General features: G+C 73.0%; 357 protein-coding genes, 8 tRNA genes, 4 pseudogenes and 1 riboswitch. Of the genes and pseudogenes, 119 read left to right on the top strand and 250 right to left on the bottom strand.

Annotated elements, in window-relative coordinates; all coding sequences use genetic code 11:
* Positions 1–694 precede the first annotated feature (694 nt).
* Entirely contained in the window at positions 695–1,144 is a 450-nt protein-coding gene (locus ACIQUT_RS15090; RefSeq protein ID WP_403563145.1) for a PTS glucose transporter subunit IIA, read from the top strand.
* 77 nt (positions 1,145–1,221) lie between these two features.
* On the top strand, positions 1,222–2,892 hold the full coding sequence (ptsP, locus tag ACIQUT_RS15085; protein WP_403563143.1) for a phosphoenolpyruvate--protein phosphotransferase: 1,671 nt from the start codon (positions 1,222–1,224) through the stop codon (positions 2,890–2,892).
* A gap of 85 nt (positions 2,893–2,977) precedes the next feature.
* On the opposite strand, the gene ACIQUT_RS15080 is transcribed toward ptsP, so the two are convergent.
* Together ACIQUT_RS15080 and ACIQUT_RS15075 are read right to left on the bottom strand one after the other, a co-directional pair.
* Positions 2,978–3,946 carry a hypothetical protein gene (locus ACIQUT_RS15080; RefSeq protein WP_403563141.1) on the bottom strand — a complete coding sequence of 323 codons (969 nt, stop codon included), beginning with the start codon at positions 3,944–3,946 and terminating at the stop codon, positions 2,978–2,980.
* A gap of 62 nt (positions 3,947–4,008) precedes the next feature.
* Positions 4,009–5,991: an acetoacetate--CoA ligase gene (locus tag ACIQUT_RS15075; protein ID WP_403563140.1), complete on the bottom strand. Its 1,983-nt coding sequence runs from the start codon at positions 5,989–5,991 to the stop codon at positions 4,009–4,011.
* A gap of 215 nt (positions 5,992–6,206) precedes the next feature.
* Between ACIQUT_RS15075 and ACIQUT_RS15070 the strand changes: the two genes are divergently transcribed.
* Entirely contained in the window at positions 6,207–8,804 is a 2,598-nt protein-coding gene (locus ACIQUT_RS15070; RefSeq protein ID WP_403563138.1) for a glycoside hydrolase family 31 protein, read from the top strand.
* A gap of 445 nt (positions 8,805–9,249) precedes the next feature.
* On the opposite strand, the gene ACIQUT_RS15065 is transcribed toward ACIQUT_RS15070, so the two are convergent.
* The gene (locus ACIQUT_RS15065) at positions 9,250–9,759 is read right to left on the bottom strand and encodes an NUDIX domain-containing protein (protein ID WP_403563136.1); all 510 of its coding nucleotides are present in this window, start codon (positions 9,757–9,759) and stop codon (positions 9,250–9,252) included.
* Between the two features lie 29 nt (positions 9,760–9,788).
* On the opposite strand from ACIQUT_RS15065, the gene ACIQUT_RS15060 reads away from it, so the two are divergent.
* From ACIQUT_RS15060 to ACIQUT_RS15050, 3 genes are read left to right on the top strand one after another with little or no spacing between them, the layout of a single operon-like run.
* Complete coding sequence (locus ACIQUT_RS15060) at positions 9,789–10,472, top strand: M15 family metallopeptidase (protein ID WP_403563134.1); 684 nt, start codon at positions 9,789–9,791, stop codon at positions 10,470–10,472.
* Positions 10,473–10,509: 37 nt separating this feature from the next.
* On the top strand, positions 10,510–11,028 hold the full coding sequence (locus ACIQUT_RS15055; protein WP_403563132.1) for a Zn-ribbon domain-containing OB-fold protein: 519 nt from the start codon (positions 10,510–10,512) through the stop codon (positions 11,026–11,028).
* Entirely contained in the window at positions 11,025–12,221 is a 1,197-nt protein-coding gene (locus tag ACIQUT_RS15050) for a lipid-transfer protein (RefSeq protein ID WP_403563130.1), read from the top strand. Before ACIQUT_RS15055 ends, ACIQUT_RS15050 begins: the two co-directional genes overlap by 4 nt.
* Positions 12,222–12,487: 266 nt before the next feature.
* On the opposite strand, the gene ACIQUT_RS15045 is transcribed toward ACIQUT_RS15050, so the two are convergent.
* Genes ACIQUT_RS15045 through ACIQUT_RS15030 form a run of 4 tightly spaced genes read right to left on the bottom strand, consistent with a single transcriptional unit; the run spans position 12,488 to position 16,880 of the window.
* Entirely contained in the window at positions 12,488–13,114 is a 627-nt protein-coding gene (locus tag ACIQUT_RS15045) for a GTP-binding protein (protein ID WP_403563128.1), read from the bottom strand.
* A complete protein-coding gene (locus tag ACIQUT_RS15040; RefSeq protein WP_403563126.1) occupies positions 13,095–13,565 on the bottom strand; it encodes a DUF742 domain-containing protein in 471 nt (156 codons plus the stop codon). The genes ACIQUT_RS15045 and ACIQUT_RS15040 overlap by 20 nt, the downstream gene beginning before the upstream one ends.
* Before the next feature lie 10 nt (positions 13,566–13,575).
* Positions 13,576–14,013 (bottom strand): roadblock/LC7 domain-containing protein, encoded by a 438-nt coding sequence (locus ACIQUT_RS15035; RefSeq protein WP_403563124.1) that lies wholly within the window; start codon positions 14,011–14,013, stop codon positions 13,576–13,578.
* Positions 14,010–16,880, bottom strand: a complete 2,871-nt coding sequence (locus tag ACIQUT_RS15030) for a nitrate- and nitrite sensing domain-containing protein (RefSeq protein WP_403563122.1) — start codon at positions 16,878–16,880, stop codon at positions 14,010–14,012. Before ACIQUT_RS15030 ends, ACIQUT_RS15035 begins: the two co-directional genes overlap by 4 nt.
* A gap of 423 nt (positions 16,881–17,303) precedes the next feature.
* Here ACIQUT_RS15030 and ACIQUT_RS15025 point away from each other — a divergent pair, with 423 nt between their 5' ends.
* Positions 17,304–17,807, top strand: coding sequence for a hypothetical protein (locus tag ACIQUT_RS15025; protein ID WP_403563120.1), 504 nt, complete (start codon positions 17,304–17,306; stop codon positions 17,805–17,807).
* A 145-nt stretch (positions 17,808–17,952) separates the two neighbouring features.
* Here the strand turns inward: ACIQUT_RS15025 and ACIQUT_RS15020 are convergent, their stop codons facing one another.
* The 3 genes from ACIQUT_RS15020 to ACIQUT_RS15010 all read right to left on the bottom strand — a co-directional run bounded on the left by ACIQUT_RS15020 (position 17,953) and on the right by ACIQUT_RS15010 (position 25,425).
* Positions 17,953–22,629 (bottom strand): hypothetical protein, encoded by a 4,677-nt coding sequence (locus ACIQUT_RS15020; RefSeq protein WP_403563118.1) that lies wholly within the window; start codon positions 22,627–22,629, stop codon positions 17,953–17,955.
* Positions 22,630–22,709: 80 nt separating this feature from the next.
* Positions 22,710–23,609 (bottom strand): hypothetical protein, encoded by a 900-nt coding sequence (locus ACIQUT_RS15015; RefSeq protein ID WP_403563116.1) that lies wholly within the window; start codon positions 23,607–23,609, stop codon positions 22,710–22,712.
* A 310-nt stretch (positions 23,610–23,919) separates the two neighbouring features.
* Entirely contained in the window at positions 23,920–25,425 is a 1,506-nt protein-coding gene (locus tag ACIQUT_RS15010; protein ID WP_403563114.1) for a hypothetical protein, read from the bottom strand.
* 241 nt (positions 25,426–25,666) lie between these two features.
* On the opposite strand from ACIQUT_RS15010, the gene ACIQUT_RS15005 reads away from it, so the two are divergent.
* Genes ACIQUT_RS15005 through ACIQUT_RS14995 form a run of 3 tightly spaced genes read left to right on the top strand, consistent with a single transcriptional unit; the run spans position 25,667 to position 27,929 of the window.
* Positions 25,667–26,428 carry a LamB/YcsF family protein gene (locus ACIQUT_RS15005; RefSeq protein WP_403563183.1) on the top strand — a complete coding sequence of 254 codons (762 nt, stop codon included), beginning with the start codon at positions 25,667–25,669 and terminating at the stop codon, positions 26,426–26,428.
* On the top strand, positions 26,425–27,042 hold the full coding sequence (locus ACIQUT_RS15000) for an allophanate hydrolase subunit 1 (RefSeq protein ID WP_403563112.1): 618 nt from the start codon (positions 26,425–26,427) through the stop codon (positions 27,040–27,042). The genes ACIQUT_RS15005 and ACIQUT_RS15000 overlap by 4 nt, the downstream gene beginning before the upstream one ends.
* Positions 27,039–27,929 (top strand): biotin-dependent carboxyltransferase family protein, encoded by an 891-nt coding sequence (locus ACIQUT_RS14995; RefSeq protein WP_403563110.1) that lies wholly within the window; start codon positions 27,039–27,041, stop codon positions 27,927–27,929. The genes ACIQUT_RS15000 and ACIQUT_RS14995 overlap by 4 nt, the downstream gene beginning before the upstream one ends.
* 722 nt (positions 27,930–28,651) lie before the next feature.
* Here the strand turns inward: ACIQUT_RS14995 and ACIQUT_RS14990 are convergent.
* Both ACIQUT_RS14990 and ACIQUT_RS14985 read right to left on the bottom strand, forming a co-directional pair.
* Positions 28,652–30,049, bottom strand: coding sequence for a HEAT repeat domain-containing protein (locus ACIQUT_RS14990; protein ID WP_403563108.1), 1,398 nt, complete (start codon positions 30,047–30,049; stop codon positions 28,652–28,654).
* Between the two features lie 342 nt (positions 30,050–30,391).
* Positions 30,392–30,814: an ankyrin repeat domain-containing protein gene (locus tag ACIQUT_RS14985; RefSeq protein ID WP_403563106.1), complete on the bottom strand. Its 423-nt coding sequence runs from the start codon at positions 30,812–30,814 to the stop codon at positions 30,392–30,394.
* A gap of 273 nt (positions 30,815–31,087) precedes the next feature.
* On the opposite strand from ACIQUT_RS14985, the gene ACIQUT_RS14980 reads away from it, so the two are divergent.
* The gene (locus tag ACIQUT_RS14980; RefSeq protein ID WP_030162614.1) at positions 31,088–31,282 is read left to right on the top strand and encodes a hypothetical protein; all 195 of its coding nucleotides are present in this window, start codon (positions 31,088–31,090) and stop codon (positions 31,280–31,282) included.
* A 35-nt stretch (positions 31,283–31,317) separates the two neighbouring features.
* Complete coding sequence (locus ACIQUT_RS14975; RefSeq protein WP_403563103.1) at positions 31,318–32,955, top strand: hypothetical protein; 1,638 nt, start codon at positions 31,318–31,320, stop codon at positions 32,953–32,955.
* Positions 32,956–33,089: 134 nt separating this feature from the next.
* Here the strand turns inward: ACIQUT_RS14975 and ACIQUT_RS14970 are convergent, their stop codons facing one another.
* Positions 33,090–34,610, bottom strand: a complete 1,521-nt coding sequence (locus ACIQUT_RS14970) for a PLP-dependent aminotransferase family protein (protein WP_403563099.1) — start codon at positions 34,608–34,610, stop codon at positions 33,090–33,092.
* Positions 34,611–34,864: 254 nt separating this feature from the next.
* Here ACIQUT_RS14970 and ACIQUT_RS14965 point away from each other — a divergent pair, with 254 nt between their 5' ends.
* From ACIQUT_RS14965 to ACIQUT_RS14955, 3 genes are all read left to right on the top strand, one after another.
* On the top strand, positions 34,865–35,635 hold the full coding sequence (locus tag ACIQUT_RS14965; RefSeq protein ID WP_403563097.1) for a glycerophosphodiester phosphodiesterase family protein: 771 nt from the start codon (positions 34,865–34,867) through the stop codon (positions 35,633–35,635).
* 68 nt (positions 35,636–35,703) lie between these two features.
* Complete coding sequence (locus ACIQUT_RS14960; RefSeq protein WP_403563095.1) at positions 35,704–37,086, top strand: MFS transporter; 1,383 nt, start codon at positions 35,704–35,706, stop codon at positions 37,084–37,086.
* 346 nt (positions 37,087–37,432) lie between these two features.
* Entirely contained in the window at positions 37,433–37,807 is a 375-nt protein-coding gene (locus ACIQUT_RS14955; RefSeq protein WP_007262928.1) for an RNA polymerase-binding protein RbpA, read from the top strand.
* Between the two features lie 199 nt (positions 37,808–38,006).
* Here the strand turns inward: ACIQUT_RS14955 and fxsA are convergent, their stop codons facing one another.
* From fxsA to ACIQUT_RS14935, 4 genes are all read right to left on the bottom strand, one after another.
* Positions 38,007–38,591, bottom strand: a complete 585-nt coding sequence (gene fxsA, locus ACIQUT_RS14950) for an FxsA family membrane protein (protein ID WP_403563094.1) — start codon at positions 38,589–38,591, stop codon at positions 38,007–38,009.
* Between the two features lie 224 nt (positions 38,592–38,815).
* Positions 38,816–39,607 carry a polyprenol monophosphomannose synthase gene (locus ACIQUT_RS14945; protein WP_403563092.1) on the bottom strand — a complete coding sequence of 264 codons (792 nt, stop codon included), beginning with the start codon at positions 39,605–39,607 and terminating at the stop codon, positions 38,816–38,818.
* Positions 39,608–39,877: 270 nt separating this feature from the next.
* Positions 39,878–41,524, bottom strand: a complete 1,647-nt coding sequence (locus tag ACIQUT_RS14940; RefSeq protein ID WP_403563090.1) for an amidohydrolase — start codon at positions 41,522–41,524, stop codon at positions 39,878–39,880.
* A 90-nt stretch (positions 41,525–41,614) separates the two neighbouring features.
* On the bottom strand, positions 41,615–42,055 hold the full coding sequence (locus ACIQUT_RS14935) for an Lrp/AsnC family transcriptional regulator (protein WP_179178588.1): 441 nt from the start codon (positions 42,053–42,055) through the stop codon (positions 41,615–41,617).
* Positions 42,056–42,273: 218 nt separating this feature from the next.
* On the opposite strand from ACIQUT_RS14935, the gene ACIQUT_RS14930 reads away from it, so the two are divergent.
* Entirely contained in the window at positions 42,274–42,711 is a 438-nt protein-coding gene (locus tag ACIQUT_RS14930; RefSeq protein ID WP_403563088.1) for a hypothetical protein, read from the top strand.
* A gap of 160 nt (positions 42,712–42,871) precedes the next feature.
* Here the strand turns inward: ACIQUT_RS14930 and ACIQUT_RS14925 are convergent, their stop codons facing one another.
* The 3 genes and pseudogenes from ACIQUT_RS14925 to ACIQUT_RS14915 all read right to left on the bottom strand — a co-directional run bounded on the left by ACIQUT_RS14925 (position 42,872) and on the right by ACIQUT_RS14915 (position 45,970).
* The gene (locus tag ACIQUT_RS14925) at positions 42,872–43,948 is read right to left on the bottom strand and encodes a phosphotransferase family protein (RefSeq protein ID WP_403563181.1); all 1,077 of its coding nucleotides are present in this window, start codon (positions 43,946–43,948) and stop codon (positions 42,872–42,874) included.
* A pseudogene (locus tag ACIQUT_RS14920) lies at positions 43,930–44,723 on the bottom strand (hypothetical protein); the annotation flags it as partial. The pseudogene ACIQUT_RS14920 and the gene ACIQUT_RS14925, both read right to left, overlap by 19 nt.
* A gap of 38 nt (positions 44,724–44,761) precedes the next feature.
* Positions 44,762–45,970: an RNA-guided endonuclease InsQ/TnpB family protein gene (locus ACIQUT_RS14915; RefSeq protein ID WP_403563086.1), complete on the bottom strand. Its 1,209-nt coding sequence runs from the start codon at positions 45,968–45,970 to the stop codon at positions 44,762–44,764.
* A gap of 95 nt (positions 45,971–46,065) precedes the next feature.
* Between ACIQUT_RS14915 and tnpA (ACIQUT_RS14910) the strand changes: the two genes are divergently transcribed.
* Positions 46,066–46,494: an IS200/IS605 family transposase gene (tnpA, locus tag ACIQUT_RS14910; RefSeq protein WP_403563084.1), complete on the top strand. Its 429-nt coding sequence runs from the start codon at positions 46,066–46,068 to the stop codon at positions 46,492–46,494.
* A 97-nt stretch (positions 46,495–46,591) separates the two neighbouring features.
* Here the strand turns inward: tnpA (ACIQUT_RS14910) and ACIQUT_RS14905 are convergent, their stop codons facing one another.
* Positions 46,592–46,762, bottom strand: coding sequence for a hypothetical protein (locus ACIQUT_RS14905; protein WP_403563185.1), 171 nt, complete (start codon positions 46,760–46,762; stop codon positions 46,592–46,594).
* A 218-nt stretch (positions 46,763–46,980) separates the two neighbouring features.
* Here ACIQUT_RS14905 and ACIQUT_RS14900 point away from each other — a divergent pair, with 218 nt between their 5' ends.
* Positions 46,981–47,208, top strand: coding sequence for a hypothetical protein (locus ACIQUT_RS14900; RefSeq protein ID WP_403563082.1), 228 nt, complete (start codon positions 46,981–46,983; stop codon positions 47,206–47,208).
* A gap of 6 nt (positions 47,209–47,214) precedes the next feature.
* Here the strand turns inward: ACIQUT_RS14900 and ACIQUT_RS14895 are convergent, their stop codons facing one another.
* The 6 genes from ACIQUT_RS14895 to ACIQUT_RS14870 all read right to left on the bottom strand — a co-directional run bounded on the left by ACIQUT_RS14895 (position 47,215) and on the right by ACIQUT_RS14870 (position 52,852).
* Positions 47,215–48,048: a DUF6185 family protein gene (locus ACIQUT_RS14895; protein ID WP_403563081.1), complete on the bottom strand. Its 834-nt coding sequence runs from the start codon at positions 48,046–48,048 to the stop codon at positions 47,215–47,217.
* Complete coding sequence (locus tag ACIQUT_RS14890) at positions 47,976–48,407, bottom strand: DUF6185 family protein (RefSeq protein ID WP_403563079.1); 432 nt, start codon at positions 48,405–48,407, stop codon at positions 47,976–47,978. Before ACIQUT_RS14890 ends, ACIQUT_RS14895 begins: the two co-directional genes overlap by 73 nt.
* A gap of 395 nt (positions 48,408–48,802) precedes the next feature.
* Positions 48,803–49,975 carry an acyl-CoA dehydrogenase family protein gene (locus ACIQUT_RS14885; RefSeq protein WP_403563077.1) on the bottom strand — a complete coding sequence of 391 codons (1,173 nt, stop codon included), beginning with the start codon at positions 49,973–49,975 and terminating at the stop codon, positions 48,803–48,805.
* 421 nt (positions 49,976–50,396) lie between these two features.
* Positions 50,397–50,549 carry an SCO1431 family membrane protein gene (locus ACIQUT_RS14880; protein WP_403563075.1) on the bottom strand — a complete coding sequence of 51 codons (153 nt, stop codon included), beginning with the start codon at positions 50,547–50,549 and terminating at the stop codon, positions 50,397–50,399.
* Between the two features lie 232 nt (positions 50,550–50,781).
* Positions 50,782–51,201: an SPW repeat protein gene (locus ACIQUT_RS14875; RefSeq protein WP_403563073.1), complete on the bottom strand. Its 420-nt coding sequence runs from the start codon at positions 51,199–51,201 to the stop codon at positions 50,782–50,784.
* A 154-nt stretch (positions 51,202–51,355) separates the two neighbouring features.
* Positions 51,356–52,852, bottom strand: a complete 1,497-nt coding sequence (locus tag ACIQUT_RS14870) for a peptidase C39 family protein (RefSeq protein WP_403563071.1) — start codon at positions 52,850–52,852, stop codon at positions 51,356–51,358.
* 133 nt (positions 52,853–52,985) lie between these two features.
* Here ACIQUT_RS14870 and ACIQUT_RS14865 point away from each other — a divergent pair, with 133 nt between their 5' ends.
* A complete protein-coding gene (locus tag ACIQUT_RS14865; protein WP_403563069.1) occupies positions 52,986–53,630 on the top strand; it encodes a uridine kinase in 645 nt (214 codons plus the stop codon).
* A gap of 377 nt (positions 53,631–54,007) precedes the next feature.
* Positions 54,008–55,951, top strand: a complete 1,944-nt coding sequence (locus tag ACIQUT_RS14860) for an AAA family ATPase (RefSeq protein ID WP_403563067.1) — start codon at positions 54,008–54,010, stop codon at positions 55,949–55,951.
* 953 nt (positions 55,952–56,904) lie between these two features.
* On the opposite strand, the gene ACIQUT_RS14855 is transcribed toward ACIQUT_RS14860, so the two are convergent.
* The 10 genes from ACIQUT_RS14855 to ribD form a co-directional block, all read right to left on the bottom strand.
* A complete protein-coding gene (locus ACIQUT_RS14855; protein ID WP_403563065.1) occupies positions 56,905–57,978 on the bottom strand; it encodes a hemolysin family protein in 1,074 nt (357 codons plus the stop codon).
* Positions 57,975–59,330, bottom strand: a complete 1,356-nt coding sequence (locus tag ACIQUT_RS14850; RefSeq protein WP_403563063.1) for a hemolysin family protein — start codon at positions 59,328–59,330, stop codon at positions 57,975–57,977. The genes ACIQUT_RS14855 and ACIQUT_RS14850 overlap by 4 nt, the downstream gene beginning before the upstream one ends.
* Before the next feature lie 208 nt (positions 59,331–59,538).
* A complete protein-coding gene (locus ACIQUT_RS14845) occupies positions 59,539–60,003 on the bottom strand; it encodes a PH domain-containing protein (RefSeq protein ID WP_403563061.1) in 465 nt (154 codons plus the stop codon).
* Positions 60,004–60,081: 78 nt separating this feature from the next.
* Entirely contained in the window at positions 60,082–60,930 is an 849-nt protein-coding gene (hisG, locus tag ACIQUT_RS14840; RefSeq protein ID WP_403563059.1) for an ATP phosphoribosyltransferase, read from the bottom strand.
* A gap of 48 nt (positions 60,931–60,978) precedes the next feature.
* On the bottom strand, positions 60,979–61,260 hold the full coding sequence (locus ACIQUT_RS14835; protein WP_403563057.1) for a phosphoribosyl-ATP diphosphatase: 282 nt from the start codon (positions 61,258–61,260) through the stop codon (positions 60,979–60,981).
* A gap of 35 nt (positions 61,261–61,295) precedes the next feature.
* On the bottom strand, positions 61,296–61,781 hold the full coding sequence (ribH, locus tag ACIQUT_RS14830) for a 6,7-dimethyl-8-ribityllumazine synthase (RefSeq protein ID WP_179176489.1): 486 nt from the start codon (positions 61,779–61,781) through the stop codon (positions 61,296–61,298).
* A 66-nt stretch (positions 61,782–61,847) separates the two neighbouring features.
* Positions 61,848–63,143, bottom strand: a complete 1,296-nt coding sequence (locus ACIQUT_RS14825; RefSeq protein ID WP_403563055.1) for a bifunctional 3,4-dihydroxy-2-butanone-4-phosphate synthase/GTP cyclohydrolase II — start codon at positions 63,141–63,143, stop codon at positions 61,848–61,850.
* Positions 63,140–63,793, bottom strand: a complete 654-nt coding sequence (locus tag ACIQUT_RS14820) for a nicotinamide riboside transporter PnuC (protein WP_403563053.1) — start codon at positions 63,791–63,793, stop codon at positions 63,140–63,142. Before ACIQUT_RS14820 ends, ACIQUT_RS14825 begins: the two co-directional genes overlap by 4 nt.
* Positions 63,790–64,428: a riboflavin synthase gene (locus ACIQUT_RS14815; protein WP_403563051.1), complete on the bottom strand. Its 639-nt coding sequence runs from the start codon at positions 64,426–64,428 to the stop codon at positions 63,790–63,792. The genes ACIQUT_RS14820 and ACIQUT_RS14815 overlap by 4 nt, the downstream gene beginning before the upstream one ends.
* Positions 64,429–65,493, bottom strand: coding sequence for a bifunctional diaminohydroxyphosphoribosylaminopyrimidine deaminase/5-amino-6-(5-phosphoribosylamino)uracil reductase RibD (ribD, locus tag ACIQUT_RS14810; RefSeq protein WP_403563179.1), 1,065 nt, complete (start codon positions 65,491–65,493; stop codon positions 64,429–64,431).
* 223 nt (positions 65,494–65,716) lie between these two features.
* Positions 65,717–65,846, bottom strand: a riboswitch (FMN riboswitch).
* A 271-nt stretch (positions 65,847–66,117) separates the two neighbouring features.
* On the opposite strand from ribD, the gene ACIQUT_RS14805 reads away from it, so the two are divergent.
* The 3 genes from ACIQUT_RS14805 (at position 66,118) to ACIQUT_RS14795 (ending at position 70,331) form a co-directional block, all read left to right on the top strand.
* Positions 66,118–68,496 (top strand): chitinase C-terminal domain-containing protein, encoded by a 2,379-nt coding sequence (locus ACIQUT_RS14805; protein WP_403563049.1) that lies wholly within the window; start codon positions 66,118–66,120, stop codon positions 68,494–68,496.
* 119 nt (positions 68,497–68,615) lie between these two features.
* Complete coding sequence (gene sigJ / locus ACIQUT_RS14800) at positions 68,616–69,533, top strand: RNA polymerase sigma factor SigJ (protein ID WP_403563047.1); 918 nt, start codon at positions 68,616–68,618, stop codon at positions 69,531–69,533.
* Between the two features lie 54 nt (positions 69,534–69,587).
* Complete coding sequence (locus ACIQUT_RS14795) at positions 69,588–70,331, top strand: SDR family oxidoreductase (protein ID WP_403563045.1); 744 nt, start codon at positions 69,588–69,590, stop codon at positions 70,329–70,331.
* Positions 70,332–71,049: 718 nt separating this feature from the next.
* Here the strand turns inward: ACIQUT_RS14795 and ACIQUT_RS14790 are convergent.
* Positions 71,050–72,204 carry an ROK family protein gene (locus tag ACIQUT_RS14790; RefSeq protein WP_403563043.1) on the bottom strand — a complete coding sequence of 385 codons (1,155 nt, stop codon included), beginning with the start codon at positions 72,202–72,204 and terminating at the stop codon, positions 71,050–71,052.
* Between the two features lie 64 nt (positions 72,205–72,268).
* On the opposite strand from ACIQUT_RS14790, the gene ACIQUT_RS14785 reads away from it, so the two are divergent.
* On the top strand, positions 72,269–73,483 hold the full coding sequence (locus ACIQUT_RS14785) for an MFS transporter (RefSeq protein WP_403563041.1): 1,215 nt from the start codon (positions 72,269–72,271) through the stop codon (positions 73,481–73,483).
* 86 nt (positions 73,484–73,569) lie between these two features.
* The gene (locus tag ACIQUT_RS14780; RefSeq protein WP_403563039.1) at positions 73,570–74,982 is read left to right on the top strand and encodes a uracil-xanthine permease family protein; all 1,413 of its coding nucleotides are present in this window, start codon (positions 73,570–73,572) and stop codon (positions 74,980–74,982) included.
* Positions 74,983–75,130: 148 nt separating this feature from the next.
* Here the strand turns inward: ACIQUT_RS14780 and ACIQUT_RS14775 are convergent, their stop codons facing one another.
* A complete protein-coding gene (locus tag ACIQUT_RS14775; RefSeq protein ID WP_403563177.1) occupies positions 75,131–75,328 on the bottom strand; it encodes a helix-turn-helix domain-containing protein in 198 nt (65 codons plus the stop codon).
* Between the two features lie 81 nt (positions 75,329–75,409).
* Positions 75,410–75,786: pseudogene (locus ACIQUT_RS14770) on the bottom strand (recombinase family protein); the annotation flags it as partial.
* Positions 75,787–76,278: 492 nt separating this feature from the next.
* Between ACIQUT_RS14770 and ACIQUT_RS14765 the strand changes: the two are divergent.
* Positions 76,279–76,653, top strand: a complete 375-nt coding sequence (locus tag ACIQUT_RS14765) for a hypothetical protein (RefSeq protein ID WP_403563037.1) — start codon at positions 76,279–76,281, stop codon at positions 76,651–76,653.
* Between the two features lie 262 nt (positions 76,654–76,915).
* Here the strand turns inward: ACIQUT_RS14765 and ACIQUT_RS14760 are convergent, their stop codons facing one another.
* Positions 76,916–77,503: a Tn3 family transposase gene (locus ACIQUT_RS14760; RefSeq protein WP_403563035.1), complete on the bottom strand. Its 588-nt coding sequence runs from the start codon at positions 77,501–77,503 to the stop codon at positions 76,916–76,918.
* A gap of 60 nt (positions 77,504–77,563) precedes the next feature.
* Entirely contained in the window at positions 77,564–78,187 is a 624-nt protein-coding gene (locus ACIQUT_RS14755; protein WP_403563033.1) for a hypothetical protein, read from the bottom strand.
* A 241-nt stretch (positions 78,188–78,428) separates the two neighbouring features.
* On the opposite strand from ACIQUT_RS14755, the gene ACIQUT_RS14750 reads away from it, so the two are divergent.
* A complete protein-coding gene (locus ACIQUT_RS14750; protein WP_403563031.1) occupies positions 78,429–79,109 on the top strand; it encodes a DUF5995 family protein in 681 nt (226 codons plus the stop codon).
* A gap of 716 nt (positions 79,110–79,825) precedes the next feature.
* On the opposite strand, the gene ACIQUT_RS14745 is transcribed toward ACIQUT_RS14750, so the two are convergent.
* Positions 79,826–81,523, bottom strand: coding sequence for a flavin monoamine oxidase family protein (locus ACIQUT_RS14745; protein WP_403563029.1), 1,698 nt, complete (start codon positions 81,521–81,523; stop codon positions 79,826–79,828).
* Positions 81,524–81,608: 85 nt separating this feature from the next.
* Positions 81,609–82,409, bottom strand: a complete 801-nt coding sequence (locus tag ACIQUT_RS14740) for a carbon-nitrogen hydrolase family protein (RefSeq protein ID WP_403563027.1) — start codon at positions 82,407–82,409, stop codon at positions 81,609–81,611.
* Between the two features lie 418 nt (positions 82,410–82,827).
* On the opposite strand from ACIQUT_RS14740, the gene ACIQUT_RS14735 reads away from it, so the two are divergent.
* Both ACIQUT_RS14735 and ACIQUT_RS14730 read left to right on the top strand, forming a co-directional pair.
* Positions 82,828–83,553 carry a GNAT family N-acetyltransferase gene (locus ACIQUT_RS14735; protein WP_403563025.1) on the top strand — a complete coding sequence of 242 codons (726 nt, stop codon included), beginning with the start codon at positions 82,828–82,830 and terminating at the stop codon, positions 83,551–83,553.
* Between the two features lie 145 nt (positions 83,554–83,698).
* Complete coding sequence (locus tag ACIQUT_RS14730) at positions 83,699–84,025, top strand: WhiB family transcriptional regulator (RefSeq protein ID WP_403563023.1); 327 nt, start codon at positions 83,699–83,701, stop codon at positions 84,023–84,025.
* A gap of 169 nt (positions 84,026–84,194) precedes the next feature.
* Here the strand turns inward: ACIQUT_RS14730 and ACIQUT_RS14725 are convergent, their stop codons facing one another.
* Both ACIQUT_RS14725 and ACIQUT_RS14720 read right to left on the bottom strand, forming a co-directional pair.
* Entirely contained in the window at positions 84,195–84,650 is a 456-nt protein-coding gene (locus ACIQUT_RS14725; RefSeq protein ID WP_179177713.1) for an Lrp/AsnC family transcriptional regulator, read from the bottom strand.
* A gap of 10 nt (positions 84,651–84,660) precedes the next feature.
* Positions 84,661–86,115: an amino acid permease gene (locus ACIQUT_RS14720; RefSeq protein WP_403563021.1), complete on the bottom strand. Its 1,455-nt coding sequence runs from the start codon at positions 86,113–86,115 to the stop codon at positions 84,661–84,663.
* Positions 86,116–86,423: 308 nt separating this feature from the next.
* Between ACIQUT_RS14720 and ACIQUT_RS14715 the strand changes: the two genes are divergently transcribed.
* From ACIQUT_RS14715 to ACIQUT_RS14690, 6 genes are all read left to right on the top strand, one after another.
* On the top strand, positions 86,424–87,440 hold the full coding sequence (locus tag ACIQUT_RS14715) for a GDSL-type esterase/lipase family protein (protein ID WP_403563020.1): 1,017 nt from the start codon (positions 86,424–86,426) through the stop codon (positions 87,438–87,440).
* A gap of 127 nt (positions 87,441–87,567) precedes the next feature.
* Entirely contained in the window at positions 87,568–88,617 is a 1,050-nt protein-coding gene (locus ACIQUT_RS14710) for a hypothetical protein (protein WP_403563175.1), read from the top strand.
* Between the two features lie 112 nt (positions 88,618–88,729).
* Positions 88,730–89,587: a LytR/AlgR family response regulator transcription factor gene (locus ACIQUT_RS14705; RefSeq protein ID WP_403563018.1), complete on the top strand. Its 858-nt coding sequence runs from the start codon at positions 88,730–88,732 to the stop codon at positions 89,585–89,587.
* 211 nt (positions 89,588–89,798) lie between these two features.
* A complete protein-coding gene (locus tag ACIQUT_RS14700) occupies positions 89,799–90,074 on the top strand; it encodes a hypothetical protein (RefSeq protein ID WP_403563016.1) in 276 nt (91 codons plus the stop codon).
* Positions 90,075–90,195: 121 nt separating this feature from the next.
* On the top strand, positions 90,196–91,995 hold the full coding sequence (locus tag ACIQUT_RS14695) for a cation acetate symporter (RefSeq protein WP_403563014.1): 1,800 nt from the start codon (positions 90,196–90,198) through the stop codon (positions 91,993–91,995).
* Entirely contained in the window at positions 91,992–93,224 is a 1,233-nt protein-coding gene (locus tag ACIQUT_RS14690; RefSeq protein ID WP_403563012.1) for a histidine kinase, read from the top strand. The genes ACIQUT_RS14695 and ACIQUT_RS14690 overlap by 4 nt, the downstream gene beginning before the upstream one ends.
* A gap of 99 nt (positions 93,225–93,323) precedes the next feature.
* On the opposite strand, the gene ACIQUT_RS14685 is transcribed toward ACIQUT_RS14690, so the two are convergent.
* The 27 genes from ACIQUT_RS14685 to ACIQUT_RS14555 form a co-directional block, all read right to left on the bottom strand.
* Positions 93,324–94,772 (bottom strand): GuaB1 family IMP dehydrogenase-related protein, encoded by a 1,449-nt coding sequence (locus tag ACIQUT_RS14685; RefSeq protein WP_403563173.1) that lies wholly within the window; start codon positions 94,770–94,772, stop codon positions 93,324–93,326.
* 196 nt (positions 94,773–94,968) lie between these two features.
* Complete coding sequence (locus tag ACIQUT_RS14680) at positions 94,969–96,303, bottom strand: IS701 family transposase (RefSeq protein WP_403563011.1); 1,335 nt, start codon at positions 96,301–96,303, stop codon at positions 94,969–94,971.
* Positions 96,304–96,374: 71 nt separating this feature from the next.
* The gene (locus tag ACIQUT_RS14675; protein WP_403563009.1) at positions 96,375–97,022 is read right to left on the bottom strand and encodes a TMEM175 family protein; all 648 of its coding nucleotides are present in this window, start codon (positions 97,020–97,022) and stop codon (positions 96,375–96,377) included.
* 82 nt (positions 97,023–97,104) lie between these two features.
* Positions 97,105–97,446, bottom strand: a complete 342-nt coding sequence (locus ACIQUT_RS14670) for a nuclear transport factor 2 family protein (RefSeq protein ID WP_403563007.1) — start codon at positions 97,444–97,446, stop codon at positions 97,105–97,107.
* A gap of 12 nt (positions 97,447–97,458) precedes the next feature.
* The gene (locus ACIQUT_RS14665; RefSeq protein ID WP_403563005.1) at positions 97,459–99,075 is read right to left on the bottom strand and encodes an ATP-binding protein; all 1,617 of its coding nucleotides are present in this window, start codon (positions 99,073–99,075) and stop codon (positions 97,459–97,461) included.
* Positions 99,072–100,346 carry an MFS transporter gene (locus tag ACIQUT_RS14660; RefSeq protein ID WP_403563003.1) on the bottom strand — a complete coding sequence of 425 codons (1,275 nt, stop codon included), beginning with the start codon at positions 100,344–100,346 and terminating at the stop codon, positions 99,072–99,074. The genes ACIQUT_RS14665 and ACIQUT_RS14660 overlap by 4 nt, the downstream gene beginning before the upstream one ends.
* A gap of 52 nt (positions 100,347–100,398) precedes the next feature.
* Positions 100,399–101,226: an FAD binding domain-containing protein gene (locus tag ACIQUT_RS14655; protein ID WP_403563001.1), complete on the bottom strand. Its 828-nt coding sequence runs from the start codon at positions 101,224–101,226 to the stop codon at positions 100,399–100,401.
* Positions 101,223–103,682 (bottom strand): xanthine dehydrogenase family protein molybdopterin-binding subunit, encoded by a 2,460-nt coding sequence (locus ACIQUT_RS14650; RefSeq protein WP_403562999.1) that lies wholly within the window; start codon positions 103,680–103,682, stop codon positions 101,223–101,225. The genes ACIQUT_RS14655 and ACIQUT_RS14650 overlap by 4 nt, the downstream gene beginning before the upstream one ends.
* Positions 103,683–103,686: 4 nt before the next feature.
* Complete coding sequence (locus tag ACIQUT_RS14645; protein ID WP_403562997.1) at positions 103,687–104,241, bottom strand: (2Fe-2S)-binding protein; 555 nt, start codon at positions 104,239–104,241, stop codon at positions 103,687–103,689.
* Positions 104,226–104,840 carry an NADPH-dependent F420 reductase gene (locus tag ACIQUT_RS14640; protein ID WP_403562995.1) on the bottom strand — a complete coding sequence of 205 codons (615 nt, stop codon included), beginning with the start codon at positions 104,838–104,840 and terminating at the stop codon, positions 104,226–104,228. The genes ACIQUT_RS14645 and ACIQUT_RS14640 overlap by 16 nt, the downstream gene beginning before the upstream one ends.
* A gap of 39 nt (positions 104,841–104,879) precedes the next feature.
* The gene (locus tag ACIQUT_RS14635) at positions 104,880–106,364 is read right to left on the bottom strand and encodes an aldehyde dehydrogenase family protein (protein ID WP_403562993.1); all 1,485 of its coding nucleotides are present in this window, start codon (positions 106,362–106,364) and stop codon (positions 104,880–104,882) included.
* A 34-nt stretch (positions 106,365–106,398) separates the two neighbouring features.
* Complete coding sequence (locus ACIQUT_RS14630) at positions 106,399–107,139, bottom strand: type 1 glutamine amidotransferase domain-containing protein (protein ID WP_403562992.1); 741 nt, start codon at positions 107,137–107,139, stop codon at positions 106,399–106,401.
* A gap of 72 nt (positions 107,140–107,211) precedes the next feature.
* Positions 107,212–107,955 carry an AAA family ATPase gene (locus ACIQUT_RS14625; RefSeq protein ID WP_403562990.1) on the bottom strand — a complete coding sequence of 248 codons (744 nt, stop codon included), beginning with the start codon at positions 107,953–107,955 and terminating at the stop codon, positions 107,212–107,214.
* Positions 107,955–109,286, bottom strand: coding sequence for a PP2C family protein-serine/threonine phosphatase (locus ACIQUT_RS14620; protein ID WP_403562989.1), 1,332 nt, complete (start codon positions 109,284–109,286; stop codon positions 107,955–107,957). Before ACIQUT_RS14620 ends, ACIQUT_RS14625 begins: the two co-directional genes overlap by 1 nt.
* On the bottom strand, positions 109,271–109,741 hold the full coding sequence (locus ACIQUT_RS14615; protein ID WP_403562987.1) for an ATP-binding protein: 471 nt from the start codon (positions 109,739–109,741) through the stop codon (positions 109,271–109,273). Before ACIQUT_RS14615 ends, ACIQUT_RS14620 begins: the two co-directional genes overlap by 16 nt.
* Complete coding sequence (locus ACIQUT_RS14610; RefSeq protein WP_403562985.1) at positions 109,738–110,049, bottom strand: STAS domain-containing protein; 312 nt, start codon at positions 110,047–110,049, stop codon at positions 109,738–109,740. Before ACIQUT_RS14610 ends, ACIQUT_RS14615 begins: the two co-directional genes overlap by 4 nt.
* Positions 110,050–110,130: 81 nt before the next feature.
* On the bottom strand, positions 110,131–112,272 hold the full coding sequence (glgX, locus tag ACIQUT_RS14605; protein WP_403562983.1) for a glycogen debranching protein GlgX: 2,142 nt from the start codon (positions 112,270–112,272) through the stop codon (positions 110,131–110,133).
* Positions 112,269–112,661, bottom strand: a complete 393-nt coding sequence (locus ACIQUT_RS14600) for an STAS domain-containing protein (RefSeq protein WP_403562981.1) — start codon at positions 112,659–112,661, stop codon at positions 112,269–112,271. The genes glgX and ACIQUT_RS14600 overlap by 4 nt, the downstream gene beginning before the upstream one ends.
* A 41-nt stretch (positions 112,662–112,702) precedes the next feature.
* Positions 112,703–114,523 (bottom strand): AGE family epimerase/isomerase, encoded by a 1,821-nt coding sequence (locus ACIQUT_RS14595; protein ID WP_403562979.1) that lies wholly within the window; start codon positions 114,521–114,523, stop codon positions 112,703–112,705.
* A gap of 1 nt (position 114,524) precedes the next feature.
* The gene (locus ACIQUT_RS14590; protein WP_403562977.1) at positions 114,525–114,980 is read right to left on the bottom strand and encodes a VOC family protein; all 456 of its coding nucleotides are present in this window, start codon (positions 114,978–114,980) and stop codon (positions 114,525–114,527) included.
* Entirely contained in the window at positions 114,980–115,591 is a 612-nt protein-coding gene (locus ACIQUT_RS14585) for a DJ-1/PfpI family protein (RefSeq protein ID WP_403562975.1), read from the bottom strand. The genes ACIQUT_RS14590 and ACIQUT_RS14585 overlap by 1 nt, the downstream gene beginning before the upstream one ends.
* Positions 115,584–117,200, bottom strand: coding sequence for a GMC family oxidoreductase (locus ACIQUT_RS14580; RefSeq protein ID WP_403562973.1), 1,617 nt, complete (start codon positions 117,198–117,200; stop codon positions 115,584–115,586). The genes ACIQUT_RS14585 and ACIQUT_RS14580 overlap by 8 nt, the downstream gene beginning before the upstream one ends.
* 9 nt (positions 117,201–117,209) lie before the next feature.
* The gene (locus ACIQUT_RS14575) at positions 117,210–117,596 is read right to left on the bottom strand and encodes a nuclear transport factor 2 family protein (protein ID WP_403562971.1); all 387 of its coding nucleotides are present in this window, start codon (positions 117,594–117,596) and stop codon (positions 117,210–117,212) included.
* Between the two features lie 14 nt (positions 117,597–117,610).
* Entirely contained in the window at positions 117,611–118,066 is a 456-nt protein-coding gene (locus ACIQUT_RS14570) for a nuclear transport factor 2 family protein (RefSeq protein WP_403562969.1), read from the bottom strand.
* A gap of 26 nt (positions 118,067–118,092) precedes the next feature.
* A complete protein-coding gene (locus ACIQUT_RS14565) occupies positions 118,093–118,530 on the bottom strand; it encodes a nuclear transport factor 2 family protein (RefSeq protein WP_403562967.1) in 438 nt (145 codons plus the stop codon).
* Between the two features lie 135 nt (positions 118,531–118,665).
* Positions 118,666–120,309 (bottom strand): thiamine pyrophosphate-binding protein, encoded by a 1,644-nt coding sequence (locus tag ACIQUT_RS14560; protein ID WP_403562965.1) that lies wholly within the window; start codon positions 120,307–120,309, stop codon positions 118,666–118,668.
* Between the two features lie 48 nt (positions 120,310–120,357).
* Positions 120,358–121,182: a type 1 glutamine amidotransferase domain-containing protein gene (locus ACIQUT_RS14555; RefSeq protein ID WP_403562963.1), complete on the bottom strand. Its 825-nt coding sequence runs from the start codon at positions 121,180–121,182 to the stop codon at positions 120,358–120,360.
* Positions 121,183–121,467: 285 nt separating this feature from the next.
* Between ACIQUT_RS14555 and ACIQUT_RS14550 the strand changes: the two genes are divergently transcribed.
* The 5 genes from ACIQUT_RS14550 to ACIQUT_RS14530 all read left to right on the top strand — a co-directional run bounded on the left by ACIQUT_RS14550 (position 121,468) and on the right by ACIQUT_RS14530 (position 125,123).
* A complete protein-coding gene (locus tag ACIQUT_RS14550) occupies positions 121,468–121,740 on the top strand; it encodes a UBP-type zinc finger domain-containing protein (protein ID WP_403562961.1) in 273 nt (90 codons plus the stop codon).
* A complete protein-coding gene (locus ACIQUT_RS14545) occupies positions 121,737–123,533 on the top strand; it encodes an FAD-dependent oxidoreductase (protein WP_403562959.1) in 1,797 nt (598 codons plus the stop codon). The genes ACIQUT_RS14550 and ACIQUT_RS14545 overlap by 4 nt, the downstream gene beginning before the upstream one ends.
* 119 nt (positions 123,534–123,652) lie before the next feature.
* Entirely contained in the window at positions 123,653–124,180 is a 528-nt protein-coding gene (locus tag ACIQUT_RS14540; RefSeq protein ID WP_403562957.1) for a hypothetical protein, read from the top strand.
* A 125-nt stretch (positions 124,181–124,305) separates the two neighbouring features.
* Entirely contained in the window at positions 124,306–124,641 is a 336-nt protein-coding gene (locus ACIQUT_RS14535; RefSeq protein ID WP_403562955.1) for a putative quinol monooxygenase, read from the top strand.
* Positions 124,638–125,123 (top strand): group II truncated hemoglobin, encoded by a 486-nt coding sequence (locus tag ACIQUT_RS14530; RefSeq protein ID WP_403562953.1) that lies wholly within the window; start codon positions 124,638–124,640, stop codon positions 125,121–125,123. Before ACIQUT_RS14535 ends, ACIQUT_RS14530 begins: the two co-directional genes overlap by 4 nt.
* A 130-nt stretch (positions 125,124–125,253) precedes the next feature.
* On the opposite strand, the gene ACIQUT_RS14525 is transcribed toward ACIQUT_RS14530, so the two are convergent.
* The 4 genes from ACIQUT_RS14525 to rpe all read right to left on the bottom strand — a co-directional run bounded on the left by ACIQUT_RS14525 (position 125,254) and on the right by rpe (position 128,100).
* The gene (locus ACIQUT_RS14525; protein WP_403562951.1) at positions 125,254–125,661 is read right to left on the bottom strand and encodes a barstar family protein; all 408 of its coding nucleotides are present in this window, start codon (positions 125,659–125,661) and stop codon (positions 125,254–125,256) included.
* Complete coding sequence (locus tag ACIQUT_RS14520) at positions 125,658–126,143, bottom strand: ribonuclease domain-containing protein (protein WP_403562949.1); 486 nt, start codon at positions 126,141–126,143, stop codon at positions 125,658–125,660. The genes ACIQUT_RS14525 and ACIQUT_RS14520 overlap by 4 nt, the downstream gene beginning before the upstream one ends.
* 64 nt (positions 126,144–126,207) lie before the next feature.
* Positions 126,208–127,254, bottom strand: coding sequence for a sugar-binding transcriptional regulator (locus ACIQUT_RS14515; protein WP_403562947.1), 1,047 nt, complete (start codon positions 127,252–127,254; stop codon positions 126,208–126,210).
* A 159-nt stretch (positions 127,255–127,413) separates the two neighbouring features.
* The gene (gene rpe, locus ACIQUT_RS14510; protein ID WP_403562945.1) at positions 127,414–128,100 is read right to left on the bottom strand and encodes a ribulose-phosphate 3-epimerase; all 687 of its coding nucleotides are present in this window, start codon (positions 128,098–128,100) and stop codon (positions 127,414–127,416) included.
* A gap of 433 nt (positions 128,101–128,533) precedes the next feature.
* On the opposite strand from rpe, the gene ACIQUT_RS14505 reads away from it, so the two are divergent.
* Positions 128,534–129,724 (top strand): MFS transporter, encoded by a 1,191-nt coding sequence (locus ACIQUT_RS14505; RefSeq protein WP_403562943.1) that lies wholly within the window; start codon positions 128,534–128,536, stop codon positions 129,722–129,724.
* Positions 129,725–129,807: 83 nt separating this feature from the next.
* Here ACIQUT_RS14505 and ACIQUT_RS14500 read toward each other — a convergent pair whose 3' ends face one another.
* From ACIQUT_RS14500 to fmt, 4 genes are all read right to left on the bottom strand, one after another.
* Complete coding sequence (locus ACIQUT_RS14500; protein WP_403562941.1) at positions 129,808–130,263, bottom strand: hypothetical protein; 456 nt, start codon at positions 130,261–130,263, stop codon at positions 129,808–129,810.
* Between the two features lie 23 nt (positions 130,264–130,286).
* A complete protein-coding gene (locus ACIQUT_RS14495) occupies positions 130,287–130,541 on the bottom strand; it encodes a hypothetical protein (RefSeq protein ID WP_403562939.1) in 255 nt (84 codons plus the stop codon).
* 382 nt (positions 130,542–130,923) lie between these two features.
* Entirely contained in the window at positions 130,924–132,384 is a 1,461-nt protein-coding gene (locus ACIQUT_RS14490) for an RsmB/NOP family class I SAM-dependent RNA methyltransferase (protein ID WP_403562937.1), read from the bottom strand.
* Between the two features lie 55 nt (positions 132,385–132,439).
* Positions 132,440–133,375 (bottom strand): methionyl-tRNA formyltransferase, encoded by a 936-nt coding sequence (gene fmt, locus ACIQUT_RS14485; RefSeq protein WP_403562935.1) that lies wholly within the window; start codon positions 133,373–133,375, stop codon positions 132,440–132,442.
* A gap of 409 nt (positions 133,376–133,784) precedes the next feature.
* Here fmt and ACIQUT_RS14480 point away from each other — a divergent pair, with 409 nt between their 5' ends.
* Positions 133,785–134,324, top strand: a complete 540-nt coding sequence (locus ACIQUT_RS14480; protein WP_403562933.1) for a hypothetical protein — start codon at positions 133,785–133,787, stop codon at positions 134,322–134,324.
* 111 nt (positions 134,325–134,435) lie between these two features.
* On the opposite strand, the gene ACIQUT_RS14475 is transcribed toward ACIQUT_RS14480, so the two are convergent.
* The 14 genes from ACIQUT_RS14475 to pyrR all read right to left on the bottom strand — a co-directional run bounded on the left by ACIQUT_RS14475 (position 134,436) and on the right by pyrR (position 151,365).
* The gene (locus ACIQUT_RS14475; RefSeq protein ID WP_403562931.1) at positions 134,436–136,568 is read right to left on the bottom strand and encodes a primosomal protein N'; all 2,133 of its coding nucleotides are present in this window, start codon (positions 136,566–136,568) and stop codon (positions 134,436–134,438) included.
* Positions 136,569–136,925: 357 nt separating this feature from the next.
* The gene (metK, locus tag ACIQUT_RS14470) at positions 136,926–138,134 is read right to left on the bottom strand and encodes a methionine adenosyltransferase (RefSeq protein ID WP_403562929.1); all 1,209 of its coding nucleotides are present in this window, start codon (positions 138,132–138,134) and stop codon (positions 136,926–136,928) included.
* Between the two features lie 195 nt (positions 138,135–138,329).
* Positions 138,330–139,535 (bottom strand): bifunctional phosphopantothenoylcysteine decarboxylase/phosphopantothenate--cysteine ligase CoaBC, encoded by a 1,206-nt coding sequence (gene coaBC / locus ACIQUT_RS14465; protein WP_403562927.1) that lies wholly within the window; start codon positions 139,533–139,535, stop codon positions 138,330–138,332.
* A gap of 117 nt (positions 139,536–139,652) precedes the next feature.
* Positions 139,653–139,925 (bottom strand): DNA-directed RNA polymerase subunit omega, encoded by a 273-nt coding sequence (gene rpoZ / locus ACIQUT_RS14460; protein WP_114056739.1) that lies wholly within the window; start codon positions 139,923–139,925, stop codon positions 139,653–139,655.
* A gap of 82 nt (positions 139,926–140,007) precedes the next feature.
* Entirely contained in the window at positions 140,008–140,571 is a 564-nt protein-coding gene (gmk, locus tag ACIQUT_RS14455) for a guanylate kinase (RefSeq protein WP_385684177.1), read from the bottom strand.
* 61 nt (positions 140,572–140,632) lie between these two features.
* Positions 140,633–140,956, bottom strand: a complete 324-nt coding sequence (locus ACIQUT_RS14450; protein ID WP_008740406.1) for an integration host factor — start codon at positions 140,954–140,956, stop codon at positions 140,633–140,635.
* Positions 140,957–141,237: 281 nt separating this feature from the next.
* The gene (gene pyrF / locus ACIQUT_RS14445; protein ID WP_403562924.1) at positions 141,238–142,125 is read right to left on the bottom strand and encodes an orotidine-5'-phosphate decarboxylase; all 888 of its coding nucleotides are present in this window, start codon (positions 142,123–142,125) and stop codon (positions 141,238–141,240) included.
* Positions 142,122–143,231, bottom strand: a complete 1,110-nt coding sequence (locus ACIQUT_RS14440; protein ID WP_403563171.1) for a quinone-dependent dihydroorotate dehydrogenase — start codon at positions 143,229–143,231, stop codon at positions 142,122–142,124. Before ACIQUT_RS14440 ends, pyrF begins: the two co-directional genes overlap by 4 nt.
* Before the next feature lie 84 nt (positions 143,232–143,315).
* On the bottom strand, positions 143,316–146,624 hold the full coding sequence (gene carB / locus ACIQUT_RS14435; protein WP_403562923.1) for a carbamoyl-phosphate synthase large subunit: 3,309 nt from the start codon (positions 146,622–146,624) through the stop codon (positions 143,316–143,318).
* Positions 146,617–147,765, bottom strand: coding sequence for a glutamine-hydrolyzing carbamoyl-phosphate synthase small subunit (gene carA, locus ACIQUT_RS14430; RefSeq protein WP_403562922.1), 1,149 nt, complete (start codon positions 147,763–147,765; stop codon positions 146,617–146,619). Before carA ends, carB begins: the two co-directional genes overlap by 8 nt.
* Positions 147,762–148,343, bottom strand: coding sequence for a hypothetical protein (locus ACIQUT_RS14425; RefSeq protein WP_403562920.1), 582 nt, complete (start codon positions 148,341–148,343; stop codon positions 147,762–147,764). The genes carA and ACIQUT_RS14425 overlap by 4 nt, the downstream gene beginning before the upstream one ends.
* Positions 148,340–149,629, bottom strand: a complete 1,290-nt coding sequence (locus ACIQUT_RS14420) for a dihydroorotase (protein WP_403562918.1) — start codon at positions 149,627–149,629, stop codon at positions 148,340–148,342. The genes ACIQUT_RS14425 and ACIQUT_RS14420 overlap by 4 nt, the downstream gene beginning before the upstream one ends.
* 2 nt (positions 149,630–149,631) lie before the next feature.
* Positions 149,632–150,627, bottom strand: coding sequence for an aspartate carbamoyltransferase catalytic subunit (locus ACIQUT_RS14415; protein WP_403562916.1), 996 nt, complete (start codon positions 150,625–150,627; stop codon positions 149,632–149,634).
* Positions 150,628–150,768: 141 nt separating this feature from the next.
* Positions 150,769–151,365, bottom strand: coding sequence for a bifunctional pyr operon transcriptional regulator/uracil phosphoribosyltransferase PyrR (pyrR, locus tag ACIQUT_RS14410; protein ID WP_403562914.1), 597 nt, complete (start codon positions 151,363–151,365; stop codon positions 150,769–150,771).
* A 245-nt stretch (positions 151,366–151,610) separates the two neighbouring features.
* Here pyrR and bldD point away from each other — a divergent pair, with 245 nt between their 5' ends.
* On the top strand, positions 151,611–152,111 hold the full coding sequence (gene bldD / locus ACIQUT_RS14405) for a transcriptional regulator BldD (RefSeq protein ID WP_030841550.1): 501 nt from the start codon (positions 151,611–151,613) through the stop codon (positions 152,109–152,111).
* Between the two features lie 209 nt (positions 152,112–152,320).
* Here bldD and nusB read toward each other — a convergent pair whose 3' ends face one another.
* From nusB to rpsD, 15 genes are all read right to left on the bottom strand, one after another.
* The gene (gene nusB, locus ACIQUT_RS14400) at positions 152,321–152,752 is read right to left on the bottom strand and encodes a transcription antitermination factor NusB (protein WP_403562911.1); all 432 of its coding nucleotides are present in this window, start codon (positions 152,750–152,752) and stop codon (positions 152,321–152,323) included.
* Between the two features lie 2 nt (positions 152,753–152,754).
* Positions 152,755–153,321 carry an elongation factor P gene (gene efp / locus ACIQUT_RS14395; RefSeq protein WP_403562909.1) on the bottom strand — a complete coding sequence of 189 codons (567 nt, stop codon included), beginning with the start codon at positions 153,319–153,321 and terminating at the stop codon, positions 152,755–152,757.
* Between the two features lie 61 nt (positions 153,322–153,382).
* A complete protein-coding gene (locus ACIQUT_RS14390) occupies positions 153,383–154,492 on the bottom strand; it encodes an aminopeptidase P family protein (RefSeq protein WP_403562907.1) in 1,110 nt (369 codons plus the stop codon).
* A gap of 191 nt (positions 154,493–154,683) precedes the next feature.
* Positions 154,684–155,493, bottom strand: coding sequence for an AAA family ATPase (locus ACIQUT_RS14385; protein WP_403562905.1), 810 nt, complete (start codon positions 155,491–155,493; stop codon positions 154,684–154,686).
* 80 nt (positions 155,494–155,573) lie between these two features.
* The gene (gene aroQ / locus ACIQUT_RS14380) at positions 155,574–156,014 is read right to left on the bottom strand and encodes a type II 3-dehydroquinate dehydratase (protein WP_403562903.1); all 441 of its coding nucleotides are present in this window, start codon (positions 156,012–156,014) and stop codon (positions 155,574–155,576) included.
* Complete coding sequence (gene aroB / locus ACIQUT_RS14375) at positions 156,011–157,102, bottom strand: 3-dehydroquinate synthase (RefSeq protein ID WP_403562901.1); 1,092 nt, start codon at positions 157,100–157,102, stop codon at positions 156,011–156,013. Before aroB ends, aroQ begins: the two co-directional genes overlap by 4 nt.
* Positions 157,099–157,617 (bottom strand): shikimate kinase, encoded by a 519-nt coding sequence (locus ACIQUT_RS14370; protein ID WP_403562899.1) that lies wholly within the window; start codon positions 157,615–157,617, stop codon positions 157,099–157,101. The genes aroB and ACIQUT_RS14370 overlap by 4 nt, the downstream gene beginning before the upstream one ends.
* Positions 157,614–158,798 carry a chorismate synthase gene (gene aroC, locus ACIQUT_RS14365; RefSeq protein WP_403562897.1) on the bottom strand — a complete coding sequence of 395 codons (1,185 nt, stop codon included), beginning with the start codon at positions 158,796–158,798 and terminating at the stop codon, positions 157,614–157,616. Before aroC ends, ACIQUT_RS14370 begins: the two co-directional genes overlap by 4 nt.
* A gap of 255 nt (positions 158,799–159,053) precedes the next feature.
* Positions 159,054–159,884, bottom strand: coding sequence for a shikimate dehydrogenase (locus tag ACIQUT_RS14360; protein ID WP_403562896.1), 831 nt, complete (start codon positions 159,882–159,884; stop codon positions 159,054–159,056).
* A 9-nt stretch (positions 159,885–159,893) separates the two neighbouring features.
* On the bottom strand, positions 159,894–161,558 hold the full coding sequence (gene mltG / locus ACIQUT_RS14355; RefSeq protein WP_403562894.1) for an endolytic transglycosylase MltG: 1,665 nt from the start codon (positions 161,556–161,558) through the stop codon (positions 159,894–159,896).
* Positions 161,559–161,789: 231 nt separating this feature from the next.
* Entirely contained in the window at positions 161,790–162,260 is a 471-nt protein-coding gene (gene ruvX / locus ACIQUT_RS14350; RefSeq protein WP_403562892.1) for a Holliday junction resolvase RuvX, read from the bottom strand.
* Positions 162,261–162,262: 2 nt separating this feature from the next.
* Entirely contained in the window at positions 162,263–164,932 is a 2,670-nt protein-coding gene (gene alaS, locus ACIQUT_RS14345) for an alanine--tRNA ligase (RefSeq protein ID WP_403562890.1), read from the bottom strand.
* Positions 164,932–165,288 (bottom strand): DUF6167 family protein, encoded by a 357-nt coding sequence (locus ACIQUT_RS14340; RefSeq protein ID WP_403562888.1) that lies wholly within the window; start codon positions 165,286–165,288, stop codon positions 164,932–164,934. The genes alaS and ACIQUT_RS14340 overlap by 1 nt, the downstream gene beginning before the upstream one ends.
* A 9-nt stretch (positions 165,289–165,297) precedes the next feature.
* Positions 165,298–165,729 (bottom strand): DUF948 domain-containing protein, encoded by a 432-nt coding sequence (locus tag ACIQUT_RS14335; protein WP_403562886.1) that lies wholly within the window; start codon positions 165,727–165,729, stop codon positions 165,298–165,300.
* Positions 165,730–166,021: 292 nt separating this feature from the next.
* Entirely contained in the window at positions 166,022–166,633 is a 612-nt protein-coding gene (rpsD, locus tag ACIQUT_RS14330) for a 30S ribosomal protein S4 (protein ID WP_114056761.1), read from the bottom strand.
* A gap of 277 nt (positions 166,634–166,910) precedes the next feature.
* Here rpsD and ACIQUT_RS14325 point away from each other — a divergent pair, with 277 nt between their 5' ends.
* Positions 166,911–167,573, top strand: coding sequence for a DUF2470 domain-containing protein (locus tag ACIQUT_RS14325; protein WP_403562884.1), 663 nt, complete (start codon positions 166,911–166,913; stop codon positions 167,571–167,573).
* Here the strand turns inward: ACIQUT_RS14325 and ACIQUT_RS14320 are convergent.
* The 4 genes from ACIQUT_RS14320 to ACIQUT_RS14305 form a co-directional block, all read right to left on the bottom strand.
* Positions 167,570–168,919, bottom strand: a complete 1,350-nt coding sequence (locus tag ACIQUT_RS14320) for a replication-associated recombination protein A (RefSeq protein ID WP_403562882.1) — start codon at positions 168,917–168,919, stop codon at positions 167,570–167,572. The two genes, ACIQUT_RS14325 and ACIQUT_RS14320, sit on opposite strands and share 4 nt — an antisense overlap.
* A 41-nt stretch (positions 168,920–168,960) precedes the next feature.
* Entirely contained in the window at positions 168,961–169,575 is a 615-nt protein-coding gene (locus tag ACIQUT_RS14315; RefSeq protein ID WP_403562880.1) for a vitamin K epoxide reductase family protein, read from the bottom strand.
* Between the two features lie 189 nt (positions 169,576–169,764).
* On the bottom strand, positions 169,765–171,024 hold the full coding sequence (gene hisS, locus ACIQUT_RS14310) for a histidine--tRNA ligase (protein ID WP_403562878.1): 1,260 nt from the start codon (positions 171,022–171,024) through the stop codon (positions 169,765–169,767).
* A gap of 10 nt (positions 171,025–171,034) precedes the next feature.
* On the bottom strand, positions 171,035–171,748 hold the full coding sequence (locus ACIQUT_RS14305; protein WP_403562876.1) for an MBL fold metallo-hydrolase: 714 nt from the start codon (positions 171,746–171,748) through the stop codon (positions 171,035–171,037).
* A 165-nt stretch (positions 171,749–171,913) separates the two neighbouring features.
* On the opposite strand from ACIQUT_RS14305, the gene ACIQUT_RS14300 reads away from it, so the two are divergent.
* Both ACIQUT_RS14300 and ACIQUT_RS14295 read left to right on the top strand, forming a co-directional pair.
* Positions 171,914–172,699, top strand: coding sequence for a peptidylprolyl isomerase (locus ACIQUT_RS14300; protein WP_403562874.1), 786 nt, complete (start codon positions 171,914–171,916; stop codon positions 172,697–172,699).
* A 187-nt stretch (positions 172,700–172,886) separates the two neighbouring features.
* Positions 172,887–174,116 carry a DUF349 domain-containing protein gene (locus ACIQUT_RS14295; RefSeq protein ID WP_403562872.1) on the top strand — a complete coding sequence of 410 codons (1,230 nt, stop codon included), beginning with the start codon at positions 172,887–172,889 and terminating at the stop codon, positions 174,114–174,116.
* A gap of 147 nt (positions 174,117–174,263) precedes the next feature.
* Here ACIQUT_RS14295 and ACIQUT_RS14290 read toward each other — a convergent pair whose 3' ends face one another.
* The 15 genes from ACIQUT_RS14290 to pgsA form a co-directional block, all read right to left on the bottom strand.
* Entirely contained in the window at positions 174,264–176,699 is a 2,436-nt protein-coding gene (locus ACIQUT_RS14290; RefSeq protein WP_403562870.1) for a RelA/SpoT family protein, read from the bottom strand.
* 279 nt (positions 176,700–176,978) lie between these two features.
* On the bottom strand, positions 176,979–177,530 hold the full coding sequence (locus tag ACIQUT_RS14285; protein ID WP_403562869.1) for an adenine phosphoribosyltransferase: 552 nt from the start codon (positions 177,528–177,530) through the stop codon (positions 176,979–176,981).
* The gene (secF, locus tag ACIQUT_RS14280) at positions 177,527–178,588 is read right to left on the bottom strand and encodes a protein translocase subunit SecF (protein ID WP_403562867.1); all 1,062 of its coding nucleotides are present in this window, start codon (positions 178,586–178,588) and stop codon (positions 177,527–177,529) included. Before secF ends, ACIQUT_RS14285 begins: the two co-directional genes overlap by 4 nt.
* Before the next feature lies 1 nt (position 178,589).
* A complete protein-coding gene (secD, locus tag ACIQUT_RS14275) occupies positions 178,590–180,377 on the bottom strand; it encodes a protein translocase subunit SecD (protein ID WP_403562865.1) in 1,788 nt (595 codons plus the stop codon).
* Between the two features lie 158 nt (positions 180,378–180,535).
* Positions 180,536–180,979, bottom strand: coding sequence for a preprotein translocase subunit YajC (yajC, locus tag ACIQUT_RS14270; protein ID WP_403562863.1), 444 nt, complete (start codon positions 180,977–180,979; stop codon positions 180,536–180,538).
* Between the two features lie 166 nt (positions 180,980–181,145).
* On the bottom strand, positions 181,146–182,204 hold the full coding sequence (gene ruvB, locus ACIQUT_RS14265; RefSeq protein WP_403562861.1) for a Holliday junction branch migration DNA helicase RuvB: 1,059 nt from the start codon (positions 182,202–182,204) through the stop codon (positions 181,146–181,148).
* 100 nt (positions 182,205–182,304) lie between these two features.
* Positions 182,305–182,937: a Holliday junction branch migration protein RuvA gene (ruvA, locus tag ACIQUT_RS14260; RefSeq protein ID WP_403562859.1), complete on the bottom strand. Its 633-nt coding sequence runs from the start codon at positions 182,935–182,937 to the stop codon at positions 182,305–182,307.
* Entirely contained in the window at positions 182,934–183,464 is a 531-nt protein-coding gene (gene ruvC, locus ACIQUT_RS14255) for a crossover junction endodeoxyribonuclease RuvC (protein WP_403562857.1), read from the bottom strand. Before ruvC ends, ruvA begins: the two co-directional genes overlap by 4 nt.
* Positions 183,465–183,603: 139 nt before the next feature.
* Positions 183,604–184,356: a YebC/PmpR family DNA-binding transcriptional regulator gene (locus tag ACIQUT_RS14250; RefSeq protein ID WP_403562855.1), complete on the bottom strand. Its 753-nt coding sequence runs from the start codon at positions 184,354–184,356 to the stop codon at positions 183,604–183,606.
* Between the two features lie 59 nt (positions 184,357–184,415).
* Positions 184,416–185,009 (bottom strand): pyridoxal 5'-phosphate synthase glutaminase subunit PdxT, encoded by a 594-nt coding sequence (pdxT, locus tag ACIQUT_RS14245; protein ID WP_403562853.1) that lies wholly within the window; start codon positions 185,007–185,009, stop codon positions 184,416–184,418.
* A gap of 13 nt (positions 185,010–185,022) precedes the next feature.
* Positions 185,023–185,934 (bottom strand): pyridoxal 5'-phosphate synthase lyase subunit PdxS, encoded by a 912-nt coding sequence (gene pdxS, locus ACIQUT_RS14240; RefSeq protein ID WP_403562851.1) that lies wholly within the window; start codon positions 185,932–185,934, stop codon positions 185,023–185,025.
* Positions 185,935–186,072: 138 nt separating this feature from the next.
* Positions 186,073–186,612, bottom strand: coding sequence for a hypothetical protein (locus ACIQUT_RS14235; protein ID WP_403562850.1), 540 nt, complete (start codon positions 186,610–186,612; stop codon positions 186,073–186,075).
* A 314-nt stretch (positions 186,613–186,926) separates the two neighbouring features.
* Positions 186,927–188,096 (bottom strand): glycosyltransferase family 4 protein, encoded by a 1,170-nt coding sequence (locus ACIQUT_RS14230; RefSeq protein ID WP_403562848.1) that lies wholly within the window; start codon positions 188,094–188,096, stop codon positions 186,927–186,929.
* Positions 188,093–188,998 carry a phosphatidylinositol mannoside acyltransferase gene (locus ACIQUT_RS14225; protein ID WP_403562846.1) on the bottom strand — a complete coding sequence of 302 codons (906 nt, stop codon included), beginning with the start codon at positions 188,996–188,998 and terminating at the stop codon, positions 188,093–188,095. The genes ACIQUT_RS14230 and ACIQUT_RS14225 overlap by 4 nt, the downstream gene beginning before the upstream one ends.
* On the bottom strand, positions 188,998–189,741 hold the full coding sequence (gene pgsA, locus ACIQUT_RS14220; protein WP_403562844.1) for a phosphatidylinositol phosphate synthase: 744 nt from the start codon (positions 189,739–189,741) through the stop codon (positions 188,998–189,000). The genes ACIQUT_RS14225 and pgsA overlap by 1 nt, the downstream gene beginning before the upstream one ends.
* A 226-nt stretch (positions 189,742–189,967) precedes the next feature.
* On the opposite strand from pgsA, the gene ACIQUT_RS14215 reads away from it, so the two are divergent.
* Both ACIQUT_RS14215 and ACIQUT_RS14210 read left to right on the top strand, forming a co-directional pair.
* The gene (locus tag ACIQUT_RS14215; protein WP_403562842.1) at positions 189,968–192,172 is read left to right on the top strand and encodes an elongation factor G-like protein EF-G2; all 2,205 of its coding nucleotides are present in this window, start codon (positions 189,968–189,970) and stop codon (positions 192,170–192,172) included.
* A gap of 130 nt (positions 192,173–192,302) precedes the next feature.
* Positions 192,303–193,967, top strand: a complete 1,665-nt coding sequence (locus ACIQUT_RS14210) for a hypothetical protein (RefSeq protein ID WP_403562840.1) — start codon at positions 192,303–192,305, stop codon at positions 193,965–193,967.
* Positions 193,968–194,063: 96 nt separating this feature from the next.
* On the opposite strand, the gene ACIQUT_RS14205 is transcribed toward ACIQUT_RS14210, so the two are convergent.
* The gene (locus ACIQUT_RS14205; protein WP_403562838.1) at positions 194,064–194,624 is read right to left on the bottom strand and encodes an HIT family protein; all 561 of its coding nucleotides are present in this window, start codon (positions 194,622–194,624) and stop codon (positions 194,064–194,066) included.
* Between the two features lie 67 nt (positions 194,625–194,691).
* Here ACIQUT_RS14205 and ACIQUT_RS14200 point away from each other — a divergent pair, with 67 nt between their 5' ends.
* On the top strand, positions 194,692–195,372 hold the full coding sequence (locus ACIQUT_RS14200) for a potassium channel family protein (protein WP_403562836.1): 681 nt from the start codon (positions 194,692–194,694) through the stop codon (positions 195,370–195,372).
* Positions 195,373–195,474: 102 nt separating this feature from the next.
* Here ACIQUT_RS14200 and thrS read toward each other — a convergent pair whose 3' ends face one another.
* On the bottom strand, positions 195,475–197,451 hold the full coding sequence (gene thrS, locus ACIQUT_RS14195; RefSeq protein ID WP_403562834.1) for a threonine--tRNA ligase: 1,977 nt from the start codon (positions 197,449–197,451) through the stop codon (positions 195,475–195,477).
* Positions 197,452–197,597: 146 nt separating this feature from the next.
* On the opposite strand from thrS, the gene ACIQUT_RS14190 reads away from it, so the two are divergent.
* Positions 197,598–198,143, top strand: coding sequence for a GNAT family N-acetyltransferase (locus ACIQUT_RS14190; protein ID WP_403562832.1), 546 nt, complete (start codon positions 197,598–197,600; stop codon positions 198,141–198,143).
* 132 nt (positions 198,144–198,275) lie between these two features.
* On the opposite strand, the gene ACIQUT_RS14185 is transcribed toward ACIQUT_RS14190, so the two are convergent.
* Positions 198,276–199,514 carry a hypothetical protein gene (locus ACIQUT_RS14185; protein ID WP_403562830.1) on the bottom strand — a complete coding sequence of 413 codons (1,239 nt, stop codon included), beginning with the start codon at positions 199,512–199,514 and terminating at the stop codon, positions 198,276–198,278.
* A complete protein-coding gene (locus ACIQUT_RS14180) occupies positions 199,514–200,104 on the bottom strand; it encodes a DUF4365 domain-containing protein (RefSeq protein WP_403562828.1) in 591 nt (196 codons plus the stop codon). The genes ACIQUT_RS14185 and ACIQUT_RS14180 overlap by 1 nt, the downstream gene beginning before the upstream one ends.
* A 213-nt stretch (positions 200,105–200,317) precedes the next feature.
* Here ACIQUT_RS14180 and ACIQUT_RS14175 point away from each other — a divergent pair, with 213 nt between their 5' ends.
* Positions 200,318–201,043 carry a 3'-5' exonuclease gene (locus ACIQUT_RS14175; protein ID WP_403562826.1) on the top strand — a complete coding sequence of 242 codons (726 nt, stop codon included), beginning with the start codon at positions 200,318–200,320 and terminating at the stop codon, positions 201,041–201,043.
* Positions 201,044–201,167: 124 nt separating this feature from the next.
* On the opposite strand, the gene ACIQUT_RS14170 is transcribed toward ACIQUT_RS14175, so the two are convergent.
* Together ACIQUT_RS14170 and ACIQUT_RS14165 are read right to left on the bottom strand one after the other, a co-directional pair.
* Positions 201,168–201,239: transfer RNA gene (locus tag ACIQUT_RS14170), tRNA-Val, on the bottom strand.
* Between the two features lie 33 nt (positions 201,240–201,272).
* Entirely contained in the window at positions 201,273–201,761 is a 489-nt protein-coding gene (locus tag ACIQUT_RS14165) for an SRPBCC family protein (protein ID WP_403562824.1), read from the bottom strand.
* Between the two features lie 102 nt (positions 201,762–201,863).
* Here ACIQUT_RS14165 and ACIQUT_RS14160 point away from each other — a divergent pair, with 102 nt between their 5' ends.
* Positions 201,864–204,467 carry an SCO7613 C-terminal domain-containing membrane protein gene (locus tag ACIQUT_RS14160; RefSeq protein WP_403562822.1) on the top strand — a complete coding sequence of 868 codons (2,604 nt, stop codon included), beginning with the start codon at positions 201,864–201,866 and terminating at the stop codon, positions 204,465–204,467.
* A gap of 80 nt (positions 204,468–204,547) precedes the next feature.
* On the opposite strand, the gene ACIQUT_RS14155 is transcribed toward ACIQUT_RS14160, so the two are convergent.
* Positions 204,548–204,619 (bottom strand) — tRNA-Val (locus ACIQUT_RS14155).
* Between the two features lie 46 nt (positions 204,620–204,665).
* Complete coding sequence (locus tag ACIQUT_RS14150; RefSeq protein WP_403562820.1) at positions 204,666–205,136, bottom strand: TIGR02611 family protein; 471 nt, start codon at positions 205,134–205,136, stop codon at positions 204,666–204,668.
* A 177-nt stretch (positions 205,137–205,313) separates the two neighbouring features.
* On the opposite strand from ACIQUT_RS14150, the gene ACIQUT_RS14145 reads away from it, so the two are divergent.
* Together ACIQUT_RS14145 and ACIQUT_RS14140 are read left to right on the top strand one after the other, a co-directional pair.
* The gene (locus tag ACIQUT_RS14145) at positions 205,314–205,727 is read left to right on the top strand and encodes an SsgA family sporulation/cell division regulator (protein WP_030011909.1); all 414 of its coding nucleotides are present in this window, start codon (positions 205,314–205,316) and stop codon (positions 205,725–205,727) included.
* Positions 205,728–206,001: 274 nt separating this feature from the next.
* Positions 206,002–206,622 (top strand): CGNR zinc finger domain-containing protein, encoded by a 621-nt coding sequence (locus ACIQUT_RS14140; RefSeq protein WP_403562818.1) that lies wholly within the window; start codon positions 206,002–206,004, stop codon positions 206,620–206,622.
* On the opposite strand, the gene ACIQUT_RS14135 is transcribed toward ACIQUT_RS14140, so the two are convergent.
* Together ACIQUT_RS14135 and ACIQUT_RS14130 are read right to left on the bottom strand one after the other, a co-directional pair.
* On the bottom strand, positions 206,563–206,742 hold the full coding sequence (locus tag ACIQUT_RS14135) for a hypothetical protein (protein ID WP_256987697.1): 180 nt from the start codon (positions 206,740–206,742) through the stop codon (positions 206,563–206,565). The genes ACIQUT_RS14140 and ACIQUT_RS14135 overlap by 60 nt on opposite strands.
* 149 nt (positions 206,743–206,891) lie before the next feature.
* A complete protein-coding gene (locus tag ACIQUT_RS14130; RefSeq protein ID WP_403562816.1) occupies positions 206,892–207,374 on the bottom strand; it encodes a hypothetical protein in 483 nt (160 codons plus the stop codon).
* A 191-nt stretch (positions 207,375–207,565) separates the two neighbouring features.
* Between ACIQUT_RS14130 and ACIQUT_RS14125 the strand changes: the two genes are divergently transcribed.
* Entirely contained in the window at positions 207,566–208,069 is a 504-nt protein-coding gene (locus ACIQUT_RS14125; RefSeq protein WP_403562814.1) for a DsbA family protein, read from the top strand.
* An 11-nt stretch (positions 208,070–208,080) separates the two neighbouring features.
* On the opposite strand, the gene ACIQUT_RS14120 is transcribed toward ACIQUT_RS14125, so the two are convergent.
* From ACIQUT_RS14120 to ACIQUT_RS14110, 3 genes are all read right to left on the bottom strand, one after another.
* The gene (locus ACIQUT_RS14120) at positions 208,081–208,911 is read right to left on the bottom strand and encodes a GNAT family N-acetyltransferase (protein WP_403562813.1); all 831 of its coding nucleotides are present in this window, start codon (positions 208,909–208,911) and stop codon (positions 208,081–208,083) included.
* A 65-nt stretch (positions 208,912–208,976) separates the two neighbouring features.
* Complete coding sequence (locus ACIQUT_RS14115) at positions 208,977–209,801, bottom strand: aminotransferase class IV (protein WP_403562811.1); 825 nt, start codon at positions 209,799–209,801, stop codon at positions 208,977–208,979.
* 16 nt (positions 209,802–209,817) lie between these two features.
* Positions 209,818–210,873, bottom strand: coding sequence for a chorismate-binding protein (locus tag ACIQUT_RS14110; protein WP_403562809.1), 1,056 nt, complete (start codon positions 210,871–210,873; stop codon positions 209,818–209,820).
* 181 nt (positions 210,874–211,054) lie between these two features.
* Here ACIQUT_RS14110 and ACIQUT_RS14105 point away from each other — a divergent pair.
* From ACIQUT_RS14105 to ACIQUT_RS14085, 5 genes are all read left to right on the top strand, one after another.
* Positions 211,055–211,127, top strand: a tRNA-Gly gene (locus ACIQUT_RS14105).
* 39 nt (positions 211,128–211,166) lie between these two features.
* Positions 211,167–211,240: transfer RNA gene (locus ACIQUT_RS14100), tRNA-Cys, on the top strand.
* A 1-nt stretch (position 211,241) separates the two neighbouring features.
* Positions 211,242–211,313, top strand: a tRNA-Val gene (locus tag ACIQUT_RS14095).
* 19 nt (positions 211,314–211,332) lie between these two features.
* A tRNA-Val gene (locus ACIQUT_RS14090) sits at positions 211,333–211,404 on the top strand.
* A 52-nt stretch (positions 211,405–211,456) separates the two neighbouring features.
* Positions 211,457–211,528, top strand: a tRNA-Val gene (locus tag ACIQUT_RS14085).
* Positions 211,529–211,602: 74 nt separating this feature from the next.
* On the opposite strand, the gene ACIQUT_RS14080 is transcribed toward ACIQUT_RS14085, so the two are convergent.
* Together ACIQUT_RS14080 and ACIQUT_RS14075 are read right to left on the bottom strand one after the other, a co-directional pair.
* Positions 211,603–212,616: a phosphotransferase family protein gene (locus ACIQUT_RS14080; protein ID WP_403562807.1), complete on the bottom strand. Its 1,014-nt coding sequence runs from the start codon at positions 212,614–212,616 to the stop codon at positions 211,603–211,605.
* A gap of 327 nt (positions 212,617–212,943) precedes the next feature.
* Positions 212,944–213,129: a hypothetical protein gene (locus tag ACIQUT_RS14075; RefSeq protein WP_403562805.1), complete on the bottom strand. Its 186-nt coding sequence runs from the start codon at positions 213,127–213,129 to the stop codon at positions 212,944–212,946.
* Positions 213,130–213,765: 636 nt separating this feature from the next.
* Here ACIQUT_RS14075 and ACIQUT_RS14070 point away from each other — a divergent pair.
* Positions 213,766–214,974 carry a serine/threonine-protein kinase gene (locus ACIQUT_RS14070; RefSeq protein ID WP_403562803.1) on the top strand — a complete coding sequence of 403 codons (1,209 nt, stop codon included), beginning with the start codon at positions 213,766–213,768 and terminating at the stop codon, positions 214,972–214,974.
* A 76-nt stretch (positions 214,975–215,050) separates the two neighbouring features.
* Here ACIQUT_RS14070 and ACIQUT_RS14065 read toward each other — a convergent pair whose 3' ends face one another.
* The 8 genes from ACIQUT_RS14065 to ACIQUT_RS14030 form a co-directional block, all read right to left on the bottom strand.
* Entirely contained in the window at positions 215,051–215,869 is an 819-nt protein-coding gene (locus ACIQUT_RS14065; protein ID WP_403562801.1) for a TrmH family RNA methyltransferase, read from the bottom strand.
* A 58-nt stretch (positions 215,870–215,927) separates the two neighbouring features.
* The gene (gene cobA, locus ACIQUT_RS14060; RefSeq protein WP_403562799.1) at positions 215,928–217,175 is read right to left on the bottom strand and encodes a uroporphyrinogen-III C-methyltransferase; all 1,248 of its coding nucleotides are present in this window, start codon (positions 217,173–217,175) and stop codon (positions 215,928–215,930) included.
* Positions 217,176–217,859: 684 nt separating this feature from the next.
* On the bottom strand, positions 217,860–221,447 hold the full coding sequence (gene cobT / locus ACIQUT_RS14055; RefSeq protein WP_403562797.1) for a nicotinate-nucleotide--dimethylbenzimidazole phosphoribosyltransferase: 3,588 nt from the start codon (positions 221,445–221,447) through the stop codon (positions 217,860–217,862).
* Positions 221,448–221,702: 255 nt separating this feature from the next.
* Entirely contained in the window at positions 221,703–222,905 is a 1,203-nt protein-coding gene (gene cbiE / locus ACIQUT_RS14050; RefSeq protein ID WP_403562795.1) for a precorrin-6y C5,15-methyltransferase (decarboxylating) subunit CbiE, read from the bottom strand.
* Between the two features lie 134 nt (positions 222,906–223,039).
* Positions 223,040–223,714: a GNAT family N-acetyltransferase gene (locus tag ACIQUT_RS14045; protein ID WP_403562793.1), complete on the bottom strand. Its 675-nt coding sequence runs from the start codon at positions 223,712–223,714 to the stop codon at positions 223,040–223,042.
* Positions 223,715–223,938: 224 nt separating this feature from the next.
* Positions 223,939–224,796, bottom strand: a complete 858-nt coding sequence (locus ACIQUT_RS14040) for a MetQ/NlpA family ABC transporter substrate-binding protein (RefSeq protein ID WP_403562791.1) — start codon at positions 224,794–224,796, stop codon at positions 223,939–223,941.
* Between the two features lie 243 nt (positions 224,797–225,039).
* Positions 225,040–225,708, bottom strand: a complete 669-nt coding sequence (locus ACIQUT_RS14035; protein ID WP_179175304.1) for a methionine ABC transporter permease — start codon at positions 225,706–225,708, stop codon at positions 225,040–225,042.
* A complete protein-coding gene (locus ACIQUT_RS14030) occupies positions 225,705–226,799 on the bottom strand; it encodes a methionine ABC transporter ATP-binding protein (RefSeq protein WP_403562789.1) in 1,095 nt (364 codons plus the stop codon). Before ACIQUT_RS14030 ends, ACIQUT_RS14035 begins: the two co-directional genes overlap by 4 nt.
* Before the next feature lie 705 nt (positions 226,800–227,504).
* Between ACIQUT_RS14030 and ACIQUT_RS14025 the strand changes: the two genes are divergently transcribed.
* Entirely contained in the window at positions 227,505–227,873 is a 369-nt protein-coding gene (locus ACIQUT_RS14025) for a hypothetical protein (RefSeq protein ID WP_403562787.1), read from the top strand.
* Positions 227,874–227,880: 7 nt separating this feature from the next.
* A complete protein-coding gene (locus ACIQUT_RS14020; protein ID WP_403563169.1) occupies positions 227,881–228,303 on the top strand; it encodes a hypothetical protein in 423 nt (140 codons plus the stop codon).
* Here ACIQUT_RS14020 and ACIQUT_RS14015 read toward each other — a convergent pair.
* The 3 genes from ACIQUT_RS14015 to ACIQUT_RS14005 form a co-directional block, all read right to left on the bottom strand.
* Entirely contained in the window at positions 228,293–228,799 is a 507-nt protein-coding gene (locus ACIQUT_RS14015) for a GNAT family N-acetyltransferase (RefSeq protein WP_403562785.1), read from the bottom strand. The genes ACIQUT_RS14020 and ACIQUT_RS14015 overlap by 11 nt on opposite strands.
* A 37-nt stretch (positions 228,800–228,836) precedes the next feature.
* On the bottom strand, positions 228,837–229,376 hold the full coding sequence (locus ACIQUT_RS14010; RefSeq protein WP_403562783.1) for a sigma-70 family RNA polymerase sigma factor: 540 nt from the start codon (positions 229,374–229,376) through the stop codon (positions 228,837–228,839).
* A gap of 110 nt (positions 229,377–229,486) precedes the next feature.
* On the bottom strand, positions 229,487–230,704 hold the full coding sequence (locus tag ACIQUT_RS14005) for a glycerophosphodiester phosphodiesterase (RefSeq protein ID WP_403562781.1): 1,218 nt from the start codon (positions 230,702–230,704) through the stop codon (positions 229,487–229,489).
* Positions 230,705–231,010: 306 nt separating this feature from the next.
* Between ACIQUT_RS14005 and ACIQUT_RS14000 the strand changes: the two genes are divergently transcribed.
* A complete protein-coding gene (locus ACIQUT_RS14000; protein ID WP_403563167.1) occupies positions 231,011–231,640 on the top strand; it encodes a lysophospholipid acyltransferase family protein in 630 nt (209 codons plus the stop codon).
* A gap of 34 nt (positions 231,641–231,674) precedes the next feature.
* On the opposite strand, the gene ACIQUT_RS13995 is transcribed toward ACIQUT_RS14000, so the two are convergent.
* From ACIQUT_RS13995 to ACIQUT_RS13985, 3 genes are all read right to left on the bottom strand, one after another.
* Positions 231,675–233,150, bottom strand: coding sequence for a membrane-associated oxidoreductase (locus ACIQUT_RS13995; RefSeq protein WP_403563165.1), 1,476 nt, complete (start codon positions 233,148–233,150; stop codon positions 231,675–231,677).
* Between the two features lie 70 nt (positions 233,151–233,220).
* Positions 233,221–234,780 (bottom strand): MFS transporter, encoded by a 1,560-nt coding sequence (locus tag ACIQUT_RS13990; protein WP_403562779.1) that lies wholly within the window; start codon positions 234,778–234,780, stop codon positions 233,221–233,223.
* Positions 234,777–235,328 carry a TetR/AcrR family transcriptional regulator gene (locus ACIQUT_RS13985; RefSeq protein ID WP_403562777.1) on the bottom strand — a complete coding sequence of 184 codons (552 nt, stop codon included), beginning with the start codon at positions 235,326–235,328 and terminating at the stop codon, positions 234,777–234,779. Before ACIQUT_RS13985 ends, ACIQUT_RS13990 begins: the two co-directional genes overlap by 4 nt.
* A gap of 317 nt (positions 235,329–235,645) precedes the next feature.
* Here ACIQUT_RS13985 and ACIQUT_RS13980 point away from each other — a divergent pair, with 317 nt between their 5' ends.
* Positions 235,646–236,359, top strand: a complete 714-nt coding sequence (locus tag ACIQUT_RS13980) for a hypothetical protein (protein ID WP_403562775.1) — start codon at positions 235,646–235,648, stop codon at positions 236,357–236,359.
* Positions 236,360–236,642: 283 nt separating this feature from the next.
* Here the strand turns inward: ACIQUT_RS13980 and ACIQUT_RS13975 are convergent, their stop codons facing one another.
* Both ACIQUT_RS13975 and ACIQUT_RS13970 read right to left on the bottom strand, forming a co-directional pair.
* Entirely contained in the window at positions 236,643–237,050 is a 408-nt protein-coding gene (locus tag ACIQUT_RS13975; RefSeq protein WP_403562773.1) for a hypothetical protein, read from the bottom strand.
* 52 nt (positions 237,051–237,102) lie between these two features.
* Positions 237,103–238,218 (bottom strand): NADAR family protein, encoded by a 1,116-nt coding sequence (locus tag ACIQUT_RS13970; protein ID WP_403562771.1) that lies wholly within the window; start codon positions 238,216–238,218, stop codon positions 237,103–237,105.
* A gap of 122 nt (positions 238,219–238,340) precedes the next feature.
* Between ACIQUT_RS13970 and ACIQUT_RS13965 the strand changes: the two are divergent.
* Positions 238,341–238,703, top strand: a pseudogene (locus tag ACIQUT_RS13965) (hypothetical protein); the annotation flags it as partial.
* Between the two features lie 39 nt (positions 238,704–238,742).
* Here ACIQUT_RS13965 and ACIQUT_RS13960 read toward each other — a convergent pair.
* Positions 238,743–239,942, bottom strand: a complete 1,200-nt coding sequence (locus ACIQUT_RS13960; RefSeq protein WP_403562769.1) for an RNA-guided endonuclease InsQ/TnpB family protein — start codon at positions 239,940–239,942, stop codon at positions 238,743–238,745.
* A 50-nt stretch (positions 239,943–239,992) separates the two neighbouring features.
* Here ACIQUT_RS13960 and tnpA (ACIQUT_RS13955) point away from each other — a divergent pair, with 50 nt between their 5' ends.
* Positions 239,993–240,421 (top strand): IS200/IS605 family transposase, encoded by a 429-nt coding sequence (gene tnpA / locus ACIQUT_RS13955; RefSeq protein WP_403562768.1) that lies wholly within the window; start codon positions 239,993–239,995, stop codon positions 240,419–240,421.
* Positions 240,422–240,728: 307 nt separating this feature from the next.
* The gene (locus ACIQUT_RS13950) at positions 240,729–241,934 is read left to right on the top strand and encodes a hypothetical protein (RefSeq protein ID WP_403562766.1); all 1,206 of its coding nucleotides are present in this window, start codon (positions 240,729–240,731) and stop codon (positions 241,932–241,934) included.
* Positions 241,935–242,156: 222 nt separating this feature from the next.
* Here the strand turns inward: ACIQUT_RS13950 and argH are convergent, their stop codons facing one another.
* Together argH and ACIQUT_RS13940 are read right to left on the bottom strand one after the other, a co-directional pair.
* A complete protein-coding gene (argH, locus tag ACIQUT_RS13945; RefSeq protein ID WP_403562765.1) occupies positions 242,157–243,584 on the bottom strand; it encodes an argininosuccinate lyase in 1,428 nt (475 codons plus the stop codon).
* A gap of 127 nt (positions 243,585–243,711) precedes the next feature.
* Positions 243,712–244,914, bottom strand: coding sequence for an argininosuccinate synthase (locus tag ACIQUT_RS13940; RefSeq protein WP_403562763.1), 1,203 nt, complete (start codon positions 244,912–244,914; stop codon positions 243,712–243,714).
* 193 nt (positions 244,915–245,107) lie between these two features.
* On the opposite strand from ACIQUT_RS13940, the gene ACIQUT_RS13935 reads away from it, so the two are divergent.
* The 3 genes from ACIQUT_RS13935 to ACIQUT_RS13925 are packed head-to-tail and all read left to right on the top strand — an operon-like array spanning position 245,108 to position 248,060.
* The gene (locus tag ACIQUT_RS13935) at positions 245,108–246,778 is read left to right on the top strand and encodes a HEAT repeat domain-containing protein (protein ID WP_403562760.1); all 1,671 of its coding nucleotides are present in this window, start codon (positions 245,108–245,110) and stop codon (positions 246,776–246,778) included.
* Between the two features lie 7 nt (positions 246,779–246,785).
* On the top strand, positions 246,786–247,367 hold the full coding sequence (locus tag ACIQUT_RS13930; RefSeq protein WP_403562758.1) for a pyridoxamine 5'-phosphate oxidase family protein: 582 nt from the start codon (positions 246,786–246,788) through the stop codon (positions 247,365–247,367).
* A 6-nt stretch (positions 247,368–247,373) separates the two neighbouring features.
* Positions 247,374–248,060, top strand: a complete 687-nt coding sequence (locus tag ACIQUT_RS13925; protein ID WP_403563163.1) for a L,D-transpeptidase — start codon at positions 247,374–247,376, stop codon at positions 248,058–248,060.
* A 62-nt stretch (positions 248,061–248,122) separates the two neighbouring features.
* Here ACIQUT_RS13925 and ACIQUT_RS13920 read toward each other — a convergent pair whose 3' ends face one another.
* The 10 genes from ACIQUT_RS13920 to ACIQUT_RS13875 all read right to left on the bottom strand — a co-directional run bounded on the left by ACIQUT_RS13920 (position 248,123) and on the right by ACIQUT_RS13875 (position 258,648).
* Positions 248,123–248,689 carry an arginine repressor gene (locus ACIQUT_RS13920; protein ID WP_403562756.1) on the bottom strand — a complete coding sequence of 189 codons (567 nt, stop codon included), beginning with the start codon at positions 248,687–248,689 and terminating at the stop codon, positions 248,123–248,125.
* 7 nt (positions 248,690–248,696) lie between these two features.
* Positions 248,697–249,908 (bottom strand): acetylornithine transaminase, encoded by a 1,212-nt coding sequence (locus ACIQUT_RS13915; RefSeq protein WP_403562754.1) that lies wholly within the window; start codon positions 249,906–249,908, stop codon positions 248,697–248,699.
* Complete coding sequence (argB, locus tag ACIQUT_RS13910) at positions 249,905–250,840, bottom strand: acetylglutamate kinase (protein WP_403562752.1); 936 nt, start codon at positions 250,838–250,840, stop codon at positions 249,905–249,907. The genes ACIQUT_RS13915 and argB overlap by 4 nt, the downstream gene beginning before the upstream one ends.
* The gene (gene argJ / locus ACIQUT_RS13905; protein ID WP_403562750.1) at positions 250,837–251,994 is read right to left on the bottom strand and encodes a bifunctional glutamate N-acetyltransferase/amino-acid acetyltransferase ArgJ; all 1,158 of its coding nucleotides are present in this window, start codon (positions 251,992–251,994) and stop codon (positions 250,837–250,839) included. Before argJ ends, argB begins: the two co-directional genes overlap by 4 nt.
* Positions 251,995–252,067: 73 nt before the next feature.
* Positions 252,068–253,096 carry an N-acetyl-gamma-glutamyl-phosphate reductase gene (argC, locus tag ACIQUT_RS13900; RefSeq protein WP_403562748.1) on the bottom strand — a complete coding sequence of 343 codons (1,029 nt, stop codon included), beginning with the start codon at positions 253,094–253,096 and terminating at the stop codon, positions 252,068–252,070.
* 125 nt (positions 253,097–253,221) lie between these two features.
* On the bottom strand, positions 253,222–254,082 hold the full coding sequence (locus ACIQUT_RS13895) for a hypothetical protein (protein WP_403562747.1): 861 nt from the start codon (positions 254,080–254,082) through the stop codon (positions 253,222–253,224).
* Positions 254,083–254,310: 228 nt separating this feature from the next.
* A complete protein-coding gene (locus tag ACIQUT_RS13890) occupies positions 254,311–255,678 on the bottom strand; it encodes a pyridoxal phosphate-dependent decarboxylase family protein (RefSeq protein WP_403562745.1) in 1,368 nt (455 codons plus the stop codon).
* Positions 255,679–255,760: 82 nt separating this feature from the next.
* Positions 255,761–256,510, bottom strand: a complete 750-nt coding sequence (locus tag ACIQUT_RS13885) for an N-acetyltransferase (protein ID WP_403562743.1) — start codon at positions 256,508–256,510, stop codon at positions 255,761–255,763.
* Between the two features lie 40 nt (positions 256,511–256,550).
* Positions 256,551–257,126: a histidine phosphatase family protein gene (locus tag ACIQUT_RS13880; protein ID WP_403562741.1), complete on the bottom strand. Its 576-nt coding sequence runs from the start codon at positions 257,124–257,126 to the stop codon at positions 256,551–256,553.
* Between the two features lie 61 nt (positions 257,127–257,187).
* Positions 257,188–258,648, bottom strand: a complete 1,461-nt coding sequence (locus tag ACIQUT_RS13875) for a PLP-dependent aminotransferase family protein (protein WP_403562739.1) — start codon at positions 258,646–258,648, stop codon at positions 257,188–257,190.
* Between ACIQUT_RS13875 and ACIQUT_RS13870 the strand changes: the two genes are divergently transcribed.
* Positions 258,647–259,603 carry a DMT family transporter gene (locus ACIQUT_RS13870; protein WP_403562737.1) on the top strand — a complete coding sequence of 319 codons (957 nt, stop codon included), beginning with the start codon at positions 258,647–258,649 and terminating at the stop codon, positions 259,601–259,603. The two genes, ACIQUT_RS13875 and ACIQUT_RS13870, sit on opposite strands and share 2 nt — an antisense overlap.
* A gap of 85 nt (positions 259,604–259,688) precedes the next feature.
* The gene (locus ACIQUT_RS13865) at positions 259,689–259,886 is read left to right on the top strand and encodes a DUF1918 domain-containing protein (protein WP_385424709.1); all 198 of its coding nucleotides are present in this window, start codon (positions 259,689–259,691) and stop codon (positions 259,884–259,886) included.
* Between the two features lie 25 nt (positions 259,887–259,911).
* Here ACIQUT_RS13865 and ACIQUT_RS13860 read toward each other — a convergent pair whose 3' ends face one another.
* Positions 259,912–261,165 (bottom strand): glycoside hydrolase family 10 protein, encoded by a 1,254-nt coding sequence (locus ACIQUT_RS13860; protein ID WP_403562735.1) that lies wholly within the window; start codon positions 261,163–261,165, stop codon positions 259,912–259,914.
* Between the two features lie 175 nt (positions 261,166–261,340).
* Between ACIQUT_RS13860 and ACIQUT_RS13855 the strand changes: the two genes are divergently transcribed.
* On the top strand, positions 261,341–262,213 hold the full coding sequence (locus ACIQUT_RS13855) for a 3-hydroxybutyryl-CoA dehydrogenase (RefSeq protein WP_403562733.1): 873 nt from the start codon (positions 261,341–261,343) through the stop codon (positions 262,211–262,213).
* 133 nt (positions 262,214–262,346) lie between these two features.
* On the opposite strand, the gene ACIQUT_RS13850 is transcribed toward ACIQUT_RS13855, so the two are convergent.
* The 10 genes from ACIQUT_RS13850 to infC all read right to left on the bottom strand — a co-directional run bounded on the left by ACIQUT_RS13850 (position 262,347) and on the right by infC (position 273,635).
* Complete coding sequence (locus ACIQUT_RS13850; protein WP_403562731.1) at positions 262,347–262,877, bottom strand: NUDIX hydrolase; 531 nt, start codon at positions 262,875–262,877, stop codon at positions 262,347–262,349.
* 52 nt (positions 262,878–262,929) lie between these two features.
* A complete protein-coding gene (locus ACIQUT_RS13845; protein ID WP_403562729.1) occupies positions 262,930–264,270 on the bottom strand; it encodes a transcriptional regulator in 1,341 nt (446 codons plus the stop codon).
* A 384-nt stretch (positions 264,271–264,654) separates the two neighbouring features.
* Entirely contained in the window at positions 264,655–265,827 is a 1,173-nt protein-coding gene (locus ACIQUT_RS13840; protein ID WP_403562727.1) for a PP2C family protein-serine/threonine phosphatase, read from the bottom strand.
* A gap of 166 nt (positions 265,828–265,993) precedes the next feature.
* Positions 265,994–268,522: a phenylalanine--tRNA ligase subunit beta gene (gene pheT, locus ACIQUT_RS13835; RefSeq protein ID WP_403562725.1), complete on the bottom strand. Its 2,529-nt coding sequence runs from the start codon at positions 268,520–268,522 to the stop codon at positions 265,994–265,996.
* The gene (pheS, locus tag ACIQUT_RS13830; protein ID WP_403562723.1) at positions 268,522–269,652 is read right to left on the bottom strand and encodes a phenylalanine--tRNA ligase subunit alpha; all 1,131 of its coding nucleotides are present in this window, start codon (positions 269,650–269,652) and stop codon (positions 268,522–268,524) included. Before pheS ends, pheT begins: the two co-directional genes overlap by 1 nt.
* A 154-nt stretch (positions 269,653–269,806) precedes the next feature.
* Complete coding sequence (locus ACIQUT_RS13825; RefSeq protein ID WP_403562721.1) at positions 269,807–271,072, bottom strand: ATP-binding protein; 1,266 nt, start codon at positions 271,070–271,072, stop codon at positions 269,807–269,809.
* 55 nt (positions 271,073–271,127) lie between these two features.
* Positions 271,128–271,991 carry a TrmH family RNA methyltransferase gene (locus ACIQUT_RS13820; RefSeq protein WP_403562719.1) on the bottom strand — a complete coding sequence of 288 codons (864 nt, stop codon included), beginning with the start codon at positions 271,989–271,991 and terminating at the stop codon, positions 271,128–271,130.
* A 160-nt stretch (positions 271,992–272,151) separates the two neighbouring features.
* Complete coding sequence (rplT, locus tag ACIQUT_RS13815) at positions 272,152–272,544, bottom strand: 50S ribosomal protein L20 (RefSeq protein ID WP_385680494.1); 393 nt, start codon at positions 272,542–272,544, stop codon at positions 272,152–272,154.
* 98 nt (positions 272,545–272,642) lie between these two features.
* On the bottom strand, positions 272,643–272,837 hold the full coding sequence (gene rpmI, locus ACIQUT_RS13810; protein WP_114056849.1) for a 50S ribosomal protein L35: 195 nt from the start codon (positions 272,835–272,837) through the stop codon (positions 272,643–272,645).
* A gap of 105 nt (positions 272,838–272,942) precedes the next feature.
* Positions 272,943–273,635, bottom strand: coding sequence for a translation initiation factor IF-3 (infC, locus tag ACIQUT_RS13805; RefSeq protein ID WP_403563161.1), 693 nt, complete (start codon positions 273,633–273,635; stop codon positions 272,943–272,945).
* Between the two features lie 352 nt (positions 273,636–273,987).
* Between infC and ACIQUT_RS13800 the strand changes: the two genes are divergently transcribed.
* Positions 273,988–274,365, top strand: coding sequence for a DUF1844 domain-containing protein (locus tag ACIQUT_RS13800; protein WP_403562716.1), 378 nt, complete (start codon positions 273,988–273,990; stop codon positions 274,363–274,365).
* A gap of 131 nt (positions 274,366–274,496) precedes the next feature.
* Here ACIQUT_RS13800 and ACIQUT_RS13795 read toward each other — a convergent pair whose 3' ends face one another.
* The 3 genes from ACIQUT_RS13795 to ACIQUT_RS13785 form a co-directional block, all read right to left on the bottom strand.
* Complete coding sequence (locus ACIQUT_RS13795) at positions 274,497–275,243, bottom strand: SseB family protein (RefSeq protein WP_403562714.1); 747 nt, start codon at positions 275,241–275,243, stop codon at positions 274,497–274,499.
* 126 nt (positions 275,244–275,369) lie between these two features.
* Positions 275,370–276,548, bottom strand: coding sequence for a type VII secretion-associated serine protease mycosin (gene mycP / locus ACIQUT_RS13790; RefSeq protein ID WP_403562712.1), 1,179 nt, complete (start codon positions 276,546–276,548; stop codon positions 275,370–275,372).
* Positions 276,545–277,468, bottom strand: coding sequence for a hypothetical protein (locus ACIQUT_RS13785; RefSeq protein ID WP_403562710.1), 924 nt, complete (start codon positions 277,466–277,468; stop codon positions 276,545–276,547). Before ACIQUT_RS13785 ends, mycP begins: the two co-directional genes overlap by 4 nt.
* A 167-nt stretch (positions 277,469–277,635) precedes the next feature.
* Between ACIQUT_RS13785 and ACIQUT_RS13780 the strand changes: the two genes are divergently transcribed.
* Together ACIQUT_RS13780 and ACIQUT_RS13775 are read left to right on the top strand one after the other, a co-directional pair.
* Complete coding sequence (locus ACIQUT_RS13780) at positions 277,636–278,841, top strand: amino acid deaminase/aldolase (protein ID WP_403562709.1); 1,206 nt, start codon at positions 277,636–277,638, stop codon at positions 278,839–278,841.
* Positions 278,842–279,277: 436 nt separating this feature from the next.
* Entirely contained in the window at positions 279,278–279,748 is a 471-nt protein-coding gene (locus tag ACIQUT_RS13775; RefSeq protein ID WP_403562707.1) for a hypothetical protein, read from the top strand.
* A 53-nt stretch (positions 279,749–279,801) separates the two neighbouring features.
* Here ACIQUT_RS13775 and ACIQUT_RS13770 read toward each other — a convergent pair whose 3' ends face one another.
* The 3 genes from ACIQUT_RS13770 to ACIQUT_RS13760 form a co-directional block, all read right to left on the bottom strand.
* Complete coding sequence (locus ACIQUT_RS13770; RefSeq protein WP_361096100.1) at positions 279,802–280,596, bottom strand: 3-oxoacyl-ACP reductase; 795 nt, start codon at positions 280,594–280,596, stop codon at positions 279,802–279,804.
* Positions 280,597–280,599: 3 nt separating this feature from the next.
* Complete coding sequence (locus ACIQUT_RS13765; protein ID WP_403562705.1) at positions 280,600–281,964, bottom strand: aldehyde dehydrogenase family protein; 1,365 nt, start codon at positions 281,962–281,964, stop codon at positions 280,600–280,602.
* Positions 281,965–282,103: 139 nt separating this feature from the next.
* Positions 282,104–283,468: a glutamine synthetase family protein gene (locus ACIQUT_RS13760; protein WP_403562703.1), complete on the bottom strand. Its 1,365-nt coding sequence runs from the start codon at positions 283,466–283,468 to the stop codon at positions 282,104–282,106.
* A gap of 77 nt (positions 283,469–283,545) precedes the next feature.
* Here ACIQUT_RS13760 and ACIQUT_RS13755 point away from each other — a divergent pair, with 77 nt between their 5' ends.
* The 5 genes from ACIQUT_RS13755 (at position 283,546) to ACIQUT_RS13735 (ending at position 287,302) form a co-directional block, all read left to right on the top strand.
* Positions 283,546–284,292: a FadR/GntR family transcriptional regulator gene (locus ACIQUT_RS13755; RefSeq protein ID WP_403562701.1), complete on the top strand. Its 747-nt coding sequence runs from the start codon at positions 283,546–283,548 to the stop codon at positions 284,290–284,292.
* 128 nt (positions 284,293–284,420) lie between these two features.
* A complete protein-coding gene (gene eat / locus ACIQUT_RS13750) occupies positions 284,421–285,890 on the top strand; it encodes an ethanolamine permease (protein WP_403562699.1) in 1,470 nt (489 codons plus the stop codon).
* Between the two features lie 108 nt (positions 285,891–285,998).
* A complete protein-coding gene (locus ACIQUT_RS13745) occupies positions 285,999–286,706 on the top strand; it encodes a gamma-glutamyl-gamma-aminobutyrate hydrolase family protein (RefSeq protein ID WP_403562698.1) in 708 nt (235 codons plus the stop codon).
* Between the two features lie 69 nt (positions 286,707–286,775).
* Entirely contained in the window at positions 286,776–286,976 is a 201-nt protein-coding gene (locus ACIQUT_RS13740; protein WP_403562696.1) for a DUF5988 family protein, read from the top strand.
* Between the two features lie 11 nt (positions 286,977–286,987).
* A complete protein-coding gene (locus tag ACIQUT_RS13735; protein ID WP_403562695.1) occupies positions 286,988–287,302 on the top strand; it encodes a DUF1876 domain-containing protein in 315 nt (104 codons plus the stop codon).
* Between the two features lie 251 nt (positions 287,303–287,553).
* On the opposite strand, the gene ACIQUT_RS13730 is transcribed toward ACIQUT_RS13735, so the two are convergent.
* On the bottom strand, positions 287,554–288,477 hold the full coding sequence (locus ACIQUT_RS13730; RefSeq protein ID WP_403562693.1) for a LysR family transcriptional regulator: 924 nt from the start codon (positions 288,475–288,477) through the stop codon (positions 287,554–287,556).
* 70 nt (positions 288,478–288,547) lie between these two features.
* On the opposite strand from ACIQUT_RS13730, the gene ACIQUT_RS13725 reads away from it, so the two are divergent.
* Positions 288,548–289,729, top strand: coding sequence for a TDT family transporter (locus ACIQUT_RS13725; RefSeq protein WP_403562691.1), 1,182 nt, complete (start codon positions 288,548–288,550; stop codon positions 289,727–289,729).
* 100 nt (positions 289,730–289,829) lie between these two features.
* On the opposite strand, the gene ACIQUT_RS13720 is transcribed toward ACIQUT_RS13725, so the two are convergent.
* Together ACIQUT_RS13720 and ACIQUT_RS13715 are read right to left on the bottom strand one after the other, a co-directional pair.
* Positions 289,830–290,552, bottom strand: a complete 723-nt coding sequence (locus ACIQUT_RS13720; RefSeq protein ID WP_403562689.1) for a helical backbone metal receptor — start codon at positions 290,550–290,552, stop codon at positions 289,830–289,832.
* Positions 290,553–290,558: 6 nt separating this feature from the next.
* On the bottom strand, positions 290,559–291,170 hold the full coding sequence (locus tag ACIQUT_RS13715; RefSeq protein ID WP_179178125.1) for a helix-turn-helix domain-containing protein: 612 nt from the start codon (positions 291,168–291,170) through the stop codon (positions 290,559–290,561).
* 250 nt (positions 291,171–291,420) lie between these two features.
* On the opposite strand from ACIQUT_RS13715, the gene ACIQUT_RS13710 reads away from it, so the two are divergent.
* Genes ACIQUT_RS13710 through ACIQUT_RS13695 form a run of 4 tightly spaced genes read left to right on the top strand, consistent with a single transcriptional unit; the run spans position 291,421 to position 295,799 of the window.
* The gene (locus ACIQUT_RS13710) at positions 291,421–292,329 is read left to right on the top strand and encodes a 5'-3' exonuclease H3TH domain-containing protein (RefSeq protein ID WP_403563159.1); all 909 of its coding nucleotides are present in this window, start codon (positions 291,421–291,423) and stop codon (positions 292,327–292,329) included.
* 49 nt (positions 292,330–292,378) lie between these two features.
* Positions 292,379–293,212 carry a siderophore-interacting protein gene (locus ACIQUT_RS13705; protein ID WP_403562687.1) on the top strand — a complete coding sequence of 278 codons (834 nt, stop codon included), beginning with the start codon at positions 292,379–292,381 and terminating at the stop codon, positions 293,210–293,212.
* A gap of 43 nt (positions 293,213–293,255) precedes the next feature.
* Positions 293,256–294,800, top strand: coding sequence for a serine hydrolase (locus tag ACIQUT_RS13700; protein ID WP_403562685.1), 1,545 nt, complete (start codon positions 293,256–293,258; stop codon positions 294,798–294,800).
* Between the two features lie 30 nt (positions 294,801–294,830).
* Positions 294,831–295,799, top strand: a complete 969-nt coding sequence (locus tag ACIQUT_RS13695) for a pseudouridine synthase (RefSeq protein WP_403562683.1) — start codon at positions 294,831–294,833, stop codon at positions 295,797–295,799.
* Positions 295,800–296,115: 316 nt separating this feature from the next.
* Here ACIQUT_RS13695 and ACIQUT_RS13690 read toward each other — a convergent pair whose 3' ends face one another.
* The 12 genes from ACIQUT_RS13690 to ACIQUT_RS13635 all read right to left on the bottom strand — a co-directional run bounded on the left by ACIQUT_RS13690 (position 296,116) and on the right by ACIQUT_RS13635 (position 308,473).
* A complete protein-coding gene (locus tag ACIQUT_RS13690) occupies positions 296,116–298,965 on the bottom strand; it encodes a DEAD/DEAH box helicase (RefSeq protein WP_403562681.1) in 2,850 nt (949 codons plus the stop codon).
* A gap of 89 nt (positions 298,966–299,054) precedes the next feature.
* Positions 299,055–299,942 (bottom strand): diacylglycerol kinase, encoded by an 888-nt coding sequence (locus tag ACIQUT_RS13685; RefSeq protein ID WP_403562679.1) that lies wholly within the window; start codon positions 299,940–299,942, stop codon positions 299,055–299,057.
* 17 nt (positions 299,943–299,959) lie between these two features.
* Positions 299,960–300,928: a twin-arginine translocase subunit TatC gene (gene tatC, locus ACIQUT_RS13680; RefSeq protein WP_403562677.1), complete on the bottom strand. Its 969-nt coding sequence runs from the start codon at positions 300,926–300,928 to the stop codon at positions 299,960–299,962.
* A gap of 79 nt (positions 300,929–301,007) precedes the next feature.
* On the bottom strand, positions 301,008–301,292 hold the full coding sequence (gene tatA / locus ACIQUT_RS13675) for a Sec-independent protein translocase subunit TatA (RefSeq protein ID WP_403562675.1): 285 nt from the start codon (positions 301,290–301,292) through the stop codon (positions 301,008–301,010).
* A 196-nt stretch (positions 301,293–301,488) separates the two neighbouring features.
* Positions 301,489–301,692, bottom strand: a complete 204-nt coding sequence (locus ACIQUT_RS13670) for a hypothetical protein (RefSeq protein ID WP_403562673.1) — start codon at positions 301,690–301,692, stop codon at positions 301,489–301,491.
* Positions 301,693–301,718: 26 nt separating this feature from the next.
* Entirely contained in the window at positions 301,719–301,991 is a 273-nt protein-coding gene (locus tag ACIQUT_RS13665; RefSeq protein ID WP_403562671.1) for a hypothetical protein, read from the bottom strand.
* A gap of 108 nt (positions 301,992–302,099) precedes the next feature.
* Positions 302,100–303,068, bottom strand: coding sequence for a helix-turn-helix transcriptional regulator (locus tag ACIQUT_RS13660; protein ID WP_403562669.1), 969 nt, complete (start codon positions 303,066–303,068; stop codon positions 302,100–302,102).
* Between the two features lie 157 nt (positions 303,069–303,225).
* Entirely contained in the window at positions 303,226–304,185 is a 960-nt protein-coding gene (locus ACIQUT_RS13655) for a helix-turn-helix transcriptional regulator (protein ID WP_403562667.1), read from the bottom strand.
* Positions 304,186–304,314: 129 nt separating this feature from the next.
* Positions 304,315–304,695, bottom strand: coding sequence for an FKBP-type peptidyl-prolyl cis-trans isomerase (locus ACIQUT_RS13650; protein ID WP_403562665.1), 381 nt, complete (start codon positions 304,693–304,695; stop codon positions 304,315–304,317).
* A gap of 67 nt (positions 304,696–304,762) precedes the next feature.
* Positions 304,763–305,701: an FKBP-type peptidyl-prolyl cis-trans isomerase gene (locus tag ACIQUT_RS13645; RefSeq protein ID WP_403562663.1), complete on the bottom strand. Its 939-nt coding sequence runs from the start codon at positions 305,699–305,701 to the stop codon at positions 304,763–304,765.
* A 101-nt stretch (positions 305,702–305,802) separates the two neighbouring features.
* Complete coding sequence (gene pafA / locus ACIQUT_RS13640) at positions 305,803–307,164, bottom strand: Pup--protein ligase (protein ID WP_403562661.1); 1,362 nt, start codon at positions 307,162–307,164, stop codon at positions 305,803–305,805.
* A 58-nt stretch (positions 307,165–307,222) separates the two neighbouring features.
* Complete coding sequence (locus ACIQUT_RS13635; protein WP_403562659.1) at positions 307,223–308,473, bottom strand: MFS transporter; 1,251 nt, start codon at positions 308,471–308,473, stop codon at positions 307,223–307,225.
* Between the two features lie 134 nt (positions 308,474–308,607).
* Between ACIQUT_RS13635 and ACIQUT_RS13630 the strand changes: the two genes are divergently transcribed.
* Positions 308,608–309,615, top strand: coding sequence for a LacI family DNA-binding transcriptional regulator (locus tag ACIQUT_RS13630; RefSeq protein ID WP_403562657.1), 1,008 nt, complete (start codon positions 308,608–308,610; stop codon positions 309,613–309,615).
* 107 nt (positions 309,616–309,722) lie between these two features.
* Here ACIQUT_RS13630 and prcA read toward each other — a convergent pair whose 3' ends face one another.
* The 6 genes from prcA to arc form a co-directional block, all read right to left on the bottom strand.
* The gene (gene prcA / locus ACIQUT_RS13625) at positions 309,723–310,487 is read right to left on the bottom strand and encodes a proteasome subunit alpha (RefSeq protein ID WP_403562655.1); all 765 of its coding nucleotides are present in this window, start codon (positions 310,485–310,487) and stop codon (positions 309,723–309,725) included.
* Between the two features lie 46 nt (positions 310,488–310,533).
* Positions 310,534–311,373 (bottom strand): proteasome subunit beta, encoded by an 840-nt coding sequence (gene prcB, locus ACIQUT_RS13620; protein ID WP_403562653.1) that lies wholly within the window; start codon positions 311,371–311,373, stop codon positions 310,534–310,536.
* Positions 311,325–311,900: an endonuclease VII domain-containing protein gene (locus ACIQUT_RS13615; protein ID WP_403563157.1), complete on the bottom strand. Its 576-nt coding sequence runs from the start codon at positions 311,898–311,900 to the stop codon at positions 311,325–311,327. The genes prcB and ACIQUT_RS13615 overlap by 49 nt, the downstream gene beginning before the upstream one ends.
* 70 nt (positions 311,901–311,970) lie before the next feature.
* Positions 311,971–312,183: a ubiquitin-like protein Pup gene (locus ACIQUT_RS13610; protein WP_042803062.1), complete on the bottom strand. Its 213-nt coding sequence runs from the start codon at positions 312,181–312,183 to the stop codon at positions 311,971–311,973.
* 186 nt (positions 312,184–312,369) lie between these two features.
* A complete protein-coding gene (gene dop, locus ACIQUT_RS13605; RefSeq protein ID WP_403562651.1) occupies positions 312,370–313,881 on the bottom strand; it encodes a depupylase/deamidase Dop in 1,512 nt (503 codons plus the stop codon).
* Positions 313,882–314,135: 254 nt separating this feature from the next.
* Positions 314,136–315,902 (bottom strand): proteasome ATPase, encoded by a 1,767-nt coding sequence (gene arc, locus ACIQUT_RS13600; protein WP_403562649.1) that lies wholly within the window; start codon positions 315,900–315,902, stop codon positions 314,136–314,138.
* Between the two features lie 266 nt (positions 315,903–316,168).
* Here arc and ACIQUT_RS13595 point away from each other — a divergent pair, with 266 nt between their 5' ends.
* Complete coding sequence (locus ACIQUT_RS13595) at positions 316,169–316,498, top strand: ferredoxin (protein WP_403562647.1); 330 nt, start codon at positions 316,169–316,171, stop codon at positions 316,496–316,498.
* Between the two features lie 4 nt (positions 316,499–316,502).
* Here ACIQUT_RS13595 and ACIQUT_RS13590 read toward each other — a convergent pair whose 3' ends face one another.
* From ACIQUT_RS13590 to ACIQUT_RS13580, 3 genes are all read right to left on the bottom strand, one after another.
* Complete coding sequence (locus ACIQUT_RS13590; RefSeq protein WP_403562645.1) at positions 316,503–317,123, bottom strand: hypothetical protein; 621 nt, start codon at positions 317,121–317,123, stop codon at positions 316,503–316,505.
* Between the two features lie 195 nt (positions 317,124–317,318).
* Positions 317,319–318,230: a tRNA (adenine-N1)-methyltransferase gene (locus ACIQUT_RS13585; protein WP_403562643.1), complete on the bottom strand. Its 912-nt coding sequence runs from the start codon at positions 318,228–318,230 to the stop codon at positions 317,319–317,321.
* Between the two features lie 18 nt (positions 318,231–318,248).
* A complete protein-coding gene (locus tag ACIQUT_RS13580) occupies positions 318,249–319,448 on the bottom strand; it encodes a site-2 protease family protein (RefSeq protein WP_403562641.1) in 1,200 nt (399 codons plus the stop codon).
* A gap of 200 nt (positions 319,449–319,648) precedes the next feature.
* Here ACIQUT_RS13580 and ACIQUT_RS13575 point away from each other — a divergent pair, with 200 nt between their 5' ends.
* Positions 319,649–320,551, top strand: coding sequence for a RecB family exonuclease (locus tag ACIQUT_RS13575; protein WP_403562639.1), 903 nt, complete (start codon positions 319,649–319,651; stop codon positions 320,549–320,551).
* Positions 320,552–320,618: 67 nt separating this feature from the next.
* Positions 320,619–321,293 carry a response regulator gene (locus ACIQUT_RS13570; protein ID WP_403562637.1) on the top strand — a complete coding sequence of 225 codons (675 nt, stop codon included), beginning with the start codon at positions 320,619–320,621 and terminating at the stop codon, positions 321,291–321,293.
* Positions 321,294–321,517: 224 nt separating this feature from the next.
* Here ACIQUT_RS13570 and ACIQUT_RS13565 read toward each other — a convergent pair whose 3' ends face one another.
* From ACIQUT_RS13565 to metH, 4 genes are all read right to left on the bottom strand, one after another.
* The gene (locus tag ACIQUT_RS13565; RefSeq protein ID WP_403562635.1) at positions 321,518–323,098 is read right to left on the bottom strand and encodes an ABC transporter substrate-binding protein; all 1,581 of its coding nucleotides are present in this window, start codon (positions 323,096–323,098) and stop codon (positions 321,518–321,520) included.
* A gap of 74 nt (positions 323,099–323,172) precedes the next feature.
* A complete protein-coding gene (locus ACIQUT_RS13560; RefSeq protein ID WP_403562633.1) occupies positions 323,173–324,777 on the bottom strand; it encodes an ABC transporter substrate-binding protein in 1,605 nt (534 codons plus the stop codon).
* Between the two features lie 515 nt (positions 324,778–325,292).
* Positions 325,293–325,994, bottom strand: coding sequence for an HAD family hydrolase (locus ACIQUT_RS13555; protein WP_403562631.1), 702 nt, complete (start codon positions 325,992–325,994; stop codon positions 325,293–325,295).
* Positions 325,995–326,108: 114 nt separating this feature from the next.
* Positions 326,109–329,621, bottom strand: coding sequence for a methionine synthase (gene metH, locus ACIQUT_RS13550; RefSeq protein WP_403562629.1), 3,513 nt, complete (start codon positions 329,619–329,621; stop codon positions 326,109–326,111).
* Positions 329,622–329,875: 254 nt separating this feature from the next.
* On the opposite strand from metH, the gene ACIQUT_RS13545 reads away from it, so the two are divergent.
* From ACIQUT_RS13545 to ACIQUT_RS13530, 4 genes are all read left to right on the top strand, one after another.
* Positions 329,876–330,643 (top strand): IclR family transcriptional regulator, encoded by a 768-nt coding sequence (locus ACIQUT_RS13545; RefSeq protein ID WP_403562627.1) that lies wholly within the window; start codon positions 329,876–329,878, stop codon positions 330,641–330,643.
* Between the two features lie 316 nt (positions 330,644–330,959).
* Positions 330,960–331,742, top strand: a complete 783-nt coding sequence (locus ACIQUT_RS13540) for an MIP/aquaporin family protein (protein WP_403562625.1) — start codon at positions 330,960–330,962, stop codon at positions 331,740–331,742.
* An 80-nt stretch (positions 331,743–331,822) separates the two neighbouring features.
* Positions 331,823–333,349, top strand: a complete 1,527-nt coding sequence (gene glpK, locus ACIQUT_RS13535) for a glycerol kinase GlpK (protein WP_403562623.1) — start codon at positions 331,823–331,825, stop codon at positions 333,347–333,349.
* A gap of 39 nt (positions 333,350–333,388) precedes the next feature.
* Positions 333,389–334,996 (top strand): FAD-dependent oxidoreductase, encoded by a 1,608-nt coding sequence (locus ACIQUT_RS13530; RefSeq protein ID WP_403562621.1) that lies wholly within the window; start codon positions 333,389–333,391, stop codon positions 334,994–334,996.
* Between the two features lie 5 nt (positions 334,997–335,001).
* Here ACIQUT_RS13530 and ACIQUT_RS13525 read toward each other — a convergent pair whose 3' ends face one another.
* Positions 335,002–336,564 carry a zinc ribbon domain-containing protein gene (locus ACIQUT_RS13525; RefSeq protein ID WP_403562619.1) on the bottom strand — a complete coding sequence of 521 codons (1,563 nt, stop codon included), beginning with the start codon at positions 336,562–336,564 and terminating at the stop codon, positions 335,002–335,004.
* Positions 336,565–336,860: 296 nt separating this feature from the next.
* Here ACIQUT_RS13525 and ACIQUT_RS13520 point away from each other — a divergent pair, with 296 nt between their 5' ends.
* Entirely contained in the window at positions 336,861–337,934 is a 1,074-nt protein-coding gene (locus tag ACIQUT_RS13520) for a PAC2 family protein (protein ID WP_403562617.1), read from the top strand.
* Positions 337,935–338,258: 324 nt separating this feature from the next.
* On the opposite strand, the gene mshC is transcribed toward ACIQUT_RS13520, so the two are convergent.
* The 4 genes from mshC to ACIQUT_RS13500 all read right to left on the bottom strand — a co-directional run bounded on the left by mshC (position 338,259) and on the right by ACIQUT_RS13500 (position 341,880).
* A complete protein-coding gene (mshC, locus tag ACIQUT_RS13515; RefSeq protein ID WP_403562615.1) occupies positions 338,259–339,488 on the bottom strand; it encodes a cysteine--1-D-myo-inosityl 2-amino-2-deoxy-alpha-D-glucopyranoside ligase in 1,230 nt (409 codons plus the stop codon).
* A 110-nt stretch (positions 339,489–339,598) separates the two neighbouring features.
* A complete protein-coding gene (locus tag ACIQUT_RS13510) occupies positions 339,599–340,468 on the bottom strand; it encodes an SCO1664 family protein (protein WP_403562613.1) in 870 nt (289 codons plus the stop codon).
* Positions 340,432–341,022 carry a DUF3090 domain-containing protein gene (locus tag ACIQUT_RS13505; protein WP_403562611.1) on the bottom strand — a complete coding sequence of 197 codons (591 nt, stop codon included), beginning with the start codon at positions 341,020–341,022 and terminating at the stop codon, positions 340,432–340,434. The genes ACIQUT_RS13510 and ACIQUT_RS13505 overlap by 37 nt, the downstream gene beginning before the upstream one ends.
* 120 nt (positions 341,023–341,142) lie before the next feature.
* On the bottom strand, positions 341,143–341,880 hold the full coding sequence (locus ACIQUT_RS13500; protein WP_403562609.1) for a histidine phosphatase family protein: 738 nt from the start codon (positions 341,878–341,880) through the stop codon (positions 341,143–341,145).
* 81 nt (positions 341,881–341,961) lie between these two features.
* Here ACIQUT_RS13500 and ACIQUT_RS13495 point away from each other — a divergent pair, with 81 nt between their 5' ends.
* Positions 341,962–342,954, top strand: coding sequence for a magnesium and cobalt transport protein CorA (locus ACIQUT_RS13495; RefSeq protein ID WP_403562607.1), 993 nt, complete (start codon positions 341,962–341,964; stop codon positions 342,952–342,954).
* Between the two features lie 22 nt (positions 342,955–342,976).
* Here ACIQUT_RS13495 and ACIQUT_RS13490 read toward each other — a convergent pair whose 3' ends face one another.
* Both ACIQUT_RS13490 and ACIQUT_RS13485 read right to left on the bottom strand, forming a co-directional pair.
* Positions 342,977–343,765: a ferritin-like domain-containing protein gene (locus tag ACIQUT_RS13490; RefSeq protein ID WP_403562605.1), complete on the bottom strand. Its 789-nt coding sequence runs from the start codon at positions 343,763–343,765 to the stop codon at positions 342,977–342,979.
* Between the two features lie 268 nt (positions 343,766–344,033).
* Positions 344,034–345,083, bottom strand: coding sequence for an LLM class F420-dependent oxidoreductase (locus tag ACIQUT_RS13485; protein WP_403562603.1), 1,050 nt, complete (start codon positions 345,081–345,083; stop codon positions 344,034–344,036).
* Positions 345,084–345,185: 102 nt separating this feature from the next.
* Between ACIQUT_RS13485 and ACIQUT_RS13480 the strand changes: the two genes are divergently transcribed.
* Together ACIQUT_RS13480 and ACIQUT_RS13475 are read left to right on the top strand one after the other, a co-directional pair.
* Positions 345,186–346,181, top strand: a complete 996-nt coding sequence (locus ACIQUT_RS13480) for an aldo/keto reductase (protein ID WP_403562601.1) — start codon at positions 345,186–345,188, stop codon at positions 346,179–346,181.
* Positions 346,178–348,730, top strand: coding sequence for a helix-hairpin-helix domain-containing protein (locus tag ACIQUT_RS13475; protein WP_403562599.1), 2,553 nt, complete (start codon positions 346,178–346,180; stop codon positions 348,728–348,730). Before ACIQUT_RS13480 ends, ACIQUT_RS13475 begins: the two co-directional genes overlap by 4 nt.
* A gap of 97 nt (positions 348,731–348,827) precedes the next feature.
* On the opposite strand, the gene ACIQUT_RS13470 is transcribed toward ACIQUT_RS13475, so the two are convergent.
* On the bottom strand, positions 348,828–349,499 hold the full coding sequence (locus tag ACIQUT_RS13470) for a hypothetical protein (RefSeq protein ID WP_403562597.1): 672 nt from the start codon (positions 349,497–349,499) through the stop codon (positions 348,828–348,830).
* Between the two features lie 47 nt (positions 349,500–349,546).
* Between ACIQUT_RS13470 and ACIQUT_RS13465 the strand changes: the two genes are divergently transcribed.
* The gene (locus ACIQUT_RS13465) at positions 349,547–349,735 is read left to right on the top strand and encodes a DUF5703 family protein (RefSeq protein WP_360622827.1); all 189 of its coding nucleotides are present in this window, start codon (positions 349,547–349,549) and stop codon (positions 349,733–349,735) included.
* A gap of 42 nt (positions 349,736–349,777) precedes the next feature.
* Here the strand turns inward: ACIQUT_RS13465 and ACIQUT_RS13460 are convergent, their stop codons facing one another.
* From ACIQUT_RS13460 to ACIQUT_RS13450, 3 genes are all read right to left on the bottom strand, one after another.
* Entirely contained in the window at positions 349,778–350,593 is an 816-nt protein-coding gene (locus ACIQUT_RS13460; protein WP_403562595.1) for a chaplin family protein, read from the bottom strand.
* A 100-nt stretch (positions 350,594–350,693) separates the two neighbouring features.
* A complete protein-coding gene (gene chpH / locus ACIQUT_RS13455; RefSeq protein ID WP_385679441.1) occupies positions 350,694–350,927 on the bottom strand; it encodes a chaplin ChpH in 234 nt (77 codons plus the stop codon).
* A 129-nt stretch (positions 350,928–351,056) separates the two neighbouring features.
* Positions 351,057–352,382, bottom strand: a complete 1,326-nt coding sequence (locus ACIQUT_RS13450) for a M20/M25/M40 family metallo-hydrolase (protein WP_403562593.1) — start codon at positions 352,380–352,382, stop codon at positions 351,057–351,059.
* A gap of 163 nt (positions 352,383–352,545) precedes the next feature.
* Here ACIQUT_RS13450 and ACIQUT_RS13445 point away from each other — a divergent pair.
* Positions 352,546–352,633, top strand: a tRNA-Leu gene (locus ACIQUT_RS13445).
* A 146-nt stretch (positions 352,634–352,779) separates the two neighbouring features.
* Positions 352,780–353,139 carry a zinc ribbon domain-containing protein YjdM gene (locus tag ACIQUT_RS13440; protein WP_403562591.1) on the top strand — a complete coding sequence of 120 codons (360 nt, stop codon included), beginning with the start codon at positions 352,780–352,782 and terminating at the stop codon, positions 353,137–353,139.
* Between the two features lie 112 nt (positions 353,140–353,251).
* Here ACIQUT_RS13440 and ACIQUT_RS13435 read toward each other — a convergent pair whose 3' ends face one another.
* The 3 genes from ACIQUT_RS13435 to ACIQUT_RS13425 all read right to left on the bottom strand — a co-directional run bounded on the left by ACIQUT_RS13435 (position 353,252) and on the right by ACIQUT_RS13425 (position 357,485).
* Complete coding sequence (locus tag ACIQUT_RS13435) at positions 353,252–354,691, bottom strand: amino acid permease (RefSeq protein WP_403562589.1); 1,440 nt, start codon at positions 354,689–354,691, stop codon at positions 353,252–353,254.
* Positions 354,692–354,921: 230 nt separating this feature from the next.
* Positions 354,922–356,475: an APC family permease gene (locus ACIQUT_RS13430; RefSeq protein ID WP_403562587.1), complete on the bottom strand. Its 1,554-nt coding sequence runs from the start codon at positions 356,473–356,475 to the stop codon at positions 354,922–354,924.
* 62 nt (positions 356,476–356,537) lie between these two features.
* Positions 356,538–357,485, bottom strand: coding sequence for a hypothetical protein (locus ACIQUT_RS13425; RefSeq protein ID WP_403562584.1), 948 nt, complete (start codon positions 357,483–357,485; stop codon positions 356,538–356,540).
* A 294-nt stretch (positions 357,486–357,779) separates the two neighbouring features.
* On the opposite strand from ACIQUT_RS13425, the gene ACIQUT_RS13420 reads away from it, so the two are divergent.
* On the top strand, positions 357,780–358,205 hold the full coding sequence (locus ACIQUT_RS13420; protein WP_403562582.1) for an ASCH domain-containing protein: 426 nt from the start codon (positions 357,780–357,782) through the stop codon (positions 358,203–358,205).
* Positions 358,206–358,375: 170 nt separating this feature from the next.
* On the opposite strand, the gene ACIQUT_RS13415 is transcribed toward ACIQUT_RS13420, so the two are convergent.
* Positions 358,376–360,031, bottom strand: a complete 1,656-nt coding sequence (locus ACIQUT_RS13415) for an FAD-binding dehydrogenase (protein ID WP_403562580.1) — start codon at positions 360,029–360,031, stop codon at positions 358,376–358,378.
* 75 nt (positions 360,032–360,106) lie between these two features.
* Here ACIQUT_RS13415 and ACIQUT_RS13410 point away from each other — a divergent pair, with 75 nt between their 5' ends.
* The 7 genes from ACIQUT_RS13410 to ACIQUT_RS13380 all read left to right on the top strand — a co-directional run bounded on the left by ACIQUT_RS13410 (position 360,107) and on the right by ACIQUT_RS13380 (position 365,324).
* Positions 360,107–360,661, top strand: coding sequence for an NUDIX hydrolase (locus ACIQUT_RS13410; protein WP_403562578.1), 555 nt, complete (start codon positions 360,107–360,109; stop codon positions 360,659–360,661).
* Positions 360,662–360,670: 9 nt separating this feature from the next.
* The gene (locus ACIQUT_RS13405) at positions 360,671–361,069 is read left to right on the top strand and encodes a YidH family protein (protein ID WP_403562576.1); all 399 of its coding nucleotides are present in this window, start codon (positions 360,671–360,673) and stop codon (positions 361,067–361,069) included.
* Positions 361,070–361,086: 17 nt separating this feature from the next.
* On the top strand, positions 361,087–361,392 hold the full coding sequence (locus ACIQUT_RS13400) for a DUF202 domain-containing protein (protein WP_403563155.1): 306 nt from the start codon (positions 361,087–361,089) through the stop codon (positions 361,390–361,392).
* A gap of 213 nt (positions 361,393–361,605) precedes the next feature.
* Positions 361,606–361,902: a hypothetical protein gene (locus ACIQUT_RS13395; RefSeq protein ID WP_403562574.1), complete on the top strand. Its 297-nt coding sequence runs from the start codon at positions 361,606–361,608 to the stop codon at positions 361,900–361,902.
* Between the two features lie 78 nt (positions 361,903–361,980).
* On the top strand, positions 361,981–362,892 hold the full coding sequence (locus ACIQUT_RS13390; RefSeq protein WP_403562572.1) for an MBL fold metallo-hydrolase: 912 nt from the start codon (positions 361,981–361,983) through the stop codon (positions 362,890–362,892).
* Positions 362,893–363,051: 159 nt separating this feature from the next.
* Positions 363,052–364,092, top strand: coding sequence for a phosphotransferase family protein (locus ACIQUT_RS13385; protein WP_403562570.1), 1,041 nt, complete (start codon positions 363,052–363,054; stop codon positions 364,090–364,092).
* 11 nt (positions 364,093–364,103) lie between these two features.
* Complete coding sequence (locus ACIQUT_RS13380) at positions 364,104–365,324, top strand: acyl-CoA dehydrogenase family protein (RefSeq protein WP_403562568.1); 1,221 nt, start codon at positions 364,104–364,106, stop codon at positions 365,322–365,324.
* 6 nt (positions 365,325–365,330) lie between these two features.
* On the opposite strand, the gene ACIQUT_RS13375 is transcribed toward ACIQUT_RS13380, so the two are convergent.
* The 3 genes from ACIQUT_RS13375 to ACIQUT_RS13365 all read right to left on the bottom strand — a co-directional run bounded on the left by ACIQUT_RS13375 (position 365,331) and on the right by ACIQUT_RS13365 (position 368,552).
* A complete protein-coding gene (locus ACIQUT_RS13375; RefSeq protein WP_179174746.1) occupies positions 365,331–365,936 on the bottom strand; it encodes a TetR/AcrR family transcriptional regulator in 606 nt (201 codons plus the stop codon).
* A 109-nt stretch (positions 365,937–366,045) separates the two neighbouring features.
* Positions 366,046–367,791 carry an AMP-binding protein gene (locus ACIQUT_RS13370; protein WP_403562565.1) on the bottom strand — a complete coding sequence of 582 codons (1,746 nt, stop codon included), beginning with the start codon at positions 367,789–367,791 and terminating at the stop codon, positions 366,046–366,048.
* A complete protein-coding gene (locus ACIQUT_RS13365) occupies positions 367,776–368,552 on the bottom strand; it encodes an SDR family oxidoreductase (RefSeq protein ID WP_403563153.1) in 777 nt (258 codons plus the stop codon). The genes ACIQUT_RS13370 and ACIQUT_RS13365 overlap by 16 nt, the downstream gene beginning before the upstream one ends.
* 165 nt (positions 368,553–368,717) lie before the next feature.
* Between ACIQUT_RS13365 and ACIQUT_RS13360 the strand changes: the two genes are divergently transcribed.
* From ACIQUT_RS13360 to ACIQUT_RS13345, 4 genes are all read left to right on the top strand, one after another.
* Complete coding sequence (locus ACIQUT_RS13360) at positions 368,718–370,070, top strand: exo-beta-N-acetylmuramidase NamZ domain-containing protein (protein ID WP_403563151.1); 1,353 nt, start codon at positions 368,718–368,720, stop codon at positions 370,068–370,070.
* Positions 370,071–370,207: 137 nt separating this feature from the next.
* The gene (locus ACIQUT_RS13355) at positions 370,208–371,590 is read left to right on the top strand and encodes a serine-threonine protein kinase (protein ID WP_403562563.1); all 1,383 of its coding nucleotides are present in this window, start codon (positions 370,208–370,210) and stop codon (positions 371,588–371,590) included.
* A gap of 153 nt (positions 371,591–371,743) precedes the next feature.
* Complete coding sequence (locus ACIQUT_RS13350) at positions 371,744–372,490, top strand: hypothetical protein (protein WP_403562561.1); 747 nt, start codon at positions 371,744–371,746, stop codon at positions 372,488–372,490.
* Positions 372,487–373,359 (top strand): 3-keto-5-aminohexanoate cleavage protein, encoded by an 873-nt coding sequence (locus ACIQUT_RS13345; RefSeq protein ID WP_403562559.1) that lies wholly within the window; start codon positions 372,487–372,489, stop codon positions 373,357–373,359. The genes ACIQUT_RS13350 and ACIQUT_RS13345 overlap by 4 nt, the downstream gene beginning before the upstream one ends.
* On the opposite strand, the gene soxR is transcribed toward ACIQUT_RS13345, so the two are convergent.
* Positions 373,340–373,783, bottom strand: coding sequence for a redox-sensitive transcriptional activator SoxR (gene soxR / locus ACIQUT_RS13340; RefSeq protein ID WP_403562557.1), 444 nt, complete (start codon positions 373,781–373,783; stop codon positions 373,340–373,342). The genes ACIQUT_RS13345 and soxR overlap by 20 nt on opposite strands.
* A 97-nt stretch (positions 373,784–373,880) precedes the next feature.
* On the opposite strand from soxR, the gene ACIQUT_RS13335 reads away from it, so the two are divergent.
* Positions 373,881–374,345, top strand: a complete 465-nt coding sequence (locus ACIQUT_RS13335) for a MaoC family dehydratase (protein WP_403562555.1) — start codon at positions 373,881–373,883, stop codon at positions 374,343–374,345.
* A gap of 24 nt (positions 374,346–374,369) precedes the next feature.
* On the opposite strand, the gene ACIQUT_RS13330 is transcribed toward ACIQUT_RS13335, so the two are convergent.
* Together ACIQUT_RS13330 and ACIQUT_RS13325 are read right to left on the bottom strand one after the other, a co-directional pair.
* Positions 374,370–375,005, bottom strand: a complete 636-nt coding sequence (locus ACIQUT_RS13330; RefSeq protein ID WP_403562553.1) for a TetR/AcrR family transcriptional regulator — start codon at positions 375,003–375,005, stop codon at positions 374,370–374,372.
* 107 nt (positions 375,006–375,112) lie between these two features.
* Positions 375,113–376,264, bottom strand: coding sequence for an acyl-CoA dehydrogenase family protein (locus tag ACIQUT_RS13325; RefSeq protein WP_403562551.1), 1,152 nt, complete (start codon positions 376,262–376,264; stop codon positions 375,113–375,115).
* Positions 376,265–376,387: 123 nt separating this feature from the next.
* Between ACIQUT_RS13325 and ACIQUT_RS13320 the strand changes: the two genes are divergently transcribed.
* Positions 376,388–377,047: a TetR/AcrR family transcriptional regulator gene (locus ACIQUT_RS13320; RefSeq protein ID WP_403562549.1), complete on the top strand. Its 660-nt coding sequence runs from the start codon at positions 376,388–376,390 to the stop codon at positions 377,045–377,047.
* 131 nt (positions 377,048–377,178) lie between these two features.
* Here ACIQUT_RS13320 and ACIQUT_RS13315 read toward each other — a convergent pair whose 3' ends face one another.
* The 8 genes and pseudogenes from ACIQUT_RS13315 to ACIQUT_RS13280 form a co-directional block, all read right to left on the bottom strand.
* Complete coding sequence (locus tag ACIQUT_RS13315) at positions 377,179–378,258, bottom strand: zinc-binding dehydrogenase (protein ID WP_403562547.1); 1,080 nt, start codon at positions 378,256–378,258, stop codon at positions 377,179–377,181.
* Between the two features lie 89 nt (positions 378,259–378,347).
* A complete protein-coding gene (locus ACIQUT_RS13310) occupies positions 378,348–379,760 on the bottom strand; it encodes an aldehyde dehydrogenase family protein (RefSeq protein WP_403562545.1) in 1,413 nt (470 codons plus the stop codon).
* A gap of 100 nt (positions 379,761–379,860) precedes the next feature.
* Positions 379,861–381,381 (bottom strand): CitMHS family transporter, encoded by a 1,521-nt coding sequence (locus tag ACIQUT_RS13305; protein ID WP_403562543.1) that lies wholly within the window; start codon positions 381,379–381,381, stop codon positions 379,861–379,863.
* A gap of 73 nt (positions 381,382–381,454) precedes the next feature.
* Complete coding sequence (locus tag ACIQUT_RS13300; RefSeq protein ID WP_403562541.1) at positions 381,455–383,869, bottom strand: molybdopterin-dependent oxidoreductase; 2,415 nt, start codon at positions 383,867–383,869, stop codon at positions 381,455–381,457.
* 198 nt (positions 383,870–384,067) lie between these two features.
* Entirely contained in the window at positions 384,068–384,688 is a 621-nt protein-coding gene (locus ACIQUT_RS13295) for a TetR/AcrR family transcriptional regulator (RefSeq protein WP_403563149.1), read from the bottom strand.
* 94 nt (positions 384,689–384,782) lie between these two features.
* The gene (locus ACIQUT_RS13290; protein ID WP_403562539.1) at positions 384,783–386,177 is read right to left on the bottom strand and encodes a hypothetical protein; all 1,395 of its coding nucleotides are present in this window, start codon (positions 386,175–386,177) and stop codon (positions 384,783–384,785) included.
* Positions 386,174–387,001, bottom strand: a complete 828-nt coding sequence (locus tag ACIQUT_RS13285; protein ID WP_403563147.1) for a hypothetical protein — start codon at positions 386,999–387,001, stop codon at positions 386,174–386,176. The genes ACIQUT_RS13290 and ACIQUT_RS13285 overlap by 4 nt, the downstream gene beginning before the upstream one ends.
* Before the next feature lie 1,086 nt (positions 387,002–388,087).
* A pseudogene (locus ACIQUT_RS13280) lies at positions 388,088–390,037 on the bottom strand (right-handed parallel beta-helix repeat-containing protein); the annotation flags it as partial.
* Positions 390,038–390,456: 419 nt separating this feature from the next.
* On the opposite strand from ACIQUT_RS13280, the gene hmgA reads away from it, so the two are divergent.
* Both hmgA and ACIQUT_RS13270 read left to right on the top strand, forming a co-directional pair.
* Entirely contained in the window at positions 390,457–391,770 is a 1,314-nt protein-coding gene (hmgA, locus tag ACIQUT_RS13275; protein WP_403562537.1) for a homogentisate 1,2-dioxygenase, read from the top strand.
* Between the two features lie 87 nt (positions 391,771–391,857).
* Positions 391,858–392,607 carry a GntR family transcriptional regulator gene (locus ACIQUT_RS13270; protein ID WP_403562535.1) on the top strand — a complete coding sequence of 250 codons (750 nt, stop codon included), beginning with the start codon at positions 391,858–391,860 and terminating at the stop codon, positions 392,605–392,607.
* 121 nt (positions 392,608–392,728) lie between these two features.
* Here the strand turns inward: ACIQUT_RS13270 and ACIQUT_RS13265 are convergent, their stop codons facing one another.
* Positions 392,729–392,893: a hypothetical protein gene (locus tag ACIQUT_RS13265; RefSeq protein WP_403562533.1), complete on the bottom strand. Its 165-nt coding sequence runs from the start codon at positions 392,891–392,893 to the stop codon at positions 392,729–392,731.
* Between the two features lie 119 nt (positions 392,894–393,012).
* Between ACIQUT_RS13265 and ACIQUT_RS13260 the strand changes: the two genes are divergently transcribed.
* Positions 393,013–394,281, top strand: a complete 1,269-nt coding sequence (locus ACIQUT_RS13260; RefSeq protein WP_403562532.1) for a type ISP restriction/modification enzyme — start codon at positions 393,013–393,015, stop codon at positions 394,279–394,281.
* 87 nt (positions 394,282–394,368) lie between these two features.
* On the opposite strand, the gene ACIQUT_RS13255 is transcribed toward ACIQUT_RS13260, so the two are convergent.
* Entirely contained in the window at positions 394,369–395,097 is a 729-nt protein-coding gene (locus ACIQUT_RS13255) for a TetR/AcrR family transcriptional regulator C-terminal domain-containing protein (RefSeq protein WP_403562530.1), read from the bottom strand.
* A gap of 341 nt (positions 395,098–395,438) precedes the next feature.
* Positions 395,439–395,822 (bottom strand): transposase (locus ACIQUT_RS13250; RefSeq protein WP_403562528.1); only part of this gene is annotated, 384 nt, incomplete at its 5' end.

Here is a 395,822-nt window from a genome sequence, read left to right as displayed (position 1 = left end):
TAATCCGGTGCAACATCAGGTGAGCGGGTCAGCCATGGTCGGAATATGACCGACTGACCACTGCGTCCTCGCTGTGTTGTTGCCTACAAGCACTCCGAAGAGCCCTGCAGGTCTTTTCAAAGGAACCTCATCCACCGAAGTGGACGGGGTATCAACTTCTGGCGTTGATTTTTGGCACGCTGTTGAGTTCTCAAGGAACGGACGCTTCCTTTGTACTCACCCTCTCGGGCTTTCCTCCGGGCTTTCGTTCTTGCGTTTCCGACTCTATCAGAGTCTTTTCCGTTCGCTTTCCGGGTCTTCGCTTTCGCGTTTTCCCTTTCGGCGATTCCGACCTTATCAGTTTCTTTCCTGTGCTCTGCAACTCGGCCGGTTCATCGGGATGACAAAACGACAGAGCGATGAGCTCAAGATCAGAAGCTGAAGGGTTGGTTCCCCGTCCATCGTCCGTTCGCGAGAAGTTCACGTGGGACGTCCTGGCGGGAGTCTCGACAGTACAGGCCCGGTGGTTCACAGGCAAATCGATTCAGGCGTATGGTCTAGTCCACTACGTTGTCGCGGGAGCGCATCACGGCCCTCAGCAGGAGGTTCGTTTCGCGCGAACCCGGACATCTCATGACATACCCTTCGAAAAGCGCGCCGCGCGGGACAGACAGTGACGGCGACGCTACGAAGCCCCATCCCCCTGGGAGGCCCCATGACCACCGTGACGTCCCCACTTGCCGGGCGCGCCATCGGACTCGCCGCTGTGCCCGACCCGGTGTTCTCCGGCGCGATGGTGGGTCCGGGCACCGCCATTGATCCCGTCCGCGAGCCCTCGGAGGCGGTGTCCCCCGTCGACGGTGTGGTCGTCTCCCTGCACCCGCACGCGTACGTCGTCGTCGACGCCGAAGGACACGGTGTCCTCACCCACCTCGGGATCGACACCGTCCAGCTCAACGGCGAGGGCTTCGAGCTGCTCATCAACAAGGGCGACACCGTGACCCGCGGCCAGGCCGTCATCCGCTGGAACCCCGCTGCCGTCGAAGAGGCCGGCAAGTCGCCGATCTGCCCCGTCGTGGCACTGGAGGCCACCGCCGACTCCCTCGGCGACGTCCGTGAGGACGGCGACGTCAAAGCCGGCGACCAGCTCTTCAGCTGGGCCTGACTCATCCGCCGGGCGTGCCGGCGGTTCGGAGATCCACCGCGGCGGCCGGGCCCGCCGCTCAATCGGAGACGGGTGAGATGGAGACAACGCTGCGAGGCGTCGGCGTGAGCCACGGTGTGGCGATCGGCGAGGTGCGGCACATGGGCACGGCGGTTCTGGAGCCGCCGGCCAGGCAGATCACCGCGGACGAGGCGGAGCGCGAACAGGGGCGCGCCCGCAAGGCCGTGAGCGCCGTTGCGGCCGACCTGATCGCGCGCGGCCAGCTGGCCGGGGGCGAGGCACAGCACGTGCTCGAAGCCCAGGCCATGATCGCTGAGGATCCGGAGCTCATGGCGGACGTCGACCGGCGGATCGCCGTCGGCAGCACCGCCGAGCGCGGGGTGTACGACGCGTTCGCCGCCTACCGCGACCTGCTCGCGGGGGCCGGGGAGTACATGGCCGGGCGGGTGGCCGACCTGGACGACGTGCGCAACCGCATCGTCGCGCGCCTGCTGGGTGTGCCGATGCCGGGTGTGCCGGACAGCAACGAGCCGTACGTGCTGATCGCGCGGGACCTGGCGCCCGCCGACACGGCGCTGCTCGACCCGTCGCTGGTCCTCGGCTTCGTCACCGAGGAGGGCGGCCCGACCAGCCACAGTGCCATCCTCGCGCGGGCGCTGGGGGTGCCCGCGGTCGTGGCGCTGCCGGGGGCCGGGGAGATCGCCGAGGGCACCGTGATCGCCGTCGACGGTTCGACGGGCGAGGTCTTCGTCGAGCCGAGCGACGAGAAGAAGACGGAGCTGGAGGCGGCGGCCGCCGAGCGGAAGGCCGCGCTGGCCGCCTCGTCCGGTCCGGGTACGACGTCCGACGGGCACAAGGTGCCGCTGCTCGCCAATGTCGGCGGGCCGGCGGACGTCCCGGCGGCCGTCGAGGCCGGGGCGGAGGGCGTGGGCCTGTTCCGCACCGAGTTCCTGTTCCTGGACGACAGCAAGAAGGCGCCGTCCGAGGAGAAGCAGGTCGAGTCCTACCGCAAGGTGCTCGAAGCCTTCCCCGAGGGCCGGGTCGTCGTCCGTGTCCTGGACGCCGGCGCCGACAAGCCGCTGGACTTCCTGACGCCGGCCGACGAGCCGAACCCGGCGCTGGGCGTGCGCGGCCTGCGCACCCTGCTGGACCACCCGGAGGTGCTGCGGACCCAGCTCGCCGCGCTGGCCAAGGCGGCCGACGGTCTGCCGGTCCATCTGGAGGTCATGGCGCCCATGGTGGCCGACCGGGCCGACGCGAAGGCGTTCGCCGACGCGTGCCGGGCGGCCGGGCTGCAGGCGAAGTTCGGGGCGATGGTGGAGATCCCCTCCGCCGCGCTGCGGGCGCGCTCGATCCTGCAGGAGGTCGAGTTCCTGTCGCTGGGCACCAATGACCTGGCGCAGTACACCTTTGCCGCCGACCGGCAGGTCGGTGCGGTGTCGCGGCTCCAGGACCCGTGGCAGCCGGCGCTGCTCGACCTGATCGCCATGGCTGCCGGGGCGGCCCGGGCGGAGGGCAAGAGCTGCGGTGTCTGCGGTGAGGCTGCTTCCGATCCGCTGCTGGCGTGTGTGCTGACGGGTCTGGGTGTCACCTCCCTGTCCATGGGTGCCGCTTCCATCCCGTACGTGCGGGCGGCGCTCGCCAAGCACACGCTGGCCCAGTGCGAGCGTGCCGCGGCCGCGGCGCGTGCGGCGGACAGTGCCGAGGAGGCCCGGGTGGCCGCTCAGGCGGTGCTGTCCGGCGAGTAGCCGGTCGGCGGCGTACGTGTGATGCCGGTCGAGGGGCCTTCGCGGTGGCGGAGGCCCCTCTGGCGTTCTGCCCGGGCCCGGTCGGCTACCTCGGCCCGTGGTGCGGGTCGGGGCCGTCGACCTCGTATCCGGGGCAGTAGTCGACGCCGTGCTCCGGGGCCACCGGCTCCCCGGTGTCGGCGTCGGTGCAGTACGCGTTGAAAACGGCCGCCGCGGAGAGCGGCACCAGGCGGCCCCGGTCGAGGCGCCATCCGTGGACGCGGTCTCCGGGGCCCGCGCCGGTGGTGCGCAGCACCAGTCCGCCGGGGCCGCCGAGGGCGAGGCCGGCAGCGAGGACGGTCACGAAGTCGAGGCTCTCGCGGCCGTCGAACCGGGGTGTGCCGTCCGGGTCTGCCGGGCCGGCGTCCGCGGGTGGCTGCCCGGGCGGACGTGGGGGCGTCTCGGTGTGGAGCACCGCCACGAGCTGCTGGTCCTTGGTGGGGATGCTGCAGACGAGGTGGTGGTGGCCCGGTCCGGCTCCCTGGACGAGGCGGCTGAGGGCGTCGGCGGCCCGTTCGAAGGAGGAGCGGCCGATGTCCTCGCCGCAGTCGGCGCAGGTGCCGAGTTCGGCGAGGAGGGTGGTGGCGTACTCCCAGGTGGCCTGGCGGACGGCCTCGTCGATGAGGAGCGGGACGATCTCGTCGATGGGGCGGCCCGTGTAGGGGAGGCCGGGGCCGGTTCCGGCGAGCTCGGCGGTGAAGCGGCTGCGGGATGCGGCGCTGTCCGGGTCGAGGTGCTGCTCGGCGCAGAACTCGGCGTAGTCCTCGGGGTCGAAGAGGGCCACGGTGGTGTGGATGCCCTGGGCGGCGAGGGACCTGAGGAGGTCGTCGACGTGGCGCAGGTAGTCCTCGTGGTCGTCGAAGGCGAAGCTGCGGTAGCAGCGCATGGCCGCGAAATCCCCGGGGTCGGCGAGGAGGCCGACGGTTCCGGGGATCTCGCGGCGCAGCATGCGGCGCTTGGCCGAGCGGCCGGTGCGGTCGGTGGTGTCGCGGGTGGTGCGGTGCATGGCGGACATGGCTCCCCCTGAATGCGCAGTCGATTGCTCACTCAGAGTAACGACGACCACTGACAGCGGGCTCAGGAGCGGCTGCGGGTGCGGGCGAGCTCCTCGTAGAAGTGCAGGAGGTCCAGGTTGTCGACGGAGCCCGGGTTGACGGCCTTCTCCATGGGCGTGCCCTGGAGCAGGCGCTTGACCGGGACCTCGATGCGCTTGCCGGTGAGGGTGTGCGGGATGGCCGGCACCTCGATGACCTCGTCGGGCACGTGCCGCGGGGAGAGCTCCTCGCGGATCGTGGCCTTGATGCGGCCGCGCAGGTCGTCGTCGAGGGTGGCGCCGGGCGCGAGGTGCACGAAGAGCGGCATCCAGTAGCCGCCGTTCGGTTCCTCCAGGCCGATGACCAGGGATTCCTTGATCTCGGGGAGGCGTTCGACGGCCTCGTAGATGTCGGCGGAGCCCATCCGGACGCCCTGGCGGTTGAGGGTGGAGTCGGAGCGGCCGTGGATGACCACCGAGCCGCGGTCGGTGAGGGTGATCCAGTCACCGTGCCGCCAGACGCCGGGGAACATCTCGAAGTAGCTGTCGCGGTAGCGGCTGCCGTCCGGGTCGTTCCAGAAGTAGATCGGCATGGACGGCATGGGGTTGGCGACGACGAGCTCGCCGACCTCCCCGGTGAGCGGCTTGCCGGACGGGTCCCACGACTGCAGGTCCGTGCCCAGGCAGGCGGCCTGGAGCTCGCCGATGTGGACGGGGAGGGTGGGGACGGCGCCGGCGAAGCAGCTGCAGACGTCCGTGCCGCCGCTGACGGAGGCGATCCAGAGGTCCTCGGCGACCTCGTCGTGCAGCCAGCGGAAGCCGTCGGGCGGCAGCGGCGAGCCGGTGGTCGCCACGCACTTCACGGCGGACAGGTCGTAGTCCCGCGAGGGGTGGACGCCGGCCTTGCGGCAGGCCATGACGTAGGCGGCCGAGGTTCCGTACAGGGTGGCCCGGGTCCGCTCGGCGATGCGCCACTGGGCTCCCGTGTCGGGGTAGCCGGGGCTGCCGTCGTACAGGACGACGGTGGTACCGGTGAGCAGGCCGGAGACGAGGAAGTTCCACATCATCCAGCCGGTAGAGGTGTACCAGAAGAACCGGTCCTCCGGCCCGAGGTCGCAGTGCAGGCCCAGCTGCTTGAGGTGCTCCAGGAGGATGCCGCCCTGCGACTGCACGATCGCCTTGGGCAGGCCGGTGGTGCCGGAGGAGTACAGCACCCACAGCGGGTGGTCGAAGGGGACCGGCTCGAAGACCGGCTCGGTGCGGGCGGAGGTCAGGTCCGCCCAGGCCAGGGCGCCGTCGGGGGTGGGCGTACCGAGCAGCGGGATGTGGACGACGGCGCGCAGCGAGGGCAGGTCCGCGCGGAGCTCGGCGACGGTGTCGCGGCGGTCGTGCTCCTTGCCGCCGTAGCGGTAGCCGTCGACGGTGAACAGGACGACCGGCTCGACCTGCTGGAAGCGGTCGAGGACGCTCCGGGCGCCGAAGTCGGGGGCGCAGGAGGTCCACACGCCGCCGACGGCGGCGGTCGCGAGGAGCGCGACGACGGCCTCGGGGATGTTGGGGAGGTAGCCGCTGACCCGGTCGCCGGGGCGTACGCCGAGGGCGCGCAGCTCGGCGGCGAGCGCGCCGACCTGGCCGCGGAGCTCGGCCCAGGTGATGGGGGTGGTCTCCTGGGTCTCGTCGACGTACAGCAGGGCGGCGTCCTCGGCGCGCGCCGGGTCCTCGGCGGCACGCAGCGCGTGCTCGGCGTAGTTGAGGGTGGCGCCGGTGAACCAGCGCGCCCCCGGCATGGAGCGGTCGGCGAGGACGGAGGCGTACGGGGTGGTGAACCGTACGTCGAACCATTCGGCGACGGCCCGCCAGAAGGTGTCGAGCTCGGCGACCGACCAGGCGTGCAGCGCGAGGTAGCCGCCGTCCGCGGGGGCGCCGTGGTGCTCGGCGGCCCAGGCCTGGAAGGCGGTGATACGGGCCCCGGCGATCCGGTCGGGCCCCGGGGACCAGAGGGGTTCCGGCTGGGTGGTCGAGGTCATGGGTCGGCTCCCGGTCAGGTCAGTCTGCGGCTTGCGCGGGGTGCGCGCGGGATGTGCGTACGGTGCCATCGCGCGGCGGGTGTGCGCGCGGCGGCACACAGGGACGATGCCATGTGATCTACCTCCGCACCAGAGGTGCCGGGGAGGCGGATGGACGGGTGAACGGAAGTTGAACGCACCCCGCGCGGTCGGCGGCCGGTGGCAGGGTGAGCAGCATGAACGGTCGCGATCTGGTGCGTGCGGTGAAAGAGATCGGTACGGAGCGCGGGCGGCGCGCATGGCGTTCGGCGCTGCGCCACCGGCGCGCGGACGCGGTGGGCCTCCCCCGCCGGGGCCCGGAGCGGGCGCGCGTGCCGGGGCTGCTGACGGGTGCGGAGCCGAGGCCGGGCGGCGGGCTGCTGCGGTTCGCCCGTTCGGAGCTGCTCGTACGGATCGCGGCGGGCGGGATCGTGTTCTGGAGCTGGGACGGGGCCGGGGCGACGCCGTCGTACGCCGTGGTGGGCGACGGGCCGGAGCCCGACCCGCGGGCGGTGCTGGAGCCGGACACCGGCGGCGGCTGGCGGGTGGTGTCGGAGCGGGTGACGGTGGCGGTGTCCCGGCACGGGGCGGTGGAGGTGCGCACGCCGGGCGGGGTGGTGCTGCGCCGGGAGCTGCCGCCGCGGTGGTGGGAGCCGGCGGGGGTGGGGGCGGGGGGTGCTGCTCGTATGGGGGGTGCGGGTGGTGCTGGAGGTGCGGGTGCTGGTGAGGGTTCAGGTGGTACCGAGGGTGCAGGTGGTGTGCCTGGTGCCGGTGGGGCCGAGGGCGGGGCGCGTTGGGCTGTGCGGGCCGAGGTGCCCGCGGACGCCCGGTTCTTCGGGCTCGGCGGGCGCGCCGCGGGGCCGCGGCTGCGCGACGGCGCGTACCGGCTGTGGAACACCGACCCCAAGGGCGGCTTCGGGCCCGGCGACGACCCCCTCTACATCACCATGCCCGTACAGATGGTGGTCGCGGACGCGGGAACGCACCTGGTGTTCCACGACAACCCCTGGGACGGGCGTGTGGTGCTCCGGGAGGGCCGGGAGGGCGCCGGCTCGGGTCCCGACCGGCCGGGCGCGTGCGAGCTGCGCATGGACGGCGGGCCGCTGCGGTGCTGGGTGCTGGTGGGGCCGCCGGCGCGGGTCCTGCAGAGCTGGTCGGCACTGACCGGCGCCCCCGCGGTTCCGCCCGCCTGGGCGCTGGGCTACCAGCACGCGCGCTGGGGCTTCGGGAGCGCGGAGGAGGTGCGGCGGGTCGTGTCCGGCTACCGGGCGCGCGGGCTCGCGCTGTCGGCCGTACACCTGGACATCGACCACTACGCGCAGCACCGGGTGTTCACCGTGGACGGCGAGCGGTTCCCGGATCTGCCCGGGCTGGCACGGGAGCTGCGGGAGCAGGGCGTACGGCTCGTGTCGATCGTCGACCCGGCGGTCAAGACCGGCGACCCGGTACACACCGCCGGCCGGGCGGTGGGGCCGGCCGGGGCGTTCGTACGGGACGCCCGGGGCGAGGAGGTGCGGGGCGAGGTCTGGCCGGGCGAATGCGCATACCCGGACTTCACGGACCCGGCGGTGCGCGAGTGGTGGGGCGGGCTGTACGCGGAGCGGCTGGCCCAGGGGTTCTCCGGGGTGTGGCACGACATGAACGAGCCGGTTTCCTTCGCCCCCTTCGGGGACGCGACGCTGCCCAGGTCGGCCCGGCACCACATGGAAGGGGCCGGCGGGGACCACCGGTCCGCGCACAACGTGTACGCGCTGGGCATGGCCCGGGCCGGGTGGGAGGGCCTGGTCCGGCTGCGGCCCGCCGAGCGGCCGTTCCTGTTCTCCCGGTCCGGGTGGGCGGGCATGCAGCGGTACGGGGGCACCTGGTCGGGGGACGTGGAGACCGGCTGGGAGGGGCTGCGGGCCTCGCTCGCGCTGGTGCTCGGGCTGGGCTTGTGCGGGGTGCCGTACTCGGGCCCGGACGTCGGCGGGTTCGGCGGTTCACCGTCGCCGGAGCTGTACCTGCGGTGGCTGCAGCTGGGCGCGTACCTGCCGCTGTTCCGAACCCACTCGGCGATCTGGGCGGGGCGGCGGGAGCCGTGGGAGTTCGGGCCCGAAGTGGAGCGGCATGCGGGGGCCGCACTGGCGGAGCGGGAGCGGCTGCGGCCGTACTTCCTGACGCTGGCCCAGCTGGCACGGCGGACCGGGGCGCCGTACGTGCGGCCGCTGTGGTGGGGGGCACCGGAGGACCGGGCGCTGCGGGACTGCGAGGACGCCTTCCTGCTGGGCGACGCCCTGCTGGTGGCGCCGGTGCTGGAGCCCGGGGCGAACCGGCGGGCCGTCCGGCTGCCGCGGGGGCGCTGGTACGACACCGCGACCGGGACGGCGTACGAGGGCCCGGGCCAGATCCTGCTCGACGCCCCGGCCGACCGGATCCCGGTGCTGGCCCGGGCGGGAACCGTGCTCCCGGTCCGCGGACCGGAGGGCGAGGGGGACGGCGTGACCCTGGAGGCGTGGGCTCCGGCGCGGGGACGCACCGGGGGCGGGGTGCTGATCCGGGACACCGGGCCGGGCTTCGACCCGGGCGAGGCGGAGCGGTACACGGTGCGGTGGGTGGGGGATGCGGTGGTGGTGGAGGACGAGGGCGGGGGGCGGATTGAGGGCGTTGTGGTGCGGGGGATTGGGGGGAGTGAGGGTGGGGGCGAGACTGCGAGTCGGGGAGGCGGGCATACGGACGCGGACGTTGTTGCACGTACGGATGCTGCCGGTGCTCTCGGATACGGGCCCGACTCCGTGGACGGTGTAGGTCCGCTGTAGGTCCTCGGGGGAACCTGCCCGAGCGCGGCGAACCGGCCGCGCAGCGGGCGGAGCGGGCGGAGCGGGCGGAGCGGGCGGAGCGGGCGGAGCGGTTCGATCAGGGGGTTGGTTGGTCATGGTCTTGGCGAGGCCGGCGAGCCCTGTGAGGCCGTACGCCACGGGGTCGGGTCGGTGGTGGCCGTGGCGGTGGGCTTCCTGCACGGGGTGCTGCTCGTCAAACCGTTGGCGGTACTGGGCCGGCTCACCGCCCGTCTGACGGCGTGGCCGGAGCCGGTCGCGGTGGCGGTGGCGGTGGCGGTGGCGGTGGGTGGGATGCCCGCACCCGGGGTCGGAGGAGTATCCGGGGGGGGTGCGTTGCGTCGGCTGTGCTCTGCGTTGCGGAGTTCTCCCCCGCCCCGCCTGCATTCTGCTCGCCGCAGCCTCCGCCCGGCCCCCGCCCGGCCCCTCAGGCGTACTCGCCCGCGAACCATGCCTTTGCCGCTCGGGTGTGGAGGGGGAAGGCCAGGTCCGTGGGGGTGCGGAGGATGTGCCAGCCCGTGGTTTCGGCCGTGGGTATCGACGGTGGCAGGGACTTCGCCGGGCGGGGCGGGAGGAGGCCGAAGACGAGGAGGTGGCCGCCCGGGGAGCTCATGGTGTCGGCGAGGGCGACTTCCTCGCGCCGGGCGTGGACGTTGGTCTCCTCGCGCAGTTCGCGGACGACCGCCTCGCGCCAGTCCTCGCCGAAGTCCACGAAGCCGCCCGGGAGGGCGATCCCGCCCAGGGCCGGTTCGATGGTGCGGGTGATGACCAGCAGGCCGGTGCCGGACGCGTCCTCGACGGGCAGCAGGGCGACCGCCACCGGGAGCGGATTGCGGTAGGTGACGGCACCGCAGGCACCGCACGCGCGGGGCCAGTCGGCGGTGTCGAACAGGGCTCCGCAGGTGGAGCAGTGCGAGTCTTTCAGGTGGGGCGGCATCCCGCGATGGTATGCGAAGGGGCATGCGGATGGCGGTGGTTGCAGGGTGTGTGGTGGTGCTGGCCGGAGGGTCGGGCGCGCCGGGTTTCGTGGTGCTGGCGGAGGTGGATCCGACGATCGTCCAGGACATGCGGTACGCCACCCCGCGCAACTTCACGGGACGCGTCGTCGACGGCTACGAGGAGCCGGTGTGCCTGCTGGCCCGGTCGGCGGCCGAGGCGTTGCGGAGGGCCCAGCGGGTGCTGCTGGCGCGGGGGTACTCGCTGCTGGTGTACGACTGCTACCGGCCGCAGCGGGCCGTGGACCTGTTCGTGCGGTGGGCCGGGGATCCGGGCGACCAGGGGACGAAGGCGGAGTTCTATCCGCGGGTCGACAAGGCGCGGCTGATCCCGGACGGGTACATCGCCGAGAAGTCCGGGCACAGTCGTGGGAGCACGGTGGACGTGGCGCTGGTGCGGCTGCCGCTGCGGCGTCCCGTGGACATGGGGACGCCTTTCGACCTGTTCGATCCGCTCTCGCACACCGATGACCCGCGGGTCCCGGCCGCCGCGCGGGCCAATCGGCAGCTGCTCAAGCGGGTGCTGGCGGCGGAGGGGTTCGTGAACCTGCCCGAGGAGTGGTGGCACCACACCTTCAAGCCCGAGGCGTTTCGCGGCACTTACTTCGACTTTCCGGTCGCTGTCCGTTCCGTGCGCCGCATGGCAGACTTCTGACGGCTCGTCAGATCAGTCGCGCTGCTCGGGAGGGGTCTTGGAACGCACACCTACACCCGTCGTGGACGGGTGGTTCACCGACGCCGGCGCGGAGGGCGGCTTCCGGCTGCTCGGCACCCGGTGCTCCGCCTGCACCGCGGTGTTCTTCCCGCGTGAGGACGCGTACTGCCGCAACCCCCGCTGCCCGGGCGACGGCACCCTGGCCGAGGTGCCGCTGTCGCCGCGGGGGCGGGTGTGGTCGTACACCGACGGGCGCTACCGGCCGCCCGCACCGTACGTGTCGGATCCGCACGCGCCCTGGGAGCCGTACGCCCTGGTCGCGGTGGAGCTGGAGGCGGAAGGGATGGTGGTGCTCGGGCAGGCGGCGCCCGGGGTCACGGTCGCCGATCTGGCGGTCGGGATGGAGGTCGAGGTCGTGGGCGGGGTGCTCGACGGGACCGGCAGTGAAGCGGGCGACGCGGGCGATCCGGGCGATGCGGGCGATGCCGGCGGCGCATGGACCACCTGGTGGTTCCGGCCCGTGCCCGCACCCGAGGCAGCCGGGGGTGCGTCGTGAGCGGGTACCGCGACGTCGCCGTGCTCGGGGCCGGGATGCATCCGTGGGGCAAGTGGGGCCGCAGCTTCGTCGCCTACGGGCGGGTGGCCGCGCGGGCCGCGCTCGCCGACGCCGGGCTGGACTGGACCGACGTGCAGTCCGTCGTCGGGGCGGACACGGTGCGCTCCGGGTACCCGGGCTATGTCGCGGGCGCGACCTTCGCCCAGGCGCTGGGCTGGCAGGGGGCGCGGGTGACCAGCGTGTACGCGGCGTGCGCGTCGGGAGCCCAGGCCATCGGTGCGGCCCGGGCGCAGATCCTGGCGGGTCTGGCCGACGTCGTGCTGGTGGTGGGGGCCGACGCGGCGCCCAAGGGGTTCTTCGCCCCTGCGGGCGGGGACCGGCCGGACGATCCGGACTGGCTGCGGTTCCGGCTGCTGGGCGCCACGAACCCGGCCTATTTCGCGTTGTACGCCCGCCGCCGGATGGCCCTGTACGGGGACACGCCGGAGGACTTCGGCCGGGTCAAGGTGAAGAACGCGGCGGCCGGGGCACTCAACCCCCTCGCCCGCTACCGCAAGGCGGTGACGGCCGGGGAGGTCGCGGCGTCGGCCGTGGTCGCCGATCCGCTGCGGCTGCTCGACATCTGCGCGACCTCGGACGGGGGCGCGGCGCTGGTGTTGAGCAGCATGGACTTCGCACGGGCGCGCGGGGTGGCGGACCCGGTGCGGATCCGGGCGGTGTCGACGGTGACGCCGGTGTATCCGCGTACGGTGCTGGACCTTCCGGACATCGCCACGGACTCGGTGACGGGCGCGGCGCCGGCGCCGGGCTCCTTCCGGGCGTCCATCGCCCGGGCCGCGTACGAGGAGGCCGGGATCGGGCCGGAGGACCTCTCGCTGGCCGAGGTGTACGACCTGTCCACCGCGCTGGAGCTGCAGTGGTACGAGGACATCGGCCTGTGCGGGGAGGGCGAGGGGGCGGCGCTGCTGCGCAAGGGGGTGACCGCGCTCGGCGGGCGGGTGCCCGTCAATTCCAGTGGCGGGCTGGCCTCCTTCGGGGAGGCGGTGCCGGCACAGGCGATCGCGCAGGTGTGCGAGCTGACGTGGCAGTTGCGCGGTACGGCCGGGGAGCGGCAGGTGCCGGGGGCACGGGTGGGGATCACCGCGAACCAGGGGCTGTTCGGCCACGGGTCGGCGGTCGTCGGCGTCCGGTGACGACGGCCGTCGCCGTACGGTGCCTGCTGCCGGGCGGCGGAACGTCGGCGGAACGTCGGTGGCCGGTCAGCGGAAGGTCGGCGGAAATGAGTGTGGTCCTCGTGCTTGACGACCTCGGGCAGCGGGTTCACACTCGCTCCACGGTCTCGCGCGCGGAATCCGCAACCGACCCCTGAACCCCCCATGAGAGCTGCGGCCCGTACCCCAGTCGGCGGGGGTACGGGCCGCCTCCGTGCGCGGCGGGCGGGCGGTCCCGGGCCCGGTGCTCAGGTGCCCGCGGGCAGGCTCCGGCGGCGGGCGCGGGCCAGGGACATCGCGTGTTCCACGACCCCGACGAGGACGTCCTTGACGGATTCCCGGTCGCGCGCGTCGCACAGCAGCACCGGCACCCCGGGGTCGAGGTCGAGTGCCTCGCGTACGGACACCACCGGGTGGCGTTCGGCGCCGTCGAAGCAGTTCACGGCGACCGTGAACGGGATCCCGCGGCGTTCGAAGTAGTCGACGGCCGCGAAGCAGTCGGCGAGCCGGCGGGTGTCGGCGAGGACCACCGCGCCGAGGGCCCCCTGGGCCAGTTCGTCCCAGAGGAACCAGAAGCGGTCCTGTCCGGGGGTGCCGAACAGGTACAGGACCAGGTCCTCGCGCAGGGTGATGCGCCCGAAGTCCATGGCCACGGTGGTGGTGCTCTTGCTCTCCACTCCCCCGGTGTCGTCGATGCCGATGCCGGGCTCGGAGAGGTCCTCCTCGGTGCGGAGCGGTCTGATCTCGCTGACGGCTCCGACCATGGTGGTCTTGCCGACCCCGAAGCCGCCCGCGACGAGGATCTTCAGGGTCAGCGGCTCGACCGGGGACACGGCGTGCATGGCACCGGTGCGGCTAGAGCGCCCGAAGGCCATCGATCACCTCACGCAGAATGGATTCGTCGGGGAGTTCGGCCGGCGGTACCGGCCGGGTCACGTGGACCACTTCCTCGTCGGCCAGGTCCCCGATCAGGACCCGTACGACCCCGACCGCGAGGTCGAGTTCGGCCGCGAGTTCGGCGACCGACTGCGGCCGCTCGCGGCACAGGTCGAGGATGTGGGCGTGCTCCGGGGACAGGCTCATCTCCCAGACCGGGTCGTCGGCCGCCGGTTCGGCGACGACGAGCGCGATCAGGTCGAGCCGGTGCCGGGAGGCGTGGCTGGTCCGGCCGCGTGTCATCGCGTACGGGCGGACGACGGGACCGGCGTCGTCGTCGAACCAGTGGGGGTGGGCGGGGTCCGGTGCGGCGCCCGCGCCGGGGTCCGCGTGGTTCGGCTGGTCCCGGTAGTTCCGGTGGTCCCGGTGGTCCTGGCCTGGATCACTCATACCGTCCGTTTCACCCCCCGGCTGGCAGCCCGGAGCGCGGCGCGGTCGCCAGGTGGTCGCCCACCCGCTTGACCATCAAGGTCATCTCGTACGCGACCTGCCCCACGTCGGAGTCGGCGTCGGAGAGCACGGCCAGGCAGCTGCCCTCGCCGGCGGCCATGACGAAGAGGAAGGCCTCGTCCAGTTCGACCACGGTCTGGCGGACGCTGCCGGATTCGAAGTGGCGGCCGACGCCCTTGGCCAGGCTGTGGAAGCCGGAGGCCACGGCGGCCAGGTGCTCGCTGTCCTCGCGGGTCAGGTCCTTGGAGCTGCCGGTGGGCAGGCCGTCCCCGGAGAGGATCACTGCCTTGCGGATGCTGCCGACCCGGTCGACGAGTTCGTCGAGCAACCAGTTGAGCTGACCGGAGCCGCGGCTCCGGGTGTCGTTGCCGGTCTGCGGTGCGGTCATCGACCGTCCCCCTCGTTCTCGTTCTCGCTCTGGTGCGCGGGACCGGTGGTGGCGCTGGTGCCCGTCCCGGCCTCGGACTGCTGCTGTGCCTGCTGAGCCTGCTGTGACTGCTGTTTGCGGCCTGCCGTCCAGCCCCGCTGGAGTGCGGACATGCGCGAGCGGACTTCCTCGGCGTCCCGGTCGGCCACCGGGTCCGCGGCGGGTTCGGCGGGTGCCGCGCCCGCGCTCCTCTTCTTCAGCTGGGGCGCCAGGCTGGCCTGGCGGACGCGCTTGGGCAGCCCGCCGGGGCCCGTGACCTGCCCGGGAGCGGCCTGCCCGGGTGCGGCCTGCCCGGGGGCGGCCTGCCCGGGGGCCGGCTCGGGCCCGCCCGCGGGCTGCGGGGCCTGCGGGACCGCGGAGACCGGACGGGGCTCCACGCGGCGGCCGTGTTCGGCGACGAGCGTCGGGGTGGGGCGGCGGCGCGGCAGCTGTACGGGGCCGGAGTTCCGGGCGCCGTCGGGGCGGGAGCCGCGCAGCGCGTCGGAGCGGTGGCTGTCCAGCCGGACCGGGCCGGTGGGGGCCAGCGGCTCCCGCTCGCGGTCGCGGTCCCGGGCCGGCCTGCGGTCGGGGTGGGCCCGGTCGGCGGGGCGCAGCCCCAGCAGGGCGCTGCGCGGGGTGCCGTTGGGCGGGGTCTCGTCGTCGAGGGTGGCCATGGCGGGGCGGCCGCCTGCGCCGACCGGTCCGCTGATGCCGGTGGTCATCTCGTCGAGGGCGGCGGGGTCGTCGAGGCCGTCGAGGCCGAGTGCGCCGAGGGGGGCTTCCAGTTCGACCGGGCGGCGGCTGTCGCCGGAGCGCAGGGGGCGGCCGGCGGCGGGGGTGTGCCGCAGGGCCGTCGGGGCGGTGCGGGCGGGCCGCTTGGCGCCGGTGCCGGGCGCGGAGCCGGGCCTGCCGTGCTTGCCGTCGCCGATCCGGAGGCCGGTGCCGTTGGTGTCGGGGGCGTCGGTGAGCAGGGCGGCGGGGAGGAAGACCACGGCGGTGGTTCCCCCGTACGGGCTGGGCTGGAGGACGACCTTGATGCCGTGGCGCTGGGCGAGGCGGCTGACGACGAACAGGCCGAGGCGGTCGGTGTCGGAGAGCTCGAACTCGGGGGTTTCGGCGAGCCGGAGGTTCGCATCGAGCATGGCCTCGGGGTTCATGCCGAGGCCGCGGTCGTGGATCTCCAGGGTGAAGCCGTTGGCGACATGCTCGCCGTGGACCTGGACGGCGGTGTGCGGGGGCGAGAAGACGGTGGCGTTCTCGAGGAGTTCGGCGACGAGGTGGGTGACGTCGGCGACGGCGGGGCCGGTGATGCCGAGGCGCGGCAGGCGGCGTACCTCGATGCGCTCGTAGTCCTCGACCTCGGCGACGGCGGCGCGTACGACGTCCATGAGCTGGACGGGCTTGCGCCACTGGCGGGAGGGGGCGGCGCCGGAGAGGATCACGAGGCCCTCGGCGTGGCGGCGCATGCGGGTGGTCATGTGGTCGAGGCGGAAGAGGTCGGCGAGCTCGTCGGCGTCCTCGGTGCGCCGTTCCATGGTGTCGAGCAGGGTGAGCTGGCGGTGCAGGAGCACCTGGTTGCGGCGGGCGAGGTTGACGAAGACCTCGGAGACGCCCTTGCGGAGCTCGGCCTGCTTGACGGCGGCCTCGACGGCGGCGCGCTGGAGGGTGTTGAGGGCCGCGCCGACCTGGCCGACCTCGTCCTTCTCGTATTCGAGGCGGGGGGCCTCGGTCTCGACGTCGACGTGTTCGCCGCCGGCGAGGCGGCGCATGACGGCGGGCAGGCGGACGCCGGAGACCTCGTGGGCCTCCTTGCGGAGCCGGGACAGGTCGCGGACGAGGTCGCGGCCGATGCGCACGGAGAGGATCACGGAGACGAGGAGGGCGAGGAAGCCGAGGATGCCGGCGACGGCCGCCTGGAGGAGGACGGCCATGGCGACGGGTTCGACGCGCTTCTGGTAGCGGTCGCCCGCGGCCGTGCCCATGGTGGCGAGGTCGTCGAGGACCTTGTTCGCGGCCTCGTCCCACTGGGCGGGGGTGAGGCTGCGCGGGTTCTTTCCGGCGCCGCCGGCGAGGAACCGCTCCTCGGCGTCGCGCAGCGGCTTGGTCTGGGGGCCGTTCCAGTACTGCTCGAATGTCTCCCGGTCGGCGGCGGGGAGGATGGCGAGGTTGAAGCCGTAGAGCAGGTTGCGGTTGGCGGCGAAGTCCGAGACGTGCCGGAGGTCGGTGGTGCCGACGTTGCGGGCGGCGAGGGCGGAGGCGATGACGGCGTCCTCGCGGGAGAGCGTCTCGCGGGCCCGGGTGATGCCGACGAGGGCGCGGCCCTGCTTGTCCATCTCCACGTTCTCCAGGGCGTGGAGGTTCATGAGGAAGTCGTAGCAGGGGTCGACGAGGCGGCTGTAGAGCTCGAGCGCCTGGTTGGGGTCGAGGGTGTTCTGGTCGACGGAGCGGCGCAGGGTGCCGATGCCGTGGAAGGCGTCGAGGATGGAGCCCAGCCGCTGGGCGGCCGCGGGTGCGAGTTCCTCGGCGACCTCGGGGTCCTTGGCGTTCTTGCTGATGCGGTCGACGAGTTCGTCGGTGGCGGCGCGCCGCTTGGCGAGTTCGGCGGTGGCGGCGGAGGCGCGTGGGTCGCCGATGACGACGAGGGTCTGGCGGCGTTCCTTCTGCAGGACGCGGACGACGTCCTCGATGGGGTAGCCGACCTTGTCGATGACGTAGGCGACGTCGAGGAGTTGGAGGGCCTCCCGGCCGGTGACGACGGTGGAGAAGCCCCAGAGCGCGGTGAGGGAGACGAGCGGCACGAGCAGCAGCGCCACGATCTTCCGGCGGATGGACTTCCCGCGAAGCCGCATGGCCTCCCCAGCCTCCCCCAGCTCAACCCCCGGTCAGGGGATTGGTGTTCCGTCGTTCAAACGGCGTGAGCCTACTACTGCAGTGCGAAGGCTTCGAAGGCGTGTCCGGACGTTTTCGGCCGGACGCCCCGGTGAAGATCAGGAGTTGTCCGATACTTCCGGTCAAGTGCGGCCCGTTATGTGGCACATGACACTTCGTGGGGCCTCGGTCCCACCGATGGGACGGATGGCTGGAACTCTTCGTTCCGGCGGACTCGGAGGGTGCGGGTGGGGGTCGGCGGAGTGGGGGAAAGTACCGCGATGCGGGAATCTCTCGGCGTCGCCGTACGTCTACCTGTTCGAGGGGATTCGTCGGGCGCAGGTCGTTCGGCCGGGGGCTGCCGGGTAGACATCACCGGCAGTGCGGAGGGGAGGGCGCGGGCCATGGGGTTCTACGAGGGCACGGGCGCGGCAGCGGGATCGGATGCCGGCGCGGAGACGGCGGGGGGCGCGGGCCCGGGTGGGCCGAGGCCGTCGCTGTGGCAGGAGGAGCCGGTCGGGCGGCGGCGGCTGCCGGATCCGGTGCGGGAGTCGGCGGTGCGGGCGGTGCTGATCGTGGCCGTCACGCTGACCGGGGCGACGATCACCTTCTTCCTCACGCTGACCGGCTCCTGGCTGGCCTTCCCGATGGCGCTCGTGTCGATAGCCGGGACCGTGGTGGCGACGTGGTCCGTGCTGGACGTGCTGATCACCCGGCAGATGTGGAACCAGCGGTACGGCGTCCTGTCGGAGCCGAGCAGCACGGCGCGGGGATCGCGGCGCCAGGCCCGCCGGGCCCGGCGGGAGGCCCGGTCGGCCGGGCGAATACCGCGGAACGGCAGGCCGTCGGCGTCGGCGTGGCCGTCCGCGGCCGCGGACTCCCGCTACGGGGCGACCGGCCGGGGCTGAGCCGGAGCCCGGCCGCGGCGGCGGAAGGGCCCGGCCGTACCGGCCGGCCCGGCACGGCAGACCGCCCCGGCACGGCCGGGCGGCTGACGGGGGCGGTGCCGCCCGCGGGCCGGACGGGCCGGCCGGCGGGCGGGGGCGCGGCCGGTCAGCCGGCCGCGGCGGTGCGGCGGAACATGCGGGTCGCCGTGATCTCGCCGTGGATCGTCTCGCCCTCGGCGGACGGCTGGGGCAGGCCGGGGCGCAGGTGCTCCTCGACGCTGATGTACTTCAGCCCGGCCCGCAGGTCGGCGTCGTTGCGCAGGCGGATGACCAGCGGGAACTCGGCCAGGGCCGTGGTGTCGAACAGGCCCGTGGTGTACAGCAGCTGGACGCCGAGCGCGTCGGAGACGGCCCGCTGGAGTTCCAGCAGGTACGTGGCGTTGGCGCGGCCGATGGGGTTGTCGAGGAACAGCGTGCCGGCGTGGCGGTGCTTGTCGCGGCCGCGGTCGTTGCTGCGCAGGGCGGCCATGGTGCAGTAGAGCGCGATCGCGGCGGTCAGCAGCTGGCCGCCGGAGAAGACGTCGCCCATCTGGCCGACGGGGACGCGCTCGGCGCGCAGCACGGCGTCCGGCTTGAGGATCTCCACCGCGATGCCCTTGGGTTCCAGGGCCGCCTGGACTCCGCGGAGCAGCAGGGACATGCCGTCGCGGCGGCCCTCGCCGAAGGCGGCGTTCTTCTTGACCGCGGAGCGGGTGGCGTCGTCGATGACCTCGCCCAGGCGTTCCGTGAGGGTGGCCTGGTCGGGTTCCTCGAAGCGGATGCGCAGGAACTCCTGGCCCGACCATTCGCCGAGGCCGTCGGGGAGGCGGGAGAGCCGCTGGGCGGAGCGCAGCGTGGCCAGGGCGGACTCCACCAGTCCGCGGAGCCGGTCGACGATGCTGTCGCGGTTGCGTTCCAGCTGGGCGAGCTCGTCGGTGAGGACGCGCAGGCGGGGCGCGAAGGCGGTCGCCCAGGCCGCGGCGTGCTCGGGCAGGGCGGAGGCGGGCAGTTCGCGGATCTGCTGGCGCGCGGGGGTGCGTACCTGCTCGTAGCGGGTGGCGTTGGCATGCCGGACGAGGATGTCGCTCGCCTCGCGTACGGCGGCCTCGGCGGCGGAGAGCTCGGCGGCCGCGGCGCGCAGGGAGCGGCGGGTCTCGGCCGCGGACTGCCGGGCCTCCTCCAGGGTGCCGGGGTGCGCGGTGGGCTCCTGCTCGTCGTCGTGCGGGGTGTGGTCGCGCAGCAGGTCCCGCAGGAGGGCGGCGGTCTCGTCGAAGCCGCCGGCGCCGTCCTCGGCGGCGCGGTGGGCGCGCAGCAGGTCGGCGTGGGCGGCCCGGGCCGTTTCCACGGCGGCGGTGTGGGCGGCGAGCTGGGCGGTGGCGGTCCGCAGCAGGATCTGGGCCTGCTCGGCGTCCCCGGGGACCATCTCCTCGGGCAGGTCGGTGTGGGCCTCGCCGTCGGCCGGGGCGTGGCGTTCGGCCTCGCCGCGGAGCCGGCCGAGCTGCTCGCTGGCCGCGGAGGCGCGGCTCTCCAGCATCTGGACGAGGGCCTCGGCGCGGGCGGCGGCCGCCTGGCGGGAGGGGCCGTCGGCGCCGTCGGTGCCTTCGAGGAGCTGGGCGGCGCGGGTGCGGACCTTGTTGGTGAGCCGGTCGAGTTCGGCGAGGGCGGCGCTCTCGTCGCTCTCGGCGCGGGCCTGTTCGGCGCGCAGGTCGGCGCCGACGCCGACCTTCTCGTAGAGCTGGGAGGCGGCCCGGTAGGCCTCGCGGAGGTCGGGCAGGGGGCGGTGGCCGTCCTGGGCGGTGTTCCCGTCGTCCGGGAGGGTTTCGGGGGCGCCGGCGATCTCGGCGCGTTCGGCGCGCAGGGCGCGGGCGGTGCGGCGGGCGTCGTCGGCGGCGCGCTGGGCGGCGCGGCGGTCCTCGTCGGCGGCGCGGGCCCGGTCGAGGCAGATCTCGGCGCGGGCCTCGCATTCGGCGGCCTCGTCGGCGAGCTCGCGGGCCTTCGCCTGCCAGCCGGCGCGCTCGCGCAGGCGGAAGGCCAGGCCGGCGAGGGCGTCGGCGGCGCGGCGGGCGCGCTGGGCGGCGTCCTGGCGCTCGTCGCGGACGCGGGCGGCGTCGGCGGAGACCTCCTCGGCCTCGGCTCGGGCGGTGCGGGCCTCGGCGAGTTCGGCGTCGGTCTCCTCGGCGAAGGTGCGGGCGGCCGTGGCCTGCTCGGCGAGTTCGGTGAGGCGGCCGGGCGGGCAGCCGGTGCGCCAGGAGGCGAGCCGGGCGGCGAGTTCCCGGTCGCCGGCGAGGCGGGCGGCGAGGTCGCGGATCTCGGTGTCGCGGGCGGTGGCGCGGGCGCGCAGGGCCTGGCGTTCCTCGTCGGCGGCGTGCTCGTCGTGCATGGCCGGGTTCGGCGGGACGATGAAGATGCCGGAGGCGCCGCCGTCCGGGCCGGCGCCGGCCGGGGGGACGGGCGCGAGGAGGGCCGCGGCCGTGCCGACGGCGACGGTGGAGCGGGGCAGCAGGGCGGCGCCGCCGAGGACCTCGCGGGCCCGGGAGTGGGTGTCGGGGTCGGTGATGATGACGCCGTCGACGAGCTCGGGGCGGGCCGCGAGGACGGCGGCGTGGTCGGCGGGGTCGACGGACTGGGCGAGGTAGCGCCAGCCGGGCAGGGCGGGGATGCCGTGCTCGCCGAGGAATTCGACGGTCGCGAGGACGTCGGGGCCGGGCGGGAGGAGGCCGCCGTCGCCGAGGGCGCCGATGATGCGGGCGTCGTCGGCGGCGGCGGTGCGCAGGTCGAAGAGCTGGCGTTCGGCGGAGGCGACGGCGTCGCCGAGGAGGGTGCGGAGGTCCTCGGCGTTCCGGTCGAGGTCGGCGGCGGAGAGCCCGCCGGCGGCCGGGTCGTGGGCCGGGGCGATGTCGGCCGTGGCGGCCGGGGCGCCGTCGGCGCCGCGCGGGCGGGGGACGGCGGGCCGGGCGGCGGCGGGGAGGCCGAGGAGTTCGGCGAGGCGGGGGGACTCGGCGAGGGAGGCGGCGGCGAGCTGTTCGGCGGCGTGGGCGGCCTCGGCGGCGTCGGCGGCGTCGGCGGCGCGGGCCGCGGTGAGTTCGGCGCGGGATTCCGCGGCGGCGGCCTCCCGGGCGGCGTCGGCGGCCTCCCGGGCGGCGTCGCGGGCCTCGTCCCAGGCGGCGACGGCGACGGTTTCGGCATCGCTGGCGGCGAGGGCGGCGCGGGCCGGGTCGGCGTCGGGCGCGGAGTCGTCGAGCCAGCCGGCGCGGACGGCCTCGGCGGTCTCCTGCTGGACCTCGGCGAGCCGGGCCCGCAGGTGCTCGGCCTCGCTGCGGGCGCGCTGGGCCGCGGTGGCGGCGGAAGTGGCGTCGCGGTGGGCGGCCTCGGCGGCGGCCTGGAGCGCGGCGGAGCGCTCCTCCTCCTCGTTGGCCACGTTCTCGCCCTGCTCGGCGGCGGTGTGCAGGGCCCGTACGAGGGCGGCGGCGGCCGAGGCACGGGCGGCGAGGGCCGGGGCGGCGTCCCGCTCGGCCTCCAGGATGGCGGCGGCGACGCGGGCGGAGCGGTCGGCGGCGGCGCGGTGGCGCAGCACGGTCTCGGCGGCCTGCCAGGCGGCGTGCAGGGTGCGGGCCTCCAGGAGTTCGCGGCGCTGGGCGGTGGCGGCCTTGTCGGCGACGGTCAGGGCCAGCGAGGCGTGCCGGTAGGCGAGTTCGGCGGCGATGGCGGCGCTGCGGTCGCGGGAGGCCTCGGCGGCGGTGACGGCGTGGGCGGCGCCGGTGACGCGCTGGGCGAGGTCGGCGGCGCGGCCGCGTTCCCCGGCGGCGCGCGCGGACAGCCGCCGGGCGAGGGTGCGGGTGCGGCGCTCGGCTCCGGCGTGGATGTCGCGGAGCCGGGAGCGGGTCTCCGCAGCCTCGACGATCTTGGTGAGGAGGTCCACGGAGCCGGCGGTGAAGTCCCGTTCGGCCATGAGCTCGGCGCGGCGGCCGAGCTTGTTGCCGAAGCCGTGGACGAGGTCGGCGAGGCCGTCGGTGTCGCGGGTGTCGGTGACGGCGCGCAGCAGGAGGTCGGTGAAGTCGGAGTCCTTCTTGACCGCGAAGAGGCCTGCGGCCTCGCCCTCGTCGGCGTTCATCTCGCGCTGGTAGCGGAAGAGTTCGGGGTCGAGGCCGAGTTCGGTGAGGTGCTCGTTCCAGCGGTCGTGGATCTCCTCGAAGTACACCTCGAGGTGCGGGTACGCCTTGCCGGCCTCGGTGAGGGTGTCGCGGAAGCCCTTCATGGTGCGGCGGCGGCCCTGGGCTCCGGAGGCGCCTTCGACGGGCGGGCGGACGGCGGTGGACTCGGCGACCGGCAGGTTGTCGAGGCTGAGGCCGGGGCCGGGCCGGAAGGAGTACCAGGCCTCGGCGAACTTGCGGGGGTCGTTGGAGACCTGGCGGCCGCGCCATTCGCTGACCTTGCCGACGACGACGCATTCGCCGGTCAGGGTGTGCTGCCATTCCAGGGCGACGTGGCCGCAGTCGTCGGCGAGCAGGAACTTGCGCAGCACGCCGGAGCTGGCGCCGCCGAGGGTGTTGCGGTGGCCGGGCAGCATCACCGAGAAGATCAGCTTGAGCAGGACGGACTTGCCGCCGCCGTTCTCCAGGAAGAGCACGCCGGCGGGGGCGGGGCGGCGCGGCGGGCCGACGGGCTCGTCCTCGAAGAACTCCGCCTGGGTGGGCGCCGGGTGGGGTACGGGGGCGCCGACTCCGCGAAGGTCGAGCACGGTGTCGGCGTAGCGTGCGCCGGCGGGCCCGATGGAGTAGAGGCGGATCCGGGACAGCTCGTACATGGCGGCGGGCTCTCGTGGTGTCTGGTGGGTGGTACGGGATGTGCGGTGGGTGGGGCGCGGGGCCCGGGCGAGCGCGGGGCTCAGGCGTGGAAGGGCAGGCCGGCGTCGGGGGCGAGCTCCAGGTCGTCGCCCTCGGGCGGCGGGAGGAGGCTGGCGGTGCCGTCGCTGACGGGGACCACGCCGAGTTCCAGGAGCTCGGCCATGGCCGCGCTGCCCGCCATGTCGCGGACCTGGAGCTGGTAGCGGGGGGTGGTGCGGTAGGTGCCGCCGGCGTCGTCGCCGGTGCGCTGGAGGAACCCGGAGTCGGTGAGGAAGGCGGCGGCCTTGCCGACGATACCGGTGGTGGAGCCGGCGAGGCGGCGGGCGTCCTTGGTGGCGCCGGTGGCGCTGCGGCGGGCGTAGACGCGCCAGGCGGCCTCCAGGCCGGGGGCGTCGGTGGCCGGGTCGGTGTTCTCGCCGGTCTCCTCGGCCCGCTCCTCCAGGCGGCGGCAGGCCTGGCGGACGAAGGCGTCGACGCCGTTGACGGTGACGCGGCCGATGTAGCCGTCGTCGGCGAGGTCCTCGGGGCGGGGGAAGGCAAGGGCGGCGAGGGCGAGGTGGGCGAGGCCGTGCAGGAACCGGTCGCCGGAGTCGGCGGTGGTGCGGCGCGCGTAGTCACCCATGCGAACGGCGAACACGGAGTCCTCGTCGGCGGCGACGGCCATGCCGGCGCGCGGGGACACCTCCAGGACGATGAGCCCGAGGCCGGTGGCGACGGCGTCGGCGAGGCGGCCGAAGGCGGGGTCCTCGCGGTAGCGGCGCAGCAGTTCGGCGTATTCGGCGTCGCGGGCGGGCTGCAGCTTGGGCTGGAGTCCGAAGGCGACGAGCCGGGCCGCGTCGGCGGCGTCGGCGGGGGTCAGGTGTGAGCCGGCCGGGGCGGACGGCGCCGTCGGGGCGTCGGCCTCGCTCCACGCGGGGTGCTCGGCGTGGTGGTCGGTCACGGGTACTGCCTCTCGTGGGGTGCGGTGCTGGTGGTGCGGGCGCGCGGGGCGCCCTGGTCGGCGGCGTACGGCCGCGGGGGATGCGGGGCGGCGGCCGGGGGGCCGGCGCGGAACGGGGTACCGGGACGGCACCGGAGGCCGGCGCGCCAGGTGGCCGCGCGGGACCGGGTGCCCGTGCGGGACCGAATGCCCGTGCGGGGCCGGGCGGCCGTGCGGGGCCGGGTGCCCGTGCGGGGCCGGGTGGCCGTGCGGGGCCGGGTGGCCGTGCGGGGCCGGGTGGCCGTGCGGGGCCGGAGGCCGGCTCGGGGGGTCATGCGGCCTCCGTGCGGTCCGCGGTCATCGCCGCCGCGTCGAGGAGGGCGGTGCCGACGATCAGGTCGGCGCCGCCGAACTCGGGGTCGTCGAGCTCGGTGCCGTCGTCCACCGCGAACAGGAGCCGCTCCTCGCCCTGCCGGTACGCCGTTCCGACGGCCGGGCTCGCGGCGTGGACGGCGAGCAGGGCCACCAGGTAGGGCAGGTCCGGGTCGGTGCGGCGGGCCTCGGCGAGCAGGCCGGACAGCCGGCGCGGGGCGTCGTGCGGCAGGTCCAGGAGTTCCATCGCGGCGGCGAGCTGCTCCTCGCTGAAGCGGCTGTCGTCGGGGGTGGCGATGAGGTCCGGCTCGGGCATCTCGGCGCCGAGGTGCTCCCGTTCGACGGGCGGGGTGAGCAGGATGTCGACCAGGTCGGCGACGCGTACGGAGGCGGGGGTGCGCAGGCCGGTGCCGGAGGCGAAGAAGGCGTCGGTGACGCGGGTCGCCTCGGCGACGGGGAGCGGCAGCAGCGGGGCCACGAGCTGCCCGTACAGGTCGATCCCGGAGCGCGGCGCGGGGGCGGCGAAGGCCTGCCGGTCCTGTTCGGCGCGGAACAGCGGGCCGGCTTCGAGCAGCCGCGACTGGAGCTGGGTGTGGCGGCGGATGCAGTCCTTGACGATGTCGACGAGTTCGGCGGCGCGCCGCTTGTTCTCCGGCTCCTCGGCCTCGTCGCGGACCTTGCGGATGTTCGTCAGGATGGCGTTCTCGTGCCGGTAGCGGTCGGCGACGTGGTCGAGGGCCTCCTCGATCATGTCGGGTACGGACTGCAGCCAGTCGACGGCGCGGACGTTGCGCCGGGTCGCCTCCAGGGTGCGGCGCAGGGTCTCGGCGTACTGGACGGTGCGGTAGCGGGCCTGCTCGGCGGCGAGCTGGGCGTCCGCGAGCCGGCCGCGGCTGACGAGGACCTCCAGCTTGACCTCGGCGGCGATCTGGGCGCTGGTGACGTCGGTGTCGAGGGCGCCGACGAGGACGTTGACGGCTTCGTCGGTGGTGCGCAGGTAGACGGCGCCGCCGTAGCCGGGGACTTCCTCGAGCAGTTTGAAGTCGTAGTCGCGGCGGACGTAGACGCCGTCGGGGCCGAAGGTGCCGTAGATCGCGCGGAAGCCGCGGTCGACGCTGCCGACGTTGATCAGGTTTTCGAGGACCCAGCGGGCCACGCGCTCGTGCTCGGCCGCGGGGCGGTCGGGGGCCTGGGCGGCGACGCGCGGGAGCAGCCGGGCCACTATCTGGTCGTGGTCGGCGCCGGTGTCGAAGTCCATGTGGAGTGTGACCAGGTCGATCGCGGCGAGGGCCACTTCGGCCATCGCGTAGATCCCGTACTCGCCGGCGAGGTTGGCCTTGCGTACGTCGAGGTCGTGGAGCGGGGCGGTGCAGGCGAGCGCGCGCAGCCGCCGGGCCAGGCCCTCGTCGGCGGCCGGGCCCGGCGCCGGGGACGGAAGGGTCTTCGCCGGGGCAGGGAGAGTCACGGACAAAGATTAGGCGCTGACAGGGACAACAGCCCAAACGGCATGGTTCGGCCTGATCGGTTCCCGTCCTCGGGCGCTGTTCCGAGCGGCCGTGGCGAAGTCGGCCGCGGTGCGGCAGCGCCCCGAAGGGGCGCGGAGAACTGCGCGACCGGCCGCAACCGGGCCGCGGGTGTCTGCCGGCCCATCGCAGCACCTTCCGCGGAGCGCCTAGGCTCACGCCATGGCTTCCGTGATCACACCTTTGATCGATCTCAATGCCGACCTGGGTGAGGGGTTCGGGCGCTGGACGCTCACCGAGGACGACGCCCTGCTGTCCGTCGTGACCAGTGCGAACGTCGCGTGCGGCTTCCATGCCGGGGACCCGTCCATCATGCGGCGGGTGTGCGAGCTGGCCGCGCAGCGGGGGGTGCGGATCGGCGCGCAGGTCTCGTACCGCGATCTGGCGGGTTTCGGGCGGCGCTCGATGGACGTGCCGCCGGACGAGCTGGCGGACGAGGTCGCCTACCAGATCGGGGCGCTGGAGGTGTTCGCGCGGGCGGCCGGCTCCCGGGTGTCGTACGTGAAACCGCACGGCGCGCTGTACAACCGCACCGTGCACGATGCCGGTCAGGCGGCCGCGGTCGTCGCCGGGGTGCGCACGGCGGCGGGCCCGGACCGGGACCTGCCGGTGCTGGGCCTGCCGGGGTCGCCGCTGCTGAGCGCGGCGGAGGCGGCCGGGCTGACGCCCGTGCCGGAGGCGTTCGCGGACCGGGCGTACACGCCTGCCGGGACGCTGGTGCCGCGCGGGGAGCCGGGGGCGGTGCTGCACGACCCGGACGCGGTGGTCGCGCGGGCGGTGGCCCTGGCCGCCGACGGCGCGGTGGCGGCTGCGGACGGCTCGCGGATCGCGGTGCCGGCGCGCTCGCTGTGCCTGCACGGGGACACCCCGGGGGCGGCCGGGCTCGCGGGGCGCGTGCGGCAGGCCCTCGACGCGGCGGGCGTACGCGTGGAGGCCTTCGCGTGAGGGCCCTGGCCGTGGGCGGCGAGGCGGTGCTGGTCGAGCTGGACTCGGCGGCGGAGGTGGCCGCGCTCCACGCCGAGGTGCTGCGCCGGTGCGACGCGGGCGGGCTGGGGCCCGTACGGGACGTCGTACCGGCCGCGCGGACGGTGCTGCTGGACGGGGTACGGGAGCCGCGGGCGCTGGCGGAGCGGATCGTGCGCTGGGAGGTGCCGCCGCTCACGGAGGCGGAGGGGCCGCTGGTCACCGTCCCGGTGCGGTACGACGGGTCGGACCTGGCCGAGGTGGCCGGGCTGTGGCGGATACGGGAGCGGGAGGTGGCGGAGGTCGTCGGGTCGGTCGTCTTCCGGGTGGCGTTCTGCGGCTTCGCGCCCGGCTTCGGCTACCTGACCGGGCTCCCGGAGCGCTTCCACCTGCCCCGGCGGGACACACCGCGCACCGCGGTCCCCGCGGGTTCGCTGGCGCTGGCGGGCGAGTACGCCGGGGTGTACCCGCGCTCCTCCCCCGGCGGCTGGCAGCTGATCGGGACCGCGGACGCGGTGCTGTGGGACCCGGAACGGGAGCCGGCGGCCCTGTTCGCGCCGGGGGTGCGGGTGCGGTTCGAGGAGGTGGCCGGGTGAGCGGCGCGAGGCCGGCGAGGGCGCTGGAAGTGCTCCGGCCCGGGGCGCTGACCACGGTCCAGGACGCGGGCAGGCCCGGGTACGCGCACCTGGGGGTGCCCCGGTCGGGCGCGCTGGACGCCGCCGCGTACGCCCTGGCCAACCGGCTGGTGGGCAACCCGCCGGAGGCGGCCGTCCTGGAGACCACGCTGGACGGGGTCGGGCTCCGGGCCGGCTCCGGCGGCGCGGTGACGGTGGCGGTCACGGGCGCGCCGTGTGCGGTACGGGTGGCAGGTCGCCCGGTGGCCTGGGGGGCGCCGGTCCGGGTCCCGGCGGGGGCGGAGCTGGAGGTGGGCCGGGCGGAGTCGGGGGTGCGCAGCTACGTGGCCGTGCGGGGCGGCTTGACCGTGCCGCCGGTCCTCGGCAGTCGCTCGACGGACCTGCTGTCCGGGCTGGGGCCGGCCGTGCCGCCGGGCGGGACCGTGCTTCCGGTGGGTCCGGCCGGGCCGGATCCGGTGTGCGGAGCGGACGTGCTGCCGGTGCCGGGGGCTCCGGCGGAGCTGGTGCTGCCGCTGCGCCTGGGGCCGCGGGCGGACTGGTTCGGGCCGGCTTCGCTCGCCGCGCTGTGGCGTGCGGCGTACCGGGTGTCCCCCGCGTCGAACCGGATCGGGCTGCGCACGGAGGCGGGGGCACCGCTGGCCCGCGCCCGGGCCGGGGAGCTGCCGAGCGAGGGCATGGTGCTGGGCGCGGTGCAGGTACCGCCGGACGGCCTGCCGGTGGTGTTCCTGGCGGACCATCCGGTGACGGGCGGCTACCCGGTGGTCGGCGTCGTCCCGCCGGGCGCGGCCCTGGACGCCGCCGCGCAGGCCCGGCCGGGGGTTCCGGTCAGGTTCGTCCCCTCGCGCTGAAAGGTTCCGTCGATGACGGGATCCGGGTGACGGGATCCGGGCCGGTCCGAGCGGCACGCGGCGCCGTCCGAGCCGCTGCGCGCGCCGTCCTGGACCTGGTCGCCGTCGACGGGCTCAGCCCGGCCGAGGCCGCGCGGGCCCTGGGAATCGCCCCGGCGCCGCCGTCCGGGTCTGCCTGCACCGTGCCCGGCGCGCACTGCGGGCGGCGGTCCCCCGCCCCGACGTTCCCGGCCCCAGGCCGGAGGCAGCCCGACGGGCGACGGGCCCCGTGCGTTCGAAGAGCCGCTGAAGGCAGCGCTGCCGGCGAGGATGCCGGAGACGCCCGAGCCGACCCCCGTCAGGTCCTCCGCCCGGCGGTACGGCGTACCGCTCGCCGTCGCCACGGCCGTCGCCGCGGCGACGGCCGTGGCGGCCGGGCTGGTGGTCCCGCGCACGGCCGTGGGCCGGGACGGCACGCGGCCCGCGTCGCAGCCGGCGGCCCGGGGCTCCACCGCTTCACCGACGGCCCCGCCCCGGCCGGGGCGCGCTTGAGGTGGTCAAGGGCGCCGACGGCCCGGTCCGGGCTCCCGTGCCGATGCCCGGCACGCCGTTGCCTCAGCCGCAGCACCGCAGCCGTGGCAGTGCAGCCGCAGACAGGTCGACCCGGCCGTTCACCGGCCGGGTCGACGTGTTCCGTGGTGCGCGCCCGGGGCGTCCCGGGCCCGGGGGCGGGCCGGTCCGCCCTACAGGGCCGTCTCCGGGGCGATGCGGCTGCGGACGGCGGACTGGACGTCCTCCTCCTCCGCCGGGTCGGATGCCAGGCGGCGGAGCCGCGGGGCGACGCGGGCGTCGGCGGTCTCGGCGTGGCGGGCGGCCACCTCGCGGGTGGTCTCCTCGCAGTCCCACAGGCACTCCACCGCGAAGCCCGACGCGAAGGTGGGGTCCGTGCCCGCGAGGGCGCGGGCGGCGCGGCCGCGGAGGTGGGAGGAGGCCGTCTCGCGGTAGATGTGCCGCAGGACGGGGGCCGCGCAGCCGATGGAGAGCCGGCCGGCGCCGTCGACCAGGGTGTAGAGGCGGGGGGAGTCCGGGCCGGAGCCGCGGACGGTGGAGCGGAGGGCGCCGAGGACGAGGCCCGCGTCACCGGTTTCGCCGTGGGAGGCGAGGAGGGCGGCGGCGGCTTCGCCGAGGGCGTCGGGGCGGTGGATCCAGCTGCGGGCCCGGTCGAGGGCTGCGGAGCCGGTCATCCGTTCGTAGGCGGCGACGGCGGGTTCGTCGGCGGCGGCTTCGATGAGGTCCAGGACGACCGGGTTGTCCGGTTCGGCGAGGACGAGGTGGTGCAGGGCGGTGGCGCGGGCGGCGTCTCCGGCGGCGCCCGCGGCTGCGGCGAGGATGGTGCCGCGGTCCTCGGGGGAGGCCACGGCGGTGAGACAGCGCGCGGCGGGCACGTGCAGCGGGGTGCCGCGGCGCAGTCCGTCGGCGGCCCATTCGAAGACGGCCTGGACGCCCCAGCCGGGCCGGGGGCCGTTGGGGGTGAGCTGGCGCTGCCAGCGGTCGAAGGAGCCCTGGCGGCGTGCCGCGCCGAGGCGGGCGCCGTACTCGGCGGTCTCCTCCCACAGGCACCAGGGGCGGGGCTCGTAGGCGTCGCGGACGGCGGCGGCCAGCCGCGCCTCACCTTCGTCCGTGGCGGGGAAGCGGGCGAGTACGGGCGCTGCCAGGGACAGCAGGCCTTCGTCGTCGTCGCGCAGGGCGAGCTCGTCGAGGGCCCAGGCCCAGTTGGCGCCGGAGGCGGCGTACCGGCGCAGCAGGATGAGTGCGTCGTCGCGTCCGTACGAGGCCAGGTGGCCCAGGACGGACAGGGCGAGGCCGGTCCGGTGGTCGCTGTCGTCGACGAGGTCGTCGGCGCTGAAGAGGTGGCTCTCGATTTCGCCCAGGGGACCGTCGAGGTCGAGGTAGAGGCGGGCGTAGTACAGGGAGCGGTTCTCGACCTGCCAGTCCTGGCGCGGGTCACGGAGCACGCACTGGTTGAGGGCCTGGAGGGCCTCGGCCCGGGGGGCCGCGAGTGCGTGCAGGGTGCCGTCGCCGCGGCCCCGCTGGAGGAGCCCGAGCAGGGTGCCGCTTGGCGCTATGACTGGTTCGAACATGGGAATGGCCTCAAATCAAGCTGGGGACGCAACCGGGAATCGGGGTTCACAGGGCCGCGTAACAGCATGTGAGGACGTCCGCCGTCTTGTTCCGCTCGATGTTGACCATTGCCTTCTCACTCTCGTCGGTGCTTCGCGACCACGGCGGCCGGTTTCCGCAGGGGGCGGGCTCGGACACGGTCGTGTCCTGCCCCCTCCTGCCCGTCCGCCGTGCTCGCGAATCGAATCCGACGCCATGATGACCCAGCCGGTTTGTGCGCCGCGACCACATTTACGGCCGCCGTGACCAAGCCGTGAGGTCGGTGCAGGGTCACACCATGGCAGGTCATGGCCGAAAGCGGACTACTTGACTCCGAAGAGTTCGAGGAGATCCGCCTTGGCGAACATGCGCGCCGTGTCCACGGCGGAGGGGGTTCCGGCGTGCGGGTCGGCGCCGGCGGCGAGGAGGGCGCGGATGACGGCCTCCTCGCCCTTGAAGACCGCTCCGGCGAGCGGGGTCTGGCCGCGGTCGTTGGCGCGGTCGGGCTCGGCGCCGCGCCGGAGCAGTGCGGTGACGGTGTCGGCGTGGCCGTGGTAGGCGGCCAGCATGACGAGGGTGTCGCCGCGGTCGTTGGTGAGGTTGGCCGGGACGCCGGCGTCGAGGTAGGCGGCGAGCACGGCGGTCTCGCCCTGCCGGGCGAGGTCGAAGACCTTGCCTGCCAGCTCGATGACGTCCGCGTCGGGGGCGTCCTGGGAACCTCCGTCGGTGGGCTGGTACTCGCTCATCGGTCGCGTTCCGCCTTCCACTCGTGCGCGTCCGTTCGGGTGAATCGCCAGGGTAACGCCCCGACCTGCACGGATGGTGTCCGTGTCCACGGCACGGGCGCGCTCCGGCCGGCAGGGCGGCCCTTCTCGCGCGCGGCCTGGTCGCCGCCCGGGCTGAGCCGGTCAAGTGAAAGAACCGGAAATTCACCCGTACGCACCTTTTATCGCATTGATACTTCCTGTGAGCTTGGAACAACTGATGGTGACTGTCCCCACCCACCAGGAGAAACTCTCATGATCCTCTCCATTTCGGGCGTCGTCCTGCTCGGCATCATCGCGTTCCTCTTCTTCAAGAAGGACGGGATGAAGCTCAGCCACGCCTTCGTCTGCGCGCTGTTCGGCTTCTTCCTCGCCGGTTCCGCGATCGCCCCCAGCATCACGGCGAGCACGGCGAGCCTCGCGAGCCTCCTCGGCGGGATCAAGCTCTAGCCGCCCCCGTCCCACCGAAACCCCAGGAGACGCCCGTGGCCCGGCGCCCACTCCCCCGGCTCCTCGGCGGCGGCATCCTGTCGCCCGCCCGGGGGCGCGAGCTCGCCCGAACGGCCGCCGACAGTGCCACGGACGTCCTCCATCCGCTGCTGGTCATCGGGCGCGGCCTGCGCATCCTGGCCGCGGCCGCACGGCGCCGGTGGGCCGCCACCCCCAAGGACAGGCGCGGTCCCGCCCTGTTCCTGGGCGTGTCGGTCGCCCTGGTCCTCGCGCTCGCCCCGTACGGGCCCCTGCTCGCCCTGGCCGCCCTCATGGCGGCAGCGGCCTGGCAGGGGCGGGAGCGCGCCGCGGCCAAGGCCGGGCCGGGCCCCGCCGAGCTCGAACGCCTCGGCTCCCTGTACGAGGCGCTCGTGCCGTACTTCTCCGTCCCGGAGGACCCCAGTCCGCTCTTCGCGCACGGCGGGGAGTGGCAGCGGGCCTTCAGCGAGTACGGCTTCGACGCAGCGGGCCGGATCACCCGGCTCCGGATCCGCTACCCGGCGTACTTCACGGACGGCGAGCCGGCCTCCCGGTCCCGGATCGAGGCCCTGCTGCACGCGAAGTCGGGGCGCGGCCGGGAGTACCTCTTCGACTGGGACGAGGAGGGCAACCGGCTGGACCTGCGGGTCCTGGAGCCCCTGCCCGCGGGTGTCCCCGTCCAGCCGTTCGTCACCTCGCCCGGCGAGACCGTGCTGGGCTTCACCGACGCGGACGGCGTGCAGCGCACCCTGCCCGTGCTGGAGGACGGCGCGCAGCACGACATGCCGCCCGTGATCTGGCGGACCGGGCCGCGGTCCGCCGAGCCGCATCTGCTGGCCGTGGGCCACCCGGGCAGCGGTACGTCCACCCTGCTGCGGTCGATCGCCCTGCAGGCGCTGCGGCACGGGGGCGACGTCCTCGTCGTGGAGGGCGGCGGCAGCGGCGAGTTCGCCTGCCTGTCGGGCCGACGCGGCGTGCCGGCCGTGGAGTGCGGTCCGGCCGGGGCGCTGGCGGCGCTGGACTGGGCGGCCCACGAGACCGAGCGCCGCCTCGTCGCCACGCACCGGGCGCGCGAGGCCGGGCGCCCCGTGCCGGAGGACGTCCGGCGCCCGCTGTGGATCCTGCTGGACCGGCCGGGCGTGCTGGCCCATGTCGCGGCGGCCGAGGGGGCTCCGGATCCGTTCGTGCGGCTCCAGGTGCCGCTGCGGCACGGCCGCGCCGCGCACGTGACGGTGGTGGTGGCCGAGCAGTTCGACCACCTGGGGCTGCTGGGCGACGCGGTCTGGCAGCACACGCGGGCCCGGGTCGTGCTCGGCCCCGCCTCGGCCGGGCAGGTCGGCGACGTCCTGGGGCTGCCGCCGCACACCACCCCGGTCCCGCGGGTGCCGCCGGGCCGCGGGTACGTGCGGCTCGGCGCCGGGCCGGTGCACCGTCTGCAGGTGCCCGCGGCCCCGGACCCGTACGACGAGGACGCCGACCCGGCGCACCGGGAGGCGGTGCTGGAGCTGCTGCCGGCCCGGGCGCAGGCAGCCGCGGGCGGCCGGGCCGCGTCGGCCAAGTCGCTCCAGACCCAGCCCCCGGCGCAGGCACAGGGCCCGGAGGCGGAAGCAGACGCCGCGGACCGCATCCCGGAGGTCCCGGCGGAGGCTCCGTGAGGTGAGGCGCCAAGCAGTCGCGGCGAAGTCGACGGCGGTTCGGAGTGCCCCGCAGGGGCGCGGGGAACTGCGCGCCCAGCCCCCACCGGCCCGCGGTGTCATGACCGGACCCCCGCGGAGTGCTCAGGCCGCGCTCACGCCACAAACGTGCGCGGGGGCTCCGCGCCGCTGCCGCCCGCGCCCGTGCCGACCAGGCGGGCGGCCGCCGCGAGCCGGGCCGCGGCCTCGTCGGCCACGGGCCCGCCGACGGTGAACGGCAGCCGGACGTAGCCCTCGAAGGCGCCGTCCACGCCGAACCGCGGGCCCGAGGGGACCCGTACGCCGACCCGCTCGCCCACCTCGGCCAGCCGCGAGCCGGAGAGCCCGCCGGCCCGGGCCCACAGGGTGAGCCCGCCCTGCGGGACCTCGAACTCCCAGTCGGGCAGTTCCCGGCGCACCGCGGCGACGAGCGCGTCCCGGTTCTCCCGGGCCTGTTCGCGGCGGAGCTGCACGGCCTCCTGCCAGCCGCCGGTCCGCATGAGCCAGTTCAGGGCGAGCTGCTCCAGCACCGGTGTGCCGAGGTCGGCGTACGCGCGGGCGGCGACGAGGCTGCGGATGACGTCGGGGGCGGCGCGGACCCAGCCGATCCGCAGGCCGGCCCAGAAGGCCTTGCTGGCGGAGCCGACGGTGACCACGGTGGAGCCGGCCGGGTCGAAGGAGCAGACGGGCCGGGGCATGTCCAGGCCGGGGTCGAGCCGGAGCTCGGCCATGGTCTCGTCGACGACGAGCACGGTGCCGGCGGAGCGTGCGGCCTCCACCATGGCGCGGCGCTGTTCGTCGGAGGCGAGGGCGCCGGTCGGGTTGTGGAAGTCGGCGACGACGTAGGCGAGGCGGGGGGCGGCCTCGCGCAGCACCTGCCGCCAGGAGGCCAGGTCCCAGCCGGACAGTCCGTCGGCCATGGCGACCGGTACGAGCCGGAGGCCGGCGACGCGCATGAGCTGGAGGATGTTGGCGTAGGAGGGGGACTCGACGGCGATGCGCTCACCGCGGCCGGCGAAGAGGCTGCAGATGGCGTCGATGGCGCCCATGGCCCCGGTGGTGACCATGATCTGCTCGGGCATGGTGGGGATGCCCTGCTCGGTGTACCGGTCGGCGAGCATCCGCCGCAGGGCGGGCAGTCCGGCCGGGTAGTCGCCGTGGGTGTGCGCGTACGGGGGCAGTTCCTCCAGCGCGCCCTGCACGGCTTTGGTGAGCCAGGGCTCGGGGGCGGGGAGTGCGGCGCAGCCGAGGTCGATCATCGAGCCGAGGGACTCGGGCGGCAGCGGTTCCAGGCCGCGGGCGGGCAGCGGGTTGCCTGCGGGGACGGAGGTCCAGCTGCCGGCGCCGCGGCGGGATTCGAGGAAGCCCTCACCGCGCAGGGCCTCGTACGCGGCGGCGACGGTGGTGCGGGAGACGGAGAGGGCGACGGCGAGTTCGCGCTCGGCGGGCAGCCGGGCGGCGACGGGAACGCGTCCTTCGAGGACGAGCAGGCGGATGCCGTCGGCGAGGGAGCGGTAGGCGGGCGGCTTGCGCGTGCCGGGGGTTCCCGGGGTACCGGGGGCACCGGGCCGCTGCTGCTGGGAGGTGATGAGCCGCGCGAGCTGCGCGGCCCCCACTGCCGAGGTCCACTCCGCCATTGCGTCCGGTCCACCTTCCTCGGATTGGCCCCTCCGGGGGCGGGATGTGCTCCGAATTGGATTGCTTGTGAAGCCTCAGGGTGCCACGGGCGGGCCGCCCGGGCCAGGGCGGGGCACGGTCCCGCGCCCGGAGCCCCGCGCCCGCCGCCCCGGCCGGGGCGGGCCCGGATCCGGATCCGGGAGCTGCCCCGGCGTTCACCGGGGCTCCACGGCACGGCTGCCGGGCCGCCGTGAGGAGGGGGCATACTGCGGCAGTGACGCACGCAAGCCTTCGCCATCCGTATCTGGACCACCCCGCTCCGATCCCCTTCGCCCACCGGGGCGGGGCAGCGGACGGGCTGGAGAACACCGCCGCCGCCTTCGGGCGGGCCGCCGCGGCCGGCTACCGGTACTTCGAGACCGATGTGCACGCCACGGCCGACGGCAAGCTGGTCGCCTTCCACGACGCGACGCTGGACCGGGTCACCGACGGCAGCGGCCGGATCGCGGAGCGGTACTGGAAGGACCTGCGGCAGGTCCGGGTGGGCGGCAGTGAGCCGTTGCCGCTGTTCGAGGAGCTGCTGGAGGAGTTCCCCGACGCCCGCTGGAACGTCGACATCAAGGCCGAGTCGGCGCTGCACCCGCTGGTCAACCTGATCGCCCGGGCGCGGGCGTGGGACCGGGTGTGCGTGGGCTCGTTCTCGGAGAGCCGGGTGGCGCGGGCCCACAGGATCGCCGGGCCGCGGCTGGCGACCTCGTACGGGGTGCGCGGGGTCCTCGGGCTGCGGCTGCGCTCGTTCGCGATACCGGCGGCGCTGCGGGCGGGCGCCGTGGCGGCGCAGGTGCCCGAGTCGCAGGGCGGGATCCGGGTGGTCGACCGGAGGTTCGTGCGCGCCGCGCACGAGCGGGGCCTGCAGGTCCACGTGTGGACCGTGAACGAACCGGAACGTATGGAGGCTCTCCTCGACCTGGGTGTCGATGGCATCATGACCGACCGGATCGACATCTTGCGCACGGTGCTGGACCGGCGCGGGGCCTGGGCCTGACAGGGCTGCGGGGCCTCCGCGCGGGTGCCGGGAGGCCGCGCGACACGGGGACCAGCAAGGGGGCGCTCATGGGTGCGCAGACGGCAGAGGACGCGGGAACCGGTTCCGAGGACGGCAGACCGGCTGCCGCGGCGGCGGCCGCGCGCAAGCGCGAACAGCAGGGCTGGTACTTCTACGACTTCGCCGTGTCGGTGTACTCGGCGAGCGTGGTGACCCTGTTCCTCGGGCCGTACCTGACCTCCGTGGCGAAGGCGGCCGCGGACGCCGAGGGGTTCGTGCACCCGCTGGGGATCCCGGTGCGGGCCGGCTCGTACTTCGCGTACGCGGTGTCGGCGTCGGTGATCCTGGCGGTGCTGCTCATGCCGATGGTGGGGGCGCTCGCGGACCGGACGGGCCGGAAGAAGCCGCTGCTGGCGGTGGCCGCGTACGTGGGTGCCGCGGCGACGACGGGCATGTTCTTCCTGGAGGGCGACCGCTACCTGCTGGGCGGTCTGCTGCTGGTCGTCGCGAATGCCTCGCTGTCGGTGTCGATGGTGCTCTACAACGCCTACCTGCCGCAGATCTCCACCCCGGACGAGCGCGACACCGTCTCCTCCCGGGGCTGGGCCTTCGGCTACACCGCGGGTTCCCTGATGCTCGTGGCGAACCTCGCGCTCTACCTGGGCCACGACTCGTTCGGGCTGTCCGAGGGCATGGCCATCCGGATCTGCCTCGCCTCGGCGGGCCTGTGGTGGGGGGCGTTCGCGCTGATCCCGCTGCGCCGGCTGCGGGACCGGACGGTCGTGCGGGAGCCGGGTGCGGCTCCGCCGGTCAGCGGCTGGAAGCAGCTCGTCGCCACGCTGAAGGACATGCGGCGCTATCCGCTGACCCTGTCGTTCCTGCTGGCGTACCTGATCTACAACGACGGCGTGCAGACGGTGATCTCGCAGGCCTCGGTCTACGGCGCGGAGGAGCTGGAGCTGGAGCAGTCCACGCTGATCGCCGCCGTGCTGCTGGTGCAGGTGCTGGCGGTGGCGGGCGCCCTGGGGATGGGCCGGCTGGCGCTGCGGTACGGCGCCAAGCGCACCATCCTCGGTTCGCTGGCCGCGTGGGCGCTGACCCTGGGCGCCGGGTACTTCCTGCCGGCGCGGACCCCGATGTGGTTCTTCGCACTCGCGGCGATGATCGGACTGGTGCTGGGCGGCAGCCAGGCGCTGTCGCGGTCGCTGTTCTCGCACCTGGTGCCGGCGGGCAAGGAGGCGGAGTACTTCTCCGCGTACGAGATGAGCGACCGCGGGCTGAGCTGGGTCGGCCCGCTGGTCTTCGGACTGACGTACCAGGTCACGGGCAGCTACCGGGACGCGATCATCTCGCTGGTGGTCTTCTTCGCACTGGGTTTCGTGCTGCTGGCACGGGTGCCGGTGCGGCGCGCGGTGGAGGCGGCGGGCAATCCTGTTCCGGAGCGGATCTGACGGTGGGCCCGGCCGCGATCAGGACACGGCCCGGGTCCGTCCGGCGAGCGGTCGGAGGCCGGATTTCCATGCGATTTCCGAACGGATTTCGACGTCGAAGCAAAGGGCCGGTAGTGTACGCCTTTGGCCTGCCAGGCGGACCGTTACTGCGTGCTGAAGAAGTGAACGCGTTGGGTGACATCTGCTGCCAGATGTGACAAAACGGGCACTGGTGGGTACAACAAGGGGCGGCACGACGGGCGACGCATCACCCGGAGCGGGAATCTATACCGCCGACCGGACGTTGACCGGATGACGACGACAGCGACACCTGTCCTGTGGGCGACAAGCCCGGGAGGCACGATTCATGAGTGAGCGAGCTCTCCGCGGTACGCGGCTCGTGGTTACCAGCTACGAGACGGACCGCGGTATCGATCTGGCCCCGCGCCAGGCGGTGGAGTACGCATGCCAGAACGGACATCGATTTGAGATGCCGTTCTCGGTTGAGGCAGAGATTCCGCCGGAGTGGGAGTGCAAGGCGTGCGGCGCCATGGCACTCCTGGTCGACGGGGACGGGCCCGAGGAGAAGAAGGGCAAGCCCGCGCGAACGCACTGGGACATGCTCATGGAGCGGCGTACCCGCGAGGAGCTGGAGGAGGTGCTGGCCGAGAGGCTGGCGGTCCTGCGCTCCGGTGCCATGAACATCGCCGTGCATCCGCGGGACAGCCGCAAGTCCGCCTGACAGCCGGACGACCCGTCCACCCTGTCCGGGTGGGCGGCGCGTCCGCCTGACCGGTGGACGAGAGAACAAGCCGAGGGCCCCCGCCACGAGATGTGGCGGGGGCCCTCGGCTTGTTCTCTCGTATGCGCGTACGCGTCTTGTTCTCGTGTGTGCGTGTACGCGTTCTCGTGTACGCGCTGCAACGGGCCCGGTACGCGGATCAGGGGGCCAGCGGCGGCCGGTACCCCGCGTCGGGGCCGGGGCGGTCCGGGCCCTCCGGCCGGTCCTCGCGGATGACCTCGCCCTGGACCACCTTGCCGTCCGGCTGGTGGATGCGGGCCTGCTGGAAGGCGTCGGCGAGGCTCCCCGACCGTGCCGCGGCCATCCTGTGCTCCAGGAGGCGGCCGGCGCGGCGGCCGATCCACGCCCGGACCGGCGGTATCAGGCAGAGCAGGCCCACGACGTCGGAGAGCAGGCCCGGCAGGATGAGGAGGAGGCCGGCCAGCATGGTGAGGGCGTTGCCCGTACCGGGCCGGGGCGCGGTGGGCGGCTGCCCCTGCTGGGCCTGCTGGAAGGCGTCGGACAGGTTCTTGAAGGCGCGGCGCCCGGCCCGCTTGATGACGACGGCGCCGAGCACGATTCCGCCCGCGATCAGCGCGGCGACGGTCAGGCCGCCCGCGGCGTCGGCGACCAGGCCGAGCAGCCAGATCTCCAGGATCAGCCAGGCGGCGATCGCCAGGGGCAGGAACGTGCGGGCAGGCGAGCGCCGCCGGTGGGCCGTCGAAGTGGGTGCGCCGGTCGTCATGTCATCCAGTCTGCCCCGGCCTGCGTAAAAGCGGGCTCAGCCGGAGGTACCGGACATCCCCTAGGGGGTACCCGTGCCCAGGCGGCGCCCGGCGCGCGGCCGACCGGCCGGACGGCACGGACCTCAGGCGGGCCCGGTCCTCACACGGCCCGGCGCGAACCCCACACGGCCCGGGCCTCACACGGCGCGAACCTCGCGGCCCGGGCCTCGGGCGGCGCGGACCCTCAGGGCCTGCCCTTGTCGTGGGAGCGGTTCTTGTCCAGGCCCGTCAGCTTGGCCGCGTGCGACTGCAGGCCCCACTGGGTGACCCGCCACAGGGCCTCGACCACGATGTCCCGGCTCATCTTGCTGTCGCCGAACTCCCGCTCGACGAAGGTGATCGGCACCTCCACGACGCGGAAGCCCGCGCGCACGGCCCGCCGGGCCAGGTCCACCTGGAAGCAGTACCCGGCGGAGGCGACCTTCTCCAGGCCCAGCCCCACCAGGGTCTCGCGGCGGAAGGCGCGGTAGCCGCCGGTCACGTCGCGGATCGGGACATCCAGCATCAGCCGGGAGTACGTCGAGCCGCCGCGCGAGAGGAACTCCCGGCTCTTGGGCCAGTTCACCACCCGGCCGCCCGGCACCCAGCGCGAGCCGAGCACCAGGTCGGCGCCGGCCAGCGCGGTGAGCAGGCGCGGCAGCTCCTCGGGCTGGTGGGAGCCGTCCGCGTCCATCTCGACGAGCACGCCGTAGTCGCGCTCCAGGCCCCAGGAGAACCCGGCGAGGTAGGCGGCGCCCAGCCCCTCCTTGCCCTTGCGGTGCAGGACGTGCACGTGGTCGTCGCCGGCCGCCAGCTCGTCGGCGAGCTTGCCCGTGCCGTCGGGGCTGTTGTCGTCCGCGACCAGGACGTGCGCCTCGGGCACGGCCGCGCGCACGCGCGCGACGATCGGCCCGATGTTCTCCGCCTCGTTGTAGGTCGGGATGATCACCAAGGTCGTGCCGAGCGGTCCGTGGCCTCGCTGTCCGCCGTCGCTCACTGGGTCCGCCTTCGTGTTCTTGTACGTCCTGTCACAGGGAATGACTTTAGAACAGTGGTCGGGGCCCGCGGTCCTTCGGGCCGGTACGGCCCCCGCCGGATGCGGGCCGGAACGGCCCCCGCCGGATGCGGGTGGACGTGACCGTGGCCCACGCCGCCCCCGAGGCGCGGGCGCGCCGGCAGGCGGATCCGCCGGGTCCGGACGTCCGGTGGCGGGCCCGGCCGAACCTGTCCGGGCCGGGCGGCGCGTACCGGGCCGGGGCCCGGCGGATCACCCCTGTGGCCGTACGAACACCTCCCGGCCGCCGACGACGGTCGCGAGGCACACGGGGAGGTCCCGGCCCGGGGTCAGGTCGGGCAGCCCGGGGGTGCCGGAGCGGGGGTCGGTGGACCAGCGGGCGACCCGGTCGTCGGGGGCCTGGACGATCAGCTCGCCGGTCTGCCAGAGCGCGTAGTCGGCGGGGGCGCCGGGCACCAGCACGCCCGCCCCGTCGCGGCCGAGGGCCCGCCAGCCGCCCCGCGTGTGGGCGGTGAAGGCGGCCCGTACGGAGATCCGGTGCTCGGGGGTGCGGTGGAAGGCGGCGGCCCGGACGGTGCCCCACGGGTCGAAGGGGGTGACGGGGGCGTCGGAGCCGAAGGCCAGCGGCACGCCGGCCTTGAGCAGGGCGGCGAACGGGTTGAGCGTGCGGGCCCGCCCGGCGCCGAGCCGGTCCGCGTACATGCCGTCCTCGCCGCCCCAGGCGGCGTCGAAAGCGGGCTGCACGGAGGCGGTGAGGCCCAGCTCCGCGAAGGCGGCGATGGTCTCCGGGGTCATCATCTCGGCGTGCTCGATGCGGTGCCGGGCGGCGCGGACGCGGCCGAGGCCGAGCCGGTCGGCCGCCGTGCGGAAGCCCTCGACGACGGCGGTGAGGGCGGCGTCGCCGATGGCGTGGAAGCCGGCCTGGAGGCCCGCCTCCGTGCAGGCGGTGACGTGCTCGGCGATCTCGGCCGCGTCGAGGTAGCCGGTGCCGGTGGTGTGCGCGTCGGCGTACGGGTCGTGCAGGCAGGCGGTGTGGGAGCCGAGGGCGCCGTCCGCGAAGAGGTCGCCGGCGGCGCCGATGGCGCCGAGGGCCTTGGCCTGTTCCAGGTCGCGGTCGGCCCAGTAGCCGAAGACCCGCGGGCCCGGCCGCTCGCGGGCGAGGTTCAGGAGGCCGGCGAAGTCCTCGGCGGAGGAGATGTCGGGGCCGCCGCACTCGTGGACGGAGCCGATGCCGAGGGAGGCGGCGTGGTCGAGGGCGGCCCGCTGGGCCTCGGCGCGCTGCGCGGGGGTGACGGCGGCGAGCGCGGCCTTGCGGACGGCGTGGTGGTCGTCGCGGGTCAGCGGCTCGTCCCCGCGGACGGTGACGGCGGGGACGAGGTCCAGCAGGGCGGTGGTGACGACGGCGGAGTGCACGTCGATGCGGCTGAGGTAGAGCGGGCGGCCGGCGGCGGCCTCGTCGAGCTCGGCGCGGCGGGGGGCGCGGCGCTCGGGCCAGCGGGCGGCGTCCCAGCCGTGGCCCAGCAGGACGCGGTCGCCGGGGCGGCGGGCGGCGTACGCGCGGACCAGCCGGAGGGCGTCGGCGAGGGAGGCGGCGCCGGAGAGGTCCAGGCCGGTCAGGGCCAGGCCGGCGGAGGTGACGTGCACGTGCGCGTCGGTGAACGCCGGGGTGACGAGCGCTCCGTCGAGGTCGACGACCTCGTCCACGCCCTGCGCGAAGGCGTCGGCGGCGCCCTCGGAGCCGACCCAGGCGATGTGGCCCCGCTCGACGACCATCGCGGTGGCGAAGGGGTCGGCGGGGCTGTGTACCTCGCCGCCGCGCAGGAGGACGGTCCGTTCGGGGGCCGAGGCGGATGCGAAGGCTCCGGCGTCGTCGGCGGAGTGGGCGGTGCGGTCAGTCATGCGCACCAGTCTCCCGGTTCGCGGGGGCCCGTTCGACCGCGCCCCCCTGCGTGGCGGCCCGTTCCCCCGCCGACCGGCCGCCGGTTGGCGCTAGATGCGGGGCGGGCGGGCTTCGTACGGGGTGGACAGGACGACCGTGGTGCGGGTCGAGACGTGGGCGAGGGCGCGCAGGCGGCCGAGCAGGTCCTCCAGCTCCAGCGGGGTGGCGACCCTGACCTTGAGGATGTAGTTCTCGTCGCCGGCGACGCTGTGGCAGGCCTCGATCTCCGGTACGCCCGCCAGCCGGTCGGCGATGTCGTCGGGGGCGCTGGGGTCGAAGGGCTTCACCGAGATGAAGGCGGTCAGGGGCAGGCCGACGGCCTCGGGGTCGACCACGGCCGCGTAGCCGCGGATCACGCCGCGCTGCTCCAGGCGGCGTACCCGCTGGTGGACCGCCGACGTGGACAGTCCCGTGGCCTTGCCCAGGTCCGTGTAGCTCATCCGCCCGTCCCGCACCAGCAGATCGACGATCTGGCGGTCCAGTTCCTCCATAGCGCTCATAGCCGATCAACCTACGGCCCGAGGGTGCTCCAGGCACAGTGCTGTCCGCCCACAAGTGGCACCTGCGGCGGGCATGTGACCAAAGCCACAAGGGTATGTCCTACTGCGCCGGGTTGTTGCGGTTACTCGTGCCGCGCGACGGGAAGTGGTTGGTGTGGCCGAGGCCGAAGAACATTGCCCGCCCGGCCCACCCAAGGGGGAGTACATCCATGCAGAACACCAAGCGCACCGGTCGTACGGAACCGGAGCCCCTGGATCCCGGCGCGGTCGACTACGCCGACGACGCCGAATACCTCGACGACGGCGAGGGGTTCGAGATCCGCCACTCGATCTGCCCCGACTGCGGCCAGTCGATCGCCCTCGTCGCGGACGAGGAGTACCTGCCGGAGCACGCGCTCTGCCTGAGCCCGTGGAATCCGTTCGGGCTGACCGTGTGCGCGGGCACCGGCCGCCCGGCCGCCGACGCGCAGCCCGCGGTGGGCGCGGGCGCGGAGTCCCCGGAGCTGGAGGTCGTCATGCTGACGCTGCCCCAGGGCCTGGACTGGCGCACCCAGCCGTTCTCGCACGTGGGCGGCCCGGGCTCGCGTCCGGTACGGCTCGGGGCTGCGGTTCCGCTGCAGCGGAGCCGGCACGCGCAGGCCGCCTGATCGGGCGGGAGGGTCTGCCGCGGGGTCGCGGCGGGCCGATGACCGGGCCCGGGCCGTTCGGCCCGGGCCTCAGCCGTGTCCGGGGGCGTGGCGGCGGGAACGAGAGCGGGAGCGGGAGCGGCCCGTCGTACGGGGTCTTCCGGTGGGGCCGCCCGTACGGTCACCGGTACGCGCCGCGCACCATGGCGTCGAGGGTGGCGTGGTGCAGGATCAGCCGGTCGGGGTCGGCCGGGACCTCCACCTCCCCGAAGTGGGCCTGCCGGTAGGCGATGCGCAGCATGACGATCCCGTGCCGCAGGGCGGCGTAGAGGGTGTGGAACTCCATGTCGCGCGGGGTGTGCCCGGTGAGTTCGGCGTAGCGGCGCTCCAGGTCCTCGCGGCGCAGGAAGCCGGGCAGGCCGCGCCGGCCGAAGCCGGTGGTCAGGTCCTGGAAGAAGCGGTGCAGGTAGACGGTCCAGCCGAGGTCGGTCTCGCGCGGGGCGCAGGCGGCCATCTCCCAGTCGAGCACGGCCACCGGCTCGAAGCCGTCGTAGACGATGTTCCCGATGCGGGCGTCGCCCCAGTTGAGGACGGCGGGGCCCTCGTCGGCGGGCCACAGCTCCTCCAGGCGGTCGAAGCAGCGCTCCAGCAGCGGGGACGGGGCGAGGCCGTCCACCACCCAGGCGTAGTAGGCGCGTTGGGCGTCGACGTGGCGGCGCAGCGGGCTGCCGGATCCGTCGGGGACGAGGAACTCGGCCTCCTTGGCGGGGAACTGGTCGTGCAGGCGGGCGAGGAGGGAGATGCTCGCCTCCTGGAGCGCGGCGCGTTCCGCGTCGGTGGCGTCGTGCAGCCAGTTGCCCTCGTAGGTGTAGGGCATCACGTCGGGCGGGACCCGGCCCTCGGCGCGGGCCATGACGAAGAAGGGGGCGCCGAGCGGCCCGGGGTCCTCCTCCAGCCAGTGCACGCGCGGGACGGGCACGTCGGTGTGGGCGGCGACCAGGCTCATGACCCGGTGCTGGCGGGGCATGTCGTAGGCGGGGAAGACGGTGTGGGCGGCCGGGTCGGCGGCGAGTCGCAGGGCGCAGGCGCGGACCGGGGTGTCGGGGTGCTCGATGTCGAAGAGCAGGGTTTCGCTGGACATGCCGTTGGAGGCGGGGACGCGGACGCCGGGGAGGCGGACGTCGAGCCAGGCGGTCAGGCGCCGGGCGAGTTCTTCGGGCTTCCGGGTGGAGGTGCGGGGACGTGGTGGTCGGTCCAGCCGCGGCCCTGCCAGGTGCCGTGCTGCCAGTCGGCGGCGGGCGGGCAGCCGGCGCCGACGGCGAGCGGGGAGGAGCCGAGGATCTCCACGCCGAGTTCGAGGGGTTTGCGGGCGGGGTCGGTGAGGTGGACGACGGCGCTCTCGGGGTGCCGGGGCGGTAGCGGATGTCGGTGTGGGGCCAGCCGAGTTGGGCGTCGGGGCGACCGCTGCCGTCGGGGAAGACCTGGACGGCCTTGTTGAGGGTGCGGTGGCCGTCGGCGTCCTCCTGGACGATGACCATGACGAACCGGTCCGGGAAGCGGACGGGGATCCAGAGCCAGTGGAAGCCCTCGGGCCGGTGCTCCTCGGCGGCCCGGCCGCCGTCCTCGCCGGGGATCGGGCGGACGCCCCAGCTGCGGTCGCGGGTGCCGGTCCAGGCGTCGGGTGTGAGGAGGTGTTCCTCGCCCCGGGCGCGCAGGGTGCCGGTGATGTGGCCGGCCTGGGCGAAGCGGCGGCCTTCGAGGATGAGCCGGTCGCCGCGCCGCTGGGTGTGGTGCGGTTCCCAGACGGCGGGGAACTCGGCGGTCCAGGCGAGGTCGAAGGAGAGGCCGTCGGGGTCGGCGGGGTCGGGGTCGCAGTGCAGGGCGATCCGCCGGAGGGGCTCCTCGACGGTGATGCGCAGCGGGCCGACGGCGAGGTTCATGCGGTCGTCGGTGAGGGCGTCGGAGGCGCGGACGGCGAGGAGCCTGTCTCCGGTGCGGAGGGTGGCGTACGCGTCGATGACGCCGGTGTTGGGTTGAAGTGCTCTCCTGGCTGATGCCGGGAGATTCCTGCTTACCTTGCGGTAGCGGGCTTGACGCGCTTCGCGCGCCTGACGACTGCCCTCCCGGCAGCCGGGATGAGCGCGTGGCCCATCCGGTACAGGTGCGGGACGTTCCGGGCTGCGTTGTGGTCGGCGTTGCCCGACCAGCCGCAGTCCGGGTTCTTGCACACGAACACGGCCTGGGACTCCCGGCTGCCGGGCGTGGTGTGGCCGCAGGCGGAGCAGCGCCGGGAGGTGCCGGGGGCGGAGACCTTGTGCAGGGTGCCGCCGTGGTGGGCGGTCTTGTACGCCAGCATGGTGACGGTGCGGCCCCATGCCTCTGCGCTGATGGAGCGGTTCAGCCCGGCTTTCCGGGCGACGTTCTTCCCCGGCTCTTCGATGGTTCTTTTGGCGGACTTGACCATGTTCGTGATGGTGAGTGCTTCGACCACGACGGTGCCGTATGTGCGGGCGATGGCGGTGGTCGTCTGGTGCTGCCAGTCCAGGGCCCGGCGCTTGGCTTTCGCGCGCAGTCCTGCGATCTGGTCGTAGGTGCGGTGCAGCCGGCCGCTGGTGCGCTCTCCGGCCTTGCGGTGTGCCTTGCGCCGTGCGGCGCGCTGCTCCAGGTGCAGGAGCCTGGCCTTCTCCTTGCCGGTCAGCCATTCACCGTGCTCGTACACTGTGCCGTCCGAGAGGGCGATGGGCACGGTGACGCCCACGTCGATGCCGAGGTCCGGCCCCTGGTGGGGCTCGGGCCTGTGCTGGAGGGTCTGGATGGGGAAGGCGATGTGCCAGCCGAGCGCGTCCTTGACCAGCCGGGCCCCGGTGATCCGGTTCTCCGTGCCGGCGTGCTTGCCCACGGGCAGGTCCTTGGTCCACCGGAACCGGACCCGGCCCACCTTGGGAATGTTGACCTGCCCCCAGCGTCGGTGCACGCGGGTGGTGTTCAGGTCCCGGCCCTGCGGGATGTCCACGGACATCACCGTGCGCAGCCGGCTCTTGAAGTTCGGGGGGTCGGCGCGGCCGTCCCAGCAGTTCTTCCACGCCTGGAAGTAGGTCTTGAGCACTGCTTGCGCGGCCTGCGCGGGCAGGACGGCCAGGAAGTCGATGTCCTTGCGGGCCTGGCGGATCGCGGCGTCGGCGTTGGCGAGAGTCTGCTTCTCCTTCGGCATCATCTGCCACCAGGCGTGCAGCAGGTTCCACATGGTGCGGGCCGCGTGCGCCTGACCGTCAGTCGTCAATACCTGGGCAGGCGACAGGGCAAGCCGGGCACGATGCCCGAACTGCCGCTTGATCAAGGCTCCTTGACTCACAACCGAGAACCTAGCATTGGTTTATGTCACCGCGCTGGAACCCTCATCCCGATGTCAGAACAGGTCGTCATGTTGTCTGCAACCTGCACGTTCACTTGGTTTTCGTCACCAAGTACCGGCGGAACGCGTTCACCGACGCCATGCTGACCCGCACCGAAGAGATCATGCGGGAGGTCTGCGCCGACTTCGAGGCCGAGCTGAAACAGTTCAACGGAGAACAAGACCACGTGCACCTGCTCGTGCACTACCCGCCGAAAGTCCAGCTCTCCAAGCTGGTCAACTCCCTCAAGGGCGTCAGCTCCCGCAGACTGCGCCAGGAGTACGACAGCCACGTCCGCCGACACCTGTGGGGCGGACACTTCTGGTCCGGCTCCTACTTCGCCGGATCGTGCGCCGGGGCACCCCTGACCGCCGTCAAGCAGTACATCGAGAACCAGCAGCGCCCCATCTGACCATCACCCTTGGAGGCGCAGAGCACCCCGGCACTCCGCGCCTCCGGGCCAAGGATGGCCTTCACCCCCGCCCTGAAGGGCGGAGCACTGGCCAAGATCAGAGGTAGACACCGAGGCCGGCGATGAGGACGGCCCGGCCGGCGTGGTCGAAGACGTGGAAGATGCAGCGGTCGTAGGCGTTGCGGTCGCCGGTGACGACGCGCTTCATCGACAGCGGGGCCTGGTGGATGGGGTACTCGTCCAGGGGGACGGGGCGGTCCGCGGGCATGGCGCAGCTCCAGGGGCACGGGGGCGGGGTCCGGCCGAACGCACTTGACAGTACGTCAGAAACAGCACCGGCGCCCATACTTCTGTCATTCCCTGACACCCCGGCACGTCTGGGCGACCGCCCCCGTACGCTGCGCAGGACGGTACGGGGACGCCTCGAACGCAAACGCGGAGGGCGCGCGCGGTTACCCGTCGTTCGGGCCGTGCGTTGGTCCGGGTATGACCGCACTCGACACGCCCGCACCGAGACCGGCCCGACGCCGCCGCCCGGCGCCGCACACCGCCGGAGAATCGGTTCAGCACCGGCAGTCCGACCCGCCGATCTACCGCGCGCTGCTGGTCCGCTGGGCCGACGACGGGCGCACCCTGCCGGGCTACCGCGACCCGGAGTGGTCCCGCGTGGCAACATCCCCGATCTGGCCGGCGGGCCCGCTCTTCGAGAACTGAAGCAGGCTACGGAGAAGGAGATTGGCCGCCCTCCGTAAAAGTCTTCCAGATCGTGGCGAGCGCGAGCAGCTGCGCCAGGAAGAACGCCAGCGAGGCGAAGCGCATCCGGTAGACGTACGCAACGAGACTCGCATGGGTCGGCCAGTAGCGCCGCTCATCCTGGAAGGTCTGCAGGTCCATGACGAGGCCCGTGCACGTCATCACCGACCCGAACGCGGCGATGTCGCCGATCGCCCAGGGTACGTACCCGCCGAGGGCTTGGGCGAGGACGAAGTCGGCTGCCGCCGGGACGGCGAACGCGAACGCGACGAAGATGGCTTTCGTCGGCCCGTGACGGCCCGGCAGGTCACGCCACAACGCCCCGACGAAGAATCCTCCCACGATCCAGGTGACCTGCCGGAAGAGGATCTCGACCGTGATCCAGAGGAATCCCGCCGGGTCCTGTGTGTTCAGGACCCAGGATTCGTCCTTGACCGCCGTGATCCAGTACACCAAGCCTGTCACGGGAAGCCCGATGAGGCCCGCGTTGACAGCCCCCCTGCGTGCGTTGCCCCACCACGTGGGCATGGGGCCACAGGCGAAGGGCAGATCGGCGGGCCTGACACCCTCCGGCAACGACTGGTCCAGCCGGTCGATCTCGACCTCGATCGACTCCTGTACCGCGGCACGCTCCGCCGGATCCACAGTTCCGAGATGGTGCAGACGCGCCTGGAGCTCCCGGAACCGGCGCGCCAGGCGCAGGACGTCGGCCCGCTCGGTCCGGGAGATCACCCTTCCCAGCGGTGCGTTGTCGGCGGAGGGCTTCTCCAGTACTGAAGTGGAAGAGCCCAAGGCGAGCACGCCCCAGGCCGCACCCAGGCACAACAGCAGGGTGAGGGCGTAACCGGCTTGAAGCGATACTCATCGTCACGGAAGTCGTCAGGGTCGCTCAAGGGTTTACCCACCAGGCACCTCAGCGCTGAACGGTAGTCCGGCGAGTGGGTGTCCAGGAGCAGGTCGGAGGCGCGCACCCACTCGGCGGGCACACTGACATCCAACGTGCTGGTGAGCTTGCTGTAGTCGTCACCTCGGTGTTTGAACTCCGCCAGCGCCGTGACCTTGGCCTTCTTGAGCTGGTCGGCTCGACAATCGGCCGACCCGGCCTCAGCAGCGCCGGCCGTTCCCGTTGCGGAGAGTATGAGGCAGACCAGCAGCAGCACGCGCAGCAGACTCGGCGAGGAACAACCGGGGCGGATCACCGCCCCAGGATCCGCCCTGCACAACGCGTGCCACACTACCCACCGCATCGACGCGCGGGCAGGTCCACCCCGGCAGCCGAGGAGCGGAAGCACAGCGAGGCCGGGGCAATGCGCCGGCCGAACCCGCCTGGCGACGACGGGTGGCACCTTGGGTCAACCAGGATCACGACGGCTTCAGGTCCTGTCGGCTGAGCCGTCCCGCCCCAAGCGCATCCGTCTCCGGTTCCGCCTGGATGGTGCCGTGCTCTTCGGCCTGCGGGCGAGGCTGGGCTGCCCCTCATGAACCTCGCCCTGCGGGCCGTGCCCGCTGCCCGGGACCTGCCACAAGGCCCGGGCAGCGGAACCGTCCAATGGTGTCAGCGGGTCTCGGGGCCGGCCAGGTGGCGGGCGATGACCATGCGCTGGATCTGGTTGGTGCCCTCGACGATCTGCAGGACCTTGGCCTCGCGCATCAGGCGCTCCACCGGGAAGTCCTGGGTGTAGCCGTAGCCGCCGAGGACCTGGACCGCGTCCGTGGTGACGGCCATGGCGGCGTCCGTGCAGAACAGCTTGGCCATCGCCGCCTGGCGGGAGAACGGCTTGCCCGCGTCGCGCAGTCGCGCCGCGGCCAGGTACAGGGCCCGGCCCGCCTCGATGCGGGTGGCCATGTCGGCGAGCATGAACCGCAGGCCCTGGAAGTCGGCGATGGGGCGGCCGAACTGGGTGCGGCCCTGTGCGTAGGCGAGGGCCTCGTCCAGGGCGGCCTGGGCGACGCCGATGGCGCAGGCGGCGATGCCGAGGCGGCCGGCGTCCAGGGCGGCCAGCGCGATGGTGAAGCCCTGGCCCTCCTCGCCGATGCGCCGGGCGTCGGGGATGCGGACGCCGTCGAAGTGCAGCTGGGCGGTGGGCGAGCCCTTCATGCCCATCTTCTTCTCGGGGACGGCCGCGGAGAGGCCCTCGGCGTCGCCGGGCACGAGGAAGGCGGTGATGCCCTTGGGGCCCTCGCCGCCGGTGCGGGCGAGGACGGTGTAGAAGTCGGCGACCCCGCCGTGGGTGATCCAGGCCTTGGTGCCGTTGATGACCCAGTCGTCGCCGTCGCGGACGGCCTTGGTGGCGAGCGAGGCGGCGTCGGATCCGGCGGCCGGCTCGGAGAGGCAGTAGGCGCCGAGGAGTCCGCCGCCGAGCATGGCGGGCAGGTGGGCGGCCTGCTGCTCCTTGGTGCCGTAGCCGGCCAGGCCGTGGCAGGCGAGGGAGTGGACGCTCACGCCGAGGCCGACGGTCAGGCGGGCCGCGGCGAGCTCCTCAAGGACCTGGAGGTAGACCTCGTAGGGCTGGTCGCCGCCGCCGTACTCGCTGTCGTACGGCAGACCGAGCAGGCCGGATTCCGACAGCAGGGCGAAAACGTCGCGCGGGAAGTGCCCGGCCTCCTCCTCTTCGGCGGCCCGGGGGCTGATCTCCCGCTGGATGATCTCTCGTACGAGCGCGAGGAGGTCCCGGGACTCCTCGGTGGGCAGCTGACGGTCCACCGGCTGCGGGGCGCGGTCGGTCATGGCGGCGCTCTCCTCCCTCGTGGGCACGGCGGCGACGCGTGAGGTGTGGGACGCGCCGCCGGGTAACGGTGCTCTTACAGCCCGATACTGCCCGCCCGGATCACGGAAGGGGCAGTTCAGCGGCTGCGGCGGCATGAGTATGCCCGATCAGGAGCTTCTCGTCACCGGGCAAGATCACCGGAGAAATCGCAGGCGGGGGGGCGGTTGCGGACACTCCGGGACGAACCCTCGGCGGCCGTCGGCGGTACGGGGGAGGCGTGGGGTGCGGATGCGCCTGCCCGGGTGGCGGGAGGTGACGGCCGGGGCGGCTGGGGCCGGGCTCAGCGCATCACGGCGCCGCGGACGGGCAACTTCCTTGCGGTGGGCGGGAGTTCCATGTCCGCGCCCTTCGGGGGGCGGGTCCGGTGCGGGCCCGGGGCGGTCAGAGCCAGCCGAGCTGGGTGACGAACATGGCGACGACCACCACGAGGGTCCAGCCGAGCACGTGCTCCAGCCAGGAGGAATCGTCCTTGGGGCCTCCGGTGCGGACCCGGGTCCGGACGGGAGCGGCGGGGGCGGCGCTGTGTGCGGTCATGCCGTCCAATGTGCCAGCGTTCGCGGCTTTCGCGGTAGAGACGAGGGTCACTGGTGGCGCGCGTCACGTCGCCGGCCCCGGCCGTCGCCGGCCCCGGCCGTCGCCGCCCCCGCATGTCGCCGGCCCCGCACGTCGCCGGGCCCCGGCCGTCGTACGGCCGGGGCCCGGTGTGCAGGTGCGCCCGGTGTCCGGTGACCGGCGCCGGGGCGTCCGGCGCCGGGCGACGGACGGATCAGGCGCGCTGGCGGCCCGCCAGGCCTGCCATGGCCAGCGCCAGCAGCAGGGCGACGCCGCCCGCGATGACGTTGCTGACCACGGTGCGGGTCGTGTCGACGTTGCCGGAGATGGCCCACGGGGCCAGGATCGTCCAGGCTCCGATGGCGACCGCGGTCCACGCCATGGCGTGGGTGCGTTCGTAGGCCGAGCCGAGCCCGCTCATGCACAGGCAGTAGGCGAGGCCGGCTATCAGGTTGTTCACCGCCAGCGAGGTGAGGTCGCTGAATCCCGCGATCCACGGCGATGCCGCCAGGTACAGGCCCGTGATGAGGGCCAGTGCCTCCACGGCCTGGGCGGCCGGTGTGCTGGTGACCCGCTCGAACCGCGAGCGCATCTCGGCGAGGTCGGGGTGGTGTTCGATGCTGTGGGTGGTCATGGCGGGCCGCCTCCTGTAGAAGACTTTATGTGCCCTTTACGACTTTATGTTGCGCTCGTCCTTTCTCCAGGTCAACGGGTGACGAGCGACCTCTCGGCGGGCCTCTCGGCGGACTTCCGAGCGGACCTCCGGGCAGGCCTCCGGGCGGGCCCGCTCACAGCACCCCGACGGCCCTGAGGGCCATGATCTGGGTGAGGGAAGGGCGGGCCGGGGCGTAGAGGTAGCAGACCCCTCCGGAGCCGGAGACGGCCTTGCCCGCGGCGTTGAGGCGCTTGGTGCGCAGCCAGATGTTCTCCCACTCACGGCGCCGGTACACGCGGCGGACGGCCTGGTTGTCCGGCGAGTTCGGGTCGTTGGCGACGATGTCGCCGGCCTCCGTGAAGCCGACGACGGTCATCAGGTGGCCAGCGGTGCCGTAGCCCGCGCCGGTGAGCTCCTCGGCGCGGAAGGACTGCGAGGTGATCACCGGGATGCCGGAGCGGATCAGGGTCTCCAGGTCGGCGAGGGAGCGGAGCCGGGTGACGACGCCGGCGAGCCCTTCGTAGGTGGCGGCGTAGGCGGCGTTGAAGGGCCAGTTCCCGCAGCCCCGGTAGGCGTGGTCGTAGGTGGCGCGGGCGGCGTGGCAGACCTGCGGGTCGCCGTAGCCGCGGTTCACCCACTCCAGGTCCTTCGCGGCGGGCTTGCGGCCCCAGTACTCGATGACCATCTGGGAGGAGGTGGGGCTGCACCAGGCCTCCCCGCCGTTGTCGTACTCGGGGTAGCGGCCGGCGTGGACCTCCTGCGAGTAGCGCGGCACCTTCAGTTCGTGGGCGCGGCCGGAGGGGGCGGAGGCGGTGACGGTGAAGCGGTCCGGGACGTCGGAGGTCACGGCTCCGGCCAGCCACACCGTGGGGCCGTCCGCGGCGCCGGGCCTGCGGTGGAGGGTGAGGCGCAGCTGCCAGGCCGCGATCCGCAGCCCGGCCGCCCGGGCGGGCGCGTCGACGGCGAGGGTGTCGGTCCACACGGTGGAGCGGCCGTCGGTCTGCCCGTCGACGGAGGTCCGGCGGATGTCCGCGTCGCCTGCGGCCCAGCGGGCCATGACGTACCAGGGGCTTGCGGAGCCGTCGCCGTAGGTGGCGCGGAGATCGGCCTGGATCCAGGTGCCGGCGGGGGTGGCGGCGTTCCAGGAGGAGATGACCTCGGTTCCGGGGACGGCCGAGCGGTGCACCGGCGAGGTCCACACGGCGTACTCCCAGGTGTTCTTCTTCCCGCTGTGCGGGTCGGTGTACTCGGTGCGGCCGGCCGGGGCGGCGATCCGCAGGCCGGGGCGGGTGCCGTCGAGGACGGTGGTGCCCTGGTGGGTGCCGGCCCGCCAGTGGCTGCGGGAGAACCAGAACCGGTTGTCCACGGCGGGGCGGGCGGCGTTCCCGGCAGCCGCCCCGGCATCGGCCCCGGCATCGGCCGCTGCACCGGGCAGCGGGTCGGCCCCGGAGGCGGCCGCGGCCTCGCCTGCGGTCCCCGCGCCGGCGGCACCGGCCCCGGCGGCGGGCTGCGTCGCCGTGCCGCCCGGCCGTCCGGCGACCGCCGAGGCCCTTCCGCCGGGCACGGTGGCCGCGGCGGCGGCTGCGAGGGCGACGGCCAGGACGGCCCTGCGTGGTGTGGGTGCGGTCATCGCGGAATCCCCCAGTGGGTCGGTGAGGCGGATCGGTTCTCCACCCTTCCAGTTCCCGGCAGCCGGGTGGCGACGCCCGGGGCCCGTGTCGGGGTGAACCCGGGTGCGGCGGAGCCGGCCGTAGGCTGGCCGGGTGGAGTCACACCAGTCGCTCGCGCCTCTCGCACCGCTCGCCCGCGAGATCAGCGCCCTGCCTCCGTCCCTCGGCCCCGTACGGCTGGTCGGGATCGACGGGCACGCCGGGTCCGGGAAGAGCACCTTCGCCGGGCGGCTCGCCGAGGCGCTGGGCGGGGCACCCGTACTGCACCTGGACGACGTGGCCACCCACGAGGAGCTCTTCGCCTGGCCGGACCGGCTGCGCGCACAGGTCCTGGAGCCGCTCGCCGCCGGGCGCCCGGCCCACTGGACCCCGTACGACTGGGTGGCGCGGCGGTTCGGCCCCGTACAGGTCCTGGAGCCGGCCCCGGTGCTGCTCGTCGAGGGCGTGGGGGCCGGCCGGCGCGCGCTGCGGCCGCACCTGGCCCGGCTGCTGTGGATGGAGACGCCGCGCGCCGAGTCCTGGGGGCGCGGACGGCACCGGGACGGGCACGGACTGTCCGATTTCTGGGACGGATGGGAGCGCGCGGAACTCGCGCACTTCTCGGATGATCCTTCGCGCCCCTTCGCGGACACTCTGGTGCGGCAGAGCGGTACGGGATACGAGTGGTCTTCCGAGGCTGGAGCGACCGCCGGAAGGACGACTTCCGTCACCGAAAGTGACGGACTCCCCCGGGCCTGAGCCACCCCCGAAAACCGCTTGCGCAGGCGTTCACCAGCCTGCTTGACCTGGGCCCCACACCGGCCTTACGTTCTGAATGCGCGGTCTTTCCAGGCCGCAGCGGACGCGAAGCCCCCGATTGTTCCCCCGTGATCGGGGGCTTCGTTCTGCCCCGGCCCCGCCCCACGCCCCCGCCGCGGCCGGCAGACCTCCCCGAGATCTTCACACTGAGTCACATCGGGCCCTGCCCGGACGCTCCGGACCCGTACCCGCAGCACCCTACGTAAGGTGCGTCGCCGCAGGTACGATGCAGCCCTGATTTCATCGGCACGGTGGACAACTCGCGGAAACGACGCGGGGGTTGCCGGGCACCACGGGGGCAGCTTGTGGGGGACGTGATGGATTTCGGGACGCCGGGCAGTACGCACGCCCCGGCCGAACTCGCCTGGCTGCGCGGCGTGGACGCCTGCACCATGGGCGCCTACCCGCAGGCCGAGGAGGAGTTCCGGGCGGCCGTCCGACTCGATCCCTCGATGGCCGACGCCTGGCTCGGCCTGCACGCGCTGCGCGTGGACACCACCACGGCGTTATTGCGCATGTACACCCACCGCGAACGCTTCGGCGAACAGCGGGCCCGGCACCGGCGGACCCTGAACTCCTGGTACTGGCTGGGCTGGTGGGTCCAACCGGTGCTCGAAAGCCGCCGGGACCTGCTGCTGGCCCACGCCTCGCACTGGCTGGACGGCCGCCACGTGCCCGAACTGGACCAGGCGCTGGCCGCCCTGCCGCCCGTGGACACCGACCCGCAGGTCCGCTTCCTGCACGCCTGCCGGGCCTACCTCGTCAAGGACTGGGACCAGCTGGTCCGGCACACCGAGCCGCTCGTGGACGATCCACTGCTCGGCATCGAGGCAGGCCTCTTCGGCGGCATGGCCCGGGTCCGGCTGGAGATGTACGGGCAGGCCGAGCCGATGCTCTCCGCCGCACTGATGCGCTGCCGCAGCGAGCAGCCGCAGCGCAAGGAACTGCGGTACTGGCTGGCCCGCGCACACGAAGGCACCGGCCGCAGCGCCGCGGCACTGCCGCTGTACCGGGCCGTGCACCGCGTGGACCCGGCGTTCATGGACACCGCGGCACGGCTGACCGCGATCGAGGACAGCGAGGACTACGACGGCTACGCCGGGTACGCGGGCACCGGCGTCGAGGCGTACGGCGGACACGGCGTGACCCAGGCCGGCGGCTTCACGGCGGTGACCCTGGGCGGCGGCCCCGTCCAGGACCTCGGCGTCGCCGCAGACGGCCAGCCCGAGCCGCCGGACCCGCTCGCCGCCCCGGAACCGCCCGGGCCGCGGTTCGGGGGGCCCGCTCCCGGCCGGAGCGAAGGCGTACGGCGCAAGGCGTCCCTCCCCGCGCAAGGCGCGCCCGGGGGGCTGCCGGCCGGGCCCGCGGACCCGGAGCTGCTGGCCGAGGCACTCGCCGAACTGGAGCGAATGGTCGGCCTGGAACCGGTCAAGCGGCAGGTCAAAGCGCTGTCGGCGCAGCTCCACATGGCACGGCTGCGGGCCGGGCAAGGACTGCCCGTGCAGCCCCCCAAACGGCACTTCGTCTTCTCCGGCCCCTCCGGCACCGGCAAGACGACCGTGGCACGCATCCTCGGCCGGGTGTTCTACGCGCTCGGGCTGCTCGGCGGAGACCACCTGGTCGAGGCCCAGCGGGCCGACCTGGTCGGCGAATTCCTCGGACAGACCGCGGTCAAGGCCAACGAGCTGATCGACTCGGCGATCGGCGGAGTACTGTTCGTGGACGAGGCCTACAGCCTGTCCAACTCGGGCTACAGCAAAGGCGACGCATACGGCGACGAAGCACTCCAAGTACTCCTGAAACGGGCCGAGGACAACCGCGACCACCTGGTGGTCATCCTGGCCGGCTACCCCGCGGGCATGGACCGGCTGCTGTCCACCAACCCCGGCCTGTCCTCCCGGTTCACCACCCGCGTCGACTTCCCCAGCTACCGGCCCGCCGAACTGACCGCCATCGGGGAAGTCCTCGCAGACGGGAACGGGGACTGCTGGGACGAGGAAGCGCTGGACGAGCTGCGGAGCGTCAGCACGCACGTGGTGGAACAGGGGTGGATCGACGAGCTGGGAAACGGGCGGTTCCTGCGGACCCTGTACGAGAAGAGCTGCGCGTACCGGGATTTGCGGTTGGCCGGGTTTCCCGGACAGCCGTCTCGGGAGGATCTGGCGACGCTGCGGCTGCCGGACCTGATGCAGGCGTACGGGGAGGTCCTGTCGGGCCGTGGTCCGGCGGACCGCGACCGCCCGGAGCCCCCGCCCCTTTAACCGGCCGCCGCCCCTCTGACCCCCGCCGCCCCAACACGGCCGTCGGCCCTCCAGCCACCCGCCGCACCGGCCGCCGGCCGCGCCGACCACTCGCCGCGCCCACCGCTCGCCGTGCCGACCACTCGCCGCGCCTCCGGCCACCGCTGCCCCGGCCGCCCGCACGCCGTGGCCGCCGCGCCATGGCCGCCGCGCCATGGCCGCCGCGCCATGGCCGCCGCGGCTGGCGCTGCCACCGTGTTCGGTTCTGCCGGCCGTGCCCGTGGCCGCCGTGGCCGCTGCGCGGAGCCACTCCCCCACCCCGCCCCTTCCCGAAACCGGGGCCTCCGCCCCCGGACCCCGGCGCCTCAAACGCCGGCGAGGCTGAAAACCCGGCCCCCGCACCTCCAGCCCCGACGAGGCTCGAGACTCGGGCCCGGCGCTCAAACGCCGGCGGGGCTCGAGGCTCGGGGCTCCGCCCCTAACCCCGCGCCTCAAACGCCGGCGGGGCTGGGGTTGCCGCGCAGCGGCACGATCCAGCCCGCGCTGGGGGCACCTCCCAGCGGTAGCTGGGGGAGTTTGAGCGCACCGGGCGCGCAGCGCCCGGAACGGGGGACGGGGCGAAGCCCCGTATCCCCAGCCCCGCCGGCGTTTGAGGCGCAGGGGGGTCCGGGGGCGGAGGCCCCGGTTTCAGGAAGGGGCGGGGTGGGGGGAAGCCCCGCAGGGGTCGGCACCCGCTGGGGGCGGTGCCGCAGGGTGAGGTGGGGGGCGGCCCCGCAGGGGTGGTTCTGTGGGGAGGGGAACCGCCCCGCAGGGGGTGTCCCCCCGCGGGGTCCACCTGCGGGGGCCGCGTGCGGGGGCCGCGTGCACGGGGCCACCCGTGGGGGCTCCCTGTGCGGGGGGCTCCCTGTGCGGGAGCTCCCTGTGCGGGGGGCTCCCTGTGCGGGGGGCTCCCTGTGGGGGGCTTCCTGTGGGGGTTAGGCCGGTTGGGTTTGTTTCGGGTGGGGGGCCGGGCGGCGCGGCGGGATGCGGTGGGCGGGGTCCCGGACCTCGCCGACCAGCATTTCGAGGACGTCCTCCAACGCGACGAGGCCGAGGATCCGGCCTCCCGGATCGGCCACCTGGGCCAGGTGCGTGGCGTCGTGCCGCATGACGCTCAACGCGTCGTCCAGGGGGAGCGTCGACGACAGCGTCGGCATGCGGCGCCACACCCGCTGCGGCACGGCCCGCTCCCGGTCCTCCAGGTCGAGGACGTCCTTGACGTGCAGGTAGCCCATGAAGGCGCCGCCTTCGGAGCGGACGGGGAACCGGGAGTATCCGGTGCGGACGGTCAGCTGTTCGATCTGCCGGGGTGTCGCCCCGGGTCCGACCGTGACCAGCCGGTCGCGCGCGAGCAGGACGTCGGTGACGGGGCGGCTGCCCAGTTCCAGTGCGTCTTCCAGGCGTTCCTGTTCTCTCGGTTCGAGGAGTCCGGCCTGCCGGGAGTCCTGGACGAGCCGGCCGAGCTGGGCGCTGGTGTAGACGGCCTCGACTTCGTCCTTCGGCTCGACTTTGAAGAGGCGGAGGACGAGCGCGGCGCAGGCCCCGAGGGCGGTCGTGACCGGCCCGCACAGGCGGGCGAAGGCGACGAGGCCGGGGCTGAACCACAGGGCGGTCCGCTCGGGCGCGGCCATGGCGAGGTTTTTCGGGACCATCTCGCCGATGACGAGGTGCAGGAAGACCACGGCGGCGAGGGCGACGGCGTAGCCGAGGGGGTGGATCAGGCCTTGCGGGATGTGCGCGGCGTGGAAGACGGGTTCCAGCAGCCGGGCCACGGTGGGTTCGGCGACCGCGCCGAGGGTGAGCGAGCACAGGGTGATGCCGAACTGGGCGGCGGCCATCATCCGCGGCAGGTTCTCCAGGCCGTGGAGGACTTGGCGGGCCCGTTTGGATTCGGCGGCGAGGGGCTCGATCTGGCTGCGGCGTACGGAGACGAGGGCGAACTCGGCGCCGACGAAGAAGCCGTTGGCGAGGACGAGGAGCAGGGCGAAGAGGAGTTGGAGCGCGTTCACCGGCCTGCCGCCTCGAGTTCGGCGGCCGGGGCTGCCTGGCCGGGTGCGGTGCGCACGAGGCGGACCCGTTCGGCGCGGTAGCGGCCGACCTGTCGGACGGAGAGTTTCCAGCCGGGCAGTTCGGCCCGGTCGCCGGGGGCGGGGATGCGGCCGAGGAGGTCGGCGACGAGGCCGGCGACGGTCTCGTACGGGCCGTCGGGCACTTCGAGGCCTATCCGGCGCAGGGTGTGGACGCGGCAGCTGCCGTCGGCCTCCCAGGAGGGCCGGCCGTCCTCGGCGGGTACGGCGGCCAGTTCGGGGCCGGCGTCCTCGGCGAAGTCGTGTTCGTCGCGGACCTCGCCCACGAGCTCCTCCACGATGTCCTCCAGGGTGACCACGCCGGCGGTGCCGCCGTATTCGTCGACGACCACGGCCATGGGCTGTTCGCTGCGCAGCCGCTCCAGCAGCGGCTGCACGGGCAGCGAGCCGGGCACCAGCAGCGGGGGGACGCTGATCCGGCCGACGGTGGTGCGGGCGCGCTCGGCTTCGGGCACGGCGAGGGCGTCCTTGAGGTGGACGACGCCGGTGACCTCGTCGATGCGCTCGCGGTAGACGGGGAAGCGGGACAGGCCGGTGGCCCGGGTCAGGTTGAGCACGTCGGCGGCGGTGGCCGTCTGCTGCAGGGCGCTGACCTTCACCCGGGGGGTCATCACGTGCTGGGCCGTGAGCTCGCCCAGGGAGAGGGTCCGTACGAAGAGGTCGGCGGTGTCCTGTTCGAGGGCGCCGGCCTGTGCCGAGTGGCGGACCAGGGAGACGAGTTCGCCGGGGGTGCGGGCGGAGGCGATCTCCTCGGCCGGTTCCACGCCGAAGGCCCGTACGAGGCGGTTGGCGACGGCGTTGAGGCCGGCGATGACCGGCCGGAAGGCGCGGGAGAACAGGGTTTGCGGGCCGGCCACGAAGCGTGCCACCTGGAGCGGCCGGGAGACCGCCCAGTTCTTCGGGACGAGCTCGCCGACGACCATCTGGACGGCCGAGGCGAGCAGCATGCCGATGCCGACCGCGACGCCGGAGACGGCTCCGGTGGGCAGGCCGGTCGCCGCGAGGGGCCCGGCCAGCAGTCCGGCGAGGGCCGGTTCGGCGAGCATGCCGACCACGAGGGAGGTGATGGTGATGCCGAGCTGGGTGCCGGAGAGCTGGAACGACAGCTCCCTCAGGGCCTTGACCACGGTGCGGGCACGGCGGTCGCCGTCGGCTGCGGCGCGCTCGGCGTCGGGCCGTTCCACGGTGACGAGGCCGAACTCGGCCGCCACGAAGAAGCCGTTGGCGAGGATCAGGGCGAAGGCTGCCAGGAGCAGGAGTAGCGGGATGGTCATGCGGCCGCCTCCGCGGGGAGGGCGGCGCGGGTACTACCGGACGGTCCGTCCATTGCCGGGGGGAGTCACTCCTCGAGTTGCAGGTGCCCGCGGGCCACGGGGTCCCGGGGCCGGTGGGAGGGCGCACGGCCGCGCCCCGCCACCAGGGTAGTCATTGAGATCGCCGCCGCAATGGGACGCAGCGGTCGGCTTGCCGGAGGCGGCCGTCTCAGTGGTCGTGGGGCCCGGTTCCGCGGGCTTCGGCGAGGGCGCGCAGGGCGCGGGCGTCGCCGATGGCCTGCTGCTTGGCCACGCCGGGCTGGATGCCGAGGGCGGGCAGGCTGGTGCCGTCGCTGAGGTCCAGGAACACCCAGGGGTCGCCGGGGCGGAGGTTGACGCGCAGGATCTGCGCCCACTCCAGGCGGCGGGTGGTGGTGAGGTTGACCACGGTGACGCCCGTCTCGTCCGCGACCACTTTGGGGCGGCTGAGCAGGACGAGGACGGAGGCCATCAGGGCGGCGGTGAAGACGAAGCTGATCCGCTCGCCGCCGCTGAGGTTCTCCAGCATGAAGGCGATCGCGGTGATCGTCGCGAACATGGCGAGCCCGACGCTCAGCAGGATGACCCGGGTGCGGGTCGGCCGGAAGGTGACCGGCAGGGCGGGCAGTGCGGGCTGGGCGGCGGACTCGGCCATGGTGCTGGTGATGCCTTCTTCAGGGGGCGTACGGGTCGGGCGACGGCGTACGGGTGGGCGTACGGGTCTGCGTACGCGTCAGAGGCGGCAGGCGTGGATCGAGGTGGTGAGGATCGCGCGGGCGCCGAGTTCGTACAGGTCGTCCATGATCCGCTGGGCGTCCTTGGCGGGGACCATCGCGCGGACGGCGACCCAGCCCTCGTTGTGCAGCGGGGAGACCGTCGGGGACTCCAGGCCGGGGGTGAGGGCGACGGCGCGCTCCAGGTGCTCGGCGCGGCAGTCGTAGTCCATCATCACGTAGCTGCGGGCGACGAGGACGCCCTGGAGGCGCCGCAGGAACTGCTGCACCTGCGGGTTCTCCCCGTCGGCGCCGTTGCTCCGGATGACGATGGCCTCGGACTTCAGGATCGGCTCGCCGATGACCTCCAGGCCGGCGTTGCGCAGGCTGGTGCCGGTTTCGACGACGTCCGCGATGATCTCGGCGACGCCGAGCTGGATGGCGGTCTCGACCGCGCCGTCCAGGTGCACGACGGAGGCGTCGATGCCCTGGTCGGCGAGGTGCTTGGCGACGATGCCCTCGTACGAGGTGGCGATCGTCATGCCGTGGAAGTCCTCGGGGCCCTTCGCGGTGCCGGGCTTGGTGGCGTAGCGGAAGGTGGACCTGCCGAAGCCGAGGGGGAGGATCTCCTCGGCGCTGGCGCCCGAGTCGAGCAGCAGGTCGCGGCCGGTGATGCCCACGTCGAGGCGGCCGGTGGCGACGTAGATCGCGATGTCCTTGGGGCGGAGGTAGAAGAACTCCACCTCGTTCTCGAGGTCGACGACCACGAGCTCCTTGGACTCCTTGCGCTGGCGGTAGCCGGCCTCATGCAGCATCGCCGACGCCGCTCCGGAGAGTGAGCCCTTGTTGGGGACGGCGATGCGCAGCATGAGGCTTCCTTCAGTGCGAGATGCGATAGGTGTGTGGTGTGGGTGTGTCTAGAGGTGCTTGTAGACCTCGTCGAGGGTGATCCCCCGCGCCACCATCATCACCTGGACGTGGTACAGCAGCTGGGAGATCTCCTCGGCGGCGGCTTCCTTGCCCTCGTACTCCGCGGCCATCCAGACCTCGGCGGCCTCCTCGACGACCTTCTTGCCGATGGCGTGGACGCCCTTGGCGACCAGTTCGGCGGTGCGGGAGGTGCCGGGATCGCCGGCAGCGGCCTTGGCCTGGAGCTCCGTGAAGAGCTCTTCGAAGGTCTTGGGGGGTACGTTCGCCATGATGGTCCTCAGAATACGGGGTTGTCCGCCGCCACTCAGCGCCAGGGTTCGCTGACGGACCGCAGGGTGGCTGCGGTGGAGACGGCGGCGATGACCGCTTCGTGCCCCTTGTCCTCGTTCGACCCCTCAAGGCCGGCGCGGTCCAGCGCCTGTTCCTCGTTGTCGCAGGTCAGTACACCGAAGCCGACGGGGACTCCGGTGTCGATCGACACCTGTACCAGGCCCTGGGTGACGCCCTGGCAGACGTAGTCGAAGTGCGGGGTGCCGCCGCGGATGACCACTCCGAGGGCGACGACGGCATCGTAACCGCGACCGGCGAGTACCTTTGCCACGACCGGGAGCTCGAAGCTGCCGGGGACGCGGAGCACGGTGGGCTCGTCGATGCCCAGCTCGTGCAGGGCGCGCAGGGCGCCGTCGACGAGACCGTCCATGACCTTCTCGTGCCACTGCGCCGCGATGACGGCGACCCGCAGGTCTCCGCAGTTCCTCACGCTCAGTTCGGGTGCGCCCTTGCCGCTCACTGCTGTGCTCCTCGGTGGTTCGTGTTCGTGGGTGATGGTGCGTGGTCCGGGTGTACGGGTGGTGTCCTACTGGTTGCCGCAGGCGGCCGGGACGGTCTCGCCCAGCCAGGGGAGGTCGTGGCCCATGCGGTCCCGCTTGGTGCGCAGGTACCGCAGATTGTGCTCGCCCGCCTCGACGGGCATCGGCTCCCGGTCGTTGACGGCGATGCCGTGCCGGACGAGGGCCGCGGACTTGTCGGGGTTGTTGGTCAGCAGCCGGACGCTCTTCACGCCGAGGTCGGCGAGGATCCGCGCGCCGGCCGCGTAGTCGCGGGCGTCGGCCGGGAGGCCGAGTTCCAGGTTGGCGTCGAGGGTGTCACGGCCGCGCTCCTGGAGCTCGTACGCGCGCAGCTTGGACACCAGTCCGATGCCGCGTCCCTCGTGGCCGCGGAGGTAGACGACGACGCCGCGGCCCTCGTCCTTGATGCGGGCCATGGAGGCGTGCAGCTGGGGGCCGCAGTCGCAGCGCAGCGAGTGGAAGATGTCGCCGGTCAGGCATTCGGAGTGGACGCGGACGAGGACGTCCTGGCCGTCGCCGACCTCGCCGTGGACGAGGGCGACGTGCTCGACGCCGTCGACGGTGGAGCGGTAGCCGTACGCGGTGAAGTCGCCGAAGGAGGTCGGCAGGGTCACCTCGGCCTCGCGGCGCACGGTCGGCTCGGCGGAGCGGAGGTAGTCGATCAGGTCCGCGATGGAGATGATCGACAGGCCGTGCTTGCGGGCGAAGGGGATCAGCTCGGGCAGGCGGAGCATGACGCCGTCCTCGCCGGCGATCTCCACGATCGCGCCGACGGGGCGCAGGCCCGCGAGGCGGGCGAGGTCGACGGCGGCCTCGGTGTGGCCGTTGCGGACGAGGACGCCGCCGGGCTTGGCGCGCAGCGGGAAGATGTGGCCGGGGCGGACGAAGTCGGAGGGCTCGCAGGCCCCGTCGGCGAGGAGGCGCAGGGTGGTGGCGCGGTCGGCGGCGGAGATGCCGGTGCTGACGCCGTGCGCGGCGGTCGCGTCGACGGAGACGGTGAAGGCGGTCTTCATCGACTCGGTGTTGTTCTGCACCATCTGGGGCAGTTCGAGCCGGTCCAGCTCGGGGCCTTCCATGGGGGCGCAGATCAGGCCGCGGCACTCGCTCATCATGAACGCGACGATCTCGGGGGTGATCTTCTCGGCGGCGACGACGAGGTCGCCCTCGTTCTCGCGGTCCTCGTCGTCGACGACGACCACCGGCCGGCCGGCCGCGATGTCGCGGATGGCCTGCTCGACCGGGTCGAGCCGGAAGGACTCCTCCAGGAGGGCGTCGAAGTCGGGGACGGGCTTGAGGGGGGTCATGCCGTTGCTCCTTCCAGGGCCGGGGCGGTGGTGGTGCGCGAGCGCTGGTACCAGTCGTGGGCACCCCACAGGACGAGCGCGAAGTAGACGACGTACACGAGGCCGGAGAACGCCAGCCCGTTGGTGAAGGCGAGGGGGACGCCGACGAGGTCGACGAGGAGCCAGGCGAACCAGAACTCCACGAGGCCGCGGGCCTGGGCGACCATCGCGACGACGGTGCCGACGAAGATGTAGGCGTCGGCCCACGGGCTCCACGACAGGGTCGGGTAGAGGGTGAACAGGCCGCCGACGGCGAGGGTGCCGAGGGCCGCGCCGGCCAGGAGCAGGCCGCGCTCGGACCAGGTGCCGGTGCGCACGGCGAGGGAGCCGTCCTGGGCCTGCTGCTTGCCGCGGTGCCAGGCGCGCCAGCCCCAGGCGGCCACGCCGATGACGAGGAGCTGCTTGCCGACGCCGCCGGCGAGGTGCGCGGAGGCGTAGGCGGCGACGAGGATGAGGCCGGACAGCAGCTGGGCGGGCCAGGTCCAGATGGAGCGGCGCCAGCCGAGGGCGAGGGCGGCGAGGCCCATCAGGTTGCCGATCATGTCGGACCAGATGACCTTCTGGCCGAAGACGGTGAAGGCCTCGGCGTTGAGCCAGATCGGGGCGCTCACCGGTCGGTCTCCTCGGTTTCGCCGGCGCGGGCGGCCAGGGGGTCCACGCCGGCGGCGAGCAGGCGCTCGACGTACTTGGCGAGGACGTCGACCTCCAGGTTGACCGGGTCGCCGGGCTGCTTGATGCCGAGCGTGGTCAGCGCGAGGGTGGTGGGGATGAGGCTGATGGTGAAGTAGTCGGCGGCGGCCTCGACCACCGTGAGGCTGACGCCGTCGACCGTGATGGAGCCCTTCTCCACGACGTACCGTGCGAGGTTCTCCGGGAGGGAGACCTTGACGATCTCCCAGTGTTCGGAGGGGGTGCGGGAGAGGATCGTTCCGGTGCCGTCCACGTGTCCCTGGACGAGGTGGCCGCCGAGGCGTCCGCCGAGGGCCATGGGGCGCTCCAGGTTGACGCGGGAGCCGGGCCCGAGGGCGCCGAGGCTGGAGCGGTTGAGGGTCTCCTGCATGACGTCGGCGGTGAACTCGCCGTCGGCGGTGTCCACGACGGTGAGGCAGACCCCGTTGACGGCGATGGAGTCGCCGTGCTTCGCGCCGTCGGTGACGAGGGCGCCGCGCAGGCGGAAGCGGGAGGCCTCCGAGAGCTGCTCGACGGCGGTGACCTCACCCAGTTCTTCGACGATTCCGGTGAACACTCAGTGCTCCTTGGGGGCGGTGGTGGGGACGGCGGTGATGCGCAGGTCGGTGCCGGTGCGGACGGCCTCGGTGATCTCCAGGCGGACCGCGTGGGCGATGGTGGTGATGCCGGCGCCGGCGAGGGCGGCGGGCCCGGCGCCGAGGAGGGCCGGGGCGATGTAGCCGACGACGCGGTCGACGGCGCCGGCTTCGAGGAAGGCTCCGGCCAGGGTGGGGCCGCCTTCGAGGAAGAGGGCGCGGACGCCGCGGGCGTACAGCTCGGTGAGCAGGTCGTGGACGGCGATGCGGCCGTCGTGCAGGGGCAGCCGGAGCACGTCGGCGCCGGGCAGGTGCCGGGTGTCGGCGTCCTCGCCGACGACGAGCAGGGTGGGGGCCGCGTCGTCGAGGATGCGGGCGGTCGGCGGGAGGTCGGCGCGGGTGTCGAGGGCGACGCGCAGCGGCTGGGTCGCGCCGTCGATGCCGCGGACGGCGAGGTGCGGGTCGTCGGCGCGCAGGGTGCCGCCGCCGACGAGGACGGCGTCGGACTCTGCGCGCAGGCGGTGCACGTCGGCGCGGGATTCCGGGGAGGTGATCCAGCGGCTGGTGCCGTCGGCGGCGGCGCTGCGGCCGTCGAGGGTGGCGGCGTACTTCCAGGTCACGTGGGGCCGGCCCAGGCGTACGGAGGTGAGCCAGGCGGTGTTGCCGGCCTCGGCCTCGGCCTGGAGGAGCCCGCCCTCGGCGGTGATCCCGGCGGCGCGCAGGGTGGCGGCGCCGCCGCTGGCCTGCGGGTTCGGGTCGGGGACGGCGTAGACGACGCGGCTGATGCCGGCGTCGGCCAGGGCCTGGGCGCAGGGTCCGGTGCGGCCGGTGTGGTTGCAGGGTTCGAGGGTGACGTAGGCGGTGCCGCCGCGGGCGGCGGTGCCTGCGGCGCGCAGGGCGTGGACCTCGGCGTGCGGGCCGCCGGCGCGCTGGTGCCAGCCCTCGCCGACGACGGTGCCGGCGGCGTCGGTGATGACGCAGCCGACGACCGGGTTGGGGCTGGTGGAGCCGAGGCCGCGGGCCGCGAGTCCGACGGCGCGGCGCATGGCGCGGGCGGCCGCGTCCGCGTCGTGCGGTGCGTGCTCGGCGTGGGGTGCCACCGGGTCCTCCTGCCTCATCGGGCACGGACTCCGGGGCCTGTCGGGCTACGACAGATGAGCGGTACAGGCACGCGGGGACGCCGAGGCCGGGGAAACGGTCCGCTCGGCACGTGTCCCGATGGGACCCGCGCGGGGACTGCCGACGGCGGCGTACCGGTGTGACTGCCCGCCGCGCACTGCCTCCCATCCGGACTTTAACCGTCGGTCCAGGAATTTCACCTGGTCAACCGGCCGCTGGCTGCGGACGGGTCGCGGACTATACCGCCGGTTCGGAATTACACCGACCCCGGAGTGCGCTGCTTTTACTGGTACTCCTGCCAGTCTGCCACGGGCGATCGGGGGCCATGCGGGAGAAGCGCTGTGGTCTGAGTCACAGCCGGAGGGTTTCGCCGGAGTCTGTCAAGTGCGCCCGGGATTGGTCCAGACCTATTGACGACTTGGTCTAGTCCTCTTAACGTTCCCTTCACCCTCCCCGGGAGACAGCCCGTCAGATGTGCGCACGTCGCGGGCCAACACGCACCACATTCCTGCCTGTTGTGTCCTGCACTCCTCCCTTCCCCAGGAGGCACCATGCTGTCCCCCACACGTACGAGAGCACTGCTCCTGGCAGCCGGCGCGGCGATCGCCGGACTGCTGGCGGGCGGGCTCTCGGCGGGCATCTCACATGCCGCCGACAACGAGGGCTGTCGGCCCGACGGCCTGTACCGGACCCCCGGCGTCGACGTCCCCTACTGCTCGGTCTACGACACCGAGGGCCGCGAGAAGATGGGCGCCGACCACCAGCGGCGCGTGATCGGCTACTTCACCGGCTGGCGCACCGGCAAGGACGGCCGGCCCGCCTACCTCGCGAACGACATCCCCTGGGACAAGATCACCCATATCAACTACGCCTTCGCGCACATCGGCGGCGACAACCGGATCTCGGTCGGCGCGGACGGCCCGGACAACGCCGCCACCGGCATGACCTGGCCGGGCACGGCCGGCGCCGAGATGGACCCGGCCCTCCCCTACAAGGGCCACTTCAACCTGCTGGCCAAGTACAAGAAGCAGCACCCGGACGTGAAGACGCTGATCTCGGTGGGCGGCTGGGCCGAGACCGGCGGCTACTTCGACGACAACGGCACCCGGGTGAACTCCGGCGGCTTCTACGCGATGGCCACCCACCCGGACGGCTCCGTCAACCAGGCGGGCATCGACACCTTCGCCGACTCCGCCGTCGCCTTCGTGAAGAAGTACGGCTTCAACGGCGTCGACATCGACTACGAGTACCCGACGTCGATGAAGGACGCGGGCAACCCGCTGGACTGGCCGACGGCGAACCCCCGCCGGGCCGGTCTGGTCAAGGGCTACGACGCCCTGATGAAGACCCTTCGCGAGAAGCTGGACCGGGCCGGCGCCGCCGACGGCAGGCACTACCTGCTGACCGTGGCCGCCCCGTCCTCCGGCTACCTGCTGCGCGGCATGGAGACGTACCAGATGCAGAAGTACCTGGACTACGTCAACATCATGTCCTACGACCTGCACGGCGCCTGGAACGAGTACGTCGGCCCGAACGCCTCCCTCTTCGACGACGGCAAGGACGGGGAGCTCGCCGCCGCCGGGGTCTACGGGTCGCAGCAGTACGGCGGCATCGGCTACCTCAACACCGACTGGGCGTACCACTACTTCCGCGGCTCGATGCCGGCCGGCCGGATCAACATCGGCCTGCCGTACTACACCCGCGGCCACAAGAACGTGCAGGGCGGCACCGACGGCCTGTGGGGCAAGGCGGCGGCGACCGCCTGCCCGGCCGGGTCGGGCCTGGCCAAGTGCGGCGACGGCGCGGTCGGCATCGACAACCTGTGGCACGACAAGGACGACAACGGCAGCGAGTCCCCGGCGGGCTCGAACCCGATGTGGCACGCGAAGAACCTGGAGAAGGGGATCGTCGGCGACTACGTGACGCAGTACGGCTTCCCCGCGAACACCACGCTGACCGGCACCTACGTCCGCAAGTACGACGCGGCCCTGGTCGCGCCGTGGCTGTGGAACGCGCAGAAGAAGGTCTTCCTGTCCACGGAGGACGAGCAGTCGGTGGCTGCCAAGGCCGACTACGTGGTCGACCGCGGCATCGGCGGCACGATGGTGTGGGAGATGGCGGGCGACTACGCCTGGAACGCCGCCAAGGGCCAGTACGAGACGGGCTCCACGCTCACCTCGCTGATGTACGACAAGTTCAGGGCCGCGACCCCGTACGGGGCGAAGAAGGCCGGAGCGACCGCGCTGCCGGACCGGGCGGTCGACGTGAAGGTGGAGTTCACCGACTTCAAGCTCGGCGACTCGAACTACCCGATCACCCCGAAGATCAAGATCACCAACAATACGAAGAGCGCGCTGCCCGGCGGCACCGAGTTCCGGTTCGACTACGCGACCTCGGCCCCGGACAACGCCTCCGACCAGTCCGGCTTCGGCACGAAGGTGATCAGCAGCGGCCACACCGGCAGCAACGTCGGCGGCCTGAAGGGCGACCTCCACCGGGTCTCGCTGAAACTGCCGGCCTGGCAGTCGCTGGCCCCGGGCGCCTCCGTCGACCTGGCGTTCAACTACTACCTGCCGGTCTCCACCCCCTCCAACTGGACGGTGAACGTCTCCGGCACCACGTACGCCCTGGCCGGCGACCTGGCCCGCGGCACCACGGTGGTGGAACCGGGCGGCGGCTCCCAGCCCCCGACCGGCCAGCCGCCCACGAGCCAGCCGCCGACCAGCCCGCCTCCCACCAGCCAACCCCCGACCAGCCCGCCGCCGGGCGGCACCTGCACCAACCCGGCGTACGTCGCGGGCGGCATCCACACCGGCGGGACGGTCGTCTCCCACAAGGGCCGCAACTGGAAGGCCCAGTGGTGGACGCAGAACGAGGAGCCCGGCACCACCGGCGACTGGGGCGTCTGGAAGGACCTGGGCGCCTGCTGACACCCGTGTGACACGGCCGGACTGCGGGCCTGCCGGACTGCCGGACTATCGAAGTGTCTGCACGAGGTGAGGACCCGGTGGCCCGGCGGCCACCGGGTCCTCACCCGTACCCTGCTGCGGTGATCACTTCTGCCGCCGCCCGCACCGCGGACTTCGAGGAGCACCGGTCCCGGATGTTCGGCATCGCCTATCGCATGCTCGGATCCGCCGCCGAGGCCGAGGACGCCGTCCAGGACGCCTGGCTGCGGTGGACCGCCGCGGACCGCGGCGACGTGGAGCACCCCGGCGCCTGGCTGGCGAAGGCCGTCACCCACCTGTGCCTGAACCGGCTCACCTCGGCGCGCGCCCGGCGTGAGAAGTACGTCGGCCCCTGGCTGCCGGAGCCCGTCCTCACCGACGCCGGCGTGCTCGGGCCGCTGGAGTCGGCGGAGCAGCGCGACAGCGTCTCGATGGCCCTGCTGGTACTGCTGGAACAGCTCACTCCGGTGGAGCGGGCCGTGTACGTGCTGCGCGAGGCCTTCGCGTACGGCCACCGGGAGATCGCCGGGCTCCTGGACCTGTCCGAGGCCAACTGCCGGCAGCTGTACCGGCGGGCGTCGGCCCGGGTGGCGGAGGGCCGGGCCGCCGAGGGCCGGTCGGCGGCCTCGGAGCGCAAGCGCTTCGAGGCGGACCCGGAGCACTTGCGCGGCCTGGTGGAGACCTTCCTCGCGGCGGCCCGGGACGGCGACATGCTTCGGCTGGAGGGCATGCTCACCGCCGGCGTGCGGTACGTGTCGGACGGCGGCGGCGTGGTGAGCGCGGCCCGGCGGCCGGTCGTCGGCCGGGACCGGGTGGCCCGGTTCCTGGCGGGGGCGCTGCACAAGTACACGGCCGGCCTCCCGCTCGACTTCGCCGTGGTCAACGGGGAGCCCGCGCTGGTCATCGGCGGGCTCGGGGTCCTGCTGGTGGAGTTCGAGGACAGGCTGGTCAGGGAGGTGCGGGCGGTGGTCAACCCGCACAAGCTGGAATTCGTGCAGCGCCAGCTGTCACATTCCTGACCGCTGTCCAATCCCGGCCGGTGAACGCAATTCCCCAGGGAAGGAACGGACACCATGAGCACGATCCTCGTCACGGGCGGTACGGGCACCCTCGGCACGCAGGTCGTCGCCCGGCTGCGGGCGGCGGGCCACGACGTGCGCGCCCTCAGCCGGCACTCCCGGGAATACCCGGTCGACCTGATGGACGGCCGCGGGCTGGACGCGGCGATGGCGGGCGCGGAGGTGGTCGTGCACTGCGCGTCCAATCCGCGCGGCGGTGACGAGGTGGCCGCCGGGCACCTGATCGACGCGGCCCGGCGGGCCGGGACCGTCACGAACCTCGTCTACATCTCGATCGTGGGCGTGGACGTGGTCCCGCTCGGCTACTACAAGGTCAAGCACCGGGTGGAGCGGATGCTCCTGGAGTCCGGGCTGGGCGTGACCATCCTGCGGACGACGCAGTTCCACGACCTGGTGGCGACGGTCACGGAGACGGTCGCGAAGGTGCCGGTGGTGCCGGTGCCGCTGCCGAAGGGGGTGCGGGTGCAGCCCGTCTCCGTGGCGGAGGTCGCCGAACGGATGGCCGAACTGGCGGTGCCGGCCCCGGCGGGCCGGGTCCCCGACATGGGCGGGCCCGAGGTGTACACGCTGGTGGAGCTGGGACGGGCGTACCTGGAGGCGACGGGCCGCAAGCGCCGGGTGTTCGGGCTGCCGCTGGCGGGCAAGGCGTACGCGGGGTTCGTGCGCGGCGGCAACCTGGCCCCGCAGCACGCGGTCGGCAAGATCACCTTCGCCGACTACCTGGCCGCCCGGCCCTGAGCCGCGCGGCAGCCGAACACCGCCGCGGCCCCGCCCCGCCCCACCCCGGCCTGACCGGAGCCCGTCCCGGCATCCGATGGGGCGCGAGCCGGTTGCCTCCCCCACCCCGCCCTTTCCCCCGTACCGGATTTACGGCTCCGCCGCGTGGTATGGGCTCCGCCCCCAAAACCCCTGCGCCTCAAACGCCGGCGAGGCTGAGGATGCGGCTCTCCCCGCCACCTGCCCCTCAAACCGGCGGGGTCGAGGATGCGGGGCTCCGCCCCGGGCCCCGCGCCTCAAACGCCCGGCGAGGCTGGGCAAATCCAGCCCGCGCGGCGTTTGAGCGCACCGGGCGCGGAGCGGCCGGAACGGGGTTCCGGGGCCGTCGGCCCCGGTTTCGGGAAGGGGCGGGGTGGGGCGGGGTGGGGGAGGAAACCCGCTCGCTCAGCATCGGATGCCGGGCCGGGCTCCGGTCAGGCTCAGGCGGCCGGACGCCGGTCGGGCTCAGGCCGAGCCCCGGCCAGGCGCAGGTCGGACGCCACGCAGGCTCAGGCCGGACGCCAGACAGGGCTCTCGGCAGGGGTTCCGGCCAACCGGGCCGGGTGCCGACCGGGCTCCGGGCAACCGGGCCGGGTGCCGGCCGGGCTTCGGGCAGCCGGGCCGGGCGGCAGTCGGGCATCGACGAGGCTCCGGGCCGGGCGGCAGTCGGGCACCGACGGGGCTTCGGGCCGGGCTCCGGTCAGGCCGGGCCGAAGAGGACCGCCTGGGCGGCGTCGGCGGCCGCGAGCCGGGCGCCGGCGAGGACCGCGGGGTCCCCGAGGGCGGTGGCCCGGACGGAGGTCGGCACCGGGGTGAGCGCGGCGAGCCGGAGGGCGACCCGGTCCGCGAGGGCGGGTCCGCCCGCATGGCCGAGTTCGCCGCCGAGCACCACGCACCCGGGGTCCAGTACGGCGGTGGCGGCGGCCGCGCCCAGGGCGATCCGCTCGGCGAGGGTGTCGAGGAAGGCCTCCCCGGCGGCTCCGGCCACGGCGTCCTGCACCGGCCCGGTGAATCCGTGGTCGGCGGCCAGCGCGGCCACCGCGGCCCGGCCGGCCAGGCTGTGGAAGCCGCCCGCGCAGTCGCTGCCGGAGGGCAGCGCGCCCGTGCCCGGCACCGGCAGGAAGCCGATCTCGCCCGCGCCGCCGGAGGCTCCCCGGCGGAGCCGGCCGTCGAGGACGACGGCCGCGCCGACGCCGGCGCCGAGCCAGAGCAGGACGAAGGATTCCGCGTCCCGGGCGGCGCCCGTCCGCTGCTCGGCGAGTGCGGCCAGGTTGGTCTCGTTCTCCACGGCGACCTGCGCGGGCAGCCGCCGCCGGAGGGCGGCCACCAGGCCCCGGTGCCAGGCCGGGAGTCCTGCGGTGCTGCGCAGTTCGCCGCCGGCCCGGGCCACGAGCCCGGGGGCGCCGACGACCACCGTGTGCAGCCGGTCCGCGCCGGCCTCGCCCGCGAGCGACTCCAGCGCGTCGACGGCCTCCTCGACCGCGTCCACCGGCAGCGCCCGCTCGGCCAGGGGCCGGCCGAGCAGGTCGGTGACGACGGCGGTCGCGCTGTCGGTGCGTACGTCGAGGGCTGCCAGGTAGGCGCGGCGGGCGACGATCCCGTACACGCGGGCGTTGGGGCCGCGGCGCTGTGCGCCGGACTCCCCCACGACCTCGATCAGTCCGGCCCGGTCGAGCCGCTCGACCAGGTCGGCCACCGAGGGGCGGGACAGGCCGGTGAGCGCCTTGAGCTGAGCGGCCGTCAGGGGCCCTTCCTCCCGCAGCAGGCGCAGGGCGAGGCGGTCGTTGATGGCCCGGGCCGTGCTCGGCGAGGCGGGGGACGGGGCGGCGGAGGGCCGGGCCTTGGCAGCAGTCACGCGCCCATCCTATGGAGCCCGGCCCTCCTCACCATCAGGCAGGCTTCCTGATAGTTTCATCGCCATGACCGGGGAATCCGACCTCAGCCCTGCGCGCCTGCGCCGCGCCCGTCTCGCCATCGCCGCCGTCTTCTGCGTCCACGGCGCCGTCACCGGCTCCTTCGCCACGCGCATCCCGTGGATCCAGGACCACGCCCAGCTCGGGTCGGGCGCCCTCGGCCTCGCCCTCGCCTTCCCCGCCCTCGGCGCGGCCCTCGCGATGCCGCTGGCCGGACGGGTCAACCACCGCCTCGGGGCCCGGCCCGCGCTGCGCGTGATGCTGGCCCTGTGGACGCTGTCGCTCGCCCTGCCCGCCCTCTCCCCGAACCTGCCGGTCCTGTGCGCGGCGCTCCTCGTCTACGGGGCCACGTCCGGGATGTCGGACGTGGCGATGAACGCGCTCGGCGTGGAGACCGAGAACCGGCTGGGCCGTTCGGTCATGTCCTCGCTGCACGGCATGTGGAGCGCGGGCGCCCTGCTGGGTTCGGCCGCCGGTACCGCCGCCGCGCACGCGGGGGCCGGTGCGCAGCCGCACCACCTGCTCGCGGCGCTGGTGCTGACCGCCGCCGGGCTGGTCGCCGTACAGGGGGTGCTGGACCTGCGCAGCGGGGCGGACGAGCCGGTTCCGCCGCATTTCGCCCGGCCGCCGGCCTCCGTGCTGCTGATCGGCCTGATCGGGTTCTGCGCGGTATTCGCGGAGGGGGCGAGCCTGGACTGGTCGGCGGTCTACCTGCGGGACGTGCTGGACGCGGACGCCGGACTCGCGGCCGCGAGCACCACCGCCTTCGCGCTCACCATGACGCTCGCCCGGCTCGCCGGGGACCGGGTGGTGGACCGCGTCGGGGCGGTGCGCGCCGTCCGGGCGGGCGGGGCGCTGGCCACGGCGGGGGGCCTGCTGGTGGTGACGGCCCGCCACCCGGCCGCGGCCCTGGCGGGTTTCGGGCTGATCGGGCTCGGCGTCGCGGTGGTGGTGCCGCTGGCCTTCGCGGCGGCGGGGCGCAGCGGGCCGGCGCCCGCGCAGGCCATCGCCGGGGTGGCGACGATCACGTACACGTCGGGGCTGATCGCCCCGTCGGCGATCGGTGCGGTGGCGGACGCGACCTCGCTGGTGGTGTCCTTCGGGCTGGTCACCCTGCTGGCGTTCGGGCTGACGGTCGGGGCCGCGGCGCTGCGGCCGCGGGCGGCGGTCGGGAGCGCGACCGCCTTCAACCGGGACGAAACCACCGGTATACGGCCGTAATATATCGCTGGCCGCGGCAGGGTCACCGACCCGCCGCCGCCAGCATGCTTGATCGACCGGCTTGACGAAAGTGGTGGGTGGGACACATGGGCCTCGGCGTGCGCTGGACCCTGCACGGAGACGGGCGGACCCCCGCCCCCGGCGCGGTGGTGCGGCCGGACGAGCGGCTGACCTGGCCGCGGACCGCGGGGCTCGGCGCCCAGCACGTCGTGGCGATGTTCGGCGCGAGCTTCGTCGCGCCGGTCCTGATGGGCCTGGACCCCAACCTGGCGATCATGATGTCGGGTGTGGCCACGATCGTCTTCCTGCTGGCCACGCGCGGCCGGGTGCCCTCGTACCTGGGCTGCTCGCTGTCGTTCGTCGGCGTGGCCGCGGCCATCCGGGCGTCGGGCGGGAACAGCGCGGTGGTCACCGGCGCCCTGTTCAGCGTGGGCGTGGCCCTGTTCCTGGCCGGCCTCGCCGTGCAGCGGTTCGGCGCGCGGATCATCCACGCGGCGATGCCGCCCGTGGTGACGGGCGCGGTGGTCATGCTGATCGGCTTCAACCTGGCGCCGGTCACGGCCTCCACGTACTGGCCGCAGGACCAGTGGACGGCCCTGCTGACCATGCTGTTCACCGGGCTGGCCGTGGTCTGCCTGCGCGGGTTCTGGTCGCGCATCGCGATCTTCCTCGGCCTGGTCTTCGGGTACGCGGTGTCCGCCCTCTTCGACCTGCTCTTCGGCAAGATCCACTCGCCGGCCGGCGGACCCGAGGCCGTCGACCACTGGCGGCTCGACCTCTCCGGGGTCGCGAAGGCCGACTGGATCGGCCTGCCGGCCTTCCACGCCCCGCAGTTCGAATGGTCGGCGATCCTGGTCGCCCTCCCGGTGGTGATCGCCCTCGTCGCCGAGAACGCCGGGCACATCAAGGCCGTCGCCGAAATGACCGACGACCCGCTCGACGACACCCTCGGCACGGCCATCGCCGCCGACGGCGCCGCTTCCATACTGTCCACCGCGGTCGGCGGCCCGCCGAACACCACCTACTCCGAGAACATCGGCGTCATGGCCGCCACCCGGGTCTACTCGACCGCGGCCTACTGGGCAGCCGCCGGCTTCGCCCTCCTCTTCGGCCTCTGCCCCAAGTTCGGCGCGATCGTCGCCGCGATCCCCGGCGGCGTACTCGGCGGGATCACCGTCATCCTGTACGGCATGATCGGCCTGCTCGGCGCCCAGATCTGGCGGGGCGGCCGTGTGGACCTGCGCAATCCGCTGAACCTGGTGCCGGCCGCGGCGGGCATCATCATCGGCATCGGCGGAGTGAAGCTCCAACTGACCGAATCCTTCGAGCTCGGCGGCATCGCCCTCGGCACGCTCGTCGTCATCACCGGCTACCACACGCTGCGCTACTTCGCCCCCGCCCACATGAAGGAACAGGAGCCGCTGCTCGACGAGGGCACCTCCACGTACGACGAGGAGCCCGGTGGCACCGCCGGCGGCCCCGAGCGCACCGACGGCTGAATCCGCCCGCTGCCCCGGGGCGGCGGGGACCGCCCCGCCCCGCCCCGGGCCGTGCCGCACGGACGACCCCGTCGGCACGAAAGGTGCGGAGAACCGCGCTCCTAGGGGTGCCGGCAAGAATGCTGTCACCAGCCGCAAACGGCGGTGATCAGTCCTCGGACCTGGTGGGTTGGGGCAGTTCCGGCGTGCTCGTCGCCTCGGCAAGTGCGGGGCGACCACCCTTCAGCTCGGGCACGTGGTTGTAGATCGTGTTCCTGGAGACGCCGAGGAGCTTCGCGATCGAGGTGACGGTGTTCTCCGGGCGGGCGAGCAGGTCGCGGGCGTGACGTACCTGCTCCTCCGTCATCGCCGGCGGGCGGCCGAGGCGGGCACCTCGGGCGCGGGCGGCGTCCAGGCCCTCGTTGGTGCCCTGCACGATGAGTTCGCGGATGAACTCCGCGAGGGTCGCGAAGACGTGGAAGACCAGGCGCCCGCCGGCGTGGTCGTGTCGAGCGCCTCGTGCAGCGAGGTGAAGCCGATGCCGCGCTTGCGCAGGCCGGACACGATCGCGATGAGGTCCTGGATGGAGCGGCCGAGCCGGTCGAGCGACGGGACGACGAGGGTTTCGCCCTCGCGCAGGTAGTCAAGGGCTTTACACAGTTCCTCGCGTTCGGCGTTCTTGCCGGCATTCTTGTCGGCGAAGATCCGGATGCACCCTGCTTCGGTGAGTGCGTGGATCTGCCGGTCGAGCAGCCGCCCTTTGGTGGACACGCGTGCGTATTCCACGAGGCCGCCGGTGAACCCCCGCTTACCGATCTTGCTCATCAATCGGTCGATTGATGAGCGGTGGCAATCGGCTGATGGCACGCCCGCGACCCCTCACACTTCGACTGCCAGCGCCGTGCGCGCATGACATGGCGGGGACCGACGTACCAGATGGTGGATGGGGAGAGACTGGACGACACGCGGTGCCACGCCTGGCGGCGAACAGGGCCGGCCAGGAAACGACCACTTCGTCGACGGGGCGGTGGTCTGCGGGTGCCGCCACGACTTGCCTGGTCTCGCGAAGGCCCTGCTGTCGGGTCGGATCGCAGCAGCCAGGCCCGACACCGAGCCGCCGGATGCGCCGTCGCAGCCCGACGAACTTGCGACACCGCCGGATTAAACCCCCGATCCCTACAAAGAATAACTATTCCCATTGACGGCCGAACGGGCGCATCAGGCCCCCGCAGGCAACATACTGACCTGCAGGGCGAATAGCCTTTCATCACAACATCCATTATGGATGGATGCAACCCTGGGGGGCCAGTGGCGTCAGTGACTATCAACTTCAAGCGAATCTTCGTCAAGGACGATGGGGATGGCTGGCTGGACGGGGCCGGCGAGATCTGCTTCAGGCTGGGTGTCGGCGGTGCCAACGAGATCAGTGGCGGGCCGGTCGCCGTCAACTCTGGGGAATCTCACTCGGTCAACCAGATGGTGACGTGGATTCATCCGGAGGAGGAGGTGCTTGTGGTGTACGGAGAGGTCTGGGAGGAAGACAGTGGTGGCACCGGCGCGAACGATCACGCCGGCACCTTCCAGGACACCTTTCGCATCAAGCACCTGGCGTCCAAGCACAGCATGCACAGCCGTCGGCTGAAGGCCCAGGGCGTGGACGTGACGGTTCACTACGAAATCTTTGTGGAGTAGAGCAGAACGAGTCCCTTCATGCGCCGCCGCTGTGGGCGGCGTCCACTCGGGGGCGAGCCGGGGTTCGTCGTTTGGTTGATCAGCTTCTTGGTGGAGAAGGGCTAACTAACGAGCCGCGAGTAGTCCGCAGAGGGCGGTCGAAGCCATGGCAACTGGCTTCGACCGCCCGTTCGACTGTACGGGCGCGATTATGTGGTGGATGCCGCGCCCTCCTCGGCGTCAGCTGAGTCGCGAGGTCTGGGTACGGTGACCGCGGCGAGATTCAGGCGGGCGTCCATGTCGAGGTTCTGCCCACTCCGGTTCGCCAAGGAGGTCCTGGAGCATCAGGGTGTTCACGTAGACCAGGGCGGACTGAAGAATCCCGCAGGCACAGCACGACCATCTCCTGCTCGTCGCGTCGGTTGGATGCGATCTCCCCGCCCTTGCCGTAGGCGATCACGGAGTTCGCGCCGTTGGAGGACTCCATCACGTTCAAGCCCTCCTCGATCTCCCGCTGGAGGTCCCGCAGCCGCAGGTAGCGGGCCACGAAGATGGTCTTCCGGGCGCGGCCGACCTCCAGCATCGCCGCATAGGTGGGGTGGGAAGCGTTGCGGGTAAAGCGCCGCAGGATCGCCTCGGTGGACGCGGTCCGGGTCCGGATTGCGGTCGCACACTTGATCATCTGGTCGTACTGCCGGGCGATGAGTTCCCAGCGGATCGGGCGGGTCAGTGCCGGGGTCAGATGCGGGTAGGCGTCCGGTTCGCCGGCCACCGGCCGGTACAGCTTGACCTTGTTGATCCGCTCAATCCCGGGCAGGAGGTCGAAGTTCAGCAGTCTCGTGATGGCCGAACCCGATTTCCGACTGGCCATGGCTGTCTGTGTAGTTGGCCTCGACGTCCATGGTGGTGCCGTGCCGCATGGCGCCCTCGATCATCGCGCACCACCCGGCGCCGGCTGCGCTTGTCGGTCCGGTGGACGACCTCCGCCCAGTCCCCGCCCATCGCCTTGTGGACCGGCACCGTCTCGCCCAGCGGGTAGTACGCCGTGTTCCCCGCGTTCGCGTACCGGGCCGCCAGCGCCAAAGCCTCGATCACCGGCCGGTGAGCATGGTGGGAGGAACGGAACTCCAGCACGTCCAGCAGCTTGATCAACCCGCGCCGGTAGTGGTTTGGTGTAGGACGCCTTCAGCGTGGTCTGCACCGTGCGCCGGTAGACCGGCCCGCGGGTCTTGAACTCGTGCACCAGCTCCCGCAGCGTCGCCTCGCCCCCGGACACCGCCGGGAACACGACCTGGCGGACCGTCCCCTCCGGAGTGCCGAGCGACGCCTCGGCGAGCTTGAAGAGGATGTTCTCCTTGCCGGATGCCTTCTTGAACGCGTTGATGAGCTGCTCGGTGACCTTCTTCTCCGCCCGCGCCCCGATCCGGTGCACCGTGGAGATCAGGGCAGTCAGCGACTCCTCCGCCGCCCGCAGGGCAGCCCCCACGATCCGGTCGCACCGGCCCGCCGTGGACGGCTCGATGCTCTCCTCGCGACAGCGGGCCAACAGTTCCACCCGGACCTGCTCGGGCCTGCGTTCCTTGTGCGCGACGTGCTCGGCCAGATACGTCGTCAGCTTCTCCGCGTCCGCGACGCTGCACTCACGGAAGCCGAGGTGCTCGCAAGATCACCGCCATTGGCGGCTGGTGACAGCGTTCTTACCGGTACCCCTCCTACGGGGTGCGGCTTCGCCCGAACCGGCGAAACGTGGCCGTGCACCCTCCCGATGGAAGGCGGGCCCTGGGACCCTCGGGCTCATGGCGCAGATGACGGTCGAGATGTCGCTGGACCCGGTGCTCGCGCGGATGCGCGGGCTGCAGGGGCGGCTGCACCCGCGCGACGGGGTCGCGGCCTTCAACCGGGTCTACCTGACGGTCACGAGGGAACTGCGGGAGCGCATCGCCTGCGGGGAGTTCCCCGAGGCGCACACCGCCACGACCCTGACCGTCCTGTTCGCGGAGCGGTACCTCACGGCCGTGGAGACCGCCTCCGACGGACGCCGGGTACCGGCCTGCTGGCGGCCCCTCTTCCAGTACCGGCGCCACCCCGGGGTGCGCCCGCTCCAACACGCCCTGGCCGGGATCAACGCGCACATCGGCTACGACCTCCCGCTGGCGGTGGTGGCCTGCTGCCGGGCCCTGGACTGCGCGCCCGCCGCTCTGGAAGCCGACTTCGACCGGGTCGGCGACACCCTGGTGGCGCTGGAGGAACACATCCGGGAGGACCTGATGCCGGGCCCGGACCTGCTGGAGGTCGCCGACCCGCTGACGCACCTGGTCGGCTCGTGGAGCCTGGAGCGGGCGCGCGGAGCCGCCTGGTCGGCGGCCCGCCTGCTGTGGGGGCTGCGCCGCTCCCCCGACCTGGCCGAGGAGTTCGCCGAGTCGCTGGACGCCGGCGTGGGCCTGGTGGGCCGCTGCCTCCTGACCCCGACCGCCTGACGCTCCCCCGCCGGCCCGGGCTGCCGCCGGCACCCGCCGACGCCTGAGCGCGGGTCCGGGCGGCACCCCGGAGTACCCGGCTCCGCCGGGCACCGGGCTCCGCCCGGACCCGCGCCTCAAACGCCGGCGGGGCTGGATCCGGCATCGCGCGGGTAGCCGCGCCGGGCGCGGCAGGCCCGTTCGGGGGCTGTGCCTACAGTCGTGCCATGACCGGCTTCGCCACGCACCGCCGACGCGTGCACGACCTGTCCCAGCCGCCCCGCCGGCGTACGCGTACCGGACCCGCCGGAGCCCGCGCGCGGTCTGTGGTGTCCCGATCCCGAGTTCCACCCGGCCGAGCCCCTGCCCACCGTGATGCCGCGGATCATGCGCACCGCGGCCGGGACTGCGGAGGGCTGCCCGGTCTGCGGGGCGGACCGCGGCACCCGGGTCCTGCTCGACGGCCACCGCCGCCACCGGCTCTGCGCGGGCTGCGGGGTCTCGACCGCACGCCCACGGCGCGGGACGGGGCGGTGCCGGCCGCGCGGGCGGAGCGCTGGCGGCTGGTGTGGCGCCGGTCGGCGCCGCCCCGGGACCCCGCCCCGGCGGGGCGGCACCGTAGCGGGGCCTTGCGGCCGGGCGCCCGCAGGCGGGCATGGAAAACGGGCCGCCACCGCGCTGTGTTCGCGGGGGCGGCCCGTGGTCACGGGGAGCCGGGAGGTCGGTCCTCCGGGAGGTCAGTCCTCCGGGAGCTCGACCGGGGCGATCTCGTCGTAGACGTCGCCCGGGCCCGGGTTGGTGGCGTCGGTCCCGCCGCCGAGGTGGTGCATGACGCCCCAGACCGCGTTCAGCGCCGTCGTCACGGCACCCTCGGCCCAGCCGGCCGTCCAGGAGATGTCGTCGCCGGCGAGGAAGATGCCGCGCTTGTCCTCCGGGAGGCGGTCCTGCATGAAGTGGGTGAACAGGCGCCGCTGGTAGCGGTAGTGGCCGGGGAGGTTGGCCTTGAACGCGCCCATGAAGTAGGGCTCGTTCTCCCAGGAGACCGTCACCGGGTTGCCGATGACGTGGCGGCGGATGTCGACCTTCGGGTAGATCTCGCCGAGGGACTTCAGCATGACCTCCATCCGCTCGCTCGCGGACAGCGGCAGCCACTTCAGGCTGTCGTCGCACCAGGTGTACGACAGGCAGATCACGGCCGGCTGGTCCGGGCCGTTGTCGAGCAGGTAGGTGCCGCGGGTCATGCGGTCCGTCAGCGTCATCGACATGACGTCGCGGCCGGTCTCCTCGTCCTTGTCCAGCCAGAACGGGCGGTCCACCGGGATGAAGAGCTTGGAGGACTCCATGTAGTGGGTGCGCTCGATCGCCGTCCAGTGGTCGATCGGGAACAGCGAGTCGTCGCACTCGATCTTGGAGAGCAGCATCCAGGACTGGGCCGTGAAGATCGCGGCGCGGTAGGTGCGGATGTCGCCGGAGGCGTCGGTGACCGTGATGCGGTTGCCGGCCGTGCGGTGCAGGCGGGTGACGGCCGGGCGGGGGGTGCCGTCGTGCAGGGAGGACAGCGAGGTGCCCTGCGCCCAGTGGAGGATCTTCTCGGGCTCGCGCTCCCACAGGCGCAGCGGCAGCTGCTGGGAGCCGCCGACGATGCCGCGGTGGTGGTCGTCCGCCTCGGTGTAGACGACGCGGAGGATCTCCAGGATGGAGTTGGGGAAGTCGGTGTCCCAGCCGCCGGTGCCGAAGCCGACCTGGCCGAAGATCTCGCGCTTGCGGAAGGACTGGAAGGCCTCCGACTGGCACAGGTAGCCGTAGAAGGTCTCGTTGTCGAGCTTCTCGACGAGCTTGGCCCAGATCTCGCGGATGCGCGGGACGTCGCGCTCGCGCATCGCGGTGTTCATGTCGGAGAAGTCGGCGCCCTCCTCCAGGCAGGCGTTCCACGCGTCGGCGACGTCGCGGTAGATCTGCGGGAGGTCGGCGATCGTCTCGGCGTAGTGGCTCTCGCCCTTGAGGTCGACGACGGTGGAGGGGGTCGCCTCGGCCAGCGGGTTCGGGAACGGCTCCGTCTTCAGGCCGACGAGGTCGATGTAGTGCTGCAGGGCGGTGGAGGAGGGCGGGAAGCGCATGGCGCCCATCTCCGCGGTGAGCCCCTCGGTGCCGGTGCCCTCGAAGCCGACGGTGCGCAGGCGGCCGCCGATCTGGTCCGCCTCGTAGACGACGGGCTTGAGGCCCATCTTCATGAGCTCGTAGGCGGAGATGATGCCGGACAGGCCGCCGCCGATGATCGCGACCTCGGTGCCGTGCTCGGTCGCCGGTATCTGGCCCAGGCCCGCCGGGTGGGCGAGGAAGTCGTCGTACGCGTACGGGAAGTCCGGGCCGAACATGGTGATCGGCAGGCGGCCGTCGCTGTGCGGGACGGCGGTGGTGGGCACCGTGGACGTCATGGGGGTACGACTCCTTGCAGGGTGGGGCAGAGGGGGTGGACGGAGCGGGCCGTGGGCCTCGGGCCGGGGGAGGGCCCGGGAGGGCTCAGACGAGGGAGGAGTAGAGCCCGGGGCGGCGGTCGCGGAGGTAGGGGTTGTTCTCGCGCGAGTTCCGCAGCAGTTCGGGATCGGCCTCGCCGATCACCATCTCCTCGCCGCGGCCGGCCCGGGTCCGGGTGACTCCGTCCGGGGAGGCCAGGCAGCTGAGGCCGACGAACTCGAACTCGCCTTCCGGGCCGGTGCGGTTGACGTACGCGATGTACATCTGGCTCTCGAAGGCCCGTACGGGGACGAGCTGTTCGGCGACGAACTGGAACGGGTGCATCTGCGCGGTCGGCACCAGGAGGAGGTCGGTGCCGGCCAGCGCGTGGGCCCGGACGTTCTCCGGGAACTCCACGTCGTAGCAGATCATGATGCCGATGCGGAGGCCGTTCAGGTCGGCCTGGACGACCTGGGTGTCGCCGGGCGTGAAGGCCTCCTGCTCGAAGCAGCCGAACAGGTGGGTCTTGCGGTAGTTCGCGAGGCGGGCCCCGTCCGGGCCGATGAGCTGCGCCGAGTTGTAGACGGTCTCGCCGTCCCGCTCCGGGTAGCCGTACAGGACGGCGAGCCCGTGGCGGCGGGCGATCTCGCCGATGGCGCGGGCCGACATGCCGTCGGCGGCCTCGGCGAGGGTGGCGATGTCCTCGACGGGCAGCGCGTAGCCGGTCAGGAACATCTCCGAGGTCACGAGGAGCCCGGAGCCCGCCTCGGCGGCGCGGGCCGCGGCCTCGTCGAGCGCCTTCAGGTTCACGGCGGTGTCGCCGAGAACTCCGGAGCTCTGGAGGAGGGCGGTGCGCAGCGGGGGCATGGGCTACCTCTGTGACAGATGGGGCGGGGTGTCCTACGAAGGTACGGTTACGCGTTCGACCCGGACAAGCCGTGACCGTTGCGCTGCGCGCATCGATTCGTTGCGCGTTTGTCCGGCGGGGCGGCGATTCGTTGCGCGGGGGGCGTGCGGTTCCCCGGCCCTGCGGTGCGGACCGGGCCGCGGGGGCCCGTCGTGCGGGCCCGCCGGGCGCCGTGTCGCCCCAGGTCATCGAGGGTACCGGCGGTCGCCGGCGCCGGCGGTGCGCCCGTCCGCCGCTCCCGTGGGGCATAAAGCCGCCCGCGATGGTTGCTGACCATGGTGACCGTCGTACCGAGCAGTCTGTTGGCGGTGCGCGGGGGCCGTCGAGACGCTGTGCGGGCCCGGGCGCGCCGCCCGCTGGAGAGGAGCACACCGCACCATGTCGCCCGAAACCGAGACCGCCGCGCCCGCCCACGTCCTGGACAACCCGGTCTGGGCCGCGCTGAACGGCCCGAGCGGCAGTGCGTTCGCCGAGACCGCGCCGGGCGGGCTGGCCGCCCGCTACACCGCCGACACCTCGCCGTTCGGCGCACCGGCCGACCCGCGGGACCCGCGCGCCTGGGCCGACCTGGCGGAGCTGGTGGGGCCGGACGGGCCGGTGTGGGTCACCGGGCTGCTGACCCCGCCGCCCGGGTGGACGACGGAGCTCTCGATCGAGGGGGTGCAGATGGACGGTTCGGCGGTACGGGCCGAGGCCGCGCCGGAGGCGGTGCGGCTGGGCCCGGCGGACGTGCCGGAGATGATCGGGCTGGTGGAGCTGACGAAGCCGGGGCCGTTCTTCGACCGCACCGTCGAGCTGGGCACCTACCTGGGCATACGGCAGGAGGGGCGGCTCGTCGCGATGGCGGGCGAGCGGATGCGGCCGCCGGGCTGGTCGGAGATCAGCGCGGTGTGCACGCACCCGGACCACCGGGGGCGGGGGCTCGCCGCGCGGCTGATCCGGGCGGTGGCGGCGGAGGTCACGGCCCGCGGCGAGCGGCCGTTCCTGCACGCCGCGGGGGACAACACGGGGGCGATCGCCCTGTACGAGTCCATGGGCTTCACCCTGCGCCGCCGCACGTCCTTCATCGGCCTGCGCGCCCCCGTGGCGGCGCCGCAGGGCTGACCGGCACCGGACAGCGGTACCGGCACCGGCACCGGCCCGGAAGGAGCGGAATCTCGCCATCCGGGGTGCCGTGGGGCGGTCGGCAGGTTTGGCGGGGCGTCGAGCGGTCACACGCGGAATCGTCGACGACAGGAGGTACACCGCCATGAACGACGTCTCACGGCTTCCGGGGGCCGCACACCACCACTGGCAGTGGCAGCTGCGGGCGGCCTGCCGGGATCTGGGCCCCGGCCGCTTCTACCACCCGGCGGGCGAGCGGGGTCCGGAGCGGGAGGAGCGCGACGAGGCGGCGAAGCGGGTGTGCGCGGTCTGCCCGGTGCGGGCCGCGTGCCTGGAACACGCCCTGCGCACGCGTGAGCCCTTCGGCGTGTGGGGCGGGCTGACGGAGGAGGAGCGCCGGATGCTGCTGGCCCGCCGCGAGGCCGTCGGGGCCGGCCGCGCGCCCGCCGCCGGCCACGGCGGCCGCTGGTGAACCCCGCCCCCGGCCCCGCCGCCGCATCGCCGAGGGCCGGCCGCGCGGCGGTCGGCCCTCGGCGATGCGGCGCGGGTACGCGGAAGGCCCCCGGCACGGGATGCCGGGGGCCTTCCTTCGTACGGTCGTGCGTCTGCCGCCGCGGTCCGCTCGCCCGCTCCGGTCCGCCCTACGCGGGGGCGCCGGAGGTGAAGCGGCGCAGGAGCGGGGAGAGGACGAGCACCGACTTGGTGCGCTCCACGAAGGGCTCGCCCGCGATGCGCTCCAGGACCCGCTCGAAGTGCCGCATGTCGGAGGCGAAGACCTGGACGAGGGCGTCCGCGTCGCCGGTCACGGTCGACGCGGACACCACCTCCGGGTACCGCTCCAGTCCTCGCCGGATGTCGTCCGGGGAGGTGTTGTGGCGGCAGTAGATCTCGATGAACCCCTCGGTCTCCCAGCCCATGGCGGCGGGGTCGACGCGGACGGTGAAGCCGGTGATGGCCCCCTCGCTCCGCAGCCGGTCCACGCGCCGTTTCACGGCCGGGGCCGACAGTCCGACCTCGGAGCCGATGTCCGCGTAGGAGCGGCGGGCATCCTCGGCGAGGGCGTGCACGATGCGTTCGTCGAGATCGTTCAGTCGCACTGCGGGTGGATCACATTTCTGCCGTGGCCAGTCGGGAGCGGCGGACGCCGTACACGAAGTAGACCACGAGGCCGACGACCATCCAGATACCGAACGCGATCCAGGTCGGCATCGGCAGGCTGTACATCATCCACGCGCAGGCGATGAAGCCCAGGATCGGGGTGAGGGGGAAGAGGGCCATCTTGAAGGTGCGCGGCATGTCCGGCTTGGTGTAGCGCAGGATCACCACGGCGACGTTGACCAGGGCGAAGGCGAAGAGGGTGCCGATGCTGGTGGCGTTGGCCAGCTCGCCCAGCGGGATGAAGGCCGCGAGGGCGCCGCAGAAGAGGGAGACGATGAGCACGTTGACGCGGGGGGCGCCGGTCTTCTCGTCGACCTTGGCGAAGACCTTGGGGACGAGGCCGTCGCGGGACATCGCGAAGAGGATGCGGGTCTGGCCGTAGAGGACGGCGAAGACGACGGAGGCGATGGCGACGACGGCGCCCGCGGCGAGGACGACGCCCCAGAAGGAGTGGCCGGTGACGTCGGTCATGATCTGGGCGAGCGCGGCCTCGGTGCCCTCGAAGTCCTGCCAGGGCATGGCGCCGACGGCGACGAAGGCGACGAGGCAGTACAGGACGGTGACGATGCCCAGCGAGAGCATGATCGCGCGCGGCAGGTCCTTCTTCGGGTTCTTGGCTTCCTCACCGGCGGTGGAGGCCGCGTCGAAGCCGATGTAGGCGAAGAAGAGGGTGGAGGCGGCGGTGCTGATGCCGGCGATGCCGAGCGGGGCCAGCGGGGTGTAGTTGCCGCCCTTGATGCCGAGGATGCCGATGCCGATGAAGAGCAGCAGCGTGACGATCTTGACGACGACCATGATCGTGTTGATGCGGGCGCTCTCCTTGGCGCCGCGCATCAGGAACACCATGGCGAGCAGGACCACGACCAGTGACGGCAGGTTGATGAAGCCGCCCTCGCCCATCGGGGCGGAGAGGTTCTCGGGGATCGTGAAGCCGAACATCCCGTCGAGGATCTCGTTGAGGTACTGGCCCCAGCCGACGGCGACGGCCGCGACGGAGACGGCGTACTCCAGGACCAGGCACCAGCCGCAGATCCAGGCGATGAGCTCGCCCATCGTGGCGTACGCGTACGAGTACGAGGAGCCGGAGACGGGCACCGAGCCGGCCAGCTCCGCGTAGGAGAGGGCCGAGAAGAGCGCGGTGAGGCCTGCGATGATGAAGGAGATCGTCACGGCGGGGCCGGCCACGGGGGCCGCCGTGCCGAGGACCACGAAGATGCCGGTGCCGAGGGTGGCGCCGACGCTGATCATCGTCAGCTGCCACATGGTGAGCGAACGGCGCAGGACGCCGCCCTCACCCTGGCCGCCCTCGGAGACGAGCTGCTCTACGGGCTTGCGACGGAGCAGCGGGTTCACAGGCCCCCGCGACTCCTTCGGGAGCGGCGGCGCCTGGTCGTGGTCGAGCACGAGGGGACTCCTTTGACACTGCGGATGGGGGTTGAGGCATCGGCCGCAGCGATCCGGAGCAGGACACAGACATGCGTCTGGGCAGGGGCGGACCGCCGAGCAGGCGGACCGCGCCACTCCACGTACAGCGAGTGAGCCTACGAGCTGAGAGATACCGCCCGTAATGCACCATCCTTGCACATTGGCGCACGATCGTTGCACGGATCCGTTCTGGATGGCCCTTTGTTGCACGCGGATGATCGATCGGTGCGTGAATCGCCCAAACCGCCCTTCTTGACAGCCCGTCAGGAATACCGCAGCGTGCGGCCATGGACGCCGACAGCACGGCCACCGCCTGGCTCGATCCGCAACCGTTCCTGCGCGGGGTCGCCTGGCTCGACCGGGGCCGCCCGGTCCGCGCCGACCCGGCCGACACCCTGCGCCTGCCCTGGGACACCGGCGAGCGGGCCACGCTGCCGATCGGGGTGCGGCTGGAGTTCACCGCCGCCGACGGGGCCCACGCCGTGGACATCCGCTACCGGGCCACCGTCCCCGGGCCCACCGACGCGCTGCGCGACCTCGCCCACGGCTTCGCCCTGTGGGACCGCCACGGGGTGGTCCGCGAGGTCTGGACCGACCCCGCCCCCCAGGCCGTCGTACGCATCGGCCTGCCCGGCGGGCCCGGCCCCTTCACCGTCCACCCGCCCGAGGCTCAGTCGCCGCGGATCCTGGGCCTTCGCGGGGTCGGCGGCGCCGTGGCCCCGGCCCCGGCCGCACCGCGCTGGGTGGTGCACGGCGACTCGATTACCGAGGGCTGGTGGTCGACCCGCCCCGCCCTCGGCTGGCCGGCCGTCGCCGGCCGGACCCTCGGCTGGGACACCGTCAACCTCGGGTACGCGGGCGCCGCGCGCGGCGAGCTCGCCACCGCCGAACAGCTCGCCGCGCTCCCCGCCGACGTCCTCACCCTCGCCTTCGGCACCAACTGCTGGTCCCGCGTCCCCCATTCGGTGCCACTGCTGTACGAGACCACCCGCGTCTTCCTCGACCTGGTCCGCCAGGGGCACCCGCACACCCCGCTGCTGCTGGTCTCCCCGGTGCTGCGGCCCGACGCCGAGCGCACCCCGAACCGGCTGGGCGCCACCCTGGGCGCCCTGCGCGACGCGATGGAGCGGGCCGCCCGGGACCGGGTCGCCGCCGGGGACGGCCGGCTGGTGCTGCTGCCCGGCCGTGACCTGCTCGGACCCGAGCACCTGGCGGACGGGCTGCACCCCAACGACGCCGGACACCGGGTCCTGGGCCTTGCTGTGGTCACGGCTCTGCGCCGGGCCGGGTTCGACGGAAGCTGAGTGAAACACCCCACACAACCCGCCTTGAACGGATCCGGCTCCCCACCCCGTGTCCTGAGCACAGTTGCCGACGCACCGCACACACCGGGCGCCGGACACGGGAACACCACACGTGGGAGAGAACGAGATGGGCATCAAGCGCGGAACCACCCTGGCCACCGTTGCCGTCGTCGTCGCACTGACCGCCACGGCCTGCGGCCAGGGCGACACCAAGGCCGGCGCGGTCAAGCCGGCGGGGGCCGCCGCGCAGGCGGGATCCGAGTACGGCTCCGACTACGGCGCGGGTGGCGACGCGGGCGCGGGCGCAAACCCGGGCACCAAGGCCGGCGGACAGCTGGCGATCGCGCAGAACGAGCAGCTCGGCCAGGTCCTCACCGACAGCGCCGGCTTCACCCTCTACCGCTTCGACAAGGACACGCCCAAGCCGCCGAAGTCCAACTGCGACGGCGACTGCGCCAAGGCCTGGCCCGCGGTCACGGCCGGCGACGTCACCGCCGCCTCGGGCATGGACGCGTCCGTCCTCGGCGAGGTGGCCCGCAGCGACGGCAGCAAGCAGCTGACGGTCGGCGGCTGGCCGGTGTACCGCTACGCCAAGGACGCCAAGGCCGGGGACGTGAACGGCCAGGGCGTGGGCGGCACCTGGTTCGCCCTCGCCCCCGACGGCAAGAAGGCCGCGAAGGGCGCGGCCGGCCAGGGCGCCGGCGAGGGCTCCGGTGCGGGCGCGGGTGCGGGCGCGGGTGCGGGCGCGGGCGCGGGTGCGGGCGCGGGCGCGGGCGAGGGTTCCGGCGCGGGCGAGGGCTCCGGCGCGGCCCCGGCCACGGGCAAGCTGTCCGTGGCCAAGAACCCCAAGCTCGGCGACATCATCGTCGACGGCAACGGCATGACGGTCTACCGCTTCAAGAAGGACACCGCCTGGCCGATGGCCTCCAACTGCACCGGCGACTGCCTGGCCAAGTGGCCGGTCGTACCCCCGGTGGACAAGGCCAACGCCAAGGGCATCATCGAGAAGGGCTTCTCGGTGCTCGACCGCCCCGACGGCAAGAAGCAGCAGAGCATCGACTGCTGGCCCATCTACACCTTCACCGGTGACAAGAAGCCCGGTGACACCAACGGCCAGGGCGTGGGCGGCACCTGGTACGCCGTCTCCCCCGACGGCAAGCTCATCACCATTTCCTGACCGCCTCCTCTCCCCCCACCCTTCGAGCCGCGCGGCCCCCCGCTCCCCCTCCCCCGGCGGGCGGGCCGCGCATCGTTCCGCCGCGGCGCGCCGCTGCCTACACTCTCGTCGCATGCTGCGCGTACTGGCCGTCGACGACGAGAAGCCCCTCCTTGAGGAACTCCTGTACCTGCTGCGCGCCGACGACCGCGTCGTCAGCGCCGAAGGCGCCTGCGACGCCACCGGGGCCCTGCGCCGGATCACCCGCGCGCTGGAGAGCGGGCCCGACGGGGCTGACGCCATCGACGTCGTCTTCCTCGACATCCACATGGCCGGGCTGACCGGCCTCGACATCGCCCGGCTGCTGGCCGGCTTCGCGCAGCCGCCGCTGATCGTGTTCGTCACCGCGCACGAGGGCTTCGCCGTACAGGCCTTCGACCTGAAGGCCGTGGACTACGTCCTCAAGCCCGTCCGGCCGGAGCGGCTGGCCGAGGCCGTCCGGCGGGCCTGCGACCACCTCGGCCGCAGCGCCGCACGGCAGCCGCCCGCCCCGGCCGGGACGGCCGCCGTTCCGCCCGCCGTCCCGGCGCAGCACCGCCGCACCGAGGCGACCGCCCCCGGCACCGGGGCCGCCGCCGCTGCCGCCGCCGACCGGGCCCAGGACCTGATCGCCGTCGAGCTCGGCGGGGTCACCCGGTTCGTCGCGATCGCCGACATCGCCTACGTCGAGGCCCAGGGCGACTACGCCCGGCTGCACACCGACGCGGGCAGCCACCTCGTCCGCATCCCGCTGTCCACCCTGGAGGAGCGCTGGGCGGCCCGCGGTTTCGTCCGCATCCACCGTCGGCACCTGGTGGCGCTGCGCCGGATCGACGAGCTCCGGCTGGACGCCGGCACCACCAGCGTCCGGGTCGGCGCCGCCGAGCTCCAGGTCAGCCGCCGGCACGCGCGCCAGCTGCGGGACCTGCTGATGCGCCAGGCGACCGGCTGACCCGCCGGCCGGGGGCGGGGCCGGGCGGCCGGGTGGCGCACCGACCGTCCGGCGCACCGACCGTCCGGCGCGCGGGCCGGCCGTTCGTCGCGTCGCACGGGACGTACGGCGCCCCACCCGTGCCGCCGGTCGCACGGCCGCCGGCGCGCCGCGCCCGCGCCCCCTGCCGCCCCTATCGTGGAACCGCAGGTCATCAGGGAAGGGGGTGCCGATGGCCGAGATCCAGGCACTGCTCGACGCAGTGGCCGGACTGCCCCGGACCCGGCCTGCGGGTCCCGCCGAGGCCGAGGTGCTCCTCGCCCGGCTGCGCAGCACCGCCGCCCGCTGGGCCGACGTCCTGTACGCGGCGAACGAGGGAGCCGGCCTCCAGCTGCCGCCCCGGGCGGAGGCCGCGCTGCGGCTCGCGTTCCGGCGCGCCGAGGACTCGTACGTGGAGCTGGAGATCGCGCTGCGGGACTGCGCGGAGCACCGCGACCCGGCCCCCTGACCTCCCGCCTGGCCGAGGGCAGGCCCCCGGAACGCGCCGGATCACGCCTGTTGCGGCCCGGTTGCGCTGCGTAGACTCCGGTCACCCCTGCCGTCCCCCTCCCCCGGCCGAAGGACCCCCGGTGAACCAGACGTACGCGCTGACCGCGGTCACCGTCGTCGTCCTGGTGACGGTCCTGGTCGGCGCGCTGGGCCTGCGGATATCCCGGACCACCTCCGACTTCTACGTCGCCTCGCGCACGGTGGGCCCCCGCCTCAACGCGGCGGCGATCAGCGGGGAGTACCTCTCCGCGGCCTCCTTCCTGGGGGTGGCGGGGCTGGTGATGCTCCAGGGGCCCGACATGCTCTGGTACCCGCTCGGCTACACCGCCGGGTACCTGGTGCTCCTGGCCCTCGTGGCGGCCCCGCTGCGCCGCTCGGGGGCGTACACGCTGCCCGACTTCGCCGAGGCCCGCCTCCAGTCGCCGGCGGTGCGCCGGATCGCGGTGCTGTTCGTGGTCGGGGTCGGCTGGCTCTACCTGCTGCCGCAGCTGCAGGGCGCCGGGCTGACCCTGGAGATCCTGACCGGGGCCCCGCACTGGGCGGGCGGGGTGGTCGTCGCCTGCGTCGTGACCGCGGCCGTGGCCGCCGGCGGCATGCGGAGCATCACCTTCGTGCAGGCCTTCCAGTACTGGCTCAAGCTCACCGCGCTGCTGGTGCCCGCCTTCTTCCTGCTGGCCGCCTGGGCCGGGGACGGCGCGCCCCGGGCCTCCTTCGACGCCCCGGCGGTCTTCCGCGAGCGCACCGCGGTCACCCTCGCCGAGGACGTCCGCCTCACCCTGGACGCGCCGCTGACGGTGACGGTCACCGGGCAGGTCGACGGGCGGACGCACACGGCCGCCCCGCTGACGCTCCAGGCCGGGGAGCACCTCGTACGGGCCCGGGCGCGGCTGGAGTTCACGCCCGGCACCCCCGTGCCGGAGTCCCGGCCGGCGGCCGGGGCGGGGGCCTCGCGCTGGTCGGAGCCGCTGGCCGGGGACCGGCCGGCGTTCGGCCTGTACGCGACGTACGGGCTGATCCTCGCCACCTTCCTCGGCACGATGGGCCTGCCGCACGTCGCGGTGCGGTTCTACACGAGCCCCAACGGCCCGGCCGCGCGCCGCACCACGCTGGCGGTACTCGCCCTGCTCGGCTTCTTCTACCTGCTGCCGCCGGTGTACGGGGCCCTCGGCCGGACCTACGTGCCCGAGCTGGCCCTGACCGGGGACGCGGACGCGGCCGTGCTGGTGCTGCCGGGGCGGATGCTGGGCGGGCTGCTCGGCGAGCTGCTGGGGGCGCTGCTGGCCGGGGGCGCGTTCGCGGCGTTCCTGTCGACGGCGTCGGGGCTGACCATGGCGGTGGCCGGGGTGCTGCACCAGGACGTGCTGGCGCGGCGGGGGGTGCGGGCCTTCCGCATCGCGGTGCTGGTGGCGGTGCTGGTGCCGCTGGCGGGGAGCGTGGCGCTGGCCGACGTGCCGGTGGCGGACGCGGTGGGGCTGGCCTTCGCGGTGTCGGCCTCGTCGTTCTGCCCGCTGCTGGTGCTGGGGATCTGGTGGCGGGGGCTGACCCCGCCGGGGGCCGTGGCCGGGATGCTCACCGGCGGCGGGGCGGCGCTGGGCGCGGTGCTGGCGACCCGGGCGGGGCTGGCCCCCGAGGGCTGGGCGCACGCGCTGCTGGCCTGGCCGGCGGCCTGGTCGGTGCCGCTGGGCTTCCTGACCATGGTGCTGGTGTCGCTGGCGACCCGGTCGCGGGTCCCGGCGGGGACGGCGGCGACCCTGGCCCGGCTGCACCTGCCCGAGACCGTGGCCGGAGCCCTCCCCGGCACGTTCCCGGGGCCCTTCCCCGGTGACGGCCGCCAGGGCAGTGGCCGCCCGGGCGGCGGTCGCTCCGGGGGTGCGCCGTGACCGCGGCCCTGCTGGCCGCCTCGGCGGTGTCGGGGGCCCTGCTGCTGGGCCTGGGCTGGGCGGGCGGGCGGTGGCACGCCCGGCGCGCCGAGCGGGCGGCCGGGCCGGACCTGGGCACTCCGGTGGAGCGGGCCACGTTCCACACCCTGTACACGGCGTCGCTGGCCGCTCCCCCGCTGCGTGCCGGGCTGACCGAGGACGCCGCCCGCAAGGCGGCCCGGCGGCTGCGCTCCCTGCTGGGGACGGAGGCGCTGTGCCTGACCGACCGGGAGTCGGTGCTGGCCTGGGACGGGCCGGGCGCCGACCACCACCAGCGGCGGGCGATGGCGCGGGTCGCGGTCATGCTGGAATCGGGGCGCAGTCAGAGCGTGCGGACCGGCTGCCAGCGGCCGGACTGCCCGCTGAAGTGGGCGGTGGTGGCCCCGCTGACCGGGGAGGACGGGGTGCTGGGGGCGCTGGTGGCGTACGGCTCGCGGGAGTCGGCGGTGCTGGTGCGGGCGGCGACCGAGGTGGCGCGGTGGGTCTCGGTGCAGCTGGAGCTGGCCGAGCTGGACCGCTCGCGGACGCGGCTGATGGAGGCGGAGATCAAGGCGCTGCGGGCGCAGATCTCCCCGCACTTCATCTTCAACTCCCTTGCCGCGATCGCCTCGTTCGTCCGGACCGACCCGGAGCGGGCCCGTGACCTGCTGCTGGAGTTCGCCGACTTCACCCGCTACTCCTTCCGGCGGCACGGGGAGTTCACGACGCTGGCCGAGGAGCTGCGGTCCATCGAGCAGTACCTGGCCCTGGCGGGGGCGCGGTTCGGGGACCGGCTGAAGGTGACGCTGCAGGTGGCTCCGGAGGTGCTGCCGGTGGCGCTGCCGTTCCTGTGCCTGCAGCCGCTGGTGGAGAACGCGGTCAAGCACGGGCTGGAGAACTCCGCCGGGGAGTGCCGGATCACGATCACCGCCGGGGACGCGGGCGCGGAGGCGGTGATCGGCATCGAGGACAACGGGGTCGGGATGGATCCGGCCCTGCTGCGGCGGATCCTCGCCGGGGAGCAGGCCGGGTCCTCGTCGGGGATCGGGCTGACGAACGTGGACGAGCGGATCCGGCAGGTGTACGGGGACGCGTACGGGCCGGTGATCGAGACGGGGATCGGGGCGGGCATGAAGGTCACCCTGCGGATCCCGAAGTACCGGGCGGGCGTGCACAGCTCCGCGCCCGGACAGCCGCGCCCCCGCCCCTGACCTGCGGGACGTCCCCGCGGTCCGCCGGAACGCCGGCGGCCCCGGGCCCGTTCCGCGAGGGGACGGGTCCGGGGCCGCCGGGACGGTCGGAGGGGGAGGTCAGCTCCAGCTGGCGTGGAGCGGCTTGCCCTCGGCGTAGCCGGCCGCGGACTGGACGCCCACGACGGCCTTCTCCGCGAACTCGGCCAGGGAGCCCGCGCCCGCGTAGGTGCAGGAGGAGCGGACACCGGCGATGATCGAGTCGATCAGGTCCTCGACGCCGGGGCGCTGCGGGTCCAGGAACATGCGGGAGGTGGAGATGCCCTCCTCGAACAGCGCCTTGCGGGCGCGGTCGTAGGCGGACTCCTCCGAGGTGCGGTTGCGGACGGCGCGGGCCGAGGCCATGCCGAAGGACTCCTTGTAGAGCCGGCCGTCGGCGGTCTGCTGGAGGTCGCCCGGGGACTCGTAGGTGCCCGCGAACCAGGAGCCGATCATCACGTTGGACGCGCCGGCGGCCAGGGCCATGGCCACGTCGCGCGGGTGGCGGACGCCGCCGTCGGCCCAGACGTGCTTGCCGTACTTCGCGGCCTCGGCGGCGCACTCCAGCACCGCGGAGAACTGGGGGCGGCCCACGCCGGTCATCATGCGGGTGGTGCACATGGCGCCGGGGCCCACGCCGACCTTGATGATGTCGGCGCCGGCGTCGATCAGGTCCTTGACGCCCTCGGCGGCGACGATGTTGCCGGCGACGATCGGGACCTGCGGGTCCAGCGCGCGGACGGCCTTGATCGCGGTGATCATCGACTCCTGGTGGCCGTGGGCCGTGTCGATGACGAGGGTGTCGACGCCCGCGTCGAGCAGCTGCTTGGCCTTGCCGACGTAGTCGCCGTTGATGCCGACGGCGGCGGCGATGCGCAGCTTGCCCGCGGCGTCGGTGGCCGGGGTGTACAGGGTCGCGCGCAGGGCGCCCTTGCGGGTCAGGATGCCGACGAGGCGGCCGTCCTTGTCGACGGCGGGGGCGAGCTTGCGGTGGCCGGCGTCGAGCTGGTTGAACGCGTCGCGGGGGTCGATGTCGGCGTCGATGAGCAGGAGCTCCTTCGACATGACCTCGGAGAGCTGGGTGAAGCGGTCCACGCCGGTCAGGTCGTGGTCGGTGACCACGCCGATCGGGCGGTTGTCGGCGTCGACGACGACACCGGCGCCGTGGGCCCGCTTGGGCAGCAGGGACAGGGCGTCGGCGACGGTCTGGGCGGGCGCCAGGATGATCGGGGTGTCGAGCACGTGGTGGCGGGTCTTGACCCAGGAGATGACGTCGGTGACGACCTCGATCGGGATGTCCTGCGGGATGACCACGAGGCCGCCGCGGCGGGCGACCGTCTCGGCCATCCGGCGGCCCGCGATGGCGGTCATGTTCGCCACGACGAGCGGAATGGTGGTGCCGGTGCCGTCGGGCGACGCGAGGTCGACGGCCTGGCGGGAACCGACCGCGGAACGGCTCGGCACCATGAACACATCGTCGTACGTCAGGTCGTACGGCGGCTTCAGGTCATTGAGGAAACGCACGTGCAGAACATCCCAGTCGAGTCGGAGGATCCCGTCATACCCATGAGGGGCAGCCGGGAAAACGCACGTACTTCATTCTCCCATGGACCGGCGCGCATGCGGCCCGGGCCGATCGTCCAGGACATGCCGGAGCCCCTCGTGGCTTCCTACGGGAGATGCCTCCCGAAAGGCCGCGAGAGGGCTCCGGGCCGCGGTGGACGGATCAGCGGATGTATGCGCGCCGGGCGCTCTGGCCGGGGATGAACGGCCGCGGCGGCAGCACCGGCGGCGGGCCGGTCCGGCCCGTCCGGGTGGCGGTGGCGGGTGCCGCGGCGCCGACTGCGGCGCGGGCGGGTGCGAGGGTGCCGCGGACGGGGCCGGGGTATCCGGCGGGCGTCCGGCCGCGGGCGCCGAGCAGCATCGACGCGTGGGCGACGCTCGCGAGCGTGGCGTGGTGGTGCCAGCCGCGGAAGGAGCGGCCCTCGAAATCGCGGATGCCCACGGGTTCGCAGGTCTCGGCGAAATCGAGGGACACCCGGTCGGTGAGTTTGGCCAGCAGGAAGAGCTGGGCCAGTGGCCGGTCGCCGATGTTGGTGATCCAGAACTCGGTGGGCAGCAGGGCCGCCTCCGTCCAGGCGCCCATGAGCAGCAGCGGGGTCGGCGGCAGCGGTACGGGCCGGTCCTCGCCGGGGGTCGCGAGGATGGCGGCCGAGGTCAGCAGGGTCACTGCCCCCTCGGCGCGGCCGTGCCGGGTCCACTCGACGACGCGGCGCTGGGAGCGCAGGGAGTCGATCAGTTCGCGGGCGGGCGCGGTGTACGGTCCGGGCCGCTGTCGCCCCGCCCCGCCGAAGGAGACGGGGAGCGAGCCGTCGACCTTGAAGACGAACGGGATGTCCTGGAGGGTGAAGGTCTCGACGCAGCTGGCGACGTCGCCGCCGGCGACCTCCATCACCACGGGCCGCCGCTGGAGCTGCCAGGTGGCGGCCATCCGCTGGACCGCGTGCACGGCGTCCTGCGCGGGGGTGAGCGAGCGCGCCGTGTCCGGGATCCCGGCCCGGCGGCGGCGCAGCAGTTCGCCGGTCCACGGAGCGGGCAGGGTGAGGGTCCATTCGACGGGGAAGCTGGACTCGCTGGAGGCGAGCCAGATCCCGCTGGCCTGCTGGCAGTTGGCGGTGCGGCCGAGCTGGGGGACGAACTGCCGGCCGACGCCGACGGAGCGGTCCCCCGCCTTCTCGATGACCATGGGCCGGACCACCCAGGCCAGCGGGCGCTGGGCGGTGCGTTCGAGGTACTGGGCGAGCGAGCGCCGTACGGGGGTCCAGTCCCACGGCGACTTGCTGATGAACTGCTGGAGGCTCTGCTCGACGGAACTCGCCCCTGTTCCGGCGATGTTGCGGATCGTTTTCTTGCCGCTGGTGCGCACGAGGCCGTTGAGATATACGCGGGCCCAGTTTCGCTGGTCCCGCCGGGGTAACGATTCGAAGAACAGAGAGATCAGGACGTCGATCAATTCGGAGATTTCCTTCGCGGATTCCTCCGGCAGCACTGTTCGAGCCATCTGGGCCTCCCCCGCGACCACTAGATCCAATACCCTACTTGACCGCCCCAAACGGCCGTAGGCCCCGGCGGCTACTTCCTGAGGTCGCTGGCAGATTCGAGCCGCTCTTCCTCTACCACGAGGGGAATCGGGATCTGGTTCGCCGCATAGTAGAGCGCAATGAGGAAGTGCGCGACGAGAGTGAGCGTGGCGGAGAAGAGGGACAGGAGGACGGTGAGCGGGTAGGCGATGGCGCCCAGGCCGAAGCGCAGCCGGGTCGCGCGGGCGCCCTCCTTGTCGACCTGTTCGTGGAACAGGTGGCCGACGCGGGTGACGTACCACCAGAAGGCGAGGAACGCGAGCGCGTAGGCGACGGTGACCGAACTGTAGAGAACGGCGGCGGCGTTGGCGGACCTGCCGCCGTGGACGAGGTGTTCCGCGAGGACGGTGGTGGTGTACGGAATCACCGATACCACCATCAGCACCAGGAGATTCAGGAACAGTAGCGGTCGGTCCACCCTCTTGAGGTGGGTGAAGATGGTGTGGTGGTTCACCCACATCACACCGATGATGAGGAAACTCACCACGTACGCCGCATAGTGCGGCCACTGTTCCCACACGCCGTGCCAGAAGTCCGAGCCCGTTGCCTCCGGGACCTTGAGCTCCAGGACGAGAATCGTGATGACGATGGCGAATACACCGTCACTGAATGCCTCGATACGGCCGGTTTCGCGTTCCATGACTCCCCTTGGTCATTTCCCTGCGCGCACGGGGAGGGCGCTGCCCCCGCCCTCCCCGCACACGCTACCCGGATATCGGCGGTCAGCTGCCGAATCCGGCGGTCTGGCGCCAGATCCGGCCATCGCGGACCACCAGTGTCCCGAATGCGTGCTCCGGTGCGCCGTTCAAATTCATGATCGCCCGGTAGAAGATCGTGTCCTCGGTCTCGATGTACTCCGTGAGCTCCACCAGGGCCGGCTTCAGCGTGAGGTAGCCGGTGAACGTCTCGCGCACGGCGTCGATGCCGACGGAGGCCCCTTCGAAGCGGACCAGCACGGCGTCGTCGGTGTAGTTCTTCATCACCGCGTCGATGTCCAGCGCGGCGAGCGCGTCCATCTGCCGGACGAAGACCGGGTGGAGCTCGGAGATGTCGTACGTGGCCATGGCGACTCCGTTTCAACTGGTGGTGGTGGGTTCGGCAGGTGTTTCGGCGCAGGCGGCGGCCGCGCTCAGCGGCAGCCGGACGATCATCCGGGTCTCCCCCGGACGCGATCGGGCCGTGATCGACCCGCGGTGGCGCTGGGTCACGATGCGGTAGCTGAGGTGCAGCCCGAGGCCGGTGCCCTTGCCCACGTCCTTGGTCGTGTAGAAGGGCTCGAAGATCCGCGGCAGGGACTCCCCGGGGATGCCCCGGCCGGTGTCGGCCACCTCCACGACCAGGCAGGCGCCCTCGGCCCGCACCCGCAGGGCCAGGGTGCCGGAGCCCTCCATGGCCTCGGCCGCGTTGTCGACCAGGTTCGTCCACACCTGGTTCAGCTCGCTCGGATAGCCCGTCAGTTCGGGCAGGTCCGGTTCGTACGCGCGCACGATGGTGATGCCGGCCAGCTTGGCACGCAGCACGACGAGCGTGTTCTCCAGTCCGTCGGGCACCGCGAAGCGCTGCTCGGGCGCCCGGTCGAGATTGGCGTAATCGCGGGTCGCGGCGACCAGCTGGGAGATCCTCGGACCGGCCGCCCGCAGCTCCGCGGCCAGCGCCCGGATCTCCAGCAGCGCCGCCAGGTGGTCGAGGGCGGCGGGCAGGGCCGGCTCGGCGATGCCCTCCAGCCGCTCCAGCAGCCAGCCCAGCTCCAGCCCGAGGTCCGCGACCCCGGCGCCGAGCAGTCCGGGGCGCTCGGCGCCCGCCTCCTCCGCCCAGTCGGCGACCTCCTCCTCGGCGTCGGCCTGGGCGAGCGGGTCGGTGGTGGCCGGCGGGGGCAGCTTGTCCAGCTCCTCCGCCAGCCGGTCGAGCACGGACCGCTCCGCGCCCCCGGCGGCGGCACCCCAGGCGTGGGCGCTGCGGGTGAGCCGGTCCAGGGCCGGAGACAGCTCCTGGGCCGCGCGGGCGACGGCGGCGGCCGGGTTGTTCAGCTCGTGCGCGAGGCCCGCGGCGAGCGTCCCGAGGGCCTCGACGGTGGCCCGCTTGCGGGCCTGCACCTCGGAGGACTTGATCCGCCAGGCCAGCACCGGGATCAGCACGGCCGCCACGCCGTTGCAGCGGGTCAGCATCGCGAAGAACACCGGCTTCGGGTAGGCGACGACGGTGGTCGCCGGACCGCTCGCGGCCGCCGTGGCCACGTACGCCCCGTCCGTCAGCAGCGGCAGCTCGCCGGTGAACCGGTGCGCGGCCGAGGGCTTGCCGTCGTGGTCCTCGGCGGCGGCGCTCTCCTCCTCGGTGGAGTGCCGGGTGAGGACCTCCTCCCGGCCGTCCACGACCTTGGTGACGACCAGCCCGCCCGAGAGCAGCACGTGGAAGCCGGTGGCCTGCTCGCCGTCGCGGAAGAGGACCTCCCCGTCGGCGAGGACCCGGGGCGCGGAGACCGAGACCAGCCAGTCGAGCTGCTCCCCGGTCAGCGCGGCGAAGATCTCCAGCCCGGCAAGGGCCCGGCGCAGGCCGGTGCCGCCGGGGCCGGTGCCGCCCGGATCGGTGCGGCCCGGATCGGTGCCGCCCGGATCGGTGCCGCCCGGATCGGTGCCGCCCGGATCGGTGCCGCCCGGATCGGTGCCGCCCGGGTCGGTGCCGTGCGCGGCGCTCATGGCGTACTCCCTTCGGCCCGGGTCCGGGCGGCCAGCCGCAGCGTGGCGGACAGGGCCAGGACGCACACCCCGGCGACGGCGGCCATGAAGCCGACGGAGGTGCGGTGCAGCCCGTGGATGTTGGTGAGCAGTCCGGCGAGGACCGCCGGCACGCTCATCGCGAGGTATGCGAAGACGTAGACGGCGGCGGTCAGTTCGCCGCGGTGCTCCGGTTCGGCCAGTGCGCTCAGCGCCCGGAAGGCGCCGAGGAAGGCCGCGCCCCAGCCGCTGCCGAGGACGGCCGTGCCGGCCAGGAACACGGCGGCCGAGCCGGTCCGGAGGGCGAGCAGGACCAGGGCGAGCCCGGCCAGCAGCCCGCCCAGGCCGAGGACGGCGGTCCGCAGCGGCGCGGTGCGGCCCAGCAGCAGCTGGGCCGCGGTGGCGGCGCCCGCCAGCAGGGCCACGGTGGCCCCGCCGACGAGGTAGTTGGTGCTCCGCAGCAGCACCAGGGCCAGGTGCGGCCCGAGCGAGAGGTAGAAGCCGCCGACGGTCCAGACGGCGACGACGGTGAGCACGAGGACGGCGAAGCGGCCGCGCACGGCGGCCGGGACGCCGATCCGGTGCGGGACGATCCGCCAGCTGCGCCCGCCGGGGCCGAGCGGGGCGCTCTCCCGCATCCGGGCGACCCCGACCAGCGTGATGGCGAACGCGGCGACGAGCAGCAGGTAGCTGAGCACGGTCGGGGCGGGCGCGTACTGGACGAGGAGCCCGGCGCCGATCCCGCCCAGCCCGATGCCCACCGTCGGCCCCGCGCTGTTGACCTGGGCGCCGAGCGCGGGCCGCGAGCGCGGGGAGAGTTCGAGCAGGGCCGCCCCCATGGCCCCGGTGGCCAGGCCCACGGCGAGCCCCTGCACGGCGCGGGCGGCGAGCAGCAGCCCGGGCCCCTGGGCGGCGGCGAACAGGCCCATGGAGGCGATCGCGAGGACCAGTCCGGCGCCCAGCACGGGGCGCCGGCCCAGGGTGTCGGACAGGGACCCGAACAGCAGGAGCCCGAGCAGGACGGTGACGGCGTAGACGGCGAAGACGACGGTGACCATCCCGGAGGACAGGTCCCATCTCTCCTGGTAGAGCACGTAGAGGGCGGACGGTACGGAGGAGGAGAGCATCAGCAGGACGAGGACCGCGCCCACGACCCAGAAACCGGAGCCCCCGGAGCCGGAGGCGGAGCCCCCGGAACCGGCGGCCGGCGGGCCACCCGGGCGCGGGGAAATCCCCGCGGTCGTCCTGGTCACGTCGGCCACTCCCGTCGATTCCCCGTGGGGGGCGATTCCCCGTGGTGGGCGGTCAGCCGAGGGCCTTTTCCGCCCTCTGCAGCGCGCGGGCGGTGAGTACCCCCGCGAGATGGCCGAGGTATTCGGCCGAGGCGCCGCGCCCGGGGACGAACAGCTCCCGGGGCTCGGCGCGGAAGGCCGCGAGCACGGCCTCCGTGGTGTACGGGCCCCCGCGCAGCCGGGCCTCGACCCCGCGCAGCCGCTGCGCGCGGGCGGCGGCCCCGGTGACCGCGATCCGCGGCCCGTCGGGGGTGATCCGCACGGCGGCGGCGCACACCGGGTGGCGGGTGGCCCGGTCGGCGGTCTTCTCGAAGGCGGCGGCCGGCCCGGCGGCGGGCACCAGCAGCGCGGTGATCACGGCCCCGGGCGGCGGCCCGGCGGCCTCCAGCTGCTCGGCGGTGACGGTGGTCCGTCCGCCGGGGCCCGCCAGCTCGACCACCGCTCCGGCGGCGAGGGCGGCCGCGGGCAGGTCGGTGGGGCGCGGCCCGCGGGCGGCCAGGTTGCCCCCGGCGGTCCCGAGGTTGCGGACCTGGGGGTCGCCGTTGGCGCGGGCGGCCGCGGCGAGCTCCGGTGCCTCGGCGAGCACGAGCGGGCTGCCCGCGAGCTCGGCGAGGGTGGTGAGCGCCCCGATCCGGATCCTGCCGGGGGTGCGGGCGATGCCCCGCAGCTCCGGCAGCCGGCGTACGTCGACGAGGAGGCGGGCGCTGTCCTCCCCGGCGCGCAGGGCGGGCAGCAGGCTCTGGCCGCCGGCCAGCACGCGGGCGCCCCGGGTGCCGGAGAGCAGGTCCAGGGCCTCGGCGAGGCCGGCGGGCCGGACGTAGCCGAAGTCGGTGAGGATCACGGGGCTCCTCCTCGCAGGCGGCGCCAGACCTTCTCGGGGGTGAGCGGCATGTCGATGTGCGTGACGCCCAGGTCGGACAGGGCGTCGACGACCGCGTTGACGACGGCCGCGGCGGGCGGCACGGTGGCGATCTCGCCGGCGCCCTTGGCGCCGAGCACGTTGTGCGGGGTGGGCGTGACCGTCCGGTCGAGCGTGAAGAACGGCGCGTCCGCCGCGCGCGGCAGGGCGTAGCTGCCGAGGTCGCGGGTGAGCAGGATGCCCTGGTCGTCGTAGACGGCGGCCTCCATGAGGGCCTGGCCGAGGCCGTGGACGATGCTGCCCTCGATCTGGCCGCGCACCACCTTCGGGTTGCCGACGTTCCCGGCGTCGTCGACGGCGGTGTACGCCACCACCGCGGTCTCGCCGGTGAGTTCGTCGACCTCGACGACGGCGACGTGGGTGCCGAAGGGGAAGTTGAAGTCCGGCGGGTCGAAGTGGGTGGTCTCGTCGAGGGCGGGCTCGATCCCGGGGGGCAGCCCCCAGCCGTACCAGAGGGCCATCGCCATCTCGGAGAACGTCTTGCCGTTGTCCGGGTTTCCGGCCTCGTGGACCCGGCCGGCGTCGTAGACGACCCGGTCCTCGGGGACGCCGAGGAGCACCGCGCCGGCCCGGACCATCTTGTCCTTGATCTTGCGGGCGGTGAGGGCGATCGCGGGCGCGGCCATGCTGTACGAGCGGGAGCCGTAGGTGCCCTGCCCGTACGGGGCCTTCAGCGTGTCCCCCTCGTACACCTGGACGGCGGCCGGGTCGATGCCGAGCTCGGCGGCGGCGACCTGCGCGAAGACCGTGCCGTGGCTCTGGCCGGTGGAGGCGGAGCCGACGGTGACGGCGACCTCGCCGGTGGGGTGGACGCGGATGTTGGCGCTCTCCCAGGTGCCGCCCAGCATGCCCTCCTGGGACATCCGGGTGGAGGGGCCGACCCCGCAGACGGCGACGTAGGTGGCGAGCCCGACGCCGAGCCGCTTGCCGCGGGCCCGGGCCTCGGCCTTGCGGGCGGGCATGTCGGGGTAGCCGGCCAGTTGCAGGGCCTTGTCGAAGTTCTCCCGGTAGCTGCCGGAGTCGTAGGTCCAGCCGAGGCCGTTGTCGTACGGGAAGCGGTCGTCCGGCACCAGGTTCCGGCGGCGGACCTCGGCCGGGTCCATGCGAATCTCGGCGGCGTACCGGTCGACGAGGCGCTCCATCAGGAACGCGGCCTCGGCGCGGCCGCTGCCGCGCTGGGCGCCGAGCGGCACGGTGTTGGTGAAGGCGGCGTAGACCTCGCAGAACGCGGCGGGGATCTCGTACATGCCGGTGATGGAGCGGCCCATGAGGGCGGTGGCGACGCCGGGGCCGATGGTCGACGGGTAGGCGCCGAGGTTGGCGTGGCTGGTGCAGCGGACGGCGGTGATGCGGCCGTCGCGGGTGCCGGCGAGGGTGGCGTGCTGGCGGTGGTCGCGGCCCTGGACGGTGGAGTTCATCAGGCCGGTGCGGGTGTCGACCCATTTCACGGGCCGGCCGAGCGCCTTGGACAGCAGCAGGACCAGCGCCATGTCGGGGTAGAGGTACCCCTTGGTGCCGAAGCTGCCGCCGACGGTCGGGGCGATCACCCGGAGCTTGTTGAAGGGGATGCCGAGGACCAGCGCGGACAGCAGGAAGCGGTGGTTGTGCGGGCCCTGGGTGGTGGCGTACAGGGTGTACTCGCCGGTGGCGGCGTTGTGGTCGCCGACGGCCGCGCGGGGCTCGATGGGGCTGTTGACGGTGCGCTGGTTGACCAGGTCGAGCTCGACGGTGACCTCGGCCGCGGCGATGGCCGCGTCGGTGGCCTCCTTGTCGCCGCAGGTCCAGTACGCGTTCAGGTTGCCCGGGACGGCTTCGTGCAGCTGCGGGGCGCCGTCGGCGAGGGCGTGGTCGGCGCGGGTGACGACGGGCAGCGGCTCGTACTCGACGGCGATGGCGGCCAGGGCCGCGGCGGCCTGCTGCGGGGTCTCGGCGACGACGGCGGCGATTGGGTCGCCGACGTGCCGGACGGTGTCGCCGGAGAGGACCGGGCGGGCGCCGGGAAGTCCGTAGGGGTGGGGCGGGAAGTGGCTCTCGACGCCGCCGGGGATCCAGATGCAGGGCAGCGGCATGACGTCGGGGAAGTCGGCGGCGGTGGCCACCTTCAGCACGCCGGGCAGCTGCTCGGCGGCCTTGGTCTCGATGGACAGGATCCGCGCGTGGGCGAGCGGGCTGCCGAGGATGGCCATGTGGGCGGTGCCGGGCAGGTTGACGTCTGCGACGTACACGGCCTGGCCTCGCAGCAGCTGCGGGTCCTCGCGGGCGTCGAGGGGCGCTCCGAGCACACCGCCGCCCTGCGCCTGCTTCTGCGCCTGCCCCTGCGGCTCCGCCCGGTCCTGCTCCTGCTCCTGGAGCGGGTTCTCCCCCGTCACGGCGGTCATGGCGTCACCCCTCCTGTCCGGACGCGGTGGCGGGCACGGCCGTGCTTTCCCCGAGCCCTTCGGGGACCTCGGCCCGGGCGGCCGCGCAGGCGCGCTGCACCCCCCGTACGACGCTGTGGTAGCCGGTGCAGCGGCACAGGTTGCCGGTGAGCCACTCCCGGATCTCGGGCTCGGTCGGGGCCGCGCGGTCGGCGGCGTCGTCGGTGAGCGCAGTTTCGACGAGCTCGCCCAGGGCCATGACCATGCCGGGGGTGCAGAACCCGCACTGGGTGCCGTGCTCCTCGCGCAGCGCCTCCTGGAGGCCGGTGAGCCCGCCGTCCTCCGCGGCGACCCCCTCGATGGTGGTCACCGCGGAGCCGGCGGCCGCGGCGGTGAGGACGAGGCAGCTCTTGACGGAGCGGCCGTCCAGGCGGACGACGCAGGAGCCGCACTGCCCGGTGTCGCAGCCGATCTTGGTGCCGGTCAGGCCGAGGCCGTCCCGGAGCCGTTCCACGAGCAGTTCGTTCGGCCGGGCCGAGAACCGCTCGGGTCTTCCGTTCACGTTCAGTGAGAGATCCATGCCAGCGCCTGCGCTTCCGTGAGCGGCCGGTTGAAAAGGGGCCCGCCGGGCTGCTGGAGAATTCCTCCGGAGTGCAGGGGGCCGGTGTCGACGGCGGCGAATCCGAGGTCCGTGATGATTCCCGCGACGATTTCCTTCGCTTTTCCGTCGTCGCCCGCCGTGAAATGGGCCAGGCGCTCGCCCCGGGCGGTGCCGGCGACGGCGAGGGTTTCGTAATGCATGGTGTTCAGGGACTTCACGACCCGGGCGCCGGGGTACCAGTCGGCGACGAGTTCGCTGGAGGTGCGCCCGCCGAGGTCGGCGGGGGTGCCCGGGCCGCCGAACGCGTTCGTGGCGTCCACCAGCACCCGGTCGCGCAGGGAGTCCGGCGGGAGCAGCCCGCGGACGCTCGCGTGGGGCAGCATCAGCACCAGGAGGTCTGCCCGTTCGGCGGCCTCGGCGGGGTGCGCCGCCGAGGCCGCCGGGCCCAGTTCGGCCAGTAACGGGCCGATGGACTGCGGGCCGCGGGCGTTCGCCAGCACGACCTCGTGGCCGGCGGCCGCCAGGATGCGTGCGAGGGTGGAGCCGATCCGCCCGGTGCCGATGATGCCTGTGCGCATGTGCCTCTCCTCGTCGTGGCTGTGGGTGCCGTCCGGCCGTCAGTCCATGCCGATCCAGACCGACTTGGTCTGGGTGTAGCTTTCGAGGGATTCGGGTCCGCACTCGCGCCCGTAGCCGGAGGCCTTGTAGCCGCCGTAGGGCACCGAGGGGTCGTACTGGTTGTAGCAGTTGACCCAGACCGTGCCGGCCTTGATCTGGGAGGCGACCCGGTGCGCCCGCCGCAGGTCCTTGGTGTGGACGCCGGCGGCGAGGCCGTACGCGCTGTCGTTGGCGATGCGGATGGCGTCTTCCTCGGTGTCGAACGGGATGATCGACAGGACCGGGCCGAAGATCTCCTCCTGGGCGATCCGCATGCCGTTGTCGACGCCGGTGAAGACGGTCGGCAGGAAGTACAGGCCCTGGCTGGAGGCTCCCTCGGGGGTCCAGCCGGTGCCGCCGGTGCGCAGGACGGCGCCTTCCTTCTCGCCGATCTCGATGTACGAGCTGACCTTGTCGAACTGGCCGCGGTGGGCCAGCGGCCCGAACAGGGTCTCCGGGTCGCGCGGGTCGCCGGGCTTGAGGGCGGCGGCCCGGCGGACCAGGCGCTCGACCAGCTCGTCGTGGATCGGGCGCTGGAGCAGCAGCCGGGAGCCGGCGGTGCAGATCTCGCCCTTGTTGTAGTAGATGCCGAAGAACGCGAGCTCCTCGGCGGCGTCGAGGTCGGCGTCGGCGAAGACGATGTTGGCGGACTTGCCGCCGAGCTCCATCGTGACCTTCTTCAGGGTGCCGGCCGACTTGCGGATGATCGACTGGCCGACGGCGGTGGAGCCGGTGAAGGCGATCTTGTCGATGCCGGGGTGGTCGGTGAGGGTCTCGCCGAGCTCCACGCCGGGGCCGGTGATCACGTTGAGCACGCCGTCCGGGATCTCCGCCTCCTGGAAGAGCTCGGCGATCTTCAGGGCGGTGAGCGGGGTGGCCGGGGAGGGCTTGTGGACGACCGTGTTCCCTGCCGCCAGGGCGGGTGCGATCTTCGTCATCGACAGCAGGAGCGGGAAGTTGAAGGGGGTGATGGCGCAGACGACGCCGAGCGGCTCGCGCAGGGTGTAGGCGAGCTGTCCGCCGGCCGGGGCCCTGGAGGAGCCGTCGACGCGGGTGACGGCGCCGGCGTAGTAGTGCATCAGCTGGGCGGCCATGGGGGCGTCGACCGTGCTGGAGAAGGCGAACGGCTTGCCCATGTCCACCGTCTCCAGCAGGGCGATCTCCTCCAGGTCGCGTTCGATGAGTTCGCCGACCCGGTTCAGCCGCAGGGCGCGCTCCTGGGCGGACAGTCTGCTCCAGGGACCCTCCTCGTACGCCGCGCGGGCGGCGGCCACGGCCGCGTCCGCGTCGTCGGCGGCGGCCTGGGCCACCGGTACGATCTCCTGTCCGTCCACGGGGCTGATGTCGGGCTCGGTCCGGCCGTCCTGTGCCGGTACCCACTTTCCGCCGATGAACAGCTTCCCGGGGTTGGCCAAGGGCTGGCCGCCGATCGCGCGCCTGGTCATGGCTGATGCCTTCCGGTGTCGGGGGTGCGGGGTGCTAGCCCTTCGCGAGCTGCTGCAGGAACGTCTCGGCGAGGGCCTTCGATGAGTACGGGTTCTGGCCGGTGGTGAGCCTCCGGTCGACGACGACGTGGGAGTCCCAGATCGCGTCGGCCTTCTCGTAGCGGGCGCCGAGCCGGGTCAGCTCGGTCTCCAGGATCAGCGGGAGCCGGCCGGCCATGCTGGTGACCAGTTCCTCGCTGTGCGAGAAGGCGGTCATCCGGTAGCCCTCGAAGGGCCAGCGGCCCTCGCCGTCGCGCAGGGCGAGCAGCGCGGTGTGGCCGTGGCAGACGGTGGCGATCGGCTTGTCCCGGGCGATGGCCCAGCGCAGGACCTGGGCGACGGCGTCGGACTTGGGGAGGTCTCCGATGGCGCCGTGGCCGCCGCTGACGTACAGGCCGTCGTACGCGGTGATGTCCTGCTCGGTCAGGGACTCCACGGCGAGGGGGCTCTTGAGCTGGGGGGTGTTCTCGATGACTCTGACGTACTCGGCGGCGTTGGCGGTGTCCTCGTCGGGTGAGCCCTGGGGGCGGACCCACTTGAGGAACCGGGGGTCGATGCTGGTCCGGTCCACGGTGGGGGTCCGGCCGCCGATCGTCGCCACGTCGACGGTGTGGCCGGCGGCGGTGAACTCGCTGTAGGGGACCACGAATTCCTCGGCCCAGAATCCCGAGGGGTGTTCTTCTCCGTCCAGCAGGTGGAGGGTTGCCTTGGCCGTCATGACGACAAGAATCTTCATGACTTCTTTCTCCTTGTTCAGGAATCGCTGCCGATTCAACACGCCGCTCGCGGAGGGCGTAAGGGGGGAGCGTCAGGCGCGGGATACTTCGTCACGTGCGTCCAACGCGGAGATGATGGTGCGGAATTCACCGACCAGGGGGTGGTCGGGGTGCGCTTCGGCGAATATGCGTTCGCCGTAGAGGGCGGCCATTTCCGGGACGTACGGGAGGATTCCGGCCAGAGGGGCGCCGTACACCTCCTCGGCCCGGCGGCGGGCCTCGTTCCGGTCGACCCCCACGGGAGCCATGCTCACGACAAGTGCGCGGCGGCAGGCGAGCCGCCCGGCGAGGGCGATCGTCTCCTCCACCCCCATCAGGTCGATCCGGTCCGCCCTTGCCATGATCATCAGCACGTCGGCGCTCGCCATGGCGGCCACCGACTCGTTGTTCAGCCCGGCATGGGTGTCGAGCAGCAGGACGTCCAGCCCGTAGTGGTCCGCGAGCCGGTCGAAGCCCTCGGGCAGCAGCCCGACGTCGTACCCGCTCGCCATGAGCTCGCGCAGGTCCGCCGTCCCGGTCCGGGCCGGCACGACGTACGGCCCGCGCGGGCCCGCCCGCCGGGCGGCCGCCTCGATCTCGCACCGCCCCAGCAGGTAGTCGGCCAGGGAGGGACCCGGGCCGAGCCCGAAGAGCAGGTCCAGGGTGGGCGACTGGATGTCGGTGTCGACCACCCCCACCCGGCGCCCCTCGCCCGCCAGCAGCAGGGCGAGGTTGGCCAGGACCGAGGACTTCCCGGTGCCGCCGCGGTGCGAGTGCACCACGATGGTCCGGGCCATCACGCCACCGCCGTACGGCCCGCGGCGGGACGGTCCGCCGCGGCCGGGCCGGCGTGCGGCCCCCGCGCCGCACGCGGTTCGCGGCCTTCCCGGTCCCTCCGGGGGCGCTGGGGACCGGCGGCCCCTCCGGGCCGGTGCAGGGCCAGCATGGTGATGTCGTCGTGCTGTTCGGCTGTGCCGGTGTGCTCGCGTACGGCCGCGTCCATCCGGTCGACCACCTCACTGCCGCTCCCCGGGGGGCCGGCGAGCAGCTCCAGCATCCGCGTGTCCCCGAGGAACGTGCCGTCGGGGCAGCGGGCCTCCGGCACTCCGTCGGTGAACACGAACAGGGTGTCCCCGTGGTTCAGCTGGGCGTAGCCGAGCGTGTACACGCAGTCGGGCAGCACCCCGACGGCCGGCCCGGTGACGTCCAGCGCGAGCGGTTCCCCGCCGTCGGCACGGAGCAGCAGCGGCGGGTTGTGGCCGCCGTTGATGTAGACGAGGCTGCCGGTCAGCGGGTCGAGCACACCGAAGAACAGGGTGGCGAAGTACCCCTGTCTGAGGTGGTTGCGGGTGAGGTACCCGTTGGTGGCGGTGACCGCGTTGAGCAGCGGGGTGGCGCCGACGACGGGGATGCGGCGGCTGCCGCCCGCGCGTCCGGCGGCCACCAGGTGCTGCAGTCCGCTGTTCTCCGCGGTGTGCCGCAGCAGGGAGCGGATGAGCGCCATGAAGAGCGCCGCCCCGACCCCCTTGTCGCAGACGTCGGCGACGACGACGGCGAGTCTGCGGCCCCGGGATATCTCGAACACGTCGTAGAAGTCGCCCGCGACCTGCCGGGCGGGCCGGAACCGGACGTCGATCTCCCAGCCCTCGGGGACCGGCAGGGCGTCGGGCAGGAAGCCGGCCTGGATCTCGCGGCCGATCTCCAGCTCCTTCTCGTAGCCCATGAGCTCGGCGCGGGCGTCGGCCTCCCGCAGGGTGCGGCCGAGTCCGGCGCGCTCGGAGCAGCTGTGCAGCCGGGCCCCGACCAGGGCGGGCAGGAACGGGGGGACGAGGTAGTCGTGGCCGAGCCGGACGTGCTGCTCCAGGGCGGCGAACCCGGTCACCGTCCAGACGACGACGATCGGCGCCCCGGCCCAGCCCCGCAGCCGGCGTACGGCCAGGCGTACGGCATCCCCCTCGGTCTCCGCCGGGGCGAGCAGCACGTCGGCGACGGGCAGCGCGTCCGGCGGGCCGCCGAGCAGCTCGCCCAGGGTGAGGCCGACCAGCTCCGCGTCCATCAGGCGCAGCGCGTCGAGGAGTTCGCCGGGCGGCGGGGGGTACTCGTCGAGGATGATCACGGTGGAGGGCATCGGTCCGTCCCCTCGGCTGTGACGGTCAGCGTGCTGATGTTGCGGCCGTCCCTGCGTGCGTAGCCGAACCCGTCCACGCTGGTCAGCGCCAGGTGGATGCCGAGGCCGCCGATCCGTCGGCGCTCGGGGGGAGTCCCGGGGGCGGGCGGCACGCGCCCCGCGACGGGGTCGAAGGCGGGCGCGCCGTCCACGAGGACGATCTGCACCCGGCCGGGGCCGGAGCGGCCGCGGACGGTGATCCGCCCGCCGCCGCCCCGGTACCCGTGCATGACGATGTTCGTGGCCAGCTCGTCCACGGCCAGCCGGATCCGGTACGTGGCCCGCTTGTCGAGGCCCGCCACGGCGGCCAGCCGCAGGACGAACGCGGCGATCTCGCCCAGCGCCCCCAGCGTGGCGGACACCTCCAGTTCGGCGGGCGTCCTCGCCAGTTCGGCCATCTCGCTCCGGCGGCTCACCGGTCGGAGAGAACGATGCTGCGGTCGAGCCCGGCCGTCCGGATGGTCCGGGAGACGGGCTCGATGGCGCCGACCACCTTGATGGTCACGTGGTCCGCGACCTTCTGCTGGGCGAAGACCAGGGACCGCAGCCCGGCGCTGGCCATGTAGCCGACCCCGGCCATCCTGATCTCGACCGTGGACGTGCCGTGCCCGGCGGCCTTCTCGATGGTCTGGTGGAACTCCGGCGCGGTCTTGGCGTCCAGCTCGCCCGCCAGCTCGATCACGGTGGTGTCGCCCTCGATGCTCAGGGACACGGAAAGCGGCATGTCAGGTCTCCTTCGGGCGTACGGGTCGGAAGGGTGCGGCCGGGTCCCGCCGCGGGGCGGCGCCCCGCGGCGGGACCGCGGCTAGAGCGCGCGGTCCGGGTTCGGGGTGCGGCCGACCAGGACCACCACCGAGCGCGGGCCGATCAGGTACTTCCCGGCGTTGTCCAGCTCGGGCTCGGTGCCGGGGGTGCGGATGTCGTGCGGAGCCTCGGCCCCGGTGTCCGCGAACAGGTGCCAGCTGCGGCCGTGCGGCAGCGCCGGCAGCTCCAGGTCGTGCGCCTCCCAGTGGGAGTTCATGGCCACGTAGACGACGTCGTCGTCGCCGAGGCCGCAGCGGGCCACCGCCAGCAGCCTGCTCTCGCCCGACCAGTCGGGCTGCCAGGCCCGCGCGCCGTGCCAGCTGATGTCCGGCAGGCCCAGGTCCTCGCGGATCTGCCCGGTCGGGTGGGAGGTGGAGCGCAGCTCCCGGTGGCGGCCCCGGAAGGCGATCATCTCCCGGGTGAAGCGGAGCAGTTCGGCGTTCTCGTCGACCTGGCCCCAGTCGAACCAGGACAGCTCGTTGTCCTGGCAGTAGGTGTTGTTGTTGCCCTGCTGGGTGCGGCCGACCTCGTCCCCGGCCAGCAGCATCGGGATGCCCTGGCTGGTGAAGAGGATCGCCAGCGCGTTCTTCGTCTGGCGCAGCCGCAGCTCGTTCACCGCGGGGTCGTCGGTGGGCCCCTCCGCCCCGCAGTTCCAGCTGTTGTTGTCGTTCGCCCCGTCGTTGTTGCCCTCGCCGTTGGCCTCGTTGTGCTTGTCGTTGTACGCGACGAGGTCGGCCAGGGTGAAGCCGTCGTGGGCGGTGAGGAAGTTGACCGAGGCGGAGGTGCCGCGGCCGGAATACAGGTCCGGCGAGCCGGCGAGCCGGGTGGCCAGCTCCCCGGCGACCCCGGCGTCGCCCTTGAGGAAGCGGCGCACGGTGTCGCGGTACTTGCCGTTCCACTCCGCCCAGCGGCCGTACGCCGGGAAGTTGCCGACCTCGTAGAGTCCGCCCGCGTCCCAGGCCTCGGCGATGAGCTTGGTGTGCCGCAGGACCGGGTCGAACGCGAGCGTCTCCAGCAGCGGCGGGTTGGGCAGCGGCGTGCCGTCGGGGGAGCGGCCGAGGATGGCCGCGAGGTCGAAGCGGAACCCGTCGATGTGGTAGTCGGCGACCCAGTGGCGCAGGCAGTCGAGGACGAAGTTGCGCACGACGGGGTGGTTGCAGTTGACGGTGTTGCCGGTGCCGCTGAAGTTGAAGTAGTACCCCTCCGGCGTGAGCATGTAGTAGGTGGCGTTGTCGAGGCCCTTGAAGGAGATCGTCGGGCCCTGCTCGTTGCCCTCGGCGGTGTGGTTGAAGACCACGTCGAGGATGACCTCGATGCCGGCGGCGTGCAGGTCCTTGATCAGGGTGCGGAACTCGTCGCCCTGCATCCCGTAGCGTCCGGTGGCCGCGTAGCCGGCCTTGGGCGCGAAGAACGAGACGGTGTTGTAGCCCCAGTAGTCGTAGAGCCGCTCGCCCGTCTCCGGGTCGGTCCGCGGGTTGTCGCTCTCGTCGAACTCGAACACCGGGAGCAGCTCGATGCAGTTGACCCCGAGCTCCTTCAGGTACGGGATCTTCTCCCGCATCCCCGCGAACGTGCCGGGGGCGGTGACCTGCGAGGAGGGGTGCCGGGTGAAGCCGCGCACATGGGTCTCGTAGACGACGAGGTCCTCGGCGGGCAGCCGCAGCGGTGTGTCGTCCCCCCAGTCGAAGTCCTGCAGGCAGACCCGGGAGCGGTACTGGTAGCCGCGGCTGCGGTCCGGCTCCACGCCCCACACGTCCCGGCCGGCGATCAGCCGGGCGTAGGGGTCGGAGAGGACCTGGCGGGCGTCGAAGCGGTGGCCGGTGACCGGGTCGTAGGGGCCGTCGGCCCGGTACCCGTACTCGATGTTCTCGTGGTCGAGGCCGAAGACCGTCATGGCGAAGACGCTGCCGGTGCGGAATTCCTCGGGGAACTCCAGTTCGGCCATCGGCTCGGGCTCTCCGCGCTTGAAGATGACCAGGGTCATGGAGGTGGCCTGGTCGGAGTAGACGGAGAAGCTGACCCCGCCGGGGACCACGTTGGCCCCGAACGGGTAGGGCTTGCCCGCGCGGACGCGGTACCCGCCCACTTCGTGGGTCGGGTACGCGTCGACGCGCAGGACTTGCTCGGACCGGGACTCGGTCATCGGGCGACCGCGCTCTCGACCGGGGTCCTGGTCCTGTCAGCGGCCCGGGTGCCCGCCTTGGCCTTCGCCTCGGCCGCGGCGGCCTCGCCGGTCTCGAAGAAGTCGAGGAAGCCGGTGGCCGACATGACGAACCGGACTTCCTCGCTCACCCCGTACAGGGTGACGGCGACGCCGGCGTGCTGTGCCTCGCGGTAGACGACCAGCAGCGTGCGCAGACCCGCGCTGGAGACGTACGTGACGGCCGTGAGGTCGATGCGCAGCGGCCTGCCCTCGCGGACCAGCGGCAGGAGCGCCGCCAGCAGCTGTCCCGAGGTCTCGCTGTTGATCTCGCCGGTGGCGACGAGCACGGTGCCCGCCTTGTTCCGGCGTTCCTTCACGTTCAGAGTCATGGCTTGCTTTCCCCTTCTCTCGGGGCGCCCCCCGTTGAGCGCTATGACGTCACCGGCCGCAGCCGGACCTTGACCTTGACCCGCCCCTGGACGTCGGGCAGCCGGACCGTGAGCCCGTCCGCGTCGAAGTCCGTGTACGGCTTCTCGTCGATCTCGACGGACGCAATCCGCACCGAGCCCGCCGGCAGCAGGTCGGGCGAGACGCGCAGCACGCGGTCGGGCAGGCCGGCCGGGTCGGGCTTGAAGTGGAAGTCCATCTCCCGGCCGTTGATGAGCAGGTTGTTGTAGACGGCGGCGAGGTAGCAGAGCTCCGCCGAGTGGTACATGGACATCGAGTGGCTGCCCTTGAGCCGCTCGGTCCCGAGCAGGTACGGGGTACCGCTCGCGAGGACGTTGAAGTAGACGGCTCCCTCGTCGTGGTCGAGGAAGAAGGTGTTGTAGAAGGACTCGGCCTGCCGGGCCTCGCGCAGGAAGTCCTCGCTGCCGATGGTGCCGTGCAGGATGAGGTAGGCGAGGATCGCCTGCTCCTGCTGCCACCAGGCCTTGCGGTCGTGCCAGGCGAAGCGGTACGCCTCCTGGTCGCCCTGCTTGATCCGTTCGACCACGTCGTACCAGCCGCCGCGCTGGAGGTCGCTGCCGGCGTCCGGCATGATCTCGCCGATCTTCCGGGCGAGGTCGGCGTAGGCGGGCTTGGCCTTCAGCGAGTTCATCCGCATCAGGTTCCAGGCGATCTTCAGGTTGTGGCCGACGACCGCGCGGTTCTGCTGCCAGCTGTGCTCGGTGTCGTGCGACCAGTCGCGGAAGAAGCGCTCCTGCACGAAGGGGCTGTGCCCGTAGTCCGGGAACCGCTCCGCGATGGTGTCGAAGGTGTACTCCAGGAAGTCGGCGTACTTCGGGTCGCCGGTCGCCAGGTACAGGTTGATCAGGTACGCGGGCGCGTGGTCGCCGACCGAGTTCCAGTTCTTGCGCTCGGCGTTCTCGCCGAGGGACTCGTGGTCCGCGCTGAACAGGATCGGGTCGATGTGCGAGTAGTAGCCGCCCTGCTCGCGGTCGAGGAAGAACGTGTCGAAGAGCCGGATGGTGGCGTCGGCGTCGTTCTTGATCCGCACGTCGCCGGTGACCCGGTAGGTCTGGATCGGGCCGGCGAGGGCGTAGATCTGCTCGTACATCGGGATCGCGTCGTAGTCGTCGGCGAACTCCGAGGTGAACAGTTTCTTCTCGGTGTCCCCGTCGACGCTGATGCCGTGGTACCAGTAGACGACGTCCTCTTCGCTGTCCACGACCCGCATGTGCTTGCGCAGGTACTCGGTGCCGCGCTCGGCGACCTCCAGGTACTCGTCCTTGCCGGTCAACAGGTAGGCCGAGGCCATGCCGTAGACCAGGCGGGAGATCGTGTCGGTCTCCTGGACGTGGCTGGCGGTCTTGTCGCCGCCGAGCCGGATCTCGGTGCGGTACTCGGTGAAGTCGACCGGCCCGTCGCCGAACTGGGCCCGCTTGTAGAAGTCGGCCAGCGACTCGATCTGCCTGACCCACCAGCCCGACTCCTCGAACCGGTAGTCCTCGGCGCCGCGGCCCAGGAACACCAGGCGCTTGGCGTCGAACCGGCCGCCGTGCTCGGGGTAGTGGACGCCGTAGGCATAGAGGTACCGGCCGGGCGAGAGCATCTCGTCGATGTGCCCGGAGGCGTCGATGTACGGCTCGTCGAGGTTGCGGACCAGCTCGGCGCTGGGGCCGGAGGCCAGCGAGACGTCGAACTCGCGGCCGTCCGAGGTCTTCAGGCGCAGCAGGCGGGAGGCGGTGTCGAACCGGCTGACGTAGCCCGCGATGGTGTCGGAGAAGGAGAAGCTCACGGCGTCCGCCATGTCATGCACCGTCCTTGTCGTGAGAGCGGTCGTCCTCGAATCCCTGACTGACCTCGACGATCACCCCGTCGGGGTCGCGGACCCACACGGTCCGCCAGCCGCAGATGAAGTCGTCGAAGTCGAGCGGTCCCAGGGTCACTTCTGCCGCGTCGCCCAGCTCGGCCAGGAACGCGTCCACGCTGTCGGTCCGGAAGGCCAGGTGGCGCATCCGGCCCGGCTCCTGCGGCCCGTCTCCCCCGGCCACCGCCGGGGGGACCCCCAGTGCCGTGCGGGCCGGGCCGGTGCCGGAGGCGAACAGCTCCAGGTACGCCTCCCCCCGGCGCAGGAACACGATCTGCGCGTCGCCGAGGTCCACGACCCGGGCCCGGGCGAAGCCGAAGTACCGGGTGTAGAACTCCTCGGTCGCCTTCTGGTCCGCGCAGTTCAGACCCACGTGCGACCAGTCCATCCGGCGCATCAGCCGGCCCTCCGCCCCCGGTCGGCCGCGAGCAGGTCGATGATGCGGCGGGCGAACAGGTGGTGGTGGGCGCCCGTGCGCCCGGTGACCAGGTCCCCGTCGACCACCACGTCCTCGTCGACGTACTGGGCGCCCATGTTGCGGACGTCACCGATCAGGTTGTTGTGGCAGACCACCTTGCGGCCGCGGACCTTCCCCGGGATCGAGGACGCCAGCCACATGCCGTGGCAGATGATCCCCTTGAGCACGGTCGGCTCGTCGAAGGCCCGGCGCAGCAGGTCCGTCGCCGGCGCGAGGACGTCCACGTCCTCGGTGTAGCGGAGCCGGTCGGCGACCATGCCCGAGGGCACGATGACCGCCGCGTACCGGCGCAGCTCCTCGTCGCCGATCCCCTCCAGGGACCGGTCGGCGGTGAACGGCGCCCGGAACTCGTGCCCGGTGAAGGTGATCGAGTCGTTGCCCCACAGCCGGGTCAGGAAGTCGACCTCGGCGCCCTCCTCGGCGAACCGGCGCTGGTAGTAGAAGATCTCCGGCTCGTAGAAGTCGCTCTCCACCAGGACCGCGATCCGGGTCCCGCTCAGCGCGCCCTCGCGCAGCACGGCGTCAGCCACGGGACAGCCCCTCTCTGCCGCGGAGGAAGTCCGCCGCGCGCTCGGCGATCATCGCGATCGCGGTGTGGCAGTTGCCCGACGGGACCGCGGGCATCACGCTCGCGTCGACGACGCGCAGGTTGCGCACGCCGTGCACGCGCAGCTCGGGGTCGACGACGGCGAGGTCGTCGATGCCCATCCGGCAGGAGCCGGACTGGTGGTGGTAGCTCTCCGACTTCTGCTTGACGAAGGTCCGCAGCTCGTCGTCGGTGGACAGGCCGGGGCCGGGCTGCAGCTCCTGCTTGTACCAGGGCGAGAACGCGGACGTCGCGAAGATCTCCCGGGCCACCTTGACGCCCTGCACCATCCGCTCCAGGTCCCACCGGTCGCCCAGGTAGTTGGGGTTGATCAGCGGGTGGGCCAGCGGGTCGGCGCTGGCGAGCCTGATCCAGCCGCGCGAGACGGGCCGGACGACCCCGGGCAGGATGCTCACCGTGTTCGGGTGGTCCCTGCCGGCGATCACGTCGAACGGGACGTGGACGAAGGCGATCTGCAGGTCCGGGGCGGGCAGCCCGGGGCGCGACGACAGGAACAGCGCGCTCTCGGACAGGTTCTGCGCGGGTGCCGGCAGCTCCTGCGTGACCTCGGCCATCAGCCCGGTCAGCACGTGGTTGTGGAAGTTCTCGCCGACGCCGGGCACGGCCGCGGTGACGGCGATGCCGTGCTCGCGCAGCTGCTGCGGGTGGCCGATGCCGGAGAGCAGCAGCAGCTTGGGGGACTCGATCGCCCCGGCCGCCACGATCACCTCCCGGCGGGCCCGCACGGTGTGCAGGCCGGGCGCGGAGGCGGCGCTGTGGCCGTCCCGGACGGTCCGGCCGGGAAGGTCCGCGGCCGGGGCCAGCTGTACGTACTCCACCCCGGTGCAGGTGTCGCCGTCGCACAGCAGCCGGGTGCTCTGGGCGCTGGTGCGCAGGGTCAGGTTCGGGCGGGCCAGCGCCGGCTCCAGCCAGGCGGCGAGCGCGCCCTGGCGGCGGCCGTCGGCGACGTCGATGTGGTGCCAGCCGGTGCCGAAGAGGCCGCGGCGGGGACCGTCGGTGTTGAAGTCGGCGATCTCCTCGTGGCCCAGCTCGACGGCGGCGTCGATGAAGGCCCGCGAGACCGGGTTGGGCCGGTGCCGGCCGGCGTGGGTGACCCGCTGCGGGCCCGTGGTGCCGGTGGTGGCGGCGGTGGCGTCCTCCTGGGCCTCCAGGCGGGCGAAGTACGGCAGGACGTCCTCGTGGGCCCAGCCGGCCGCGCCCTGGTAGGCCCAGTTGTCGAAGTCCGAGGCGTGGCCCCGGATGTGCATCATGATGTACAGGTTGCTGCTGCCGCCGGGGCCCCTGCCGCGGGGTTCGTAGGTGCGGCGGCCGTCGAGCCCGGGCTGCGGGACGGTGGTGTAGCCCCAGTCGACGGGCCCGCCGAGCAGCTTGTACCAGGAGGACGGGTCGTCCACCTCGGGCGGGATGCGGTTGCCGCCCGCCTCCAGGACCAGGACGGAGACGTCGGGGTCCTCGCTCAGCCGGTTGGCGAGGACACTGCCGGCGGTGCCGGCTCCGACGACGATGTAGTCGTACTCAGCTGCGGACGTCACGTCTCCCCCTCATCCCTGGCTCAGCACCTGGAACGGGACGGTGTCGTGGAAGTTCGCCATGTAGGCGATCTTCCCGTCCGCGATCCGGAAGAAGTTCATGACCTCGGCCTCGACCGCCCCGCCGGAGGCGCTGACGGCGCTGAGGTGGGAGACGGCCGCGGCCTTCTCCCCGTCGGCGTCGACGATGAAGTGCACGGGCCGGTTCTGGAAGACGCGGTACATCGTCCCCATGCCCTTCATCATCGAGCGCAGGACCTCCAGCCCCTCGATGTGACCGGCGAGCTGCTCGTCCATGACCTGGTCGTCGGCGAACAGGTCGCACCAGCGGTCCCAGTCCCCGGCGTTGGCGTACTCGTAGTACTTCCGAAGGATCTCTCGCGTGTCCACGGCGCTCATCGCGCTCCCCTCCCCTATCGGTCCCTGCGGGTTCCGTCCTGCGCGATCGCCGCCCAGAACTGGCTGAACGCGGTCGCCGAGTCCCCGAAGAGCCCGTCGCGGCCCTCCACGATCCGGCCGTCCCGCCACCGCATGAAGTGGAAGACCGGGTAGTCCATCCGCTCGTACGGGGACGTGCCCGCCGGGTCGGCCCCGTCCCGCACGGCGGTGTTGCGGCAGACGTCGGCGCTGCAGTCCTCGCCGGTCAGGACGGCCCGGATGTCCATCCGGAACGTGCCGCCCGTCAGCTTGTGGGTCCGGCCCATCAGGTCCAGGAACGCGTCGAGGCTCTCGTACCAGCCCGCCAGCGGGTGGTTGCCCGGCACCAGCCAGCGCAGGTCCTCGGCGTAGTACTCCAGGATGCGCGTCCGGTCCCCGGAGCCGAGGGCCCGGTAGGCCGCCTCGACCCGCTCCCGTGTCACTTCGGTCATCGTCGTCGCTCCTCGCTCGCCGGCGCTCAGAGGGAGGCCGAACCGGGCATGGCGGCCAGCTCGTTGACGGTGTACTGCTTGATCAGCGGCCCCTGCGGGCCGGCCACCACGGTCCACGTCTGGTCGGCGTCGAAGCCGAGCCAGGTGCTGCGGGCGGCCGGCGCGTCCCAGATCCTGGCCTGCCAGTTCACGAGGACCCGGACCACGGCCCGGTCGCCCTCGACGACCGGCTCCACCTTCGTGACCGTGTGCACCTCGTCGAAGAACCGGTGGGTGACGGCCTCGTACCAGCGGCCGAACCCCTCGTGCCCGAGGAAGGTGTCCTCGGGGACCTTGAACTCCAGGTCCTCGGTGATCAGCGCGAGCACCTGGTCGGCCGGCGCGTGCCGGTCCAGTGCCGCGTACCAGTTCTCGGCGAACGTGCGGATCGCGTCCTCGGTCAGCTGCTGCCGCTCGGCGGGCATGCGGTCTCCTCCTGTCCGTGCTGGGTGGTGCCGTGACGGGTCTGCTCGGATGCGGGTGCCGGCCCGGATGCGGGTGCCGGCCCGGATACGGGTGCCGGCCCGGATACGGGTGCCGGCTCAGATGCGGGTGCCGGCTCAGATGTGGATGTCGACGAGGAACGGACCGGGGTGCTCCAGCATCCGGACCGCGGCCGCGGCGGCCTCGTCGGGCTTCTCCACCCGCGTCCCCTCGGCACCGAGCGACCGGGCCAGCCCGGCGAAGTCGATCTCCGGGTGGGACAGGTCGAAGGAGTCCGGGAAGCCGTGCTGCGGGATGTCCCGCTCCCGCCAGTACTCGGCGATGTTGTCGTCCAGCAGCCGGTACTTGCGGTTGTTGCAGACCACGAACTTGGCGTCGACGCCGTGCCGCACCGCGGTCCACAGCGCCTGGTAGGTGTACATCGCCCCGCCGTCCCCGGCGAAGCCGACGACCAGCCGGTCCGGGCGGGCCAGCTTGACGCCGACCGCGCCCGGGAAGCCCACCCCGAGCGAGCCGCCGCGGGTCAGGTGGTAGTCGCCCGGCCGCTCCGCCGGCAGGTAGCGGGTGACCAGCGGCGACGTCGTCAGCGCCTCGTCGAAGACGATCAGGTCCCCGCCGGTCCGCTCGGCCAGGGTGCGCAGGAAGACCGCCATCGGCGTGCCGTCCTCCCCGTCCCCGGCGGAGCGGGCGGCGAGCGCCCGCTCCCGGGTGCGGGCGTCGACCCGGGAGGCCGCGGCGGCCCGCTGCCGCGGGGTGAGCCGCTCCTCCAGTACGCCGGCCAGCGCGCGCAGCGCCTGCCGCGGGTCGGCGGCCAGCCCGAGGTCCACCGGGTGGTTCTTGGCGATCTCGTAGGCGTTCAGGTCGATGTGGACGACCTGGGCACCGGCCCGGAAGGGGCTGTCGAGCTCGGGGAACACCTCCGGGAAGACGTAGGTGCCCACGATCAGCACCCCGTCCGCGTCCCCGACCAGCTCCTTGCTGTGCGGGCCGAACATGTGCCCCGTCTGTCCGCGGCGCAGCGGGTGCGAGGCCGCGATGTTCACCTCGGAGGAGTCCACCTCGTACACGTCGGCGCCCAGCAGCTCGGCGACGGCGGCGAGCTCGCGCTGCGCCCCGGAGAGCGCGACCCCGTCGCCGACCAGGACGACGGGCCGCTCCGCGGAGGCCAGCAGCTCGGCCGCCCGCCCCACGGAGGCCGGGGACGGCGCGACATCGGTGAGCGGGACCGTGGCGGGCAGGACCGGCTCGGAGTTGAGCTCGTCCAGCACGTCCATCGGCAGTGCCACGAAGACCGGGCCGCGCGGCGGCGTCAGGGCGATCTTCACCGCCCGGCGCAGGGTGCGCAGCACGGACCGCGGATCGGTGACCCGGGTCGCGTACTTGGTCACCGGCTTCGCCAGGGCCACCAGGTCGCAGGCCATCTGCGCGTCCATGGCGTCGTAGCGGATCCCGGCGTCGCCGGCGACCACGACGAGCGGGGTGTGGCCGCGCAGCGACTGGTAGAGCATGCCGATGCCGTTGCCGAGGCCCACGCCGGAGTGCAGCTGGAGCAGGGCCGCACCCCCGGTGGCCCGGGCGTAGCCGTCGGCGATGCCGGCGGCCACCGTCTCCTGGAGGGCGAGGACGTACCGGAAGTCCTCGGCGGCGTCCACCGCGTCGAGGAATCCCTGCTCCACCGTCCCCGGATTTCCGAACATCACCGTCAGGCCGTCGGCCTTGAACTGCTCGATCAGCCTTTCCCGTCCGGGAGTGGCTCCCATGAATTCCCCCTCTTTCCCGTAGCGTCTCCGGATTGCCGGCCGTGGGGATTACCAGCCGTAGCGGGTGAGGCCGTCCTCCAGGACTTCCACGATCTTCTGCCCCGTGAGGTACGAGTCGGGGGTGGAGCGTCCGGTCACGAACGGGTAGTCGACGATCACCGACAGCGGGTGGCCGAAATTCCCGTGGTAGGCCCCGTTCGGGCCGGTCGCGTCGCGCAGGATGTACTCCAGCGGGTACGGCGGCGGGCCCATGTTGAAATCGGTGCCGAGGAATCCGGTGCCGTCCTTGTAGTCGTACTCCTTGCAGTGGCCGGTGACGTGCTTGCCCCAGATGATGCTCTTGCGGTCGCCCCAGTCGCGGGCGAAGGCCAGGCAGGCGACGCCGTAGCACTCGGCCGCCACGATCTTGTCCGCGTCCCTGAAGGCCAGGATCAGCGCGTGCACGCGCTCGTTGTTGGCCAGGTCGGCGATGGGGCCGCTGCCGCCGACGACGAGGACCGCGTCGTACTCGGCGATGTCCTGCGCGAGCCGGTCCAGGTCGCGGTGGTACTGCTCCAGCTTGCGCAGATAGCCCTCGTCGCTCGTGTACGGGCGCTCGGGCACCCACGCCTCGATGTCCAGCGGCGAGTCCAGCCGGCTCGACTGCTCGAATTCCCGGCCCAGCCGGGCGTTCTCCTCGGTGGTCACCGAGCGGCCCAGCGGGGGGTCGATGTAGTTCGCGTCGAGGCTCGGCGGAAGTGCGTGCGCGCGCTTTCCGGTCGGCGTGGCGAACACGACCTCGTAGCCCCGCTCGTCGAACTTCGAGACCGGGCCTATCAGTTCCTCCGCCCAGTAACCGTGTTCGGAGACAATGACCAGAATCTTTCTGCTCACGGATTCCTCCAGGCGCCGCCTGTTGTGTTGGCGTCCACCACACTGCTTGTGCCCGGGAGCCTGCGTCAAAGCGCCGGTGTGCGACTTCGTGAGGTAGCGGCACACCTGGTGGGGGCACCTCACGAAGTCGTCCGCGGAGTTCATGAAGTAGCCGCGGGACTTCCTGACTTCGGCCGAATCACTGAACCGTTCACGCACCCGCCGCCTATGGTCTGGACGCGCCGTGAATCACGGGCGCGCGGAGGCAGAGCACTGCGCGGACGAGGAGAGGGACGGGGACGGACGATGACGACGGGCCTGTTGTGCACACACACCGATCAGATACGCCCGGTGAAGCCGGGCAGCGAGGGCTGCGAGGAGTGCCTGGCCCTCGGCGACAGCTGGGTGCACCTGCGGATGTGCCTGAGCTGCGGGCACGTCGGATGCTGTGACTCCTCCAAGAACCGCCACGCCACCCGGCACTTCCGCACCACCGACCACCCGATCGCGGCCTCCCACGAGCCGGGCGAGGCCTGGGCCTGGTGCTACGCCGACAAGCTGATGCTGGACCCGGCATGAGTGCGGCCCCCGAGAGCACCAAGGGCGCGGCCGCTGCCGCCCCGACCACGACAAGCACGGCAAGCACGGCAGCCACGGCAGCCACGGCAGCCACGGCAAGCACTGCCACCGCCGCGGCCGCCGAGCGGGCGGAGCACCGGAAGCCGGTCATCCTGGCGGTGGACGACGACCCGCAGGTGCTGCGCGCCGTCCGCCGCGACCTGCGCAGCGCGTACGGCGACCGGTACCGGGTCCTCGGCGCCTCCTCGGCCGCCGACGCCCTCAAGATCCTCGACTCCCTCGACGAGCGCGGCCACGACCCGGCGCTGTTCCTCGTGGACCAGCGGATGCCCGACGTCACCGGGGTCGAGTTCCTCCTCGAAGCCGTCAGCCGCTTCCCCGACGCCCGCCGGGTGCTGCTCACCGCGTACGCCGAGACGGACGCGGCGATCACCGCCATCAACCGGGTCCGGCTGGACTACTACCTGCTCAAGCCGTGGGACCCGCCGCACGAGCGGCTCTTCCCGGTCCTGGACGACCTGCTCTCGGACTGGCTGGCCACCTACCGCCCCGCGTACGACGGCATCATCGTCGCCGGCCACCTCGTCGCCCCCGGCACGCACGCCGTCCGCGACTTCTTCACCCGCAACGGCCAGCCGTTCCGCTTCCTCAACGTCGAGCGGGACCCGGAGGCGCTGACCCTGATCGCGGCCCAGCCCGACGCGACCCTGCCGCTGGTCCGCTTCCCGGACGGCTCCGTGCTCTCCGCGCCGAGCGACACCGAGCTCGCCCGCCGGCTGGGCCTGGCCACCACCGCCTCCCGCCCGCACTACGAGTGCGTCATCGTCGGAGCGGGCCCGGCAGGACTCGCCGCCGGCGTGTACGCGGCCTCCGAGGGCCTGTCCACGCTGATGCTGGACTCCCGCGCCCCGGGCGGCCAGGCCGGCACCTCCAGCCTGATCGAGAACTACCTCGGCTTCCCCTCCGGCCTGTCCGGCGGCGACCTGACCCGCCGCGCCACCATCCAGGCCTCCCGGTTCGGCGCCGAGATCCTGCACCCGGTGGAGGTGGTGTCGCTGACCCGGGACGACCCGGCGAAGATCCTCACGCTGTCCGACGGCACCGAGATCAGCGCCGAGACGGTGCTCCTGGCGACCGGGGTCTCGTACAACCGCCTCCAGGCGCCCGGCGCGGAGCGCTTCGAGGGGGCCGGCCTGTACTACGGCGCGGCCACCACCGAGAGCTCGGCCTGCATCTCGCAGCACGTGTACATCGTGGGCGGCGCGAACTCGGCCGGGCAGGCCGCGGTCCACTTCGCGAAGTACGCGGCCCGGGTCACCGTACTGGTGCGGGCGGACTCGCTGGACGCCAGCATGTCCCGCTACCTGATCGACGAGATCGAGCGCACCCCGAACATCGAGGTGAAGGTCCGCACGACGGTGGTCCGGCTGGACGGCGGCGAACACCTGGAGAAGCTGACCCTGCACGACGCGGGGACCGGCGAGGACACCGAGGTCCCGGCCCGCTTCATGTTCACGTTCATCGGCGCGCGCCCGCACACGGACTGGCTGTCGGGCGTGGTCGAGCGCGACGAGTACGGCTTCGTCCTCACCGGCTCCGACCTGGTCGCGAACGGCGGCGAGCTGCCGGCCGAGTGGAGCCTCGAACGGGCCCCGTACCCCCTGGAGACCAGCGTCCCGGGAGTCTTCGCGGCCGGCGACGTCCGGGCGCACTCCGTCAAGCGGGTCGCGTCGGGCGTGGGCGAGGGCGCGATGGCGGTCTCGCTGATCCACCGGTACCGCTCGATGGGCTGAAGGCGGACAGCGACCGATGGACCGAGGGCGAGAGGGATCGATGGGCTGAGAGCGAACAGGGGCCGGAGCGGCCGCGAACCCCTTGCGATCAAGCGTGCATCGGATGCAACGTCGATTACATGATTACATCCGAGCAGAGCGAGCAGCTGCGCACCTGGTTCGCGGACCGCCTTCCGGTGGACGTCTACGAGTCCCTGGTCGAGGTGGCGGTCGACCGCGAGGAGATCACGGTCGTCGGCACCCTCCCGGCCAACGAGTCGGTCAAGGCGTTCCGCGAGCGCACGCGCCAACAGCGCATGGAGGTGGCCCGCGAGGCGGAGGATCTCTACCGCCGCAAGGTCGCCTGGGCCGTCGAGTCGGGGGACGACCGCATCCTCTTCACCCACCTGGCCGTCCCGGTGATGACGCGCCTGCGCCAGCCGGAGCGCCGGGTCCTCGACACCCTGGTCGAGGGCGGAGTGGCCCGCAGCCGGGCCGACGCCCTCGCCTGGTGCGTCCGCCTCGTCGGCCGCAACACGGACGAGTGGCTGACCGAGCTCCGCGACTCCCTGGCCAAGGTCCGGGAGGTCCGCGAGACGGGACCGGACCGGAAGCGTGACGCCGACTCCGACTCCGACTCCGACTCCCAGAAGTCTGGGTCGGAATGACGAAAGAGCCCCACGTCGCGGCATGATCGCGCAAGGCTTGGCCGCGACCGACGCGCGGCGTCCGGCGTCCGGCGTTCGACGCCGGACGCCAGACGCCGGAGCCCGACAAGGGAGAGGCAGGCAGCATGACCACCACCGTCGAATACATCCGCTACCGGATCGCATTGGACGACCAGCAGGCCTTCGAGGACTCCTACCGGCAGGCGGCGGAGTCCCTGGCCGCCTCACCCGAGTGCATCGACTACGAACTCTCCCGCTGCGAGGAGGAGAACGACCGCGAGCGCTACATCCTCCGCATCCGCTGGACCTCGGTCGACGCCCACCTGAACGGGTTCCGCAAGGGCGAGCACTTCCCGGCGTTCTTCAACGCGATCCGACCGTACGTGAAGGCCATCGAGGAGATGCAGCACTACCGCGTCACCGACGTGGCCGGCCCCGGAAAGGCCTCAACCCAGTCATGAGCACCACCCCCACATCCGGCACCACCCCCACCATCCACGAGTGGATGGGCGGGGAGGAGGCGATGAACCGCCTCACGGATGCCTTCTACGGCCACGCCCTGCAGGACGAGATCCTGGCCCCCGTCTTCGCGGGCATGGACGCGGAGCACCCCCGGCACGTCGCGGTCTGGCTGTCGGAGGTCTTCGGCGGCCCGGCCGACTACACGGCCCACCACGGCGGCCACCGGCACATGGCCACCAAACACCTGGGCCGCGGCATCACCGAGCGGCAGCGCCGCCGCTGGGTGGACCTGCTGATGGACACGGCCGACGAGGTCGGCCTCCCGACGGACCCGGAGTTCCGCGCGGTGTTCGCCTACTACATCGAGTGGGGCACGCGCATGGCCCTGATCTACTCGGGGCCCAACCCGCCCCCGGTGGACGCGGCCAAGATCCCGGTCTGGTCCTGGGGCCAGACCCCTCCGTGGATCCCGAAGTCCTGAACCCGGAACCCAGAGAACCCAGAACCCACTGCTCTCCCGTCGGGGCCGGCCACCGCCGGCCCCGACGGCGTTCGGGAGGCGGGGCGGGAAAGAACCGGACGGGACGGGAAAGGGCAGGAAGTACAGGGGACTATGCCCGGGCGGCGGCCACGACCACCTCCAGGGGCGGCCCGCCCTCCGCCTCCCGCCAATGGGCGCTGGCCTCCTCCAACACCTCCTGCAGGACCGCCCAGTCCCCCGGCCGCTCCTCCCCCAGCTCGCGCCACCCCGTCACCGCCACCAGCCGCCCCGTGGCCTCCGGCAGCCAGGACAGGTCCCTCAGGCAGTCCGCCAGCGCGTCCCAGTTCCGCCCGAACCACTCCGGCAGCGCGAACGCCTCCGCGCAGGCGTCCATCAGCCGCGCCTTCGTCCGTACGCCGTCCAGGTCGAGCCGTACGACCGCCCAGCCCGCCGCCTCGGCGGCCGCCAGGGCCGGGTCGAGCGGATGCGGATGCGAGTGCGGGTGCGGGTGCGGGTGCCGGTGCGGGTCCATGGTCATCGGAGAACCGCCTTGAACGAGTCGTAGTGGTCGTCCGTGTAGTAGAACTCGCCGCCCTGCCCGGTCACGATCCGGCGCGGCCCGCGGTCCCGCTCCCCCGGCGTCTTCACGGTGTACTCGTGGTAGTAGCCGCGCTTCTGCCGCGGCAGGAGCTTCTCGAAGTTCCCGAACACGGCCCCGTCCTGCCGGTACGGGTACGGACCGCCCTTGTCGATCAGCGCGAGCACGTCCCGCGCCTCCCGGGGCAGTGCCTCGGCCCGTACGGTCGCCATGCCCGCGGCCCAGGCGGGCGCGCCCGCCCGCGTACCGCCACGCGTATCGGCGGCGGACGGACCGCCGCCGGCCCCGCCGCACCCGGCGGCGCCCCCGACGAGCGCGACGCACAGGAAGAGGGCGCCGAGCAGACGTCCGAGGAGGCGCGGACGCGAGAACAGCAGTGATCGGGGCGATCGAGGCGATCGGGGCAGAGTCCGGAAGATCATGCCCCGATCGTGTCAAAAGGGCCGCTCGCCCCGGGCGTCACGGGCGCGGGGACTCAGCCGGGACTCACTCGTCCGGGTCGGCCCGGTCCAGCGCCGGCCGCAGGCCGGGGGCCGACTCCGTCAGCAGGTAGTCCGCGACCGCCGTGTCCGTGACCAGGCTGGTCACCAGGCCGGAACGCAGCACCGCGCCGATCGCGGCGGCCTTGCGCAGCCCGCCCGCGATGGCCACGACCTCGGGGATCCGGCGCAGCCGGTCCGCCTCGACGGTGATGCACCGCTCGCCGAGGTCGCGCCCGACCCGGCGGCCGTCCTTGTCGAAGAGGTGCGCGGACATCTCGGCGGCGACGCCGAGCGAGGCGTAGTGCGCCCGCTCCTCGTCCGTGAGCATGTCGTGGACGGTGGAGATGCCCGGCTCCCAGGAGCCGATGGACACCGCCGCGACCGTCACCTTGTCGAAGTACTCGAAGGCCCGCGCGATCCCCGTCTGGTTGCGCAGCGCGGCCGCGGTCGCCGGGTCGGGCAGCAGCATCGGGGCGTAGATGGGGTGCGCGTCGCCGCCCGACACCTGGGCGGCACGGCGCACGGCCTCCACGGACCCGCGCTCGGCCGTGCCCGCGTCGTACACGCCGGTGAGCTGCACGACGGTGCACTGCGGGAGCCGGTGCAGGGAGGCGGCCATGTGGATGGTCGACCGGCCCCACGCCAGGCCGAGGACGTCGCCCTCGCTGACGAGCTCGCCGAGCAGATCGGCCGCGACGGCACCGAGGTTCTCCGGGTCGGGGGCGTCGTCGGCCGTGTCGGCCGGGGACTCCACGACGACCGCATGGCGCAGCCCGTAGCGGGCGCGCAGCGCGTCGGAGCGCTCCGCGTCGAGCTCGGCCGGCACCCGGATCTCGATGCGGACGAGGTCGCGTTCGAGGGCGGTCTCCAGGACCCGGGCCACCTTGAAGCGGCTCACGCCGAACTCCTCGGCGATCTGGATCTTGGACTTGCCCTCCAGGTAGAAGCGGCGGGCCATGGCCGCCGCCTGCACCAGCTCCGCGGGTCCCATCCGCAGGGCTGAACGTCCCGCCGACACACCAGACACCGCGATCTCCTCACTGCTGTTCACACTCTCGACTCGCCGTTCATCCTGTCAGATTCGGCGGCCGTTGATCAGCCTGGACGGCTCCCGTTCACCAAGCCGTCCACCAACCCTTGATTTTGTTGTCCCCGCCGCCCCAGCGACCTCAGTGGCCCCAGGGGCTCGGGTGGGCGGGCCGGGGCGGCGTCAGTGGTCGCACACCCAGGGTGCCGCGGCGATCGCGACGTCCGCCTGTTCGCGCAGCGTACGGACGGCGGACGCCGGGTCGACCGCTCCGTAGACCGCGCTGCCCGCCACGAACACGTCGGCGCCCGCCTCCGCGCACCGCTCGATCGTCGTGGCCGAGACCCCCCCGTCGACCTGGAGCCACATGTCCAGGCCGTGCTTCGCGATCAGCTCCCGGGTCCGGCGGATCTTGGGGAGCATGATGTCCAGGAACGCCTGGCCGCCGAAGCCCGGCTCGACCGTCATGATCAGCACCATGTCGAGCTCCGGGAGGATGTCCTCGTACTGCTCGATCGGCGTGGCCGGCTTGAGCGCCATGGCCGCCCGGGCGCCCTGGGCCCGGATCTCGCGCGCGAGGCGCACGGGCGCGGCGGCCGCCTCGGCGTGGAAAGTAATGGAGCGGGCGCCGGCCTCGACGTACTGCGGGGCCCAGCGGTCCGGGTTCTCGATCATCAGGTGCAGATCGAGCGGCGTGTCGGTGGCCCGGCTCAGGGACTCCACGACGGGCAGACCGAGGGTGAGGTTCGGGACGAAATGGTTGTCCATGACGTCGACGTGCAGCCAGTCGGCCCCCTCGACGGCCTTCACCTCATCGGCGAGGCGAGCGAAGTCGGCGGACAGGATGCTGGGAGAAATCTGAGCGGCCATGCCCCAAGCCTGCCATGCCTCCGCGCGGTTCTGGCCACGACCCCGCATCTCGGCATCGACGTAGCACTGCTTAACGGCATTCGGAGATCAATTAACTTGTCCTTCGACATGGGCATCCACCACGGTTCAGTACATGACACCCCCACTCCCCCGGCACCGACACACGCCGCCGCCGTCGACGCCGACTGACACGCCTCCCCCTGGCCCGCAGGTCGACCCGAAGGATTTAAGCCCCACGACCCCACAAAGCCCAACCGCCCCGCCAGAGCCCGCAACGGGCTCGGGGGCGGGGTCAAGGTCGGGCTGGGGGCCGGACGCGGGGTCGGAGTCAGGGGCGGGTTCGGGGTCGGGGTCGGGGACGGGCTCGGGCCCACGGTCGGGCTCGGGCTCACGACCGGACGCGGGCTCACGGCCGGACGCGGGGTCGCCGTGGGTGAACCGGAGCTTCCGCCGTCTCTTCGGCTCCGCCGCCCTCGGACAGTTCGCCGCCAACACCAACCACGTCGCCATCCCCCTCCTCGCGCTCGCCGCACTCGACGCCACCCCCGCCCAGGTCGGCATGCTCGCCGCGCTGTCCACGGCGGCGTTCCTCCTGATCGGCCTCCCCGCCGGCGCCTGGGTCGACCGGCTCCGTACCCGCCGCCTCCTCATCGCCGCGGACCTCACACGGGCCGGGCTCCTCGCCTCGCTCCCCGTCGCCTGGTGGCTCGACGCCCTCACCCTCACCCACCTCTACGCCGTCACCCTCGCCCACGGCTGCGCCACCGTCTTCGCCGACGTCGGCTCGCAGAGCCTGCTGCCCCGGCTGATCCGCCGCGACGGCCTGGTCCGGGCCAACGCCGCCCTGGTCACCCTCATGGCCGTCGCCAACATCGCCGGCCGCGGGGTCGGCGGCGTCCTCGTCGCCGCCCTCACCGCCCCCGTCGCCCTGGCCTGCTCCGCGGCCGCCTACCTGGCGTCGGTCTTCCGCCTGACCCGCCTGGGCGCGGTCCCGTCCCCCGCCCCGGCCCCCCGCACACCGCTCCCGGCCCAGATCCGCGAAGGGCTCGGCCATGTCCTGGGGCACCCGGAACTCCGTGCGCTCGTACTGAGCGCCACCCTCTCCAACCTGGGTGGCGCCGCCATCAACACGATGCTGCCGGTGCTCTTCGTCCGCGAGCTCGGGCTCTCCCCCACGGCCCTGGGCCTGTTCTGGGCGGCCGGCGGCATCGGGCTGCTGCTGGGCGCGCGCCTCGCGCGCCCCGTCGCCGCCCGCGTGGGCTACGGGCGTGCCCTGCTCCTGAGCCTCACCCCGGCCGCCCTGCTGGTTCCCCTGGCCGACCGCGGACCGTGGCTCGGCGTGGCGGGCGCCGGGTGGCTGCTGGCCATGATGACGATCGGCTCGAACAACGTCCTCGCGGTCAGCCTGCGTCAGCAGCTGACCCCGGACGCCCTCCTGGGCCGCATGAACGCCACCTTCCGCTTCATGCTGACGGGCGCCCTGGCCCTGGGCTCCGCCGCCTCGGGACTCCTCACCGAGCTCACCACCCTCCACACCACCCTCTGGACCGGCGCCACCCTCCTGGCCCTGGCCTGGCTTCCCCTGCTCTTCTCGCCGGTACGGAGGCGGGCGGAGGGGACCTGAGGGATTCCCTGATCTCGCTGCCCGCCGAGCAGCCCGTCGTCGAATGGAGAACGAGCGGCTCGGCGGAACCGGTCACCGCTGCGTCATTCGCCGTCGTCGAGCTGCGCCGCCAAACGCAGAGTGAGTTCCGCACTGGCCAGCATCCGGGGAATCTCGATCGGGAGGTTGGAGAATTCCGTCCTCACCACATCGGCAGGGTCGATTCGGCGGGTGACGCCGTCCCGCCCCGTCGCCTCGATCACATAGCGGTATCCGCGGGGCGCGCTGGGGTCGTCCGCCACCTTCCACTGCGCTCCGTGCTTCTGAATCAGGTAATCGGCGACGTAGGACATCAGATCGCTGTGCAGCGTGATCCAGTCCGACTGCTCGAATTCGTTCAGCGGAGCACTTGAAACATAGGCCTGGAGGGCGGGAATGAGACTCATCGGGTCGCGGGTGTAGATCTCGGGCGATACCCCGAGCATGTCGGCGACGTCAACGATGTTCCGGTGGCCCTCCTCGATCCATCCCTGGAGATCCGGTTCACTTGCCTTGGTCACGCCTTGAGCCTTCCGTTGGCCTTCTACTTCTTGGGGGCGGGCCCGTACTCGACGAAGATGACGCGAGCCTGGGTGAGATAGTTCCTCAGGGCCTGCGACGGGGGCGCGTGCAGGAAGACCCAGCGGGGATCGAATTTCGGATCCGCGCGGCGCAGCGCCAGATCCTTGTTGATCTGTTGCTTGATCCCGTCGCTGAGCGGGACTTCCCCCTTCACGGTGCGCGTGGAACCGTCCTTGAGCGTGATCGTCCGCCACTCAAGATAGTGCTTGACCTCCACAGCCAGTGTGCGGCCGTCCGGCAAAACGTCTTCCCAGCGGCGACCCGACCTCGACCGATCACCCGCTCAGACATGCCCCGATACACAGCAGAGGCCCGCGACACGGGCACCAGGCTCGCCGGAACCTGCACACCGACGCCTGACTTCGTCTCAACTTCGGTGCGCATGAACGGCAAAAGCCTACGGATCCCCCTCCGCCCACCCCTCCCAACCATCCGCAATCCGCGCGTTGTTACGAATTCACGACAATCCGGAAGACGCGCCTGGCTGCCCACGTGCGACACCCGGCGATAGCTGCCGTCGCGAAGTCGGCGACACATGCACGTCGCTTGGACCGGAACCCGCACAGGACCGGCGTGAGTGGGGTCGGAGTGGAGCCTTGCTACGCCGTTCGGCGCAGCAGCGCCAGGTACATCGCGTCCGTGCCGTGGAGGTGCGGCCACAGCTGGACGTCCGGGCCGTCGCCGAGAGCGGGGACGCCCGGGAGGTAAGGGCGGGCGTCGATCAGTTCCGCCGAGACGGGCTGGGCGGCCGCGCCGCGGCCCTTCAGGACGTCGTCCACGACCACCCGCGTCTCCGCCAGGTGCGGCGAGCACGTCGCGTATCCGACGACGCCGCCCACCCGCACCGCGGCCAGCGCCTCCCGCAGGAGTGCCCGCTGAAGCGGGGCGAAGCCCTCGATGTCCTGCGGCCGGCGGCGCCAGCGCGCCTCCGGGCGGCGACGCAGGGCGCCGAGGCCGGAGCAGGGGACGTCCATGAGGACGCGGTCGAAGGAGCCGGGCAGCCAGGCCGGGCGGGTGCCGTCGGCGGCGATGACCTGGTACGGGCCGGGGTTGCCGGCCAGTGCCCGCTCGACCAGCCCCGCGCGGTGCGGCTGCTTCTCGGAGGCGAGCAGGAAGGCTCCGCGCTGTGCGGCGAGCGCGCCGAGCAGGGCGGCCTTGCCGCCCGGTCCGGCGCAGCCGTCGAGCCAGCGTGCGTCGCGGCCCTCGACGGGGACGGCAGCCAGGGCCATGGCGACCAGCTGGCTGCCTTCGTCCTGGACGCCGGCGCGCCCCTCGCGCACCGCCTCCAGGGCGCCGGGCTCGCCGCCCTCGGCCATCCGGACGGCGTATGGCGACCAGCGGCCGGGGAGGGCCGCGCCCTCGCCGACGGCGGCGGTCAGTTCCTCGGGGGTGGAGCGGCCGGGCCGGGCCACGAGGGTGACCTCGGGGCGCTCGTTGTCGGCCTCCAGCAGGTCCTCGATGCCGGCGCGCCCGCCGCCGAGGGCGTCCCACAGGGCGCTGACCACCCACCGGGGGTGGGAGTGGTACACGGCGAGGTGTTCCTCGGCGTCGTCCTCGTACGGCGGGGCCACCCGCTCCAGCCAGGCGTCCATATCATGCGCGGCGATCTTGCGCAGGACGGCGTTCACGAACTTGGCGCGCCCGTCGCCCAGCACCACGCGGGCCAGTTCGACGCTCGCCGAGACCGCCGCGTGGGACGGGATGCGGGTGCCGAGGAGCTGGTGCGCGCCGAGCGAGAGGACGTCGAGCACCGGCGGGTCGACCTCGCGCAGCGGACGGTCGATGCAGGCGCCGATGATCGCGTCGTACGTGCCCTGGCGGCGCAGCGTCCCGTACACGAGTTCGGTGGCCAGCGCGGCGTCCCGGGCGTCGAAGTTCTCGTCCTGGCGGGCCTTGCGCAGCAGGGGCGGCAGGACGAGGTTGGCGTACGCGTCGCGTTCGTCCACCGCCCGCAGCGCCTCGAAGGCCAGGATCCGGACCGGGTCCTTCTTGGGCCGGCGGTACGGCTTGGGCTGCTTGCCGCCGGGGGCGGCGGGACGACGGCGGGGCTGTTCGCTCACGTGAAAGGTGCTCCGGATATGGATATACGGGATGAAAGGGGCGTCCGGGTTCAGGTTACGCCGTTGCGAGGTGCTCGCCCGGGGCGATGCGGACCCCGCGCGCCCAGTCGGCGCCCCGCATGGGCTTCTTGCCCTGGGGCTGCACCCAGAGCAGTTCCACGGCGTGCGAGCCGGTGCCGACGTAGACGTTGTTCTTGGCCGGGGCCAGCGCGCCGGGGGCCAGGTCCGTGCGGTCCGGCACCAGCCCCAGCGAAATGATCTTGAGTCGCTCGCCGCGGAACACCGTCCACGCACCGGGCGCGGGGGTGCAACCGCGGACCACGCGGTCGGCGCGCATCGCGGGGGCCGTCCAGTCGACGTGGGCGTCCTCGACGGTGATCTTGGGCGCGATGGAGACGCCGTCGGCGGGCTGCTCCACGGCCCGCAGGGCGCCGTCCTCGATGCCGTCCATGGTGGCGGCGAGCAGGCCGGCGCCGGCGAAGGCGAGACGGGTCAGCAGGTCGCCGCTGGTGTCGGTGGACCGGATCTCCTCGGTCAGGACCCCGTAGACCGGCCCGGTGTCGAGGCCTTCCTCGATCCGGAACGTGGACGCCCCGGTGACCTGGTCCCCCGCCATGATGGAGTGCTGGACGGGCGCGGCCCCGCGCCAGGCCGGGAGCAGCGAGAAGTGCAGGTTGACCCAGCCGTGGCGGGGGATTTCGAGGGCGCTCTTGGGGATGATCGCGCCGTAGGCGACGACCGGGCAGCAGTCCGGGGCGATCTCGCGGAGCCGGGCCTGGAACTCGGGGTCGCGCGGCCGCTCCGGCTTGAGGACCTCGATCCCGGCCTCCATGGCGCGCTCGGCCACCGGGCTGGCGACGAGCCGGCGGCCGCGGCCGGCCGGGGCGTCGGGCCGGGTGACGACGGCCGCGACATCGTGGCGCCCGGAGGCGATCAGGGCGTCCAGGGCGGGTACGGCGACCTCGGGGGTGCCTGCGAAGACGAGCTTCACTGGGGGTCTACCTCGCTATTCTCGCTCGCGATCTCGGCTGTCAGCAGCACACCAGTCTATGGGCCCGCCCCGAAGGGAAGCCGCGCGGGCCGCGATCAAGCACATCGAGCCCATCAATCCCGTCAGACCCATCGCACCGCTCAGACCCATCACACCGCTCATACCGCTCACACCTCTCACGCCCATCAGGCCTCGCACGCCGCTCAAGCCCCAGGCCGCTCGGGCCGGCCGGGCCGCTCAGGGGGCGTACGTACACCCGCGCGCGTCTCGCATATGCCGACACGCCCCCGAAGCGTGACTTCCTCCACGGGTGGCGCGTTGGTCAAGAGAGATTGACCGAAACCGGGCCGCGCAACATCGATGACTGCGGCCCTGTCCGCTCTTCAGCACCGGTTCGAGAGGCTTCTTCATGGCCGACCACGCCACCCACGACGCCCAAGCGCGGGCCAGTCTTCACCTGTTGGTGCGGGACATCGAGCGGGTCCGGCGGCAGGTGGATGCGCTGCGCACGCTCACGGCTCAGCTGGGCAACGTCTACCGCCCCCGCCGCTCCGGTCCCTCCACGGGTTTCGTCGTCTACGGGCGCGCGCCCGCCCCCACCGTCCGGCTCGCGCAGGAGCTGCGGGACAGCGTCGAGACGCTGGTCACCGCGGCGGTGGACTTCGACCGCTCCCTCGGCTTCTCGTGGGACGCGGTCGGCTCGGCGCTCGGCGTCACCAAGCAGGCCGTGCACCGGCGGTACGGGGCCCGGCGGGCGCAGGCCGCCGAGACGGCGGCCGAGCCGCTGGCCGAGGGCACCACGACGCGGACCCTCGGGCCGCTCCCCACGGTCCCTGCGGCCCGCTCGGTGCCGCCGCAGCCGATGCGCGAGGAGTCCCAGGCAGGGGCCGGGGCCGGGGCCGGGGCCGGATCCCGCTCGGCGGCCCTGCCCGGCCCCCGCAACGGCTGACCACGCGCCCGCCGCCGGGACGCCGACCCCCGCCGGCCGGCGCCCTGACGCCGTGACCGCAACGCCCCCGACGGCCGGATTTCTCACCGGCCGCGCGGGGGCGTTCGGCCGTCAGCCGATGTCCACCGGGTCGATCCGGACCCGCACCGCCTCCGCCGCCGGGACCCCCCGCGCCATGCGGGCCGCCTGGGCCGCCTTGAGCGCGGCCGCCAGCGCCGCACCGCTGCCCGGGGGCACCCGGACCAGCGCCCGCTCCCCCGGGGACGGCTCCCCGCGCCGCCCCGGCAGCGGTACCGGGCCCAGCACCTCCGCGTCCGGCGGCAGGGCGGCTCCCGCGAGGAATGACTCCACGGCCTCGCCCCGCCCGACGACGGCGGCCATCCGGGACACCGGCGGGAAGCCGAGCTGGGCCCGCTCAGCGAGCTCCCGCACGGCGTGGCCCACCGGGTCCCAGCGCACCAGTGCCTGGACCGGCCGCAGCGTCGGCTCGGCGACCACCACGACCTGCCCTTCGCCGCGCACCAGCGAGGCGGCGGCGATCCACCGCCGCAGGGCTTCCTCGCCGGCCCGCAGGTCGGGGCGGGTCAGCATCGCCCAGCCGTCGAGGAGCAGCGCGGCCGCGTATCCGGCGCCGGCCGCGACGGGCTCGGCGCCCGGGGTGGACACGATCAGCGCGGGCCGGTCGGGCACCTCGTCGAGGATGTGGTCGCGCCCGGAGGTCCGTACGGGTACGGCGGGGAAGGCGCGCCCCAGCTCCTCGGCGGTCCGCCGGGCGCCGACGACCTGGGCGCGCAGCCGGAACGAGCCGCATTCCTCGCAGTGCCAGGACGGTTCGGGCCGCCCGCACCAGCCACAGGTGAGGTCCCGCGCGTCGGGGGCCTCCAGCGGGCCCGCGCACGCCCGGCAGCGGGCGGGGGTGCGGCAGCGCTCGCAGGCGAGCCGGGGCGCGTAGCCGCGGCGCGGCACCTGGACGAGGACGGGGCCGGTCTTCAGCCCGTCCCGTACGGTCTCCCAGGCCAGGGAGGGCAGGCGGGCGGCGCGGGCGGCCTCGTCCCGGGCGAGGAGTTCGTCGCCGACGGTGCGGATGCGGGGGGCGCAGGCCCGGACGGTCTCGCGGTCGGCGGTCAGGGGCCGGGCCCAGCCGGATTCGACGAGCTGGGCGGCTTCGACGGTGCAGCCGGTGCTGCCGGCGAGGAACCCGCAGCCCTCGCTGACGGCGCGCAGCTCCAGCACCTCGCGGACGTGCGGGAAGGGAGCGCGGTCGTCGCTGTGGCTGGAGTCGCCGTCGTCCCAGACGGCGACGAGTCCGAGGTCCCTTACGGGGGCGAACATCGCGGCCCGGGTGCCGACGACGACCCGTACGGAGCCGCGGTGGACGGCGAGCCATTCCCGGTAGCGCTTCTCGGGGCCGGACTCGGCGGTGAGCAGGGCGTGCCGCCCCTCGCCGAGGAGGGCGGTGAGCGCGGCGTCGACACGGGCGGCGGTGCGGCCGTCGGGCAGTACGGCGAGCGCACCGCGGCCGGAGGCGAGGGTGGCCGCCATGGCCCGGGCCAGCTCGTCGGCCCAGCCGGGGCCGGGCAGGGCCGTCCAGACGGCGCGCGGGATACCGCCTCCGGCGAGGGACCGCAGGAAGCCGGGGCCGGCGCCGTAGCGGGCCCAGCCGCCGGGCTCGGGGGCGGGGGGCGGGGGCAGCGGCTCCGGGGAGGGCTTGGACTCGGCGCGGGCGTTGCGCGGGGGCAGGGCCAGCTGGAGGACGTCGGCGAGGCTGCCGGCGTACCGGTCGGCGATGGCGCGGGCGAGGGCGAGCATGCCCGGGGTGAGCACGACCTCGGGCGAGACGACGTGGGCCAGGGCGGCCAGGGCCCCGCTGTAGTCGGACTCGGCGCGCCGCTCGACGATGAACCCGTCGATCAGCCGGCCGCCCTCGCGGCGCCCGCCGTGGACGTGGTGGGAGCCGGCGCCGAAGCGGACGCGGACGCGGACGCCGGGCTGCGCGGCCTCGGAGAGCTCCTCGGGGACGGCGTAGTCCCAGAGCTGGTCGAGGTGGAGCACGCCCTTGTTGACGAGGACCCGGGCGATCGGCAGGTCGTGGGCGAGGGCCGCGCCCCGCCAGGTGCGCGGTTTGGCCTTGGGCGCCTTGGACTTCGCCTCGGCGACCATCTCGCGCATGAGCGCGAGCTGCTCCGGCGGGCTGCCGGGACCCTTGCCCCCGCCCCCCTGGCCGGGATCGTTCTCGCTGCTCACACCCGCATTCTTACCAAACCGCACCGACAGCGGACGGGGTCCGGGCAGCCTCCCGAGGTCTTGGCCGGCGGCAGTGGGCTTCCTTCACTGCGGGGCACGTCACCCGCTCCGGATGTATCCGTCGACTGCGCACCGGGAGGCGTGCGCCGGCCTACCGGCCGACAGCGTCGCAGGTCACCGCACTTTCCGAGGCACGTGCACGGCCCGGGAGGGGCATGTGCACGCCCCGCGGAAGGCGTACGGCCCGGGACGGGGAACGCGTACGGCCCCGGACCACAGGGGCCGGGGCCGTACGCAGCGCGCTCGGGTGCGCGGGGGTCCTGGGGACCGTCCTCGCGGGGGTCCTGCGGACCCGTCCTACAGGCCGGCGGCGGCGCGCAGGGCGTCGACGCGGTCCGTGCGCTCCCAGGTGAAGTCCGGCAGCTCGCGGCCGAAGTGGCCGTAGGCGGCGGTCTGGGCGTAGATCGGGCGGAGCAGGTCGAGGTCGCGGATGATCGCGGCCGGGCGGAGGTCGAAGACCTCGCCGATGGCGTCCTCGATCTTGGCCACGTCGACCTTGGCGGTGCCGAAGGTCTCGACGAAGAGGCCGACGGGCTCGGCCTTGCCGATGGCGTACGCGACCTGCACCTCGCAGCGCGAGGCGAGGCCGGCGGCGACCACGTTCTTGGCGACCCAGCGCATCGCGTACGCGGCGGAGCGGTCGACCTTCGACGGGTCCTTGCCGGAGAAGGCGCCGCCGCCGTGGCGGGCCATGCCGCCGTACGTGTCGATGATGATCTTGCGGCCGGTCAGGCCGGCGTCGCCCATCGGGCCGCCGATCTCGAAGCGGCCGGTCGGGTTGACCAGCAGGCGGTAGCCGTCGGTGTCCAGCTTGATGCCGTCCTCGACGAGCTCCTTGAGCACGTGCTCGACGACGAACTCGCGGATGTCGGGCGCGAGCAGCGACTCCAGGTCGATGTCGGAGGCGTGCTGCGAGGAGACCACGACCGTGTCGAGGCGGACGGCCTTGTCGCCGTCGTACTCGATGGTGACCTGGGTCTTGCCGTCGGGACGCAGGTACGGGATGGTCCCGTTCTTGCGGACCTCGGACAGGCGGCGGGAGAGCCGGTGCGCGAGGTGGATCGGGAGCGGCATCAGCTCGGGCGTCTCGTCGCACGCGTAGCCGAACATCAGGCCCTGGTCGCCGGCGCCCTGCTTGTCGAGCTCGTCCTCGTCGCCCTCGACGCGCTGCTCGTACGCGGTGTCGACGCCCTGCGCGATGTCCGGGGACTGCGCGCCGATGGACACCGACACGCCGCAGGAGGCGCCGTCGAAGCCCTTCTTCGAGGAGTCGTAGCCGATCTCGAGGATCTTGTCGCGGACGAGCTGCGCGATCGGCGCGTACGCCTTCGTCGTCACCTCGCCGGCGATGTGGACGAGACCGGTGGTGATGAGCGTCTCCACGGCCACACGCGAGGTCGGGTCCTCGGTGAGGAGTGCGTCGAGGATCGTGTCGCTGATCTGGTCAGCGATCTTGTCGGGGTGGCCCTCGGTCACGGACTCCGAGGTAAACAGGCGGCGGGACACATCGCTCCCTGGGGTTGCAGCGGCTGCTGGCTGATCATTTGGCGAAACCTTACCGGGGGCTGCGCCCGGTCACGTTCCGAATGCAGTTTATCGGTCGCCACCGTTCGCCGGACCACCCGTCTCGCCTTCTGGGAGGCGTGTGACCTGCGGCACTCCATTCTGGCTCATGGAATCGGCTTCGAGAAGAGCCAGCCGTCAGGTGAGTCGGGGCGCGACTTGGTCCCAAACGGCGTCCGCCAAGGCCTCCTTGGGACCGTAGGGGACGGCGATCTCCTGACCATCGGAGGAAAGAATCACCGCTTCGTTCTCCTCCGATCCAAAGGTCTTCGTCTCGCCGACCTCGTTCACGACGAGAAGATCACACTTCTTGCGGAGGAGTTTGGCGCGCCCGTTCGCCAGGACTTCGTCAGTTTCCGCCGCGAAACCGACGATGACCTGCCCCTTCCGGGCCCGGTCGGCCGAGATCTCGGCGAGGACGTCGGGGTTGCGGACGAGGGCGACGGGGGCGGGGTCCTGCCCGTCCTTCTTCTTGATCTTGCCGGAGGCGTATGCGGCGGGCCGGAAATCGGCCACGGCCGCGGCCATCACCACGGCGTCGGCGTCGGCGGCCGCCTTGAGCACGGCCTCCCGCAGCTGTACGGCCGTGCCGACGCGGACGACGTCCGCCCCGGCAGGGTCGGCGAGCGCGGTGTTGGCGGCGACGAGGGTCACCCGGGCGCCGCGCGCCACGGCGGTGCGGGCCAGCGCGTAGCCCTGCTTGCCGGAGGAGCGGTTGCCGAGGAAGCGGACCGGGTCGAGGGGCTCGCGGGTGCCGCCGGCGCTGATCACCACGTGGCGCCCGGCCAGGTCGGGCTCGGCCGCCGCCCCGCGGGCCAGGACCCGGACGCAGACCTCGAAGATCTCCTCGGGATCGGGCAGCCGGCCCTTGCCGGTGTCCTTGCCGGTGAGCCGGCCGACCGCGGGCTCGATCACGACGGCCCCGCGGCGGCGCAGCGTGGCCACGTTCTCCTGGGTGGCGGGGTGCTCCCACATCTCGGTGTGCATGGCGGGGGCGAAGACCACCGGGCAGCGGGCCGTGAGCAGGGTGTTCGTGAGGAGGTCGTCGGCCAGTCCGTGGGCGGCCTTGGCCAGCATGTCCGCGGTGGCGGGGGCGACGACGACGAGGTCGGCGGTCTGGCCGATGCGTACGTGCGGCACCTCGTGGACGCTCTCCCAGACCTCGGTGCCGGCCGGGTTCCCGGAGAGGGCGGCCCAGGTGGCCTCGCCGACGAAGTTGAGGGCCGACGCGGTGGGGACCACCCATACGTCGTGGCCGGACTCGGTCAGCCGGCGCAGCAGCTCGCACGCCTTGTAGGCGGCGATCCCGCCGCTCACTCCGAGCACGACCTTCGGCTTACCCACCACACACGCCCCTTCGGCTGACCGTTGCCACGCACCCGTGACCGCTACGTACCTATGACACACCACAGGCCCGGCAGATGTGCTGCCGGGCCTGTGGTGCAAGGAATTCTCGGTGCCTTACTGGACCGGGGCCTCGATGGCCTCGGAGGTCAGCAGACCCGCGTTGATCTCGCGCAGCGCGATCGAAAGCGGCTTCTCGTGGACGTGGGTGTCCACGAGCGGGCCGACGTACTCGAGCAGGCCCTCACCGAGCTGCGAGTAGTACGCGTTGATCTGACGCGCGCGCTTGGCCGCGTAGATCACGAGGCTGTACTTCGAGTCCGTGGCCTCGAGCAGCTCGTCGATCGGCGGGTTGATGATGCCCTCGGGCGCAGTGATGGAAGAGGACACGCTCTACCTTCCGAAGATACGGGTGAAAGATCAGACGTTGGCCGATCGGGTCATCCGGAGCGGATGGAGCACCGGCCAGCGATCACACAACGTCCATCAAGGCTAGCAGCTCGCGCGCCACGTCCTCGACGGAGGTGTTGACCAGGGTGGTGTCGAACTCGGACTCGGCGGCGAGCTCGACCTTGGCGGTCTCCAGCCGGCGCTCGATGACCTCGGCGGACTCGGTGCCCCGGCCGGTGAGCCGGCGGACCAGTTCCTCCCAGCTCGGCGGGGCCAGGAAGACCAGCTGGGCCTCGGGCATGGACTCCCGCACCAGGCGGGCGCCCTGGAGGTCGATCTCCAGGAGGACGGGCTCGCCGTTCTCCAGGCGCTCGGTCACCGCGCCGCGCGGTGTGCCGTAGCGGTTGCCCGCGAATTCGGCCCACTCCAGCAGCTCGCCGTTGGCGATCAGCTTGTCGAACTCGTCGTCGTTGACGAAGAAGTAGTGGACTCCGTGTCGCTCACCGGGCCGCGGCTTGCGGGTGGTGGCCGACACCGAGAGCCACACCTCGGGGTGAACCTTGCGCATATGCGCGACGACCGTGCTCTTGCCGACACCCGAAGGGCCGGAGAGCACGGTCAGCCGCGGACGAACCTCTGCTGCCATAGAGCGATTATCCAGGTTCTCGGGACTGCCTGAGAACGCCGGACGAACTCCGGGCAACACGTCAGCCGGCAGGGGTGCCGAACTCACGCTCCAGGGAGGCGATCTGGTTGGAGCCGAGACCTCGGACACGCCGGGACTCGGAGATGCCGAGGCGCTCCATGATCTGCTTGGCGCGGACCTTGCCCACGCCAGGCAGGGACTCCAGCAGGGCGGAGACCTTCATCTTGCCGATGACGTCGTTCTCCTGGCCCGTCTTGATGACCTCTTGGAGCGAGGCGCCGGAGTGCTTGAGTCGATTCTTCACCTCGGCCCGCTCCCGGCGAGCCGCGGCGGCCTTTTCGAGCGCGGCTGCGCGCTGTTCAGGGGTAAGGGGCGGAAGAGCCACGCCTACGTCACCTCGGATGTCGAACTGTCGGATATACGGACCGGTGGGGAACCCGAAGGCGCCACACCAGGCGAGTGCCCGAACAGCGGTGGAACTCGTTCGCTGCTCGTTCACTCTGGTCGGAGACTAGCGGCCACAACCGCTCCAGTCAGCGAGAACGGACGAAAAGTCCTGGTCAGCCTCCACTGAACCGTACATCACGGACAAACCACCCCGGTTTTGTCCGGTGAAAGACGTTCGATTTTCGTCAGACCGTACGACGAGCACCCCGGTCCGCGCGGTCAGGCGGCGACGGCCTCCCGGATCTCGTCGGCGAACCGGGCCGCCGAGTCGCGCAGCGCGCCGGCGTCCGGACCGTGCCGCAGGACCCCGCGCGACACGTTCGGGACGACGTTGCGCACTGCCGTGCCGAAGACCCGCGGCAGGTCGGCCGCCTCGGCGCCCTGCGCTCCGATGCCGGGGGCGAGCAGCGGGCCGTTGATGTCCAGGTCGAAGGAGGACAGGTCGCCCAGGGTCGCGCCGACGACCGCGCCGAAGGACCCCATGGGGGTGGCGCCCGCGTTCTCCTCGGCCAGGTGGGCGAGCATGGTCGCGCCGATGGTGCGGCCGTCCTCGCGGACCGCCCGCTGGACCTCGGCGCCCTCGGGGTTCGAGGTCAGGGCGAGGACGAACAGGCCGGCGCCGGACTCGCGGGCCAGCTCGACGGCGGGGGCCAGCGAGCCGTAGCCGAGGTACGGGGAGACGGTCAGGGCGTCGGAGAACAGCGGCGAGTCCTTGTGCAGGAAGGTCTCGGCGTACGCGGCCATGGTGGAGCCGATGTCGCCCCGCTTGGCGTCCATGACCACGAGCGTGCCGGCCGCCCGGGCGTCGGCGACGGTCTGCTCCAGGACCGCCACGCCGCGCGAGCCGAAGCGCTCGAAGAAGGCCGCCTGCGGCTTGAACACGGCCACCGTGTCGGCGAGCGCCTCGACGACGGTGCGGGAGAACCGCTCCAGGCCGGCGATGTCGTCGTCCAGCCCCCAGGCGGACAGCAGGGAGGCGTGCGGGTCGATGCCGACGCAGAGCGGGCCGCGCTCGTCCATGGCGGAGCGCAGGCGGGTACCGAACGGCAGGAGCCGCCCGGAGGGCGTCGGTGAGGAGTGGTGGTCGGGCGACGGGTGGGAGGTCACGAGGCGGCCTTTCGGGTTTCGGCGCCGACGGCCTCGGCGAGGGTGGCGTACGGGCTGGCGGCCAGGCGGGCGGCCAGGCCCTTGTGGATGGCGCGGGCGTAGAACGGGCCCTCGTAGATGAACGCGCTGTACCCCTGGATGAGCGTGGCGCCCGCCAGGATCCGCTGCCAGGCGTCGTCGGCGTTCTCGATGCCCCCGACGCCCACGAGGACCAGGCGGTCGCCCACACGGGCGTACAGGCGGCGCAGGACCTCCAGGGAGCGCTGCTTGACGGGGGCGCCGGACAGGCCGCCGGTCTCCTTGACCAGGGCGGGGTCGGACTTCAGGCCCAGGCCCTCGCGGGCGATGGTGGTGTTGGTGGCGATGATGCCGTCCAGGCCGAGCTCCAGGGCCAGGTCGGCGACCGCGTCCACGTCCTCGTCGGCGAGGTCGGGTGCGATCTTCACCAGGAGGGGGACGCGGCGGTCGGTGACGGTGCGGTCCGCGGCCTCGCGGACGGCCGTCAGGAGGGGGCGCAGGGACTCGGTGGCCTGGAGGTTGCGCAGGCCCGGGGTGTTCGGCGAGGAGACGTTGACGACGAGGTAGTCGGCGTGCCGGGCCAGGCGCTCGGTGGAGGTGACGTAGTCCGCGACGGCCTCCTCCTCGGGCACGATCTTGGTCTTGCCGATGTTGACGCCCACGACGGTCCGGAAGACCGGCCGACGGGCCTCCAGGCGGGCTGCCACGGCCGCCGAGCCCTCGTTGTTGAAGCCCATCCGGTTGATCAGCGCGCGGTCCGGCACGAGCCGGAACAGCCGCTTCTTGGGGTTGCCGGGCTGGGCCTGAGCGGTGACCGTGCCGATCTCGACGTGGTCGAAGCCGAGCATGGACATGCCGTCGATGGCCACGGCGTTCTTGTCGAAGCCCGCGGCGAGGCCGAAGGGGCCGTGCATGCGCAGGCCGAGGGCCTCGGTGCGCAGCTCCTTGTGGCGGGGCGCGAGCGCGGCCGCGGCGAAGGTGCGCAGGACCGGGGTGCGGGCGGCGAGGCGGATCCAGCGGAAGGCCAGGTAGTGGGCCTCCTCGGGGTCCATCCGCTTGAAGACCAGGTTGAAGAACAGCTTGTACATCTCTCGAAGATCCCTCTGTGCGCTCATGACGAGGGGGACACCGCGTGCCTCGTGCTCGTGGTGTCCCCCTCTCCGTACGGGCTGCTAGTCGCGTGCGGCGGTCAGGTGCTCGGCGTGCTCCTGGAGGGAGCGGACTCCGACCTCGCCGTGGCCCAGGGCCTCGATGCCCTGGACGGCCGCGGCGAGTGCCTGGACCGTGGTGAGGCACGGGACGCCGCGGGATACGGCCGCGGTGCGGATCTCGTAGCCGTCGAGGCGGCCGCCGGTGCCGTACGGGGTGTTGACGATCAGGTCGACCTGGCCGTCGTGGATGAGCTGGACGATGGTCTTCTCGCCGCCGGGGCCCTCGCCCTCGCTGAGCTTGCGGACCACGGTGGCGTTGATGCCGTTGCGGCGCAGGACCTCGGCGGTGCCGGAGGTGGCGAGCAGCTCGAAGCCGTGGGCGACGAGCTCGCGGGCCGGGAAGATCATCGAGCGCTTGTCGCGGTTGGCGACGGAGATGAACGCGCGGCCCTTGGTGGGCAGCGGGCCGTAGGCGCCGGCCTGCGACTTGGCGTAGGCCGTGCCGAAGACCGAGTCGATGCCCATGACCTCGCCGGTGGAGCGCATCTCCGGGCCGAGGACGGTGTCCACGCCGCGGCCCTGGATGTCGCGGAAGCGCGACCAGGGCATCACGGCCTCCTTGACGGAGATCGGCGCGTCCAGCGGCAGGGTGCCGCCGTCGCCGTTCTTCGGCAGCATGCCCTCGGCGCGCAGCTCGGCGATGGTGGCGCCGAGCGAGATGCGGGCGGCGGCCTTCGCGAGCGGGACCGCGGTGGCCTTCGAGGTGAAGGGCACGGTGCGGGAGGCGCGCGGGTTGGCCTCCAGGACGTAGAGGATGTCGCCGGCCATCGCGAACTGGATGTTGATCAGGCCGCGGACGCCGACGCCCTTGGCGATGGCCTCGGTGGAGGCGCGCAGGCGCTTGATGTCGAAGCCGCCGAGGGTGATCGGGGGCAGGGCGCAGGCCGAGTCGCCGGAGTGGATGCCGGCCTCCTCGATGTGCTCCATGACGCCGCCGAGGTAGAGCTCGGTGCCGTCGTAGAGGGCGTCGACGTCGATCTCGATCGCGTCGTCGAGGAAGCGGTCGACCAGCACCGGGCGGGTCGGGGAGATCTCGGTGGACTCGGCGATGTACGACTCCAGGCGCGCCTCGTCGTAGACGATCTCCATGCCGCGGCCGCCGAGCACGTAGGACGGGCGGACGAGGACCGGGTAGCCGATCTCGTCGGCGATGGCCTTCGCACCCGCGAAGGTGGTGGCGGTGCCGTGCTTGGGGGCGGGCAGGCCGGCCTCGGCGAGGACCCGGCCGAAGGCGCCGCGGTCCTCGGCGGCGTGGATGGCCTCCGGGGAGGTGCCGACGACGGGGACGCCGTTGTCCTTGAGCGCCTGGGCGAGGCCGAGCGGGGTCTGGCCGCCGAGCTGGACGACGACGCCCGCGATGGGGCCGGCGAGGGACTCGGCGTGGACGATCTCCAGCACGTCTTCGAGCGTGAGCGGCTCGAAGTACAGGCGGTCGGAGGTGTCGTAGTCGGTGGAGACGGTCTCCGGGTTGCAGTTGACCATCACGGTCTCGTAGCCGGCGTCGCTGAGGGCGAAGGAGGCGTGGACGCAGGAGTAGTCGAACTCGATGCCCTGGCCGATGCGGTTCGGGCCGGAGCCGAGGATGATCACCGCGGGCTTCTCGCGCGGGGCGACCTCGGACTCCTCGTCGTAGGACGAGTAGAAGTACGGGGTGTTCGCGGCGAACTCGGCGGCGCAGGTGTCGACCGTCTTGTAGACGGGGCGGACGCCGAGGGCGTGGCGCAGCTCGCGGACGACGTCCTCGCGCAGGCCGCGGATCTCGGCGATCTGGGCGTCGGAGAAGCCGTGCCGCTTGGCCTCGGCGAGCAGGGCCGGGTCGAGGCGCTCGGCGGAGGCGAGGTCGTCGGCGATCTCCTTGATCAGGAAGAGCTGGTCGACGAACCACGGGTCGATCTTGGTGGCCTCGAACACCTCCTCCTGGGTGGCGCCGGCGCGGATGGCCTGCATGACGGTGTTGATGCGGCCGTCGGTGGGGCGGACCGCCGCCAGGAGCAGCGCGTCCTTGTCGCCGGGCTCGCCGGTGAAGGCGAACTGCGAGCCCTTCTTCTCCAGGGAGCGCAGGGCCTTCTGCAGGGCCTCGGTGAAGTTGCGGCCGATGGCCATGGCCTCGCCGACCGACTTCATCGTGGTGGTGAGGGTGGCGTCGGCGGCCGGGAACTTCTCGAAGGCGAAGCGGGGGGCCTTGACGACGACGTAGTCGAGGGTCGGCTCGAAGGAGGCCGGGGTCTTCTCGGTGATGTCGTTCGGGATCTCGTCGAGCGTGTAGCCGACGGCCAGCTTGGCGGCGATCTTGGCGATCGGGAAGCCGGTGGCCTTGGAGGCGAGCGCCGAGGACCGGGAGACGCGCGGGTTCATCTCGATGACGATGATGCGGCCGTCGTCCGGGTTGACCGCGAACTGGATGTTGCAGCCGCCGGTGTCGACGCCGACCTCGCGGATGATCGCGATGCCGATGTCGCGCAGCCGCTGGTACTCGCGGTCGGTGAGGGTCATCGCCGGGGCGACGGTGATGGAGTCGCCGGTGTGGACGCCCATCGGGTCGAAGTTCTCGATGGAGCAGACGACCACGACGTTGTCGGCCTTGTCGCGCATCAGCTCCAGCTCGTACTCCTTCCAGCCGAGGATGGACTCCTCCAGGAGCACCTCGGTGGTCGGGGAGAGCGTGAGGCCCTGGCCGGCGATGCGGCGCAGCTCGTCCTCGTCGTGGGCGAAGCCGGAGCCGGCGCCGCCCATGGTGAAGGAGGGGCGGACGACGACGGGGTAGCCGCCGAGGGTGTCCACACCGGCGATGACCTCGTCCATGGTGTGACAGATGACCGAGCGGGCGGACTCGCCGTGGCCGATCTTCCGGCGGACCTCCTCCACGACCTCCTTGAAGAGGTCGCGGTCCTCGCCCTTGTTGATGGCCTCGACGTTGGCGCCGATGAGCTCGACGTTGTACTTCTCCAGCACCCCCTGCTCGTGCATGGAGATGGCCGTGTTCAGGGCCGTCTGGCCGCCGAGGGTGGGCAGGAGGGCGTCGGGGCGCTCCTTGGCGATGATCTTCTCGACGAACTCGGGGGTGATCGGCTCGACGTACGTGGCGTCGGCGATCTCCGGGTCGGTCATGATCGTCGCGGGGTTGGAGTTGACCAGGATGACCCGCAGGCCCTCGGCCTTGAGGATGCGGCAGGCCTGGGTCCCGGAGTAGTCGAACTCGGCGGCCTGGCCGATGACGATCGGGCCGGAGCCGATGACCAGGACGGACTGGATATCGGTGCGCTTAGGCACGCTCGGCCTCCATCAGGGATACGAAGCGGTCGAAGAGGTACGCGGCGTCGTGCGGGCCCGCGGCCGCCTCGGGGTGGTACTGGACGCTGAAGGCCGGCTGGTCGAGCAGCTGGAGGCCCTCCACCACGTTGTCGTTGAGGCAGACGTGGGAGACCTCGGCGCGGCCGTAGGGGGTCTCGGAGACCTTGTCGAGGGGCGCGTCGACGGCGAAGCCGTGGTTGTGCGCGGTGACCTCGACCTTGCCGGTGGTGCGGTCCTGGACCGGCTGGTTGATGCCGCGGTGGCCGTACTTCAGCTTGTAGGTGCCGAAGCCGAGGGAGCGGCCGAGGATCTGGTTGCCGAAGCAGATGCCGAAGAGCGGGGTCTTGCGCTCCAGGACGCCCTGCATGACGGAGACGGCGTGGTCGGCGGTGGCCGGGTCGCCGGGGCCGTTGGAGAAGAACACGCCGTCCGGCTGCACCGCGTAGATGTCCTCGACGGTGGCGGTCGCGGGCAGGACGTGCACCTCGATGCCGCGCTCGGCCATGCGGTGCGGGGTCATGCCCTTGATGCCGAGGTCGACGGCGGCGACGGTGAACTTCTTCTCACCGATCGCGGGGACGACGTACGGCTCCTTGGTGGCGACCTCGGCGGAGAGGTTGGCGCCCTTCATCTGGGGGGATTCCTGGACGCGGGCCAGCAGGGCCTCGTCGCGGACGCCCTCGAAGGCCTCGCCGGAGAAGATGCCGACGCGCATGGCGCCGCGCTCGCGCAGGTGGCGGGTCAGGGCGCGGGTGTCGATGCCGCTGATGCCGACGACGCCCTGGGCGGCGAGCTCCTCGTCCAGGGAACGCGTGGCGCGCCAGTTGGAGGGGATGCGGGCGGGGTCGCGGACGACGTAGCCGGAGACCCAGATGCGGGCGGACTCGGGGTCCTCGTCGTTGACGCCGGTGTTGCCGACGTGCGGGGCGGTCATCACGACGACCTGCCGGTGGTACGACGGGTCGGTGAGGGTCTCCTGGTAGCCGGTCATGCCGGTGGAGAACACGGCCTCGCCGAAGGTCTCCCCCACTGCGCCGTAGGCGCGGCCGCGGAAGATGCGGCCGTCCTCCAGGACGAGTACGGCGGGAGCTTTGGCTGCTCCCCTGGTGGAGGTCGTCATCGTGCGGCGCCTTCCGTCGTGGTGGATGTGTTCATGTGGTTGATGGCTTCGACCCAGGCGGCGTGTTCGGCCGCCCGGTCGGAGCGGAATCCGGAGTCGATCAGCGTGTCGCCGTGCGCCCAGGTCACGACGAGCAGACCGCCCTCGGTGAGTACCTTGCCCGCGATCCCCTTGTCGAGGCGGGCGCCGCGCAGCTGCGCGGCCGGTACGAAGAAGTCGGTGGCACCCGGACGGACCACTTCGAGGCCCTCGTCCGTGAGGGTGAGTTCGACGCGGCTGCGCACGCCCAGACCGTGGGCGACGATCCGGTCGAGCCACTGCCCGGCGGTGGTGGACCCGTGGTACCGGCCGGTGAGGGCCAGCCGGTGCTCGGGGAGTCCGCCGGGGGCGGCGGGCAGTTCCGGCAGGCTGCTCTGCAGGGCGCCGCGCCATTTCCAGCCCTGCCGCATCAGCCAGTACACGAAGGCGATGAAGAGGAGCAGACCGATCACCCACGCGATGCGGGCGCCCCAGTCCGTCACCTCCGCCGACTTCTGTTCGGCGGCCTCTGCGGCCAGTCGGATTGCTCCAGGTGTCACGCGAGTTTCCCGTCCACGACCGTTGTACGGCCCCGCAGGAAGGTGTGAGTGACGCGTCCCGGAAGCTCGCGGCCCTCGTAGGGCGTGTTGCGGCTCCGGGAGGCGAAGTGTGCGGGGTCCACGACACCACGGTACGAGGTGTCGACGAGCACGAGGTTCGCGGGTTCGCCTGCCGAGACGGGGCGCCCGTGGTGTGAGAGGCCGCCGATGCGGGCCGGGGCGGAGGACATGCGCTCGGCGACGCCGGCCCAGTCGAGGAGGCCGGTCTCGACCATCGTCTGCTGGACGACGGAGAGGGCGGTCTCCAGGCCGACCATGCCCATGGCGGCCGCGGCCCACTCGCAGTCCTTGTCCTCGTGCGGGTGCGGGGCGTGGTCGGTGGCGACGATGTCGATCGTGCCGTCGGCGAGGGCCTCGCGCAGGGCCATGACGTCGCGCTCGGTGCGCAGCGGCGGGTTGACCTTGTAGACGGGGTTGTAGGAGCGGACCAGCTCGTCGGTGAGGAGGAGGTGGTGCGGGGTGACCTCGGCGGTGACGTCGATGCCACGGGACTTGGCCCAGCGGACGATCTCGACGCTGCCGGCGGTCGAGAGGTGGCAGATGTGGACGCGGGAGCCGACGTGCTCGGCGAGGAGGACGTCGCGGGCGATGATCGACTCCTCGGCGACGGCGGGCCAGCCGCCCAGGCCCAGCTCGGCGGAGACGATGCCCTCGTTCATCTGGGCGCCCTCGGTGAGGCGGGGCTCCTGGGCGTGCTGGGCGATGACGCCGCCGAAGGCCTTCACGTACTCCAGGGCGCGGCGCATGATCACGGCGTCGTCGACGCACTTGCCGTCGTCGGAGAAGACGGTGACCTTGGCGGCGGACTCGTGCATGGCGCCGAGCTCGGAGAGCTTCTTGCCCTCCAGGCCGACGGTGACGGCGCCGATGGGCTGCACGTCGCAGTAGCCGGCTTCCTGGCCGAGGCGCCAGACCTGCTCGACGACGCCGGCGGTGTCGGCGACGGGGAAGGTGTTCGCCATGGCGAAGACGGCGGTGTAGCCGCCGGACGCGGCGGCGCGGGTGCCGGTGAGGACGGTCTCGGAGTCCTCGCGGCCGGGTTCGCGCAGGTGGGTGTGGAGGTCGACGAGGCCGGGGAGGAGGACCTGGCCGGCGGCCTCGATGACGGTGTCGACACCGTCGGCGGAGAGTCCGGTACCGACCTCGGCGATGGTCTCGCCGTCGATCAGGACGTCCTGTGCCTCGCCGCCGAGGACCTTCGCACCGCGGATCAGGATCTTGGTCATGGCTACTTGGTCTCCTCGGCGGTGCGGGCAGCGGGGGCGGTGGTGGTGACGGCGGGCTCGGAGCCGCCGAGCAGCAGGTACAGGACGGCCATGCGGATGGACACGCCGTTGGCGACCTGCTCGACGACCGTGCAGCGGTCGGAGTCGGCGACCTCGGCGGTGATCTCCATGCCGCGGACCATGGGGCCGGGGTGCATGACGACGGCGTGCTCGGGCATCTTCGCCATCCGGGCGGCGTCCAGCCCGTAGCGGCGGGAGTACTCGCGCTCGGTGGGGAAGAACGCGGCGTTCATGCGTTCGCGCTGCACACGCAGCATCATGACGGCGTCGGACTTCGGCAGCACGTCGTCGAGGCTGTACGAGACCTCGCAGGGCCAGGTGCCGACGCCGACGGGGAGCAGGGTGGGCGGGGCCACGAGGGTGACCTCGGCGCCGAGCGTGTGCAGCAGGTCGACGTTGGAGCGGGCGACGCGGCTGTGCAGGACGTCGCCGACGATGGTGATCCGGCGGCCGTCGAGGCCCTTGCCGAGGCCCGCGTCCCGGCCGACGAGGCGGCGGCGCATGGTGAAGGCGTCCAGCAGGGCCTGGGTGGGGTGCTGGTGGGTGCCGTCGCCGGCGTTGATGACGGGGGCGTCGATCCAGCCGGAGGTGGCGAGCCGGTAGGGGGCGCCGGAGGCGTGGTGGCGGATGACGACGGCGTCGACGCCCATGGCTTCCAGGGTCTGGGCGGTGTCCTTGAGGGATTCGCCCTTGGAGACCGAGGAGCCCTTGGCCGCGAAGTTGATGACGTCGGCGGAGAGCCGCTTCTCGGCGGCCTCGAAGGAGATCCGGGTGCGGGTGGAGTCCTCGAAGAAGAGGTTGCAGATCGTGCGGCCGCGCAGGGTGGGCAGCTTCTTTATCGGCCGGTCGGCGACCCGGGCCATCTCCTCGGCGGTGTCGAGGATCAGGACGGCGTCGTCGCGCGTGAGGTCGGCGGCCGAGATGAGGTGGCGCATCATCTGGGTGCTCCGTAAGTCGGGGGAGGTCAGAGCGGCGGGGCTGGCTTGCCGGCGTGCGGGCAGGGCAGGCCGGCGCGCGGGCCCCGGGAGCGGGGCCCTTCACTCGTACGGGCGTACGGGGGTCCGTGGGTACGGCTACGGCTACTGCGCGGCCGCCGGGGCGGTCTGCTGGCCGAGCAGTACGGCGTCACGGCCGTCCTCCTCCTGGAGCTGGACCTTGACGGTCTCCCGCAGTGAGGTGGGGAGGTTCTTGCCGACGTAGTCGGCGCGGATCGGCAGTTCCCGGTGGCCGCGGTCGACGAGGACCGCGAGCTGGACGGCGCGGGGGCGGCCGAGGTCGCCGAGGGCGTCGAGGGCGGCCCGGATGGTGCGGCCGGAGAAGAGGACGTCGTCGACGAGGACGACGAGGCGGCCGTCGATGTCGTCGCCGGGGATCTCGGTGCGGCCGATGGCGCGGGCCGGCTTCATCCGCAGGTCGTCGCGGTACATCGTGATGTCGAGGGACCCGACCGGGATCTTCGATCCGGTGATCTCTTCGAGCTTGGCGGCCAGCCGGCGGGCGAGGGACACGCCGCGGGTGGGAATGCCGAGGAGCACCACGTCGTCGGCGCCCTTGGCGCGTTCGACGATCTCGTGGGCGATGCGGGTCAGTACCCGCGCGATGTCCTGTGCTTCGAGCACGGGGCGCATCGCATCGGTGCCAGCGCCAATGGCGTTCTGGGCAGCCTGAGCGTCCATGGAAAGGACCTCCTTCTCCGCCTCACGGGACGGACCTTAAAGGACGTCTGCACAACGCCGTCCACGGTACCAGGGGGATTGGGGTGAAGCCGAACCGGGGCGGCGCGGCGCCGCTCGTCCGTGGGCGAGCGACGGCATTCGGCTTGACGCATCCAAGTCACGCTGCGTAACCTCACAGTGAGTTACCAGCCGCGCGGCGGAGCCGCATGGTCTCCATGTACAGCGTCACAGCGTCCGGGAGCGTTATGTCCAGCGAATACGCCAAACAGCTCGGGGCCAAGCTCCGCGCCATCCGCACCCAGCAGGGCCTCTCCCTCCACGGTGTCGAGGAGAAGTCGCAGGGCCGGTGGAAGGCCGTGGTGGTCGGTTCGTACGAGCGCGGGGACCGCGCCGTGACCGTCCAGCGCCTCGCCGAGCTGGCGGACTTCTACGGGGTGCCGGTGCAGGAGCTCCTGCCGGGCACCACCCCCGGCGGTGCGGCCGAGCCCCCGCCGAAGCTGCGTCTCGACCTGGAGCGCCTGGCGGGCGTGCCCGCCGAGAAGGCCGGCCCGCTCCAGCGTTACGCGGCGACCATCCAGAGCCAGCGCGGCGACTACAACGGCAAGGTGCTGTCGATCCGCCAGGACGACCTGCGCACCCTTGCGGTCATCTACGACCAGTCGCCCTCGGTCCTGACCGAGCAGCTGATCAGCTGGGGCGTCCTGGACGCGGACGCGCGTCGCGCCGTGGCGCACGAAGACGCCTGATCCAGGTCCTCGGGACCAGCAGAAACGTTACCGGTGTGGGCCGGGAGCCTGAAGGGGCTCCCGGCCCACACCGGTTTTCGCGTACGGGCGGTACGGGCCGTACGGGCGCCTTCCGCGTCCGGCGGCGGGAGGGGCGTGCGGACAGACGCAGGGGCCCGCGGCGCGGCTGCGCTGCGGGCCCCTGCGTCGTGCCGGGTCGCTGCCGGGGGCTACTCGCCCCGGCGCAGGCTCGGCTTCAGGTCCTTGAAGCGGGCCAGGAGGCCGTTGACGAACGAGGGCGACTCGTCCGTGGAGAACTCCTTGGCCAGCTGCACGGCCTCGTCGATGGCCACGGCGTCCGGGGTTTCGTCCACCCAGATCAGCTCGTACGCACCGAGCCGCAGGATGTTCCGGTCGGCGACCGGCATGCGGTCGAGATCCCAGTCCACGGCGTAGGTGACGATCAGGTCGTCGATGCGGTTCACCTTGTCGGCGTAGCCCTCGACGAGATCCATCGTGAAGGCGTTGACCGGCGGCTGCCGGTCGTCCGACCTCGCGTGGCGGACCCAGTCCGCGAGGACCTCGCGCACGGGCACGCCGCGCTGGTCGGCCTCGAAGAGGATCTGGAAGGCGCGCTTGCGCGCGTTGCTGCGGGCAGCCACGGTTAGCTGCTCACCCGGCCGAGGTAGGCGCTGGTGCGGGTGTCGACCTTGATCTTCTCGCCGGTGGTGACGAAGAGGGGGACCTGGATCTCGTGGCCGGTCTCCAGGGTGGCGGGCTTGGTGCCACCGGTGGAGCGGTCGCCCTGGACGCCCGGGTCGGTGTGCTGGATGGTCAGCTCGACGGCGGCCGGGAGCTCGACGTAGAGCACCTCGCCCTCGTGCTGGGCCACGGAGGCGGTGAAGCCCTCGATGAGGAAGTTGGCGGCGTCGCCGACGGCCTTGCGGTCGACCATCAGCTGGTCGTAGGTCTGCATGTCCATGAAGACGAAGTACTCGCCGTCCATGTACGAGAACTGCATGTCACGGCGGTCGATCGTGGCGGTGTCGACCTTCGTGCCGGCGTTGAAGGTCTTGTCGACGACCTTGCCGGAGAGCACGTGCTTGAGCTTGGTGCGCACGAAGGCCGGGCCCTTGCCGGGCTTGACGTGCTGGAACTCGACGACGGACCAGAGCTGGTCACCGTCGAGCTTGAGCACCATGCCGTTCTTGAGGTCGTTCGTGGAAGCCACGGTTGCGGAATCTCCTGCACTGGAAGACCAGGGGTGCGCGCGCCCAGCCCGGCACGCCGGACTACAGTGCGAGCAGCTCCTTGGTCGTAATGGTGAGTAGCTCGGGACCGCCGTCCGCCTCGGGGCGCACGACGAGCGTGTCATCGATCCGGACCCCGCCCCGGCCCGGGAGGTGGACCCCCGGTTCGACGGTGACCGGCACGCAAGCGTCCAGTTTACCCATTGCCGTAGGTGCAAGCTGCGGGTCCTCGTCGATTTCGAGGCCGACCCCGTGTCCGGTCGACGGAGCGAGGGCCTCCCCATGGCCCGCCGAGTCCAGGACGGAGCGCGCCGCGCGGTCCACATCGCGGTAGGCGGCGCCCGGCAGCAGGGCCTCCCGTCCGGCCCGCTGGGCGGCGAAGACGAGGTCGTACAGCTCGATCTGCCAGTCGGCCGGGCTGGTGCCGATCACGAAGGTCCGGCCGATCTCGCACCGGTAGCCGCGGTAGTTCGCGCCGAGGCAGACGGAGAGGAAGTCGCCCTCCTCGACCCGCCGGTCGGAGGGCCGGTGCCGGGAGCGCCCGGAGTGGGGCCCGGTGCCGACGGAGGTCGGGAAGGCCGGGCCGTCGGCCCCGTGGTCGACGAGCCGGCGTTCCAGCTCCAGGGCGAGGTGGCGTTCGGTGCGGCCGACGAGGATCGACTCCAGCAGTTCGCCCAGCGCCTGGTCGGCGATCTCGGCGGCGATCCGCAGGCAGGCGATCTCCTCCTCGTCCTTGACCAGGCGCTGCTGTTCCACGGCGGTGCCCAGGTCGCCGAGCCGCAGGCGGGGCGCGACGGAGCCCAGGGCGCGGTACCGGGCGACGGTGAGGTGGTGTTCCTCGACCGCGAGGGTTTCGGCCCTGGCCGATCCGGCCAGGTCGGCGGCGGCGACCGCGGCGTCGGCGCCCGGGGTGGGCAGCACGCTGACGGCGAGCCGGTCGTCGAGGCGGCCCTCGTCGACCTCCCCGGTCGGGGGCCCGACGGTGAACAGGGTGTCCTCGGCCCCCGGTCCGACGAGGAGGACGGCGCCGCGCGGGGATCCCCCGGCGAGGTAGCGGACGTTCGCCGGACGCGTGATCAGTGCGGCGGCGTTCCCGGCGGCGGCACAGCGGTCGCGAAGCAGGCCACGGCGGGCCGCGTACACGTCTGACATGTCTTCGAGACTACGAGCGCCCTGAAAATCCGGCCTGGTGAGCGCCTCCGTACGGGGCCGAGCGCTCCGCGGGGGGGGTGCCGCGACGGGCGAGCGAAGCGAGGTGGGGGGCCCCCGGCCGGAGGCTGGGGGAGACCGTCTGCGGGCCGATTGTGGCCGGTCGCGCAGTTCCCCGCGCCCCTTCGGGCCGCTCAGAAGGCGGAGGCGGTGATCGCGCGGGCCAGGGCCTCGTCCAGGGCCCGGGCGGTGCCCTCCACGTCCAGGTCCGAGTTGTCGATGATCGGCAGGCCGGAGCCGTACCAGCCGGCCATCCGGCCGTGGATCCGGGCGACCTCCTCGTCCGAGAGGCGGCGGTTGCCGGAGCGCTGGGCGTTGCGCTCCAGGACGATCTCCAGGCCGGGCAGCAGCACGACGGGCAGGAGGGCGGGGCCGACGTGGCGCTTCCAGCCGCCGAGGCCCACGACGGGGCGGTCGGGGAAGACGGCGTCGTCGAGGATGCAGGAGATCCCGTTGGCCAGGAAGTTGCGGGCGGCGAAGCCGCAGGTGCGGCGGGCCAGCCGGTACTGGGCCTCGGACTGGTCGTTCCAGCCGGACTGGGGGTCGGCGAAGCCCGAGCAGACCCATTCGCGGACGTCGTCGAGGCTGATGTGCGCGGTCGGCACGGGCCGGGAGTTCGCCCAGTGCCGGGCGACCGTGGTCTTGCCGGCCCCTGCCGGGCCGATGAGCAGCACGGCCAGCATGGCGTTGCCGGTGCCGCCGCCGGTCGCGGGGCCGGCGCCGGGCCCGGGAACCGCGACGACGGGCGGCAGCGGAATGTGCCCGGTGGCCTCCGGCCCGGGCGGCGACAGGTGCGGCGGCACCTGCGGGTGCGGGGGCCCCTGCGGGTGCGGGGGCGGAGGCCAGCCCTGTGCGGGCGGTATCGGCGGCTGCGGGGGCACCGCCGGCTGGTGTCCCGGCGGGCCCCAGCCACCGCTGTCGGCCGCCCCCCATCCCTGGTGCATCCGCTGCCACTCCGTCTCGTTCCACCCACTGATGCGAGAACGTTATATGACTGCAGGGGCGGTGCCGCCCACCAGCACGGTCAGCGGTCGACTTCGTCCGCCAGGGCGCGCAGCGCCAGCCGGTACGAGCCGATCCCGAAGCCCGCCACCGTGCCCGTCGCCACCGAGGCGATGACGGACGTGTGCCGGAACTCCTCCCGCGCGTACGGGTTCGAGATGTGCACCTCGATCAGCGGGGCGGTGCGCTGGGCGGCCGCGTCCCGCATCCCGTACGAATAGTGCGTGAACGCACCGGGGTTGATGACCACCGGGATCTTCCCGTCGGCCGCCTCGTGGAGCCAGCGGATGATCTCGCCCTCGTCGTTGGTCTCGCGGACCTCGACGTCGAAGCCGAGCTCCTCGCCCAGCTCCCGGCAGGCCTCCACGAGCCCGGCGTACGAGGTGGCCCCGTACACGTCGGGTTCGCGGGAGCCGAGCCGGCCGAGGTTGGGGCCGTTCAGCACCAGCACCCTGCGGCTCATGCGGACACCTCGCCGTACGCGGCGATCAGGTGCGCCGGGTCGGGTCCCTCCAGGACGGTCGGCTTGGCCAGGCCGTCGAGGACGATGAAGCGCAGCAGGTTGCCGCGGGACTTCTTGTCGACCTGCATGGTCTGGAGCAGCTTGGGCCACTGGTCGCCGCGGTAGGTCAGCGGCAGGCCGACGGAGGCCAGGATCTCCTTGTGCCGGTCGGCGGTGGCGTCGTCGAGGCGGCCCGCGAGCCGGCCGAGCTCGGCGGCGAAGACCATGCCGACCGAAACGGCCGCGCCGTGCCGCCACTTGTAGCGCTCGTTCTTCTCGATGGCGTGCGCGAGGGTGTGGCCGTAGTTGAGGATCTCCCGCAGGCCCGATTCCTTCAGGTCGCTGGAGACGACGTCCGCCTTGACCTGGATGGAGCGGACGATGAGCTCCGCGGTGTGCGGGCCGTCCGGGGTGCGGGCGGCGGCCGGGTCGGCCTCGATCAGGTCGAGGATGGCGGGGTCGGCGATGAAGCCGGCCTTGATGATCTCGGCGAGGCCGCTGACGTAGTCGTTGACCGGCAGCGACTCCAGCGCGGCGAGGTCGCACAGCACGCCGGCGGGCGGGTGGAAGGCGCCCACCAGGTTCTTGCCCTCGGCCGTGTTGATGCCCGTCTTGCCGCCGACGGCCGCGTCCACCATGGCCAGGACGGTGGTCGGCACGGCGATCCAGCGCACCCCGCGCAGCCAGGTGGCCGCGACGAAGCCCGCCAGGTCGGTGGTGGCGCCGCCGCCGACGCCGACGATGGCGTCGGTGCGGGTGAAGCCGGACTGGCCGAGCGCCTTCCAGCAGTACGCGGCCACCTCGGCCGTCTTGGCCTCCTCGGCGTTCGGCACCTGGATGGCGACCGCCTCGTAGCCCTGGTCGGCGAGGTCGTCGCGCAGGGCCTCGCCGGTCGACGCCAGCGCCTCGGGGTGGATCACGGCCACCCGCTGGGCCTTGGTGCCGATCAGCGCGCCGAGCTCGCCGAGCAGCTGCCGGCCGACCAGCACCTCGTACGGGTCGTGTCCGGCGCTGCCGCCGACGTGGATCCGCGTCACCTGGTCTGTCATACGTCCTTCAACTCCAGAGCGTCGAGGACCGCCTGGGCGACCTCTTCGGGGGTGCGGTCGTCGGTGGGCACCTCGACGCGCGCTACTTCGGTGTACAGGGGGCGGCGGGCCTCCATCAGCTCGCGCCACTGGCGGCGCGGGTTGACGGCGAGCAGCGGGCGGGCGGCGCCCAGGCCGACGCGCCGGACGGCCGCCTCGACGTCCATCGAGAGGTAGGCGACCGGCAGGCCGGCCAGCACCTCGCGGGTGCCCGCGTCGAGGACGGCGCCGCCGCCGAGGGCGAGGACTCCGGGGTGCTCGGCGACGGCGGCGGCGACCGCCTGCCGTTCCAGCTCACGGAAGTACGGCTCGCCCTCGTCGACGAAGATGTCCGAGATCGGGCGGCCCTGGGCCGCGACGATGTCGGCGTCCGTGTCCCGGTAGGGGACGCCGAGCCGCCGGGCCAGCAGCTCCCCCACCGTGGACTTGCCGGATCCCATGGGGCCGACGAGGACGACCAGGGGTCCGCCGGTCACCGGATGTGCAGGTTGTCGAGGTACGACTGCACGTTGCGGCGGGTCTCGGCCACCGAGTCGCCGCCGAACTTCTCGACCACGGCGTCGGCGAGGACCAGGGCGACCATGGCCTCGGCGACGATGCCGGCGGCGGGGACGGCGCAGACGTCGGAGCGCTGGTGGTGCGCGGCCGCGGCCTCGCCGGTGACGACGTCGACGGTGGCCAGGGCGCGCGGGACGGTCGCGATGGGCTTCATCGCGGCGCGGACGCGCAGCAGTTCGCCGGTGGTCAGGCCGCCCTCGGTGCCGCCGGAGCGGCCGGTGGTGCGCTTGATGCCGTCGGGGGTGGCGACGATCTCGTCGTGGGCCTTGGAGCCGGGGACGCGGGCGAGTTCGAAGCCGTCGCCGACCTCGACGCCCTTGATGGCCTGGATGCCCATCAGCGCCGCCGCGAGGCGGGCGTCGAGGCGGCGGTCCCAGTGCACGTGCGAGCCCAGGCCGACGGGGACGCCGTAGGCGAGGACCTCGACGACGCCGCCGAGGGTGTCGCCGTCCTTGTGGGCCTGGTCGATCTCGGCGACCATCGCCTTCGACGCGTCCTCGTCGAGGCAGCGCACCGGGTCGGCGTCGAGCTTCTCGACGTCCGCCGGGGTCGGGTACACGCCGTACGGGGCCTTCGCGGCGGCGAGTTCGACCACGTGCGAGACGATCTCGATGCTGGCGGCCTCCTTCAGGAAGGAGCGGGCGACGGCGCCGAGGGCGACGCGGGCGGCGGTTTCACGGGCGCTGGCGCGCTCCAGGATCGGCCGGGCCTCGTCGAACCCGTACTTCTGCATGCCGGCCAGGTCGGCGTGGCCCGGGCGCGGCCGGGTCAGCGGCGCGTTGCGGCCGGTCTCCTTCAGCTCCGAGGGGTCCACGGGGTCGGCCGACATGACCTTCTCCCACTTCGGCCACTCGGTGTTCCCGACCATCACGGCGACCGGCGAGCCCAGCGACAGCCCGTGCCGGACGCCGCCGAGGAACGTCACCTCGTCCTGCTCGAACTTCATCCGCGCACCGCGCCCGTACCCGAGCCGGCGCCGCGCCAGGTGGTCGGCCACCATCTCCGTGGTCACCGGAACGCCGGCGGGAAGCCCCTCCAGCGTCGCCACCAGCGCCGGACCGTGCGATTCCCCAGCGGTCAGCCAACGCAACCTGCTCAACGATGCTCCTCATGCTCGCGCCTGGTACAGCGGCGGCGCGGTCTGGGGGCACCTCCCAGTGGCTGCTGGGGGCGCGCGGCCCGGACCCGCCATACCCGATCCTCCCACGTCCGGGCCGGTGCGCCGGTCCCGGTCCAGCTGGCGGGACGGCGGTGCACCAGTCCCACCCTGGCCGGTGCCCCTATGCCCGGGCAAGATCGGCCGGTGCAGTGCATCAGGTGTGCGTGCGGCGGTGACGGATCGCCGGGTGCGGGATCAGCGGTGGCGGTCGCGCAGGGCGGCCTCGCCCGCGGCGCGCATCGCGGCCAGCGGTCCGGTGGCGCAGCCTGTCATCTGCTCGACCTGGAGGACCGCCTGGTGGACCAGGAGGTCGAGGCCGCCGAGGAGCCGGCCGCCGCGCTCCGACCAGGCGGCCGCGAGGGCGGTCGGCCAGGGCTCGTACAGCACGTCGAAGAGGGTGCCGGGGGCGTCGGGCACCGCGCTGACCAGCTTGTCCGTGGCGCCGGCCGGGGTGGTGGCGATCACCAGGGGGGCGGTGAGGGCCTCGGCGGCCTGCGACCACTCCTCGGTGCGGACGGGGACGCCGAGCCGCTCGCCCCACTGGAGCATCTCGTCGGCGCGGAGCCGCGAGCGGACGTAGGCGGTGACCTCGCCGGTGCAGATCCGGGCGAGGGCGGCCAGGGCGGAGGAGGCGGTGGCGCCGGCTCCGAGGATGGCGGCGCTCTCGACCTTGTCGACGCCGCGCTCGTGGAGGGCGGCGACGATCCCGGGAATGTCGGTGTTGTCGCCGAGGCGGCGGCCGTCCTCGGTGAGGACGACGGTGTTGACCGCCTCGACGGCGGCGGCGGTGTCGCTGATGCCGTCGAGCAGCGGGATGATCGCCCGCTTGAGCGGCATGGTCAGGGACAGTCCGGCCCACTCGGGGCCGAGGCCGGAGACGAACGCGGGGAGCGCGGCCTCGTCGATCTCGAAGCGGTCGTACGACCAGTCGTCGAGGCCGAGCTCCTGGTACGCGGCGCGGTGCAACACCGGTGAGAGGGAGTGCTCGATCGGTGAACCCAGCACCGCGGCCCGTATGCGTGACATCTTCTCTGCCTACCCGCCGTTCTTCTGCTTCTGACGCGCGTTGAACTCCGCGACCAGTTTCTCGTGCTCGGCGAAGGTCTTGGTGAAGGTCGTCGTGTTTCCGTCGACCGACACGAAGAACATCCAGCCGCCCTTGTCGGGGTCGAGTGCGGCGTTGAGGGCTTCGCTGCCCGGGTTGCTGATCGGTCCCGGGGTGAGGCCCTTGTAGAGGTAGGTGTTGTAGGGGTTGTCGAGCTTGCGCGTCTCCTCGCGGGAGACGTTGATGTTGCTCGTGCCCTTGAGGTAGTTGATCGTCGAGTCGAACTCGAGCTTCTGGTTCGTGACGTCGTTGGTCTTCTTCAGGCGGTTGTAGATGACCTCGGACATCTTGCGGTAGTCGTCGTGCTTGTTGCCCTCGACCTGGACCAGGCTCGCGACCGTGACCAGCTGGAGCGGGGTCTCCAGGCCGAGGGACTTCGCCTTGGCCTCGAAACCGAGGTTCGCGTACTGGTCGCTGGCGCTCCGGACCATCTGCTTGAGCAGGGATTCGGGGGTCGTCTCCTTGGTGACGTCGTAGCGCGCCGGGAAGAGGAACCCTTCCAGCGGGTCCTTGATCTTCTGGTTGTCGGCCGCCCAGGCGGGCAGGCCGAGGCCCTTGGGGTCGCGCTTGGCGACCTCCTCCGTGGTGCCCGCGGGCTTGCCGAGCTTCTCGTCGATCATCTTGTAGACCTCGACGGCGCGCTTGCCCTCGGGGAGGACGAGGACGTTGAGCTTCGAGGGGTCGATCATCACGGCGACGGCGGACGCGGCCGACATCTTCTTCTTGAGCGTGTAGACGCCGGGCTGGATGGAGGTGCCGCTCTTGTGCGCCGTGGCGGCGGCGACGAACGCGTCCGCGCTGGCGACCACGCCGTGCTCCTTGAGGATGCGGCCCATCTGCCCGAGCCCGGCACCGTTGGGGATCTGCACCTCGACGGACTCGGAGGTGCCCTCGCCCGTGAAGTCCTCCGCAGGGCCGAACCTCGTCTTGAGGTAGTCGTAGCCGTAGTAGCCGCCACCGCCGAGGACGCCGACGATCACGAGAGCGGCGACCAGGCAGGCCCCACGGCTCCGCTTCGGCTTGTCCTTGCCCTTGCCCTTGCCCTTCGGACGGCCCCCGCGGCGCCCGCCACCGGCTGCCGAGGCGGTCTCCTCGTCCTCGTCGCCCTCGTCGTCGTCCTCGGCTTCCGGTTCCGCTTCCGGGTCCGGAGCCGGGCGGCGGCGGCCCGGGGGCTCCGGCGGCGGGTAGGACTCCTCGGTGCCGTACAGGTCGGGGGTCTCCCCCGGGAAACCGCCGGCGGGCTGCTGGGCGTACGGCTCCGCGCCCGCGTACGGGTCGGCGGCCGCGTACGCATCGGGGGCCTGCGGGTTCTGGGCGGCCGGGTACGCCTGCGGGGCCTGCGGGTCGGCGACGGCGTACTGGCCCTGGCCGGTGTCCCAGACCTGGCCGCCGTACGTCTGCTGCTGTTGCTGCGGGTGGACCTGCTGCTGTTGCTGCGGGTGGACCTGCTGCTGGGCGTGCGGGTGCATCTGCGGGTGCGCCTGCTGCGGGGGGTAGCCCTGCATCTGGTCCGGGTACGGGCCCTGCTGGACGTACTGCTGCTGGTACTGCGGCTCCTGCGGATACTGCTGCTGCGGGCCACCGCCATAAGGCATCTGGCCCTGCTGGGCCTCGTGCCCGTTCCACCCGGGGTCGCCGTACAGCGGGTCCCCCGGGTGCCACGGTTCGGAGCCAGGGCCCCGGCCATATTCAGTCATCGATCCCCTAGAGCCGCGAGACGGAGTGCTCGTGACTCGCGCCGCCACGGCACCCGGTTCCGCCTCTGAAGTGGTGGGCGACGACTGTTCGAATGTCGCCGCGTCTCGCGGAACGTTACCGTACCGCGATCAGACAACCACTTCGACGCACTCTCCAGGCGGATTACCCGATACCCGTTCGGTCTCAAGAGCGTTCTGGAGGATCACCACAGCAGCGGCCTGGTCGATGACCGACCGGCCCTTCTTGGCATTGCGGCCGGAGGCCCGCAGCCCCTGGGCGGCGGTGACCGTCGTCATCCGCTCGTCCACCAGACGGACCGTCACCGGCTTGATGCCCTTGGCGAGTTCGGCGGCGAAGGCGCGCACCTTGGCCGCGGCCGGCCCCTCCCGCCCGCTGAGCGAGCGGGGCAGGCCGACCACGACTTCCAGGGGTTCGTACTCCTCGACGAGTTGCCGCAGCCGCCGGTGGGCGAAGGGGATGTCCCGGCCCGGAACGGTTTCCACCGGCGTGGCGAGCACCCCGTCGGGGTCGCAGGTGGCGACCCCGATACGGGCGTCCCCGACGTCGATGGCGAGACGGCGGCCGCGGCGCAGTGTCATGGTCAGACCGTCTCCACGACGAGGCGCTCGACCGCGGCGATGGCCTCCGGGACGGCGTCCGGGTTCTGGCCGCCGCCCTGGGCCACGTCCGGCTTGCCGCCACCGCCGCCGCCGAGGGTCTTGGCAGCGGTGCGGACCAGGTCGCCGGCCTTGAGACCGCGCTCGCGGGCGGCCTCGTTGGTGGCGATCACGGTCAGCGGGCGGCCGTTCGCCACGGCGAAGAGGGCCACGACGGCCGGGCGGTCGCCCTGGATGCGGCCGCGGACGTCGAGGACCAGCTTGCGCAGGTCGTCGGCGCCGGTGCCGTCCGGCACCTGGCCCACGACGAGGGCGACGCCGCGGATGTCCTGGGCGTTCTCGGCGAGGCCGGCGGCGGCCCGGAGGACCTTCTCCGCGCGGAACTTCTCGATCTCCTTCTCGGCGTCCTTCAGCTTGCCGAGCATGGAGGCGATCTTCTCCGGCAGCTCTTCCGAACGGCCCTTGACCAGCTCCTGGAGCTGGGCGACGACCGTGTGCTCCTTGGCGAGGAAGTTGTACGCGTCCACGCCGACGAGGGCCTCGACGCGGCGCACGCCGGAGCCGATGGAGGACTCGCCGAGCAGCTTCACCAGGCCCAGCTGGGCGGTGTTGCCGACGTGCGTGCCGCCGCACAGCTCCTTGGAGAAGTCGCCGATGGTGACGACGCGGACCCGCTCGCCGTACTTCTCGCCGAACTCGGCGATGGCGCCCTGCTTCTTCGCCTCGTCGATGCTCATGATCTCGGCCGTGACCTCCAGCTCGCGGGAGAGCACGTCGTTGATCTTCTGCTCGACGTCGGTGAGGACCGTGCCGGGGACGGCGTTCGGCGAGCCGAAGTCGAAGCGGAAGCGGCCGGGGCTGTTCTCGGAACCGGCCTGGGCGGCGGTCGGGCCGAGGGCGTCGCGCAGCGCCTGGTGGGTCAGGTGCGTGGCCGAGTGGGCGCGGGCGATGGCCCGGCGGCGCTTGATGTCGATGGCGGCGTACGCGGAGGCGCCCACCGTCACCTCGCCGACCTGGACGGAGCCCTTGTGGACGGAGACGCCGGGGACCGGCTGCTGCACGTCGCGGACCTCGATGACGGCGCCGGTGTCAAGCTTGATCCGGCCCTGGTCGGCGAGCTGGCCGCCGCCCTCGGCATAGAAGGGGGTGCGGTCGAGGACGACCTCGACCTCGTCGCCCTCGGAGGCCGCGGGCGAGGAGACGCCGTTGACGAGCAGGCCGACGACGGTGGCCTCGCCCTGGTTGGTGGCGTAGCCGGTGAACTCGGTGCCGCCGGCGGTGTCGGCGATCTCGCGGTAGGCGGAGACGTCGGCGTGGCCGGTCTTCTTGGCCTTGGCGTCGGCCTTGGCGCGGTCGCGCTGCTCCTGCATCAGGCGGCGGAAGCCGGCCTCGTCCACGGAAAGGCCCTGCTCGGCGGCCATCTCCAGGGTGAGGTCGATCGGGAAGCCCCAGGTGTCGTGGAGCAGGAACGCCTTGTCGCCGGAGAGGACCGTGCCGCCGGCGGCCTTGGTCTCGGTCACGGCGGTGTCGAGGATGTTGGTGCCGCCCTTGACGGCCTTCAGGAACGCGGCCTCCTCGGCGAGGGCCACGGTCTCGATGCGCTTGCGCTCGGTGATGAGCTCCGGGTACTGCTGGCCCATCGTGTCGATCACGACGTCGATGAGGTCCTTGACCACGGGGCCGGTGGCGCCCATGAGGCGCATGTTGCGGATGGCGCGGCGCATGATGCGGCGCAGCACGTAGCCGCGGCCCTCGTTGCCCGGGGTGACGCCGTCGCCGATGAGCATGGCGGAGGTGCGGATGTGGTCGGCGACCACGCGCATCGAGACGTCGGTGTCCTTGGCCTGGCCGTAGCGGACGCCGGTCAGCTCGGTGGCCTTGTCCATGACGACGCGCAGGGTGTCGGTCTCGTACATGTTCTGCACGCCCTGCAGGATCATCGCCAGGCGTTCGAGGCCGAGACCGGTGTCGATGTTCTTGGACGGCAGGTCGCCGAGGATCGGGAAGTCCTCCTTGCCGTCGCCGGCGCCCCGCTCGTACTGCATGAAGACGAGGTTCCAGATCTCGACGTACCGCTCGTCGTTGACGGCGGGGCCGCCCTCGACGCCGAACTCGGGGCCGCGGTCGTAGTTGATCTCGGAGCAGGGGCCGCAGGGGCCGGGGACGCCCATGGACCAGAAGTTGTCCTTCTTGCCCAGGCGCTGGATGCGCTCGGCGGGGACGCCGATCACGTCGCGCCAGATCGTCTCGGCCTCGTCGTCGTCGAGGTAGACGGTGATCCAGAGCTTCTCCGGCTCCAGGCCGTAGCCGCCGTCCGCCACGGAGCTGGTGAGCAGCTCCCAGGCCAGCTTGATGGCGCCTTCCTTGAAGTAGTCGCCGAAGGAGAAGTTGCCGCACATCTGGAAGAAGGTGCCGTGGCGGGTGGTCTTGCCGACCTCTTCGATGTCCGGGGTGCGGACGCACTTCTGCACGCTGGTGGCCCGCGGGGCGGGCGGCTTGGTCTCACCGAGGAAGTACGGCTTGAACGGGACCATGCCCGCGTTGACCAGGAGCAGAGTCGGGTCGTCCGCGATGAGCGACGCCGAAGGGACGACGGTGTGACCGCGCTCCTCGAAGAAGCTCAGCCAGCGGCGGCGAATCTCAGCCGACTCCATCAGTGGTCCTCATTCCGGTTGATGTGGGAGAAGTTCGGTCGGTGGGTGGTCTTGCGGTGCGCGTCGTTCTGGATGGCCCGCATCCGCCGCGGCCCGGGGAGGGCGGTGACGTTGTCGGGCCGGTCGGGGTCCTGCTGCAACCCCAGTGCGTCATTCAGCTCGTCCTCGCGCTGGGACATTCCCGCCTTGACGTCGAGGGCGAACTCCTTGAGGCGGTGGCCGGCCTCCACGGCCTTGTCTGCGGCCTGGGCGGCGAGGCTCTCCGGCGTCAGCTTCTTGAGCTGGCGGTGGACCTTGTTGGTGGCCCACACGCCGGCGGCTGCGCCGGCGGTGAACCAGAAGGCTCGGCGGAACATCGGCGTGGGTCAGCCCTTCTGCTTCCGGCGCCGGGCCGCCGGCACCGTACGCCCAACGATCACGGTACGTCGCTCCTTGGCGGGCGGCGCACCCTCCTGGGTCCGGCCCAGGGCCTTGCGGACCCCGTAGCCGAAGGCCGCGACCTTGACCAGCGGGCCGCCGAAGGTGGAGGCCACGGTGGACGACAGCGCGGACGCGTTGGAGGTGACCTCCTGGACGTCGCTGGCGATGGCGTCGACCCGGTCGAGCTGCGTGCGCGCGGAGCGGACGGTGGTGGAGGCGTCCGCCAGCAGCGGGACGGCCTGCTCGGTCACCTCGGCCACCAGCTTGGTGGTCGCCTTGAGCACCTGGGCCAGCCTTGCCAGCGCCACGGCGAGGAAGGAGACCAGAATTGCCCAGAAGACGGCCACGAGGATCCCGGCCACCTCTCCACCGGACACGTTGCACCGCTCTCTGCATGTTGATCGCTACGTAGAAAAGTCGTTCTCCGACCCTATCGCGCCGGGGATACGCAGCCGTACCGGAAATCCGCGCCCACGGGGCTCCCGGGACTCCGGAAACAATCTTGCCCCCGGCGCGGCCGGCCCCGCCGGGCGGGGTACGTCCTGCAGGTCCGGCGCCGGGTCTTGGGCCGGGCCCGGCGCCGGACCCGGAAAACAGGAAGCCCGCCGGCTCCCCCGAGGGGGAACCGGCGGGCTGACCAGCCTGTGAGGCTACGCCTGCCGGATCAGATCAGCGGGCGTAGTACTCGACGACGAGCTGCTCGTCGCAGATGACCGGGATTTCCTTGCGGTTCGGGTCGCGGTCCAGACGGAAGGCCAGGGCCTTCAGGTTGACCTGCAGGTAGCGCGGGGTCTCGCCCTCGCCTGCGTAGCCACCCTCACGGGCGATCTGGAACGGAACCTTCTCGCGGCTGCGCTCGCGAACGGTGATGACGTCGTCCGGGCGGACACGGAACGACGGCTTGTCGACCTTGGCGCCGTTGACCTCGATGTGGCCGTGGACGACCATCTGGCGGGCCTGGTAGATGGTACGGGCGATGCCCGAACGCAGGACCAGGGCGTCGAGACGACGCTCGAGCTCGACGACCAGCGCCTCGCCCGTCTTGCCCTCGGCCTTCTTGGCGCGGTCGTACGCGCGGGCCATCTGACGCTCGGAGATGTCGTACTGAGCGCGCAGACGCTGCTTCTCCAGCAGACGGACCTTGTAGTCCGAGTTCTGCTTGCGGCCACGGCCGTGCTCGCCCGGCGGGTAGGGGCGGGCCTCGAAGTACTTGACGGCCTTCGGCGTCAGGGCGATGCCGAGGGCGCGAGACTTCTTGACCTTGGGTCGCTTCTGGTTCACGGGGAACCTACCTCCATGTAAGTTAGGTGAGGCTTACCTTATCGAGGAGGACGTAATGTCTCGACCGCATGGGATCCCCCTGCCCAGTGCGCATCGGAGTTCGGATTCCAACGAAACAGAATCCGCTTTCGACGACGATAAGCAAGGTCAGCCGCGTCCCAGGGAAGGCGTTCGGCAGCTCACCGGAGCCGAACGCGTACGAACCCTCGTAGAGTCCAACGCCTCAGTATCCCTCACCCTGCCCGGTGCTCGTGACCAGGGAGAGTGGTGGACGGGGATGCCGGCCGCTGCGACCGTCACCCCGGACGGGGACGTGATCCTCCTGGTATCAGGGGAATCCACGGCTGCCAGGGCAGCCGCTCACGCCCAGGACGACGACCTCACCGCCGTGATCGAGATCACGGATGTGGCGCCGGTGTCCGTGCCCCATCGTATCCGAGGCCGCGCGTGGCTCGCCGGGTGGCTGACCCCGGTCGGCGAGGAGGACCGGCCCGCCTGCGCCGCGCTCCTCGCCGAGCGCCACCCGGTGGGCGAGCTGCTGCGCCTGCACGGCCGCCCGCGGTGGGTGCTGCTCCGGCTGGAGGTCGGCGACATCTCCGTCGACGACCTGTGGGGCGCCGAGCGCGTCGACCCCGACGACCTCGCCGCGGCCGAGCCCGACCCGGTTTCAGCCCACGAGACCGAGCTCCTCCAGCACCTCGCCGCCGCCCACCGCGACCGGATCCGCGACCTGGGCTCCCTGCTCGGCTCCCGGGAGAGCACGGGCCTGACCGCCGTCCCCCTCGCCCTCGACCGGCTCGGCCTGCGCGTCCGCTTCACCTGCCCGGACTCGGCCTCCTCCTTCGACGCCCGCTTCGACTTCCCGACCCCCGTCGGCGACGTCCGCGGGCTGCACCGCGCCATGCAGAACCTCTTCGCCGCGGCCGGCAACCAGCGCTAGGAACCGCGCAGGCGCTCGCGGACCTTCTCCACCACGTCCGCGTACCGCGCCTCCGCGCCGTAGCGCGTCGGCTCGTAGTACCGCTTGCCGTGCACCGCGTCCGGGGCGTACTGCTGCGCCGCGATCGCGCCCGGCACGTCGTGCGGGTACACGTAGCCCACCGCGTGCCCGAGCTTCGCCGCGCCCTTGTAGTGCCCGTCCCGCAGATGCGCCGGAACGGTCCCCGCCAGGCCCGCCCGGACGTCCGCGAGCGCCGCTCCGATCGCGGTCGTCGCCGTGTTCGACTTCGGGGCCAGCGCCAGGGCGATCGTCGCGTGCGACAGGGTCAGCGCCGCCTCCGGGAAGCCGATCATCGCCACCGCCTGCGCCGCGGCCACCGCGAGCGGCAGGGCCGTCGGATCCGCCAGGCCGATGTCCTCGCTCGCCGAGATCATCAGCCGCCGGGCGATGAACCGCGGGTCCTCCCCCGCCTCGATCATCCGGGCCAGGTAGTGCAGCGCCGCGTCCACGTCCGAGCCGCGGATCGACTTGATCAGCGCGCTCGCCACGTCGTAGTGCTGGTCGCCGTCCCGGTCGTAGGACACGGCCGCCCGGTCGACCGTCTCCTCCACCGTCTTCAGGCTGATCCCGTCCTCGCCCTTGGCCATCGCCGCGCCGGCGGCGGCCTCCAGCGCCGTCAGCGCCCGCCGGGCGTCCCCGCCCGCGACCCGCAGCAGGTGCGCCTCGGCGTCCGCCGGCAGGGAGACGGCCCCGCCCAGCCCCCGCTCCTCGGTCAGGGCCCGGCGCATCAGCGCACTCAGGTCCTCGTCGGTGAGCGGCTCCAGCGTCAGCAGCAGCGAACGCGACAGCAGCGGGGAGATGACAGAGAAGTACGGGTTCTCGGTGGTCGCCGCGATCAGCGTCACCCAGCGGTTCTCGACGGCCGGGAGCAGCGAGTCCTGCTGGGCCTTGCTGAAGCGGTGGATCTCGTCGAGGAAGAGGACGGTCTCCTTGCCGTACCCGCCGGCCGCGCGCCGCGCGCCCTCGATGACCGCCCGCACCTCCTTCACGCCCGCGGTGATGGCGGACAGCTCCACGAAGCGCTTCTGCGTCGCCTGGCTCACCACGTACGCGAGGGTGGTCTTGCCGATGCCGGGCGGGCCCCAAAGGATCACCGACGACGAGCCGGCCGGGCCGCCCGCGCCCTCCCCGACCAGCCGCCGCAGCGGCGATCCGGGCTTCAGCAGGTGCTGCTGGCCGACGACCTCGTCCAGGTTGCGCGGGCGCATACGGACAGCGAGCGGGGAGCTCGCCGGGTCCTTCTCCTGGCGCTCTTCGGCTGCGGCGGTGAACAGGTCTGGTTCCACACGGGAAGCCTAAGCGCTCGCGCCGACAGCCCGCGGCGGGCTCAGGAGGTCCAGAAGTCCCACCAGCGGGTCAGGATCAGCATGCCGATGATCCCGGTGTGCAGGACCGGCAGGACCCAGGTGAACTCGTCGAGGAAGCTGCGCAGCCATGCCGGCGCGGGCAGCATGCCCTCGCGCACGTTGTGCGCGGTGACGTACCAGAACATGAAGATCGTGGCGACCCAGGCCAGGCTGCACCACAGGCACAGGGCGCCGATGGTGTACAGCGACTGGTACGTCAGCCAGGCGCAGAAGACGACGCCGAAGAGGCAGCCCGCATTGAAGGTCAGCCAGTACCAGGGGCGGAACCGGGCCCCGGCGAGCACGCTCATGCCGACGCAGATCACGATGCCGTAGGCGACGAGGCCGAGCATCGGGTTCGGGAAGCCGAACACCGCCGCCTGCTCGCTCTTCATGATGTTGCCGCAGGAGACGACGGGGTTGAGGCTGCAGCCCGGCGTGAAGTTCGGGTCTTCGAGCAGCTTGAACTTGTCGATCGTGATCACCCAGGCCGCAAGCAGCCCGGCCGCCCCGGTGATCACCAGCAGCCAGGCCAGCGCCCGGCTCGCGCCGACGGTCCGCACGGTCTTGTCGCCTGTAGTCGTCATGCGGTGCATTCTGCCGCACGGACCTGTGGCCGGGACCGGGGAGTAACCACGTACGGCCACCGTCGTTGTCCGGTCAACTGCTCCCCGCCCGTGCGGGGGTGACCCGGAGATATACGCGTTCGTGACAAACGGCGGCGCGTGCTCCCCGCACTCGCGGGGGTCGAGGCCGGACGGCATGCGCCGCCCGGCCTCCACACATCACACGAGTTTCGCGCGCACGCTCTCGACCAGCGCGTCCAGCGCCACGGCCGTCTGCTCGCCGGACTCCATGTCCTTGAGCTGGACGACCCCCTCGGCCAGGTCCCGGTCCCCCGCGACGATGGCGAAGCGGGCGCCCGAGCGGTTGGCGTCCTTCATGGCGCCCTTCAGACCCTTGCCGCCGAACGACATGTCCGCGGCCACACCGGCCCGGCGCAGCTCGGTGACCAGGCCGAACAGGGTCGGCTTGGCCTCGCCCAGCGCGACGGCGAAGACGTCCGTGCTCCCCGGGATGGCCAGCTCCGCGCCCTCGGCCTCGAGAGCCAGCACCGTGCGGTCCACGCCGAGCGCCCAGCCCACCGAGGGCAGCGCGGGGCCGCCGATCATCTCGGACAGGCCGTCGTAGCGGCCGCCACCGCCGACCGCGGACTGGGAGCCCAGGCCGTCGTGCACGAACTCGAAGGTGGTGCGGGTGTAGTAGTCCAGGCCTCGGACCAGCTTCGGGTCGTCCTCGAAGACCACGCCCGCCGCGGTGACCAGCGCGCGCACCTCCTCGTGGTACGCCTTGCAGGCGTCGCAGAGGTAGTCGCGCAGCAGCGGGGCGTCGACCAGCTGCTTCTGGACGTCGTCCCGCTTGTCGTCGAGCACCCGCAGCGGGTTGATCTCGGCGCGGCGCAGGGTCTCCTCGTCCAGGTCGAGCCCGCGCAGGAAGGCCTGGAGGGTCTCGCGGTACGCGGGACGGCACTCCTTGTCGCCCAGCGAGTTCAGCAGGATGCGGAAGTTCTTCAGGCCGAGGGAGCGGTAGGCCTGGTCGGCCAGGATGATCAGCTCGGCGTCCAGGGCCGGGTCCTCGGCGCCGATCGCCTCGGCGCCGACCTGCGAGAAGTGGCGGTAGCGGCCGGCCTGGGCACGCTCGTAGCGGTAGTACGAACCGGAGTAGTAGAGCTTGACCGGCAGGTTCCCCTGCTTGTGGAGGTTGGCTTCCAGTGCCGCGCGCAGCACGGACGCCGTGCCTTCGGGACGCAGGGCGAGCTGGTCGCCCCCCTTGGTCGTGAGGGTGTACATCTCTTTGCTCACGATGTCCGTGGACTCGCCGACACCGCGGGAGAACAGTTCGACGTTCTCGAAGCCGGGGGTCTCCACGTAGCCGTAGCCGGAGTTGCGCAGGGGTGCGGCAATGGCCTCGCGGACCGCCAGGAACTTGGCGGAGCGGGGCGGGATCAGGTCGTACGTGCCCTTGGGGGCCTTGAAGGTGCTCACGAAAGTCTCGTCACATTCCTCGTCGTGGAGCGGCGGTCGGGTCCGCTCCGAGGCCGGCGGCGACGTCCCGCAGGTACGGGTTGGTCACGCGCTCGCGGCCGATGGTGGTCTGGGGACCGTGGCCGGACAGCACCACGGTCGAGTCGTCGAGCGGCAGGCACACGCGGGCCAGCGACTCGAGCATCTCGGCGTGGGAGCCGCCGGGCAGGTCGGTGCGTCCGATGGAGCCGGCGAAGAGCAGGTCGCCCGAGAAGAACACCGAGGGGATGTCGGCCTGCTCGGGCATCCGGAAGGTCACCGACCCCTTGGTATGGCCGGGCGCGTGCGCCACCGTGAAGTCGAGGCCCGCCAGCTTCAGCCCGGCGCCGTCGGTGAGCTCGCGGACGTCGTCCGGCTCGCCGATGGTGAGCTCGCCCATGAGCGGCATGCCGATGGAGCGGCCGAGGGCCTTCTCCGGGTCGCTCATCATGTAGCGGTCCTCGGGGTGGATCCAGGCGGGAACGTCGTGCGCTCCGCACACCGGGACCACCGAGGCCACATGGTCGATGTGGCCGTGGGTGAGGACGACCGCGACGGGCTTGAGCCGATGCTTCTTCAGCGTCTCCTCGACTCCCTGGGTGGCCTGGTGGCCCGGGTCGATGATCACGCACTCCTCGCCAGCGGCGGGGGCGACCACGTAGCAGTTGGTCCCCCAGGCCCCTGCGGGGAACCCGGCAATCAGCACGTTCGTCCTCATTCGTGTCCGGCGGGAGGGTCGGCAGCGGGCCGTCGATCGCCAATGCTGCTGCTCAGAGCCTACCGGCGCGGCTCGTTCCGCAGCGAACCCATATACGGTACGGCATAACCGAGCCCGGACAGCGGTACCAGACACGTACAAGGAGACGACCCGGTGGTCACGAGCGATCAGCGGCGGCGACAGCTCGCCAGGGAGAAGTTCGAGCGTCAGCAGCAGCGTCGGGCCGAGGCCCGGCGCAAGGGGCGGCAGCGGGCGGTGGTGATCGGCGCGGCGGTGGCGGTGGTGATCGCCGCATTGGTCGGCCTGATCGTCGGCGGCGTGTTCGACTCGGGCAAGAAGAAGGACGAGGCGGCGGACCCGGCGGCGAGTCCCTCGGCCCAGCCGACCCCGAAGCAGTCCCCGGCTCCGGCGATGGCGATCGACCCGAAGGCGAAGTACACCTTCGCGCTGAAGACGAGCGCCGGCGACATCAAGATCGACATGGATGCGGCCAAGACGCCGGAGACGGTCAACTCGTTCAAGGCGTTGGCGGACAAGGGCTTCTTCGACAACACCAAGTGCCACCGCCTCACCACGTCCGGGATCTACGTGCTGCAGTGCGGCGACCCGGAGGGCACCGGCATGGGCGGCCCCGGCTACACGATCGCGGACGAGAACCTCGACGCCCTGGGCAAGCCGAACGAGCAGGGCCAGGTGGTCTACCCGGCGGGGACGGTGGCAATGGCCAACACGGGCCGCCCGCACACCGGCGGCAGCCAGTTCTTCCTGGTCTACAAGGACAGCCCGCTGGCGCCGTCCTACACGCCGTTCGGAAAGATCGACGCGGCGGGCCTGAAGGCGCTGGAGGAGGTCGCCAAGGCCGGTACGGCCGAGGGCGGCCAGGACGGCGCCCCGAAGACCCCGGTGGTCATCCAGAAGGGCGCCGTCACCCAGAACTGACGGACCCGGCGGCGCGCCGGGCCGGCCCCGCGCCCCCCGCGGCGATATTCCGTCGTGCGGGATGCGGACAGCCGGCCCGGCGGTCGCCTATGTTGGCGTTGTGCAGGGCGGGCGCTGCCCGCCCCAGGAAACTGTGGACGATGCCCGGGGGTGGACCCCCTCGCAGGCATCAGGTGGAGGAGGCGCTGTGAGCAGCGACCCGTGGGGCCGCGTCGACGAGACGGGCACCGTGTACGTGCGTACTGCCGAGGGGGAGAAGGTCGTCGGCTCGTGGCAGGCGGGCACCCCCGAGGAGGCCCTGGCCTACTTCGAGCGCAAGTACGAGGGCCTGGTGGTCGAGATCGGCCTCCTCGAACGGCGGGTGCGTACCACCGATCTGTCCGCCAAGGACGCCCAGATCGCGATCGACCACCTGCGCACGCAGGTGGAGGAGCACCACGCGGTGGGTGACCTCGACGCGCTGCGCGTGCGGCTGGACAAGCTGATCGCGAACGTGGAGGCGCGCCGCGAGGAGCGCAAGGCGCAGAAGGCCAAGCAGGCGGACGAGGCCCGGACGGCCAAGGAGACCCTGGTGGTCGAGGCCGAGGAGCTGGCGCAGAGCGACCAGTGGCGGGCCGCCGGCGAGCGGCTGCGGGCGCTGGTGGACACCTGGAAGGGGCTGCCCCGGCTGGACCGCAAGTCCGACGACGAGCTGTGGCACCGCTTCTCGCACGCCCGTTCCGCCTTCTCCAAGCGCCGCAAGGCCCACTTCGCGGCGCTGGACGCGCAGCGCGAGGACGCCCGCAAGGTCAAGGAGAAGCTGGTCGCCGAGGCCGAGTCGCTGTCGAAGTCGACGGACTGGGGTCCGACGGCCGCCCGCTACCGCGAGCTGATGGCGGACTGGAAGGCGGCGGGCCGGGCGCAGCGCGAGGCCGAGGACGACCTGTGGAACCGTTTCCGCGGTGCGCAGGACGTGTTCTTCGCGGCGCGCAGCGAGGTGTTCGCGGAGCGCGACGCCGAGCAGGTCGAGAACCTGAAGCTGAAGGAGGAGCTGGCCGAGGAGGCCGAGAAGCTCGTCCCGGTGACGGATCTGAAGGCGGCCCGTGCCGCGTTCCGCTCGGTCAACGAGCGCTGGGAGGCCATCGGCCACGTGCCGCGGGACGCCCGCGCCCGGGTCGAGGGCCGGATGCACGCGGTGGAGCGTGCGATCCAGGAGGCCGAGGAGGGCGAGTGGCGCCGTACGAACCCGGAGGCGCGGGCCCGTGCGGCCGGTCTGACGGGTCAGCTGCAGGCGGCGGTCGACAAGCTGCGTGCGGAGATCGACGCGGCGCGTGCGGCGGGCAACAACGCCAAGGCCGACAAGCTGGCGCGTGAGCTGGAGGGCCGCCAGGCCCTGCTGGACCAGGCGCTGAAGGGCCTGGAGGAGTTCGGCGGCTGAGCAGTCGGCCCGGGACGCAACGAGGGCCCCGGTACGCGATCGCGCGATCGCGTACCGGGGCCCTCGTTGCGTCCGGTGCCCGGGCGGCTGCGGCCCCGCCACAGGCCGCCGCAGGCCGCTGTAGGCCGCTGTAGGCCGCTGCGGCCGTTACGGCCTGCGGGCCGAGGTGACGCGGTAGACGTCGTAGACGCCCTCGACGCCGCGTACGGCCTTCAGGACGTGGCCGAGGTGCTTCGGGTCGCCCATCTCGAAGGTGAACCGGGAGGTGGCCACCCGGTCGCGGGAGGTCTGGACCGCGGCCGAGAGGATGTTCACGTGCTGGTCCGAGAGGACCCGGGTGACGTCCGAGAGGAGGCGGGAGCGGTCCAGCGCCTCGACCTGGATGGCGACCAGGAAGACCGAGGACTGGGTGGGCGCCCACTCGACCTCCAGGATCCGCTCGGGCTGCTGGGAGAGGGAGTCCACGTTGACGCAGTCCGCGCGGTGAACCGATACGCCACTGCCGCGGGTGACGAACCCGATGATCGGGTCGCCGGGGACCGGGGTGCAGCAGCGGGCCAGCTTGACCCACACGTCGTCGACGCCCTTGACGACGACACCGGGGTCGGCGCTGCCGCGCCGCTTGGTGCGGGCGCGGGACGGCGGGACGCTCTCCTCGATGTCCTCGTTGGCGGCCTCCTCGCCGCCGAGGGCCTGGACGAGCTTCTGGACGACGCCCTGCGCGGCCACGTGGCCTTCGCCGATCGCCGCGTACAGGGACGAGATGTCGGGGTAGCGCATCTCGTGGGCGAGGGTGACGAGGGAGTCGCCGGTGAGGATGCGCTGGATCGGCAGGTTCTGCTTGCGCATGGCCCGCGCGATGGCGTCCTTGCCGTGCTCGATGGCCTCGTCGCGGCGCTCCTTGGAGAACCAGGCGCGGATCTTGTTGCGGGCCCGCGGGGACTTGACGAAGCCGAGCCAGTCCCGGGAGGGGCCGGCGCCCTCGGCCTTGGAGGTGAAGACCTCGACGAGGTCGCCGTTGTCGAGGGTGGATTCGAGCGGGACGAGGCGGCCGTTGACCCGGGCGCCTATGGTGCGGTGGCCGACCTCGGTGTGGACGGCGTACGCGAAGTCCACCGGGGTGGCGCCGGCGGGCAGGGCGATGACGTCGCCCTTCGGGGTGAAGACGAAGACCTCGTTGCGGGAGAGGTCGAAGCGCAGCGAGTCGAGGAACTCGCCCGGGTCCTCGGTCTCCTTCTGCCAGTCCAGGAGCTGCCGCAGCCAGGCCATGTCGTTGACGGTGTCCTGGCCGGCGCTGCCCTTGGCGGCCTGCGGGACGTCGGTGCGGATCTTGGAGGTGCCGGCGACGGTCTGCTGCTTGTACTTCCAGTGCGCGGCAATGCCGTACTCGGCGCGGCGGTGCATGTCGAAGGTGCGGATCTGCAGCTCGACCGGCTTGCCGTTGGGCCCGATGACCGTCGTGTGGAGCGACTGGTACATGTTGAACTTGGGCATCGCGATGTAGTCCTTGAACCGCCCCGGAACCGGGTTCCAGCGGGCGTGGACGGTGCCCAGTGCCGCGTAGCAGTCGCGGACGGTGTCGACGAGGACGCGGATGCCGACCAGGTCGTAGATCTCCGCGAAGTCGCGCCCGCGGACGATCATCTTCTGGTAGACGCTGTAGTAGTGCTTGGGCCGGCCGGTGACGGTGGCCTTGATACGGGCGGCTCTGAGGTCGGTCTGCACCTCGTCGGTGACGATGGCGAGGTACTCGTCCCGCTTGGGGGCGCGCTCGGCGACGAGGCGGACGATCTCGTCGTACATCTTGGGGTAGAGGATCGCGAAGGAGAGGTCCTCGAGCTCCCACTTGATGGTGTTCATGCCCAGCCGGTGGGCCAGCGGGGCGTAGATCTCCAGGGTCTCGCGGGCCTTCTTCTCCTGCTTCTCCCGCTTGAGGTAGCGCATGGTGCGCATGTTGTGCAGGCGGTCGGCGAGCTTGATGACGAGGACGCGCGGGTCCTTGGCCATGGCGACGACCATCTTGCGGACGGTCTCGGCCTGGGCGGCCTCGCCGAACTTGACCCGGTCGAGCTTGGTGACGCCGTCGACGAGGAGGGCGACGGCGTCGCCGAAGTCGCGGCGGAGGTCCTCCAGCCCGTAGTCGGTGTCCTCGACGGTGTCGTGGAGCAGGCCGGCCATGAGGGTGGCCGGGTCCATGCCGAGCTCGGCGAGGATCGTGGTCACCGCGAGGGGGTGGGTGATGTACGGGTCGCCGCTCTTGCGCTTCTGGCCCCGGTGCCAGCGTTCGGCGACCTGGTAGGCCTGCTCGATCTGGCGGAGGGTGGCCGTCTCGATCTTCGGGTCGTTGCTGCGGACTATGCGCAGCAGGGGTTCCAGGACCGGGTTGTACGGGTTGGAACGCTGGACTCCGAGGCGGGCGAGCCGGGCGCGCACACGGTTGGAGGACCCTGCGGGCTTCGTCGGTGCGGGCCTCGGTGCGGGCTTCGCGAGGGGCGCCGGCGCGGGCGTGGCGGGGGTCGCCGCGGCCTTGTCGGCCTGGGGGTCGGGCTGCGCGGCGGAGAGTGGCTGGACCTCGTCTGGCAAGAGCGCTCCTCTGGGGGTCCCCCCGGGCGGAGTCCGGGGGAGGATCCGGTGCCCCGGTCAGGTCCGGATATCCCATGGTAGCGAGGGTTCCGTCTGCCTGTTCCCCCTGCCCGTACCGCGGACGGCCGCCGCCCGTGCGCGGGTCCCGGGCGGCGGGGGCGGAGTCCGGGGGGCGGGCCCGGATGTGCCGGAGCGGCGGGCCCGGGGTGGATTCCCGGGGCCCGCCGCTCCGATGCGTGGTTGCGCGGCAGCCCGCCCGGCCGATCGGCCGATCGGCCGTCAGACGATGATCAGGGCGTCCAGCGGTGCGCCCGCGAGGGCTTCGGCCAGCCGCTCCCGTCCCGGCAGGAACGACAGCTCCATGAGCACCGCCACGCCGGCGACCTCGGCGCCGGCCCGGCGGATCAGCGACAGCGAGGCGTGGGCCGTGCCGCCGGTGGCGAGGACGTCGTCGATGACCATGACCCGGTCGCCGGCCCGGAGGTCCTCGGCGTGGACCTCGATCTCGGCGGTGCCGTACTCCAGCTCGTACGCCTGGGCGAGGGTCGCCCCGGGCAGCTTGCCGGCCTTGCGGACCGGCACGAAGCCGATGCCCGCCTGGACGGCCACGGGGGCGGCGAGGATGAACCCGCGCGCCTCCAGGCCGACGATCTTCGTCGCGCCGTAGCGGGCGGCCAGCCCGGCGAGGGTGTCCGTCAGCGCGGCGAAGGCCGCCGGGTCGGCCAGCAGCGGGGTGATGTCCTTGAACATCACGCCCGGCTTGGGGTAGTCCGGCACGTCCTTGATACGGCTGAGGAGCAGCTCGCGGACCTCGGGGGGCAGTGCGGTCATCGCCGCCGCCCCGCGGCCCGGCCCTGTGCCACGATCTGCGGCGCCTCGTCGGCGTCGTACGCCTCGTCCTCCACGGACTCGCCCTTGGCGGCCGCGGCGGCCCGCTTGGCGAGGACCCGCTTGCGCAGGGCCTTCATCGCCGGCTCGCGCTCCTTGAGGTCCACGACCAGCGGGGTCGCGATGAAGATCGAGGAGTACGCGCCGGCCGCGAGGCCGACGAACAGCGACAGCGAGATGTCGTTCAGCATGCCGGCGCCCAGGAAGCCGCCGCCGATGAACAGCAGGCCGGCGACCGGGAGGAGCGCCACGACCGTGGTGTTGATCGAGCGGACCAGGGTGCCGTTGATGCTGCGGTTGGCGACCTCGCCGTAGGTGTAGCGGGTCTGCTTCGTGATGTCCTTCGAGCTCTCCTTCAGGCCGTCGAAGACGACGACGGTGTCGTAGAGGGAGTAGCCGAGGATCGTCAGCAGACCGATCACGGTGCCCGGGGTGACCTCGAAGCCGACCAGCGCGTACACGCCGACGGTGATGGTGAGGTCGTGGATCAGGGCGATCAGCGCGGCGACCGCCATGCGCCATTCGAAGGCGATGGCGAGGTAGATGACCACGAGGACCATGAAGACGGCGAGGCCGGTCCAGGCCTTGTTCGCGATCTGCTCGCCCCAGCTGGGGCCGACCAGGTCCGCGTTGATGTCCTGCTCCGGCATCTTCAGGCCGGTCGCCAGCTTCTTCTTCACGTCGGTGGCGGAGTCGGTGTCCAGGCTGGCGATCTGGATGCGCAGGGTGCCGTTGCCGAGCTTCTGGACGATCGCCGCGTGGCCGGAGGCCTCCTTGGCGAGCTCCCGGGCCTTGGTGTCGGAGACGGTCGTCTTCGCGGTGGTGAAGACGGCACCGCCCTTGAACTCGATGCCCATGTTGAGGCCCTGGACGGCCAGGCCCACGATCGCCGTGATGGTGATCAGGATCGAGACGCCGTACCAGATGAAGCGCTTGCCGACGAAGTCGTAGCCGACCTCGCCGCGGTACAGCTTGGCGCCGAGATCTCCGAGCTTCGACATCTCACGCCTCCTTTGCTTCGACGGGGGCGGGGTTGCGGCGGCGGGAGCTCCGCAGCGGCGGGCGGGCGCCCAGGCGCTTCGGGTCCAGGCCGGACCACGGGTGTCCGCTGGAGAAGAACTTCGTACGGGCCATCAGCGTCATGAGCGGCTTGGTGAAGAGGAACACCACGACCACGTCGAGCAGGGTGGTCAGGCCGAGCGTGAAGGCGAAGCCCTGCACCTTGCCGACGGTGACGACGAACAGCACCGCGGCGGCCAGGAACGACACGAAGTCGGAGACCAGGATGGTGCGCCGGGCGCGCGGCCAGGCCCGCTCCACGGCGGGGCGCAGGGTGCGGCCCTCGCGGATCTCGTCGCGGATGCGCTCGAAGTACACGATGAACGAGTCCGCGGTGATGCCGATCGCGACGATCGCACCGCACACGGCGGGCAGGTTCAGGGCGAAGTTGATGCCCTTGCCCATCAGCGCCATGAGCGTGTACGTGAGGACCGCCGAGACCATCAGGCTGAGGATGGCGATGAACGACAGGCCCCGGTAGTACACGAGCAGGTAGATCACGACCAGGACGAGGCCGATGGCGCCCGCGATGAGGCCGGCCTTGAGCTGCTCCCCGCCGAGGGCGGCGGTGACGGTGGTGACGCTGTCCTCGCTGAAGGAGAGCGGCAGGGCGCCGTACGAGAGCATGTTGCCCAGGTCCTGCGCGGACTGCTGGGTGAAGCCGCCGGAGATCTCGGCGTTGCCGCCGGTCAGCGCCTGGCTGACGGAGGGGTCGGAGATGACCTTGCCGTCGAGGACGATCGCGAACTGGTTCTGCGGGGCCTGCTTGGTGGCCAGCTCACCGGTGATCTTGGCGAACTTGTCGGCGCCCTTGTCGGTGAACTGCATCGTGACGATCCACTGACCGCGCTGCGGGTCGATGACGCCCTTGGCGTCCTTCACGTCCGTACCGGCGACGCCGGCCGGGCCGAGGATCCACTTGCCCCAGGCGGTGCCGCGCTGGCCGCAGGCGACGGTCGGCTCCTCGGGCTTGGCGCCCTTGCCGGCGGCGACGCGCTGCTGCTCGTTGGTGCAGTCCAGGGCCGCGAACTTGGCCTGGAGGTCGGCTGCGGCCGCTTCCGCGCCCGACGGGGTCGGGACGGGGGACGGGGCGGCCTTGTTGTCGTCTGCCTTCTTCGACTCGCTCGCCGCGGGCGAGGGAGAGGCCGTGGCGGCGGGGGCCTTGAGGGCCTCACTGACCGCGCGGCCCTGGGAAGTGGCGCTGGACGACGGGGTGGCCGGCGCGCCGGGCTTGGCGCTGCCCTCTGCCTTGGGGGCACCGGAGGTGCTCGCGGACGGGCTCGCGGACGGGCTCGGCGTGGCCGCGGGGGCGGCCGGGGCGCCGTCGGCGAACGCCAGGACGGGGCGGAAGTAGAGCTGGGCGGTGGTGCCGACCTGCTCGCGGGCCTGCTGCTCGTTCACCCCCTTGGGGATGTTCACGATGATGTGGTCGCGGCCCTGGGTCTGGACCTCGGCCTCCGAGACGCCGAGACCGTTGACACGGCGGTCGATGATGCCGACGGCCGTGTTCATGTTGGTCTCGTTGACGGCGTCCGGCTTGCCCGGCTCGCTCTTCGCCTTGAGCGTGATGGTCGTGCCGCCCGCGAGGTCGATGCCCAGGCGAGGGGTCGTCTGCTTCGAGAGGAACATCCCCGCGGTGAGCGCCACCATCGCGATCAGGATGATGGCCAGGGCGCGGCCCGGCCTCCCCTGAGCCCCCGTGGGCCGTCGGCCCTTCTTCGGTGCTGCCACCTTGTCGTATCTCCCTGTCCAACCGCCCGGGCGGCGCTTCGCTCAGCGCGCGGACGGCCACGAAAATGTGTGGTGGGGACCCCTGCCCCCCGCAGAAGTATCACTGGCGGGGACCGCGCGGCCGCCGGTCGGGCGCCGCCGCGGTCCCCGGGCGCGTGTTACTTCGCGCCGGCCTCGCCGTCGGCCTTGCCGTCCTTGGGCTCTTCGCCCTCGGGGGCGTCCTTCTTGCCCAGGTCGAGCTTCGGCTCCGTCTCGTCCTTGGTCAGGGAGGAGATGTCGTCGGGGACGACGGGCGAGTCGTCGTGGTCGGCCGGGGTCTCGGCGCCGTGCACGATGCGGTTGTACTCCGCGTCGTCCAGCACGGCGGCGATCGCCATCTTCGCGTAGATCGCGTGGACGCCGGGGGCCACCTCAAGGGTGACGGTGTCCTCACCGATCTCCTTGACCGTGGCGTACATGCCGCCGATGGTGCGGATACCGGTGCCGGGCGTCATCTGGTCGCGCATCTGCGCGGCCTGCTGCTGCTTCTTCTTCGCGGAGCGGGTCATCAGGAACATCGCCCCGATGAGCACGATGAACGGGAGGAGTGTCACGAGATTCACGGGACGGAGATCCTTCGCACGACCGCCGGGGAGACGGCCTTTGTTCTACGGGGGGTGGGCACGCCGACCCGAAGGGTCGGCATCGGCGGAGTCTAGGCGAGTCCGCACCGATGGAACAACGCCCAGCATGGCACCGCAGTTCCCGGCCGGTCGAACGTGCGCGCCGTCACGCCCCGAACAGGCCCTGCTGGCCGCCGGATCCGCCGCCGCCCTGCTGCGGCGGGACAAGTCCCAGGTGAGCCCATGCGGCGGGGGTCGCGACGCGGCCCCGCGGGGTGCGGGCGAGGAGGCCTTCGCGAACGAGGAACGGCTCGGCGACCTCCTCCACGGTCTCGCGCTCCTCGCCGACGGCGACGGCGAGGGTGGACAGGCCGACGGGGCCGCCGCCGAACAGCTTGAGCAGGGCTTCCAGCACGGCCCGGTCGAGGCGGTCGAGGCCGCGGGCGTCCACCTCGTACACCTGGAGGGCGGTGGCGGCGACCTCGCGGGTGATCACCCCGTCGGCGCGGACCTGGGCGTAGTCCCGTACGCGGCGCAGCAGGCGGTTGGCGATGCGCGGGGTGCCGCGGGAGCGGCCGGCGATCTCGGCGGCGCCGGCGGTGTCGATCTCGACGTCGAGGAGGCGGGCGGAGCGCTGGATGACGCGTTCCAGCTCCTCGGGGGCGTAGAACTCCATGTGGCCGGTGAAGCCGAAGCGGTCGCGCAGCGGGGGCGGCAGCAGGCCGGCCCGGGTCGTCGCCCCGACGAGGGTGAACGGGGGCAGCTCCAGCGGGATCGCGGTGGCGCCGGGGCCCTTGCCGACGATCACGTCGACGCGGAAGTCCTCCATGGCCATGTAGAGCATCTCCTCGGCGGGCCGGGACATGCGGTGGATCTCGTCGAGGAAGAGGACCTCGCCCTCCTGGAGGGAGGAGAGGATCGCGGCGAGGTCGCCGGCGTGCTGGATGGCGGGGCCGGAGGTGATCCGGATGGGCGCCCCCATCTCCGCGGCGATGATCATCGAGAGGGTGGTCTTGCCGAGACCGGGGGCGCCGGAGAGCAGGACGTGGTCGGCGGTGGCGCCGCGCTGCCTGGCGGCCTTGAGGACCAGGTCCAGCTGCTGGCGGACCTTCTCCTGGCCGACGAACTCGTCGAGGTCCTTGGGGCGCAGGGCCGCCTCGACGGCGGTGTCCTCGCCGTCCGCGGCCGGCGCGACAATGCGCTCGCTGTCGTCGTCCCAGTTCACGGTGTCAGTCTGCCTTCTCGGTTCGTACGGTGGTCGGCTGCCGGCCGGCGGTGCGCCGGCGGCAGCGGCGGTGGGGGGCGGGGCGCGGGAGCGCGGCCGGTCAGCGGGCGCGGTTGAGGGTCTGCAGGGCGGCGCGCAGCAGCTGCGGCACCGGCGCGGACCCGCCGTCGGCGATGGCGGCCTCGGCCTGCGGGGTGACGGCCGCGACGGCCTCCTCCGCCTCGCGGGAGGCGTAGCCGAGGCCGATGAGGGCGGCGGAGAGCTGCTCGGTCCAGGGGGCGGGGCCGGCGGCGGCCGCGCGCTGGGCCCCGACCAGGGCTCCGGCGCCCTGGGGGGCGCCGAGCTTGCCCTTCAGTTCGAGGAGGAGCTTCTGGGCGCCCTTCTTGCCGATGCCGGGGACCGCGGTCAGGGCCTTCTCGTCGCCCGCTTCCACGGCCCGGCGCAGCGCGTCCGGGCTGTGCACGCCGAGCATGGCCTGGGCGAGGCGCGGCCCGACGCCGCTGGCGGTCTGGAGCAGCTCGAAGACCTGCCGCTCGTCGTCGTCGGCGAAGCCGTACAGGGTGAGCGAGTCCTCCCGGACGACCAGGGAGGTGGCCAGTCGGGCGTCCTCGCCCACGCGGAGGCCGGCGATGGTGTTCGGGGTGCACTGCACTGCCATGCCCACTCCCCCGACCTCGACGACGGCCAGGGTGGGGCTGAGCGCGGCGACCGGGCCGCTGACGAAGGCGATCATCGGGTACGGCCTTTCGGGGTGTGCAGGGCGACCGCCTGCTGGAGGCGGTTCTGGGCGGGGGCGCGCCAGATGTGGCAGATGGCGAGGGCGAGGGCGTCCGCGGCGTCGGCGGGCTTGGGCGGTGCGGAGAGCCGCAGCAGCCGGGTGACCATGGCGCCGACCTGGACCTTGTCGGCCCGGCCGGTGCCGGTGACGGCGGCCTTGACCTCGCTGGGGGTGTGCAGGGCGACGGGTATGCCGCGGCGGGCGGCGCACAGCATGGCGACGGCGCTGGCCTGGGCGGTGCCCATGACCGTGCTGACGTTGTGCTGGCTGAAGACGCGCTCGACGGCGACGACCTCCGGGCTGTGCTCGTCGAGCCACTGCTCGATGCCCTGCTCGACGGCGACGAGCCGGTCGCCGAGCTCCGCATCGACCGGGGTGCGGACGACGCCCACGCCGAGCATGGTCAGGGCGCGGCCGGCCACGCCCTCCACCACGCCGACGCCGCAGCGCGTCAGTCCCGGGTCCACGCCAAGTACGCGCACCGCACCCGCCCCTTCTCGGATCGCCCGATCACCCGATCGCGCGTGCGTGCAGGCTATCGGGTGGCACCGACAACGCAGCGGGCCGACGGGGTGTGTTCCCCGTCGGCCCGGCTGACCTGCTGTGGGCGGTGGACGCCGGTCAGGCGTCGACCTTCTCCATGACCTCGTCCGAGACGTCGAAGTTGGCGAAGACGTTCTGGACGTCGTCGCTGTCCTCCAGCGCGTCGATCAGCTTGAAGATCTTCCGCGCGCCCTCCTCGTCCAGTTCGACCTGCATGGTCGGGACGAAGCTGGAGTCGGCCGAGTCGTAGTCGATGTCGGCTTCCTGGAGCGCGGTGCGGACCGCGACCAGGTCGGTGGCCTCGCTGATGATCTCGAACGTGTCGCCGTTGTCGTTGACCTCTTCGGCACCCGCCTCCAGCACGGCGCCGAGGACGTCGTCCTCGGACAGCTCGCCCTTGGGCAGGATGATGACGCCCTTGCGGTTGAACAGGTACGAGACCGAGCCCGGGTCGGCCATGGAGCCGCCGTTGCGGGTCATGGCGACGCGCACGTCGGACGCGGCACGGTTGCGGTTGTCGGTGAGGCACTCGATGAGCACCGCGACACCGTTGGGACCGTAGCCCTCGTACATGATCGTCTCGTAGTCGGCGCCGCCGGCCTCGAGGCCGCCGCCGCGCTTGACCGCGGAGTCGATGTTCTTGTTCGGGACCGACTGCTTCTTCGCCTTCTGCACGGCGTCGAAGAGCGTCGGGTTGCCGTCGATGTCGGGACCGCCCATACGGGCCGCGACCTCGATGTTCTTGATCAGCTTCGCGAAGAGCTTGCCGCGCTTGGCATCGATCACGGCCTTCTTGTGCTTCGTCGTAGCCCATTTAGAGTGGCCGGACATCCGCCTGTCTCCTTCGCGTAACCAACATGGTGTTCGCCTCTGATCCTACCGGGAGCCTATTACGGCCCCGTGCGCACCATGTCGACGAAGTAGGCGTGGACCCGGTGGTCCCCGGTCAGTTCCGGGTGGAAGGACGTGGCGAGGACGTTGCCCTGGCGGACGGCGACCGTGTGGCCGTCGTACGCGGCCAGGACCTCGGCCTGCGCGCCGACCGACTCCACCCACGGGGCGCGGATGAAGACGCCCTCGACCGGGCCGCCCTCGATGCCGGCGAAGTCGATCGCCGCTTCGAAGGACTCGTTCTGGCGGCCGAAGGCGTTGCGGCGGACGATCATGTCGATGCCGCCGAGCGTCTCCTGGTCCTCGCGGCCGTCGAGCAGCTTGTCGGCGAGCATGATCATGCCGGCGCAGGTGCCGTACACGGGCATGCCGGACCGGACGCGCTCGCGCAGCGGCTCCAGCATGCCGAAGAGGACGGCGAGCTTCGACATGGTCGTGGACTCGCCGCCGGGGATGACGAGGGCGTCGACCTCGGCGAGTTCTTCGGGGCGCCGAACCGGCCTGGCCACGGCATCCGCCGCGGCCAGGGCGATCAGGTGCTCCCGGACGTCGCCCTGGAGGGCCAGGACGCCGATGACGGGGGGGTTGTTCATCTTCGGGGGTGCCTTACCAGCCGCGGTTGGCGTAGCGCTCGGCCTCGGGCAGGGTGTCGCAGTTGATGCCGACCATGGCCTCGCCCAGGTTGCGGGACGCGTCCGCGATGATCTTCGGGTCGTCGTAGAAGGTGGTGGCCTTCACGATGGCGGCGGCGCGCTTGGCCGGGTCGCCCGACTTGAAGATGCCGGAGCCGACGAAGACGCCCTCGGCGCCGAGCTGGCGCATCAGCGCGGCGTCGGCCGGGGTGGCGACACCGCCGGCGGAGAACAGCACGACCGGGAGCTTGCCGAGCTCGGCGACCTCCTTGACGAGCTCGTACGGGGCGCGCAGCTCCTTGGCGGCGGCGAACAGCTCGTTGTTGTCGAAGCCGCGCAGCTTGGCGATCTCGTTCTTGATCTGGCGCAGGTGGCGGACGGCCTCGACGACGTTGCCGGTGCCGGCCTCGCCCTTCGAGCGGATCATGGCCGCGCCCTCGGCGATGCGGCGCAGGGCCTCGCCGAGGTTGGTGGCGCCGCAGACGAAGGGGGTGGTGAACGCCCACTTGTCGGAGTGGTTGACCTCGTCGGCCGGGGTCAGGACCTCGGACTCGTCGATGTAGTCGACGCCGAGGGACTGCAGCACCTGGGCCTCTACGAAGTGGCCGATGCGGGACTTGGCCATGACCGGGATGGAGACCGCTTCGATGATCTCCTCGATCATGTTCGGGTCCGACATGCGGGCCACGCCGCCGTCCTTGCGGATGTCCGCGGGGACCCGCTCCAGGGCCATGACGGCCACCGCGCCGGCGTCCTCGGCGATCTTCGCCTGCTCGGCGTTGACGACGTCCATGATCACGCCGCCCTTGAGCTGCTCGGCCATGCCGCGCTTGACGCGCGCAGTGCCGGTCTCGGGGGTCTGCGGGGTGGAGGAAAGCGTGCTCACGGGTGAACCTCACTCGAAGGAAGACGGTGCTGCCATGGTGCTGCGGCAATGCTCCGCCGAGCAAACCGCCCCCGACCAGTCCACCGCAAGGGCCAATGAGGAGCCGGTGGCTCCTTTCGACTTGGCCAATGGGTACAACTACGGCCGGTCCGCGAGATCGGCCGGGGGCTCGTCGTCCATCTCGAAGGCGAGGGGGAACGGGGCGTGCCCGGCCAGCCTGAACCAGCGGACCTTGCGGTGCCGGCGCAGCGCGCGCGCCGCCCGTACGGCGTCGTTGTGGAAGCGGCGGGCCATCGGCACCCGGCGCACGGCCGCGGCGAGGTCCTCGGCGGCGGCCTCGCCGCCCGGGGCGGCCTTGAGCTCCTCCACCTGGGCGGCGTCGGCGAACACCGCGCGCAGCGCCTGGCTGAGCTCGCTCTCGGCGACCTCGCGGTGCTCCTCGTCGGCCTGGCGAGCGGCGTGCGCGGCCTCGTACAGCACGATCGAGGAGGCCGGGTCGAGCGCGCCGGAGGTGGCCACCTCCAGCACCACCGAGGCGCGGCGGACGAGCTGCGCGTCCAGGGCGGCGCGGGCGGCGTCCATGCGCGTGTGGAGCCGGTCCAGGCGTCCGGCGGTCCAGCTGAGGTAGACCCCGACAACAGCGAGAACCAGCGCGGTCCAGACAAGGGTTTCGATCACGGCCCGCGACTCTACCGCCACCCCCGGGCACCCCCCGGCCCCGGGTCCGGGCAGCGCCCGACCTCGGGACCGGACACAAGGCCGGACTCAGACCGGGCCCGGATCCGGGGCTCGGACCTGAGGCTCGGACCCGGGGCCCGGACCGGACCCGGACCCGGGGCCCGGACGCAGACCGGAGTAGACGCGGGCCCGCACCTGGGCTCGGACGGAGACGCGGGCGCGGGCCCGGCCCGGGCTCAGACCGGGACCGGGACCGGGGCTCAGGCTCAGGACGGGCCTGGGGCTGGGTGCAGGACCGGGTGTGGGTGGGCGGGTCAGGAGGAGGGGTCTCGGGTGAGGCCCAGGCGGGTGCGGAGGGGGATGCGTTCGTCGGTGGCGACGGCCGACGCGCCGTCGGTCACCGTCTCGTAGACGGCGAGGATGTCGGCACCCACGGTCGACCAGTCGAAGCGGCGCACGTGCGCGGAGCCGCGCGCGCTGAGCTCCGCCCGCCGCGCCGGGTCCCGCAGCAGTTTCACCGCGGCCGCGGCGAGGGCGTCGGCGTCCTCGTTCGCGAACAGCTCCCCCGCCGCGCCCTGGTCCAGGACCTGGGCGAACGCGTCCAGGTCGGAGGCGAGTACGGCGGCCCCGGCCGACAGGGCCTCGACGAGGATGATGCCGAAGCTCTCGCCGCCGGTGTTGGGGGCGACGTACACGTCCACGCTGCGCAGCAGCCGCGCCTTGTCCTCGTCCGAGACCATGCCGAGGAACTCCACGCGCTCCCGCAGCTCGGCGGGCAGGGAGGCCACGGCCTCCTCCTCGTCGCCGCGGCCCGCGACGAGCAGCCGTACGTCGGGGCACTCCTCGGCGATCCGCGGGAACGCCGCCATCAGCACGGGCAGGCCCTTGCGCGGCTCGTCGATGCGGCCGATGAACCCGAGGGTCTGCCCGGCCCATTCGGCCTTCGGCTCGGCGGAGGCGAAGAAGTCCACGTCGACGCCGTTCGGGATGACGACGGCGTCCCCGCCGAGGTGTTCCACGAGGGTGCGCCGGGCGTACTCGCTCACCGCGATCCGCGCGCTGATCTTCTCCAGGGCCGGCTGGAGGATCGGGTACGCCGCGATCATCGCCCGCGACCGCGGGTTGGAGGTGTGGAAGGTGGCCACGATCGGGCCCCGTGCGGCCCAGCAGGAGAGCAGCCCGAGCGACGGCGAGGCGGGCTCGTGGATGTGGATCACGTCGAAGACGCCCTCGTGCAGCCAGCGCCGCACCCGCGCCGCCGACAGGAACCCGAAGTTCAGCCGGGCCACCGAGCCGTTGTAGGGCACCGGCACGGCCCGCCCGGCCGAGACCACGTACGGCGGGAGGGGGGTCTCGTCGTCGGCCGGGGCGAGCACCGACACCTCGTGGCCGAGGCGGATCAGGTGCTCGGCGAGGTCCCGGATGTGGAACTGGACGCCGCCGGGCACGTCCCACGAGTACGGGCAGACGATGCCGATCTTCACGCGGAGCGCTCCTCCAGGTCGTCCAGCCACAGCCGCTGGAGCATGTGCCAGTCCTGCGGGTGGTCGGCGATGCCCTGCGCGAAGGCGTCGGCCACCGCCTGCGTCATGGCGGCGGTCTTCTCGGTCCTGGTCCCGGTGGCGGGGACCTCCACCTCGGGGTGGATCCGGCCGTACAGCTTGGGCGTGTCGCCGTAGTACAGGGTGGCGGGCAGCAGGGCGGCGCCGGTCTGCTGGGCCAGCAGGGCCGGCCCGGCGGGCATCCGGGCGGTCGCGCCGAAGAAGTCCACCTCGACGCCGGACGCGGACAGGTCCCGGTCGGCGACGAGGCAGATCAGGCCGCCGGCCCGGAGCCGGCGGGCCAGGGTGCCGAAGGCGGCGCCGCCGCTGTGCGGGAGGACCTCCATGCCGAGGCTCTCGCGGTAGGCGACGAAGCGGTCGTAGAGCGACTCGGGCTTCAGCCGTTCGGCGACGGTGGTGAAGGGGATGCCCAGGTGCCCGGTGACCCAGGCGCCGGCGAGGTCCCAGTTGGCCAGGTGGGGCAGGGCGACGATGACCCCGCGGCCGGAGGCGACGGCCTCCTTGAGGATGTGGTCGTCCTTGAGGGAGACGTCGGTGCCGAACCGCGCGGGGTCCATCGTCGGCAGCCGGAAGGACTCCATCCAGTACCGCATGTACGAGCGCATGCCCGCCCGCGACAGCTCCCGGAGCCGCTCGGGCCCGGCGTCCGGCACGACCCGGGCGAGGTTCGACTCCAGCCGCAGCACGCCCTTGCCGCGGCGCCGCCACGCGAAGTCGGCGATCCGGTGGCCGAGGGCCACCGCCGCGGGCTCGGGAAGCTTCTTCACGGCGGCCCAGCCGAGCCCGTACAACCCGTCGACCAGGCGGTCCTGTGCGGCGCCCATCAGGCGGCACCCGGCCCGGACGCGGCCGCGGCGTCGGCCTCGGCCGCCTCCCGGCGTACGGTGACCACGCGCTGGATCAGGGTGACGAGGGAGCCGACCGCCACCGCCCAGAGCGCGACCGGCAGCAGCACGCCGAGCCACGAGGGCGCGCCAAAGGTCTGCAGCCCGGACAGGCCGGCCGCGACCAGCGAGATCACCAGGCGTTCGGCGCGCTCGACGAGGCCGTTGACGGCCACGGGCAGGCCGATGGACTCGCCGCGGGCCTTGGTGTACGAGACGACCTGGCCGCTGGCCAGGCAGAAGATCGTCACCGCGCACAGCACGTTGTCGTTGCCGAGGCCCGCGTACCAGAGCGCGAGGCCGCCGAAGATCGCCGCGTCGGCGACCCGGTCGAGGGTGGAGTCGAGGAAGGCGCCCCAGCGGCTGGAGACCCCGGCCTGGCGGGCCATGTTCCCGTCGAGGAGGTCGGAGAACACGAAGAGCGTGATGGTGATCGTGCCCCAGAAGAACTCGCCCCGGGGGAAGAAGACCAGCGCTCCGGCCACCACACCGGCCGTGCCGATGAGCGTGACCGCGTCCGGGCTCACCCCCCGCCGGAGGAGAAAAGCGGCGAATGGCGTGAGAACACGCGTGAAGAACGCACGCGCGTACTTGTTCAGCATGGCCTTCCCGGAGGGTCGCTGGGCCGTACGGCCCCATCGGCCACCGGCTGGCCCATCGTAGCCAGCGGCCCGGGGCGGCATACCCGCGCACCCACCGGTTCGTGCCGGGCAATCGGCCGGGCGCCGCCGGAGCCCGCCGGCACCCGGCCCGGCCCCCTGCCCGAAACCCGCGGGGAGCCGGTCCGGCCGTGCTCCCGCCATGCGCCGGACGGCGGCGCGTATTACATATGGACGCAGAGTGACGCCGGTGCAAAGCTCGAAGGACGCCGATCACCTCCTCACCGTCACCCCGGGAGGCACGAGCATCATGGGAGCCACATCACACCAAGCCGGAGCCGCCGGCAGGGCACCGACGGCCGACCGGCCCTCGTCCGTACGGAACGTCGTGCTGGTCGGCCACAGCGGGGCCGGCAAGACCACGCTCGTCGAGGCCCTCGCCCTCACCGCCGGAGCCGTCACCAGGGCCGGCCGGGTCGAGGACGGCGCCACCGTCTCCGACCACGACGAGATCGAGCACCGCCAGCAGCGTTCCGTACAGCTCTCCCTCGTCCCCGTCGAATGGGGCGGGGTCAAGGTCAACATCCTGGACACCCCCGGATACGCCGACTTCGTCGGCGAGCTCAGGGCCGGTCTGCGCGCCGCGGACGCGGCCCTTTTCGTCGTCTCCTCCTCGGACGGCATCGACGGCGCCACCCGCATGCTGTGGGAGGAGTGCCAGGCCGTCGGCATGCCCCGCGCCATCGTCGTCACCCATCTGGAGGCGGCCCGCGCCGACTACGCCCAGATGGCCGCGGTCTGCGGGGAGGCCTTCGGCGCCGACGACCCCGACGCCGTCATCCCCCTCTACCTCCCGCTGTACGGCCCCGCCGGGCCCGACGGGCACGCACCCGTCACCGGCCTCCTCGGCCTGCTGACGCAGCGCGTGTACGAGTACGCCGGCGGCGACCGCGTCGAACGCGACCCCGCGCCCGAGGAGCTCGAACAGATCACGGAAGCCCGCTCCCGCCTCATCGAGGGCATCATCGCGGAGAGCGAGGACGAGACCCTCATGGACCGCTACCTCGGCGGCGAGGACATCGACCTCAAGACGCTCGTCGACGACCTGGAGCGCGCCGTCGCCCGCGGGACCTTCCACCCGGTCCTGATGGCCGCGCCCGCGGCGGACGGCGCCCGCCAGGGCCTCGGCACCGTCGAACTCCTCGAACTGGTCACCGGCGGCTTCCCCACCCCCCTCGAAACCGCCCCCGTCCCCGTCACCGCCCCCGACGGCGCCGAACGCCCGGCCGTCACCTGCGACCCCGACGGCCCCCTCGTCGCCGAGGTCGTCAAAACCTCCTCCGACCCCTACGTGGGCCGCATCTCCCTCGTGCGGGTGTTCTCCGGCACCCTCCGCCCCGAGCAGACCGTCCACGTCAGCGGCCACGGCCTCACCGACCGCGGCCACGAGGACCACGACGTCGACGAACGCATCGGCTCCCTCACCTCCCCCTTCGGCAAACAGCAGCGCCCCCTCACCCAGGTCATCGCCGGCGACCTGGCCTGCGTGGCCAAGCTGGGCCGCGCCGAGACCGGCGACACCCTCTCCGCCAAGGACCGGCCCCTGCTCATGGAGCCGTGGCAGATGCCCGACCCGCTGCTCCCGGTCGCCATCCAGGCCCACAGCAAGGCCGACGAGGACAAGCTCTCCCAGGGCCTCGCCCGCCTCGTCGCCGAGGACCCGACCATGCGGCTGGAGCAGAACCCGGACACCCACCAGCTCGTCCTGTGGTGCCTGGGCGAAGCCCACCAGGACGTCGCCCTCGAACGCCTGCGCACCCGGTACGGCGTCCAGGTCGACCCGGTCCCCCACAAGGTCAGCCTGCGCGAGACCTTCGGCGCGAAGGCCGCGGGCCGGGGCCGGCACGTCAAACAGTCCGGCGGCCACGGCCAGTTCGCCATCTGCGAGATCGAGGTCGAGCCGCTCCCGCCGGGCAGCGGCATCGAGTTCGTCGACAAGGTCGTCGGCGGCTCCGTGCCCCGGCAGTTCATCCCCTCCGTCGAGAAGGGCGTCCGCAGCCAGGCCGCCCGCGGCGTGGCCGCCGGCTACCCCCTCGTCGACATCCGGGTGACCCTCCTCGACGGCAAGGCCCACTCCGTGGACTCCTCCGACGCCGCCTTCCAGACCGCCGGCGCGCTCGCCCTGCGCGAGGCCGCCGCCGAGGCCACCGTCCACCTCCTCGAACCCGTCGCCGAGCTCACCGTCCTCGTACCCGACGACTACGTCGGCCCCGTCATGAGCGACCTCGCCGGCCGGCGCGGCCGCGTCGTCGGCACCGAGCAAGCCCCCCAGGGGCGCACCCTGGTCCGCGCCGACATCCCCGAGATCGAGATCAGCCGCTACGCGATCGACCTGCGCTCCGTCTCACACGGCACCGGCAGCTTCACCCGCGACTACGCCCGCCACGAACCGATGCCGCCGCATATCGCCGACAAGGTGCGCGAACAGCTGGAGAAGGGAAGCACTCTGGCGTAGCGCCAGGGAGCCGCCCGTCCAACCCTCTTGCGGCGGGCGGCATTTCCCTGTCCCATGACCGTGGGGGCAGATACGCCGATAGGCTCATCCGCGCGGCACAACAGCACGACGCACAGCGATGGGGGCAGCGGTGGCGGACGACGGATTCGACTTCAGGCCCGGGGCACAGATCCCACTCCAGGGCGGTGGCGGCCAGACCGCCGCGACCAACGCCCTCGCCTCGGCGGCCTACCGCGACGGGGGCAAGGACACCAAGCTGTCCGCGATTCTCGACGCCAACAACGAGTACCACTCCTCCACCGTCAAGGCCCCGAGAATCTCCCTCTTCGAGCCGAACCTCGGCGAGGCCTTCTGCCGCGCCGTCGAGGCCCGGACGCTCCCGGCCGGCCGCAAGCCGATCATCCAGTCCTTCGGCGCCGACCCGCAGACCGTGGTGGAGCACTGCCTGGCCGCCTCCCACATCCGCAAGCAGCGCGACCGCAAGCTGCGCCTGATCATGCTGGTCGCCGGGGTGGTGTTCCTCCCCGGCCTGCTGCTGTGGCTCGGCCTGTTCCAGCTCCGCAAGACCCTGCTGGGCAGCGAGAAGTACGCCTCCTGGATGAGCACCCTCGTCCTGGTCGGCGTCGGCCTCGTCGCGGCCGTCATGATGTTCCGGCTGCCGTTCGACGGGTTCCTCGGCCTCTACCTGCGCGGCATGATCATCGCGCCGGCCCTCGGCTGGTTCCTCGCCCGCCGGATCTGCGAGTCCACCGCCGCCGACCTGCGCTCCCGCTGGGACGGCCTCCTCTCGGGCGGCGGCATCGGCGCCAAGATCCCCGAGGCCGTGCCCGGCAACCCCGACGAGAAGGCCCGCGAGGACCTGCGCCACGCCCTGGCCAAGCTCACCGCCGAGAACCGCAGCAACTCGGTCTTCTACGCCGGCCCCAAGGGGATCCTCGGCATGGGCACCCGCTGGGGCAGCTGGCAGCTGGCCGAGGAGCTCGTCCCCAAGACCGAGGGCGCGGACATCCACCCGTTCCGCAGCTGGGACGTCATACGGGCCGTCGACACCGAGCTGCGCAAGCTGGAGCGCGGCCCCCTGCACACCGGCGGCCTCCCGCCCGCGTCCGTCCAGCACTGGATCGTCGCCCCCGTCGGCGAGGGCGCCGCCGAGGTGGCCCGCCCGTCGGGCGCGGACGTGGACACCTTCCTCGTCAAGGCGCACGAGATCACCCGCATCTGCAACGAGCAGCAGTTCAGCGGCGGCAACCGGCACTACCTCGGCATCCAGTACCCGCTGTGGGACGGCCAGCTCGTGATCACCATGCTGGTCACGGTCACCGTGCTCTACAAGACGCTGCGGGTGGAGGTCACCGGCCACGCCCTCGGCCCGGTCCACGGCCTGTTCGGCACGAAGTCCAAGCCCCCGGTGGTGGAGGTCCCCAAGTCGATCAGGTTCTGGGAGACCGTGGAGCGCCCGCTGCCCCTGATCGACGCCCAGGAGGTGGTCCGGCTCGCCGTCCGGGCCCCGCTGACCTGGTACCCGCCGCTGCTGGACTACTTCGGCGGCAAGCTGGTGCTGCCCGAGCCCTTCGGCGCCCGCCACGTGTGGGCGGGCCAGCCGTGGCGCCACCGGTTCATGGCCGACGACGCGATGCGCGCCGCGACCCCGGTCCTGCGCGCCGTCCACGCCGCCGCGATGCGGGTCCTGGACGAGAACGGCGTCGACACCGAGCGCTTCGGGAACCGGTCGATGGTGGTCAGCGGCATGGTCCAGGACGCGTCCCCGCGCAAGGCGGACGTCTACGACGCCTGAGCGCTCCGCGGGAAGCCCGTCCGGTCATGGCACCGCAGGCCGGTGGGGGCTGGTCGCGCAGTTCCCCGCGCCCCTTACGGGGCGCGGTACCCGGGCTCAGTCGTTCGGCCAGGCGTCGGCGAGCATCTGCCGGGTGTCGGCAAGGAGCTGCGGCAGCACCTTCGTGTGGCCGACGACGGGCATGAAGTTCGTGTCCCCGCCCCAGCGGGGCACGATGTGCTGGTGCAGGTGCGCGGCGATACCCGCGCCCGCCGCCGAGCCCTGGTTCATGCCGATGTTGAAACCGTGCGCCCCGGACGCCTTGCGCAGCGCGACCATGGCCCGCTTCGTGAGGTCGGCCAGCTCGGCCGTCTCGGCCGCGTCCAGCTCCGTGTAGTCGGCGACGTGCCGGTACGGGACCACCATCAGGTGGCCGCCGTTGTACGGGTAGAGGTTCAGCACGGCGTAGACGTGCTTGCCCCGGGCGACGATCAGGCCGTCCCCGTCGGACATCTCCGGGATCCCGCAGAAGGGGCAGCCGTCCCCGGCCTCCGGGCCGGTGGGCTTGTTCTCGCCCTGGATGTAGGCCATGCGGTGGGGCGTCCACAGCCGCTGGAACGAGTCCTGCGTCCCGACGCCATTCTGCTGCTCCGGCTGAGTCGTCATGTGATGCAGCATATGACCTTGCCCTGGCGCGGCGTGTCGTCGGGGCGGAGATCGCCCCGCGGGCGGGGATCCTGGCCGGATGCACGAAGTATCGGCCGAGCGCAGGCAGCACTGGGAGGACCTGACCGAGGTCCCCCTGCTGATCGCCTCGCTGCTCTACCTCGCCGCCTACGCCGTCTACGTCCTCGTCCCGCCGGCGGAGAGCTGGGTGCGCGGCGTCGCGCTCGTCGTCGTCGGCGGCACCTGGCTGTGCTTCGTCGTGGACTACCTGGTCCGGATGCTGCTGAGCGGCCTGCGCCCGCTGCGCTTCCTGCGCACGCACGTGCTCGACACCCTGGTCCTGCTGCTTCCGCTGCTGCGCCCCCTGCGGCTGGTGCAGATCTACATGGCCCTGCAGCGCCGGCGGGACAGGCCGCGGATGGACCTGTACGCGCGGGTGGTCGCGTACGCCGGGACGGCTGCCGTGCTGCTGGGCTTCGCCGGCGCCCTGGCCGTGTACCAGCAGGAGCGGTACGCGCCCGGGGCGAGCATCGTCACCTTCGGGGACTCGGTCTGGTGGGTGTGCGCGACGCTGACGACGGTCGGGTACGGGGACGTGGTCCCGGTGACGACGATGGGCCGCGTGATCGCCGTCTTCATGATGGCGTTCGGCCTGGCGCTGCTGGGCGCGGTGACGGGCTCGTTCTCGTCGTGGCTCGTCCAGGTCTTCGAGCGGGACGAGCGGAGGCCCCCGCGGAACGGGAAGACCCCCGGGAAGTGAGACTTCCCGGGGGCTTCAGCCCCGCTGGCGCGGGGATCAAGGCACCTTCAGCTCGTGGTGCTTGCGCATCTTCGGATCATCCCCGCTCACGCGGGGAGCAGATCACACCTGGACTCGGCGCTCCACTACGGAAACGAGCTTGGCCAGTGCCTCGTCACGGGCGATCCCGTTCTCCTGCGAACCGTCGCGGTAGCGGAAGGAGACGGTGCCGGCGGCCATGTCGTCGTCACCGACGATGATCATGAACGGAACCTTCTGCTTCTGCCAGGTCCGGATCTTCTTCTGCATGCGGTCGGAGGAGGCGTCCACCTCGACCCGCAGGCCCTTCTTCTTCGCCTCGGCGGCGAACTCCTTCAGGTAGTCCACGTGCGCGTCGCCGATCGGGATGCCGACGGCCTGGACCGGGGCGAGCCACGGCGGCATGGCGCCGGCGTAGTGCTCCAGCAGGACCGCGAAGAACCGCTCGATGGAGCCGAACAGCGCACGGTGGATCATGACCGGGCGCTGGCGGGAGCCGTCGGCCGCGGTGTACTCCAGGTCGAAGCGCTCGGGCAGGTTGAAGTCGAGCTGGACGGTCGACATCTGCCAGGTGCGGCCGATGGCGTCGCGGCACTGGACCGAGATCTTCGGGCCGTAGAAGGCGGCGCCGCCCGGGTCCGGGACCAGCGGGAGGCCCTGCTTCTCGGCGACCTGCTGGAGGGTGGCGGTGGCCTCCTCCCAGACCTCGTCCGAGCCGACGAACTTCTCCGGGTCCTTGGTGGACAGCTCCAGGTAGAAGTCGGTCAGGCCGTAGTCGCGGAGCAGGTTCAGCACGAAGGTGAGGGTGCGGTCCAGCTCCTCCGCCATCTGCTCGCGGGTGCAGTAGATGTGCGCGTCGTCCTGGGTGAAGCCGCGGGCCCGGGTCAGGCCGTGGACGACGCCGGACTTCTCGTACCGGTACACGGTGCCGAACTCGAACAGGCGCAGCGGCAGCTCACGGTAGGAGCGCCCGCGGGCGTCGAAGATCAGGTTGTGCATCGGGCAGTTCATGGGCTTGAGGTAGTAGTCGGTACCACCGTCGAGCTGCATGGGGGGGTACATGCCCTCCGCGTACCAGTCCAGGTGGCCGCTCTTCTCGAAGAGCTGCCCCTTGGTGGCGTGCGGCGAGTAGACGAACTCGTAGTCCTCCTCCTCGTGCCGCTTGCGGCTGTAGTCCTCCATGACCCGGCGGATGATGCCGCCCTTGGGGTGGAAGACGGCGAGGCCGGAGCCGATCTCGTCCGGGATGGAGAAGAGGTCCAGCTCGGTGCCGAGGCGGCGGTGGTCGCGCTTCTCGGCCTCGGCGAGGAAGTCGAGGTGGGCCTTCAGCTCGTCCTTCGACGGCCAGGCGGTGCCGTAGATGCGCTGGAGCATCGGGTTCTTCTCGCTGCCGCGCCAGTAGGCGGCCGCGTTCCGCATCAGCTTGAACGCCGGGATGTTGCGGGTGGTGGGCAGGTGGGGACCGCGGCAGAGGTCCTTCCAGCACAGCTCGCCGGTCTTGGCGTCCAGGTTGTCGTAGATGGTCAGCTCGCCGGCGCCGACCTCGACGTTCGCACCGTCGTCGGTGGAGGCCGAGCCCTTGATGCCGATGAGCTCCAGCTTGTACGGCTCGTCGGCGAGCTCCTCGCGGGCGGCCTCGTCGGTGACCACGCGGCGGGAGAACTTCTGCCCGCGCTTCTGGATTTCCTGCATCTTCTTCTCGATGGCCTTGAGGTCATCGGGGGTGAAGGGCCGCGCGACGTCGAAGTCGTAGTAGAAACCGTCCCGGACCGGCGGGCCGATGCCCAGCTTGGCCTCGGGGAAGAGCTCCTGCACGGCCTGCGCCATGACGTGCGCGGTGGAGTGGCGGAGGATGTCGAGGCCGTCCGGGGAGGAGATCTCCACGGGCTCGACGGTCTCGCCGTCCTGGACCGCGTAGGAGAGGTCCTTGAGCTCGCCCGCCACGCGCGCGGCGATCACGGTGCGCTCGTCGGCGAAGAGGTCGGCGGCAGTAGTGCCCGTGGCCACCACGCGCTCGTCCCGCTCGGAATCGCGTTGGATGATCACACGGACGTCTGACACCGGTTTCTCCTGACTGAAGGAATGCCACAGCGAACGCTGCGCGACTGAATCGTACCGAGAGCGGCGGCCCGCCCGCGAAACGGTTATGCCTGTTCCCGCGCTGATTCCCGTGCGGGGCGCGACCTCCCGTTCGCTAGCGTGGGGGCATGGCGACGACGACCGGGCCGGTGGGGCCCCTGGACCTCGGCCACGACGCGACCGCGGCCGCCGTGCACCGGATCGGCCGGGCGGCGTACGCGGTGGAGGCGCGGCTGATCGGCTTCGACGGCATACCGGCGCTGCGCGAGAGCCTCGCCGAGCTGCGGGAGCGGCCGCTGCGCTGGCTGGGGGCGGCGGGCGCGGGAGCGGACGGACCTGACGGTTCGAACGGGTCGGGCGGCCCGCTCGCCGGGTTCCTGGCCTGGGAGCGGGAGCCGGACGGCTCGGTGTGCGTGGACCGGTTGTGCGTGGACCCGGCCTGGTTCCGGCGGGGTGTGGCCTCGCTGCTGCTGCGGGCCCTGCTGGCCGAGGTCCCGGCGGACCGGCCGGTGACGGTGTCGACGGGCGCGGCGAACTCCCCGGCGGTGGCGCTGTACGAGCGCTTCGGCTTCGTCCGCGGGGCGGACTTCTCCCCCGTACCCGGTCTGGTCATGGCCTCCTTCACCCTGGTGCCGCGCACCGGCCGGGCGGCCGCTGCCCCGGCCGGCGGCTGAGCGGCCGCGGCGAGGCCGACGGCGGTTCGGCAGCGTCCCGGAGGGGAGCGGGGAACTGCGCGACCGGCCGCAACCGGCCCGCGGACAAGCGCCGACCCCTCACGGGACCTCCCCCATAGCGCTCGGTCTCGGTCAGTCGTCGGCGGCCAGGACGTCCGAGGGGTCGAGGGACTCGTCCATCGACTTGATCAGCCGGTCGCGCTGGGCCTCGTCCAGGGGAACGGCCCGTACGTCGGTGATCTCGGCGACGCGGCGGAAGCCGCCCCGCCGCTGGAGCCGCCCGGTGACCCTGATCGGCACTCCGGCGAGGTGGGCGTGCCCGGCCACCCGGTACGCCCGCTCGTCCAGGGCCATCCGCACCTGCGGGACGTCGGCCCCGGACAGCACCCGGAGGCGGACCGCCCCGCCGGCCGCGGGTGTGGTGCGGCGCATGCGGACCACCGTGCCGGTGATCTGCACCGGGACGGAGGGCTCGTCCCGGGTGTAGCGCGCGGAGGCCTCGCGGAGTGCGGGCAGGTCCCCCGGGGAGAACTCCACCGGTTCGGGCCGGGCCGCGCATCCGGCGGGAGCCCCGGCCGCCGGCGCCCAGGCCAGCGCGATCCGGGCGCCCTCCGAGCCGCTGACGAGGTCGATCAGCGCGTCGGCGAGCTCCCGGCTGACGCCGGTCTGGACCGCGGCGTCGAAGGCCTCCATCCCGCCGGTGGTGCGCCGGTAGTCCGCGGCTTCGCGGGCCGCGTGCAGGGCGTGGTGCAGCCAAGTCACGGTGCCGCGGCCGCCGGCGACGGGCAGGTACGCGGTGAGCCGGCCCCCGGCGGAGGACGGCCCGGCCACCACTCCGTCGAGGTCCCGTTCGGCCTGGCGGCGGTGCCGGGCCCCGTAGTACCCGGCGGTGGACCGGGCCGCCAGCGCCCCGGCGAGCAGGAGGCTGTGGGCGGCCGCGCGCAGGTGGTCCTCCACGGTCAGGGCGCGCGGGCTGCGGCCGGGGGTCCGCGGGACCTGGGGGTTCTGCCGCTCCCAGCGGATCTCGTCGCTGGGGACGCTCAGCCCGTGGAGCACCTCGCGGGCGCAGGGCAGGGCGCCGCGGGCGAGCGCGGCGAGCGCTTCTTCGAGCAGGTCGGTGCAGTCGGGGAAGGCGCGGGTCTCCGGGACGAGGAGGCTGGTGCCCGTGCGGGCCGCCGGATCGGCCTCGGGCGGCGTCCACCGCCCGTAGCGGCCGGCCGCGCCTCCGCGGCGCTGCCAGCCGTGCCGGCGCAGCAGGACGCCGAACACGGCCGGGTCGACCCGTTCGGGGTCGGGGACTCCCGGGGCGGGGCGGTCGCCGAACTCCGGCAGGGCGGCAGGCGGTTGGAGGCGCGGTGGCGGCCGGTGCATCAAGGTGTCCCTCCCGACCCGACGAGGGTCATGATCTCGCACAGCGCCCGGTCGTCGAAGATCCGTGTGGTGGGGATCCGGACGGTGGTGCGGCGCCGGCCGGTCACGGGGTGCCCGGCGAGGTTGGTCCAGTAGCAGCAGTGCCGCAGGTCGAGCCGGTCGTGGCCGGCGGACAGCCAGCGGTCGCGCTCGCGCGGGACGAGCATCACGACGAGGATCTTGTGGACGGCGACCGGGGTCCGGGCCAGCTTCACCAGGTGGGCGTTGTCGAGCGTGAAGGCGAAGGTGGGCCCGGGCGGTTCGGGCGGGATCTGGTAGGTCGCCTTCAGCTGCACCTTGATGGTGACCTCGTCGTCCACGACGTGCTCGGGCGCGCCGTGGCTGACCTGCCAGTCGATGCCGTTGTCGGGGAAGGGCTGGGACAGCGAGCAGCCGGCGGCGGCCGCGACGGCGTGCAGGTATCCCACTTGGAGGGTCTCCATGCAGGCGGTGGTGGCGAGTGTGCCGCGCAGCGGTGCGGGGCGCGCCTGGTCGCGCGCACCCGTGCGCCCCTGCAGCACCCCGCCCGGTTCGGGCTGTGTGAGTGCCATGGCCGGATGCTCCCCATGCCCTTGCGGGCTCTGGCCGGATGAGAGCGGGCGGGGTGACGGCCGGTCATGTGTGCGGTCCCCCAGGGTGGTTGTCTCCCCAGCGGGCGGGCCGCAAACGGCGTACGGCGCAAACGGGCCGGGTATCACGGATTCGGGCAAGGGTGGCGTGTTCGACGTACGCCCCATCTGCCGATCGGGGACGAGGAGTTCGCCATGACACGCTGGTACGAGGGCCCGCTGGCCGCATTCGACACGGAGACGACCGGGGTGGACGTGGAGCAGGACCGGATCGTGTCCGCCGCTCTCGTCGTACAGGAGTGCGCGGGCGGCCGGGTCCGCCAGACGCGCTGGCTGGTCAACCCGGGGGTGCCGGTTCCGCGGGAGGCCACGGACGTGCACGGCCTGACGGACGAGTACCTCCAGCACAACGGCCGGTGGCCGGCGCCGGTCGTGGAGGAGATAGCCCGGGCGCTGGCGGAGCAGCAGGTCGCGGGCCGCCCGGTGGTGGTGATGAACGCGCCGTTCGACCTGACCCTGCTGGACCGGGAGTTGCGCCGGCACCGGGCGTCCTCGCTGGCCCGGTACCTGGACAACCGGCCGCTGACGGTGCTGGATCCGCGGGTACTGGACAAGCACCTGGACCGGTACCGCAAGGGGCGGCGCACGCTGACGGCCCTGTGCGAGCACTACGGGATAGAGCTGGACGGCGCGCACGACGCGGCGGCGGACGCACTGGCCTCGCTGGAGGTCGTACGGGCGGTGGGGCGGCGGTTCGCGGGCCGGCTGGAGCGGCTCTCGCCGGCCGAACTGCACACGCTGCAGGCGGTGTGGCACGCGGCGCAGGCGCGCGGGCTGCAGGCGTGGTTCGCGCGGCAGGGGACGCCGGAGGCGGTGGATCCGCACTGGCCGCTGCGGCCGGAGGTGTCGACGGCGGCGTGAGGCGGTGGGCGGCGGCCGTGGGGTGGTGGGTGCCGGGCGGCGGGTGCGGGGCGGGGCGGGCGGTGCGGTGCGGGCCGGGAATGCGGAAGGCCGGTCCGTCGTATGACGGACCGGCCTCTCCCGGTGGGCGATACTGGGATCGAACCAGTGACCCCTTCGGTGTGAACGAAGTGCTCTCCCGCTGAGCTAATCGCCCGGGAACGCACTGAACAATACAAGAGGCACGGGGTCAGGTCCAAACCGCATCCGGCCCGGCGGCCAGCCGGGCGGCCAGGGCGCGCCGCCCGGCCCGCATCATCAGCGTGTGGTTGAGCCGGAAGAGCGGCCGGGCGGGCAGCGACAGGCGGCGCAGCAGCGGCCGCCGCACCTCGACCTCCTGCTCGTAGAGCACCCTCGTCCCGCCGCCGCCCGGGAGCGGGCGTACGGTCCAGCGCGCCCAGCCCTCGATGTCCCCGTGGAGGGCGGCTTCCAGGATCCGGCGCGCGGGGTCGTGCAGCACCTCGGAGGCGGTGATCCGGATCTCGTACGGGAGGACGGAGCGGATGCGCAGTGCGCTGCTGTGCGCGTCGATCCGCTCGATGCCGCGGACCTGCGGCCACCAGCTCCCGTAGTCGTCGGCCTGTTCCAGTACGGAGTAGACGCGTTCGGGCGGGGCGTCGAGGTCCCACAGGCTGCGGAAGCGGTAGCGGCTCCACCGGCCGCGGCGGCTGCGGTCCATGCCTTCAGTCTGGCGCGCCGGGCGGGGGCCGGGGCGTACTCAGCGCGGATCTGAGTACGCGCACCCATGTCCCCGGGGCGTGAGCGGGGCCACACTCCGAGCATGAACATGCCTCTGCCGCCCGCCGAGGAGCTGGCGCTGATCGACCGCGAGCTGGCGCAACTCGATGCCCGGCGCGGCTACTTGCTGGCCCGTCGGGCCTGGCTGCTGCAGTTCGCGGCGGCGTCCGGGACGGCCGGCGGCGGGTTGCCGGTGTCGCAGCCCGTGCGTACGGCGGAGGCCTCGGGCCCGGGTGCGCAGAACGTGCTGCTGACGCTGGGTGCGGTGCTGCTGGCCGTGGCGGCCCTCGCGTTCACCCTGGTCAGCTGGGGCTCCCTGGGGATCGGGGGGCGCTCGGCGGTGCTGGGCGTGGTGACGGTGGCGGCCCTGGGCGCGCCGGCGCTGCTGCTGCGGCGCGGGCTGCGGTCGACGGCCGAGTCGGTGGCGGCGGTCGGGCTGCTGCTGACGGTGCTGGACGCGTACGCGCTGCACGCGGTGGCCCTGCCGGGGACCGGCGGCACGGCGTACGCGGCCGGGGCGTCGGCCGTGCTGGCCGCGGTGTGGGCGGCGTACGGGGCGCTGCTGGCGAGGCTGGTGGTCCCGGCCGCGGGGGCGGTGCTCGCGGCGCAGCTCCCGCTGCCGCTGGCGGCGCTCGCGTCGGCGGAGGGGCCGGTGGGGCTCGGGTGGGCGCTGCTGGCGACGGCGGCCCTGGACTGCGCCCTGGCGGTGTTCGGGGGCTTCGCGGCGGGGCTGCGGGCGCGGGCGGCCTGGACGGGGCCGGCGGTGTGGGTCCTGGCGGCGGTGTGCGGGGCCGGCGCGCTGCTGTGCGGCGTGCCGGGGCTGGCGGCGGCGGGGGCTGCGGCCGCTGCCGCGGAGCCGGCGCTGCTGGTCGCGGGGTGTGCGGTGCTGGGCGTGGCGGTGGCCTGGCGGGTGCCGGCCGCGTCGGGCGCCGCGCTGGCGGGCGGTCTGGCGGCGGTGGCGGCGCTGGCCGGCCCGGCCCGGCCGGAGCTGGCGCCGGGCTGGCCGGTGGTGCTGTGCCTGCTGCTCGCGCTGCCGCTGCTGGGCGCGGCCGCGGTGGCCGCGCTGCCGGGGGCGGTGCGGCGCGGCCTGGGCGGGGCGGGAGCCGCGGTGGCGGCGGGGGCCGCGCTGTGGGGTCTGGCGTCGGCGCTGGCGCCGGTCCTGTCGCGGGTGGAGGTGGCCCGGGACGCCTGGACCCCGGTCGTCCCGGCCGGGGTGGCGGCGTACGGCCCCGGCGCCGCGGCGACCACGGCCCTGCTGGTCACGGCGGCGGCCGCATGGTGGACGCCCCGCCTCCTGCCGGAGCGCTCCGCGGGAGGTGCTGCTGCGGTCCGGCGCTCGTCTGCGGCCCGGTCGTGGCCGGTCACGCAGTTCCCCGCGCCCCTTCGGGGCGCTGCCGAACCGCCGTCGAGCGCGGACACGGCAGGGGTGCCGGGTACGGGTGTGTCGGTGGCGGCGGCTGTGCGGGCGGTCGCGGTGGTGTGCGGCTGGGCCGGGCTGTTCACGGCCCCGATGGGCAAGGGGCTGCCGGTGGCGGTGGTGCTCGGGGCGCAGCTGGCGGTGACGGCGGCGACCGCCGCGCTGGCACTGCGGGCGGCGGCCGGCACCGGGGAGGCGGCCGGCGCGGGCACGGCGAGCGCCACGGGCGCCACGGAGACCACAGGTGCCGCGGGTACGGCGGGTTTTGCCGACGGTGTCGGGAGGGTGGCCGCGGTGTGTGCTGCGGTCGGGGCCGTGGATGTGGCTCTCGCGGCGCTGGACGGGCGCTGGGCCACCTTCGCGGTGTTCGGGGCGCTCGGTGCGGGCTGTGCCGCGGTGGCGGCGCGGCGGAGCGCCCCGGCGGACGTGCGGGCGGGCGCGGCGGTGCTCGCCGTCGGGTACGCGGCGGCCGTGGTGGCGGCGCTGTGCGCGCTGGCGGGGCTCGCGGTGGCCTGGTGGTCCCTGCCGCTGCTGGCGGTGGCCGCGGCGCCGGCGGCCGCGGGGCCGCGGCTGGGCCGGGTGCGCCCGGCGGCGGAGGCGGCCGGGGCCGGGGTGGGCGTGGTGGCGCTCGCGGCGGCGGTGCGGGAGCCGGCGGTGCTGTCCCTGGCGTGCGCGCTGGCGGCGGTGGTCTGCGCGGGGGCGGCCGTCCGGCCGGAGCGGCGCCGGCTGGGCTGGGCGGCCGCGGTGCTGGGCGTCGTGGCGGCGTGGCTGCGCCTGTGGGTGTCCGGGGTGACGGTGACGGAGGCGTACACGCTGCCGGTGACGGCGGCGGCCCTGGCGGTGGGGCTGCTGCGCCGCCGCAGGGACCCGGAGGCCTCGTCCTGGACGGCGTACGGGCCGGGGCTGGGGGCGACGCTGCTGCCCGGCCTGGCCGAGGCCTGGCAGGACCCGTACTGGCTGCGGCCGCTGCTGCTGGGCGCGGCGGCGCTCGCGGTGACACTGGTGGGCGCGCACCGCAGGCTGCAGGCCCCCCTGCTGCTGGGCGGCGGCGTCCTGGCCGCGGTGGCCCTGCACGAGCTGGCGCCGTACGTGGTCCAGGTGGTCGGGCTGCTGCCGCGGTGGCTGCCGCCGGCACTGGCGGGGCTGCTGCTCCTGGCGGTGGGGGCGACGTACGAGAAGCGGCTGCGGGACGCGCGCCGGCTCCGGGCGGCGCTGGGCCGCTTCCGGTGAGGAACGCCCGGAACCACCCGGAACGCCTGGAAACGCCGAGGGCCCGGAGACGGTTTCCGTCTCCGGGCCCTCGGTCCGGGTGGGCGATACTGGGTTCGAACCAGTGACCTCTTCGGTGTGAACGAAGCGCTCTCCCACTGAGCTAATCGCCCGGGCGCACCGCAAACATTACCCCATGTGAGCGGCGCTCTTTGACCATCACTGGTCCTTGAGGTCCCAGGGCATCGTGAGGCCGTACTTCCACAGGTAGAAGCCGATCAGCGCGCCGGCGATCACGAGCCCGACCGTGGTGAGGATGATGTTGCGGCGGCGGACCTTCGGGTCGAGGGCCTTCTGGGCGGCCTCGGTGACCTTGCGCTTCGTCCAGCGCAGGACGAGGTGCGCCCAGGCGAACTCGGTGGCCCAGATCGCCAGACCCGCGAAGATCGCGACCCACCCGGGGCCGGGCAGGACGAGCATGGCCGCGCCCGCGACGATCACGGCGAGGCCGACGACGAAGACGCCGACCTGCCAGCTGATGTGCAGCGAGCGGCTGCGCCGGATGAAAGCGGGCGCCTTCGACACGTGCGGCGCCGCTTCGGTGGCGGTCGCGACACTCTCGGCACCGGCTTCGTTGCCGGTCTGCCCGGCTGCGGACCCTCGGGCCTCGCGCTCACTCCCCGTATTCATGGGCCCGAATCTACCGGAGCCGGAAGCACACGGGTACGGCGGTGTGGATCCGCCGTCCGAGGGACCCAGAGGTCCGCAAAACGGTCAGAGGGGTTTACAACGGCACCGTAGGTGGCATGTCGATTTCGCCGACGTGCGAATCCCCGAGCGCACACTGAGCGAAAGGCCCTGGCGCTTATGAACACCACGGTCAGCTGCGAGCTGCACCTGCGCCTCGTTGTGTCGAGCGAGTCCTCACTGCCTGTTCCCGCGGGCCTGCGGTATGACACGGCCGATCCCTACGCCGTGCACGCCACCTTCCACACCGGCGCCGAGGAGACGGTCGAATGGGTGTTCGCCCGCGACCTCCTCGCGGAGGGTCTCCACCGGCCCACCGGAACCGGGGACGTCCGCGTCTGGCCGTCCCGCAGCCACGGTCAGGGCGTCGTCTGCATCGCCCTGAGCTCACCGGAGGGAGAAGCACTGCTCGAAGCACCCGCCCGGGCGCTCGAGTCATTCCTCAAGCGCACGGACGCCGCGGTCCCACCCGGGACCGAGCACCGGCACTTCGACCTGGACAAGGAGCTCTCGCACATCCTGGCGGAGAGCTGAGCCAGCCCCCGCGGGGAGCGCCCCCGGCGGCAGCCGGGGACCACTGCGCAGCACCGTCCGACTCGGGGCGACGGTGCGGGCTGGGGAAAAACCACATACGGCAGTGCCGGCGCTGTTCTCGCGGAAGCCGCCCGCGAGGGCGGCGCCGGCGCGCTTTCCGCCCCCGCCGTCCGCACCGGGGCACCTCCCGGCGGCGGCCGGGGGCGGCTAGAGTCGGCCCCCAAGCGGCGGCACCGGCCCGTCGCCGCAGGCCCGGCCACAGGGAGCGAGTTCCGTGCAGATCCCCCACGACACCCGTGGCGCGCTCGACGTCGTCGTCGCGCTGGTGAACACCGCGGCCGAGGCGGACCAGCCCGACGGACTCGCCGACATCGGCTCGCTGCGCGAGTTCGTCCGCGAGTACAAGATCAGCGACGTGGGCGACCTGGGAGCCCGCGACCTGGCGGGCGTCCGCGCGGTCCGCGGCAAGTTCGCCCAGATCTTCGGGGCGCCGCACACCCGCGCCGCGGCCGGGCTGATCAACGAGCTGGTCGCCACGGCCGGCACGACGCCCCAGCTGACCAACCACGACGGCTACGACTGGCACGTCCACTACTTCGCCCCCGGCGCCTCGCTGGGCGACCACCTCGCGGCGGACGGCGGCATGGCCCTGGCCTTCATCGTGGTCTCGGGCGAGGAGGAGCGGCTGCGCCGCTGCGAGGCCCCCGACTGCCGGCGGGCCTTCGTCGACCTGTCCCGCAACCGCTCGCGGCGCTACTGCGACAGCCGGACCTGCGGGAACCGGCTGCACGTCGCGGCGTACCGGGCGCGGCGCAAGGAGGCCGACGCGGCGCCGTCAGAGCAGGAAGAGGTCGTGCACGGCGGCGAGCAGCAGCAGGGTGCCGATCACCCCTAGGAAGATCATCAGGGGCGGCTGGGAAAGCGCGAAGAGGCAGCCTCGCGGCTCCTCGGCAACGGGGGCGGGAGCCGCGGCCGGCGCGGGAACCGTCGGCTCACCCTGCGATGTCTCGAGCATGTCGGGGCGATGATGACCCAGCGCCACCGGGCACTGCCCCCAACACGCCTTCGTGCGGGCGGGAGTTCACCCCTTCTCGTCATCCCCGGGGCAAACCGGGGGCGGCGGCCGGCAATCCGTGCTTCCGGCTCGGACCCTGCGCTTCCGGCTCAGATTCCGTGCTTCTTCAGGATCGCCTCGATGTCGGAGAAGTCGTCGTCGGGTGCGGACGCCGGCCGGGCCTTCGGCTGCCCGAGGGAGGGTGCGGACGCGGCGGGCGCGACGGCCTCCGGTGCGGCGCTCCCCCGGGCCGCCCGCGGCGCCTTCCCGGGCTTGCCGGCCTTCCCGGCAGCCCGGCCGGACTGGTCGGTCCGGCCGGTCTGGTCCGCCTTGCCGAGGGCGCGGCGCTCGACCGCGCGGGTGGTGGCGAACAGCGCCCAGGCGAGCGCGAGCACGCCGAAGCCGGCCCACACGGTCGGCTTGAAGACGATGTCGGAGGCCCACGCCACCACGCCCGTCAGCACGAGCCCGGCGGGCACCAGCGCGTACGCCGCGATCCGTGCGGCCGTGAGGAAGCGCTTGCGGTAGGCGGTCACCGCGGCGATGCCCAGGCCCGCCGCGGCCAGCGCGGAACATATGGTCTCGGCGAGCATGCGGTCCTCCAGGGCGGTGGCAGCGGTGGCAGCGGGGTCGGTGCTCCGTTCCCTCCATCCTGCACCGGTCGCCGCCGCCGGGGCCATGCGCGGGAGGGGCCTGCGGCGGATCTCCGGGACATCTCCGGGTACGCCTCCTCCTCAGGGGGTGCGCGGCGCTGCCGGGGGGCGGCGGCTGGGAGACTGTCGGCATGACCGATTCCGTGATCCTCGACGTCTGGTGCGAGCTCCAGTGCTCGGACTGCCACAGCGCTCTGGACGACGTACGCGCCCTGCGGGCCCGCTACGGCGACCGGCTGGACATCCGGCTGCGCCACTTCCCGCTGGAGAAGCACAAGCACTCCTTTGCCGCGGCACAGGCCGCCGAGGAGGCCGCCGAGCAGGGGCAGGGCTGGCCGTACGCGGAGGCCGTCCTCGCCCGCACCGCGGAGCTGGGCGAGCGCGGCGAGGCCGTGCTGCTGGAGGTGGCTCGCGAACTCGGCCTCGACGCCGAGGAGTTCGACACCGCCCTGATCGACGGCCGGCACATCCTGATCGTCGACGCCGATCACGCCGAGGGCAAGGCGATCGGCGTGACGGGCACGCCGACGTACGTCATCGGCGGCGAGCGCCTGGACGGCGGCAAGAGCCAGGAGGGCCTGCGCGCCCGGATCGAGGAGATCGCGGACCGGCTGCTGGCCGCCGACAGCGACTGACCGGGAGCGGTCTAGAGCAGGTCCTTGGCGAAGTTGATGCCGGTCGGCCGGTAGCCGAGGGACGCGTAGAGCCTGAGGGCCGGGGTGTTTCCGGCGAAGACGTGCAGGCCGAGCGTGCGGTGGCCGCCGGCCAGGGCCGTACGCTCGGCCAGCAGCATCAGGTCCCGCCCGTGCCCCCGGCCGCGGTACGGCTCGGCGACCGCCACGTCGAAGACGTACGCGCCCTGCCCGGACGGCGCGGGCGCCACCCACAGATGGCCGACGGGAACACCTGCCGCCTCCAGCACGCACAGGCCCACCCCCGGGGTGTCCAGGCCCCGGGGCAGGTCCCGGGCATGGTCGGCCTCCGACTTCGCCCGTGCCGCCTCGGGCGGCATCCCCCGGCCGACCCAGTCGGCGGCGTAGCCCTCCAGCGCCTCGGCGAGCCAGACCTCGTACTCGGCCGGTGTCATCGGGCGGCCCTCCACCCCGCCGGACAGGGCGGGCGGCTCGGCCGGGAGGTCCTTGGCCATGTTGCGGCCGGACTCGGTGTAGCCGAGGGCGGCGGCCAGGCGCAGGCCGGCCGGCGAGGCCGTCGGGACGGAGGCGGTGACCCGGCGGCATCCCCAGCCGCGCAGCACCTCCTCCGCGGCGAGCGCGGCGACGGTGGCGCGGCCCCGCCCGCGGTCGGGCGGGTCGACGGCCAGGTCGCGGATCACGCCGACCGACGGGCCGAAGGGGGTGTCGCAGGCGATGAGCAGCGCGCCCACGCGCCTGCTGTTGACCCGGATCTCGTAGGGACGCGACCGGGCGCCGCCGGCGTCCTGCTGGAGCGGCCCGCTGGGCCGCAGGGTGGTGGTCATCCTTCTGGTTCTACCCGCCCCGCGGCCGCGTGCACAGCGAATTCAGGGCAGGGCGGCCGGGGCGGCTACGGGTCGAGGTCGTCGGCGGAGCGCGCGTCGAAGATCCGCATCGCCTCGGCCGTGACGGGTCCGGGGGCGGGCGTGGCGAGGGAGCGGCCGTCGATGCGGCGGACGGCCTGGACGTCGCGCAGGGTGGAGGTCAGGAAGACCTCTTCGGCCCGTTCCAGCACGTCGAAGGGCAGGTCGGTCTCCTTGGCGCCGGCCCATTCGGCGACGAGGGCGCGGGTGATCCCGGCGAGGCAGCCGGAGGACAGGGGCGGGGTGTGCAGTTCCCCGTCGAGGACCACGAACACGTTGGAGCCGGTGCCCTCGCACAGCCGGCCGAGGGTGTTGGCGAACAGGGCCTCGGAGGCGGCGGCCTTGTGGGCGGCGGCGAGCGCGACGACGTTCTCCGCGTAGGAGGTGCTCTTGAGGCCGGCCACGGCCGAGCGCTCGTTGCGGACCCACGGCACGGTGATCACGGACGTGGTGTCCGGCCTGCGGGTGGTCTCGCCGACGGCGACGACCAGGGTGGGCCCGGAGTCGCCGCGGTCGGAGCCGAGGGGCGACAGCCCGCCGGTGTACGTGATGCGCAGCCGGCCCAGGGGCATGGGATTGGCTCCGAGGACGGCCTCGCAGGCCCGGCGGACCTCCTCCGGGTCCGGGTCGGGCAGGCCGAGGCCGCGGGCCGAGCGGGTCAGCCGCTCCACGTGGCGGGTGAGTGCGAAGACCCGGCCGCCCTCCGCCTTCAGCGTCTCGAACACGCCGTCGCCGACGGTCAGCCCGTGGTCGAACACGGACACCCGTGCACTTTCGGCGTCCCGCAGCGCGCCGTCGAGCCAGATCCTCACCGTTCGATCCCTCCGCTCAGCCAGGGGTGCCGGTCACCGCCTGCTGCCCTGACGCTACCCGCAGCAACCGGGCGGCCTTCAGCTCCGTCTCGGCCCATTCCCGGTCCGGGTCGGAGCCCCAGGTGATGCCGGCTCCGGTGCCGAAGAGGAGGTGCGGGCCGCCGGGGGCCTGCCGGTCGATCCAGAAGGTGCGGATGCCGACGGCGAGCTCGGCGGTGCCGCGGTCGGCGTCGACCCAGCCGATGCCGCCGCAGTAGGGGCCGCGCGGGGCGGTCTCCAGGGCCTCGATGATCCGCAGGGCGGAGGACTTGGGCGCGCCGGTGACGGAGCCGGGCGGGAAGGTCGCGGCGAGCAGTTCCGGCCAGCCGGCGCCGTCGGCCAGTTCCCCGCTGACGGTGGAGACGAGGTGGACCAGGCCCGGGTGCTCCTCGACGGCGCACAGCTCGGGGACGGTGACGGAGCCGGTGGCGCAGACCCGGCCGAGGTCGTTGCGGACCAGGTCCACGATCATCACGTTCTCGGCGTGGTCCTTGGGCAGCAGGTCCGCGGCGGTGCGGCCGGTGCCCTTGATCGGGCCGGACTCCACGTGGTGGCCGGCCCGGCGCAGGAACAGCTCGGGCGAGGCGGTGGCGATCTCGACGCCGTGCGCCGGGAGGCGGATCGTTCCCGCGTACGGGGCCGGGTTGCCGCGGGCGAGCAGTGCGGTCAGGGCGTCCACGTCGGCGCGGTCCGGCTCGGGCAGCGGCGCGGACATCACGCGGCAGAGGTTGGCCTGGTAGACCTCGCCGGCGGCTATGTGCTCGCGGATGCGGCGGACGCCGGCCGTGTACGCGGCCCGGTCCAGCGAGGAGGACCACCGGTCCGCGGCGGGGCCGCGCCAGGCGCCCGGGACGGGCTCCGGGACGGGCGCGGGGCGTACGTCGCCGAACCGCGCGCAGACCAGGCGCCCCTCGAAGTCTGCGGCGACCGCCCAGAAGCCGGAGGAGTCGAGGGCCGCGGGGTCGCTGGTGACGTCGCGGAGATCGGTCGCGAGGAGGCCGCCGAAGCGGGCCAGAGGAAGCAGGTCGTGCACGGCTGCGAGTCTATGACCGGTGGCGCAAAGCCGCCGTGGAGGTGACCGGCGGGTGACCGGTGGTGATCGGGTGGCAGCACGCTGCGGAAACGCGTTTTTGAGCTGGCCCGGGAATCCGCTAGAGTTCAACACGTCGCCAGGGAGCGAAGGGGAAAAACCCCGGAGCGAACAGGGTGACAGTGCGGACGTAGCTCAGTTGGTAGAGCACCACCTTGCCAAGGTGGATGTCGCGAGTTCGAGTCTCGTCGTCCGCTCTGAGTGGGGGATCTTCCCGAGAGCCCCTGCGACTCCGGGGTGGAGTGGCCGAGAGGCGAGGCAACGGCCTGCAAAGCCGTCTACACGGGTTCAAATCCCGTCTCCACCTCCAAGGACGATTAGCTCAGCGGGAGAGCGCTTCCCTGACACGGAAGAGGTCACTGGTTCAATCCCAGTATCGTCCACCGGATCTTCGGATCCCCCGCGCGATTAGCTCAGCGGGAGAGCGCTTCCCTGACACGGAAGAGGTCACTGGTTCAATCCCAGTATCGCGCACGCAGTACCCTGCAACACTTGTTTGACCTGCGGCTTTCGAGCCGTGGAGCCCGCGCGATTAGCTCAGCGGGAGAGCGCTTCCCTGACACGGAAGAGGTCACTGGTTCAATCCCAGTATCGCGCACCGCCCGGAAGCCCCGGCCGTCTCGACGGCCGGGGCTTCCGCGTTGCCGGTCGTCCCGGACCCGGGAGCCTGCCTCACTGATGGGCGCGTGCCGCCCGGTCGGGCGGGAGCGCGGCGATCCGGGCGCAGGACTCCACCATCAGCCGTTCCACGTCGTCGAGCCGGCGGCGGTTCTCGGCCGACCTCGCCAGGGCGAGGGCGGCGGTCTGCACCGTCAGGGCGCGAGCCGCGAGGTCCAGGGGGGCCGGTCCGGGATCGCGGCCGGCGGGCCCGGCGGCCGGTCCGCCGGCGGCCCGGTAGGCGTCGAGGAACCGGCCCCAGGCGTCGGCGCCGAGGACCCCGGCCGCGTACCAGGCGGCGGGCCGGGCCAGGTCCCAGGCCGGCGTCCCGACGCCCAGGTCGTCGACGTCGATCAGCCGCCAGCCCCCGTCGGCGGCGCTCCCCCGCACCAGCTGGCCCAGGTGCAGGTCCCCATGGCACAGGACCCCGCCGGGCGGCGCCGGGACCGCCCCCCGCACCCAGGCGGGCAGGGTCCGCGCGGCGTCCCGCACCACCCCGGGATCCAGGCCCGGCTCGAAGCGGTGGCCGGCGTGCCCCGCGGACGCGGCGCGGGCGAGGCGGCCGAGGGCGCGGGAGAGCCGGTCGGGGCCGCGCATCGGCGGGAGCGGGCCCGGGAGCCCGTCGAGCGGAACCTGGTGCAGGGCGGCCAGCAGCCGGGCGGCCGCCTCCCAGGGGGCGGCCTCGGGGCGCTCGGGGTCGACCGGGACGCCGTACGGCCACAGGGACACCGGGCGGCCCCGCAGCAGGCCCGCCCCGGGGCGCAGCGGGGGCAGCAGGACGCCCGCCAGGGCCCGGTCGGCGGCGATCCGCATCCGGACGGCCAGGTCGTCGCAGTCGCTGTCGGCGGCGTGCGCCTTGGCCACGATCCCGCCGCAGCGGACGACGGTCCCGTCCTCCCGGTCGGCGAGGAGCTCGTACGGCGCTGCGGGCTCGCCGGTGGCGTACACGGCCAGCGCGGCGGGCAGCGGCGCCGCGGGGGCGGGCACGGAGCCCTTCCCGAGGCGCCGGGCGGCGTGCTCCTGGTTCATCGCTGCTCCCGGACTGTCGTCACTCGCCCTCTCGGAAGCAGGTTACGAAAAGGCGGCCGGGATGACGCGGGCATGCGCGAGCGTGCGCGGGCGTGCAAGGGCCCGCGCGGACGGGTGTGAGCGGGGGATGTGCGTGAGTGCGGGCGGGTGTGAGCGCGGAGCGGTTGTGCGTGAGCGCAGGACGGGTGTGCGTGAGCGTGCTGCCCGTGCGACTCCCCAGTCGCACGGGCAGCACCCTTCACCTGCCGTCCGCCGTTCCCCCGTCCCCACGGGGTTCGACGGGCCGATGTCCCGGCCCGGGCCGCTCTCCCGGACCCGGGGCGCCGCTCAGCGCCCCAGCATCACGCCCACGGACGACGCCTGTGCCGCCACCTGGTCGAAGCCTCCGAAGAGGAAGAGCAGGAGGGCGGCCAGGGGGAGCACCATGGCCGCGGCCACCAGCGGGTGGCGCGTACCGGACTCGTGGGCGTTGAACGCGAAGGCCTTGCGTCCGTACCGTGCCATGTCCGCCATGGTCCTCTCCCCTGTCGTCTGGCTGCGGCGGGCCCGGGACCTCGGGGGACGAGAGTGCCGCCCGCCGCATGTCCTCCACACTAGGCGGGCGGGGGTGGCGGGGCGTCCTGCCCTCGTACCCATTGGAGGGCCTCCAGGAGGATGACGCAGGCACGTTCGGCGTACTCCGCTGGTTGGAGGCCGCGTCCCCGGGATGGGGGATGTCCCGGAGGGGCCGGCACCAGCCGGTGGCACCGGGACGGCGCGGTGGGCGGCACCGGGACGGCCGGGCATGATCGCGGAGGATGACCGGAGGGTAGTGAATTCGCTCACTTCCGTCACTCCCCGCACACGCGTGTCGGATACGGGACACCCGGACGGCCTCCCGGCTCGCGCGCCCCGCGCACGCGGCCGCCGCCCGCCGGGCAGCGCCCCTCCCCGGACGCCCCGCAACCCCAACCCCCTTGGCCCACAGGCGGTTTGACGAGTCGGCCGACCGGCCGCGGCACACCCTCCCACCGGCCTGAGACACCCTCAAGTGGGCGCTGCCGCACTGACAACCGATAGCGGGGGCGAGGGCGCGGCCTCTGAGCGCTCGTGCCGGATCGTCCGTAAGCTGTGCCACGTCAAGCAGGACGACCGGGCAGCGGGGTGGACATGGCGATGATGCGGCTCCGGCGCGAGGACCCGCGAGTCGTCGGCTCGTTCAGGCTGCACCGGCGGCTCGGCGCCGGCGGGATGGGTGTGGTCTACCTGGGGTCCGACCGGCGCGGGCAGCGCGTCGCCCTCAAGGTGATCCGGCCCGACCTGGCCGAGGACCAGGAGTTCCGCTCCCGGTTCGCCCGGGAGGTGTCCGCCGCCCGGCGGATCCGCGGCGGGTGCACGGCGCGCCTCGTGGCCGCGGACCTGGAGGCCGAGCGGCCGTGGTTCGCCACCCAGTACGTGCCCGGGCCGTCGCTGCACGACAAGGTGGCCGAGGACGGCCCCCTCACGGCCGCCCAGATCGCCGCGATCGGCGCCGCCCTGTCGGAGGGGCTGGTCGCCGTCCACGAGGCCGGGGTCGTACACCGGGACCTCAAGCCCTCGAACATCCTGCTGTCGCCCAAGGGGCCGCGGATCATCGACTTCGGCATCGCCTGGGCCACCGGCGCCAGCACCCTCACCCACGTCGGCACCGCCGTGGGCTCCCCCGGGTTCCTCGCGCCCGAGCAGGTGCGCGGCGCTGCCGTCACCCCGGCCACCGACGTCTTCGCGCTCGGCGCCACCCTCGCGTACGCGGCGACCGCCGACTCGCCCTTCGGGCACGGCAGTTCCGAGGTGATGCTGTACCGCGTGGTGCACGAGGAGCCGCACCTGGTCGGTGTCCCCGACGCGCTCGCGCCGCTCGTACGGGCCTGCCTGGCCAAGGACCCGGAGGACCGGCCCACCACGCTGCAGCTGTCGATGCGGCTGAAGGAGATCGCGGCCCGCGAGGCCCAGGGGCTGTCCGACGGGCGTCCGCCGGCGCAGCGGGTGCCGCGGCCCGACCGGCCGACGGGGCTGCTGCCGCAGCCGTACCCGGAGGAGCGCACGGAGCGGCGGGAGCGGCGCACGGGCGGCACGCCGGCGCCGCAGGCGGCAGCGAAGGCCGCCGGCCGGGGCGCGGCGGGCGGCCCGTCCTCCCGGCCGTCCTCGCCGCGGCACCCGGGCGGCCCGTCGTCACGGCCGACGGCGGGGCGTACGGGCGGCCGCCCGGCCCCCCGCACGACGGGGGCGGGGCGGCGGCCCTCACGGCCGGACCCGCGGCTGATGCGGCAGCGGCTGATCGTGTTCGTCGTGGTGACGCTGATCGTCGCCCTCGGCATCGCCGCCGCCCAGAAACTCTGACGGCGGCGCGGCGCGGGCGGCGTACGACGCGGCAGACGGCCGGGCAGACGGCTGCTTGCCGGGCTTGCGCGGCCCGTCAGCCCTTGGGGCGGGTCGCGTAAAACGCCACCGCGGAGGCCGCGGCCACGTTGAGGGAGTCGATGCCCTCGGCCATCGGGATCCGGACCCACTCGTCGGCGGCGCGCAGCGCGTGCGTCGACAGGCCGTGGCCCTCCGAGCCCAGCATGATCGCGCAGCGTTCGAAACGCTCCGGCGGCACCTGGTCCAGCGGCGTCGCCTTGGGGCTCGGCGTCATGGCCAGGATGCGGTAGCCCGCCTCCCGGACCTTCTCCAGATCGGCCGGCCAGGAGTCGAGGCGGGCGTACGGCACCGAGAACACCGACCCCATGGACACCTTGATGGCACGCCGGTACAGCGGGTCGGCGCAGTCCGGGGACAGGAGTATCGCGCTGATGCCGAGGGCGGCGGCACTGCGGAACGCTGCGCCCAGGTTCGCGTGGTCGACGAACCCCTCGAAGACCGCGATGCGCTGACCGGCCCCCTCCCCCGCCAGCAGCTCGGACGCCTCGGGCAGCGGCTTGCGCTGCATCGAGGCGAGGGCGCCGCGGTGCACGTGGTAGCCGGTGACCCGTTCGGCGAGCTCCGGGCTGACGGCGTAGACGGGGGCGGGGAGTTCGTCGATGACATCGCGCATGACGTCGACCCACTTGGCGGACAGCAGCATCGAGCGCATCTCGAACCCGGCGTCCTTGGCCCGTCTGATGACCTTCTCGCCCTCGGCGATGAACAGGCCCTCCTCGGGTTCGCGGCGGCGCCGCAACTCCACGTCGGTCAGGCCGGTGTAGTCGCGCAGGCGCGGGTCGTCGGGGTCTTCGACGGTGATGAGATCAGCCACAGGGTGATACTGCCTTGTCCTGGGTGTGGTGCCAACGCCCCTGCCGGGCGGCGGGGGTTCAGTGGGTCGGGGGCGTGGGGCCGGCCTCCGCGACCCGTACGACGTCGCCGATGACGATGACGGCCGGCGGGCGGACGTCCTCGGCGCGGACCCGCTCGCCGACGGTGGCGAGCGTGGCGTCGACGCGGCGCTGGGCGGCCGTGGTGCCCTCCTGGACGACGGCGACCGGGGTGTCCGCCGGGCGGCCGTGGCGGACCAGGGCCTCCGCGATCAGGCCGATCTTGTCGACGCCCATCAGGACCACCAGCGTGCCGGTGAGCCTGGCGAGCGAGGCCCAGTCCACGAGGGACCGCGGGTCATCGGGACCGACATGCCCGCTCACGACGGTGAACTCGTGGGCCACGCCCCGGTGGGTGACCGGAATGCCGACCGCCGCGGGCACCGAGATGGAGCTGGAGATGCCGGGCACCACCGTGCAGGGGATCCCCTCCTCGGCGAGCGCCTGCAGCTCCTCCATCCCCCGGCCGAAGACGTACGGGTCCCCGCCCTTGAGCCGGACCACGGCCTTGCCGGCCTTCGCATGCTCGATCAGGGCGTTGTTGATGGCCTCCTGGGCCATGTAGCGGCCGTACGGGATCTTCGCGGCGTCGATGACCTCGACGTGCGGCGGGAGTTCGTCGAGCAGATCGCGGGGACCCAGCCGGTCGGCGATGACCACGTCCGCCTCGGCGAGCAGGCGCCGGCCGCGGACGGTGATCAGGTCCGGGTCACCCGGGCCGCCGCCGACGAGGGCGACGCCCGGCACGCCCTGAGGGCGGCCGCGGTGGGCGGGAGCGGTGAGGGTGCCGTCGCGGAGCCCCTCGACGACCGCGTCACGGACGGCGGCGGAACGACGCGGGTCATTGCCCGTCAGCACGGCCACGGTCACACCCTCCACACGGCCCGTGGCCGGGGTCCAGGCGGTCGCGGCGGAAGCATCGTCGGCGCGCACGCACCAGACCCGCTCGCGCTCCGCCTCGGCAGAGGCCTGCTCGTTGACCTCGCGGTGCTGGGTGGCGATCAGCGCGTACCAGGCGCCGGCCAGGTCGCCGTCCCGGTAGCGGCGGCGCTCCCAGCGGATCTCACCGGTCTCCGCCATGGCGTCCACGGAGGGGGTGGCAGAGGGCGAGACGAGGAGGACGTCGGCACCGGCCGCGACGAGCGCCGGCAGCCGGCGCTGGGCGACCTGGCCGCCGCCGATGACGACGACGCGCCGGCCGGCGAGGCGGAGTCCTACGGGGTAGGCGGGGTGTGCCGGGTGTGCCATGGCGGTTGCGGCTCCTGGTGCGGCGGATCTGCGGGCCGCTGCTGCGCTGGAGCGGCTTGGCTGGTGGTGCGGTTGGGTCGGCGTGACGTGCGGTTTCGCTGTCCGGGTCCACGATAAGGCCCCCGGCCCACCTGCCAACCCCGGGGCCCGCCAACCGGTCCCGCTCGGCCCGAGCACCCGACCCGACGGCCCCCGGAGCCCGTCCCGGGGCGGGGCCCGGCTCCGCCCGAACCCGCGCCTCAAACGCCGGCGAGGCTGACATGGGCAGCGCCTCAGCCCCCTTGCCCATCCCACCGAACCACGGGCCCCGCCCCCAGAACCCGTCCCGGCCGACTCCCGGGCTCCGCCCGAACCTGCGCCTCAAACGCCGGCGAGGCTGAACGCGCGGGTCCAATCCAGCCCGATTCAGCCCCGCCGGCGATTGAGGCGCGGGGGTCCGGGGGCTGGCCCCCGGCAACGGCGGCCCGGCCGAGCGACCCGGCAACGCCGCCGGACCTGCCGGACCAGGCCCGCAATTGCAGCCTCGTCGGCGATTGAGGCGCGGGGGTCCGGGGGCTGGCCCCCGGAAACGGCGGCCCGGCCGCAGGACGACACCCGGCCCTGCCGACCCGAGCCCGCGCATCCGGCCTCGCCGGCGGTTGAGGCGCGGGCGAGGCCGGGGGTGGGGCCGGGGGTGGGGCCGGGTTACTTTTCCGTGACGCCGGCCGAGTCGAAGGTGGCGACCTCGTGCATCGCGCGGGCCGCGCTCTGGACCAGCGGGAGCGCCAGCAGCGCGCCCGTGCCCTCGCCGAGGCGGAGGTCGAGGTCGACCAGCGGCCGCAGGCCCAGCTTGTTCAGGGCGGCGACGTGCCCCGGCTCGGCGCTGCGGTGGCCGGCGATGCAGGCCGACAGGGACTCCGGGGCGATGGCGCGGGCCACCAGCGCGGCCGCGCCGGCGCTGACGCCGTCGAGGATCACCGGCGTACGCAGCGACGCACCGCCGAGGATCATGCCGACGATCGCCGCGTGCTCCAGGCCGCCGATGGCCGCGAGGACGCCGATCGGGTCGGCCGGGTCGGGCTGGTGGAGTTCCAGGGCGCGCCGGACGACGTCGACCTTGCGGGCGTGCGTCTCGTCGTTGATGCCGGTGCCGCGGCCGGTGACCTCGGACGGGTCGGCGCCCGTGAACACGGAGATGAGGGCGGCGGACACCGTGGTGTTCGCGATGCCCATCTCGCCGGTCAGCAGGGCCTTGTTGCCGGCGGCGACGAGGTCGCGGGCCGTCTCGATGCCGACCTCGATGGCGGCGACGGCCTCCTCGCGGGTCATGGCCGGGCCGGCGGTGAGGTCGGCCGTGCCGGGGCGGACCTTGCGGGGCAGGAGGCCGGGGGTGGCGGGCAGCTCGCCGGCGACGCCGACGTCGATGACGCAGACCTCGGCGCCGACCTGGTTGGCGAACGCGTTGCAGACCGCGCCGCCGCCGAGGAAGTTGGCGACCATCTGCGTGGTGACCTCCTGGGGCCACGGGGTGACGCCCTGGGCGTGCACGCCGTGGTCGCCCGCGAAGATCGCGACCGCTGCGGGCTCCGGGATCGGGGGCGGGGAGACCCGGGACAGGCCGGCCAGCTGCGCCGAGATGATCTCCAGCATGCCGAGGGCGCCGGCGGGCTTCGTCATGCGCTTCTGGCGCTCCCACGCCTCGCCGAGCGCCTTGGCGTCGAGCGGGCGGATGCTGGCGACGGTCTCGGAGAGCAGGTCGTGCGGTGCCTCGCCGGGCAGCGCGCGGCGCCCGTAGGTCTCCTCGTGGACGACCCACGCGAGCGGCCGGCGCTGCGACCAGCCGGCCTGTGCCAGCTCGGGCTCGTCCGGGAACTCGTCGACGTAGCCGACGCACAGGTAGGCGACGACCTCCAGGTGCTCGGGGAGGCCGAGCTCGCGCACCATCTCGCGCTCGTCGAAGAAGCTGACCCAGCCGACGCCGAGGCCTTCGGCGCGCGCAGCGAGCCAGAGGTTCTCGACGGCGAGGGCGGAGGAGTACGGGGCCATCTGCGGCTGGGTGTGCCGGCCGAGGGTGTGGCGGCCGCCGCGGGTGGGGTCGGCGGTGACGACGATGTTGACGGGGGTGTCGAGGATGGCCTCGATCTTCAGTTCCTTGAACTGCTTCGCCCGGCCCTTGGGCAGCGACTTCGCGTAGGCCTCGCGCTGGCGCTGGGCGAGTTCGTGCATCGCCCGGCGGGTCTCGGCGGAGCGGATGACGACGAAGTCCCAGGGCTGGGAGTGGCCGACGCTGGGCGCGTGGTGGGCGGCCTCCAGGACGCGCAGCAGCACCTCGTGCGGGATCGGGTCGGTGCGGAAGCCGTTGCGGATGTCGCGGCGTTCGCGCATGACGCGCAGGACGGCCTCGCGTTCGGCGTCGGCGTAGCCGGGGGCGGCCTCGCCCGGGGACGGCTCCACCGGCAGGTCGGCGGCCGCGTCCTCGGCGGCGGCCGCGCCCTCGACAGTGGCCGTGCCCTCGGCGGCGGGCTCCTCGGCAGCGGACTGCTCGGCCGGCGCGGCCTCGTCTGCCTGGGCCTCGGCCGGGGTCGGGGCCGGGGTCTGCTCGGGCTGGGCTTCGGCGGCCTCGGCGGCGGCCGGCTCCTCGGCCGGCTGGGCCGCGGCTTCCGCGGGCTGCGGCTCGGCGTCGGCCTCGGGCTCGGCCTGGGCGGGGGCGACGGGCTCCGCCACGGCCGCGGCTTCGGCGGCCACGGGCTCCGCGGCCTCAGCGGGCTGGGCGGCGACGCCCTCGGCCGCGGGCTGCTCGGCCGCCGGGGCGGGCTCGGGCTGCGGCTGCGGCTGCTCCGGCTGGGTCTCGGCGTTCTCGGCGGCCACCGGGGCCGCGGCGGGCTCGGGGGCCGCGGCGGGCTGCTCCGGCGCGGGCACGGCCTCGGGGGCGGCGGGCTGCTCCGGCTGGGCTGTGGCGGCCTCGGCCGCGGGCTGCTCGGCAACCGGGGCGGGCACGGCCTCAGGCGCGGGAACGGTCTCCGGGGCGGGGACGGTCTCCGGGGCGGGTACGGCCTCGGCGGCGGGGGCGGGCTCCGCCACCGGGGCGGGCTGCGGCTGCTCGGCGGGCACGGGCTGCGGCTGTTCGGGCTGGGCCGGAGCCGCCCCGGCGGCGGCCGGCTGCTCGGGCGCGACGGCCGCGGCGGGCTGGGGCTCGGCAGCCTGGGCGGGCTGGGCGGCTTCGGCAGGCTGACCCGGCTGCGCCTCGGCGGCCTGAGCCGGCACCGGCTGCGCCTCGGCGGCCTGGACCGGGACCGGCTGTGCCTCGGCGGCCTGGGGTTCGGCGGGCGGCCCGGCCTGGGCGGGGACGACGGGCTCGGCCGCGGCGACGGGCTGTGCCACCGCGGGGCCCGGCTCCGCCGCCCACGGCGCGCCGGCCTGCGGCGGGATCTCGCCGAGCTGCGGTCCGGCGGGGGCGCCGCCTTCCGCGCGCGGCACGTCGAGGTACTCGGGGCCGATGGTCGGCGGTCCCGCCTGGGGCATGGGCATCGGCATGGGCATGGGCATCGGCATCGGGGTCACGGGCGTGCCGGCCGGGGGCGTGGCGGTGACGACCGGGGCGGCGGCGGGCGCGGCCTGCATCGGCGCCATGGGGGGCATGGGGGCCATGGGGGCGGCCATCGGGACGGCGGGCCCGCGGTCGGCGAGCGAGCGGACGATGCCGGCGCCGTTGGTGGCGTCGGGCATGGGCGGGCCCATGTGCAGCGGTCGCGGGGCGGTCATGGGCGGGACGGGGCCCACCGGGGAGGCCGGGGCGCCGGTCGGCGTGGGCACCACGAGGCCGCCGAGGTCGAGGGCGCCGGAGTCGCGGCCGCCGGCCTCGTGCGCGCCGAGGGTGTACGGGGTCTCGCCTGCGGCCGGGTCGGGGAAGCCGGGCAGGGAGTGGCCGGGGTCGATGTATCCGGCCTGGGCCATGGCCTGGGCTTGGGCCTGCGCCATGGCCTGGGCCTGGGCGTCGGCGTAGTCGGCGTAGGGTGCGTCGCCGTACGGGGTCTCGACGGGGAAGGCCGGCGCCTGCGGGACGATCTGCGGGTCGCTCCAGGCGCCGCCCTGGCCGTGTCCGCTCGGCATCAGCAGCAGTTCCTCGTCCTCCGGCTCGGCCGGGTTGTCCACGAGGTCCTGGAAGGCGTAGCCCCCCGGGACGGGAGCGGGGACGGAGCCCGGGTGCGGGACCGGAGCGGGAATGCCCTGCTGATTCACCATGCCCGCGTTGTCCGGGAGCCCCTCGCCCGGTACCTGGCCGGTGTCAGTCATGCGTACCCCTCGCCCATCGTGTTGCCTCTTCGATCGCCCGGCGCCCACATGACCCAACGAGCGGGGTTGCCGTGCGACGCGTGCTGCGTGCGTACGTCCCGTGCGACAACCAGTAAGCATTGTCGCGCCCGTTCGCCACCATGGCGGCCAGAACCGCCATGGTCGGCTGTGGACTGCGCCACGTCGCGCGTCTTGTCGTGCCGTCGCCCCGGGACATACCAGGGCAGTACGACGATCGGCCAGCCTACCCCGGGCTCAGGCCTGGCGGATCACCGGGCGTTCGGCTGCCAGGAGGAACACGACGGAACGGTCCTGTTCGGCCCAGGTGCGGGTGTCCAGGCCGACGGACTGGAGCAGGGCGCATTCGACGGTGTACCCGCCTTCGGCCAGGGCGCGTCCGATGGCTTCCGCTTCGTCGCGGGTGGAGGCGTGGCTGACGATCCGCTCGGGGCGGCGGTCTGCGACGGCGGCGACGACCGCGGCTCCTCCGCCGCCGACGCGGACGACGTCCGGTTCGGGGAGGTCCTCCAGGACGTGCGGGGCGCGCCCGGCGACGACTTGGAGCTGTAGGCCGCGCGCGCGGGCGGCTGCGCCGGCGCGTTCGCAGGCGCGCGGGTCGGCGTCGACGGCGATGACGGCGGCGCCGAAGGCGGCGGCTTCCACGGCGAAGACCCCGGAGCCGGATCCGATGTCCCAGACGAGGTCGCCGGTGCGCGGGCCGAGCCGGGCGAGCTGGGCGGCGCGGAGCGGGGCGGATTCCCCTTCCGCGGCGTGGGGCAGGGGGTGGGCCCAGCCGCGTTCGGCGGTGCGGGCGGGGTTCTGGCCGAGCAGCCAGGGCGGGTCGGCGGCGATGCCGTGGCCGCCGATGGCGATGACGACGTTGGGGTTGCGCCAGACGTGGTCGGGGGCTTTGTCGGAGGTGACGACGGTGACCTGCTCGCGCTCGGTGCCGAGTTCCTCGCAGATGACGAAGGTGCGGTGGACGGGGCCGAGCAGCAGGGCGAGTTCGGCGGGTCCGGCGCCGGGCGAGGTGAGGACGGCGACCTTGCCGTGGGCGCGGCAGACGTTGACGGCGCGGCGCAGGGTGCGGGGGTTGGCGACGACGACCTGGGCGTCGTCCCAGGGCATGCCGGCGCGCGCGAAGGCGGCGGCGACCGAGGAGACGGCGGGGACGACTTCGACTTCGAGGCCGTACTCGGGGGCGCGCAGGGTGCGGACGGCGCCGAAGAAGCCGGGGTCGCCGTCGGCGAAGACGACGGCGCTGCCGCGGTGGCCGGCGATGCGGCGGGCGGCGAGGCCGAGGCTGCCGAGGCGGATGCGTTCGGCGGCGGGCGGGAGCTCGGGGAGTGCGAGGTGGTGGGCGGCGCCGGCCACGAGGGTGGCGGCCGAGAGCGCGGACCGGGCGGCCGCGGTCAGGGGGGAGCCGTCCCAGCCGATCACCGTGACCCGGTCGGCCATCGTCGTCTCTCCTGCTGGCTGGTGGGGGCGGGCGGGCGGGGCGGGTGTCGTCGGGCCGGGCGCGGCCCTGTCGTCGGGCCGGGCACGGCCGTGTCACCGGGGGCCGGGCACGTCGAGACTACCCGGCCGCCGGTTCAGTTCCAGTCGGCGCAGACGCGGTGGCCGCCCGCGTCGGCCCGGTGCACGACGGCGTGTCCGTAGCCTTCCTGGCCGCCGTACTCGTCCGGGTCCTCCAGGTCCTCGGGGAGGAGGCTCCAGACGATGAGGTCGGTGCGGGTGTCGCTCCAGGTGCCGTCGGCGTTCTGGGCGCGGACTATCCACGCGTTGCGCAGGACGCCCTCGCTGATGCAGCCGATCTTCTGGGCGACCTGCTGGGAGGCGGTGTTGTCGGCGGCGGTGCGGAGTTCGAGGCGTTCGAAGCGCTGGTCGCGGAAGAGCCATTGGGCGACGGCGAGTACGGATTCGCCGGCGTAGCCCTCGCCGCGGGCCCAGGGGGCGGTGACGTAGCCGACCTCGGTGCTGCGGGTGCGCCAGTCGGTGTTCCTCAGGTGCACGCTGCCGACGAGGCGCTGGGTGAGGAACTCGGAGACGGCGAAGGCGATGCCGCGGCCCTCGGTGCGTTCGGCGCGGGAGTGCAGGGTGGCCCAGGCGTGGGCGTCGGCGTGGGTGTAGGGGTGCGGCAGGGCGGTCCAGGCGGTGACCTGCTCGTCGTTCATCATCTCGGCGAGCGCGGTGACGTCCTCCACGTCGAAGGGGCGCAGCACCAGCCGGTCCGTGCTGATGGTGACGTCCGGGAAGGTGGTTGTCATGCGCAGCTCCATGCCTGAGAGGTGGGGCGACCGTGGTGCGGGACCGAGTGTGCGGGGCGGCGTCGTGCGGGCCGTCCAGCCACAGCATGCAGCATCGCCCGGCGGATGTGCATGGCCGCCCCTGCCCGGAAGCGGGCAGGCCGCGGCCCCGCGCGCCGGGGAGGGCGTGCGGGGCCGTGTGCACTGGTGGCGCGGGGTGCGCCGGTTGCGGTGGGTACCGCGGGTCAGGAGGCCGGGGTGGCGGCGGGGACGACCGAGCCCTGGTACTTCTCCTCGATGAACTTCTTGACCTCGTCGGAGCCGAGGAGCCGGGCGAGCTTCTCGATCCGCGGGTCCTTCTCGTTGCCGGCCTTGACCGCGAGGAAGTTGGCGTACGGGTTGCCCTCGGCCTTCTCCAGGGCCAGGGCGTCCTTGGCGGGCGAGAGCTTGGCCTCGATGGCGTAGTTGCCGTTGATGACGGCGGCGTCGACGTCGTTCAGGGCGCGCGGGACGGTGGCGGCCTCCAGCTCCTTGAACTCCAGGCCCTTCTTGTCGGCGATGTCGGACAGCTTGGCGCTGGTGCCGACGCCTTCCTTGAGGGTGATCAGGTTGTTCGCGGCGAGGAGCTGGAGGGCGCGGCCCTCGTTGGTGGTGTCGTTGGGGACGGCGATGGTCTGGCCGGGCTTGATGTCGGCGAGGGCCTTGGCCTTCTTGGAGTACAGGCCGAGGGGCTCCAGGTGCACGTTCACGACGGGCACGATGTGGGTGCCGTTCTTCTTGTTGAAGTCGTCGAGGTACGGCTTGTGCTGGAAGAAGTTGGCGCCGACCTGGCCCTGCTCGGTGGCGGTGTTGGGCAGGACGTAGTCCGTGAACTCCTTGACCTCCAGCTTGAGGCCTTCCTCGGCCGCGAGCTTGTCCTTGACGAAGTTCAGGATGTCGGCGTGCGGGCTCGGGGAGGCCGCAACGACGAGGGGCTTGGTCTCGTCGGCCTTGCCGTCGCCCTGCGCGGAAGACGGGTCCGAGGCGCTGCCGCAGGCGGTGAGGCCCAGGGCGAGCGCGGCGGTGGCGGCGGCGATGGCGGTGAGCTTGGTGTTCTTACGCACGAAGAGTGCCTTTCATGTGGTGCAAGTGCGCAGGTCGTGCGCGGGTCTTGCGGGTGGTGGCCCAAGCACGACAAGTGCGGGCTCTGTGGGGGTGGGGGTCTGTGGGGTCCGGATCCGGGTCCGGGCGGTGCCGTGTCCGTACGGGGTTGCCGGGTCCGTACGGGGTTGCCGGGTCCGTACGGGGGTGCCGGGTCCGTACGGGGGTGCCGGGTCCGTACGGCGGTCAGGCCGTGCGGCGGTCGGTCAGGCCGTACGGCCGCGGCGGGCGAGGAGGCGGACGACGCCGTCGCCGATGAGCTGGATCACCGTGACGACGGCGATCAGGATCACGACGGTGGCGATCATGAATCCGGTCTCGAAGCGCTGGAAGCCGTAGGTGACGGCCTTGGAGCCGAGGCCCTCGCCGCCGACCGCGCCGGCCATGGCGGAGTAGCCGACGAGGGTGATCAGGGTGGTGGTGACGCCGGCGACGAGCGAGGGCAGGGCCTGCGGGAGGAGCACCTTGCCGACGATGGTCGGGATGCCGCCGCCCATGGACTCGACGGCTTCGACGAGGCCGTGGTCCACCTCGCGGACGGCCGTCTCGACGAGGCGGGCGAAGAAGGGGATGGCGCCGATGGCGAGCGGGACGATCATCGCGGTGGGGCCGATGAAGGTGCCGACGACGGCGGTGGTCACCGGGATCAGGGCGATCAGCAGGATGATGAACGGCAGCGAGCGGCCGATGTTCACGATGACGCCGATGGCCTTGTTGAGCGGCCGGTTCTGCAGGAGGCCGCCCTTGTCGGTGAGGACGAGCAGGATCCCGAGGGGCAGTCCGCCGAGGACGGTGACCAGGGTGGACCACAGGACCATGTAGAGGGTGTCGTACGTGCCCTGGGTGAGCAGGGGCTGCATCTCGGACCAGGTCACTGGGCACCATCCTTGACGAGCTGGGCGAGCTCGGCGTCTGCGTCTTCGGCTGCTGCCGCGGCTGCGGCTGCGGTTGCGGGCGTGTCGGCGTCGTCGGCGAGCTCGACCTGGAGGCCCTGCTCGCGCAGGAAGCCCACCGGGACGACGTTGTCCTCGTAGCGGCCGGGGAGTTCGATGCGCATGCGGCCGATCTGGCGGCCGGCGACGGTGTCCATCGCGGCGCCGAGGATCGAGATGTCGATGTTGTACGTGCGCGCCAGCTGGGAGATGACCGGCTGGGTGGCGGACTCGCCGTGGAAGGTGACGTCGACGACGGTGCGGTCGGGGCCGGTGGCGTCGCCGCTGACGGGGAAGAGTTCGGCGGCGAGCTCGGAGCCGGGGGTGGCGAGCAGTTCGGCGACGGTGCCGGTCTCGACGATCCGGCCCTTCTTCATCAGGGCGGCGGAGTCGCAGATCGTCTTGACGACGTCCATCTCGTGCGTGATGAGCAGGACGGTCAGGCCGAGCTGGCGGTTGAGGTCGCGCAGCAGCTGGAGGATGGAGCGGGTGGTCTCGGGGTCGAGGGCGCTGGTGGCCTCGTCGGAGAGGAGCACCTTGGGGTCGCCGGCGAGGGCGCGGGCGATGCCGACGCGCTGCTTCTGGCCGCCGGAGAGCTGGCCGGGGTAGGCCTTGGCCTTGTCGGCGAGGCCGACGAGGTCGAGGAGTTCGAGGGCCTTGCGGGAGCGTTCGCGGCCGGGGACGCCGAGGATCTCCAGCGGGAGCTCGATATTGGCCTGGACGGTGCGCGAGGACAGCAGGTTGAAGTGCTGGAAGACCATGCCGATGCGGCTGCGGGCCTCGCGGAGCTCGCGGCCGGCGCGGCGGCCGCGCCCGGCCAGGGCGGTGAGGTCGACGCCGTCGACGGTCACGGTGCCGGAGGTGGGGCGTTCCAGCAGGTTGACGCACCGGATGAGGGAGGACTTGCCGGCGCCGCTCTGGCCGATGACTCCGAAGACCTCGCCCTCGCGGACGTGGAGGTCGACGCCGTCCAGGGCGGTGACCTCGCGGCCGCGGGACTGGTAGACCTTGGTGAGGCCCGATGTGGTGATCACAGGAATTCCGTCGCTGTCGAGTGCGCGGCGCAGCCTGGTGGCGGCCGGGCACGGGGCAAACATCTGGGGGCGCGATACGGGTCGAACCGGAATGTTTCGGCGGTTTCCACGCATGCGCGGGGCGGGAGCGATCCGTTCCGGTTCCTGCCGCCGGGATGCGGCGGCGGGCCGGACGGGCTCGGCCGGTCTCGCTTCGGGGCGCGAGACGGGAGGAGAGGGGCCCTCAGAAGGCGCACATTCGACACATACAACGAGCACCGGGCGTCATCGTCGCCTCGGTCGCAAGGGTGCGGCTGCTCGTCGTGGTCATGGGCCCCAGTAAAGCAGAGATGCCCCTTGCGCGATCAAAACCGTCCGGATAGCGGACAAACTTCGGCCACATACCGGACATCACCGGTCCGCCCCCAACCCGCCCGAGGGGCCGGTACGACGCCGCTGACCTGCACGGACACCTGGCCGGCCGGGTCGCGGGGCGGGTCCGCTCCGGGCTCGGTGCAGGGCCGCCCTGTGGTCAAGACCACTGCCGGGCTCCGGGCGGCCGCTCGCCGGGCGAAAGGCGGACACGGGGCCGGGCCCGAGAGCGAGCGCGAGGCCGGGCACAGGGGCGGGCACGAGGCGGGGTGCAGGGGCGGGCACGAGGCGGGGTGCAGGGGCGGGCACGGGGCCGGGCGAAGCGGTCCGGGCGGCCCGTAATACGCTCCCTGCATGCTCGACGCCCTGACGGTCGCCCTCGGCGCGACCGCCCTCGCCCTCGCCGCCTGGTGCGGCTTCGCCGCGCTGCGGGACCAGCCGACCAAGGACTGGCACTTCATCGGCATGGGCGTGGTGAGCCTGCTGGCGCTGGCCCAGCTGGTGGTCGGCGTGGTCGTGCTGGCCCGGGGCGGGAAGCCCGACGAGGGCTCGGTGATCTTCGTGGCCTATCTGCTGGGCGCCTTCGCCGCGGTCCCGGCGGCCGGGCTGCTCTCGCTGACCGAGCGGACCAAGTGGGGTTCGGTGACGGTGGCCGCCGGCGCGGTCGTCCTCGCCGTGCTCGAAGTGCGGCTCTACGACATCTGGGGGACCCCCGGTGCCTGACACCGACATGACCACCGGGCCGGCCGAAGGGGCCGCCCCCGCGCCGCGCGAGCGGCTGGTCTCCGGGCCCGGGCTGCTGCTGGTCTGGGTGTACGGCGTGATCACGGTCGGCGCGGTCTCGCGGTCCGTCTACCAGATCTCCACCGAGTTCGACCGGGCGCCGCTGCCGTACGCGCTGACCGGCCTGGCCGCGCTGGTCTACTGCTTCATCACGTACTCGCTGGTGCGCGGCGGAGAGGCCGCCCGCAGGGCGGCGCGGCTGTGCTGCGCCGCCGAGCTCGCCGGCGTACTGATCGTGGGGACGTGGACGCTGGTGCGCCCCGAGGCCTTCCCCGACTCCACCGTGTGGTCGCAGTTCGGGATGGGCTACCTGTTCATCCCGGTGATCCTGCCGGTCACCGGGATGCTCTGGCTGCGCGTCAGGCGCTGACCGCGAAGTCGGCGGCGCCCGCCTCCTTCTCCAGGACCAGCAGCTTCACGCCGTCGCCGGCGGTGCGTCCGCCGACCTGTACGTAGCCGGCGTTGCGGTAGAGGCGCAGGTTGGACTCGCTCTTGTGGCCGGTGTGCAGGCGGAAGCGGGCGGGGGCTCCCCCGTGGGCCGCGAGGGCCTCCTCGACGGCGCGCAGCAGGCGGGCGCCGAGGCCGTGGCCCTGCATCCGCGGGTGCACGCAGAGCTTGGCGATCCGGCCGGTGCCCTCGGCGTCGACGCTGCCGCGCACGGAGCCGACCACCTCGTCGCCGAGCCGGGCGACGAGCACGGTGTCGGACGCGAGCTCCGCCTTGAGGGAGTCCAGGGTCTGGGTGAGCGGCTGGATGCGGTAATTGCCGTACAGCTCGGCCTCGCGCTGGAAGGCCAGGTACTGGAGTTTGAGGATCTGCTCGCCGTCCTCGTCGACCGCCGCCGAAATCGTCACGCTCATGCCCATTTGCGCACGCCTCCTGCTCACCTGGTAGCCCGTTGGTCTACCGCTCCCTTCCCCGAAGGTGAGGAGCCGCAACCTCCGACGCGAGCATTCTGCGCAGACATCCCAGGCAGCGGGAACGAACTGGCCCTAAACTTCCTTGTGAGATACCCAACTCCCCTGCGATTTCACGGTAGGTCAAGTCTCTGGGCGAGAGAAGTGCCTGCATGAGCTCGGGACAGCGTCCGGGCAATCGGGCGACCGCCGATCGGAGGGCCCGCCCGTCCTCCCGGTGCAGCAGGGCCTCTTCGGGGGCGGCGCCGGCGTTTCCCGGGCGGCAGCCGTCCGCGACGTGGTGGCGGTGCCCGTACGGGATCTCACGGCGGGCGCGGCGCCGGGCGAGGCGGGCTTCGGCGCGCACGGCCCGGCGCAGCCAGCGGGCCGGCTCGGCGGGGGCGGGGCCGTGTTCGAGCAGCCTGACCCAGACGGCTTGTTCCAGGTCGGCGGCGTCCACACCGGCGCCGGGGGCCTCCGCGGCCGCCTCGGCGGAGAGCAGCGGGCCCAGGCTGTTCAGGAGGTCGGCGTCCTTCTGCAGGTCCATGCCGGGCGGGACGCGCGGGCCGTGCCGGGCGGTTTCCCCGCCCGGCACAGCTCACCCGAAGGCGGCGTTCCGGTTATCGGTTGACGCCTGCGGTCAGAGCACTGAGAGCACTAGCGTCCGCGGCCGGGGCGGAAGGCCTCCGCCGCGAGCAGCCCGGTGTCCGGGTTGTCGGTGAAGATGCCGTCGATGCCCTGCTCGAAGTACGTCCGGAAGGCGCCGAAGGCGTCGCCGTACGCGGCCGGGTCGGTGCCCTTGCGGTACTCGGCGGGCAGGAAGTTGTTCTCGTTGCGCGCGGTGTAGGGGTGCAGCACGAGGCCCTGCGCGTGGGCGTCCCTGACCAGGGTGGTCGGGGTGCCGAGCCGGCCGGCCGTGTCGCGCGGCACGATCAGGTCCAGGGTGGGGCCGATGCCCTGGGCGAATCCGGCGATCCACTTCAGTCCCCCGGGCGTGACGAGGTCCGCGACCGTACGCGGGTCCTTGGCCTGTTCGAAGTCCCAGGGGCGGGTGTTCGCGGCCCCGAGCAGGACCACGCGCGGCGCCGCCACCAGCCGGGCGAGGCGCTGGATGCTGGAGGGCTCGAAGGACTGCAGGAAGACGGGGGCGTTCCGGCCGTCGCGGCCGTGGCGGCGCAGCAGCCGGGCGAGGGGCTCCTCCAGGCCGAGGCCGAGGGAGCGGAAGTGGCTGGGGTGCTTGGTCTCGACGTGCAGCCAGACCCGCCTGCCGCGCCGCTTGCCCTCCCGGTCGGCCCAGCGGAGCACCTCCTCGAAGGTCGGCACCTCCCAGCGGCCGTCGTAGAGGGTGTTCCGCTGGCGCAGGGCGGGGATGCGCTCCTTGGCGCGGAGGGTCTTCAGCTCGGCGAGGGTGAAGTCCTCGGTGAACCATCCGGTGACCGCGACCCCGTCGACGGTCTTGGTGGTGCGCCGGGAGGCGAACTCCGGGTGGTCGGCGACGTCCGTGGTGCCGCCGATCTCGTTCTCGTGGCGGCACACCAGGTGTCCGTCCCGGGTGGGCACGAGGTCCTGCTCGACGACGTCGGCGCCCAGGTCGAGGGCGAGTGCGTACGAGCCGAGGGTGTGCTCGGGCCGGTAGCCGCTGGCGCCGCGGTGCCCGATGACGAGCGGGACGGGCAGGTCCTTGTACCCGCCGCCGTGGCGCGCCTCGGCGGCCCCCGCCGTCTCCCCGGCCCCCGCCGCCTCCGCGGATCCGGCCGGCGGCCCGGCGGGCTCCGCCGCCTGCGCGGATCCGGCCCCGAGCCCGGCCATGCCGGCGCCCGCCGCCAGGACGGCCGCCCCCAGGACCGTACGCCGTGCTGCCCCACCCTGCGTCATCAGTGCCACTCCCGTCGTCTGAAGGGCCCGCGGCCCGGCGTGGTCCGGCGGGTCCGGCGGGTCCGGATCGGCCTGCCGATGGTAGGCAGCTGCCGGTGGCGGGCAGGGGGGTACAGGCCGAACTTGGCGCAAACGTGTGTCAACACGATGTTTCAACCTCGTGAACCCGATGTGCGAGCGCACCTGACCCACGAGTATCGTCCTCACCTGCACGCACGGCCGCCGTGTCGTGCGAAGCCGCTTCTCGATGCCGGAGGGCTCACGTTGTTCCGTACCGCGCTCATCAAGGCCACCGTCGGACCGGTCATGCGCATGATGTTCCGCACCCGTGTGGAGGGCATCGAGAACATCCCCGGCTCCGGCCCGGTGATCCTGGCGGGCAACCACCTCACCTTCATCGACTCCATGATCCTGCCGCTGGTGTGCGACCGCACGGTCCACTTCATCGGCAAGGACGAGTACGTCACCGGCAAGGGCATCAAGGGCCGCGCCATGGCGTGGTTCTTCACCGGCTCCGGCATGATCCCGGTGGACCGGGACGGCGCCAACGGCGGCGTCGCCGCCCTCATGACCGGGCGCCGGATCCTGGAGGAGGGCAAGGTCTTCGGCATCTACCCGGAGGGCACCCGCTCCCCCGACGGCCGCCTCTACCGCGGCCGCACCGGCATCGCCCGCCTGACCCTGATGACGGGCGCCCCCGTGGTCCCGTTCGCCATCGTCGGCACGGACAAGCTGCAGCCCGGCGGCAAGGGCATGCCCCGCCCGGGCCGGGTCACCATCCGCTTCGGCGCGCCGATGGAGTTCTCCCGCTACGAGGGCATGGACCGCGACCGCTACGTGCTGCGCGCCGTCACCGACTCGGTGATGGCCGAGGTCATGCGGCTGTCGGGGCAGGAGTACGTGGACATGTACGCCACGAAGGCGAAGGCCGCCTGACCACGAGGGCGAAGGCAGCCTGACCCCTCGGGCCCTACTGCCGCTGCAGTGACCGGCTGACACCCGCCGCGGTCGTCGTGGCGAGGATCCAGCCGGTCACGATCAGCAGGTACGACAGCCACTGGCCCCAGCCGCGGGGCGCGAAGGCCTGCTCCTGGCCGAAGCCGATGATCGGCAGCAGCAGGTCGAGGGTGTAGAAGACCGGGTTGAACTCCGGCGCCTCCCCCGCCTTCAGCGGCGGGGGCGGCCGCAGCCCGTACGCGACCGAGCCCGTCAGCAGCAGGGCCAGCAGCCAGCCCGCCGCGCGCAGCGGCCGGAACCCGTAGCCGACGGTGGCGTCCTGGAGCAGCCCCCACAGGCGGGTGTGCCGGGGCAGGGTGCGCCGGTGCCGCCGCAGCTTGGCGAGCTGCACGGTCCGGGCGGCGGCCTCGTCGCCGGCGGTGCGGTAGGCCGCGGCGAGCTGCTCGTAGGAGTACGGCAGGTACCCGAACTCCTCCCGCTCCAAGGCAGGCAGCCGCTCCTCGGGGGGCAGGTGCGGGGAGAGGGTGCGGTAGGTCAGGCCGGCGATGCGGATCCGGTCGGGCCAGGTCCCGGGTTCGACGTACAGCAGGTCGAGGGTGGAGCGGCGCAGGTTCACCGCGCCCCGCACCGGCTCGCAGCGGTTCAGCCACAGCTCGCCGATGGTGCAGCTGGAGGCGCGCAGGGCGGTCTCGCCGGGGGCGTGGAAGCGGGCCCGGGCGAAGTAGGCCTGGCCGGGGATGCGGGATCCGGTCAGGTTGACCATGCCGCGGGCGTCGAGGCGGTGGGCACGCAGGTCGGTGCCGACGGTGAGGGTCTCCGCGTGCAGGGCGATGCCGCCGGGGGCGTCGAGGCGGGCGCCGTCGAGCTGGACCTGGCCGCCGACGGTGGCGCCGTTGATGCGGGTCTGGCCGTGGACGGTGAGGCCCATGGCGATGACGTCGGTGCCGATGTCGGCGTGGTTGAGCTGGAGCGGGGGCTCGTCGGCCGCTTCCTCCGCGTCAGGGGCGCCGATCACGGCCTGCTGGAGGAAGAGGCCGCCGGATATCCGCGCGCCCTGGAGGCGGACGGGGCCGCCGATGCGGCAGCAAGAGAGCCGCAGGACGAGGTCCACGCGGAGGTTGGAGGCGGTCAGGCCGGGCAGCACGGAGTCGGAGAGGACGAGGGCGCGCAGCTGGGCCCCGTACATGACGGGGGCGCGTTCGAACCAGCAGGAGCGGAGCCGGACGCCGTGCTCGATGGTCGCGTACCTCCAGTCGATCCTGCCGGTGATCCGGGCGCCTTCGACCTTGAGGCCGGCGACCAGGCCCTCCGCGGCGCTCCCGCTCAGCAGGAGGGCGGTGAGCACCTCGGCGCGGATCGTCCGCTCGGGGCCCCAGGCCGCGCCGTCGGCGGCGTCCTCGTCGGGGTGCTCCCGGAAGTCGACGCCCACGCCGCGCGGGAACGCCTCACGGACGCGGCGCTCGGCGGGGGTCAGGTCGTTGATCTCCATCGCGAGGATGGTGGCGCGCACGCCGACAGGGTGTCAACTTCGTGCGCGACACCACCCTTTGGGGTGAACATCAGTGGTGGGCGGCGACGCCTTCCTGGAGCTTCTGCCCCTTGAGCAGGAACCAGGCGGCCACGGCGGTGGCCAGCAGGACGAGGGCGCTGACGCCGGAGGCGTAGTGCAGGCCGTCCACGAAGGCCCCCTGCGCGGCGTCCAGCAGCGTGTGCCCGGTCTGCGGGTCCAGGGCGCCGGCGGCTTCGACGGCGCCGCCGAGGGATTCGTGCGCGGCCTCGGCGAGCGGCGCGGGGACCGCGGCGGGGGCGGTGAAGCCCTGGTAGACGCCGGTGACGATGGAGCCGAGGAGGGCGATGCCGAGGGCGGCGCCCAGCTCGTACGCGGTCTCGGAGACGGCCGAGGCGGCGCCGGCCTGCTCCTTGGGGACGCTGGAGAGGATCACGTCGGCGGTGACGGTGAAGGAGAAGCCCGCACCGAGGCCGACGATGAGCAGGGACGCGCCGAGCAGCGGGTAGCCGCTGTCCTGCCGGACCAGGGTGAGCACGCCGAGGGCCAGGCCTATCGCCCCGAGGCCGCCGGCCACGACGGACCGGACGGAGAACCGGCGGGCCCACCGGCCGGCGATCAGGCCGGTGACCACCGCGCCGATGGCGGCGGGCAGTTCGGCGAGGCCGGCCTCCAGCGGCTCGCGGCCCTGGACGAGCTGGAGGAACTGGGAGAGGAAGAACAGCAGGCCGGAGAGGCCGAAGACGGTGAGGAGGTCGGCGACCACGGCCCCGGAGAACCCGCGGTCCTTGAAGAGCCGCATGTCGAGCAGCGGCGCGGCGAGCGTGAACTGGCGGCGCACGAAGGCGTACAGGGCGGCCGCGCCGATCACGGTGGCGAGGCCGGCGTCCCAGGTCGGGCCGTGGGTGGCGGCTTCCTTGACGGCGTAGACGACACCGATGACACCGACGAGGGAGAGGGCGACGCTGATCAGGTCCCAGGGTCCGGCGACCGGGTTCTTGGACTCGGGCAGCAGCTTGATGCCGACGAGGACCAGGACGATCATCACGGGCAGGTTGATGAGGAAGACCGAGCCCCAGTGGAAGTGCTGGAGGAGCGCTCCGCCGACGACGGGGCCGACGGCCGCGCCCGCGGAGGCGGTGGCGCCCCAGATGCCGATGGCGAGGCTGCGCTCGCGCGGGTCGGTGAAGATGTTCCGGATCAGCGCGAGGGTGGAGGGCATGAGGGTCGCGCCGGCCACGCCGAGCAGGGCCCGGGCCACGATCATCGTCTCGGGGCTGGTGGCGTAGGCGGTGAGCACGGAGACGGCGCCGAATGCGGTCGCGCCGGCCAGCAGGAGCTTCTTGCGGCCGATGCGGTCGCCGAGGGAGCCCATGGAGACGAGCAGGCCGGCGATGACGAAGGAGTAGATGTCGCCGATCCAGAGCAGCTGCGTGCCGGACGGCTTGAGGTCCTCGGAGAGGGACGGGGTGGCGAGGCCGAGGACGGTGGCGTCGACGGCGACGAGGAGGACGGCCAGCACCAGCACGGCCAGCGCGAGCCAGCGCCCGCGGCTGCCGCTCCCGCCCGTCTCCGCCCCCGTCCGGGGCTTCAGCTGCTCGGTTGCGGTCATTTCCTATCACTCCGTTGCGCACCACCGAGCAAAAGCTCGATGATCATGTGTTGGAAGTCCTTGGCGGCCACCCGGCCGTCCATGACGGCCCAGGCGCAGGTGCCGATGAGGCCGTAGAGGGCCTCGGTGAGCCAGGCGGGGCTCAGGTCGATCCGGATGTCGCCCTCCGCCTGGCCGCGCCGGAACAGCGCGCTGACGCGGGCGTCGAGCCGGGCCCATCCCTCGTTGACCTGGTCGCCTTCGAACAGCTGGTTCTCGGTGACGAGGAAGGCCAGCAGCTGGGCGTTGGACTCGCTTTCCGCGACGAGCCGGCGCAGCGCCTCCACGGCGGTGCCCTCGTCGAGGCGCGCCCGGTCGAAGGCGTCCTCGAACTCGCGGATGCCGAATTCCTCCAGGGCCCGCACGAGGGCGTCGCGCCCGGCGAAGTGCCGGTGGAGGGTCGCGCGGCCGATTCCGGCGGCGCGGGCGACCTCGTCCATCGTGGCGGTCGATTTGCGGGAGAGCAGGGCTGCGGCGTCGCGGAGCACCTGGTCACGATCCATGGCCATGAGACAACAGTACACCAAATGAGACGTTGACGTCTCATTCTTTATTGCGGTGCCCTCGGGCACCGGGAACGGAAGACTGCACCGATGACGACGAAGCCCCTGCTCCTGATCGACGTGGACGGCCCGCTTGTCTCTGCGGTTTCCTTTTGTCTCGTTGTCTCGCTAGCCAACCCGACCCCGCGCTAGCCATGCCCTGGCGGGCACGCGTGTCTCACACTGCTGGACAGCCATTGATCAGTGGCCGACGTCGGTGATCGTCCCGATAATCGCCACGGCCGTGGACAGAGGTTCACCCGGCCAAAGACTTGATTGATGGGGTGGACGCGCTGCTGCCGGCGTACGACGAGCAGGTACGGGGACATGTTACGGAACAGGCACCGATGGGCTCCGTGGTCGAGCGGGACGGGCTGGTGGTCCGCACCCACTACGCCACGCACGGCACTGTTCGGCACTCCCCCTTGGGCAAGGAAACCGACCGGACAGAAGTCACCAGGCTGATCCGTCGGCAGCAAGAGGCCTTCGCCGCCCGGTGCGAACCGGCCGAGTGGCGGGCTTACAGTCACGACCCGATGCCCATGGACGAGCCATTGCTGGCCGCCGGCTTCGCAGTTGTCGGGCCGACCCGGACGCTACTCATCGCCGAGCTCGGCGATCTGACAAGCACGACGGCACCAGCGCAGGGCCTGCGCGTGCGTCGGCTGGGCTACGGCTACCACCGGATGCGGGAGCTCGGCCGACTGGTCGCGGCCTGCGGGCCGTACCCGCGCGGCCTGGCAGGCATTCGTGAGGACCACGGGAACCTGCTGAGCTGGGCACTGAACGTCCAGCTACTGGAAGCGGAGACCCGACTCGTCGGGGCCGGCTGGGCAGAGGCCGTGGGGGCGACGGAGTTCGCCGCGGTTCGGGGTCTGACCGGCCCACACACAGAGTTTCTCCCCCACTGGGTCCAGTGGGCATGCAACAGCCGCGCCCTCCACATGGGTATCGGCCAGGCACCGGAGCTCAGCTCGTCGGAGGGGTCCGCACGCTGAACGGCTACCAGGCCAATCCAGAGGATCACCGATGGGGCGTGAGGGAAGACGTGCTCGCGGTTGCTGTCCCACATATGAGAGCGCCTATCTCAACGGCACCTACCGCCGCTGGCACGTGCTGACTCCAGCTGAACGGCTCCGCCTCGTCGGGCCCGGCGGCGGAAGCGCCCTCCCCGCCGTCCAGTCCGACGGCTCGCCCTTTCTGGGCTGGGCAACCACACTCCGCCGAACCTCCGCCCACATCCGCGACCAGTGGGAGCCCGCGTTCCCCCGACGCCGCCTGTCACAGGCGGCCTGACGAGCCTTCACCTTCGCTCAGGAGCCATTCCCTCACCGAAGGAACACGGTCCAAGAGTCGACTGATCCGCATGCCTTCCTCTCGCGAAGTCACCCTCGGCAACGGACTGAAGTCGGCGGGAAGCACGTCCAACAGGCTGATCACATGACCTCCCTCACGCATCGTGATCAACAGCTCGCACCGCAGCTGACGCGGAATGGCTGGGCGATGAGCCAAGCTGTTCCACAGCGCCGGCCATAGGTAGTGGTTACCACTGGGCGCCGCATTGACCGTCACCCACGCGGGGTCCAACCGCTGGTTGAGGCCGAGGTTACGTGCCCGCTCCTCCAGCCTGAGCAGCGAGACCGTATCGATGACCTTCACCTCGCGAGGTACCGGGGGATTCGAGTTCACCGCCCCATGCTGCCCGACAGCTCCCTCTACAGAAGAACCGAGGCCAGATCCGCTACACGATTCCGGCGCGCTGCGCCTGCAGTTCGGAGCGGACGAGTTCGAGCAGACGGCCGGCCCAGTTGCGGCCGCGGCCGGCGTTGTCACCCCAGAAGGAAGAGTCGGCATCGTCGTAGATGAGGGTGGCGTCGTCGGTTGCCAGAAGGATCTCTGCCAGGTCTGGGTGCTGGGCGTACTTGGCACGTAGGAGCTTGATCATGACGGCGCTGCGGGCGTGTTCCCAACCCGCGCGCTGATTGGCGTCGGCGGCCAGCTTACGGGCGGCGTACGAGGTATCCGCCGCTGCGATGGCGGCTTGTGCCATGCAGCCGTCGACCGACAAGGCCCAATAGGCGTGGGCAACGGACGAGTAGGTCGTCCCGCCGATGTCGATGGACGCAGGGTAGTCGCTGCGCAGACCCACCTTGCCTGGGTCATCGACGCGCTGCCGCGGGTACGAGTGGTACAGATGAACCGCCGCGGCGTGCGGAGTCGCAGGCCCGTCCGCAGGAACCCGGGAGGGCCGTTCGGCGATCAGCCGGGCGCGCTCTTCGAAGTAGTTGACGGCTTCGTCGTACGTCTCCTGTGAGACGGGCTCGCCGGACCAGTTTTCCGGCACGCCGCCCGGCCCGGCCACCAGCACTCGGAGGGGCCAGTCCTTACGGTCCATGTCGCCGAGCGCGTAGCGGCGCCGCGTCGCGGGGATGGCGAGATAGGCGGCGTGTGCGGCGGCACGGTTCTCCTCGGTCCGGTCAGCGAGGAACATGCCGACAGCGTCCAGGCACCGGCCGGTCGAATCGGGGCGGCCGTTCAACTTGTCGATGGTGTCCCGTACCTCGGCGAGCAGCAGCTCCGGGGTGAACCACGTACGAGGCTCGCTGAACCTCCACGCGGCCAGGTCGTGGGCTGATGCCTCGCCGCCCTCCGGGAGGTCGGTGGCCACCCAACCGGAGCAAAGCTTCTGCTCGAACTCATCGATGGTGACCAGGCCCCAGCAGTCGATGAGCCCGTCGGCGTAAATGACGAGATCGGTGAGAAAGAACGTCCCACCGTTGCGAATGAAGGCGTGACGCCAGGTTCCAGGTATACGGACGCCGTCCGCCTTACGGTATGTGATCCGGTTGCCGATCATCCCGTCATTGTGCCGGGCCACGCCACACGCCCTCCAGCCCATTAGCGGACACTCATCCGCTGCGAGCCGGAGGCCACCACCCCTGCGCCCGTGAGAATCGGTCGGACACGTCTCATGCCCGCATAAGCCCGCTGAACCCGTACGCGGCACAGGCCCAGCGCCGCCCCGCGGGGTACGCCACCCACCGGATGCGGCCGAAGGGCTGGATTGAGGCCGAGAGCAGGAAGCCGCTGCGCGTGTGGCTGAACCCCAGCCACGGCGCGGAGCTGCTCGCCTTGGCGGACGCCTACGAGCTGGTCTGGGCGACGACCTGGAAGGACGAGGCGAACGACTGGATAGGCCCGCCCCTCGGCCTGCCGCGGCTGCCGTACATCGACTGGCCGCAGATGCACGGGCGGGCGCCGCGCGGAACCTTCTGGAAGACGCAGTACGTCCTGGAGTACGCGTGCGGGCGCGAGTTCGCCTGGATCGACGACGACATCACGGACGTGACTCCTCCCCCGTGTGAACGCGGGGGCTTCTCGCTATGCCGGGTTGGCGTCGCGACGGACCAGCCCGGCCCGTAGAACGTTGATCGCGCCCACCGTGTCGGCGTGCTCCTGGTGGTCGCACGAGACGCAGTGGAACTTCTCCTGGGTGGGCCGGTTCTCCTTGGCGGTGTTCCCGCATTCGGGGCACCGCCGGGAGGTGTTGCGGGGGTCCACGGCCATCACTTCCCGTCCGGCGCTTTCAGCCTTGGCGGTGAGGATCTGGAGGAACACCCCCCATCCGGCGTCAGCGATCGAGCGGTTGAGCCCGGCCTTCGCGGCGGCCCCGTTGGGCAGGAAGCTGCCTGGAGTTTCGGGGTCGGGCTTGGGGGCGGGGGCCTTGCTCATGTTGCGGATCTTGAGGTCCTCGTGCGCGATGAAATCGTGCTCGCGGACCAGGACCAGCGCGGTCTTGTGCGCGTGGTCCAGGCGCTGGCGGCGCACCTTGCGGTGCAGGTTGGCGACCTTGGTGACGGCCTTGCGACGTCGCTTCGAGCCGCGCTTGCACCGGCTGAGGGCCTGCTGTGCTGCTTCGAGCTTAGCGGCGGCGCGGCGGCCGTGGCGGGGGTTGGCGACGCGCTCACCGCCCGAGGTGGTGAGGAAGGAGGCTATGCCCATGTCGATGCCGACCACGCTGCCGGTCACGGGGAGCGGATCGGGCTCGGCCTGCTCGGCGGTCAGCATCACGTACCAGCGCTTGCCCTCACGCTTGACCGACACGGTCTTGATCCTGCCGACCACCCGTCGGTGCCGGTGCACGCGGACATGCCCGACACCTTGCAGGCGGACGCGGGTTACGGGGTCGTGCGGGGTGGAGTCCCAGCGGCAGCCGTCTCCGTCCTTGGGGAAGTCGACCGTGTCGAACCGGCCGGCCCCGTGGAAACGCGGGTACCCGGGCTTGTCTGCGACCTTGATCCGGCGGAAGAACGCGGCGAACGCCTTGTCGAGACGACGAAGCGTGGCCTGCTGCGACGAGAACGACCACCGGCCCTGACGCTCCGGGTCGAACGCCCGGATGTCCTTGAGCTGGGCGGACTGCTGTCCGTACGTGATGCTCGTCTTCGAGACGTGCCGGTAGGCGTCACGGCGCTCCTGCAACGCCCCGTTGTAGAGCGAGCAGTGATCACGCATCATCTCGCCGAGCGCGGCCTGCTGGCCCACTGTGGGCCGCATGAGGAACTTGTACGCACGGATCATCCGGCCCACCCCCTTCCCGGTCGGCTCGGTGATCATACTACGGTTGGGGTATGTCACCACGCTGGGAACCAAACCCCGATGTCCGCACCGGCCGCCACGTCGCCTACAACCTCCACGCCCACTTGGTGTTCGTCACCAAGTACCGGCGCGGCATCTTCGATGACGACATGCTCAAGCGCTGCGAAGAGATCATGCGGGCCGTGTGCGCCGACTTCGAGACGGAGCTGCGCGAGTTCAACGGCGAGGCCGACCACGTGCACCTGCTCGTGCACTACCCGCCGAAGGTGGCCCTGTCGAAGCTGATCAACTCGCTCAAGGGCGTCAGCTCCCGGAGGCTGCGGGCCGAGTACACCGGCCGGATCAACCGGGTCGGCATGGGCTCGGTGTTCTGGTCCCGCTCCTACTTCGCAGGCTCGTGCGGCGGTGCACCGCTCACCGTGATCCGCCAGTACATCGAGGGCCAGAAGCGGCCCGTCTGACTGCTACCCCGAAGGCCCAGCGAACTCCGGTGCTTCGCGCCTCCGGGTCAAGGATGCGTTTCCCTCCCCGACTGAAGCCGGGGATACCCACGCAAGATCAACGGATGGACCGCGCATATGTCGGCCAACGCCACCCCTTCCGGGCCCTGTTGATGCGGATCGACGAGCGGATCGGGCTGATCCGGCCGGACTTCGAGAGGCTCGCCGACTGGGCGGCGTGACGGCGCGGCGGCTTTGATCATGTTCACCGGCCTACCTAGCATGCCCATGCCACCCCCTGCGACCTGCCGCCCGACGAAAGCGACCCATGCGCATCCAGCGGATCCTCGCCACGACCGCCGCCCTCACCTGCCTCGCCGCCCTCTCCGCGTGCAAGGGAGGCGGCCAGGCGGCCCCACCGGGCGAACCCGCCCCCTCCGGCTCCTCCGCCTCCTCCGCCTCCTCGGGCGCGGCCGGGGACGCGGCCACCGAAGGCCCGCTCGTCAGGGCGCAGCAGTACCTGCGCGAGTGGGCCGGGTGCGAGAACCTGAGCTCGAAGGCCGACGACCCGAGAATGCCGCGCGGCGACTTCCCCAAGGCCGGGCAGTGGTCGGTAACGGAGATCGGCGTCTGCAGCACCACGGCCGAGAAGAGCGACATCGTCATCGCCGTCCCCAAGGACACGAAGGCGTTCCAGGAGGGCTACAAGCAGTACGTCATGGACCGGCTCAAGGGGGGCGACGCCGGCTACGGCCACGAGAGCCGGGTACTGATCGGCAAGGGCTTCGTCGCATTCCCGACAACGGCCACGACGGCCATGAAGCTGGTCCGCTCCGACCTGCGCGTCCTGGTCTGCAACCCGGGCGGCCAGGTGCCGGAGGGGTACAAGCGCGAGAAGCCCCTCGTGGAGGGCTGCGGCCTCACGGACTTCGTCTCCGCCGAGGACGGCTCGGGCAGCCCGAACTTCGAGACCCCGCAGAACCCGTCCGGCGAGGAGAAGCTCGGCCAGCCGAAGAACGGCAGCCTCGGCCTCCCGCGCGCGGGCAGCATCGCCGAGCTGCGCAAGCTCGTCGGCAACAGCCTGGACTGCCCGAAGAACTTCTCCACGGACCCCGAGGCCGTGGCGATCGAGTCGATCGACTACCAGCCCGTGATCAAGGGCAACGCCCTGGAGTGGGGCGTGACGGGCCGCGCCCTGTGCGGGCAGCCGGCCGGCGAGCGGCGCGCCCACGACCTGAGCTGGCTCGACACCGTCGGGGACATGAAGAAGCTCCAGACCAAGGCCAAGGCCGCTCAGCAGGCCGACCTGAAGGACGACGGCAAGCTGAAGGCGACCGGGAGCCTGCTGCTCGTCGGCGAGAACATCGCGGTCGAGACCAACAGCCCGTCCTCCCGGTTCGGCCTCTACCAGCTGCAGTTCCTGTACCTGAACTGCATGCCCGGCTTCTCCGCCCCGTCCGGGTACCGGCTGGAGAAGTCGCAGGTCGAGGGCTGCGTCCTGACCAACTACGAGCCGGACCACCCGCTCGACTGAGCCGAGGCCTCCGCGGGCCCGCGCCCGCGGAGGCCTCGGGCGCAAGGGGACGCGGACGCGGCGGAGGGGCGGCCGGAGCACAGGTGCTCCGGCCGCCCCTCCGGGCGTGCCGCGGCGTGCGGACGTACATGCCCCGGGCCCGTTGAGGGCGTACGGGGGTGCGGGCCGCAGGGCCGCGGGCGTACGGGGGCGGCGGCGCGGGGCCGCCGCCGGCGGGCCGGGCTACTGCTTGTGCACGGCCCAGGCGTGCTGGATCACCAGGTCGGCCTTCAGCTCGGTGAGCTGCAGCGCCACCGCCGAAGGGGCCGTGCCGCCGCGGCCGCTGCGCGAGGCGAGCGCGCCGGGGACGTTGAGGACGGTGCGGACCTCCGGGGTGAGGTGTTCGGAGATCTTCGCGAACTGGTCGTCGGTGAGCTCGTCGAGCTCGATGCCGAGCCCCTCGCACTCCTTGACGCACCCGCCGGCGACCTCGTGCGCCACCCGGAACGGCACGCCCTGCTTGACCAGCCACTCCGCGATGTCCGTGGCGAGGGAGAAGCCGGCCGGCGCCAGCTCCTCCATGCGCTCCCGGTTGACCGTGAGGGTGGCCATCATGCCGGTGAAGGCGGGGAGCAGGACCTCCAGGGTGTCGCAGGAGTCGAAGACCGGCTCCTTGTCCTCCTGCAGGTCCCGGTTGTAGGCGAGCGGGAGGGCCTTGAGGGTGGCGAGCAGGCCCGCCAGGTTGCCGATCAGCCGACCGGACTTGCCGCGGGCCAGCTCGGCGATGTCCGGGTTCTTCTTCTGCGGCATGATCGACGAGCCGGTGGAGAAGGCGTCGTGCAGGGTCACGAAGGAGAACTCCTTCGTGTTCCAGATGATGACCTCCTCCGCGATCCGGGACAGGTTGATCCCGATCATGGCGGTGATGAAGGCGAACTCGGCGACGAAGTCGCGGGAGGCCGTGCCGTCGATCGAGTTGCCGGCCGAGCCGCGCTCGAAGCCGAGGTCGGCGGCGACCGCCTCCGGGTCCAGGCCGAGCGAGGAGCCCGCGAGGGCGCCCGATCCGTACGGGGAGACCGCGGTCCGGGTGTCCCACTGGCGCAGCCGCTCGGCGTCCCGGGACAGCGACTGGACGTGGGCGAGCACGTGGTGCGCGAAGAGCACCGGCTGGGCGTGCTGGAGGTGGGTGCGGCCGGGCATGGCCGTGTCCGGGTGCGCCTCGGCGAGGCCGACCAGGGCGTCCTGGAGGTCGGCGATGAGGCCGCCGATGATCCGGGCGTGGTCGCGCAGGTACATCCGGAAGAGGGTGGCCACCTGGTCGTTGCGGGACCGGCCGGCGCGCAGCTTGCCGCCGAGCTCGGCGCCGAGCCGCTCCAGCAGGCCCCGCTCCAGGGCGGTGTGCACGTCCTCGTCGGCGATGGTCCCGGTGAAGGAGCCGTCGGCGACGTCCGCCTCCAGCCGGTCGAGGCCGACGATCATGCGGTCGAGCTCGTCGGCGGTGAGCAGCCCGGCCTTGTGCAGGACGCGGGCGTGGGCGCGGGAGCCGGCGATGTCGTACGGGGCGAGGCGCCAGTCGAAGTGGACCGAGGCGGAAAGCTTCGCCAGGGCCTCGGCGGGGCCGTCGGCGAACCGGCCGCCCCAGAGCCGGACGTCACCGTTGTTGCTGCTCACTGCTGATGCTCCTCGATCACTGCATGGCTTCGGGTGGGGAACGGCCTCCCCGCCGCGCAGGGAGCGGGGAGGCCGGCCGTCACAGGGGTGCCCGCACCGCGGGCGCCGGGATCAGCCCAGGTCTGCGTCAGGCTCCGCCTGCCAGATCACGGCGCGCGGCGATCTTCGCGGAGAGGGCGAAGATGTCGATGAAGCCCTGGGCCTTGGACTGGTCGAAGGTGTCGCCGGTGTCGTAGGTGGCGAGGTTGAAGTCGTAGAGGGACTCCTCCGACTTCCGGCCGGTGACGACGGCGCGGCCGCCGTGCAGGGTCATCCGGATGTCGCCGGTGACGTGCTGGTTGGCCTCGTTGATGAAGCCGTCCAGGGCCCGCTTGAGCGGGGAGAACCACAGGCCGTCGTAGACGAGCTCGCCCCAGCGCTGCTCGACCTGCCGCTTGTACCGGCCGAGCTCGCGCTCGACGGTGACGTTCTCCAGCTCCTGGTGGGCGGTGATCAGCGCGATCGCGCCGGGGGCCTCGTACACCTCGCGGGACTTGATGCCGACGAGGCGGTCCTCGACCATGTCGATCCGGCCGATGCCCTGGGCGCCGGCCCGCTCGTTGAGCTGCTGGATGGCCTGGAGCACGGTGACGGGCTTGCCGTCGATGGCGACCGGGACGCCCTCCTTGAAGGAGATGACGACCTCGTCGGGCTCGCGCGGGACGGCCGGGTTCGAGGTGTACTCGTAGATGTCCTCGATCGGCCCGTTCCAGATGTCCTCCAGGAAGCCCGTCTCGACGGCGCGCCCGAAGACGTTCTGGTCGATGGAGTACGGGGACTTCTTGGTGGTCGCGATCGGGAGGTTCTTCGCCTCGCAGAAGGCGATGGCCTTGTCCCGGGTCATCGCGTAGTCGCGGACCGGGGCGATGCACTTCAGGTCGGGGCCGAGGGCCTGGATGCCGGCCTCGAAGCGGACCTGGTCGTTGCCCTTGCCGGTGCAGCCGTGGGCGACGATGCCGGCGTTGTGCTTCTTCGCGGCGGCGACCAGGTGCTTGACGATGGTGGGCCGGGAGAGCGCCGAGACCAGCGGGTAGCGGTCCATGTAGAGGGCGTTGGCCTTGATCGCCGGGAGGCAGTACTCGTCGGCGAACTCGTCCTTGGCGTCCGCGACCTCGGCTTCGACGGCACCGCAGGCGAGCGCGCGCTTGCGGATGACGTCCAGGTCCTCGCCGCCCTGGCCGACGTCCACGGCAACGGCGATGACCTCGGCGCCCGTCTCCTCGGCGATCCAGCCGATGGCGACGGAGGTGTCCAGGCCGCCCGAGTAGGCGAGTACGACGCGCTCGGTCACGGGTTTCTCCTTACGGTGCAATCCAGCGATGGGCATAACTATGCACTGCTCCGTATGTTTCGTCAATCGGCCGGTGTGGTGCGCCCCTGACCAGCGGAAATATCGACAGCGCCCGCAGCGCCCCGGCCACTACGCTCCCCGTATCGATCGGCGCACAGCGCCGCGGGCGGACACGGCGGACCGGGGAGGGCCCATGGGAACGAAACGGCGGCGGGACGCGGAGGCGGGGCGCACGGCCGCGCGGCAGCTGCTGGACGGCGGCACGGTCCCGGTCGGCGGGGTGCTGCCGCACGGCGGCCCGGAAGCCTGGCTCGCCTTCGACGAGCAGGTACGGAGCGCGCGCGTCGGCCGGGTCGGCGTGGGCGGACCCGGCGCTGCGGGGCCGGGCGGGCCGGGCGCAGTGGAGCCGGGCGCAGTGGAGCCGGGCAGGCCCGGTTCCGCCGCGCCGGGCGGGCCGACGCGGCCGCGTTTCGGGCGTTTCGGGCGGCTGCGCCGACCCGCCCGGGCCGCCGAGACGCCGCTGGAGCTGCTGCTGTGCCACCCCGACGGCCGGGTGCGGGAGGCGGCGCTCGGCGCGAGGGACACCCCGCTGCCGCTGCCCCTCGTGGTGATCCGCTGCACCGACTGGGTTCCGCGGGTGCGTACGCGGGCCCGCCGGGTGCTGGTGCGGGCGCTGGCCGCCGATGCCCGGTACACCGTCTCCGCCGCTGTCCCGCTGGTCCTGCGGCTGGGCGGGCGGGAGCAGGGCGGCTGGGCGGTGGAACTGTTCGAGGCCGCCCTGCGGCTCCGGCAGCCGCGCTACGGGCAGTGGTGGGAGGTCGGCCTGCTCACGGGCCCGCCTTCCCGCAAGGAGGCGGACGGGATCCTGGCCGGGCTGCGCCTCGCGGCGGATCTGCCGACCCGCCGCTTCGCCGCCCGCATCAGCCTCGCCCGCGGCCTGCTGGACCTGCCGGACCTCGCCCGGCACGCCGCCGCCGAACGGGATCCGGCAACGGCCCGCCTGTGGGCCGACACCGCCCTGAAGGCACTGGCGGCAGCAAGAGCCGGCACCCCGACCGCCGACGCGGCGATCGACACGGCGATCGACGCGCTGCTCGCCGGCCCCGTCCCCACGGTGCGCTCGGCCGGGGTCACCGCCCTGCGCGCGGCCGGGCGGGCGGCCGAGGCCGAGCGGTACCTCGCCGACCGCTCCGCCCTGGTACGGGCCTGCGCGCGCCGGCTCGTCGACCAGGACGGGGGCGACCCGCACGCCCGCTACCGCCGGCTGGTCACCGACCCGGCCGGCCCGTCCCCGTACGCGGTGGCCGGCCTCGCCGAATGCGGCCGCGCCGAGGACGTGCCGCTGCTGCGGGAACTGCTCGGGCACCCCGTCGGCCGGGTGCGCGCCGCCGCGCTGGCCGGGCTGCGGCAGCTCGGCTCCGCTCCCGGCGACGCGGAGCTGCTCGCGCTGCTGGACGACCCGGCCCCGTCGGTGGCCCGCGAGGCCTGCCTGACCCTGCTCCCCATGGCCGGCCGGCTCGACCCCGGCCCGCTGGCCGCCCGCTGCACCCCGCGGGCGGCCCTGCACGTGCGCCGGGCGGCCTTCCGGCTGCTGCGCGCGCGGGGCGGGAGCGAGGCGCTGCGGGCCGCGGTGGCCCTGTCCGGGGACTGGGAACCGAAACTGCGCGGGACGGCGCGGGCGACCGTACGCGGCCGGCACCGGCAGCCCGCCCGGTTCACCGGGGAGGCGGACCGGGCCGAGCTCGCCACCCTGCTGCGCAGGGTCGTGCGCCTGTTCGGCGCGTACGAGTCTTCCGTCCGGCGCGCACACCCGGGTCCTGCCGGCTCACATCCCGCTCCCCGAAAGGGGGGTGAGGCCGAATAATGCCCCCATGGGAAAGCTCTACGACCACATAGACGGCCGGCTCCGCACCTTCATCGAGGAACAGCCGGTCTTCTTCACCGCGACGGCCCCGCTGGCGGCGGACGGCCACGTCAACCTGTCCCCCAAGGGCCGCAAGGGGACCCTCGTCGTCATCGACGAACTGACGCTCGCCTACCTCGACTTCGGCGGCAGCGGCGCCGAGACCATCGCCCACGTACGGGAGAACGGCCGGATCACCCTGATGTGGTGCTCGTTCGACGGCCGGCCGACCATCGTGCGGGTGCACGGCCGGGGCGAGGCGGTCTTCCGCGACGACCCCCGCTGGGGCGAGCTGATCGGGCGGTTCGCGGAGGTCGACGGTCCGAGCGCGCGGGCGGTCATCGTCGTGCACGCGCTGCGGGTCTCCGACTCCTGCGGGTTCGCCGTCCCCTTCATGGGGTACGAGGGCGAGCGCGAGCTCCATGCGGAGTACTTCGGGCGGCAGACGGACGAGGAGTTCGCCGCGTACTGCGAGCGGAAGGAGTACGTCGGGGTGAGTGTCGACGGCCTGCCTGCGCTGCCGCTGCCCCTTCCTGCCCGTACCGTCTGACATGTGCTGCGTACCGCTCTCGTCACCGGCTCGCTGATCGTCACCGCCCTCCTCCCCCACGGCCAGCCGCCCCTGCCGGACCGGCTCGCCGACACCGGCGGCGGCAGCCAGCTCATCACCGCCGTCGCGGCCGCCCCCGGCTCCACCACCGGGCGGGTGGTGTGGTGGGAGCGGCTGGCGGGGCACTGGTTCGAGAAGGGCAGCACGGAGGCGCGGTTCGGGTCGAAGGGCCTGACGGACGGCGCGACCCGGGTCCAGGGCACGAACACCACCCCGACCGGCCTGTACGCGCTCCCGTACGCCTTCGGGATCCGCCGGGCCCCGGCCGGGACGAAGTACACCTACCGGCCGGTGACGCGCAACTCCTGGTGGTGCCAGGACATCGCGTCGGCCAGCTACAACCGCTGGGTGGAGCCGCTGCCGGCGGACTGCGCGGCCGGCGAGTCCGAGCACCTGGTGACGTACGCCCGGCAGTACGCGCACGGGATGGTCATCGCCTACAACTACGACCAACCGGTCCGCGGCCGCGGGGCGGGCATCTTCCTGCACGTCAACGGCAAGGGCGCGACGGCGGGTTGCGTGTCGGTCCCGCTGGAGGCGATGCGCGCGATCCTCCGCTGGGCCGATCCCGTGCGCAAGCCGCACATCGCGATCGGCACGGAGTCCGGCGACCTGGCGATCACCCGCTACTGACGGCCGATGCGGACGACGGCACCCGCGGGACCGGGTCGGGCGGTCCCGCGGGCAGGGATCCGTCAGCCTTCCTTCTGGGCCAGGCGGAGCATGTGGTCGGCGAGGGCCTGACCGCCCGCCGGATCGCGGCTGATGAGCATCAGCGTGTCGTCGCCGGCGATCGTGCCGAGGACGGCGTGCAGTTCGGCCTGGTCGATCGCCGAGGCGAGGAACTGCGCGGCACCCGGCGGGGTGCGCAGGACGACGAGGTTCGCGGAGGCCTCCGCCGAGATCAGCAGTTCACCGGAGAGGCGCCGCATGCGCTCCTCCTTCGCCGACTCGCCGAGCGGGGCCTGCGGGGTGCGGAAGCCGCCCTCGCTGGGCACCGCGTAGATCAGCTCGCCGCCGGTGTTGCGGATCTTCACCGCGCCCAGCTCGTCGAGGTCGCGGGAGAGCGTCGCCTGGGTGACGCTCAGCCCGTCGTCCGCGAGCAGTTTGGCCAGCTGGCTCTGGGAGCGGACCGGCTGCCGGTTCAGGATGTCCACGATCCGGCGGTGGCGGGCGGTGCGGGTCTGGGGGACGGAAGGACCGCCCGCCGGCTCCGCGTTGGAGGAGGACCCCCACTGCTCGTTGTCCTGCGCCTGGCTCATCGTCGTCTCATTCCCCGGTTCGTCCGTCCCCGTTGGCTGCGTCGAGGATGCCGGGCAGTGCCTGGACGAACGCGTCCGCCTCGGCCTCGGTGAGCACATACGGGGGCATGAGCCGTACGACGTCGGGGGCGGGCGCGTTGACCAGGAAGCCGGCGTCCTGGGCCGCCTGCTGCACCTGCGGTGCGTACGGCCCGGTCAGCACGATACCCAGGAGAAGGCCCTCGCCACGGACATGGGAGACCAGCGGGTGGCCGTCGCCGCCGCCGAGGCCCTCGATTCCGGAGCGGAGCCGCTCCCCGCGGGCCTTGACCCGGTCGAGGAGCCCGTCGGCGGCGATCGTGTCGAGGACGGCGAGGCCGGCGGCGCAGGCGACGGGGTTCCCGCCGAAGGTGGTGCCGTGCTGGCCGGGCTGCAGGAGGTCGGCGGCCGGCCCGAACGCGGCGACGGCGCCGATCGGCAGGCCGCCGCCGAGGCCCTTCGCGAGGGTGACGAGGTCGGGGTCGACGCCCTCGTGGGCCTGGTGCTCGAACCAGTGGCCGCACCTCCCGATGCCGGTCTGCACCTCGTCGAGGACGAGGAGGGTGCCGGTGGCGCGGGTGATCTCCCGGGCGGCCTTGAGGTAGCCGGCGGGCGGTACGACGACGCCGTTCTCGCCCTGGATCGGCTCGATGACGACGAGCGCGGTCTCCTCGGTGACGGCGGCCCGCAGGGCCTCGGCGTCACCGTACGGGACGTGCGTGACGTCGCCCGGCAGCGGCCGGAACGGGCCCTGCTTCGCGGGCTGGCCGGTGAGCGCGAGGGCGCCCATGGTCCGGCCGTGGAAGCCGCCCGAGGTGGCGACCATGTGCGTCCGCCCGGTCAGCCGGCCGATCTTGAAGGCGGCCTCGACGGCCTCGGCCCCGGAGTTGCAGAAGAAGATCCGGCCGGGGCGGCCGAAGAGCTGGAGCAGCCGCTCGCCCAGGGCGAGGACGGGCTCGGAGGCGTACAGGTTGGAGACGTGGCCGAGGGTGGAGACCTGGGCGGTCACGGCGGCGACGATCGCGGGGTGGGCGTGGCCGAGGGCGTTGACGGCGATGCCGCCGACGAAGTCGGTGTACTGCTTGCCGTCGGCGTCCCAGACCTGGGCGCCCTCGCCGCGGACGAGGGCCAGGGCGGGCGTGCCGTAGTTGTTCGTCAGCGTGCCCTGCCAGCGGGCCGCGTACTCCTGATTGGCGGTCACGACTGCTTCCCTCCCCTGGTGTCGAAGTGCTGCAGGTCCTGCGGGTCCGGCACGACCATCGTGCCGATCCCCTCGTCGGTGAAGATCTCCAGCAGGATCGAGTGCTGGACGCGCCCGTCGATCACGCGGGCGGTGCGCACCCCGTTGCGTACGGCGTGCAGGCAGCCCTCCATCTTCGGCACCATGCCGCTGGAGAGCTCCGGCAGCAGCTTCTCCAGCTGGCTGACGGTGAGCCGGCTGATCACCTCGTCGCTGTGGGGCCAGTCGGCGTACAGGCCTTCGACGTCGGTGAGGACCATCAGCGTCTCGGCTCCGAGCGCGGCGGCGAGCGCGGCGGCGGCGGTGTCGGCGTTGACGTTGTAGACGTGCCCGTCGTCGGCGCTGCGCGCGATGGACGAGATCACCGGGATCCGTCCGTCGGCGAGCAGGGCCTCGATGGCGCCGGTGTCGATGGCGGTGATCTCGCCGACCCGGCCGATGTCCACCTGCTCCCCGTCGATCTCGGGCATGTGCCGGACCGCGGAGATGGTCTGGGCGTCCTCGCCGGTCATGCCGACGGCGAACGGACCGTGCTGGTTGAGCAGGCCCACCAGCTCGCGCTGGACCCGGCCGGCGAGCACCATCCGGACGACGTCCATGGCCTCCGGGGTGGTCACCCGCAGGCCCGCCTTGAATTCGCTGACCAGGCCTTCCTTGTCGAGCTGGGCGTTGATCTGGGGGCCGCCGCCGTGCACGACGACCGGGCGGAGCCCGGCGTGCCGGAGGAAGACCACGTCCTGCGCGAATGCGGCCTTGAGCTCGTCGTTCACCATGGCGTTGCCGCCGAACTTGATGACGACGGTCTTGCCGTGGTGACGGGTCAGCCAGGGCAGGGCCTCGATGAGGATCTGGGCCTTCGGGAGGGCGGTGTGCTTCCGCGCGGTGCCGGTCATGAGCTGTAGGCGCTGTTCTCGTGGACGTACTCGGCGGTCAGGTCGTTGGTCCAGATCACGGCGGACTCGCCGCCGCTGCACAGGTCGGCGGTGATGCGGACCTCGCGGTCCTTCATGGAGACGAGGTCGCGGTCCTCGCCGACGGAGCCGTTCTTGCAGACCCACACGCCGTTGATGGCGACGTTCAGCCGGTCGGGGTCGAAGGCGGCCCCGGTGGTGCCGATGGCGGAGAGGACGCGGCCCCAGTTGGGGTCCTCGCCGTGGATGGCGCATTTGAGGAGGTTGTTGCGGGCGATGGACCGGCCGACCTCGACGGCGTCGTCCTCGCTGGCCGCGCCGACGACCTCGATGCGGATGTCCTTGCTCGCGCCCTCGGCGTCGCCGACCAGCTGGCGGGCGAGGTCGTCGCAGACGGTCCGCACGGCCTCCGCGAAGTCCTCGTACGCCGGCACCTGCCCGGAGGCGCCGGAGGCGAGGAGCAGCACGGTGTCGTTGGTGGACATGCAGCCGTCGGAGTCGACCCGGTCGAAGGTGCTGCGGGTGGCGGAGCGCAGGGCCCGGTCGAGGGTGGCGCTGTCCAGGTCGGCGTCGGTGGTGACGACGACGAGCATGGTGGCCAGGCCGGGGGCGAGCATGCCGGCGCCCTTGGCCATGCCGCCGACGGTCCAGCCGTCGCGCGTCACAGCGGCGGTCTTGTGGACGGTGTCGGTGGTCTTGATGGCGACGGCGGCGGCCTCGCCGCCGTCCGCGGAGAGGGCGGCGACGGCGGTGCCCACGCCGGGCAGCAGCTTGTCCATGGGGAGCAGGACGCCGATCAGGCCGGTGGAGGCGACGGCCACCTCGCCGGCGTTGTGCTCGCCGCCGAGGGCTTCGGCGACCTTCTCGGCGGTGGCGTGGGTGTCCTGGAAGCCCTTGGGGCCGGTGCAGGCGTTGGCGCCGCCGGAGTTGAGGACGACCGCGCTGACGGCGCCGCCGCGCAGGACCTGCTCGGACCACTGGACGGGGGCGGCCTTGACGCGGTTGGAGGTGAAGACGCCGGCCGCGGCCAGGCGGGGCCCGTTGTTGACCACGAGGGCGAGGTCCGGGTTGCCGTTCTCCTTGATCCCCGCGGCGATGCCCGCCGCGGTGAATCCCTGTGCTGCCGTGACCGTCACTGCATCTCCTCGTTCGCTTCTTCCGTCGTCGTCCGCAGCCCGGCGGCTGCGCAGGGGGCGCTGGGTACGGCGCTCACGGTGCGACTCCGATCGTGGACAGCCCCAGGCTCTCGTGGAGCCCGAGGGCGATGTTCATGCTCTGGACCGCGCCGCCGGCGGTGCCCTTGGTGAGGTTGTCGATGGCGCTGATCGCGATGATCCGCTGCGCGGCCTCGTCGTGGGCGACCTGGATCTGAACGGCGTTGGAACCGTGGACGGATGCCGTCGCCGGCCACTGGCCCTCGGGCAGCAGGTGGACGAAGGGCTCGTCCGCGTACGCCTTCTCGTACGCGGCGCGCACCGCGTCGGCGGTGGTGCCGGGGAGGGCCTTGGCGGAGCAGGTGGCGAGGATGCCGCGGGACATGGGCGCGAGGGTGGGCGTGAAGGAGACGGAGACGCGCTGCCCGGCGATCGGGGACAGGTTCTGCACCATCTCGGGGGTGTGCCGGTGGCCGCCGCCCACGCCGTACGGGCTCACCGACCCCATGACCTCGGAGCCGAGCAGGTGCGGCTTGAGGGCCTTGCCGGCGCCGGAGGTGCCGGTCGCGGCGACGATCACCGCTTCCGGTTCGGCGAGCCGGTCCGCGTAGGCCGGGTAGAGGGCGAGGGAGACGGCGGTGGGGAAGCACCCGGGGACCGCGATGCGCTTGGACCCCTCCAGCGCGGCGCGGCCTCCGGGCAGCTCGGGCAGCCCGTAGGGCCAGGTGCCGGCATGGGGGGCTCCGTAGAACCGGTCCCAGTCCGCGGAGTCCTTCAGCCGGTGGTCGGCGCCCATGTCGACGACGAGCACGTCCGGGCCGAGCTCGGCGGCGACGGCGGCGGACTGCCCGTGGGGCAGGGCCAGGAAGACGACGTCGTGGCCGGCGAGGACCTCGGGCGTGGTCGGCTCCAGGACGCATCCGGCGAGCGGGACCAGGTGCGGCTGCAGGGAGCCGAGCCGCTGACCGGCGTTGGAGTGGCCGGTGAGCGCGCCGATCTCCACCTCGGGGTGGGCCAGGAGCAGGCGCAGGAGCTCACCACCCGCGTATCCGCTCGCTCCGGCCACCGCTGCACGTACCACCATCGAACCCTCCTCTTGGATGGCATGACTATACGTAGCTCCGCACTTTTATGCAATGAGCACCGCTCCGTACGCTGCGTGATGCGCCACCGCCGACACCCGGTACCTCGCCGGGGTGGCTCCTCGTGTTACTCCGCAGGCGCGATCCGCCAGGTGCCACGACGCACGTCGAGCGTCGCGGTGAGGTCGGCGTGCCGCGGGAACGAGACGCCCAGCCGCCACGGGTCCGGCAGGGCAGCCAGCTTGATGGCGATCAGATCCTCGGTGACGTCGCCCAGGGCTCCGATCCAGTGAGGTGCGGTGGCGATGAGCTGCTCGGGCAGCCGGGGCCCGGGCTCAGGAACACGCGAGAAGGGCTCCTCCGTGAGTTGGGCAAGGGCGGAGCCGGCCAGCAGGGTCAGCAGGCGCGCCAGGACCGCAACCGGCAGGGCCGGGTCGCGTGTCTCCAACGCCACGTAGCAGTCGTCGTGGCCCGAGAACCAGACCCGGGAGGCTCCCAGGTGGCTCAGGAGCGGCTCATCGATGCCGGTCGTGGCCAGCACGAGGGCGAGCTCGTCGAGCTGCTCCGCAGTCACGTCCACGGGCACGTCGACCAGAGTCAGCTCGTACGGCGACCCGGTGCCGTCGAGGAAGCGGGGCAGGAGGTCGCGCTCCACCACCAGGAACTCCTCCGCAAGTCCGTTCGTACCGGACGCCCGGGACCCGAGGGAGTGGACCGTGCACGGCACGCCGAGCTCGGCCGCGATCAGCGAAGGCCGCAGAGGATGCCCGTCCTCATCCAGAGAGGAGTTGGTCTCCAGCGACACCACCGCCACCGCGTCGTTCGCCACGGCCACGAACAGGTCGACCAGCTCGCCCGCCCGGGCCGCACCGGCGCTCACCCGCCACAGTTCCCCGGCCTCGCGGACGCTGAAGCCCAAGGGGAACGGCCGGCGCTCCACGCCGACACTGTTCACGCTGAACGCGCCCTGCCGCCCGACCTCGATCACTGCCCCACCCCCGAGAACCCGCCGGACCCCACCGACCAGCCCGTACGCGTCAATCATCGCCGGTCGGCAGGGCGGGCCTGCCACGATCGACCGCCCCTCGACGTGAGCGCGGTCCAGGGATCACGGCCGCCGGGACCTGAGCGCTGTGGTCGGCCAGACGGGCCGACTGCAGCGCTCAGTCACAGCCGCTGGCCTGCGGCTGTGTGGGGCGGTGGGGTGCGGAGCGTGTCAGGCGTCGGTGGCGGCGCGGCGAATCGCGGCGAGCGAGCGGGCCACGTCCTCGTCGGTGGTCGACCAGTTGCTCACGGAGATCCGCATGACGCGGCGGCCGTGCCAGGTGGAGCCGCTGATCCAGGTGTCGCCCTCGTCGAGCAGCCGGGCGAGGATCCGGTCGGTGCGGGCGTCGCTGCCGAAGCCGGCGCAGACCTGGGTGAACACCACCTCGTTGAGGACGGTCGCGCCGTCGGTCCCGGCGATACCGTCGGCGAAGGCGCAGGCGTGCCGGCACAGCCGGTCGACCAGGTCCGCCACCCCCGACCGGCCGAGGGACCTGAGGACGGCCCACACGGGGAAGGCCCTGCCGCGCCGGGAGAGCTCGGGGACCTTGTCGATCGGGTCGCCCTGCTCGTCGTGGATGAGGTAGTCGCCGCGCTGGCCCATCGCCGCCCGGAGTGCGGGCGGGTCCCGCACGATGGCGAGGCCGCAGTCGTAGGGGACGTTCAGCGTCTTGTGGGCGTCCGTCGCCCAGGAGTCGGCGGCCGCGCAGCCGTCCGTGAGGTGCGCGTGCGCCGGGGAGGCGGCCGCCCACAGCCCGAAGGCGCCGTCCACGTGTACCCAGGCGTCCGCCTCGCGGGCGGCGCGGATCGCCGCGGGGAAGGCGTCGAAGGCGCCGGAGTGGATGTCCCCGGCCTGCAGGACCACGATCGTCGGGCCGGGCCCGCCCGCGGCCAGGGTGCGGCGCAGGGCCTCGGGGTCGATACGCCCCTGGCCGTCCGCGCGCACGGTTTCGGGTGCGCCGAGTCCCAGGTAGCGCAGTGCCATGTCGACGGCGATGTGGCGGTCGGCGCCGGCGACGACGCGGACGGGCGGGCCCCCGGCGAGCCCGTCGCGGGCGGCGTTCCAGCCGGCGTCCCGCAGCACCGCGTCCCGGCCGGCGGCGAGGCAGGTGAAGTTCGCGGTGGTCGCGCCGGTGGTGAAGCCGACGGCGCTGCCGTCCGGCAGGCCCAGCAGGTCGAGCAGCCAGGTGCTCGCGATGTCCTCGGCCGCCGCGTAGGCGGGCGAGGCGGCGCGCATCACGCAGTTCTGGTCCCACGCGCTGACCAGCCAGTCCGCGGCCAGCGCGGCCGGTTCGGTGCCGCCGACCACGAACCCGTGAAAGCGGCCGCTGGGGAACGCGGTCAGGCCCGGCTCACAGGCCTCGGCCATCAGGTCGACCACATCGGCGGGCACGCCGGGGCCGTCGGGCAGCTCGGCACCGAGCGCCCGCACGACCTCGTCGACCGAGGCGCGGGCGGGCACCCGCCGCTCCGACAGGCTCGCCAGCCAGCGCACGGCGTGGCCGTGTGCCCGTCGGAGCGCGGCCTCGCGCGCGTCCATACCTCGTACTGTGGGACGCCCGCCGCCTCCCTGCAAGCCGCGCCCCGTCGGCCGGCCGGCCGGCCGGCCGACGGGACGGTCGTCAGGTCAGGGCGTGGCGGACCCAGACGTTCGGTTCGACGTACGCCGCGTAGCCCTGGTCCGGGTCGCAGTGGACCGGGGTGAGGGCCCCGGGCACGTGGACCGGGCCGGCCGTGTCGAAGGGCAGGCCCGTCCAGGCGCGCCACTCGTCCAGGGATCCGGTGACCGTCATCGACAGCGGCGCGATCGAGTCGATCACCCCGCCGGCGCGGACGTGGACGCGCAGCCACGGGTCGTGGGGCAGGCCGTCCTCGCGGGTGCGGTACGCGTACTCCCGGATCGGCGTGTCGGGCTCGGCCGGCTTGCCGCTGGGCCGGACCGGGGCCACCACCTCGGCGAAGCCGCGCGCCCGGGCGTTGTCCCGCATCGCGGCCAGCATCCGCCCGGACAGGCCCTCGCCCTGCCGGCCGGTGTCGACGCTGATCTCGATCGCGCTCACCGTGTCGGGCTCGATGCCGCGCCGCAGGTCGGAGAAGGCCCACAGGAACACCTGGTCCCAGCCGCGGGCCGGCAGCACCCCGTCCCGGCCGGGCGCGTGCAGCGCGAACGGCACGCTGAACCCGCGGGCGACCACCGTGTCGCCGTCCAGGGCGACCAGCACGTACTCGGGCAGCTCCGCCACCACCCGCGGGTACAGCAGCCAGGCGAGGGAGTCGTTGCCCGAGAACTCGGGCCACGAGTCGTCCATGTCGTACAGCCGCTCGGCGAGTTCGGGGCGCCCGGCGATCGTGGTGATCTCGATTCCGTTCATGTGCGCAGGCTAGGGGCGCTGCGGCGGCGCCCCCACCGGATTACGCGGGGGCCTGGAGCGCCAGGTGCCAGTGCCCCGACCAGCCGGTCAGGGTGAGGGTGGACAGCGGGGGGACGTCGACGTTCCAGTACGTCTGCGGGGCGGCCCGCAGCGCGTACACCAGGGCCGCCCGGACCACCGAGGGCTCCGCGACCGCGACGATCGCGCCCCCGTCGTCGGCGGGCCGGGTGTCGAGCCAGCCGCCGATGCGGGAGATGAACGCGAGGAGGGATTCGCCGCCGTGCGGGGTGGCGAGCGGGTCGCTGAGCCAGAGCTCGACCCCGCCGGGTTCGCGGGCGGCCACCTCGGCCAGGGTCAGGCCCCGCCAGCGGCCCATGTCGCACTCGCGGAGAGCGGGCTGGGCGAGCGGCGCGTACCCGAGGGCCCGTCCGGTGGCGCGGCTGCGCGGGCCGGGCGAGCAGTAGCGCAGTTCGGCGGCGCCCAGGGGCACCAGCCCGTGTGCGGCGGCGGACAGGGCGCGCCAGCCCTCGTCGTCCGGCGGGCGGTCGTCGTCGAAGCGCTCGGCGAGCAGCGAGGAGCCACGGGCTGCGGCGACGAGCGAAACCCGAACGTTCATGCGGCGATGGTGGGCCGCGTACCGCACCGGGTCAAGCGTCCGACGGTCAGGCGTCCGGCGGTCAGGCGTCCGGACCCGCGGTGCCGGCCTGCTCCTCCCCGAGCCCGCTGCGCAGCCGCTGCACGGCCTCGCCCAGCTCCGCCGCGCCGGACACCCCGGCGAAGCTCAGCCGTACGTACGGACCCGGCGGTTCCGCGCAGAAGTAAGGACGTCCGGGCGTGACCGCGACGCCGGCCCGCAGGGCGGCGGCCGCGAAGGCCAGGTCGTCGTCGCCCTCCCCGCCGGGCCGGACCCACAGCTGGAAGCCGCCGGACGGCAGCCGGTCCAGCCGCAGCCCGGGCAGCCCGCGGCGCAGCGCGCCGGCCAGCATGTCGCGCCGGTGCCGCAGCTCGGCGGCGACGGTGCGCAGGTGGCGCGGCCAGGCGGGGGCGCCGACGAGTTCGAGGGCGGCCTCCTGGAGCGGGCGGGGGACGAAGAAGCTGTCCACGACCTGGATGGCGCGCAGCCGGTCCAGGACGGGGCCGCGGGCGGCGAGCGCGCCCACCCGCAGGCTCGGCGAGGTGATCTTGGTCAGTGACCGGACGTGCACGACGACCCCGTCGCGGTCCTCGGCGGCCAGGGTCGGGGGCAGCGGCCCGGCGTCCTCGTGGGCGAGGGCGCGGGCGTAGTCGTCCTCCACGACGAACGCCCCGGCCGCCCGGGCGATCCGCAGCACCTCGGCCCGCCGCTCGGGGGCCAGCACCGCGCCGGTGGGGTTCTGGAAGAGCGGCTGGCATACGAACACCCGGGCCCCGGTGGCTTCGAACGCGGCGGCCAGCAGCTCCGGCCGGACACCGTCCGCGTCGACGGGGACGGGCACGGGCCGGCACCCGGAAGCCCGGGCGATCGACAGCAGCCCGGGGTAGGTCGGCGACTCGACCAGGATCGGCGCCCCCGGCGGGGCCAGCGCGCGCACGGCGGTGGTCAGCGCGCTCTGCCCGCCCGCGGTGACCAGCACGTCGGCGGCGGAGACGGAGCCGCCGATCTCCCGGGCGAACCAGTCGCGCAGCTCGGTCAGCCCCTCCATGGGCGGCCTCCCCCAGGCGCCGGGGCGCCGCCCGGCCCGGGCCAGGGCGGCGGCCATGGCCCGCTCGGGCTGGAGCGAGGGGTGCAGGTAGCCGCCGTTGAGCTCGATGACCCCGGTCGGCGGCGCCGCGAGGGAGTTGAGCACCCCGGAGGCGTCCACGGAGCGGGGGATCACCTCTCCGGCGCCCTCCGCACTGAGGGCCACCGCCTGCCAGGAGGTGTCGCCGGGCGCGGGTTCGGTCGTTCGGGGGCCGGCCCGGTAGGCGCCGGCGCCGGGCCGGGTGACCACGAGGCCTTCGGCGGCGAGCTGGGCGAGGGCGCGGGAGACGGTGACGGGGCTGACCCGGAAGCGCTCCACCAGGGCCCGGCTCGACGGCAGCTTTCCACCCACCGAGTAGCGGTCCAGCTCGGAACGCAGGACATCCGCCAGTTCCGCCACACTGCTACGCTCATACATGAGAGCACAGAATAGCGCTACTTCCCCCACCGCGATAGCAGTCGGCACCCCGGACAGCGCCTCGGCCGGCACGGCGTCCGGCACCGCGGCCGGCACCGCGTCCGGCACCGCGTCCGGCACCGCGCTCGCCGCCCTCGGCGTCGTCGCCTTCTCCCTGACGTTCCCCGCCACCGCCTGGGGCCTGGAGGGCTTCGGCCCCTGGAGCTTCGTCTCGGTGCGCAGCGTGCTCGCCGCCCTGATCGCGGGGGCCTTCCTGCTGGCCGGGCGGGTCCCGCTGCCGGCCCGTGAGCACTGGGCGGGGCTGGCGGTGGTCGTCGCGGGGGTGGTCGTCGGCTTTCCGCTGCTCACCACCGTGGCGCTGACCACCTCCACCACCTCGCACGCCGCCGTCGTGGTCGGGCTGCTGCCGCTCACCACGGCCGCCCTGTCGGCCCTGCGCACCGGGGTGCGGCCGTCGCGCCGGTTCTGGGCCGCGGCCGTCGCCGGGGCCGCCGTGGTCCTCGGCTTCACCCTGGCCGAGAGCGGCGGCTCGCTCTCGACCGGCGACGGCTTCCTGTTCGGGGCCCTGCTGGCCTGCGCCGCCGGGTATACCGAGGGCGGGCGGCTGGCCCGCGCCATGCCGGGATGGCAGGTCATCGGCTGGGCGCTGGTGCTGGCCCTGCCGCTCACGCTGGCCGGTTCCGCGCTGGGGCTGGCGTACGAGCCGGTGCGGCTGACCGTGCACGGGCTGGCGGGGCTGGTGTGGGCGGCGGCGGGCTCCACCTTCCTCGGCCTGTACGTCTGGTACCGGGGCATGGCGGAGATCGGCGCCCCGCGGGCCAGCCAGCTCCAGCTGGCCCAGCCGCTGCTGACCCTGGTGTGGTCGGTGGCCCTGCTGGGTGAGCGGCTGTCGCCCGCGGCTCCGGCGGCCGCTTGCGCGGTGCTGGTCTGCATTGCCCTCACCCAGCGGGCCTAATCACCCCCACCCAGCGGGCTTAATCCGGACTATTCGCCGTAAACTGACGTCACCGGATCCAGACCGCCTCCGAGGAGGTCAGCTTATGCGCGCGACCGAAGGCGACCAGCTGGTGCAGCACGGCAGAGTCGTGGGGCAGCACGACAAGGTCGGCGAGATCACTCAGGTACTGGGCGAAAACGGCAGCCCGCCCTACCGGGTCCGTTTCCCCGACGGCCACGAAGCCCTGATGTCCCCGGGCCCCGACTGCGTGGTGAAGCACCCGGAGGAACCCCGGCACTGATGCGGCGCCCCGGCGGCCCGGCGCCTCAGCGGGGCGGCACCGCCGTCGGGTAGTGGTCGGCGACGACCCTGGCCATCGCTCCATGGGGGTCCGCGGCCACCTGCTTCGCGGAGAAGTAGGCGTGGCCGCGGACCTCGGCGTACCGGCGGGCGAAGGTCAGGTGCCGGGACAGCTCGGCGGGGTCGCGCCAGGCGGCCGTCGCACTGCCCGGGTCGCAGCGGTACAGCGCCTCCCCGATGTACAGGTCGACGTCCGTCCCGGCCACGGTCTGCGCCCACCACGGGACGAGCTTCGCGTAGTCGGCCGTCGGGTGGCCGATGTGCCAGTACACCTGCGGCACCACGTAGTCGATCCAGCCCTCCCGCACCCATGTGCGGGTGTCCGCGTACAGGTCGTCGTACGTGGCGAGGGACCGGGTGTCCGAGCCGAGCGGATCCCGGTCCCGGTTGCGCCAGACCGCGAACGGGCTGATGCCGAACCGGGCCGAGGGGCGCACGGACCGCACCCGCTCGGACATCTCCCGGACCAGGGTGTCGACGTTGGAGCGGCGCCAGTCGGCGCGCGTGGCGAAGCCGGCGCCGTGGCGCGCGTACGCGTCGTCGTCGTCGAAGTACTGCCCGGCGACGGGATACGGGTAGAAGTAGTCGTCCCAGTGCACCCCGTCCACCGCGTAGCGGGAGACGGCGTCGAGCATGGCCTCCTGCACGAAGGCGCGCACCTCGGGAAGTCCGGGGTTGTAGTACAGCTTGCCGCCGTACGGGACCGTCCAGCCGGGGTTGCGGCGCGCCGGGTGCGAGGACGCGAGGCGCGCGGGGTCGGTGTGGTTGTTCGCGACCCGGTACGGGTTGAACCAGGCGTGCAGTTCGAGCCCCCGGGCGTGGGCGTCCGCGACGGCGGTGCCGAGCGGGTCCCAGCCGGGGTCGACGCCCTGCCGGCCCGTCAGCCACTGCGACCAGGGTTCCCGGGCGGCCGGCCACATCGCGTCGGCGGTGGGCCGGACCTGGAGGAACACCGTGTTCAGGCGGTGTGCGACGGCGGCGTCGAAGAGGGAGGCCAGCTCGTCGCGCTGCTCCCCCGCGTCCAGCCCGGCCGTGGAGGGCCAGTCCACGTTCTCCACGGAGGCGATCCACATGCCGCGGAACTCCGCCGCGGCCTTCCGCCGGGAGCCCGGCCGGCCCGCCGCCCCCGCCGACTCCGCCGCCCGGGCCGGGCCCGCGGCGGCGGCGGCGAACGCCCCCGCCGCCCCTGCCAGCAGCCCCCGCCGTCCGATGTACGCCATGTGACGACTCCGTTCCGTTGCGTGACATCGCCTGTCTGCGCTCAGCATGCCCGCCCCGGCCCGCCACCACCGGCAAGATCGGGGGTAACGTCGGGGGGCGTGGCGGGCGCCGGATTGCAGTTACCACTGACGACAACGGGGGACCCGCCGACGACGGAGCAGCGAAAGGCACGAAGTGACTGACCTCCCTTCCGACATCACACGGGTCGGCGTAGTGGGCTGTGGCCAGATGGGTGCCGGCATCGCCGAGGTGTGCGCCCGCAGCGGTCTCGAAGTGAAGGTCGCCGAGACCACGGGCGAGGCCCTGGAGCTCGGGCGGACCCGGCTGCAGAACTCCCTGACCAAGGCCGCCGCCCGCGGCAAGATCAGTGAGGAGGAGCGGGACGCCACCCTGGCCCGCCTCTCCTTCACCACCGACCTCGGCGAGTTCGCCGACCGTGACCTGGTCATCGAGGCGGTCGTCGAGAACGAGCAGGTCAAGACGGAGATCTTCCAGGTCCTGGACCAGGTGATCACCCGCCCGGACGCCATCCTCGCCTCGAACACCTCGTCGATCCCGCTGGTCAAGCTGGCCGTGGCGACCTCGCGGCCCGACCACGTCATCGGCATCCACTTCTTCAACCCGGCCCCGGTGCAGAAGCTCGTCGAGCTGATCCCCGCGCTGACCACCGGCGAGGAGACCATCAAGCGGGCCGAGAGCCTCGTGCAGGGCGTCCTCGGCAAGCACGCCATCCGCGCCCAGGACCGCTCCGGTTTCGTGGTCAACGCGCTGCTGGTCCCCTACCTGCTGTCCGCGATCCGCATGTTCGAGTCGGGCATCGCGAGCCGCGAGGACATCGACAACGGCATGGAGTTCGGCTGCGCCCACCCGATGGGCCCGCTCAAGCTCTCCGACCTGATCGGCCTGGACACGATCGTCTCGATCGCCGACTCGATGTACTCGGAGTTCAAGGAGCCGCTGTACGCCGCTCCCCCGCTGCTCCAGCGGATGGTCGACGCGGGCCGCCTCGGCCGCAAGACCGGCTCGGGCTTCTACGCCTACGGCTGAGCCGCCGCCCACGGCTGAGCCACAGCCTGCAGCTGAGCCACCCGCCGCCGGCCGCGCCCCGCAGGGCCGGTTCCGCCGCGGCGGGCCGCCCCGGCGGAACCGGCCCGGGTGGTCGCCGCCGGGCGGGACGGGGTCAGCCGAGGCGCAGGTGGTGCAGGAGGAGCAGCCCGGCCGCCGTGTTCGCGGCCGGGACCTCGCCGCGGGCGATCATCTCCGGTACGAGTTTCAACGGCACCCACTCGCGCCGCGAGGACTCGAAGTCGTCCTCGGGATGGCCGACGTACGTGGCCCCCTCCGCCCAGAAGAGGTGGTGGCGGGCGTCGGTCAGCCCGTTGGAGGGCTCCACGGTCATCAGGGGGCGCAGCGGGCCGGGCCGCCAGCCTGACTCCTCCTCCATCTCCCGGGCCGCCGCGCCCGCGAGGTCCTCGCCGTCCTCGACCACGCCCGCGGGCAGTTCCCAGCCCCAGCTGTCGGTGATGAACCGGTGCCGCCACAACAGCAGTACCTCGTCCGCCTCGTTGACGGCGGTGGCGGCGGCGACCGGCCGCAGCCGGATCACGAAGTGGTCCAGGTGCCGCCCGTCGGGAAGTTCCACATCGGCGCGGTTCACGTCGAACCAGCGGTTCTTGTACACGGTGTGCTCACTCAGGTTCGTCCACTGCACGGTTCTGCCACCTTCCGGATCGTCGGTGGCAGCATGGCAGCAGCCGCAGCGGTCACAGCGGAACGCGCAACGCCCCGTCGATGAGCCGGGCCGTCTCCTCGGCGCCCGAACAGCCGCTGCTCAGCAGCTGCTCGCGGACCGCCCGCAGCCGGTCCCGCAGCCGCAGCGACTCCATCCCCTTGGCCCGCTCGGCCATTTCGGCGGCCGTCGCCGCCGCCCCGTCCGCCTCCCCTTGGCGCAGCTGGATCTCGCACAGCATCGCGAGCCGGTGGACCCGGCCGCGGTCGTGGGCGGGGGTGCCGACCGCGGCGGCCGCCTGCTCGTGCGCGGCGTCGAGGTCCCCGAGGCTCAGCAGCGCCTCGGCCACCTGGACGTTGACCAGCCCGGGCTGGACGTACCCGGTCTCGTCCGGCTCCGAGCCCGGCCGGATCCGCTCGGCGGCCGCCTCGGCGTGCCGGATGCAGGCCAGCGCGGCGGCCGGGTCGCCGAGTCGGGCGTACGCCTTGGCCTGCATCGCGTACAGGTCGGCGGTCAGGGCCGGGGTGGTGTCCCGGTTCGCGGAGCGCAGGGCGGCCTCGGCGAAGGCGACGGCCTGGCGGTGCTCGCGCAGGTGCAGGGACTGGTTGACGAGCAGGGCGATGACGTAGGCGCCGAGCCCCCGGTCCCCGCTCGCCTTGGCCAGCCGCAGCGCCTGGTGGAAGTAGCGCTGGGCGAGGCCGTGGGCGTCCGAGTCGTACGCGCAGATCCCCGCGACGGCGACCAGGGATCCGGCGGCCCGGTGCAGGCTGCGGCCGACCGCGTCGGGGTAGCTGCCGCGCAGCATGGGCGCGGTCTCGCTGCCGAGGAAGCGGACGATGCGGGCCCGGGTGGCGACCCCGCCGGCCCGGCGGTACATCAGCTCGTAGTGGGCGCGGGCGGCCCGCAGGATCTCGATGTGCTCCGGCCCGATCCGCAGCGGCCCGTCGCGGGAGACGTCGGCGTCCTCGGGCGGGTTCTCCCACTCCCAGACGGGGATCACCGCGGGCGTGCCGGTGACCGCCTCGGTGGTGAGCAGCGGGTAGCGCCCCTGCCGGTCGGAGCGCCACAGGGCGGCGGCCCGGTCGACGAAGCCCTGGAGCGGGGAGGAGTGCGGGGCGGCGGGCTGGCCGGGCAGCCCGAGCCCGACGTCGTCGAGGGAGACCGGGCGGCGGAGCCGGCCGCCGAGCACCTCGCAGATCAGGTCGGGGACCTGGCCGCGCGGCCGCTGCCCCTTCAACCACCGGGTGACGGCGGTGTGTTCGTAGCGCAGGGCGAGACCGCGGGACCGGCCCGCCTGGTTCACGTGCGCGGCAAGTCCGGCGTGGGACATGCCCGCCTCGGCGAGGAGGGCGTCGAGCAGGGCGTTGGGCTGCATGGGCCCCTCCAAGGGCTCGTCGGTCTCAGGCTAGTGGGTGCGGAGTTCACCCGGGGTGTGAAACGAGTACGCGCATAAATGCGATACGCACTCTGCCGCTGAAGGCCCCGGGAGCGGTTCACTGAAGAGCCTCGCCAAAGAGGCAGCCCGGGTCGTCGGCTCCCCCTCGTACAGTGCGACGACCCGCACCGCGCCGCCCGGCCTGTTGTCTGCCCGACACTCCACGGCAGGCGGGCGGCGCGCCTCGGCTCCGCCGGCGCCCGGTTGGTCACCGGGTCCCGGCAGGGGCCGGGAGGAACGCGCGCCGGGCCCTCCCACCGGGGCCCGGTGTGCGGTTCCGGCCGCCGTTCGTGCGCGGTTCCGGCCGCCGTCCCGGTACGGGGTTCAGGCGCAGCGGTCGCTGCGGAGGACCAGCAGGGCCACATCGTCGGTGAGCCGCCCGCCGGTGTGGCGCAGCAGTGCGGCGTGCACGCCCGCGACCAGCCGCGCGGGTGCGGGCGCCGGCTCCCTGGCCAGGATCCCGGCCAGGACGCGGTGCAGCGGGAAGAACCGGCCCGCGGCGTCGCGGGCGTCCTCGGCGCCGTCGGTGTGCAGGAACAGGAGGTCGCCGGGGCGCAGTCGGCCGCAGTCCCCCGCCACCAGCCCGTCGGGCACGGGCACCACCCCGAGCGGTGGCAGGGGATCGCCTCCGTCGAGCACCCGCACCCCCTCCCCCGCGGGTGCCCCGTCCGCTTCCCGTCCCGCCGCCGGCCGGAGCGCACACCCTCTCCTCGTCCGGGGCACGGCCCCTCCCGGCCCCGCCGGCAGGTGCGGCGCGGGTACGGACAGCGCCACCCGGTTCCGGGTCGGGGCGGCGTGGGGGACGGCCCCGCAGGGCTCCGGCGGCCCGTCCTCCGGCCGGCGCAGCAGAACCGGCCACGGGTGGCCGCAGTTGAGGGCCGTCACGGCGCCGTCCCGCCCGATCTCCAGCAGCAGCACCGTCACGAACTCCTCCGCGGACGGGGACCCGGGCTCGGCCGGGCAGGCGGACGGGTGTTCCGCCCGGGCCCGCTCCCGTACGTGCCGCCCGAGCGCCCGCTCCATGCGCCGCAGCACCCCGGCCGGCGAGGCCTCGTCGTAGGCCGCCTCCCGGAAGGCGCCCAGCACCGCGGCCGCGGCCGCCAGCGCCGGCAGGCCGTGCCCGCGTACGTCCCCGATGACGACCCGCACCCCGTACGGGGTCGCCACGGCCTCGTACAGGTCGCCGCCGACCGCCGCGCCCCGGCTGGCCGACAGCTGGGCCGCCGCCACCGCGAGCCCCTCGATCCGCCCGGGCAGGGGCCGCAGCAGCGCCCGCTGGGCGGCGCCCGCGATCTCCTGGGAGCGTCTGAGCCGGGCCCTCAGGCCGCGCCGGACGTGCAGGGCGCAGCCGGCGGCGAGGAGCAGGAAGGCGGCGCAGCTGGCGAGGCCGGCCCACAGCGGCCGCCCGGGCGCGGACAGCTCCCAGGACACCGCGGCGCCGCCCCAGGCGAGGACGCCCGCCCGACGCAGCCGGCGCATCTCCCCACGCGTGATCATCCCTGGGACTCCCCGTGTCCGGCCCTGGGCACCCGGCCGCCTCGATTCTGGCGACCCGGCCCGCCCCCGGAACACGGCCGGGGAAGGTTCTCACCCGAATGAGTGAGGGGCGCATCCGGTTCCCCGGACACGCCCCTCACCTGGCCCTACGCGGGGCGGACGGCGGCTACGCGCCGCGCAGCACCGCCCCGGTGCGCTCGGCGGCCAGCGCCACCGCCGCGTCACGGGCGGCCGTGGACTCCTCGGCCGTCAGCGTGCGGTCGGCCGCGCGGAAGCGCAGCGCGTACGCCAGGGACTTCTTGCCCTCGCCCACCTGCTCGCCGGTGAACACGTCGAACAGCCGCAGCGACTCCAGCAGTTCGCCCGCGCCCTTGCGCAGCGCCGCCTCGACGTCGGCCGCCGGGACGGACGCGTCGACGATCAGCGCGACGTCCTGGGTCGCCACCGGGAAGGAGGAGATCCGGGGCGCCTCCACGGCCTCGCCGCCGGCCGCCGCGAGGCGGTCGAGGTCGAGCTCCATCGCGCTGGTGCGGGCCGGCAGGCCCAGCGCCTTCACGACGCGCGGGTGCAGCTCGCCCGCGTGGCCGATGACCTGCTCGACCCCGTCGAGGGTGACGACAAGCTCGGCGCAGCGGCCCGGGTGCCAGGGGCCGTACCGGCCCTGGCGGACGACCAGCTCCGCACCGGCCTCGACGGCCAGCGCTCGGGCGGCCTGGACGGCGTCCGCCCAGTCGGCCGGGCGGCCCTTGCCCCACCAGCCGGCCTGCTCGCGCGCTCCGGCCAGCACGACCGCGGCGTACCGCGGCTGGGCCGGCAGGGCGGCGTCGAGCGCGGCGATCTCCTCGTCCGTGGGACGGCGGTCGACGGGCAGCCGCACCGCGACGCCCGGCCGGTCGCCGGCCCGGAAGACCGAACCGGTCTCGAACAGGGCGAGGTCGTGGCTGCCGCGGCTGTCGTTGCGGCGCAGCGCCTGGAGCAGGCCCGGCAGCAGCGTGGTGCGCAGCGCCGGCTCCTCGTCGGAAAGCGGGTTGACCAGCCGCACGACCTGGCGGGCGGCATCGTGCGCGGGCAGCTGCAGCTGGTCGAAGACCTGCTCGCCGATGAACGGGTAGTTCAGCGCCTCGACGTAGCCGGCGCCGGCCAGCGCCCGGCCGACCCGGCGGTGCAGCAGCTGGCGCACGGTCAGACCGCGGCCGGACGGCACCTGGGGCAGGGTCGACGGGAGGTTGGCGTAGCCCTCCAGCCGGATGACCTCTTCGGCGAGGTCGTTCGGCTCGGCGAGGTCGGGCCGCCACGACGGGACGGTGACGACGAGCTCGTCCTGGCCGTGGACGTCGCAGCCGACCTCCTGGAGGCGGCGGACGACGGTCTCGCGGCCGTAGTCCACGCCCGCGACCCTGTCCGGGTGGTCCGCGCGCATCGCGACGGTGCGCGGGGCGCCCGGGGCGACGAGCTCGGTCACGCCGGCCTCGGCGGTGCCGCCGGCGAGCAGCACGAGCAGGTCGACGGTCCGCTGCGCGGCCGCGGAGGCGGCCTGCGGGTCGACGCCGCGCTCGAAGCGCTTGGAGGCCTCCGAGGACAGCTTCAGGCGGCGGGCGGTGCGCGAGATGGAGACCGGGTCGAAGTGCGCGGCCTCGATCACGACGTCCGTGGTGCCGGTGACGGCGCCCGTCTCCGGGTCGGCCGCGGAGTCCGCGATCTCCGTGTCGGCTCCGCCCATGACGCCGGCGAGGCCGATCGGCCCGCTGTTGTCGGTGATCACCAGGTCCTCGGCGTCGAGGGTGCGCTTGACCCCGTCGAGGGTGGTGAACTTCTCGCCCTGCTCGGCCCGGCGGACGCCGATGGCGCCGTCCAGGCGGGAGCGGTCGTAGGCGTGCAGCGGCTGGCCCAGCTCCAGCATCACGTAGTTCGTGACGTCCACGGCGAGGGAGATCGGGCGCATGCCGGCCTTCTGCAGGCGGCGCTTGAGCCAGATCGGGGAGCGGGCCTCGGGGTCCAGCCCGGTGACGGTGCGCGCGGTGAAGCGGTCGCAGCCGGCCGGGTCCTCGATCTTGACGAGGTAGCCGTACGAGTTCGGCGCGGGCACGTCGAGCAGCGCCGGGTCGCGCAGCGGCAGGCCGAACGCGGTGGCGGTCTCGCGGGCGATGCCGCGCATCGACATGCAGTAGCCGCGGTCGGGCGTGACGTCGATGTCGAGGACCTCGTCGACGAGCTCCAGCAGCTCGATGGCGTCGGTCCCGACCTCGTGCTCCGGCGGCAGCACGATGATGCCGTGCGTGCCGTCGTCGCCCATGCCCAGCTCGTCGCCGGAGCAGATCATGCCGTGCGAGTTCTTGCCGTACGTCTTGCGCGCGGCGATCGCGAAGTCGCCGGGCAGGACCGCGCCGGGCAGCGCCACGACGACCTTGTCGCCCACGGAGAAGTTCCGGGCGCCGCAGACGATCTCCTGGGGCTCACCGGTGCCGTTGGCCCGGCCGACGTCGACGGTGCAGAAGCGGATCGGCTTCTTGAACTCCGTCAGCTCCTCGATGGTCAGCACCTGGCCGACGGCGAGGGGGCCCGTCAGGTCCGCGCCGAGCCGCTCGACGGTCTCGACCTCCAGGCCGGCGTCGATGAGCTTGGCAGCGACGTCTCGACCGGTGGTGCCCGCGGGCAGGTCGACGTACTCCCGCAGCCAAGAAAGCGGGACCCGCATCAGATCTCCATCCCGAACGGCCGGGTGAACCGGACGTCACCCTCGACCATGTCTCGCATGTCTTCCACGTTGTGCCGGAACATCAGCATCCGCTCGATGCCGAAGCCGAAGGCGAACCCGCTGTACACCTCGGGGTCCACACCGCAGGCGATGAGCACCTTCGGGTTGACCATGCCGCAGCCGCCCAGCTCGATCCAGCCCTCGCTGGAGCAGGTACGGCACGGGCGGTCGGGGTTGCCCACCGACGCGCCGCGGCACACGTAGCACTGCATGTCCATCTCGGCGGACGGCTCGGTGAACGGGAAGAAGTGCGGGCGCAGCCGGGTCGTGGTCTCCTCGCCGAAGAGCTCCTTGACCATGTGGTCGATGGTGCCCCTGAGGTCGGCCATGGTCAGGCCCTTGTCCACGGCCAGCAGTTCGACCTGGTGGAAGACCGGGGTGTGCGTGGCGTCGAGCTCGTCGGTGCGGTACACGCGGCCCGGGCAGACGATGTAGACGGGCGGCTCGCGGCGCTCCAGGAGCGAGCGGGCCTGCACCGGCGAGGTGTGGGTGCGCAGCACGACACCGGACTCGTCGCCCTGGACGCCCTCGGGGCCCTGGACGAAGAACGTGTCCTGCATCTGGCGCGCCGGGTGGTCCGGCGTGAAGTTGAGTGCGTCGAAGTTGAACCACTCCGCCTCGGCCTCGGGGCCCTCGGCGACCTCGTAGCCCATGCCGACGAAGACGTCCGCGATGCGGTCCATCAGCGTGGTCAGGGGGTGCCGGGCGCCGGCCGGGACGCGGTCGTACGGCAGCGTGACGTCCACGGCCTCCTCGACCAGGACGCGCTCGTCGCGCTCGGCCTCCAGCTGGGCGAGGCGCTCCGCGAACGCCTTGTTCACGGCGCCGCGGGCCTGGCCCACGCGCTTGCCCGCCTCGGCCTTGGCCTGCGGGGGCAGCGCGCCGATCTCGCGGTTGGCGAGGGCGAGCGGCGAGGTGCCGCCCGCGTGGGCGGTCTTCGCGTGCGCCAGTTCGTCGAGGTCGCCGGCGGCCGCGAAGGCGGCGAGCGCCTCGTCCCGCATGCGCTCGATCTCTTCCGGTTTCAGTGCCTCGACCTCGACAGGGTCGTACGACTTGTTCGGTGCCGACATCTCTTCCCGTGCTTCCGATGGGCTGGCTGGAGGTCCCCGCTCGACACAAGAAGCTCGACACAAGGACGCAAAGGTGCCAAAGGACGAGTCTACGGGCCGCGGGGGAGGTGAGGAGCCCGAGGGCCGCCTGGCGAGACGCTCCGCAGTGCTGGTGCTACTGCGCGAGGTACGCGGGCGCGCCGACGGGCAGGATAAATCGGAACTCTGCGCCGCCGCCCGGGCCGCGGCCGACCGTGATGGTGCCGCCGTGGGCTTCCACGATGCCCTTGACGATGTACAGGCCCAGGCCGGTGCCGCCGCGCTTGCTGCCCCGCCAGAAGCGGGTGAAGACGCGGCCCATCGACTCCTCGGGGATACCGGGGCCCTCATCGGTCACGGTGACGGCGGTTCCCTTCTCGGTCTTGCCCGCTGCGTTCGTCAGGCTGGTCGGCGATACGTCGATGGTGACGGTTCCCTCGCCGTGGCGCACCGCATTTTCCAGGAGGTTGCCGAGGATCTGGTCGATCTTGTCCGGGTCGGCCCACAGGGCGGGCAGGGAGCGGCTCACGCGGACGAGGAACCGGTCGGGCGCCTGGCCGTTCGCGGTGAGGGCCTGGACGTGCCGGCCGACGGCGGCGGCGATGTCGACGGGCTGGCGGCGGACCTCCAGGCGCCCGGAGTCGATGCGGGAGATGTCGAGGAGTTCGGCGATCAGGCGGGTGATGCGGCCGGCGTCGGCGTCGACGGTCTCCAGCATCAGGCGCTTCTGGTCGTCGGTGAACCGCTCCCATTTGGCGAGCAGGGTCGCGGTGAACCCCTTGACGGAGGTCAGGGGGGAGCGCAGCTCGTGGGCGACGGTGGCGATCAGCTCGGCGTGGCTGCGCTCGGTGCGGCGGCGGGCCTCGGTGCCGCGCAGGGTGACGACGAGGCGGCGCAGCGGGCCGGCGGGGTGGGCGCGTACGTACCGGGCGGAGACGAGGACCTCGCGGCCGCCGGGGAGCAGGAGGTTCCGCTCGGGCTGGCCGCGGCGGGTGGCGAGGCCGCCGTACGGGTCGGTCAGGGCCCACCAGCGGCGGCCGTCGAGGTCCTCCAGCGGCAGGGCCCGGTCGATGCGGGCGCCGAGGGCCTCGGCCGGCGCGAGGGCGGTGATCCGGGCGGCGGCGGAGTTGAAGCAGATGACCCGGCCGGTGTCGTCGGCGACGACGAGCCCGTCGGGCAGGTCGTCGGGGTCGATGCCGAGGCCGGTGACGTCGGCGGGGTCCGGGCAGGCGGCATCCGGGCCGGCCGGGGCCGGGCCCGCCCGGTCTGCGGGGTCCGGGCCGACGGGAGCGGCGGCGTCCGGGCCGGCGCGGCCGCCCGGGTGCTGCGCGGGCACGGCTCCCAGGGAGGGCGCCCCCGCCTCGTTCGTGGCCGCTGGCGAGCTGTTCGTACCGACGGTCATGTCCCCGTACCCCACATCTCCGAGTAGCGCAGTGGGCCCCCGGGCGGCCACATTACTAGCTGGGGGTCACGGAGCGGCACCCTCCGGGCGCCCGCTGTGCACGCGCGGAAGCATAGAGGCACACGGCGGCGGCCGTGGCGAGGTTCAGGCTTTCCGCCTTGCCGTGGATCGGGACGCGTACGACGGCGTCGGCGAGCGCCCGGGTCTCCTCGGGCAGGCCCCAGGCCTCGTTGCCGAAGACCCAGGCGGAAGGGCCGCCCATGGTGCCCGCGTCGAGCTCGGCGTCCAGGTCGTCCTCGCCGGCCCCGTCGGCGGCGAGGATCCGCACGCCGGCCGCCCGCAGCCCCTCGACGGCCCGCTCCACGGGCACGCCGACGGCGACGGGCAGGTGGAAGAGGGAGCCCACGGAGGCGCGGACGGACTTGGGGTTGTACAGGTCGACGGAGGCGTCGGTCAGGACGACCGCGTCGGCGCCGGCGGCGTCGGCGCAGCGGAGCACGGTGCCGGCGTTCCCGGGGTCGCGGACGTGGGCGAGGACGGCGACGAGCCGGGGCCGGGCGGCGAGGATCTCCTCGAACGGCGAGTCGAGGAAGTGGCAGACGCCGACGATCCCCTGGGGGGTGACGGTCTGCGAGACCTCGGCGAGCACCTCGTCGGAGGCGTGGTGGACGCGGACGCCGGCGGCCCGGGCGGCGGCGATGATCTCGCCGTAGCGCTCGGCGGCCTCGACGGTGGCGAACAGCTCGATCAGGGTGGGGCCGGTGGCCCCGCGGTGCTCGACGGCCTCGCGGACGGCCTGGGGGCCCTCGGCGAGGAAGCGGCGCTCCTTGGTGCGGAAGTTGCGCCGTGCCAGCCGCCTGGCGGCGGCCACCCGCGGGGACCGGGGGGAGATCAGCTCGGCGGGGGCGGGGGTACCCATGGTCGGTCGGCTCGCTTCCGTGCGTACTGCGGGTGTACTGCGGGTGTACCGCGGGAGTGGCAAGGGGGCGGGGCGGGGCCCCACACGCACCGGACCCGCAGGCACAGGGCCTGCGGGTCCGGGCTGAAGCCAGTGAAGGCCTGCTGCTCAAGCGCAGTGCTTAGGCGGCGGCGGGGGCCTTCGGGGCGTTCACGTCGGCCGGGAGCGCCTTCTGGGCGACCTCGACCAGCGCGGCGAACGCGTTGGCGTCGTTGACGGCCAGCTCCGCGAGGATCTTGCGGTCCACCTCGACGTTGGCGGCCTTCAGACCCTGGATGAGGCGGTTGTACGTCATGCCGTTCTGGCGGGCAGCGGCGTTGATGCGCTGGATCCACAGCTGACGGAAGTCGCCCTTGCGCTTCTTGCGGTCGTTGTAGTTGTAGACCAGCGAGTGGGTGACCTGCTCCTTGGCCTTGCGGTACAGGCGCGAACGCTGACCGCGGTAGCCGGAGGCCGCCTCGAGGATCGCCCGGCGCTTCTTGTGGGCGTTTACTGCCCGCTTGACGCGTGCCACTTGTTAACTCCTTGTAGCGGGGCCGCGGGTGTGTTCACGCGGCCCGAAAGTTCGATGGGGTACCGGTCTCGGCGTCCCGCCCCGGTGGGGGCGGAACGTCAGATGCCGAGAAGCTTCTTGATCTTCGCGGCGTCGCCCGGGGCCATCTCGGCGTTGCCGGTGAGGCGACGCGTCAGCTTGGACGACTTGTGCTCGAGCAGGTGGCGCTTGCCGGCGCGCTCGCGGAGCACCTTGCCGGAGCCGGTGACCTTGAAGCGCTTCTTCGTACCGCTGTGCGTCTTGTTCTTCGGCATGGCGCCGTTATCTCCTCGTCAGTGGCGTTCCCCACCGGTCCGGTACCGGACCGGCTTGCAGGAACGTCATGGTGTGTCGGTGATCCGGGACCGGATGCCCCGGGATCAGGCCTCGGCCTGTGCCTCGTCAGAGGCGTCGGCAGCCTCGGCAGAGGCGACCTCGTCGCCCTCCGCGGCGTCCGCTTCCTTGGCGGCGGCCGCACCCTGGCGCTCGGCCTTGCGAGCGGCCTGGGCCTCGCGGGCTTCGGCCATCGCCTCGGTCTTCTTCTTGTGGGGACCGAGGACCATGATCATGTTGCGGCCGTCCTGCTTCGGGTTCGACTCGACGAAACCGAGCTCCTGGACGTCCTCCGCCAGACGCTGCAGCAGTCGGTAGCCGAGTTCCGGCCGGGACTGCTCGCGACCACGGAACATGATCGTGATCTTGACCTTGTCGCCCTGCTTGAGGAACCGAACGACGTGACCCTTCTTGGTGTCATAGTCGTGCGGGTCGATCTTCGGCCGGAGCTTCATCTCCTTGATGACCGTGTGCGCCTGGTTCTTGCGCGCCTCACGGGCCTTCATCGCCGACTCGTACTTGAACTTGCCGTAGTCCATGAGCTTGCAGACCGGCGGACGGGCAGACGCTGCGACCTCAACCAGGTCCAGGTCGTACTCCTGCGCGAGTTCAAGCGCCTTCGCAAGCGGGACGATGCCCACCTGTTCGCCGCTGGGACCGACGAGTCGCACCTCAGGGACACGAATCCGATCGTTGATGCGGGGCTCGGTGCTGATGGATCCTCCTCGGTAGCACCACACGGCTGTCAGGCAGACAGCCGCTGACGTCTGTGTCGTCGTGACCAACCGCGGCAGGGCAACAAAAATGCCCCGACGGGCACAGGCAGGGGCTCCAAGACAACCGGAGCACCGCCGCATGCGAACCGCGGGGCGCAGACTCGGGCGGCTTTCCATCGTCCGTACGGAACGATGGATGCCGCCTGACCGGTGACCCGCCGCCCCGGAGGGCGGTCAGGTGGGAGAACGGAGCCTCCACTTGTGGGCCGGGGACGTACGTCTCCGGCCGGTCGTAGCCCAATATAGCATTCCGCGCCAGACCTGCTCACCCGGTGGCAGGTCAGGCGCCCGCGCGGCCCGGCTTATCGTGTGGGACATGACTGACGCGACCCCCTCCCCCGCCGCCGAGGCCGACCAGGCCCCCGACTACGACGACCTGACGCGTGACATCGCGGACGTGCCCGCAGTCGAGGTGATCACCACGGTGGCCGTGCACCTGCTGAGCGCCGCGGCGGTCAACCTGGGCCTGGACAAGCCGGACTCCGAGCACAAGGACCTCGACGAGGCCCGCAAACTGATCACGGCCCTGGCCGGCCTGGTCACGGCCAGCGCCACCGAGATCAGCTCCTTCCACGCGGCCCCGCTGCGCGACGGCCTGAAGTCGCTCCAGCTCGCGTTCCGCGAGGCGTCGATCGTCCAGGACGAGCCGGGCCAGGGGCCGGGCGAGAAGTTCACCGGCCCCGTCTACGCCTGACGGGCGAACACCCGGCCGGGCAGGCCGGGTGTCCGGCGGGCCGGGAACGGCATACGGCAGGGCCGGGGCGGTGCGCCCCGGCCCTTCGTGTTTTCGTGCTTCTTCTCACTCCGCTTCCCGCTCCGGCGGGCTCAGCGGGTGAAGAGCGCCTCCCCCGGCGGGGCCGGGGCCGTCTCGGGGAGCAGCGCCAGGTCCAGCCCGCGCACGAGGCGGGCCCGCAGGGTCTCGTCCGCCGCCAGCGCCTCGGCGATCCGGCGGGCGGCGGCCGCGGCCTCGGCCTCCGGGCCTGCGGCCGGCACGACCACGAGGATGCCGTCGGCGTCCGCGCCCGCCGGGACCAGGTGGGCGCGGAGCACGGAGGGCTCCGCCGCCACCACGGCCCGTACGGCCTCCCGCACCGCCGGATCGGCCAGCGGGTCGGCGTCGGTGCGGCCCTCGGCCAGCGCGAGCAGCGCGGAGCCGGTGAGCTGGTAGGTCACGGGGCCGGCCATGTCGAGGAGCAGGGTGTCGGCCTTCTCGTGCGCGACGGCGGCCAGCGCCTGGCGCAGGGGTACGGCCACGGGCCGGGCGCCCGGGTCCCACAGCGCGAGCGAGGCGATCGAGGTGAACGCGGGCAGCGCGCGCCGGTTCCCCGCCTGCAGGGTGGGGACGGCCATGTCGCTGGTCTTCTCGCGCTTGAGGCCCGTCTCCGGGTCGGTCTCGACGTCGCCGAGGATCGCGACGACCGGCACGAGCAGCCGGGCCCCCCGGAGCGCGGCCAGCAGCTCCGGCTCCTTCGCCCGGTCCTCGGACCAGGCGGCCAGGGCCGCGCTCAGCCGGGGGTCGGCGGAGCCGTCATCGTCGGAAAAACCGGGATCGGGGATGGTTTTGTTCGCCACGCTTCCCGACCCTATCCCCCTCCGCGGCGGCGCCGGCGCCCGGTCGGGCCCCGCGGCCCGGAAGGGTCCCGGGGCAGGACTCGGAGGCGGTCGGGGCTCGGGACGCGGCCGGGGCTCGGGACGCGATCAGGACTCGGAGGCGTGCCGCGCGGCTCGGGGCCGCCGGGACAGTACGGCGGCCAGGGCGAGCAGCGCCAGCCCGGTGCCCGCGGCCACGGGGACGCGGAGCCGTTCCGCCCGGTCGGCGGGGCGGGCGGGTTCGGGGCCCGGGCCGAAGTACCGCTGTCCGGCGGCGACGGCCGCGGGGAGTGCCGGCTCGGGGCGCAGGGCCTCCGCGGCCTGGAGGGCGGCGACGGGGTCCACGAGGCCGTGGCCGCGGGAGTCGTCGCGGCCGCCGGCGGGGGCGTCGGCGGCGGTGTCCTGGAGCAGCTTCTTGATCTGGGCCGGGGACAGGTCCGGGTGGGCGGCCTTGAGGAGGGCGACGGTGCCGGAGACGAACGCGGCGGCCGCGCTGGTGCCCCAGCCCTCGTAGTACGCGCGGTCGGGGTCGGCGATGACGACATCGACGCCGGGGGCGCTGACGCTGGCGTACCAGTTGCGGGTGGAGAAGGCGGCCTTCCGGCCGCTGCGGTCCACGGCGGTCACGGCGATGACCCCGGGGTAGGCGGCCGGGTAGGAGGCGTGGTCGCCCTGGCGGCCGCCGTTGCCCGCGGAGGCGACCACGACGACGCCCTTGGCGAGGGCGTACTGGACGGCCTCGTCCTCGGCTGCCTCGTGGTGGGCGGAGTCGCTGTCGTCGCCGAGCGACAGGTTGATGACGTCCGCGCCGTGGTCGGCGGCCCAGCGGATGCCCTCGGCGAGGGCGCCGCCCTTGCTCTGGCGGGCCTTGGACCGGCCCGGGTCGCCCTCTTCGAGGATCACCCGGACCGGCAGGATCCTGGCCTGCGGGGCCACGCCGAGCACGCCCTGGCGGCGGTTGCGGCCGTGGCCGTGCCCGGCGATGATCCCGGCCATCGCCGTGCCGTGGCGGGCCCAGGCGCGGTCTCCGGGGCCGGCGCCCATACCGATCAGGTCGGTGCCGTCGAGGACCTGTCCGGCGAGGTCGGGGTGGGTGGAGTCGACGCCGGTGTCGAGGACGGCGACGGTGACGCCGTCGCCCTGGGTGATGCCCCAGGCCTCCTCGGCGCGCAGGGCGGTCAGGGCCCACTGGCGGTCGCGCACGGCGTCGGCGGCGGCCGGGGGTGCGGTGGCGCCGACGAGGACGGCGCCGAGGACGAGGGCCGCGGCGGAGCGGGTGCGGCTCACCGGGCGGCCCCCGCGGAACCGGAGCCGGAACCGGGGCCGGGGCCGGAACCGAAGCCGGAATCGGGGCCGGAACCGAAGCCGAAGCCGAAGCCGGAATCGGAGCCGGGGCCGGGGCCGGGAGCGGCCGCCGTCGCGGTCTTCGGGGCCGTCGGGGAGGCGAGGGAGCGGACGGTGCCCTCCATCCGGTCGGCGACCGCCTTGGCCGCGTGGCCGAGTCCGGCCTGGGCTACGGCGCCGGGGGCGTTCTTCCGCATCGCCTCCTCGGCCGGGACGGGCGCCTCCAGGGTGCGGCCGTCGGCGAACGCGGAGACGGCGTAGACGACGACCGGGGCGTCGGGCAGCACGGACGCGGTCCAGGCGGCGCGGCGGGCATCCGCGAAGCCGTACGCCGGCGGGGCGGTGAGCCGGCCCCGCAGGCCCTCCATCGCGGTGGCGTCGGCGGGGGTGAACACCATGCCGACGGCGATCAGGGAGCTCCGGGTGGCGTCGGCGTAGGTGGCGCGCAGGACCCGGGTGCAGCCGGTGGGGGCGAGCGCGGCCTGCCAGTCGGGGGCGAGGGCGGGCCCGCAGTCGGAGTCGGGTGCGAGGGCGACCCGCGTCCAGGTGCGGTCGGCGCCGCCGGGGCCGCTGTCGGGGCCGGTCAGGACGGGCGGGAAGAGGCTGTCGGCGGGGGCGGCGCGCCAGAGCGAGGCGGCGGTGCGGTAGGCGGCCTCGGGGGTCGGCGGGCGGCCGGCGGCATGCCGTTCGGCCCAGCCGGTGAGGGCGGCGGCGGCCAGCAGGCCGGTCCCGAGCACGGCGCAGAGGGCGGCGGCCGCGGTACGGGCTCCGCCGCGGGGGCCCCGCGGATCGCGATCGCGGTCGCGGTCGGGTTCGGGGTCGGGGTCGGTCAGGGCCGCGGTCTGCGGTGTCGACGTGCTCATCCGGCGGCTCCGCCCCCCGTTTCGTACGGCTGCCTCCGGGGTACTGTACGCGGCCGCCCCGACCGCCCCTGCCCTCCGGCCGGCGGCGACGGCCGGGGCCAGGGCTGCCGGGGCGGGTGTGACGCGGGGGTTACCCGGGGGTACGGCGGCGTGGCAAGCTGCGGGCCATGACTGCTGCCGCCGGTGGGGACCGGGCCCGGTACGACCGGGCCACCGCGCATCTCGACGCTCCCTTGGCCATCGTCGACCTCGACGCGTTCGACGCCAATGCCGATGATCTGGTGCGGCGGGCCGCCGGGAAGCCGGTCCGGGTGGCGAGCAAGTCCGTCCGCTGCCGGGCGCTGCTCGAACGGGTCCTGGCCCGGCCGGGGTTCGCCGGGATCATGTCGTACACCCTCGCGGAGTCGGTCTGGCTGGCCCGGTCGGGGTTCGAGGACGTGCTGCTGGCCTACCCCTCGGCCGACCGGGCCGGCTTCGCCGAGCTCGCGGGCGATCCGAAGCTGGCCGCGGCGATCACCGTCATGGTCGACGACCCGGCGCAGCTGGAGCTGATCGACCGGTCCCGCGGCGGCGGCACCCAGGAGATCCGGGTCTGCCTGGAGCTGGACACCGCGCTGCACCTGTTCGGCGGCCGGGTCCGGGTCGGCGCCCGGCGCTCGCCGCTGCGGGAGCCCGCGCAGTTGGCGGCGCTCGCCCGGACGGTCGCGGCCCGGCCGGGGTTCAGGGTGGTCGGGCTGATGGGGTACGAGGGCCATGTCGCCGGGGTCGGCGACGCGCCGGCCGGGCGGCCGCTGCGGTCCCGGGCCGTCCGGCTGATGCAGGCGGCGGCCCGCCGCGAGCTGGCCGCCCGCCGCGCGGAGGCGGTGCGGGCCGTGCGGGCGGTGGTCCCGGACCTGGAGTTCGTCAACGGCGGCGGCACCGGGAGCGTGCAGCAGACGGCCGCCGAGGACGCGGTCACGGAGATAGCGGCCGGGTCCGGGCTGTACGTGCCCCGGCTGTTCGACAACTACACGTCGTTCCGCGGCCGGCCGGCGGCGCTGTTCGCCCAGCCGGTGGTCCGTCGGCCGGGCGTCGGCGTGGTCACCGTGCTCGGCGGCGGGTACCCGGCCTCGGGCGCGGCCGGCGCCGACCGGCTCCCCCAGCCGTACCTGCCGGCGGGGCTGCGCTACGACCCGCAGGAGGGCGCGGGCGAGGTGCAGACGCCGCTGCTCGGCGCCCCGGCCGACGACCTGCTGATCGGCGACCGGGTGTGGTTCCGGCACGCGAAGGCGGGCGAGCTGTGCGAACGCTTCGACGTCCTGCACCTCGTCGAGGGCGACCGCGTGACGGCGGTCGTCCCCACGTACCGCGGCGAGGGCCGCACGTTCCTCTGACTCCCGCCTCCGACTCCCGGACGGCGGCCCCTGCCCTTCACCGGTCCGACCCGTGTCCGACGGGGCGGCCGGGTCGTGGGCTTCCGACCCCCACGGCGCAGGGGTGTCGTCCTCGTGGCCGGCCCGGGCCTCCTCGGGGAGCCACGTGCGCCAGGATTCCATGTCGAACTCCCCCTCCTGCACGGTCAGCAGGTGTTCCAGCCGCCCAGCTTGATCCCGGGGGCTTTGGCGAGGTGGGCCGTGCACCGGAGCCCGGTCTCGGCCTCCAGTGCCTCGAAGCGGTCGTCGAGTGCGTCGCGGAGGTCGCGGGGCAGGTCCCGGCCGGGTACTCGGTCACCTGGGTGTGGCGGGACGTGTGCCGAACACTGGGGCTGGGGTCCGACAGCCGTGGCGGGCCCCGTCGGAGACCACCACTTCTTCTACGGGGAGAACTGACATGCGCACGAGCGCGGACAACCTCATCGAGCACCTCCGGGGCAGCGGGCTCGCTGTGGACGCGGTCGTGGGGAACGGGCCGGGTCCCTCGGTGGAGGACGCCTGGCGGGCCATGGCCGGGTTCGAGGTGGAGCCCAGCGCGTCGTTCCCCCTGGACGCGGACCGGGCGGGGGTGCACGGGCTGTGGCTCGACCACGCCCGCCGGGCCGGGGTCGTCGGCGACGACGGGACGTTCCTCATCACGGCGGTGGTCACCGGGAGTCGGGAGGTCGGCTGGGTCCGGGTGCGGCTCACCGGGGCCGCCGACGTCTCCCGGCTCGTCGACGACCAGGGGCGGATCGAGTTCATAGCCCGGTCCGCGTCCGGCGACCGCGTCTGCGGCATCACCGCGGAGGAGTACGGCCACTGGGTCGTCAGCCTCGCCCTCCAGGACGGCTCCGGCCCGGATGCGGGGCAGCCGGGCGTCGTGTGACGCCCGGCTGCCGGGTGGGTGGTTCGGTGGCGGACCGTGGTGGTCCGGTGCGGCTACAGGGGGGTGACGTACGCGCCGGAGATGCCGCCGTCGACGAGGAAGTCGGTGGCGTTGATGAAGGAGGAGTCGTCGCTGGCGAGGAAGGCCACGGCGGCGGCGATCTCGGTGGCCTCGGCGAACCGGCCGACGGGGATGTGCACGAGGCGGCGGGCGGCCCGCTCGGGGTCCTTGGCGAACAGCTCTTGGAGGAGGGGGGTGTTCACGGGGCCCGGGCACAGGGCGTTGACGCGGATGCCCTCGCGGGCGAACTGGACGCCGAGTTCGCGGGACATGGCGAGCACGCCGCCCTTGGAGGCGGTGTAGGAGATCTGGGAGGTGGCGGCGCCCATGATCGCCACGAAGGAGGCGGTGTTGATGATGGAGCCGCGGCCCTGGCGCTGCATGTAGGGCAGGGCGGCCTTGCAGCACAGGTAGACGGAGGTGAGGTTGACGTCTTGGACGCGCTTCCAGGCCTCCAGGCCGGTGGTGAGGATGGAGTCGTCGTCCGGGGGCGAGATGCCGGCGTTGTTGAAGGCGATGTCGACGGAGCCGTAGGTGTCGAAGGCGGTCTTGAAGAGGGCTTCGACGTCTTCCGGGCTGGTGACGTCGACCTTGACGAAGGTGCCGCCGACCTCCTCGGCGGCGGCCTTGCCGGCGGTCTCGTCGATGTCGGCGCAGACGACGTTGGCGCCCTCGGAGGCGAGGCGGCGGGCGGTGGCGAGGCCGATGCCGCTGCCGGCCCCGGTGATGACGGCGGTGCGGCCGACCAGGCGGCGGCAGACGATCTCTTCGGTGGGCTGGGCGGTCATGGTTCAGGCCTCCGTGCTGATGAAGACGTTCTTGGTCTCGGTGAATGCGGTGAGGGCGTCGGGTCCGAGCTCGCGGCCGAGTCCGGACTGCTTGTAGCCGCCGAAGGGTGTCCAGTACCGGACGCTGCTGTGGGAGTTGACGGACAGGTTGCCGGCGGCGACGGCGCGGGAGACGCGCAGGGCGCGGCCGACGTCGCGGGTCCAGAGGGAGCCGGAGAGGCCGTACTCGGTCGCGTTGGCCAGGCGTACGGCGTCCTCCTCGTCCTCGAAGGGCAGGACGACGGCGACGGGCCCGAAGACCTCCTCGGCGGCCACGGGCGCGGTGGGGGCGACGTCCGTGACGAGGGTCGGGGGGTACCAGAAGCCGGGGCCGTCGGGGGCGGTGCCGCGGATCGCGGTGAGGTCGTCGGTGACGTAGGAGCGGACGCGGTCCAGTTGGGCGCGCGAGATGAGCGGGCCCATCTGGGTCTTCTCGTCGGCGGGGTCGCCGACGACGACCCCTTCGATGCCGGGTGCGAGCAGGTCGAGGAAGCGGTCGTACACGGTCCGCTGGACGAGGATCCGGGTGCGGGCGCAGCAGTCCTGGCCGGTGTTGTCGAGGAAGGACATGGGGGCGGCCGCGGCGGCCGCCTCCAGGTCGGCGTCGGCGAAGACGATGTTGGGGCTCTTGCCGCCGAGTTCGAGGGTGACGCGCTTCACCCGGTCGGCGCACTTGGCCATGATCTGCTTGCCGACGCGGGTGGAGCCGGTGAAGACGATCTTCGCGACTCCGGGGTGTTCGACGAGCGCGTCGCCGGCGGTGTCCCCGCGGCCGGGGAGCACCTGGAAGAGGTGCTCGGGGATCCCGGCTTCGAGGGCGAGTTCGGCGAGGCGCAGTGCGGTGAGGGGGGTGGTCTCGGCGGGCTTGAGGATGACGGCGTTGCCCGCGGCGAGCGCCGGGGCCAGGCCCCAGGCGGCGATCGGCATGGGGAAGTTCCACGGGGCGATGACGCCGATGACGCCGAGGGGTTCGAGGAAGGTGACGTCGATGCCGCCGGGGACGGGGATCTGCCGGCCGGAGAGCCGCTCGACCCCGCCGGCGGCGAAGTCGAGGAGGTCGCGTACGTTGCCGGCCTCCCAGCGGGCGTTGCCGATGGTGTGGCCGGCTTCCCGGACCTCCAGGAGGGCCAGTTCCTCGATGTGCCCGTCGACGACCGCGGCGAAGCGGCGCAGCAGCCGGGCCCGGTCGGCGGGGGCGGCGGCCGCCCAGGCCCGCTGGGCCGCGGCGGCGCGGGCGACGGCGGCGTCGACATCGTCCCGTGTGGCGGCCGGGACGATGGCGACGGTTTCCTCGGTGGCCGGATTCAGTACTTCCAGCGCGTCGGACACGTGGGCCTCTCAGACGTTCGGATCAGGGGTGCGGTACCGCGCCCGTGAAGGGCGCGGGGAACTGCGCGACCAGCCCCCGCCGGCCCGCGGTTCGTGACCGGGCTTCCGGCGGAGCGCTGGGCAGCGCTGGAGGCGGGGGCTAGAGGCGTTCGAAGGAGCGGCGGCGCTCCCAGTCGGTGACGGCGGAGTCGTAGGCGTCCAGTTCGACGCGGGCCATGTTCAGGTAGTGGGCGACGACCTCGGGGCCGAAGGCGGCCTTGGCGATCTCGCTGTTCTCCCACAGCTCCGCGGCCTCCCGCAGGGTGGCGGGGACGTGGGCGTAGTCGCCGGTGTAGGCGTTGCCGGGGCAGGCGTCGGGCAGTTCGAGGCCGTTCTCGATGCCGTGGAGGCCGGCCGCGACCAGGCCGGCGACGGCGAGGTAGGGGTTGACGTCGCCGCCGGGGAGGCGGTTCTCGAAGCGCATGGAGCGGCCGTGTCCGACCACTCGGAGGGCGCAGGTCCGGTTGTCCATGCCCCAGGCGACGGCGGTCGGGGCGAAGGATCCCGGCCGGAACCGCTTGTACGAATTGACGTTCGGGGCGTAGAGAAGGGAGAAGTCGCGCAGCGCGGCGAGCTGGCCGGCCAGGAAGTGCCTCATGACGGGTGACATTCCGCCGGGTCCGTCGCCGGCCATCGCGTTGCGTCCGTCGGCGTCGGTGAGCGAGAGGTGGATGTGACAGGAGTTGCCCTCGCGCTCGTCGAACTTGGCCATGAAGGTGAGCGAGACGCCCTCCTGGGCGGCGATCTCCTTGGCCCCGGTCTTGTAGACGGAGTGCTGGTCGCAGGTGGTCAGGGCCTCGTCGTAGCGGAAGGCGATCTCGTGCTGCCCGAGGTTGCACTCCCCCTTCGCGGACTCCACGACCAGGCCCGCGCCCTGCATCTCGTTGCGGATCCGGCGCAGCAGGGGTTCGATGCGGCCGGTGCCGAGGACGGAGTAGTCGATGTTGTACTGGTTGGCGGGGGTCAGTCCGCGGTAGCCGGAGTCCCAGGCCTGCTCGTAGGTGTCCTTGAAGACCATGAACTCCAGCTCGGTGCCGACCATGGCCGTGTAGCCGTGCCCGGCGAGGCGCTCCAGCTGGCGGCGCAGGATCTGCCGGGGGGCGGCGGTGACGGGCCCGCCGTCGTTCCAGGCGAGGTCGGCGAGGAGCAGGGCGCTGCCGGGATGCCAGGGGATCCGGCGCAGGGTGGCGAGGTCGGGGCGCATGGCGAAGTCGCCGTAGCCCCGCTCCCACGAGGACATCTCGTAGCCGTCGACGGTGTTCATGTCGGTGTCGACGGCGAGGAGGTAGTTGCAGCCCTCCGTGCCGTGCTCCATGACCTCGTCGAGGAAGAACTGTGCGGCGAACCGCTTGCCCTGGAGCCGCCCCTGCATGTCGGGGAAGGCCAGGACGACTGTGTCGATCTCGCCGGCGGCGACGAGGGCGCGGAGCTCCTCGGGCGCGAGCGGCGGCATGCGGTCAACCACGGGGATCTCTCCTTCGGTGAGCCGAGGAGGCCTAAGGTATTGAAAAGAACCATTGATTGGGAAGGGGAGGAGCAGAGATGACCGACACGGCGGACGAAGGCGGCGCGATGGCGCGGCTGAATCCCGTGCTCCGCCAGGTGCGGGCGGGCAACGGTTTCGAGGAGGCGCTCGAACAGATCCTCCAGGTGGTCCGGCTGGGCCTGGTGCCGGGCGGGGAGCGCCTCCCGCCCGAGCGGGAGTTGGCGGAGGCGATGGGCATCAGCCGGGTCACCCTGCGCGAGGTGCTCAAGGTGCTGCAGGAGCAGGGCCTGGTGGAGGCGCGCCGCGGGCGGTACGGCGGGACGTTCGTGCTGCCCCGCCCCGACACCCCGGCCGGCGGCACCGAGGACGAGCTGCGCCGGCGCGTGGCGGGTGTGGACCTGGAGGACGTCCTGCGGTTCCGCGAGGTCCTGGAGGTGGGCGCGGCCGGGCTGTGCGCCTCCCGAGGGCTGTCGGAGGAGGACTCCGGGCGGCTGCTCGGCGCGCTGGCCGCCACCCACGACGCACCCCTGGCCGACTACCGCCGCCAGGACACCCTCTTCCACCTCACACTGTGCGAGCTCGCCGGGTCGGCCACGCTCACCGCCCAGTACGCCGCCGTCCGCGCCAAGGTCAACGACCTGCTGGACTGCATCCCGCTGCTGGTGCGCAACCTGGAGCACTCCCAGGCGCAGCACACCGCGCTCGTGGACGCGGTGCTGGAGCGCAACACCGACGCGGCCCGCGAGGTCATGCGCGAGCACTGCTGCGGCACGGCGGCGCTGCTGCGCGGATTCCTGGCCTGAGAAGGGCGCCCCACACGTCACCCCGAGAGGTTTTCGTAACCCTCGTTTTACGCAGGGGTCTTGCGCACTCCACTCGACTGGCGCAAAGGTACGCGGCACAACCATTGTCCCGGGCAGGAGCGACGCACATGGCCGACGACACCGGGGCACGGCTGACAGCCGTGCCCGAATCCACCAGATCCCCCGAGGGCGGCGACGACTACCTCCAGCGGCGCACCCTGCGCCGCGGCAGCGCCGGCTGGCTGCTGCTGACCGGCCTCGGCGTCGCCTACGTCGTCTCCGGCGACTTCTCCGGCTGGAACGTCGGGCTCGCCCAAGGCGGCTTCGGCGGACTCGCCGTGGCCACCGTGCTGATGGGCGCGATGTACGCCTGCCTCGTCTTCTCCCTCGCGGAGCTGTCCGCGATCCTGCCCACGGCCGGCGGCGGCTACGGCTTCGCCCGCCGGGCGCTCGGCCCCTGGGGCGGCTTCCTCACCGGCACCGCGATCCTCATCGAGTACATCCTGGCCCCGGCCGCGATCGCCATCTTCATCGGCGACTACGTCGAGTCCCTGAACCTCTTCGGCCTCACCTCCGGCTGGCCCGTCTACCTCGCCTGCTTCGCCATCTTCATCGGCATCCACCTGTGGGGCGTCGGCGAGGCCCTGCGCTTCTCCCTCGTCGTCACCGCCGTCGCCGTCGTCGCCCTGGTCGTCTTCGCCGTCGGCGCGTTCACCGAGTTCGACCCGGCGCGCCTCGACGACATCCCCGTCGACACCGCCGCCCTCGGCGCGAACTCCTGGCTGCCGATGGGCCTGCTGGGCATCTGGGCCGCGTTCCCCTTCGGCATGTGGTTCTTCCTCGGCGTCGAGGGCGTGCCGCTCGCGGCCGAGGAGGCCAAGGACCCGGTCCGCTCGATGCCGCGGGCCCTGTCGACCTCCATGGCCATCCTGGTGCTCCTCGCCCTCGTCACCTTCCTCGCCTCCACCGGCGCGCGCGGCGCCGACGCCATCAAGGACGCCGGCAACCCGCTGGTCGTGGCCCTGGAGGGCAACCCGGGCCTGGGCTGGCTCAAGACCTTCGTCAACTACGCGGGCCTCGCCGGGCTCGTGGCCTCGTTCTTCTCCCTGATCTATGCCGGCTCGCGCCAGCTGTTCGCCCTGTCCCGCGCCGGCTACCTGCCCCGCTTCCTGTCCCTGACCTCGCGCCGCAAGGCCCCGTACCTGGGCCTGCTCATCCCCGGCGCGATCGGCTTCGCCCTCGCCGCGGCCACCGGGAACGGCCCGCGCATGCTCAACATCGCGGTCTTCGGCGCGACCATCTCCTACGCCCTGATGGCCCTGTCGCACATCGTGCTGCGCCGCCGCGAACCGGGCCTGGAGCGCCCGTACCGCACCCCCGGCGGCATCGCGACCTCCTCGGCGGCCTTCCTCCTCGCCCTGTCGGCCCTGGTCGCCACCTTCCTGGTGGACAAGGACGCGGCGTTCATCGCCCTGGGTGTGTACGCCGTCGCCCTCGGCTACTTCGCGTTCTACAGTCGGCACCACCTGGTGGCCTCGGCGCCGGAGGAGGAGTTCGCCGCGCTCGCCCGAGCCGAGGCGGAGCTGACCCGGGACTGACCGAACCCGCCGGCCCCGCGGGCCCCGCCGGCCCCGTCGGCCCCCGCCGGCTCCACCCACCCCGACCTTTCGCCCCCCTCCCCCGAACTGCCCCTGGAGGTGGCACTCGTGCCCAGGCCGCTCATCGGCATCACCACCTACGTGGAGGAATCCACCCGCTTCAGGGTGTGGGACGTCCCGACGTCCCTCGTGCCCTCCGGGTACTACGAACTCGTCCAGGCGGCGGGCGGCGCGGCCGTGCTGCTCCCGCCGGACGAACCCGGAACCGCGGCCGAGGTGCTGAGCCGGGTCGACGGCCTGGTCGTCGCCGGCGGCCCCGACCTGGACCCGGTCCGCTACGGGGCCGCACGCGACCCGCGTACGGGCCCGCCGGCCACGCAGCGGGACGAGTGGGAGCTGTCCCTCGTCGAGGCCGCCCTGGCCGCGGGCCGCCCGCTGCTCGGCATCTGCCGGGGCATGCAGGCACTGAACGTGGCGCTGGGCGGCACGCTGGTCCAGCACATCGACGGCCACGTCGAGGCCCCCGGGGTCATGTCCTGGCACCCGGTCCGCCCGGTCGCCGGCACCCGGTACGCGGAACTGGTCCCGGAGGAGGCGGAGGTGCCGACGTACCACCACCAGGCGGTGGACCGGCTGGGCCGCGGCCTGATCGCCTCCGCCCACGCGGTGGACGGCACGGTCGAGGCGATCGAGCTGCCCGACCCCGACCGCTGGGTGGTGGGCGTGCAGTGGCACCCGGAGCGGGACAAGGACACCCGCGTCCTGGAGGCGCTGGTCGCCGCGGCGGCCGCGTACACCCCGGCCCCCGCCCGCTGACCGGCGTCCCGGCCCGCCGGACCGCGACGCCGACGTGCGGGGCGTCCGGCGGGTCGGAAGACTGGAGTCATGACGAACAAGGCAGTCCTGGAGGGCGGACCGGCCGACCTGCCCGAGCGGGTCGTCGACGCTCCCGCCCCCGGCGAGGACGTGAAGATCCAGCACCGCGGAGGGTACGAGCACTTCCGGGCCACGGCGCGGCAGCAGGACGGCCCGCAGGGCCGGCTGCCCGTGTTCGAGTGGTGGGAACGGACCGAGATCGCCGAATGACGAGGCACGCCATGACACACACCGCGGAATGGAAGGTCGGTGTCTCGCTGACCGAGGAGGGCGGCACCACCCGCGCCCGGGCCGTCCTGGACACCGGAACCTCGCAGCTCGTCGGCCGCGGCTCGGCCCGCTGCAACCCCGAGGACGTGGAGGTGCCGGCCATCGGCGACGAGCTCGCCGCCAGCCGGGCCATGCGGGATCTCGCCGGGCAGCTGATGCGGGCCGCCGACCGCGATCTGGCGTCGATGGGCGCCGTCCCGGAGCCGCCCCGCACGTCGTACGGCTGGCCGCAAGACGCCGAAGACCCGACCCGCCGCGGCCGCTGACCCCCCGTGCCCCCGAAGCCCCGGCGCCGCCGCGATCGGCCGCGCAGCCCCCGCGCCCCTGGGGTGGTTCCGCCGCTTCCTCGGCTGCGGGCCCGCCGTGGCTGATCGCGCAATTCCTCGCGCCCCTGAACGGCCCCCGCATCAGGGGCGCGAGGAACTGCGCGAGAAACCACAGCCGACCCGCACATCAGGGGCGCGGGGAACTGCGCGACCAGCCACAGCGGGCCCGCGCGTACGGAGCCGGGGGGAGGCTATGGTCTGGCGCGGGTCAGGGACAGGAGGTCCCGGGCGGGCCCGGCCGGCCGGGCCCCCGCCGGCCACACGGCCCGCAACGCCCGCCCCAGCGCCGCCTCGGAGACGGGAACCTCGACCAGCCGCCGCGCGGCCAGTTCATCCCCCACCGCCAGCTCCGACAGCACGCACGGCCCCGCCCCGCTCACCGCCGCCGCCTTGACGGCCGTGGTCGACGCGAGCTCCAGCAGCGGCTCCGCCAGCCCCCCGCTCCCGGCGAGCGCCCCGTCCAGTACCTGCCGGGTCCCCGAGCCCCGCTCCCGCAGGATCAGCGGGGTGGAGGCCAGCTCGGCCGGGGTGACCGCACCGGTGCGGCGTGCCCACGGGTGCCCGGGGGCGACGGCCACCACCAGCCGGTCCTGCGCGATCACCACCGAGTCCAGCCCTTCCGGAACGGTGAGTCCCTCCACGAAGCCCAGGTCGGCCTCGTGTGCGAGCACCCGCTGGGCCACCACCGCCGAGTTCCCGGCGTGCAGCGACACCGCCGTGCCGGGCCGCTGGCCGCGCAGGGCGATCAGCCAGCCCGGCAGGAGGTATTCGGCGATGGTCATGCTGGCGGCGACCCGCAGCCGGGAGTCCCGCTGCCCGCGCAGTGCCTGCGCGCCCGCGTCGAAGGCCTCGGCGGCCTCGACGACCCGCCGCGCCCAGTCCGTGACGAGCGCTCCTTCCGCCGTCAGTGTGGATCCGCGCGGCGAGCGGTCGACGAGCGCGACGCCGAGCCGGGTCTCCATGGCCCGGATGCGGCTGCTCGCCGCGGGCTGGGTGATGCCCATCCGCTTGGCGGCCCCGCTCAGGCTGCCGACCCGGGCGACTTCGAGCAGCAGTTCCAGCGCGCCCAGATCCGGCACCCGGTGCACCAGCGGAATCCACTCCTCATTACCCATAAAGTCAGTTTATGGCCTCATAGAAATGCGGCCCCTGCCGCCCGCACCGCCCCGCGACGACGCTGGGCCCATGGCCACCACCCTCGTGCGACCCCACGAAGACCCCTCCCGGAGCGCCGGAACGGCCCACGAGGCCGGCACCGCGCTCCCGAACACCCCCGCCCCCGTCCCCGCCCGCTTCCCGGCCCTGCGCCACCTGGGCCCCAACTGGTACGCGTCCGTCATGGGCACGGCCATCGTCACCAACGCCGGCGCGACGCTGCCGTACCAGGTGCCCGGCCAGCGCACGGCCTGCCAGCTCGTCTGGGTGCTGTCCGCCGCCGCCCTCGCCGTCCTCCTCACCGCCCGGGCCGGCCACTGGCTGTACCACCGGGACCAGGCCCGCGCCCACCTCCTCGACCCCGCCGTGGCCCCCTTCTACGGCTGCCTGTCCATGGCCCTGCTGGCCGTCGGCGCCGGCACCCTCGTCGTCGGCGAGGACCTGATCGGGGAGCCGGCCGCGGTCGCCGCGGACGCCGTGCTGTTCACCGCCGGCACCGCGGTCGGCCTGCTCGCGGCCGTGGCGGTGCCCTACCTGATGGTGGTCCGGCACGAGATCGACGCCGCCCAGGCCGGCCCCGTCTGGCTGCTGCCGCTGGTCGCCCCCATGGTCTCCGCGGCCACCGGCCCCCTGCTGGTCCCCCACCTGCCGGCCGGCCAGGCCCGCGAGGCGCTGCTGCTGGCCTGCTACGCGATGTTCGGGCTGAGCCTGCTGGCGACCCTGCTGCTGCTCCCGATGGTCTTCGGCCGGCTGCTCACCGGCGGCGCCCTGCCGCTGCTGCTGACCCCGACCCTGTTCCTCGTCCTGGGCCCCCTCGGCCAGTCCACCACCGCCGTCAACCAGCTCGCCGACGTGGCCCCGCTCGCCGCCGGAGCCCCGTACGCCGGCGCGCTCGGCGCGTTCGCGGTCGTCTACGGGGTCCCCGTGATGGGCTTCGCACTGCTGTGGCTGGCCCTGGCCGCCGCGATGCTGGTCCGGGCGGCCCGCGCCGGGATGGGCTTCGCGATGACCTGGTGGGCGCTGACCTTCCCCGTCGGCACCTGTGTCACCGGCGCCGCCGGCCTGGCCCGGCACACCGGCCTGACCGCGTTCGCCTGGCTGGCCGCCGCCCTGTACGCGGCCCTGCTCGCCGCCTGGCTGCTCGCCGCCGGGCACACCCTGCGCGGCCTGGCCACCGGCCGCCTGCTGCCCCGCCGGCCGGCCGCCGGCTGAGCGGCAGCGCCCCGAAAGGGGCGCGGGGAACGGCGCGACCGGCCCCAGCGGACCCAGACGACGGCCGACCCCTCGCGGCCCTTCCCGCGGAGCGACCCGCTCAGCGGGCCGCGGCCAGCGCCGCCGCCAGCACCTGCGGGGCCTCGGCGAGCGAGGGCCCGTACCAGGTGAGGTGGCGACCGCTGACGAGGGCGGCCGGACGGCCCGGGAACGCCTCCGGGCCGTCCTCGCGGGTGAAGGCGTACGGCTCGTCGGGCAGCACCACCAGGTCGCAGTCGGCCGCGGCCAGCTCGGCCAGGGGCACCTTCGGGTAGCGCTCGGGGTGCCCGGCGTACACGTTCTGCACGCCGAGCCGCGCCAGCAGGTCACCCGCGAAGGTGTCGCGACCCAGCACCATCCAGGGCCGCCGCCACACCGGGACGACGGCCCGCAGCCCCCGCCGCGGTTCCACCCGGGCCCAGGCGGCCTCGGCCTCGTCCAGCCACCGCGGCCGGGCCAGCCCCAGGGCGCGCACGAGCAGCCGGTCCAGCTCGGCGAAGGCCTGCGGCAGCCCGCGGACCTCGGTGACCAGCACCTCCAGCCCAGCCTCGCGGAGCGCCGCCAGGTCGGGGGCCCGGTTCTCCTCCTCGTTGGCGACGACCAGGTCGGGGCGCAGGGCGGCGATCGCCGCGACGTCGGGGTTCTTGGTGCCCCCGACGCGCACGGCGCCCTGCCGGCCGAGGTCCGCCGGGTGGGTGCACCAGTCGGTGACGCCGACGAGCAGGCCGGGTGCGGTGACGGCCACCGCCTCGGTCAGCGAGGGCACCAGGGAGACGACCCGCACGGCCGGTCAGCGCCCCGGCTCGGGCGGCTCGAACGTCGCATGGATGTGGTCGCCGACCGCGACGACCAGGATCCGGGTGTCCTCGGTGACGGCCCGCCAGCGGTGGCGCACACCGCCGGAGAGGAACAGGGCGTCGCCGCTCTCCAGCCGGTACGCCCGCCCCTCGGCCTCCACCTGGCAGGCGCCCGAGACGACGTACATCAGCTCGTCGTTGCGGTGCTGGTACTCGCGTCCGGCGTCCTGGTCGCCGGTGAACTCCAGCGCGTGCAGCTGGTGGTGCCCGCGGACGAGGGGGCGCACCCCCGGAACCGGGGTGAGCCCGGAGTCGTCCCCGGCCCGTACGAGGTCGACGGTGCGCGCGGTGTCGGACGCGGCCAGCAGCTCGACGGCGGTGGTCTCCAGCGCATCGGCGACCCGCTCCAGGGAGCGCATGCTGGGCCGGGCCCGCTCGTTCTCTATCTGGCTGAGGAAGGGCACCGAGAGTCCGCTGCGCGCCGACACGGCGGCGAGGGTCAGGTGGAGCGCCCGGCGCCGCTTGCGCACGGCCACGCCCACCCGGAGCGGTTCCTTGGCGTCCTTGTCCCGTTCCTTGTCGTCCGAGCCGTCCCTGTCGTCCATGGCGGGGCTGCCCTCCCCTTGTCAGGTCTGTCGGCGTACATCGGCGTCCGTCGCACGGGGGTGTGCTGTAAGCACCTTACGCAGCAACCGCCCCCGGTTTCGCGCCCGTGGGCGGACCGGGCTACGCCCCGGGTGAAACTCCTGTGCCATGTCCGATCGCTTCTGCGGCCACTTTGCGTCCCCCTGGCCGTAACCCTTCGCGTTCGGCCGGTGCGGCATCATCGTCGTCGTGACGACGACTCGACGGCTGATGCTGCTGGACACCGCCTCCCTCTACTTCCGCGCCTACTTCGGCGTCCCGGACTCCGTGAAGGCCCCGGACGGCACCCCGGTCAACGCCGTGCGCGGGCTGCTCGACTTCATCGCCCGCCTGGTGCAGGACCACCGCCCCGACGACCTGGTGGCGTGCATGGACGCCGACTGGCGGCCGCACTGGCGGGTGGAGCTGATCCCCTCGTACAAGGCGCACCGGGTCGCGGAGGAGACCGCGGCCGGGCTGCCGGACGTGGAGGAGGCCCCGGACACCCTCACCCCGCAGGTGCCGATCATCGAGGCGGCGCTGGACGCGTTCGGCATCGCCCGGGTGGGCGTGGCCGGATACGAGGCGGACGACGTGATCGGCACGCTGACGGCGCGGGCCGCCGGCCCGGTGGACATCGTCACCGGCGACCGGGACCTGTACCAGCTGGTCGACGACGCCCGGCAGCGGCGCGTGCTGTACCCGCTGAAGGGCGTCGGGACGCTCCAGGTCACCGACGAGGCGTGGCTGCAGGCGAAGTACGGCGTCGACGGCCCGGGCTACGCGGACCTGGCCCTGCTGCGCGGCGACCCGAGCGACGGCCTCCCCGGGGTCCCGGGGATCGGCGAGAAGACGGCGGCGAAGCTGCTGGACACGTACGGAGATCTGGCCGGAATCATCGCCGCGGTCGGTGACCCGAAGTCGAAGCTGACACCCGTTCAGCGCAAGCGGCTGGACGAGTCCCGGCCGTACCTGGCCGTGGCCCCCAAGGTGGTCCGGGTGGCCACCGACGTGCCGCTGCCCGCGTTCGACCCGGCGCTGCCGACGGCTCCGGCGCAGCCGGAACTCGTCGATGCACTTGCCCACCGGTGGGGTCTGGGCGGTGCGGTGGCGCGCCTGCGGGGCGCGCTGCTTCCCTGAGGTGCTAACTTAGGTAATCCTAAGTTTCAGGGGAGTCAGGGGAGACGCCGTGGCAGAAGGACGCGCCCGCAAGGTCGGCACCGCAGTCGTCGTGCGGACCGAGCGGCTGACGCCGCACATGGTGCGGGTGGTTCTCGGTGGCGCCGGACTGGCCCGGTTCAGTGCGGGCGAGTTCACGGACCACTACATCAAGCTGCTGTTCGCGCCGGAGGGCGTCGACTACCCCTCCCCGTGGGACCTGGACCGCATCCGCGCCCAGTACCCGCCCGCCGCGTGGCCGCGCCAGCGCGCGTACACGGTCCGCAGCTGGGACCCGGCCCACCTGGAACTGACCCTCGACTTCGTCGTCCACGGCGACGAGGGGCTGGCCGGCCCGTGGGCCCTGCGCGCCCGGCCGGGCGAGCTCGTCCGCTTCCTCGGCCCGGGCGGCGCGTACGCCCCGGCGCCGGAGGCCGACTGGCACCTCCTCGCCGGCGACGAGAGCGCGCTGCCGGCGATCGCCGCGGCGATGGAGCGGATGCCGGCCGGCGCCCGGGTCCACGCCCTGCTGGAGATCGACGGCCCCGAGGACGAACAGAAGGTCGCGACGCCGGACGGCATCGTCCCCGTGTGGCTGCACCGCGGGGGCCGCCCGGTGGGCGAGGCCCTGGTGGAGGCGGTCAGGTCCCTCGACTTCCCCTCCCGCGACGTGCACGCGTTCGTCCACGGCGAGGCGGGCTTCGTCAAGGAGCTCCGCCGCCACCTGCGCCTGGAGCGGGGCATCCCGAAGGAGCGCCTGTCGATCTCGGGCTACTGGCGCCTCGGCGAGACGGACGAGGGCTGGCGGGCGATCAAGGGCGATTGGAACGCGCGAGTCCTCGCGGAGCAGGAAGCCGCAGCCTGACGCGGACGGGCGGCGGCGGGTCGGCGGGCCCACAATGAGGCGTATGCGTACCCGCCTCGCGCTCACGGCGGCGGGAACCGCCCTGGCGCTGGCCGCCGCCGCACCGGTCGCGGCCGCCCCGAGCCCCCCGCCGCCCCCGAAACCCCAGCTGACGGACCAGGACGTCGCGACCGCGGTGAACCGCCTGCCCGGGTTCATCGCGGCAGGGATGCGCAGCACGGGCGTGCCCGGGCTGTCCGTGGCCGTCGTCCACGACGACAAGGTGGTCTACCTCAAGGGCTTCGGCGTGCGGCGCACCGGCGAGAGCGGCGCGGTCGGCCCCGACACGGTCTTCCAGATCGCCTCCCTCTCCAAGCCGGTCTCCTCCACCGTCGTCGCCGGCACCATGAAGGACCCGTCCGAGTGGGACCGGCACACCGCGCTGACCGGCTTCGCCCTCAAGGACCCGTGGGTCACCGGGCACGTCACCACCGCCGACCTCTTCTCGCACCGCAGCGGCCTGCCCGACCACGCCGGCGACCTCCTCGAAGACCTGGGCCACGACCGGGCGTACATCCTGGACCACCTGCGCCTGCTGCCCCTGTCGCCGTTCCGCGCGAGCTACGCCTACACCAACTTCGGGCTGACCGCGGCCGCCGAGGCCGTCGCCCGGGCCCACGGCACCAGCTGGCAGAAGCTCAGCGCCGACACCCTGTTCAAGCCCGCCGGCATGACCCGCACCAGCACCGAGTTCTCCGCCTTCGCCACCGCGCCCGACCACGCCGCCACCCACACGAAGAACCCCGACGGCACCTGGTCCCCCCGCCACGTCCGCGACCCGGACGCCCAGGCCCCGGCCGGCGGGGTCAGCTCCACCGCCCGCGACCTGGCCCGCTGGATGCGGCTGCAGCTCGGCGAGGGCACCCTCGACGGGAAGCGGATCGTCCCCGCGGCTCCCCTGGCCCGCACCCACCTGCCCGAGATCGTGGCGCAGGCCACCACCCCGACGGGCCGGCCCCAGTTCTACGGGCTCGGCTGGAACGTCACCTACGACGACGCGGGGCGGCTCCGCCTCAGCCACTCCGGCGCCTTCGAACTCGGCGGCGCCAACACCAACGTCACCCTGAAGCCCCTGGAACGGCTGGGCATCGTCGTCCTCACCAACGGCGCCCCGGTCGGCCTCGCCGACGCCATCGCCGAGGACTTCTTCGACACCGCCGAGCACGGCGGGCCCACCACCGACTGGCTGCCCCTGTTCGCCTCGCTCTACGCACAGCTCGACCAGGAGGACCGCTCGAAGACCGACTACGCCCACCCGCCCTCCGGTGCCGCCCCGCCCCGCGCCGACAGCACGTACACCGGCACCTACGACAACCCGTACCACGGCAGGGCGACCGTCACGGCGAACCCCGGCGGCGGCCTCACCCTCTCCCTCGGCCCCGGACCGCAGCGGTTCCCCCTCCACCCCTACGACGGCGACACCTTCAGCTACGAGACCGCCGGGGAGAACGCCGTCGGCCGCACGGGCGTGTTCTTCAAGGACGGCACGATGCGCATCGAGTACCTGGACGAGGACCGGCTGGGCACCTTCACCCGGCAGCAGCCGTAGCCCGCCGGGCCCTGCCCTAGCCTGGAGCCGATGAGAAGCAGAACCCGCATACCCCCCGCCCCGCTCCCCCAGGTCGACGGCATCGACCCGGTCCGGCTGCGGCTGCCCACCGTCCGGGACGGCAGGTGGCCCGACCTCGGCAGCTACCTCACCGAGCGCTACGCCGGCACCCGCGGCGCCGAGTCCATGGCCCGCCTGCTGCGCGACGGCCGGATCCTCGGCCCCGGCGGGCGGGTGCTGCGCGCCGACGACCCGTACGAGCCGGGCGCGTACCTGTGGTTCCACCGGGACATGGACCCCGAGCCGGACGTCCCGTTCCCGATCCGCGTGGTCTACCGGGACGCCCACCTGCTGGTGGTGGACAAGCCGCACTTCCTGGCGACCACCCCGCGCGGCAGCCACATCGTGCAGACCGCCCTGGCCCGGCTGCGCAGCGAGCTGGACCTGCCCGAGCTGAGCCCGGCCCACCGCCTGGACCGGCTCACCGCCGGCCTGGTGATGTTCAGCATCCGCCCCGAGGACCGCGGCGCCTACCAGGGCCTGTTCCAGGAGCGGCGGGTGGGCAAGGAGTACGAGGCCCTCGCCGTCCACGACCCGGCGGTCGAGCTGCCCCGCACCGTCCGCAGCCGGATAGAGAAGGTCCGCGGGATCATCGGCGCGAGCGAGGTCCCGGGCGGCGAACCGAACGCGGAGACCTCGCTGGAACTCCTCGACACTGCGGGCGGCCTGGGCCGCTACCGGCTGGTCCCGCACACCGGCCGCACCCACCAGCTGCGGGTCCACATGAACGGCCTCGGCCTGCCGATCCTCGGCGACCCGGTGTACCCGGAGGTCACCGACCCGGCCCCGGACGACTTCCGGCGGCCCCTGCAACTCCTCGCCCGCACCCTGGCGTTCACCGACCCGGTGACCGGCCTGGCGCACCGCTTCGAGTCCGGCCTGGAGCTGCTCGCCTGGAGGGACCGCGCCGCCTGGGAGGCCGGACCCCCGGCCGCGTAGGAGCCGCCGAGCACGATCCGGCCCGGTCGGTCACGTACCGGACCCGGCCCGGGCGGGATCGTGGCGGTGGATCACCATGACGCCCTCGATCGGCGACGCCCTCGATCGGCCCGAACACCAGGTCGTTGCGGAGCGCCAACGCGGCCCGGTCCCCGGCCGGTTCGACACCGACCGGGGTGGCACCGAGCAACACCCGGTGGACGCCCCGCAGTTCACCGCCCGTCCGGCGGAACCGGGTGAACCGGGACCCCGCCATCACACGATCGAGCCGATCCGACCTTACGGGCGCCTCTCCGGAGGAAGCCCCGGAAAGGGGCTAGCCGACCGAGCTGTACGCCACCACGCCCCGCAGGAGGGCGTCGACCGCCTTGCGGGCGTTGCGCGCCACGGTGCTCCCGCCGCTCCCGTCTGCCCCGCCGGACGGCGGCGCCGCCGCGGCGATCTGCCCGAGCACGTCGATGACCTGCTTGCACCAGCGTACGAAGTCGCCGGCCGGCATCTCGGCCTCGCGCAGCACCTCGTCCAGGCCCTTGCCGGAGGCCCACTCGTACGCGGCCCAGGCGAAGCCGAGGTCGGGCTCGCGCTGGCCCACGCCCTCCGCCTGGTTGATGCGGTGCTCCTCCTCCAGCGCGTCGAGCCGGCCCCAGATGCGGACCATCTCGCCGAGCGCCGCCTTCGCCGCACCGCCGGGCACCTTCGGCGGGACCGCGTCGTCGGACTGCCGCGCCTCGAAGACCAGCGCGGAGACGCATGCGGCCAGCTCGGCCGGGTTCAGGCCCTCCCAGACCCCGTCGCGCAGGCACTCGGAGGCCAGCAGGTCGAGCTCGCCGTAGAGCCGGGCGAGCCGCTTGCCGTGCTCGGTGACCTCGTCCTCGCGCAGGTAGTCCAGCTCGGTCAGGAGCCGGTGGATGCGGTCGAAGGTGCGGGCGATGGTGTTGGTCCGGCCCTCGATGCGCCGCTCCAGCGCCTGGGTGTCCCGCTTGAGCCGGTGGTAGCGCTCCGCCCAGCGGGCGTGGTCCTCGCGCTCGTCGCAGCCGTGGCAGGGGTGCGCCCGCAGCTCGGCGCGCAGCCGGGTGATCTGCCGGTCGTCGGCCGCGGCGGCCCGCCCGCGCCGGCTCCGCTCGGGGGTGATGTGCCCGGCCTTGGCCCGCAGTTGGGAGGCGAGGTCGCGGCGGGACTGCGGGGAGCGGGCGTTGAAGCTGCGCGGGATCCGCATCCGGTCGATGGCCTCCACCGGCACCGGGAAGTCGATCGCCGCGAGCCGCTTGACCTGCCGCTCGGCGGTGAGGACGAGCGGGCGCGGCCCCTCGGCGTACTCCTGGCCGCGGTGTCCGTTGACCCGCCCGGCGGGCACGCCCGGGTCGAGGACGAGGGCGAGCCCGGCGAACTTGCCGGTGGGCACGTGGATGATGTCGCCCGGCTTGAGCCGCTCCAGGGAGACGGCGGCCTGGGCCCGGCGCTGGGCCGCGCCCTGCTTGGCCAGGTCCGTCTCGCGGTCCTTCAGGTCGCGGCGCAGCTGCGCGTACTCCTCGAAGTTCCCCAGGTGGCAGGTCATGCCCTCGCGGTAGCCGTCGAGGCCCTCCTCGTTGCGCTGGACCTGGCGGGAGATCCCGACGACGGAGCGGTCGGCCTGGAACTGCGCGAAGGAGGTCTCCAGCAGTTCGCGCGACCGGTGCCGCCCGAACTGCTGCACCAGGTTGACCGCCATGTTGTACGAGGGCTTGAAGCTGGAGCGCAGCGGATACGTGCGCGTACCGGCGAGACCCGCGAGCGCCGCCGGGTCCATGCCGCGCTGCCACAGCACCACGGCGTGGCCCTCGACGTCGATGCCGCGGCGGCCGGCCCGGCCGGTGAGCTGGGTGTACTCGCCGGGGGTGATGTCGGCGTGCTGCTCGCCGTTCCACTTGACCAGCTTCTCCAGGATCACCGTGCGCGCGGGCATGTTGATGCCGAGCGCCAGGGTCTCGGTGGCGAAGACGGCCTTGACCAGGCCGCGGACGAAGAGCTCCTCCACGACCTCCTTGAACGTGGGCAGCATGCCGGCGTGGTGCGCGGCGATGCCCCGCTCCAGGCCTTCGAGCCACTCGTAGTAGCCGAGGACGTGCAGGTCCTCGGCCGGGATGGACGCGGTCCGCTCCTCGACGATCTCGCGGACCCGCACGCGCGCCGACTCGTCGTTCAGCCGCAGGCCCGCGTACAGGCACTGCTGGACGGCGGCCTCGCAGCCGGCCCGGCTGAAGATGAAGTTGATGGCGGGCAGCAGCCCGTCGTTGTCGAGGCGGCCGATCACCTCGGGGCGGCCCGGGGTCCAGATCCGGTTGCGGGAGCGCCGCTCGCGTTCGCGGTCGGCCTCGCGGATCATCTTGCCGCGCCGCCGGTCCTTGGGGTTGTAGGTGCGGCTGTTCTCCTCGCGGGCCATGCGCAGCAGGTCGGGGTTGACCTCGCGGCGGGCGGAGCCGCGGCCGCCGTGGTCGGTCTCCTCCTCGAAGAGGTCGTGGATCCGGCGGCCGGCCATGACGTGCTGCCACAGCGGGACGGGCCGCTCCTCCGAGACGATCACCTCGGTGTCGCCGCGGACGGTGTCGAGCCAGTCGCCGAACTCCTCGGCGTTGGACACGGTGGCCGACAGGGACACCAGCGTCACCGACTCGGGGAGGTGGATGATCACTTCCTCCCAGACGGCTCCGCGGAACCGGTCGGAGAGGTAGTGCACCTCGTCCATCACGACGTAGCCGAGGCCCAGCAGCGACTGCGAGCCCGCGTACAGCATGTTGCGGAGCACCTCGGTGGTCATGACGACCACGGGCGCCTCGGAGTTGACGCTGTTGTCGCCGGTCAGCAGGCCGACGCGGTCGGCGCCGTAGCGCTTGACGAGGTCGGCGTACTTCTGGTTCGACAGGGCCTTGATCGGCGTCGTGTAGAAGCACTTGCGCCCCTGCCGCAGGGCCAGGTGCACGGCGAACTCGCCGACGATGGTCTTGCCCGAGCCGGTCGGGGCGGCGACCAGCACGCCCTTGCCGGCCTCCAGTGCCTTGCAGGCGTCGACCTGGTACGCGTCCAGGTCGAAGTCGTACAGCTCGCGGAAGGGGGCCAGGGCGGTGGCCTCCTCGGCGGCGCGGATCCGGGCAGCGGCGTAGCGCTCGGCGGGTGAGAGTTCTTCGGTCATCTTGCTGTCGAGCCTACCCGCCGCCTCTGACAACAGTCGCGACCTTTATGACCGGTCCGGGCCGGTGCGGAGCCGGACCCCGGCCGCCGCTAGCCGAGGATCCGTACGGCGGCCGGGACGCACTCGGCGGTCACCGGCAGCGGCCCGACCCGCTCGCCGTCGGCGTAGGCGGTCAGGCCCGCGGCCTCCAGCGTGACCTTCGCGGCCCGGTGGACGGTGACCTTGGGGTGGCCGAGGTGGGTCCCCTTGTAGACCTGCGGGAACACCTTCAGGAGGGTGGCCCGGCTGCAGTCGCCGACGACGACGATGTCGAAGAGCCCGTCGTCGGGGACGGCGTCGGCGCAGATCCGCATGCCGCCCCCGTACGAGGACCCGTTCCCGACGGCGACCAGGGTGGCCTCGGTCTCGATCGCGGGGCCGTCGTCGAGGGTGATCCGGTACGGGAAGGGCCGGAAGGCGGCCAGTTCCGCGATCATCGCCAGGTCGTACTTGAAGCGGCCCGCGGGCAGCCGCATCCGGTTGCCGCGGTCGTTGACCCGCGAGTCGAAGCCGGAGCAGAGCACGGTCCCGTACCAGGTCCCGGCCACCCGCCCGAGGTCGATCTCGCGGATCCGGCTCTCCTTGAGGGCCTCGGCGGCCAGCAGGCCCGCCCGGGCGGGCTCCCGCACGGGCAGGCCGAGGGCGCGGGCGAAGTCGTTGCCGGTGCCCACCGCGACCACCCCGAGCGGGACCAGGGTCCCGGCCAGGGCCTGCAGGGCCAGGGAGACCACGCCGTCGCCGCCGACGGCGACCACCGCCCCGGTTCCCTCGCGGACGGCCGCACGCAGCCGGGCCAGGGCGTCCCCGGCGTCCGTGCCGACGACGGTGCGGACGCGGAAGCCTGCGTCCCGGAGCGCGGACGCGGCCGGCTGCGCGGCGTGCGCGCCCCTGCCGCGTCCTGCGGCGGGATTGACGAAGAGGGTGATCTCAGCGCTCACCGCACGGAATGTACCTGTCAGGTGGCGTCGTCGTAACCGTTGATCTTCCCGCGTCCGCCGTCGGTCTGCTCGGGCAGCGGCACCGGGGCCGCGACCGTCTCCACCGCGCCGACCGGGGCGGGCGTGAGGTCGACCTCGGCGGCCTCGTCGTCGGAGAGCAGCGCGTCGGGGTTGTTGCGGCGCCGCCTGCGGTCGTTGACCAGGCAGATCCCGAGGGCGATGAAGTACAGGGCGACGATCGGGGCGGCCAGCGACAGCATCGTCAGCGGGTCACCGGTGGGGGTGGCGAACGCGGCGAAGACCGTGATGCCGAGGACCATGCCGCGCCACCAGCCGGCGAGCCGCTTCGCGGTGACGACCCCGGTGAAGTTGAGCAGGATCAGCAGCAGCGGCAGCTCGAAGGCGAGGCCGAAGACGACGACCATGCGCGTGACCAGGTCGAGGTAGTCGTCGACCGGGAGCAGGTTGCGCGCGTGCTCGGGGGTGAAGTCGAGCAGGATCGTGGCGGTCTTCGGCAGCAGCCGGTAGGCGAGCACCGCGCCCGCGCCGAAGAGGGGCGCGCCGATCGCGACGAACCCCATCGCGTACTTCTTCTCGTGATTGTGCAGGCCGGGCGCGACGAAGGCCCAGATGTGGTACAGCCAGACCGGGGCGGAGAGGACCACGCCGGCGGTGAGCGAGACCTTGAGGGCGATCGAGAACGGTGCGATGAGGCCGTTCACGGTCATGTCGGCGCAGGGCCGGCCGTTGCGCTGCGAGACCACCCCGTCGGTGCAGCCGACGGAGTCCAGCATCGGCTTCAGCATGAAGTCGATGACGTCCTTGTAGTAGAAGGCCGCCACCACGGTGATCACGAGGATCGCCAGCACCGACTTCAGCAGCCGGTTCCTCAGCTCACGCAGGTGCTCGACAAGAGGCATCCGCCCTTCGGCGTCCTTCTCCTGCCGCTGGCCCTGCTTCCCCTGCTTGCGGGCAGACTTGAGCAACCCACGTTCCTTGTCTCGTTGCAGATGACCGGCGCAGCCGTGATCGCGACCACGGCGGACCGCGGTCGTGACCGGCGGCTCAGCCCTGGGCGGTGTGGTTCGGCTCGCCGACCGGCCGGGAGCTGGTCACGTCGCCGGGGGCGGCCTTGATGGTGCGCGGGGCAGCCTGCGGCTGGGCCTGGTCGGCGGTGCGCGCGGCGTCCTCCGCGGCGCCCTCGCTCTTCATGGCCTTGGCCTCGCTCTTGAGGATACGGGCCGACTTGCCGAGGGAGCGGGCCATCTCGGGGAGCTTCTTCGCACCGAACAGGAGCACGATGACCGCGATGATCAGAAGGATCTCGAGGGGCTTCAGATTGCCGATCATGTGTTCTTCCTTCTCACCGGAACGGCTGGTTGTGGTGGCAACGGCACAGGACGTGATCCTCGGACCGCTCCAAGGATCGTAACCCCCGGGGGTTAACGACCGGCAATCCCCGGGGGTACCCCGCCTTGCGCGCGGCCGGGTTCAGACGGTACGGGGCGCGCCCCGCACTTTCCATATGTCTGCCGGCGCGCCCGCCTCAACGGCCCACGGTTTCCCGGCCCGCGCGGGCCAGGTCCCCGGCCGCGCGCTCCAGGTCCCCGGAGGCGTCCGCGATGCGGCGGCTGGCGTGCGCGACCTGGCCGGACAGCCGCCGCACCTCCGCGAAGACGCGCAGTGCCAGGACGGCGAGGACGGTGAGCCCGAGGAACCCCAGGGCGATTGCGAGCATCGGCCACAGCATGGCACGAGCCTAGGCCACCGGTGCCGTCAGACGCTGCGCAGGGTGCTCACGCCGCCGCCGGTCAGCAGTTCCACGATCCGCTCGCCGGCCGGCTTGCGGACGGCCGCGGCGCACTCGGGACAGGTGAACGAGTAGAAGGTGGTGCGCCGGCTGCCGCCGATCACCAGCCGCAGGGCGGCCGCGTCCAGCTCGAAGCGGGCCCGGCAGTCGGGACAGGCGGCCTTGAAGGAGACCGGCCCCGCCGCGGCGGGCCGTCCCGGCGGCCCTGCGGCGGCCTGCCCGCCCCGCGGACCGGACATTCGCGACATCGTCGGCGCTCCCCTCAGCCGTTCGTCTTCCCTGCGGTGCGGCCCCTGCCCGCGGACCGGGCCCCCGTGCCCGCGAGCCGGGCCCCGGTGCCTACGGGCTCAGCCCTGTTCCCCGTACCCGGCCAGCGCCTCGCGGGCCGCCCGCCGTGCGCTGGCCGCCAGCTCCGGCGGCGACACGATCCGCCCGTCGCGGCCCAGCCGCAGCGCGAGACGGCGCAGCGAGCCCGGGTCCGGGCTGCGCAGCGTGATCCGCAGACCGCCGTCGGAGAGTTCCTCGGCACTGTCGTGCGGGTAGTACTCGGCCACCCAGCGGCCGGCCGGCCCCACCTCGACGACGACCTGCGGGTCCTCGGCGGCCGGCTGGACCAGCCCCACGGACAGGTCGCGCGGCTCGATGGCCGGCGGCTCGGAACGCTCGTCGAGCAGCCGGATCTCGGCCACCCGGTCGAGGCGGAAGGTGCGCCGCGCCTCGGAGAGGTGGCACCACCCCTCCATGTACGTGTGCCCCACCGCGAACAGCCGGATCGGGTCGACGGTGCGCTCGGTGAGCTCGTCGCGGGCGGGCGAGTAGTAGCGCAGCCACAGGCGGCGGCGCTCGGCGATGGCCCGGTCGACGTCGGCGAAGACCCCGCCCTCCGCCTCGAAGGTCACCGACAGCCGGGAGCTGGCCCCGGCGGCCTCCCCGGCGGCCGCCTCCAGCTTGGCGGTGGCCCGCAGCAGGGCGTCCCGGTCGCTCTCGCGCAGCCCGGGCAGGGTGGCCACGGCACGGGCCGCCACCAGCAGGGCGGTGGCCTCGTCGGCGGCCAGGCGCAGCGGCTCGGCGGTGGACTCCCCCGACGCGTCGGCGTTGTGCCACCAGATGCGCTCGCCGTCGGTGTCGATGTCGAGCAGGTCGCCGCCCCGGAAGCTGGTGCCGCACATCGGCAGCACGTCGAGGTCCGAGATCAGCTCGTCCTCGGTGATCCCGAAGGCGCGGGCGACGTCGGCGACGTGCGCCCCGGGGCGCTCGCGCAGATAGGTCACCAGGGACAGCATCCGGCGGGTCTGGTCGATGGCGTTGGCGGCCATGCTGGTAGGTCTCCCCCTCAGGGCGCAGCGTGCGTACGGGTGCGGTGTGCGGATGGTGCGGCGGACGGATCGGGTACGGGTGCGGTGTGCGGCCGGTGCGGGCGCGGATCCGGCCCGCGCCCGCGCGGCGGGCCGCCTCCCTGCGGCCCGGGCGGCCTCAGCCCGCGGCGACGGCGCGCAGCCGGTCCACCACGTCCGCCCGCAGGCCGGCGGGCTCCACCACCACGACGTCGGGACCGAACTCCACGAGCCAGGCGTCCAGCCCGTGCCCGTACGGGATCTCCAGCTCGTCCCAGCCCTCCGCGACGCCCTCGCGCGCGGCGGTGGCCTTCGCCCGCAGCGGGTAGCCGGCGCCGGCCCGCAGCCGGATCACGGCGGTGCGGTCCGCGCTCTCCCCGGCCCAGCCCGCCACGGTCTCCCGCACGGTGACCACGTCCGGGACCTCGGCGGTGTACGTGCCGGCCCGGGAGCGGACCTTGCCGGTGATCCGGGAGAGCCGGAACACGCGCTCCGCCCCGCGGTCGCGGTCGTGGCCGGCCAGGTACCAGTGGCCGCGCCAGCACTCCAGCGCCCAGGGCTCCACGTGCCGGGTCTCCGGCCGGGCCGCGGTGGACTTGCGGTAGTCGAAGACCACCGGCCGGCGGTCGCGGCAGGCCAGCATCAGCGGCTCGAACGCCGCCTCGTGGACCGGGATGCGCGGCTCGATCGCACTGTGCTGGCCCCCGTACGGGTCCTCCGCCTCCGGCATGCCGCCGGCCCGCAGCTTCTGCAGGGCGCCGCTGGCCGCCCCGGCGAGGCGGGCCTGCTGCCACACCTTGGCCGCCAGGCCCAGGGCGGCGGCCTCCTCCGCGTCCAGGGAGACGGGCGGCAGCCGGTTGCTGTCGCGGCGGGCGAGGTAGCCGGTCTCGCCCTCCAGGTTCTCCACCGTCTCGATGACGAGGCCGAGCTCCCGCAGATCGTCCTTGTCCCGCTCGAACATGCGGTTGAAGGACTCGTCGTTGCCCGCTTCCATGTACGCCTCGATGGAGCCGCGCAGCTCGCGCTTGCTCAACGGCCGGCGGGTCCCCAGCAGGCACAGCGCCAGATTCATCAGCCGCTCGGCCTTGGCAATCGCCATCGACGCCCTTCCGCCCTTCTTCCCAGTGCATGTCCGTGACCGTTGACCGTACCGCCCCGGCGCTCCCGGGCAAAAGCGAGGGCCCCCGCCGCACGGCGGGGGCCCTTCACACCCTCAGGGGCGGCCGGTTCAGCCGACGCCCATCAGGTCGCAGACGAAGATCAGCGTCTCGCCCGGCTTGATGGCCGGGGTCGGGCTGTGGTCGCCGTAGGCGAGGTGGGCGGGGATGGTCAGCTTGCGGCGGCCGCCGACCTTCATGCCCTGGACACCCTGGTCCCAGCCCTGGATGACCTGGCCGATGCCCAGGACGAAGGAGAGCGGGGCGCCGCGGTTCCAGGAGGCGTCGAACTCCTCGCCGGTGGAGAAGGCCACGCCGACGTAGTGGACGGAGACCTTCTGGCCGGCCTGGGCCACCGGGCCGTCGCCCTCCCAGAGGTCCTTGATCTCGAGGTCCTTCGGGGCCGGGCCCTCGGGGAAGTCGATCTCGGGCTTCTCGAGCCTGTCGCTCACGGAACTGCTCCTCAGAAAAAACGTACGGGTCTCCCCGACGGTGGCCGGGGGGACAACCGGGACAGTCTTACATCACCGCGAGGATGTCGAGGCTGAACACCAGCGTCGAGTTCGCCGGAATCGTGCCCCGGGCCTCGGCTCCGAAGCCCTGGTCCGGCGGGATCACCAGCAGGATGCGGCTGCCGACCTTCTTGCCGACCAGGCCCTCCTTGAGGCCCTTGACCGAAATCTGGTCGATCGGCCAGGTCACCGTCTGGTCGAGGGCGTACGTGCTCTCGAAGGTCTTGTCGTCCTTCCACGTCTTGCCGTGGAACTTCACGACGACGCTGTCGGTGTCCTTGACGGCCGGGCCGTCACCCTCCAGCACGTAGTTCGACACCAGCTTGGCCGGCGGCTCGCCGTCCTTCGGGATCGTCAGGGAGACTTCCTTGCCGTCCGTGTTGGTACCGGTCTTGGCCAGGGCCTTGTCCTCCTGCGGGACCTCCTTGCCCGTGGCGGAGGCCGGCACGCTCGTGCCCTTGACGATGTCCACGACGAAGACCAGCGTCGCATTCGGCTTGATCTTGTCGCCGGAACCCTTGTCCCCGTAGCCCAGGTCCGGCGGGATCACCAGCTCCAGGCGGCTGCCGACCTTCTTGCCCTCCAGGCCCTGGTCCCAGCCCTTGATGACCATGCCGGCACCGATCGTCACCTCGAACGGCTTGCCCTTGCCGAAGCTCTGGTCGAACGGCTCCTTGCCGTCCCAGACCTGGCCGAGATAGTTGACCTGGGCGACATCGCCCTTCTTCAGCGCCGGGCCGGAGCCCTCGCTGACGGTCTCCACCTTCAGCTCCTTCGGCGGGTCGCCCTCGCCCTTGGACAGCTTCGGGGTCTCTCCGAACTTGGCACCCCCGGTGATCGCGGGCACCCCGTTCTTCATGTCGGCGGAGTCGGAGCCGCTGTCGCCACAGGCTGCCGTGGACAGCAGCAGAGCGGGTACGACCAGCAGGCCGGCAAGTCGGCGCACGTGTTCCTCAGATCTCAGACGGCAACGGTCGTCGCCACTCTAAGGCGTGCCAGGGCCCCGTAGGAGATCCGTACGGGGCCCTGGCCACAATCAGTGCGATGTCACATGCCGGCGATCAGCTTCTCCACCCGGTCATCCACCGCACGGAACGGGTCCTTGCACAGCACCGTCCGCTGCGCCTGGTCGTTCAGCTTCAGATGCACCCAGTCGACCGTGAAGTCCCGCCGCTGCTCCTGCGCACGCCGGATGAAGTCACCCCGCAACCGCGCCCGCGTCGTCTGCGGAGGCACCGACTTCCCCTCGAAGATCTTCAGATCGTTGCAGATCCTCGCCGCCTGCCCCTTCCGCTCCAGCAGGTAGTACAACCCGCGCCGACGGTGGATGTCGTGATACGCGAGGTCTATCTGAGCCACCCGCGGATTCGACATGGTCATGCCGTGCTTTGCCCGGTACCGCTCGATCAGCTGGTACTTCATGACCCAGTCGATCTCCGTCGCGATCCGGTCCAGATCCTGCGCCTCGACCGCGTCCAGCGTCCGGCCCCACAGCTCCAGCACCTGCTCCACCGTGCCCGACCGGATCCCCCGGCGCTCGGCGAAGTCCACCGCCTTCTCGAAGTACTCCCGCTGGATCTCCAGCGCCGACGCCTCACGCCCACTCGCCAGACGCACCTTGCGCTGACCCGTCGTGTCGTGACTGACCTCGCGGATCGCCCGGATCGGGTTCTCCAGCGTCAGGTCCCGCATCACCGTCCCCGCCTCGATCATCCGCAGCACCAGGTCGGTGGCCCCGACCTTCAGCAGCATCGTCGTCTCCGACATGTTCGAGTCACCGACGATCACATGCAGCCGCCGGTACCGCTCCGCATCCGCATGCGGCTCGTCCCGCGTGTTGATGATCGGCCGCGAACGCGTCGTCGCGGAGCTGACACCCTCCCAGATGTGCTCCGCCCGCTGACTCACGCAGTACACGGCACCCCGCGGCGTCTGCAGCACCTTGCCCGCCCCGCAGATCAGCTGCCGCGTGACGAGGAACGGAATGAGGATGTCCGCCAGACGGGAGAATTCCCCGTGCCGCGCCACCAGATAGTTCTCGTGGCAGCCGTACGAGTTTCCCGCCGAGTCGGTGTTGTTCTTGAAGAGGTAGACGTCGCCCGCGATTCCCTCCTCGTGCAGGCGACGTTCGGCATCGACCAGAAGACCTTCGAGAATGCGCTCGCCGGCCTTGTCGTGGGTGACGAGCTCCGTCACGTTGTCACATTCGGGAGTTGCATATTCCGGATGCGATCCCACGTCCAGGTACAGGCGGGCCCCGTTCCGCAGGAACACATTGCTGCTGCGGCCCCATGACACGACACGGCGGAAGAGGTAGCGCGCCACTTCGTCAGGAGACAGTCGGCGCTGTCCCCTGAACGTGCACGTGACGCCGTACTCGTTCTCCAGCCCGAAAATGCGGCGGTCCATGACTGAACATTACGCCTTTGGCCCTCGTCTGAAACCGGCTTCGGGAACGCCGTTTCGATCAGTTCCCCACGAGCGGCGCCTCCGCCGCCTCCACAGCACCCGCCGCAGACCCCGTCACGGTCCGGGACCGCCCGGGAGCAGCAAGGATCCGCTGAGTGGCCGTCAGCACCACCAGAGCCGCCACACCGGCCGCACACGCCACACCGAACCCGGTCACCGCACCGCCCAGTTCCACCGCCGGACCCGCCACCGCCGTACCCGCCGCCGCACCCACACCGAAGAACGTCACCAGCCAGGAGAACGCCTCCGTCACCGTACCCACCGGAGCATGCCGGTCCACCACGATGAACGCACACGCGATCGTCGGCGCCAGGAACACCCCCGCAAGCGCCGTCAGCGCCGTCATGGCCACCGGCCCGGGCGTCAGCAGCAGCGGCAGATAGCCCACCGCCAGCAGCGCCACCAGCAGCCGCAGCCGCCGCTCCGGCGCCCCGCTCCACTGCCGCGCCCCGTACACCACACCACCGACCAGCGCACCCAGACCCAGCGCCGCCATCAACCACCCGTAGACCACCTGACCGCCATTGCGGTCGGAATACGCGATCGCCGCCACCGTGATCGAACCGAGCGCCATCCCCACGAAGAAGAACGCACCCAGCAGCGCCCGCAGCCCCGACGAACGCAGCGCACCCAGCCAGTGCGCCTCACGCGGCTCCGACCGCCAGGTACGGGAAGGCTCGGACAGCACCACGGACAGCGCACCGAGCACACCCAGGGCGTTGATCACCAGCAAGGCCCCGGCCGGGCTCCACAGCGCGACCGACACCGTCACGATCAGCGGACCGACCGTGTACATGATCTCCTGCGCCACGGCGTCCAACGCGTACGCGGCGTGCACCCGGTCCTCCCGGCCACCGAGCACACCGGGCCACAGCGCCCGCAGCCCGCCCTCCAGCGGCGGCGAGAAGAACCCCGCCACCACCATCGCGGCGTACGCCACCGCCGCCGAACCGGTACCCGCCATCGCCAGCCACACCATGCCCAGCGCGGCCACCACCGCCGACGGCAGCTGCACCCGGGGCTGGCCGTACAGGTCGACCGCACGGCCCAGCAGCGGCTGGCCCACGGCATTGGCCACGCCGTACACGGCGGCGAGCGCACCCGCGAGGCTGTAGCTGCCGCCCTCGGCCCGCACGAACAGCACGATCGCGATCGCGGCCGTGGCATTCGGCAGCCGTCCGACGAGCGTGCCCGCCAGCAGCCGCGCCGCATGCCTGGTCCTGAGCAGCTCCGCGTATCCCGCGGCCATCTCCGCCCCCTTCTGCCCGGACCTGCCGGGGTAATACGTATAACTAGGCGGGTCATACGTACCATGGCCACAGCCCGAGGGTCCAGCCGAACAACCGGCCCCACCCCTCCGACCTCGCCTTACAGGAGACCCGTGTGACGAGACCCACCAGCCGGGACGTCGCCACCGCCGCCGGGGTCTCCCAGGCCACCGTCTCCCTCGTCCTCGGCGACAAATGGCGCGGCCGCGTCTCCCAACGCACCGCCGACCTCGTCCGCACCACCGCCACCGACCTCGGCTACCGCCCCAACCTCGCCGCCCGCAACCTCCGCCTCGGCAGCACCCGCACCGCCCTCCTCGTCGTCCCCGCCCTCACCAACGAATTCTTCGCCCGCGTCTACACCGGAGCCGCCCGCGTCGCCGCCGCCCACGGCTTCGGCGTCGTCCTCTACCCCTCCCCCGACGGCACCGGCCCCGCCCGCGACCCCTTCGCCTCCGCCCGCGCCGCCCTCGACGGCGTCATCGCCTCCTCCATGGCCGCCCACACCCTCGACGCCATCGGCGGCGACGGCCTCCCCCTCGTCATGCTCGACAGCGCCCCCGGCTCCGGCCGCGCCGCAGCCCACGTCAACCTCGCCATGGCCGACGGCATGCGCCAGATCACCGAACACCTCCTCACCCTCGGCCACCGCCGCTTCCTCCACTTCGCCGCCGACGTCGACACCTGGACCTTCGCCAACCGCGCAGAGGCCCTCACCCGCCACCTCGGCCCCCACACCGAGCTGCGCACCGTACGGGCCCCCCTCGACGTCACCGAAGCCCGCACCACCATGGAAGCCGCCCTCGCCGACCCCGCCGACCGGCCCACCGCCGTCATCTGCGACGACGACATCCTCGCCGTCGGCGCCTGCAAAGCCGCCCGCCGCCTCGGCCTGCGCGTCCCCGACGACCTCTCCGTCACCGGCATCGACGACCTGGCCCTCGCCACCGCCGTCGAACCCGAACTCACCACCGTCCACCTGCCCGCCGAACGCGTCGGGGAACAGGGCATGGCCGCCCTCCTCGCCGTCCTCGACGGCACCGAATGGACCGCCCCCGACATCCCCGTCAACCTCGTCGTCCGCGCCTCCACGGCACCGCCCCCGCCGACCACCCGGCCCTGACACACCCGGCCCTGACGCACCGGGCCCGAAACGCCGAACCGCCCCGGCCGCCTCCGAAGAGGCAGACCGGGGCGGAGGACACGGGCCCACGAACCGGCGCGCAGAACCTACTCGGCGTCGTCCTCCGGAGCCTCGTCGTTCGACACCGCGTCGGCCTGAGCCGCCGCCGGAACATCCGCCTCCAGCAGCCGCGCCAGCTGCCGGCCCCGGATCCGCTTGAACTTCCGCTGCTGCGACCGCGTCCGGTCCAGCACCGCAACCTCCAGCCGCTCCGCCGGAATGGTCTTGTCCGCACCGTTCGCCTGGCTGGACAGCGCCTGCACCGCCAGCTTCAACGCCTCCGACAGGGTCATCCCCTCCCGGTGCCGCTGATCCAGGAAGCTGCTGATCTGCTCGGCGTTCCCGCCGACCGCGACCGAACCGTGCTCGTCCACGATCGACCCGTCGTGCGGCAGCCGGTAGATCTGGTCGCCCGCGGCCGTCGTGCCCACCTCGGCCACGACCAGCTCCACCTCGTACGGCTTCTCGCCGGCACTGGAGAAGATCGTGCCCAGCGTCTGCGCGTACACGTTCGCCAGCCCACGGGCCGTCACGTCATCGCGGTCATAGGTGTACCCACGCAGATCCGCGTACCGCACACCACCGATCCGCAGGTTCTCGTACTCGTTGTACTTGCCGGCGGCCGCGAAGCCGATCCGGTCGTAGATCTCGCTGAACTTGTGCAGCGCACGGGACGGGTTCTCGCCGACGAACACGATGCCGTCGGCATACTGCAGCACCACGAGGCTGCGACCGCGGGCGATGCCCTTGCGGGCGTATTCCGCCCGGTCGGCCATCGCCTGCTGCGGGGAGACGTAGAACGGAGTCGACACCGGCTGACCGTCCCTTTCTTCTGGGCTCCTGAGGGGCTGTTACGGATCAGAGCAGGGCGGCGCGCGGGCCGTCCGGCTCCTGGAGGCGGCGGTCGGTGACCTTGCGGGCGACGCCCTGGGACTCCTCCTCGGTCAGCCGCCGGAAGCCCTCGTCGGTGATGACGGTGACGATCGGATAGATGTTGCGGTAGAGGTCCGGGCCGCCCGTCGCCGAGTCGTCGTCGGCCGCGTCGTACAGCGCCTGGACGACCAGCGTGGTGGCCTGCTCCTCCGTCAGGTCCGGACGGTACAGCTTCTTCATCGACCCGCGGGCGAAGATCGAACCCGAACCCGTGGCCGCGTACCCGTGCTCCTCGGAGCGGCCGCCGGTCACGTCGTAGGAGAAGATCCGGCCCTTCTCCTTGGCCTCGTCGTAGCCCGCGAACAGCGGCACCACGGCGAGCCCCTGCATGGCCATCCCTAGATTGCTCCGGATCATGGTGGACAGGCGGTTCGCCTTGCCCTCCAGGGAGAGGGTCGTCCCCTCCACCTTCTCGAAGTGCTCCAGCTCCAGCTGGAACAGCTTGACCATCTCCACGGCCAGGCCGGCGGTGCCGGCGATGCCGACCGCGGAGTACTCGTCCGCCGGGAACACCTTCTCGATGTCCCGCTGCGCGATCATGTTGCCCATCGTCGCGCGCCGGTCACCGGCGAGGACGACCCCGCCGGGGAAGGTGGCGGCCACGATGGTCGTGCCGTGCGGCGCCTCGACGATCCCCTCCGGCAGCTTCCGGTTGCCCGGCAGCAGTTCCGGCTGGTGATCCGCCAGGAAGTCCATGAAGGACGACGACCCCGGCGTCAGGAAGGCTGCCGGTAGACGCCCTGTGCCACGAGTGTTGGGTTCCACAGGTTTCCTTCCACGTAAGCGGCTGCACGCCTCATGACGTCCGGCCGATCCTTGAACTGCCCCAGGGCTGCGTTGCAGCTGAAACACAGTACGCCTCGGACTTTACCTGTCTCATGATCGTGATCCACATGCTCCGCCGGACCTATCCGGCAGATCACGCAGACACCGCCCTGAGCAGTGATCATCTCGTCGCGTTCGGCTTCGGTGATGCCGTACTTGCGCTTGAAGTAGCTCGTCCGATTTCGCTGCGCCCGGCACTCTTTGCAGTAGCTGGCCCATCCGTCGGAGCTCGTCCGGTTCAGCTCCCACTCGGAATGGGGCTTGACCTCTCCGCAGTCAGGGCACCGCTTGTGGCCGGACGGCACAGGGATCTTGACCCGCACCGTCCGCCCCGCGGCTTCCTGACGCGCCTTGTAGTGCTCAGCCTGGCACTCTCGGCAATACGCCTGGAAGCCGTCTCTCATCGATCGGTTACTCGCGAATGCCTCGTGAGGTTGTACGCGCTTGCACCGAGAGCAGCGCTTCATGCCTTCCGGCACGTTGTTGGCCACAGCCCCCCGCACCTTCAATTCGAAGGTCAATTACCGACAGCAGCCCTCACTGACCACCCTTTTGGACGAACGACCTCACGAAATCCTCGGCGTTCTCCTCCAAGACATCATCGATTTCGTCCAGGACGGAGTCGACGTCGTCGGAGAGCTTTTCCTGCCGCTCCTTGAGGTCGGACTGCGCTTCCGCGGCCTGCTCCTCGACCTCCTCGGTCGAGCGAGTGGCCTTCTGCTGTCCGCCGCCGGTGTCCTTGGTCGCCATGTCTACCTCACCCCGCTCGGTTCGCACGCTCGTGACGAGGGACCCCGGGATCGGGATCCCTCAAGATCAGACCCTATGCCGGACCCTACAAGGAGGTCCGGGCTTTCGTCCCCGTACTTTGACAACGTCCGGGTGTTCCCATGATTCCCGGGAGAGGCGGCTTTCAGGCCCCCTCTCCGGCCCGGTTCAATTCCCGCTGAGCACCCGCACCAGGTCCTCCGCCGTCCGGCAGCGGTCCAGGAGCTCCTTGACGTGCTTGCGGGTACCCCGCAGGGGTTCCAGCGTCGGGACGCGCTGGAGGGAGTCGCGGCCCGGCAGGTCGAAGATCACCGAGTCCCAGGAGGCCGCGGCGACGTCGTCGGCGTACTGCTCCAGGCACCGGCCCCGGAAGTAGGCCCGGGTGTCCTCCGGCGGCTTCGCGGCGGCCGTCTCCACGGCCGGCTCCTCCACCAGCCGCTGCATCTTGCCGCGGGCCACCAGGCGGTTGTACAGGCCCTTGTCGGGGCGTACGTCCGCGTACTGGAGGTCGACGAGGTGGAGCCGGGCGGCGTCCCAGCCGAGCCCGTCGCGCCGCCGGTAGCCCTCCAGGATCTGCCGCTTGGCGATCCAGTCCAGCTCGCCCGCGAGGCTCATCGGGTCGCTCTCCAGCCGCCCCAGGACGTCCTCCCAGCGGGACAGCACGTCCTTGGTCTGCTCGTCCGCGTCGGCCCCGAACCGCTCTTCCACGTACTTCCGCGCCAGCTCGAAGTACTCCATCTGCAGTTGCACGGCGGTCAGGGTGCGGCCGCTGCGCAGCGTGATCAGGTGGCGCAGGTCGGGGTCGTGGGAGACCTGGTGGAGGGTGCGTACGGGCTGGTCGACGGCGAGGTCGACGGTGATGAAGCCGTCCTCGATCATGGAGAGGACGAGGGCGGTGGTGCCGAGTTTGAGGTAGGTGGAGATCTCGGAGAGGTTGGCGTCGCCGATGATCACGTGGAGGCGGCGGTATTTCTCTGCGTCCGAGTGGGGTTCGTCGCGGGTGTTGATGATGGGCCGCTTGAGGGTGGTCTCCAGGCCGACCTCGACCTCGAAGTAGTCCGCGCGCTGGCTGATCTGGAAGCCGTGTTCGCGGCCGTCCTGGCCGATGCCGACGCGGCCGGCGCCGGTGATCACCTGGCGGCAGACGAAGAAGGGGGTGAGGTGGCGCACGATCTCCGAGAAGGGGGTTTCCCGCTTCATCAGGTAGTTCTCGTGCGTGCCGTAGGAGGCGCCCTTGTTGTCGGTGTTGTTCTTGTAGAGCTGGATCGGCTGGGCGCCGGGGAGCTGGGCGGCGCGTACGGCGGCCTCGGCCATGATCCGTTCGCCGGCCTTGTCCCAGAGGACGGCGTCGAGCGGGTTGGTGACTTCCGGGGAGCTGTATTCGGGGTGGGCGTGGTCGACGTAGAGTCGTGCGCCGTTGGTCAGGATGACGTTGGCCAGGCCGATGTCCTCGTCGGTGAGCTGGCTGCTGTCGGCGGCCTCGCGGGCGAGGTCGAAGCCGCGGGCGTCCCGCAGCGGGTTCTCCTCCTCGAAGTCCCAGCGGGCGCGTCGCGCCCGGTGCATCGCCGCCGCGTAGGCGTTGACGATCTGGGACGAGGTGAGCATGGCATTGGCGTTCGGGTGACCGGGGACGGAGATCCCGTACTCCGTCTCGATCCCCATTACTCGCCGTACGGTCATGCGGCCCTCCTTGCCCGGCGGCGCCCCCGTTCGGGAGCGGCGCTCAAGTACCGCTGGTGGTCCGGTGCGTGTGCGGTGCCCGACCCCGCACTGCGGATGCGTCGGTACGGATGAGCCTAGAACCACTCCACGCCGGTGGGGAGATCGTTTCCGTCCTTGGCTGCGCCCCGTCACGGCTGAAAAGCGGTCGGTGATGCTGTCGGTAAAGCAGTCGGCTGCGGGTGCCCGGTGGGGCACCCGCAGCCGCCCTCGGGTCAGAGGTACTGGCCGGTGTTTGCCACCGTGTCGATGGAGCGTCCGGTGTCTGCGCCCTGCTTTCCGGTGACGAGGGTGCGGATGAAGACGATCCGTTCGCCCTTCTTTCCGGAGATGCGGGCCCAGTCGTCGGGGTTGGTGGTGTTGGGCAGGTCTTCGTTCTCCTTGAACTCGTCCACGCAGGCCTGGAGGAGGTGGGAGACGCGCAGGCCCTTCTGGTTGTGTTCGAGGAAGGCCTTGATGGCCATCTTCTTGGCCCGGTCGACGATGTTCTGGATCATTGCGCCGGAGTTGAAGTCCTTGAAGTAGAGGACTTCCTTGTCGCCGTTGGCGTAGGTGACCTCGAGGAAGCGGTTTTCCTCGGTTTCGGCGTACATCTGCTCGACGACGGTCTGGATCATGCTGTGGACGGCGACCTCGGGCGAGCCCTGGTGTTCGGCGAGGTCGTCGGAGTGCAGGGGCAGGGAGGCCTTGAGGTACTTGGCGAAGATGTCCCTGGCGGCTTCGGCGTCCGGGCGTTCGATCTTGATCTTCACGTCGAGGCGGCCGGGGCGCAGGATGGCCGGGTCGATCATGTCCTCGCGGTTGGAGGCGCCGATGACGATGACGTTCTCCAGGCCTTCCACGCCGTCGATCTCGGCGAGGAGCTGGGGGACGATGGTGTTCTCGACGTCCGAGCTGACTCCGGATCCGCGGGTGCGGAAGAGGGATTCCATCTCGTCGAAGAAGACGATGACGGGGGTGCCTTCGCCGGCCTTCTCGCGGGCGCGCTGGAAGACGAGGCGGATGTGGCGCTCGGTTTCGCCGACGTACTTGTTGAGGAGTTCGGGGCCCTTGATGTTGAGGAAGTAGGACTTTCCGGCGGGCTGGCCGGTGACCTCGGCGACCTTCTTGGCAAGGGAGTTGGCGACGGCCTTGGCGATGAGCGTCTTGCCGCAGCCGGGGGGGCCGTAGAGCAGGATGCCCTTGGGCGGGCGCAGTTCGTGTTCCTTGAAGAGGTCCGGGTAGAGGTAGGGGAGCTCGACGGCGTCGCGGATCAGCTCGATCTGGTCGCCCAGGCCGCCGATCTTGTCGTAGTCGATGTCCGGGACCTCTTCGAGGACGAGTTCTTCGACCTCGCTCTTGGGGACGACTTCGTAGACGTAGCCGGAGCGGGGTTCGAGCAGGAGGGCGTCGCCGGGGCGGATGGTGGCGTCCAGCAGCGGCTCGGCGAGCCTGACCACCCGTTCCTCGTCGGTGTGCCCGATGACCAGGGCGCGCTCGCCGTCCTCGAGGATTTCCTTGAGGGTGACGATGTCCCCGGCCCGCTCGAATTCCATGGCCTCGACCACGTTGAGGGCCTCGTTGAGCATGACTTCCTGGCCGCGCCGGAGGTCGTCCGGGTCGACGCTGGGGCTGACGTTCACGCGGAGCTTGCGGCCGCCGGTGAAGATGTCGACGGTGTCGTCGTCGTTCGCCTGCAGGAAGACACCGAATCCGGCCGGCGGCTGTGCGAGCCGGTCGACTTCCTCCTTGAGTGCGACGATCTGGTCGCGTGCCTCACGGAGCGTATTTGCGAGTCGTTCGTTTTGTGCGGAGACGCCGGCCAGGTTTGTCTGGAGCTCGACGATCCGTTCCTCGAGAATCCTCGTGTGTCGCGGAGAGTCGGCGAGCTTACGTCGCAGGACGGCGATTTCCTGCTCGAGATAGGCAACCTGGCCGGCGGGGTCCTCAGACCCCCGCCCCGGCCGGATGCCGCGGTTGATGTCGTCGTCGTGGGCTGCCACGGTCCTCACCTCCTCCAAGGGGAGCTGGACGCTTCCTGACCCTACCTGGGCTGGTGGTGATTGAAACCCCTAGATCACAAAGACGGTAGAGGTGTGTCCGATCTTCACCCTTGCGTACTCCCTCACGCCAGGGGAATACCCACCCTTCAACATCGGAAAGCAGCCGGTTGTAAGGTCGAGGGGTTCAACACCCGCCAGCCTGGACGCGACTTGCCGCCGGCACATGGCGGGAAACGGATCACTGAGGGCAGGAAACGGCGGGAGATATGACCGTGCAGCAGGAGGCAACCGGCGGGGGCGCCGATGGCGCGGGGCGGGCCGGGGAGCCGCTGGAGGTCTGGATCGATCAGGACCTGTGCACCGGTGACGGGATCTGTGTGCAGTACGCGCCGGAGGTGTTCGAGCTGGACATCGATGGTCTGGCGTACGTGAAGAGTCCTGAGGACGAGTTGCTGGTGGAGGTGGGGGCGACCACTCCGGTTCCGTTGCCGTTGCTTCAGGATGTGGTGGATTCGGTGAAGGACTGCCCGGGTGACTGCATCCACGTGAGGCGCGTTTCGGACGGGGTGGAGGTCTTCGGTCCGGACGCGGAGTGACGGTTCAAACACTCCGGGCTGATGTCTGCGTCAGCTCCTGGCGGAATTTTCCGCCGCTCCAGCGCCACTTGGCGAGCTGCTTGACGTCGGGGTTGTAGCGGGGGACGTCGGGTGAGGAGTAGCCGAGGAGCTGTGCGGTGATGGTGCCGTCACGGATCGTGAGGTCGGTGGCGGTCTGGCGGCGTGCGGTGTCGAGGAGGGTGGCGACGATCCGGGGCGGGGTGCCTTTGGCGGTGTCCTGGGTGAGGACGTAGAGGGCGTGGGGCGGGGTGCCGGATCCGGCGTCGCAGCGGACGGCTGCGACGGTCTCGGGGCGGCGGTCGCCGTCGAGGTCGCCCTGGGCGGTGGCGGTGACGGTCGTGGGGGCGCCTTTGCAGTCGAGGGGCCAGGTGACGGCGGCGGGGTCCGGGGCGGCTGCCTGTGGTGCGGTGGGTCGGTTGGCGGGTTCGGGGGTGGCGGGGCCGGCGGCGGTGGCCTCGGGTTGGAGAAATCCCGCCCCGGCTATGACGGCGGCCGTGGCGCAGGCGGTGGCGAGCCAGTGGAGGGGCCTGGTGCTGCTGTGGGCGGGGGTGTCCGGGGCAGCGGTGTCCGGGGCGGGGGCCGGCGTGGCGGTGCGGTGCGGCACGCGGGGTGTCTCCTGTGCGGGCGGTGACGGCGAGCCAGCATCGTGTCACACCTCACACGGGGGTGGAACGGGTGGGTCCGTGGTCTTCGGGCGGGTACGCCCGGACAACGTGAAGGCGCTGCGGTGCAGTTCCCGCGTTTGGCGGGGGAACTGCACCGCAGCGCCTGTGTGTTGTGCGGGGGAGGGGGGCTGTGGTCAGCCGCGGTCGCCGGAGTTTCCGGTCTGGGCTCCGGGGCCTTCGTAGTCCTCGCCGTAGGCGCCCTTGGCGGGGCGGCGGCGGCGCATGGGGGGTTCGACGCCGTCCGCGAGGCGGCGGGCGGTGACGAGGAAGCCGGTGTGTCCGATCATCCGGTGGTCGGGTCGGACGGCGAGGCCTTCGACGTGCCAGTTGCGGATCATCGATTCCCAGGGCTGCGGTTCGGCGAAGCAGCCGATCTCGCGGATGGACTCGACGGTCTTGGACAGCTGGGTGGTGGTGGCCACGTAGCAGCACAGGATGCCGCCGGGGACGAGGGCCTTGGAGACGGCTTCCAGGCATTCCCAGGGGGCGAGCATGTCGAGGATGACGCGGTCGACGTCGGTGTCGGACAGGTTGTCCTGGAGGTCGCCGACGGTCAGCTGCCACGCGGGGTGCGGGCCGCCGAAGTAGCGTTCGACGTTCTCCCGGGCGATCTGGGCGAAGTCCGCGCGGCGCTCGTAGCTGTGGAGCATGCCCTGGTCGCCGATGGCGCGCAGCAGGAAACTGCTGAGGGAGCCGGAGCCCACCCCGGCTTCCACGACGCGTGCGCCGGGGAAGATGTCGGCGAAGGCCAGGATCTGGCCTGCGTCCTTGGGGTAGACCACGGCGGCGCCGCGGGGCATGGACAGGACGTAGTCGGGGAGCAGGGGGCGCAGCGCGAGGTACGCGACGTTCCCCGTGGTTCGGACAACACTGCCCTCGGGAGCGCCGATCAGCTCGTCGTGGGGGAAGGAACCCTTGTGGGTGTGGAAGTTCTTCCCGGCTTCGAGCGTGAACGTGTAGTGGCGTCCCTTGGGGTCGGTGAGCTGGACCTGGTCCCCGACCTTGAAGGGCCCGCGACGGCGGGCGGCACCGGTCGGTTCGGACATGTGACCAGTGTATTGGTTTCAGGGGCGGGGCCGTGCCATGGCTTTCACGAAGGCTTTTTCGACGTCGAGGGCGGAGAGGACGCCGTAGACGTGGCCGCCGGTGTCGAGGACGAGGTATTCGGTGGCGGGGGTGGTGCGGAGGTGGTCGAGGAGTTCTTCGCCGGTGAGGTCGGCGGAAACCTTCATGCCGTCGGTGAGGTCTTGGGCGAGGGTGCTGACGGCGACCCAGGGGCGGCGGTGTTCGGGGACGGAGGCGATGGCGCTTTCGCGGACGATGGCGGTGGGTTCGCCGTGGCCGTCGACGATGACGATGGCGCGGGCGCCGTAGGCGTTGGCGCGGCGCAGGGCTTCGGAGAGGGGGGTGGTGTTCTCGACGGGGACGGCGCGGCGGGTGAGGGTGCGCGCGCGGAGTTCGGGGAGGTGTTCGCGCAGGCGGGCCATGCGGAGGCTGTTGCCGGCGCCGGTCCAGATGATGGCGGCGAGGATGGCGGCGAGGAGGGCGTCCATGACGGTGCTCATGCCGCCGATTTCGTCGCCGGGGGTGCCGAGGAGTCCGGTGTGGGTGATCAGGGGGAGGCCGAGGAGGACGGCGATGGCGAGGCCGCGGCCGACCCAGGCGGCGGCGATGGTGCCGGTCATGGGTTTGCCGGTGATGCCCCAGATGACGGCGCGGAGCATGCGGCCGCCGTCGAGGGGGAGGCCGGGCAGGAGGTTGAAGGCGGCGACGAGGAGGTTGGAGATCATGAGGCCGGCGAGGAGGACGCCGGGGACGGTGCCGGGGTCGACGGCTTTCATGCCGAGGTAGAAGGCGCCGGCGAGGAGGAGGGAGAGGAGGGGGCCGACGAAGGCGAGGACGAATTCGCGGCCGGGGGTTTCGGTTTCCTTCTCGATCTCGGAGACGCCGCCGAAGAACTGGAGCTGGATGCGGCGTACGGGGAGGCGGAAGCGGAGGGCTGCGACGGTGTGGGCGAGTTCGTGGACGAGGACGGAGGCGTAGAAGGCGACGGCGAAGAAGAGGGAGACGAGGTAGCGGGCGGGTCCGAGGTCGGGCAGGACGCGGTCGAGCTGGTCGCCGAAGACCCAGGTGATGAGGGCGGCGACGAGGAACCAGCTGGGCGAGACGTAGACGGGTACGCCGAAGGGGCGGCCCATGAGGAGTCCGCCGCCCGGTCCGGGGCGCTTGCCCTGGCGTTCGCCGGTCTCGTCGGTGTCTGCCACTGCTGTCCTTCGTTCGGTGCTGTCCGGCGGGGGGTGCCGGTGGTGTTCCCAGTGTGGTTCACGGGCCGCTCGGCGGGTGTCGGCGGGTGCCGGCGTGGCTGGTCGGTTGCGCGGTGTGATGCTCCGATCATGCAGTGCGAGGGGGCCCGGCGTCGATGGTATGCGCGTGGCTGTCCGTGGCGGGTCGTAGGGTTTTGTGCATGACGACGAGTTCCGGTTCCTTTTCCGGCGCCTCGGATGCCGATGCGGCACCGGGTGTGGCGGTGCCCGTTTCGCTGTCGCCTTCGCGGGCGGGCGATTTCATGCAGTGTCCGCTGCTGTACCGGTTCCGGGTGATCGACCGGCTGCCGGAGAAGCCGAGTGCGGCGGCGACGCGGGGGACGCTGGTGCATGCGGTGCTGGAGCGGTTGTTCGATCATCCGGCGCAGGAGCGGACGGCGCTGCGGGCGAAGGCGCTGGTGCCGGGGCAGTGGGAGCGGCTGTTGGAGGCGAGGCCGGAGCTGTCGGAGCTGTTCCCGGCGGGGGATGAGGGGGCGGGGCTGGCGGGCTGGCTGTCGGAGGCCGAGGCGCTGGTGGAGCGGTGGTTCACGTTGGAGGACCCGACGCGGCTGGAGCCGGTGGAGCGGGAGTTCTTCGTGGAGGCGGAGCTGGAGTCGGGGCTGCGGTTGCGCGGGATCATCGACCGGGTGGACGTGGCGGCGTCGGGTGAGGTGCGGATCGTCGACTACAAGACGGGGAAGGCGCCGCGGCCGGAGTATGCCGAGGGTGCGCTGTTCCAGATGAAGTTCTATGCGCTGGTGGTGTGGCGGTTGAAGCGGGTGGTGCCGCGGCGGCTGCAGCTGGTGTATCTGGGCAGTGGGGATGTGCTGACGTACGACCCGGTGATGGCGGACCTGGAGCGGGTGGAGCGGAAGCTGCTGGCGCTGTGGGAGGCGATCAAGGAGGCGACGGCGACGGGTGACTGGCGGCCGCGGCCGACGAAGCTGTGCGGCTGGTGTGATCACCGGGCGGTGTGTCCGGAGTTCGGGGGCACTCCCCCGGTGTATCCGCTGGCGGTCGTGCCGAGGCCGGGGGGCGGGGAGGCGCGTCCGGCGGAATCCTGATCATCCGATCAGGGCAGAATGGGTGGCGTCCCGCCGAAGCGGCCTTACCGAATTCGAGGTGTCACCCGTGGCGATCCGCGTCCTCCTGGTCGATGACCAGCCGTTGCTGCGCACCGGTTTCCGGATGATTCTGGAGGCCGAACAGGATCTGGCGGTGGTCGGTGAGGCCGGGGACGGTGTGCAGGCGCTGGAGCAGGTGCGGGCGCTGCAGCCGGACGTGGTGCTGATGGACATCCGGATGCCGCGGATGGACGGGGTGGAGGCGACGCGGCAGATCACCGGGCCGGGCCGGGACGGTCCGGCGAAGGTGCTGGTGCTGACGACGTTCGATCTGGACGAGTACGTGGTGCAGGCGTTGCGTGCGGGGGCGAGCGGGTTCCTGTTGAAGGATGCGCCGGCGCATGAGCTGGTGCAGGCGATCCGGGTGGTGGCGGGTGGTGAGGCGATGCTGGCGCCGAGCATCACGCGGCGGCTGCTGGACAAGTACGCGGGTCACCTGCCGTCGGGTGAGGAGCGGGTTCCGGACACGCTGGGGACGCTGACGGAGCGTGAGGTCGAGGTGTTGAAGCTGGTGGCGCGGGGGTTGTCGAACGCGGAGATCGCGGCGGACCTGTTCGTGAGCGAGACCACGGTGAAGACGCATGTGGGGCATGTGCTGACGAAGCTGGGGCTGCGGGACCGGGTGCAGGCGGCGGTGTACGCGTACGAGAGCGGCTTGGTCCGGCCGGGCGCTGCGCAGTAGTCGGCGGGCCCGTGGTGTGCCGGGCCGGCAGCGGCCCGTGTGGCGGTCGGCAGCGGCCCGCGTGACGGCCGGCAGCGGCCCGCGTGACGGCCGGCAGCGGCCCGCGTGGCGGCCCGTGGCGGCGCGGGAGGCGGAACCCGGCCCGTGGCCTGCCCGGGAGACGGAACCGGCCCGTGCCGCCTCCGGTGGGAGGTGGCACGGGCCGGTTCGTGTCCGCGGGGCGGTCAGCCCTTGGCGATCTCCCAGAAGCGGAAGACGGTGGAGGCGTCCAGCGACCACTGCAGGCCGGTGACGTTCTGGCGGGTCACCGCGTACTGCTTGCTCTGCCACAGGGGCAGGAGCGGGATCTCGTCGGCGACGATGTCCTGGAGGCGGGTGTAGTCGGGCGTGGCCGCGGTGCGGTCGGCCTTGGAGGCGGTCGCCGGGATGATCGCCCCGGTGATCTCCTTGTTGTCGTAGTTGTTGCGCAGGACGTTGTCCGGTCCGAAGAACGGCTGCGTGAAGTTGTCGGCGTCCGGGTAGTCGGGGACCCAGCCGCGGACGTACACGCCGTACTTGCCGGCGTCGATGTCCTTCTCGTACTGCTCGTACTCGACGGACTTGACCTCGGCGTCGAAGAGGCCGCTGTCGTTGAGCTGCTTGGCGATGAGGTTCATCTCCTGGTCCGTCGCCGGACCGTAGCGGGCGGGCGTCGAGTACAGGGTGATCTTCACCTTGTCCTTGATGCCGGCGGCGCGGAGGACGGCCTCGGCCTTCTTCGGCTGCGGTGCGCCGCCGTAGCGGTCGAAGAAGGCGGTGGTGTGGGAGCCGATGCCGGCCGGGATGACCGAGTACAGCGAGGTGGCGGTGCCCTCGTAGACGTCCTTGACGAGCGCCTCGCGGTCGACGAGGTAGGCGATGGCCTTGCGGACGGGGAGCTTTCCGACGACCTCGTCCTTCATGTTGAAGACGAGGTGCTGGACCTCGGCGCCGGTGCCCTGGACGACCTCGACGTTGTTGTTGCCGGTCTTGGTGGAGGACAGGCTGGCGATGTCCTTGGCGGCGAGGCCGCGGAAGGCGAAGTCGACGTCGCCGCTCTCCAGCGTCTTCTTCAGGGCGGCCTGGTCGTGGTTGAAGAACTTCAGCGTGACGCCGGTGTTCTTCGGCTTGGCCTTGCCGGTGTAGGACTCGTTGACCGAGAAGTTGGCGCTCTTCTCGTTCATGGAGTCCAGCTTGTAGACGCCGGAGCCGATGGCCTTGTTGTCGGTGCGGAGCTTGTCGGCCGGGTACTCGCTGCTGTCGACGATGGAGCCCGCACCGGAGGCGATCTTGCTGGGGAAGGTCGCGTCGGAGTTCTTGAGGCGGAAGACGACGGTCTTGTCGTCGGGGGTGTCGATGCCGACGATCGACGACAGCATGACGGCGGGGCCGTTCGCGTCGTTGATCTTCAGCGTGCGCTCGAAGGAGAACTTGACGTCCTTCGAGGTGAGCGCGTGGCCGTTGCTGAACTTCAGGCCGGCGCGCAGGGTGCACTTGTACACCTTGCTGTCGCCGCCCTCGAAGTTGCAGGCCTGGGCGGCGTCGGGCTCCGGCGTGGTACCGCCCTTGGGGAAGCTCAGCAGCGACTGGAAGACGTTGTTGAAGAGCAGCCAGGAGCCCGGGTCGTAACCCGAGGCGGGGTCGGTGGACTTCACCTTGTCGGATATGCCCATGACCACGCCCTTGCCGCCCTCGGCGGCGGGGCCATCGGTCGAACCGCAACCGCTGAGCAGCGCGGCGGCGGTGGCTGCGCCGAGCGGGGCTGCCAACCACTGGTTACGTCTCATCGCACGAACGTCCTTCACAGTATTGCTGAATCGTTGCGCCGGCCTGCGACACCCGCTGCCGGTTGCTGCTCGTCTCAGCCGCTGACACCGCGGCCGAGTTCCCACAGCTGGAGGTCGGAGATGGCGTTGACCGACCACTCCACTCCGGTGATCCCGTCGCGTGCGGCGACGTACTGCTTGCCCTGCCACAGGGGCAGGACGGGCACGTCCTCGGCGACGATGTCCTGCATCTCCGAGATCGCGGGGCCGGCCACGTTGCGGTCGGCGGCCTTGCGGGACTCGGGGATGAGCTTGGTGCGCACCGTACTGTTGGCGTACGGCGTGCCCAGGAAGTTGTCCTGCTCCAGGAAGGGAGCGAGGAAGTTGTCGGGGTCCGCGTAGTCGGGGAACCAGCCGAGCCCGTAGGCGGCGTAGTCGCCCTTCTTCTGCGCGGGGCGGAACTCGGTCCAGTCGGAGCCCTGGACGGTGATGTCGAACAGCTGGGTGGAGTTCAGCTGGTTCTTCAGGGTCTCGAACTCGGCTGCCGTGCCGTCGCCGTAGTGGTCCTTGGTGTAGTTCAGCGTCAGCTTGACCGGGGTCTTGATGCCGGCGTCCTTGAGGAGGGCGGCTGCCTTGGCGGTGTTGGCCTCGCCGTACTTGTTGCGGAAGGAGTTGACGTGGCCGGCGACGGAGGCGGGGACCAGCGAGTACAGCGGCTGGGCGGACTTGCCGTACACCTTGGAGATGATGGCGTTGCGGTCGACGGCGGCCGCGAGGGCCTGGCGTACGGCCTTGTCCTTGACGGCCGGGGCATCGGTGTTGAAGCCGATGTAGCGGATCTCCAGGCCGGGCATCTGGGTCAGCTTGACGCCCTTGGGGGCGTTGGTGGAGAACTCGGCGATCTGGGCGGGCGACAGGGTGCGCGAGACCATGTGGATGCGGCCGTCGGTGAGGGCCTTGCCCATGGCTGCGGAGTCGGTGAAGGTGCGCAGTTCGACCTTGTCGTTCTGCAGCTTCAGGTCGCCCTTGTAGTGCGGGTTCTTGGTGAACACGGCGCGGACGAGGTGGTCGCCCTTGACCTCGGCCTTCATCGTGTAGGGGCCGGAGCCGTCGACGGCGAAGCCGCCGCGGAGCTTCTTGGCGTCGTAGGTCTTCTCGCTGACGATGCCGGCGGCGGGCGTGGCGAGCTTGTACGGGAAGGTCGCGTCCGGGGTGTTCAGGTGGAAGACGACGGTGTCGGCGCTCTTGGCCTCGACGGTGTCGATGGTGGAGAGCAGCGAGGAGGGGCCGTTCTCGGCGTTGATGGCGCGGACGCGGTCGATGGAGAACTTGACGTCCTTGGCGGTGAGCGGCTCGCCGTCGGCGAACTTCAGGCCGGGCCGCAGGGTGCAGCGGTAGCTCTCGTTGCCGGTGTCGGTGAAGCGGCAGTCGGAGGCTGCTTCGGGGACGGGCTGGCCGCCGCCGCGGGGGGTGTGCATCAGGGTCTGGACGGTCTGCCGCAGGACGTTCCAGGCGCCGGCGTCGTAGGCGTACGCCGGGTCGAACGGTGCGGGGGCGTAGTCCGCCGCCTCGTACCGGTCGGTGGTGCCGACGACGATCGCTCCGGTTCCTGCTCCTCCGCCCGTCGAGCTGCCGCAGGCGGCGAGCGCGGGGGTGAGCAGTCCGGCCGCGGCCGTCAGCACCAGGGTCTTGCGGTTCATGCTGGAAGTACTCCCTTGACCGGCACTTGTTCAAAGCGGCGTAACGGGCACTGCGCGATGGTCGCCCGTTCGGGGCGGAACGATCGGGCCGGTTTTGTGACGATCGGTCCACACAGTCCGACACAGGGGTATGCGTCCTGGACTGCTGCGGTGCGGCGGAGTGCCCGCGTCGACATTAGTGGCCTATGAAGGGATGGCTTGAACTGGCAGGACTTGGGGTGTAATCGCACGGTGATGGGAGCGGACTGCCTGTCAGTGCCGGGGGCGTCCCAGATGGGGGCAGGAACTCACCAATCCGGACACAAGGGAACCTTGCCGAGCCCTGGGACAGGTCGGTCGGGGGCGTTTCGGGTGACGAAGGTCACCCGGTCCGGGGGCCAGGGAAAGGATGGGATTCCGGCCGCCCGGCCATGGAACGGAAGATCCTTCCGTGGGCCGGTGGTGGCGGGTCCGGACCGCTCTGAACGGAGCGTGCGCGGTCAGGGGGGAGCCTGGATGACGGGCGGCTGCGGGGATCAGTTCACCGGGGTGATGAGGGCCCGCAGGAAGGGGAGGTCCACGTCCTCCAGGGAGCGGACGACGGTGCGCCCGGGGGCGGGGGTGATGAGGCCGACCGAGGGGATGGCGACGACGCGGCAGCCGGCGGCTTCGGCGGCCGCCACGCCGGTGGCGGTGTCCTCGATGACGGCGCAGCGGGCGGGGTGGGCGCCGAGGGTGCGGGCGGCCAGCAGGTAGGGGTCGGGGTGCGGCTTGGTGCGGGGCACCTCGTCGCCGGCCACGGTCATGGCGAAGCGGTCGGCCCCCAGGGAGTGCAGGATCCGGTCGATGACCCGGCGGTGGGAGGCGGAGACGAGGGCCGTGGGCACGTTGTGCCGGGCGAGCTCGGTCAGCAGCCGCTCGGCGCCCGGCATGAGCGGCACCCGGTCGGCGATGCGGGCCTCGAAGCGCTCGTTGAGCAGCACGCTCAGTTCGGCGAGGTCGATGGTGACGCCGGTGGCCTCGATGAGGAAGCCGAGGCTGCGGCTCATCGGCCCGCCGACGACGATGTCCCGCCAGGATTCCTCCAGGCGGTGGCCGAGTTCGGCGAAGACGTCCACTTCGGCGTCCCACCAGAAGCCCTCGGTGTCGACCAGCGTCCCGTCCATGTCGAGGAGCACCGCCTGCAGGGCCGAGCCGTCGGCCGGGCGGGCGATGGAGACGGGAACGGTACTGGTCATGCGCGCGCCTCTCGGAGGGGACGAGAAGGCCGGTCACCTCTTCCCGCGGGGCTGTACCCCCGGGGGAACAGGCGACCGGCCTGTGTGGGACCGACCAGTGTACGTCGATCTGCCTCAGCGTGCGTTGAAATACTTCGCTTCGGGGTGGTGGATGACGATCGCGTCGGTGGACTGCTCCGGGTGGAGCTGGAACTCCTCGGAGAGGTGGACGCCGATCCGCTCGGGCCGGAGCAGGTCGGCGATCTTGGCGCGGTCCTCCAGGTCGGGGCAGGCGCCGTAGCCGAGGGAGAAGCGGGCGCCGCGGTACTTGAGCGCGAACATGTCCTCGACGTCGGACGGGTCCTCGCCGCCGAAGCCGAGCTCGGCCCGGACCCGGGCGTGCCAGTACTCGGCGAGGGCCTCGGCGAGCTGGACGGACAGGCCGTGCAGCTCCAGGTACTCGCGGTAGGAGTCCGACTCGAACAGCCTGGCGGTGGCTTCGCCGATCTTCGAGCCGACGGTGACGACCTGGAGGCCGACGACGTCGGTTTCGCCGGACTCCTCCGGGCGGAAGAAGTCGGCGAGGCACAGGCGGCGGCCGCGGCGCTGGCGGGGGAAGGTGAAGCGGGTCCGCTCGTTGCCCTGCTCGTCGAGGATGATCAGGTCGTCGCCCTTGGAGACGCAGGGGAAGTAGCCGTGGACGACGGCCGCCTCCAGCAGGTTCTCGGTGTGGAGCTTCTCCAGCAGGCCGCGCAGGCGCGGCCGGCCCTCGGTCTCGACGAGCTCCTCGTAGGTCGGGCCGCCGGCGCGGGCCTGCTTGAGCCCCCACTGGCCCTTGAACAGGGCGCCCTCGTCGAGCCAGGAGGCGTAGTCCTTGAGCGGGATGCCCTTGACGACCCGGGTGCCCCAGAACGGCGGGGCGGGTACCGGGTTGTCGACGGCGACGTCGGAGCGGCCGCCGGGCTCCTCGGCCTCCTCCACCCGGAGGAGGGGGGTGTCCCTCTTCGCGACGCGGCGCTGCTTGAGCTCGGGCAGGGTGGCGCCGGGGACGCCGCGCTTGACGGCGATGAGGGCGTCCATGAGGCGCAGGCCCTCGAAGGCGTCGCGGGCGTAGCGGACCTCGCCGTCGTAGATCTCGTGGAGGTCCTGTTCGACGTAGGCGCGGGTGAGGGCGGCGCCGCCGAGGATGACGGGGTACTGGGCGGCGAGCCTGCGCTGGTTGAGCTCTTCCAGGTTCTCCTTCATGATCACGGTCGACTTCACGAGGAGACCGGACATGCCGATGACGTCGGCCTTGTGTTCCTGGGCGGCCTCGACGATCGCGGAGACGGGCTGCTTGATGCCGATGTTGACCACGTTGTAGCCGTTGTTCGACAGGATGATGTCGACGAGGTTCTTGCCGATGTCGTGGACGTCGCCGCGGACGGTGGCGAGGACGATGGTGCCCTTGCCCTCGGCGTCCGACTTCTCCATGTGCGGCTCCAGGTGGGCGACGGCGGTCTTCATCACCTCGGCCGACTGGAGCACGAAGGGCAGCTGCATCTGGCCGGAGCCGAACAGCTCGCCGACGACCTTCATGCCCTCCAGGAGGGTGTCGTTGACGATGTCCAGGGCGGGGCGGGTCTGCAGGGCCTCGTCGAGGTCCTGCTCCAGGCCGTTCTTCTCCCCGTCGATGATCCGGCGCTGGAGGCGCTCCTCCAGGGGCAGCGCGAGGAGCTCCTCGGCGCGGCCGGCCTTGAGGGACTTCGTGTTGACGCCCTCGAAGAGGGCCATCAGCTTCTGGAGGGGGTCGTAGCCCTCGCTGCGGCGGTCGTAGACCAGGTCGAGGGCGGTGGAGACCTGCTCCTCGTCGAACCGGGCGATCGGCAGGATCTTCGACGCGTGCACGATCGCGGAGTCGAGGCCCGCCTTGACGCATTCGTCCAGGAAGACGGAGTTCAGCAGGACGCGGGCGGCCGGGTTGAGGCCGAAGGAGATGTTCGACAGGCCGAGCGTGGTCTGCACGGCGGGGTGCCGCCTCTTCAGCTCGCGGATCGCCTCGATCGTCGCGATGCCGTCCCCGCGGGACTCCTCCTGTCCGGTGCAGATGGTGAAGGTGAGGGTGTCGATGAGGATGTCGGACTCGTTGATGCCCCAGTTGTCCGTCAGATCGGTGATCAGGCGCTCGGCGACGGCGACCTTGTGCTCGACGGTGCGGGCCTGGCCCTCCTCGTCGATGGTCAGGGCGATCAGCGCCGCGCCGTGCTCCCGGGCCAGCCGGGTGACCTTCGCGAACCGCGATTCGGGCCCGTCGCCGTCCTCGTAGTTGACGGAGTTGATGACCGCGCGGCCGCCCAGCTTCTCCAGGCCGGCCTGGATGACGTCCACCTCGGTCGAGTCCAGGACGATCGGCAGCGTGGAGGCGGTGGCGAACCGGCCGGCCAGCTCCTCCATGTCGGCGACGCCGTCCCGGCCGACGTAGTCCACGCACAGGTCGAGCATGTGCGCGCCCTCGCGGATCTGGTCGCGGGCCATCTCCACGCAGTCGTCCCAGCGGGCCTCCAGCATCGCCTCGCGGAACTTCTTCGACCCGTTGGCGTTCGTCCGCTCGCCGATCGCCATGTACGAGGTGTCCTGCCGGAAGGGCACCGTCTGGTACAGGGAGGACGCGCCGGGCTCCGGGCGGGGCTCGCGGGCGACGGGGGCGAGGCCGCGGACCCGCTCGACGACCTGGCGCAGGTGCTCCGGCGTGGTGCCGCAGCAGCCGCCGACGAGCGACAGCCCGTACTCGCGGACGAAGGTCTCCTGGGCGTCGGCCAGCTCGGAGGCGCTCAGCGGGTAGTGGGCGCCGTCCTTGGTCAGCACGGGCAGGCCGGCGTTCGGCATGCACGACAGCGGGATGCGGGCGTTGCGGGCCAGGTAGCGCAGGTGCTCGCTCATCTCGGCGGGGCCGGTGGCGCAGTTCAGGCCGATCATGTCGATGCCGAGGGGCTCCAGCGAGGTGAGTGCCGCGCCGATCTCGGATCCCAGCAGCATCGTGCCGGTGGTCTCCACGGTGACCGAGCAGATCAGCGGGACGGACAGGCCGAGGGCGTCCATGGCGCGGCGGGCGCCGATGACGGAGGCCTTGGTCTGGAGCAGGTCCTGGGTGGTCTCCACGAGGAGGGCGTCCGCGCCGCCGGAGAGCAGGCCTTCCGCGTTGACCTGGTAGGCGTCGCGGATGGTGGTGTACGGGATGTGGCCGAGGGTGGGGAGCTTGGTGCCGGGGCCCATGGAGCCGAGGACCCAGCGCTGCTGCCCGGTGGAGGCGGTGAAGGCGTCGGCGGTCTCGCGGGCGATGCGGGCGCCGGCCTCGGACAGCTCGAAGTTGCGTTCGGGGATGTCGTACTCGCCCAGTGCGCTGAAGTTCGCGCCGAAGGTGTTGGTCTCGACGCAGTCCACGCCAGCCGCGAAGTAGGCCTCGTGCACGGTGCGGACGATGTCGGGGCGGGTGACGTTGAGGACCTCGTTGCATCCTTCGAGCTGCTGGAAGTCCTCGAGAGTGGGGTCCTGCGCCTGGAGCATCGTTCCCATGGCTCCGTCGGCGACGACCACGCGGGTCGCGAGCGCCTCCCGGAGGGCGTCGGCCCGGGTCTGGGTGTCGGCGGGCAGGTGCGGCAACGAGGCCATGAGAGCTCCCTGGGATGCGACGGCTGTCGGCTTTGCACCCTTGCTGTGTCAAGGGTGCACGCGCTCAGAGTAACCGCGCGTTCGCAACCCCGGTGAGGGTGTCCCACGTGGCGGACTGCATCCTGTGCCCGAGGGGGTCGGCCGGGTGTGCCCCGGGCGGCTTCGGCTTGAACATATGGCCAACCATGCGCAAGGTCGACATGGGCCGATAGTGTTCAGCATTGTCGAACTACGTCAGCAGGAGGCTGCGCACCATGGCACGGAACATCCAGTCGCTCGAACGAGCCGCTGCGATGCTGCGGCTCCTTGCCGGCGGTGAGCGCCGCCTCGGCCTCTCGGACATCGCGAGCTCCCTGGGGCTGGCCAAGGGCACGGCGCACGGGATCCTGCGGACCCTGCAGGCCGAGGGCTTCGTCGAGCAGGACCAGGCCTCCGGCCGCTACCAGCTGGGCGCGGAGCTGCTGCGCCTGGGCAACAGCTACCTGGACGTGCACGAGCTGCGCGCCAGGGCACTGGTGTGGACCGACGACCTGGCCCGTGCGAGCGGCGAGAGCGTGTACGTGGGCGTGCTGCACCAGAGCGGGGTGCTGATCATGCACCACGTCTTCCGCCCGGACGACAGCCGTCAAGTGCTGGAGGTGGGGGCCATGCAGCCGCTGCACTCCACGGCGCTGGGCAAGGTCCTGTCGGCGTACGACCCGGTCGCCCACACGGAGGCCCTGGAGGCCGAGCGCGAGGCGTTCACGCCGCGCACGGTCACGGACGGCGCGGGCTTCGAGGAAGTGCTGGACCTGACCCGGGCGCGCGGCTGGGCCGCGGACGTCGAGGAGACCTGGGAGGGCATCGCCTCGGTGGCCGCGCCCATCCACGACCGCCGCCGGATGCCGGTGGGCGCGGTGGCGGTGGCCGGTGCGGTGGAGCGCGTCTGCGGGGAGTCCGGGGAGCCGCGCGCGGCGCTGGTGGCCTCGGTGCGCGACTGTGCGCGGGCTGTTTCCCGCGACCTCGGCGCGGGCCGGTTCTAGACCTCTGCCAGCATGTTCCCGGCCACTCCGTGGCCGTTTTCTGCTGCCTTGTTGCCATATTCCGGCCATCGCATGGCTTGTTTCGTTCGATCGCACTGCGTGGTAACGATCCGACACATTGGCCTGGCCAACCCTTGACGCGTTCTTCACCTGGGCGAAAAACTGCCGTTCATCGGTCGGCATTGTCGAACACCTACCGGCAATACGCGCTAGGGTGTGGCAAGGCCAAGGACCGGTGAACCACTCACCGAGTGCGCGGACGCGGGCCGGGACCCCGCCGCCGCGCACCCCTGGACGTAAGACAAAGGAGTCGCGGGTGTCCAGCTCCGACATCTTCCTCGGCGAGACCATCGGTACCGCCCTGCTCACCCTGCTCGGCGGTGGTGTCTGCGCCGCCGTGACCCTCAAGAGCTCCAAGGCCCGCAACGCAGGCTGGCTCTCGATCACGTTCGGCTGGGGTTTCGCCGTACTGATCGCCGCCTACGTCTCCGCCCCGCTCTCCGGTGCACACCTCAACCCGGCGGTCACCGTCGGCCTCGCAGTCAAGAACGGCGACTGGAGCGACACTCCCGTCTACTTCGCCGGCCAGCTCCTCGGCGCCATGATCGGCGCCGTCCTCATGTGGGTCACCTACTACGGCCAGTTCGCCGCCCACCTGGCGGACCCGGAACACATCCGTGACGCCAAGCTCGGCCCGGAGGACCCCCACCCGCACGACGTGGCCGGCCCCGTCCTCGGGATCTTCTCCACCGGCCCCGAGATCCGCAACGTGGTCCAGAACCTGACCACCGAGATCATCGGCACGGCCGTCCTGGTCCTGGCGATCCTCACCCAGGGCCTGCAGGACAACGGCAAGGGCCTCGGCGTCATCGGCGTCCTCATCACCTCCTTCGTCGTCGTCGGCATCGGCCTCTCCCTCGGCGGTCCGACCGGCTACGCCATCAACCCGGTCCGCGACCTCGGTCCGCGCATCGTCCACGCCCTGCTGCCGCTGCCCAACAAGGGCGGCAGCGACTGGGGTTACTCCTGGATCCCGGTGGTCGGCCCGCTCATCGGCGCCGTCATCGCCGGCGGCCTGTACAACGTCGCGTTCGCCTGATCAGCACGGCCCCGCGCTCGTAAGATCCGCACCGCCCACCTGATTCCGCACTCTTCACAGACCTGCCAGGAGCAGCCAACATGACCAGCAGCACCGGCCCGTTCATCGCCGCCATCGACCAGGGCACCACCTCCTCCCGCTGCATCGTCTTCGACCGCGACGGCCGCATCGTCGCCGTCGACCAGAAGGAGCACGAGCAGATCTTCCCGAAGCCGGGCTGGGTCGAGCACGACGCCAAGGAGATCTGGACCAACGTCCAGGAGGTCGTCGCCGGCGCCATCGCCAAGGCCGAGATCACGGCCGCCGACGTCAAGGCGATCGGCATCACCAACCAGCGCGAGACCACCGTCCTGTGGGACAGGAACACCGGCGAGCCGGTACACAACGCGCTGGTCTGGCAGGACACCCGCACCGACGCCCTGTGCAAGGAGCTCGGCCGCAACGTCGGCCAGGACCGCTTCCGCCGCGAGACGGGCCTGCCGCTCGCCTCGTACTTCGCGGGCCCGAAGGTCCGCTGGCTGCTCGACAACGTCGAGGGCCTGCGGGAGCGCGCCGAGGCCGGCGACATCCTCTTCGGCACCATGGACTCCTGGGTCATCTGGAACCTGACCGGCGGCACCGAGGGCGGCGTGCACGTCACCGACGTCACCAACGCCTCCCGCACCATGCTCATGAACCTGCACACGCTCGCCTGGGACGAGCGCATCGCGGAGTCCATGGACGTCCCGCTGAAGGTCCTCCCCGAGATCAAGTCCTCCGCCGAGGTCTACGGCCACGTCAAGGACGGCGTCCTCGCCGGCGTCCCGGTCGCCTCCGCGCTCGGCGACCAGCAGGCCGCCCTGTTCGGCCAGACCTGCTTCGCCGAGGGCGAGGCCAAGTCCACCTACGGCACCGGAACGTTCATGCTGATGAACACCGGCGACAAGGTCATCAACTCCTACAGCGGCCTGCTGACCACGGTCGGCTACCAGATCGGCGACCAGAAGCCGGTCTACGCCCTGGAGGGCTCCATCGCCGTCACCGGCTCGCTCGTCCAGTGGATGCGCGACCAGATGGGCCTGATCAAGTCCGCAGCCGAGATCGAGACCCTGGCCTCCTCCGTCGAGGACAACGGCGGCGCCTACTTCGTGCCCGCCTTCTCCGGCCTGTTCGCCCCGTACTGGCGCTCCGACGCCCGCGGTGTGATCGCCGGCCTCACCCGGTACGTCACCAAGGCGCACATCGCCCGTGCCGTCCTGGAGGCCACCGCCTGGCAGACCCGCGAGATCACCGACGCCATGACCAAGGACTCCGGCGTCGAGCTGACGGCCCTCAAGGTCGACGGCGGCATGACCTCCAACAACCTGCTGATGCAGACGCTCTCGGACTTCCTGGACGCCCCCGTGGTCCGTCCGATGGTCGCCGAGACCACCTGCCTCGGCGCCGCCTACGCCGCCGGCCTGGCCGTCGGCTTCTGGCCCGACACCGACGCCCTGCGCGCCAACTGGCGCCGCGCGGCCGAGTGGACCCCGCGGATGCCCGCCGACCAGCGGGACCGCGAGTACAAGAACTGGCTCAAGGCCGTCGAGCGGTCCATGGGCTGGATCGACGAGGAAAACGCCGGCTGACCGCACCAGCCGACGAACCGATGAGGAGCTGAAGAGATCATGAGCACCCTGCAGAGCGTCCCCGCCCTGGGAACGCACCCGACCGCCGGCTGGAACGCCAGCCGCGCCGAGACCCGCGAGCAGCTGTCGAAGGCCACGTACGACCTGCTGGTCATCGGCGGCGGAATCCTGGGCACCTCGGTGGCCTGGCACGCCGCGCAGTCGGGCCTGCGGGTGGCCATGGTGGACGCCGGCGACTTCGCCGGCGCCACCTCCTCCGCCTCCTCCAAGCTCGTCCACGGCGGCCTGCGCTACCTGCAGACCGGCGCGGTCAAGCTGGTGGCCGAGAACCACCACGAGCGGCGGGTGCTGGCCAAGGACGTGGCCCCGCACCTGGTGAACCCGCTCACCTTCTACCTGCCGGTCTACAAGGGCGGTCCGGTGGGTGCGGCCAAGCTGGGCGCGGGCGTCTTCGCCTACTCCGCCCTCTCGGCCTTCGGCGACGGCATGGGCAAGGTCATATCCCCGGCCCGTGCCGTCGCCGACAACCCCGGCCTGAAGACCGACAACCTCAAGGCCGTCGCGGTCTACTACGACCACCAGATGAACGACTCCCGCGTCGCCGTCATGACGGTCCGCGCGGCCGTCGAGTCCGGCGCGGTCGTCCTCAACCACGCCGAGGTCACCGGCCTGCGCACGACGCGCGGCCGGGTCTCCGGCGCCGAGCTCAAGGACCGCCTCGACGGCACCGAGTTCGGCGTCGACGCCCGCGTCGTGCTCAACGCCACCGGCCCGTGGGTGGACCACCTGCGGCGCATGGAGGACAAGCACGCGCTGCCGTCGATCCGCCTGTCCAAGGGCGCGCACATCGTCATGAAGCGCAAGTCGCCGTGGAAGGCCGCCATGGCCACCCCGATCGACAAGTACCGCATCACCTTCGCCCTGCCGTGGGAGGACCAGCTGCTGCTGGGCACCACCGACGAGGTGTACGAGGGCGACCCGGCGGACGTGCGCGCCACCGAGAAGGACATCCAGCAGATCCTGGACGAGGCCGCCTTCTCCGTGAAGGACGCCGACCTCGACCGCTCCCTCATGACGTACGCCTTCGCCGGCCTGCGCGTGCTGCCCGGCGGGCCCGGCGGCGTCGAGAAGGCCAAGCGCGAGACGGTCGTCACCGAGGGTGCCGCCGGCATGCTCTCCGTGGCCGGCGGCAAGTGGACCACCTACCGCCACATCGGCCGGGTGGTCATGGACAAGCTGGCCAAGCTCCCCGGCCGACCGCTCACCGACGACATGGAGCCGGTGAAGTCGCTGGTCCGCCGGGTCCCGCTGCCCGGTGTCGCCAACCCGAACGCCGTCGCCCACCGCCTCCTCGTGGACCACGAGCCCGGCGCGCGCATGGACCCGCTGACCGCCCGCCACCTGGCCTCCCACTACGGCTCGCTCGCCTTCGACATCGCCCGCCTGGCGAACGAGGACCCGGCGCTCGCCGAACGGATCCACCCGGACGGCCCGGAGATCTGGGCGCAGGTCGCCTACGCCCGCGACTTCGAGTGGGCCGAGACCGTCGACGACGTGCTCCGCCGCCGCACCACGGTGACCATCCGCGGTCTCGACGACGACGCGGTCCGCGGCCGCGTCGAGGAGATGCTGGGCCGCAAGGCATAGCGTCTCTAATCAGTTAAGCGATCCCATGCGAACCGTTGGGTTCGGTGTGGGCTCCGGACACTGGCCGGCACGGCCCGAAGGCCGGGCCGGGAGGGAACCCCGCGTCGCCTGGGCGCGGGGCGGCTGGTGCGCGGCCGGGTGGGGCCGGTCTTCGACCGGTCCGCCCGGCTGGTCTTCGGGACGGCCGTAATGACGGCCTTGGCCTCCATCGTGCCGATCACGGCGCGGATCACCATCTGCCCGCCGGCCCGGTCCACCACTGTCTTGGCCTGGTGGGCGAGTCCGCGTGCGGCGATACGGCGCCAGGCACCCTGGTCACGGTCGCCCTGCCAGCCGCACCCGGGGCTGGGGCAGACGGCCCACTTCCAGCCGGACACGGTGGGCCGGTCGGGGGCCTTGCGATGCCGCAGCGGCGTGAAGCACATGGGGCAGTGCCTGGAGGTGTTGCGCGGGGGCACCGTGACCACGGCGATGCCCGCCTCGGCGGCGAGGTGGCGCATGCGGTCGGCGATCCGCCCGCGCACGGCCTGGGAAAGGCGGGTGTTGTGGGTGCGGCCCATGCCCCCGGCTTCCATCGACCGCAGGTCTTCCGGATAGATCACGGTCGCACCGGCGGCGACAGCTTGGTCCACGGCCCGGCGGGCAGCAGTCCGGGCGACGGCGTCGTTGAGATTCGAGCGACGCTCCGAGACGCGCCGGATCTCCTCGACCAGCACCTCGTGCTGGTCGTCCAGGGCGCCGTCGTCGAGCCGGGCGTAGTGATCGGTCTTGGTGTGCAGGCGCTCCGAGATACGACGCAGCCGGTACTGCTTGGCCAGCACACCAGCGGCCCGGAACCGGGCGCCTGCACCGAGTGCGGTGATCTGTCCGTCGTCGTGCAGCCGGGCCGCACCCGCGCTGAGAAGGGTGTTCAGGCCCCAGTCCACGCCGAGCGCGACCGTGTGGCCGGTGCGCCGGGTCCTGGGCACGGGGTGGGTGTAGGCGAGGTCGGCGCGTACCGTCCCGCCCGCGGGGCACAGGGTGGGCAGGTGCAGTACCGCGTTCACCGGGACGGTCGGGGGCAGCGTGACGGGGCAGGCGACCCAGCTCCAGTCACGGTATCCCTGCGGGTCGGGCCGGGTGGGGAGCTGCAACCGAAGCAGGGCCCGCTGCCCGTCGCCGGATCGTTCGATGGTGGCCTGCTGCCCGTCGCACGCGGCAAGGAGCAGCATGCGGGCCACACGCGGTGTGGGCTCCAGCTCGAACACGCCGGCCGGGCGACGGTCGTACTTGCGCTCGAAGGAGGCGATCTGGCGGGTGCGGGAACGGATCACACCGGACGGCAGGTACTGCCCGCCCGGTATCGCGGCCCGCACGGTGTCCCACTCCTGCGGGGTGCGCTTCCTCGGGTCGGCAGGCCAGGCGGCCAGGACGCCGGCCAACAGGTCGGCGCGCCAGCCGACACGTTCCGTCAGCGTGGCCGGGGCGAGAACCTCGCCGGTCTTCTCGTCCACGCCCGACCGGACAAGGACGCGGACGCAGGCGGTCCGGGCCGTCTCGCCCTCGCCCAGCGGCAGCTTCCGACCCACCGCCACCCCTCCCTCCCGCCCGTGGTGCTGTCATCCAACCAACGACACCGCCACGAAAGGGTCACGCATCCGATCCGCGAACTCATGAACGACACCCGCACCCGCCCCCGACGCACGGCATGACACCGACGAATGACACATCACTACGGATCCCGAAGGAAACACGTGAGCCTCCGGCAAGGTGGGGAAGAGGGGCGGTTCCGAGGGGAACCGCCCCTCTGTCGTGGGCTGTGGCCGCCGCCCCCGCAAGGCTTAGGCTGGCCCACGTACACAAGGAACTTGGGAAGGAGACCTGGGTGATCGAGCTTGAGGGCGTGCCCGAGCTGATCGACCCGGTCATGGTGGCCGCGTTCGAAGGCTGGAACGACGCGGGTGACGCGGCCTCCGGTGCGGTCGCGCACCTGGACCGGGAGTGGAAGGGAGAGGTCTTCGCCGCGCTCGACGCCGAGGACTACTACGACTTCCAGGTCAACCGGCCGACGGTGTGGCTGGACAACGGGGTCCGGAAGATCACCTGGCCGACGACGCGGCTGTCCGTGGTGCGGATCGGCGGCGCCAGCCCGCGCGACCTCGTCCTCGTACGGGGCATCGAACCGTCGATGCGGTGGCGGTCGTTCTGCAACGAACTCCTCGGCTTCGCCCACGAACTGGGCGTCGAGATGGTCGTCATCCTCGGCGCACTCCTCGGCGACACCCCGCACACCCGTCCGGTACCCGTCAGCGGGGTGACCTCCGACCCCGACCTGGCGCGGACCATGCACCTGGAGGAGACCAAGTACGAGGGCCCCACCGGCATCGTCGGCATCCTGCAGGAGGCCTGCACCCACGCCGGGGTCCCCGCCGTGTCCCTGTGGGCGGCCGTCCCCCACTACGTCTCCCAGCCGCCGAACCCGAAGGCGACCCTCGCCCTCCTGAACCGGCTGGAGGACCTCCTCGACCTGCGGATCCCGCTCGGCGAACTGCCCGAGGACGCGCGGGCCTGGCAGTTGGGCGTCGACCAACTCGCCGCGGAGGACAGCGAAGTCGCGGAGTACGTCCAGACGCTGGAGGAGGCGCGGGACACCGCGGACCTGCCGGAGGCGTCCGGGGACGCCATTGCCCGGGAGTTCGAGCGGTACCTGCGGAGGCGGGATCCGGGGGCCGAGCCGGGGCCGGGCCCCGGGCCGGGGGCCGCCGCGGCCGGTGGCAGCGGAGACGGGTCGTACCTGCGGGACACCTCGTCCGGGCGGACCCGCCCGCCGCGCCGAGCCGTGGATCCGGACCCGAACTCGGACTCGGACCCGGAGCTGAATCCGGAGCCGGGGCCCGCGGCCGGGCAGGAGCCGGGGGATGACGCCGCCCCGGGCGCGCCGGAGCCGCCGCAGCCGTAACCCCGCGGGGCGGGCCCTGCCGATGCCGCCCCGGGCCGAGTTCCGGGTCTGCCGCCAGGTGCTTCGAAGCCGGGGCGGGGTGGGGAGTGCCGCTGCGCGGAGCCGTTCCCCACCCCGCCCCTTCCCGAAACTGTGGGCTCCGCCCCCGGACCCCGTTCCGGGCGCTCCGCACCCGGTGCGCTCAAACGCCGCGCGGGCTGGAATTCCCCCGACGCGGCCCACATCCCAGCCCGCCGACGTGCATTCCAGCCTCGCCGACGTTGGCGCATTCCAGCCCCGCCGGCGTTTGAGGCGCGGGGGGCCGGAGCGGCGCCGTTGCGGGGATTACAGGGCTACGCCCAGGAGGGCGTCCACCGTGCGGGTGACGAGCCCCGGGGCGGCGGTGTCGGTGCCGTCGGTGGCGTTCTGGGCGTCGGCCCAGCGGTCGACGGCCGCCAGGGCCGAAGGAGCGTCCAGGTCGTCGGCGAGGGCTTCGCGGACCTCCTCGACGAGCGCGTCGGCGGGGATGCCGTCCGGCCGGGACACGGCCGCGCGCCAGCGCGCCAGCCGGGCTTCCGCCTCCGCGAGGACGTCGTCGGTCCACTCCCAGTCCGCCCGGTAGTGGTGGGCGAGCAGCGCGAGGCGGATGGCCGCCGGGTCAACGCCGCCCCGCCGCAGGGCGGAGACGAAGACGAGGTTGCCCTTGGACTTGGACATCTTCTCGCCGTGCAGGGCGACCATGCCCGCGTGGACGTACGCCTTGGCCATCGGGAACTCGCCCGTGAGGACCTGCGCGTGCGAGGCGCCCATCTCGTGGTGCGGGAAGGCCAGGTCGGATCCGCCGCCCTGGATGTCGAAGCCCATGCCCAGGTGCTCCAGGGCGATGGCGACGCACTCGATGTGCCAGCCGGGGCGGCCCCGGCCGAGGGAGGCGCCGTCCCAGCTGGGCTCGCCGTCGCGGGCGGCCATCCACAGCATCGGGTCGAGCGGGTTCTTCTTGCCCGGGCGGTCCGGGTCCCCGCCGCGTTCCGCGGACAGCAGGCGCATGGCCTGCGCGTCGAGGTTCGACACGCCGCCGAAGTGGGTGTCGGACTCCACGGAGAAGTAGATGTCGCCGTCCAGCTCGTACGCGGCGCCCGCGTCGCGCAGCCGCTCCACCAGCGGCACGATGCCCGGTATGGCCTCGACGGCGCCGATGTAGTGCCGCGGGGGCAGCATCCGCAGGGCGGTCATGTCCTCGCGGAAGAGGGCCGTCTCGCGCTCCGCGAGCTCGGTCCAGTCGTGGCCGTCGCGCAGGGCCCGCTCCAGGAGGGGGTCGTCGACGTCCGTGACGTTCTGCACGTAGTGAACCTGCCGCTTGGTGTCGAGCCACACGCGCTGAACGAGGTCGAACGCGTTGTAGGTCGCCGCGTGACCGATGTGGGTCGCGTCGTAGGGCGTGATGCCGCAGACGTAGATGCGGGCGACGGGCCCGGGGTCGAGGGTGATCTTCCCCTGGGTCGCGGTGTCGTGGATCTGGAGGTCGCGGCCCTTGCCGGGAAGGGCGGGGACCTCAGAAGCGGGCCAGGCATGCATGTGTCGAGCCTAACCGGACGCCTGTTCCGTCAACGAACCGGACCAGCACTGTTGGCCGAATAGGCACTCTTGCGGTCCTACTCGTTCTGTGCGTGCCGCGTCCGGCCTGTTCAGACGGGGGGCCAGGGGATGGACGGCCATTGCCCGGAGGGCTGGGGGTGCACTCCGGTGTGTCGCAGACGGTCCACGCGGGCCCGTACGGCGGCCAGCTCGGCAGGGGTGATCAGTGCGGCCAGCCGGGTGGCGAGCGGCGCCCCGGCGGCGAGCTGCCGCTCCAGGCCGGCCAGCACGGAGCGCGCCTCGTCGGTCAGCGGTTCGCCGGCCCAGCCCCACAGGAGGGTGCGCAGCTTGTCCTCGACGTGGAAGGTCACGCCGTGGTCGATGCCGTAGAGGCGGCCGTCGGGTGCGGCCAGCAGGTGGCCGCCCTTGCGGTCGCCGTTGTTGATCACGGCGTCGAGGACGGCGAGGCGGCGCAGCCGCGCGTCGTCGGCGTGGACGAGGAGTGCGGTGCGGCCCTCGCCGATGTCGGCGAAGGCGACCGGTTTCCAGCCGTCCCCCGCCTCCCCGCCTTCGACGAGGGCGAGCAGCCCGTCGGCCCCGGAGGCTCCGTCCGCGGCCGCGGCCGCGTCCGTGGTCTCGTCGGAGTGGATCCACTGCTGGACCATGCCCTCGCCGTACGGGCCGTCGCGCAGCACCGTCGGCGGGACCAGGCCCCAGCCGGTGGCCTCGGAGACCAGGTAGGCGGCGACCTCCCGGCGGGCGAGGTTGCCGTCGGGGAAGTCCCACAGCGGGCGCTCGCCCTTGACCGGCTTGTACACGCAGTCGGCGCTCGCGCCCCCGTACGCGACCGTGCACAGCAGTACGGCGTTGGACGCTCCGGAGATCCGGCCGACGACCGTCAGCTCGCCCTTGGCGAGCAGTTCCTCCCGCTCCCCCGTGGTGTTCACACCTGGCGCCGGTAGCCGTTCTGCCGCGGGCATACGTGTCCCTCCGGGTCCAGCGGGAGGCTGCACAGCGGGCACGGCGGCCGGCCGGCGTTGACGACGTCCAGGGCCCGCTTGGCGAAGGCCCGGGCCTGGGCGCCGGTGAGGCGGACCCGCAGCATCGGCGGGCCGTTCTCCTCGTCCTGGAGGAGCCGCTCCTCCGCTTCGGCGAGGTCCTCCTCGGAGTCGGCCTCCAGTTCCACCAGTGCCTGGGCCTCGACGATCATCCGCTGGTGTTCGCCGTCCCAGGCGAGGGCCATGGTCCCGACGCGGAACTCCTCCTCGACGGGGACGTCCAGGGGGGCGGTGTCGGCGGCCTCGGCGGGGGCCACGGCGGGCACGGGGGCGTTGCCGCCGGTGCGCCGTACGACCTCGTCCAGCAGTTCGTCCATCCGCTCGGCGAGCGCCGCGACCTGGGTCTTCTCCAGGGAGACGCTGGTGACGCGGTGGCCGGCGGTGGCCTGCAGGAAGAACGTACGGCGTCCCGGCAGACCGACCGTGCCGGCCACGAAGCGGTCCGGCGGGTCATAGAGGAACACCTGACGGGGCACGTCCAGTCTCCAAGTCTGGGGGTCCCCCGGGACGGAGTCTGGGGGAAGCAGGGGCGGGCGCAGGGGCAGGGGCGCGGTGGCACCCATGTGTTGGCCCGTCCACCCTACTGCGCCGTTCGATCACGCCGCTCCCGCGCCGCCGCCCACGACCGCGTTCCCGTGGTCCTCGGTGGCCGCCTCGAAGGTCTCGGTGTCGGCCGCGGCCGCGTCGGGTACGCGGGCGGGGCGCGGGGCGAGCGAGCCGAAGTCGCCGGTGTCGCCGAGCCGGAGCAGGAAGGGCCGGGTAGGGGTGTAGCGGACGGCGGTGACCGAGCAGGGGTCGACGTGGAGGCGCTGGAAGAGGTCCAGGTGCATGCCGAGGGCGTCCGCCACCAGGGCTTTGATGATGTCCCCGTGGGAGCACATGAGGAAGACGGCGTCGCTGCCGTGCTCCTCCTCGATGCGGGTGTTCCACTCCCGTACGGCGTCCACGGCACGCGCCTGCATCGCGCGCAGCGATTCCCCTCCGGGGAAGGCGGCGGCGGACGGATGGTGTTGGACGATCTTCATGAGGGGCTGTTCGGCGAGTTCGGAGAGTTTGCGGTTCGACCAGTCGCCGTAGTGGCATTCGCCGATCCGCTCGTCGGTGTGCAGCGGCAGCCCGGGGCGTGCGGCGAGCAGTGGTGCGAGGGTCTCCCGGCAGCGCTGGAGCGGGCTCGTGACGGCGGCGGCGATGGGCACTGCGGCCAGCCGTTCGGGGAGTGCCGCGGCCTGCTCCGCACCGCGCTCGTCGAGGGCCACGCCGGGCGTCCATCCGGCGAGCAGCCCTGCGGTGTTGGCGGTGGACCGCCCGTGTCGTACGAGGATCAGCGTGGCCATGGCGCCAAGGGTAGGCCCTGGCGTGCGGGAACAGGACGGGGCGGCGGCGCCCGGGTGCGCGCCCGGCGCGTCCGGGGCACAATGCCCGGCGTGATTGTCGACTGCGCGCTGTACCGGAACGGCCGCCGCTCCGCTGCCCCCGAGGACTTCTCGGACGCCCTCGACATGGCCCGGGCGGCGGGGGACGCCTTCGTCTGGATCGGCATGCACGAGCCGACGGAAGAGGAATTCGAGCACGTCAGCCGTGAGTTCGGGCTGCACCGGCTGGCCGTGGAGGATGCGCTGACCGCGCACCAGCGGCCGAAGCTGGAGGTGTACGACGACTCGCTGTTCGTGGTCCTCAAGCCGGTGCTGTACGACGACGCCGCGGACACGGTGACCGCGGGCGAGCTGATGGTGTTCATCGGCGACTCGTTCGTGGTCACCGTCCGGCACGGCGAGGGGGCGGCGCTGGCCGCCGTACGGCGCCGGCTGGAGCAGGAGCCCGAGGTCCTGCGGCACGGCCCGACGGCGGTGCTGTACGCGGTGTCGGACGCGGTGGTGGACCACTACATGGAGGTGGCCGACGAGCTCCAGGCGGACCTGGAGGAGCTGGAGGCCGAGGTCTTTGCGCCGGCCGGCCGGGACACGCGGCACACCGCGGCCCGGATCTACGGTTTCAAGCGGCAGGTGCTGGAGTTCCGGCGGGCGGCGGGCCCGCTGCTGCAGCCGATGGACCGGCTCGCGTTCGGGAGCGTGCCGTTCGTGCACGGGCCGGCGCAGCCCTTCTTCCGCGATGTCGCCGACCACCTGGCGAAGGCGAACGAGCACGTGGAGGGCCTGGACCGGCTGCTGTCGGACGCGCTGGCCGCGCACTTGGCGCAGGTCGGGGTCCGGCAGAACGACGACATGCGCAGGATCTCCGCGTGGGCGGCGATGGCGGCCGTCCCGACCATGGTCGCGGGGGTCTACGGGATGAACTTCGACCGGATGCCGGAGCTGCGGCACGCGTGGGGCTATCCGGCGGTGCTCGCGGTGATGGCGGCGGCCTGCCTGGGCCTGCACCGGCTGTTCAAGAACCGGGGCTGGCTGTAGGGCCGCGGCGCGGGAGGCCGGGCTACGCGAACTCGGGTGCGGGGGTGGGTGCGCCGCCGAGGGCGTTGCGCCGTTCCGGCAGGCGGAGGCTGATCATGCGGTGCCAGCCGGCGAACCGCTCGTACGCGTACGTCCCGCGGATCCCGGCGGCGAGCGCGGCCGACTTGGGGGCGGGCCAGTGCAGCAGCCGGCCCATGTGCGCCATGACGGCGAGGCTCACGTCCCGGTAGATGGCGATCTCGGCGAGGGCGCTCTCGCGCAGCACCCGCTGGATGGTCCTGCCGTGTCCGTCGCGGGCGAGGCGCAGCAGTTCCTCGTGGCAGTAGGCGAGGTGGTTGTCCTCGTCGCGGCTGATCACGCGGATGGCCCTGCCGACGAGGGGGTGGTCGCCGAAGTGCCGGACGAGCATGTCCATCTGGTCGGCGGCGCGCTGTTCGGTGACCCGGCTGTGCGCGAGGTAGACGACGATGTCGTCCTCCGTCAGCTGTTCCTCGGCGCGCAGCTTGGCGTGTGCGAGGCCGATGCCGCGCCGCTCCAGCAGCATCGTGTAGTCGGTTTCGGGCGGTACGGGGACCTCGGGCAGGCCGCGCTTGCGCAGCAGGGCCTGGAAGATGCGGCCGTGCTTGTCCTCGTCGGCGCCGTGCCGGGTGATCTTGGGGGCGAGGCCGCGCATGCTGTCGGGCACCAGGGCCGCGATCCGGGCGTTCTCCCAGCCGCCCTGGGTCTCCCCGCTGGCGGCGATGGAGCAGAAGAGCTGGAAGGAGTCGTCGTTGTCGACGATCTCCTGGAAGAGGCTGCGGGCAGAGAGCATGCATCGAGTCAACGGCCGTTCCGGGACCCGGGCAACCGATAGGTCGCACTACTCGGCCGAATGAACGACCCGCGGGGGTGAACCGGGGGCGTAACCCGGCGGACACCGCGCGCGTTGTTGCCTGTGTCGGCCGTGGCGGGGAAGACCCCCGAGCCCCCACCACGGCCGCAGGCTTCGACCGGCCCGGGCGTCCCCCGGGCCCGTTCCGTTCCGGGCCGGAACGGTCCGGCCCGTTCCGTTTCCGGCCCGTTCCGTTTCCGGTGCGGGATCAGGCGAGGCCGGCGCGCTCCAGGGCGTCCGTGCCGGCGCGCAGGGCCGTGAGCCGCTCGTCCAGGGTGAACCCGGCCGGGGCGAGGGTGAGGGTGGTGACCCCGGCCTCGGCGTAGGCCCGCATGCCGTCCGCGATGCGGTCCACGGAGCCGAGGAGGGTGGTGGAGTCGATCAGGGAGTGCGGGACGGCCGCGGCGGCGCCCGCCTTGTCGCCCGCCAGGTACTTGTCCTGGATCTCGGCGGCTTCCTTCTCGTAGCCCATGCGCTGGGCGAGCTGGTTGTAGAAGTTCTGCTTGCGGCTGCCCATGCCGCCCACGTACAGGGCGGTGTACGGGCGGAACATGTCGGCGAGGGCGGTCACGTCGTCGCCGACGGCCAGCGGCACGGTGGGGCAGACGTCGAAGCCGTCCATGGTGAGCCCGGCCTTCTCGCGGCCCGCCCGGATGTGGGTGAGGGCGGTGGCCTCCAGGTGCTCGGCCGCGGGGAAGATCAGCAGGGCGCCGTCGGCGATCTCGCCGGTCTGCTCCAGGTTCTTCGGGCCGATGGCGGCGATGTAGAGCGGGATGCGCTCGCGCTCCGGGTGCACGGTCAGCTTGATCGGCTTGCCGGGGCCGCCCGGCAGGGGCAGGGTCCAGTGCTCGCCCTCGTAGGAGAGGCGCTCGCGGGTCATCGCCTTGCGGACGATCTCCACGTACTCGCGGGTCCGGGCGAGGGGCTTGTCGAACTTCACGCCGTACCAGCCCTCGGAGACCTGGGGGCCGGAGACGCCGAGGCCGAGCCGGAACCGCCCCTTGGTGAGGGAGTCCAGGGTGGCCGCGGTCATCGCGGTCATGGCGGGCTGGCGGGCCGGGATCTGCATGATCGCGGAACCGACGTCGATGCGCTCGGTCTGGGCCGCGACCCAGGAGAGCACGGTCGGCGCGTCGGAGCCGTAGGCCTCGGCGGCCCAGCACACGTCGTAGCCGAGGCGGTCCGCCTCCTGCGCCACGGCGAGGTTGTCCGCGTCCATGCCGGCGCCCCAGTAGCCGAGATTGATGCCGAGCCGCATATGTCGTCCCCTTACCGGTTTACCGATCAGTAACGTTGTTGTGAGCAGGGACTGTAGCGCGCCCGGCTTCGCCGCGTCAGTGCCCCAGTAGTCTCAGCGGTCATGGAGCAGAGGCATCTCGGCCGCACCGGCCTGCGCGTGTCCCGGATCGGCCTCGGCACCCTGACCTGGGGCCGGTCGGCGGACGGGCCGGACGAGGCGGGCGCCGCCGAGCAGTTGAAGACCTTCTGGGACGCGGGCGGCACCCTCGTCGACACGGCCGACGTGTACGGCGGCGGCGAGGCGGAGTACCTGCTCGGGCAGATCGTCGGCGGGCTCGTGCCGCGCCGGGAGCTGGTCATCGCGACCAAGGCGGGCGGCGTCGCGGACCCGGACCGGCGCTTCGACGGCTCGCGCGGGCACCTGCTGGCCGCCCTGGACGACTCGCTGGGCCGGCTGGGCACCGACTACGTGGACCTGTGGCAGATCCACGCCTTCGACCCGGCGACCCCGCTGGAGGAGACCCTGCAGGCGCTGGACCTGGCCGTGAGCAGCGGGCGAGCCCGCTATGCGGGGGTGGCGGAGTTCAGCGGCTGGCAGCTGGCGAAGGCGGCGACCTGGCAGCTGGCGGCGCCGGGCGGGGGCCGGACCCGGCTGGCCGGCGCCCAGATGGAGTACTCGCTGCTCCAGCGGGGCGTGGAGCGGGAGGTGCTGCCGGCGGCGCTGGACCTGGGCGTCGGCCTGCTGCCGTCGTCGCCGCTGGGACGCGGGGTGCTGACGGGCAAGTACCGGGCCGGGATCCCGGCGGACTCCCGCGGCGCGTCGCCGGCCATGGGCGCCTTCGTGGAGCCGTACCTGGACGAGGCGTCGGGCCGGATCGTGGACGCGGTGGCCACGGCCGCCCACGGCCTGGCCGTGACCCCGCTCCAGGTGGCGCTGGCGTGGGTGCGGGACCGGCCGGGGGTGGCCGCGCCGATCGTCGGCGCGCGGACCGCCGCACAGCTGGCGGAGGCGCTGTCGGTGGAGGCCCTTAGTCTTCCGGAGGAGATCCGCCGGGCGCTGGACGATGTGTCGGCCCCGGTGCACCGCTACCCCGACCAGGACTGGAGCACGCTGTGAGTACGGACCGCCACGCCGCCGAGCCGGCCTCCCCCGGCCCGCAGGGCGAGGCCCCGCAGGCCCCCGCCACCGGACCCGCCGAAGCGGCCCCGGCCGGCGCCCCGGGCCCGGCCCCCGAGAAGCCGCCGGCGGCCGGCACAGCGACCCCCGACACGGCCGCCCCGGCCGAAGCCGAGGCGCCGAAGGCCGCGGACGCAGAATCCGGCACAGGGGCGCCGTCGGCATCCGATGAGACCGGAACCGACCCCACCGAGCCCGAGACCCCCTCCGACGGGGACGACACCGCCGAAGCGGAGACAGGCCCCGGCAGCGGCGCGGAGACTCCCACGGCATCCGCCGAAGCCGGAGACGGCGCCACCGAGCCCGAGGCCCCCACCGACGGGGACGAAGGCCCCGGTGCAGCGGCATCCGGCGGAGCCGGGGACGGCGACGGCGGGGTGGCGGGCGGTGCCGGGGGGCCGGGGGCGGAGCCCACGGTTTCGGGAAGGGGCGGGGAGGGGGAGAGCCCCGCAGGGCCCCAGCCCACCGCGGAGGCGGAGGGTGACGCCGCGGCCCAGCAGCTGAGCGAGGCCCAGGCCGAGCTGGCGGCGCAGCGGGTCGAGCGCGAGCGCATCGCCCGCCGCAAGGCGGAACGCCCGAGCCCGGTCCAGGCCGGCGCCAAGCTCAGCGGCACGGCCGCCGACCTGCTGGCCGCCGTACGGGCCGTGGAGAGCGGGGAGAAGCCCTCCCCGCGCTACTTCGACGAGGCCCCGGCCGCTCCGCGACGGCCCGCCCCGGCCCCCGCGCAGGCGGCCCCGCCGCGCCCCCGCCCGGCCGCGGCGGCCGCCGCCGACCGGTCCCCCGCCGCCCCGTCCGCGGCGGCCGTCGAGGCCGTACGGGCCGTCCTGGGCCGCGGCGGCGCCCCCGAGCAGCTCGCCGCCCCGGCCGCCGCCGCCCTCGGCGAGGGCGCCGCCGACGCGCTCACCGAGAACCCCTGGCGCCTGCTGGCCGTGGCCGGGATCCGCCCGACCCAGGCGGACTCCTTCGCCCGGGCCCTGCTGGGCCAGGCCGCGGGCCCGGGCGACGAGCGCCGCGCCGCCGCGCTCGTCGGCTGGCTGCTGGAGCAGGCCGCTCTCAAGGGGCACACCGCCCTGGAGGCGCCCACCCTGGAGTCCGCCCTGGACCGGTACGGGGTTCCGCAGCCGGCCGAGGCCCTGGAGCAGGCCGTCGCCGAGGGTCTGGTCCTGGTCTTCCACGAGCCGCTGGGCGCGCCCGTCGCGGAGGGCGAGGAGCAGCCCGTGAGGGTGCTGATGGGCCTGGAGGCGTACGCGCTGGCCGAGGAGAGCCTGGCCGACGGCCTGGCCCGGCTGGCGGGCACCTTCACCGGCGCCGCGGGCTCGGCGGACGCCGCGGACGCCGCGGACGCCGCGGACTGGGAGGCGGCCGCCACCGGAACGGGCGCCGAGCTGATCCGGGCGGTCGCCGCGCACGGCCTGGTCGTCCACACCGGCGGCGAAGCGGCCCGCGCCGAGCCGCTGGCCCTGCTGGAGGCCGCCGGAAAGCTGGGCCTGCGCACCTGCCTGGCCGCGCACGCCCCCGCGCCGGGTGCCGTCACCGTGGCCGGGCTGCTGGCCGGGACCGAGGGGCCGGAGCGGGACGCGGACGGGCAGTTCGCGCTGGATCTGCTCGTGGTGCTGGACGCGCCGCAGTTGGACGTGGAGAGCGCCGCCGAGCTGGTGGAGTCGGTGCCCGACGGGGCCCGGCTGGTGCTGTCCGGGGATCCGGCGGTGCTCGGGTCGGCGGGTCCGGGCCGGGTGTTCGCGGATGTGCTCGCGGCCCGCGTCTGCCCGCAGCCGGTCTCCCGCATCCCCGATCCGGGGCCGCTCGGCGAGCTGGTCTCGGGCATCGGGATCGGCGAGCTGAACCAGGTCGAGGCCCCCGGCAAGGAGGTCGTCATCGTCCCCGTGCGCGATGCGGGCGAGGCGGTGCACCGGACCGTGCAGCTGGTGGCGGAGTCGGTGCCGCGGGCTTTCGGGATCGGCGCGGACGGCATCCAGGTGATCACCCCGGGCCACGGCGGCCCGGCGGGCACCCGGGCGCTGAACGCGGCGCTGAAGGAGCGGCTGAACCCCGGCCCGGGCCGGTTCGACGGCTTCGACCCCGGCGACCGGATCGTCCACGTGCCCTCGCCCGGGCGGGCCGTTCCGGGCCGGGTGGTCTCGGCGGACGCGGAGGGCCTCCACCTGGACACCGCGGGCGGGCCGGTCGTCGTGCCGAAGGAGCGGGTGGCGGCACAGGTGCGGCACGGCTGGGCGGTGACGGCGCATCAGGCCGTCGGCATGCGCTGGCCGGCGGTGGTGGCCGTCCTGCCCGGTGACGCGGCGCAGACGCTGTCGCGGGACTGGGTGTACACGGCGTTCGGCCGGGCCGAGCGGCACCTGTCGGTGGTGCACGGCGTCGACCAGGCGCTGCCGCGCGCGGTCGCGGAGGTGCTGCCGAAGCCGCGTACGACGCGGCTGGCGGGTCTGCTGCGGACGCAGGCCGCGGCGGCCGGGGAGCAGCCGGAGTAGCCACCGGAACCGCCGACGGAACCGCCTACGGAACGGCCGACGCGGCCCCTGCCCTGCCCGGGCGGGGGCCGCGTCGCCGTTTGCGGCCTCGGGCGGATCAGGCGGGGGCGAAGCCGGGCTCGGCCGCCTCGTCGTCCTCGCCCTCGTCCACCTCCTCGTCCTCGTCCTCGTCGTCGTCGTCGAAGACGGAGCTGACGTCGAACCGGTGCAGTACGTCCTGCGGATCGGTGTTCCCGAAGGGCGAGCCCAGCCACTCCCCCGGCTCCGCGGCCTCGCGCGCGGCGGCGATCCAGAGGGTCGAGTCGCCCTCCTCCAGGCCGAAGTCCTTCGCGCGGGAGGCGATTTCGTCGGGCTCGTACTCCCCGAAGAGGACGCCGAGCGCACCGGCGGTGCCGCCGTCGTGGACGAGTTCGGCCTCTCTGTCGTGCGCCGCGACCCGGTCGGCCTGGGCGATCAGCCGCGCCGGCTTGGAGACGGTGTAGTCGCGGCGGATGAGCACGCTGAACGCGGCGGGCTCGGCGGGTCCGCGGTACGGGGCTCCGTCCTCGGGCGTGGGGATCTCGAACGGCGTGACCTCGTCGTACCGGTCGTAGAGCAGTTCGTCGTACTCCTCGGCGGCGGCGGCGAGTTCGTTGAATGCGGCGTAGACGGCCGGGTCCTCGTCCCCGATCCTGCTCTCGACCGCGGCGAGGTGACGGTCGATGGCGGCCTTGACCGCCTCGGCGGCGGCGCGTACCTCGGCAACAGTGGGCAGAGCGGCATCAGACATAGTGCAGACGCTATCCGTAGCGGGGCTGTGCCCGCACAATAGATGCGATGCCGGAATACGAATTCGTCGACGTGTACGTGCCCCGCGGCGTCCCCCGCAGCGAGGCGACCCGACTGCTGACCGACCATGCCGAGTACGGGCATTGGGAGCTGGACCGGCTGACCCTGCACCGGGACGGCAGCCGGCGCGTGCGGCTGCGGCGGCGGATCATCCGTCAGGTCCGCGCCACGTGGTGACGCGGACCCCGTGGACGGGGCCCGCGTCGCCGTGAGGGCCCGTCAGGTCGTGGTGCGGGCACGCCGGTAGAGCAGAGCGCCGGCGATCAGCGTTCCGGCGGCGAGCGGAAGGCCCACGCCGAGGACGTCCCCGGCGCCGGTCGCCGCGAGTCCCGCCTGCCGGGCGGGCGCGATCCCGATGCCGGTCCCGGTGTCCGTCCCCGGGGTCACCGTTCCGGTCCCGGGCCCACCCGGGGTCCCGGGCTGGCCGGGCGTACCCGGCGTGCCGGGCTGACCGGGAGTGCTCGGCGTACCCGGCTGACCGGGAGTGCTCGGCTGGCCCGGCGTACCCGGCTGACCGGGCGTGCTCGGGGTGCCGGGCTGGCCCGGAGTGCTCGGCGTACCGGGCTGACCGGGCGTGCTCGGCGTACCGGGCTGGCCTGGAGTGCTCGGCTGGCCCGGCGTACCGGGCTGACCGGGCGTACTCGGCGTACCGGGGTTGCCCGGGTGTTCGCCCTCGTCGCACGGCTCGTCCGGCCCGCCGGGCTGGCCCGGGTACCCCGGGTTCTCCGGCTTCGGATTGTCCGGCTTCGGGTTGTCCGGCTTCGTCGGCTTGGCCGGCTTCGCCGATTCGTTGGAACAGCGGTTGCCGAAGGCCGGGTTGAGTCCCCCGATGACCGTGACCGTGTTCCCGCAGACGTTCACCGGAACGTCCACGGGCGCTTGGACGTTGTTCCCGGACAGGACGCCCGGGGAGTTCGCGGCATGGCCGGACGCGCCGGAGTCGGCGTGCGCGTATCCCCCGCCGAGCGCGAGCACACCCCCTGCCGCCGCCATGGTGATCAGGGTCTTCCTGGTGACCGCTGCCTGTCGTCGCATCTGTGTGTTTCCCCCAGCTGAAAAAACGAACGGCCGGGCCCTGAAGCCCGGCGGCCCCGGAACGCTGGGATGCGTTCCGGGGCCCAAGACTTCAGGTGCGTCAGGCGTTGACGCAGGTGTTGCCGAAGGCCGGGTTCAGCAGGCCGACGACGTTGATGGTGTTGCCGCAGACGTTCACCGGGATGTGGATCGGGACCTGAACGACGTTGCCGGACAGGACACCGGGGGAGCCGATGGCCGCACCCTGGGCACCCGCGTCGGCAACGGCCAGGCCGGCACCCGCGAGAACGAGACCACCGGTGGCGGCGGCAGCGGCCACAACCTTCTTCAGCATTGTTCCTCCTAGTAGGCAATGCGGTCCCAGCCGCGGACCGCATCACCTGTAACGAGGAGGGATCACCGGGGCTACGAGCGTATGAGCGCATTCACTCTTCCCAGTGGAATGCGCACACCTTCGCGAATCTCAGCAGTTGTCAATGAATCGGTCGAGGACGCGCGCGCCGAACTTCAGCCCCTCCACCGGCACCCGCTCGTCCACCCCGTGGAACATCCCCGCGAAGTCCAGCTCCGGCGGCAGCTGCAGCGGAGCGAAGCCGAAGCAGCGGATGCCGAGGTCGTCGAAGGACTTGGCGTCGGTGCCGCCGGACAGCATGTACGGGACGGCGCGCGCGATCGGGTCCTCGGCCTTGAGGGCGCTCTGCATGGCGTCGACGAGTCGGCCGTCGAAGTCGGTCTCCAGGGCCTTGTCGGCGTGCACGTCCTCCCGCTTCACGCGCGGGCCGAGGATCCGGTCGAGGTCGGCGAAGAACTCGTCCTCGTAGCCGGGCAGGAAGCGGCCGTCCACGTGGGCGGTGGCCTGGCCGGGGATGACGTTCACCTTGTAGCCGGCGCCCAGCATGGTCGGCGCGGCCGAGTTCCGCAGCGTGGCCCCGACCATCTTGGCGATGCCGCCGAGCTTGGCGAGGGTGGCGTCCATGTCGTCGGGGTCGAGGGGGGTGCCCAGCGCGTCCGAGAGCTCGTCCAGGAAGGACCGTACGGTCTTGGTGACGCGCACCGGCCACTGGTGGCGGCCGAGCCGCGCCACGGCCTCGCAGAGCTCCGTGATCGCGTTGTCGTTGTTCGTCATCGAGCCGTGGCCCGCCGTGCCCTCCACGGTGAGCCGCATCCAGTGCATGCCCTTCTGGGCGGTCTCCACCAGGTACAGCCGCAGGTTCTCGTTCACGGTGAACGAGAAGCCGCCGACCTCGCCGATCGCCTCGGTGACCCCCTCGAACAGCCCGGGGTGCTTGTCCACGAGGTGCCGGGCACCGTACACGCCGCCCGCCTCCTCGTCGGCGAGGAAGGCCAGCACGATGTCCCGCGGGGGCTTGCGGCCGCTGCGCAGCCGGTCGCGTACGACGGCGAGCGTCATCGCGTCCATGTCCTTCATGTCGACGGCGCCGCGGCCCCACACGCACCCGTCGGCGATCTCTCCGGAGAACGGGTCGTGCGTCCAGTCGGCGGCGTTCGCCGGCACCACGTCGGTGTGCCCGTGGATCAGCAGCGCGGGACGGGAGGGGTCCTCGCCCTCGATCCGGGCGACGGTCGAGGCACGCCCCTTGTGGGACTCGAAGATCTGCGGCTCCAGCCCGACCTCGGCGAGCTTCTCCGCGACCCACTCGGCGGCCTTGCGCTCGCCGGGGCCCGAGTGGTCCCCGTAGTTGCTGGTGTCGATCCGGATGAGGTCTCTGCAGAGGTCGACGACCTCGTCCTCGCCGGAGACGGTCCTGCCCGCGCTCGACTGGCTCACGCTGCTTCCTCCCACTGATCGGTCCGACTGCCTCCCCATCCTCCCGCTTCGGCCCGCTCCGCCCAAGGGCGTCTCCGGCCGCAGGGGGCGTGATCGAGCACCCCGGAATGTTTGGTAATGTTTTCCACGTCGGAACGGCCGAGGGCCGCGAGACAGACACCTTGTCCGGGTGGCGGAATGGCAGACGCGCTAGCTTGAGGTGCTAGTGCCCTTTATCGGGCGTGGGGGTTCAAGTCCCCCCTCGGACACCACTGAGAACCCCACATCACGTGGGGTTCTCTGCTTTTCCCGGGCCTTCCCGGGCCTTCCCGGGCCTTGCCGGTTCTCCTGGTTCTTCTCGGTGCTGCTCGGTTTCTCGTCGGCAGTTCCGCCGAAAAGGCGGGGCTACCCTGGGAGCATGCTTGAGAATCTTCCCCCTTGCCCGAAATGCTCCTGTGCGTACACCTATGAGATGAACGCGCTCGTGGTCTGCCCCGAATGCGGCCACGAATGGGTTCCCGCCGAGGAGGACGCCCCCGCCGCGGACGCGGCCGGCGAGCGCGTCATCCGGGACTCCGTCGGCAACGTCCTGCAGGACGGCGACACCGTCACCGTCGTCAAGGCGCTCAAGGTGAAGGGGAGCGCCTCGGGGATCAAGGCCGGTACCAAGGTGCGCAACATCCGCCTCGTGGACGGCGTCGACGGCCACGACATCGACTGCCGGATCGAGGGCTTCGGGGCCATGCAGCTGAAGTCCAGCGTGGTGAAGAAGGCCTGACGGGCCTGAACGGCCCGGTCCGGGCCCGCAGCGGGGCCGTGGAGCCCGCGGTACGGCGAAAGGACCCCCTGCCCATCCGGCAGGGGGTCCTTTCGTCAGTTCGGGGCGTCGGTCAGCGGCGGGCGGCGGCGATCTCCGCCACGCGGCGGCGGACCAGGTACCAGCCGCCGACGAGCAGGGCGGCGATGACCGGGACGCACAGGACCGTGGTGCGGCCCACGCCGCCGTCGAGCCACATCAGGACCAGCACCGAGAAGAGGAAGACCAGGGTGATGATCTGGGTGTACGGGGCCCAGGGCAGCCGGTAGGCGGGGCGCTCGACCAGGCCCTGCTGCGAGCGGCGCCAGAAGAACAGCGAGCAGATCATGACCATCGCCCAGGTGCCGAGGATGCCGAGCGAGGCGAAGTTCAGGACGAGCTCGAAGGCGTCCTTCGGCATGAGGTAGTTCAGGCCGACGCCGGCGAGGCCGAAGGCGGCGGTGAACAGGACGCCGCCGTAGGGGACCTTGCCCTTGTTCATGCGGGCGGTGAACTTCGGGGCGGAGCCGGACATGGCCATCGAGCGCAGGATGCGGCCGGTGGAGTACAGGCCGGAGTTCAGGCTGGAGAGGGCCGCGGTCAGCACGACGAGGTTCATGATGCCGGCGGTGCCGGGGATGCCGAGCTTGTCGAAGACGGTGACGAAGGGGCTCTGGTCGGAGGAGTACGCGGTGTACGGGAGGAGCATCGCGAGCAGGACGACGGAGCCGACGTAGAAGAGGCCGACGCGCCACATGATCGAGTTGATCGCCTTCGGCATGATCTTCTCGGGGTTCTCGGTCTCGCCGGCGGCGACGCCGCACAGCTCGACGGAGGCGTAGGCGAAGACGACGCCCTGGACCACGAGGAGCATCGGGAGGACGCCGGACGGGAAGATGCCGCCGTTGTCGGTGATGGTGGACAGGCCCGGGGTGTGGCCGCCGATGTCGTGGCTGGTGGCGACCAGGTAGATGGCGACGACCAGGAAGATCGCCAGGGCGGCGACCTTGATGAGGGAGAACCAGAACTCCATCTCGCCGAAGTACTTCACCGAGATCAGGTTCGCGGTGAGGACGATGGCGAGGGCGATCAGGGCCAGGACCCACTGCGGGACGCTGGTGAACATCGACCAGAAGTGCGCGTAGGTCGCGGCGGCCGTGATGTCGGCCACAGTGGTCGTGGACCAGTTCAGGAAGTACAGCCAGCCGGCCGTGTAGGCGCCCTTCTCACCCATGAACTCGCGCGCGTACGAGACGAACGCGCCGGAGGAGGGGCGGTACAGGACGAGCTCGCCGAGGGCCCGCACGACGAAGAAGGCGAAGATGCCGCACACCGCGTACGCGATCGCGAGGGAGGGGCCCGCGCCGGCGAGCCGGCCGCCGGCACCGAGGAACAGGCCGGTGCCTATCGCCCCGCCGATGGCGATCATGTTGATGTGGCGGGACTTGAGGTCCTTGCTGTAACCCTCGTCACCTGCGTCGACGTGGGAGGCGGTGACCTTGGCGGGGGCCTCGGTCAAGGTGCGGTCACTCATGTGGGACTTCGCCTTCGTGGGTGGGACAGGCAAGCCGGGCCGCCGCGCAGGGAAGCTGGGTGGGGTCACCTGTGCGGGGTTCCGGTGGTTTTTGTCGCCATAGGAGACCATGAGCCTCCGCCATGGCCAAAACCCGGCCCTGTGCACGAAGGCCCCCGACGACCTTCGAAACAGGTGTCGGGGGCCTCGTAAAGGGGTGAAAGCGAGGGTGGTGTGCGTCTGCAGGGCAGTCAGTCGTGCGGGGTGGCCTCCGCGGCCTGGTCGAGCCTGAACGCCTCGTTCCCCAGGCCGATCCGGGCGTGCACCTCGGGCTTGCGGCTGCGCAGCACGAGCCCGTACAGCAGGCCGCCCACGGCGGCGGCGCCGATGATGCCGGGCAGTATCCAGCTGAGCGCGGAGCCCTCGCCGGCGCCGACCAGGACGCCGAAGTCCTTCACGGTGTAGGCGGCGATGCCGAGGAGGGCGATCCCGGCGGCCCCGGCCGCGAGGAGGCGCCACAGCTGGGCGGCGGCGGTGCCGCGGCGGACGAAGAAGGCGATGACGGCGACGGAGGCGGTGGCCATGAGAAGTGTCACGCCGAGGGCGCCGACGCTGCCCATCCAGGTGAACAGGTGCAGGACGGGCGTGGTGGGGTCGCCGTTCGGCTTGTCGTCGGCGGCGGCGAAGGCGAGGACGACGACGGCGGCGACGGCCGTCTGGAGCAGGGAGCCGGTGGCGGGGGCGCCGGTACCGGGGTTGGTCCGGCCGAAGGCGGCCGGGAGGAGGCCCTCGCGGCCCATGGCGAAGGCGTAGCGGGCGACGACGTTGTGGAAGCTGAGCATCGCCGCGAACATGCCGGTCACGAACAGGACGTGCAGGACGTCGGTGAAGCCGGCGCCGAGGCGTTCCCCGGTGAGCTGGAACAGCAGTCCGGGGCCGGCCTCCCCGGCGGTCTTCACGACCTCGGCGGGGCCGGTGGCGACGGTGAGGGCCCAGGCGCTCAGCGCGAAGAAGAGGGCGGCGAAGCCGACCGCGAGGAACATCACGCGGGAGACGACGATGTGCGGCTTGCTGGTCTCCTCGGCGTACACCGGGGACTGCTCGAAGCCGACGAACGCGGCGATGCAGAAGCACAGGGCGGTGCCGAGGCCGGCGCCGCCGAGGGTGGCGGGGTTGAAGGCGTGCAGGGAGAGGCCCTGCGGTCCGGGGTCGGCGAGGGCGGCGGCGTCGAAGACGACGACGAGGGCGCACTCGATGAGGAGCAGGACGCCGAGGACCCGCGCGTTCAGGTCGATCTTGAGCCAGCCGAGCGCACCGGTGACGGCGACGGCGGCCAGGGCGGGGATCCACCAGGCGACGTCGGTCTTCAGGTAGGTGGCGAAGAGGCCGGACATCTCGAAGCCGAGGATGCCGTACACGCCGACCTGCATGGCGCTGTACGCGACGAGGGCGACGAGCGAGGCGCCCGCGCCGGCGGTCGGGCCGAGGCCGCGGGCGATGTACGCGTAGAAGGCGCCGGCGTTGTGGACGTGGCGGCTCATCTCGGCGTAGCCGACGCCGAAGAGGGCGAGCACGATGCCGAGGATCACGAACAGCAGGGGCTGTCCGACGATGCCCATCACACCGAAGGTGGTGGGCATCACACCGGCGACCACCATCAGGGGGGCGCTGGCGGCCAGTACGGAGAGCAGCAGGCCGGCGGTGCCGAGCCGGCCGGCGCGCAGGGCCCGCTCCTGGCCCTTGTACGTGCGGATCTCGGCGGGGCCGGGCGGGGTGCCGAGCGTGGTGGGTCTGCCCGTCGCCATGGGGTGTCCTTTCGGGGGAAGGAAGGTCGAGCGGTGCGGGGGTGGTGCGCCCGGGGCCGCCGTCAGGCGGTGCCGAGAGCGGCGTTGCGGGCGGCGAGGAACGCCTTGCGGGGGTCGAGGTCGGGGTAGGACCAGGGGGCCCGGGTGGCGTGGCTGCCGATGCGGTGGAAGAGGGCGGCGGCCTCGGCGGGGCGGCCCTCGCAGAGCTTGGCGTGGGCGAGGAAGTTGAGGTCGACCCGGTTGCGGGGGTGGTCCTCGCGCTCCCACTCCAGCCACCAGTCAAAGGCGGCGCGCAGCACCTGGCGGGCGCGGCGGCTCGACCAGTGGGCGGCGGCGCCCTCGGGGCCGCGGCCGTGGGCGGCGGCGAGGACCCGGTAGCGCTCGGCGTGCGCGATGACCGGGAGGACGGCGAGGGGGGAGTCGGCCGGGGACTCCTCGGCGGCCCAGGCGGCGAAGTCGTAGACCTCGTGGAGCGGGTCCTGGCCGGAGGCGGGGGCGTGCTCGGCGAGGCGGGCGACCATCAGGTGGTGGGCGTGGTGGTGCTCCCGGTGCCGAGCCCGGACCTGGTCGAAGTGGCGGCTGAACTCCTCCTGGGAGCCGAAGGCGCGGGACAGCATGAGCAGGCCGAGCCAGGGGGTGGGGTCGGCGGGCAGCAGGGCGGCGGCCCGGTGGCAGGCCTCCTCGGCCTCCTCGGGTGTGCCCTTGCGGCGCAGCGCGGTGAAGACGGCGGCGCAGGCGAGGAGGGTGGCGGCGTCGGCGCTGTCGGGTTCGGCGAGCAGCCATTCGCCGGCCCAGGCGGTCGCGGCCGGGGTTTCGGCGAGGACGACGATCCGGTGGCCGCGGCGGTCCCAGTCGTCCCCCGTGCCGGCCAGGAGGGCGCGGGCCCTGGCCCACCGGCCCTGGGTGAACCGGGTCCGGACGTCCACGAGTTCGGTGTCGCACAGGGCCGGGTCGAAGAGCTGGGCCTCCCGCTTGCGGGCGCGGCCGAGGGGCGGCGGAGGCGGGGACATCCGCGGTTTTCCCTCCAGGAACACGGGCGCGGGCGGACGGTTCGGCACGTACGACGGGAACGACGAAAACGACGGGTACGCCGGGAACGGCGACGGGTACGACGGGTACGCCGGCGCGCACGACGGGACTTCGGGCGCGACGCGGGATGATCACGCACAGCAAACCGGTAGGTACAGCTCCGAGTCAAGGTCCAGTCCACTGGGTGGCGCGTTTCAACTGGTCCTGATTGGCGCAGAGTTGAGCTCCACCTTCCGGTTCGGGGCGGGTGCCGGAGCGGGCCGTAGGGTGGGCCCATGACGACGCACGAAGACCTTCCTCCCTATCTGCTGGGCTTCCCCGGGCCGCTGCGCGACGCGCTGGTGGCGGCCGTGCTGAGCGGGGCGAAGACCTCCACGACGGGCCTGCTGCCGGAGTACGAGGCCGAGGGCGAGCCGCTGCCCGAGCCGGGCGACCGGAGCGTGCTGGTGGACTCGGACGAGCGGGCGGTGGCGGTGGTGGAGGTGACGGAGGTGCGGGTGGTGCGGCTCGCCGACGTGGACCTTCGGCATGCGCTGGACGAGGGCGAGGGGTACGCGTCCGTGGCCGAATGGCGCGCCTCGCACGAGAGCTTCTGGCACAGCGATCCGGTCCGGGCGGTGATCGGCGATCCGGACTACACGGTCGACGACGACACCCTGGTGGTCGCGGAACGGTTCCGGGTCGTCGAGCGGATCGGCTGAACCGCGCCCGAAGGGGCGCGGGGAACGGCGCGACCAGCCACAACGGACCCGCAGACGACCGCCGGCAGTACGGCAGCGCCCCGAAGGGGGCGCGGAGAACTGCGCGACCGGCCACAACGGACCCGCAGGCTACAGACGGCCCGTCACAGCACCCCGCGGAGCGCTGAAGCTCAGCCGACCGCTGCCGCCGCGGCCCGGCCCGCCGCCCGGCCCGAGAAGATGCAGCCGCCGAGGAAGGTGCCCTCCAGCGCGCGGTAGCCGTGCACCCCGCCGCCGCCGAACCCGGCCGCCTCGCCGGCGGCGTACAGGCCGGGCAGTGGGTCGCCGGACTCGGTGAGCACCCGGGAGGACAGGTCGGTCTCCAGGCCGCCGAGGGACTTGCGGGTCAGGACGGACAGCCGGACGGCGATGAGCGGTCCGGCCGCGGGGTCCAGGATGCGGTGCGGGGCGGCGGTGCGCACGAGCCGGTCGCCGAGGTACTTGCGGGCGCCGCGGATGGCGGTGACCTGGAGGTCCTTGGTGAAGGGGTTGGCGATCTCCCGGTCCCGGGCCTCGGTCTCCCGGCGGACGGTGGCCTCGTCGAGCAGGTCCTCGCCGGTGACCGCGTTCATGCCGCGGACGAGCGCGGACAGGTCGCGTTCGACGACGAAGTCCGCGCCGCGGTCCATGAAGGCCTGGACCGGTGCCGGTACCGCCTGCCGGGCGCGGTCGATGACGTCGCGCACGGACCTGCCGGTGAGGTCGGGGTTCTGCTCGGAGCCGGACAGGCCGAACTCCTTGCCGATGATGCGCCGGTTGAGCACGAACCAGGTGTGGTCGTGGCCCGTCTGCATGATGTGGTCGAGGGTGCCGAGGGTGTCGAAGCCGGGGAAGAGGGGTACGGGCAGCCGTCTGCCGGTGGCGTCCAGCCAGAGCGAGGAGGGGCCGGGCAGGATGCGGATGCCGTGGCGGGCCCAGATCGGGTTCCAGTTCTCGATGCCCTCGGTGTAGTGCCACATCCGGTCCTTGTTGATGTGGCGGGCGCCTGCGTCCTCGGCGATGCCCAGCATCAGCCCGTCCACGTGCGCCGGGACCCCGGAGAGCATCCGCTGCGGCGGGGTGCCGAGCCGGGCGGGCCACTGCTTGCGCACGAGGTCGTGGTTGCCGCCGATGCCGCCGGCGGCCACGATCACGGCCTGGGCGCGCAGCTGGAAGCCGCCGACGGGCTTGCGGCTGCTCGCAGTGCCGCGTTCGGCGGCGGACGGCTCCAGGATCTCGCCGGTCACGGTGTCCAGGGCGCCCGCGGTCCGGGAGATTCCGGTGACGCGGTGGCGGAACCTCAGCCGGACCAGGCCCCGGTCGGCCCCGGCGCGGATCCGGCGGGCGAAGGGTTCGACCAGGCCGGGGCCGGTGCCCCAGGTGATGTGGAAGCGGGGTACGGAGTTCCCGTGGCCGAGGGCGCCGTAGCCGCCCCGTTCGGCCCAGCCGACCACGGGGAAGAAGCGGACGCCCTGCGCGTGCAGCCAGGACCGCTTCTCGCCGGCGGCGAAGTCGACGTACGCCTCCGCCCAGCGGCGGGGCCAGGTGTCCTCCGGGCGGTCGAAGCCGGCGGTGCCGAGCCAGTCCTGGAGGGCGAGGGCGCGGCTGTCCTTGATCCGCATCCGGCGCTGTTCGGGCGAGTCGACGAAGAACAGGCCGCCGAAGGACCAGTGCGCCTGGCCGCCGAGGGACTGCTCGGGCTCCTGGTCGAGGAGGATCACCGTGCGGCCCGCGTCGACGAGCTCGGCGGTGGCCACCAGGCCCGCGAGCCCGGCCCCGATCACGATCACGTCTGCGTCGTACGTCATGCGAAGTCGTCCTCCGGTCGCTGGTGGGGCAGATCCTTGGCTACGGAGCGGTAACCCGTCAATGGCGGTGGTTGGATGAACCGTGTGAGTGCTGCTGATGAAGTGCTGGACGTGGTGGACCGCGAGGACCGGGTGACCGGGCAGGCGCCGCGGGGCGAGGTGTACGCGCGCGGGCTGCTCCACCGGTGTGTGTTCGTGCTGGCCAGGGATGCGGCGGGGCGGGTGTTCGTGCACCGGCGGACCGCGTCGAAGCTGGTGTTCCCCTCGCACTACGACATGTTCGTGGGCGGGGTGCTGGGCGCCGGCGAGGACTACGCCTCGGCCGCGCTGCGGGAGGCCGAGGAGGAGCTGGGGGTGTCCGGGCTGCCGCAGCCGGAGCCGCTGTTCAAGTTCCTGTACGAGGGTCCGGGCGGGGCCTGGTGGTCGTACGTGCACGAGGTGCGCTGCGAGCTGCCGGTGCGGCCGCAGGAGTCCGAGGTGGCCTGGCACGCCTGGCTGCCGGAGGAGGAGGTGGCGGCCCGGGCCGACGGCGGCGCGTGGCCGTGGGTGCCGGACGGGCTGGAGGCGTACCGGCGGCTGCGGGCCTTCCGTGCGGCCGGGAAGCAGACCGGGACGCAGGCCGGGACGTAGATTGGCCGGGTGATCGACTTCGGCAAGGACGTCCGGCTCTGGTTCGCCCCGCAGCGGCTGCGGGACGAGGGCGAGACGCCCGACTACCGGTTCTCCCTGGCCAACGAGCGGACCTTCCTGGCCTGGATCCGGACCGCCCTCGCCCTGGTGGGCGGCGGCTTCGCGGTGGACCAGTTCCTGCCGGACCTGCGCTGGGGCGTGCGCGTCGGAATGGCCCTCGCCCTGCTGGGGGTGGGCGCGGCCTGCGCGCTGCGGGCGGTCAACCACTGGGTGCGCTGCGAGCGGGCGATGCGGCGGGGCGAGGACCTGCCGCTGTCCCGGTTCCCGGTGCTGCTGAGCCTGGGGGTGGGACTGGTCGCGGCGGTGATGGTGGTGGTCGTGCTGCTCGGCTGGACGGACGGGCGGTGACGGGTCCGTCCGCGGCCATGGAGGGCCGCGACGCGGGGCTCCAGCCGGAGCGGACCCGGCTGGCGTGGCGGCGTACGACGCTGGCGTGCTCGGTGGTGGCGGTGCTGGCGCTGCGGCAGGCGCTGCGCGGCTCGGGCGGCTCGGCGGAGGTGGCCGGGGCGGCGGTGATCGCGCTGGTGTGGCTGCTGTTCCTGTGGGTGGCGCACCGGCGGATCCGGGAACTGGCCGTGGCCCGGCCGCCGGGGCTCGCGCCGCGGGCCGCGCTGGCGGCGGTGGGCTGCGCGGTGGCGCTGGCGGTGTTCGCGGTGGCGGTCATCCTCTGAGCTGCCGGCCGGCCGTCGGCTGGGCATCCGCCGAGCCGGAGGCCGGTCATCCGCCGATCCGGGAGGGCCGGTCATCCGCCGATCCGGAGAGCCGGTCATCTGCCGATCCGGAAGGCCGGTCATCCGCCGATCCGCCCATCGGATCGTACGACCTGTCCACGCCACCGGGGGCACAACCGGCAAACCGGGAGGTAGCGCACTAGCCTCTGCGCCATGACGACCCTGCACCAGGAACACACCACGCACCGGCACGCGCACGGCCCCGGCTGCGGGCACACGGAGGTCGCACACGGCGACCACCTGGACTACGCCCACGACGGCCACCTGCACCGCGAGCACGCCGGCCACTGGGACGAGTGCGAGACGACCGCCCACACCCCGCACGACGGCCACGCGCACGCACACGGCGAGGGCTGCGGGCACGACACCGTCCGCCACGGCGACCACCTGGACTACCTGCACGACGGCCACCGCCACGCCGCGCACGACGGCCACTACGACGACCACTGACGGCCCCCCTCTCCCCCGGGCCCGGCCCCGGCTGGCAGGATGCCGATCACCAGTCGCAGCGACCCGGGGAGAACGCAGATGACCGCCGAGCAGCCGTACGTCGTCCAGCCTGCGGACGGGGTGTACGCCTACGTCCAGCCGGACGGCGGCTGGTGCCTCAACAACGCCGGCTTCGTCAGCGACGGCGGCCGGACGCTGCTCGTCGACACCGCCGCCACCGAGCGGAGGGCCCTGGCCCTGCGCGAGGCGGTCGTCGCGGCCGGGGTGCCGCTGCCGCGGACGGTGGTCAACACCCACCACCACGGCGACCACACCTACGGCAACGGCGTGTTCGCCCCGGAGGCCCTGATCGTGGGGCACGACAGCGCCCGCGCCGAGCAGCTCGCCGCCGGGCACCAGCTGGAGATGATCTGGCCCGCGACCGACTTCGGCACGGTCGAGATCACCCCGCCGGACCTCACGTACAACGACCGGATGACCCTGCACCTCGGCGCCACGGAGGTGCAGGTCATCCACCCGGGCGTGGCGCACACGACCGGCGACTCGATCGTCTGGCTGCCCCGGCAGCGGGTCGTCTTCACCGGTGACCTGATCTTCTCCGGGGGCACCCCGTTCCTGGCGATGGGCTCCCTGGCCGGTTCGCTGCGCGCGCTGGAGCTGCTGCGCTCCCTGGACGCGGAGACCGTCGTACCGGGCCACGGGCCGCTGACCGACCCCTCGGCGTACGAGTCCACCGAGCGCTACCTGCGGTACGTGGCCGAGCTCGCCCGGGAGGGCGCGGCGAAGGGGATGGGCCCGCTGGAGGCGGCGCGGGCGGCGGACCTCGGGGAGTTCGCGGCCTGGCGGGAGAGCGAGCGGCTGGTGGCCAACCTGCACCGGGCGTACGCGGAGGCGGCGGGCGCGCCGGAGGGGGCGCCGCTGGACATCGTGGCGGTGCTGCGGGACATGACGGTGATGAACGGCGGGCAGCCGATCCTCTGCCACGCCTGAGCCGGGGCCTCCAGGCTTTCGGGCCTCCAGGCTGTCGGGCCTTCGGGCCCCGGGCGCGGGTCGTCGGCCCGTGTCGGGGGCCCGGCGCACTGGACGGCATACCGACTGGTCGGCATGATGGCCTCCGTCACCGTCAACTTCCGTACGGAGGTGTGCACCATGACCTCAGCGCCTGCCCCGGCCGGCGACCCCCGGGGCCTCGACCTGGAGCGGCTGCGCGGCCAAATGGACCGCGTACGCCCGGGACTCCTGGCCGGGCCGCTGCACGGCCGGCTGATCGAAGGCGGCCGGTCGAACCTCACGTACGAGATCGGCGACGGGACCGCCCGCTGGGTGGTGCGCCGCCCGCCGCTCGGGCACGTCCTGGCGACGGCGCACGACATGCGCCGCGAGCACCGGGTCATCGAGGCGCTGCACGGCACGGCCGTCCCGGTGCCCGGGCCCGTCCTGCTGTGCGAGGACGAGTCGGTGCTGGGGGCGCCGTTCTACGTCATGGAGTTCGTGGACGGGGTCCCGTACCGCACCGCCGGGATGCTGGCCGCGCTGGGGCCCGAGCGGACCCGGCGCGTGGTCCTGGGCCTGGTGGACACCCTGGTCGAGCTGCACGCGGTGGACCCGCAGGAGGTCGGCCTCGGCGACTTCGGCCGGCCCGAGGGCTTCCTGGACCGGCAGCTGCGCCGCTGGGCCAAGCAGCTGGCGGCCTCGCGGGGCCGGGACCTCGCCGGCATCGACGAGCTGCACGGGGCGCTGGGCCGCGCCCTGCCCCGCTCCCCCGCCGCCACCGTCGTGCACGGGGACTACCGGCTCGACAACGTGCTGGTCGGCGGGCCCGGGGACACCCTCCGGGCGGTGCTGGACTGGGAGATGTCCACCCTCGGCGATCCGCTGACCGACCTCGGGCTGCTGGTGATGTACAGCTCCGACCTGGGGCTCGCCGACTCGCCCGTCAGCACGACGAGCGCCGCGCCCGGGCATCCGGCGCCGGCCGAGCTGATCGAGCGGTACGCCGCCCGCTCCGGCCGGGACACCGGGGAGATCGCCTGGTACACGGCCTTCGCCTGGTTCAAGCTCGCCGTGATCCTGGAGGGCATCCACTACCGCTGGACCCTCGGGCAGACGGTGGGCGAGGGCTTCGACCGGATCGGCGAGCTGGTCCCGGTCTTCATCGAGCACGGTCTGACCACCCTCCAGGAAGGCTGAGGCACCCCGCCATGGATTTCGCATTCGACGCCCGGACCGAGGAACTCCGCGAGCGGCTCCTCGCGTTCATGGAGGAGTACGTGTACCCGGCGGAGCCCGTCGCCGCCGAGCAGCGCGCACGACTGGCCTCGCCCTGGGACACCCCGGCCGTGTTCGGAGAGCTGAAGGCCGAGGCGCGCCGCCGCGGCCTGTGGAACCTCTTCCTGCCCGACGCGCGCTACGGCGCCGGCCTGGGCAACCTGCAGTACGCCCCGCTCGCCGAGATCACCGGCCGCAGCCCGCACCTGGCCCCGACGGCGACCAACTGCGCCGCCCCGGACACCGGGAACATGGAGCTGCTCGCGCAGTTCGGCAGCGAGGAGCAGCGCAAGCAGTGGCTGGAGCCGCTGCTGGAAGGGGAGATCCGGTCCGCGTTCGCGATGACGGAGCCCGAGGTGGCCTCCTCGGACGCCACCAACATCGAGACCCGGATCGAGCGCTCCGCGAGCGGGGACGCGTACGTGGTCACCGGGCGGAAGTGGTTCATCTCCGGCGCCATGAACCCGGACTGCCGGGTGTTCATCGTCATGGGCAAGACCGATCCGGACGGAGCCGATCCGCGCCGCCAGCAGTCGATGATCCTGGTCCCGCGCGACACCCCGGGCGTCGAGGTCCGCCGGGCGATGACCGTGTACGGGTACGAGGACCACGACCACGGCGGGCACGCCGAGGTGCTCTTCGACGGGGCGCGGGTGCCGGCCGCGAACCTGATCGGCGAGGAGGGTACGGGCTTCGCGATCGCCCAGGCCCGGCTGGGCCCCGGCCGGATCCACCACTGCATGCGGCTGATCGGCATGGCGGAGCGGGCGATCGAGCTGATGTGCCGGCGCGCGGTGGGACGTACGGCCTTCGGGAAGGAGCTGGCAGCGCAGGGCGTCGTGCAGAACTGGATCGCGGACGCCCGGGTCACGGTGGAGCAGCTGCGGCTGCTGGTGCTGAAGACGGCCTGGCTGATGGACACGGTCGGCAACCGCGGGGCGCACACCGAGATCCAGGCCATCAAGATCGCCACCCCGCGGGCGGTGGTGCGCATCCTGGACGACGCGGTGCAGCTGCACGGTGCGGGCGGGGTGAGCCAGGACTTCCCGCTGGCCGAGCTGTGGGCGGCGGCGCGGACGCTGCGGCTCGCGGACGGGCCGGACGAGGTGCACCAGCGCTCGCTGGCACACCGGGAGCTGAAGCGGTACCGCTGACCGGGCCTACGGGCGGAGGGCGCGCAGCAGCAGGTCGGCGAGGTGGTCGGCGACCTGCTGCGGGGTGAGCGGGCCGTCCGCCCGGTACCAGGTGGACAGGTGGTGGACGGAGCCGAAGTGGTAGTCCACCACCAGGTCGGCGGGGGTGGCGGTGGAGAACACGCCGGTGCGCTGGCCTTCTTCGATCAGGGAGCGGAACCGCTCGTGGTAGCGGCGGCGCTCCGCCCGCACCTGCTTGTACTTCTCCGGGCTGAGCTGGTGCATCGACCGGAAGAAGATCATCGCGTCGTCGAGGTTCTCGATGGTGGTGACCACGACGTCGGCCGCGGCGGCGCGCAGCCGGTCCTCGACGGGGGCATCGGAATCGGCCACCGCATCCAGGCGCTGCTGCTGGAGGCGCAGCATCCGCGCGTACACCTCGTGCAGCAGGTCGTCCTTGGAGCCGAAGTAGTGGTAGAGGGCACCCTTGGTGACCCCGGCCGCCTCGACGATCTCCTGGACGGAGGTGCGGTCGTAGCCGCGCTCGGCGAAGAGCCGCGTGGCCACGGCCAGCAGCCGCTGCGGCACCGGGGTCTCGTGGGTGCCCTCGGGCTCCGTGGTCCTGGCTGCCATGGCGCTGGCCCTCCCTTTCTGTTCCGCGGTCGGTGCGGCCCGTGCGGCCCGTGTGACCGGTGCGGCCCGTGTTGCCGGTGCGGCCGACTGTACGGCCGTCCGACTGTTTTCAGCCACGGTCGCGCAGTTCCCGTCGCAGGATCTTGCCACTCGTCGTCTTCGGCAGGACGGGCAGGATCTCGACCTGGCGCGGGTACTTGTACGCGGCCATGCGGGCGGCACAGTGGGCGGCGAGTTCCGCCGGCCCGGCACAGGCTCCGGGGCGCAGGCTCACGTACGCCTTCACGGTCTCCCCGCGGTACGGGTCCGGGACGCCGACGACGGCGGCCTCGCGGACGGCGGGGTGGGCGTAGAGGACGTCCTCGACCTCGCGCGGCCAGACCTTGAAGCCGGAGGCGTTGATCATGTCCTTCTTGCGGTCGACGACGTAGAGCCAGCCGTCCCGGTCCATGAACCCGACGTCCCCGGTGCGCAGTTCGCCGTCCGGGAAGGCGCGGGCGGTCTGCTCCGGCAGGCCCCAGTAGCCGGAGGCGACCTGCGGGCCGCGGACGGCGATCTCCCCGGTCTCGCCGAGGGGCAGCTCGGCGCCCCGGTCGTCGAGGATCCGGACGGCGGTGTCGGCGCCGGGCAGGCCGACGGCGAGGGTGCCGGAGGCGGGGTCGACGGGGGCTTCGAGGTGCGCTGGGACGGAGGCGACTGCGGCGGTGGACTCGGTGAGGCCGTATCCGTTGCGCAGGTGGAGGCCGTAGGCGGTGCGCAGCCGGGCGACGAGGGCCGGCGGGAGCGGGGCCCCGCCGGAGGAGGTCACCCGGAACGAGGCGAAGTGGTCCGGGGTGGCGGCGGGGTGGGCGGCCAGGGCCATGAAGGCGGTGGCGGGGCCGATGGTGTAGGCGGGGCGGTGTTCGAGGAAGGCGTCGAGGACGGTGCCCGCGTCGAAGCGGTGGGCGAGGACGAGGGTGCCGGCGTTGAGGAGGCAGGCGGCGAGTTCGCAGACCATGCCGGTGATGTGGAAGAGCGGTGCGAGGGCGAAGTAGCCGGAGCCCTCGGCGATCGGGTGGCCGCTGACCTGCCGCCGGGCGTTGTGGGTGAGGGCGCCGTGCGGGTTCATGGCCCCCTTGGGGGTGCCGCTGGTGCCGGAGGTGTAGCTGATGAGCGCGGTGTCGGCGGCGGTGAGCCCGGGGTCGGGCGGGGCCGGGTGGCCCTGGCGGGCGACGGCGGCGAGGTCGGCGGCGTCGGGGGCCTGCGGCTGCCGCCCGGGCCGCAGGACGCGTACGTCGTCGCGGGTCTGGAAGTCCAGCTCGGACGCGGTCAGGGTGGTCCGTACGGCCGTCCCGGCGGCGGCCTCGCGCAGGTGCGCCGGCCAGGCCCGGTCGTCGCAGATGAGCGCGGCGGCGCCGGAGTCGCGCAGGATGTGCCGGGCCTCGGCCTCCTTGTACATGGGGTTGAGCGGGACCACGACGGCCCCGGCCTTCCAGGCGGCGAGGACGGCCAGCGCGAAGTGCGGGGTGTTCTGGAGCAGTACGGCGACCCGGTCGTCGCGGCCGATGCCGCGGGCCGCGAGGTACCCGGCGACGGAGTCGGTGAGCGCGTCCGCCTCGGCGTAGGAGATCCGGCCGTCGAAGTAGGCGAGCGCGGTCCGCCCCGGGGCGCGGGCGGCGGCGGCCCGGAAGGCGTGCAGCACGCTGGGCGGCGCGTCCACGGGAGCGAGCTGGGCCGGGCTGAGGAGTTTCAGCCACGGCCTGGCGGCGTACGGGGAGGTCGACGGGTCCGGGTCCGGGGCCGGGGCCGGGGCCGGGGCCGGGGCTGCGGGAGGCGCCTGCGGCGGGGGCGGCGCCTGGGTCACCTGCCCTCCCATTTCTGCTGGAGGTGGTTCATGCCGTTCAGCCAGCGGTCGGGGTCGTTGGCGCGCGCGATGTGGAAGTCCGCCACCTCGGGATGCGGGAGGATCAAGAACCGGCCCTTCTCCATGCCGTCGAACAGTGCGTCCGCCACCGCTTCCGGCTCGATCGCGGTCGGCGCGAGGACGAGTTCGCCCGCCGAGCCCGCGGCCGTCAGCATGTCGGTGCGGACCCCCTGCGGGCAGATGGCGTGGACCCGGATGCCGCGGTGGCGGTAGGTCAGCGAAAGCCACTCCGCGAAGGCGAGCGCACCGTGCTTGGTGACACTGTACGGGGCCGCCCCGATCATGGTGAGCAGCCCGGCGGCCGAGACGGTGGACACGAAGCGTCCGCTGCCGCGTTCGAGCCAGCGCGGCAGCAGCAGGCGGGCGGCCCGGACGTGCGCCATGACGTTGGTGTCCCAGGCCGCCTCCCACACGGCCTCGTCGGCGAAGGCATCGCCGCCCGAGGCGAGGCCCGCGTTCGCGCAGTAGACGTCGACCTCCCCGCCGAGGGCCTCGCGGGCCTGGGCCGCGACGGCGGAGGCGTCGCCGGCGAGCGCGATCGCGCGGGCGCCGATCTCGCCGGCCACGGAGGCGGCCCGGGCGGCGTCGAGGTCGTTGACGACGACGGTGGCGCCCTCGGCGGCGAAGCGGCGGGCGAGAGCGGCACCGATGCCGCCGCCCGCGCCGGTGACGACGACTCGCTGGTCCTGGTACGGACTCGCGCTCGCGCCCATGCTCGTGCTCGTGCTCGTGCTCGTGCTCGTGCTCACGGGGATCACCTTTCCTGGCGGCGGTCGGGGTGTTGGGGTGCCGGGGTGCCGGGACGCCCGGCACACTAACCGGTCGGTATGTCGGGGTGGAAGGGGGCCGGGGCCTAGCGTGGCGGGATGACGCTGAGGCTGCCGCTGTCGCGACGCGGGCTGCTGGGACTGACGGGCAAGGCGGGCGCGGCCGGTGCCCTCGGGGCTACGGGCGCCCTCGGGGCTGCCGGGGCGTTCGGGGTTGCGGAGGCTGCCGGGGCTCCCGGGACTGCCGGGGCCGCGATGGGCACGGTGGGCGCGGCGGCCGCTGTGGGTGCGGCGGATGGCGAGGGGGCGGCAGGCCGGGTGCGAACGGGTTTCGAGGTGCTGGCCGCGGGCGGGTACGCCGTACTCGACGGGCAGCGGGTCGGGGTGGTCACCAACCCCACCGGGGTCACCGCCGACGCCCGCCACCTGGTCGACGTCCTGCATGCCGACGCACGGGTCCGGCTGGTCGCGGTGTTCGGGCCGGAGCACGGGTTCCGCGGGACCGCGCAGGCGGGCGACTCGGAGGGGGCCGGCCGGGACCCGGCGACGGGGCTGCCGGTGTACGACACGTACGGCAAGAGCGGGCAGCAGCTGGCGGACGTGTTCACGGCGGCGGGAGTCGACACGGTCGTCTTCGACATCCAGGACGCGGGGGCGCGCTTCTACACCTACATCTGGACCCTCTACGACTGCATGCAGGCGGCCGCGCTGGCCGGCAAGGCCGTCGTCGTGCTGGACCGGCCCAACCCGGTGGGCGGGCTGCAGGCCGCCGGGCCCGTGCTGGAGCGGGCGTACGCGAGCTTCGTGGGCCGGGAGCCGATCGCGCTGGCACACGGGATGACGGCGGCCGAGCTGGCGCTGCTGTTCAACGGGGAGTTCCTGGCGGCGAAGCCGGTCAGGCTGCGGACGGTGTCGATGGCCGGCTGGCGGCGTGACTCCTTCTTCGACGCGACCGGGCTGCCGTGGGTGCCGCCGAGCCCGAACATGCCCACCCCGGACACGGCGCTCGCGTACGCCGGCACCTGCCTGTTCGAGGGCACCAACCTGTCCGAGGGGCGCGGGACGGCCACCCCCTTCGAGGTGCTCGGCGCGGAGGGCATCGACCGGCGGTGGGCGGAGGCGGCCGATGCGCTGGGGCTGCCGGGCGTGTGGTTCCGGGAGGCGTACTTCACGCCGACCTTCTCCAAGTTCGCGGGGAAGGTGTGCGGCGGGGTCCGGCTGATCGTGCACGACCGGGAGGCGTTCGATCCGGTCCAGGCGGGGATCGGGCTGCTGGTGACGGCGCGCCGGACGTGGAGCGGCTTCGCCTGGCGGTCGGACCACTGGATCGACCGGCTGACCGGCTCGGACCGGGTGCGGCGGCTGGTGGACGCGGGCGCGGGGGTGGAGGAGATCGCCGACGACTGGTCGGCGGGGCTGGAGCGGTTCGCGGGGGTGCGGGAGCGGTACCTGCTGTATCCGTAGGCCCCGTATCCGTGGGTGCACGGGTATGGCCGGGTGGGGGCCGCAGCAGGATGCTGTACGCCACGGCAGGGCAGGACAGGACAGGACCACAGCACGACGGGCACGGCACCAGTGGGCGCGGCGCGGAGGGGGAACCCATGGCGGCGGGAACGGGCGGGGCGGCAGGGGCGGCGGGTGCGGCCGGGATCGGGGTCGGGTTCGGGGCCGGGGTCGGGGTCGGGGTCGGTCCGTATGCGGAGCTGACCTTCGACGCCGAGGGCGACGCGGACGGGGCGTCCGTGCGGGCGGTGGCGGCGCTGGAGGCCACGGACCTGCTGGTCTTCGCGCACGGCTGGAACAGCGACCGGTCCACCTCGACCCGCCTGTACGACCGCTTCTTCGCGCCCTTCCCGGGGCTGGTGGGGCCGGGGGTGCGACTGGGGTACGCGGGCGTCGTATGGCCCTCGATCCGGTTCGCGGACGAGCCCATTCCGGACTTCGAGCCCCCTGGGGCGCTCGCCGGACCCGGCGACGGAACGGCGTTGGACCCCGCCACCCGGGAGGCACTCGGGAGGTTCTGGCCGGGAAGGGATGCGGAACTGGACCGGGTCGCCGGACTGCTGGAGGAGCAGCCCGGATCGGCGGAGGCCCTCGCCGAATTCGGCGCGCTGGTACGGGAGCTCGCGGGCGGCGGGGCGGCGGCAGGCGCAGGTGGAGGCGGGGGCCTCGGCGGCGGTGCCGGTGCCGCGGGGGCGGTTCCCGCCATCTTCGCCGAGGACGTACGCGCGGTGTGCCGGGCGCTGGCCGACGGGCTCGCCCGGGCGGGCGGAGCGGCGGCCGAGGACCCCGCCGGGCCCGGGCTCGCCGTCGGCGGGGTCCCGCGCGGGCTGTGGCGCGGGGCGAAGGAGCTGCTGCGGCAGGCCACGTACTACCGGATGAAGAAGCGGGCCGGGGTCGTCGGCGAGCGCGGCCTCGGCCCGGTCCTCGCGGAGCTGGCACGGCGGCGGCCGGGCCTGCGGGTCCATCTGATCGGCCACAGTTTCGGGGCCCGGCTGGTGTCGTTCTCGCTGTACGCGGTGCCGGACGGCGCCCGGTACGTGAAGTCCGTGACGCTGCTCCAAGGGGCCTTCTCGCACTACGCGTTCGCCGACCGGCTCCCCCACGACGCAGGGCGCGGCGGGGCGCTGCGCGGTCTGCAGCACCGGGTCGACGGGCCGGTGGTGGCCTGCCATTCCGCACACGACGCGGCGCTCAAGGTCTTCTACCCGCTGGCCTCCCGGATGGCAGGCGATTCGGCCGGTCTGCTGGGCTTCGACCACCGCTGGGGCGCGGTCGGGTACGACGGGGTGCAGGCGATGCCGGGCGTACCGCGGCTGACCTTGGACGCGGCGCTGCGCGACGGCGTCCCGGCGGCCGGTTGCGTCAGTGTGGACACGGCGTCCGTGGTGCGGCGGGGCGGCCCGCCGTCGGGGGCGCACAGCGACATCTGCCACACGGAACTGGCCCGGGTCGTGGTGTCCGCGGGGCGCATGGGGCGCTGACTTCCGGCCATGTGCCACCCGTACGCCTCGACCGCCCCCGCATGCGCCTGCACCCGACCGGGCATGTTGGGCACATCTCACGGTGTGTCGTCGTGCGACCGAGCGCGGCGGCGCGGTGTGGACTTGGGCGCGCGAGGCGGAGGTGAAGGTGTGATGGCAGGTTTCCGGAGTCTGGCCTACCAGGTGCGGGATGCGCGCAACGACCGTGCCCTGCGGCGCCATTCGCTGCGCCGCTGCCTGGAGCGGTTCGCACCGTACGGGCACCGGGCGACGTGGTGGCATCTGTGCGACCGGCACGGGATCTCCCCGGAGGACCGGGCGGCGGACCCGCAGCGGCTGGTGGCGGCGCTGGAGGAGCTGGAGGAGGCGCGGGCGGTCTGGCTGGAGTACGAGCGGCAGTTCGCGGAGCGGCGGCGGCGCGAGAAGCACGACGGGCTGCGCCGGCCGGAGTGGGCGTGGAACGGCAGCGGGGACCCGGTGGTCCGCTGCGCCGACCCGGGGGTGCGGCCGGACGGGACCCTGGCCGAGGTGCTGCGGCGGCTGGTCACGGCCCTGGAGTCCGAGCCGGGGACGGGCTGCCCGGTCTGCGGTGAGCAGGAGCTGCACTGGCCCGCGCCGGTCCCGGCGCCCAGACGGGGGCCCGGGTCGGGACGCACGGCGGGACACGGAACCGGATCGGGGCGTGCCGCGGGGTCCGGGGCCGGGCAGCAACAGCAGCGGGCGGCCGGGAGCCGGGCGGGGCACGGGTCGTGGGAGGGAGCGTGGGCCTGGGACGGCCCGGTCTGCGCGGGCTGCGGGATCGTGGTGCCCAGGCCGGCGCTCACGGACTCGGCCTGGGCGTCGCCGGCGGGCGGAATGCGGACGGCGGTATCGGTGTCGGCCTCGGCCGGGGCGGCGTGAGCCTGCGGCTCCAGGTGTCGCTGAACGGTGCGCGCGGCGCCGCCGACGGTGCCGCCGTGCCGCTGTCCCCCGGAGACCTGGCGGAGTCGGCGCTCGGGGCGGTCGCCGCCGGGGCCGCGGAGGTGCTGGTCCATCCGCGGACCCCGTGCGGCCGGGAGAGCCTGTCGCCCCGGGTGGTGGGGCCGCTACTGGAGGCGTTGCGGGGCGCGGGGGTCTTCGTACCGCTTTCGGTGTGCGCGAGCATCGCCGCCGAGCCGGATCCTGCGGGGCGGCTGGAGCGGGTCCGGTCCTGGACGGTGCTCCCGGACCGGGCCGCCGTGCACTTCGCGGAGCCGGGGGCGGCGGAGCTGGCCCGGGCGCTGCTGGCGCGGGGCGTGGCGGTGGACGCGGTGGTCGTGGTGGGGACGGCGGGCGCGGCGGCCGGGGAGGGTGCGGCGGCCTGGCTCGGGTCGCTGGCGCGGTTCCTCGCCTCGCGGAGGCCGGAGTCGGCGGGTGTCGTGCGGGTCCGGCCCGTCGTGGAGCTGGCGGCGGTGCCCGCGGCATCCGGTCCGGCCGCGGTGGCGGGGCTGGTGGCCGCGCTGCGCCGGCGGGCGGTGGGGCCCGTGCTGGTGTACGGGCGGGAGGCGGCGGCCTGGCCGGTGCTGCGGCTGGCCGTGCGCTGCGGCGCGGATGCGCGGATCGGCCTGGGCGACGTACTGCGGCTGCCCGACGGGCGGCCGGCCGGCTCGAACGCCGCGCTGGTGGCGGCGGCGCGGGAGGCGGCCGGTGCCGGGGCCGCGGGCCGGAGGGGCGATACCGGTGGGGTGGGCGTTGGGATGGGCGTCGGGACGGGCGGTGGCGGCAGGGGTGCTACAGCCGCGAGCCGGTGAGCCGTTCGCCGAAGACGTCGTCCGGGTTGGACAGGGCGCAGTTCTTCAGGGACAGGCAGCCGCAGCCGATGCAGTCCGTCAGGTGGTCGCGCAGCCGCTCCAGTTGGCTGATCCGCTGTTCGAGCTCGCTGCGCCACAGGTCCGAGAGCCGGGCCCAGTCCTCTTTGGTGGGGGTGCGCTCCTCGGGCAGCTCGGCGAGTGCGTCGCGGATCGCGGCGAGGGGGATCCCGACGCGCTGGGCGGCGCGGACGAAGGCCACCCGGCGCAGGGCGTCGCGGCTGTAGCGGCGCTGGTTGCCGGAGGTGCGGCGGCTGCTGATCAGGCCCTTGGTCTCGTAGAAGTGGAGCGCGGAGACGGCCGCGCCGCTGCGGGCGGACAGCTGGCCGACGGTGAGTTCATGGATTTTCTCGGGAATCTGCGGCACAGGGCCGAGAGTAGTCGGCCCTGCCGGAATCCGTTGACAGATACATGCAGCCCCCGCATGCTGAGCAAGCGCTTATTCGTCTGGGAGAGGGAGAGGCATGGCTGCCGAGCCGAGGGTCTTCACGTCCGCCGAGGAACTGCGCGCCGGGATCGGGCAGACGCTCGGTCCGAGCGGATGGCTGGAGGTGGACCAGAAGCGGATCGACCTGTTCGCCGACGCCACCGGGGACCACCAGTGGATCCACGTGGACCCGGAGCGGGCCGCGTCCGGCCCCTTCGGCTCCACGATCGCGCACGGCTATCTGACGCTGTCGCTGCTGCCGAGCCTCGTGCCGCAGATCATGCGGGTCGAGGGCATGCGGATGGGCATCAACTACGGCACGGACAAGGTCCGCTTCCCGGCACCGGTACCGGTCGGCTCGCGGCTGCGCGCCACCGCCGTGATCACCGACGTGACCGAGGCGGGCGGCGGCGTACAGGTCGCGGCGACGGTCACGGTCGAGCGCGAGGGCGGCGACAAGCCGGTGTGCGTGGCCCAGTCGGTGTCGCGGTACTACTTCTGAGGCGGCACTACTTCTGAGGCGGTACTACTGCGGGGCGGGCGTCGCCGCACCCACCATGCGCAGGACGAGGCCGGCGTAGAGCTCGCCGACCTCCTCCGGCGTGCGGCGGCCGACGGTGTTGAACCAGCGGGCCACGTCGATGCACAGGGACAGGACGGCGAGCGTGGTGCCGGGGATGTCCGGAACCTGGAACTCCCCCGCCGCGACGCCGTCGGTGAGGATGCGGCGCACCACCGCATCGCTCTGCCGGCGCAGTGCCACGATTTCGGAGCGGTGCTCCGGAGCGAGGGCTTCGAGCTCGTACTGGACCACGCGCGCGGTGGTGTGGTGAGCCGCGTGCCACAGCACGAAGGACCGCACGGCCGCACCGAGCCGGTCGGCCGCGGAGCCCGGGCCGGCGGCCGCGGTCTCCAGGATGTCGAGCGCCTTGTCGTGGCCGATCCGGCTGATCCGGTGGAGCAGCTCTTCCTTGGTCTTGTAGTGGATGTAGAGCGCGGCGGGGCTCATGCCGGCCCGCCCGGCGATGTCACGTGTGGTGGTGGCGTGGTACCCGCGCTCGGCGAAGGCCTCGACGGCGGCGATCAGCAGCCGCCGCGCGGCGTCGGGGGTGACCTCCGACCAGGGCCGGTAGCCGCCCGTCGTCTCCGCCGCGCTGTCCATCGCTCGCCCACCTTCTCGTCACTGTCGGAAGGAATACCTTACCGGAGGGTGAGCAAGCGCTTAGCGTGTTGCGGAAAGGCCGGCCGGGACCGGACGGCCCCGGAGGCTCAGAAGGCGGAGACTCCGGTCCGGGCGCGGCCGATCAGCAGCTTCTGGATCTGGCTGGTGCCCTCGTACAGGGTCATCACGCGGGCGCCGCGCAGCAGCTTGCCCGCCGGGTACTCATCGATGTAGCCGTAACCGCCGTGCACCTGGAGGGCGTTGCCCGCGGCGCGCACGGCCGCCTCGGAGGCGAAGAGCTTGGCGGTGGACGCCTCGGTGGCGAAGGGCTGCCCGCGGTCGATCAGGTCGGCCACCCGCCAGGTCAGCAGGCGGGCTGCGTCCACGTCCACCGAGATGTCGGCGATCAGCTCCTGGACGAGCTGGTGGTGGGCGATGGGCCGACCGAACTGCTCCCGCCCGGCCGCGTACGAGACGGCTGCGTCCAGTGCCGCCTGCGCGATGCCGACGCACCCGGCGGCGACCGACATCCGGCCCTTGGCCAAGGCGGACATGGCCACCGAGAAGCCCTTGCCCTCGGGGCCGAGCATCGCGGAGGCGGGTACGCGGACCCGGTCGAGGACCAGTTCGGCGGTGGCCTGGCCGCGCAGCCCGAGCTTGCCGTGGATCTCGCGGCGGGTGAAGCCGGGGGGGTCGGTGGGGACGAGGAAGGCGGAGATCCCGCGGTGGCCGGGCTGCCCGCCCGTGCGGGCGAAGACGAGGGCGAGATCGGCCCAGGTGCCGTTGGTGATGAACATCTTGGTGCCGGTGAGGGCGTACGCGTCCCCCTCGCGCTCGGCACGGGTGGTGAGGGCGGCGGCGTCGGAGCCGGTGCCGGGCTCGGTCAGGCCGAAGCAGCCGAGCGCGTCGCCGGAGCAGAGGCGGGGCAGCCAGGCGCGCTTCTGCTCCTCGGTCCCCCAGGCGGCGAGGGTCTTGGCGACCAAGCCGAGGGAGACGGAGACGATGCCGCGCACGGCGGAGTCGCCGCGGCCGAGCTCCTCGGTGACGAGCGCGTAGGCGAGGTGGTCCCCGCCGGAGCCGCCGTACTCCTCGGGGACGGTCAGGCCGAGGAAGCCGAGGGCGCCGAGCTTCTTCACGATGGCCCGGTCCACGCTCTCGGCGCGGTCCCACTCGGCGGCGTACGGGGCCACCTCGCGGTCGGTGAACGCACGGGCGAGGCGGCGCACCGCGGTCTGCTCCTCGCTCAGCTCAAGGTTCACCGGGCACCTCCGGGGGTGGTGGGCGGGGCAGTGGGCGGGGCGGCAGCACGGGTGCGCGACAGGCCGCCCGCACTTTAACTAGCAGCGGTAGTTTCAGCGCGGGCAGGCCCTACTATGTGGCGCATGGCCAGACCGCGCAAGCCCCTGCTCAGCCGCGAACGCATCGTCGAGGCGGCGGGCGCGCTGGTGGACGCGGAGGGGCTGGAGGCGGTCTCGACACGCCGGCTGGCGGCCGCGCTGGGCGTCAGCGGCCCCTCCTTGTACAACCACTTCCGCACCAAGGACGAGATCCTGGACGCGGTGGCGGACGCGGTGAGCGCGCGGGTCGACCTGTCGATGTTCGAGGGCCCGGCGGGGGCCGGCCCGGACTGGCGGGAGGCGCTGCGCGCGTGGGCGCACTCGTACCGGGACGCGCTGGCGGACCACCCCAACATCGTGCCGGTGCTGGCTCGCGGCCCGGGGCGGCGCCCGGCGGGGCTGCGGCTGGCGGACGCGGTGTTCGGGGCCATGACGGCGGCCGGGTGGCCGCCCGCGCAGGCGACGCGGATCGGCGCGCTGATGCGGTACTTCATCCTGGGCTCGGTGGTGGGGTCCTTCGCCCGGGGTTTCGTGGACGACGAGGCCGCGTACGACCCGGCGGACTACCCGCACCTGGGCCGGGCCCACCTCCTGGCCGAGCGGCAGCGCGAGGTGGACGAGGGTGCGTTCGAAACGGGCCTGACCGCCCTGCTGGACGGCCTGGCCCTGCAGTTCGAGGCCCTGGCCGCGCGACAGGACGACTGACGCGCGGCCGGACCGGAACGCGGCGGCGGCCGACGACGGCCTACCGCGGTCCACGACGACCTGCGGCGGCCTACCGCGGTCCACGACGGCCTACCGCGGCCTAAGGCGAGCCACGGGCAGCCGACGACGGTCTAGAAGACGACGAGGGAGCGGCCGCCCTTGCCGGCCAGCATCGCGTCGAAGGCGCCGGGGATGCCGTCGAGGGTGATCCGGTCGGTGACCATCGAGCCCAGGTCCAGACGGCCGGCGCGGACGTGCTCGGCCAGCACCGGCAGGTCGCGGGCCGGGTCGCTGTTCCCGTAGACGCAGCCGGTGAGGGTGCGGGCGAAATGGAATATCTCCAGGGCGTGGAAGGCGACCTGCTGCTCCTTGCCGCCGATGCCGACGACGGTGGTGCGGCCGCCGCGGCGGGTGGACTCCCAGGCAGCGCGGATGGACTCTGCCCGGCCGACGCACTCCACGGCGACGTCCGCGCCCTGCCCGCCGGTGAACCCGCGGATCTCCTTGGCGGTGGTGTCGGAGGCGAGGACGAACTCGGTGGCCCCGGCCGCCCGGGCCAGCTCCTCCTTGGCCGGGGAGACGTCGACGGCCACGACCGGGCCCGCCCCGGCGATCCGCGCGGCCTGCAGGACGGCGAGGCCGACCCCGCCGACACCGAAGACGGCGACGGACTCGCCGGACCGCACCCGGGCGCTGTGGTGGACGGCGCCGTATCCGGTGAGCACCGCGCAGCCGAGCAGGGCGGCCTCGGCGAGCGGGATCCCGGCGGGCGCGGGCAGCACGCAGTTGGCCGCGACGACGGTCTCCTCGGCGAACGCGGCCACGTTGAGCCCCGGGTGGAGCGGCGTGCCCGCGGCGTCCTGGGCGTAGACGGCGCCGACCCCGGTGAGGGCCTTCGCGCAGAGCCAGACCTCGCCGATCGAGCAGTGGTGGCACTCCCCGCAGGACGGGGCCCAGTTGAGCACCACGTCGTCGCCCGGGGCGACATGGGCGACCCCCTCGCCCACGGCGATGACCGTGCCCGCGCCCTCGTGGCCGAGGACGGCGGGGACGGGGACCCGCATGGTGCCGTTGGTGAGGGAGAGGTCGGAGTGGCAGACCCCTGCTGCGGCGAGCCTCACCCGGACCTGTCCCGGGCCGGGATCGGGCAGCACGATCTCCCGTATCTCCAGCGGGGCTCCGACGGCGGGGAGGATGGCGGCGCGGACCATGGTCGATTCCGTCTCTCGGGCTCGGGGGCAGGGCGGGGCGGGGTGGGGCAGGGGTGGAGCAGGGGCGGTCGGGCGGGGCTGCAGACGGGTCAGAACTGCAGGGACTTGGTCTGGAGGTACTCCGCCAGTCCGTGCGGGCCGAGCTCGCGCCCGACCCCGGACTGCTTGTAACCGCCGAACGGTGCGAGCAGGTTGAAGCGGCCGCCGTTGATGTCCACCTGGCCGGTGTCCATACGGCGGGCGAAGGCGACCGCGGTCTCCTCGTCGGCCGCCCAGACGGCGCCGCCGAGGCCGTACACGGTGCCGTTGGCGATGCGCAGGGCGTCGTCCTGGTCCTCGTACGGGAGGATCGACAGCACCGGGCCGAAGATCTCCTCCTGGGCGATGGCCATCTCTGGCGTGACGTCGGCGAACACGGTCGGGGCGATGTAGTACCCGCGCTCGTACGGCGCGTCCGGGCCGCCGGCGACGAGGCGGGCGCCCTCCTCGATGCCCTGGGTGATGTATCCGCGTACGCGGTCGCGCTGCTTGGCGTTGACCACCGGGCCGAGGCGGGTGCCCGGTTCGCGGGGGTCGCCGCAGGGGTACGCGGCGACGGCGGCGGCCGCGAGCGAGACGGCCTCCTCGTGCTGGTCGCGGTGGACGAGCATGCGCGTGAGCGCGTTGCAGCTCTGGCCGGAGTTGTTCATGACGTGGCCCACACCCGCCGCGACGGCCTTGGCCAGGTCGGCGCCGGGCAGGATGACGTTGGCCGACTTGCCGCCGAGTTCGAGGGCGACGCGCTTGACGGCGGCGCCGGCCACGGCGCCGATCTGCCTGCCGACCGCGGTGGAGCCGGTGAAGGAGACCAGGTCGACCCCTTCGTGCGCGGCCAGCGCCTGCCCGGCGACCGGGCCGGTCCCGGTCACCAGGTTGAACACTCCGGCCGGGATGCCCGCCTCGTGCACGGCTTCGGCGAAGAGCTGTGCGGTCAGCGGGGTGTCCTCGGCCGGCTTGAGGACGAGGGTGCAGCCGGCGGCGAGAGCGGGCGCCACCTTGGCAACGATCTGGTGCAGCGGGTAGTTCCAGGGCGTGATGGCCCCGACCACTCCGACCGGTTCCAGCAGCACCGTCGAGTTCCGGATCCGCTCCTCGAAGGCGTACGAGGCCCCGATTTCGGCGAAGGAGGAGGCGACCGCGATCGGCGACCCGACGTGGACCGCCGCGGAGAAGCCCACCGGGGCGCCGAGCTCGGCGGTGATGATCTCGGTGAACTCGGCCTTGCGGGCGGCCATGGCGTCGCGCAGGGCCCCGATCAGGGCCGCGCGCCCGGCCGGGGGCGTGGCCGCCCAGCCGGGGAGGGCGGCACGGGCGGCCCGTACGGCCGCGTCCACGTCATCGGCCGTGCCGGCCGGGACCCCGCCGATGATCTGCTCGTCGGCGGGGTTGACGACCTCGATCCGGTCGCGACCGGCGGCGGGCCGCCACTCACCGGCGATGTACATCCCGTCGTGGGCCTTCATGGCATTCCTCCCGAGCACGCACGAGCGCGTAGTCCTGATCTCGTGTGGACACCCTACAAACTAGCGTCGGTAGTTTTTCGGGCGCCGGGCTCGGGCCCGGTCAGATGATGCCGAAAAGCATCCCCGCGCCGAGGACCACGAGGGAGGTGAGCGCCGCCCATTTCACGGTGAAGCGGGTGTGGTCGCCGAACTCGACCCTGGCCATGCCGACGAGGACGTAGACGGCCGGAACCAGTGGGCTGGACATGTGCAGGGCCTGGCCGACGAGGGAGGCGCGGGCGATCTCCAGCGGAGACACCCCGTGGGCGGCGCCGGCCTCGGCGAGGACGGGCAGCACGCCGAAGTAGAAGCCGTCGTTGGACATGAAGTAGGTGAGCGGCAGGCTGAGCAGGCCGGTGACCAGGGCCATGTGCGGGCCCATGCCCTCGGGGACGGCGGCGACGAGCCAGTCGGCCATGTGCTTGACCATGCCGGTGCCGCTGAGGACGCCGGTGAAGACGGCGGCCGCGAAGACCATGCCGGCGACGTTCAGGACGTTGTCCGCGTGGGCGGCGATACGGGCCTTCTGGTCGGGCATGTGCGGGAAGTTGACGCTGAGGGCGAGGGCGGCGCCAAGGAGGAAGAGCACCGGGATGGGCAGCAGCTCCATGATCATCGCGGTGAGGAGGGCGATGGTCAGGCCGGCGTTGAACCAGTAGAGGCGAGGGCGGAGGGTCGGCCGGAGGGGGTCGAGCCCCTGGAAGCCGTCGTCCTGCGGCCCGTCGGCGACGGCGGCGCCGCCGGAACCGGGGGCGGAGGCAGGGGCGGCCCCGGGGGCGGAGGCGGGCCCGGAGCCCGATCCCGAGCCCGAGTCGGCACCCGAGCCCGAGTCGGCACCGGCACCGGCACCGGCACCGGCGTGGGCGTGGGTTCCGGCGTCTTCGGACCCCGTGCCGACGGCGACCAGGTCCTGCCCGGCCGCGTCGGCGTCTTCGTCGGCCGACTCGGCGTCCCCGGGGAGCGCCAGCGTGCCGACCCGGCGGCGTTCCTTCAGCCCGAGGACGTAGGCGAGGGCGAACACGAACAGCAGGCCGACCGCCAGGGCGGGGATCATCGGCACGAAGATGTCAGCGGCATCGAGCTTGAGGGCCGTGGCGGCCCGTGCCGTGGGGCCGCCCCAGGGCAGGGTGTTCATGACGCCATTGGCGGTGGCGGCGACGCCCGTCATGACGACGAGGCTGAGGCCGAGCCGCTTGTAGAGGGGGTACATGGCGGAGACGGTGATCATGAAGGTGGTCGAGCCGTCACCGTCGAGGGAGACGATCGCGGCGAGGACCGCGGTCCCGACCACGACGCGCAGGGGGTCGGCCTTGCAGAAGCGCAGGATGCCGCGCACGATCGGGTCGAACAGGCCGACGTCGATCATCAGGCCGAAGTAGACGATGGCGAACATCAGCATGGCGGCGGTCGGCGCGAGTTTGCCGACGCCTTCGATGACGTAGTCGCCGAGGTGGGCACCCTTGCCTGCGAACACACAGAAGAGCGCGGGGATGAGGACGAGCGCCGCGATGGGCGACATTTTCTTCATCATGATCAGGACCAGGAAGGTGGCGATCATGGCGAAGCCGAGGAAGGTCAGCATGCAGGGAACGTAGGGGGCGTCTCCGGAGCCCAACAAGACGTCCACGCGTGAGCAATACGAGCAAAACCCCAGCTCAGGGCAGTGGCGTGAGGTTGACGGGGAACCCGTTGAGGACGGCCGTGCCGGACAGTGGGTCGAGCAGGGTGCCGTCGAGGAGCTGGTTGACGTTGGCGCCGGGCGCGGCGGCGGCCACGGTCAGGCGGGCACCGTCGCGGTCGTGGCCCCAACCGTGCGGGAGGCTCACCACACCCGTGCGGACGGTGTCGGTCACCTCGACCGGGACGTCCAGACTGCCGCCGTCGGCGGTGATCAGGGCGCGGCCGCCGTCGGTGAGGCCGAGCCGCTCGGCGTCCAGGGGATTCACCTGGAGCGTGCAGCGGTTGGAACCTCCGCTGAGGGCCGGGACGTTGTGCAACCAGCTGTTGTTCGACCGCAGGTGGCGGCGGCCCACGAGCACCAGGGCGGCGGGGCGTTCGGCGAGCGCCGCGCGCAGCCGGGGCAGCTCGGCCGCGATCGGTTCGGGCAGCAGCTCGATCCTGCCGCTGCGCGTCCTCAGCATGCCCGGGAGCCGGGGCCGCAGCGGGCCCAGGTCGATGCCGTGCGGGTGCGCGAGCAGCCGCTCCAGGCTGAGCCCCGCAGAGCCCGGCCCTTGGCCGCCCTGCCCCTCGACGGCCGGTCCCGCAGCGGCCAATCCCTCGCCGGACGGCCCCTCGCCGGGCGGCCCCGCCGCAGCCGGTCCCGCCGCGGCCGGTCCCTCGCCGCCTTGTCTCTCGGCGGCCGGTTCGCCGCCCGGGGCAACCGGAGCCAGGGCCTCTGCCGCGGTGCCGAACAGGTCGCCGTACGGCCCGAGTCGGAGCATCAGGTCGAGCCTCCGCTCGGGGCCGCTCTCTCCGGTGAGCAGCCCGGCGAGGCGCGCCGGGTCCTGCCCGTGCAGCGGCGACTGCGGGTCGGAGGTTTCCTTGGCGAGGGCGGCCAGGATGACCGGTGCGTCGATCGCGGCAGCGGCGTCGTGGACGGCGGCGCCGTGCAGGCCTGCGACGGCGAGGACGAGGCGGGCGTGGATCTCGCACTCGTCGAGCAGTCCGGCCTCCAGTGGGACGGCGGCGCGGGTGTAGCGGGCCTGGTTGCGGATGGCGAAGCCGTTGAAGGCGAAGTCGTGGTGCGCGCTCTGCGAGGGCGGCGGGGGCGGCAGCACGACGTGGGCGTGGCGCGAGGTCTCGTTCAGGTACGGGTCGACGCTGACCATGAAGTCGAGCCCGGCCAGGGCCGCGTCGAGGCGCCGTCCGTCGGGGGCGGACAGTACCGGGTTCGCGGCGATGGCGACCACGGCACGGATCCTGCCCTCCCCCGGTGTTTCGATCTCCTCGGCCAGGGCGGCGATGGGCAGTTCGGACTTGGCCTCCGGGTGGCCGCTGACCCGGCTGCGCCAGCGGCCCGTGGCGAAGCCCTTGCCGGGTCCCGCGGGGCGGGGCCGCGGGCCGGCGGCAGGGAGCGGGAAGAGGGCGCCGCCCGGCCGGTCCAGGTTGCCGGTCAGGATGTTGAGTACGTCGACGAGCCAGCTCGCGAGGGTGCCGTACGCGACGGTGCAGCTGCCGATCCGCCCGTAGACGGCGGCGGTGGGTGCGGCCGCCAGGTCTCGGGCGAGGGTGCGGATCTCGGTGGCCGTGAGGTCGCAGGCGGGTGCAACGGCCTCGGGGGTGAAACGCGCGAGGGCGTCGGCGAGTTCCCCGAGGCCGAGGAGGCGTTCTCCGAGGGCTCCGGGGGCGGCGAGCCGCTCGGCGAGCAGCGTGTGCGCGAGGGCCGCGAGCAGCAGGGCGTCGCTGCCGGGGCGGGGTGCGAGGTGGCGGTCGGCGAGGCGGGCGGTGCGGGTGCGGCGCGGGTCGACGACGACGAGGGTGCCGCCGCGGGCCCGCAGCGCCTTGAGCCGGCCGGGGAAGTCGGGGGCGGTGCACAGGGAGCCGTTGGACTCGACGGGGTTCGCGCCGATGAGGAGCAGGAGGTCGGTGTGGTCGAGGTCGGGGACCGGGATCGCGAAGGGGTCGCCGAAGAGGAGCCCGCTGGAGACGTGCTTGGGCATCTGGTCGAGGGTGCTGGCGGTGAAGAGGTTACGGGTGCCGAGGGCCTTGAGGAGCAGTGGCGGGTAGAGGGCGCCGGCCATGGTGTGGACGTTCGGGTTGCCGAGGACGACGCCGACGGACTGGGCGCCGTGCTCCTGCACGAGGGCCGGAAGGGCGGTGGCGACGGCCTCGAAGGCATCGTCCCAGCCGGCCTCGCGGAGCCGTCCGCCGCGGCGGACGAGGGGGGTGCGCAGCCGGTCGGGGTCGGAGTCGAGCGCACCGAAGGCCGCTCCCTTGGGGCAGATGAAACCGCGGCTGAAGACGTCGTCGCGGTCGCCGCGGGCGCCGGTGACGGCAGTGCCGTCGATGGTGAGGGTGAGGCCGCAGGTGGCTTCGCAGAGGGGGCAGATGCGCAGGGCGGTGCGGGGCATGGGCCCTCCCAGGGGCGTCGGGCTGCGACACGGGCACGCGGGCGCACCGAGCATACCGACCGGTAGGCACGCCGGGGAGATCCGCGCGGGCGGAAGTCCCGGACCGCACCGGACCGGACGGATGGACGGGCGGGCAGGCAGGCGGGCGGCCTGCCTGCCTGCCTGCCTGCCTGCCTGCCTGCCTGCCTGCGGGAAGAGTCAGTCGAGGACGCGGGCGAGGTAGGCGTGCATCATCGCGCGGGTTTCCGCCACGATCGCCGCATCACCGGCCGGGTCGGTGCGGAAGGCCAGCTTGGTCAGCGCATCCGTGGCCTCGACGGCGACGAGGACCGCCCGCTCCAGGTCCGGGTCCGGGCTCAGGCCCAGGTGCCCGGCGAGGAGTTCGGTGAGGCGTACGGCGACGAGCCGGTTGGGGTCGGCGGCGGGGCCGTCCTCGGGCGGGGCAGGCACGCCGAAGTCGACGAGCGCGAAACCGGGGACGGTCCGCTTCATGGCGAGGTATTCGTCCAGCACGGCGTCGACGACCGGCCGCCAGTCGTCGGCCGGGAGGTCGGCGAGGCGCTCCGCGATGGCCTCGGCGTAGCGGTCCAGGTTGCGGTGGGCGAGGGCGATGGCCATGGCGCGCTTGTTGCCGAAGAAGCGGTAGACCGAGCCGATCGGCACGCCGGCGCGCAGGGCCACGGTCCGGGTGCTGAGGTTCTCGTACCCTGTCTCGTCCAGGAGTTCGGCGCAGGCGTCGAGGATCCGGGCGAGCCGTTCGGCGCTGCGCCGCTGGACGGGCGTACGACGCAAGGGGTGGGTGGGCGGCACGGGGTCCATCATGCCGCTCCGGGCGCGCGGTTTCAGCCGCCGTCCCGGACGCGGGTCCGCCGCGGCCTCGTTTCGGGTCGCGGGCTCGGTTCGGATCACGGCCTCAGTTCAGCAGGAGGCCGATGCCGCCCAGGGTGTACGTGATCATCAGCGCGAGCATGGGGAGCTGTCCGCTGACGGCCCGGTGCGGCGGGAAGAGCCGTACGGCCCGGTCGTGGGCGGCGACCACACCGAGGACGTGGCCGGTGACGACGGCGATGACCTGGAGGGCGGCGAGGCCGCCGGAACCCAAGGGGGACAAGGGATCGGGGCCGTTGTCAGTGCCGAGTGCCATGCTTACCGTGCGTGGTCCTTCGGTTACGAAGAGGGAGAAGTAATGGGCGATGAGATAGCCGAGCGCGATCGGCACGAATGAGTGCGCGAAGGCGGTGAGCGGTCCGGGGTGCGGGCCGCTGACCAGGCGGGTGGCCGCCGCGCACAGGCAGTACAGGGTGGCGACGAGGGCGGCGGAAGCGAGCAGTCCGAGAGTGGCCGTGGGGGTGCGGCCGAGGGGGGAGGTCTGGAGGGTGTCGATCCACGCGGGGTTGTCACTGAAGCCGTCGTAGGCCGTGGAGCCGAGCAGGACGCAGACGGTGGCGACGAGTCCGGGCCGCTCGGGCGTCGCGTCGAGTCCGTGGAAGGGGTTGCGGAGCACGAGCCGGCCGTCGTTGCGGCGGCCGAGGGGGGAGAGCCGGGCCAGGAGGGCGGAGTACGCCTCGAAGGCGTCCCCGTCGTCGAACCAGTGCTCGCCGAAACGGGCGGCGAGCACGAGGTGGGCGCCGGTGTAGGCGGCGAGGGCGATCAGGAGGGAGGTGGTGGATGCGGGATCGGGGGCGGCGAGTTCGAGCCAGGTGAAGCCGAGCAATCCGGCGGCGGCGGGCCATTGGCCGAGCCGGGCGGGAAGGGGGCCGGGCCGGCGCGGGGGCATCCGCAGGCGGTGCAGGAGACGGTGCAGCAGGCGGTGCAGGGTGCGCAGCGGGTTGAGGAGGCGCCAGACGGGGCCGAGGAGGAGGGAGGCGGGGACGAGGCCGACCCAGAAGAGGACGTAGACGGCACCGGGACCGGGGTTGCGGTCGGGGTCGTCGGGAGCGAGGAGGAGGGAGGCGAGCAGGGCCAGGAAGGCGGCGAGGCCGAGCCCGCGGAGAGCGGCGCGGGTGGCGGGCGCGTCGGCGGCCCGCTGGAGGCCGGCCGGCAGGGCGAGGCCGGACCGGTCGCCGCGGAACCGGGAGGACGACCACAGCAGGCCGAGGGCGAGGAAGGAGACGAAGAGTGCGGTGAAGGCGCCGGCGAACGCGTAGAAGGGAGAGATCGGGAGATCGTGCTGGGAGCCGATGCCGTGCGCGAGCGCGGTGAGCGGGTCCGCGGCGGCCGGGTCCAGGACCACGCCCCGGCCGTCGGGGACGGCGCCCGGCCAGGCCACCGCCTGCGCGTACGGGGGCAGGGGCACGGGCGGGGTCATCGGACGAGGAGCTGGGTCAGTACGAGACGGGACTCGTGGGTCTCGACCTCGAACAGGCCCGTGCGGTCGGCCGTCAGGACCAGGGTGGCCTCCTGGCCTGCCGGCAGGGCGAGTTCCTTGTCGTAGCCGTGGACGTGCAGGGTGTCCGCGCGGTCACTGGTGACGCGCAGGGCGACGCGCTCGCCGCGCTTGAGCTCGGTGCGGCCGGGGGCGGGGACGACCTTGCCGTCGCGGACGGTGATGGTGACCGCGCGGTCCACCTGCGCGGGAGCAGATGCGGACGGGGATGCGGACGGGGATCCGGGCGGGGGTGCCGCGTGGCTGTGGCCGCCGGGCGTGCCCGCGGCGGCCGCGGAGAGCTGGGCAGTGCCCTCGACCGGCTTTCCGGCGACCGCCCAGGCGGTGTGGTCGTCCGCGTAGAGGCGGACGGTCAGGGTGTGCGGGCCCTCGGCCACCTGCGCCGCGGGCAGGTGGTACCAGGGGCCGTAGACGCGGGCCAGCTTGCGGCCGTCGAGTTCCAGGTGGGCGTGGCCGCCGCCCGGGAGGGCGGCGCCGCCGGCGCTCTCCGGGGTGAACCGGAAGTTCTCCACCGCCAGCTGGAGGTTCCAGCCGTCCTCGGAGTCGGGGTGGACGGTGACCCGCACCCGGGGCGCGCCCTCGGCGGGGACCTCGCGGAGGCGGTGGCCGGTGCCGTCGCGGGTGTCGAGCAGCGTTCCGGCGCTGCCGGTGGCCTGCTCGTGGCTGGTGCCGGGCTTGTGGTGGGTCGTGGCCCGGCCCCCGCAGCCCGCCACGGCACCGCCGACCAGCACCCCGACCGCCAGCAGCACCGCGCCCCGCCGGACCTGGCGCCGACCCCTCGCCGCCGCCCCGCCGCGACCGGCCACCGACCGCTGCCCGACATCCGCACCCCGGCCCCACGGCTCCCGGCCCGCCGGCCCGACCCGCACCACCCCGCCGCTCTCCGCTGCTGGCAGCCGCCCGGGCTCCGTGCTCCCGCCCCACGGCTCCCCACCCGACCGGCCGACCCGCGCCGACCCGCGCGCGCCCCCGTCCCGGGCAGGACCGCCGACCCGGCCGCCCCCGTGGCCGCGGCCGGCCGGAGGCCCGCCGTCCGCCGCCCGCCCGTCGCCGCCTGCCGGACAGCCCCTGCTCGTCCGACCGCCGCCGCCGGGCGGGCCTGACGGGGCCGAGGCCGAGGGGCCGCCGACCGGCCCGAGGGGTGCCTCGCGTCGGGGGCGGGCATCCCGGTCGCCCCTCGGGGAGTGCGGAGCGGTTCCGGCGTGGTTGTCGGGGCGTTCGGAGGGGGCTGCGGAGTAGGTGGTCACTGCGGTCTCCTGGGGTCGGGGCGCTCGGGCGGGTCGGCGGTCGCTGCCGCCCTGTCGGCTGGGCGCGGGGCCGGCGGGCGTCACCCCGGCGAACCCGGCGGGCGGCCTTGGGTGTGGCACGGGCGCGCCTGGGTCCGATGTGCGTACGCCCGTCTCGTCGGCTTGGCGTGGGCTCCCGGGGCTGTGAGCGGGGCCTTCTGGTGGGGGTTGGGGTGGTGGTGTTCGGCGGCGGGCCCTACGGGCAATCGGGAGTGCGGCCCGGCAGGCCCGCCTTGGCGTGCCGTTCGTGCGGCGGGCCCGCCCGCCCTGGCTGGCCGTTCCTGCGCCGGGCTCGCCTTGGCGGGCTGCGGGTGGGTGGCAGGCGTCGCGCTTGGCGGGCTGCGGGTGGATGGCGGGCCCCGCCTTGGCAGCCCCCGCCCTGGTGGGCCCCGCCCTGCTGGGCGCCGCCTTGGCGGGCCCCGCCCTGGTGGGCCCCGCCTTGGCGGCTCCCGCCTCCGGTGGCTGGGTGCGCGCCCGGGTCCGGTCCTGTACGGCGGGGGTAGGCGGTCAGGCGGGGGTGGGGGCTGGTTGGGGGTGGGTGGGGCGGCGGGTGGAGGCGGCGGCGGCCCAGAGGATCCAGACGGCGGCGGTCAGGGCGCGGGCCCAGGCGGGGCTGACCGGGGTCCAGGGGATCATCAGGACGGCCTTGTCGAAGGCGTCGAGCAGGGTCAGCCCCGCCAGGAACAGGGTGAGGCGTGCCAGCCAGGGGCGGTCGGCGCGCAGGGCGAGGCCGGCGCCCGTCCACCACAGGCCGAGCAGGAGCAGGGCGAGTGCCGGGACGGCGGTGGGGGTGAGCGGCATGGTGGAGCCGGCCACGTCGAGGGCCAGCCCGGCCAGGCCGAGCAGCGAGGCGGCCGCGCCCAGGCGGGAGTGCCGCAGGCGGCGCCACCACAGCACTCCGCCGACCAGCAGCAGCGCCAGGGCCGCGGCCAGCGCGATCTGGGTCTCCACCCGGGCCGGGCCGCGCGCCCCGTACCAGTCGCAGCCGGCCGGGAGGCGCCGGGCCTGCACGTTGTAGTCGGCGCAGACGAGCAGCTGGGCGAGTTTCACCGGTTCGCCGACCAGCCGGTGCGAGCCGCCGGACACGGTGCCCCGGCGCTCCCCGCATTCCGGGAGCGTGCCCGGGGTGGAGCCGTCGGGGCCGGGCTGCCAGCAGTTGCCGCGGCCCTGGCCGTCCCACCACACGTCCATGCCGTTGGGGCGGGCGGCGCCGGACTTGTCCCTGCCGAGGATGTTGGCGGCGTACCGGTTGTGGTGCGAGGTGTCGGTCTGCTTGGACCACTCCTCCTCGCCCCGGATGAACGCGGGCACGGCCGAGAGGAAGAAGCCGGCGCGCCTGTGCCCGTACACCCAGTTGTGCTCGTAGATGTTCCAGTTACCGCCCGCGGTGATGATGCCGGTGCCCGGCGGCATGGAGATCTGCGGGCAGACCACGCCCTGCTCGTAGCCGCGCTCGACCGGCGGTTTGGCGCAGGTGCCGTCGGCGACGTACCGGTAGTAGTCCTGGTTGTTGTCGTGGATCAGGTTCCGTTCGAACTTGGCGTGGTTCTGCGGGAGCCCGGGGTGCCCGGGGAAGGCGCTGTCCATCGAGGCGCCGCCCATGTTCTGGTCGAACTCGTTGTCGTGCACCCACACCGAGTCCCCGGCGGTGCCGGAGTAGCCGACCATGTTGTGGTGGCTGCGGCAGCCGGTGATCTCGATGGAGTAGCGGGGGACGTCGTAGCCGCGGCCGTCGTTGATGTCGGAGGCGCTGCCGGGGTAGATGCCGGAGTCGCCGTTCCCGTACGACTCGCAGTTCTTGTACAGCCCGTGGTCGCTGGCGAAGGTCAGGAAGCCGTACTCGTCGTTCCAGCGGGTCAGTACGTCGTCGATGACGAACCCGTCGGCGGCGAGGACGTACAGGGAGTTGAAGGTGGTGCGCTGGGCGGTGAAGTTGCGGAAGTAGATGCCGTCGGACTTGTCGGCGCGGATGGCGTTGAGTTTCTGGTACCTCGCGTCGACGATCACGTCCAGCCGGGTCGCGCCGGTGCCTTCGATCTGCAGGTTCTTCTTGCCGAGGATGGCGACGAGGTTCTGGTTGTGCGGGCACCGCGCCTGCTGCTCGTACGACAGGATCTGGTAGCCGAGCGCGGAGTCGGGGGCCTTCAGGGCGGCGCACTCCCCCGCCGGCTGCGGCAGTGACGGCTCCTCCTCGTAGAGGCCGGGGAGGATCGCGATGTTCATGCCGGGCCGGTCGACGGCGTCGACGGCTTCCTGCAGGTGCCGGTAGCCGGTCTTCTCGCAGCGCTCGTACAGGGTGAGGTTGCGCTGCCGCAGGTCTGCGGGGAACGCGGCGATCCGGCGTTCGAAGGCGGGCCGGTCGGTTTTGCAGACGAGCAGGTCGGGCTCGGTCGCGCGGTACTGCGGTACGGATCCGGAGCCGTCCGGGAAGGTCACGGGGCGCTCCTCGTGCGCGCGGGCTGCGGGCGCGGCCGCGAGGAGGGCCAGGAAGGCCAGGAGGAGGGCGACGACGGCGGCAGGGACGGTGGCGGGGGCGGTGGTGGGGCGGGCGGCGGCGGGGGCGGTGAGGGGCGGCGCCGGCACGGCAGGGAACCTGCGGTTCCACGGGGTCCACGACATGCGCGCGAGAGTAGAGCAATGTTCATGTTTTGTGAGCCCCCGCGGCACGCCCAATCTCCGGCGACGCCCCGACCCCCTCCCCCGCCCCCTCCTCCCCCGCCGGATCCGCACCGGACCGGTGCGGGCCGGTGCGGGCCGGTGCGGGCCGGTGCGGGCCGGTGCGGGCCGGTGCGGGCCGGTGCGGGCCGGTGCGGGCCGGTGCGGGCCGGTGCGGGCCGCCGCAGAACGCCATTGACGCGCGCGGCGCGGAATCCTACTGTCAGCCATAGGATTCCTTCGACAGAGTGGAAGCAGCCATGAGCGAGCAGGCCAGGAAGACGGCCGAGGCCCTGGAGTACCTCACCGGGTTCGGCAACGAGCACAGCTCGGAGGCCGTCCCCGGAGCCCTCCCGGCAGGCCGCAACTCGCCCCAGCGCGCCCCCCTCGGCCTCTACGCGGAGCAGCTCAGCGGCAGCGCGTTCACCGAGCCGCGCAAGCACAACCGCCGCTCGTGGCTCTACCGGATCCGCCCCTCGGCCGCGCACCCGCCGTTCACCCGGATCGACAACGGCGCCCTGCGCACCGCCCCCTTCACCGACGCCCCGGCCGACCCCAACCGCCTGCGCTGGAACCCGGCGCCCGACCCGGCCCCGGGCACCGACTTCCTCTCCGGCCTGTGGACGCTCGGCGGCAACGGCGACGCCACGCAGCGCTCCGGCATGGCGATCCACCTCTACTCCGCCAACGCCGACATGACGGACCGGGTGTTCAGCGACTCCGACGGCGAGCTGCTGATCGTCCCGGAGCGCGGCGGCCTGCTGCTGCGCACCGAGCTCGGCCTGCTCGCCGCGAAGCCGGGCGAGGTGGCCCTGATCCCGCGCGGCGTCCGCTTCCGCGTCGAGCTGCTCGACGACACCGCCCGCGGGTACGTCTGCGAGAACTACGGCACCCCCTTCGAACTGCCGGACCTCGGCCCGATCGGCGCCAACGGCCTCGCGGCCGCCCGGGACTTCCGGGCCCCGGTGGCGGCGTACGAGGACGAGGACCGCCCGACCGAGGTGGTGAACAAGTTCTGCGGCAACCTGTGGTCCGCGACGTACGACCACTCCCCGCTGGACGTGGTCGCCTGGTACGGCACGCACACCCCGTACGTCTACGACATGCGCCGCTTCAACGTCCTGGGCTCCATCAGCTACGACCACCCGGACCCGTCGATCTTCACGGTGCTGACCTCGCCCTCCGACACCCCCGGCCTGGCGGGCGTCGACTTCGTGGTCTTCGCGCCGCGCTGGCTGGTCGGCGAGGACACCTTCCGCCCGCCGTACTTCCACCGCAACGTGATGAGCGAGTACATGGGCCTGATCGAGGGCGCCTACGACGCCAAGGCCGAGGGCTTCGTCCCCGGCGGCGGCTCCCTGCACAACATGATGTCGGCGCACGGCCCGGACCGGGAGACCTTCGACAAGGCCAGCGCCGCCGAGCTGAAGCCGCAGAAGATCGACGACGGCCTGGCCTTCATGTTCGAGACCCGCTGGCCGATCGCCGTCACCGACCAGGCGGCCGGCGCCGGCCACCTCCAGCCCGCGTACGACGATGTCTGGCAGGGGCTGGAGCGCCACTTCCGCGCCTAAGATGCCCCCCGGCCCCTCCCCCGGCCCGCTGCCGCGGGGAGTGGGAGGGGCCGAACGCCCGACGCCCCGTCCATACGGAGACCGACCGTGACCGCCTTCGCTCCCGATTCCCTGGTGCTCAACCGGAAGCTGCCGCTCTGGTACCAGGTGTCACAGTCGCTGCGCGCCTCGATACTGGGCCGCACCCCGGACGCCTCGCTGCGCCTGCCCACCGAGGAGCAGCTCGCCGAGCACTACGGGGTGAGCGTGCTGACGATGCGCCAGGCACTGAAGGAGCTGGAGGGCGAGGGGCTGATCAGCCGGCACCGGCGGCGCGGCACCTTCATCGAACCGGGCGCGCGGCGCGGGGCCCCGGTGCGGCTGCTGGGCTCGGTCGACGCGATCGTGGCGCAGCAGTCCGGCGACCGTACGACGGTGCTCGGCCGCGAGCGGACCCCGGTGTCCGGGGAGCTGCTGGAGCACTTCCCGGACACGGCGGAGGTGGTCACGTACCGGCGGCTGCGGCACGACGGCGAGAGCGGCGAGCCGACGAACTGGGCGGAGAACGCCGTCCGCGCCGAGATCGCGGAGGCGGTGGACCTGGAGGACCTGGCACGCTGGCCGATGACCAAGGTGCTGCGCGATGTCGTCGGGGTGCGGATCAGCCGGATCACGGACACCGTGGAGGCACGGCTCGCCGACCCGGAGACGGCCGAGCTGCTCCAAGTACCGCTGCTGAGCCCGATCCTGCACTACACGGGCGTGACGTACGACGAGGACGGCCGGGTCGTGGACGTGGCGCGGATCCGGTACCGGGGCGACCGGTTCTCGTTCACGGTGACCGTCGACGCCCACTGAGCCGGGCGCCCGCCCGGCACCGACCCGGGTGCCCGCCGCGATCCGGCATGCCGGAGACCCCGCGATCCGGCAAGCCGCCGACCTGGGGCCGGGGCCCGGGTTTGGGGCCGGGGCCGGGGGGCTACTTCTCGTCTTCGTCCGCGGTGCGCTCGCCCTCCGCCTGTGAGGGCGTGGTGCGCATCGTGTCCGGGTGGTGGTGGGCCGCGCGCTCCTTCTCGTCCATGTCCTCGTCGAGCCGCTCGCCCTCGGCCTGCGACGGAGTCGAGTATTCGTCGTACTGACTCATGACCACTCCCCGCATCCGCAGATTCCACATATTCCGTACACAAGGAGCGTAACGCCTGGGCGGGGGCGCAGCTCCGCGTACCGTCCCCGCCCCTGCGGCGCCTCGCTACCATCTGCCGGGTGAGCGACGACGTACCGCTGCTGGACGATCTGATGCCCTGGGCCGTGAGCGGCCTGCGCCTCGGCCGCACCTGGATCGCCGCACCCGATCCGGCGGCCCTGCGGACCCGCTGGTCGGTCCTGGCCGGGGCCGAAGGGGCCGAGCGGGAGCGGCTGTTCCGCCCGACCCGGCTGCGGTCGGCCGCCGCCGGGGCGGCCGCCCTGCCCGGGCAGCGCTCCGCTTCCACCGCCGGCTTCGCCGACGCGCCCGGCCCCTGCCCGGAGCCGGTGCGGGTGCTGTACACCCCCTTCGACGAGCAGTGGCTGCTGCCCGACCAGCGGCTCATCGACGCCTCCCGGCCGCAGCTGTGGCGGGTCCTGGACGGGGACCAGCTCTTCACCGTCGAGACCCCGGCGGCGGGTACGGGCCCCGGCTCCCACGCCCGCTCCGGCGCTCCCGCCACCGGCTCCGCTCGCCCCGCCCCCGGCCCGGGCCTGCTCGTGACCCGGCACCTCCCGGCGGGCCGGCTGGGCGGGATCCGCCCGCTGCACCGGCGCCCCGGCGGCGCCGAGCCGAACCTCACGCCGGGCCTGCTGCCGCTGCTGGCCGACCGCTACGGCGGCCCGGTCGCCCCGCAGGACGTGCTGTGCTGGATCCTGGCGGCGGGCCGGCCGGGCCCGCGCGGCCACGAGGTGCCGCTCACCGCCGACCCGGAGCGCTGGCGTGCCGGGCTGGACCTCGGCCGGCGGCTGCTCGCGGTCCAGGTGCGCGGGGTGGCCGGCGGCGAGCCGCCCCGGCTGCCGGGCGGGCGCCGGCCGTACGTGCGCTCGGCGATCCGGGCCTGGCCCGACGGGCTCGACTGGGATCCGGAGACCGAGACGCTGAGCCTCGGGTCCGGGACCGTCTCCCCGGTGCCGCGGACCGCCTGGGAGTACGAGATGCCGGGCGCGCCCGCGGCGTCCGGGGGCGCGGGCGCGGGCACGCGGGTGCTCCGGGCCTGGTTCGACGCCCGCTGCGCACACCGGGACCCCGGCGCCGAGGGGCTGGACGCGCTCGGCCCGGCCGAGTGGCCGCAGGCCTGGACCTCCGAGCTGCTGGCCCTGGTGACCACCCTGGCGCTGCTGGCCGATCTGGCCCCGGAGCGGGAGGCGTTCACGCCGGGCCCGCTGCTGTCCCGCGCCGGCCTGACGGCGGCGGGGGTGCTGCCTGCGCCGGACTGGTCGCGGCGGCCGGCGTCCGTACTGGACCACCGGGAGGAGGGCCCGGGCGGACAGTTCGCCCTTCTCTGACCCGAGCCGGGGCCGGAGCCGGGGCCGGGGCCAAGGGCGGATCCGAGGCCGGCGCCGGCGGCACGGACGCGGACGCGCCGTGCCCCCTCAGTCGGTCTCCCAGCCGCCCAGCAGCCGGTTCACCGAGCGGTCGAACACCGCGTCCATGTCCGCGGCCGCCTCCGCCACCGGGTACGCGTCCGCCAGTGCGGCCCCCAGCAGCGGGTACCGGCCGGTCGCGAGCGCCGTGCCCAGCCAGGCCGCGCGCACCGCGGTCTCCTCGGCCTCGCCCCAGGGCAGCGCCCGGGCCCGCTCGGCCATGGCGAGCTCCCCCGCCACGAACGTCGCCACCGAGCCGTTGACCGACGCGACGAGCTCCAGCTTCTCGGCGCCCGGCCGCTGCAGCGGGGCCAGGCAGGCCAGGCTGTGCTCCAGGTAGCGCAGGGCGTTCGGGCTGAATCCGTAGACCGGGGTCAGCAGCCGGGGCAGCCACGGGTGGCGGTGCATGAGCTGCCGGGTCTGGCGGGCCAGCGCCAGCAGGTCGGCCCGCCAGGCGCCGGTCGGGGCGGCCAGCTCGTACTCGGCGCTGACGGCGTCGACCATCAGCTCGTACAGGTCCTCCTTGCGCGGCACGTAGTTGTACAGGGACATCGTCCCGGCGCCGATGCCCGCGGCGACGCGCCGCATGGAGACGGCGTCGATCCCCTCGGCGTCGGCGATCCGCACCGCTTCGGCGGCGATCGACTCGCGGGTGTGGGCGGGCCGGGGTCCGCGGCCGGCGCGCTGCGGGCGGGTCCAGATCACTTCGGGTTCAGCGGGGCGCCCGCTGGGTGTCATTGCTCATCACCTCGCCACCATCCTAGTTACGTACACCGCACGCAGTGTCACCAGAGCCCCGCACGGCCACAAGGCCACGGACACGGCCACGGCCACGGACACGGCCACGGCCGGCCGCCCGGCCGGACATCCCGGCGGCACGGGGGGGTGCCCCTATCTGTTTGGTCAACCCGTCAGGGTCGCTTCGTGGGGGTTAATCCTGGTTTCCGGGAACGTCCCGCGAAGCGGGACGTTCCCGGCGGATCGGGTGCGTGATGGGCAGCCCGGCTGCCGGCAGGCCGGGCCGTGGCTGTGCCGGTGGGCGGGCGTGTGGGGTCCGGGGGTGGCCGGGGGTGGGGTCGTCAGGCGGCGAGGTCGACGTCGTCGGGGGTGCGTGGTTCGTAGAGGGCACCGGTGCGGATCATCGCGTGGATGACGTTCACGCGCTGGCGGGCCAAGCGGAGGATGGCCTGGGTGTGGGTCTTGCCGCGTGCGCGCTGGCGGTCGTAGTAGGTCCGGGAGGACGGGTCGGACTTGCAGCCGATCGCGGCGAACGCGGCCTGGAACAGGGCGCGTTTGAGGAGCCGGTTGCCGCGGTGGGGTGCGTGCTCGCCGCGGATGGAGGTTCCCGAGGACTTGGTGGCGGGGGCAAGTCCGGCGTAGGAGGCGAGGTGTCCGGCGGTGGGGAAGGTGGCGCCGTCACCGATCGCGACGATCACGGCCGCTGTGGTCCTGACGCCCATGCC

The sequence above is a fragment of the Streptomyces sp. NPDC090445 genome, from assembly GCF_044769385.1.
In the GTDB taxonomy this organism is placed as follows: Bacteria; Actinomycetota; Actinomycetes; order Streptomycetales; family Streptomycetaceae; genus Streptomyces.
This window is presented reverse-complemented; position numbering and strand designations above follow the sequence as displayed.

Excerpts from the sequence above, each read along its gene's own strand:
- ACIQUT_RS15090 (WP_403563145.1), top strand. The coding sequence starts at position 695 with ATGACCACCGTGACGTCCCCACTTGCCGGGCGCGCCATCGGACTCGCC.
- ptsP (WP_403563143.1), top strand. The coding sequence starts at position 1,222 with ATGGAGACAACGCTGCGAGGCGTCGGCGTGAGCCACGGTGTGGCGATC.
- ACIQUT_RS15080 (WP_403563141.1), bottom strand. The coding sequence starts at position 3,946 with ATGTCCGCCATGCACCGCACCACCCGCGACACCACCGACCGCACCGGC.
- ACIQUT_RS15075 (WP_403563140.1), bottom strand. The coding sequence starts at position 5,991 with ATGACCTCGACCACCCAGCCGGAACCCCTCTGGTCCCCGGGGCCCGAC.
- ACIQUT_RS15070 (WP_403563138.1), top strand. The coding sequence starts at position 6,207 with ATGAACGGTCGCGATCTGGTGCGTGCGGTGAAAGAGATCGGTACGGAG.
- ACIQUT_RS15065 (WP_403563136.1), bottom strand. The coding sequence starts at position 9,759 with ATGCCGCCCCACCTGAAAGACTCGCACTGCTCCACCTGCGGAGCCCTG.
- ACIQUT_RS15060 (WP_403563134.1), top strand. The coding sequence starts at position 9,789 with ATGGCGGTGGTTGCAGGGTGTGTGGTGGTGCTGGCCGGAGGGTCGGGC.
- ACIQUT_RS15045 (WP_403563128.1), bottom strand. The coding sequence starts at position 13,114 with ATGGCCTTCGGGCGCTCTAGCCGCACCGGTGCCATGCACGCCGTGTCC.
- ACIQUT_RS15040 (WP_403563126.1), bottom strand. The coding sequence starts at position 13,565 with ATGAGTGATCCAGGCCAGGACCACCGGGACCACCGGAACTACCGGGAC.
- ACIQUT_RS15035 (WP_403563124.1), bottom strand. The coding sequence starts at position 14,013 with ATGACCGCACCGCAGACCGGCAACGACACCCGGAGCCGCGGCTCCGGT.
- ACIQUT_RS15030 (WP_403563122.1), bottom strand. The coding sequence starts at position 16,880 with ATGCGGCTTCGCGGGAAGTCCATCCGCCGGAAGATCGTGGCGCTGCTG.
- ACIQUT_RS15025 (WP_403563120.1), top strand. The coding sequence starts at position 17,304 with ATGGGGTTCTACGAGGGCACGGGCGCGGCAGCGGGATCGGATGCCGGC.
- ACIQUT_RS15020 (WP_403563118.1), bottom strand. The coding sequence starts at position 22,629 with ATGTACGAGCTGTCCCGGATCCGCCTCTACTCCATCGGGCCCGCCGGC.
- ACIQUT_RS14990 (WP_403563108.1), bottom strand. The coding sequence starts at position 30,049 with ATGTTCGAACCAGTCATAGCGCCAAGCGGCACCCTGCTCGGGCTCCTC.
- ACIQUT_RS14985 (WP_403563106.1), bottom strand. The coding sequence starts at position 30,814 with ATGAGCGAGTACCAGCCCACCGACGGAGGTTCCCAGGACGCCCCCGAC.
- ACIQUT_RS14980 (WP_030162614.1), top strand. The coding sequence starts at position 31,088 with ATGATCCTCTCCATTTCGGGCGTCGTCCTGCTCGGCATCATCGCGTTC.
- ACIQUT_RS14970 (WP_403563099.1), bottom strand. The coding sequence starts at position 34,610 with ATGGCGGAGTGGACCTCGGCAGTGGGGGCCGCGCAGCTCGCGCGGCTC.
- ACIQUT_RS14960 (WP_403563095.1), top strand. The coding sequence starts at position 35,704 with ATGGGTGCGCAGACGGCAGAGGACGCGGGAACCGGTTCCGAGGACGGC.
- ACIQUT_RS14955 (WP_007262928.1), top strand. The coding sequence starts at position 37,433 with ATGAGTGAGCGAGCTCTCCGCGGTACGCGGCTCGTGGTTACCAGCTAC.
- fxsA (WP_403563094.1), bottom strand. The coding sequence starts at position 38,591 with ATGACGACCGGCGCACCCACTTCGACGGCCCACCGGCGGCGCTCGCCT.
- ACIQUT_RS14940 (WP_403563090.1), bottom strand. The coding sequence starts at position 41,524 with ATGACTGACCGCACCGCCCACTCCGCCGACGACGCCGGAGCCTTCGCA.
- ACIQUT_RS14935 (WP_179178588.1), bottom strand. The coding sequence starts at position 42,055 with ATGGAGGAACTGGACCGCCAGATCGTCGATCTGCTGGTGCGGGACGGG.
- ACIQUT_RS14930 (WP_403563088.1), top strand. The coding sequence starts at position 42,274 with ATGCAGAACACCAAGCGCACCGGTCGTACGGAACCGGAGCCCCTGGAT.
- tnpA (WP_403563084.1), top strand. The coding sequence starts at position 46,066 with ATGTCACCGCGCTGGAACCCTCATCCCGATGTCAGAACAGGTCGTCAT.
- ACIQUT_RS14905 (WP_403563185.1), bottom strand. The coding sequence starts at position 46,762 with ATGCCCGCGGACCGCCCCGTCCCCCTGGACGAGTACCCCATCCACCAG.
- ACIQUT_RS14900 (WP_403563082.1), top strand. The coding sequence starts at position 46,981 with ATGACCGCACTCGACACGCCCGCACCGAGACCGGCCCGACGCCGCCGC.
- ACIQUT_RS14885 (WP_403563077.1), bottom strand. The coding sequence starts at position 49,975 with ATGACCGACCGCGCCCCGCAGCCGGTGGACCGTCAGCTGCCCACCGAG.
- ACIQUT_RS14880 (WP_403563075.1), bottom strand. The coding sequence starts at position 50,549 with ATGACCGCACACAGCGCCGCCCCCGCCGCTCCCGTCCGGACCCGGGTC.
- ACIQUT_RS14875 (WP_403563073.1), bottom strand. The coding sequence starts at position 51,201 with ATGACCACCCACAGCATCGAACACCACCCCGACCTCGCCGAGATGCGC.
- ACIQUT_RS14870 (WP_403563071.1), bottom strand. The coding sequence starts at position 52,852 with ATGACCGCACCCACACCACGCAGGGCCGTCCTGGCCGTCGCCCTCGCA.
- ACIQUT_RS14860 (WP_403563067.1), top strand. The coding sequence starts at position 54,008 with ATGGATTTCGGGACGCCGGGCAGTACGCACGCCCCGGCCGAACTCGCC.
- ACIQUT_RS14850 (WP_403563063.1), bottom strand. The coding sequence starts at position 59,330 with ATGACCATCCCGCTACTCCTGCTCCTGGCAGCCTTCGCCCTGATCCTC.
- ACIQUT_RS14845 (WP_403563061.1), bottom strand. The coding sequence starts at position 60,003 with ATGGCCGAGTCCGCCGCCCAGCCCGCACTGCCCGCCCTGCCGGTCACC.
- hisG (WP_403563059.1), bottom strand. The coding sequence starts at position 60,930 with ATGCTGCGCATCGCCGTCCCCAACAAGGGCTCACTCTCCGGAGCGGCG.
- ACIQUT_RS14835 (WP_403563057.1), bottom strand. The coding sequence starts at position 61,260 with ATGGCGAACGTACCCCCCAAGACCTTCGAAGAGCTCTTCACGGAGCTC.
- ACIQUT_RS14825 (WP_403563055.1), bottom strand. The coding sequence starts at position 63,143 with ATGACCCCCCTCAAGCCCGTCCCCGACTTCGACGCCCTCCTGGAGGAG.
- ribD (WP_403563179.1), bottom strand. The coding sequence starts at position 65,493 with ATGCGCCGCGCCGTCGGACTCGCGGCCCGCGGCCTCGGCTCCACCAGC.
- ACIQUT_RS14805 (WP_403563049.1), top strand. The coding sequence starts at position 66,118 with ATGCTGTCCCCCACACGTACGAGAGCACTGCTCCTGGCAGCCGGCGCG.
- ACIQUT_RS14795 (WP_403563045.1), top strand. The coding sequence starts at position 69,588 with ATGAGCACGATCCTCGTCACGGGCGGTACGGGCACCCTCGGCACGCAG.
- ACIQUT_RS14785 (WP_403563041.1), top strand. The coding sequence starts at position 72,269 with ATGACCGGGGAATCCGACCTCAGCCCTGCGCGCCTGCGCCGCGCCCGT.
- ACIQUT_RS14780 (WP_403563039.1), top strand. The coding sequence starts at position 73,570 with ATGGGCCTCGGCGTGCGCTGGACCCTGCACGGAGACGGGCGGACCCCC.
- ACIQUT_RS14775 (WP_403563177.1), bottom strand. The coding sequence starts at position 75,328 with ATGACGGAGGAGCAGGTACGTCACGCCCGCGACCTGCTCGCCCGCCCG.
- ACIQUT_RS14760 (WP_403563035.1), bottom strand. The coding sequence starts at position 77,503 with ATGGCCAGTCGGAAATCGGGTTCGGCCATCACGAGACTGCTGAACTTC.
- ACIQUT_RS14750 (WP_403563031.1), top strand. The coding sequence starts at position 78,429 with ATGGCGCAGATGACGGTCGAGATGTCGCTGGACCCGGTGCTCGCGCGG.
- ACIQUT_RS14745 (WP_403563029.1), bottom strand. The coding sequence starts at position 81,523 with ATGACGTCCACGGTGCCCACCACCGCCGTCCCGCACAGCGACGGCCGC.
- ACIQUT_RS14740 (WP_403563027.1), bottom strand. The coding sequence starts at position 82,409 with ATGCCCCCGCTGCGCACCGCCCTCCTCCAGAGCTCCGGAGTTCTCGGC.
- ACIQUT_RS14735 (WP_403563025.1), top strand. The coding sequence starts at position 82,828 with ATGTCGCCCGAAACCGAGACCGCCGCGCCCGCCCACGTCCTGGACAAC.
- ACIQUT_RS14730 (WP_403563023.1), top strand. The coding sequence starts at position 83,699 with ATGAACGACGTCTCACGGCTTCCGGGGGCCGCACACCACCACTGGCAG.
- ACIQUT_RS14715 (WP_403563020.1), top strand. The coding sequence starts at position 86,424 with ATGGACGCCGACAGCACGGCCACCGCCTGGCTCGATCCGCAACCGTTC.
- ACIQUT_RS14710 (WP_403563175.1), top strand. The coding sequence starts at position 87,568 with ATGGGCATCAAGCGCGGAACCACCCTGGCCACCGTTGCCGTCGTCGTC.
- ACIQUT_RS14705 (WP_403563018.1), top strand. The coding sequence starts at position 88,730 with ATGCTGCGCGTACTGGCCGTCGACGACGAGAAGCCCCTCCTTGAGGAA.
- ACIQUT_RS14700 (WP_403563016.1), top strand. The coding sequence starts at position 89,799 with ATGGCCGAGATCCAGGCACTGCTCGACGCAGTGGCCGGACTGCCCCGG.
- ACIQUT_RS14680 (WP_403563011.1), bottom strand. The coding sequence starts at position 96,303 with ATGGCTCGAACAGTGCTGCCGGAGGAATCCGCGAAGGAAATCTCCGAA.
- ACIQUT_RS14675 (WP_403563009.1), bottom strand. The coding sequence starts at position 97,022 with ATGGAACGCGAAACCGGCCGTATCGAGGCATTCAGTGACGGTGTATTC.
- ACIQUT_RS14670 (WP_403563007.1), bottom strand. The coding sequence starts at position 97,446 with ATGGCCACGTACGACATCTCCGAGCTCCACCCGGTCTTCGTCCGGCAG.
- ACIQUT_RS14665 (WP_403563005.1), bottom strand. The coding sequence starts at position 99,075 with ATGAGCGCCGCGCACGGCACCGACCCGGGCGGCACCGATCCGGGCGGC.
- ACIQUT_RS14650 (WP_403562999.1), bottom strand. The coding sequence starts at position 103,682 with ATGACCGCCGTGACGGGGGAGAACCCGCTCCAGGAGCAGGAGCAGGAC.
- ACIQUT_RS14645 (WP_403562997.1), bottom strand. The coding sequence starts at position 104,241 with ATGGATCTCTCACTGAACGTGAACGGAAGACCCGAGCGGTTCTCGGCC.
- ACIQUT_RS14640 (WP_403562995.1), bottom strand. The coding sequence starts at position 104,840 with ATGCGCACAGGCATCATCGGCACCGGGCGGATCGGCTCCACCCTCGCA.
- ACIQUT_RS14635 (WP_403562993.1), bottom strand. The coding sequence starts at position 106,364 with ATGACCAGGCGCGCGATCGGCGGCCAGCCCTTGGCCAACCCCGGGAAG.
- ACIQUT_RS14630 (WP_403562992.1), bottom strand. The coding sequence starts at position 107,139 with ATGAAGATTCTTGTCGTCATGACGGCCAAGGCAACCCTCCACCTGCTG.
- ACIQUT_RS14625 (WP_403562990.1), bottom strand. The coding sequence starts at position 107,955 with ATGGCCCGGACCATCGTGGTGCACTCGCACCGCGGCGGCACCGGGAAG.
- ACIQUT_RS14620 (WP_403562989.1), bottom strand. The coding sequence starts at position 109,286 with ATGCCCTCCACCGTGATCATCCTCGACGAGTACCCCCCGCCGCCCGGC.
- ACIQUT_RS14610 (WP_403562985.1), bottom strand. The coding sequence starts at position 110,049 with ATGCCGCTTTCCGTGTCCCTGAGCATCGAGGGCGACACCACCGTGATC.
- glgX (WP_403562983.1), bottom strand. The coding sequence starts at position 112,272 with ATGACCGAGTCCCGGTCCGAGCAAGTCCTGCGCGTCGACGCGTACCCG.
- ACIQUT_RS14600 (WP_403562981.1), bottom strand. The coding sequence starts at position 112,661 with ATGACTCTGAACGTGAAGGAACGCCGGAACAAGGCGGGCACCGTGCTC.
- ACIQUT_RS14595 (WP_403562979.1), bottom strand. The coding sequence starts at position 114,523 with ATGGCGGACGCCGTGAGCTTCTCCTTCTCCGACACCATCGCGGGCTAC.
- ACIQUT_RS14590 (WP_403562977.1), bottom strand. The coding sequence starts at position 114,980 with ATGCGCCGGATGGACTGGTCGCACGTGGGTCTGAACTGCGCGGACCAG.
- ACIQUT_RS14575 (WP_403562971.1), bottom strand. The coding sequence starts at position 117,596 with ATGAGCGCCGTGGACACGCGAGAGATCCTTCGGAAGTACTACGAGTAC.
- ACIQUT_RS14570 (WP_403562969.1), bottom strand. The coding sequence starts at position 118,066 with ATGACCGAAGTGACACGGGAGCGGGTCGAGGCGGCCTACCGGGCCCTC.
- ACIQUT_RS14565 (WP_403562967.1), bottom strand. The coding sequence starts at position 118,530 with ATGCCCGCCGAGCGGCAGCAGCTGACCGAGGACGCGATCCGCACGTTC.
- ACIQUT_RS14560 (WP_403562965.1), bottom strand. The coding sequence starts at position 120,309 with ATGGGAGCCACTCCCGGACGGGAAAGGCTGATCGAGCAGTTCAAGGCC.
- ACIQUT_RS14550 (WP_403562961.1), top strand. The coding sequence starts at position 121,468 with ATGACGACGGGCCTGTTGTGCACACACACCGATCAGATACGCCCGGTG.
- ACIQUT_RS14545 (WP_403562959.1), top strand. The coding sequence starts at position 121,737 with ATGAGTGCGGCCCCCGAGAGCACCAAGGGCGCGGCCGCTGCCGCCCCG.
- ACIQUT_RS14540 (WP_403562957.1), top strand. The coding sequence starts at position 123,653 with ATGATTACATCCGAGCAGAGCGAGCAGCTGCGCACCTGGTTCGCGGAC.
- ACIQUT_RS14535 (WP_403562955.1), top strand. The coding sequence starts at position 124,306 with ATGACCACCACCGTCGAATACATCCGCTACCGGATCGCATTGGACGAC.
- ACIQUT_RS14530 (WP_403562953.1), top strand. The coding sequence starts at position 124,638 with ATGAGCACCACCCCCACATCCGGCACCACCCCCACCATCCACGAGTGG.
- ACIQUT_RS14525 (WP_403562951.1), bottom strand. The coding sequence starts at position 125,661 with ATGACCATGGACCCGCACCGGCACCCGCACCCGCACCCGCACTCGCAT.
- ACIQUT_RS14520 (WP_403562949.1), bottom strand. The coding sequence starts at position 126,143 with ATGATCTTCCGGACTCTGCCCCGATCGCCTCGATCGCCCCGATCACTG.
- rpe (WP_403562945.1), bottom strand. The coding sequence starts at position 128,100 with ATGGCCGCTCAGATTTCTCCCAGCATCCTGTCCGCCGACTTCGCTCGC.
- ACIQUT_RS14480 (WP_403562933.1), top strand. The coding sequence starts at position 133,785 with ATGGCCGACCACGCCACCCACGACGCCCAAGCGCGGGCCAGTCTTCAC.
- gmk (WP_385684177.1), bottom strand. The coding sequence starts at position 140,571 with ATGGCAGCAGAGGTTCGTCCGCGGCTGACCGTGCTCTCCGGCCCTTCG.
- ACIQUT_RS14440 (WP_403563171.1), bottom strand. The coding sequence starts at position 143,231 with ATGTACAAGCTGTTCTTCAACCTGGTCTTCAAGCGGATGGACCCCGAG.
- carA (WP_403562922.1), bottom strand. The coding sequence starts at position 147,765 with ATGACGACCTCCACCAGGGGAGCAGCCAAAGCTCCCGCCGTACTCGTC.
- ACIQUT_RS14420 (WP_403562918.1), bottom strand. The coding sequence starts at position 149,629 with ATGACCAAGATCCTGATCCGCGGTGCGAAGGTCCTCGGCGGCGAGGCA.
- ACIQUT_RS14415 (WP_403562916.1), bottom strand. The coding sequence starts at position 150,627 with ATGATGCGCCACCTCATCTCGGCCGCCGACCTCACGCGCGACGACGCC.
- pyrR (WP_403562914.1), bottom strand. The coding sequence starts at position 151,365 with ATGGACGCTCAGGCTGCCCAGAACGCCATTGGCGCTGGCACCGATGCG.
- bldD (WP_030841550.1), top strand. The coding sequence starts at position 151,611 with ATGTCCAGCGAATACGCCAAACAGCTCGGGGCCAAGCTCCGCGCCATC.
- ACIQUT_RS14390 (WP_403562907.1), bottom strand. The coding sequence starts at position 154,492 with ATGTCAGACGTGTACGCGGCCCGCCGTGGCCTGCTTCGCGACCGCTGT.
- ACIQUT_RS14385 (WP_403562905.1), bottom strand. The coding sequence starts at position 155,493 with ATGCACCAGGGATGGGGGGCGGCCGACAGCGGTGGCTGGGGCCCGCCG.
- aroQ (WP_403562903.1), bottom strand. The coding sequence starts at position 156,014 with ATGAGCCGCAGGGTGCTGGTGCTGAACGGCCCCAACCTCGGCCGGCTC.
- aroB (WP_403562901.1), bottom strand. The coding sequence starts at position 157,102 with ATGACAGACCAGGTGACGCGGATCCACGTCGGCGGCAGCGCCGGACAC.
- ACIQUT_RS14360 (WP_403562896.1), bottom strand. The coding sequence starts at position 159,884 with ATGTCACGCATACGGGCCGCGGTGCTGGGTTCACCGATCGAGCACTCC.
- mltG (WP_403562894.1), bottom strand. The coding sequence starts at position 161,558 with ATGCCTTATGGCGGTGGCCCGCAGCAGCAGTATCCGCAGGAGCCGCAG.
- ruvX (WP_403562892.1), bottom strand. The coding sequence starts at position 162,260 with ATGACACTGCGCCGCGGCCGCCGTCTCGCCATCGACGTCGGGGACGCC.
- alaS (WP_403562890.1), bottom strand. The coding sequence starts at position 164,932 with ATGGAGTCGGCTGAGATTCGCCGCCGCTGGCTGAGCTTCTTCGAGGAG.
- ACIQUT_RS14340 (WP_403562888.1), bottom strand. The coding sequence starts at position 165,288 with ATGTTCCGCCGAGCCTTCTGGTTCACCGCCGGCGCAGCCGCCGGCGTG.
- ACIQUT_RS14325 (WP_403562884.1), top strand. The coding sequence starts at position 166,911 with ATGCCGGCCGCTGCGACCGTCACCCCGGACGGGGACGTGATCCTCCTG.
- ACIQUT_RS14315 (WP_403562880.1), bottom strand. The coding sequence starts at position 169,575 with ATGCACCGCATGACGACTACAGGCGACAAGACCGTGCGGACCGTCGGC.
- ACIQUT_RS14285 (WP_403562869.1), bottom strand. The coding sequence starts at position 177,530 with ATGACCGCACTGCCCCCCGAGGTCCGCGAGCTGCTCCTCAGCCGTATC.
- secF (WP_403562867.1), bottom strand. The coding sequence starts at position 178,588 with ATGTCGAAGCTCGGAGATCTCGGCGCCAAGCTGTACCGCGGCGAGGTC.
- ruvA (WP_403562859.1), bottom strand. The coding sequence starts at position 182,937 with ATGATCGCCTTCGTCAGCGGCCCGGTCGCCGCGCTCAGCCCCACCCTG.
- ACIQUT_RS14250 (WP_403562855.1), bottom strand. The coding sequence starts at position 184,356 with ATGTCCGGCCACTCTAAATGGGCTACGACGAAGCACAAGAAGGCCGTG.
- pdxT (WP_403562853.1), bottom strand. The coding sequence starts at position 185,009 with ATGAACAACCCCCCCGTCATCGGCGTCCTGGCCCTCCAGGGCGACGTC.
- ACIQUT_RS14225 (WP_403562846.1), bottom strand. The coding sequence starts at position 188,998 with ATGGGCGCCGCACAGGACCGCCTGGTCGACGGGTTGTACGGGCTCGGC.
- pgsA (WP_403562844.1), bottom strand. The coding sequence starts at position 189,741 with ATGCCGCCCCGGGCCGCTGGCTACGATGGGCCAGCCGGTGGCCGATGG.
- ACIQUT_RS14215 (WP_403562842.1), top strand. The coding sequence starts at position 189,968 with ATGGGAGCCACATCACACCAAGCCGGAGCCGCCGGCAGGGCACCGACG.
- ACIQUT_RS14205 (WP_403562838.1), bottom strand. The coding sequence starts at position 194,624 with ATGCTGCATCACATGACGACTCAGCCGGAGCAGCAGAATGGCGTCGGG.
- ACIQUT_RS14200 (WP_403562836.1), top strand. The coding sequence starts at position 194,692 with ATGCACGAAGTATCGGCCGAGCGCAGGCAGCACTGGGAGGACCTGACC.
- ACIQUT_RS14190 (WP_403562832.1), top strand. The coding sequence starts at position 197,598 with ATGGCGACGACGACCGGGCCGGTGGGGCCCCTGGACCTCGGCCACGAC.
- ACIQUT_RS14185 (WP_403562830.1), bottom strand. The coding sequence starts at position 199,514 with ATGCACCGGCCGCCACCGCGCCTCCAACCGCCTGCCGCCCTGCCGGAG.
- ACIQUT_RS14180 (WP_403562828.1), bottom strand. The coding sequence starts at position 200,104 with ATGGCACTCACACAGCCCGAACCGGGCGGGGTGCTGCAGGGGCGCACG.
- ACIQUT_RS14175 (WP_403562826.1), top strand. The coding sequence starts at position 200,318 with ATGACACGCTGGTACGAGGGCCCGCTGGCCGCATTCGACACGGAGACG.
- ACIQUT_RS14165 (WP_403562824.1), bottom strand. The coding sequence starts at position 201,761 with ATGGACCGCAGCCGCCGCGGCCGGTGGAGCCGCTACCGCTTCCGCAGC.
- ACIQUT_RS14160 (WP_403562822.1), top strand. The coding sequence starts at position 201,864 with ATGAACATGCCTCTGCCGCCCGCCGAGGAGCTGGCGCTGATCGACCGC.
- ACIQUT_RS14150 (WP_403562820.1), bottom strand. The coding sequence starts at position 205,136 with ATGAATACGGGGAGTGAGCGCGAGGCCCGAGGGTCCGCAGCCGGGCAG.
- ACIQUT_RS14145 (WP_030011909.1), top strand. The coding sequence starts at position 205,314 with ATGAACACCACGGTCAGCTGCGAGCTGCACCTGCGCCTCGTTGTGTCG.
- ACIQUT_RS14135 (WP_256987697.1), bottom strand. The coding sequence starts at position 206,742 with ATGCTCGAGACATCGCAGGGTGAGCCGACGGTTCCCGCGCCGGCCGCG.
- ACIQUT_RS14130 (WP_403562816.1), bottom strand. The coding sequence starts at position 207,374 with ATGCTCGCCGAGACCATATGTTCCGCGCTGGCCGCGGCGGGCCTGGGC.
- ACIQUT_RS14125 (WP_403562814.1), top strand. The coding sequence starts at position 207,566 with ATGACCGATTCCGTGATCCTCGACGTCTGGTGCGAGCTCCAGTGCTCG.
- ACIQUT_RS14120 (WP_403562813.1), bottom strand. The coding sequence starts at position 208,911 with ATGACCACCACCCTGCGGCCCAGCGGGCCGCTCCAGCAGGACGCCGGC.
- ACIQUT_RS14080 (WP_403562807.1), bottom strand. The coding sequence starts at position 212,616 with ATGAACCAGGAGCACGCCGCCCGGCGCCTCGGGAAGGGCTCCGTGCCC.
- ACIQUT_RS14075 (WP_403562805.1), bottom strand. The coding sequence starts at position 213,129 with ATGGCGGACATGGCACGGTACGGACGCAAGGCCTTCGCGTTCAACGCC.
- ACIQUT_RS14070 (WP_403562803.1), top strand. The coding sequence starts at position 213,766 with ATGGCGATGATGCGGCTCCGGCGCGAGGACCCGCGAGTCGTCGGCTCG.
- cobA (WP_403562799.1), bottom strand. The coding sequence starts at position 217,175 with ATGGCACACCCGGCACACCCCGCCTACCCCGTAGGACTCCGCCTCGCC.
- cobT (WP_403562797.1), bottom strand. The coding sequence starts at position 221,447 with ATGACTGACACCGGCCAGGTACCGGGCGAGGGGCTCCCGGACAACGCG.
- cbiE (WP_403562795.1), bottom strand. The coding sequence starts at position 222,905 with ATGGCCGACCGGGTCACGGTGATCGGCTGGGACGGCTCCCCCCTGACC.
- ACIQUT_RS14045 (WP_403562793.1), bottom strand. The coding sequence starts at position 223,714 with ATGACAACCACCTTCCCGGACGTCACCATCAGCACGGACCGGCTGGTG.
- ACIQUT_RS14025 (WP_403562787.1), top strand. The coding sequence starts at position 227,505 with ATGCTCGACGCCCTGACGGTCGCCCTCGGCGCGACCGCCCTCGCCCTC.
- ACIQUT_RS14020 (WP_403563169.1), top strand. The coding sequence starts at position 227,881 with ATGACCACCGGGCCGGCCGAAGGGGCCGCCCCCGCGCCGCGCGAGCGG.
- ACIQUT_RS14015 (WP_403562785.1), bottom strand. The coding sequence starts at position 228,799 with ATGGGCATGAGCGTGACGATTTCGGCGGCGGTCGACGAGGACGGCGAG.
- ACIQUT_RS14010 (WP_403562783.1), bottom strand. The coding sequence starts at position 229,376 with ATGGACCTGCAGAAGGACGCCGACCTCCTGAACAGCCTGGGCCCGCTG.
- ACIQUT_RS14005 (WP_403562781.1), bottom strand. The coding sequence starts at position 230,704 with ATGACGCAGGGTGGGGCAGCACGGCGTACGGTCCTGGGGGCGGCCGTC.
- ACIQUT_RS14000 (WP_403563167.1), top strand. The coding sequence starts at position 231,011 with ATGCGCATGATGTTCCGCACCCGTGTGGAGGGCATCGAGAACATCCCC.
- ACIQUT_RS13995 (WP_403563165.1), bottom strand. The coding sequence starts at position 233,150 with ATGGAGATCAACGACCTGACCCCCGCCGAGCGCCGCGTCCGTGAGGCG.
- ACIQUT_RS13990 (WP_403562779.1), bottom strand. The coding sequence starts at position 234,780 with ATGACCGCAACCGAGCAGCTGAAGCCCCGGACGGGGGCGGAGACGGGC.
- ACIQUT_RS13985 (WP_403562777.1), bottom strand. The coding sequence starts at position 235,328 with ATGGCCATGGATCGTGACCAGGTGCTCCGCGACGCCGCAGCCCTGCTC.
- ACIQUT_RS13970 (WP_403562771.1), bottom strand. The coding sequence starts at position 238,218 with ATGATCGGCAACCGGATCACATACCGTAAGGCGGACGGCGTCCGTATA.
- ACIQUT_RS13960 (WP_403562769.1), bottom strand. The coding sequence starts at position 239,942 with ATGATCCGTGCGTACAAGTTCCTCATGCGGCCCACAGTGGGCCAGCAG.
- tnpA (WP_403562768.1), top strand. The coding sequence starts at position 239,993 with ATGTCACCACGCTGGGAACCAAACCCCGATGTCCGCACCGGCCGCCAC.
- ACIQUT_RS13950 (WP_403562766.1), top strand. The coding sequence starts at position 240,729 with ATGCGCATCCAGCGGATCCTCGCCACGACCGCCGCCCTCACCTGCCTC.
- ACIQUT_RS13935 (WP_403562760.1), top strand. The coding sequence starts at position 245,108 with ATGGGAACGAAACGGCGGCGGGACGCGGAGGCGGGGCGCACGGCCGCG.
- ACIQUT_RS13930 (WP_403562758.1), top strand. The coding sequence starts at position 246,786 with ATGGGAAAGCTCTACGACCACATAGACGGCCGGCTCCGCACCTTCATC.
- ACIQUT_RS13920 (WP_403562756.1), bottom strand. The coding sequence starts at position 248,689 with ATGAGCCAGGCGCAGGACAACGAGCAGTGGGGGTCCTCCTCCAACGCG.
- argB (WP_403562752.1), bottom strand. The coding sequence starts at position 250,840 with ATGACCGGCACCGCGCGGAAGCACACCGCCCTCCCGAAGGCCCAGATC.
- argC (WP_403562748.1), bottom strand. The coding sequence starts at position 253,096 with ATGGTGGTACGTGCAGCGGTGGCCGGAGCGAGCGGATACGCGGGTGGT.
- ACIQUT_RS13890 (WP_403562745.1), bottom strand. The coding sequence starts at position 255,678 with ATGGACGCGCGCGAGGCCGCGCTCCGACGGGCACACGGCCACGCCGTG.
- ACIQUT_RS13885 (WP_403562743.1), bottom strand. The coding sequence starts at position 256,510 with ATGAACGGAATCGAGATCACCACGATCGCCGGGCGCCCCGAACTCGCC.
- ACIQUT_RS13880 (WP_403562741.1), bottom strand. The coding sequence starts at position 257,126 with ATGAACGTTCGGGTTTCGCTCGTCGCCGCAGCCCGTGGCTCCTCGCTG.
- ACIQUT_RS13870 (WP_403562737.1), top strand. The coding sequence starts at position 258,647 with ATGAGAGCACAGAATAGCGCTACTTCCCCCACCGCGATAGCAGTCGGC.
- ACIQUT_RS13875 (WP_403562739.1), bottom strand. The coding sequence starts at position 258,648 with ATGTATGAGCGTAGCAGTGTGGCGGAACTGGCGGATGTCCTGCGTTCC.
- ACIQUT_RS13865 (WP_385424709.1), top strand. The coding sequence starts at position 259,689 with ATGCGCGCGACCGAAGGCGACCAGCTGGTGCAGCACGGCAGAGTCGTG.
- ACIQUT_RS13860 (WP_403562735.1), bottom strand. The coding sequence starts at position 261,165 with ATGGCGTACATCGGACGGCGGGGGCTGCTGGCAGGGGCGGCGGGGGCG.
- ACIQUT_RS13845 (WP_403562729.1), bottom strand. The coding sequence starts at position 264,270 with ATGCAGCCCAACGCCCTGCTCGACGCCCTCCTCGCCGAGGCGGGCATG.
- ACIQUT_RS13840 (WP_403562727.1), bottom strand. The coding sequence starts at position 265,827 with ATGATCACGCGTGGGGAGATGCGCCGGCTGCGTCGGGCGGGCGTCCTC.
- pheT (WP_403562725.1), bottom strand. The coding sequence starts at position 268,522 with ATGCGGGTCCCGCTTTCTTGGCTGCGGGAGTACGTCGACCTGCCCGCG.
- pheS (WP_403562723.1), bottom strand. The coding sequence starts at position 269,652 with ATGTCGGCACCGAACAAGTCGTACGACCCTGTCGAGGTCGAGGCACTG.
- ACIQUT_RS13825 (WP_403562721.1), bottom strand. The coding sequence starts at position 271,072 with ATGACCGTCGGTACGAACAGCTCGCCAGCGGCCACGAACGAGGCGGGG.
- ACIQUT_RS13820 (WP_403562719.1), bottom strand. The coding sequence starts at position 271,991 with ATGGGTACCCCCGCCCCCGCCGAGCTGATCTCCCCCCGGTCCCCGCGG.
- rpmI (WP_114056849.1), bottom strand. The coding sequence starts at position 272,837 with ATGCCGAAGAACAAGACGCACAGCGGTACGAAGAAGCGCTTCAAGGTC.
- ACIQUT_RS13800 (WP_403562716.1), top strand. The coding sequence starts at position 273,988 with ATGACTGACGCGACCCCCTCCCCCGCCGCCGAGGCCGACCAGGCCCCC.
- ACIQUT_RS13785 (WP_403562710.1), bottom strand. The coding sequence starts at position 277,468 with ATGAGCACGTCGACACCGCAGACCGCGGCCCTGACCGACCCCGACCCC.
- ACIQUT_RS13780 (WP_403562709.1), top strand. The coding sequence starts at position 277,636 with ATGACTGCTGCCGCCGGTGGGGACCGGGCCCGGTACGACCGGGCCACC.
- ACIQUT_RS13775 (WP_403562707.1), top strand. The coding sequence starts at position 279,278 with ATGCGCACGAGCGCGGACAACCTCATCGAGCACCTCCGGGGCAGCGGG.
- ACIQUT_RS13770 (WP_361096100.1), bottom strand. The coding sequence starts at position 280,596 with ATGACCGCCCAGCCCACCGAAGAGATCGTCTGCCGCCGCCTGGTCGGC.
- ACIQUT_RS13755 (WP_403562701.1), top strand. The coding sequence starts at position 283,546 with ATGACCGACACGGCGGACGAAGGCGGCGCGATGGCGCGGCTGAATCCC.
- eat (WP_403562699.1), top strand. The coding sequence starts at position 284,421 with ATGGCCGACGACACCGGGGCACGGCTGACAGCCGTGCCCGAATCCACC.
- ACIQUT_RS13740 (WP_403562696.1), top strand. The coding sequence starts at position 286,776 with ATGACGAACAAGGCAGTCCTGGAGGGCGGACCGGCCGACCTGCCCGAG.
- ACIQUT_RS13735 (WP_403562695.1), top strand. The coding sequence starts at position 286,988 with ATGACACACACCGCGGAATGGAAGGTCGGTGTCTCGCTGACCGAGGAG.
- ACIQUT_RS13730 (WP_403562693.1), bottom strand. The coding sequence starts at position 288,477 with ATGGGTAATGAGGAGTGGATTCCGCTGGTGCACCGGGTGCCGGATCTG.
- ACIQUT_RS13725 (WP_403562691.1), top strand. The coding sequence starts at position 288,548 with ATGGCCACCACCCTCGTGCGACCCCACGAAGACCCCTCCCGGAGCGCC.
- ACIQUT_RS13715 (WP_179178125.1), bottom strand. The coding sequence starts at position 291,170 with ATGGACGACAGGGACGGCTCGGACGACAAGGAACGGGACAAGGACGCC.
- ACIQUT_RS13710 (WP_403563159.1), top strand. The coding sequence starts at position 291,421 with ATGCTGCTGGACACCGCCTCCCTCTACTTCCGCGCCTACTTCGGCGTC.
- ACIQUT_RS13700 (WP_403562685.1), top strand. The coding sequence starts at position 293,256 with ATGCGTACCCGCCTCGCGCTCACGGCGGCGGGAACCGCCCTGGCGCTG.
- ACIQUT_RS13695 (WP_403562683.1), top strand. The coding sequence starts at position 294,831 with ATGAGAAGCAGAACCCGCATACCCCCCGCCCCGCTCCCCCAGGTCGAC.
- ACIQUT_RS13690 (WP_403562681.1), bottom strand. The coding sequence starts at position 298,965 with ATGACCGAAGAACTCTCACCCGCCGAGCGCTACGCCGCTGCCCGGATC.
- tatA (WP_403562675.1), bottom strand. The coding sequence starts at position 301,292 with ATGATCGGCAATCTGAAGCCCCTCGAGATCCTTCTGATCATCGCGGTC.
- ACIQUT_RS13670 (WP_403562673.1), bottom strand. The coding sequence starts at position 301,692 with ATGCTGTGGCCGATGCTCGCAATCGCCCTGGGGTTCCTCGGGCTCACC.
- ACIQUT_RS13665 (WP_403562671.1), bottom strand. The coding sequence starts at position 301,991 with ATGTCCGGTCCGCGGGGCGGGCAGGCCGCCGCAGGGCCGCCGGGACGG.
- ACIQUT_RS13660 (WP_403562669.1), bottom strand. The coding sequence starts at position 303,068 with ATGGCCGCCAACGCCATCGACCAGACCCGCCGGATGCTGTCCCTGGTG.
- ACIQUT_RS13655 (WP_403562667.1), bottom strand. The coding sequence starts at position 304,185 with ATGGCGATTGCCAAGGCCGAGCGGCTGATGAATCTGGCGCTGTGCCTG.
- pafA (WP_403562661.1), bottom strand. The coding sequence starts at position 307,164 with ATGGACCGCCGCATTTTCGGGCTGGAGAACGAGTACGGCGTCACGTGC.
- ACIQUT_RS13635 (WP_403562659.1), bottom strand. The coding sequence starts at position 308,473 with ATGGCCGCGGGATACGCGGAGCTGCTCAGGACCAGGCATGCGGCGCGG.
- ACIQUT_RS13615 (WP_403563157.1), bottom strand. The coding sequence starts at position 311,900 with ATGAAGCGCTGCTCTCGGTGCAAGCGCGTACAACCTCACGAGGCATTC.
- ACIQUT_RS13610 (WP_042803062.1), bottom strand. The coding sequence starts at position 312,183 with ATGGCGACCAAGGACACCGGCGGCGGACAGCAGAAGGCCACTCGCTCG.
- dop (WP_403562651.1), bottom strand. The coding sequence starts at position 313,881 with ATGACCGTACGGCGAGTAATGGGGATCGAGACGGAGTACGGGATCTCC.
- ACIQUT_RS13595 (WP_403562647.1), top strand. The coding sequence starts at position 316,169 with ATGACCGTGCAGCAGGAGGCAACCGGCGGGGGCGCCGATGGCGCGGGG.
- ACIQUT_RS13585 (WP_403562643.1), bottom strand. The coding sequence starts at position 318,230 with ATGTCCGAACCGACCGGTGCCGCCCGCCGTCGCGGGCCCTTCAAGGTC.
- ACIQUT_RS13575 (WP_403562639.1), top strand. The coding sequence starts at position 319,649 with ATGACGACGAGTTCCGGTTCCTTTTCCGGCGCCTCGGATGCCGATGCG.
- ACIQUT_RS13565 (WP_403562635.1), bottom strand. The coding sequence starts at position 323,098 with ATGAGACGTAACCAGTGGTTGGCAGCCCCGCTCGGCGCAGCCACCGCC.
- ACIQUT_RS13560 (WP_403562633.1), bottom strand. The coding sequence starts at position 324,777 with ATGAACCGCAAGACCCTGGTGCTGACGGCCGCGGCCGGACTGCTCACC.
- ACIQUT_RS13555 (WP_403562631.1), bottom strand. The coding sequence starts at position 325,994 with ATGACCAGTACCGTTCCCGTCTCCATCGCCCGCCCGGCCGACGGCTCG.
- metH (WP_403562629.1), bottom strand. The coding sequence starts at position 329,621 with ATGGCCTCGTTGCCGCACCTGCCCGCCGACACCCAGACCCGGGCCGAC.
- ACIQUT_RS13545 (WP_403562627.1), top strand. The coding sequence starts at position 329,876 with ATGGCACGGAACATCCAGTCGCTCGAACGAGCCGCTGCGATGCTGCGG.
- glpK (WP_403562623.1), top strand. The coding sequence starts at position 331,823 with ATGACCAGCAGCACCGGCCCGTTCATCGCCGCCATCGACCAGGGCACC.
- ACIQUT_RS13530 (WP_403562621.1), top strand. The coding sequence starts at position 333,389 with ATGAGCACCCTGCAGAGCGTCCCCGCCCTGGGAACGCACCCGACCGCC.
- mshC (WP_403562615.1), bottom strand. The coding sequence starts at position 339,488 with ATGCATGCCTGGCCCGCTTCTGAGGTCCCCGCCCTTCCCGGCAAGGGC.
- ACIQUT_RS13510 (WP_403562613.1), bottom strand. The coding sequence starts at position 340,468 with ATGCCCGCGGCAGAACGGCTACCGGCGCCAGGTGTGAACACCACGGGG.
- ACIQUT_RS13500 (WP_403562609.1), bottom strand. The coding sequence starts at position 341,880 with ATGGCCACGCTGATCCTCGTACGACACGGGCGGTCCACCGCCAACACC.
- ACIQUT_RS13495 (WP_403562607.1), top strand. The coding sequence starts at position 341,962 with ATGCCCGGCGTGATTGTCGACTGCGCGCTGTACCGGAACGGCCGCCGC.
- ACIQUT_RS13490 (WP_403562605.1), bottom strand. The coding sequence starts at position 343,765 with ATGCTCTCTGCCCGCAGCCTCTTCCAGGAGATCGTCGACAACGACGAC.
- ACIQUT_RS13485 (WP_403562603.1), bottom strand. The coding sequence starts at position 345,083 with ATGCGGCTCGGCATCAATCTCGGCTACTGGGGCGCCGGCATGGACGCG.
- ACIQUT_RS13480 (WP_403562601.1), top strand. The coding sequence starts at position 345,186 with ATGGAGCAGAGGCATCTCGGCCGCACCGGCCTGCGCGTGTCCCGGATC.
- ACIQUT_RS13470 (WP_403562597.1), bottom strand. The coding sequence starts at position 349,499 with ATGTCTGATGCCGCTCTGCCCACTGTTGCCGAGGTACGCGCCGCCGCC.
- ACIQUT_RS13465 (WP_360622827.1), top strand. The coding sequence starts at position 349,547 with ATGCCGGAATACGAATTCGTCGACGTGTACGTGCCCCGCGGCGTCCCC.
- ACIQUT_RS13460 (WP_403562595.1), bottom strand. The coding sequence starts at position 350,593 with ATGCGACGACAGGCAGCGGTCACCAGGAAGACCCTGATCACCATGGCG.
- chpH (WP_385679441.1), bottom strand. The coding sequence starts at position 350,927 with ATGCTGAAGAAGGTTGTGGCCGCTGCCGCCGCCACCGGTGGTCTCGTT.
- ACIQUT_RS13440 (WP_403562591.1), top strand. The coding sequence starts at position 352,780 with ATGCTTGAGAATCTTCCCCCTTGCCCGAAATGCTCCTGTGCGTACACC.
- ACIQUT_RS13435 (WP_403562589.1), bottom strand. The coding sequence starts at position 354,691 with ATGAGTGACCGCACCTTGACCGAGGCCCCCGCCAAGGTCACCGCCTCC.
- ACIQUT_RS13430 (WP_403562587.1), bottom strand. The coding sequence starts at position 356,475 with ATGGCGACGGGCAGACCCACCACGCTCGGCACCCCGCCCGGCCCCGCC.
- ACIQUT_RS13425 (WP_403562584.1), bottom strand. The coding sequence starts at position 357,485 with ATGTCCCCGCCTCCGCCGCCCCTCGGCCGCGCCCGCAAGCGGGAGGCC.
- ACIQUT_RS13420 (WP_403562582.1), top strand. The coding sequence starts at position 357,780 with ATGACGACGCACGAAGACCTTCCTCCCTATCTGCTGGGCTTCCCCGGG.
- ACIQUT_RS13415 (WP_403562580.1), bottom strand. The coding sequence starts at position 360,031 with ATGACGTACGACGCAGACGTGATCGTGATCGGGGCCGGGCTCGCGGGC.
- ACIQUT_RS13410 (WP_403562578.1), top strand. The coding sequence starts at position 360,107 with ATGAACCGTGTGAGTGCTGCTGATGAAGTGCTGGACGTGGTGGACCGC.
- ACIQUT_RS13400 (WP_403563155.1), top strand. The coding sequence starts at position 361,087 with ATGGAGGGCCGCGACGCGGGGCTCCAGCCGGAGCGGACCCGGCTGGCG.
- ACIQUT_RS13395 (WP_403562574.1), top strand. The coding sequence starts at position 361,606 with ATGACGACCCTGCACCAGGAACACACCACGCACCGGCACGCGCACGGC.
- ACIQUT_RS13390 (WP_403562572.1), top strand. The coding sequence starts at position 361,981 with ATGACCGCCGAGCAGCCGTACGTCGTCCAGCCTGCGGACGGGGTGTAC.
- ACIQUT_RS13385 (WP_403562570.1), top strand. The coding sequence starts at position 363,052 with ATGACCTCAGCGCCTGCCCCGGCCGGCGACCCCCGGGGCCTCGACCTG.
- ACIQUT_RS13380 (WP_403562568.1), top strand. The coding sequence starts at position 364,104 with ATGGATTTCGCATTCGACGCCCGGACCGAGGAACTCCGCGAGCGGCTC.
- ACIQUT_RS13375 (WP_179174746.1), bottom strand. The coding sequence starts at position 365,936 with ATGGCAGCCAGGACCACGGAGCCCGAGGGCACCCACGAGACCCCGGTG.
- ACIQUT_RS13370 (WP_403562565.1), bottom strand. The coding sequence starts at position 367,791 with ATGGGAGGGCAGGTGACCCAGGCGCCGCCCCCGCCGCAGGCGCCTCCC.
- ACIQUT_RS13365 (WP_403563153.1), bottom strand. The coding sequence starts at position 368,552 with ATGGGCGCGAGCGCGAGTCCGTACCAGGACCAGCGAGTCGTCGTCACC.
- ACIQUT_RS13355 (WP_403562563.1), top strand. The coding sequence starts at position 370,208 with ATGGCGGCGGGAACGGGCGGGGCGGCAGGGGCGGCGGGTGCGGCCGGG.
- ACIQUT_RS13350 (WP_403562561.1), top strand. The coding sequence starts at position 371,744 with ATGGCAGGTTTCCGGAGTCTGGCCTACCAGGTGCGGGATGCGCGCAAC.
- ACIQUT_RS13335 (WP_403562555.1), top strand. The coding sequence starts at position 373,881 with ATGGCTGCCGAGCCGAGGGTCTTCACGTCCGCCGAGGAACTGCGCGCC.
- ACIQUT_RS13330 (WP_403562553.1), bottom strand. The coding sequence starts at position 375,005 with ATGGACAGCGCGGCGGAGACGACGGGCGGCTACCGGCCCTGGTCGGAG.
- ACIQUT_RS13320 (WP_403562549.1), top strand. The coding sequence starts at position 376,388 with ATGGCCAGACCGCGCAAGCCCCTGCTCAGCCGCGAACGCATCGTCGAG.
- ACIQUT_RS13315 (WP_403562547.1), bottom strand. The coding sequence starts at position 378,258 with ATGGTCCGCGCCGCCATCCTCCCCGCCGTCGGAGCCCCGCTGGAGATA.
- ACIQUT_RS13310 (WP_403562545.1), bottom strand. The coding sequence starts at position 379,760 with ATGAAGGCCCACGACGGGATGTACATCGCCGGTGAGTGGCGGCCCGCC.
- ACIQUT_RS13305 (WP_403562543.1), bottom strand. The coding sequence starts at position 381,381 with ATGCTGACCTTCCTCGGCTTCGCCATGATCGCCACCTTCCTGGTCCTG.
- ACIQUT_RS13300 (WP_403562541.1), bottom strand. The coding sequence starts at position 383,869 with ATGCCCCGCACCGCCCTGCGCATCTGCCCCCTCTGCGAAGCCACCTGC.
- ACIQUT_RS13295 (WP_403563149.1), bottom strand. The coding sequence starts at position 384,688 with ATGGACCCCGTGCCGCCCACCCACCCCTTGCGTCGTACGCCCGTCCAG.
- ACIQUT_RS13290 (WP_403562539.1), bottom strand. The coding sequence starts at position 386,177 with ATGACCCCGCCCGTGCCCCTGCCCCCGTACGCGCAGGCGGTGGCCTGG.
- hmgA (WP_403562537.1), top strand. The coding sequence starts at position 390,457 with ATGAGCGAGCAGGCCAGGAAGACGGCCGAGGCCCTGGAGTACCTCACC.
- ACIQUT_RS13265 (WP_403562533.1), bottom strand. The coding sequence starts at position 392,893 with ATGAGTCAGTACGACGAATACTCGACTCCGTCGCAGGCCGAGGGCGAG.
- ACIQUT_RS13255 (WP_403562530.1), bottom strand. The coding sequence starts at position 395,097 with ATGACACCCAGCGGGCGCCCCGCTGAACCCGAAGTGATCTGGACCCGC.